Consider the following 350,901-nt stretch of genomic DNA (forward strand, 5'->3'; position numbering starts at 1 on the left):
TTTCATCGAACCAATTTCCGATGGATGTACGCGTATTGAACACAGCTGCATACCCACTTATTTTCAATGGTTCATTATCTTTAGCTCTTGTTTGAATGTTGGTGATGTCAACCGTCCGTGTTTCCTTCTTCCTTGTCATTTTCATCACCACCTTTCAAGGAATCGTCAGTTGCTTTTTTCTCTCCGATCTTGGATAAATCATTAGAAATATAAATGGCCTGTGATTCCGGTGTATTTTGTCTTTCAAATCCAAGCATGTCAGCAACATTATCAGGTGAAGTGATACCTGTTCGGACTATGTTGTACCCAATATTCGTTTTTGTGCTATATGGAACAAAATCCAGAATGTTAATTTTGAACTTGATTCTCTTGTTCGATTTTTGGCCGAAAAAAAGAAGACTCAAATGGTCTTCGTAGTTTTTCATTATTGGCCGGACTGCTTTGTTGTGAAGATACATCATGGCTTTTTCTATATTTTCTCGAAGCATTGTTTGATATGTATCCACATTAATGCCGAGAAACTTGCCTAAGTCCTTTTTGTAGACATTTAGGTAGCCAAGTATCTTTTCATCCTCTACCGGGCTTTTCATTGTGTCAATTGCATAGCCCTTACCCAACGGAATCATTTTGATTGATCTTGAATCGTCTATTTCCTCTAGCTGATTAAGGATAGCTTTTATTAATTTTGATTGCGCGCCATTTTGAGGATTTATGTGAGCATCCAGCTTCAACAGGAAGGCGAGTAAACCGCCTTTCGTGTATTTATTGGTCAATACCTTCTCCGCGCTCATAACGCCTTCTAACGTCCTTTTACCGAGTTGCATTAACCCGACACCTTTCAAATGGTTCGTCCCTATGTTTTTAATGTGCCGGATCATCTTATTTGGAATCTCAACATTTCCAACCCTAAAATGTTCTTTTAGCTGTTTGTCCAATTCTGTTTGTACACCTGCTGGTAAGTGTAGCTGCTTTTCATTCAAGAATGGAAAGACCTCGCCATTTAAAAGATACGTGTTTGTCATGAGCTTAATAAATTCTGATTGAGTTAAATAGCTGTTTGGATTTTTTAATATCTGCAATGCTGGATCGTTACGTATTTCATTACCGTCACCATCTTCGACAACGATATCAGCCAACATTAATTGATTGGAAATGTCCTGCAGTAATTCATACACATCGGATGACTCTAAAATATTTTCATCACCCACAAATATTGATGAAAAACGAACTGAACCACCAACGCTTTCTCCTTTGCTCATGCGTTTTTCCAGTTGCCGGTAAACAAAATTAGAAAACCTATCTCTCCACGTCAAAATCTATCACCGCCTTTCTAATTATCTTCCTTCTGCTAGTCTGCTATAATTACCAGGAAGGAGGTGGAACTAATGGATGATTTAAATAATTTTTCAGTTCACAAGGAAAACATAACTACTTTCGTGAGGCATTCAATATCAAATTGCCAAAGAATGTACAACATGTTATCTGATGAATTAGATCGTAAAGAAATTAATGAACATGCACTTTACGGTTATCATTCGATGGCATTTTCATCATTCATGACTATGAAGGCATACTACCTACAGAACGATATACTCTCTCACTGGGAGTTTGATATGTACATCGCGAAATTCGAACAGTTCAGTAGAGAATTCATTAGCAGTCGAGAAACAAATCACAGCATGCAATGGACATTCGGTTATTATCACGAATTAATAAAAGCGTTCAATAATTTAGCTGGATTGTTGGAAATAAACGAAATTAAAGTTCCAGAATGATTTAAGGAGCAAAATTGCTCCTTTTTTTGTTACCTATAAATATCTGCAATCAATTCGTCCATGCCGTCTTCGTCCAGGTCTTCCATCAACATCATAGTTTCTTTATGAGCAACTAAAAAAGCCACAAATCCATCAATTTTCTTTTTGGACTGTCGCTTGGAAGGTGCTTTCATGCCGTTGAGATTTGTAACCACAACCACGTTAAGAGCACAGTATACGAATAAAGGATTGTCTGTAATGATACGGCCTTCATATATTAATAGCTCGGCATCATCCAATGGCGCATTCATGACATTAGGATATTGGTTAACCGCTATACATTCGATACCAAGATTTTCAACCTTCTCAATTAACTTTTGAGACATGGCCGGGTCGTAATTCACTTGTTGAACATCGTATAAATCCATGCATTCAACAATGTATTCAAGTACCTGGTCCTGGTCAATCATCTTACCATCACAAAATTGGACAAATCCTTTTTGGGCTAAATCAGTGTAAGGAACATTATCCTCTTTTTCTCTAGTTTCAATGTTTTCAGTAGGAATGAAGTACATTTGCTTTACTTTTAAAATCGATTTACCTTCATCATTGAATGTCGGAAAATTTAAGTTCACACACGTTAAGTCGGTAGTTTTCGATAAATCCAAGCCGATATAGCACGTCTCACCTTCCAAATTCCCTAAATCATCGACTAAGATATGCTCCACCTGATCTTGCTCAAAAAAGTTTTCTGCACCATTAACAAATACGTTCAAGTGCTTCGATAAAAACTCTGCTTTCTTATGAGCTGAACGAGCTGCCGAAATAAACTCTATTTCAAGTCCCGATATTGTTACTGAAATTCCGATGTTCGGATTGACCATTTCCCAAACCTTTCTGTCGGTCCAGTCATATCCCTTGTTCGGCTCGTAGATCATGACAAAACTTGAATCGTTATCGTCATTCTTCAATACTTCTTTGGCTTCTCGGTAGACACGCATTCCAACGGAGGACGAACCTTTTCCGGCAGTCGAGATATTAAACATTAACGGTTCATCACGCGAGATTTGAGCCGATTTAAAGTTATCGTATTGATCCATATTTTCTTGTGCATGAAGCTCGTCATTCAAAACAAAGTGTGGATTTGAACCCTCAATCGATTGAATATTTTTCGACATTACAATGAACTGATTTTGGTACGCTAATTCATCGTGAATATAATCATACACAACACTTGAAATAGAGCCTTTCGGACCTTTATAAATCGTGGCACTTTCGGTCAAAGCATCATGGTTTAGGATTGTCGATGCAAATGGTTTAGCTGCGTATTGAGCCTGGTTAAAATCAGATGCACAACAATAGCAATCCGCACCAAGTACGCCCTCTCCAAACATTGCATATCCAAGCGCTCCGACAGCTACAAGCGTTTTCCCGTTTTTTTTCGGGACTTGTATGTAACTCTCCCGAATGACACGGACAATGTCACCATTTTCATTTTCATGCACCCATCCATAGATGTTAGAAAAGGCAAACCGCTGCCAGTCTTCCAGGATAAGAGGTTGTCCAGCTAAATTTCCTTTAACATGCCGGATAAAAGTTTGAACCCAGTCCATCATTTCGTTTGCCCGGTCAACATCAAACCAAATATCTTTTCTCTTTTTCCATTTATAATATCGATCGACCATTAATTTAATGGTAGTCGGATATTTTTTAGGGTTTTTCCTTACTTTCTTAGCAAAGATGTCTGCGTAATTTATGCCCCGTTCAATCGTAGTCACATAATCCCCACCTCCAAACATAATAAAAAGTCACATCAGTTAGATGTGACCTATAATAAAAGTTATTTTTCTATGATTAATTCAAACTTGTTTTCATTTACAGTTTCATCTATTCCAGCAACAAAATCATTTAGTTTTCTTTGCACTTCAAGACTTTCATGAGGAGTTTTGATACCCACTGAATCGATAAACTCGTCAAATTTTTCTTCAATCTTATTAGGATTGACTTTATCGCTGCTTAGAAAACCTTTTTCGTGCTTGTCGCCCGGAAGACCCCGTATCATCTGTTGTTCTGGCTTACTTGTAAAATAGTAATACACTATTTTACCCCATTCATTTACTCCGCCTATAACCACCAGAACTACTCTCGGTTGATTTCTCATGGCATTAATTAATTTCTTTCTCAGATCAATGGAAGCATTTAATAAATTATAGGGCTCTTCCTTATACGTAGCTATTCCAAAAATTTGATCTGCCATGTCTCTATCCCCAGTGACAGCGATAAATTGTTTATCACTTATTTTTCGGGACTTTTGATAATCAGTTTCCAGTGTTTCTCCGTCCCTACCAGTAACTTTGCCGTCTGAAACAACAGTAATATAGCTATTTGTGGCAATAACTGATACAAAACTCAATGCAACCACTCCTCTAATCCATTTTAATAGATTATACCAGCGATCAAGCTTGTCGCCACTTTTTACGATGTGCATCCAATTGGCTTACTTTCGATTCCGGCTTTTTCATTTCTTCATCGGTTCGGACAGAAGAACCACCTGTAATCTGGTTACCAGCCTTACCTTTGTTCGTCAAACCAAGTAAATCGAGAGCCTTAGTTTTTTTATCGGACCAAGTTTCGACCTGCTGGGCAAGTGGATGCTTTGAGTTGTTTGTAGCTCCTGCCTTATTCGTATGGCGTTGAGTGGACGGGAATCCTTTGTCTTTCCATTCTATGAACATGGTTTGATAAATTTCGAATATATCAAGGTAGCTCTCAATCAATGGATCTAAGGTGAGTGTGTAAATATCCGCGTCACGCATAATTTTTAGAATCCTATTTTTTTCAGCTTCGGTTTTTTCTACAACCAGTTGGCGCCGTTGCTTTTTCGTCGAAATTTTGCACACCCCCCTTTGTTTTTTAAAAAATATTGTCCATCGAAAGAAATGCCTGCCCTAACCGGTCTGGCGTCAAACACAAAAAAATAGAAAAAGGTAGGGGGGCCTATTTAAAATACCCCGCAAACACTTTTTCTTGATTCTCAGAGTTTTCTTCAATACTATGGCAAACCGGACACAATAAACGTAGGTTGCTCGGCTCTAACTTCAGTAGTGGGTTCTTCTTTATCGGTACGATGTGATGGACCTGTGCCTGTCTGCCGTAGACAAACCTTCCGCATCGTTGACAGCATCCCTTCGCTTTCTCATAGATGTATCGCCTCATGCTCTTCCAGTCATTCGAGTTGTAGAACGACTTGTTACTGTTATGGTAGATGTTCTTTAATACCCGTGGCGATTTCCGGGTATGGTCCTCACAGTATCGGCCACGTTCTATCTTGTTAGAGCATCCATTAAAATCACAATATTTCATTCTGCATCAGTCGCCATCTTCTCTACAATATACTTACGAATCGTCTCGGCCTTCTTCATGTTACCTGGTACATCGATGCCACTATGTTCAGCGAATGCAAGCAACTGGTCTGAGTTCATCTTATCCAGTTCTGTTTCTGTTTCGATGACTTGGTCGTTTACAACGGTATAGTCTTTGTCGCCAGCAAGATCGACACCTATAATCATTGATTGAGGATTCTCTGTAACATTGAAGTCGGGTTCAACACCTGTCGGGACAAACAGGGTTCGCATTTTCTTAGTGTCCCAGTATTCAGTACCTCCTGCAGTCTTGCGTGTTTCAACAATCATTGATTTTCACTCCTTATAAAAATAGTTAAAGACAACGCGAGGAATTGAACCTCAATAGAGTTTCCACTTGGAATTTGTGCCAGTACGATTAAAAGGCGTCTGTTGTTTCCACCAAGTACTTGTTTTCTCTTTGCAAGCCTGCCGTTGTCGAAATATAAAAAGACACCCACATTAATGGGCGTCCCTAAGTGCTTATAACTCTATGTCTTGACTGTTTAAATTACTATTCTGTATTTGTTTATTCAACTGTTTGAAGAAACCATCCATGCCTATGGAAAAGTTATTACCCAAAAGAACAATCTGTTTATCGTCATAATTAATTACAGCTACACGTAAATCCTTTTCTTTCTTCTTGTTGCCTAGCCCTGACATACCACCTATGATTCCGCCCAACGGACCTATGAGTAATGTCCCCACTGCAGCGCGACCTATCACACTCTTACTTTTTTCGGTGATTTCTTTTTCTGTTGCTACTCCTACATCGGTCACTTTGTTTAAATTCAAATTTACCTTCGACTTCTTTTTATTTTCTATGCTTGCGAAAGTTAGTTTATGCTCCTCAATTTCCCAAGTAACGTTAAGTCTTTCTTGAACTTTAAAGTTTTCTAAACCCTCAATGTGATCTGCAACAAAAGTTAACCGTTTACCTTTGTCTTTAAATAATCCAAACATCTTCATCCCCTCCAATTGCTAATTGTAACCAATCCAAGAGGAAAAGAAAACCACCCACATATCCTTGTATTGTGGTTTACTAGAATTCTCTTCACATTAATAGAATAACACTACTTTAACCAAATGCTCTGCCGATATCCTGCCAGAAGTCTGCCATAAATAAGTACTTACCTTAAGATTTTAGCGCCTCCACAGTTTCTGAAACGAATCTTTTAACTGATTGAATTTTACTTTGCTGTTCAAGAAGATATATCTTTTCGTCTAATATGAGTTCAATGGCTAGTTTAACGTTTGGGAATAATGTTAAACATTCCTCTTCTGATAATTCATGAATGCCCTTACTCAAGATACCGTAAATACTTCTTGTTTCAACTAATATTGCCGGTAACAAGTGTCTTAATAAATTTATTTTCTCATCCATCCTTGATTGTTGATAAACACTATCATCCCAAGTACCTTCTTTTAAAGCTTCTTGTCTTTTTTCTTCAATTAGATTCTCGAATATTCTCCTTAAGTAAACGAATGATCCAGCGCCTACACCGTGCGAAAATAAGCCAATAGACTTTGAAAAGTCACGATAATCACCTTTTAGTGCTTTTCTATATTTTTGGATCTCCGCTAAATCTATAGACGCTGAGGATGGGTATTGTCCGATTTTTATTACTTCCTTTTGACTTACCTTGAAATTGAAAGAATAGATATGATTTACGTCTCTTTGGCACTTAAACGCAACTTGTAATGGTACAGGATATGAATAAATTTCACTATAATCAATCAAATATCTGTTTTGATGGTATTCCGACGTATTCCCTTGATTTCTACTGTAAAATCGAAATGTTGAATCCTTTCCGCACTCAATACAATGACTATCAAACTGTACAGCTCTATTCATATACAGAATATCTAAAATCTCCGTCTCGTTACTTTCATCGATGCTCAAAGGATTATATAACGACAGTTCAAGCAAAAGTTTCTCTATCATTTTTCCCTACCCCTTTATTATATTGTATTACCCTTATCCTATAAACTGGGTAACTCACTAAAACGCCCAACCTATTGATACTATTGAGTTGTGTCACTATTGCTATTTTGAGTTACACATTCGTCTATTATGGTTATCTCATAGATTCAATAGAATTGGAAGAGGTTGTTAATGATAATCCATCAGCCAATGAATTAATGGCAATAAAAAAGTCCATCCAACGGTAATTGGACGGACTAAATCTTGAAATCCTTCATTGCTCTATCCATGGAATCTTGATTGATACCGATGTATCGCATGGTTATCTTTTCTTCACTATGATTAAATATTTCTTGAAGCAACGCAACGTCTTTATATTTCATATAGAAATGATATCCAAACGTTTTTCTCAATGTGTGTGTACCTATACCATCAAGCCCTACATGGTCGGCAGCCCCTCTTAATATCTTATAGGCCATACTCCGACCAATGGGCTTGTTCAGACCTTCCCGGCTCTTGAATAGGTACTCATCATCCTCCTTACCTTCGATATACCTTTTGAGTTCACGCTTAAGTCCAGGTGTCATTTGAATTCGTTTCTGCTTTCTAGTTTTTTTCTCGCGAATGTCGAAGTATGATTTTTTTGCATCTCTCACACGTAATGGAAGAATGTCTGAAATCCGCAATCCACTATTGATGCCTGTAACGAATAACATGTAGTCACGATCACTTTGTGTAAGCAAATACTTTTTCATTTCGGCTATCTGGTCAGGGTCCCGGATCGGATGAACGAAATTCATAAAGCAACACCATCCTTGTAAACTTCTATTCTCAATGCAAAGGCCAACTTATAAAAAACACGGGACTTAATACGATAATATTGTCTCTCTGACATATTCAATTTAGTGTATACTTCATAATCAAATAGCTCTTCCTCATTCAGATAACGTGTAATAACAATTGAACGCTCCTGGTAATTTAATCTATTTACTGCACGAATAATCCATTGTAGATATTTTTCTCGTTCTATTTCATATGTGACATTATCAATTGCAGCTTTCTCGACTGCCGAGCTGGCAGAACCTTTGCTACCTGGCATCAAAGAGTAATTGGCTGTAACAGATGGCAACTTATCCAAGCATAATTGGAGAGAATACATTCGGTACTTCTCTAGTACACCTTCAACAGCTTGTTTCGTAGCTTCACGGTCTATTTCTTGTAGGGCAAATTGCAATTGCATCTTATTCACTCCTATCTTCTTCTGATAGCTCCACCGACTCTTTTAAATGTGTCCCGTTTGGTTCCCATCAATTCCTCCCATTCTCTAATGGATAGGGTTTCGTAGGGCTTCTTACGCTTTATGTTTGTATTATTGCTAGACTGCGCAAAACCTTTTTCCTTCAGTTCTGTATGCAATGTCCTCATTTTTCTCACCTCACCGAATAATTTTCCGTACTAAATGTGGTCGACGATCTATCACCTGATGTGATAATTTTCTACGCGTGAAATCACGTTTATGACGCTGTCGAACATTGGTCTTTTTCTCTTCTTCGAGTTGGTACCACTTCACAGCATTCGCTTTTAGCCACTGCCAATTTTCTTGAATCCATTTGCAAAACCTTCTAAAAGCTTCTCTAAAAGCTCTAATAACCTTCCGGGTTATCGCGTTAATTGCATCACGTGTTTCGTGACTGAATTCCATCGTTTATTCCTCCTTTTGAAATTAAAAAGGACACCAAACAACAGCATTAAGCTGTCATTCAGTGCCCTCGGTTTTTCCGACTAAGCGTTAATTTCGTTTTATTGTTATTTTGTAAGCTGGATTCCCTACTTTGTAATTTTGACATGGGAGTTCTAAGATGCCATATGGAGGAAGGGGAATGGCTTGAACCTTACCATCGTCCACTATGTAGATCACTTTGCTGTCGGTTGCGTCAATTTCGGCTTTCATAGTTTTCTTATTCACCGGAATATCTTTTGTCTCTATGTTCATTCGGACCCCTCCTGTGATATAATTCATTTGAGATCGGCAGGAGGAATCCTGTCTTTTTTATTCCAAAATATCCAATGGCATTAATAGTCTTGTGAAATGTGTATGGTATTCGGGCCAATACTTGTCAAGTGGAGAGCCACAATATGGTGGTTCTTCAATCGGGAATTTCCACCACAGGCAATCTCCGTCATCTTCATGCCATTCTTCAATCGGTATGGGATAGATTGCTTGCTTGTTTTCATCTGCTCGCTCTATAAGCCACTTCAAGTCTGAAACTAAAATGAATACTTCCCCTCTATCTCGTTTTAGAGATGGACTAGAATATTCTTTTATCTCAGCCGACCGCTGCTCGTAGGTCTTCATCGAAATCAACATTTTCGTCATCCCAATCTATTGTTTTTATTGGGCCATCAAAATTCTTCATGACCTCATCCTTTTCATTCGCACCAAGATAGAGGAAATCATATCCATTCAGTGCGAAATGTACACTGCTCATATACTCACTTGGAGTATGGCCACTACTGATACGAAGCCAATGGAAACCCGGACTGAGCTGGCAGTGGATCAGCTCCTTACTTCCATTAAGAAATTCGTCGAAGGTTAATTGGTTCATGAACTTCACTCCTTCAGATTATCTTCGTACCGTTGAATTACTCTATTAAATCTGTATCGATATAAATATCATCATCTTCGCTTAAAATTTTAATGTTTATTGCGTAATTAACACGCCCCTCATAACTCTCGCCTCGCGCCCAATAAGGGACCTGCCCGTTTTCCAGCGGAACTCCGTAGCCTTCGATTTCCCTGCTTCCAAACCTTGCCCTGAACTGCGCGATATGGCGAGCGTGTTCCTCCAAATCGTAAAAATCATAGAATACACTCCGGAAATCTTCCATCCACTGTTCATTGCATACGTTTTCATCAAATTCAATCTCATATCTATCGGTTCGCTCAACTTCACATTTGTACGCTTCCATGTAATTCCCCTCCTCAACCGTTTTTTTCAATTACTCCATATCCACATCTTCAATAGGAGGTTGGGTTCCCAATCTCGTATGAGTTACTTTTCTCCGTTCATCTATACGCTGTTTAATCGCCGGTAGTTTCCCAGAGAACAATTGGCTAATTTGTCTGCCGATCTTGTTGTAGTATGCCATCACGTCCTCTTTCTCCTGTAGATTCAACAAGTCAGTGAAACTCAATTCTTTCTCCGCAACTCTCATGCCAGTAGTAACCTCTGAAACATTTATTTTATTGTCGTAAGCTACTACGCATAAATGTATATCGTCAATGTGAATTGAGTGTCCAATGGCATCAATCCATCCTTCCTCCGTTGCTAGCCAAAACTTCTGCAGCTGGTCTTTCACTATCACTTCCATTTTCTCGACATCCTTTTCATATTAATTGCCGTATATTTTCCGTCTAATGTTTTAACATTGTCCTACCATCTCTTGAAATGCCAATTCCTCGTAAATCGTAATTTGGCGTTTTAGAAATTCAGCTTCCTCTTCATCGTGCTTCTGCTTACATGACGCCCCGTATCCAACTTCGATGCTTTTTGGAGTTTTTAACTTACGTCCGCACCGCTTACAAGCCTCCATTAGCCTCAATCCTCCAAGTTCTTATAGAATTCAAAAATTCCCGCCTTGCGTAATTTAGTTGTAATGGAAATTAGAGTACGTTCCGTTCGTCCGACAGCCAGTGATAACCTTCGTAGATTACCTTTGTAGTAGTTCTTGCAGATATAAGAAAGTTCGCATGTTGTATAGTCCTTTCCATGGTTGTGATGATAGTCCGGATGGTATTTTATTCTCCCTTGACTGTCATACTGAATTGTCGGATCAGTTAGATCATCATTCTTCAATCCCCCACTACGCATAGGCTTTGTGAGTGCCACATCCAAAGGAATTCCATATACTTTCACGCGCGAGTATAATGCTTTGTTGGTAATGCCGTTCGGATTTGCTATCTGATAATGCTCAGGTGTGAGATTGACAGTTTCCATAGATCCTCACCTTCCTTCATATTTTCTCAATTCATCTGATGAAATTCATAAAGCTCAATAAGTTCACTATCTGACAGATTCTCTAGGAACTCCTTAGAGTATTTCGTATTAATGTAAAGAGGAATAATTAATTCCTGGCGTTCTTCCTCGCTCACCACTTCACCCCCCGAAAATTCCCGATTTTCTTGTCTGTATCGAACCGGCCAACGATTGATCAATAGCAAGCAACGCTATTTCCAAATCACTTCTTTTCAATGCTTCAGCAATATTCTGAATGGGTTCGCCGGTTTCCCATAACTTTATAAACATTTCTGTTTCCGCAGGGCGCACTTTCCACTCAATGTCTGCGTCTTCAAGCAATACTCGCATAGTTATGCCTCCCTTATGCTGCTTGTTCGTCTTCTCCAAGTTCTTTCAACAGAAGTTGCATTGCGCCTTCTTGATCCGTCCCTGCGACTCTTTGAAGGGCGTTCAAGTACCCTTCGAATTGCTTTTCAAGGTACTTATCCGATTGGCCTGTTTCATTCCATGCCCCAGCAGTTAAGATCAATTGGTTAATAATGTGCTCCACACTTGTAGCCCCCCTAAAATGTGATATTTCTCACTCGCTTGTCCGTAGTATTCTGGAAACGTATTAAATACGTATCGCGCATCAGTCTGGAAATGAGCTTTTCATCGTACATACTTTCAAGATCCGGCAAGGTAAGATTGCTTGTGATGATTGTCGGTTTGCTTTGTCGCCCGTTCGCGATTGCATACAATACCCGCATGGTAAAGTCAGTCGCCCGTTTACCAGTACCTATGCCTCCTGTTTCCGCTCCTAAGTCATCGAGCACGAGATAGTCAACACTGGAGAGCAAATCAACAAAATAAAATTCTGTGAACGGGGTCTCTTTGTCATTAAAACTATTGCGAATCCGAAGTAGCATTTCATCCACACTGGCAAATAGGCAACTTTTATCGCGATTCCCTGATTCGTTCAGATTGCGCAAAATGCTCATAGAAAGATGGCTTTTCCCAACTCCCGGTTTTCCAACAAACCAAGTGTTAAAGACCTCACCTTTTTTATATCGCTTGAACGCTTTAACAGACTTTTCCTTGTTCTCAATCTCTTCCGGTGCTTGTACTTCATAATTTTTAAAAGAGGCATCCAGTAATCCTGTATCGGTCAACACACTCTTCTTTTGAAAAACGTTATATGCAATTGAATTAAAGGTTCGTTCGAAAATTTCCGATTGCTTTTTAGAAAGTTCTTCACTTCTTCGTTCGCTTTCGCATACCGGGCACACCTTCTGACCGTCTATAATCATCAAGTGGATCGGTCTTTCTTTTCGGTATGGATGATTCCCACATACTTCAGAAGTTGATTCCATTGTAATTCCTGTTTGAAGTGTGAGCAGTCCCCCGATTTCCTGCATTCCGTTCCCTCCCCACGTTTCTTTTTGTTTCAGCTGCCAATACATCGGCGACAGTTGTATATTTTTTGTTACTCCAATCACGCAAAATGCTTTCTGCATAATTCCATCGCAAAGCAGAATTTTCTACAGAAATTTCTAATGCGTGCAACACCATGTCTTCTCCCACCTCGTCAATCCAGCTGCCCATTTTGTCAGCAACATGAGGGGTAAGTATTCCGAATCCGTTCTCTTCGAAAAATCTAAATGCTGATTTTTGGGAGACGCGCGCGTTGTCTATGTTGTTATTCTCTGATGTATTCTCTGTAGTACTCTCTGTTAATGTTTCCGACGTTATGTCAGTATCGTTACTGACAATAGGTGAGTTTCCATTCTGACGTTTTGTCAGTATCCAATTGACAAGATTGTCAAATAGCAATTTGTAGTGAACAGTAGGTGCCCCATTTGCTTTAAGCAGTTTCGTTTCTATCAGCTGTTTTTCTTTCAATTTTTTAGTAGCGTGCCGAACTTGTCGTTCCGACAGACAAATTTCCTCTGCCCATTGCTCATGAGTCTTATAAAAAAATCCGTCTTTCCGACTGCTCTTGTCGGAGTAGAAAACAATCTGATTCAGCAAAATCGCTTCAGCCAAGTTCCCTGTCAACTCGATGTACATTTTGGGTATTGTCACCACACGATCATGACCGCTCACTTGAGCTAAGATGTGCCTGATCTCGTTATAAGTGCTCATTGATTACATGTCCCTCCCCAACCTTCGACAAACTGGATGGCTTCCTGCAGTTGATACTGCTTTATGTCCCTATAGGAATTTACTGAATAACGCTCTCGGATTTCAGAATAGATAGCGCTAAACAATGCTGGCCTAGCCCCTGATTGGTTGGGAGCCAGTTTATATACTCGTTCACTGACAGCATTTCGAATACGTTTCTGTTCGCCTGAATGCAATGTGACAACGTCTTTAAATTGTTGTTCCAATTCCATCAACCTACTTTCGATTTGATAGAGTCGTTTTTCATCTAAGGGTGGCGTCAAATTGTTGCCACCCTCTAAAATCATCTGTTTACTTGCCAAGACATAATAATTATCGATTAACATTTGATAAGCTTCCCAAGCACGATCATTGTTAAGAGATTTGGCGTGCATCCATGCCCCGAGTTCTGTCCATAAATACAGATTGGAAACATATTTAAGGCTTACGTCATTTTGACGTGAAGCTTTGAAATGTATTAAATCTTCACCAGACAGAGCGAAGTAGTGCTTACCAATTTCATATCGGTCTTGGTTGCGTTGGAAGTTACGCATAACGATTTTGTCGGTGGAACCAAAAGCCGAAGAAATTTGTTTGGTCGTAAGAACACGCATATTGTTATGCTCAATCACTTGCAACTGTTGCATATTGCCCTCTCCTTCTTCTTGACTTTGTCTCCCTGATCACGCATAATCAGAGTAGAATGTTTGTTCTAGTGGCTTACTCGCAATTGCCGTTGCGGGTAGGCTTTTTCTTATGGTTGCTATTTGTTCAGCTTCCTCTTCTTTGTGCAACAAGCAAATAAATAGAATCCCATCAAGTTCTGTAGTGAGTTTCATTAGAAATTCCGAATCATATTGGTCTTCCACGTCATATAAAGCAAACTGCTCTAAAAACAACATTGACGAAGCCAAAACTCGAACCCTCCCATCCTTGGTAAAATCTATAGAAGTAACTTCTCCCATGTCATCGAGTACTGCTGACAACCGGTGCGATAAATCAATCATTTCATTAAAGTTGTCCATTAAAATCTCTCCTTTGAGTGTTTTGATGGCTCACCATCCAGAAGCCCATGAACTGCCGTGGGGTAGATAGACGATTCAAGGGAGAGGAATCGTATGCTCATGGACTTCTGGACGGGGAGCAATTCCGTCCTATTATTGATTTATCTCTTCGTTCCTTTGTGGTATAATGAATGAAACACAACAAGCTTTAGCTGATTGACACGGCCATGTCATTCGGCTTTTTTTATTTTCTTTTTTCATTCATAACCCTCCATTCATGAAACTTATAAAACCTCCTACTACTTTTGTTAGCGATTCAACTAACATAAAAATATCAACTCCATTAATTAGATACATTCCGGCTTCCATACCAGCTGTGTTTGTCAATCTGATTTGATGAGTAGCGATTTTGAGCCATCGAATAAAATCCTCCGTTACCAATGCCATTTGGTTGCGCTCGACTTTTGATATAGTACTTCGGGATATATTGATTAACGGGGACATATCCTCTTGTGTTAATCCAGCGTCTTTCCGCGCTTGGCGCAAGAGTTGCCCTACATTCACCGTCATTCCTCCTTCCTATGTTCAAATTCTGAACATGTTCATACGTAGAACAGTATTTTTTTGATTAGCTGGTAAAATTATTTATAGAAGAGATGCATTGCCCCGCATTGAACCTCGTTATGAAATCCTGCCTAATAAAGTGGACTTCATTCGAAGTCTATCATTGACAGTTTTTAATTCTCCCCCAAGCTTAGCCAACAGCCCAATCCGAAACTTTTCAACATCTGTGGATGGGCTGTTGACGATCGCTTTCATCTCCCCATTCATCCTTTCGATTAACCGTCGTCTATCTTCAAGTAATTTTTTATTGAGCAACCCTCTCACTCCTTTCCGTTATTGGAGAAACCATGCAACTTATATTTAATGGTTTCATTTTTTTAATAGCTTCATTCAGTTCAGCTTCGGTTCTAATTCCATACTTTTCGAGGGCCTTCCAAATTTTCTCGCGTTGTACTTCCTCTTTTGGCATTTCGAGCACCACCTTCGTTAAAGGAATTATTTATCACAGAAACTTGGAATCAATTAAGATTCCTCTCACCTTCTAGCCAACTATCTTACGCAACTTTTGGTTGCTGTTTACTTCAAAAAAAATGGTCCATTCTAAGCAAAGCACCTCAGAAATAGCCTGTGCTACTTTAACCGAAGGCTTTCTCTCGCCATTTTCAATCATTCCATAATATTGGCGAGTAATTTTTTCTTTCGATAAAGTTGCGACATCTTCATGGGATAAACCTTTTTTGTTCCGGGCTTTAATAAGTATTTCTTTCAGCTCTTCTTTCCTCATAACATCACCACCTTTGCAACTTTTGGTTGCTTCTTGTCATTATCTTAACAGCAACTTTTAGTTTCGTCAACAGTTTTTAGCAACTTTTATTTTCTTATAATGCATGCAACTCATTGTTGCTATACAATGATAGTAAATACATGTAAAGAGAGGGGCTCCTAATGTTCGCGGACAGGTTAAAAAGACTACGGCAAAATAAAAAGTTATCACAACAGGAAATGGCTGACTTCTTAGGCATATCCCGTCAAGGCTATGGTAAGTATGAGAACGGCAGTAGTCAGCCGTCTTTTGAGATGTTGGAAAAATTATCAACATACTTTGGAGTATCCACCGACTATTTACTTGGAACCTCTGAGAACAAGGCGAAAGTTGCTGGACAAGAAATAAGTCTGTCAGAAGAAGAGTTTGTCTTGTTTAACGAACTTAAAAAACATCCGATTATGCTACATGATTTAGCAACCGATCCAGAACGTAAAGTGAAAGAACTAATTAAGTTGTACAAAATGAAAAAGATGTTTTTGGATGAGGATGATGATGAAGACCCGGGAGACGGATTTGGATCACTGAAAGATTAAGTGTAATTTAAATGCGATGAACTACGGAACACAAACTACATTTCCGAACAGATAAAAAGGCCGTGATTCATATAATTCATTTACAACATAGACAGCAGCATACCGATTACTGGGAAGAACGTGCTGAAAAAGTTCTTTCTAATTTAAATCTCTTGTATCCGGATGAAATCGATATTGGTCATATTTGCTGGTTGTATGGGATTCAAATATTACCTTTAGATGTTCCCTTTTTGGAGTATTGTGGTGTAGAGATAGAGAATTTAGAGGGAACAAAAGCATTTTCAATCCCTAAAGAAAAAGATCGAAGAGGAACCATTTTTTTAAAAGAAAACTTGCCTCATGTTGAGAGGAAGCTACTTATCGCAGAGGAGTTTTGCCATCTATATGCTCACTACTCCTCTCAATTAAGTATAGATGAATACATATTGGCTAAAAATGAACACCAAGCGAAGAGGATGTCAGCTTACCTGCTGATGCCTATACGTTTTTTAGAAAAAGTGTATGATGAAGCTCTAGACGAAGCCGTGTTGATTAGCGACATAGCTGATTACTTTTTTGTCACTGAAGAGTTTGCTCATTATCGTCTGAAATTAATTTTTAAACATAAAGTGGATGCTATTACATCATTACGAGGAAAAATCGGGACATTTGAATGGATAAATTAGTAATTTAACTCGCCATTGATAAGGTGAGTTTTATTTTCAATGAAAAAAGAACATACATTCTCTGTCTCTATATATTGAAACCTAATTAGTTCAGAGATATGAAAGGAGCATTATTATGGCTTACAAAAAAGCTGCATTATATGTGCGGGTAAGTACGCTTCACCAAATTGATAAAGACTCTCTCCCGTTCCAGCGCCAAGAATTAACGAATTACGCTAAGTATGCTCTTAATATCGAGGACATCGAAATCTTTGAAGACGCTGGATATTCAGCTAAGAATACAGATCGACCCAAATACCAGCAGATGATGAAAAGAATACGAGCTGGTGAATTCACACACTTGATCGTCTGGAAGATTGACCGAATCTCAAGGAACCTAAAGGACTTTTCGGAGATGTATGAAGAACTAAAAGAATGTAAAGTGACCTTCGTTTCTAAAAATGAACAGTTTGACACTTCGACTGCTATGGGCGAAGCAATGTTAAAAATCATTTTAGTTTTCGCTGAGCTAGAACGTAAATTAACTGCAGAGCGTGTTTTTTCCATCATGCTTTCACGTGCTGAAAAAGGTTTGTGGAATGGCGCTACCGTTCCATTAGGGTTCGTCTGGTCGGAAGAAAAGAAGTTTCCTGTAGAAGAGCCGGAGGAAGTGGCTATTGTACAGCATATATATAGCCTGTACGAGCAGACACGTTCCACTTTGAAGGTTGCCTATCAGTTGAATGAGAAGGCCATTAAAACGAAGCGTGGAGGCCAGTGGACAGCTAAGACAGTTCGTGACATTCTTCGCAATCCTTTTTATATTGGAACATACCGTTATAACATGCGAGAAAGTGCTGGTAGTAGGCGCATGAAAGATAAAGATGAATGGATCGTGGTTGAAGATAATCATCCTGCAATCATTGACAAAGAGCAGTATAAGCGTGTGAATAAATTACTTACGGATAACTATCGTGGCTTGACGGATATTCAACGTGCAGACATTCATAAGCATATCTTTTCTAAGATGATCTATTGCGGTAACTGCAATGCCTTGCTAACATCTGGTTTAGATTCAGCACGACAAGACGGTTATCGCCCTTCCCGATACACCTGTGTTACATCTGGTGGTTCCAAACGATGCAGCAACTACGTAAGCGATATTATTATAGGGCCATTTGTTTTCAACTATGTATCGAATATGATTCGTTTGCAGGAACGAATCACACCTAAACATTCAATTCGCGATATGGAGCGCGCACTGCTGCGTGGGAGCGCTTTTGTCGATGTGATAGGCATAGACAGCGAGTCGCTAAAAGAAACGTATTACGCGCTCACACATGGCATTTCAGAGCAAGATTATTTGTCGACCACAAATAATGACATTTCAATATCCAGCTTCGAAGTTGAACGAATGGAGAAAGAGAAGAAAAAATTTGAAACAGCATTATCGCGTTTAGAAGATTTGTATCTATTTGGTGAGGATGGAATCAGTCAGAAAGATTATATTTTTAAGAAACGCGATATTCAAAAGAAATTAGAAGCAATTGAAACGGATATTAATTCTTTACAACAAAACGATGAAAAGTTAAGTGATGCATTCATCGACAATGCTCAACACTTTTTAATTACAAAAGAAATGCAGCAAGTGAGGAACGTTGATTATCGGACTTTGCATGATACTGTCGGCCGAGAGTCTCTATCCGATTTTATACACACAATCATCGATCGTATTGTCGTAGCAGATAAACGCGTGCAATCGATCACATTCAAAAACGGCATCACCCATACTTTTGCGTACAAGGCGCTGCTGGATAGCAAAGGTGCTGCATCTTCGAGGATGCAGTATAAGGAATACGAGCGGGCTGTTCTGGAGTACCTGAAAGTAAACGGACCAGCATCACGCAGTGATCTTCAAAAGGCAACGAACATTTCACGTGATGGTTTTTATAAGTTGCTGGCCGAATTAATTGAACGTGAGGAAGTCGTGAAAACTGGTCAATCCACGCGAACACGCTACGAATACAAAGAAAAACTCACTTGAAATGATGTTTTCAAGTGAGTTTTGCCAAGAGGATGAAGCCTTGATGCTATTGAATTCCTACGCAATCATATCTATGTGTACGACCCCACAGCCTAATGTATGGAAAGCGACTGAAGACATCAGCTGCTCACCTCTTTCATTCAAATTCGTAAGACATGGCGGACAATACATATAGCGGCGCTGTCTCCGTCCGCAAAATGCGCGGTCCGAGTGAAACGGATAGGAAACCCGCACTCTTCAGCAATTCCGCTTCTTTTCTTGATATTCCGCCTTCCGGACCAAAAACAACGAGTACCGATTGTTTATGATACACGTTTTTCAAGCGGTCTGCAATCCTATTGGGCTCATTGCTTTTGGCATCTTCCTCATCAGCTACAAGTAACACATCGTAGCGGGACGCCTCAGCAAGCAAATTTTTAAAGGAGACGGGTTCTTTCACTTCCGGGATGACCGTCCGGTGGCATTGCTCTGCCGCTTCTTTTGCGATTTTTTGAAGCCGCTCCACTTTTTTGCCGCCTTTTTTCGCATCCCACTTGACGATAGAACGTTCGGCTTCAAATGGCAGAAGGGCTGTCATCCCGAGCTCCGTTCCTTTTTGGACGATAAAATCAAGCTTGTCGCCTTTAGGCAATCCGCAAGCGATTGAAACGGAAACCGGCATTTCCCGGTTTGGGAGAAGGCTATCGGGGTTCCGTTTCACCCGAACACCTTCCGTTGTTACTTCCAATATGCTCGAAACATAAGCTGCGTTTTCAGAAACAGCTATGATGGAATCTCCAGCAGCCATGCGCATGACACGGCTAATATGCTTCGCGTCTTCCCCTTCGATCCACGACTCATCGTTCTGGTCAAATGGAGTAGTTAAAAAATACCGCTGCACGCTGTCACTCGCCTTTCTTTCGGGCAATGATGGCAACCCAGTCTTCCATCAGGACGGTTTCCACGATTTCAAACCCTTTGTCGACGAGATCATCGCGTACCAAATCTCTCTTTTGGGCGATAATGCCGGAAACAATGAAAAGACCGTCATTTGGCAATAAAGAATAAGCATCCCCTGTAAATGTCAGGATGACCTCCGCCAGAATGTTCGCAACGATAATATCCGCAGGCTCTTTTACAGTATCCAGCAGATTGCCGTGAGCGACTTCCACAACATCGGACGCATGATTCAATTCGATGTTTTCTTTGGCAGCCTGAACCGCCACTTCATCTAAATCAAGAGCGTGAACATGTGAAGCTCCTAGCATCGCAGCCCCGATGGCCAACACGCCTGAACCAGTTCCGACATCAACTACTTTGCAGCCTTTGGTTACATATTTCTCCAATGCTTGCAGGCAAAGGACTGTTGTCGGATGAGTCCCTGTACCGAATGCCATACCTGGGTCCAACTCTATGATCAGTTCATCCGTTACAACAGGTTCATATTCTTCCCACGTCGGAACAATTGTGAATCGATTTGAGATTTTAACTGGATGATAATACTTTTTCCATGCAGTTGCCCAGTCCTCTTCATCCACTTCATTTGTTTGAATGGTGTTATCGCCAATGTCGATGCCGAACTGCCTTAGATTCTCGATGGATTCCTTTATTTCTCCAACTGTTTCAATCAAGAAACTATTTACAGGCAAATAGGCTTTCACGATAACACCTTCCGCTGGAAAATCCTCTCGATTCAAGTCATAGATTTCGCCAAAACGGTTTTCGTGTACTCGATCTGGTTCATTCGAATCCTCGATGACTACACCGCTTGCCCCGGCTTCGTGCAGAATATTAGCAACCGCTTCAGTCGCCTCATGTGTCGTATGGATGGAAATCTCTGACCATTTCAACTTCGTTCAACCCTTTCAATCGCCTTTTATTGTCCGCTTGATTTTATCAAAAAGTGAGCTCGAATACTCGTCTGGCGAATTGCCATCGATTGAGGCGAATTCACGCATCAATTCTTTTTGTTTTTCCGTCATCTTTTTAGGCGTCACGACTTTCACGATGACGTGCTGATCTCCCGTTCCATGTCCGTGGACATTTTTGACACCTTTTCCGCGCAGACGGAAATTGGTACCTGTCTGTGTGCCGGCAGGAATTTTCAATTTCACGTTTCCATGAATGGTTGGCACTTGTATTTCATCACCTAATGCCACTTGCGGGAATGTCAGCGGAAGCTCCAAGTAAATGTCATCCTCTTCCCGGACAAATTTATCATGCGGCTTCACGCGGAAAACGATGTATAGATCGCCTGCCGGTCCTCCGTTCACGCCTGCTTCGCCCTGTCCTGAAACACGGAGCCGCTGCCCATCATCTACGCCAGCAGGAATGGTCACTTTAATTTTTTTCCTTTTTGTCACGCGGCCTGAGCCATGGCATGTTTCACATTTCTCAGGAATGATTTTTCCTGTTCCTTGACAGTGTGGACATGCTCTTCGGTTGACCATTTGGCCAAGCGGTGTGTTTTGGGTGACAGAAATCTGTCCTGATCCTCCACAGTGCGTACAGGTTTTTACTGAAGTACCTTTTTTCGCACCTGTACCGTGGCATGTTTCACATTCTTCCTCACGAGGCAACTCGACTTCAGTCTCTTTTCCGAAAACCGCTTCCATGAAATCGATGGTCATGGTGTACTGCAAGTCATCGCCTTTTCGTGGAGCATTCGGGTCGCGCCGTCTTGTGCTACCGCCAAAGAAAGTGCTGAAGATGTCCTCGAAGCCGAAGCCATCCGCTCCTCCTCCGCCGAATCCGCCAAATCCACCAAAACCTTGGTTTGGATCCGCATGGCCGAATTGGTCATATTGTGCACGTTTTGTATCATCACTGAGTGTTTCGAAAGCCTCTGTCACTTCTTTGAACTTCTCTTCGGCTCCCGCCTCTTTATTCAAATCGGGATGGAATTGCTTCGAAAGTTTCCGATACGCTTTTCGAATCTCTTCTTTAGTTGCCGATTTGGAAACGCCCAGTACTTCATAATAATCTCGCTTACTCATCATTCCACTCTCCCAAATATCTTTGTCATGCCGAATATACGAAGTAATAATATGCTTCTTGAACGGTACATCGTCCGACGAATTCCCTATATTGTACCATGCAAAGATGTGATCCGTTACCCTAAAGCGAATGGTTTACGTACGCTAACAAACGAAAAAGTCAAAGCCGGAAGCTCGGACTTTGACTTTCCCGTCATCTATCTTCTCAATTTTTCTTGTCGTCATCCACTTCTTCGAAATCCGCATCGACAACACCGTCATCTTGCGGTTGGCCAGCAGCATCTGCACCGCCTTGCGCTTGTGCCGCTTGCTCATAAAGCTTGACGGATAACTGTTGAACCAATTCTTCCAGCTGTTGTTTCTTAGCACGGATCTCATCGAGATCGCCACTTTCAACCGCTTTTTTCAATTCGTCCTTCGCTTCTTCGGCTTTTTTCACTTCGTCCTCGGCTACTTTTCCTTCCAAGTCCTTCAGTGTTTTTTCTGCCATGAATACAAGTTGATCTGCTTCGTTCTTCAAATCAACCTCTTCTTTGCGGCGCTTGTCTTCTTCCGCATTTGCTTCTGCGTCTTTTACCATCCGTTCGATTTCTTCATCGGATAGGCCAGAGCTGGACTGGATTGTAATGTTTTGTTCTTTTTGTGTACCAAGGTCTTTTGCTTTTACCGTTACGATACCGTTTTTATCGATATCAAACGTTACTTCGATTTGTGGAATGCCGCGTGGTGCCGGCGGAATATCCGTCAATTGGAAACGGCCAAGTGTTTTATTGTCCGCAGCCATAGGACGCTCCCCTTGAAGCACATGAATGTCAACAGCAGGCTGGTTGTCAGCAGCAGTTGAGAATACTTGTGATTTACTTGTCGGGATTGTCGTATTGCGGTCGATCAATTTCGTGAACACGCCGCCCATTGTTTCGATACCGAGTGACAATGGCGTTACATCCAATAGAACGACATCCTTCACATCACCGCTGATGATGGAACCTTGGACTGCAGCTCCCATTGCAACCACTTCGTCAGGGTTAACGCCTTTGAATGGCTCTTTGCCTGTTTCTTTCTTGATGGCTTCCTGAACTGCAGGGATACGTGTCGAACCGCCGACAAGAATGACACGGTCAATTTCAGAAGGCGAAAGGCCGGCATCTTTCATCGCTTGTCGAGTCGGAACCATGGAACGTTCTACAAGATGAGCAGTTAACTCATCGAATTTCGCACGAGACAAGGACACTTCCAAGTGAAGTGGGCCAGCTTCTCCTGCAGTAATGAACGGCAATGAGATTTGTGTATTGGTTACGCCAGAAAGATCTTTTTTCGCTTTTTCAGCTGCATCTTTTAAACGTTGCATAGCCATTTTATCTTTTGATAGATCGATACCATTGTCTTTACGGAATTCTTGTACAAGATAGTCGATGATGACGTCGTCGAAGTCATCTCCACCAAGCTTGTTATCTCCTGCTGTCGAACGGACTTGGAATACGCCGTCTCCAAGTTCCAGGATGGACACGTCGAATGTACCGCCTCCAAGGTCATATACTAGAATCGTTTGATCTTCATCCGTTTTATCAAGACCGTAAGCAAGCGCTGCAGCAGTCGGTTCGTTGATGATCCGTTCAACTTCAAGACCTGCGATAGTACCTGCGTCTTTTGTTGCTTGACGCTGAGCATCATTGAAGTAAGCAGGCACAGTGATGACAGCCTTCGTCACTTTCTCACCAAGATAATCTTCCGCATAGCCTTTCAAATACTGAAGAATCATTGCAGAAACTTCCTGCGGTGTATAATCTTTGCCTTCCGCATGCTCTTTATAGTCTGTTCCCATATGGCGTTTAACGGACATGATCGTATTTGGGTTTGTGATAGATTGACGCTTTGCCACTTCCCCTACTTGGCGTTCTCCATTTTTGAACGCAACAACCGATGGAGTAGTACGATTCCCTTCTGGATTCGGAATGACTTTTGCTTCGCCACCCTCGTATACTGCTACTACAGAGTTTGTAGTTCCTAAGTCAATACCAATGATTTTGCTCATAATCAAATTCCTCCTAAAATAATCCGACATTGCGATAGTGTAATGAACTCTACGTCTCTTATCTTATTCGTTCACTTGGACCATAGAGGGCCGCAGAACGCGATCTTTCAACATATACCCTTTTTGGAGTTCCTGAAGCACGATTCCGGATGCTTTCTCCCCATCGTTTCCAGTCATTACTGCTTGATGGAAATTGGGATCAAATTCCTGATCGGCTGCCTCGATTTCCTGCAGCCCTTCAGACTTCAAAGCATCCAACAGGTTCCGGTAGACCATGTCCATTCCAGTCATAAGGGATTGTGTCTCTTCCGATTTCGCTTCGATATTGAGAGCTCGCTCAAAATTATCGAGAACAGGCAGCAAATTCGTCATCAAACTTTGAGCCCGATACTTTTGCAGAGACTCTTTGTCCAGATTCGCCCGTCTCTTGAAGTTTTCAAAGTCTGCAAGCAAACGAAGCTGTTTATTTTCTTCTTCTTCCAGCTTGGACTTCAGCTCTTCGATGATTGCTTCCTTTTCGTCTTTCTCTTCCGTTGGCGCTTCGCTAACCTCTGGTGACTTTGAATCTTGGTCAACTTGCGCTTCTTGAGCTATTTCGTTTTCAATTGAAGCGGCGGCCTGCTCATCAGCCAGAACCTCTTCCTTCTTTTCTTCGTTCATCATACATTCCTCCTATCCGATCCGCCGCCAATCATCAGATTCGCAAGCGCTCTAGACAAATCACCGCTCACTATATCAAGCAGCGTGATTACCCTGCTATAATCCATTCTTTTAGGACCTACGATCGCAATGGCGCCTTCTATGTTATCACCTGCGGAATAATTGGCGGTGATGACACTGCAATCGCCCATTGCATCATGATTATTCTCAGAACCGATGCGGACATGGATTCCTTTTGCTTCGTCTTGGAAAAAGGCGAGGGCAGGTGCTCCATTTTCCATCAATTCAAAGAACATCTTCATCTTGTCGATGTCATGAAATTCAGGCTGTTTCAGCATATTCATTTTCCCGCCAAAGAACAGTCGCTCTTCAGGCTTGATGGCTGTCGCTTTCTGAAAAGAAGCAAACAATTCGCCCGCTTTGTTCACATGCTGTTCTAATACGGATTTTGCCGCTGATGCGAGCTTCAACTGTAAATGCATGAGCGGAGTTCCTGTCAACCGTTCGTTCAATATATTGACCATCTTTTCGATGTCGGATGCGGATAATCCCTCCGGCACGTCGAATACCCGGTTTTCTACATGACCGCTGTCAGTGACGATAATCGCAACCGCTTTGGTTTCATCCAAAGGAACAATAGAGAACCGTTTCACTGAATGAGTCGTCACATCAGGTCCGAGCAAAATAGCCGTGTAATTGGTCAATTCAGATAAGATGACCGCTGAGTTGCGGATCAATTCCTCCGTTTCCATCACACGATTTTGAAAGATAGATCTAAGTTGCATGCTATCCTCCACATTCAATTTTTCGGGCTGCAACAGATGATCGACGTAAAACCGATATCCCTTTTCAGATGGCACCCGGCCGGATGAAGTATGGGTCTTTTCTAAGTACCCCAGTTCTTCTAGATCCGCCATATCGTTTCGGATTGTGGCAGGACTGAAAGGAGCCTCAGGTTTTTTTGATAACTGCCTTGATCCGACAGGTTGTGCGGATTCGATGAAATCGTTAACCGTCAGTTGCAAGATAAGCAATTGCCTGTTTGTCAACATGTTCATCACTCCTGTTAGCACTCTTTAAATGCGAGTGCTAATTCTACTCATAATTTAACAAATCTCTTCTAACGTGTCAACGAATTGGCATTCTTCATTTCAAAAAACGCTGAAACACTTCGTTTCCTCTGTAAATACCTAGCTGCGACAATTTATAAGTACTGTTTTCGCGGGTAAGTAAACCTTCCTCTATCAGCTTTCCAAGTTCCATTCCGTACACATCTTCCAACCGCTTCCCGAATTTCTTTTGAAAAGCACTTTCCGAAACACCATTCATCATTCGGAGTCCTAAAAACATCTCTTCTTCCATCGCTTCGCGAACAGTTACTTGATGGGATTCTAACAATGGCCGCTGTCCAGCATCCACTTTTTCCATATATTTTTTCAATGGTCCAATATTGGCATAACGGCGACCTGCTAAAAAGCCGTGTGCACCCGCCCCGACTCCTGCATATTCATCGTTTTGCCAATAAATCATATTATGGATGGATTCTTGACCAGGCATTGCAAAATTGCTTATTTCATATTGCTCTCTTCCAGCCTGTTTCATGCGTTCCATTAGCATGCCGAACATTTCTGCTTCCAGGTCTTCCCCTGGCAATGGCAGTTTTCCCTTGTTCATCAAATTATAAAATACGGTTTTCGGTTCGATGATGAGCGAGTATCCAGAGTAATGGGGAAGGTCGATCGCGAGGGCGCGATCCAATGTATGCTCCCATTGCTGAATCGTTTGTCCGGGCAAACCGTAGATCAAGTCAATGCTGATATTTTCAAAACCGACTGCTCTCGCCTTATCAATCACTTTCTCTGCATCATGCGATCCATGAGTACGGCCAATTTTCCGAAGCAATTCATCGTCAAAGGATTGAACGCCGATGCTGAGACGCGTCACTCCGCCTTCCTTCAAGACCCTTAACTTTTCTTCTGTCAATTCATCCGGGTTTGCTTCTGTCGAAAATTCACTTAAGGTTTCCACGTCTATATACGTACGGATAATCTCCAGCAAACGTTTCAATTGGCTCTCGGATAAAGCGGTCGGAGTCCCTCCACCGAGGAAGACCGTTGCGGCCTGATCAAAAGAGGCACCTTCCCGTTTCAAAATCGACAGCTCGTTTCCAATCGATTCTATGTATTCATCAACCGGCTGGTTGTTAAAAAAGACTTTATTAAAATCACAATAATGGCAAATCTGATGACAAAACGGAATATGAATATAGATTCCCCTCATCGAACTGCCTCCTTTCATGGCAAGCCTTTCGGCTGTTGCGCTCCTCATTTTATCATTTCTTTAGCCTGAAAGGATACTATCCCGCATTCGGGACTGGTTGTCTTTCTTAGTGAATGGCCTTCATGCCTTCTAACAGGAATTTCGCATCTTCATTGAGATAATATTTGACGTCCGGCCTAAGCAAAAGATCCGTATTATTTTTAGCTGAAATGCGAAGACCCCGCAGATCAAACTTTGATGCATAGACATTTATCGCCTGAATGATATTCATTTCTATCCGATTCAATGGCTTCACTTGATATTCACTCTCCGCCAGCATGTCAAGCAATGCTCTGGAGTTGCCCCTCAGTAAATGTTTATACTGTAGCAACAGCTCTAAGTTGTCCTCAATATACTTTCTAGCAGATATGAGATCCAGCTTCTCTGTCGCCTCGTTGATTACTCTTATTAATTCCCGAAAGTCCATTGGTCATACCCCTTAGTACAAAGTGTCTATTTTTATTTGAAATATTATAGACTTAAATCCTATGCATGAAAAGGGAAACGCACTTGGAAACGGGTTGGAAAGCCAAGAGAATGCTGCTCTCGCTTAAAGATTCCAGTACCATGTAATGAAAAACGAGGCCCCGAAGGACCCCGCTTAGTCAGTTATTGCATTAATCCTCATCCATTTTCAAGACGGCCATGAAGGCTTCTTGAGGAACTTCCACGGAGCCGACTTGCTTCATCCGTTTCTTACCTTCTTTTTGTTTCTCTAACAATTTCCGTTTACGTGAAATATCTCCGCCATAACATTTCGCCAAAACGTTTTTACCGATGGATTTGATAGTCGATCGAGCAACGATCTTTTGGCCGACAGCGGCTTGCACCGGTACTTCAAACTGCTGGCGCGGGATCAGCGACTTTAGCTTCTCGACTATCGCTTTTCCTCTTTCATAGCTGAAATCACGATGCACAATGAAACTGAGCGCATCGACTTGTTCTCCATTGAGAAGAATGTCCATCTTGACAAGCTTCGATTGCTTGTAGCCAATTAATTCATAGTCAAGGGAAGCGTATCCTTTTGTGCCGGATTTCAATTGATCGAAAAAGTCATAGACGATCTCAGCCAACGGCAGTTCGTAAATGATATTGACACGGGACGCATCCAAATAATCCATCGTGACGAAGTTCCCCCGCTTGTTTTGGCAGAGCTCCATGACCGACCCTACATAATCGTTCGGCACCATGATGGAAGCTTTGACATATGGCTCTTCCACATAATCGATCTTTTGTGCATTCGGCATCATGGACGGATTGTCCACTTTCACTTCGGAACCGTCCGTCATCACGACATTGTAAATAACGCTTGGTGCTGTAGTAATCAAATCGATTTTAAATTCCCGTTCAATCCGCTCTTGGATGATCTCCATATGGAGAAGTCCGAGAAAACCACAGCGGTAGCCGAAACCGAGCGCTTGCGATGTTTCCGCTTCGAATTCGAGGGCAGAATCATTCAGCTCTAATTTTTCAAGCGCTTCCCGCAAGTCGACGTACCGGTTTGAATCAATTGGATACAAACCACAGAACACCATCGGATTCATCTTTCGATAACCTGGCAGCGGCTCGCTTGCCGGTCTCTTGGCATTTGTTACTGTATCCCCGACTCGTGTATCGCCAACATTTTTAATCGAGGCTGATAAGAAACCTACGTCACCAACGGTCAATTCATCGCGAAGCGAGATATTTGGCGTGAAAACACCCGTCTCAATGACTTCAAATTCTTTGCCCGTTGCCATCATCCGGATTTTATCTCCGGGACGCACAGTTCCTTCCACAATACGTATATTGACGATGACTCCTTTGTACTGGTCATAATGGGAATCAAAGATCAACGCTTTGAGCGGCGCTTCTGGATCGCCGGACGGAGCTGGTACTTTCTCGACAATTTGTTCTAGAATGTCTTCGATTCCGATACCCGCTTTTGCTGAGGCGAGCACTGCTTCAGAAGCATCCAGTCCGATAACATCTTCAATTTCCTGTTTAACCCGATCCGGATCTGCTGCCGGCAAATCGATTTTATTAATGACCGGCAATATTTCAAGATCGTTATCGAGGGCTAAGTAAACGTTCGCCAGCGTCTGTGCTTCAATGCCTTGCGCAGCGTCGACAACAAGGATAGCCCCTTCACAAGCTGCAAGGCTTCGGGATACTTCATATGTAAAGTCCACATGTCCCGGAGTATCGATCAAATGGAAAGTATAATCTTCACCATTTTTTGCGGTATACGTCAATTGAACCGCATTCAGTTTAATAGTAATTCCGCGTTCCCGCTCTAAATCCATCGAGTCCAACGTTTGGGACTTCAATTCACGGGAGCTGAGCGTTTCCGTCTTCTCTAAGATCCGATCGGCCAACGTCGATTTCCCGTGATCTATATGAGCGATGATGGAAAAGTTTCTAATATTCTTTTGACGTGCCAATCTCTCATCATGATTCATTGTGCAGTTCACTCCTATTTAAGCTATTTGCATTATAGCAAATAACGACGCAACATGTTATAAATTCTTATCAAATCACAATAGAAGTTGATTTATTATTCCACGCCAAGCGGTTTAATCAGGAATAAAAGAAGGAATTTAGCTCGTCTTTGAAAGTCGTGTTGCGTACCTCTGAAAACCAAAAAGACGGAGAAGATGCATTCCTCTCCGTCTTTCCTGCTATTCAGCCTGCGTCGAATCCATGACGTGCCCGATTGCTTCCGCCAGGACCGCGATGGTTCGATTTAATTCATCCTCTGTATTGCCGATTCCACCCAATTCAACGAGAATGATCGATGGATCAAGATCTTGATTGTATTTCCCATCGACACCTGGGCCGCCCTTAGGAATAATATCTTTTGTAATCCCTGGCACCAGTTTATCCATTTCACGTTTGACCAGTAGGACCTTTTCCATGTTCTGCTTGTATTGCGGATGATCCGTCCCGAGAACAAACGCCACTTTCGCGTATCGTTGCCCCTCATATTCTAATGTCGTCTTTTCCTGACCGACCGAATCCCTGTGAAGGTCGATAACAAGATCGTATGGTTGTTGTTCAATCGCTTTTTTTACATGCGGCCTGATCTCCGCATACGACCTGCTATAAGGGATTCCTTTTTTACGCATTTCCTTGCTGTTATCAATATCAATCGTGTTTGCTTCAATCCCGTTAATGGCTAATTGGCTCTTCAGCTTTGCACCAAGCTTCATGACATTCTCCGTCTGATGAGAAGTGGAAACGATCCCATCAGCCGCTTTCGTCATCGGTTCATATGCTTCATGGGAATGAGTAAAATACAGTAATACATTTGCTACATTCGCTGCTTTTGTTTCTTCTTTTTCCGGTTCGACTTCTTCCGTGACATTTGACGCGTACACGATGAACGCATTGTCTTTTATGATTTTTGTCGAAGTCACGGACGTCCCTTCAGGAAGAAATTGCATGACGATAGGGAAAAGGAAGAGAATGGCTATGGCGGCAATCCAGATTTGCATCGATTTTTTCAATTGGCATCCCCCCGTGCTCCATCTATATGCCCGGGGGAATCTATCAATGACTAGATTTCAATTTATCAATCCAATTGAAAAGCGCTCCAGATAAAGCATCAGCATAGAGATAAACCCATGCATCTATTTCCTTCGGTGAAATGAATGTATTCAATTCACGGTTCGATAATACTTCTTCAAACAAATGAATTCGATCCTCATGCGGCCAGGACGACCAATCACCGAATATTGGAATGAGCTTGGAACGGTCCGCGTCTTTGTTCACTTCGTATAACCAATTGGATACCGTTAATTTCGAAGATGGCCGGGATTCATCCTCAATTTTAGAAGCGATATAACTGAACATTGTATCGATTGCATCCGCAATTAATACAGGACCATCCACTACCGTCGGAATCCCGATCGCAACGACGGGGATCCCCAGCGTCTCTTTCGACACTTCCTTTCGGCTGTTCCCAACACCTGAACCCGGATGGATACCAGTATCCGTCATTTGGATTGTCCTGCAAAGCCTTGAACTATCCTTTGCGGCTAGTGCATCGATAACGATCAGCAAATCAGGCTGAATCTTATCAATGACGGCTCCTACAAATTCAGCCGTCTCCAGACCGGTTTGAATTGTGACGCCAGGAGCATATACATACACTTCTGCCCCTTCATTAGAAAAGTATTTTGGCACAATTTCTTTCATCCGATCCATCGTAAGCGGTCCAACTGCATCGGGTGTCACTTCCCGATTGCCAAGACCGATAAACAGGATTTTTCCATTAGCAGGCAGACGGACCTCTTCCAGCATGTCGTCCAATTGCTTCATCAGAAGCTTGGTCATATCTTCGATCCCCTCAACATCGTCGTAACGCAAAGTAGGCATAGTAAGCGTAACGTAGGAACCTGCCTTCTTTCCGATCCGTTCTTCCGCTTCGGGCAAAATCTTTACTTTCGTGACAATGACCCTGCCTTGTCTCGTTTCATCAAAAAGAACGTCCTTCGTCTCCTCCAGCGTCTCTTTTTCTTCCTTTGTTTGATGGCGAACCATCTCATCGTCTTCTACAACTAAATCAGTCCGGTAAAAATCATACTTTCCCATTTTGTCATCACCTCTGATTCAGTTTGCACGACGTGTCAAGGAAATATTCTTTGCATATTTTTATTGCGTTATTGCAGGCTGTTTGCTAAAATGTTAATGTTGTAAAGAGAATCCGGATCACTTTGGAAACACTCTTGTCTTACCTGAAATTGGAGGTGAATGGAATGCCAAACATTAAAGGTGCTATCAAGCGCGTAAAACAAAGCGCTGCTGCGAATGAGCAAAACTCTCAAGTAAAAGCTGCAATGCGTACAGCTGTACGTAAAGCTGATACTGCGCTTATCAATAAAGAAGAGAACGCTCCTGAACTTTTGAAGGACGCGGTTAAAAAATTGGACTCTGCTGCACGCAAAGGTCTTATCCACAAGAACACTGCAGCTCGTCAAAAAGCTCGACTAACGAAAAAAGCGTTGTAATAACTAGTCCGGGGAAGTGCCGGACAACCGAAAGACAAGCTGTCTACGTCGCAATCATTGCTTCGTAGACAGCTTGTTTTGTTTTTACTATTCTTTTTTAACCAGGTTACGTTCTACAATCGCATTGGCTCCATGAAAAACAATTCCAATATCCGTTCGCGCTTGCCGCTTGAAGATTTGAGCTTGTAGTCAATTTCCGCAAGCTTTGATAACAGTTCCAGCAGCCTGTCCATCGATGGCAATTGCCGATTTTCCATCATCAGCTTCACTCGATACGGATGGACATTCAACGTCTTCGCGATTTGCTGCCCATGGTATCCTTTACGCTGCAGGGAAGATACATGAACCATCAATCTAATCTGTCCAGCCAAGAGCGAGGTGAGCATAATCGGCTCTTCTCCATTTCGCAACAGATCATGATAGATCGAAATAGCTTCTTTCACTTTTCCTGCCAGATACGCATCGGTTAAACGAAAAACATCCATTTCAGGCGTCCTAGGCACCAGTTTTTCAATAATATCCTCTGTCACTTCCCCGTCGTTGCCCATAAACAATGCGATTTTTAATAGTTCGTTTGACAGCATGAGCATATCATCACCGGCCCAGTCGACTAAGAGCTGGGATGTTTCTGCTGAAATTTGAACTCCATAAGATCCTGCTTCCTGCTGAATCCACGTAGTCAAGTCGCGTCCTGTCAACCGAGCCGCTTCAATTACTTCCGCTTTCTGCAATATCGTTTTCGTCACGCGCAGTCGCCCATCCAGTTTCTCATATGGTGCCACAAACACAACGATCGCTGTTGGCGAAGGATTCGACAGCCAACTTTGAAGATATTCGAGATTATGTACCACTTTTTCCTTTGATTTATCTGACGCTTTCAAAAAGGAGGCGTTATTCGCGATAATTAATTTTCGATCTTCCAGGAAAGGGAGCGTATCTGCCTCTTCCAGAACAATTTCCACAGGGGTCTCATCCAAATCGTATCGGATAATGGACGATTCCTCGATATCAGGCATCGCTTTCACAATTCGTTTAATCGTCGAGTCGAATATATGCTGCTCCACTCCGGTTAACAAATAAACGGATGCCAGCTGCCCTGACTCGATTTTTTTCCATTGTGCATTTGCCATGATCCCACCTCCATCTGTACCTCATTATAACGCAAACCTGTCCCTCTATGAACAATTTGTGTCGTTTGTTCAAATCAAGTCATATAAAACGGATAGTTATGGATTTTTCCATTCTTATCATCTATACTAGAAAGGAATCAGGAGGTGTAGCAATGCATGATTTCGAAAAGGACGTTCAGTCCAAACGCAATGATTTAATTGACTCAGGAGTCGGATTCGTCGTAGCTTTCATAGGATTCTCCGCAATTTTCGTTATTGCTACAATCGTCGACTTCGTCGCACGCTAATACACGCGAAAGAAACGGACAACTGCAGCCCAAAGTGGCCACGGTTGTCCGTTTTGATTAGTGCATAGCTGAAATGACATAGTCCCCGCCCCGGACTGTAACCGTGATGGAGCCTTTCTCCGCAGTAGACAGGACAGCTACCCCGTTTGTACGTAATATCTCCAACACTTCTGGATGCGGATGCCCGTATCGATTGTTCCTGCCGGCTGAAATGATTGCCGTTTCCGGAGACAGCATCGCGATAAACTCATCGGTACTGGATGTCCGGCTTCCATGATGGCCCGCCTTCAGTACGACCCGGCCAAAATCCCGTTCCCTGTACTTCCGAATAAATTGCTCCTCCCCTTCTACCTCCATATCTCCCGTAAAGAGAAAAGCGAGTTCTTCGGTCTTTAACAGAAGTACAAGAGAGCTATCATTTCCCTTGTAACGACCTTTTTCAGGACTCAGATATTCGAAATGTATCCTCCCCTTTGCCCACTCCGTCCCTTCCGAAGCCGAAACAATTGGAATACGTCTGTCCAACGCCATACCGATGATGGGTACCATTGTCTGCTCCCATTCGCTGCCTGGAGGTATATGGATTTCCTTAACCTTCAGTTCCTCAATCAATTCGTCAGCTCCTTCAATATGGTCGCTGTCTGCATGCGTAAGTATCAATTTATCCACTTTCGTTATCCCCTGCCCTTTTAAAAAAGGAACTACGATATTCCTTCCGACCTCAAAAGAATTATCAGGCGTTTTCCATGTTGGATCGCCAAAGGATACCGTTCCTCCTGTGTCAATAACATATACCGCCCTTCTATATGGAAGCTGGAGCACGATACTATCACCTTGTCCGACATCCAGATAGGTGATCTTACTGTCAGAATCCAGATAAGGTTTCCACTGGATCAACAGTACGGGGAAAATGATTAATACAACGCTCTTCTTCCAGTGCCACTTCTTCTCCATGGCAATGAAAAAAAGCAAAATACAAACGACAGCAAAGCATGCCAACAGCGGGTCCGGTCTGCCGGGTGTCCATAGCTGAAAAGGCAACCCTGCTGCATACATCGTAATAGAGCCGATACCGAGTCTGAGTGGTGTATAAAATGCAAACAAAAATGTTGCAATAGGAGGCATAGCCAAAGAAGTGACAAAGAGCAGTATATTCATTGGCAGAATTACGACAGAATACAACGGTACGTAAAAGAGATTAACAAGAAAGGAGGAGATAGAAATTTCATAGAAATGATACAGCAAGATAGGATACAAGGCGATCTGTGTAATAGAAGTGACTAATAAGGAGGTCACCCATGCAGATTTCCCTTGTAAAAGAATTCCTGACGAATAAACAAGCGAAATCGCCGCCGCGTAGCTTAATTGAAAACCAGGTTGAAAGATAACGTGGGGAGCCAGCAAAATGAACAAGGCCGCACTGGCAGCCAGCGCATCGTCCATCCGGATTTTCAGTCTGCCACTTGCCGTAAGAAGCAATAGCACCGTTACAGAAACAGCTCGCCAAACAGAAGGCGCTCCGCCGGCCAGCACAGCATAACAAGGCAGCAGCACAATCAAAAGCGTATCGACAGTTTCTACGCGTATAGAAAAGCGGATGAGCAGATGGCGGATCAAAAAGGTCATTAACCCTACATGCAAGCCGGATATCGCGAATAGATGGGTAATGCCTAAAGTGCGATAAGCAGCAGACAACTCGTCGTCCATACCGCTTCGATCCCCGATCAGAAGTGCTTCCGCCTCGGTTCGTAAAGGGGCAGGAAAGGCTGTCTGTATATGCAATTTCGCACGGTATCTCCATTCAGACAATTTCACAAGTGGACCTTTCGCCGTCCCGCTCTCCATGATCTGGTCCACTTCAAATATGTCGGCAGCTCCGTTCATTCTTAAATAACGCTGCATATCGAATGAATAGGGATGGGATGCAGGAATGGGTTCGGTGTAGCTCCCGCTGCCTGTAAAGATATATAAGGGAATATGAGCACGAAGAAAACGCACTTTTTCCTGCTCGTTCTGAAAAGTATAAGTTACATAAACACGATCACCAGCAGTTGTTTTGGCAAAGCCTTTCACTTTGCTACCGTCAATTTTGACGGAATCCGACCAAACAAAAGAGATCGTATCAGATCGGTATTCAGTTTTCTTTGGAATCGAAGTGGAGATGAAATAATAGGAGGTAATAGCTGCGAGAAAAGCGAGGAGAAAACTGAGAATGCTGCGTTTCCCGAAGAGGAGTACGGGTATCAGGCAGGCATTCAGCCAGAGCAGTTGAGATTGGCCGTATGCCGCAAATGCGGAAACGGCCACTGGTATTGCAAGATAAATAAGTCGAACGTCTAAAAGCTTCCGCCAAATAAGTCATCAGCCCTTTTCTTCAAAGGGACAAGCTCTTCATGGTCCATGCCGCAAGAATCCATTTTTTGCAGCAATTCTTCGATCAGCATCCTCTTCTCATCATAAGCGAAGTCGATGGAACGTTCATCGAATGGAATATGCTTAATCGACACGCCGGACTGATTGAATAGCTGAATGGCATATTCATCATTTTTGTAATCCTTGGCATAATACACATGCTTAATACCGGCTTGGATAATAGCTTTGGAACATTGCAAACAAGGGAAATGTGTTACATAAAGTGATGATCCGCCGACCGGACTACCGTATTTGGCACATTGCAGCAGGGCGTTCATTTCCGCATGGATTGTCCGAACACAATGATTGCCTACGACATAACATCCATGGTCGATGCAATGGTCGCCTCCGGAAATAGAACCGTTATAGCCTCCTGCGATAATCCGGTTGTCACGCACAATGGTTGCGCCAACAGCAAGTCGCGTGCAAGTACTTCTGACAGCAAGCAAATGGCATTGAGCCATGAAGAATTGATCCCACGTAATACGCTCCATATGTATGCCTCCGATCATTTTTCAATTATTACTTTACTGAAATGAACGATTCCAATTTCTCAAATGTCTTCTGGCCAATGCCGGACACTTTCATTAAGGAATCCTTGGTTGGAAATGATCCATGCTCCTCCCGATATTGAAGAATAGCCGCAGCTTTAGATGGGCCGATTCCTGGAATGGTCATCAATTCTTGTTCGGTAGCTGTATTGATGTTGACAGTTCCGTCGTCTTCAGCACCTGCAACTTCGATCAGAAGCGAGTCAGAGGAAACATTGTCCATCGTTTCACCTATTGCAGGAACATAAATGACCAGTTCATCTTTCAGTTTCATTGCGTGGTTCAATAGCCGGGAATCGGCATCCTGCAAGTATCCGCCAGCTGCTTCGATTGCATCAATCAGCCGGCTTTCATCCGTCAAGGAGTAGACGCCCGGGTATCTGACCGCTCCTTTAACATCCACCATAACAGGTGACGGCTGAACAGGATCGATCGTTTCCAATTCGTTCACTTCATCTATTTCTAGCGTTTCTATCAGTTGAGAGATTGGGAGTGTACCGTCGGCTAGCTGATCATTAGTAGCCTGTCCTCGGGGTAAGAACAATAGAACGGTAACAATTGCGACAGCAAGTAAGGGGGTTAAAAGTTTACGCCATTTGCTGGATACGATCGATAAAAACGGAATCTTCCCCTTTCATCTCGGCATCCATATGGAGTCATCTTTACTATATAGGATTCCTGTTTAAAACGGAAGTCCCTATTTCCTTACTTGAAAAAAGATGCGCTCACTCTCTTCATGCGGCGGCTCATCTTCCCAATCTGCAAAAATCCTTTCAATTGTAAAGCCAGCTTCATTCAACATCTCGACATAAGTGTATGTATCAAACGTCCTTTGATAATGAACTTCATCAAAACGGCGATACATGCCACTTTCGTTCCGAACGAAAAATGCCAGCTCCGAATAGACGGAATGCTCCTCGTCCCCTTCTTCGGTTTGCCATATGTATGCAATTCTGCCGTTATCGAAAACGAAAGGAGCCTCCATGAAAACGTCATCCGTCTTATATGTTGAATGGACATCGAATAGCAGGACGCCGCCTACTACAAGCAAATCATAAATCTTGCGAAAAGTTTGGGCGACATCCTCTTTCTCCTTCACATAATTCAATGAATCTATTGCGATGACAGCCCCGTCAAATGTACCTGGTATATCCATTTTCTCCATAGGCTGCTCGATGAAAGAAATTTCAAGATTCAGCGAGCTCGCCCGCTCAGACGCGACTGCGAGCATATCGGCCGAAAGATCGAGCCCCGTCACAGCGGCGCCTTTTTTGGCAAATTTGACCGATAACAGTCCCGTGCCGCATCCGATATCAAGCAGCCGTTTACCTTGCAGAGGCCCCATTGCCTCCTCTGCCAGTTCGACATATTGGTCATACGGGATATCATCCATCAATTCATCATAGACGGACGCAAAATGTGTGTAGCTGTCATTCATACTGATCCGCCATATCGAGCATCGGGGCATCTCCCCATAGTTTTTCCAAGTTATAATAACCTCTCTCGTCACGGTGGAATACATGAACGACTACGTCACCTAAATCCACTAGGACCCAACGGCCGTTGTCCATACCTTCCACCCGTTTCACGTCATGGCCGTTCTCGGATGCTTTCTCCGAAACTTCACGGGCAATCGCTTGCACTTGTCGCTCGGAATTGGCATGCGTAATAATAAATTGGTCGGCGATCAAAGAAATCCCTTCCATGTTCAATACGACGATGTCTTCGCCTTTCTTGTCGTCTACTGCTTTATATGCTATTTCAAGTAATGTCGGCATAATGTTTGTCCTCTTTTCTTAACGATCTCTAATTTTCCGGCGAATTATCCGCCCTTGTTGTTTAATCCTCTTTTTGGACGTGCTCGTTATAGCACTCAAGCGAATCAGGAAAAATCATCGCCTGCTGCACAATAAGATATTGGAGCGAATGAGAAATGCTTGCTTTCATCGCATCATCCAAGGAAAGCTGTGCGATGAGGCGCAAATCCTCCACACCAGCAAAATCCCGGCCAGGCTCAATCAAATCTGCAATGTAGATAAGTTTCTCGAGGTCTGACATCCCTCTCCGTCCAGTCGTGTGATACATGATGGCATTCAAAATATCTTCATCCGTAATTCCGAATTCCTTTTTGGCAATAACAGTACCAGCCGGAGCGTGCCAGAGCTCATGTGGATAGGAAAGGTAACGCCTGTCCATTCCGTTGTCTTCAATAATTGACCGTAGCTTGTCCCGCTCCATCGCTTTTGCAATATCATGGCAGAGGGCCGCAATTTCTACTTTTTCCTGATCGACAGAGTAAAGGCTTGCAAGAGCTGTTGCAGTTTCTGCCACTCGGAATACATGCGCGACACGTCGAGAGGGAAGCCTCTTTTCGACTTCTCGTTTCAATTCCTCAATCAACATACAAACCCCCCTGTCTGATATACTTTTCTACAGGTTTCGGGAGAAGGAATTCAACTGTTCTACCCGTACGGATCCGATCCCGGATCACAGTAGAGGAGAGATCGATTTCGGGGATCTCAACCATCTGGACAGGGTATGTCGTCGTTCCTATTGTACCCGGTCTCCCAACACCGACAAACGTTACAATCTTTACTAATTCTTCGATTCGATGCCATGATGGCAGCATATCGATCATATCGCCGCCAATTATGAAATAGAACTCGGCATCTGGCTCTTGGGTGCGCAAGGCTTCGATCGTTTCATAGGTATAGGAAATCCCGCCACGATCCACTTCAAATGAAGAGGCAGTCAAACCAGCCGCACCATCAATCGCTAGTTCGACCATACGTAGACGCTGCTCAGGTGATGCATCAGAAGGATTAAGCTTGTGTGGAGGGATGGAAGTAGGCATCAGGCGCACTTCATCCAACTCCAATGTATGCTTCACTTCGTTTGCAATGATAAGATGCCCAATATGGGGCGGATTGAACGTCCCTCCAAGAATTCCGATCCGTTTCATGCTAGTTCTCCTTACGGAAGCTCGATCCGTTTCTTTTCTTTTGATTCCTTATAGAGGACTAAGATTTTACCGATAATCTGTACAACCTCGATGCCAGCCGCCTCAATTTTTTCTGCAACCTCGTTCTTATCTTCTTCACAGTTTTGCAGAATGCTCACTTTAATTAGTTCTCTTGCTTCTAGTGCCTCTTCAATCTGTTTAATGATTGCATCCGTCAATCCACCTTTTCCAATTTGAAAAATTGGCTGTAAGTGGTGTGCCTCACTGCGAAGATAGCTTTTTTGTTTTCCAGTTAACATCATATTCCTCCGAGCTTTTTAGTAATAATATCAATCATTTGCTTCGTATCAGGCTGAACTCCCGTCCATGACTGAAAAGAACGCGCCCCTTGATGAACGAACATGCCAACCCCATTCATTGTATGCCCGCCCGCTTCACGGGACAGTTTCAAAAATTCCGTTTCCAACGGGTTATAAATAATATCACAGACAATGGTGCCTGCTTGGATTTCTGAAGGATCAATCGGAGCGCCGCCTGCCGAGAAGTTCATTCCAACGGAAGTCGTTTGAATAACAAGACCGAACCGAGCCAGCTGCTTTTCTGCTTCTTCTATCGAAATGGCTTCAGCATGCAATTCCCCCGCCAGGCGTTCCGCTTTATCAAGCGTGCGGTTCGCACAGGAAATCGGCCCATACCCTTCGGATACAAGTGCGTAACCGATGCCTCTTGCTGCACCACCAGCCCCGATCAATAATACGTTTTTCTCTTTCCCTGAATTACCGAACTGTTCCTCTAAGGAACGGACAAAACCGATACCGTCCGTATTCATCCCAAACAGCGAACCATCTTCCATAACCTTTACCGTATTGACCGCATTCATTTGTCTTGCAAAAGGATCGATTTCATCAAGATGCTCGATAATTGCACTCTTATGGGGCACTGTTACATTCCAACCACTACAGCCGAGTTCCCTCAAGCCTTCCACCGCTTGTCCTAAACGGTCACTTGTTACATGAACTGGTATATAAGCTGCATCAATTCCATTGTCAGAGAACCATCGTCCATGCATCTCTGGAGACATGGACTGGGCAATCGGATCTCCAATAACCGCAAACCACTTTTTCATATGAATCCTCCTATATGAGCGACGGCCGTAATTCAACATTGACACCACGAGGTGCATGAACCGCGATTTTTACGTCAGGATGTTGAATTGTAATCCAACCAAGGCCGGAAATGACAATGTCAGTCTTCGGTTTCTTAATGGAAAACTCATGCCGCACTAGAGGTGGCAATGCATCGATCGATTCCTCAGTCGGAGGTGAAAGCAGTCCGCCGAGATGGTCAGCAAATAACTGATCCGCATTTTCAAGTTTGGTCCGGTGAATCGGAAGGCTGTTTGACACATGGACCGTAAAGGAGGAACGGTCGCCACTGATGAAATCAAAGCGTGCCAAACCGCCGATATACAGTGTCTGCTCAGCATTTAATTGAAAGACTTTCGGTTTTAGTTCCTTTTTCGGCGTGATCGCCTTTAAATCATTCGGCCCTAGATAATGCGCCATCTGGTGGTCATTAATAATGCCCGGTGTATCGTATATTGCTTTGCCGTCGTCCAGCGGAATCTCGACAAGGTCCAAAGTCGTGCCCGGAAAATGAGAAGTCGTAATGACATCACCCATGCCTGTTGCATTTTTGATGATCCTGTTAATAAAAGTGGATTTTCCGACATTCGTACAGCCTACAACATATACATCCTTGCCACCTCGAATTTCTTCGATGGCAGCGAGCGCCTCTTCCATGCCTGTCCCTTTATATGCGGAAACGAGTAAAATCTCAGCAGGCTTCAGCCCAAGTTTTCTCGATTCCTCACGCATCCAGTTCTTCAGCTTGCCCTCTTTCACCGACTTAGGGAGGACATCTGATTTATTGCCGACCAATATGATATCCTTATTGCCGACAAACCGATGTAGCCCCGGAATCCAGCTACCATTGAAATCAAAAATATCGACCACTTTCACTACGATGCCATCCTTTTGGCCAATCCCGTTTAAAATGGCCAAAAAATCATCGCCTGATAGCGAAACTGGTTGCAGTTCATTGTAATTCCGCAATCTGAAGCATCGCTGACATAATACTGTCTCTTTTTCCAATGAAGCCGGCGGTGTATAGCCATCCCCTTTTGGATTTTCCGTCTGGATCGGTACACCGCATCCTATACATACTAATTGTTCCAAGCTTATTCCTCCCAATCCAGCATTCCACGCCGCTTAAGGCCCTTCATAATCCGCCTCTCGACTTTCCGGTTAAATCTTGTCACGAAGCCATCTGACTTTGCGACTGGTATAACAAGAATCGTACGGACGCCAAAACGATTTCCTCCCAGTATATCCGTCAACAGCTGGTCTCCTATCATGACGACTTCTTCCTTTGGCAGGCCCATTAGGCGAAGCGCCTTGCTGAACCCTTTGCCTAACGGTTTTTTCGCCTCAAAAATAAAAGGAATACCAGCAGGCTGACAGAATGTGCTGACCCGAGGCTCATGATTATTTGATACAACAACCACTTTCAGTCCTGCATCCCGCATCATTTTCATCCATTCAATGACTTCTGGAGTCGCTTCTGGACGGTCCCATTCGACTAAGGTATTATCCAAGTCCGTCATGATTCCTTTAATGCCCTGTGCTATTAATGTGTCCGGCCTAATCTGATATATGTCTTTCACATATTCTCCCGGTAAAAATTGTTTGTACAAAAAATATCCACTCCATCTGACGATTTCAAAATGATTATAACATATCCATCCTTTTTGCATGCGTCTCATCTTCCCCACCAGCCGGGTGAATCGTTCATGTCTACAGTGCTATCAGTCGACCTGTTCGCATATGCTGTCATACAAAGACACAGGAGGTGGACCGATGAGCGGATTCGTCATGGCGCTTGTCCAACTGTGGCTTGAAATTCCGGCAGTAGTCGGATATATCCGTGGGCAGGCATTCCGTCGTCCGCTGTCTAAAGCGGAGGAAGCCGAGTGCTTACAACGTCTTGCAGAAGGAGACGAAAGCGCTCGGGATGAACTGATCGAGAGAAACATGCGCCTCGTTGCACACGTCGTAAAAAAATTCCATCCAAAACACGAACAACTGGACGACTACATTTCCATTGGAACCATCGGACTCATGAAGGCGGTCAACAGTTTCACACCGGACCGAAAGACAAAACTGGCTACGTACGCGGCCCGATGCATTGAAAATGAAATACTGATGTTCTTGCGCACGCAAAAGAAGGTTCAAAAGGATGTTTCCCTTTTTGATCCGATCGGCACAGACAAAGACGGCCAATCCTTGCAAATTGCCGATCTGCTTCAAACGGATGATGAAGCCCCAATTGAAACAGTGGAACAACAGGAACAAAGGGATCGTCTTTATCGGCATCTCGGCAAGCTTGACAGCCGGGAACTTGAAATTATCCAGAGGCGATACGGACTGCTCGATGATCAACCGATGACCCAAAAAGAAATCGCCGAACAATTGAACATTTCGAGAAGCTACGTTTCAAGAATTGAGAAACGTGCGATCGTGAAACTATACCAGTTATTCAAACATGAATATAATGAATAAACTGCACAACATCCTACACTACATCCTGCACCGTGAAACGAGAGGAAAAGGCGTTCCAACCGCGTGTTCAATCCGCGAAAGGAACGCCTTTTTCCTATTGCAAATCCAGACATCATATGTTTTCTCCGTCTTGCAGTGGGCAGCTGGATCACGCAATCAGTCTGTGCTGACTTCACGCATAATAACAACTGCAATGACCGCTGTTGCAACGAAAGCTCCAGTCATCAAGAAAAACATAAGAAAATCACTCCTCGCTTGTACAGGTTCTTCACTCCATCATACCATACCCGTCTTACAATTTCGATATCGCTTTCCGAACAATTTCCGACGAATGTTTGGCAGCCGTCGGTAAAAATTCATCAAACGAAATGGATGATTCTTTTCCTGCAATATCCGAGAGTGCACGAATAACAACGAACGGCATATTGAACTGATGGCAAACTTGCGCAACAGCCGCCGCTTCCATTTCTGCAGCAATCATGCTCGGGAACGCTTCCCTCACTTGTTCCACTCGTGCCGGATCACTCATGAACACGTCGCCTGATGCGATAAGCCCGATTGCATACGTATGTCCGCCCACTTCCACGACCGCCTCTTTGGCAATCGCAGCTAGTTTTTCATCCGACATAAAAGCGGCCGGCATGCCAGGGACTTGACCTATTTCATAGCCGAAAGCCGTGGCATCGACATCATGGTGTCGAACTTCATCCGAAATGACAACACTGCCCACGTCCAGCGTTTCGGAAAAACCGCCTGCCGAACCAGTATTAATGACGACATCCGGCTGATGCAGCTGAATCAGCAATGTAGTGGCAATAGCAGCATTCACCTTACCTATGCCGCTTTTGACAAGCACGACGTCCTTCCCATCGAGCTTTCCTTCAATAAATTCACAATTCGCTACAGCGGCTGATGTTTTGGAAGTCATTGCTTCCCGCAGAATTTCCACTTCCTGCTCCATCGCTCCGATGATTGCTATTTTCATGCCATTCCCTCCACTCAGTAGTCAAAATCCAATGTGCTTAACTTATCCATTTTAACAGGTTGCCAGCCTTGTCCGTCAACCCATTCAAGATAAACTCTGTACATTTGGGATTTATCGCGAGTAGAAACGATGCCGATCGACTTTTGTGGTCCGCCGCCGTTTTTGATTTTCCAAAAAATCATGGAATCCTCCGAAAGGCCAGTTGCATAAGCAAGTGCTTTCTTTTTCTCATTCCAGTCGACTGATTCTCCGTCATACGATGACACATGTTCTCCGCTTTGTGCCGTACCGATTGGTGCCCAAGATTCGTTGACAACTGTTTCTGTCACTACTTTCTCATCGGTCGGTGTCACGGAGACAAGTTCCCCTTCTGCCGCTTCGTCTGTCACATTCGTTTCCTGATCAGATTCTGTCTGTCCATCGGTATCTGATGTGTCATTGCCAGATTCCGTTTCGCCAGCCGTATCATTTTCATCCACACTGTTCTGCTCGGAACCATCTTCCGGCTGTTCTTCTTCCATGCCAGAATCCTCGGACTCCTCTCCAGATGCTCCGCTCGTCTCAACGGTTTCTGGATCCTTTTCCTTCGTTTCATCCTTGCCCCCTATGATGATAGAGGCTCCTACTATGATAATGAGTACAACAACAAGGCCAATTAAGCCATTTAATATCAAATTGGATCGACTTTTATTCCGTTTGCGATTCACCCTTGAAAAATTGGGATCTTGATTTGGCATAAAATCCTCCCCTTTCCTTCTCAAAAGGATACTACTCTATTTGACTCTTTTTCAATCGAATAGGTTTCATTTAATTAAATTTCAATGATTGCAACAGCTCCGAAACACTTTCCAGAAAGCTTCAGTAAGAAATGCATTGCCCGGAAGTATTGATATACTGGAAAGATGAAGATAATTGCCTGGTGCAAACAACCCTATCCACTCGAACAAGGCTAGGCCTTTCAATTAGAAAGAGCGATGGGACGTGTATCAAATGTCTCATCGCTCTTCCATTAAGCTTTAGCAAGCTGATTATTTAATTTCTACAATCGTGACGGACATTTCTCCGCCTGGCGTCATGATTTTAACTTCGTCGCCTTTCTTTTTGCCGATCAGGCCTTTCGCAATTGGCGAGTCGTTCGAGATAAGACCTTCAATAGGATTCGCTTCAGCAGAGCCGACAATGGTATACGTTTCTTCATCGCCATCTGGCAATTCCTTGAATGTAACCGTTTTCCCAATCTGTACTTCGTCATTGTTCAATTCATCTTCTGTGATGATTACCGCATTGCGGATCATTGATTCCAAAGTCGAAATTTTACCTTCCACGAATGCTTGGTCTTCTTTAGCTGAATCGTATTCGGAGTTTTCAGATAGGTCGCCATAACTACGGGCAATCTTAATCCGCTCCACTACTTCTTTACGTTTTACAGTTTTCAAGTATTCTAATTCTTCTTCCAGCTTCTTTTTACCTGATACTGTCATTGGGTATTTTTTTTCAGAAACCATTTCACAACACTCCTCATAATCCTGTTCATAAAAACACTATGCCGCTCCTACGAGAGGTATGCGACATAGGATTCGTTTCTATTGAATTCTGAACCCATCATATTACAATTTCGTTCCAGATTCAAGAATTGTTTTTATTTTCGTCACCATTAGGTCAATGGCAACTTCGTTATGCCCGCCTTCCGGAATGATAATATCCGCATACCTTTTGGTCGGTTCAATGAATTGATTGTGCATGGGCCGTACAACGGTCAAATACTGATCGATGACGGAATCGATCGTTCTTCCCCGTTCCTGAATATCCCGCATAAGCCTCCGGATGATCCGCAAGTCGGCATCCGTGTCGACAAACAGCTTAATATCCATCAATTCCCGGAGCCTTGGATCTTCTAGCACTAGAATACCTTCCAGGATGATGACATCCTTTGGCGAAATTTCTATCGTTTCATTTGAACGGGTATGGAGCGCATAATCATACACCGGCTTGGATATAGATGTCCGCTCTAACAGCATTCCGACATGTTCGATCAAAAGATCGGTATCGAATGCGAGAGGATGGTCGTAATTGGTCTTCAATCTCTCCTCGAATTCCAAATGCGACTGGTCCTTATAATAATAATCCTGTTCAATAACGACGACAGAATGTTCCTTGAATACATTGTAAATGCGGTTGGTAACGCTCGTCTTGCCGGACCCTGAACCACCGGCGATTCCGATGACAAGGGGTTTTGTTCCGCTCATGCATGTTCCTCCTTTGTCAGGAATGTTATTATTTTTTTATTGCAATTAAAATGCCATCTCCGACCGGCAGAAGCGTCGTTTCGTAGTCCGGATGGGACATGATCCATTTAGTGAATTCCTTCAAGTTTCGGATCATTGTCCGATTCCGTTTTGGCAGCTCCTCATCAGGTGTCAACACTGCTCCATGCATGAACATATTATCACAATAGATGATGCCGCCCGGCTTTACAAATTCCGCGTATTTTTCAAAGAACCTTTTATACTGACCCTTTGCCGCGTCAATGAAAAGCGCGTCATATTTCAAGTCCGGCAGTTTGTCATCTTCCAAGAGGAGTGCGTCCCCTTCAATAATGCGGATATGGTCCGAAACTATGCTCCGTTGGATGAAGTCGACTGCCATACGGTAGCGATCAGCGTCCCGTTCAATCGTCGTAATAGATGTTCCCCGCAAAGCCATGGCCATCCGGATCGCGGAATAACCGATCGCACTTCCGATTTCCAAAATGGCATTCGGACGCTGAATGCGCAGCAGGCCGATAAATGTATCAATCCCGCTGCGATCCATGATCGGCACATTCTGCTCGCGGGCGAGGCTTTCCATTTCCGAGATTAACGGATCTTCCGCGTCGCATAAATCTGCAATGTATTGATTATAGTCGCTCATGCTTTCCACTTCCATTCATACGACTTTCCTTTATTCTCCAGACAAATATTGAGCCCGTTTCTGTAAATGCTCGTCATATGTCTTGGAAAAATGGTTGGTTCCTTCTTTATCAGCAAGGAAATAAAGATAGTCTGTCTCTGCCGGTTCCACGACTGCTTCGATAGAGGATTTTCCTGCTCCAGCAATCGGCCCTGGCGGCAAACCTTGGTTTTGATACGTATTATATGGATCCTGCACTTCCAAGTCGGAATAGAGGACACGGTCTTTATGCACCCCTAGCGAATACAGAACAGTTGGATCGGTCTGCAATGGCATTTTGGCATCCAAACGATTGTAAAAGACACTCGCAATCGTTTCCCTGTCCGCCTTCGCAGTCGCTTCTTTCTCAAGTAATGAAGCGAAGGTTAACAGCCAATGGACGGATTTATCACTGGATTCCAAGTAGCCATAATACGGTGTGATGGCTGCTGATGTCGCGTCCAACATGCTCGTAACGATTGTTTCCAGTGATGGCTTTTCCTCATAGAAAGGATAGGTCGCCGGGAACAAATAGCCTTCAAGCGGATGCTTGATTTGCTCGCCACGAATTTCTTCCGTCAATAAGTTTGGATATTTGCCCATGAAGTATTCAATCGTTTTCTCATCATCGATATACGCCATGAATTCTTTCTCGGATATGCCGGTCTTTTTCTCGACAATTTTACCGATTTGATCTAACGTCAAGCCTTCTGGAACCGTCATCGTAAACACAGGCTCGCGGTACACTTTACCTGTTTTCAAGCTTTGAATCAACTCATCGAGTGTCATGGCTTTCGTCAAACCATATGTGCCTGCCTGGAATTGCGATTCGTTCTTGAACTTCGCGTAATACTTGAAAACACGGGCATCTTTAATAATCCCGTTCTCTTCTAATTTTTTGGATATTGTATTTAATCCGGAACCGATTGGCACTTCCACTTCGATTACCTTTTCCGAATCAGGATCGACAGGCTGCAGTGAATCCACTATGTACTTGTATACCGCCCGTCCTCCAATCAGTCCGACCAATAAAACGATCAAAGCGATGGCGAATACGATGCGCCTTACAATTTTCACTTCTTTTTTCTGCTCTCTCATCCGGTCGAGCATGATGTCCTTTTTCGATTCCTTCTTTGACTCATTTCCCATCCAGAACGTCACCTCTTTCCTGTACGAATACTCGTTGCCAAGACGTTGAAGCCGACTCCGTTAAACGCATGAAAAACGGAATGGTCTGCACCATTCCGTCCCGTGCACATATAATTATTCTTCGTCTTCCTCCGCAAGAAACGTATTCAACATTTCTTCGATCATATCCCATTCTTCATCCGTTTCGATTGGCATCAATTCGCCATCTTCATCATTTTCCGAAGGGATGAAAGCAGACGCATGGATTTCTATTTCTTCATCATCATCGATGTCCTCATTCTCACCCAAGATATGATAGAGCACATACGATTTTCCGAAATCTTCCGAGTCGAATGTGAAAATAACTTCACATACGTGCTCTTCTCCGTGCTCATCTACGATTGTCATTGTTTCTTGTCCATGTTCCATTCCATCACCTCATCTATTTTTTGAATCAAGATACCCTTGAAGTATCATGACCGCCGCCATCTTGTCGATGACGTCTTTCCTTTTTTTCCTGCTGACGTCTGCATCGATCAACATCCGTTCCGCAGCCATTGTAGTCAATCTTTCATCCCACAGGACAACAGGCAAGCCAAATTCCTCTTTCAGCAATTCTGCATACTTTTCGGAAGCTTCCCCTCGCGGGCCTACTGAATTGTTCATATTTTTTGGATAGCCGACTACGAAAGCGTCGACATCGTATTCAGTGACAAGCTTTTTGATTCTTTCCACACCAAATTGGCCGGCGTTTTCATCGATTTTAACTGTCTCGATGCCTTGGGCTGTCCATCCAAGAGCATCACTGATGGCCACTCCGACCGTTTTGGATCCGACGTCCAAACCCATCGTCCTCAAATTGGGCGCCCTCCGTTTTCCCGGATATAAAATTTCACAAGTTCTTCGAGAATTTCATCGCGCTCCAACTTACGGATCAAATTCCTTGCTTCGTCGTGGCGAGGAATGTAAGCCGGGTCGCCTGAAAGAAGGTAGCCGACAATTTGATTGATAGGATTGTACCCTTTGTCGTCCAGCGCCTTGTGCACACGGAGCATGACTTGTTTCACTTCCTGCTCCATCGATTCCTCAGGGAAGTTGAATTTCATCGTCTTGTCGTATGAATCCATAATCGACACCCCGCTTTCCATTCATCCGTTACTAAAAATCGGATAAGTTTCCTTTATCCATTATACATGACATGCCTTTTCCGAATCAATCGCGTCCTTCGGCGATTGACCCGGAAATGCATAATCGATCAGTTGACGGATTTGACATAATCATACACGGATTGAAGGGCTTCATCAAGTTTAGAAGCATCCTTCGCACCCGCCATCGCCATATCTGGACGTCCGCCGCCTTTTCCTCCGCATAATGAAGCTACATGATTGACGATTTTGCCGGCATGTAAGTTCCCAGATTTCAAATCGTCTGTTACACCTGCAGCAAGCATAACTTTGCCGTCCGAAGCGCCACCAAGAACGATAACTCCTTTAACGACTTTTTGTTTCAATTCATCAATCATCTGGCGCAAGCCGTTATTGTCTTTCACATCAACTCGTGCGGAAATGACCGTGACATCATCGATTTGTTCTGCGTTTGCCAGAATATCAGTCAGCTGGCTGTTGCCAAGCTTCGCAGCCAATGATTCATTCTCGCGTTGCAATTCTTTCAGATCGGCCAAAGTTGCGCCGACTTTAGTAACGATGTCCTTCGGATTTGATTTCAGCAAAGCTGACGCATTTGTAAGTAAAGCCTCTTCCGCTTTGAATGAAACATAAGCGTTTTTACCTGTTAAAGCTTCAATTCTGCGCGTACCTGCTCCGATACCGCCTTCCGACTCGATTTTAAACAGACCGATTTCAGCCGTTGTTGACACGTGGCAGCCGCCGCAAAGTTCAAGTGAATAGTTTCCGACCGATACGACGCGGACGATATCGCCATATTTTTCTCCGAAAAGAGCCATGGCGCCCATCTGCTTGGCTTCATCAATCGACTTTTGAGAAATATCGACGTTGATATCTTCCCAGATTTTTTCATTCACTTTCCGTTCGATCGTTTCCAGCTCCTCTTTCGTTATTTGCCCGAAATGAGAGAAGTCAAACCGAAGACGATCCGGACCGACATAAGATCCGGCTTGGTTAACATGTTCACCGAGCACTTCTTTCAGCGCTTTGTGAAGCAAATGCGTTGCCGTATGGTTTTTAATTGTCAGCTTACGGTCTTCTTCGTTGACCGTTGCCTTGGCAGCTGCTCCTGCCTGCACTTCGCCTGAACGGACTGTTGCTGTGTGCAAATGTTGTCCGTTCGGCGCTTTTTGTACGTCCTTCACATCGACAATGAACAGATCGTTGGAAAGAGTCCCTTTATCAGCAATTTGTCCACCGCTTTCCGCATAAAACGGCGTGCGGTCGAGAATGAACTGGATCTCTTGCCCTTCGGAAGCATGTTCCACAAGGCTGCCTTCTTGCAGCAGCGCAACAATTGTTGCATCACTTTCAAGCTGGCCATATCCAATGAATTCGCTTTTCTCATGGATATTCCCAAGAACCTCTGACTGTACATGCATGCTGTCCACATCCTGGCGGGCAGCACGGGCACGGTTCCGTTGATTTTCCATTTCCTGATCAAAACCGGCACGGTCAACAGAGACTCCTGCTTCTTCTACATACTCCTCTGTCAATTCAAACGGGAAGCCGTACGTGTCATACAGTTTAAACGCATCCACACCGGAAACGACCGGATGATCGGATGTTTTCGCCTTTTCAATAATGCCTGATAGGATCGAGAGTCCTTCGTTCAATGTTTCGTGGAAGCGCACTTCCTCGTTTTTAATAACCTTCATGATAAACTCTTGTTTTTCCTTCACTTGCGGATAGAAGTCTTCCATGATTTCTCCTACAACTGGGACGAGTTCATACATGAACGGCTTTTGGATTCCTAATTGTTTTGCATAACGGACTGCCCGGCGCAATAAACGGCGAAGGACATAGCCACGCCCTTCATTGGAAGGAAGCGCTCCGTCGCCAATTGCAAAAGCAACTGTACGAATATGGTCCGCAATGACTTTGAACGCTGTATCTTTCACAGCATCGGAACCATATGCTTCGCCAGACACCTTCTCAACGGAATGGATGATCGGCATAAACAGATCGGTATCAAAGTTGGTCGGAACGTCTTGAATGACAGATGCCATCCGTTCCAAGCCCATGCCGGTATCAATGTTTTTCTTTGGAAGCGGCGTGTACGTATGATCCGGATTATGGTTGAATTCTGAAAAGACCAAATTCCAGATCTCCAAATATCTTTCGTTTTCTCCACCAGGGTACAGTTCAGGATCGGAGAAATCGTCGCCATAGGATGGACCGCGATCATAAAAGATTTCGGAGTTTGGACCGCTTGGGCCTTCACCGATGTCCCAGAAGTTTCCTTCCAGACGAATGATCCGCTCTTCCGGAATGCCGATTTTGTCTTTCCAGATCATATACGCCTCTTCATCCTCCGGGTGAACTGTAACAGAAAGCAAATCCGGATTAAAGCCGATCCACTTGTCGTCCGTCAGGAATTCCCATGCACGGACAATCGCTTCTTCTTTGAAGTAATCTCCGATAGAGAAGTTGCCAAGCATTTCGAAGAACGTGTGGTGACGTGCCGTCTTTCCGACGTTCTCAATATCATTTGTCCGAATTGATTTTTGAGCGTTTACAATCCGTGGATTGTCAGGAATTACCCGTCCATCGAAGTATTTCTTTAACGTAGCAACTCCACTGTTGATCCAAAGCAAAGAAGGATCATCAATTGGAACGAGGGGAGCGGATGGCTCTTCACTATGTCCATGCTCTTTAAAGTAATCCAAAAACATTTTACGAATTTGCGCAGCTGTCAATTTTTTCATCTTACTAACCTCCATTCAATTTTTCCGAAAGGTACGCCGAAAAATAAAAAAACTCCGCCCCTCAAAGGGACGAAGTGAATTTTCGCGGTACCACCCTAATTTACCGAATAGAAAATATCCGGTATCTCAGAAGCCTTAACGTGGCAAACGGCAATGATTAGTTGCACTCCAGAGTAGCGTTCCGACATATTCGCCATGAGAACCTTTTCAGCCACGAGGTTCCTCTCTTTTCAAGCGATATAAGCGTACTGTCTCCTTCAACGCATTACGTATGATACTCGAATTATAGGGAATTATTGTTGGCCTGTCAATCCGTGGCCTCCATAAAGTTATAAGGCGTCAATCCTTGCATGCCAATCATCGGATCAATTGACAGGACATTGTCCCTCGTCAATTGCATATTGTCCGGACTCTCTGCCCTTACCTCTTCCTGCCTGTTTCCGTCTGTCGGCTCTGTTGCAGGTTCTTTCCCCTCGTGAGCAGGCAAGGACTCTTCAGCCTTTTCTACAGTTGCATCCGCTGCAAGAGATTCTTCCGGTATGTCCTCACCTGCCGGCAGTTCGCCAAGCTGAAGCCGCTGTTTGAGGGTCGTCTGGCGTGCCAGTTCGTCCGTCCTGCTAATTCCTTCCCTGAATTCCGCCGGTTCTCCGCAAAGTATCAAGAAATTTTTAGCACGGGTAATTCCGGTGTAAAGCAAGTTGCGCCGCAGCATTTTCCGGTAACTTCTGACGACTGGCATAATGACAGTCGGGAATTCGCTGCCCTGTGACTTATGGATGGAACAGCAATAAGCCAATGTAATTTGATTCAAATCGTTTCGTTCGTATGTGACTTCTATGCCGTCGTACGAGACGACGAGCATTTCTTTCTTGTCGACCGTTTCCTTCGCCTTCAAGATTGCAATGACTTCTCCCATATCCCCGTTGAATACATTGCTTTCCGGTTGATTGACAAGCTGAAGCACTTTGTCCCCGATCCGGTAGATCATATCCCCAAATACGACTTCTTTCCGATCGGGACCTGGCGGATTGACCATCTCTTGGATCATTTTATTCAAGCCATCAATGCCAGCTGTACCTTTATACATTGGCGCAAGCACCTGGATGTCTTTAATGGAATGGCCCTTTGCTAATGCATTCTTCAGCACTTGCTCCACGACATTCATGATCTGATCCCCATTCGAGCGGATAAACGAACGGTCTGATGTCTTTTTGATTAGATTGTCATCCCATTCAGAACGCTTGATCATGTGAGCCATTTCAATAATCGTGGAACCCGCGCTTTGCCGGTAGATTTCTTTCAATTCAACGACCGGAATTTTTCCGGACTCCAGCATATCCTTCAAGACTTGTCCCGGTCCTACAGGCGGCAGCTGATCCTGGTCACCTACAAACAAGATTTGGATATCATCGTCCAGCGCTTTCAGCAACTGATGAGCAAGCCATGTATCGACCATCGACATCTCGTCAATAATCAACAGCCTGCCTTCGACTTCCCTGCCTTCCGCTTCATCTTTTTCCTGTCCAGTGAAGCCGAGAAGACGATGGATAGTCATCGCTGGAAGTCCAGTCGATTCGGACATCCGTTTTGCCGCCCGTCCTGTTGGGGCTGCCAATACAATCGGAAAAGGTTCCTGCTTTTTGGCATATTCCTTCGGATCTAGGGAAAGTCCGTGCAGTTCCGCATACACTTCGACAAGTCCCCTAATGACTGTCGTTTTTCCGGTACCAGGACCGCCTGTCAAAATCATGACAGACGAATGAAGGGCCGTTTGTATAGCAGCTGCCTGAGTTTCGGCATACGTCACGCCGAGCCGTTCCTCCGCTTCCCCGATCGCCTTCCTAACTTCGGAAGCAGGAAACGCATCCGCTTTCTCGCTTTCCAACAACCGGTCTAGTTTCGAGGCAATGCCAAGCTCAGAAAAGTAGAGGGAAGGGATGTACAGTTTGCGTTCCTCGGCGCATAGCTTGGATTCTTCCACCAACTCAATGATTGACTGGGAAATGCGGTCAAAAGGAATCTCCTCCGGCTGACTTACTTCCAGCATGCGCTTGACTTCGGGCAAGACATCATTTGCGAGCAAATAAACATGGCCCGCTGATTGGACCGCTTGATTCATATAGTGCAAAATAGCCGCTTTCACACGGGACGGATGCTGCCCGGTCATGCCAAGCTGCCTGCCGAGCTCATCCGCCCGCTGAAAGCCGATTCCTTCTATTTCTTCAATGAGACGATACGGATTTTCAGTTAATCGCTCAATCGATTCCTCGCGATATGTTTGGTAAATCCGCATGGCGAGTTGGGGGCCGAACCCCCACTCATTCAGCTGGACGATTGTCCTCTCGAGACCTAAGTTCTGCTGAAGCACGGAAGTTAGCGTTTCTTTCCGTTCATCCGATAGCTTCGGTATAGCGTCGAGCACAGAGGGATTTTCCACTATTTTTCGAATGGCGTCTTTTCCAAGCGTCTTAACAATCGTATCCGCAGTCTTTCTGCCAATGCCCGGAAAGAGATCCCCCGACAGATAATGAACAAGACCATCCTCCGTCTCAGGCATCTCCTTCGAAAAGGTCATGACATCGAACTGCTCGCCGTATGTATTGTGTTTGACAAGCCGTCCTGTGAAGCGGTATTCCTCATTTTCCGTCAGCTGTGGAAAGTTCCCTTTGATCACAATCTCTTTGTCACCATACCCACAATTCGTCTTGCTGATTTTCAGCTTGGCTATCGTAAACAGATTGGTGGGATTATGGAAGATCGTAACGACCGGACGTCCGACCAAAAAAACTTCCTCTTTCCTATCGTTGTCGAATAACTCTTCCATATTCATTCACCGCCTTACCTGTAATCTATTACTTATCAGCTTCGCCTTGCTTGATCATGTCATAAATATATTTCGATTGGACATGGTCTGGCTCGATCGTGAAGGCACGTTCCAAATGATAAAGTGCATCTTCCTTCTGATCGGTCGACACCGCATAAACCATCCCTAAATTATAATGTGCATCTGGATGTTCGGGATCTTTCTCGACCAATTCACGCAGCACTTTTTCGGCTTCCTTAAATAATTCCAATTTAGCTAGAAGAATTCCGTACGAAAGCTGAATTTCCAAATCTTCTGGAGCGAGTTCAAGAGCACGCTGCATATAAGGCAGCGCCAACTTTTCATTGCCTCCCTGCTCCAGGCTTTTGCCGAGCATGAAATAGGCGTCCGCCTGCTCCATGCCGCTCCGCACTGCCTTTTCATACAATTTGGCCGCTTCTTCAAAACGCCCATTATTGTAATAAAGATTGGCGAGCCCATAATAGGCTGTGACCGCCTCCTCGTCCAGCGTTAATGCTTTTTGGAAAAAACGCTCCGCCCGTTCCACATCGCCGACAGCTGTGAAGACATTTCCTAAATTGATATAGCCAACTGGATTGTCAGGCTCCTGCTCAGCTGCCTTCACAAATGCTTCAATTGCTTTCTCATATTCACCTTGCTGTAAGGATTGAATTCCTATTTCGTTATATTCCATCGTTTACCTTCCCTTATCCGACATAATCCAGTTCTTTTCCGTCCTTGACCACCGTGTCGATTGTTCCGCCGCCAAGACATTCCTCACCGTCATAAAAAACAACGGCTTGACCCGGCGTAATTGCTCTGACCGGGACATCGAACACAACGTTTGCCCGGTCTCCTTCCAGGAGTTCAACCTTCACTTTTGTGTCCGGCTGACGGTAACGGAATTTGGCTGTACATTCGAACGTTTGCGGCATTTTTCGAGCAGTTGTGAAGCTGATATTTACCGCAGTCAAGCTATCCGAATACAATGCATCGTTATGAAAGCCTTGGCCAACGAGAAGAACATTATTTTTTAAGTCTTTCCCTAGAACGAACCACGGATCGCCCGCTCCTCCGATACCAAGACCGTGGCGCTGGCCGATTGTATAATACATGAGCCCGTCATGCTTGCCGACGGTCTCCCCTTCCATCGTTTTCATATCTCCGGGCTGTGCCGGCAAATACTGGCCGAGAAACTCTTTAAAATTCCGTTCGCCAATGAAACAGATTCCTGTGGAGTCTTTCTTCTTAGCAGTCGTCAAACCAGCCCGTTCTGCTATTTGGCGTACTTCACTCTTATCTAGATTGCCGATTGGGAACATGACTTTACGCAATTGTTCCTGAGTCAGCTGATTGAGGAAATACGTCTGGTCCTTGTTATTATCCTTGCCTCGCAGCATCGCAACGCCATCTTCCGTTTCCACGACTTGCGCATAGTGGCCAGTCGCCAGAAAATCCGCTCCCAGGCTCATCGCATGATCAAGAAATGCTTTAAATTTGATTTCTTTATTGCACATGACATCTGGATTTGGCGTTCGGCCTGCTTTGTACTCTTCAAGGAAATAAGTGAATACTTTATCCCAATACTGCTTCTCAAAATTTACTGCGTAATAGGGTATGCCGATTTCATTGCAGACACTAATGACATCCTCATAATCTTCTGTCGCTGTACATACCCCGAACTCATCTGTGTCATCCCAGTTTTTCATGAAGATGCCGATGACATCATAGCCTTGTTCTTTCAGCAACAGCGCGGCTACTGATGAGTCGACGCCGCCAGACATGCCGACGACGACACGTGTATTTTCTACTGCTTTTGTAGTTCTCATATATCGTTTCATCCTTTATCTTTTCAATTCACGAGACGTTGTATAACCCGAGCCACCCTTTCGGCCGCATCTGCGACCTTCTCTTCATCCAAACCATAGCCGAAACTGAAACGGACCGAATTTCGCAATTTTGGAGATTCTTTTCCGCAAATTGCTGTGAGTACATGGGAAGGATCCAATGAGCCTGCTGTACAAGCCGAACCGCTTGAGACAGCCACACCTTCCATATCCAAATTGACGAGCAATGATTCGATATCCGTACCCGGGAAACTGATATTTACAATATGGGGCAGTCTTTCAGTATTTCCTGCATTCACCTCATAAGCAATGGAATGCTTGTCCAGAACAGAGAGAAGTGTGGAGACATACATTTCATATGCCTGACGGTTCGCCTCCATGCCAGCTTGTGCAAGTTCCACAGCTTTTGCAAACCCAGCCATCGCCGTCACATTTTCCGTGCCGGCCCTGCGTTTTCGTTCCTGCTCTCCTCCAAATAGAAGAGGCGTTGTATTCATGCCTTTTCGCTGATAAAGTAAACCGATCCCTTTCGGACCATTTAGTTTATGTGCAGAGGCGGATAGCAAATCGACGCCTAATTCATTCACATCAATCGGCAGAATGCCGAATGCCTGCACTGCGTCCGTATGGAAAGCCGCCTGATGGTCTTTAAGAAGCGTTCCGATTTCACGGATTGGCTGGATTGTTCCAACTTCATTGTTGCCGAGCATGATTGTTACGAGTATCGTCCGATCGGTCAGTGCTTGTTCCACTTGCCAAGCCTGGACACGGCCGTCTTCATCCACTGGAAGATAGGTCACGTCATAGCCTTGTTTCTCAAGCATCTGGCATGTATGAAGAACGGCATGATGCTCGATATTCGTTGTAATAATATGATTTCCTTTTTCCTTCATGGCGGTTGCGGTTCCGACAATTGCAATATTATCAGCCTCCGTGCCGCCGGATGTAAAGATGATCTCTACTGGGTCCGCGTGAATGGCCCGGGCAATCGTTTTTCTGGCATCATCGACTACTTTTCTGGCCGTCCGACCATAGTGGTGAATGCTAGATGGATTTCCGAAGACCGTGTTCATCGTATCCATATACGTCTTCGCCACTTTAGGATGGATAGGCGTTGTGGCCGCATGGTCAAGATAGATTGTATCCATTTGAAAAACTCCTTTTAAATGTAAAACATATACCCTTCAGGTTCTGGCGCTCTATCCGAGTCAATTAAATCTTCAATCGTTGTCGTATCGAGGACGCCCCGGATCGCCTCGCCGATGCGATGCCATAATTCCTGCTGCGGCACATCATCCTCATCCATATCCTCAATGAGTTGAATTGGGCCTTCTAATACGCGGATGACATCCCCCGCAGTAATTTCATTTGGCGCTTTTGCCAATTTATAACCGCCATATGCTCCCCGGACGCTTTTCACTACACCGCTATTCCGCAAAGGCGGAATTAACTGTTCCAAGTAGGCTTCAGATAGATTATGTTCTTCTGCTATTTTTCGTAAAGGCAATGGGCCTTCCCCATAGTTTCTGCCGAGTTCAACGACAATCGTCAATCCATATCGGCCTTTTGTAGATATTCTCATCGTATCCAACAGTCCTTTTTCTCGAATTGCTTCAAACATTATAGCATACAACAGGGCGCTCTTCCTCCATATGACTTCATTCAGAACCTCATGCTATAATAGAAGGAACAGATGTACGAGGAGTGATCGTTTTGCATAATGAACCGTTGGCGTATCGAATGCGCCCGCGAACGATAGATGAAATAGCCGGACAACAACATATTATCGGCGAGAAGACCTCGCTCTATCGGATGGTGAAAAACGGCCATGTCCCCTCGATGCTTTTATACGGTGAGCCGGGCATCGGAAAGACATCGTTAGCACATGCGATTGCCGGGACTAGCGAATTGCCGTTTATTGCCTTGAATGCGACCGTTTCAGGAAAGAAGGATGTGGAAGATGTCGTTGCGGAAGCGCGCATAACAGGAAAAGTGCTGTTATTCCTGGATGAAATTCATCGTTTCAATAAATTGCAGCAGGACACGTTGCTTCCCCACGTAGAAAGCGGCTCAATTGTACTTATCGGGGCAACGACGGAGAACCCTTTTCATGATGTGAACCCCGCCATCCGTTCAAGATGCGGAGAAATCCTTCAATTGAAACGGCTTGACGCCGCAGATCTGGAGAAATTATTGAACCGGGCGCTTCAAGATGAAGACCGGGGACTGGGCAAGATGAATATCTCGATCGAAGAAAGCCAAGTAAAGCGGATTGCCGAAGGGGTCAACGGAGATGCCCGTAAAGCACTGACAGTCTTGGAATCCGTCGTGTCCGCGAGTGATGAGGAAGATGGACAAGTCGTGATCGAAGATTGGCTGATTGATAATTTGATTGGCAGAATTGGCTTAGTTGGAGATAAAAAAGGTTCGCACCATTATAACTTGTTATCGGCTCTCCAAAAATCCGTCCGAGGCAGCGATGTCAATGCCGCAGTCTATTATTTGGCCCATCTCCTAGAAACGGGTGATCTCGTCGCCGTTTCCCGAAGGCTGCTCGTTATGGCTTATGAAGATATCGGCCTGGCAGATCCAAATGTCGGACCCCATGTGCTTGCCGCCACGGAAGCAGCCGTCCGGCTCGGCATGCCCGAAGCGAGGATTCCTCTATCGAATGCCGTCATCGAGATGTGCCTTGCGTCCAAATCGAATTCTGCCTACCTGGCAATCGACGCGGCGACGAAAGCGTTACACGAAGGCCAGACCGGTGATATCCCGCCTCATTTACGGGACGCACACTATGCGGGCGCTGCCGCACTGGGACATGTCGGCTACCAATACCCGCATGACCACCCGATTGGTTCCTTTGGCGGATGGGTCAACCAGCAGTACTTGCCGGATTCAATCGCTCATATGGAATTTTACAAACCCGTCATTGCAGGCGAAGAGAAAAGGATGGCCGGCATTTATGATAAGTTGAAAGAGTTTCGGAAGAAATGATGATTTGGTTATGATAGTTTATAGAGAAGCATTTTCTGTTTATAAGTGAACAGAAAATGCTTTTTTTATAAGGTTGGCTCTGACGTTTTCAATTTTAGTTGCAAGGGGATGAGCTCGGTAGTTCCGGTAGGCCGTTTGTAATCGTTTAAGCCAAACCTGTATGCGTGGCTGTTCTCGTTTATGGGCGGGTAAAAGACCGGTATGCGCGGCTGTTCTCGTTTATGCGCGGGTAACAGACCGGTATGCGCGACTGTTCTCGTTTATGCGCGGGTAACCAGCCGGTATGCGTGGAGGTCTCACTAGTATGCGCGGCTGCTCCTGTGCATGTGCGCGGGCACCGGTCAATCAAAAAACGCGAACAGACCGACTGTTGCTCGTCGTTCTGTTCGCGGCAGATTTATCTTAGGTTTGTCTATTGTTCCTTCGAAATTAAAGAATATGCTGATCCATCTTCAATACAAGTTCTGCGATTTCCGGTTTGCTTACTTGGTCATTCGCTCCTACGCTAATTCCCTTATGCTTTAATTCATCGGTGATCAGGGAAGAGAAAATGATGACGGGCAGCATGGCCAATTGATGGTTCTCTCGAATTCTGCGTGTGAAATGATGGCCATCCATTTGAGGCATCTCGATATCCGTAATGACTAGCTGAATGACATCGCCCACGTTTTTTCCGCCGGCTATGACACTTTCCAAATAAGCCAAGGCATCTTTGCCATTCTCAAAAAAATCGATATTGGCATAGCCCGCTTCCGTCAACGTATCATTCAATAATTTACGTAATAACGGCGAATCTTCCGCTACCAAAATCCGCTTATCGACCCGTTCCCGCTTGCCGAGCTTTTTCACTTCTTCGACTCGGATACCGCTGTCCGGGTTGATTTCCAAGACAATCTTTTCGAAGTCCAGCAATAAAAGCATATCATCGTTCCGTTTGATAACGCCGATGACTTGAGCCGCATCGCCTGAGTAGAGATCCGCAGGCTTTTCAATTTGGTTCCAGGACACTCTGTGGATTTGCGTCACTTCGTGAACATGAAAAACGACTTGCTGTTTATTGAAAGCCGCTACAATATATTTTCCTTCCTTCTTGCCGATTGTTTCCGGCAATCCCATTACCCGTTCCATACTAATGACCGGCAGGACATCCCCCCGCAATTGAATGATTCCTTCAATAGCCGGATGGGAGTGAGGAATTGGTGTGATCGGTGTCGGCATGATGATTTCCTTCACTTTAATTACATTTATGCCGTACCGGTTTTGGCCCATTTCAAATTCAACAATTTCCAACTCGTTCGTGCCGCTCTCTAGCAAAATCCCTTCATGTTGGCTCATTCTTTCTTCAACCCTCTCACCGTCTGATCAGTTGTCTGCCAGACTCGTACTCTATTTACCTCTTAGTATACATGGTTCCTATGTACCACGCCATAGGAAACGAATAAAATAAGCAAATTTATTCATTTTTAACCCTTACATTAATCGTAAGTTGGAGGGTATGTTTTCGACACATAGCAAAAAGGATCTCTCATTTTTCATTTCCTCAGAAAAAAACGGATCCTCGCAAGGGGGATCCGTTTTTCCTGACTAGCTATTCACCCGTTCGATCGGGATGTCCTTAATCATATCGTTAATGACCCAGCTGGCACATATGAGGCCTGCGGCAGACGGTACGAACGCGTTGGAGCTTGGCGGCATTTTTGCTTTTCGTATTTCGGCGTCCGGTTTCCCGACTTTATCGACTACATCTTCCCGGACGACAATCGGACTTTCATCAGAAAACACAACGGGAACGCCTTTTTTGATTCCCTCTTTGCGTAAACGAAGACGGATCACCTTGGCAATCGGATCGGTATGGGTTTTAGAAATATCAGCGATTTTGAATCGGGTTGGATCCAATTTATTCGCTGCTCCCATACTGGAAATGATCTTTACGCCTCGAGCGATACATTCCTTGATTAAATGGATTTTGTAACTGATCGTGTCGGAGGCATCTATGACATAATCAGGCGCGTGATTGAAAAATTCCTCATACGTCTCTTCGGTATAAAACATATGCAATGGAATGACTTCACATTCTTTGTTAATATCGGCGATGCGTTCTGTCATTACTTCCACTTTAGAACGGCCAATCGTTGAAAGTGTGGCGACCAGCTGACGATTTACATTTGTAATATCAACCACGTCTTTATCTACGAGGATAATGCGGCCAACTCCGCTGCGCGCGCAAGCTTCTGCAGCGAATGATCCCACTCCCCCGACTCCCAGAATGGCGACCGTCTTTCCTTTGATTCGCTCCAATCCCTCTTTGCCAATAGCCAGTTCATTTCTTGAAAATTGGTGTAACAAGATGAATCCTTCCTTCCTCTGCAGGCATAAAAGTAAAAACCCCCTCCGCACAAGGGCAAGAGGGGATCGATTATTCATTAGTGACGAATCCCGAATGTGCCGTCAAAGTGGAATCGTCTTGAACCCGCACTCAGCAGGTGGGTGCCCAATCCATACCATCTGACGTCCCTCTAAAGGGCGTGCCATCAAGCCTGGAATTTAGACTCCCTACGATAATTATGTTCGGTCAAAACTGATGTTCAAATGACGAACACTTCAGGATTCGTATTACCTGTATACTATCACACTTCTTAAAATCATTCAACGATTTTGCTTTTTTCAGTTAATACCAGTTTACAAGTTTTACGCGTTTTCTTTTTGTCTGATGCCAATCCCCAATTCGACCAGCTGCGCTTCATCCACCGGGCTTGGCGCGTCTGTGAGCAAGCAGCTTGCGCTTGCCGTTTTAGGGAACGCAATGGTATCGCGCAAGTTCGTGGAGCCTGACAACAACATGACGATCCGGTCCAGACCAAAAGCAATTCCTCCGTGAGGCGGTGTTCCGTAATCGAAGGCATCCAATAGGAATCCGAACTGCTCTCTCGCTTGTTCTTGACTGAAACCAAGAGCTTTGAACATCTTTTCTTGTACATCACGCTGGTAGATCCGCAACGAGCCTCCACCGAGCTCATATCCATTCAGCACCAGGTCATAGGCTTGCGCTTTCACGGATGCAGGATTCGATTCCAAACCTTGTACGTCCGCAGGCATTGTGAATGGATGGTGGGCTGCATAATAACGGCCATCTTCTTCGTCGTATTCAAATAGCGGCCATTCTGTAACCCATAGGAAATTGAATTTCGTTTCGTCAATCAATCCAAGATCCTTTCCTAATTTAGAACGGAGGGCTCCCAAGGCATCTGCGACGACATTTTTCTTATCTGCAACGAACAATAAGAGGTCTCCGTCTTCTGCAGAAGCCGCTTGAATTAATCCGCTTGCCGCTTCTCCTTCAAAGAATTTGGCAATCGGTCCTTTCAATCCTTCCGCATCCACTTTCAGCCAAGCCAATCCTTTTGCACCGTAGCGGGCCGCGAATTCGCCAAGCGCATCGATGTCTTTCCGTGAGAATTGATCTGCATTTCCTTTGACGTTAATCAACTTCACTTGGCCTCCGCCTTCAACAGCTGACGCAAACACTTTGAAGGAAGAATCCTTGACCAGCTCCGATACATCGGTCAATTCCATTTCAAAGCGTGTATCCGGCTTATCTGAACCATAACGGGCCATTGCCTCATCGTATGGCAGGCGCTTGAATGGCGTCTCAATGTCGATTCCTTTTACATCCTTCATTACTTTCTTCATCAGGCGTTCATTCAACTCGATAATGTCATCGATGGACATGAAACTCATTTCCATATCGATTTGCGTGAATTCCGGCTGACGGTCTGCACGAAGGTCTTCATCCCGGAAACAGCGGGCAATTTGGTAGTACCGGTCAAAACCGGAAACCATGAGCATTTGCTTGAATAATTGTGGTGATTGAGGCAGCGCATAAAACTCACCGTCATGTACACGGCTTGGCACGAGATAATCCCTTGCCCCTTCCGGTGTCGATTTGGTAAGAATCGGCGTTTCTACTTCAATAAACCCTTCTTCGTCCAGGAAGTTACGGACCGTTTTGGAAATATCCGAACGCATTTTGAATACATTTGCCAGCTGCGGGCGCCGTAAATCCAGATAACGGTGTTTCAACCGGACCTCTTCATTGACATCCGTCTCATCTTCAATAATAAAAGGTGGTGTTTTTGCTTCATTGATAATGACGACCTTTTCGGCCTGTACTTCAATGGCTCCCGTTTTCAATTTCGGATTTTTTTGGTTCTCTTCGCGTTCCACTACAGAACCGACCAATTCGACAACGAATTCATTGCGGAGCGTCTCAGCGATAGCGAGTGCTTCCTTTGAAATATCCGGATTAAAGACGACTTGGACAAGACCTGTCCGATCCCGCATATCTACGAAAATCAAACCGCCTAAATCACGTCTTTTTTGCACCCATCCTTGTAGTGTCACTGTTTGCCCGATTGTCTGCTCATTCAATTCTCCACAATAATGTGTCCGTCGCATATCCATCAACCTTCCTTATTTCAACAGTTCTTTTATCTTCCCGGCGATTGCCGTTGCTGCAACTTGTTCTTGTGTTCCGTCACCCATATTCTTCAATTGGACAACGCCCTGTGCCACTTCGTCCTCGGCAATAATGCAAACCAGCTTTGCTTCATAGCGATCGGCCGATTTCATTTGAGCTTTCATTTTACGATCCATGAAGTCCATATCGGCCTTCACTCCTTCGCTCCGCAATTGCTGGAGCAGCTGGAAGCCTTTGCGATGAGCCTCTTCGCCAAGTGTGACCACATAGACATCCAAGGATGGTTCATCTTCAAATGACTTATCTTCTGCATCCAATGCGAGCAAGAGACGTTCAATACTCATCGCAAACCCGATTCCCGGTGCATTTGGCCCGCCAATTTCCTCGGATAATCCGTTGTAACGGCCGCCACCGCAAAGTGTTGTGATGGCACCGAACCCTTTTGAAGTGCTCATGATCTCAAACGCTGTGTGGTTGTAGTAATCAAGCCCCCGGACGAGATTTGGATCGATTTCGTATTCAATTCCCGCATCTTCAAGGAATGATTGCACTTGGTTGAAATAGTGCTTTGAAGGCTCATTCAAATAGTCCGGCAAGGATGGAGCTGATGCCATCAGCGGGTGATCCCGGTCCACTTTACAGTCAAGAATACGGAGTGGATTCTTCTCAAGCCGTGACTGGCAGTCTTTACAGAACTCGCCGATGTGCGGCCGGAAGTGTGCTACCAGCGCTTCGCGATGTGCCGTTCTGGACTCCGCATCACCAAGTGAATTCAATACAAGTTTTAAATCGGACAATCCTGCCCGCTTATACACTTCCATCGCGAGCGAGATGACTTCTGCATCGATTGCCGGATCGTCACTTCCGATCGCTTCGACGCCAAATTGAACAAATTGCCGGTACCGGCCAGCTTGCTGCCGCTCATAACGGAACATCGGTCCGCTATAATAGAGCTTTACAGGCTGATCGGGATATCCGAACATCTTGTTTTCAACGAATGACCGAACGACAGGTGCCGTACCTTCTGGACGGAGAGTCATGGAACGATCTCCTCGGTCTGTGAATGTATACATTTCTTTTTGCACGATATCGGTAGTATCCCCAACCGTTCTTAAAAACAATTCCGTCTGCTCGAAAATAGGCGTCCGGATTTCTTTGTAACGGTACAGTTCGCAAATGTCACGCATAATTGCTTCTACGCGCTGCCATTTCCAGGATTGGGCAGGGAGGATATCCTGCGTTCCTCTTGGCACTTTAAAGTTCATGTGACTTCCCCTTTCTTTTCAACATTTTTTCATTTGTAAGCAATAAAAAAAGCCCTCATCCCTGTTAATGCAGGGACGAGAGCTTTTGAAGCTTCCGCGGTTCCACCCAAATTGACGCAAAAAGCGCCCACTCGTGTCCGGATAACGGCCGGTTCCGTCCACGCCTACTAAATGTCACTCTTTCGACGCAGAACCTCGATGGTGTTGTTCGTTTTAACTGGTCTGTAGGGTGGATTTCAGCCACGTCCGCCCCTCTCTTGTCAGCCGTTGATAAAACTACTTGCCATGTCATCGGTCTAATGATTTTTTCGATTACTGACTATGTTAATCATTCAATAGCGGCGTGTCAACCCTTTTCCACTACAATCCTTCAAATTTGCAAAAGTAAAGCGCAGCGTGATTTGATGGAAAGAGAAATTCCTATGGTTTTTTCGTTTCAAAACTTCTACAATATGAAGAAAGGATTGGAAAGGAGAATCATCAGTTGATCAGACGACGCTTTGGAATCTTCGCTATCATTTTTTCCATTCTACTTGGCACAACCTTGACAGGTGTCTATGCAAAAGGCAATTCTGCTGTCATTCAGGCTGACTCGATCAATGTCCGATCAGGCCCGGGCCTCTCCTACCCCGTCATCGGATCATTGAAAAAAGGAAAGGAAGTAGCCTATCTATCCACTTCTGACGATTGGCTCGAAATTGATTGGAATGGACAAACCGGATGGATCGCTTCGTGGCTGACCTCCAAAAATCTGGCTAACTCAGAAACACCAAAAACGATCGTTTCTAAAGTGAATTCACTGAATATCCGGACATCCCCTTCTATCGGATCTGCCATCGTGGGTCGAATGAATGCCGGTGAAGAAGCAATCAAAACTGGGACGGACGGAGAATGGACAGCCATTACATTCCGCGGGATGGAAGGCTGGGTCCATCATGAATACATAACAGAAATAGATACAGCACAAACACCAGAGCCTTCTCCTGCACCTGCAAAAGCAGGCGGCTCGAATATGTTCACAGTGACTGTGGATGCGTTGCATGTACGAAAGAAAGCGGACCAGTCGTCCAAAAAAGTAGGTATGGTCCATAAGGGAGATACGTTTGCTGTTAAAGAAATAGATGGCAATTGGGTGAAAATTAATTTTTCCAAGAAAAAAGAGGGCTGGGTCTACTCCTTTCATGGCACCTTCTCGGGCGAAAGCAGTAAAAAGGATACCGCCCAGTCGAAACTGGACCAAGTAACAGCGCTGACCAACGGAACCAATATCCGTTCAGAAGCAACGACATCCTCAGAAGTTGTACTTCGAGCAAATGCGGGTGAGAAGTTCCAAGTGCTGCGTGATGAGGGCGATTGGTATAAGATCGCGCTCCCAGATGGCGGTGAAGCCTATATTGCCAAATGGGTCGTATCGGACGATCGTATACCTGTGTTCAAGCTGGACGAGCCGAAGAAAAAGCAAGAGCGGGAACCTGGCACCTTAAAAGGCCTGACCATTGCGATTGACGCGGGGCATGGTGGTAATGACCGCGGCACAACTGGAGCTCGGGGAACGGACGAGAAAGAGTTAACCTTGCTGACCGCAGAATTATTGGAATCCAAATTGAAAGCCGCTGGCGCTGAGGTTATCATGACCCGTGATACGGATACATATGTTTCCCTTCGCAAACGAGTCGCTGTCGGCCATCAGCATGCAGTAGATGCATTCGTAAGTTTGCATTACGATGCCAATCCGGACAGCTCCATAACTGGATTCACAACATATTACACAAAAAAGACCCAAAAAGGGCTGGCCGAATCAATCAACAAGGGCCTTGGCTCGAATGTCACGCTGCGCAATCGCGGTGTGCAGCCCGCCAATTATCTAGTGCTTCGGGAAAACATGCAGGACGCCATCTTAATCGAGCTTGGATTCTTATCCAATCCTTCTGAAGAACGAATTCTGACAACGGAAGTTTTCCGTGAACAGGCGTCTTATGGCATTTATCAAGGATTACTCGATTACTTTGATTCGAAATAATCGTTAAAAAAAGCAGGCACCGGGTTACCATCGGTGCCTGCCTTTTATTTTGATTCGACCATAAGGGTCACTGGACCATCGTTTAATAAGTGGACGTCCATCATGGCGCCAAAAACGCCTGTAGAAACTTCGAGTCCTTCCGCCTTCAGGCATTCATTGAAATACTCCCAAAGCGGCTTGGCCTGTTCCGGACGGGCCGCTTCAATAAAGCTCGGTCGGCGTCCTTTTCGCACATCTCCGTAAAGCGTGAACTGAGAAACAGAAAGAATGTCCCCGCCCACTTCATCAATGGAACGGTTCATCTTCCCTTCTTCGTCCTCCCATAGCCGTAGGCCTGCAATTTTCTTCGCAATGTACTGGGCATCTTCCTTCGTATCCTCATGCGTAATTCCGACAAGGAGGACATATCCTTTTTCAATCGATCCGGTTACTTCCCCCTCTACCCGGACGGAAGCAGGGCCGGAACGTTGCAGCAATACTTTCATGAAAGACCCTCCTTTAATGAATAATACGCTGGACAGAATAAATATCACGGATTTGTTTAATCCGGTCAACAATCCGTTGCAAGTGGGCAATATCTGTAATTTTAATGGTCATATTAATTCGCGCAATCTTATCGCGGTCCGCTTTGCCACTTACCGCGACCATCGGCGTCTTCGTATCCGCAACAACCATCATGACTTCATTCAATAATCCTTGGCGATCGAACGCGGTCACTTCGATATCGACCTGGAACTCTTTCTTCGTGCTCGTCGGGCTGACGGCCCACTCCACATCAATCAGGCGATCTTCTTCCTCGGCTGTGTGCACATTCGGGCAATCGGCACGATGGACCGATACGCCTCTTCCCTTCGTGATGAAACCGACAATTTCATCTCCTGGAATCGGATTGCAGCATTTGGAAAGACGGATCAGCAAGTTATCGATCCCTTTGACGATGACGCCCGACTCGGTTTCGATTGGCTGTGCCGTTTTCATATCTGAAACAATTTTATCGATCGTATCCTGGCGTTCCCTTTGTCTCCGCAGTTTTTCCGCCAATCGGTTTACGACCTGCTGAGCTGTGATTCCGCCTGAACCGACCGCAGCATACATATCTTCCTCTGAAGTAAAGCTGAATTTTTCAATAGCACGCTGGATATTATCTGTCGTTAACACGTCTTTTTGTTCATATTCCTGCGTTTTGATCTCCCGCTCGACAAGTTCACGGCCTTTCGTGATATTCTCCTCGCGCAGCTGCTTTTTGAAAAATTGCCTAATTTTATTGCGTGCCTGCGACGTATTGGCGATTTTCAGCCAGTCCCGGCTCGGTCCGAATGACTGCTTGGACGTCAAAATTTCAACGATATCTCCAGTAAACAGCTCCGTATCAAGCGGCACCATCTTGCCATTCACTTTGGCTCCGATTGTCCGGTTGCCGACTTCAGAGTGGACCCGGTACGCAAAATCGATCGGCACAGAGCCCTTCGGTATTTCGATAACATCCCCATCAGGCGTGAACACGTAAACCATATCCGAGAATAAATCGAATTTTAAAGACTCCATAAATTCTTCCGCGTTCGAAGATTCGTTCTGGAACTCTAGAATTTCCCGGAACCACGTCAGTTTTTTATCGATGTTCGTCGGCTTTTCGGTGACCGTTTTTCCTTCCTTGTACGCCCAGTGTGCAGCAACCCCGTATTCGGCAATTTTGTGCATCTCCTCTGTCCGGATCTGCACCTCAAGTGGATCGCCTTGCGGACCGACGACCGTCGTATGGATCGACTGATACAAATTCTGTTTCGGCATGGCGATATAATCCTTGAAACGCCCCGGCATTGGCTTCCATAGCGTATGGATAATCCCAAGCACCGCATAGCAATCTTTAATACTTTTAACCATGATCCGTACAGCTAACAGGTCATAGATCTCGTTGAATTCTTTCTTTTGCAGCACCATCTTGCGATAAATGGAATATAAATGCTTCGGCCTGCCGGAAATATCGGCTTCGATTCCCATTTCGCCGATTTCCTTCTGGATCAGTTCCATGACATTTTTTAAGTAATTTTCACGTTCCACGCGCTTTCGTTTCATCAAGTTGACAATCCGATAATACTGCTGTGGATTCAAGTACCGAAGTGCAGTGTCTTCCAGTTCCCACTTAATGGTGGAAATTCCGAGCCGATGTGCAAGCGGAGCGAAAATATCCAGCGTTTCCGCAGCCACCCGCCGCTGCTTCTCTTCAGGTACATGCTTCAATGTCCGCATGTTATGAAGACGGTCAGCAAGCTTGATGAGGATGACCCGGATATCCCTCGCCATCGCGATGAACATCTTGCGGTGATTCTCTGCCTGTTTCTCTTCGTTGGACTTGAATTTCAACTTTTCCAATTTGGTAACGCCATCTACAAGGAGCGCAACTTCTTCTCCGAAATCACGGATGATGTCTTCACGGCTCACATTCGTGTCTTCGACGACATCGTGAAGAAAGCCGGCAGCGACCGTGGAGGGATCCATCTGTAATTGTGCCAGGATGCCAGCAACTTGAATCGGATGGAGGATATACGGCTCCCCGGAGCTTCTATATTGTCCTTCATGTGCGGATTTCGCAGCTTCATAAGCCTTCTTGACGAACGCAACATGTTGTTCATTCATATAAGAACCGATCAATTCAAAAATTTCTTCAGCTGACATGTCACGATTTTTCGCCATCATGTAACTCCTTTCGTGCTTTTCCGCTAAAAAATAATCGTATTTCTATTGTATGTATAAACCGCGCTGAATGTAAAGAGCGGAATCTTCATTTCTGTCTCTGGCTTGCATTTAATAAAAGACGAGGCATTAGCTAAAGACGGGGTAAGCCTACTTTTAAGTATAATAAAGATCCTCCGCTCGCAAGCGAAGGACCTATTTGTCAATATGTGATAAGCGACTGGATTTCGTAGCCTTTCAGCTTTTCCCGGCCGTTCAAATACGTTAGTTCGATAATGAAAGCGCATCCAGCAACAACGCCTCCTAGTTTCTCAACAAGCTCAACTGTTGCACCGACTGTTCCGCCTGTCGCTAGAAGATCGTCGACGATCAGTACACGCTGTCCCGGTTTGATCGCATCCTTATGGATCGTCAAAGAGTCTTTGCCATACTCCAGATCGTACTCCACTGCTATCGTTTCACGAGGCAGCTTGCCAGGCTTGCGGACAGGGGCAAATCCGACTTCCAGTGCGTATGCAACCGGACAGCCGATAATGAAACCGCGGGCTTCAGGCCCCACGATAATATCCGTTCCCACCTGTTTAGCAAATTCGACTATTTGATCAGTGGCGTATTTATAAGCCTCACCGTTATCCATAATTGTTGTAATATCCTTAAAGCTGATGCCTTCCTTCGGATAATCCGGCACGATTGTCACATAACTTTTCAAATCCATTACTTTTCCTCCCAATAGACGTAATCAGTCTAAGCATCCGTTGTTCAAAAAGGAGGAGAAAAGGTAGTTCCACGTTTCCGAAATCGAGGATAAGCTCCCGCTTAATCGTAAACTGTCTATATCAAATACCTAACTTTTCACTATACTTTTTGAACATGCTGCAAAGAATCAAACCATCGTTTCAATTCCATATACGGGGCGTATAACAACATGCGTTCCATCTCAATTTGTCGCTCTCTTTCCTTATAAGCGGGCGCTTCATTGAGATTTCGTTTGCTCGACGGCTCGCATACGAAAACGACACCATCCTCTATCTTAACAAATCCCAGTTCAAAAAACACCTTTGTCATGAAATAAATCGTCTCGATTTTCCATCCTTTATGTTTAGATAGCTGGGGAGCTTGTTCTTTCAAATGGAAGCTGCCTCTTTTTTTCAGGAAGCTGTAATACCATCCAAAATGTTCCCGGTCTGGTATCCCTTCAAAGTACTTCGATTCCGAGACGTGGAAATGGGCATAAATTCGTTTTGGATTCAGGCCATTCAGTAACGTCTCCATTGGTTCTGCCCCTTTCGGTAAATCGAGCAGGACCAAGTTGTCCATGTCCGGTATGTCATCCCGTCCGAAACAATAAATCGTTTCTTCCGGCATATACGGCTGGTACGAATGAGCTGTCGACTCATGGAAAGCGATGAAGGCAGTGGCCTTCTTCGGTACAGCTGGCAGCCAGCGGGATACTTCCCGCATTCCGCGGAGATCAAAGATTTGCCGCTCATCACAACGTACATCCCCTAGCAACAGTTGGGGCTTTTTACGGCCGTTCCATTCATTCACCTGGAGATCGCCTGTCAGAGATAGCTTTACAGCCGGGCTCATGTCGTCCGCCAAGGCGCCAAGCCCAAAGCCAATGGCATCCAACTTGAGGCCGCCCTCTTCCACTTCCATTTTCAAATGATCCTTTGAGGCACCAATTTTCCGGATGCTCGTCGCCGAAACGTCCTCCAATAAAAAAACAGGCTTCTCAAACGACATGCCGAATGGCCGGAGTGTTTCCATCGAATCAATGATATCTACTTCGATTTCATCCAGTTTAATAGGCACGTCAATGTGCAGTTTTGGAATAAGCAGCTCGTCCGACAGCGTCCGTTTGCCTTGTTCATTCAATCGCTCACGAAGAGTCTCTACGTCCTCAGCAGGCAACGTCATGCCGGCAGCCATTTGGTGACCTCCAAAATGAGGCAGCAAATCGGCACATTTGGATAACTCCTTATATAAGTCAAACCCTTCTATGCTTCGGGCTGATCCTTTTGCCATCCCCGTCTCATGATCGACCGATAGGATAATGGAGGGGCGATAATATTTTTCTGTCATCCGGGATGCCACAATACCGACTACACCAGGATTCCACCCTTCCCCGTCCAGAACGATAACATAAGGCAACATATCGCCATACAGCGTTTCCATCATCTCGTTCGCCTGTTCGGTAATCAACGAGACGAGTGCTTGCCTTTCCTTGTTTAACGAGTCCAACTCTTCTGCCAGCGTAATCGCTTCCATCATATCATCAGACTTCAGCAGCTGGACGGCCGGCGCTGCACTGCCGAGACGACCCGGTGCATTCAACCGCGGGCCAATCCCGAAACCAATTGTTTCTTCGGTAATGGCCGCCTGTTCAGTTGAAGAAACTTTCGATAGCGCCTGGATAGCAGGGCGCCCGGTATGGCGCATGCGCCGAATGCCTTCTTTCACAATGTACCGGTTTTCATCACGTAACGGGACCAAATCGGCTATTGTTCCAATCGCTGCAATCTCCAGCAAGTCTTCGGGGATCTCTCCCAACAAGGCGGTCGCCACTTTAAAAGCAACTCCCACTCCCGCCAGCTCCCCAAATGGATATTCTCCTTCCGGGTGACGTGGATGAATGATGGCATCCGCCTCCGGGAGCTGTTCGCCGATTTCGTGGTGATCCGTCACGATAATATCCATGCCTAACGATTTGGCGAAAGCGATCTGATCAATGCCTGAAATCCCATTATCCACTGTGATAATAAGGTTCGCGCCCGCTTCGTAAAGTTCCTGAAACAGTTCTTTATTAGGCCCGTAGCCATGCTTAAACCGATCAGGTATAGCAAAGTCTACATCTCCACCAAGTCTTTCGATCGCCGTTGTCATGACCGTTACGCTTGTTACGCCATCCGCGTCATAATCCCCATACACGACGATTTTTTCTTGATCGGCAATCGCTCTCTGAATACGTTCCACTGCTTTATCCATATCATAAAGGAGAAATGGATCATGTAAACTATCTTGATTCATATGTAAAAATGATTGGACTTCCTTCGCTTCTGTCAATCCACGGGAGGCGAGAATTTTCGCATGGATGGACGGAATGCCAAGCTCGTCTATCAGTGCATTCACAATCTTGTCATCAGGACGTCGAACTTTCCAGTTTTTCATCGACTCAATCAAAACTCTCACTTCCTTCTGATCCTATTATATCGAAAGGTTGGATGCACATAAAGGAATACTATATCTTGACAATAAATTGCCGTAAAAAAAGATGATGGGACTGACTCGCATCCCATCATCACTGCTATCATATCGTTTCATTATCATTTTCCGTCGGTACTTCCTTTTGCAGGGCAGCGATCTCATTTTGCTGCATGGCGATTTGAATTTCTTTGGCATTCATCTCTTTTAATTGTTCATTTAGTTTGCGTTGAAGGGAGACAGACTTGATCATGGCAATCATGCTGCTGATGGCGGCTCCCAACAAGGCAGAAAACAAGATTACAAGTATAAGTGGCAAATGTCCTGTGCCAACGACATAGTTCACTTCAACGGCATTGACATTCACAACAGCGAAAACTGCGATGATAATTGCAAAAACGATACCAAAAATTAATCCCCATTGTGTCTTCATCTAAACGTCCCCCTTGGCATAGAAAAACAGGATATACCATTTCGTATACCCTGTTCTTCCGAAACATAACGTATTACACAACCGGCTCGTCTGAACCCCATTGTTTTTTGTCTTTTTTCACTTGCAATTTTCCAGCTTTTTTCATTTCCTTCACCTTCAGATCGTACCAGATCTGTGCTGAAATATAGATGGAGGAATACGTTCCTGCAAATAGACCGATCAAAAGAGCGATCGAGAATGGACGGATTGACTCGGCACCTAAGAAGATCAAGGCAACGACAACGATGACGACTGTCAGTACCGTATTAACCGAACGTCCAAGCGTCTGGCGCAACGATTTATTCACAATATCCGCCAAATGGTCTGCATTGTCAATATGGCCAACACGGTTCAAGTTCTCACGGATCCGGTCAAACGTAACAATCGTATCGTTAATCGAATAACCGACGATTGTCAGAACCGCTGCGATGAAGGTGATATCCACTTCCAAACGCGACAAGCTGAAGACGGCGACCATGAAGAATGCATCATGCAGCAAGCCGACGATGGCTGAAACACCCATGCGCCATTCGAATCGCAGCGCCACATAGACGACAATCCCAAGAGCTGCATACAACAATGCTTTCAAAGCATTTCTTACAAGTTCCTTCCCTACTGTGTCAGAGACGGTCGAAACGTTCGGTTCATGACCGTATTTCGCCTTGAGATCCGCTTTAATTTTATTAACTTCTTCTTGCTTAAATTCCTGTTTAAACCGGGCAACCCCAATTTCTTTCTTGTCACCGGAAATGACGATGTCATCTGTTGAATGGCCAATGCCCTCAAGTGACTTGGACACTTCTTCCGTCGTCAGTGACTTATCCGATAATATTTCTACACGGGTACCACTCGAGAAATCGATTCCCAAATTCAATTTAAAAATGCCAAGCGCCACAATACCGGCAACAATTAGAACGATGGAGATGGTGTAAAAACGTTTTCGTGCATGTACGAAATCGAAGCGATCGAATTTCGTTGTCAAGTCAAGCGTGTCCACTTCTTCATCAGGCGCATGCACACGTTTCTTCGAAATGCCGAACAAACCAGTTTTGCCGTCGAGCATTCCGCTGTTTACGAGTAGGCCTAACAAGAGACGGGAGCCCCAAACCGCAGTGAGGAAGCTGACTGCAATGCTGATAATCAACATTGTTGCAAACCCTTTAACCGAGCTTGTCCCGAATATGAAGAGAACAACTGCTGCAAGCAATGTGGTGATGTTGGCATCCAAGATGGCTGTGAACGATGACTTCGAACCAGCATGGAATGCCGTTTTCACTGATTTGCCCACGCGCAGTTCCTCACGGATCCGTTCGTATGTCAGGATGTTCGCATCCACTGCCATACCGACACCGAGCATGAGGGCCGCAATGCCCGGGAGTGTGAGAACCCCATTAATTAACGTGAAGACCAGCAAAATCAGATAGATATATACTGACAATGTCGCAACAGCTACAAAACCTGGCAGACGGTAATAGAACAGCATGAAAATGAAGATTAACGCAATACCGACAATACCGGCAAAAATCGTCTTATCCAATGCCTGCTCCCCGAACTGAGCTCCGACAGAAGTCGAATATTTTTCTTCTAAATGAACTGGCAATGCGCCTGCATTCAAAATACCTGCTAAATTTTTCGTTTCATCGGTTGTGAAGCTACCGGAGATTTCAACGTTTGAAGAATTGATTGTCTGTTTAACGTAAGGAGCTGAAATGAATTTCGGCTTTTCCTTTTTCGCTTCTTCGCGGAAAGAATCCTTTCCTTCTTCAAAATCAAGCCAGATAACCATTACATTATCAGGAGCCATTTGAGCTACTCGAGATGTGATTTCACCGAACTTGTCCGGATCCTTCATTTCCAATGTAACGACTGGATTGCCTGTCTCTCCAAAATTGGCTTTCGCCTTTCCTTGCTTCAAATCCGTTCCATCGAGCAACAAATTATCGTTTGCATCACGGAAAGTAAGATTCGCTTGCGTAGAAAGTAATTTCCGAGCCGATTCCTGGTCTTCGACACCAGCCAATTGGACACGGATCCGATTACCGGATTCAATCTGAATGCTCGGCTCGCTGACACCGAGTACGTCAACACGGTTGCGCAACGCTCGTTGTGTATCATTGACGACTTCTTCGGTTATTTTCTGGCCTTTCTTGAGCGGTTCAACTTGATAAAGCACTTCAAATCCGCCCTGCAGATCAAGACCTAAGTTAACATCTTTTAAAATCGAGTTGGTCGTAGAACCGATTAAAGAACCGAGTAGTACGAGCAACAATAAGAACGATACAATACGTCCTCTTTTCTTCATAATGAATTTCCCCCTCTGTACACAGTTAAATGATCATCAGCTGCATACAGTTAATGAATATGGTCATACTCCAACTTGCCTACTACATACTTAACAGACGTTGACAGGATCCTTCAATCCACGCCCCCTTCCAAAATAAAATCAAATGGCTGTTCGGATGGATCAGTCAACTATCCGCTTATCCTATTAAAATTACAGAAGATGTATAATTAAAAATGCAACACACCAATTATGAGACAGCAAAGCCCCATTGTCAAATGGTTGGACGGATTTACCCCATCAATTTCCCTTGTTTTTCGGAGCTAATAACAGCTGCAATTCATCGCTGTTTAAATCAGAAAACCAATTGGATTCCCTCTGTTCCTCAATCTGCGTATAGGTCATAAATTCCGCTGGCGTCAGTTTCAGAATATCGTTGATCACTTCATGAATCCGCATCGATCCTACGTCCTTTTTCCTCCATCTCTTGCGGATGCAATAGGTCCAAATATCTTCTTCCTTCACCGTATCATATCCATATAGATGGAATTCATTGCGCTTGCTTTCAATTGCAGGAAGTGCATGTTCGAAAATATCTTTGTGTTCCATTATCGTCATCCCCCATTCATTTTCGGGCTAGTCGTAAACGGTCATTTCTCCGCATAGGTTTAGTGTATACGAAACGATCGGAATTGAGAAGGAGATGTTTGGTAAATGTCTACATTCATTCGCGGCACAGCCATTCTAATGGTCGCAGTCTTTACAACGAAGCTGCTTGGATTCGTATATCGCATCCAATTTATGCGGGTGGCGGGAGAGGAAGCCGTAGGAATTTATATGACCGCTTATCCCGCTTTCATCTTTTTTCTATCACTCGTCCAATTGGGCGTACCGATTGCTATAGCCAAAGTAATAGCGGAACTGAAGGCGAAAGGTGAAACAGCCAAATTGCCAGCTGTCATGAAAACCGCCACATTCATCACCATATTGACGGCTGTAGTGTTCATACCGGCTTCCATCTTGTTCGTACCTTATTTATCCGAAACACTTTTAGGCAATAGCGCCACATCATCGGCCCTCTATGTCGGCATTGCCATCATTCCCATCGCCGCGATCGGCGGGCTCATCCGTGGGTATTTTCAAGGGATTGTCCGCATCGAAGAAACCGCTTGGTCGCAAATCATTGAACAGATTTGCCGAATTGCACTAATCACCTGGATGCTGCCAACATTCCTCATCGAAGGAAACAGCCCGATGAACGCAGCCTACGCCATGGGCATTACCTTGCTCGCGGAAGGCTTGTCCGTACTTTACTTATTTTATAAATACCATAAGCACAAAAGAAAAGAACCAATCGCCAATAAGGAAGTTCACCGATATCCGATGGAACCTCTTCTTTCGATCGCGCTCCCTTCTTCAGGCAGCCGATTATTTGGTACGTTCACCTGGTTTCTGGAGCCGATCATTTTCTTGCGTGCCCTTTCCATGGCAGGTGTCGGTGCCGTTGCGGCCACCTCTTTGTATGGGGTCATCTCCGGCGTTCTCATCCCGTTACTCTTGTTTCCGTCATTCATCCCTTATGCGCTCTCTGTTGTCCTTGTACCGGCTGTCAGCGGTGCCGCAGCTACAAGCAATAAGAGCAAGCTGAAAGAACGGGTTCATCTCGCCCTCCGTCTTTCTGCTTTGACGGGAGCTTTCGCGGCCGCCGTTTTTTATGTACACGGACATGCGATGGCAGTCAAGCTGTTTCGCGTTTCCGACGGGGCGCAGTATATGTCTCTGCTTGCACCCATTTTCTTTTTCTACTATATCCAAAGTCCGTTATACTCCATTTTGCAGGCGACGGGCGACGCAAAAGCCGGCATGATGAATTCCGTTTATGGCGGCATTGCCAAACTCGGCGTCATGTTCGTACTCGCTTCCCAACCCGGCCTGCAAGAAACCGGAGCTGTACTGGCCATCGGGTTTGGTGTATTGGTGACATCTTTTCTTCATGTGGCGACATTGCGTAAAAACAAGGCAGCAGCGGCAGGTTTTACGATGTTTGCCCTTCCCTATGTCTCCTTTATCGCAACCGCTGTGCTCAGGCCGATTTTCATTCCGGTGGGCAAGTACGGGCTGATAGCAGAATGTCTTATTACAACTTCCTTCTTAATGGTCATTCTACTTGTATTAGGGCAAGTGAAAAAGAACGACTTCCTCATGCTAAAAAGGCTGGTCAAAAATCACTGAAACTCTTCTTTCAGCTGAAAGTGGAGTTTTCCTTTTTCATATGAGCAATAAAAGACATGCCTGTAGTCCTCAACACCTTGAGATTTTAGCTCCTTTAGCATCCAGTCTTCCGTTTTTCCCATTTGAGTGAGATGGCGCTGTTGAATGACACCATCCGAAATGAGGGCCAGGACTGGCTCTGTTTGATCTGTTGTAAAGACGGATAGATTGCCCGAGGGTTCCAGAAAGGCATGGGTGACATCTTGAATCGAACCGACTTGCTGTTCTCGAAGCTGTTGGAATAAATCATCCAAATTATAGCGTTGCTTGCGCATTTCACTTTCAAGTATCTTTCCATCCTCAATGATCATCGTTGGGTCGCCGTCCACTAAATCCCTGAACTTTTTACTTTTCAAAGATATGAAAGATGTAATCAGCTGTATGAGGAGCAAGATAATAATGGGGACGATGGACTCGATTAATGGCTGGTCCGGTGATTCCAATGCGAAGGCAGCCACTTCGGCCATGATGACAAAAACGACGATGTCGATGACGCTTAATTCACCAACCTCCCGCTTCCCCATCAATCGCATGATGATTAATATCAGAATGTATAAAAATACAGTCCGAAATCCGGTTTGGAACAAGTTGCTCATGGGCCTCCTCCTTTCCAAGAAAGGATACCCTTCACACGCTTGCGCCTATACAACAAATGTCCAGAATCAAAAAGAGATGCTCACCTAAGCGGTTAAACCGCAAGGCAGCATCTCTGTTTTTTTAGGATTGGCTCGTTTCGATTACACGTCCAACTGCTTGTTTATCAAATTGGAGAGTTGTCCCATCTTGCACTTTCAAAAATACAGATGATTCATCAACCGCGTCGATCGTTCCATGAAGACCGCCGATCGTGATGACCTTATCTCCACGTTTTAATGATTCTTGCATAGTACGCGTCTGCTTCTGTCTCTTTTGTGCAGGACGGATGAGCAAGAACCACATAATTGCGAACATGACTACGAGCATAATAATGCTGCTATACTGACCACCCAAAAAATATCCCCCCTCTACTCAATATTTATTATACAAGATTCAAAAGTTTTTTGCATTTGGTTTGTTAAATCCGTATTGTTCAAAAAACTCTTCACGGAAGTCGCCTAAGCGGTCGTTCCGTATCGCCTCACGCACTTTCTCCATTAAATTCAGGAGGAAGTGGAGGTTATGATAGGACGTCAAACGAAGGCCAAAGGTTTCATTTGCGCGAATCAGATGGCGAATGTACGCCCGGCTATAATTTTTGCATGCATAGCAATCGCAGTTCGGATCAAGCGGACCAAAATCACGTTCAAACTTTGCATTTTTGACGACAAGACGTCCTTCACTTGTCATCAATGTGCCGTTTCGTGCAATCCGAGTAGGCAGTACGCAGTCAAACATGTCCACGCCGCGGATCGCCCCGTCAATTAATGAATCAGGAGACCCGACACCCATCAAATATCTCGGTTTGTCAGCTGGCAACAATGGTGTTGTGAACTCCAGCACGCGGTTCATAATGTCTTTCGGTTCCCCGACAGACAATCCTCCGATCGCATATCCCGGAAAATCAAGGGAGACGAGATCCTTCGCACTCTGCTTGCGGAGCTCTTCAAATTCACCGCCCTGCACAATGCCGAACAGTCCTTGATCCTCAGGACGCGCATGCGCCTGAAGGCATCGTTCAGCCCATCTGGACGTGCGCTCCACGCTGGACTTCATATATTCGTAGGTTGCAGGATACGGCGGACACTCATCAAATGCCATCATAATATCCGATCCGAGCGCGTTTTGGATTTCCATCGCGCCTTCTGGACTCAGGAACAGCTTGCTGCCATTCAGGTGATGCCTGAAATGCACGCCTTCTTCTTCTATCTTACGGAAATCACTTAAAGAAAATACTTGAAATCCGCCAGAATCAGTTAAAATAGGCCGGTCCCAGTTCATGAATTTATGGAGACCGCCCGCTTCCCGGATGACCTCGTGACCCGGACGAAGCCAAAGATGATACGTGTTGCTCAGAATAATGCCGGCTCCGATCTGTTTCAATTCTTCTGGAGACATGGTCTTGACAGTGGCCAATGTTCCGACCGGCATGAAGGCAGGCGTTTCAAATGAACCATGCGGCGTATGGACAATACCAAGCCGGGCGCCTGTTTGTTTACAAGTTTTAATATGTTCGTACGTAATGGCTGCCATGAAATTAATCCTTTCTTTTTGGCGTTCTGATGAACATCGCATCCCCGAAACTGAAGAATCGGTAGCGTTGTTCAACCGCCTCATTATAAGCTGCTAAAATATGCTCCCGAGAAGAAAGAGCGGAAACGAGCATAATCAATGTCGATTTTGGCAAATGGAAGTTTGTCAACAATCCATCCAAAATACTGAATTCATACCCAGGGTAGATGAAAATGGATGTCCAGCCGCTGGAAGCCACAATTTTCCCGTTATTGGCGCTTGCGATTGTTTCCAATGTTCGCGCGGATGTCGTTCCGATAGCAAACACACGGCCGCCGTTTTCTTTTGCAGAGTTGATAGCGTCCGCGGCTTCCTCCGTGACATTATAGTATTCGGAATGCATCGTATGATCCTCGATCGTATCCGAGCTGACCGGACGGAATGTCCCGAGCCCGACATGCAGGGTGATAAAGGCAATCCCGACACCTTTTTCCCGAATCCGCTGTAATATCTCTTCCGTGAAATGAAGGCCGGCGGTCGGTGCCGCAGCAGAACCCCTCTCCTTCGCAAATACCGTCTGATAACGGGATTGGTCTTCAAGCGTTTCTGTAATATATGGAGGCAAAGGCATTTGGCCGAGGGCATCCAAAATTTCATAAAAAATCCCTTCGTAGACGAACTTGAAAATCCGCCCTCCCTGTTCCAGCACTTCTACACATTCCGCTTTCAATCTGCCATCACCAAAGGATACGACCGTTCCCGGTTTGACTCGCTTGGCAGGTTTGACAAGCGTTTCCCACTGATCCTCTCCTGTTTCCTTCAACAACAAGAGCTCAATGGAAGCGCCTGTATCCTCTTTCGTACCGATCAAGCGGGCCGGCAACACCTTTGTATTGTTAAGGACGATTAGATCGCCCTCCTCGAGTTCATCTACAATATCCCGAAAGATTTTATGTTCCACTTCACCAGTCTCGCGATCGAACAGCATCAGCCGGCTCGCCGTCCGATCAGCAAGAGGCGTTTGAGCGATCAATTCTTCCGGAAGTTCAAAATCAAAATCATTTACATCCATTCGTCCAGTTACTCCCTTATGTTAAATTAAGTGTATCCAGGTCTTTATTCATTCTCCCCGTAAGCATAACCGAAATGCTCATAGGCTAAGCGTGTAGCGATTCTGCCCCGAGGTGTCCGCTGCAAAAAGCCGATCTGCAAAAGATAAGGCTCGTAGACATCCTCAATCGTTATGGATTCTTCGCCGATGCTCGCCGAAATTGTATCCAATCCGACCGGACCTCCACGAAACCGCTCGATCATGCTTTTGAGCAGTTTATGGTCAATATGGTCGAGACCATGTGAATCGACCTGCAGCATTTCCAGCGCTTCTTTGACGATAATTTCATCAATCGTGCCATTTCCACGCACTTGCGCATAATCCCGGACACGCCGCAATAGCCGGTTGGCGATTCGCGGGGTGCCACGAGAACGCCTCGCAATTTCTTCCGCGGCGCTTTCCATGATTTCCACGTCAAACAGACCCGCGCTGCGCTGGATGATTTCTTGCAGAGGTTTCACTTCATAATATTCCAGCCGCAGCGGCACTCCGAAGCGATCTCGCAGCGGAGCCGATAAGGAGCCGGCTCTCGTCGTTGCGCCTATCAATGTGAACGGAGGCAGATCGAGCCGGATTGATTTGGCAGCCGGCCCTTTGCCGACAACGATATCTAGGCAAAAATCCTCCATTGCCGGATAAAGGACTTCTTCAATGGCCCGATTCAACCGATGGATCTCATCGATGAAAAGGACATCGCCCGGTTCCAGGGAAGACACGACTGCCGCCAGATCACCAGGACGTTCGATTGCAGGACCGCTCGTCATCCGGACATTCACACCCATTTCATTCGCAATAACGGCTGCAAGCGTCGTCTTGCCAAGTCCCGGAGGCCCATAAAGCAGAACATGATCCAAACTCTCATTACGTCCTTTGGCCGCCTCGATGAAAATGCTCAGATTTTCTTTCACCTGAGCCTGTCCAATATATTGTGACAATGTCTGCGGCCTGAGCGACTGCTCAAATCCTTCATCAAAATGGGAATGTTCACTGGATACAACCCGCTCCATCCAAGCCCCCTCCTTTCATCTCTATTTCTGTTTCAATAAAAGCTGCAAAGCCAATTTCATATAGCCTTCCGTGTCGCGCTCCTCTTTTTGAAGATGCGGTTTCACTTTCGACAGTTCCCTAGCGGAATACCCAAGTGCTTCGAGCGCCAGCAGCGCCTCTTCCAAATCATCGTTTTCAGCCATCGATAACAGGGATGGCTCGTCCCCTGGCATATCAATCTCAAGAAACAGATCATGCAATTTCCCTTTCAAATCCAAAATCATCTGGCGTGCTGTCTTCTTGCCCACCCCTGGGAATTTGGTCAGGAAACTTTCATCCTCCCGTTCGATCGCCCCGACGACTTGCGAAGGAATGCCGCTCGCCAAAATGGCCAATGCGCCTTTCGGGCCAATACCGGACACAGTTATCAATTTTTTGAACAGCTCTCGCTGCTCCAACGTCTTGAAGCCTAACAGCCATTGCATATCTTCCCTAACATGCATATATGTGAAAACTTGCTGGATCTCTTCCGTCTGATGGAACACATAAGGGTTCGGTGTCATAATCTGATATCCGATTCCGCCTTGTTCCAGCGTTATGTATTCCGGCGTCACGCGCGTAACCTTGCCTTTTATATAATCGTACAAAGTACTCTCCCCCTACATCAATATTACGATTATAGCATACGAACGGGTTTTCTACCTATCCAAGAGCAATAGATTGCATGTAAGAGAAATGAAAGTATTATCTGTCATCCGTTCTTTTTTATTTGGTGCGATTACGTCCACGTATCTGTGCATAAACATGTAACCATCCGTGCCTATGCAGAATTGCGTCTATATATTAATTTTCATTAACCGAGCATAACTAACATGCACCCAAGCATTGGCCCACGACACCCGAGCATAACCAACACGCACCCGCGCATAAACTCACGACACCCAAGCACAACCACCCCGCACCCGCGCATTGACCAATGACACCCGAGCATAACCAACACGCACCCACGCATTAACTCACGACACCCAAGCATAACCGCCCTGCACCCGCGCTAACCAATCACCATACACCCAGTAGCACCAAAAAATTTAATCAAACATACCATTAATCCAAACAAAAAAAGAGCCGCTGCAAGAGCGGCCATCCAGTTATCTCTTTCCAATCGTTCTCATCCGAATTAAACGATCGTTTCCTGTTCCAAACAAAAGGAAACATTCCGCCGAATAGGTAGTGTAGATAATGGGCTCCTCAAATTACTTCATCCTTTTTTCCACGTCATACCATAACTTCGGCCAAGCAAATAATGCGGCTTCCGTAAACGGGATCAGCTGCCTCGCCAGCTTTTGCTGATTGTGTTCGGGCAGTGTCAAGAGATGAAGCCATTCCCTGAGTATTTCATTTGGATACAATAGCATCGCTTTTGCACTTCGGTTCATCTTGTCAAGCGCCTGTTGTTCATCAAAGAGAAATTCGACATTGTAGGACACATGCGGTAACACCCGATGGCTCCATAACGCCAGCTCGGTATCCGGATGTGAGGAGCAAGCCAGATCGAAATCAATTAAACGAATTACCCCATTTTCATCCCGAAGAATATTATGGTGCACGACGTCTCCATGCAGTAAGGTGTGCTGCCCGATTGCTTCTTTGGCGTGTTGCTTGACAATCGGCAGCGCTTCCTTTGCATAAAAAATGATTTCCTGTACTCGGCGGACACCAATCAGTTGTTGAAAAAAAGCTCGATGATCGAGGAATCGGCTAAGCCGGTCCGTCCATTTCATCATTAATGGATAGGTATGCAAATAGGGTGACGCCTTCCAATTAAAATGCCGGTCTGTCTGGTGGAGTTCCCGCAATGCAGTTAAAGAATCTGTTCGATCCGCCCGGCGTTTGTAGCTGACCGGCCTCGCATTTTCTAGCCATGGCTGTTTTAGCAACAACTGATCCTCCGTCGGCAGTAATGGCACGATATGAGGAAAATTCAATTTCTCCAATTCTTCATGGACATATTTCACTTTGACGGCAGTGGACATGGAACGATATTGCTTCAATGAATATTTCGTGCCGGCCTCTTCCACTTTCCACACATTATCTTTGATCTGCTTGACATTGGGCTCCAGCGTCATACGCCGGTCAGTAAGCTCCGTACGAGTTGTAACCGTAATGTGGACCAGCTACCGGCATCGGATGACACGGTCCATAACATGGTGCCGGCATGCCCCAGCAAGGATGCTGGTACATTGGTGAAACATGCATAGGCTGTTGTCCGCAGCCACAGTCACAGCCTTGACTGCAACCGAATTGGTAAGGCTGCGGATGCATTGGATAAATGTGAAATGGCTGGTTTTGAGCAGGCGAAATCATTTGAGGCACATATCCCTGTTCAGGCGGACAGTGGACGGATTCCTCCCATTGCTGCTGCATCATCGGTGATTCCTTCTCTTCTTTTTCAAACATCGGGGACTCCACCATTTTCCATCCACCCGACATCGGATATTGCGGCGGGAACGCACCTGGTGCCTGCCCTGGACAGATTGGAGACTCTTCCTTGCATTCTTCCTTCATTTCAGGCATGTATGGCATTTGCATTTGCGGCATCTGCATTGGCATTTGCGGCATTGGCATTTGCGGCATTTGCATCTGTGGCATTTGCATTGGCATTTGTGGCATTTGCATGTGGTGGTGCTGCATCGGATGCATATGCTGATGGCAATCGACATCAAAACACGGCATACATCCACATGGAATCGTAAAGATCGGTTGAATGTATTGCGGCATTGGATATGGCATCGGCATTGGATACGGCATCGCTACCGGCGGCATTTGTGGTGTTTGGACTGTTGGTGATTCCTCTTCCGGAGTCGGCATGGACGGCGGCATTGGCGGCATCTGTGGTGTTGGCGGTATCGGTGTCATGGTCGGCGGCTTTGAAACAGGCGGCTTCATACTTGGCGGCCTTTCTGAGCTAGGCGGCTTGGTCGGGCTAGGCGGTTTCGTTGCACTCGGCGGCTTCATCGTTGGCGGCTTTGGCACTTCTGGTGATTCCTCTGCAGTCGGCAGCGGAATAGGAGGCGCCGGAGTCGTCGGTTTAGATGGCTGGGCCGGTTTTTGCTGGGGCTTTACCGCTTCCCCTTTTGTTTTAGGTAATGTCGTTCCTGGTTTTCCTTGGTGTTCATGTTTCGCAGGCAAAAAGATCTTCATTCCTGGCACAATATAATCCGGGTTCGCCAAATGGGCGTTCACCCGTTTCAACTCTTCAAAGGGAATCCCATACTGCCTTGCGATTTTCCATAATGTATCCCCTTTTACCACTACATGGACTTCCACTAAAAAAATCCCCCTTCCATCAATCCATCGTATGAACGAACGCCCGTATTTGTGACCTTTAATTTCGTTAGGCATCCTTACTCCCATGTATACTGCCGGAGAACTGCCAATATACATAAAAAGCCACGTTCAAAATTTTGAACGTGGCGTTTATTATGCATATGTGAAATATGTGCCGAATGATCGAACCGAGCAATGAAGAGCGGCTAGTTCCTCCATCGCGCCTTTCATCATCGGATGTTCTTCCGATTCCATAACATCGATGATAAAAAAGTAATTTCCCAGCCCTGTCTTTAAAGGACGGGATTCAATTTTACTTAAATTCAATTTACGCCAGGCGAAAACGGATAGAATTTGATGCAGCACCCCTGACCGATCATCTTCTGGCAGCTTCACCATCAGCGTTGTCTTTGGCTGTCCGGAGTGGGTGTCCAGTTCAAGCTGGCCTTTACGCAATGACAGGACAACGAACCGGGTATGATTAAAACGAAAATCATGAATGCTTTCCTCAGCAATATGCAAATCGTATTTTTCGGCAGCCAATCGGTTCCCGATGGCTGCAATCCGTTGTTCGGGATGCTCAGCTACGTATTTCGCGGCAGCCGCTGTAGAGGTTGTTTGGATAAGCGGAACACGCCGGTAATGGTATTGCAAATATTTATGGCATTGCGCGAGCGCGTGCGGATGAGAGTGGACAGATTCCACTTTTCCGCTACCATTCTTATGTAATATATTCACCATTAAATGTTGTTCAATAGGAGTCGATATTTCCGCATTAATAAACAGTTCGCTCCCATGAAATAAATAATCAATTGTTAACGGTACTGAACCCTCAAGAGCATTTTCGAGCGGGACGATCGCGTAGGCGACATGCCCGGCAGAAACAGCTTCGATACAGTCGGGAATTGTCGGATGCGGCACGAGGCCTGCCTCTTCGAATAATTGTGTTGCTGCTACATGCGTGAACGATGCCTCAGGTCCTAAATAAGCGACCGATGGTGTAAATTTGTCCTTAGCCATGATAAACCTCCTAGCCAATTCAAAGTGCGCCTGAACTGATCAAGTGAACGGAATCGATAAAATTTGGCGCTTTCATGCGCTGCATGAATTCATCCATTTTTAATGGCATTTCCGTCACATCCAACGATAACGTAATATTTGCACGGCCCTGTACCGGAATCGTCTGGTGGATCGTCAGAACATTGCACCTTGCATCTGAAATGATTTGAAGAATGGTCGCAAGAGACCCTTGACGATCTTCCAGCTGAATGAAGATCGTCAGAATGCGCTCTCTGGCGATGGATTCGAACGGGAATACCGTATCCCGATATTTATAATAAGCACTCCGGGACAGGCCGACCCGTTTTGTTGCTTCTTGGATCGTCCGTTCTTCCCCGCTCGCAAGCAGTCGCTTTGCCTCGAGCATCTTTTGCATCGATTCCGTTAAAACGTCTTCCCGCACAAGATAAAATTGTCCTTTTCCAAGCGGATTCATAGCACGCCTCCCCCAAACGGACCGTAATTACAGGTCTTCTCTCTTATTCGATGAATTCAAATTCAAAATCAAGGATCCGGACGATATCGCCATCCTGTGCTCCTCGCTCACGAAGCGCATCGTCGACTCCCATGCCGCGCATTTGTCTTGCAAATTTCCGGACAGATTGATCGAAATTGAAATCCGTCATCTTGAACAAGCGTTCAAGCGTATAACCGGACAGTACATAGGCGCCGTCATCATCGCGAGTGATTTTGAAGTCAGGCGTTTCGCTCTCATGCTTATACATGACCGAATGTTCTTCTTCATCATGCTCTTCGTACATCGGGAATTCCGGTGTCGTCTCAAGCAAGTCAGCTACCGCAAACAGCAAATCATCCAGCCCTTGGCGGGTGATCGCTGAAATCGGGAATATCCGGATGGACTCATCGTTCAGCTTCTCTTTGAACAGTTGTAAGTTCTCTTCCGAATCCGGCATGTCCATCTTATTGGCCACGATGACCTGCGGACGCTCCATCAACCGTAAATTGTATTGCTCCAGCTCCGCATTAATCGTTGTGTAATCTTCATACGGATCTCGTCCTTCCAATCCAGACATATCGATCACATGTATGATGACGCGTGTCCGCTCGATATGACGAAGGAATTGATGCCCTAACCCGACGCCTTCATGCGCCCCTTCAATCAATCCAGGCAAATCCGCAAGCACGAAGGTCCGGTTGTCCACTGTTTCAACCATTCCCAAATTCGGGACCAGCGTCGTAAAATGATAATCGGCAATTTTCGGCTTCGCTGCTGAGACAACCGAAAGCAGCGTCGATTTGCCGACGCTTGGAAATCCGACCAGACCTGCGTCTGCCAAAACTTTCAGTTCCAGCACGATTTCCCTTTCCACGCCCGGCTCTCCTTTTTCCGACAGCTCTGGCGCTGAATTCTGTGGTGTCGCAAACCGGGAATTTCCTCGTCCGCCGCGTCCGCCTTTTGCAATGACAGCTGTTTGTCCATGCTCAACTAGATCCGCAATGATTTCGTCTGTCTCGGCATTCTTGACGACTGTGCCAGGAGGAACCTTGACAACCATATCTTCTCCTCCGCGGCCATGTTTGTTCTTACTGCCGCCATGCTCTCCACGCGGCGCTTTGAAATGGCGCTGATAACGAAAATCCATCAACGTCCGCAATCCTTCGTCGACGATGAAAACGACATCGCCTCCTTTGCCTCCGTCACCGCCGGCAGGGCCGCCGTATGCGACGTACTTTTCACGGCGGAACGCAACCATCCCGTCTCCGCCATCCCCGCCTTTGACATATACTTTTACATGATCGACAAACATAATTCTTCCTCCTATCGTCCACTGATCGTGAACGTCCATTGGCCATCATCGGCCGTTTCCGTAATCGCAATATTTAAATTGCCTGTAATAGCCGGACATACGACAGGCACTGTTTCTTCCAGTTCCATTTGGATGCTCCACTCCGAATCAGTTGCTGATACGTGAATGATCAACTCATGATCATCCAAAGGATTCAAAACGGCCGCGACCGATTGAACTACTGTTTCCAAATAGTCTGCCACTGCCCGATCGTCCACTGCCCGATCAGCAGCTGCCACAATATCGCACTCAATCCGTTTTGAGAATTCAGTATGGACCCAATCAAACGTATTCAGCCATTCCTCTACCGAAGGCATGCGTAGCCTTTCCAGCATAGCCATGGAGCGTTGCCGTTCCGTCGCTCCTAAAATCGCCTTCCGCGCTTCTTCCTTATTATCCAAATCGATATATAATAATATTAGCTGAAGCTCATTCAAAAAATCATGTCTGGCAAATTTCAGCGCTTCCGTCACCGTTATTTGTTTGGTATCCATTTTTTCACCGCCAACTGTGTCATACTTTAGAGTATAACATTTCATCAGTTGGAAATACATGAAGGAAACGCTGATGAATCCAAAAAAGGACTGCATATTAACTATGCAGTCCTCTTTCTTGATATCCATTAAGCTTCCTTAGGATAAACGCTCACTTTCTTCTTGTCGCGGCCAAAACGTTCAAAACGAACAACGCCGTCAACTTTTGCGAAAAGTGTATCGTCACCGCCGCGGCCAACGTTTTCACCTGGGTGAATTTTTGTTCCGCGTTGGCGATAAAGGATTGAGCCGCCTGTTACGAATTGTCCGTCAGCGCGCTTTGCGCCAAGACGTTTCGATTCAGAGTCACGACCGTTCTTTGTAGAACCTACCCCTTTTTTCGATGCAAAAAACTGGAGATCCAAACGTAGCATGTGATCCACCTCCTGTCATTTGAAAGTAATCTGTATATGGTTCCCATAATCTTGTTCAATCGTCTGCAATGAAACAATCATCGCCCTGACAATCAGTTGGATATCAGCATCCTTTTCCGTAACCGGAAAGTCTACTTTTATATATCCACCATCCGATCCCTGCTTTATTTCAGGCGTGATTCCAGTCAATGCGATAATCGCGTTGACGGATCCGAACGAAACGGCTGAAGCCCCTGCACAAACAAGGTCTTTTCCATGTTCAGCAAAGTCGGCGTGGCCTTTCATTTCAAAAGAGCTGATGCGGCCCGATGGCTGTTCAGTGATAATGACTTCGATCATGCCGGCTTACAGATTGATGCCTTCGATGACAACTTTCGTGTATGGCTGACGATGACCTTGCTTCTTGTGGTAGTTCTTTTTCGGCTTGTATTTGAAGACAGTGATCTTCTTGCCGCGGCCATGCTTAACGATTTTACCAGTAACCGTTGCACCTTCCACGAATGGAGCGCCAACTTTCACGTCTTCTCCACCAACGAATAGAACTTTGTCGAATGTTACAGTTTCCTCAGCTTCGCCGACTACTTTTTCGATGTAGACTTCTTGGCCTTGTTCGACTTTGATTTGTTTTCCACCAGTTTCAATGATTGCGTACATACTTGCACCTCCTCTATAGACTCAGACTCGCCCTCCAAGGTGATCCAAACGGATGCTTGTACCTTATCAGCGCGGTTGTAGCACGGGTGCTACAAACAATAACATTAAAATATTACCACGCCCTGGTTACCGCGTCAACTGTTTTTCAATTAACCGTTCATAAGCATACTCGTATTTGCGATATCGGTAGGAAGATATATTTTGAAACAACAGAAAAGCAGCTAGGCACATATAGAGAAGCGTATCTGGAAAACCATTCATCAAAACTAGCAAGCCGGCTGCCAATAAAAGAATAGAGCCCATTAAAAAAAGAGACTTCGATTGTTGTCTCTTTTCTTTCCGCTCCAGCAGCGTACTCAGCGCCTGTCCTCCATCCAAAGGAAGTATGGGGAGCAAGTTTAGTAAAAGGATGGCCAGCTGGATTTTCTTTAACTCGGCAGAACCCGGTACATTATTAAAACTTACAATTATCAGCAGCAGGGCCGTTGCAATGGGACCTCCCAACGCTACACTAATCCTCGCCTTTTTGGAATATAGATAGCGTTTTGGTATGGAAAGCTCGCCACCGTAAGGAAGAATGGTACAGGAACGGACACGCATTCCCGCCCATTTTGCGGCAAGAACATGTCCAGCCTCGTGAACTAATAGAGACAGGAAAATGAGAGCATAAAGAGATAAACCGCCTGTCAGAGCCAAAAAGGCAAAAAACGGCAACAGGATGGGGTGGAGCTTAATTCGCATCGGCCGGTTCCGAGAAATACGTGGCCAGCATATCGGCATCCAAATTGATTCCTTCCCGCTTCACTTGCAAATACATCGTCTCTTCATTCATCAGAGCGAGTGTATCTCCTTTCTTTACAGTTGTATAAGGCAGCTTCGAGATGCTTCCGACAAATCCATACGTCACCTCGTCACCATCATCATAAAGAACCGTCACTGTTTTACCCGATTGCCGGGTAGACCCCGTAAAAACGACCAGGCCATCCCCTCGGGCAAGAACAGGCATTGGTTGAGAATACGAGACGATAACACCTTTGTCATACGGCTGCATTGACTCATACGATGCAAAAGGGACATCTACGTCCTGCTTTCCCGCCACTGCAATTGTTTCCGTTTTTTCATCTCCCAGTAAAGAAGCGACCCATTTCTTCATTACAATAAAATCTTTTCCCGTCGTTACATATTGTGTAACGGGTTTCTTCACTAGCCCAACCTCTTCTAATTTCGCGACGCCGATAACTCCGATCGTCAGAACAATTGCTGCCATCCATTTTGTTTTCCATTTCATCCGCCGCACCGCCTTTTTTCCAGTATATGACGAGGACAGGCAGAATATTATGGGCGAATGCCAAGAGAATTGAAAGAAAGTTCAGTCGTTCCTTTCCTTTGCAACGGCACCGGCCAAATAAAAACACACCTTTTGGCATTTTTTCATACCAAGAGGTGTGCAGGCGTCATTTTGCAAATAATGATTTCAATTTCCCAAAAAAGCCGGGTTTTCCTGTATCCAGCGACATGAGCGGAACCGATTCACCCAATATGCGTCTCGCAATATTGCGGTAACCGATCGCTGCCGGATTGGAAGGATCCATTACGACAGGCTCTCCTTTGTTAGAAGAAGAGATGACGTTTTCATCGTCCAACACGATCCCAAGCAAATCAATCGATAGATGGGTCGTAATTTCATTGACATCGAGCGCATCGCCCCGATTGACGAGCTGGCTCTTGATCCGGTTAATAATGAGCTTTGGCGGGTCGATCGGCTCCGCTTCCAGCAGGCCGATAATCCGGTCTGCATCCCGGACAGCCGAAATTTCAGGTGTCGTGACAACTATGGCACGATCCGCGCCAGCTACCGCATTTTTATAGCCCTGTTCAATGCCGGCCGGGCAATCGATTAAAACGTAATCATAGTCACGCTTTAATTCTGTGACCAGCTCTTTCATCTCTTCAGGGGAAATGGCATTTTTATCTGTCGTTTGAGCGGCCGGCAATAAAAAGAGGCCATCCTCGAAACGTTTGTCTTTCACTAATGCCTGGTGTACTTTACAACGGCCTTTGATCACATCGACGAGATCATAAATGATACGATTTTCAAGGCCTAGGATGACATCCAGATTCCGTAGACCGATATCTGTATCAACAAGGCATACCTTTTTGCCTTGCAGGGCCAATGCAGTTCCAAGGTTCGCAGAAGTCGTCGTCTTTCCGACTCCGCCTTTACCAGATGTTATTACTATTGCTTCCCCCACATCAGCTTCCTCCTTTGAAAGTTGACAGATTTGGCCGGAGAATCCGAAGTTCCTGCAAACGATCAATGGCAATGAAGCCATTTGAATGTATGTAGGCGCATTCCATTTCCGGTTGTTCCGATAAAATTGTCAATTCGTCCGTCATAGTTTCCATCTTATCAGCAATGATTAAATGCGTAGCCTCAAGCCATGATGCGGCGATTACACAATCTTCGTTGCCGCCTGCACCGGCATGAGCCATCCCTTTCAGGCGCCCGAGCACATAAATGCTTCCTGCAGCGACCACCTTGCCATTCGGATTGACATCTCCGATGACAACTAGATCACCTTCCGCTTCAATCACTTGCCCGGAGCGAACGATGCCGATATACGTTTCGGACTGGCGTTCAACGATTTTCTGATTGCACTCGTCCATTGAGATAACATCACTTTGAATTTTAGAGACGCGCAGATGAGGCGACTCATGCACAATCGCCATGATCTCCCGCAGCTCTTCCTCATTGCAGAATCGGTGTCCCGTGTGGACCTTCACCTCTGCCACGCCTTCGAGGCTGTTTTCGCTCACTTTTCTGCGGAGTTCCGCAATCATATCCGAATACGAGCATTTATCATCAAGTCGGAGGACAAGGCCGTCTTTTGTCCCTTTTATCGTTACAAATTGCTGTTTCGTCGTCATTTGCGTCCCCCACAATTTCTTGAGTTATGATCCGGCCTGATTTTGCATTCCTCTTCCGGTCATCACTTTTTTGAACAACCAGCCGAACATTCCAATAAAGATGGCATTGGCAATCATCGTCGGTACCAGGCGCCTTACGATGAATTCATCCAGATGGATAGAAGTCAAAGCAATCAGACTGGCAAAGAAGTAAGAAAGCAATTCAAGTAACACGATGAGTATCACCGATAAGAACATCACGGTAACAATATGACGATGTACTTGGCGTATTAGCAACGCACCGAGATAACAGACCAGCGGATATAAAAAAGTATATACTCCAATAATATCAATGTGATACATATCATACAAGAGTCCAAGTATTAAACCTAACAGGATGGCCCGCTTCTGATTGTAATAGACAGCGAGAAAAATGAGGTAGACGATGACGAAACGGGGTACAAGTATATATTCCATGCCCCCTATGTCGATCGGGGAAAACAAACTAAAAACAGGTTCCAGGAAAAAGAGACAGACCGCAAGCAGAGGGATGATGAACCGGCTCATGATTCATCCTCCCCCTGGTCTTCCGTCGGACTCTCCGTATCTGTACCATTTTTATATACTTCCATCTTCCGTTTGGCAATGACAACATGATCGAGCATGGAGAAATCCGCAGCCGGGCGGATATAAGCCAATTTCGTCAAGCCGTAATCATCTGTCGACACTTCTGTCACTTCCCCGATATAAAGACCTTTCGGGAAAATACCGCCTAACCCTGAAGATTCCACTTTCATTCCCACTTTAACATCAAAACTCGAATCAATCCGTTTCATGATTAATTCTCTGCGGTCCGGGTCATACCCTTCAATCAAACCAAAAACGGATGTTTCACCCGGGATGACTGCAGCCACACGGAAATTACGGTTTTCTGTCGAAAGAAGTTCAACAGTCGCATTCGTTTTCGTCACATTGACTACTTTTCCGACCAGCCCTTTTGCTGTTATTACCGCCATGTCCAATTCCACTCCGCTTGTCGAACCACGGTCGACAATGACTTTCTCCTCCCATTGATCGGGATTCCGCGAGATGACCGTCGCCTGGATCGGATCAAATCCACGCAAGTCTTCCGTCTTATCAATCAATTCTCTCAAGCGTTTGTTTTCTGCTTTGACATCAGCCAGCTCCACTTGGTTCGAAGCGTACTCTTGCAGTCTCGCTTTCAGTTGCTTGTTTTCCTCATATGTATTCAATATCCCGTCAATCTTTTCGATTGTGCCCGTAATATAGTGCGCCGGCTTCGAAAATAAGGATTGTCCGAAGCCGACGACATCTTTCACTATCTGTTCAGGGATCGTAGCATTTCTGCGATCCTTCAGGGAGAATGAAATCAATGCCACAAGCACGATGACGCCAACGAGCAATAATATCAATCGTTTATTTGAAAAAAATCGCGGCATTGGCCCAAATCCTCCCTACTTATTTCGCTTGCATCTTTTTAATGACGTCGAAGTTATCGAGCGCCTTGCCCGTACCGATCGCAACGCAATCAAGCGGATCTTCCGCAATGAAAACAGGCATATTCGTCTCGTCCGAAATAACCTTGTCCAAGTTTTGCAGCAACGCACCGCCGCCAGTCAAGACAATTCCGCGTTCCATGACGTCCGCAGACAATTCAGGTGGAGTTGCTTCCAATGTCTTTTTGACGCCTTCAATAATTTGAGTAATGGATTCACGAAGCGCTTCTACAATCTCGTCTGATGTGACTTCGAGTGTTTTCGGCAAACCTGTCAATAAATCGCGGCCTCTGATTTCCATCTTATCCGCTTTATTCGTCACACGTGCCGATCCGATTTCGATTTTGATCGCTTCCGCAGTCCGTTCCCCAATTGTCAAATTGTACGTTTTGCGTATGTAACTGATGATGGCTCCATCCATGGAGTCACCGCCAACACGGATCGATTCACTCGTTACGATGCCGCCTAATGAAATAACAGCTACTTCTGTCGTACCGCCACCTATATCGACGACCATACTTCCTGTAGGTTCCCAAACTGGCAAATTTGCTCCGATTGCTGCCGCAAATGGCTCTTCAATCGTAAATGCATCTTTAGCACCAGCTTGTCTTGCCGCATCAATAACAGCACGCTGTTCGACAGATGTAATGCCATAAGGAACACAAACCATGACATTTGGCTTCTTCCATGCGCTTCCTGCCGCTTTTGTTGCTTCTTTCATGTAATGCTCGATCATCGCTGTCGTAATTTCAAAATCTGCGATAACCCCGTCTTTCATTGGACGTGTCGCCACGATAGAACCCGGTGTACGCCCGATCATGTTTTTCGCCGCGCTTCCAACTGCTACGATTTCATTTGTCACTGTATTTTTCGCTACGACGGAAGGCTCCCGAAGTACAATACCTTTACCTTTAATGAAAACTAATGTATTAGCTGTGCCAAGGTCAATCCCGACATCTCTTGAACCTAATCCAAACAAATCTGTTCTTCCTTTCTTCTCGACCGTTAAAAATGGTCTTCTTAAAATCATACAACACATTATAACGGATAGAAGAACAAATTCACAGTGTCACATATACCCTTTCTCTTTTAGGCTGATAAAACGATGGTCCCCAATGATGACATGATCTAGTAAATCAATGCCTACAATAGACCCTGCTTCGACTAATCGTTTTGTCACTTCGATGTCCTCCGGAGAAGGCGCAGGGTGGCCTGACGGGTGATTATGCGCGACAATGATCGAGGCGGCTGACCGCTTGACTGCTTCCCTAAAAATCTCCCTTGGATGCACAATCGAGGAGTTTAGGCTGCCAATAAATACCGTCTGTTTATGAAGCACTTCATTTTTTACATTTAAAAATAACACGACAAAATGTTCCTGCTGTAGCGTTGACATGTCCGTCATCAAATAAGCAGCCGCGTCTTCCGGAGAACGGATCGTATATCGTCCTTGCGTATGTTTCTGGTAAAGCCTTTTACCTATTTCAACAGCAGCTAAAATCTGTACGGCCTTTGCCTGCCCCACTCCTTTTACAGACATCATTTCCTCAATGGTGGCTTCTCTAAGATCTTGTATTTTATCAAAAGACGATAAAATTCGATTAGCAAGCATCAGCACCGATTCCTCTTTCGTCCCGGTCCGCAGCAAGATAGCAATTAGCTCCTGGTTCGATAGGCTGCTCGCCCCTTGCCGAATCAATCTTTCACGCGGCCTGTCCGAAATATGGACATCACGAATCATCATTTGCCCCCTCAGCTTCGTCAATTCAGGCGTCGCCTCCTTGCAGGGAAAGGATGTTCAGCTCTCGCATACGGCTGGCCAATTTGGCGATCGGCAATCCGACGACATTATAATAATCCCCCTCGATTTTATCGACCAACAAAGCGCCCGCCGTCTGGATGCCATATGCCCCTGCCTTGTCCATCGGATCTCCTGAATCAACATACCAGTCAATCAAATCATCATCCAAGTCCTTGAAAAACACCTTAGTTTCCTCGCAGAAAAGGCTACTTTGGCCCCCCTGCAAAATGGCTACCCCAGTATAGACCGAATGGGCTTTGCCAGAGAACTCCCGCATAAACCGTTTTGCTTCTTGCGCATCAAAAGGCTTATGATAGATCGCATCTTCAAAAACGACGATTGTATCAGCGCCGATGACTACAGCATCTTGCACCTTTTCTGCAACTGCTTCCGCTTTAGTCAGTGCCAGCGTCTTGACGAAGCCCTCGAAATCCATCCCTTGCAGCTCCAGGTCTTCCTCGACATCACTCGGCATCACTTCAAACGGAATGCCCGCCATCTCCAGTAATTCCTTTCGTCTTGGGGAAGAGGAAGCCAAGACAATTCGTTGTTCGCTATGAAATTCCATTCATAAAAACCTCCTTTTCCCTATCATACTTGAGAAAAGGTTCATTGAAAATTGTCCAGAAAACGCGATATCTTCATTTTTTGGCCCTAATTGGCTTCAAAATGAAATTTTCGCACACCCGTCTTTAATGGAATAATGAGATAATAAATACAGCCGAATGACTTGCAAATCGTTTGTAAACGCAGTCACGGCGGTAATTTGTTTTCCAAACTCAGCTCCAATTCCCCCACTAGGGTCACTGCTTGAAGAAGCAGCCAAATCTTTAATTTTGGCTACATCCGTTTCGGCCAAAATGTCCTTCAATTTACCTGCTCCTGATGCAGAACAAGCGCCTGCTTCTACTGTAAAAGGTTTTCGATACGTCTCTTGTGCAACATCCGCATCTATTTCCTGTTCGGTTAACCCGATCGCGCTCCAAACGAAATATTGATCTTGCGCTTTAACAACCGAAGCTTCGGAGAGATCTGGCCGTCCCGTAATAAAGGCAGAAGCGGATTGTTCTGTTGAAAAGACACCGTGCTGCTTGGCGTACAACTGCAGCGACGCACCTGGCTGCGGGCTATCCGCGTCCGCTGGTGCTTCAACAGCAGGCGGGCCCGAAGCAGGCACCTCCTTACCGACAGCGGCTGTTTTATCCTTCATTTTATCTCCTGTCCCGACCAAAATGAATCCGACAATGGCAACCGCTGCGACGCCGATCACGACACCATGCAGCACTGCCATCAGAACTGTTATCTTTGAATACTTCTTTCTGAAGTTCATGCCTGTCCACCCCGTTTTTAGTAACTGTACCAAACGGAATGTGAAAAAGAACAAGACGTATGTCGCCTTGCACTAAAAAACTTATCGACTTATTGAAATAAATTGCCGTACCAATCGACAAAAGCGGCTCCCCAAAAATAGGAAACGAGAGCAGCAAACGCAATGGACGGACCAAACGGCACAGGCGTTTTGCGCCCTTTCCCTGTTCTTTTCAAGTGGATGATGCCAGCGATGGATCCCACCAAGGAAGCGAGAAAGAGCGTAAGCAACGTATCGACTGTACCGATGGCGAACCCGATGGCAAGAAATAATTTAATATCCCCGCCGCCCATGCCGCCTTTCGACAAGACAGCAATCAGAAATAAAACCGCGAAACCAATTGCGCCTCCCAGCACGCTGTCCCACCAAGGATCAAGCGGGATGAAAAAACGCAGAACCAAAAACAACACAGCAGCCGGCAGGACCACTTTATCCGGGATAATCATATACGCAAAATCCGAAACGGTAATAATGACGAGCATGGAGGAAAGTAAAATCGCCACAATTAGCTCGGCGCTCCAGCCGAAATAATAGAAGGAGTATGCAAATAGAAGCCCTGTCACCAGCTCCATTGCCGGGTATATTGGGCTGATCCGGTTACCGCAAGTACGGCATTTGCCGCCCAACATGATATAAGAAAGAACTGGTATCAAGTCAAGAGCCTTCAACTGTCTGCCGCATGTACCACAATGAGAGGGCGGCGAGACAATTGACTCCTTTTTCGGGACACGCAAACCGACAACGTTAAAAAAGGAGCCGAAGACGAGCCCATACACGAAAAATAGCACAACGTATACAGCCGTCACTGATCGCTCTCCTCCTCATCCTGTCCGATCGAATTGAACGGAGTCGGATCGTCCTTGGCAGCAGGCTTCGGCGCATCGACTTTTGGCGCTTCATCCAAGAGAGCTGTCAGATCAGGACGATAAAATGCTCTGAAAGAAATGGCCAACTCAAGCGTACGAGGTTCTTCTGAAGTCGTCCGCAACTCCTCAGGAACAGTAAATTCCATTGAATCGACTACAAAAATCCTGTCCATTTCCTCGATCACGTCAATAAAGCGGTCAACTTGAGCGTAATTGCCCGCTTGGAGTTTGACTTCAACCAAAAGTGATTGGATGGAAGCCGTATCTTCAGATGGCGGATCCAGCACAAGCGGTTCACGGCTGAAGTTGACTTCCTCGACAACCGTCCCAGATTTCACTTCCGCTTCGCTAATTTGAAGCAGCACCTTGTCATCCAGGGGAAGAACAGGCACTTTCGCCTGCAGCGGCCGGGAACTTGAATAGCCAGCCGTTTCCACTTTCGCCTTTTGCTTCTCCAGCGCAATCAAAACATTCCGTTCATTGGAAACAGTGTTTGCTGCAAGTGCATTTGCTTCCTTCGCGGGCACATAAAGGCGGAAATAAGAGAACAGGGACAGCGACAGCAGGAAGACGGCGGATAGGATAACTAAAGCCATCTCCTTTTGCCGTTTAGACAAATTACTCATCCGCACCCTCCCCTTCCTGCTCTGTCTCCTGCCCCGTCTCCATCTCGGCCATTCGGCTATCTTCAAACTCAATCAAATAAGTCGCTTGATATCGTGGGATTTCAGACGACATCATAGGAGATCCATCAGCTGACTCCAAGTGTTCAGCAGACACCGATTCGATGGAAGCATCCACGATTGCCTCACTCGAAAGAAGGCGCGTGAGATAGTAGGACGCAGCTTGTTTATCGTCAAACTGGACAGTCACCTCTGCAAAATGAGGCTGTGTAAACGTAAACGTCACAAAAAAGCCCCGTTCCGGCAACAACGCCACCATGTCACGGAGAAGCGGCAACGTCTCATACCGTTGGCCTTCCAAAAAGTTCACCGACCGCTCCAAATCAGCAACAGCCGTTTTCGTTCCGCCTGCCTGTTGCGACGCTTCACCATCTTGAAGAGCAGCCTGATCCTGCTGGATGGCAATGATCTGCTGATCCAATTTTTCAGTATCAGCAGCAAGCCTCCCCGCCAGGACAAAGAAAACGACCCAAATAAGGAGGGACACGCCAAGCAGGCTGATCGCAAGGATCAAAAGTCTGGAGCGTTCCTTCTCTTTTTCAGGCAATAGATTAATATCAATCAGCATCACGTCACCTCTTTCAGCGCAAGGCCGACAGTCCGGTTAAAAGAAGGATCAAGCGCTTGACCATCCGGCAAACGAAGCGGTTCCCCGGCTAACACTTGCGCCTTGACGGAAAAACGGTCCCGTGCAAGAGCAAGAAGCTCATCCATCCCTTCAAAATCGCAATTGACAAGAAGATGCGTAATGGACGCAGCACCGTTCAGCATGTTGTATCGATAGAAGTTCATCAGTTTTTCAAGCTCCATGACAACAGACATCGGCGTGACAGTCGAAGAGGCAGCAGCGGCTATACCAGAAACCGTCAAATCTGCTGCCTGATCCAAATCGACCGGCCGCATGAACAACGGATAATGATCGTGGAAAATCGAAACAGTCAGCCGCCCGGCATGCAAATCAGCAAGCATGACATGCTCCGACCCGTCATACGCAAACAACCGGTGCGCCAGCCGATATAAAGCGAGCGGGCTAATATCACAAGCGACCGGATCCAGTTTCACGGCTTTCAGCACATCCTCATACCCGTTCAAAACACTTTCCTTGGACGCAATCAAAATCGCCTCATGCCCCTGCACAGCAGGCGTATACGGAACGACGTCAAACACCGGATCATCAAAAGGCAAATAAATCGTCGAACCAATTTCAATGAAGAAATGGCCCTTCAATTCATCCAGCTCCACATCATCCGGATAAGAAACTTTCCGGATCAACACATATGTATCAGGGGCCAAAAAACGGACATCCCGCTTCGCGATGCCCCAGTCTTTCAAAACCCCTTCCAGAAGAACGGTCAATGTCTCCGCATCGACAATCTTCCCATCGACAATCGTATTCGGCGGCAGCACAATCTCCTCAGCCGCTTCCACAACAAGCGGATCGAGCGACTTCAAACGGACATACCGCACCGCATCGTCCTCAATCGTAAGCGAAGCCGTCCGCGAACGGCGCGAAAAAATGGACATCCCGTCAACTCCTGGTGAAATTGATTTCTAATTTTTTATACATTTTAACAAACTAGCAGGGTAGAGAGAAACTGCTATGTTTCCATTGAATATAATAATGTGATTTAATTTCCATTAAAACAATTCTATCTGACTCAGTCTTCTAAACAACAAAAATATAGGGCTTCCTATCATCCCTTCAATTAAATCATTAAACTATATGAGTTGTCAGCAAATTGATAAATGTTTTAAGCATCTTTAAGAACTTCTGCTATTAGAATAGTTTTTTTATAAAAAACGTTTTTACTGATACTTACAATTAAATGTAGATAGGCTCTGCAGACACCTACAGAGCCTTCGTTTATTCTATTATCCCATATTGTTGTGGCAACATATTACTCAGAGACTGTATATCCATTTTTGTTAGATAACGATGTATTTGTTGCATCATTAAAAGTTATTGTTTTCCCACCTTTAATTTGAGCTGTTCCAGATATAGTATTCCCCTCATCCGATTTTGTTATTTCAATACCGTCTTGCAAAGTTCCTACGTCTTGCAAGAATTTATTATCTTTTAATTCTTCTAACGTAACAGAAGGTTCATCTTGATTTTCTACAAAATAAAGATTTGCTGCTGCAAGGGCATTTTGTGCGTCAGCAACAGCTGCATTTACTCTTGACTTTTCAATAATACTACCAATCGATGGCACCGCAATCGCCGCAATAATTCCCAAAATAACAATAACGGCTAATAATTCGACAAGCGTTAAACCCTTTTCGTTCTTCAGTCTTTTCTGCAATAACTTCTTCATGTAAATTCCTCCTCTAGTTCCAACCTTTTGTATAAGACAAGCATACCAAACTACCAGATGGAATGGAACTATAATCCTATATTTCTTTCTAACTGTTTATCTTTTCGTCATAAATTATCAATCTGTGTAAAAATGCTGAACATCGGGAGTAGTATAGATAGCACTATAGTACCAACTAAACCTGCAAGCAATACAATCATGATTGGTTCAATCAGTGCTTTCAGTCGATCAGTTGCCGCGTCGACTTCTTTTTCGTAAAAATCCGCCACTTTTGCCAGCATTGTGTCGAGAGAACCGGTTTGTTCTCCGATCGCAATCATATGAGGAATCAAAGGTGGAAACGCCCAGTGTCCGAGCATCGGCTCTGTGAGCGAGCCGCCCCGTTGCAGCGATTCCCTTGATTCCGAAACAACACGGGAAACGACTTCATTCTCAACAATCCGTTCCGTCATCGAGAGTGACTGCAAGATTGGAACGGAACTCGAAAACAGAGAACTAAGTGTTCGGGTCAATGTTGCGAGCGCAGATTTTTTGACGATATCGCCAAAAATCGGCATTCGAAGCAGCATCGTATCAAGCATAAATTTCCCATTCCGGTTCGATCTCATCATCATGATCGTCACAACAATTGCCGCCACAAATAAAAAGAATACGTACCAGTAATCGACCATGAAATCGCTCGCCTGTAAAACGAATTTTGTCAGCCACGGCAACTCTCCGCCTACACTGTCAAACAGGTCGACGAACATCGGTACAACAAATGTCAACAAGAAAATCACAACCCCAATTGCTACAATACCAACAACAATTGGATACGAAAGTGCTGATAACACCTTTTGCTTCAAACGATGCGCTTTCTCATAATGATCAGCGAGGCGGTCGAGGGAATCATCGACGGTCCCGGACATTTCACCTGCTTCGATCATGTTGATAACGAGCGGCTCAAACGCCTTTGGATGCTTGGCGAGAGCTGCAGATAATGATCCGCCCCCTCTCAGGTCATCCCCTATCGCAATCAATATTTTTTGAAACTGTTTTCCTTCAACTTGAAGGGATAAAATGCGGATCGATTCTACAATCGTGACACCAGCCCGCAGTAATGTAGAAAATTGGCGCAGGAACATGATGAACTGCGTCCGTTTCACTGGCCTGCCAAGATGAATCTCTTTCGTCAACGCCGTCTCCGCAATCTCCTGCAAGTTCTTAACCCTTATTCCCTGGCTTTTGAGCTTTAATGCAGCTTCCCGTTTGTTTCCCGCTGTAATAACCCCTGTCCGAATCGACCTTGCGTCACGACCTTCATATTTAAAACGAGCCATTACGATTCATCACCTTCGACGTACGGCATCGCCATGTCATAAGCAATGACACCTTGATCGAGCAGCTGCCTGACGGAAGAAGACATCATATGCATGCCCATCGAACGGTTCGTTTGGATAACGTTCGGGATTTGATGGACTTTTTCGGATCGAATCAGGTTAGCGATAGCGGGATTGTTAATCATTAGTTCCGTTGCTGCCCTTCTTCCTGATTTATCAACTGTCGGAAACAAACGCTGCGATAAAACTGCCGTCAATACACCGGCTAGCTGAACACGAATTTGCGCCTGCTGGCCATGCGGAAACACATCAATGATCCGATCAATCGTGGAAGCAGCACTCCATGTATGAAGTGTTGCAAGGACAAGATGCCCAGTTTCTGCCGCGGTTATAGCCGTTGAAATCGTCTCGAGATCCCGCATCTCACCGACTAGGATGACGTCCGGGTCTTGCCGCAATGATGCCCGGAGGCCGGCAGCAAACGAATTGGTATCGAAGCCAACTTCACGCTGGTCGATAATCGATGATCCATGCGCATGCACATACTCAATTGGATCTTCCAGCGTAATAATATGTTTGCGCATCGTTTCATTAATATAGCGAAGCATCGCGGCGAGCGTGGTCGACTTACCCGAACCAGTCGGTCCCGTAACAAGAATGAGGCCTTGCGGCGTGCCGGCGAGTGACTTGAGCACGCCCGGCAATTGCAGCTCCTCAATTGTCGGGATTTTCGTCGGTATGGTCCTGAAGGCGATTGACACCGATCCACGCTGCTGAAATGCATTGACACGAAACCGAGAAACACCAGGCACTTCATACGAATAGTCGATTTGACCGCTCGTTTCGAATGTTTCAAACAGTTTGCCGGGAATCGTCTTTTTGGCGACAAGTTCAGTAAACGCACTATCCAGCTCATCTGTCCCATACCGTTTTAAATCGCCGTGTATTCTGAACACAGGCGGCATCCCGACGGTCAAATGAATATCGGACGCTTTCAATTCAAAGGCTTTTGCCAATAAATCATCAATTATCTCTTTCATACTCGATACTCCTATTCAATCAAAGCGACACGCAATACTTCTTCAGTCGTCGTGATGCCTTGCTGTACTTTATCCAGGCCATCGTCAATTAAGAATACAGTGCCGCTTTGAATAGCGATTTCACGAAGCTTGGATGGTGTTCCGCCGTTATTAATTACTTCGCGCATTTCATCTGTCAGGACAAGCACTTCATGAATGGCAATCCGGCCACGGTATCCAGTCATATTGCAGGACGCACAGCCAGGACCCCGTACAATCGTTTCAATAGACTTACCGCGTTTTGCGAAAATCTCCTTTTCCCGATTGGATACAGGCATCGGCGCTCCGCAATCCCGGCAAACACGACGAATGAGCCGCTGAGCAACAATCGCATTGACAGACGACGTAACGAGGAAAGGTTCGACGCCCATATCGAGCAGCCGTGTCACCGACGCAATCGAATCGTTCGTATGAATGGTGCTAAGAACAAGATGCCCCGTGAGTGATGCACGAATAGCAATTTCCACTGTCTCACGGTCCCGAATTTCACCGACCATGACAATATCGGGATCTTGCCTGAGGATCGACCGAAGTCCGGCTGCGAAAGTCAGTCCGACCTGCGGATTCACCTGAATTTGGTTGATTCCTTCAAGCTGATACTCCACGGGGTCTTCCACCGTAATAAGATTTACTTCTTCTTGATTTAAACGATTGAGTGCCGCATATAAAGTGGATGATTTCCCCGAGCCCGTCGGACCAGAAATCAAGACAATGCCATTCGGTCGCTCAATTTGTTGTAAAAAACGTTTCAAATTTGTTTCGCTGAATCCCAGTTTAGATAAATCATTTAAGGAGCTGCTTAAATCCAATATACGCATAACAATCTTTTCCCCAAATACAGTAGGAAGTGTCGACACACGCAAATCGATCGGCCGGAAGTCGATATTTACCTTAATCCGTCCATCCTGCGGAACCCGTTGTTCCGTAATATCGAGCCGGGACATGATTTTAATCCGCGCTGTGAGCATCGCTTGCATATGCTTTGGCAAATAGCGCTCCGTATGAAGCAACCCATCAATTCGGAAACGGATCGCCACTTGATGTTCCTGCGGATCGATATGGATATCGCTCGCCTTTTGGGTGATCGCAGAAGATAGCAATTGATTCACAAGCCGTACAATCGGAGAGTCTAGGTCGGTCAATTCATCCTGCTGATCACGCGTATCCTCAGGCTGATCAATTAAAAAATCCTCTAGCAAATCATCCTCGTAATATTTGGTGATTGTACGCAAAATATCGTCTTTCGATGCGATTGCCGGTTCAATATGGAATCCCGTGGAAAGGCGCAAGTCATCTATAGACAAGTAATCCATTGGATCAGCCATTGCCACAAACAGCTTGTCCCCTTCCGCCTTTAATGGAACGATTAAATTCCGTTTGGAAAACTCTTTCGGGACGATATTAAACAGCTTAGGATCGAACGGGTACCGGAACAAGTTGATGTGCGGGATCCCTAATTGAAACTCCAAAACTTCTATTAATTGCTGCTCGGTAATATAGCCGCGCTGCAGTAATGAATCCCCTAATTTCTGATCACGGGGCTTCTCCGCTAACGCTGTCTGTAGCTGTTCTTCTGTAATCAGGCCGGATTCCACAAGTAAGTCCCCTAGCCGTTTTCGAGTTGTCGCCATACTTCGTCTCCTCTCGATCACTTGTTGACCGGCATGCCGCCTTTGTCATAAATGATGCCTTCCTGACTCTCCGACTGTTGTCCATCCGACCCAGTGGAAGGAGTTTCGGTGCTTGTTTGCCCTGAAGTCACTTCTTCCTGACTACCTTCCGTTTGTGTTGGTGTCGAAGGTGAATCAGAAGTCACTTCATTGCCACCTGGCACTGTTACTGTCTCGGAGTCCGTTGTATCTGGTTTACTCGCAGCCTCTTTCTCATATACGAGAGGATGCAATTCAACACGAGGAACCGGAGCATAAAAATCCTTTGACACCGGTTCCATCTCCACTAAAACACCTTCTTGTTTCAGCGCTCTCTGAACAATTGCCTCGAGTCCATCCGTACCTGTTTCCTTCTCAACAACCTGACCTGTTTGGATAAAAGCACTGAATTGCTTAATGATCCGCGGCTTGTAGGTATCCACCCGTTCGACATAAGATTCGTACTGGTAAACAAACGGCAACCCTTCGATTGAAAATCGCAGTTCATTTGCGTTCACTTCCGTACGCAAAACAAAATCTGCTTTATTGGGATTCCGAAACGAAAATCCGATACCTAGCCGGCGATTCACAGCCGCTTCAAATCCAACTTCAATGGAAGGAGGTAGCGACGAACTAATGGCCCGTTCCTCAATCGCAAAATTCGTTTGCAAAACCGCTTGATACAAGGTCGATGCAAGAATCGTCAGCTCTTCGTCAGATAACGGGGCAACCGCTGCTTCCCCAAGCTCATCCATCAAATCAAAAACTTGATGCCCTTTAATCTCCACCCCATCCAGGCTCCGTATCGCTTCAACGAGTACAGGAGAAAGATGATCTATCGAATAACTAGCCGACGCCACAATCGTCTGCTTCCGGTCAGCCTTTGTCATATAATCCGTTATGTACACGACATGCGGAAAAATGGCACTCTGCATTTCTTCCGCAATTCCCTCTGCAATTATTTCAATTGATTCTTTCGAAAATGAAATAGATCCGAATTGTTGCTCCAAAACAGTCTCTAATCCATCTGCTGAGACAATCGAGTACAAGGGGTTTTCCTCCCCAGGCTGCGCTTCTACTACAGATTTCTCTACATTAAAGGCTACGATTTCCTTTGGCACTTGAGCAGTTTCGTCTAAATAGACGATTGACAGCTCCATTTCATCGTGAAGTGCTGTAACATCACTTGCCAACTGGGCTTTCGCTTCACTTGTTGTCAAACCTGAAATATCATAGTTACCTATAATGGTATGCGGCGGATAATGCTTATTAAAAAACGAAGTTGCACTTGTTATGCCGGCTCCAATTATTGAACTAAATACAATAATGAGAACTATAATTGTGACTATAATGGATAACCTCTTATTTTTTATTAAGATATTCAATTATTAATCCCACCTTGTAATTCAATCATAATTCACGTCTAAAATTGGTCTCTCCCAGTCCCCTAATTGGGAACTTTTTTGGCCTGTGCATTTGCTGTATAATACTTCTGGATTCTTATTAAATTCGTTTTCATCTATTGAATGCAAGTTTATACTGCCAGAAGCTTTCCCTTTAGATTTTCCACTAACATAATATACATGATTAGATGAGTCGCCCTCTAAATTACTTAAATTAATATTATCTCCCACACATAATTTCGATCCGTTGTTCAATTTGGCGCCGGAAGGAATCACCAAATCGCCTTTAACAATTATTGTAGAACCCGATATTTCCCCTCTACTACCTTGTCCGACCAAGTTCCCTTTTATAGCCATAAATGACTTTGTAAATTGTAGAGATTTATTATAATTGAAATTACCCCTTATCCAGTATTCACTTTGGGAGGTTTCAAAATGATCAGCTTCAAAATTTCCTTGAGTCTTAACAATTGAATTATTTATACCTTGACCGTTTACATTCTTTAGCTTGACTCCACCATTAATATAAAGCTCAACATGGTCGATCTTTTTAAAATTGCTATCCCCTAAAATATTTCCTTGAACATACACTTTGGAATAAGTTATTTTCCCCATATTCCCAGAATTACCTTCATCAATATTTTGCGGTACGTAGACAGTAGCACCATTTACCTTGTTAAGATCTTTTAGACTGTTAGTTTTGCAAACATCCCCACTATCCACTTTCTTACCACAAGATTTGCTTGGTTCTTTAATGAAAGGAATTTGGGAATCCCTTTCAAACTCTCTCCAGCTGCTCAGAAGTCCAGAATTATTATCATTATTTGATGATGGTATTTCCAAAAAATCAGGAACGATAAAAACCAGTTTCATAGAAAGTGTTTTGGGAACTGCTTTATTACTACTAACCTTCCCTCGTATGTTAATGAAAAAATCATTCTCAACATAAGGTTCTCTTTCTAATTGTAAATTTTTAAAACTATCATTATCTTGCGGCTTATCAACAAGTCCTTTTAGTGAATTTGCAATTTCTTTTGCAGCCAGTCTTCTATTGTCCCGAGCAATAGCATTGATTTCTCCCTGTGATTTATTTTTACTTTCATTGATAAATTTTGTATAGTAAAAATCCCAAATTTCCTGTCTATTTCTTATAAAAGCATTTTCATATTTAGAACTAAAATATTCAACCCCCATTTCTGCAGCTATAACAGACAATTGTTGTTCGTCAACTATTTTTTCTTGTTTTGCATTACTTAATGACCCTCGAATAAAAACGGCTGTCAATGCCATAATAAATACTATTAAAAAGAGAACTATTAATAATGCATAGCCATTTTCATTCTGCTTTGTTCTCATTAAACTCACCCCTACTCTGCACGTTCATCAAATCGTGATATCGTGGTTTGGATTTCAATATTGAGGTTCTTTTTATCAGAATCAGTTATAGTCACTGTCAATATGTATGATGGATAATAAGTTCCATTTTCATCTTTTGATTGCTTATCTTTTGTATAAATTGGTCCACTAGGTCCCGCTAAATTAATATTGAAGTTAGGATTAGTATATATAGAAATTCTTTTATCACTTAAACAATCGATACTCATCCATGTACCATTTACTTGTTCTATTTTGTAACATACAGCATTTCTATGTATTCTCTGAATATCAGTAATTATATAGTTTGCTTCTTGCTGCATTTGCAGTTTCTTAGTTTCGGTCACATTATATTTCATACTAATGGCTATGGTGGTCCAGATGAGCAAGATAATAACGGACGATAAAAGTAGTGTTGCCAGCAGCTCTACTAACGTCATTCCATCCTGTTTTTTCAACACACCTTTCACCCCTTCCGCATCACGGTCATTCCCGTACATAACCAAATGTTTCACTTACCGGATTCTCTTCGTGCCCAGGTCTAAAAAATTTGATATGCACTTGATATAAGGCGACTTGACCAGCTGCCTCGCCTTCTTTTTTTAAATCAGGGTCCATTGTATATTCAATAGATAGTTGATATCCTTCTATACTATCTGGGATTACACATTTATCTTTAATCCCCTTACATTTAGTAGGAATTCCCATATCTTTTATTTCATCCAACTTACTCCGAGCCAAATTCATCGTCTCCAGCTTGCTACCCGTTTTCTCATTAAAATTCGTCATCTGCGGAAAAACCGTCATAAATCCAACGAAGACGATGCCTAAAATAACAAGGGAGGCCAGAATTTCCACTAGCGTCAAGCCCCGTTCATTGTTGTGTACCCGTAAACGCTTCATGGATATGGCCTCCCTTTGGTTTCTCTATTACTCTTTTTTTGTTGGCTGCTACGTAAGATTACAGTTTGTTTACATTCCTATCAATCTTGTTACTTACAGCATACAAAACTTATCAAAACTAATCAACTTTTCTCGAATGCTAGTAAAAAAGTTATAAAAAAAAGACCGGTTCCCCGGTCCCGTTTATACAACGGTATTGAACTGATTTTCTTCGTAGACGCCGACGCGGTTCCGGCCGGCCTGCTTTCCGCCGATGTAAAGGGCACGGTCGGCCTTGCGCAATAGGTCTTTTGCGTCGTTCGCATCGTTCGGGATGGAGGCGACACCTGCGCTGATTGTCATTTGGACTTGGATTGCTAGCCTGTCTGCCGTAAGATCCGGAATGATTCGGAAGTTCGTAGCCATGACTTCCATGCGAATCGATTCTGCAATTTTGTAGGCCTGTTGCTTATCGACATCCGGCAGTAGCACGACAAATTCCTCGCCTCCATAACGTGTGAGAGTCGCGCCTTCCGTCACATGGCTTTTGAGCAGTTCTGCAAACGCGCAAAGTAGATCATTTCCACTTTGATGGCCATAGGAATCATTAATTGATTTGAAATGGTCAATATCCAAAATGATGACGGACAACTGGCTGATGTCTTTCGTGTGATAGCGAATCATCTCCTCGTCCATCTTCCGTTCTAAGTATCTGAAATTATGAAGTCCGGTCAAGCCGCATCGTTCACTCTTTTCCACTGTCTTCTCAAAATACTTAGCTTTGTCGATAGAAGCTATCAAGTATCCGGCCAGCACACCTATCATTTTAGTATGCAGCTCCGTGAAGATGTAACGGCTGCTTGCGGTGAGAATTAAAAAGCCTTCTGTCTTCGATCCTCGAAGTATCGGGGTGGTCATAACAGATTGAATGACCGGTGCAAAATGATACTGTTCCAATTTGCTCATCATTTTTCGATTCGAATAAACGCAAGTCGCCTCTGTGTCCAGTCCGTTCCCTGCAATGAGCCATTCTGGACAAGTGAACTGCTCCGCTTTCTCCACAATTTGACCATCTTCCACTACCCGCAGCATGACCAGCTTATCTTGTCTTAAATCAATAATATACGCATTCTCATAGGGGATAACCGTTTTGAGCTTACTGATAAATGTGTCCATCACATCCTCCACCCGCAGATTTTTAGCCAGTTGGTGGCCGATCGCTGTGGCGGAGGTTAATACGTCATGCAACCCTTCCGATTGCACATAGCGCCTTGTAATCAGCAACACCAGAATGAAAGGAATGCCGATCAACAAAAATGATTTATTATCCAAAAGTTCTGTCAAGAAACATAATGTAATGGCGAAAGGAAGAAGTAGTATTGTAATGACATAGTCCTTCATTGCCGAATCCCAAAAATCGATTGCCTTATACTTTACAAATTTAAAATAAGCCAGTAGCAGTAAGTTATTCATGACGGAATACGTCGACGCATACAAAAATCCGAACAACGCCAGCCTGCCGACAGATGGTTCGCCCACCGTTCCGCCTACTGCGTAATATACTGCCGCACTTGTGAGTGAAACGATGGCAAAAATGACCGAGTTACCCGCGAATCTCATTATTTTAGATGTTGAGGAACGGTCCGAAAATAAGAGAAGAAAGACACCGAACTGGATAAAAAGAAATTCAACTGCTAATCCGTAGTGGAAAAACACATAAAATAATACCCACCGGTCTAAACTCAACGAAACACTGTTCAAACGAACCGGCAGCATCATAATGAGCGCATACACAACTAAATTAAACCCAATATCGAACCAATTTAACTTTTCAAGCGGGAAGTAATGGATGCTGACATACAATACAGACGGGAAAAGCAACAACCACAACGTTAATATGACTCTCTTTTGCATCGCAGAATATTGCATTCCCATCCTCCTTTCGTCATCTCACATATTGTGCCACCCGGTCCCGGCCAGCCTGCTTCGCGCCAATGTACAGAGCCCGGTCCGCATTGCGCAACAGAGTCATCGCTTCGTCCGCGTCATCAGGCGCCGCAGAGACGCCAATACTTGAAGTAATGAATACATCCACTTGCCGTTTATCCTCAATTAAATCAGGACTGATCGCAAATGGCGTGGCTTTGATTTGCTGCCGTAATGCTTCTGCAAAAAGATAAGCCTCATCCTTCTGTTTATTTGGAAGCAAGACTAAAAACTCTTCGCCCCCGTACCTGCCGACAGTCGCGCCTTCCGGTTTTACCTGCTCTAACAGCTGCGCAAAACTCGCAAGTATATCATTTCCACTTTGATGCCCATACGTGTCATTGACTTGTTTAAAATGGTCGATGTCCACCATGACAAGGGAGAGTGACCTAAGATCCCCTCTGTCAAGCTTGTCCATGTCGCCGGACAACTTATCTTCCAGATATTTATAGTTATAGAGCTTCGTCAATGCGCATTTTTCACTCTTCGCCAGCGCTTCCTGCATATATCTCGCTTTGTCTAGCGACACGATGAAGTAAGAGCCTAGCAAATCTAAAATTTTCAGCTGATATTCCTTGAATGCCTTCCTTCTTCTTGAACCGAGCAGTAGTATGAATTCCACTTCATCCTGGTGGGAAATCGGTACACATAAAATACTTTCCAAATCCAGCGGTGCGAAGTGTAGTGCGATATCTTCCCACTCGGATCTTCGCCGGTATATGACAGGCTCAGTTTTGGAGAGCACACTTCCAGCGATTCCCTGGCCAATTTGGAATGATTCAAATCCGTTATCTATAAAACGGTCGTCTTCCAAAACCCTCACTTGCTCCAGCCATTGTCCATGACTTTTGAACAAATACACATGATCCGACTGAAACAGGACACTTACTTTTTGGATGAATTGATCCCGAACTTGCTGAACATTTGATATGCCGGCCAATTCGTTCCCAATCTCACCCGCCCTTTTCAAGTCACTGTTCACACGCTCCGATTTACTATATTGACGGATAATGGTAACCGTCGCCAGATACGGGATGCCAATTAAAGCAAATGCACTTTCCCCAATGACCTCAAGTAAGAAGTACAGCGTTAAGGAAATTGGAAGCAGAAGAACGACGCTTCCATATTCAAAGGCAATATCACGTAACGTAAAAACAGAAGAACTCCTGCTATACTTGAAATAGATTTTAAGTATCGATAAATTGGCAACCGTATAAAATAGGCGGTAGACAGCGAGGCTGACGAGGGCGATTCCAAAATGACTCGTACCGATATCACCGCCGATAAAATAGAATCCGAAAGCCGCAACAGCCGAAGTGATCATGACCATCGATGAATTAATGAAATACCTCTTTATGAACGGCAATGAACTTTTTTGCACGGTCAATGTAGCGAAAAGCGCCAGCTGGCTGATGAACATTTCAACGAATAGCCCATACTCCAGAAATACGGCCATCGTCACCCACATCGTTAATGAAATAGGTTTACCATTAAATTTCACAATGAAAGAAGATGTCAATAATGCCATGACCGTGTAAAGAATGAGCCGGAGCCAATCGAATGACTGCGGAGAAAAATTTGCCCATGCCAAATAGAGTCCAGAAGGAACAATGAGCAGCCAACAAAAGAAATAAATAAGTATATGATCTCTCTTCTGGGACATTTCTCATTTCCTCCTTACCTAGTTGCACGGGCCTTTAATTTATTTTACATGATTCCCAATTCATTACACAAAATGAACTTCCATCCTCATTTTAACTCATAATAGTCCAAAAGACTAGTGATAAGATACAGTGACCCTGCAACTATTTTCTTCCTAGTATTTCCTCTTGTTAGTATTATAGAATCAGTTTCCAATTTTGTCACCCTTTTTGTACTATACCGACAACTTTCCATAAGTTGTTCAGCCGAAGCGGCTTGTGGATGCGGAAAGGAGATAAACGTAAAAGACTCCGCCACTGGAATCAGCTCATCGAGAGTCTTTTGAATGTCTTTCGTTTGCAGCATTCCAATTACAAAATCCACTTTTTCTCCAGGGAACTCTGTCTGGATCGTATCAGCCAGTGCTTTAGCTGCAGCCGGATTATGCGCACCATCCAGAAATACCCCCTCGCTAATTTCCTGAAACCGGAACGGAAGCTGTGCTTTGGAAATGGCGGTTGCGACGGATGACCGATCCAGTTTAATTCCCGCCTGCAACAATGCTTCGAGTGCAATCGCCGCATTCCTTGCCTGGTGTGGACCTTTCATCCTCCTCGTTTGCCATTCGAATGAAGCAGAGCCCACGAACCGTTCCGTTTCCCCAGTCTCCACTGTAAAGTCAACTCCGAAGCAATTCCAAGGGCTATCCAGTCCCTCAGCTCTCTGCCTGATCACAGTTTCTGCTTCATCCGGCAAACTTCCCGTTACGATAGGAACCCCCCCTTTAATGATCCCCGCTTTATGGCCCGCAATTTCGGTAAGTGTCGTTCCGAGGAACCCCTCATGATCCAGTGCGATCGACGTAATGACTGATACGAGCGGCGTCACCACATTTGTGCTGTCCAGCTCCCCGCCCATTCCGCATTCCAGCAAGACATAATCTGGTGCATTTCGTTGAAACACCAAGAATGCAGCAACTGTCAGCAACTCAAAATCTGTTAGTAAGCCGCTAATGCCATTTTCCTTTATACAGCGAAACGCTGCATCCAGCTCCGTTCTGCTGACCGGCAGACCATCTAATCTGATTTGGTCATGCAGATCGACAAGTGCAGGAGAAGAGAATACGCCTGTCCGAAAGCCGTGCTCCTTAAGAACAACTTCCATGAAGGCAACGGTGGAGCCTTTCCCATTTGTCCCCGCCACATGGATAATGTTCAATCCTTTTTCCGGATTTCCGACACGCCGCAATGCCTCTTTCACATGATCCAGGCCTGGTTTTATCTCACTATCGCTACTAATGTCCCATCGCTCTTTATATTCATCCAATTTTGGAATCAATTGAATCCCTCCGTGTGTTAAAATCAGCATAGGGTAAGTATATCATGGCCGGAGGGGTCCTAAATGAGAAGTTGTTGGGTGATTTACAATGGCAGTTTAACTAGCGATAAATTCCTAGATCAGGCAGTACTCGTCGCAGAAGCGGCAGAACGGGCAGGCATTCAGGCGACTATGAAAAAGAACTATGAGGTACTGATCGATCTCTCAGCTCCACCAAAAGATCGACCAGATTTTGTCGTTTTCCTCGATAAAGATATTCTGCTCGCGTCCTATTTGAAGCAGAACGGCATTCCCGTCTTCAATGATCCAGATGTCATCGAAACGTGTGACAACAAGGCAAAACAATATATTAAACTGGCTAAGGCAGGCATCCCGATGCCCAAAACGATTATTGCACCAAAAGTGTATCCGAATTTCACCATACAGAACTCCGGATATTATGAAAAGGTGCTCGAACAATTTGGCCTGCCGCTCATTATGAAAGAGGGACATGGCTCGTTCGGGATGAAAGTATATTTGATTGAAACAGAAGAAGATTTTTATGCGAAAGTCGATGAATTGAGAGGGATCGATTATGTATTCCAACAGTTCATTGCCTCGAGCCGGGGGCGTGATATCAGGGTCAATATTGTCGGCGGTGAAATCGTCGCCGCCATGTATCGTTCTTCTGAAACCGATTTCCGAGCGAATATTACAAACGGCGGTGTGGCAAGCGTCATCGAGCTCTCCGAGGAGCAAAAGTCGATTGCATTGCAAGCTGCCGAGGCGGTCGGAGCCGAGTTTGCCGGCGTCGATTTGTTATTTGGCGGAAACGGACAGCCGCTCGTCTGTGAAGTGAACGCTGCCGCACATATCCGCAATATATATAATGTCACGGGAATCAATGTTGCAGATAAGATGATCGAATATATTGTAGGGAAGCTGTCATGAAAGGCTGCCTGTTTTATTCATCCGCGGAGGCAGTACGAAATAAAGGATTTATTGATGATTTGATTCATTCAGCCGAGCAATTAGATATGGAATTGACTCTCCTTGTTGATGAAGAACATCCTGACGAAGAGACCGATTTTATTATGTTCCGCGATCGAAATCCCGAGCTTTCTGCAAAATGGGAAGCAGCAGGATTCCGGCTGTTCAACCGGTCGGAAGTGAACCGGATCGCCAATGATAAATTCAAGACTTATGAACTTGCGGCATTGCTTGGTATTCCTGCAGTTCCTACAAAAAAAGTCGGCTCGGCCAATGATCTTTCCGCCTTCCCGATCGTCTTGAAAACTCGAGATGGCCATGGAGGCCATGAGGTATCTCTTTGTCAATCAAAAGAAGAGACAGAGGTCTTTTTCAATAAGTTTGCCGGCCGGCACATCATTTCACAGCCTTTTGTTGAATCCAACAGCACGGATATCCGGGTGTTCATGCTTGGGAATGAAGTGCTAGGTGCCGTAAAACGCATGGGACAGGATTCGTTCAAATCAAACTACACATTAGGTGGCTCCGTGGAACGATACGCTCTTTCCGCATCGCAGGAAAAGGAAGTGCAAACAATCGCGAAGGCTTTAAAAAGCGACTATATCGGCATCGACTTTCTCCTGTTGCCTGATGGCCGCTGGTTGCTGAACGAACTGGAAGATCCGGTCGGAGCCAGATCGTTATATGTGACACACGATATCTCTCCTGCTGCGGAGTTGATGAAATATGTGAAAAGAAAATTGGAAGGTGAGGTAATCGGTTGAGCCCTGTTGTGACCATCTTTATGATGATCTTTATTGTCATCCCTCTTGTTGTCTATGCCTCTATTAAAGCAATTCAGGCGCTGCGGCATTCGAAATCGGGATTGAAGACAATGATTCTCGGTTTGCATCTAACTATGGTCGGTGGTATTTTCCTATTGGATGGGAAATTCTTTTTGTATGGAATTCCTTATATTCTCGTAGTCCTCGGTTTTTTGATATCCATATATGGGTTTTCGAGAAGGGATAAGCAGACATGAAAGTTTAACAGGCTCGGTCATTAAATTACACGCACAGATACGCCTGTGCGTTTTTTTATATGTTCTTCTTGAATGTAGTGTGCTAATCAACCTGCGAGCGGTTTCTATTCACAAATTGAAGTATTACAAAATTCACCCACGAAATAATCGGAATAGCAATGATCAAAGTAAGAGAACCTGAATAATCGACGCCAAAAATACGCGCCTCTTCATTCAAACTGTATAGAATGAACATGGTTGAAAGTAAGATGATCATATTTACAAATACAGCGGATGCCATACTCCATAATTTATGGTTCGTCTTTTTTAGGATCACAACTGACCCAACTGTTGAGATCACTAGAGAAAAGAATATCATTACATAAGCCAGATGAATCCCCCCTGTATTATTCAATCATCTTCTTATCACTTATAGCCTTTCTCCCTTAAATTTCGTTTTCCACAGTATACCAATTACCACGCGCTTTTATCAAAGTAATTTGGACTCCACATAAAAAAGAACACCCTCAATACAACAAAAAAGCTGGCGGTCTCTTCTTAATAGAAGTCCGCCAGCTATTATTACATTTCTTTCAATTCTTCAATCCGGCGCTCGACAGCTGCCTTCTTCTCTAAGTAATCTTTTTCTTTCTCGCGTTCTTCCGCAACTACCGCTTCCGGAGCTTTGGAAATGAATCGCTCATTGGAAAGCTTGCCTTGGACGCGCTTCACTTCGCTGTCCCACTTCGCCAATTCCTTCGTCAGACGCGCAATTTCTTCCTCGACATTGATCAAGCCTTCCAGCGGCAAGAACAGTTCCGCTCCTGTAATGACAGCGGACATCGATTTGCCTGGCGCTGAAATGCCAATACCGATTTCAAGCGTTTCCGGGTTGCAGAAACGTTCGATGTAATTCCGGTTCGCTTCCAGCACGTCTACAATCGCCTGATCTTTAGCTGCGATGTACAAGGAAACTTTCTTGCTCATTGGCGTGTTTACTTCCGCACGGATATTACGCACCGCATGGATCAGATCGACGAGCAGTTTCATTGCTGACGCTTTGTCTGTATCCGTCAAAGACGTATCAACAACCGGCCAAGCAGCTGTTGTGATTGATTCGCCTTCATGCGGGAGATTTTGCCAGATCTCTTCTGTAATGAACGGCATAAGTGGATGCAATAGACGCATCGTGTTATCGAGCACATAGGCGAGCACCGAGCGTGTCATCTTCTTCGCTGCTTCATCGTCTCCGTATAATGGCAGTTTCGCCATCTCGATGTACCAGTCGCAGAAATCGTCCCAGATGAAATTGTAAAGGGCACGACCGACTTCACCGAACTCATACTTGTCAGCGAGTTTCGTCACTTGCTCGATCGTTTCGTTCAAGCGTGTCAAAATCCAAGCATCTGCTACAGATTTTTCACCGGACAAATCGATTTCTTCATATGTCATGCCATCCATGTTCATCAAAGCAAAACGGGATGCATTCCAGATTTTATTCGCAAAGTTCCAGATCGCTTCGACTTTCTCCGTCGAGAAACGAAGGTCTTGGCCTGGGGATGAACCCGTTGCCAGGAAGTAGCGCAATGCGTCTGCCCCGTACTGATCAATGACATCCATCGGATCTACGCCATTGCCAAGCGACTTGGACATTTTCCGTCCATCTTCTGCACGCACTAGACCATGAATAAGGACGTCTTTGAATGGACGCTGTCCCGTGAATTCGATCCCTTGGAAAATCATTCGGGATACCCAGAAATAAATGATGTCATAGCCCGTGACGAGCGTATCAGTTGGGTAGTAGCGCTTGAATTCTTCGTTTTCCGCATCTGGCCAGCCCATTGTAGAGAACGGCCATAAGGCAGAGGAGAACCAAGTGTCCAGAACATCATTGTCCTGGTTCCAGTTTTCGATATCAGTAGGTTCTTCATGTCCTACATACACTTCGCCTGTTTCTTTATGATACCAAGCCGGAATCCGGTGGCCCCACCAAAGCTGGCGAGAGATACACCAGTCATGCAGGTTTTCCATCCAGTTCAAATACGTTTTTTCAAAACGTTCCGGTACAAAATTGACTTTGCCTTCCCCATGCTGAAGATCGATCGCTTCTTTCGCGAGAGGTCCCATTTTAACGAACCATTGTGTGGATAAATACGGTTCTACTACAGCGCCGCTCCGCTCTGAATGGCCGACTGCATGTAAATGTTCCTCAATTTTGAAGAGGACACCCATATCCTGCAAATCCTTAACGATCTGTTTGCGGCATTCAAAACGATCCATGCCTTCGTATTTACCAGCCAGCTTATTCATCGAACCGTCTTCGTTCATGACGAGTACGCGAGGCAAGTTGTGACGGTTCCCGATTTCAAAGTCGTTCGGGTCATGAGCAGGCGTAATTTTTACCGCACCGCTTCCGAATTCCATGTCAACATAATCATCAGCAACAATCGGAATTTCACGTCCGACGATCGGCAATTTGACCGTTTTTCCGATCAAATGCTTGTAACGCTCATCTTCCGGATGAACCGCAACCGCCGTATCCCCAAGCATTGTTTCAGGACGTGTCGTCGCTATTTCGATGCTTCCGGTTCCGTCCGCTAGTGGGTAGCGCATATGATAGAATGCACCCTGTACATCCTTATGGATTACTTCAATATCAGAGATGGCTGTTTTGGTTGCTGGATCCCAGTTGATAATATATTCGCCGCGATAGATAAGTCCTTTTTCATACAACTTGACAAAGACTTCACGAACTGCGCGAGACAGACCTTCATCAAGCGTAAAACGTTCACGGGAATAATCGAGTGCTAGACCAAGCTTTGACCATTGCGCACGGATGTGGCTGGCATATTCCTCTTTCCATTTCCATGTTTCTTCAAGGAATTTTTCCCTGCCTAAGTCATATCTTGTTTTGCCATCAGCACGAAGTTTCTCTTCTACTTTCGCTTGTGTCGCAATCCCTGCATGATCCATGCCTGGCAGCCATAGCGCGTCGTAGCCCTGCATCCGTTTCATACGGATCAGAATATCTTGCAACGTCGTATCCCATGCGTGACCCAAATGCAATTTACCTGTTACGTTTGGTGGTGGGATTACGATCGTATATGGTTCTTTCCCACTCTCCGGCTGTGCTTCAAAATACTTGCCCTCAAGCCACCATTCGTATCGACCCGATTCAATCGACTGCGGATCGTACTTCGTTGGCATTGTACTATTTTCAGTTGTCATACCAATTCCTCCTTCAATTCAACCATTACTCTACAGGATGCATATGAGCGGAAAAGATGCGGAAAGGTTTTCCGGAAAATAAAAAAACCCCTATCGCCAAAAAGGACGAAGGAGTTATATTCGCGGTACCACCTTTATTCGTGCAAACTAGCGTCTGCACCTCAACATCTTGTAACGGCTTCTAACCGGCTTCCGCTACTTCAATGTTCACGGAAACTGCTCCCGGGTGACATTCGACAAAACCATTCATAAGCTCTTTCACCAGGCGAGCCCTCTCTAAAATGAACCGTCATGTGTACTATCCCGTTCCACGCATCAATATGCAATTGACACTATTGTACCGGAATGGAATAGGAAACGTCAACCACTTACGAAAGGAAGATTGTGATGAGAAGAGGGTATAATCCTTATTTATTGCCACCATGGCTGCGAAAAACACGTTTTTATTGCAAGGGCATTATTATACCGATATGCAGCTTTCAATTGATCCGTGTATTAGTCGTACCGACAACCGGCGACTTTCTATTACTCTGTCTGTTATGCGGAATCGCATTTCTGTTATACAAAAACATCATTTGAACGGAAGGTCGTTGTGGTCCATTCATCTTGAAGACTCGCGATGTATGATAGCATGTCGTCTCCCCCTGTGAACGAACTGCTGTCATACGTTGCGACGTGCGCTTCGAGAGCAGTCTGTTCTTCTTGACGTGGGGCTTTTGCCGTAACTGCAACTGCCACCTTCTCTTCCGGCTCTGCAGCCATTGCCTCTACCGTTTCTTCAACAATTGGTTTAGTTTCTGCTAACGGCGTCGTTGCCTCTTCAACTGCATCTTCCTTCTTTACAGCCGCCGCTGCAGCCGTCTCACTCGGCTTTTCATTCTGCTTTGTTGCGTCTGCCTCAACTTTTCCTTCGCTCACTTCAGCTTGACTAATTTGCTTGGATACTGCTTGTTCTTCGGTTTTTGTCTCCGCATGAACAACAGCTTCTTCCTTTTGTACAGCCGCTTTTTCCTTCTGTTCATCTGCAACATCCGGCTCCTTCTTTGCGACCTCATTTACCTCTGCTTCGGGTTCCTTTTCCTTACCCTCCGCCATTTTATTACTGTCTTCTCCGTATACACAATCCACATCCCAAGTGATTTGAAGAACCCCTTCTTCATCGACGGTTGTCTTAACATCCTTCGCATGGACGTGCATCGGATGGCCAACCTCAGGCGGTAAATCGATGTTCAACGGCACCGCATATTCAAAGTACCCTTGCATGCCTTCCAGTTCGACATCATCAATAAATACTGCCGCGTCGGGAAGACCTTCCCTACAATCCCCCTCTAGAAAATTGATTTTCGCAGCGATATGGTAGATGCCCGTCAACCTCACAGCGTCATCCGTTCTCTTTTCAGTAAAACCGGCCTTCACTTTCACCGACTGGGCATCTTGAGGAACGCCGATATGTCCCGGGAAATAAAACGATTCTTCCATCTTCCATTGTAAATTCCTCAACGAATTCCCTCCCTTGCTTCTTCTCATTTGCCATCATATGCATGGAAGCCTTGGAGTAGACTGCTTAGGCAGGAATTCAATAAAAAAACACTATGATTCGTAAATAACCGAATCATAGCGCAAAAATTTTATTGTCATTTTGATAACTTCTCAAACACAGTATGGAACGCCTTCACCGTTTGCTCAATATGCTCTTCCGTATGTGCTGTAGATAGGAACATACCTTCGAATTGGGATGGCGGCAAGAAGATTCCTTCTTCGGCCATCAAACGGAAATACTCTGCGAAGAGATTCAAATCGGACGTTTTCGCCTTGTCGTAATTGATAACGTCTTCGTTTGTGAAGAAGAATCCGATCATCGAACCTGCACGGTTGACTGTGTGCGGGATATTGTATTTCGTTGCCGCTTCACGGAAACCTGCTTCCAATTGATCGCCCAGTTTCATAAAATGCTCATATGACGCAGGCGTCAACTTTTTCAAAGTCTCAATACCAGCTGTCATGGCCAGTGGATTTCCGGATAATGTACCGGCTTGATAAACCGTTCCTGCTGGTGCAATGTGTTCCATGATTTCCCGTTTACCGCCATATGCGCCGACTGGAAGCCCGCCTCCGATTACTTTTCCTAGGCAAGTCAAATCTGGCGTGATGCCAAAATAGCCTTGCGCACAGTTGTAACCGACGCGGAAGCCTGTCATGACTTCATCAAAAATCAACACCGTGCCATTTTTCTCGGTTAATTCACGTAAACCTTCCAAGAAGCCAGGCTGCGGTGGAACAACCCCCATATTGCCGGCTACCGGTTCCACGATGACACCAGCCAGATCATCCCCGAATTGTTCAAAGACCGCTTTTACACTTTCCAAATCATTGTAAGCAACGGTAATTGTATTTTTCGCGATGCCTTCTGGAACACCCGGGCTATCCGGCAAACCAAGTGTCGCGACACCAGAACCTGCTTTAATGAGCAAGGAATCCCCATGGCCGTGGTAGCAACCTTCAAATTTCAAGATTTTGTTCCGGCCTGTGTAACCGCGCGCCAATCGCAACGCACTCATTGTAGCTTCCGTACCGGATGAGACCATGCGGACCATTTCAATGGACGGCACTCGGTCGATCACAATTTTCGCAAGTTCATTCTCAAGCAATGTCGGAGCACCGAAGCTTGTCCCAGTTTCCGCAACTCGCTTGATTCCTTCGACTACATCTGGATCGGTATGCCCTAGAATAAGCGGGCCCCATGAAAGGACATAGTCGATATATTCGTTGCCATCGATATCTTTAATGATGGCACCTTTCCCGCTTTCCATGAAAATCGGGTCCATATTGACTGACTTGAATGCACGTACCGGCGAGTTTACCCCGCCTGGCAATAAGTTGACCGCTTCGGCAAATGCCTCTCTGGATTTCTCATATTGTCTGCTCACTCAATTCTCCTCCAACCAGCGCGCCGCGTCTTTGGCATGGTATGTCATGATAATATCCGCGCCAGCACGCTTCATACTTGTCAATGTTTCAAGAACGATTTGCTTCTCGTCAATCCAGCCGTTTTGTGCCGCTGCTTTCACCATTGCGTACTCACCGCTCACATTGTAAGCAACAACCGGCAAGAGGACATTGTTTTTCACATCGCGAATAATATCCATATAGGACAGCGCCGGCTTCACAATAAGGAAGTCTGCGCCTTCCATCACGTCCGACTCCGCTTCTCGCAATGCTTCCATCCGGTTCGCATAATCCATTTGATACGTCTTGCGGTCCCCGAATTGAGGTGCGGATTCCGCCGCATCCCGGAATGGGCCGTAGTAAGCGGAAGCATATTTCACTGCATAGGACATGATCGGAATATCTTCGAAGCCTGCTTCGTCCAAGCCTTTGCGGATTGCGGCAACAAACCCGTCCATCATGTTCGATGGTGCGATAATATCGGCTCCAGCCTTAGCTTGGCTTACCGCTGTCTTCGCTAGAAGATCCAATGAAGGATCGTTTAGTACTCGCTCACCTTCAATGACACCGCAATGCCCATGGTCTGTATATTCGCATAAGCAAGTATCCGCAACGACAATCAATTCAGGATGGCGTTCTTTAACGAAGCGAGTCGCTTTCTGGACGATTCCATGATCATGATACGCACCGGATCCGACTGCATCTTTTTCAGCTGGGATACCAAATAGGATGATTGATGGGATGCCTAGAGAGACAACTTCATCGACTTCCGCAGCTAGCTGATCCAATGAAAACTGGTAAACGCCAGGCATAGAGGAAATCGCCTTTTTAATGCCTTCCCCTTCCGCTACGAAAATTGGATAAATGAAATCTTCTTTTTTCAAGCTTGTTTCTCGCACCATTGAACGGAGTCCCGCCGAGTTACGCAGCCGGCGGTTTCTTCTGAATTGTAAGTTGGTCATCTTTGCTCATCCTTTCGTCTCGCCAAAGCGTTGACGAGTTCCATTAATGTATAAATTTCGGGAGTGGCATGGACAGGGGCTCCTTCATCCAGAAGTGCCTGCTCCGTCACATGTCCAATTGCACCGATCGTAAAACCTTCCCATCCGACAGCTGTCGCTACATTTTCTGCAAACACATGGACAGCAGAAGGACTTGCGAATAAAACAGAGACGGATGTACCCGTTTGTATCAACCTGATAATGGTCTCAACCGATTCAATAGCACTCTCTGTACGATAGACCGTCCATTCCTCTACTGCAAAAGGCAGCTCTTCGCGTATCAAGGAACCTGCCAAAGACCCCCGAAGAAACAGAACTTTCATTTTCCTGTCTCCCGAGGGGCGAAATTGCTGGACAAACGTGTCCGCACTAAAGACGGTAGGAATGAAACCGACTGTAAAACCTAACCGTTCCAGTGCAGCCGCGGTCTGGGTCCCGACTGCAGCAATATTGAGGGTAAACTGGTCAGCCGATAAATGAAAACGTTCCATTTTTGCATGGAACGCCCGGACAGCTGATTGACTTGTGAAAATGAGCCAATCAAATTGATTGCACTCCCGCATCCGGCTTTCATCTGTTGCCTCTACAATTTCTTCCACCCGAATGAGCGGCGCCGCTATAGGATGTCCTCCATACCGCTCCACCACATCAAAAACTTCGGGTGATTTCTTTGTTCCGGTGAAGATGACGGTTTCTCCAGCAAGCGGTTTACCGTCAGTCATTCATTTCCGCCTTCACTTTCTCAATGACTGCAGCGGCCCCTTCTTCTTTCAATTTGGCAGCTACCGCTTTTCCTACTTCTACAGCATCCTCGCCGCTGATCGACTCTTTGAAGATCTGCTTCGCGTCTGGAGATGCGATAAATCCAGTCAACTTCACTTCATTGCCATCCAGTTTTGCAAAACCGGCAATCGGCACTTGGCAGGAACCATCCATTTCACTTAGGAATGTACGCTCAGCCTCTACTTCTTTCCACGTTTTATCATCCGTCAGTTTCGATAGCTCTGAAAGAAGCTCTTCATCGTCACTACGGCATTCGATCGCAAGTGCTCCTTGTCCGACCGCCGGGATGCAATCCTCAAGTGCCATGTACTCCGTCACAACTTCATCGTTCCAGCCCATTCGCTTCAAACCTGCTGCCGCCAATAGGATCGCATCATATTCGCCGTCCTGCATTTTTTTCAGGCGCGTATCAATATTTCCACGAATCCACTTGATTTCGATATCTGGACGCATTAACAGCAACTGGGAGCTTCGGCGCAAGCTTGACGTTCCGACAACCGCTCCAGTCGGCAGGTCCATAAACTTGACATGGCCTTTTGAAATATACGCGTCACGTGCATCTTCGCGCGGAGGGATGCAGCCGATTGTGAGTCCCTCTGGTAGAACCGCCGGCATATCCTTCATACTATGTACCGCAAAATCGATTTCCTTGTTATACAAGGCTTGCTCGATCTCTTTAACGAACAGTCCTTTTCCGCCAACTTTGGAAAGCATGACGTCAAGGATCTGATCGCCTTTCGTAACAATTTCCTTCACTTCAAATTCAAAGGGCGCCCCCGCTGCTTTCATCTGTTCAATAAACCAGTTTGTCTGCGTCAATGCGAGCTTGCTTCTTCTGGAACCTACGATGATTTTTCTCAATGAAACACATTCCTTTCCATAGAAAGCCCAATCCGTCTTCCTGACTGAAGCTAAATCCAAAAATGAAATTGTGATAGTTTACTGCCTAAGAAAAAATTGATGATGACGAAAAGAAAAGCGAAGACGTTCGCCCAAGCAAAATCGTTCGCTGTCAGTTTTCCACTCTTTTGCAAAAATAATACCAAACTATAAAGCAAAATGAGAAAGAATGAGCCGATGATCTTGATATCCAAGAATGTCCAATGATCAAGCGCCACAGTTGCCCATTGCATGCCTAAAATTAAACTGATCAGCAACAAAGGAATCCCCGTAAAAATGGCCGCTTTCATACCAATTGCCGATTGATGCAAAGATGGAAACCTGGCAAATTGCTTCGTCCATTTCTTCTTTTTCAAAACCTTATAAACTAGCAAATATAAAATGGCAAATACGAGGGATATGGCAAACGCTGCATACGAAAGAATTGCGAATGTCACATGGATAAAAAGCAATTCAGAAATGAGCGATTCACCAATCGGAGACTGCTCGATCTGAAATGGCGCAAACGTATAAATGGTCATAAAGATGAACCCGATGACATTCAGGAAAAACACCGCAAATCCAACTTTGTAAACGATATGCAGAATGACGGACAGCGTGATGAGCAGCCACGAGAAAAAATAGATCCCTTCAAACAGGGAAAGGATCGGGAACCGTTTCGTTTCAATCATATGGAAAATCAAATAACCGGTTTGCAATACATATACAAGCGAAAGTATCCAAAACGCACTGCGGTGAGCGACCGTATCTTTATTCAAATAATCAATGAAATAAAATACGAGGCTCACCGCGTACAGGATGACTACCACTTCATGGAACCTGGCCATGGTCATTTCAGCCATGATGCAATCTCTGCCTTTCAAACGGTGAAAGAGCGGACGGAATCGGAAGCCCCTTTTTAAGCCAAAGGGTGCATCCGACTCTTCCGATCAATATGACAATTCCGGAGCGCTGCCGATTTTCACCGGTTGAACGCTGTCTTTCAGTTCCGGCTTTCCGGCTGGGATTGCAGATTCCTTCTCGGCAATGCCGAAAATTTGTTGGAATAGGGCCAGCTTTTCCATCGCATCCGGATCGGTCGCCAACTCTTTCGCCTGTAGGATCGGTTCTTTTAATAATTGATTGACAATGGATTTTGTATGTTTGTTCAGGAGTTTCTTCTCCCGGTCAGTCAAATTCGGCATTTTATTTTCGATGCTTGTCATCGCATCTGCTTGAATTTGGAGCGCTTTATTCCGCAATGTCGAAATGATTGGCACCACGCCAAGTGTCGCCACCCATTCTTTAAACATGACGATTTCCTGCTCAATCATGATGCCGATTTCATCAGCAGCACGCTTACGCTCGGCCAGGTTCGCTTCCACGATACCCTGCATATCATCAATGTCATATAAGAAGACGCTTGGAAGTTCGCCAATGCGAGGATCCAAGTCACGCGGTACTGCGATGTCGACCATGAATAAAGGTTTCCCCTTGCGAAGCTTCTCCACCATTTGCATAAGTTCCAAGTCGATGACAAAATCCGTAGCACCTGTCGAGCTGATCAAAATATCAGCTTCGAGCAAAGTGCATTGCAGCTCCTGCATCGATTTGGCACTTCCGCCGAATTGTGCAGCAAGGTTTTCTGCCTTGGACAACGTCCGGTTGACGACAGTCACTTGGCCTACACCATTACCATACAAGTTTTTAATGGCGAGCTCACCCATTTTGCCTGCGCCCAGGATGACGATATGCTTATCGTTCAACGTACCGAAAATCTTTTTGCCCAGTTCTACGGCAGCATAAGAAACGGAAACCGCATTTTCACCAATTGCCGTTTCCGAATGTGCCCGCTTCGCAAGCGTAATCGCCTGCTTGAACAATTCATTGAAGATCGTACCGGTCGTGCCGATTTCCTGAGCCAATAAAAAGCTGGAGCGGACTTGGCCTAAAATTTGTGTCTCTCCGAGCACCATTGAATCGATGCCTGCCGCCACACGCATCAAATGTTCATACGCTCCGTCATTTTCGAAAATGAGCAAGTGTGGTGACAACTCATCCATGGAGAGACCGAACCAATCCGCAAGGAACCGTTTAACGTAATAACGCCCTGTATGCAGCTGATCCGCTACAGCGTAAATTTCCGTCCGGTTGCAAGTCGAAATGATAATATTCTCCAAAATGCTTTTTTCTTGCTGCAATTGTCGCATCGCCTCAGGCAGCTCTGCTTCAACGAAAGAAACCTTCTCCCGTATTTCAACAGGCGCCGTACGGTGATTGACACCAACTACGATTGTATGCATTGGGTCCTTCACACCTCTCACGTTCTTATTCAACGGTATTTATTATAACATATTTAAGTTGCAATGGCGGTTTGAATTGTGAACAACCTATGAAATCAAACGGTTCATAAGCTGTTTTTATAATGATTATTATATAATAAACAAGTCCGGAACAGTTTTCCCGTCCGGACTTTTCCATCGTTGGAAAAATTAATTACTACATTCTACTCTCGATTTCCCTCCACGCTTCTTCCATGCCAATTCCTTTTTCGGAGGAGAAGACGATGAGCGGGTCTTCCGGGCGAAGGTTCAACGAATCTTTGATGACTTTTTTATGCTTCATCCATTTGCCCTTTGGAATTTTATCGGCCTTCGTTGCGATGATGATAGCCGGCAGGTTATAATGCACGATAAAATCATACATGAGCCGGTCATCTTCTGAAGGAGCATGGCGCAAATCAACAATCTGGATAACAGCACGCAATTGTTCGCGCCCTGTCAAATATCGTTCGATCATTTTTCCCCATGCTTCCCGTTCAGTTTTGGATACCTTCGCATAGCCATACCCTGGCACGTCGACAAAAAATAGTTGTTCCTCGATTTTATAGAAGTTCAACGTTTGGGTCTTGCCCGGTTTGGAAGATGTTCGGGCTAAGCTTTTTCTTCCAATCATTTTATTAATAAATGACGATTTGCCGACATTTGAACGGCCAGCTAATGCAAATTCCGGATAACCATTATCCGGATATTGTTCTGGTTTAACAGCACTCATTATCATTTCCACGTTATTGACTTTCATTGCAATTTTGCCTCCAATGCGATTTCGAGTACTTCTTCCGCATCCGAAACGAGCTTGAACGTCAATTCTTTTCGCACACTTTCAGGAATATCTTCTATATCGCGTTCATTATCCATCGGTAAAATGATGGTTGTCAATCCAGCGCGATGGGCACCTAATGTCTTCTCTTTCACTCCGCCAATCGGCAACACACGGCCACGCAGTGTGATTTCACCCGTCATCCCGACTTCCCGCCGGACAGGACGCTTCGTCAAGGCAGATACTAAAGCGGTAGCAATAGCAATACCCGCTGAAGGTCCATCCTTCGGCACAGCACCTTCCGGAACGTGGATATGGATATCTTTCGTTTCGTGGAATGCCTCGACAATGTTGAATTCCTCGGCTTTTGACCGGACATAGGACATCGCGGTCTGAGCTGATTCCTTCATGACATCGCCCAATTTACCTGTCAGTAGTAACCTACCTTTTCCAGGTGACAATGAAACCTCGATTTGCAGCGTATCTCCACCGACTGTCGTATAGGCAAGACCTGTCGCAACACCGACTTGATTGACTTCCTCTGCTTTACCGTGCTTAAATTTTTTCTTTCCTAACAATAATTCGACTGTCTTCGGATTAACGGTAATACTCTTCCGTTCTCCTGTGACGATCATCTTAGCCGCCTTCCGGCAAACCCGGGCAATCTCCCTCTCCAAATTCCGGACGCCGGCTTCCCTTGTATAATGACGGACAATGTCCATAATTGCTTCATCAGAAAAACGCACCTGAGATTTAGTCAGGCCATGTTCTTTCAGCTGCTTTGGAATCAAATGATTTTTAGCAATCGACCGTTTCTCAAGCTCGGTATAGCCGGCAATTGAGATAATCTCCATCCGGTCGCGCAATGGTCCCGGAATTGAGCTAAGATCATTGGATGTAGCGATGAATAAGACATTTGATAGGTCATACGGCTCTTCAATGTAATGATCGCTGAATGTACTGTTCTGTTCAGGGTCCAACACTTCCAGCATTGCAGACGAAGGATCTCCTCGGAAATCATTCGACATTTTATCGATTTCATCCAAAAGGAAAACCGGATTGATCGTTCCCGCTTTTTTCATCCCTTGAATGATGCGGCCCGGCATTGCTCCGACATACGTACGGCGATGTCCCCTGATTTCAGATTCATCGCGGACTCCGCCAAGTGAAATGCGGACGAACTTCCTGCCGAGTGATTCCGCGATCGAACGCGCCAAGGAAGTCTTCCCGACACCCGGAGGTCCATCAAGACAAAGGATCGGTCCGCGAAGTGAGTTCGTCATTTGGCGGACAGCCAAATATTCCAAAATACGTTCCTTCACTTTTTCCAAGCCTTCATGATCTCGATTCAAAATTTCCTCTGACCGGTTAATGTCAAGCTGGTCTTTTGATGCGTTTGACCAAGGCAATGTCACAAGCCATTCGATATAGTTTCGAATTACACCGCTTTCCGCAGCTGCGGAAGGGAGCTTTTCATAGCGATCGAGTTCACGCAATGCTGCTTCTTTTGCACCTTCCGGCATGGCTGCTCCGTCAATTCGCTCCTTCAGTTCTGCGATTTCAAGCCCTTTTCCATCCTTATCGCCCAATTCCGTTTGGATGGCCTTCATCTGCTCACGCAAATAAAATTCCTTTTGCGTTCGTTCCATCGCTTCCCTGACCCGCTCGTTGATCTTTTTCTCCAAGTTCATAACTTCCTGCTCATTATGCAGCTTGCTGATCATCCACTCAAGCCGTTCTTTCACGTCCAGCATTTCAAGAACTTCCTGCTTCGCAGTTATATTGATCGGCATATGGGAAGCGAGCGTATCAGCCAAACGCCCCGGTTCTTCAATCTGTTCAAACGTCGCAAGGGTTTCTTTTGATACACGTTTAGATATTTTGGCAAATTTCTTAAAATAGGAAAGAAGCGTCCGCATTAGCGCTTCACTCTCTGCATCTTTCACTTGCACGTCTGGAATACTTTCCACGTCCACTACAGGATATAGATCTGCTTCCCGATAGTTCGACCATGCTGCCCGTTCCATTCCTTCAATCAACACACGATGCGTACCATTCGGCAATTGGGTCAATGATTTTACAGTGGCCAATGTGCCAATTTGATAAATATCTTCTGCCTCTGGATTTTCCATTGTAATATCGCGTTGCGTCACAAGGAAAATAAGATTATCTTGGGCAATGGCATGTTCGATCGCAAAAACGGAGCGCTCTCTCCCGACGTCAATATGTAAAATCATCGACGGGTATACCAGCATCCCGCGAAGTGGCAATAAAGGTATGTTCGTTTTCAATGGCATACGGAAGTCACCTCCATAAGTTATGTATGTCCAACTTCAATCAATCCTATAAGGTGGAAAAAGCCGACAACCGACGAGCGAGTGAATCGCATCTTCGGAGTCAGCTATTTCCTCCATGCATCAAGCTGTCTTCTCTTGATCCAAATCCAGTTGGGATCCGTCCGCACGGTATAAAAGTGGGTTGGATTTACCAAGAACCGCGTCTTTTGTAATAACGCACTCCGTCACTTCCTCAAGGGACGGCAGCTCATACATGATATCCAACATGATATTTTCTATGATGGAACGCAATCCACGAGCACCCGTTTTACGCTCAATCGCTTCTTTCGCAATTTCAATTAATGCGTCGTCTTCAAAACGGAGCTGCACTCCATCCATTTCGACCATTTTTTGATATTGCTTCACGATAGCGTTCTTCGGAACAGTTAAAATTTGATACAACGTATCTTCATTCAACGGCTCAAGTGTCGCGATGACCGGAAGACGTCCGATGAATTCCGGAATGAGGCCAAATTTCTGAAGGTCTTCAGGAATTAACTGAGAAAGCACTGTGCCTTCCTTCTTCTCTTCTTTCTCCTCATTGGAACCGAATCCGATTACTTTTCGTCCCGTCCGGCGTTTAATAATTTCCTCAATTCCATCAAACGCACCACCTACGATAAATAAAATGTTGGTTGTGTCAATTTGAAGGAATTCTTGATGTGGATGTTTCCGGCCGCCTTGTGGTGGAACGCTGGCAACCGTACCTTCCAGAATTTTAAGCAATGCTTGCTGCACGCCTTCTCCCGAAACATCACGGGTGATTGATGCATTTTCCGCTTTTCTTGCCACTTTGTCGATTTCATCGATATAAATGATCCCTTTTTCCGCACGCTCAATATCAAAATCGGCTGCTTGGATCAGTTTAAGAAGGATGTTCTCGACATCTTCCCCAACATATCCCGCTTCCGTCAATGAAGTCGCGTCCGCAATAGCAAAAGGCACATTCAAAATACGAGCCAAAGTTTGGGCAAGCAACGTCTTCCCGCTACCCGTTGGTCCGATCAAGACAATATTCGATTTGGAAATTTCCACATCGTCGATCTTGCTGTTGGAGTTCACGCGTTTATAATGGTTATAAACGGCAACTGCCAATGATTTTTTGGCACGATCCTGGCCAATGATATATTCATCAAGGATGCTTTGGATTTCACGTGGCTTCGGAACATCTTTCAGCTCGAAGTCTTCGTCCAGACCCACTTCCTCTTCAACGATTTCCGCGCATAATTCTACACATTCATCACAAATATAAACACCCTGGCCAGCTACAAGCTTCCGTACCTGATCCTGTGTTTTCCCACAAAATGAACAGCTTAAATTATCTTTTTCATCATTAAATTTGAACATCATGCTCACCCCTATCAAGTGACAATCTTACAAGATTCCCCCGTATTTATCAACTAATTAGAATTACGCGCCGGAACTGTTTGATCCTATGAAAAACAAGGTACGGACTTCCGTACCTTGTTATATTCAGCTAAACATTCGGTTATTATTCAGTGATGTTAGCGTTGTCGACAAGAAGCTCAACTGTTTTATTGAAACGAAGGTCGTTTTCAAGAACGTCAGTGCCGCCAAGTGTCTTTTTAATTTGATCGATTTCCATGCCGAATTGCTCGGACATTTTTTGAAGCTCTGCATTAATTTCTTCTTCTGTCACTTCAACGTTTTCCGCTTTCGCGATCGCTTCAAGTGTCAAAGAAACACGTACGCGGCTTAATGCGTCGTCCTTCATTTGAGAACGTAGAGCAGCTTCGTCTTGACCAGAGAACTGATAGTATAGGTCAAGGTTCATGCCTTGCATTTGTAAACGACGGCCAAAGTCTTCCATCATGCGATCGATTTCGGACTCGATCATCACTTCAGGAATATCGACTTCCGTGTTATTTGCTGCCGCTTCAACTAGCTCATCACGAAGAGCTGTTTCAGCTGCGCCTTTTTTCTCTTCAGCAGTCTTTTCTTTCAATTTCGTACGCAATTCATCAAGAGAAGATACCTCTTCGTCGATTTCTTTTGCAAGTTCATCGTCCAAAGCAGGGACTTCTTTTGTTTTGATTTCGTTTACTTTCACTTTGAATACTGCAGGTTGGCCAGCCAATTCAGCTGCATGGTATTCTTCAGGGAATGTCAATTCAACGTCTTTTTCTTCGCCGACTTTCATGCCGACCATTTGCTCTTCAAAGCCAGGGATGAAAGATCCAGAACCGATTTCTAGATCATACCCTTCCGCTTTTCCGCCTTCAAACGGCTCTCCGCCAGTGAAGCCTTCGAAGTCAAGGTTGACTGTGTCACCGTTTTCGATAGCGCCTTCTTCTTTTACGACCATTTCAGCGAAAGCTTGCTGGCGGTCTTTCAATTGAGCTTCGATTTCTTCATCTGTTACTTCAGTCTCTTGGCGTTTCACTTCAAGACCTTTGTAGTCGCCAAGTTTCACTTCTGGTTTCAATTGAACGTGAGCTTTGTAGACAAGCGTCTCGCCTTTGCCGATTTTCTCAACTTCGATTTCCGGTTGTGCAATCGGTTCTACATCCGCTTCATCAAGTGCGTTAGAATATGTTTCAGGCAGGACGAAGTCGAGTGCATCATTATATAGAGACTCTACTCCGTACATTTTTTCAAACATTTTACGTGGCATTTTTCCTTTACGGAAACCAGGCGCTTGAACTTTTGTCACGACTTTAGCAAATGCTTTATCAAGAGCCGCATCAAATTGTTCTGCAGAAACTTCAACGGTTAACGTACCTTTATTTCCTTCTTGCTTTTCCCATTTAACTGACATTACAACTACCTCCGAATCATTATGAACAATATATTTCATCACGTATATACGTCATTTACAACCATTACAGTATATCATAGTCTTCCTATCTTTCAACAGATTTAATATCAAGTGCCTTCCCTATGTTCATCGATCAAAATCAGTGTCGATATACTGAATGAAATCAACCAGTTCATCCTCGGGCAGCTGTTGTCCTGACATCAGGCTTTCTATGTATAGTGCATACGCTTCCATCACTTCGTCTGCTGTATAATTTCCCCAGCTGAACGGATACGTGACAATCCCATATTTACGTATGATGGACTTAAGCATTTCCAGTTTGGATGGATCTTTCTCATATGCCCTCTCCGCAAGCATCAAGACTTCACTAGTCAACTTATCTTCATTCGGCAAAGGCAGCAGATTCGGGTGAATCGTCATTTCCATACCGAACTTTCGAATCTCAACCGCTTTTCCATACTCTGCCTGTTTCAATAAAATCAACGCAAACGTTTTTACAATCGGTGATAATTCCTCCGAGCCGATAATCTTACTTAACACGGGAAGCATTGCGTCCAGCTCACCATTTTCAAGCGAAGCAAGCATCGCCTGCTGCATATCTGTCCCAATCTCCATAAATTCTTCAAACGAGAAACGTACAGCAGGAGCATGTCCTTCACTTTGGCTGTACCGATCTGACAGGCGCTCATTCAGTTCACGCAAATAATTGAATTTCTTCAGCATCCGTTCCGGGATGATCTGTTCTTCAAACAGCGTATCGATCGTCTCCCTCACTTCATCATAATGCTGCAATTGGATACTGATAGCCAAATACAATTCCATTGCCGCAATATAATCGGCCGTTCCACTGTAGAGGAGGCGGGAAGCATACTCCTTGGCACGAGAGAAGTCTTTCGTCTCATAGAGCGCGATTGCATATGGGCCAAGAAACTCCGAACTATCGGGATTGTAATTAATTGCTTGGTCAAAAGCTTCCACCGCTTTTTCAAATTGTTCCTGATCAACTGCCAGTCTCCCGGCTTCCACAAGCTTTTCATAAGCCCCCGGGAAAACAATAACGTTGTCCTTTTTTAGAAGCCTTCCATACTTTCGACGCAATCGCTCACCTTCTTTCTCTTCATTCACTATACCATATAGTATTTTCCAATTAAAATTGTATTATAACCAAACAAGACAGATCATTTTTTTCGGAATATTAAATTTCCTTTAATTTCCAATACAAGAAAAGTCTTTTTCATGTTACACTTATGTCACAAATTAAGACAAACTGCCCACGCGGGAGTGGAGAAGGTTGGTATCTAAATGTCCCATTTAAGACTTGTTGTCAACAATGAAAAAAGCAGTGCAAAGTCCGTCTACAAGCCAATTTACTTTCCAAAAGATCGACCGCTTCTTATGAGAGCGGAACTGCTTGAACGGATTACCGAATACATAGAACCTCAATATTTAGATCTTTATATTAACGCAGCCATGGAATGTTTCGCAGATGTGCTGGAATTAGAGAGTAAATGCAACACCTCTAACCGATAAGACAATCATATGAGCACCCTTTGAAGCGTGCCACATTTACAATACACCTACCCTGTAAAAACATTTTTACAGGGTAGGTGTATTGCACCCGCTTTATACCCAGCTCAAATTCAGTTATTTATTATATATGCAATGCATAGAATGAGCCGATTGAATTTTGAAGGAGTGAGGGATATAACGTCTTTCGTTATGCAATCGATAGAGGAGATTCGCTTTTGGTCAAGAATTATGAAAGAGCATGCTTTCTTCTTAAGCTTAGGTTTTACAGCAGACCAGACAAAGCTTATTCAAGAGGCACGGCAGTATATTGTAATTTTTGAGCAAATCGAAGAACAGGCTGGCAATTATAATGCACAAACAAGTCCAGAAGTAATTCGTCAATTTAACAACCAAGTTTACCAAGCAGCCGCATCGATTTGGGCATTTAAACGAAAAGTGCTAGGCTTGATTCTGAGCTGCAAAATCATATCAAATAATATGCCTCTACTAGTAGATCACATTAGCCGTGAGGCAGCTTACTTCGCAAAACGCCTCAAGGAATTAAATGAAGGAAAATTAAAACCCTTGCCCGAAGCTATCATTAAAGAAAATGTCTTCTTTTTGCGCATAATGGCGGACCATTCCAAGTTTATCGGCCATTTGTTAGATCCATCTGAACGCAAACTTGTCGAACAAGCGAGAGATTTCAGCCATGACTTTGATCAATTGTTATTTCAAGCACAAGACCTGGATAGTATGCGCCCGCAATCAGAGACCGTTCCTCTACTTGAACAATTCCTTGATCAAAACAGAGTGTCAGTGGTATCGCTTCGAGAATTCAAAAAGACTGCAAGGGAACTAATTGAGGCTTGCAAAATTAAAAGTACCATCCATCCGCTTCTTGCAGATCATGTATACAGGGAGGCCAATCACTTCCTTCATATTATCGACGCATTTGATGAACACCTAGTTTCTTTACAGACTTAAGTAAACTCCTATAAGTCCCCATTAAATATAGTATTGAGAAATTCTTCTTGGGATAATTGATCGCATTTACGATATTGAATCGCTGTATTCTGAAAATTATCGGAGCATTTGGTGTATAATTACTTTCACAAAACAGACTTGCTAATAGTACAATGGGGAACCCTTCAAATGAGCGACGTAAAAAGGAAAATTGCTTTATTTACTGGGGGTAAGCCGTCTTCGAGGTATCGGGGGTGGCTCTTTGTAACGAATTAGCCGAGGCAGGATATTCAGGAGATGAGCACCAACATTGATCATCTCCTGCAACCTGCTGCGCCCATTTATCTAACAGTAGACGGATGAGCAAAATGAATGTTTGACCATGAACTCGACATACAAGCTCTTTTATTCACTTTTAAAAGAGCTTCCTTTTTCCTTCAGGGCACTTTTAATTATCTCTATACTTTTCGGTCCCATACCATGCAGAGCGGCTAATTCTGTTTCGGTTACACCTACTAACTGGTTTATGTCTGTGTAACCTGCTCCCTCTAGTGCTCTTAGTGCAGGTTTTGATAATCCTTTTGGGAAATCATTAAAATGAGTCATAATTCATCTCCTTTTATAATCGTTTCCATTAAGAGCCAAAGAACGCCTTGAAACAGCCAGAAGTTATTATCCTTACATTTCAATCCGTGTTTTTAGTCATTCACCGATCATTTCCTCCCCGATTATGCCTATCTTTCCCTTTCTCTTTTTCTCGTTTCTTCTTTTCTTTCTCTTGTTTCTTCTCTCTCTTCTCCCTTTGCTTATCCCTCTTTTTCTGTTCCTTCTCCTTTTTCTTTTCCCACTTCTTATTCTCTCTTTTTTGCTTTTGCTCTTTCTCCTTCAACTTCCCTTTTTGTTTCTCCAGCTCTTTTTTATTTTTCGCGATTAACGGCAAATCAAATTTCTTTGTATGCAATTCACTGGTCGACTTGGATAAGACTTGTCCGAAAATCGACGGCACTGTGAAACTGCTCGTCGATGTTAAATAGTGCTCGGCATCCGTTTGATCATAACCTAACCAAACCGCACCTACGATGTCCGGTGTATAGCCAACGAACCAATGATCCTTTGAACCATCCACGCCCGTGAACGGCAGCTGGGTAGTGCCCGTCTTTCCCGCTACATCCACTTCTGAAATCTGCGCTTTCTTGCCCGTGCCATTTTCCACAGCACCTTGCAGCATATAGGTCATTTGCTGGGCAACTGCCGCATCAGTCACGTCTGTTTTCTGCTCTTGCCACTTTCCAAGGACTTTTCCTTCTGAGTCTTTAATTTCTACAATCGCATGGGCTTCCATCATGACTCCATCATTCGCAAACGTTGAAAACGCCTGCGCCATACGCAAAGGCGACGTCCCCTTGTGCAAGCCCCCTAAAGCGAGGCCGAGATTCTGATCATCCTTTTCCAGTGGAATGCCGAATCGCTCTACGCTGCTCACACCTTTTTCAATCCCAATTTGGTGCAAGAGCCAGACGGGAGGGATATTATACGAATGAACGACGGCATCATACATCGTCACCCGCCCTCTATATTGCTTATCAAAGTTTTTCGGAGAATACCCATTGATATTGATTGGCTCGTCGACGAGCAAATCCGATAGTTCATAGCCCTGCTCCAGCGCGGCCGTGTAGACCGCAAGGGGCTTCAATGACGATCCCGGCTGTCTAATGAGCTGGGTTGCATGGTTAAAGCGGCCATACGTATATTCCCCTCTGCCTCCAATCAATCCTAGAATCCCGCCCGTTTTCGGATCCAAGAAAACGGAAGCACTCTGCATGAGCTGATCCGGCTTGCTTTCAGGAAAATAACGATCATCCTGATAAACCGCTTCAAGCGCGTCTTGGATGACAGGATTTAATGTCGTAGTAATATGTAGTCCGCCAGATAACACTTCATTTTTCGTCAGATGATACTTGTTAACCGCCTCGTCAACAATACGGTCTATATAATAAGGATACTTCCCTGTGTAATCCAACGTGTCTGAATCTGCTAACACAATCTTTTGCCCAATTGTTTCTTCATATTCGGCTTGGCTAATGTACTTTTCATCTTTCATTAACGATAAAACAAGATTGCGCCGTTCCACCGACTTCTCCATATTTTTGTGAGGAGACAATTGAGAGGGCGCTTTTATTAATCCCGCTAACGTAGCACATTCGCTCAAAGTTAATTCACTTACATCTTTTCCGAAATACACTTGCGCGGCACGTTGAACACCCCATGCTCCCTCTCCAAAGTAAATTTGGTTCAGATAGCGCTCCATAATTTCATCTTTTGAATACGTTCGCTCAATCTTTTTCGTCAGAATCATTTCTTTAAATTTACGAGAATATGTCCGCTCGCTTGATAAAAATGCATTTTTCGTGAGCTGTTGCGTAATCGTGCTCCCTCCAGCCACAACTTTCCCCTTTAACAGGTTTTGAGTAAAGGCCCGCGCAATCCCAACATAATTAATGCCGCTATGTTTGTAAAATCGTTGATCCTCAACAGAAATGACAGCTTCAACGAGCTCTTTTGGAATTTGGTCCAGAGAAACTCCTTCAATAGTAGAATTCGATAATTTACTAACGATTTCTCCGTTCTGATCATAAATAAAAGTAGGCCTCGGCTCGGGTTCGTCTAGTTTACTAACATCACTACTAGAAATTAATAAATTCAAAATGACCAGTCCACAAATGACCAGTACAAGCATTCCGATAAGCGCGATGCGGAATGGCTTCTTCAGCCTAGACCATTTCTTCCCTGCTCGTAATCGTTTCTGTTGTTCCTTATGTTCCATTCTTTTCAAATGAATTCCACCTTCTTCATCGCCAATTAACTTTCAAAGTTTAACATGCCGGTAAGAAGAAACCCAACTGAAAGACAACAGGGTAATTTTAGCAACACCGGCCGATAACAGAGTCGCTTTTTCACATACAAAAAAGCACCTCCCTGTTCTATTGCCGGAGACGCTAAGAAATATGCATGGTTTGCTTGCTGTCTTACGATTTTTAGATTTTACTATTTTTCCGTGCGCCAATTACTCCTTATGATCGAGTATCTCGATATAGTAAGCCTCCGTTTTAGGAGGATTCGATTCTCTAACATAATCACAATACACACGTACTTTTTGGTTTAGCTTCAGCTGTCTAAAATTTATCGCATTCTTGTAATTCTTATTTTTTGAGACTTTTATTTGATTTGCACCATGACCTTGAAAAGGGCCGAACACGATTTCCTTAAAACCACCGGGTTCTTCTGACAACCAGATGGAATGAAGATGCTTAGAAACTACATAACCTTCCATCACCATATGGTGTTCTGGAAGTTCCCCCAAATCAATGGCTACTTGTTTTTGAAAAGTAATTTTGTTCATGAGGAAAAAGGTTGCCAGAACTAATGAACAAGCTAAGAACCATTGTTGCTTTGTCTGGAAAGGAGTTATCTTAGCCAATGTATACACCCCATTACAGATTTCATATGCCTCCTATATTATAAAGGGGAAAAATTAAGAGTTAAGTTATAGTACACCTAGAGTAGTAAAAATCTTCTTCAACTGCACCCGTTAGGACAATCAACTATATTCCTTCTTATCTTTACTTATCACCTTTCTTATTCGGCGATCAGCTTTTCAATTCGTTCTTTGTCAAGTGATAATGGAGTTGCTAGAAAAACCATAAAACCTCCTATCATATACATGAAAACACTAAGCCCCAGGTTAGGATGTGCCGGCGTAAAGCGCAGCACCGTCATGATGACAATTCCTACGATAGTCATGGCTGCCATTGCTTTCGGCCACTTGACGAGTTGGTTCGTTTTACGGGGATTCACAAATACCGAAGCAATCTTTTCTTTCCATAGATGGCCCAGTAGGAATAAAAATAATGTACCGATCAGGAATGGCCAAAAAGCTACCGAGCCAAATACCGACCTGACAAAAGGCATCATTGCGAAAATAGAAAGTCCGATAAGCATCCAATACATCTGAAGGGAATTGTAACGCCTTGGTTCGTGCTTACTATAACGCCTCCACAATAAGAGGAGGCGGAACATGATGAAAGCCTCCACAGTCAGGTTGATCGGCAGCCAAAAAAGGAAATGCCCTTCTGGTTCGGCGCTAGCGACTAGTAGTAACAATAGGTGCAGAAAAAATGTAAAGACAATAAGATTATCTGCCTTCACGGGCTTGTTAATTTCCTCTTGTATATTCATCAAGTCCCCTCCCTTTTTTTGACAAACGTCATTGCGTCGTTCTATGTTTCATGGTCAGCATACATTAGCGGTTTACTATATAATTGCTAATACGTTTCAAAGCCAAAAGAGTTCCAAATATTCTACAGTTAAAAATAGCTTTACTCCTTATTGAAGTAAAGCACTGGCTAGTTTTTGTATAGTTCTTTATCAATTAACTACTTTTTAATAAAGGCGAGTCAGTAGTTATATTGATTACTACGTCTGGAGTACTATTCAAAACACAACTTCGCCAGAAGGCTTCTTGGTTTAGACCGCAATTAGCTACGTCCAAGAAGGACTTCTATTATCGTACGGTAAACATTGATTTAATAGCATTCTCGCTTGACGATGTGTATTCTTACATTTACCAAACGCTTCTCATTCCTGAATCACTTGCACCGCTTCTTCCTATTGCAACTGCAGCTTTGTGTTGTGGAAGGACTAATTTTCAATTACAATTTCTCCCTCACCTATTGGTGCTTCGAATCCAGCAAGGTAGGAAGTCAACGTTTCTTCTGTAATAGGAAAGGCATTTGCATCAAAACGTTTGTTTCGTATACTAAGTCGTTCACGCAAATTATCAGGATGAACATGTAAATAAATTAGCGCCCATTTACCACCAGACTTTTCGATAAGTTGCTTATATTGGTTCCTTCTTACACGATTCCAGAAACTAAAGTCAATTACCACCTGTCGCTTTTCATGAATTAACTTTACTAATTGATGTTGCAATTTCCTTTCTGCCTCTTTCTTGTATTCCTCAATCTTTTCGATCGGGAAATCAATCCCATACCGGCCATTAGTAGCCCATATTTCTTCATCAATAGAGAGACGTACGAAACCTTCTTTTTCTAATAGTTGTGAGAATGTAGTTTTACCAGATCCAGCTACACCACACATCATTACTACTAACGGAGTGATCTCATCTCGTTCACGATAAATTACGTCAAAATTAAATTTTTCGAACATTCCACTATAACCCCTTTTCTAGGAGACCTAAAGACATTCCAATTATAGATTTAGATGTAGAAGAATCTAATGATATTACTTTAGAGTCTAATTTTCATTCCCTCGTGGGAAGCAATAAATCCTAATTGTTCATAGAATCGAATTGCATCAGGCCGCTTTTTGTCCGTCGTCAACTGGACTAAGTGACAGCCCCTATCTTTTGCTCGATCTATGGCAAAACGGATCATCTGACTTCCAACCCCCTTTCCCCTAACCGATGCAGATGTACGGAGTCCCTCAATCGTTGCCCGCCATCCTCCTTGATAGGTAATGTAGGGAGTGAACGTTATTTGTAAAACGCCAACGAGTTCTTCATCTAACGAAGCAACAAGTAATTCGTTATTTGGATCCAATTCAATCGCTCTAAAAGCTTCAAAGTAGCTTTCAGGCAACGGATTTTCGTATCGCTCTCTTTTGCTTCCAAGATCATCATCAGCTAGCATACTGACAATACGATCAAGATCTTCTTCGATAGCTATCCTAAAGGTTAAGTTAGTTTTCATCTTGTGCCACTCCTTTTTGTTATCCTCTTCCACTCAAGATTCAAAAAGAAAAATGCTCCTCCATCTTTTATAAGGAAGGGGCTTAGTCAAATTAATTAATACCTCCTCAGTACAAAAGGATTTACTATAATTATAAGACATTTGATTAGCAGCATGTCAGCTTTTCCAGACCCGTAATGCCTGCTTGAAAAATATAATTAGCAGATGGTGTGTAAACACAGACCTCCTTTCCAACTTTGAATAAGTTATGAGAAAGGAGGTGAAAAAATTGACTGAAAATAAAACAAATAATAAGGAAATAGAAGAATTCTATCAAGCGGTAGATGACTTAAATGAAGCAGCCAGTGATTTCTTCCGGATCCCCGTATTTTTTAGCCATCAAAACCTATTTACACTGGGACCAGCCCAACCTCCATTATCACAAGAGCAACGGTTTATTATTCGTATGTTCAACGAAATCAAAAAGGTCCTTCTTTTCCCGAGAACACTCCCCAATACAGAGCAATATCCTGACACGACCGTAGAAAATGTGCGTCGAATCGTTAACTCCAGCTACGGAACCATTGCCGCCCTATTAAAACCAACACGGCGGACGGCTCAATTAGAGACCTATTCTCCATTCATGCAAATCGAACCTTCAATGTCTTATCAACGTGGACTACCCTTGCTTCTCGTAAAACAAAGCACGATTAAAGCCGGAGGCATTTGGGGTGATGCAGGGCCACTCGCACCTTACACGCCACTCATCTGGTTTTCCGAAACAACAACTGTAGAAGAATTCTTTGAAAGTGTTGCGTGGAAAGAAGCATTACAAAACTGGGCGGGACAAGTTAGAAGCGGCTATTTTATTCAGACCAATCCTGAATTTAAATATACTTGTGATGAATAATTAATTCTAATGAACGTATTGAAGAGATTCCATAAACATTAATGAAGGCCACTTGACGCCAAGTGGTCTTTTCCTCGCTTTTTTTATCTTAGAAGCCGTGGATTTACGTTTCAGGCAGACGCTTTCCGCGGGCACGGCTTCAATCTCCTCGTCACTTCGCTCCTGCGGGGCTTTCTGCTCGCGCTATTCCCGCTGGAGTCGCTATCTTCCACTCCAAGTTCTTCATCTGCAGGGTGAGATGTTGTAATGCCGGATGGGAAGCAGCTATGTCCATCAACTTCGTTAATTTTCTATTGCACCATGGGCATGTTGAATGGCTCGTCCCAAGAAAACGAGCATGAAATTCTCCGGGTAATTCATCATACGATTGGTCTGCTTGCCTAATTGCATAGCACAATGGATTCACAAGGTCGCGCCTATCCCCATTTTGAGTAAGCTCCCAGCCACCATCCAAAGCATAATTTTCAGTGGGTACATATAATTGCCCCGCCCATTTTGGAGGCTGCATTTGCCAAATCCGAAACTGTTCTTCGATTACAGAATCACCGATCCAGCCGAGTATCAGGAGCAGATGGTTTCGATTCTCCTCATCCCAGCTCACTCGTTCTAAAAGCTGATTTCGAATGTTTTCAGGTGCGTCTTTAAAAAGAATCGGATTACGAAACATGCCACGCTGAATTAGCTCTGGTAAAGCAACGGATACATTCTCATCCCGGTAGCACACCAATGATAATAAAATTTCTTCTGCAACACTTTCATTGGCAAAAGCGAGGTTTTCCATTGCACAGTTCAACATTCGCTCCGCATCTTGGTCTGATAACGATAAATACATATGCTCCAGGCTTACCGGATAAGAAACATATTTGATAAGTGGGTCATGCTTTCTAGGCGTATGCATCACCTTGAGAATGTCGACAAGATCTGTTAATCCATCATATAGATTTACCGTTTTGCGGTGCTGCTCGATATAAGCTTGCCGCTTTTTTCGTTCCTGTGCCTGATGGCAGGGCATACAGATGCCACCTGTTTTGACTGCTGTGCTCGGCAAAACAGTTGCACTGCATTCTTCCATCTTGCATGGTATTCGTTCCGCCATTCTAATGAACCTCCGTCGTTATGTACCAATATACAGTTTATTTTCCGAGAAGATTGCTGAGTAACCTTGTCTGTACAAATTAAAATATGCTGCAAACGGATCACCGCTCAAATTATAACGGTGCCACTGAAGATAATATGAAATCCAGTAATCACAGGCAATCGAATAATACGCCTCATCCAAAATTTCAATCGGCTCATCGTACTCCTTCTGTTCGCTGATGAGATCCGAAATCGCCTCATATAAGTCAGGGTCATACTTATGACGAATTTTATCTATTTCTCCTGAAGGTACAATTCTAACCTCTATACTTTCAAGCAGGTAATCCGGTAAATCTTCTTCACCTGACTTTAATGAATATTCCACTAACAAACTCTGTAAGTCTTGAATAAACTGCCTTCCACACTTCAACAATACTTCATCAGATACATTTCTAGCTTTACCTATAAAATATCCCGGCACGGCATGTCCATTAAAATCCTCAGAATCTAGTATTTCATAGATTTGAAAGATCTTCTGCAAATATAAGTGCCCATCTTCAAGAGGTTCGAAAGTTGCCTCTACACCTGTTCCATCCGGCATATACATTTGAAAATACCCATAAAATTGAGCTTCCTCAATATCTGTTTCGTTTGCACCCTCTTCATTCATCAAATGAAGCAAATACCTTGCATAAGACTGTTTATCCATATGTTTATCTCCTCTTTGACTTATCGGCGACATTAAACTATTCAACCTCAACGTGAGAAAAACACGTATTTATAATTTCTTTCTATTTATATCACATAGTTACCTAAATCCATCTTCAGGTTCACCAACCGCAAATCCTAATACTTTCGTAGCTTCCAATTTAAATGTGTCGATCCAAGAATTCCATTCATCGTCACTCATTTGCGCATAAAACGATAATCCACTGGGTTCCAGTGATGCTGTTATAAAAACCTGATCATCTTCCTGTCCGAACCAATAAGGAAATCCATTTTTATATCCGATCCAACCTGGCATGCTCATATATACAGTCGTTACTTGATTCCATACTTCCTCAGGTAGGTAATACCATATATTTAAATTACAATTTTGAGCGTTTATGCTATCCATATGTCCACCACCGTCTATTAAGTTCAATACCTTCTACAAGAATATTAATAAAAATCGCAGTAGACGATCCAATCCTGTTTTTCTTGATTGAAGAAGAAATAAAAACTGCCACTATCAACAATGTTGAAGCGAGCTTTTTCATCTGAACTTATTTGAAAGACAAATGAGTAATCATCCCCAAAACTGATTCCACCTTGAGTAAAAGATGGATACCCTCCAACTTTATGAGTGGAGTATATTTTTTCTACGATGTCATCATAGTATTCAATACCATCATCAAATTCGAGCCGTAAGATTGCATTTTCTATTTCTGGAGCAATGCTATCAGAATCCTCCCAAGATGGTGTGTCATTATTAATTAGTATAGGAGAAAGTGGGAAGCTCTTTATATTCTTAGATTGTTTATCGATTTTTTGTAATTCATCTAGTACTTGATAACAATTTATCTTAAAATATTGAGCTAGATTATCCATATGTAAATTGTTGAATACATTGAAATCCATAAAAACGGTTACTAATTGATAACCCGTTAACTCCTTTGGAACGAAGGGTAAATTGTGTAGAAACAGAGTACAAATAGGATCAAAAATAGGTGGTATGTTCTCTCCTTCGTTCCCCCATAATACTTTGCCAATCCAACTTTCTCCTAATTCCTCTGTTGGCCGGAATCCCCCTGTTTGAAAGATAGTGGCTTGTTTAAATAATGCTTCTTTTATTTGTTGGACATTCAAGTAATTCAACTCCTCATGTGTTGTTCTCCATAAAGTAAGGAACATCCGGTCTTCATTAAAGAAAAATACAGTTGGATTAATGCACTCCTAAAATAAGTATTTTATCTAAGTAGTAATTTCTCCAGTAATCCATCCTCTAATAAATTCTTCTAATGAAGAAGCAACCCACAATCTGCTATCATCTTCGTGATTCCATACATAAATATCTTCTGCTAGAATGCTTCCATTTAATAACTTATAGCAAAACATGTCACCACAGCCGTTATCCGAAAAAAATAACAAGTTGTCAAATGGCATATACAGATCTTTATTAGCACCTAAATCTCTAAAAAACAAGTTATCCCGTACGATTTGTGCAGTTGACCATATTAATGGACAGCCAAAACAATCAAACACTCCATTTGTTTCACTCAGTAATTTAAACAACTTTTGTGGCACTTTCACATTTAGTTCCTCTGATATGCTAATTAATTCAGCGTTAGCTGCTGGGGGCTTGAAGAGGTATTCTTTTGACACCGAGTATATATAGTCCTTCCACATCAATATAACACCATCTTTCATCACTAATTAATTATGCATTCCAACTAAAAGTTATTGTTGCTACGCTTCTTGCAGCATGAGAAAAGCTCCTGTCTGTTGATAATCCAATCATACAAGGAGGTGCCTGACGTTGCTACAATTAGCGACTGCCACATGGCTGTATGTCTCCTTTAGTCATAAAAAAACCTCCCAACCATTACTGTTCATGTGATCATCACATAACAAGAATGCTGTTAGAAGGTAGGTATATTTGTCGTTTATCATGGAAGAATCACTTACACCTATCTCCTATACTATAGTTCTTTAGGAATCTTCTTCGTTAGACTTCGTGACCAGTTCCAATAATCGGCCCCATAACACATAACAAATCGATTTAAAAACTCAGTAAAGTTATTCCCTATACATGTAAAACTTTCATCTGCAATCGGATCAATTGCGTACATGCTTAAAGGATCTTTCAGGTGTATCATAATGTGGAGTTGGGAACTCATACTCGACGCAATAGCCAACATTGAATCTGGATAAGTAAAGATGCTACGTGTTGAGAGTACATCTTCTACGCTAAATATTTCTGCATCATAATGTTTAAATGATAAGCCGTTAGTATGCAACAAGAACTCCTTATAATCCGAGGGCAAATCATACCCAATTTTTTGTTCCAGGCAGTTAACCTCTTTTAAACTTGCCCCTTCTCTCATGCCAAAGCCATAGTCAACCAATTCCCCATGATAGTAGGTCTGTGTACGAACAGCCACCTCATTGGACTGACGTAACGACATTAAAACTTTTTTAATACGCAAGGAGTGCAAAAAGCCAGTATCATCGCACAATGGAATTTCTCCCCCTATTATCTTTTTTACATACAGTGAGAACAATTATACTCGATTATTAACCAGCCCACCAGGCTGTTACACCTTTGTGAAATTTTTTAGGTAAGTGAATTCGATTTCCCATCGTATTATCTCCTCCATATGCCGGGGGTCTACTATGTTGGACATCATAAAGGTCTAATCAAACAAACTTTAGGCTTTTGTGATTCATCGGATTATAGTAATAACTAGCACATAACATAGCATACAAGAATAGAGAGAAAATAAAATAACATATAAAAGGGGTGATTATATAAAAAAGTCGATACTAATATTCTCTTTATTAATTCCTGCCTTATTATTTAGCGTTGTATTTTTTGTAGAATCTCCTTACTCTCAAACCAAAACAGAACTATCAATAGTAGAAGCAATTAAACTTGCTTACCCTTCTGCATTAAAATGGGAGGAAAATGCACAATTGTTACAAGCAATCAATATTGACCTAGACGATAAGACAGAAAAATCAATCGGAAGCAACGGCAAGAGAAGATACTGGGATATTTGGTTTGCAGTACCGGAGACTAACAAGTTTTTCGTGGTAACCATTTATAAAGGGAAAATTGAAAGAGTAGAAGATCTTACAGTGGAAGGTACTACACCTTATCCACAAAAAGAATTTGTTTTATTAGAAGATATAAAATATGACTCGCCCGATTTACTCGAAAAAGCACTGAAATTGGGAGTTCTTTATCCTGGTAAAAACTGGGCAAAAGGATACAATTTCATGCTTAGAAAAGACCCCGAGACTGGTATTACACTCATGTTAATAATAGGTTGGAATAAGGAACTCGATCAAATGGTTGCAGTTTATTTTAATGCAAAAAATGGAGAACGCCTTGTTACATCTAATTAACAAGAACGGATAATTATGATGAATTTTATTGCTTTTGTTTATACCAGCATTAATTATTGTTACAGTATTGAACTTTCATGCAGAAATATACGCAAATACAGAAGTATAAGCTAATCAGTCGAAATATAAATGGATGGAAAAACGTTTATATTAGCAAAAAATTCAATCCAAGTAGAAGTATATTCGGACGCTTTCACCGTCCTGAGATATATGGGAAATTTCCAGTTACTACTTGATAGGACAGGAGTTAGTTATACCCCCTTGTTAAATAAGCACTGTTCTTTTTACTCAAATTTGTTAATTTTCTCTTTAAAATAATAACCACTATTATTTGTATTAAATTTCGGTTATCTCATATTGATTAATTCAAAAAACAAGAGTTTCCTTACCAAAAAGGAAGGTCATGAGAATGTTCAAATTGTTACCTGAACTTCTACATTAAATAAAAATATGCCTGCATGCTCTCTTGATGCACAGGCCACTTCTGTAACAGCGCTAAATGGTAGTTATAGATCTATTCGTTAATTCTGTAAATCATAGATAGGCTATTATTTCTTATTTTCCTCTTGATCGAGAGATTTTCCCACGATCGACCTGTTAATTCCATCTTTTACTGCTTTAAAAATCACAAGATACAGAATGAATAACCCTGCAATCCAAAGAACAATCACACCAAAAACTTGACTTGCCATTATCAAGCCCTCCTATTCTTTCTTAATAATATAATGCCACCTTCCACTGAGACTAAAACTAATGAAAATAATCTTCATTGAAATGCCTAAAATAGTTAAATAAGCGTAGTATTCACTTATTTATTTCCTTTGTAAAAAGCTTTCTTTCGTATAAATATATAAACAAAGCAGAAAGACAGGTTAATATGACTTTCTGCTTTTTACTTTATCATGGAGCCCCAGGTACAATTCTTAAAGCAATTAGGATTGATTCTACTATTATCATCAAGAATATAAACCATAATAAAACTAGTAAGCTCCATAAATAAATACTTTTATTTTTATTTACTAATAATGGAATCAACGAAACAGTTCCTATTAATGGTAAAATAATATAAAAGTTTAGCCTATTATAAGTAGCTCTTATTTCAGAGTTATAAAAATCATTCGAACCGAATAATCCTAACAGCCACGGAACAGTATCAAAGATGCTCACTACTAAAACACAAATACAAACAATAAATAATAGAATCTTTTGCAAAACAGGATTTTTAATTTTTACCACTCATTTCCAAATTGAATTGTAACATAATTTATAAATTATGGTAGTGAAAATTCTATTAGTTTACAGACTAGAATACTAAAAAATCATTTATGAAGAGTTACCAAGATATTATTCTTAATTATATTTTTCTGTTTCAAGTTTTTATTAATCTATATATCGCAATTAAATTTCCGAATCTTCCCTCATGCTATGATTCAGAAATTCTTACACGAGTCAATCCTTCCGCCGATAAATACTCATTACAATCCCCATGATAAAAGCATTCAATAAAATTGGCATGACGCCATAACTAATGAACGGCAATGAAATGGAAGTAATTGGGGCAACCCCAATATCATACCGACATTGCCAACCAGCTGGACTGTATACATGGCAGCTGCACCGATTATTAATGACTTGCCAAATGAATCTTGGATGGCACGTGAAATTATTAGAATTCTTACGATAAAAAGAGAAAGAAGGCAAACAAGTGCAATTGCGGCTAGCCAGCCAAAATAATAAGTAAAGCCGGCAAAAACATAATCATTGTGGACCTCCGGTATCCTGCCACTCCCAAGCGCGTTACCAAACCATCCTGCATTCGAGATGTGTTCCCTGAGCAACAATATTAAATAGCCATCACCTTCTGCAAATTGTTCAGGATTAATAAATGCCAATAACCGATCAAATAAAGAAAATCTTCTATGTGGCCAAACGATGAAACTCAATAAAAGAAGGAAACCCACAACAACCACCATCAACACCCATTTGTTTTTCCATTTAAAACCACTCTTTAGAAAAATCGACAATACCGTTGCTAAATAGAGAATAATCGTTGTTGCCGACATGGAGAATAAATAAAGAGAAAGTAATAATAATATAGCCATTTTCCAAAAAGCAGAATTTTTTTGATTAAAAACAGCTGCCCACGACAAAAGAAATAATGGAATAGCCATCAAAGCCTCTGTTTTAATTGGCCCTACTTGCAAATAGGATTTCGAAAAGATTAACAGGATATTTAATTTAATCTTTTTGCCGGGAAATCTTATGTCTCCCGATAGTTCCACCAAAGTAGTCACTTCATAATCTTCCAAGGGCTTATTTTGCAAATGTTGCTTCACTTCCATTTTAGGAGTAAGTGCCGATTTTGTTGTACATCCTACTAACAGTAAGAGACGTAGGAGTATAGCTAAAAATCCCCCCTTATTCCCCCACCTCGTTTTTCAATATTTATTTTATATTTACTATGATACCATATATTTGAATTTAAAAGCAGACCGTCGTTCCCTAGAATCTGGGTCCTCTAAATTATCAAAGGTTACATACCAACATCTCAATTGTTGTTTAATTTAAATTTATGTAACCTTTTTGTCGTCTAAATCGAATAATAGATATACAAAAGAGGAGGAGGAAGTTTGATTAAGACAAATAGTATAGAAAACAGGTTGATTGAAATTTACAAGGAATATTATTACGATGTTTACCGATTTGTAATTTGCTTTACTGGAAATAAGAATGATGCAGAAGATTTGACACAAGAAGTATTCATTAAAGTATTGAACAGCCTACCTAAATTTGACGGCAACTCCTCTAGCTTGAAAACATGGATTTTTTCTATTGCGAAGCATACCTCCATTGACTATTACAGAAAAAACAAATTTATAACGATCATCAAGGATACTTTTTTTCAAAAGCTAAAAGCAACCGATAATGACCCTTTAAAGTATACTGAACAAAATTCGATAAAAAATGACTTGCTTGAGGTTATTTGCAAAATGAGGCCAAATTATAGAGCTGTCGTCATCTTAAGGGGGATTAATGATTTTTCAATAAAAGAAACTGCTGCCATTCTCAGCTGTAGTGAATCCAAAGTAAAGGTGGTCTACCATAGAGCATTAAAAGAACTTGAACAACGGTTAAACAGGGATCTATATTTGAAGGAGGCTAATGCAAAATGAAAGAGATCATAAAATTATTTGAGAACATTAAGACAGATACTTCACTTAGTCCAGAAAAAGACTTTGTTAATTCAACAGAATTAACACTTCGGAAGTTGGCCCAAAAAAATAAAAGGAAGAAAAACTATTATTATATTTCAGTTGTAGCAACAACTCTAGCATTATTTGTTATGGCATTTTTTTGGTTGTTTATTTTAAATGGTAATCAAACAATTAATTTGGCTTCTACTATTTCAGGTCAATCAAATCAGCTTCCACTTTTACTTTCCGAGGAACCATTAGTTTACATTTACCATTCACACAATCGCGAATCGTTTAAACAAGAATTGAATGTGGATGATGCAAGGCAAGCATACGATAAGAATATCAATATAACTCTGGTAGGTGAACGCCTGTCAAATTCTTTAAAGAGTAATTCTGTTGTTACAGTCCACGATACGACAGATTTCTTTGCAATAATGAAAGAAAAAGGAATTTCCGATACAAACGCATACTTGGAATCGAGAGAAGTCGTGAAAAATGCGTTGAAAGATTACCAAGAGTTAAAAATGGTAATTGATGTACACAGAGATACTATACCAAGGAAAGAAAGCACTATTGAATTTAATGGAGAAAATTATGCTAGGATTTCCTTTACTTTCTCGAGTGATGAAACAAATAAAAATAACCTCAAATTAGCAGAAGCCGTCCACAATGAAATTAATCAGAGATATCCTGAATTATCTAGAGGAATTATTGTAACAGAAAGTGAACAAAGAAGCGCAAATTATAATCAGGATCTATTTGATGGAAACTTATTGCTTAGTATTGGAGGGATTGAAAATACTTTAGATGAAGAGTATCGAACAACAGATATCTTAGCAGAAGTTATTCAAGTAATCATTCAAAATCAGCATTAAGTTAATAATTTATATAACTGGATCAGTTTGGTTCGTCATAATCATTTTTTATAAAAATACTTGTGAAAATAAATAGTTTTAGAAAATAAAGGGAGTGCAAACACTAAAGTTCTCCCTTTACTTTCAAACTAATGACTTATACAGCTGTAAAATATTTCTTAGATATGTTATCAGATGTTCAAAATGAAAATCCCTTTAGATAAAAGAATCCTTTTAATACAGTTACTACAAAATAGTGCGAAGAAGATGCTCACTACTTAGCTATACCTATTCCTTTAGGAGTAATACGGGTACTGTTCACTGTCTGTTTGTAGTTCCACACTCCGATGGACATGCTAGAATAATCTATTGTTTATGAACTTGAACTTAATAAAATGGTTTCAGACTCTTCCCCCTCTAAAGTTAGTATTATCTCAGACGAAGATGGAGTTTTAGTATCCAATTTGATAACATCTCCACTATAATAAATCCCTTGTTTATCAAATTTTATTTCGCCTATACCCCATCCCATGAAGTCACTACTTTCAACGTTAAAACTAGGTACGATGATCTGTTCAGGATTTTCACCTTTGTAGATTATCTTTATACTCTGACTCTCTTTTCCCCAAATATTATATTTAGTAATTAGTTCTGCATTCCAATTTTTACTTTCTCCTGTGAATGTAAGTCCCTTATTGTTTTGGCAAGAGACTAACATCAACATTAAACAGATGAAAATAGTGCAAATAGAAAACTTTTTCAATTCATTCCGCCTCCCTTTTTTTACCGTCACTTTTTGATTCCTCCATGTAAAACTAAACTGCCAATTTAATAGAGACATCAATGCAACAACATTCTTCAAGTAAAGCACCCGTTAATCAAATGAAAATTTTTCTCTTTATAGTAAATCAACGCACTATTGTAATCAAAAAACTAAAAAAATATCCTTTCAAAGATTATTTATCAACAAATTCGATCTAATTAGTCTGACCAACAATTACTTTCCATTTTGATTTTTGTTTTATAATAGGGAATTTTGTCTCTTTCTCACCATTTACATCCTCATATGAAATAGTACCTTCAAATTCAGTGGGACTTATAGCGGTAATTTCAATGATTTCTGTTTTTGAGATGTCCGGTTCTATATCTAAGTATTCTTTTAATTGAATCTTTTTGTCAGGAAATCTTATGTCATCCGAAAGTTCCACTAAAGTAGTCACATCATAATCTTCCAAGGCCTTTAAGTAATTTTGCAAATGTTGCTCTACTTCCATTTCAGGAGTAAGAGTCGCTTTCGTCGAGCATCCTACTAACAGTAATAGAAGTAGTAGTCCGCCTAATAATTCTTTTTTCATTTTCCCACCTCGTTTTTCAAAAATTATTTTATATTTACTATGATACCATATATTTGAATTAGAAAGCAGATCTCAATTTTACTTAAGATCTGCTTGTTTTCTGCAATTCAATTTCTACGACATTGAGAATATTGTAAAATTCCCTTCCTCGATAGTTATTACTTTTATAACTAAGGCATTTACATTGTTTTCGAATACGATGGATAGCCAGTCTACAATCAGGATACGACATATTTGGTCTGTTTTTCTCTGATAATTATCTAGAGGAAATACCCTCCAGCTCTCCAGTTGTATAAATTCTTCCATTACAGTTTCAATAGAAATAGGTTTATTATTAAATTAACTAATAAATCTGATAAATTAGTTACATCTTGCAGCAAAAGAAATTAATTACCGGTTATGGTTGCTCCTTTGCAAGCATGAAAGGGAATATTACATATATACTCCCCCTGGCCCCATGGAAGGGATCGAACCCAAACTTTTCCCCTTCCCGGATCTCTAAATGAGCCTGGAAACATAAACATTTTGGGTCTTAAAATTTACTTCGCTTTCACAAATGTAGAAAAAAGATAGTGATATTTCACCTATAAGTTTAATTACTTGTCAGCCCACTAAAATATCCATCCTTGTACATTCCCTCTTTCCATAAAATATTATCATTCTTATCAATTGCTTCTATCTTCAATGGGTCAAGTTCCCCAGGATCCGGGTCCTCTAAAGTATCAAAGGTTACATACCAACATCTCAATCCGTCATCAGTTTCAATGATCGTTGCTTCTTTCTCTATTGTTTTTTGTTTAACAAGAACAGTTACAATTTGCTCATTTGTAATAATTCCACCAAACAATACAATAGGTATTTTGGGGTTATTAACCATTACCCAATTAAAATCGTCTTCTGGATTTATCTTTCCGTTTCCAGTTCTCACCCAATATTTACCATCTCGCTTTTTATATGCAACCCGAAACCCAGTTTCATCTTGATAAAGCACAATATTATTACCGTCCTTTTGCTCTTCATAAAAGATCTTAGTTGACTCCGGTAATGGGACACTTTTTAAAAATTCCTTGTCAATTTTATTATTTGAACAGACTGTAATTAGAAGTAAGATTATAGGATATATTAGAATTTTCTTCATTAACAATCCCCCTAGTCCGTGCCAAAATTGGATTTTTACAGTCTACAATAATATCTCCCATGGCCAATCATTAAGAATATATAATTCATTTTATATCGATATCAAAAACATAAGTTGCTTTTCCATTGTCCCATTTTACAATAACTTCATAAATATAATATCCTTTTTTTGATGGCGGGGTTATTTTATTATCAACAAGTTCAACCACATTGCTTGTTTTATCTTCGTTCCATTGGTTTATAATTATTGAAGAAGGGTTATTTTCGATCTCTATTTTTATTTTATCGTCTGTTTGAACTTGTAATGTTTTAAACTCATCTGCTAAGTCATTTAAATCTGTACTATTAATTTTTCTAGCCTCTATGTTCCTTTCTTTCCATTCGAAATCACCTATCACCATTGTGAATTCCTTATTATCTACAGTAACTTTCCCTTGTGCTTGATTAAAAGTATTAGATAATCTACTACAACCCGCTAGAATACTTATTATCATTACAATTACAAATATTTTTTTCATCGTTGCACATTCCTTTCTTATAATCATTTATATTCTAAATTAGATAAGTAAATCCCTTCAAATCTGTTGAATCATCTCAATAATCTTTGCTCTTCTGAAATACTGCTAACTCAAATCATACACCTGCAATACTGAGGATAGTGTAAAGTCTCCATATTTTTTGAACTATTTTACATAAATTCCAAATGTAATTATAGTGAAAGAAAGTATTAAAAATAAGGAGCATTCCTGTTAGAAGCTTTTTCGGGGACTTGAACACAAAAAGCCCTCTTGGTATGATGCGGGGTGTCAAATCTGCACGAATTGACCCCTAATTTAAATACCAAGGAGGACTCATCATGAATTTTACGCAAAACGCTAAAATTAATCAAGTCACTGATAAAACACTGGTAATCGGAATGGACATCGCCAAGCGCACGCAATACGCCTGCATGGTTGATGAACGTGGCCTGCTCCTTAAGAAGTCGTTCCCTGTCCATCAATCTAGACAAGGGTTCGAATACTTCTATGATTGCATTCTCAACACCAAGAGACAATTCGGCAAAACCGATGTCATCATCGGCATCGAGCCAACCGGCCACTACTGGCTCAACCTGGCCTACTTTCTCGACGATCGGGGCATCCCCCTCGTCGTCTGTAACCCAATGCATGTAAAGAAATCCAAGGAACTTGACGACAACCTTCAGACGAAGAATGATGCCAAGGATGCACTCGTCATCGCCCGTTTAGTTAAAGATGGCCGATACAGCTATCCACGGATCTTGAGGGAGACAGAGGCTGAACTGCGAGTAGGTGCGACGCTCAAAGGCAGCCTCACTGAAGAATTGAACGCTGTTAAAAACAAGATGATCCGCTGGACCGATCGCTATTTTCCAGAGTTCCAACAAGTGTTCCCAAGCTTCGGCAAGATGGCACTCGCAGCACTTGAATGTACACCATTTCCTAACGATCTAGCGGGTAAAGAGCCGGTTGAACTGGTTGAAATCTATCGAAATGTGGAGGGAATGAAATCCCCCCAGATACTGAAGGCTCGGAAACTTATTGATTCGGCGCATATTTCCATTGGCGTTACAGAAGGACAGACGATGGCCCGTATTGAAATCGCCACACTCGTCCAACGCTATCGCCAACTTGAGAAGGAGTTTGAGTCACTTCAGGAACATTTAACAGGACTTATTCAGACGACATTTGAATATGAGTATCTCCAAACCGTTCCTGGCCTTGGAGACGCAACCATCATTGATTTACTGTCGGAAATCGGCAGTTTCTCCCACTACAATCATCCACGCCAATTACTGAAACACGCGGGATTGACACTGAGGGAGAATTCTTCCGGCCAGCACAAAGGCCAGAAAAGCATTTCAAAAAGGGGAAGACGTCAGTTGCGTGCACTGCTCTTCCGTGTCATGATGCCGATGATCCGGCATAACAAGGCATTTCGCCAACTGCACGAGTATTACACAACAAGACAAGTGAATCCATTACGCAAGAAACAGTCGATTGTAGTTCTCTGCACTCAAGGTACTTCACGCTATCTGTACGAAGCAAATGGCATTTGACGCCGAGCAATTGATGAAGGACATTCCCAAGCTCGTGAGAGCTGCCTAAGCATTACATTCTTAATGAATGACTAGAAAGGATGACACGGAGAAGCCGGCATTATACACACCATTCGACCTACGAGTCCCTAAAGGAGCTTCGCCAGCCTCAGCCTTATGACTAGACCGAACGAAGGAATGTAGGCGCTTTTGACGCCACGAGACATGGGAGGGTACGTCATCATAAGCTATGCGGAGATCCAGAGTGCATCGTATACAGAATCTTCATCGCAACCAGTAATATCCAGCGATGACCGCGTAGCGCACCCGAGGACGTTTGAAGATTTAAATATCAAATCACTACTGTTAAAACGAGTGTCAAAAATTTTTTTTGGCACGCTTACAACGGCTTAAACCGTTGATACATCAACATTTATAGAGGGAGAGTGAAATAATTTGAAACGGTTTGATGATAAGCGCTCTAACCCTTGGTATTTCAAGGGTGTAGAGTTTCCATTACATCAAGCCGCCCTTGAGTTGAAAGTTTGTAGCTTAGTTAACAAGTGGTGCAAAAAGTGTGGTAAATCAACGTTTTGTAACATCACTAAATTTACCGTTCATCCTGGGATTACATTAGCAAAATGGGAGCATTTCTGCAGTTAATCTGTCGGCGTTGTTCACACTGTCTACATGGGTACTAGTGAGTTTAATAATACAGAATATAGGTCGCTTTTTTATTTTAATGTTATCGTATCAATTTTTGATATACCTCTTCTGCTGTTGCTAATTCCCAGCAGAGCATGTCTATCTCGGATCAGCCTTCCATTGACCTGTTCTTACTTTTCTATAAATCTCTTTTTTAATTTTATCTTGATACTCCTTAAATACTAAATTCTCTAGGCTCTTACTAAATCCACAGTTTTCACACTCCAAAAAACTAATATTGTAACCTCTAGATCCTATAACTAAATACCCTTGGCATCTCTTACAAATTGGTACAGGTGTATCCCCCTTGAAATCATATCCCTCTTTATATATGGATTTAAACCAGGCCCACTCCCAGTGGATATCATCCAGTACATCGCTTGTATATGAAGTAAAATCAGGTTCAATTTTAGCAGAAAAACTTTTTACCATCTTTAATAAAAATAAATATGCTATCCCGATAATGATAATAATCCATACCGGGACACCATAAGAAAGAATCTTTTTGATAAATAAACCTATTGTCTTAATTGCCTCATAAAACGACTGCAATTTTACAGGAGCAATTATTGGAGTTATAATAAATCCAATAATAACTACAACCACGCCCGCTATTATTGGATGTTTAAAGAAGCTTTTCATGAGCATTCTGCCCCCCTTTTATGCCTTATATTTAACCTAACATTTTATGTATTGTTTGATTAAACGAGATTTGTCTCATACCCTTGCTATAGCCAATCCTTTAGTTTCAGGACTTTTCTATTGATTTGGGAACTTTAGATGTTCATTTGTTTACATCCAAACGTGTTATTGTAAAGAACAGTTCCTTGCTCTGATGACACTTCTACAGCTGCTAAAAAAGCATTCGCTTTCTTCTCGGACAAGATATCTTCTGCAACACAATCACTCAACACAAAAGCCTGATAACGAGGATGGGCCAAATCCTTCAATAATTCTGGATCCATTCCTTTTTGCACTCGAGCAACTCTTGCGCGGACACATAAATTTTTTGAAGAAAAGAAGAAAAATGACTGTTTCTCAGGAAAAAATGGGCACTCGTATTTTCGAGACCCTCTTTTAACCTCTCCCACTTTCTTGTACAGACATCTTCTCTGGCGATGGCCATCTCTCTTACAATTTCCGCATGTGTCTTCCCGATCCATTCAGATCTATCGGTTCTGATTAGTTAGCAAGCACTTACAGGAAATCATCCACCATGCTTTTTGTATAATCTAAATGTTGCCATGTAAGTAAATAGTATTATCAATACTATTCTTTCTACTTGTCCTTCTCAATATCAAAGTCATAGTTGAACAATGAGACTTTGCATGCCGCCCCTAATTCAGCACCTTCATTCGCCCGTTACTTTAATAACACTTTCTCTTAACTATAAGTTTTTCAATAATAAAACTTCTTTATCTACCCACAATAAACTTACCTATAACAGTCTCTCCATCAACATCATACAAAGGAATTTCTCTTGGTTTAGCTCCTTTTGTGAGTCTTACTGCTCCGGCAGGTGTTTTAGGCTGTTGACCTTCCAAATCTACTCTTTTTACATATCCTATTGTACCGTTCTCACCTTCTGCCAACATTAAATCAGGTTCACCTAGAGTAATCGTCGCGTTTCCCATATTTGGACCATAAGTTTTTCCATTATCATTTATTGGATAGCGGCCATTTTCTAAGATACTTTCCCTGGTCGGTATAAAGACATCCATATTTATTTCACTACTATTATTATCTTCTGCTTTTTGTGATGTTTCTTGTTCTGAACAACCAACTAACAAAAGTAACGAAACTACTGCTAAGACAAATAAATTCTTCCTCATTTTCTCCCCCTCGAATAATTAGAAAACCATCTTTTTTCTTACTGCCACGTTTGACACAATTAGAATGGGTATTACTCTCGCTGTATCCTAGTCGTTCTTTAAATACAATTATAGTACACATTTCAAAATACTCCAACTCGATTTGAACATAAATACATATATTGTAAATTCTAATTGTTGATCAATTATCATCATTTAGTCAGCCAATATGCAAGCTTTGAATATGCAGTAAAAGCAACGAGTAGTGAACACACCCTCAGTCGAAAAGGCAGTCCTTATTACAACGCATCTATCGAGTCTCTTCATTTCACGTTAAAAAAGGAAGAATTCTATCAAACAATAGATTTTAAAGCAGCACGAATCCCCTTTTTCAGTACCTTGAGTCGTGGTATAAGCGGAAACGGATACGTCGCAGATCCAAAGTCACGCAATATTGTTAAATATGTATCAGGAAGACTCTTATGATAAAAATAAAAAATTGTCTCCCTTCTATTTATTAGGGAAGACAGTTGGATTATCGTACAGACCTATCTTGTATATTATTCTCAAAAATCATTTATTTTCTTATTTATCGAATAAATTTTTTTTTCAAACTACGTTACCAAGAAAAGTGATACAGAGCCCTATATAAATATGTCAGTAGGTAACGAAAAGAGGACAAATGAAAAGATGTATATTGATTTTTATGATAAGAACGATTCATTAATATATTCATTTAGTCAGTCACAATTAAAACAAATGGTTACTCCTTCACCTAAACCCGTTGATCTTAATGCCTCTTACGTAAATGTGTATTATCTTACCGAGTCTGAACACTCCTACAATTTTTTATATACATCATTTAGTGACAAAATATCAATTGGTCATTATATGGAACTTATTAACCCAAATTCACTTAAGATAAAGACGGATTATAATATTAAATCAATGACTATTATGTTAGAGTCTTCTGGACCAAATGTGGGAACTGTAACAGTTGGAAATATTAGCGGGGAAAGATCAATACCTCTTGATGAGTTGGTCAGCAATAATTCTGGCTACACAATTAAATTAATAAATAATGCAGAGGGTTAAAAAATCTTCTTGCAGACAGGATCAATAATAACCGAGTAATGTTTCAACTAATGCAAATCTTTTTTCTATTTTATTTTCCATATTACTAAATCCATTGTTGTTAATCCTGTTTTACCTATATTTCCTGACGGGAAACCCGTTATTTAATAGATAATATTTTAGAAGAAAAGAAAAAATATGACTTTCCAGAAAGGAGCACTCGCATTTGCGAGGCCCTCTTTTAACCTCTCACATTCCCATTTTTATGTACCGACACTTTCTCTGGTGATGTCCATCTCTCTCAAAGAGAAATATCAACCCTCACTTCAAATACCACACGATCTTCTAGTCATTAAAAAACCCTCTTTAGGAATTAGAAGGTTTCCGGTCTGCTCAACGGAAGATAAAGAAGCAGGGATAAAATACTAACGAGTTCGGTTGATGGTGAGAAAAGTGCAATTGGCAACGTAAATAACAGGTTAATCAGCATATATTTCAACAGTGAAATAACCATAAAAACAAGTAAAAGTGCTCAAAATAGAGCGTTTTTTGCGTAATATTCTACTATCCTTATTCAACTAAACCACCAGTTCGTATTATAAGATCAGCCAGATATTTTGACCATGACTAATATATATTAGTAATTGTTAATAGAGTATCAAAATTAGATATCCTTCGCAAACTTGCCGTTAAACAGTCAGATGAGGTCGTTCACCTTTAAGCTGTTGGATGATTTCGTGGACGACCTCGTACCCATGTTTCTTTTAAATACTTTCTTAACCACTTTACAGAAAAGAAGAAATATAAATTCAATAATTATTGAATTATTTATTCTAATAATATAGGATAAATTAAAATAGGGACTCTAGGAGGAACCAATTTGAAAATTATAAATTCAGCACCCCCAGCAGAAACCATAACTCTGAAAGTGGAACAGTCGCCAGTCTGGGAATTGATTTTGGGGATTGCCGGCTATACGCATCAGCAGCTACGGCACACGTTTGAAATGGATGATGTATGGAAAATAGATGAGAACACTATGCCCTCTTCACTAGTCAAACTATTAAGAAAGATTCAAGAAACTAATCTTTGGTACGGGATGATTCTGTTGCAAAATCAATTTTCCGCCGTTTCCGTTCAAGAATTTTCGAATTTGCTTACCACTGCTTCAACGCATTCTTTTTATGAATGGCTCCTTCCTTACCATGATCGACAGTCTGAGCCACTAAGAATAGATACAGCCTACAAGCCAGAACAAACACAAATTTGGGAAAAATACGCCGGCCTCTTTGAGGGACATGACTATTTAGAGGGATATGTTCGCCAGCTTCACTATCTATCCCAATCTGAGATCTGTGATTTATTCACTCGTGTGTTGAAAGAGTGGGAAGGTTGGATGTCGAATAAAGAAGATTGGGAGAAATGGCTACAGGCACTTACTTTTGAACAGAAGCAGTATCGGCAACTGGATATGAAGAATCCGGTAGCTGAAATCGAACGTGTGTCGGGCGGTGTCGAATACCTGCCTGAGCCATCCATTTGGTCGGTCAAACTTATCCCGCAGGTTTCTTATCGTCCTTGGGTGCTGACTATTCGTACTTCTGATACCAAGCTCTTCTTTTATCCTGTCAAAGAAGAATATCTGCTTGAACCGGGGGTTCCATCAAATGAACTGATTCGTGGCCATAAGGCATTAGGGGACGAACTGCGGCTAAAACTGTTGTTTCAACTTCAAAAAAGACCTATGTCCTTGCAAGAATTGAGTGGACAATTCAACATATCAAAAACAACGCTACACCATCAACTGGCATTATTGAAAGCCGCCAAATTCATTCGCGTGGAGAAAGGGGTCTATTCCATCAACTCAGGAAAGCTTGAAGATTTCTCAAGCCAATTGATTCGATACCTGGGAACTAGATTATGAAGAAGTATTCGAAGTCCTTCAAATCATTATGGATAGGTGAGATTGTTTCCGAATTCGGTGGTGCTGCTGGTGCTATTATCAACGGGATGCTGTTATATGAATTGACAGGTTCACGGGAGTGGATGGGCATCCTTTGGCTCGTCTATTTTATTCCTTCTTTGGTGCTGCAAGGTATCAGTTCACCTTTTCTTAATCATGTCATAAAAGAAAAAGTGCTCATAAATATTCAACTGATCCGAGCCGGTGCCTACCTATTGCCATTAGCCGGTTTTTGGATTGGAACGGAGAAAGGACCCATCATTGGCTTGGTTATTCTCCAATGCATCTTAGGGCTTCTTCAGCCAATTTTCGCCAGCCTTTCATTTGCCTTACTTCCAGAAGTCTGTACAGATGATGTATTGGCCGATGCCAACGGATTGTTGGACGGAACCCTTCGGCTAATGAGCTTTCTTGCTCCAGGTGTCACTTCGCTCTTGTTGTTGCTACTACCGATGTATTGGATCTATGGCATTTCGGCAATCTTATTCTTCATCAGTTTCCTTGCATTGTCCCGAATTCCGCAAACCAGCCCGCAAAAGGTAGCAACTTGGACAAAAAAGTTCTGGTGGTCTGAAATGAAAGAGGGATACAGGGATTTTTTTAGTTATCCTCAACTCCTGCGGTTAACAATCCTATCTTCTACCGTCCAATTTGCGGTAGGGGCAACGCTAGTCTTGAGTATTCCCTTCATTCAGGGAGAACTGGGAGGCGAGACATGGGAGTATGGCATATTTAAGGGGGCATTTCCTATCGGTTACGTGCTGGGGATGTTTTTTCTGACCAAGCTACCCAAAAGCCCCCGAACGATGTACTTTGGTTTGATTGGAGGTGGCATTTCCTTTGTGTTGCTATACTTTGTCCACACAGTCCCTTTTGCGTGGTTATGTGAACTGATGGGTGGTATCCTGTTCCCTCTTTTCAACGCCCAAAGTGCGGCCATTTTCCAGCGGGAAGCTCCAAGGGACCGACTGGCACAGTTAAGTGCCGTCCGCATGTTGTTCATGCGTGTATCCATGCCATTAGGAATTCTGTTTGCTTCCTTGCCTTTCATAACATTAACTATTCGTCATGTTTATATCGGAATCGGCTCCATTATTATCTTGCCGGGGCTGTATTACTTAATCGCTTCCCTCCAAACCAAGGAATCTTTTATCTCTGATAAACTTTGATATTTGAGCATAAAGATCATCATCCTGTTCATAAAAAAGTGAGTGTTGAAACAAAAATATTATAAAAATCCCGAACAGTAGCTCAATCACAGATCAAGTTGCTGTTCGGGATTTTCACTTTACAAATAAGCCGGAATACCAAGAGCCATAAGTGATACTCCAATAACAAGCTTTACTATCAATCGGTTCTTCGTTTTCTCCTCCATAGTTTCACCCTCCTTTTCTCACATTATATGTTCAAATCGCCATCTCTAGTACACAACTATGAATACTGTAAAAAATACTGAGCAGAAGCTCAATCCCTTTAGGTTGGTACTCTGAAAAGTGATTTACGAGAAAGCCTATTATCATTTCTACAAAGACTATTACTATGTTGTATCACCGACTTTCATTTGTATATTATAGTTTAATTTCTCCATCTAGGTAATCCCTGTACTCTTTGCAAAGTTATTCAGCAACCTGTCGTAATGCTGCATAGTACGAGGTGGATAGCCGTTCACCTGCAGTTCCTAAATACTCCAAAAAAATCGAAGTGAACGGTAGTTGCTTTCTCTCCTTTTCAGAGGCGTTAAGCTCTTTGTTTGTCAGTTTGAAATAAACGTAACAAAAAATCCTCCATTCAGATGAATTGGAAGATAATCGCGCGTCTTTTAATAAGTAAAATTTCAAGGGTACAAAAAAGGGATTCTGCACCAGTGACCAAAGCCCTGACCGAATCCCTTTTCTTTTTCAAGCCCTTTCACGCTAAGGCTTGAACTGCCATTAACTATACGTCCCAGGAGGGATTCGAACCCCCGACCGCACGCTTAGAAGGCGTGTGCTCTATCCAGCTGAGCTACTGAGACATGCTCTTGGTACTCCAACGTTTCCCAAGGACAAATTTTATTATAAGCAGGTTGAGCAATAAAGTCAACGGTATTCTTAAAAATTCTTTATTTGCAATGTATCGACCAATTCATTGTGCGGATCGACAAATGAGACAGTTGCGTCCTGCTCCCATTCGATGATAGCGTAGGTCGGTTCTTTGCCGCCTCTTGGCAGCACGGGACTGCCGGGATTGAGGAATAGAATGCTGTCTTTCATTTCTGCTCCATAGAGATGGGTATGGCCGAAGAGGACAATGTCCGCCTTCTTTTCGAGTGCTTCATAGTAAAGGGGCAGCAGAGATCGATGGCAGTCATGCTGATGGCCGTGGACAACGAGAATCTGTTTATTCCAGAGTCGCTGAACGACTTGATCCGGAAATTGACGTTCCCGGTCGCAATTGCCTCTTACGGTGCTGATTTTCTCCCATACAGCTGCATCGTGCGTCAGTTCGCTGTCACCGCAGTGAAAGATGGCGTCAGCAGGCATAGCGGAAACGGCCTGCACCGTTTCCAAATCGCCATGCGTATCACTTAATACGATGATTTTCATGCCTATCCTTGTAACCATTCCGGCAAAAATGTTTTCAGCTGGGCTAACGCGGCACCTCGATGCGAGATGGCACCTTTCTCTTCAGGGGCCATCTGTGCCATGGTGCGCTCTTTTTCCAGGTAATAGAAGACAGGATCGTACCCAAATCCGTTCGAACCTCTTCTTTCATCCAAAATAAGCCCTTCGCAGCTTCCTGAGAATGTTCTCGTTTCGATTCCCGGACCCGCCACTGCCAATACACAACGAAAACGCGCTGTCCGATTCGCTTCAGGAACGTTTTCTAGCTCGCTTAACAGTTTATCGATATTGTCATCGTCTTTTTTAGCAGGACCCGCGTAACGGGCCGAGTATACACCAGGAGCGCCGTCCAGTGCATCGACTTCCAAGCCACTGTCGTCTGCAATGACTGGTATTTGTAATAAGCGGGATACCGTTTCTGCTTTTAAGATTGCATTTTCTTCAAATGTCGTGCCTGTCTCTTCTACGTCAATGTCTTCTTCCAGATCATTCAGCGTCAGGACCTTCACGCCAAATGGCCCTAACAGTGCTTCAAAATCTTTTGCCTTGCCGGCATTGTTTGTTGCGATCAGAACTTGTTTCATTCCATTTCCTCTTCTTTCTTTCCAATCAAGTGACCCGCTTCTCCTAATACTTGTTTCTGCTGTTCAAACAGCTCCCGGATTCCCTGTTCAGCCAAATCCAACAGACCGTTCATTTCGTCACGGGAAAACGTCGATTCCTCTCCAGTGCCTTGAATTTCAACGAAATGTCCACTGCCAGTCATGACGACATTCATATCGACTGCCGCCGAGGAGTCTTCTATATAATCAAGATCCACAATCAATGTGCCTTCTTCTGTTTTACCGACACTTGTTGCCGCCAGGAAATCGATAATCGGGAAAGCCTTGAGTTCTTTCTCTTTCGATAGCTTTGTTACCGCAAGGACCATTGCCACAAATGCACCTGTGATTGAAGCCGTACGGGTTCCCCCATCTGCCTGGATGACGTCACAGTCAATCCAGATCGTTCTTTCGCCAAGTGCTTCCAAGTTCGTGACGGCACGCATAGCTCTGCCGATTAACCGCTGTATTTCCATTGTTCTCCCGCCGACCTTACCACGGGATGATTCTCGCTGCGTCCGTTGCCCTGTAGCGCGCGGAAGCATGGAATACTCAGCAGTTACCCATCCTTTTCCACTCCCCCTTAAAAAGGGCGGTACGCGCTCCTCGATGGATGCAGTGCAAATTACTTTTGTATTGCCAACCGTTATGAGGACAGAGCCTTCCGGATGCAATAAATAATCGGTCTCAATGGAAACCGGGCGGATCATTTCTTCTGTTCTTCCGTCATGTCTCATGCCGGTCACCTCCACGTATTCAGTACAGCCATCATCTTACCATAGTCCGTTTCCTCAAATCAAAAAACCGGATATCCTTTTTCAGGATACCCGGGCTGTCATAATTTTATCTGTTTCACAATCGGTTCCTCGATCTCCAGCCAGTCTGATACGATGGAGCGGAACTCATGCACCTCTCCTGTCGTATAAAAAATAGGGGTGGCCGGGGAGGCAGCATCGCTTGTAAGTGCGTGCGCCATTAAAGCCTTTTCCACATCATGCACGGTCTCATTTGCAGAGGAAACGATCGTTACATCGCTTCGCAGCTGCGCTTTAATATGATCGTGCAAGAGTGGATAATGGGTACATCCCAGTATCGCCGTATCGAACGCCACCTCTTGGAGTGGCTTCAGCGTCTGATGGATGATTCCGCTGACTTCATTCGTCTTATATCTGCCACTTTCGACAATTGGAACGAATTCCGGACAAGCCAATTGAAAAACAGAAGCACGGGACGACAACAGATGAATTGCTTCTGCATACGCCCCGCTATTTACAGTTCCCACCGTTCCGAGAACGACAATCTCACCGGTCGCTGATGCTTGCAAAGCAGCACGTGCGCCCGGTTCGATTACGCCGATGATCGGAAACGGAAATGTATCTTTTAAAATATCCAAAGCGACTGCAGTCGCCGTATTGCAGGCAACCACAAGCATCTTAATATCCATCTTCGAGAGCGCTGACGCCATTTCGACAGTAAACTGGATGACTTCTTCAGCTGATCGCGGACCATATGGACAGCGTGCATCATCGCCTATATATACGATCGGTTCATTAGGCAGCCGGTTGAGCAACTCCTTGACAACAGTCAAGCCCCCGACACCCGAATCGATCACTCCGATTGGTGCTTCCACACGAACCCCTCAATCCTTCTGCATTTCTTGGTGTAATTTTGTCAACATACGAGAGAATTCCTGCAACTCTTCATCATTAAAATCAGTCAACACGGAATTTAAGTAGTCTCTGCGCTTTTCGATCACTTCTTCGATGATGCGTTCGCCTTCACTTAGTAAATGAATCCTGACGACACGACGATCCTGTTCGTCACGAACTCTCTTAACCAGATTATTGTTCTCCATGCGATCTACTAAATCAGTAGTGGTACTAAATGCCAAATACATCTTGGTCGATAAATCGCCAATTGTCATATCACCATGTTCAAAAAGCCATTGCAAGGCGATGAATTGAGGAGGTGTAATCGTATAATTGCTTAATATTTTGCGACCTTGTTGTTTAATGATCCCTGCAATATACCGCAGTTCCTTCTCCATACGTGCGATATTATCATTGCTGTCGGGATGTGACTGTTGTTGTTCCAACACGTTAACCAGCTCCCACAAAACAAATACTGTGTACTTATTGTCACCTTTTTTCTTTCATAACGCAACAGTTTTACAGAATAACGACATAGACAATATTTTCATAGTACCCTTTTGGTTAGACAATGCTGGCAGCTATTTCGTGACAACCACCAATCGTTCGTGCTTAATTCAGTTTCAACTCCCCTAATCGCAACAATTCGACAATCGCTTGAGCTCTGCCTGAAACCCCGAGTTTTTGAATCGTATTCGAGATGTGGTTCCTTACAGTCTTTTCGCTTATGCCGAGCCGTCCTGCGATCTCTTTTGTCGTATGATCATCTACCAAAAGATCAAATATCTCTCTCTCCCTTGCTGTAAGCAAAGAACGGTTGTTCATTTCTCCTGTCAAGACGCGCCCCTCCTATCCAACGTTCACTTTACAATATGTCAGGAGGGATTATGCTGTGCCGGCTAGATGGCGACTTTCTTTTGAAACTGCGACTTTTGTGCGTCGGTCCAAGGAACAGCTCTGCCTGTTTCCCGGTTTACTTGAACAATCGAACCCCGTCCTGTAAACACAACATCCCCTTTTTCATTTTTCGACATATAGTGAAGGTCGACGGAGCTGTTTCCAATGGAGGCCGCTTTCACATAGATGGTAAGGGTTTCATCGAAATATACTTGTTTTCTGTAATCACATTGAAGATCGGCAACGACAGGTATTGTCGTCCCCTGCGGATCCAGCCAATCCTCCATCTGGCCAATTGTTTTTAAAAATTCGATACGGGCATATTCATAATAGGCAAATGTCACCGTGTTATTCAAATGTCCGTACATATCTGTTTCCGAAAAACGCACGGTCACCGGAACCGAAAACTCAAACCCCGCTTCCCATGTTGCATAGTCCCCGATATAGCTTGGTATCATGATCATCTCTCCCTTTATTAAAATGAATGAACATTCATTCTTTTATTATATCAAATTCGGAAGAAAATTTGAAGTTAACCAATAAAAGGGTGCCGTAACCAAAAAAAGAACCTCCCAGGGGTCATTACCCGCCGGGAGGCTCTTGCGCAAATCTTAGTCTACCATATGGTCGCTTCCGAAGAAGTTCTTGAACATTTGTACGGTAGTTGCACGGTTCATCGCTGCGATGGACGTTGTCAAAGGAATTCCTTTCGGACAAGCGACGACGCAGTTTTGCGAGTTACCGCATTCACCGATACCGCCATCGGCCATAAGTGTTTCCAGACGCTCGTCACGGTTCATCGCACCAGTTGGGTGAGAGTTGAACAAGCGAACTTGGGAAATCAAAGCTGGCCCGATGAAGTTCGTTTTATCATTGACGTTCGGGCACGCTTCAAGGCATACACCGCAAGTCATACATTTAGAAAGCTCGTAAGCCCATTGACGCTTGCGTTCCGGCATACGAGGACCGTCACCAAGATCATACGTACCGTCAATTGGAATCCATGCCTTAACCCGCTTAAGGGAATCAAACATGAACTCACGATCGACAACCAAGTCACGGACAACCGGGAATGTGCGCATCGGCTCCAAGCGAATCGGCTGTGTCAATTGGTCGATCAATGCTGTACAAGATTGACGCGGACGGCCATTGATGACCATCGAACAAGCACCACAAACTTCTTCCAGACAGTTCATGTCCCAGTTTATAGGCGTCGTTTTTTTGCCTTCTGCATTTACCGGATTTCTCCGGATTTCCATCAAAGCCGAAATGACGTTCATATTCGGCCGATAGTCTATTTCAAAGCTTTCCCAATAAGGTTTGGAATCAGGAGTATCTTGGCGTTGAATCTCAAAACGGACCGTTTTTTTAGCAGTTGCCTCTTTTACGGCAGTAGTTTGCTCACTCACTTCCGTCAATCTCCTTTCTTCGCGGAATAATCGCGTTTACGCGGTGGAATCAATGATACATCGACTTCCTCATAAGAGATAATCGGTGCAGACTTGCCATCGAATTCCGCAATCGTCGTTTTCAAGAAGTTATCATCGTCACGGTTCGGGAACTCCGGCTTATAGTGGGCTCCACGGCTTTCGTTACGATTCAATGCTCCCAGCGTAATGACGCGAGCCAAGTATAGCATATTCTTCAATTGACGAGTAAATGTCGCGCCTTGGTTAGACCATTTTTGCGTATCCGTAATATTAATGTTTTCATATCGCTCCAAAAGCTCTTGAAGCTTGTAATCAGTTTCTTGAAGGTTTTTATTGTAACGAACAACTGTAACGTTATCCGTCATAACCTCACCAAGTTCACGGTGGAGTACGTATGCATTTTCCGTACCGTCCATCTTCAAGGTTGCATCCCACTTCTGCTGCTCGTCTTTAATAGCTGTTTCGAAAATGGAGGAAGGAAGCTCTTCAGCCGTCCGTTTTACGCCTCTCATATACTTGACAGCTTCCGGACCTGCAACCATACCGCCGTAGATGGCAGAAAGAAGCGAGTTAGCGCCGAGACGGTTCGCACCGTGCTGTGAATAATCACATTCACCTGCCGCAAATAGGCCAGGAATGCTTGTGTGCTGTTCGTAGTCGACCCATAGTCCACCCATTGAATAGTGAACGGCAGGGAAGATTTTCATTGGAACTTTACGAGGGTCTTCCCCTGTAAATTTCTCATAGATTTCGATGATGCCGCCAAGCTTGATATCCAACTCATGCGGATCTTTATGGGAAAGGTCAAGGTATACCATGTTTTCCCCGTTGACACCCAATTTTTGATTTACGCAGACATCAAAAATTTCACGTGTTGCAATATCACGTGGTACAAGGTTTCCGTAATCCGGATATTTTTCTTCAAGGAAGTACCAAGGCTTGCCATCTTTATACGTCCAGATCCGTCCGCCTTCACCACGAGCCGATTCACTCATAAGGCGAAGCTTGTCGTCTCCTGGAATCGCAGTCGGGTGGATTTGGATAAATTCACCGTTCGCATATTTAGCACCTTGCTGATAGACGATGGATGCCGCAGAACCTGTATTGATAACAGAGTTCGTCGATTTTCCGAAGATGATCCCAGGTCCGCCAGTCGCCATGATGACAGCATCACCTTTGAACGCTTTAATCTCCATCGTTTTCATATTTTGCGCTTTAATACCGCGGCAAACCCCTTCGTCATCCATGATGACTCCAAGGAATTCCCAGTGCTCATACTTTTGAACTAAGCCTGCCACTTCAAAACGGCGTACTTGCTCATCAAGTGCGTAAAGAAGCTGCTGTCCTGTCGTAGCGCCAGCGAAAGCCGTACGGTGATGCAATGTACCACCAAAACGGCGGAAATCCAATAATCCTTCCGGAGTACGGTTGAAAGTTACTCCCATCCGGTCCATCAAACGGATGATTCCTGGTGCCGCTTCAGTCATTGCTTGGACCGGCGGCTGGTTAGCCAAGAAGTCTCCTCCGTATACAGTGTCGTCAAAGTGGATGGCTGGTGAATCGCCTTCCCCTTTCGTGTTCACTGCCCCGTTAATGCCGCCTTGTGCACAAACGGAGTGGGAGCGTTTCACCGGAACGAGCGAGAATAAGTCGACTGAGACTCCATCTTCTGCTGCTTTGATGGTAGCCATCAAGCCCGCAAGACCGCCTCCGACGACAATCAATCTGCCTTTAGCCATTATTGTTTCACTCCTCAAATTTTACATAGTCACATAGTTCTTATATGCCAGCTCTGCCGGATCAAACGAATGCAAGCAATGCTTGTACGCCGATGACGGAAAGAACCAAGAATGCGATGATCGTAATATAAGATACGATGGTTTGGGAACGTGGAGATTGTGCAAGTCCCCATGTAACGCAGAATGACCATAGGCCATTTGCCAAGTGGAAAGTTGCAGAAACCACACCAAGAATGTAGAACACAAGCATGAACGGGCTTGATAGGATGTTAGCCATCATATCAAAGTTCACTTCTGCTCCAAGAGCTTTTTGGATTCGTGTTTCATAAATATGCCATGCAATGAAAATGACGAGGAATACACCCGTCACACGTTGAAGAAGGAACATCCAGTTACGGAACGTCCCATAGCGCTGTACATTGTTTTTCGCAGTGAAAGCTATGTAGACACCGTAGAACGCGTGGAACATTAATGGAATATAAATGACAAACCATTCCAAGAAAAGAACGAAAGGCAAGTTCCCCATAAAATTGGACGCGTTATTGAATGCTTCTTCACCGCGAGTTGCAAAGTGGTTGACTACCAAGTGCTGGGTAACGAATAACCCAACCGGAATGATTCCGAGCAATGAATGCAGTCGGCGCAAGTAAAAATCTGATTCTCTCGACAAGTCTTTTACCCTCCCTTATTTATGAGCCAGCAAATCAATTGCAGAACTGATCGTCCCATGAGCCTTTGACGGCATGGCTCTTCATGGTACAATATATAACATGTACATTGTACTCCTCACTTTTGAGCAGGTCAAGGCGATCTGGACTTTTATATACCCCTTACTTACTGGAATCACACAACCAGATTTTTCTTCCGAAAGGATTGCATGACAAGTGGAAAAACCTACATATGAATCACCGACACGGCTCGGATACGAAATATTGCGCGATCATGTATTACCGACGATCTTAGGACAGCACGAAGATGACATCTTATATTGGTCAGGCAAGGATGTCGCACGGAAATTCCCGATCTTTGAAACGGATGAGCTGCCCTCCTTTTTCACAGAAGCAGGATGGGGTCAGCTTACATTGGAAAAAGAAGACAAAGATGAGATGCAGTTCGTCTTAGGTCCGATCGAACGACTTGTCATTGAAAATCGGTCTTATCAATTGGAAGCGGGTTTTATTGCCGAACAGCTTCAAAAACTGAATGGGTTTCTGACCGAATGCTATGGACAGAAAGAAATCCAACATGACCGTGTCCGTTTTATTGCCAAGTGGGATGTCAAAACAATAGTAGAAAATTGATTATCGCACTCCCTAGACTCGATCTTGTGGATAAAGCCGACCATCGCTTTGTCTGCAAGGCGATAGTCTGGCATTCTTTTACTTCCCATACTCTACCGAAAAGTTTTTTCTTCTATTATGCAGAACTCCCTACTCTTTCGCTTCTTCGCTAAAATGCTCCATTACCTGTTTCGCAACAGAAACCGGAAGACCCGCCTCTTTCAGTTCATCCACACTGGCTGTTTTTATCTTCTTCATAGAACCGAAATGCTTCAACAACTGTTTTTTTCGCTTGGCGCCTACGCCAGGAATCGAATCAAGGGAAGAAGCTAAAGATCCCGCGTCCCGCCGCTGTCGGTGAAACGTAATCGCAAACCGATGCACTTCGTCCTGAATCCGCTGAAGTAAATAGAAGGCTTCGCTCGTCTTCTTTAATGGTACAATCTCGATCGGATTGCCATAAAGCAACTGCGCCGTCTGGTGCTTGTCATCTTTCGCCAACCCTGCAATCGGGATGGATAACCCGAGTTCGTCCTCAATGATTTCCCGCGCAATTTCCATCTGGCCTTTTCCTCCATCAATAATGATCAAGTCCGGCAAAGGCAGATTCTCTTTCAATACACGGATATAGCGTCTGCGGACTACTTCCCGCATCGCTCCATAATCATCATGCGCCGCAGCTGTTTTGGTCTTATATTTGCGGTAATCCTTGCGGTTCGGCTTGCCGTCGACAAAAGATACCATAGCCGAAACAGCATCGACACCACCCGTATGCGAGTTATCGAACGCTTCAATTCGGAACGGCGTTGCAATGTTCATGGCCTCACCCAGTTCGTCACAGGCGCCGATTGTTCGCTGTTCTTGCCGTTCAATCAATTGGAATTTCTCCTGCAATGATATTTTCGCATTTTTCGCTGCAAGTTTGACAAGATCTTTCTTCTTCCCTCGTTGCGGGATATAGCTGTTTGTTTGGAGTAGCTGCTTCACAATTTCCAAATCGACTCCGTCCGGCAATAAAATTTCCTTCGGAAGTAAATGGCCCGTCTTTCCGTAAAATTGACCGATATACGTGAGAAATTCATCTTCAGGATCCTGGTAAAGTGGAAAAATGGAGACATCCCGTTCAATCAGTTTCCCTTGCCGTACAAAAAAGACTTGGACGCACATCCACCCTTTTTCTACCGCATAGCCGAAAATATCCCGATCCGTGAAATCATTCATTGTCATCGTCTGCTTCTCCATGACAGCCTCGATGTTGGCAATCTGATCGCGGTATTCTTTCGCCCGCTCAAACTCCAGATTTTCTGCCGCAACTTGCATTTTTTCGGTCAGTTCCTTTTTCACCGTCTTATAGCCGCCATTCAGAAAACGGGTAATGTTGTCGGTCATCTCTTTATACGTCTCGACTGCAACCTCATTAACACAAGGGGCTAGACATTGTCCTAAATGGTAATAAAGACAAACACGATCCGGCAATGTATGGCATTTCCGGTAAGGATAAAGCCGGTCGAGCAGCTTTTTTGTTTCATGGGCAGCCGTTGCATTCGGATAAGGACCAAAATATTTTCCTTTATCCTTTTTCAGTAACCGGGTCACAATGAGTTTAGGATGCCGTTCAGAAGTCAGCTTCAAATAAGGATACGTCTTGTCATCCTTCAGCATGATATTGTATTTAGGATCATATTGTTTGATCAAATTCAGTTCGAGGATAAGCGCTTCGATATTGGATGACGTGACAATATACTCAAAATCCTCGATTTCACCGACAAGCCGCTGGGTCTTCGCATCGTGGCTGCCCGTAAAGTAGCTTCGCACCCTGTTTTTCAGGATTTTTGCTTTCCCCACATAAATAATCGTCCCCTGCCTGTCTTTCATAAGGTAACAGCCTGGCAGATCAGGCAGAAGAGCGAGTTTTTGTTCAATTAAGTCATTCATCTATATCACCTATCAAAAAACCGGGTTCCTGTATAGGTTCCCGGTTCTCGTAGTCAATTACGCGTGTTTTTCGATCATTTCAGCTAGTTGTTCTTTCGGTTGGAAACCGACAGCTTTATCTACGATTTCGCCATCTTTGAAAAGAACAAGTGTAGGAATGGACATGATGCCGAACTCACCAGCAGTCGCTTGGTTTTCGTCAACGTCCACTTTTACGATTTTAGCTTTGCCATCCAAATCGCCATCAAGTTCTTCAAGAACTGGAGCGATCATTTTGCAAGGCCCACACCAAGTAGCCCAGAAATCGACCAATACGAGTCCTTCTTTTGTTTGATCTTTAAAGTCTGAATCTGTAGCATGTACGATAGCCATTTTGTAATTCCTCCTTTTGAAAAATACAACTCTTCATGAATTATAGCATGCCCCTAGAAAGGGGGCTAAATTTATGCTTGACCATAAAAGTAGGCTCCCGCAGCGATGGGGAGCCCGCCTTCATTAATTCGTTTTTACCTTCTTAATTTCTTCAATTATCATCGGAATGACTTCAAATAGGTCGCCTACAATTCCGTAGTCTGCCACTTTGAAAATATTGGCTTCCGGATCTTTATTGATCGCCACGATCACTTTGGAGTTGGACATGCCCGCCATATGCTGGATGGCACCGGAAATGCCTGCCGCGATATATAAATCCGGTGTAACAACCTTTCCTGTCTGGCCAATTTGCAAGGAATAGTCACAGTAATCCGCATCACACGCACCACGGGATGCACCTACTGCGCCTCCAAGCAAGTTCGCCAATTCTTCAAGCGGCTTGAAACCATCTGCGCTTTTCACGCCACGGCCTCCTGCAACGACGACTTTCGCTTCAGATAAGTCAACACCTTCCGTGGACTTGCGAACCACATCTTTAATAATAGTACGTAGATTCGTAATGTCGACAGAAACAGAAGTGGCCTCACCAGTGCGGCCTGCGTCTTTCTCTAATGGCGCAATATTATTCGGGCGAATTGTGAAGAAAAGAAGATCTTCTTTGTTTTTCACTTTTTCAAATGCTTTGCCGGAATAGATCGGGCGAACGAATAGTGCGTCATCCCCTTCACCTTCAATAGCCGTCACATCTGAAATCAAACCAGTTCCCAATTTGCTTGCGATTTTAGGGGAAAGGTCTTTCCCGTTCGCTGTATGGCCAAAGATAACCGCCTCAGGTTTTTCTTGCTCATATACAGCCATAAATGCTTGGCCGTACCCATCAGAAGTATAATGTTTCAAATGAGGATGTTCTACAGTCACGACACGGTCTGCGCCGTATTGGATCATTTCTTCCGCTAACGATTGTACAGAATCTCCAACGAGCAGCCCGACGACTTCTCCGCCGCCCGAAACTGTTTTTGCAGCTGCGATCGCCTCGAACGATACATTACGCAAAGCTCCTTCGCGTGCTTCGCCCAGTACCAATACTTTTTTAGACATAATGAGTCCCTCCTATTACAATATGAAAATCGATTTATAGCACTTTCGCTTCTTTGTTCAATAGGTCTACTAGTTCCTTCACTTGGTCTGCCATATCCCCTTCAAGTACACGGCCTGCTGCTTTTGCAGGCGGCAGGAAGATCTCGACTGTTTCTGTTTTCGCTTCCACATCGTCTTCATCGATATCTAAATCATCCAATTCCAGTTCCTCAAGCGGTTTTTTCTTCGCTTTCATGATTCCTGGCAAAGATGGATAACGAGGCTCGTTCAATCCTTGTTGCGCTGTCACTAAAAGTGGAAGTGACGTTTCGATCGTTTCGGAATCACCTTCCACGTCGCGGACGATTTTCGCGGATGTGCCGTCGATTTCCAAATTCGTGATTGTTGTTACATAATTAATGCCCAACAACTCTGCAACACGTGGTCCGACCTGGCCAGAGCCTCCGTCAATCGCTACGTTGCCAGCCAAGATCAAATCTGCATCTTTGTCTTTTAAATATTCGGCGACAATTTTGGCTACTGTGAACTCATCCATCTCGTCCAAATCGTCTTCCGTATTGATAAGGACTGCTTTGTCTGCACCCATGGCGAGTGCCGTGCGGAGTTGCTTTTCGGCCTCTTCATCCCCAATTGTGATGACAGTTACTTCGCCTCCGTGCTCGTCACGGAGCTGAATTGCTTCTTCGATTGCATACTCATCATAAGGATTGATGATGAATTCTGCACCGTCGTCAACGATCTTTCCGTTTGCTACCGCGATTTTCTCTTCCGTATCAAAAGTACGTTTCACTAACGCATAAATGTTCATTCTAGTAACCTCCTCTATTAATTCCCTTTAAATTCAGGTTCTCTTTTTTCAATAAACGCTTGTATTCCCTCTTTGGCATCTTCCGAAACAAAGACTTCTCCGAACGAATCCGCTTCCGCCTTTACCCCTTCATAGTAGGATTCGGATTTCGTATATTGAAGCATCCGAAGGGCGGCTCTCATGGCAACCGGGCTCTTCTTCGCTATTTTCTTCGCTAGTTCCATCGTCTTGTCAGACAGCTCATCTTCTGCATAGGCATGATTCGCCAATCCAAGCCGGACTGCTTCTTCCCCGCTGATCGGTTCGCTCGTCAGCAGCATTTCAGCTGCCTTCGCCATACCGACATAACGCGGCAGACGCTGCGTTCCTGCAAATCCAGGAATTAAACCGAGTTGCAATTCAGGAAGGCCAAGCTTCGCCTTTTCTGTAACAAGGCGGATGTGACAGCTCATTGCCAGCTCAAGCCCGCCTCCCAGAGCAGCCCCATGAATGGACGCGATGACCGGTTTCGGATACGTTTCAATGCGCTCGAACACTTCTTGCCCCTGTGCGGATAAAACTGTGAACTCCTGGCCTGATTCTACCGTTGTGAATTCCTTAATATCTGCACCGGCCGAGAAAAATCTACCCTCTCCGCGCAATACAACGACCCGTACTGACTGATCATCTTTGATCTGTTCCAGCGCTTCGCCTATTTCCTTAATGACCGTACTTGCCAAAGCATTCGCCGGTGGCCGGTCAATTGTCAGAACGGCAACTCCGTCTTCCCTAGAAACCCCAATATACTCCATTCAACACCAATCCCTTCCTACTACAATGTGATAATTGCATGATCAAACAGATTCATATCGATGATTACGCTTTCATTCCATTCAAGAGCAAACGATGCACTTCGGGAGCAAGTTTCATCAAATCGTATTTTTGATCGTTCATCACCCAGGACGTGATGGTTTCGTCAATTGTGCCGAAAACCATTTGGCGGCCGAGCCGCGTGTCCAGCCGTTCATCAAACTCACCGTTTTCGATTCCTTCCTTCAAAATGGAATCGAGCAGGCCTAAGTATTCCTTGAGCACTTCATTAATGCGGAAACGCAAGTCTTTATTCGACTGTCGTAATTCCAACTGTGTCACAATGGCAAGGTGGCGATCGTCATGAAGAACTTTGAAATGATTTTCAATCATCTTGAACAGTTTTTCTGTTGCTGAGATTTCTTTCTTCAATATTTCTTCAAGCTTATGTACGAAAATCCCCATTTTTTCACGGAATACCGAGATTAAGATATCCTCTTTATTTTTGAAATAAAGATAGATCGTCCCATCGGCGACACCAGCCTCTTTGGCGATTTTCGATACTTGTGCCTGGTGATACCCGTTTTCGGCTATGACGACGACTGCAGCATCTACGATTTGTTTGTATTTTGGTTTATCCCGCTTCATTATCATCACCACCATCATAAAAAGAAAATATGAATGATGATTCATTCATATTTTCATATTAATCGTTTATTCATTTGTCGTCAAGCGTTATACTGATGCTTCTATCTTCATTTCTGATTTTTTCTTTTCTTCATCTACTAAAGCACGTCGTAAAATCTTGCCGACTGCCGTTTTCGGCAATTCCTTCCGAAACTCGTATTGCCTTGGAACCTTATAAGACGCCAATTGTTGTCTGCAAAACGCGTCTAATTGCTCCTCAGTCGCCTCTTTGCCTTCCTTGAGTACAATGTAGGCTTTCACCGTTTCACCGCGGTACGGATCAGGCACACCTGCGACCACACACTCCTGAACGGCTTCATGCTCGTATAGCACTTCCTCGATTTCTCTCGGATAAATATTGAAACCACTGGCGATGATCATATCTTTCTTGCGATCCACCACGTAGAAATAACCTTTGTCATCCATATAGCCGAGATCACCCGTCAACAGCCAGCCGTCACGAAACGTTGCGGCCGTTTCCTCCGGTCGATTCCAATAGCCTTTCATCACTTGCGGGCCTTTTACAGCAATTTCGCCGACTTCACCGACAGGGAGTGGTTCTGAACTATCCGGTCCAAGAATGCAAGCATCCGTATCCGGCCACGGTACGCCGATGGATCCTTTTATTCGTTCGCCATCCCACACAAAATTCGCAATGGCGACCGGTGATGTTTCCGTCAATCCGTATCCTTCGACGAGCTTTCCACCTGTCAACCGTTCGAATTTGTCCTGCACTTCTACAGGCAAAGCAGCCGAGCCGCTAATGCAAGCTTTAATGGAAGATAAATCGAAGCTGGCGAGTTTCGGATGGTTCAACAAACCGATATAAATCGTCGGCGCTCCAGGAAACAAAGTGGGCTTCTGCTTATCGATCGTTTTCAACGCAGTATCAAAATCGAATTTTGGTAATAGTACCATCTTATTCCCTAGCATAACAGAAAGAATTAAGACTGTCGTCATTCCATACACATGGAAGAATGGCAAAATTCCCATGACCGTTTCTTTTCCATCCTCACATTGATAGAGCCATTCGCGGCACATCTGTGTATTTGAAATTAGATTGGCATGCGTCAGCATGACCCCTTTAGGCGGTCCTGTCGTTCCCCCTGTATACTGAAGCAGCGCAATGTCGGTATCGTAATTGAAATCGTACGTGATCGGTTCTGTACTGCCGACTTTCATGATTTCAGTGAAGAGATGGTTCATTCCCCTATGTTCCACTTTCACTGTCAAGCCATGCTCCTTTTTCTGGATGAAAGGATAAATCACATTTTTCGGGAATGGCAAGTAGTCTTTGATGCCTGTAATGATCACATGCTCAAGTTCTGTTTCTTTGAGCACCTTAGAAATTCGTGGGAACAGCAGATCCAATGAAATAATCGCTTTCGCTCCCGAATCGGCCATTTGATAAGCGATTTCCCTTTCCGTATAGAGCGGATTGGTCTGAACCACAATTCCACCCGTGTACAAAATGCCGTAATAGGCAATCGCACTTTGTGGACAATTGGGCAGCATGATAGCCACTCGATCCCCTTTTTCAATTCCAATTGACCGTAAATAGTTGGCGAATTTAAGCGCCGATTCGTGAAACTCCTGATACGTGATATTTCTCCCCATGAAATGCATAGCCGTTTTGTCCGGAAACCTTTGAGCCGAATTCGTCAAAAACTGTTGGATCGGAACTTGATCATACTCAATCGTCTTCGAAATGCCAGCCGGATACAAATCCAGCCAAGGCCGTGCTGTCATCATGAATCCCCCCTTATCAATACTTAGAAAATTCCTTATTTAATCAATTATATCTATAAATGAATCCGCTTTCAAATAGAATATTAGATTTTCTGCTAAATAATACCTTGTTCTAAAGTCTTATTCGATAAGATTTCATGCTTGGCAATCAGTGGCGAGGAAAGAAATGCAGCTTTGCAAGATATGGTGAAGTGTGAAAACCTTTGTATGGCAAGCGATTTAGCGTGAATTGCTTTTTTTCCTGTAAACCGTACGATCGATTCATTTTCTTGATGGTCAAAGGCATTCAGCGCGACCTGGGGCAGGCGAAGACATGGATATTCCCGCGTTTAGATAAACCGGTTGAACCGCTCGTTTATTCATTCGAACCACTCGTATATTCCCGGGACCGCTCGTATCCTGCCCCGAACCACTCGTATATTCTCCGGACCGCTCGTATCCTTTCTCGAACCACTCGTATATTCCCAGGACCGCTCGTATCCTGTCCCGAACCACTCGTAAGCTTCCAGGTGAAGAGTAATTTCAACGATCAAATCATTTTCTAGTTGGTCAAAGGCATTCAGCGCGACCTGAGGCAGGCGAAGATATGGAAATTCCCGCGTTTAGATTGAACGGTTGAACCGCTCGTTTATTCATTCGAACCACCCGTATAATCCAAAGACCGCTCGTATCCTCTTTCGAACCACTCATATATTCCCAGGACCGCTCGTATCCTGTCCCGAACCGCTCGTAAAATTCCATGAGAAGAAAAATCTCATCATTTCTTGATCGGTCAAAGGCATTCAGCGCGACCTGGTACAGAAGATGATATGGAAATTTCCGCGTTTAAATTAATCGGTTAAATCGCTAGTATTTTTACAAACCGCATAACTCTCACGCACTTCCACAAAAAAGCAGGCAAACTCATGTCTTGCATGAGTTTGCCTGCAGGTTAAGCTTTATCTGTGATAGATCAAGGTGTATGTTTCATCATCCAATAGACGCCAATTAAAATAAATAGGACGCAGACGACGAGTAATATTTTTGATAGTTTTTCCACATTCAACGACTCCTATGAAATACTCGCACCGATGACGAACGAGAGACCTACGGAAATGGTTAATGAAATAAATCCGACGGAACGGTTGTCCTCTTCGATTTCCTTATCGATATTGAATTTAGGTGTAAGGAACTCGAAAAGGAAGTAAGCAAAAATCAGCAAGACAAATCCGTATAGTCCCCATCCGATCATTTGGGGCAGTGTATTGTGCTGCTCGATGGAATAACGGAATATGTTGGCGACGCCAAATATTTTACCGCCTGTTGCCATGGCGACCGCCATATTGCCTTTTCTGATTTCTTCCCAGTTCCTGTATTTCGTTACTAGCTCGAATAACGCCATGGAAACGATGAGGCAAAGCACTACTACGCTGAAGTAGCCTGCTGTTTCAACTAAAGGATGACTCCAAAATCCTGTTTTCGACATCAATATGGCTCCTTTATTGTTTCAATCATCCCATCCTATACGGACAAGCGAGCGAAAGGTTTCAAAAATAAAGCGAAATAGTACTTATTTCAACTGAACGACCGTCACCCCGTGACCTCCCTCACCCGCTTCGCCAAATCGATAGCTCTTTACGCGTGGGTGATTTTTCAGGTAGGTTTGGATTCCTTGACGCAATGCGCCGGTTCCTTTCCCATGGATGATCGATACTTGATGGTAATTTGACAGCAATGCGTCATCCAAATACTTTTCCGTTCGATGGATGGCGTCTTCATAGCGCTCCCCGCGCAAGTCTAGTTCGAGTTTCACGTATGAATCTCTTCCTTTTACGGAAGCGGATACGACCGGTTCCTTCTCTTTCTCTGGTTTGCTGTATTCGAGAACGGATTGATCCAGACGCATTTTTAGTATGCCGATTTGGACAACCCATTCCTTGTCGGACACTTTTTCTACCAGCGTTCCTTTTTGCCCATACGTGACTACTTTCACTTCGTCGCCCGGCTGCAATGGACGCGGTGCCGCTTTCGCTTTTACTTTCTTCTTTTCCTCGGCAGGCATAGCGCCTTCCAGGCGTTTACGCGCTTCAATGAGTTCATGTTCCTTGACGCTTGCTCCGGCATTCAAACGGAGAGCACGCAATTCGGAGATGACTGATTCGGATTCTGACCGAGCTTCTTCCACAATCTTTTTCGCTTTTTCTTTCGCCTGTTCAACCAACCGGTCTTTCAATTGATCGTACTCGGCAAGCTTGCTTTCGAGCTCCTGCTTCAACTGTTCCGTTTCCAATAAAAGCTCATGCGTCCGCTCGGCATCTTTTTCCGATTGGACCCTGCTGGATTCCAGAGAAGCGATCATCGAGTCCACTTCACCCCGATCTGTTCCCGTAAATCCTTTGGCACGCTTGATAATATGTTCACCAAGACCGAGCCGTTTCGATATTTCAAAAGCATTGCTTCGTCCTGGAACGCCAATTAGCAATCGGTAGGTCGGGCTTAATGTATCGATGTCAAACTCCACACTCGCATTCGCGACGCCCGGCCGATTGTAGCCGTATGCCTTTAATTCCGGATAATGTGTTGTTGCCATGACTCTCGCGCCGGTCCCATGCACTTCATCCAAAATGGAAATGGCGAGGGCCGCTCCTTCTTGCGGATCGGTCCCTGATCCTAACTCATCAAAGATCAGCAATGATTGCGAATCGAATTTTTTCAGGATATCAACGATGTTCACCATATGAGAAGAGAATGTACTCAAGCTCTGTTCAATGGACTGCTCATCTCCGATATCAGCGTAGACCGAATTGAAAACAGCGATTTCAGAACCATCCAAAACAGGAATCGGCAAGCCAGCTTGCGCCATCAAAGTGCAGAGCCCGACCGTTTTCAATGTAACGGTCTTCCCGCCCGTATTCGGTCCTGTAATGACGATCGTCGTAATGTCTTTCCCAAATTCAATCGTGTTGGCTACCGCTTCTTCAGCAGGAATCAATGGATGACGTGCTTTGGCGAGCCGAATATAGCCTTCCTGGTTAACAGCAGGCTTCGTGCATTTATTAGCCGTTCCATATTTCGCTTTAGCCAAAATAACATCGATTTCTGCCAGCACATTGACGAGAACGAATAGCTCATGGGCAATTTCTTGCACTTTTGCAGACAAGGCTATTAAGATTTTTTCAATTTCATCCTGTTCCTTTGATTTCAATGTGCGAATTTCATTGTTCGCCTGGACGACCGCATCCGGCTCGATGAATAGCGTCTGGCCGGAAGAGGACATGTCATGGACGACTCCTCCAAAATGGGATCGGTATTCTGACTTTACTGGAATGACGTACCGATCGTTTCGTATCGTAACGATCGAATCGGAAAGCATTTTGGCAGCATTGCGCCCGCGTGTATAGCTTTCCAGTTTTTCGCGCACCCGACCTTCCTGGATACGCAAGCTTTGCCGGATGGACCGCAGTGTACTGGATGCACTATCGAGAACATGCCCGTTGTCATCAATGGCATGGTTGATTTCATGCTCAAGACCCGTAAGGATTGGCAATGATTCCTTCTTTGCCATGAAGTGCGGGATTGAAATATCCTCATCTTCATCAACTGATTCAATAAACTGGCGCAGGATTCGGCTGGCCCGTATCGTATTGGCGATTTCCATTAATTCATAGGCACTGAGCATGCCGCCGATTTGCGCGCGTTTTGCATGCGGTTTCACATCACTGATCCCGCCCATCGGCACATTGCCACGCACACGTAATATAGCCAGCCCCTCATCTGTCTCTTCTAGTAACTGGACAACCCGGTCATAATCGCTGACCGGCACAAGCTTCTCTATATGTGTCCGACCCGCCGTGGAAGTGCAATGACCTGCCACGAGCGCTCTGACTTTATCAAATTCAAGTGTTTTCAAGACACGTTTCTCCAATGTCTTTACACTCCCTTTCACTTCCGTATGATGTCACGGATGAACTGTTCAAGCGGCCATGTATTGACGACCGTCTCTTTTTTCAACCATGCTTTTTGTGCGTATCGAACGCCGATGTCCATGTATCGTAACTGATCTGTCGCATGGGCATCTGTATTGATCGCTATTTTCACTCCTGCCTCCTGGGCCATCGCCAAATAATCAACAGCCAAATCAAAACGATGCGGATTGGCATTGAGCTCCAAGATTTTACCGTATTGCTTGGCCCATTCAATCAGTTGCGGCACATCCACATCATAGCCTTCTCTTTGCCCGATAATTCTTCCGGTCGGGTGAGCAATCATATCAACATGTGGATTGGAAATGGCGGAATGCAGTCTTTCCATGATCTGTTCCCTGCTTTGATTAAAGTTGGAATGGATCGAGGCGATGACGAAATCAAGCTCTTCCAGCAGATCATCTTCAAAATCCAGCCGCCCGTCAGGCAAAATATCCATTTCTGTCCCGGTGAAAATTTCAATATCCGTATATTCCTCATTCAGTTCAAAGATTTCAGCCATTTGCGCCCTCAGCCGTTCAGGCGTCAACCCGTTTGCCACTTTCAAGTATTGCGTATGGTCGGTAATGACGATATGCGAGTAGCCCTTACTGCGGCATGCTTCGACCATTTCACGGATCGAATAGCCCCCATCCGACCAGGTCGTATGCATATGGAAATCCCCTCTAATGTCAGCAAGTGAAATGAGGCCGTCCAATTCGTTTGCTTTGTCAATTTCCTTGCCATCCTTTCGGAGCGATGGCGGAATGAAGGGCAAACCGAAATGAGCAAAGAATTCCTTTTCCGAATCAAACGTTAGGACATTCCCGTCTTCCAGCTCAACGCCGTATTCACTAATTTTCATGCCTCGGGATTTGGCGATTTGCCTCATCCGCACATTATGATCTTTCGAACCGGTAAAATGATGGATTGCGGTGGCGAACTGCTCGTCTGTCACAAAGCGGAAATCTGCATCGACGAGATCCGTTATATCCAACGTTACAGATAACTTCGCATCACCGGCAGCAATCACCTCTTCGACGGGCAGCGCTGCGAGGATAGCTTCCCTGACAACGGAAGGCTTGTCCGTCACGATAATGAAATCGACGTCGCTGCTCTCCTCTTCGACGCGGCGGAAACTGCCCGCTACCGAGAACCGTTTAATGTCTTCGATTTGGCGCAATTCCTCCTCGATGGAGAAGACAATCTGCTCAATTTGCCAAACGGGAAGTTTGCCTTTTCGCGTTCCTAATTGCTCAATTTCATGCAAGATCTTTTCTTCCGTCTTTTTGCCAAAGCCGGGCAATTTACTTACTTCATTCGTTTCACAGGCGGCACGCAGCGATTCCACCGAATCAATTCCGAGTGCCTCTCTTAATTTTGCAATTCGTTTTCCGCCGAGGCCGGGGATGCGCAATAAAGGAATCAATCCTTTCGGCACTTCTTCCTCCAATTCCTTCAGCAGATCAGATTCCCCTCTTTCCAGCAAATCAACGATGACAGCACCTGTCCCCTTGCCAATCCCTTTCAAAGTTAAAATATCATCCATTTCGGATAAACTTCGCGGGTCCAATTCCAACACATTGGCTGCTTTGCGGAATGCTCCTACCTTAAAAGGATTTTCCCCAAGCAACTCCATATATAAAGCAATCTTTTCAAACGTCCGGATGATTGTCTTTTTATTCAACAAAATCAGCCTCCTCCATATGTCCCTTCAAAAAAAGCTTCCCTCACGTCGGGGGAAGCCGTCAACTTTTATAAATATACCACCATTTTTTCACAGTCTCTGAAATGATCGGAGTATGTTCAAACATCGCATTGGCTAAAATAGAGTTATCAATGATTCCCTGCACGAAGTCTATTGGAATCATAGCAAATACATAGAGCACAAAAAATATCAAAATATAAAACTCCACAAATCCTAACGCCGCTCCGCCGAAACGTGCAAGAAAGCCTAGCACAGGCAAAAATTTCAGGAAATCAAACATGGATGCGATCAGCTGCAAAATGAATTTCACAGCAAGGAAAATGAGGACAAAGGCAAGCAGCCGATAAAAAGTTTCATCTAAATCGATCTGCTCGACAGCCCAGCTCAACTTCAAATTTGCGGTAACGCCTGGATAAGGAACCCATAGGACAAATTTTTCAGCCAGCGGTTTGTAGTATATGTAAGCGACAATCAGCGCAATAATGAAGCCTGTCATGTGAATGGCTTGCACGACCAAGCCACGTCTGAATCCGGTGATCAATCCTCCGAGCAGGAGGAACACAATAATTAAATCAAGCATAAACGTCCGTCAACCCTTCAACTTATTCAATTCTTCTTCCAACCGTTCGATCTTCTCTTTCAACAGCAAATTATCATGCACGCTGTTTACTGCAGTCAGAACCGCAATTTTGGCGCTATCCAAATAAGGGTTCCGGGCACTGATTTCACGCATTCTATCGTCGACCATGGAGGCAACGAGACGGACATGGCTGCTAGATTCATCGCCGACTATCGTATACGTCTGCCCAAAAATATCGACCGAAACGCGCGTCTTCTGCTCGTCTTCCAATAATCCGACCTCCCGATTCCGATTCAACAGGCGCTGCGGCCATTGATGATCAAATAATATGAAACAGTCCACCAAACCGAACAGAGGAAATGGACAAGTACGGTACAGCACTCTGTACCCCATCATAACATGAAACCATTTTGGTTGTGAATAAAGGATGTGCCATCCATACGTTCTTCTCTAGCAATAGTTATTCCACCTTGTAGTATTGTACAATATGTCAGTAGATGGGGAAAGGAAGTTGCAAATGAGCCAACAAGTGATTGTTTTAGGAAAAGAAGAATTGAACCGTTTGATGAAGCATTATGAAAACAATAAAATACATCGAAACGCACCTGGGGTAGTTTTCGCCGCAAAGCTAAACGATACTGCCATAACTGTTTATAAGTCTGGAAAAGTGCTCTTTCAAGGGGCCGGCTCAACCCGTGAAGCAGCGGGATGGTCTGGAGCCGGTTTACCTGCTAAAGCTACCAGTGTAAAAACGAAAACGCAAGGCGACACGATGCCTCCGAATCTCGCCAATCTTTCCATAGTCGGCTCAGACGAAACAGGGACGGGTGATTTCTTCGGCCCTATTACGGTTTGTGCATGCTTTGTCAGGAAAGAGCAAATTGAACTCGTCAAGGAACTGGGCGTAAAGGATTCCAAGCAATTGACGGACGATTGGATGAGGCAGATTGCACCCGATCTAAAAGCAACGCTCATTCATTCCGTCTTGACCTTGAAAAATGACAAGTATAACGAAGTGCAGGAAAAAGGATGGTCACAAGGCAAAATAAAAGCTATGCTTCACAATCAGGCTCTGAAACATGTCCTTCGGAAAATGGGAGATGAAAAACCGGAATACATCCTAATTGACCAATTCGCAGAGCGCGGCATCTATTACAACCATCTGAAGGCGGCTCCTGAAATCGTCCGGGAGAATGTACTATTCTCGACGAAAGCAGAGGGGCTACATGTAGCAGTTGCCGCAGCCTCCATCATCGCCCGTGTTGCCTTTTTAGAAGAGATGGACCGGCTCAGCGCTCTGACCGGCGTTCAATTGCCCAAAGGCGCGGGACCGAAAGTCGATGAAGCCGCTGCCAAAATCCTGTTGTCAAAAGGCGAAAGTACACTGAAATCGTTATCCAAGTGGCATTTTGCCAATCGTGAAAAGGCCATGAAAATCGCTGCCCGGAAAAAGAAGTAACACTTTCCAGTCCATTACGTACGAATGGATGAGGTGAATACGAATGAGAGCCATAGTGATGATCCTGTTATCAGCTCTGCTACTGACGGCGTGCCAAAGCAAAAATACAGAAGAAGCTCCACCACAGTTGCAAGACAATCCACAAGAAGACGAAGTGCGAGAAGGAGATTTCATTTTCCGCCTTGTTTCAGAAAAGACGAAGTACGACGAATATGAAAAACCGGTGATTTATGCAGAATTGACTTATGTAGGCGAGAAAGAGGAAATCCAGATCTCCCATGCTGCCTCACCTTTCTCCTTTCCGATTCATGAGAAGAACCGGGGTTATACAATTGATTATGTAATGAATACCCCCCTCCTCCTAACTGACTTGAAGCGAGGAGAACCCTATCGTGAGTATTACGGTTTTGCAGGAGGATATAGCGACAAGGACGCTGAGGCATATGCGGAATTTGTCCAGTCCATTATCGAGCATGGTGGGTTCCCAAGAGGAAAGTATACTATGGAGGGCGATGCCAATTTCTCTATCGTAGATGATTCTAATACATCAGAGAAAGAAATGAATATGCAACCGCAAATCGGCTTTGATGTAGAATGACTAATGAAAATGGCCGCCCCGGATTCTTTTCCATGGGCGGCCATTCTTTTATCCGCGGAGCTGCGCGTCCGCTTCTGTAGTTAATGCAGTTAGTACTTTATCATGCGCTTTCACGACTTCCTCGTCTGTCAACGTCCGTTCTGGATCGAAGTATGTCAAAGAGAATGCGATCGATTTTTTGCCATCTTCGACATTTGTCCCTTCGTAAAGGTCGAACAATTTGACGCCTTTCAGAAGCTTGCCGCCAGCATCTCGGATAATATGCTCCAACTTTCCGGCAGTCGTCTCTTTAGAAACGACGAGTGCGATGTCTCTCGACATAGAAGGGAAACGTGGAACCGGCTTATAAATAAGCTCAGCAGTTTCCGCCTTCAATACGTCAGCCAAGTTCAATTCCATCACATACGTTTCTTTCAAGTCACGCTTCTTCATTTCTGAAGGGTGCAATTGGCCGATCAATCCGACACGGTTTCCATCGAGAAGGATATCCGCCGTACGCCCTGGATGCATGCCGGCAATTGCCGCCTTTTCGAATGTGAGACGATCGGAGAAACCAAGACGGCTCATTAAACCTTCGACAATTCCTTTTAAGACGAAGAAATCAACGTTTTTCGACTCACCCTGCCATGCATGGTCTACCCATTGTCCTGTCATGGCTACAGCCAAATGTTCAACTTCTTTTGGCAATCCGTCTTCTTCCATTCCAAGGAAAACAGAACCCGTTTCGTATAATGCGACGGAATCCATTCGACGAGCCACATTGTACGTCAGCGCCTCCAGCAAATGAGGAATTAGGCTTTGGCGCAATGTGCTCCGTTCTTCACTCATTGGCATTAACAAATTAGTTGTTTCAGCCGTTTCAAGTGCGAATGCCTGTGATTGCTCTTTGGATGTCAATGAATACGTGATTGCCTGGAAGAGACCAGCTCCTTCTAGGAAGTTGCGGACAACGCGCCGTTTTGCCTGGTAGGACGTTAAACCTCCTGGCACTGACTCTGTCACCGGCAGCGTCTTTGGAATTTCATCATAGCCGTGCATACGCGCGATTTCCTCAATGATGTCTTCTTTAATCTTCAAATCTTGTCTGCGAGTCGGTGCATCAATGACAAGCTGACCATTGACAGCGTCTGTCGGTATTTGAAGACGCTTCAAAATCGTCATCATTTCATCCATTGAAATTTTCATGCCTAAGCGGCTGTTAATGTAATCAGGTGAGACGACAATGCGTTCAGGCGTCTTCTCGAGTTCGTCAAAGATGACTGAACCTGCCAGCACTTCTCCGCCAGCCAATTCTGCGATGAGCTGGGCTGCACGTTCAGCAGCTTCCTGAACACGGTTCGGATCGACCCCTTTTTCAAAACGCGCACTCGCGTCACTTCTTAGGCCAACTTCCTTGGATGTTTGTCTAACAGAAGCAGGTGCAAAGTAAGCTGATTCGATAACGACTGTTGTCGTGCCATCGTGTACTTCAGAATTGGCACCGCCCATGACGCCAGCGAGCGCAACCGGTTCTTTGCCGTTTGTGATGACTAGGTTATGGGAACGAAGTGTTCGTTCGGCATCATCGAGAGTAACAATTTTCTCGCCTTCTGCTGCATGGCGAACGACAATTTCCCCTGTTCCAAGACGGTCATAGTCGAAAGCGTGCAACGGTTGGCCATATTCCATTAAGACGAAGTTCGTAATATCGACGACGTTATTATGCGGGCGCACGCCAGCCGCCATCAAATAGTTTTGAAGCCATAATGGCGATTCCGCAATGGTTACGTTTTTCACCACTTTTGCCACATACATCGGATTGTCATGTGTCGCTTCCACACGAAGCTTTAAGAGATCCTCTGCTTTTTCCGATGCTTGATCGTAGTTGATTTCCGGCAAGGCAATTCCTTGAGAAAGGATCGCGCCCACTTCGTAAGCGACACCAAGCATGCTGAGGGCGTCTGAACGGTTTGGCGTTAAATCGAATTCAAGAACCGTATCATCTAAACCTAAAAGAGGTAAAGCGTCTTCTCCCGGTAAAGCATCCTTAGGCAATACATAAATTCCTTCTGCATACGCCTTTGTAACGAGCTTTCCTTCAATTCCGAGCTCTTGAAGAGAGCAGATCATGCCGTTCGATTCTTCTCCGCGCAGTTTCGCTTTTTTGATTTTCACCCCGCCTGGAAGAACAGCACCTGGACGAGCGACAATCACTTTCTGGCCTTGTGCCACATTCGGTGCGCCGCAAATGATTTGAGTTGTTTCTTCTCCAACATCCACTTGGCAAATATTCAATTTATCGGCTTCCGGGTGTTTGACACACTCCTTCACATGACCGACGACAACATTTGTCATTCCTTGACTGCGATCGATAATCGAGTCCACTTCAATACCTGCGCGCGTGATCCGTTCTGCGAGATCAGCAGGGGCGATTCCATTGATATTTACATATTTACTGAGCCATTTTGTAGATACTAACATTTCAGTTCTCCTCCTTACGCTTCCGTCCGGTTGAATTGCGAGATAAATCGGATATCATTTGTGTAGAAATGACGAATATCTTCTACGCCATATTTCAACATGGCAATCCGCTCAGGCCCCATGCCAAATGCAAATCCTGTCACCACGGACGGATCATAGCCCGCCATTTTCAACACATTCGGATGCACCATGCCGGCTCCAAGAATTTCGATCCAGCCCGTCTTTTTACAAACATTGCAGCCCGCTCCGCCGCATTTGAAACATGAAATATCCATTTCGACCGAAGGCTCCGTAAACGGGAAGAAACTTGGACGAAGACGGATTTCACGGTCTGCTCCAAACATCTTCTTAGCGAACAAATCCAAGGTACCTTTCAAGTCACTCATGCGGATATTTTCACCGACAACGAGTCCCTCGATTTGTGTAAACTGATGGGAGTGGGTCGCATCATCGTTATCACGGCGGTATACTTTTCCGGGACAGATAATTTTAATCGCTTCCCCTTTTTTGGCTTCCATCGTTCTTGCTTGAACGGGAGAAGTATGGGTACGAAGCAAAATGTCTTCTGAAATATAGAACGAATCCTGCATGTCGCGAGCCGGGTGCCCTTTTGGCAAATTAAGCGCTTCAAAGTTATAGTAATCCTTTTCCACTTCCGGCCCTTCCGCGATCTCATAACCCATGCTAATGAAGAAGTCTTCAATCTCCTCCACGACACGAGTCAACGGATGATGATTGCCTGCAGGCGCAGGACGTCCTGGCAGTGTCACATCGATTGATTCATTCTCTAACTGAGCCTGGATCGCCGCTTCCTCAAGCACAGCCATGCGAGACTCCAATGCCTCAGTAACTGTTTCACGGACGACATTCACAAGCGCCCCCATTTTTGGACGTTCTTCAGCAGGAAGTTTTCCCATTCCTTTCAATAGATCGGTGATTGGACCCTTCTTACCGAGATAGGCAACGCGGACGTCGTTTAACTCCTTAACTCCCTGCGCATCCTGAATCTTTTTTAATGCTTCTTCTTTCAATTGCTGCAATTGCTGTTCCATCGTCATTCTCCTTTCAAAATAAAAAAGCCCCGCCCCCAAAAAGGGACGAGGACGAGATCGCGGTACCACCCTGATTATTATGCTAACTTGCATAATCACTTCATTGGAATAACGGTCCTACACCGGCACGCCTTTACAGAATACTGGTCCTGGCGGCAGCTAACGGGGTGAACTTCAATTACTGCGCATCGATCTGTACTTCCAGTCAAGGTACAGACTTCCTGACGACCGCATGTCATCTACTCTTCCCGCTCATCGCTTTTTCACATAATATAACGTGGCGATTGAATGAATTCATACATTCCATCGCATTTGTTGTAAGCCAGTCGCCTCTGAGCGAGCGCCCTGCGCTTTTGTAATCATCCAGACTCCGGCGGCTAGAGGCTCGGGGTCATAAGCCAAAGCTGCTGTGTGGCAAAAAGCGCCACTTCGCATCTTCGTCTTATGCCTGTCGCCTCTGAGCGAGCCGCCTGCGCTTTTGTAATCAGTATACATGAATCGTAAGTTTCCGGCAACACTAGGAACATCACGTGATACCGTCAAAATCTGCGACAATTCCCCTTACCTGTTTCCGGAAACAGCATATGCATATAAGAGAATGCCGGTCGCGACCGCCACATTCAAGGATTCCGCTTGGCCAAGAATCGGGATCTTGACCACTTCATCCGATTGCTTCAATAAATTAGCCGAAACACCGCTTCCTTCATTGCCGACTAACAGGGCAAATGAAGCTGGGGCTTGAATCGCTTGATAATCTTTTGCCTCATGAAGGCCCGTCCCTAAAACGGCAGCACCGTTTTCTTTGGCGCGTTTGAGCCAATCCTCTAGATTCCCTTTTACTACAGGGAGATGAAAATTAGATCCTTGTGCAGATCGAATTGTCTTTGGATTGTAGAGGTCAGCAGAACCGTGGCCAAGAATGACAGCATCCATTCCAGCTGCATCTGCAGTTCTTATCATTGTGCCCACATTTCCTGGATCTTGTACTGCATCGATGAACAGAAATTTTTTCCAACCGCTAAATAATTCCTCGTTGTATTCAGGTTGCCGGCAATGGGCGAAAATGCCTTGGGAATTCTCCGTCTCGGCAAGCTCCTTTGCGATGGCGCTCGGAATTTCAATTTGCTGCACAGCAGCCTCTTTGAAATGCGAAGGAAGTTCCACATCCTCCCGAACAATTAGATGAAGGACAGTACCTTTCGTTTTTAATGCTTCCTCGACAAGATGGAATCCTTCGACGAGAAATTCTCCAGATTTATCACGATCTTTTTTATTTGTTATTAGTTTGAGCCAATGCTTCACTAGTGCATTCTGGCGAGATTCGATTCGTTTCATGTACATAGACATCCTTTTTTCTTTTTAGTGTAGCAAAAAGATGCATAGTTGGCGATGGATTGAACACATTAATAACAGGAGGTTGAATAAAAATGAACTTTCAAATTCGTGAAGCCATTACGGCAAACATGAAAAACAACTCAGCAAACGATATTAAAGGCATTGTGGACGATGCCATTCAACGTGGCGAAGAACAGATGCTTCCAGGTCTCGGCGTGTTTTTTGAAAAGCTTTGGAATCGCGCTGACGAGCAGGAGAAAGAAAAGATTTCCGGAGAGATCGCTCAAGCGTTTTCCGGGCAATAAAATGAAAAGAGCCGTCGGAACATTTCCTGAAGGCTCTTTTTTATGTTTTTTCCTTTTTATCATGGAATCCTAACTTTCGATCAGCTAAAATAAATGGTAACTGTTTACAGAAAGAATGGAAACCAATGGACTTTCTGAAGGAAGTTATCCTATCCATGTTGAAAATCTTTATTTTCTTTGCTGCCAGATTAGCGGGCACTCTCTATGTTCTTAAGCCGATTTATGAGATGAAAGGTATCGCTTTTACCGGTGATGTATGGGTCATTTGGTTTGGCCTTTCCTACATCCTATATGCAGCAGTTACATTCTATGATGTTTGGATACACAAGACTAAACGAGATAGGCTACACTCGTTTTGGTTTTGGATCGCCTTCATTGCTGCTTTGTTTTTTATTCTAATTCCGTTTCAGAAAGGTGAATTACCATTTTTGTATAGCTGTTTCATTAGGCTAACAATGTAGCCAATACCGCTTTCTGTGCATGCAGGCGATTACCTGCTTGTTGGAAGACATACGAGTTCGGCCCATCAATAACAGAGGCTGAGACTTCTTCCTCCCGGTGCGCAGGCAGGCAATGAAGGAACATGTAATCGGATTTGGCGTGTGCAACGAGCTGATCGTTAATCTGGAATCCCGCAAAGTCTTGCAGCCGTTTCTCCGTTTCCCCCTCTTGCCCCATTGAAGTCCAGACATCTGTATAAATAGCATCCGCATCTTGAACAGCCATTATCGGATCTTGCATCGCAAGGACACTCCCGCCATTATCCTCCGCCAGCTTTTTCGCTTTTTGCAATAAAAATTCGTTATATTCGTATCCGGGTGGAGTCGCAACAGAGACGTTCATTCCCATATGAGCCGCCGCTATTACAAGTGAATGGGCTACATTATTCCCATCTCCCACGTACGCCAATTTTAAGCCCTTTAAGGAGCCTTTCACTTCTTTGATTGTCAATAGGTCAGCCAGAGCTTGGCAAGGATGAAATAAATCTGTCAAACCGTTGATGACAGGAACGGATGTATGCTGCGCAAGTTCTTTCACCATCTCATGAGAGTTTGCCCGGATCATAACCCCGTCCAAATATTCCGAAAGCACATGGCCGGTATCATAGATGGATTCCCCACGGCCAATTTGCAAATCTCTCGCGTTCATGAACATGGCATGCCCGCCAAGTTGTATCATTCCCACCTCGAAAGAAATACGCGTCCGGGTCGAATGCTTTTCAAAAATCATACCCAACGTCTTCCCCGCAAGCACTGGAGGCATAATCCCCTTCTGCATTTTCGATTTCATATCATGCGCTTTTTGCAATAAGTATGCAACCTCTTCACTGCTGTAATCTAACAGGCTCAACAGGTCGCGCCCCTGCAAGTTCCCCTCTATATCAACGAAATTCTCCTTATATTTCACCATGCCATTCTCTCCCTTCCTGTTTGTATACTCTAGTATATATATGCATAAATATTAAGTCAAATGAATTTTTATTAATCGATTGGTCGGTAACTACCTTTTTTTCGAAAATAAAAAAAGAAATCCAGCTCAAACTGAGCTAGATTTCTTTTTCACTTAATTTAGTTTAGTTAAATGTAATCTCGTTCACCGTATCACGATCTAATTTTTTGATGACCTCAACAATAAGTTTGACTGCATTTTCATAGTCATCACGATGTAGCATCGCTGCATGAGAGTGAATATATCTTGTTGCGACACAAATGGCAATGGACGGAACGCCATTGTTGCTCACGTGGATGGAGCCTGCATCCGTGCCTCCTCCTGCCAACGCTTCAAATTGATAAGGGATGCCGTGCTCTTCTGCTGTATCGACGAAAAGGTCACGAAGTCCTTTATGAGATACCATCGATGCGTCAAAAAGGAAGATTTGTGGCCCGTCACCCATTTTGCCCATTGCTTCTTTAGATGTTACACCCGGCGTATCGCCTGCAACGCCTACGTCCACAGCAATTCCGATATCCGGCTGGATTTTTGCAGCAGCCGTTTTCGCGCCACGCAAACCGATTTCCTCTTGCACTGCGCCAACACTGAAGAGAACATTCGGATGGTTTTCTTTCTTCAATGCTTTCATTACATCGATCGCAATGGCACAGCCAATGCGGTTATCCCATGCTTTTGCCAGCAAATACTTATCGTTATTCATCACAGTGAATTCGAAATAAGGTACGACCATGTCGCCAGGCACCACGCCCCATTCAAGCGCTTCTTCCTTAGAGCTCGCTCCGATATCGATGAACATATCTTTAATATCGACCGGTTTCTTCCGAGCTTCTGGTGATAGGATGTGAGGCGGCTTGGAGCCAATGACGCCTGTTACTGTGTCGCCCTTCCTTGTCACTACCGTCACTCGTTGCGCTAGCATCACCTGTGACCACCAGCCGCCTACTGTTTGGAAGGACAGAAATCCTTTATCATCGATTTTCGTCACCATGAAACCGACTTCATCCAGATGGCCGGCAAGCATGATGCGCGGGCCATCCGCAGCCCCTGTCTTTTTGGCTATCAATGAACCGAGACCGTCCTGTTCGATTTCATCCGCAAACGGCTCAATATACTTTTTCATCACTTCACGGGGTTCTCTTTCGTTCCCCGGGATGCCTTTCGCATCCGTGAGATCTTTTAACATGGTTAGTGTTTCATCCATTTTCGGCAATTATTTCGCCCTCCTAAACAATTCGTATATGAGTAGTATAAGACATGTTGAGACCGTTTTCAAAACTTTTCAGTAAAAAACCAATACTCATTCTTTCTTTATGTACTGTGCCCTATTTTCACCTTTTATCCCATAAACGAACCCCCAATTGTCATCGTCGTACAATTGGGGGCTGATCAAAAGTAAACTGCTGGTTTACTGATGATTTATAAAAGTTCTTTTCTTAGTTCTGCCGGGCTCTTTGGTGATAAAAGGCCAGGCGCAACGTCGTATACGGTTTTCGCTCCGCTATCTCCCGCACGGTTCATTTTGTATGCAGCCCGGGCATAGGCTACTAGCACGCTCGATGTAAATTCAGGGTTGCTGTCAAGCGTCAATGAAAACTCCATTACTTGATTGCTCGCTTCACCTGTTTTACCGCTTCGGATCACAAATCCGCCATGCGGCATGGCAGCATGATCTTTTGCAAGCTCCGCTTCGCTAATGAAATGAACCGTCGTATCATAATCTGCGAAGTAGTCGGGCATTGTGACGATCTCCCGTTCCACTCTCTCTGCATCCGCACCTTCCTGAAGTACGACAAAACATTCACGTGTATGTTTTTCACGGGTGGACAACTCCGGTTGCACGCCGCTTCGAACGCGGTCCACTGCTTCATCTACTGGAATCGTATACTGTACGGCTCCTTTGACTCCTTCGATTCTTCGTACAGCATCCGAATGCCCTTGGCTAAGGCCTTTCCCCCAAAATGTGTAAGTCGCTCCTTCCGGCAAGACCGCTTCTCCAAACAAACGATTGATTGAAAATAATCCTGGATCCCAGCCGACGGAAATGATGGCTGTCTTGCCACTTGGTTTAGCCGAAGCATCGACTCTTTCGAAATACTCAGGTATTTTTGCGTGCGTATCGAAGCTGTCGACCGTATTAAAGGAAGCAGATAAAGCCGGCCCTTGTTCTGGCAAATCATTTTTGGAGCCCCCGCACAATATCAAAACGTCAATTTCATCCTTATACTCTTCAATTGTAGACAATGGACGAACGGGAATAGCTGAATCCAATAACGAAACACTGTCAGGCTCTCTTCGCGTAAATACTGAAACAAGTTCCATGTCGCTGTTCTGCCTAATTGCAGATTCCACGCCTCTTCCTAAGTTACCGTATCCAACAATCCCGATTTTTATTTTGTCTTTCATAGCTGGCACCATCCCTTATCCGAATTTTTATTCTACCATTCTACCGTTATCACATTACTTTTACCATTCATTTTTTCGTTCACAAACTATCCTTTTCCACTCCTCCCCTAAAAATGGTACAGTAGAAAGGACTACGAAGTTTTGAAATGAGGCCCGTACTATGCGTTTTTTTGTGTACCTAATTGTGTTCTTTTCTTTTTTTGATTTGTTTTCCCAATTGCCGATTATGAGTCCGTTCGCCCTATCGCTGGGAGCTTCCTCATTCTTGACCGGGCTGGCCGTCGGTATTTATTCATTCTCCAACACGATTGGCAATGTCATCTCAGGGTTCATGACCGATCGGAAGGGGCCTTTCCTCGTCTTGTTGACCGGCTTATTCGCTTCAAGCATTTCCCTATATCTTTATATGTTCGTGGTTGGCCCATATTCATTGCTCGGCATTCGCTTTCTCCATGGGTTCATGGAAGGATTGATTATTCCTGCCGCTTTTACTTTCCTTGCAAATCGTGCAAAAGAATCGAAGAGAGGCCGGAGCGTTGCCATATCCGGAGCATTTGTCGGCATGGCGGCAATAATAGGACCAGCTTACAGCGGCATCGTTGCTTCCAAAACATCCGCTTCATCCATCATGGTGATCAACGGGGTCATCATGCTCATTCTCGCGATTCTCGCTATTTTCTTCCTGCGCAACTTTTCCTTTGAGCGCAAAAAAATATCCGCTGGCGGGCAGCAATTCAAAGTACGCGAGTTGTTCCGCCATCCAGGTATGCAACGAGCGTTTGCAGGCGCCTTTTTCCTCATGTTCTCGCAAGGGGTCCTGGCGCTGATTCTGCCTTTGAAAGTCGAAGCACTCGGATTTGATACGAAAATGACAGGAATGCTTCTCAGCACCTTTGGAGTCGTTGCCATTTTGATCTTTTTATTGCCAATCAACCGGATCTTCGATCGCGTACGCCCGATGGTAACTTTGGCTTTTGGCATCTCCATTATGGGGGTAAGCATGCTGTTTTTAAGCCAAATGGATGATTTAGTTTATTTATTCGTGGCACTCGCCATTTATGGAATAGGATTCGCCTTTTTATTTCCGTCAATTAACTCATTGCTCATCGACTCTTCGTCACCTGAATATCGAGGAAAAGCTTACGGCTATTTCTATGCATTCTTCTCCATCGGGGTTGTGGCCGGCTCCAGTGTGATCGGTTATTTGGATCTTACGTATAACGGAGGATTTATGGTAACGGGGTTCGTTCTAATCGGCATCGCCCTCTATACCATTCTCGGCATGAGAAAAAAGAAAAGCTATGCATAAGAAAAACCAGGCAGACCATCCATGTGGATCGCTTGCCTGGTTTTTTTAATTATGAACGGCTTCGGATTGAAATGCGATGATTTCGTTAATAAACGCTTCGCCGTACCGCTCCATTTTGGCTGCCCCCACCCCATTCACCTCGAGGAACTCCTCTTCAGATGTCGGCATTTTTGCAGCCATATCACGCAAGGACTTGTCCGAAAAGACGACAAATGGAGGTACACCCGCTTCTTGCGCCAATTGCATACGCAAGGCACGCAATTGATTGAAGAGAGGATCTTCTTTCGTAATCTGTTTCGACGTAACGGTACCTTTCCGATAGACCTTTATTTTACCGGTCAAAACATCTTTCCCGAGTTCCGTCACATAAATGATAGGAAACTGGCCGTTCTCCACACCAAGATAGTTTTCTGAGATAATGAACTCGATAAAATCAGAGACATCTTTTGAGTTCCGGTCTTTCATTAAGCCATATGTGGATAACGTATGAAAATTAAACTCCAGCACTTTTTTATTGCGCGAGCCAGTCAGCACTTGTGCAATTAACGTCTTGCCAAAGCGCTGTCCCATCCGAATTACACAGGAAAGCACTTTCTGAACATCTAATGTCACGTCAAAACTTTCTCTTGTATCCGTACAATTCGCACATCGTTTGCAGTCTGTCACTTCTGTTTCCCCGAAATAGGAAATGATGAATTTTTGCAGGCACGATTCGGTATGGCAGTAATCCACCATTGATTGCAACTTCTCAAGCTCTGCAGGAATCCGGTTCATATCCTGCGATTGATCAATCAGGAATCGCTGCGTCAGCACATCCTGAGAAGAAAAGAGCAGCGTACATTCACTGTCCAAACCGTCCCGCCCGGCACGTCCCGCCTCCTGATAATAACTTTCCATGTTTTTCGGCATTTGATAATGGATGACGTATCGGATATTGGACTTATCGATCCCCATTCCGAATGCATTCGTTGCTACCATGACTGCAGCTTCATCCATTAGGAACCTATCCTGCTCCTTTTGTCGTTCGACATCTGATAAGCCGGCATGATATTTCGCGACCTGACATCCCATCTTTGATAATGTAGCGTGCAATTGGTCGACCGCTTTTCTAGTCGCGGCGTAAATGATGCCTGCTTCCCCGCTGTTCTTTCGGACATGGTCTTTCACATATGCCTCCCGGTCTTGACCTTTAATGACGGAGAACGTCAAATTGCTCCGCTCAAAACCGGTCATCACCGTATTGCTATCGCCAATCCCTAGCTGCTTGCAAATATCCTCCCGAACAGCCGGAGTAGCGGTTGCTGTCAACGCCAAAATGACAGGCTTTCTGTCGAATAACGGTATGATCCGGTTAATCATCCGATAACTCGGGCGGAAGTCATGTCCCCACTGGGAAATACAATGCGCTTCATCGATTGCAATCATGGATATGTCCATTTTACCGATTTGCTCTATAAATGAAGGTGAATCAAATCGCTCAGGTGCAATATAAAGCAATTTGTATTTTCCTTCCAATGCGTTTTCCATCGTCCCGAAATATTCTTCTGATGACAGCGTGCTATTAATAAAGGCAGCTGGGATGCCCAGCTGATGCAACGCATCCACTTGGTCCTTCATCAACGAAATGAGTGGTGAAATAACGAGGACCGTCCCTTCCATCACGAGGGCAGGCACTTGATAACAGATAGATTTTCCGCCCCCAGTTGGCATAACGCACAGGGTATCCTCGCCATCAAGGACTTGACGGATCACCTGCTCTTGTCCTGTCCGGAATGACGAATAGCCGAAATAAGTTGTTAAAATGGATAACGCACGTTCGATCAGAACCACCTCCAATTGGATTACATGAAAAGAGAAACCGCTCAATTTCTAATTAAGAAATTACACTTCATACTCGACGAGCAGCCGCCGAGATTTTCTCGCTCCCTTTGTCTTTCTGTTATTCTCAGCATACCAGAAGTTTGAAGCTAATAAAATAAAACAGCCGGTTATTTCCACAGCAACTTGAGGCAGCAAAATATCGTATCTGCTCAGTTGCCAAACGACAGACCGAGAGCAAGCCGGTCGATAACGAGGTCACCATAAGAATCATCTTTTTCAGCGACCCATACAATTTAACGCCCTAGACTGCATAGAATAAGAATAAACGAAAAAACCGCCCTCTTTTAAGAGAGCGGCGTTGAGCAGATGAAATGAACCTGATTATCAGGAAATCTACCTTTGGTTCATCATCTGAGAAAATACATATGTATGGCGGAGACGAGAGGATTTGAACCCCCGCGACGCGTGAACGCCCTAGCTGATTTCGAGTCAGCCCCCTTCAGCCTCTTGGGTACGTCTCCATTTATGACATCCATCATTGTACTAAAAAGAAGGGACATTGTAAAGAATGATTCATTCTAAAATGACAACTGCTAACCTCCATCACTCCACATTCCTTCCTATCATAGACCAACTATACATGGAATTGCTTCATGCGGAATTACGACATTGAAGAGTGGTATCTTGCAATCAAATCAAACTTCCAATATACCCTTCCCAAAATCTGATGCTTCCACTCAATAGATCTTCAATTTCTAATTTATTTTCAGCAACTTTGTAGTACCCTCGCTCCCAACCAATTTCGTCTTTGATGCTCCATCATATGTTCTGCACGCACGAAATTTTTCATCGAATCCTTTCAGGAAATTCGCCCTTCCATGGCCACAATCTTGCCGAATCCGTTTCCGCCTTCCAGCAGCTCCTCATTTCATTAATACAAGACAAAATTAAAACGTATCCCTTGCATCATATGGGTATTTACAGCCCTGTGATACAAAAAAGCCGGAAATACGCTCATCGCGTACAACCGGCCTGGTGAATATTGAATCTAAAAGCATTAGACTTTTGCAATTCGGATATTGCTGACCATTAGTGCCCCAAGGACGAACATCAAGATAACAAAAAACGGTGGTCCCACATACGGGCTTAAAAAATAGCTTAGCGTCAATAAGACACCTGCTGCTGTAATTGGCACACCATAAAAAGCTCCGTCAAATTCTTTCACATTATAACGCGCAAGACGAACCGCACCTGTTATAATGAAAAAGATTGTTGCTGCAATGCCAACCCATAACATCATCGATAAATCAGTATGATAAATTAAAAGGGCCGGTGCTACGCCAAATGAAACCAAGTCGCTTAATGAATCCAATTCCTTGCCAAAGTCTGACTCGGCCTGGAAGTGCCTTGCGACCATTCCGTCAAAGCGGTCAAATATTGCCGCCAAAAAGATGAACACGAGGCTCATGTGACTCAAGTCCTTTGTAATGAGGATAATGGCAACAATCCCAAGCCCAAGGTTGGACAACGTAATGGCATTCGCCAATTGTGATTTCACTTTTGTATAATCTAAGTATCTGGATAAGAACATGTTATTTCCCCCCTATCATTTTCAAATATGAATATATAGCAACGGAGACGAATGAAATGAAAAGAACCTTATTTAAATATTTCGTAGAACTTACAGGACATCCAGTTTCGTCCGCCCTTTTAAAATCCATATCCCAGTCCCCGCTAAGCAGGCCATTGATAAAACCTTTTGCCAAAGCTTATGGGATTAACGAATCAGAAGCCGAGTATGCCATCGAAACATACGGCAGCCTTCAAGCCTATTTCACACGCAACTTAAAACAAGGTGTTCGAAATATCGAACCAGCTCCCAATATTCTTGTTTCTCCGGTAGATGGCGTCCTAAGTGCCGCAGGAAAAGTGGAGAAGGAGCAGACTTTTATTATTAAGGACTATTCCTACAGTATAAAGCAAATTCTGGGGGATGAAAAGATAGCAAAACGATATGAAAACGGTTACTACTGTATTTTTTATCTATCGCCCAGCCATTACCATCATTTTCACTATCCAATCGATGGCAACTTACTATCAAGATATGCACTGGGCACCGTTTCCTATCCTGTCAATGACCTGGGCTTAAGTTTGGGCGATCGACCATTCGCGACAAATTACAGATTGATCTCTGAATTGGAAACTGCATTCGGCCAAGTTGCCATTGTAAAAGTAGGCGCACTGAATGTCAATAGCATCCATATCCATAATAATACAAAGAATTGTATAAAAGGTGAGGACTTCGGCTATTTCTCCTTCGGTTCTACCGTTATTTTATTCATTGAGCAACACGAATCGTTCCAGCTATTGCAAAAACCAGCTACAAATATTATGATGGGCGAGTCGATCGGCATTTGGACATAATCAACTATCATTCAAATTGGAGAAGGTTGTATGCTGCAATTTCAAGATTTCTTTATACAATATGGCTATTATGCGATTTTTATCTTTCTTGCTCTTGGAATTTTTGGATTGCCACTTCCCGATGAGGTGGTAGTAGCGTTTGTCGGACATTTATCGTCACTCGGCACATTCAATTATCCGGTTGCCATGGTGGTGACGATGCTCGGTGTAATGTCGGGCACGCTCGTAACATTCGCGTTTGGCAGAAAGATCGGTAAACCGCTATTAGATAAATACGGAAAATGGATTTCTTTGTCACCGAAACGGCTTCAGCTTGTGAATAGATGGTTTGACCGGTACGGCTCTTGGGCTGTCACGATTGGCTATTTCGTTCCTGGCATGCGCCATGTTATTTGCTACATGTCCGGGTCAAGCGGAATGGACTTCAGAAGATATATTCTTTTTGCATCCATCGGTACTGCTATTTCCTCTATTCTTTGCCTGACGATCGGATATCTAATTAAACTTCCATTTTAAAAACGAAGCAATGAAAAGAGGCACTTTCTGTAGATTAGTAGAAAGCGCCTCTTTTTTATTCATAACTACTTCCATTCAACCCGGTATAGAGTTATTGGGATAACCAATCAGTTTTTCTGAGCGTCTGGACAGCCTCTTTCGGCAATAGAGGTTTACTGATGTAGTAGCCTTGAATTCTCTCGGCGCCTAACGTCTCCAGTGATCGAAGCTGTTCGAGTTTCTCGACTCCTTCTGCAATCGTTCCTAAACCTAGTTCCTCTGCAATTCCAATAACCCCGCGCAAAACTGCTTTGGACAACCCATTATCAGTTTCCAGCTCCCGTACAAACGCCCGGTCAATTTTGACAAATTGAAATGGCAGCACCCTCAAGATGGACAATGAAGAATAGCCTGTTCCAAAGTCATCAAGCGCAGTTTGGATTCCCATGGCGTTTAAAGTGGAAATTACTTCTTTCGCTGTCTCGATATTTTCTACTACGACCGATTCGGTTAATTCAAACACTAGACTCGTCGGATCGACACCCGTATCCATCAGCATCGTCATCACATCTCGCAAAAACGTAGGATGCAATAATTGCTTGACTGAAATATTTACAGTGACCGTAAAATCACGGAAACCTTCCTCATCCCACCGGATTACTTGCATGGCTACTTCATGAATCAGCCATTTCCCAATTGGAATGATCAAATCGGACTCTTCCATATAGGGAATGAATTCCATTGGCCCAACTTCACCAAGTTCTGGCGATGACCAGCGCATCAGTGATTCAAAACTGACAATTCTATTTAGAGCTATGCAATAGATCGGTTGGTAAACGATGTATAACTCATTGCGTTCCAGCGCCTTTTCCAATAGCAGCTCTACTCTCCTTCGATGTGCACAAACCGCCGAAAGCTCATCAGTCATGCAAACGTATTGGCCTCCCCCGGCCTTTTGCGCTTCTTGATTTGCATGCACGGCATCCTGAATGATTTCTCCTGCTTGGTCACCTAATGCTGCCTGCCGAATTCCGACACTTACAGATATCCAAACAGGAGCTTCCACCCCCACATCAAACGGTTCATCGAACAACGCGACTACATGGGCAGCGAATGATTCATCCCCGAACCCGCCGCCATATCGGATAATGGCAAATAGATCCTCCCCAATACGATAAACTTGTTCTTTTCCTGAGAAGGCTGCCAGTTTTCTGCAGACATAATAGACAATCCGTTCACCGATATGATAGCCATGTCGTTCATTCAAATCGACAAACCGGTCAATCGATACAATAAATAGAGAAAATGACTTGTCCTTTTGAGCCGTCAATGCCGACTCGAGGTCTTCCTCTAGCCGAAGCCGGTTTCCGAGCCCTGTTAGTAAATCACGCTTCATCCGATTTCTTTCTTCCCGTTCGATATGGTTAACATAAATAACAATGGCAATGACAACAAGCACCGAAATGAAGAGAACAAGACCATTTTGCCAAAGTGCTTCGTCCAGCTGCTTCCGATCGGGGTTCATTTCCGAATCAACTACGACAATCCAATCATTCCAGGTCATTTCATACGACAAGAAATGCGCCGTTCTCAAATTGATATCAATAGATCCGGAAGGTTTGGCATGGATTGTCGATAAGAACTCATTAAAATCCGGTACAAGATCACTTAACCGTTCTTCATCTGTAGAGGAAAAGAAAACTTCATCGTTTTTCAATAAGAAAACCCCTCCGGGCAGATGGGATTCCTTTGCGATTTCCCCGAAGATATTAGACATATTGACTACACCTGACAGCACGCCAAGCGGTTTTCCATCCTGATAGATGGGAACTGAAATGGCAATGACTTTTTGAGTCGGGTCCTGCCGCAGCCGGAAAACATCACTAAAAGCAATTTCTCCATTCAAGGCTTTTCGGAAAGACTTTTCTTGCTGCACTCGAAATTCAGATCCATCCGATGCCAGAATGACTCCTTTTTCATCAATGATGCCAAGCCCCGCGAAAAAAGGCATCTTTTCATTTTGCCGATGCAAGTAAAGCAATAATTCTTTCCGATCTCCCATGACAGTTGGGAGATAATCTGCAATTAACTCCAGTTCTACAATTCGTTCGTAAGAAAAACGGTTCGTTTCAGCTACGAAATTAGAAAGGAGCTCCTTCGTTTCTCTTTGAACGGAATCTTGAACATATTTCTTTGTCGAGATGAAATTCGCACTGATTAACGCAACGATACTGACGAAAACAACAGTCAAACAACTATAGATGACCAGCTGCCTTTTTGTCATACCTACACTTCCATCCTAGCCTCACAGGCTTTCATTCTATCAAAAGTATACTGAAAATAAGTTTACTAGTCATCCGTCATTCAAAACTTTTTTACTTCTTATGACCTAACATAAGTTCATTTCAGCTAGAACTTCACTCCCAGTTTTGATCCATCAGTGCGCAATCGACCTTTTTAGCATGTTAACAGGTTCATCCGACATTTTCATGTAGGCATTTGTCGAATATTAATAATGATATCTTCTTGATAAGAATTATTTGTCGATAATTATTATAAACAAAATGATGGATTTCCGTTTTGCACTTTGCTATAGTTATCATTGAACATTGATAAATCAATAACTAAGGGGGATTTCACTCATGTCCAATAATGATAATCGTTCTCAAAATAGGTTAACAACTGCTGCTGGTGCTCCAGTTGTTGATAATCAAAACTCCATGACAGCCGGTCCAAGAGGTCCTGTCCTTCTTCAAGATGTTTGGCTAATTGAGAAACTGGCTCACTTTGACCGAGAAGTAATTCCGGAGAGACGCATGCATGCAAAGGGATCAGGTGCGTATGGCACATTTACCGTAACAAACGACATTACCCAATATACGAGAGCTAAACTCTTTTCTGAAGTCGGCAAACAAACTCCCATGTTCGCCCGTTTTTCCACGGTAGCCGGAGAACGTGGAGCAGCAGATGCCGAGCGGGATATCCGTGGCTTCGCTTTGAAATTTTACACAGAGGAAGGAAACTGGGATCTCGTCGGAAACAATACACCCGTCTTTTTCTTCCGGGATCCACTCCAGTTCCCAGATTTAAACCATGCAGTAAAACGGGATCCGCGCACAAACATGCGGAGCGCGACAAACAACTGGGATTTCTGGACGTCCCTTCCTGAAGCATTGCATCAAATTACTATCCTTATGAGTGAACGTGGCATTCCTAAAACGTACCGGCATATGCATGGTTTCGGAAGTCATACGTACAGCATGATCAATGCCAACAACGAACGGGTTTGGGTAAAATTCCATTTCCGCTCCCAGCAAGGCATCGAAAACTTGACCGATGCGGAAGCGACAGAGTTGATCGGCCATGATCGCGAATCTCATCAGCGCGACTTGTTAAACAGCATCGACAACGGAGAATTCCCGAAGTGGAAAATGTATATTCAAGTCATGACGGAAGATCAAGCTTTGCAAATGGATTACAATCCATTCGACTTGACGAAAGTCTGGTACAAAAAAGACTTCCCACTCATTGAAGTTGGAGAGTTTGAATTGAACCGCAATCCAGATAACTATTTTGCAGAAGTGGAACAAGCCGCTTTCACGCCGGCAGCGATCGTACCTGGCATCGGATTCTCACCTGACAAAATGCTGCAAGCCCGTCTTTTCTCGTACGGAGATGCGCAAAGGTACCGTCTTGGAGTCAACCATCACCAAATTCCGGTCAACGCACCGAAATGTCCGTTCCATAGCTTCCACCGTGATGGAGCCATGCGCGTAGACGGTAATCATGGCAGCCGGACTTCGTATGAACCGAACAGTTTCGGTGAATGGAAAGAGCAGCCGGACTTCAAAGAGCCGCCACTCAAGCTTTACGGAGATGCAGCCCATTGGGATTTCCGCGAGGATGACAGCGACTACTTCACGCAGCCAGGTAAGTTGTTCAATTTGATGAATGATGACCAAAAAGAAGTTCTCTTTGGCAATACTGCACGCAATTTGGGGGATGCTCCAAAGGAGATCAAGATCCGGCACATCCGCCATTGCTACCAGGCAGATCCTGCCTACGGAGAAGGAGTTGCGAAAGCACTTGGCATTTCAATGAATGAAGTACTACAAGAACAGGTTATCGGCTAATAAAAAAACAGGAGGAGAAAACATGTCGTTTTCTACTCCTGTTTTACATTCATCTATTTATTTCCGAAGCCAGAACGCATTAGCCGAACAAATAAAGGGACTCCTCCATCATGCTCTTGAAAGGAATCTTGTTATTTCTTATATTAGTTTCTAGTTCGTTCAGCTTCCATTTCTGCCAATCCTCCAGGCTCTCCATGTCCCACGTATTCTTGAAAAGTGAATAAAGGAACACTTCTCTCATGTGCATAGAGACCAAAACCTGCTCCATCACTATTCTAGACAACGTTTTCTTTGAGGTATACCCGGAAAGGAATGAGTGAAGGAAGACACTCGGAAAATCATCCCAATCGGGGTGAAACGATGTACCCGTCCATAGGGCATGATAGATGGAAACCGCTATGTCCTGTGCATAGAAATGATTCCCGCAATCGTCGAAATCAAAGAAGATCAGTTTTCCTTCTCGAATATGAAAATTTCCTTGATGGAGATCGTGATGGATAAAACCATACACCTCTTCATTCTGTTCCCATCCACTCATTTGCTGCATTAGCCTTTGAAATGCATAACGGAGCCATTCTTCCTCCAGCTTCATTTGCTGCAGCTTTTCGAAGCCTGAGCTGCGCCCCTGTATATCCAGCTTGTCTACACAATGCAATGAGGCTAATTGCTTTCCCCATTCATGGAAGAGCGATTCATTCCAAACAGTAGTATCGAGCACATCAACTGGCTGCCCTTCGGTATGTTCAAAGAAACAAAGCCAATAGGATTCTCCGTTGTACGTGAATGGAAAAACGGAACGATCGCCTGTCGTTTTATACGATTTTGCGACAGCGATGCCACAGGAGCTGAGATGATCCAGCCATTGCATTTCAGCTTCTAATTCCTGCTCCGTTCTATCCTGTTGCCGGCATAACCGGACAGCTGCTCTTTTCTCATTGACTTGCACGATAAATACTTCATTAAAAAAACCATCTGCCGCTTTAGTTATGTCAGCCACCTTCGCATTAAGATGATCTTCTATCCACTTCTTTACCTGCTCTTCTTTTCTCATATACTGATCCAATAGCGCCGCAATACGGTGCCATCCCTTTCTTTAAAATCAACATCTCTTTCTCCGCCTAGACGAATAATCATCCGCTCCGACGGAATATTCCCTTCTTCACATACTACAAGTGCCCTTTCAATTCCAAGCTTTCTTAACTCAGCAAGCGCCAGTGAGAGGATGACCCGGCCATAGCCATTTCCTCTCTCACTCGGCCTGATTCCTAAACTGATATGTCCCTCCGTGTTAACTAAGCGCTCGTTCAGCCCGTGACGCAAAACCGCAGCACCAATTATGCGCTTATTTTTCAGCAGCCAAAAAGTAGAATACGGCACCCACCCTTCAGGAAGCCCGATTCCTTTTTCAGCATCTGCACATCGCTGAACAAATTCTTGAACATCACCAAGCTCTTTGCGAATAAAGGACGGCGCGTATTCTTCATACGGAGATTTCCATTCTTTGCGGAATGACTGATAACTAACTTCATAAGCAGCTGCCGGTTTCACTAACTGAAATGCCATTATTCTTCACCCTTGATCAGACTTATTGTTATGATAACTTGCCTGTTTTTACTCGTTGCCCCAACTGTCTCCACTCAATATAAGTATTTATTGCCAGTCACGCAATGACTTTTTTTCTTTTATTGCGAAAATAAGGCCGTACAGAATTTTTTTATTCGTGCATGACAATCGCTTGAATAAAAAACAGCAAGAATCCATATGCTATATGTCTAAGGAACGGTTACTAGCAACAGCGAACAATGTATCGGGAGTGAAACCATGGAAACGGCAAGAACATTACCCCAATCAAGAAGCAGATTATGGAACGCGTCTTTCCTGCTATTATGCTTAAGCATGATAGATGCCATTTTTACAGATCTCGGCTTGCGCCAAGGGCTGATCGAAGAGTTCAACCCTCTCATGAGATCGATATACGAGATGAATATCCCTATTTTTTATTTAATCAAATTCTGCCTTCCGTTGGCTCTCTTATTTTTGGTAACTAAAATAACACATCGGTTATATTTACGTTTTTTATTGTTGTCTGCTTTACTCTTGTACATTATAATTGTTGTCTACCATATTTGCTGGATTGTCATGGCGGCATTGCCGCTTTCATAAAGATTTGAGATCTGCCATCCTCCTAACGGATTGGTCGGATCTTTTTTTATTTTTCTTACATAAAAAAACCGTTTCCACGGGGATCACTCACAAGTAATCCTCACGGAAACGGTACAATAAGTCATTTATTTTGTTTTTGGATCTGCCACATTAAACATATTCGCAACGATCAAACCGGTAATTAGCGCGATGGCACTCATTACAAACGGAGTCCCGCTCTCAGGAATTCCCGGGTAGATAACAAAAATAGATCCGAGAATCAACCCGATAATGATGGCAAACATGCTGTGCGTATAATGATGCAGCAAATATGCAATGGCCTTGCTACTCACAATAAATCCAACAATCACACCAGCACCGATCACGAGGATCAATGGGAAATTCATTGTGGAAAGAGCATTTATTGCTGTCGGGTAAACGCCTAGCAGTAATAAGATGAACGAACCGCTGATCCCTGGCAGCAACATCGCCATGCTCCCTGCCCAGCCTGCAAAGAACAGGCCCAGTGTATTTGTAGCAGTCAACGAAGTGATGACAGCGGCGTCAGCCGGTTTCATGAAGGCTGTCGATGCCAAAGCTGCCGCGACAAGAAGCAAAAGAAGATAGTGCCCAAATTTAAAATTCGTCCGCACATTCGCTTGTTTGGAAATAAAAGGAACAATGCCAATGATCAAACCAAGAAAGAAAAACTGAGTGGGCTGATTATAATTCTTCAATAAATAATCGATGACCCGGCTGAATAAAACTAATGTTAAGCCGATCCCTATGCCAAGTGGCAAAAGAAAACCGATATGTTTCTTCCAATCCCGGCTAAAAAAACCACTAATTGCTGATAACAAACGATCATAAATTCCAAGGATGAACGCTATCGTTCCTCCACTGACACCAGGTATCAAGTCGCTGATTCCCATTAAGAATCCGCGATAAATATTTTTCCATTCCATTGTTGTAAAGTCCTCCAAAATTCAAATTCACTCTTAGTAGTATACCATCTACAAACAAAAATAAGGACAAGAATGTAGTCGTGAACCAATTTGACAAAATAAAGAATGTTGTCAATACATACATGACGTTCTTTGAAGCATGAAATTCGGGGCATACGACGTCTTTTCAGACCAATTTTCTTCCAACAAAGACAAAACTGGCGCGAGGTAAGCTAACGTACCTGGCGCCAGTTCATTCATTTCCCTTGTTCCTTTTTCAATTTCTCGATCCGCTCCATATAATCATCAATTTTTTTATCAATCCGATCCGACTCATCTTGAATTAATGTATCCTTCTCTTCCTCAAGTGCATCGATCATCTGATCGTATTGCTCTCGGTGCCTCTCCGCAATACCTAACAACTCATCCTTTGTTGCTTGATCAATTAATCCTTCCCCTTCGAGAAGTTTAGCAGCACCTGCAAAGCGATAGCTCTCTACACGAATCAGGTCTCTCGCAGAGGTTGCCAGTCTCCGCACTTTGTCATGTGCCATCGTTTTGGGCCATGCATCCGCCTTAAAATACATTAAACTGACTAAATCCAAATCAGACGGCAGCCACATTTTTGAGATTCCGTCTGTCATTTCCTCTAAGGAATCAGCTGCCAAATATGTGCCATTCCCTGCCTCTGCCACTTGCTTTAATTGGCTTTCAGCCTCTTGATCCACTTGGAAACCAATGACATTCACATGCCGTTCTTTCGAAAGCTCGGCAAAAGCCTTTGCTTCCTCGACTGGATTCCCATCGCATGTTTCAGCTCCATCGCTGACAATATATAATGTCAGATCCTCTTCCGTCTTTTCATGGTCAAGCCGGGCCTGTTTAATGGCACCTGCCAACGGGGTCCAGCCACTTGCTTTCACTGAATCAACAGCTTGTTCAAATTCTTTTTCTTTATATTTACTCAATGGATATACTTCATCAATTGTCCCGCAAGACAACGTTTTATCCGATTTGTTTTGAGTGCCTGCGTGGCCGTATACATATAACGATACGTCACTTTCACTACCGATTGTGGCGGCAAATCCTTTGACTGCACTTTTGGCTGTATCCATCTTCAGCTTGCCATCAGCCTGAAGCAGCATGCTGGAACTGGCATCCAATAAAATAATTGCCTTTGACGGGATAGCAGCCGGTTTCCCTTCAGCCGTTATTTCATAAGGTTCCGGCAAAACCGGCTCCTTAAAGGCTGGTGAAAAATGAACGAATGGCTCAACAACCTCCTGATATCGAGCACCTCCAAGCAAATGAAGGAACACCGCATACAAATCTTCTGGATCCTTAGTTGACTCAAGAATTGGTTTCATTTCATTCAAAAAGTCCTCTCGAATGTCAGCGTGAACCTCTTGGCCAACCCACATAGATGTTTCCTGATCAATAGAAAACTCTTTCGTCAGTTGACCAGGCGGGAACTGCGCCAGTTCTTCGGCAGTGGATGCGGCCTGGCCAAGTTGGATTGACATTGTATGTGTTTGTTCCTCTTCCTCCTTCTGACTTACCGTACTTACTTTCTCTTCTGTCTGCTTTTGTCCTTTTGTATCGCTTGCAGGTTGAGCCTCTTCGGTTTTACCTCCATTGGAACATCCTGCTGCTACTATACAGGACGCAAATAGTATAGCGGTTCTGATGATCGCTCTCATGTCTGTTCCCTCCTAATGGAAATCTATTTCCTATACGCAAGGTAAACTGAATAGTTTCTTTTCCAGCCGTAAATGAATCAATATGATATGGATATTTCCAGTTCATAAGGTTATTAAATGAATTTAGTCCTACTCATAGTAAATGACACAGTTGCTTCGAAACACAAAAAACTGCAATCAAATTCGAGATGACTCGAACTTAACTGCAGTTTATTTGAGTTATTTGCTTGACTTACTTATTTAACAACAAATCAATTGACCGTTGCTGCTGTTTCCTCACGACGTTTTTCAATCGCTTCAAGCCGTTGATTAAACTCATCAACCGTCATGTTATGTTCTACAAAATAACGGTTACGTGGATGCGTACGGCATTCATCTGAACAGCTTCTCATATACAAATGCTCGTTTTCTTCCGAGCAGAGGATTTTCGCATTACATTCTGGGTTCGCACAATTGACATACCGTTCGCAAGGCGTACCGTCAAAATGATCGCGACCGACAACTACATGTTCTACTTGATTGACCGGTACTGCAATCCTTTCGTCAAACACATAGCATTGTCCATCCCATAACTGACCTTTAACAACTGGGTCTTTTCCGTATGTCACAATGCCGCCGTGCAAGTGAGCTACATCTTCAAAACCTTCACGCTTCAACCATCCAGTGAATTTCTCACAACGAATTCCACCTGTGCAATAAGCAAGGATTTTCTTACCTTCAAACATTTCCTTGTTTTCCTGAATCCATTCTGGAAGTTCGCGGAATGTCTCGATATCCGGACGGACGGCTCCTCTGAAATGGCCAAGATCATACTCGTAGTCATTGCGGGCATCCAAAACAACTGTATTTTCTTCTTGCATTTGCTTGTAAAATTCTTCTGGACTTAAATATTCTCCAGTCAATTCAGTTGGATCAATATCCTTATCCAAACTTAAATTGACGATTTCAGTTCGGTAACGAACGTGCATTTTTTTGAAAGCATGTCCATCCGTTTCGTCAATTTTGAACCAGAGATCCTTAAACCGTTCATCACTATGCATTTTCGCCATGTAAGCATCGGTCTGTTCAATTGTACCTGAACATGTTCCGTTAATGCCTTCCTTGCCGATCAGAATCCGGCCTTTCAAGCCAAGTTCCTTACAAAATGCCAAGTGCTCGGCAGTAAATGTTTCTGGGTCTTCAATTTCTACATATTTGTAGAATAATAATACCCGATATCCGCCTTTTTCCATTTCGTCAACCACCTTCTGTTTTTTCTCTTTGCAATAGGGATAACAGCAAGTTCGGTTTAACAATATTCGATTGTAAACACATAACAGCTAACCCGCATTTGCAAGATCCGGGCCTTGGACATTATATCACAAAAAACTCTCATATAAAAGGGAATGACGGGGATTTCCTGACGTAAAAACAATCACTTTTATGCAAGATATGTGCTTGTTTCATGTAGAAAACTCCTTAGTTTCTGAGTTTTCTACAATGAAGGTAAAGCCGAAAAAGTTGATTTCCGCTACGGCCAGACGTTGCGAACAAACTGTTACATTCCGTTCCATCGCTCGCTTTCCGTGGGCATGGCTTAAGCAAATCGAACTGCGAAGGGTTCGATTTGCTGTATTCCTGGGATTTTCCAGAAATTAAGGCATGTATTGGGTAAGTTGAAATATGACTATCAATCACTTATTCACACATGCAAACTCCCCCACCCTCAGAACTATAAAATGATAGAGTGACTTATTTATCTTATATTTTACTAAAACAAAACTACTAGAAGAAGTTCAATTTCTCTACTCTCTTTTTTTATAAAAACACTACTTATCCCATTGTGTCAGATTTTGTATGTTGTATACTAGAGAAAGATAAAGTTTCGACAAAAGATCGTTTTATTCGAAACTATTTTCCAACTATCCCCGTCTAAGTCTTTACAAAGGAAAAAGGAGTTTAGCAGAATGAGAAAACCTAGGCGGAAAATCTGGATTGATTTTGCGTTTTCAGTCACCATTATTTCATTGACCATTGCCGCGATCTTTATTATCTCCAGGCCGAGTAACAGCAAAGAGCAACCGAAAAACCAAACAAACGGAACGGCTTCCGTGTCCATCGAATCCATCGAATCCAGTTATCCAGGAATTAAAATTGTCACCGAAATGTCTAACGATAAAAAAATGCCCTACGCCATTCAATATCCGCAAAGTACACATAATGAATTCAATGAACAGGTACTCTCTTACATAAACGACGAACGAGCAAACTTTCTAAAACGAATGGAACAATTGAAGAAAACGAAGAAGGATCCGACCGGAGAACTTAATATCTCTTTTGAGACCATGCACCATAAATCAGGTCATTATTCCTTTGTCATGGTATCTGGAAGCAATTTCAGCGATGGGAAAACATCCATGGTCATTCATTCTTTCCACTTGCATCCTTCGACAGGCGCAATGCATACGATTGCCGATGTCATGAACCGCAATCCGGAACATTTGAATGTCCTGTCTACGAAAGTGAAGAAGGAGTTACAAGCAGATCCATCTTTACAAGGAAAATTGGCAGATGACTACGAAAACTGGCTTGCCCCTTTGTGGAGTAACTTCAGGGAGTATACACTGACAGATGAAGAAATCGTATTCTATCTCAATCCGCAAATTGTGACGGATCGTACTATTGGCCAGCCTATTGTATCCATTCCACTTTCCTCTATTAACTCGATTGTTTTGAAAGCTTATCAATCGGAAGAGGCCGATCCTTTACAGACGGAAGGACAAATTGGGAAAAAGCCTGTAAAGCCGTCCCATCCAGAAAGCTCAAAAGAGGATGAAACAACCGGCGAAGGGGAAGCAACTCATCCCGATCAACCTCTTGCCAAGAGAGTTGCGTTGACGTTCGACGATGGTCCAGAGCCAAAAGTGACTCCTCAAATTTTAGAAATACTGAATCGCCATGATGCCAAAGCAACTTTCTTTATGTTAGGAAGCCGGGTGGAATATTATCCTGACGTCGCCGCTGCTGTTCAACAGGCAGGGCATGAGTTAGGAAATCACACGTGGAACCATCCGAATCTTGTTAAACTCCCAAGTGCCCGGGTAATAGAAGAAATTCAAAAAACGTCTGCCAAGATTGAAGAGGTAACAGGACAAAAGGCGACCGCCTTCCGACCTCCTTACGGGGCAGTGAACCAACGAATTCGCGGTCTTTCCGATATCCCGATTGTCTTGTGGGATGTCGACACGTTGGATTGGCAGCATCATGATCCAACCAAAATACTAGAAAAAGTGAAGCAGCAGACGAAAGACGGCAGCATTATTTTAATGCATGATATTCATCAATCGACTGCTGACGGGCTCGATGCTGTCCTGACGTATTTGGAAAGCGAAGGCTATTCATTTGTCACCGTCTCCGAATTACATGAATGACATTTGAGAGACCAACTAAAAAAGCGACGGATCCCTTGCGATCCGTCACTTTTTTGTTTTTGAAAACAACTTGCCTACTAAGAAAGCTATTCATAGGAGAGCAGTTTTGTTATAATTCTTTTAGAACAGAATGGAGGAACGATCATTGCAAATTCAAATCGAACCCGCTTCTGATATACCTATTTACACCCAGCTGGCCAATCAATTGATTGCTTTGATTGCGAAAAAAGAATTGAAGCCAGACGATACATTGCCATCTGTCCGGTCCTTGGCAGCAGATTTGGGAGTCAATATGCATACAGTGAACAAGGCGTATCATGAGCTTCAGCAAAAAGGGATTATTTCTGTCATTCCTAAATCCGGTGCTGTCATTAATCCGATTCCGGAAAAGAGTACAGAATCGAGCAGAGATCGCATGCGCGAAACACTTCACCCTTTGATCGCTGAATCGATCGTCTATGGAATAACGCGAGATGAAATCCTCTCGCTTGCATCGTCTCTCATTTCGGAACTCACGGAGGAATAACTATATGGAAATGACTATTTTTCTTACCATCATTGCATTCCTGACTCTTATGCAATCCGCCATGCCATATTTTTCAAAACAGACCATTACATTTGGTGTTACGATTCCCGAAAGCCATACAGATGATGCAAGGCTGTCAACTTTTAAACGAACCTATTCGGCATTGGTGCTAATAACGGGCGTTCTGGCATGTGTAATATTTGTCTGGCTATCTTCAATAATGAGTGAACAAAACTTTATTCTGGCTGGACTTGCCCTTCAGTTCATTGTGCTAGGAAGCAGTATGATTCTCTATTTTTTCTTTCATTTAAAAGTAATGGCTTTAAAAAAGAAAGAGGCTTGGGGAAACCAGTTAAAACAAGTGACCGTGACCGATCTCTCCTTACGCTCACAGGATGAAATGCTTCCTACTTTCCTATTTGCCCTGCCAATGGTAATCACACTCGGTTTGCTTGCGTACACTGCAGTTCATTATCCAAACTTGCCTGATCAAATACCGACTCATTGGGGGCCGAACGGAAAGCCGGATGCTTTCAGTGATAAATCACCTTTTTCAGCCATTGCGATGCTGGTGATCCTGCTCATCATGCAAGCTATGTTCGGCTTAATTCATTGGTCGACAAAAAGTGCGGGAATCCGGCTGCGTGCGGCAAAAAAACAAGCATCGAAAATCCAGCAACTTACTTTTCGGAAGTATTCCAGCTGGCTCTTGTTTTTCGTTTCTATCCTTGTGACCGTTTTGCTAGGTTATTTGCAAATGGCAAACATCCATGATCAACTAGGCAATTCAACGGTCCTTTTTATATTGCCAATTGGTTTTGTTATTCTTATACTGGCTGCTACAGCATTTTACGCTTTTAAGATCGGGCAAGGCGGAGCGAGGATAGAAATCGATATAGTGGAAGAAAGTAAAGATGGATTAACCGATATAGATGAGGATGTACATTGGAAAGCGGGCATTTTTTACGTGAATCGAAATGATCCATCCCTCTTCGTCGAAAAGCGGTTCGGTGTTGGATGGACCATTAACTTTGGTCAGCCCTTATCTTATTTCATTATTTTTGTTCCTCTTGTGCTCATTATAGGAATATCCCTCTTCCTCTAACTTGAATAAGGCGAAGAACATTAAATCGTTCTTCTCCTTCTTGGGCTTTGAAAAGAGAAAACGCTCCCTCTGTCATTGACAGAGAGAGCGTTTTTACTTTACTCGGTTCAGTTAAATACACTCGTGCTATGAAGCGGCTGAAGTCTTGCTTTCGGATCGATGTAAGCTTTGGCATGGTTTACTGCTACCGGTGCTTCTCCTAAACCGACTGCAATCAGTTTCACTTTGCCATCGTAGCTTGTAATATCCCCTGCCGCGTAGATTCCTTCAATATTTGTTTCCATTTTTGAGTTCACTAAGACGGAGGTGCGGTCCATTTCAAGGCCCCACTCCTTAATCGGTCCGAGGGAAGAAATGTTTCCATAATTGACGATTAGATGATCAATTTCAACACTTTCCTCTGTGCCATCCTTCTGTGCAAGAACTACTTCGCTGACCATTCCGTTTTCACCGGAGATTGATTTCACAGCACGTGATGTTAGGACATTGACTTTTGATTCCATCAATTGGTTGACACTTGTTTCGTGTGCTGTAAACCGTTCCCGTCTGTGTACTAAAGAAACATTGGAGGCAATATCCTCTAGCATGAGAGCCCAGTCAACAGCCGAATCTCCGCCGCCGCAAACAAGTACGTTTTTGTCTTTAAACATGGAAAGGTCTTTAATCCCATAATGCAGTGTAGTTCCCTCAAATTCCACCTCTTCGGCTAAACCGATTTTCCGTGGCTGGAAAGCTCCAATGCCGGCAGTTAGCAAAATCGTACGTGTCAAATGAACCCCTTTGTCAGTTTCCAGAATGAAATGATCGCCATCTCGTTTCACAGATACTGCTGTCTCGCCAAGATGGATTTCAGGGTTGGAATAATGAGCTTGTGTCACAAGGTTCGCCACAAGATCCTTCGCAAGGATCTTTGGAAAACCGCCAACATCATAAATATACTTATCTGGATACAATTCAATTAGCTGTCCGCCTAATTGAGGCAGGCTATCTATAATTTTGACCGACATTTCCCGCATACCTGCGTAGAAAGAAGCGAAAAGACCTGTTGGGCCTCCCCCAATGATTGTAATGTCGACAATTTCATTATTCATCTATGAACACTCCATTTTCCTTAGACTTTGATCAGAACGAAAAGCTGCTTCCTTTCCCTCTGATTTCTTACTTATCTACTCTACACATTATCTACTATTTTTCAATAAAAAACACCCAATTTGTTTCACGGATTTCGTTGTCATTCCAATAGCCGGATCACATGGATAGTAAAATTAAATTTGGAAGCGCTTAACTTTTTTTAATTTTAATTATAGTATTATTTCCTCAAATCCGTATAATAGGATATATGTACCGATTCATAAAAATTCAGTTGCGACTTTGGGGGGGTTCACACATGAGACTATCGGTATCCAAAAGAATATGGTTCGGCTTTTCCATATTGCTTTTCCTAATGCTCTTGATCGGAGCTGCATCTTTTATTTCGACAAAAAAGATGAACGATGAATTTGCATTCCTATTGGACGACCGCATGCACAAAATCAGCCTGGCTGATGAGCTGATCAATGCACAGAAAGAAAGATATATCGCCATCAGCAGTTATGTGTTGTTCAAAACACAGGAATTTGTCCAACAGCGGGATGAGTCTACGGCTGTTGCGGATGAATTGATTGCGGAGATGAACAAATCCTTTACATCCTCTGAGAATAAGAATCTCGTGGATGAGCTTACAGCCCTGGATGAGGAGTTTGGCCAGATGGTGGATGAAATCAGCTATATGCTGATGAGAGGCAACGAAACACAGAATCGTGTGCTGTTAAAACAGGCGAGCGTCTTAAATATGGAAATGATGGACAAGGCAACGGAACTGAAGGCAAGACAGCTGGAAGAAATGGCGACGTCCAGAAAAAGCTTAGAAAATATGACCATGATCATTCATTCAATTACTATCGGATTAATACTGGCTGGGCTCGTACTTTCCATCATTGTCACGAACATGATCAACAGGAAAATTGGATTGCCTGTGAAGAAGATGACTTCTGCGCTGGAACAAATTGCTGATGGGGACCTGACAATCGAGCGGGTCACAATAAAAAATAAAGACGAAATTGGTGATATGGCTTCGGCCTTTAATCGGATGGTTGCAGACGTCAAACAGCTTCTTGAGCAGATTCGATTCTCCTCCCACCAATTGGCTGCGCAAGCCGAACAGTTGTCAGCTAGCTCGGAGGAAAGCCTCGCTTCATCGGAAATGGTTGCTTCTGCTTCAGAAAAGAATATGCGTGAGAGTGAACAGCAAACAAGTTTGATCAATGATCAGACCGAATCTGTCAGTACCTTATCGCATGATGTCACAGCCATTGCACAAAGCAATGAAAACATGCTGGAGTCTATGCAATCCGTTATTTCCTACGTATCAGACGGCTCTCATACAGTTCGGGAAGTATCAGGCAAAATGAGCCAGATCCAAACGACCATTCAGGAAGCTGCCGAGATTATTCAACTGATGGCCAAGCAATCAGCTGAAATTCAGCAGGTAACTTCTCTCATAACGGCTATTTCGGATCAGACAAATTTATTGGCATTGAATGCCGCAATTGAAGCAGCCCGTGCAGGTGAGCATGGTAAAGGGTTTGCGGTCGTTGCAGAAGAAGTCCGCAAGCTGGCCGAACAATCCAAGACGTCTGCTACCGAGATTGAGACGATGATCGAATCGATCCAATCGGCTACAAAGAAAGCGGTTGTTGCCATTAACCTTGGCAGCAATACAGTCGAAAGCGGCAAAACAGAAACAGATAATTCACTTCAATTATTCAACCATATTGAAGTAGCTGTCGAAGAGGTGCACGGCAATGTGAATCGCGTTGCCCTTGCGATCGACCAAATCCGAAACATGACAGAGTCAATCAGCCACTCTTCGCATCAGATTCAGAAGATAGCCGAATCTACGGCATTCATCGCACAGGAAACGAGCGCAGCCACAGAAGAGCAGCTGGCTGTGAACGAAGAGATTTCGACGAGTTCCCAAACACTTGCATCACTCGCCGAAAGCCTGCAAAAAGAGGTCAACCGCTTTACTTTCTAATGGCATTAGCGTGGTGCTAAATAAACGAAAAAATCGGAGCCGCTTTTGCGCTCCGATTTTTTATTGTGCAAGATGTGCCTTGCAAAATTGCTCTATTTCCGTGTATTCCTCATCATCTAATTCGAAATCGAGGACATTCCCTGTCGCCCTTTCAAAAAAGTTGTAGGAAACGATTCTCTCTTCTTCACCATCCACCAAAAAGATGATCCGCAGGCCCGTCCCTTTTTCATCGTAAAGTTCATCCTCGGGATCTAACTGGAGGTATAGATGAAATTCATAGCGGGTCCCGCTTAATATGCCGGTCGGGTCGACCAATTCCTCCCGCGTATATTCCATTATGTCCATTTGTATCATCCTCACCAAATAATAAATAGTGTTCGATACCATCGTACACTAAAAAACGCTTCTCGTCGTTCATTATAAACTGTTTTTATTCATAGACAACATTTTTGTTTTGCAATTTTCCAGAGATTAAGGAACAATGAAAGAGTGAAAACTATTCACAATTTTATCGTTAGGGGAAATGTATATGTTGAAATTTGAAGACTACCAATATACGAGACCGGATATGGCGGAAATCAAAGAACAATTCCATGATTTATTGGAGCAGTTCCGCGCCGCGGACTCGTACGACAAACAAAATGAAGTAATTGAAAAAATTAACGCGATCGGCAGCGATTTCTCAACACAGGCCAATCTGGTTTATATTCGTGCGTCCATCGATACGAATGATGAATACTACCAAAAGGAACGGGACTATTTCGATGAAATTAATCCTGAATTCCAGGAACTTGGAACCGCTTTCTACAAAGAGCTCGTTGCAACTCCTTTCCGAAAAGAACTGGAAGAGAAATGGGGCCCACAGCTTTTCGCATTGGCGGATAATGCCATCAAGTCATTTTCATCCGAAGTCCTTCCTCTCTTGCAGCAAGAAAACAAGCTGACGTCAGAGTACGCGAAGCTGGTAGCCTCTGCACAGATCGAGTTTGACGGCAAAACATTGACTCTAGCTCAACTCGCTCCATATGCGGAGTCAACGGACCGCTCTGTCAGAAAGTCTGCGATGGAAGCCTCCTATGCATTCTACGAAGACAATGGAGAACAATTTGACCGCATCTACGATGATTTAGTAAAAATCCGTCATGAAATCGCAACAAAACTAGGCTTCAAGAATTTTGTGGAACTTGGCTATGCCCGGATGAATCGGATCGGCTATGATGCCGATATGGTGAAAAACTTCCGCGACCAAGTGCGGGACTACATTGTTCCTCTAGCGAATAAGCTATACGATCGACAAGCAGAACGGATCGGCGTCGATAAGTTGAAATTCTACGATCAATCATTGAATTTCTTAACAGGCAACGCGAAGCCGAAAGGATCTTCCGAATGGATCATTGAAAACGGCAAGAAAATGTATCAAGAGCTCTCCCCGGAAACGGATGAATTCTTTACATTCATGACAGACAAGAACTTGCTAGACTTGGAAGCGAAAAAAGGCAAAGAATCTGGCGGCTACTGCACATTTATCGACAACTATGATTCGCCGTTCATCTTCTCCAACTTCAACGGTACATCTGGCGATATCGATGTACTGACACATGAGGCAGGACATGCATTCCAAGTCTATTCCAGCCGAAATATCGGGATTCCTGAATACGTTTGGCCGACACATGAAGGGGCTGAGATCCATTCCATGAGCATGGAATTCTTCACGTGGCCATGGATGGAACTATTTTTTGAGGAAGAAACGGAAAAATACAAGTTTGCTCACCTAAGCAGCGGTCTGCTCTTCTTGCCTTATGGTGTCGCAGTGGATGAATTCCAACATCTCGTCTATGAACATCCTGAAATGACGCCTGCCGAGCGCAAAGCCGCTTGGAAAGAGCTTGAAAAAACGTACTTGCCAAAACGTGATTATGACGGCAATCCATACTTGGAAGCTGGCGGCGTGTGGCAACGTCAATCTCATATATATGAAGTGCCATTCTACTATATCGATTACACACTCGCGCAAATCTGTGCGTTCCAATTCTGGAAACGCTCGCTAGAAAACCGCGAGGAAGCTTGGAATGATTACATTCACCTTTGCCGACTCGGCGGTTCCAAGAAATTCACGGAACTCGTGCGTGATGCCAACCTCATCTCTCCATTTGAAGACGGCTGCGTACAGTCTGTCGTTGGCGCCATCGAATCTTGGCTCAACAGCGTAGACGATAAATCACTATAAGAGAAGTTCAAAGGACTGTCCAGACTATCAGTGGCAAACTGATAGTCTGTGACAGTCCTTTTAAACGATTCGCCTGTGATTTAATTCTCTGCAGTTTTTCAGAGTTCGCCGATCATTACAGAATTCCTATTACAGTTTCATCGGTCAATCTATTCCGGTTAAGATCATCCGATATCAAGCTTCTCTTGGTATGCAAACTACCTTCATGTTAAAAAGATAGATTTAAAAACTGGGGAGAAAAATAGACGGAGAAAATATTAACTCTTTTCTCCGCCTGCTCATGGGATTAGCTAGTGCACAGCGGTTCATGTACGCTGTAGCGATTTTTACCGTTCTCTTTCGATTGGTAGAGTGCGTCGTCAGCTTTTGCATAGAGTGTATCAAACGTATCATTTCTATCGGAAAATGCGATTCCGATACTGACGGAGAGCGGAATCTCGTTTGTTAAACGCATTCCGATTACATTGCCTTCTATTTTCAATAGCAATTCCTCTGCTGCCTGGCGTACCGCATGTTCCTCGGCTTTTTTAAATAACACGAGAAATTCGTCTCCACCAACCCTTGCGGCAACTGCCTTCGGTTCTACCACTTCAGCTATCATAGTGGCAGCCTGTTTCAAAATACGATCTCCTTCTCCATGTCCAAGCCTGTCATTCACCTGCTTGAAGTTGTCTAAATCAATCATAAGCAACGCAAGCGGAGTGCTTCCGGCCAAGCTTCTTTGCACCTCATCCTCGAAGGCCGCACGGTTTTTCAGTCCTGTCATACTGTCATGGAACGCTAAGTGAATCGGGGCTGCAACGAGCCGGCCAATAATGAATGATAATCCTACTGCTGCCGTAATAATTACTAATAGCTGTTTAATGAACTGGTTTTTATATGTATGCAATAATCCCGTCAACTCGGAATCGTTATACACAATTTCTACTACACGGTTTGTTGAATAACCACGTCTTTCTTCCGCTATATACGGAATATATCGATACGTTTTTTGACGTCCATCTGCAACTAGAGTAAGTTCTCTCACTTCCCCGCTCTGATTAACTTCGTTGAAAACCGAGAAAAACGGCTCCTCAATTTTCTTCTGCATGTAACCATCGGTTTTCTGTCCAAGTATAAAACCTCCGGAGTTATAGACATGTATGCTATCGATAATATCATATGTATCTTCCAGTTCCTTGCTTGTCTCCAGGAAATTAAACTTCTTAAAAATCTCTTCATCCTCTAATGAGGCTGCCAATTCTATTAAGTAAAGATGATCAGGCGTCGGCATATAACTGAATTTCTTTATTTCCCCTGTCTTCGATTGGATATCCATTCCGTCATGTGAAAAGTTTGACCCTTCCCTCCTGCTATCCAGCAGTTTGGAAAACTTCGGACAGCAATCGCTAAAGTTCAAACCAATATCTTGTTTAAAACTGCTATATAATACTGTATTATTATCATTCAATACGAAAACTTCCATACCATACTTCTTCTTCAGCTCATCAAAATTCCATTGGGCAAAATCGGACTCTTCCTCGTATTTTTGAACTAACTCATTCGAAAATTCCTTCATTTTATCTGACATTTCCTTGTCGAACAAATCGTATACGGTATCGATGGTCGAAAGATTGCTTATTATTTTGTCCTCTGCCATGGAAATCTTGGCAGCCTGGCTTGCAATGACACTTTCTTTCAGTTTCATATAATCAAACATTGCAATGACAAAGGAAAGAACTAGCGAGAATACAATTAAGATTACAGTTAGTTTTAATCTAAAATTCCTAGCCAAAGACGTATTCCCCTTTTGCGGTCCGTATATTTCATAAACATTATAGACTATTTATACACCCCTAACTATGCTAAACGACCTAAATAATTTGATTTGACGAGAGGAATTCACAAATTCGCCATAATTCCAAAAAAGAGACGGTCTCCCTATGCTACAGGAGGCCGTCTCTTTTTACATTACATTAACCCAACAGCATTGCCATTTTCATCGATACCCATTTGGAGGGCTGCTGGCTGTTTAGGCAGGCCAGGCATTGTCATAATGTCTCCTGTCAAGCAGACGAGGAAACCAGCACCAAGCTTAGGGATAATTTCACGGATTGTAATTTTGAAATCTGTTGGTCTGCCCAACTTCTTCGGATCATCCGTAAATGAATATTGTGTCTTCGCCATACAAATCGGTAGGATATCCCATCCATTTTGCTCGATCGCCTTCAAATCCTTCATCGCTTTATCGGTGAGGATAATTCCTTCACCACCATATACTTTTTGAACAATCGCTGTAATTTTGTCAATGACCGGCTGTTCCACATCATACAATGGCGCAAATTGTTTCGGCTCATCCAAAAGCGCAAGCACTTCATTCGCAAGATCAAGACCACCTTGTCCGCCTTGTCCCCACACATCCGTCAACGCTGCCCGCACCCCTTTTGACTTGCACCATGACAGGACGAAGTCCAGCTCAGGCTTAGAATCTGTAATAAAACGGTTTAGTGCAACGACCGGCTGGACGCCAAACGCTTGAACCGTTTCAATATGCTTCTCCAAGTTCACAATTCCTTGCTGCAAGGCAGATACATTTTCTGCACCTAAGTCCTGTTTGGCTACTCCTCCATGCATTTTCAAAGCGCGGATTGTTGTAACCAAGACAACCGCGTCAGGCGCAAATCCACCTTTGCGTGCCTTAATATCCATGAATTTCTCAGCACCGAGGTCGGAACCAAAGCCTGCCTCCGTAACGACGATATCTGCAAGCTGTCTCGCTGTATTAGTCGCCATCAAAGAGTTGCAGCCATGCGCGATATTAGCGAAAGGACCGCCGTGGATCAAAGCAGGGGTTCCCTCGATCGTTTGAACGAGATTTGGCTTGAACGCTTCCTTCAGCAGTAGCGTCAGTGCCCCTTCGACGCCCAGATCTCGGACAGTAACGGCTTCTTTATTGTATGTGTAGCCGATCACCATTTGAGAAAGCTTCTCCTTCAAATCATTCAGGCTCGTTGCTAGGCAGAATACCGCCATGATTTCAGAAGCGACAGTAATATCGAATCCATCCTCCCGTGGCACACCTTGGGCAGGACCCCCTAATCCGATTGTGACATGACGGAGTGCACGATCATTCATATCCAATGCTCGTTTCCACGTAATTCGCCGCGGATCGATTCCAAGGGCATTCCCTTGGTGGATATGGTTATCGATGAGTGCGCTTAATGCGTTATTCGCAGTCGTGATCGCATGGATGTCTCCGTTGAAATGCAGATTGATTTCTTCCATCGGCAACACTTGGGCATACCCGCCACCAGCTGCACCACCCTTGACTCCCATTACAGGGCCGAGTGACGGTTCACGGAGCGCAATCATCGATTTCTTGCCCAATCTAGCAAGCGCATCCGCTAATCCTACTGTTACTGTGGACTTTCCTTCCCCTGCAGGTGTCGGGCTAGTAGCAGAGACTAGAACGACCTTCCCAGCCGCTTGTTTCGTCTGCAGCTTGCTGACATCAATCTTTGCTTTGTATCTGCCGTACGGTTCGACCGCTTCCTCTGGAATGCCTGCCTTCTCAGCAATCTCGCCAATCGGCTGCATGACCGCCTGAGACGCAATCGCCAAATCTGTTAACGGTTTTGTTTTATCTACCATCCCTATCCCATCCTTTCATGATGAAACCCAATCCATTTCTCATTTTTATTATATGCTTACTACTATTTTGCCGAATTGTTCATTATGCTTCAGCCTATCAAACGCTTCTTGGGCTTCTTCCAAACGAAACGCGCGGTCGATTACCGGCCGGATACCGTGAAGTTCCATAAAACGTAAGGCTGCTCTCAGCTCTTCTCTGCTGCCCATTGTGGTGCCTAACAGCTGGTATTGCCCATAGAAAAATGATCGCAAGTCAAAGTCGACTGTATCCTCAGTCGTTGCACCGAACACCACAATCTTTCCGCCCTTTTTCAACACTTGAAGGGAGCGGTTGAATGTAGCCCGGCCCACACTTTCCACGACCAAATCGATCGTTTCACCCTGAAGCTCGGCTACCCAATCACTATTCGTGTCCAGCGCCATATCTGCACCGATATTCCTGGCACTTTCACGTTTCGATTCACTTCTGGATGTGACAATGACCTTGGCCCCTGCACTTTTTGCAAGTTGGATCATGAATGTCGCCACACCGCTCCCCGCACCAGGAATAAATACGGTTTGTCCCGCCTTCAAATCACCTTGTGTGAACAAGGCACGATAGCCAGTCAGTGCGGATAACGCAATAACAGCCGATTCCTCCCACGACAAATGTTCCGGCTTTTTCTCGAGCTGCTCGGCCGAGATTACAATTTTTTCCGCAAAAGTTCCATGATCCGGCATACCCAAGATATCGAACCTTTCAGGAGGTGCAGCACTCTTCTGGAACCAGCGTAATGAGGGGTTGATGATCACTTCGTCACCGATAGACCAGTCTGTGACATCGGCTCCAATACTTTCGATCACGCCTGCGCCATCCGAACCGAGCACTAGCGGCCTACTTTCATTCCCTCTTCTACCAGGGATCATTAAATCTCTTCGATTTAAGCCAGCAGCCTTCAATGCGACAACTACTTCGCCCATACCCGGGCTGGGATCTGCCAGTTCCCCCAGTCGCATTTGTCCATCGGCATGCATAAATGCTTTCACTTTTCCCACCCTCTCCCCGACTATATGTATTCTGACGTCTCTATCATACAACATAATGAAACCATTTTCATATTGTACTTGTCGCAGATTTCAATTTATTTGTGGAAATAAAAAAACTGTCTCCATCCACTTGTAAGGTGGCTTGTGACAGTCTTTATTGCTCAATAATGAAGTTCACATCAGCTTCAAAAGATAATCTTCTCAAACTAACTTTTTAAGCAATTGTCCCCCTAAAAATCTCTCTTCTAACATAGTAAGTGATTACTCCACTTGATGGTGCAATTCGACGAGAACAATTTCCGGCTGGTTAAAAAAACGAATCGGGATAATGCTGTTGCCAATTCCTCGGCTAATGATCATCTGACTCTGGTTTTCTGAATGAAGCCCCTCCGTATAACCTGGAAACCAGCCTTGGCCTGGAGCTACAAGCCCTCCGATCCCTGGAATACGGATTTGTCCGCCATGTGCATGCCCGCTCATAATAAGATCTATCTTCTGCGCATAATAAGTCTCAAATTGCTCAGGACGGTGTGAAAGCAATATTTTATACATAGAGTCAGGCACGTCTTGAAAAGCCTGTAAAATGAACTCCTTGACTGCCTCATCATCTGCTTTTCTGCTCGATAATGGATCATCAATGCCGCCAACCGCGACCTGCTGGCCATCCCGCTCAATTAATACGGCTGTATTCGAAAGAGTATGCACTCCTCGGCTTTCCAAGCGACTCAGAATTTGAGCTGTTTCATTGCTTGAAATTTCATGATTGCCCGTTACGTAATAGAATGGCGCGACAGATTCTAACTCCTCGACCAGCTCCATGCTACGATCGAGGTCAAAGCGATTGCTGTCTATGAAGTCGCCTGTAATAAAAATTGCGTCAGGAGATAGCCCCTTCACTTTTTTCACAAGACCGGCATGTCTCTCTCCGAATTTCGCATCATGTAAATCGGATAGCTGCACGATCCTGAAGGAATCGAACTCACTAGGGATTTTGGGAGAATGAATGTCATAGCTAGTGACTCCGATTGTCATATTATCCCTATACAATATGAATAAAAATAAAAAAATTAGAACTATCCATACCAATCTGGTTCCTTTTCGAATCCGGGTCTTCTTGCTTTTCATTGCCAGCGTTTTTTCATCTTAGCGAGTTCCAATAACTCCAATACATCTTTTTTTGGTAGATCCACGAGAATGGAAAGAAGTTCCCGTTCCGCTAATCTTCTCCCTCTCCCACTTCGGTATTTTTCCTTATTCACTGCATCGATTTCCGTGTATAGGTCTGGAAGCCTATCACCGTGTTCCGCTTCCCGATCGACTGTCAAATGCTCGCGAAGCCTTTCGTAAAGCATATCCATGCTTGTCGTATTGCCTGTAAATGCGCGTGATGTGCGCGGATCTCCTAAGATCAATTCATCCGTTGAAATGTTAAAGCGATCCGATATTTTAGCAATCCATGCGGCAGATGGGGCATTTTTCCCCTTCTCCCAATCCTTTATCCGGCTGGCAGATGTGCCAATAGCCGCTCCAAATGCCATCATTGATAAGCCTCGCTGCTCGCGTAAGGCTTTTAATCTAATTCCAAAGTCTTCTTTACTCCACTCGTTCACAGTTACGCCTCCTCCTATTTGCTTATCTATATCTTATTTTTACTTTGAGGTCTCTGTCAATCTATATTTATATTTCTATTAAGTATTTTAATACCCTTTCTTTTGTCGTGCGTAATTTTCCTCATTTTTTTCCATATATGCGTGCCAAACATCTTTATTCGTAAAGTTTAGTTTTTTCGCAATTGAACCGTAAAGAATCCATAACATTTTATATCGCTCAATCGTCGGATCCGAAATAAAATGATTAATTGCAGAGTTTGTCGCAATAAATAAATCTGTTAACTCGCCATCCACCTCACCATCAGGCCATTCTTGCACGAGCGCATCAAATCCCTTTTCAATGCCTAAGGAGAGCAGGAAATGGATCGAGTCCACATATTCTTCTATGATTATATGATGGGGAGAGGCCTCTTTATGGCTCCAAAATTTAAAACATCTCGTTTCGTTCGCAAGTTCAGAGAGCTCGACGAGCAACGCCAAACCTTTTTTCGTAAATAAATCTGCATGGCCTTCATGGTTAGATTGAATAAATGAGTCCAAATCACGCTGCATTGTAAATAAAGTCGTCAATTCCATTAAAAAACCTCCAAAAAAAATTATTATCTTGAAACCAAACCATATACTCATCCGTACATAGTAGATGACTATCTATATCTGTGAGGGGTTGCTTTCATGGGACTATTACTAATCCGCGTTTTCATCATAGCATTCGTCATTTATTTATTTTACCGCGGCATTCGTTATTTGACGGATCCAAAGCGGAAATTGGATGAGGCGCATGAACAAGAGCAATATTATTTCTTTGATGATCTGAAAAATGTTAGGAAAAACTTTTTCATCACATACAAAGGCGCATTGTTCGAAGGAGAAAAGTATTTGGGCACAACTGAAGATGCTTTTGATGTTGTTTCCATTTTTGTCTGGGTGAAAGACGAAACAAAGTTACAAGGGTTTACTAAAGACGATTTTCATTTCCTTGCTTCTGAAATCGCATCAAACTATCCGAACGCAGAAATCAACTGGAAAAATCCAATTGAAAAATTAATGAAGAGCAAGGCTCAATAGTAAATGGGCATGAATAGGGAGAGCCCATGTATAGTGGCTCCCCCTTTTTGTTTCGCGGTTGCAAGTAGAGGCGAAAGGCCATCATGTCCAAATGTTCCGTCCCCCTGTTACATCGACTCCGAATAAATATAAAAGAACGGTAATATCGAGCAGGGCAAGAAGGAGAAAACCGATACGGAACGAAGTATGCCTCGTTTTATGGCGAAATAGCTGCATACCTAAATAGGAACCAATTCCTCCACCTGCAATCGCGAACAGCCATAATGTCTTCTCTGGAATTCTTCTTTTTTTCCGTTTTGCCTGCCTTTTGTCATACCCCATTAAGATGCATGACCATATAGAACAGAATAGGATCCATCCAATGAGCAATTCATTCATTGTTTCATCTCCCTTATCCTTAATAGTACACCGTGCCATGTGCCAATGGAATGCTATTGTTTGGAAATTATTAGAACCTTTTTCAAACGCCTTTCCGTGCTGTTGAATTCTCATTGGCTGTATTTGAGAAGTCCTATAGAATCAGCCGTCCCCAAAAGGACCCTACTCGTTTACAAGTGGATTGTTTCGGCAAAGGACATGACAGGAGACAGGCAGCATGAAAAAACGCCTTGCCTCGGTACGAATCCGATTAGCAAGGCGTCCTGTATCATTTCTTATTTCGCGATTGATTTTTTTGCAGTGTCTGCAAGTTGTGCAAATGCTTGTGCATCTGTCACAGCAAGATCTGCAAGCATTTTGCGGTTCACTTCGATGCCAGCCACTTTTAGACCGTGCATAAGAGTGCTGTAAGAAAGGCCATTCATACGTGCAGCCGCATTGATACGTGTGATCCATAGTTTACGGAAATCACGTTTTTTCTGACGGCGGTCACGGTATGCATAGTTGAATGATTTCATGACCTGTTGGTTTGCTACTTTGTAAAGTCTATGTTTAGAGCCAAAGTAACCTTTAGCTAGTTTCAATACTCGATTACGGCGCTTGCGCGACACTGTTCCACCTTTTACGCGTGGCATAGTAATTACCTCCTGCTATTCCTATAAGAATGTTGTAGTTTCGTTTTCAAAAAGGCGGGTTGCTGGGCTTCCATCCAACCGGATCCTTCAATTTAAAGCCATGAATTACTTCATGTATGTGATCATTTCACGGATACGCTTGTAGTCTCCAGATGAAACAAGGGAAGCTTTGCGTAGGTGACGCTTTGCTTTCGTTGACTTGTTTGCGAAAAGGTGACTTGTATAAGCACGACCGCGTTTCACTTTACCGGATGCAGTTTTCTTGAAACGTTTTGCTGAACCGCGGTGAGTTTTCATTTTTGGCATGATCTGTTCCTCCTAAATCTTTCGTGTTACTTCTTTTCAGCAGTCGGGGCAAGTATTAGGAACATGCTCCGGCCTTCCATTTTCGGTTTAACTTCAACCGTTGAAACTTCCTTGCATGCTTCTGCGAATCGGTCGAGTACTCGTTGACCAATCTCTTTATGAGTAATGGCACGTCCACGGAAACGGATAGAAGCTTTTACTTTGTCCCCGTTCTCCAGGAATTTGATCCCATTGCGCAGTTTGGTTTGAAAATCATGTTCATCAATTGTAGGGCTAAGGCGCACTTCTTTGATGTTAATGATTTTCTGGTTTTTCCGTACTTCACGCTCTTTTTTCTGCTGTTCAAACTTGAACTTCCCATAGTCCATTACACGAGCTACTGGGGGCTTTGCTTGCGGAGCGACAAGGACGAGGTCCAAATTCGCACGAGCTGCGATATCAAGCGCCTCATTACGTGATTTGATTCCAAGCTGGTCACCGTTATGATCGATCAGGCGAAGCTCGCGGGCACGGATGCCCTCGTTTACGTACATGTCTTTGCTAATAGTAATCCACCTCCGGATATTGTCTCGCGAATACACAATTTGGGTATACCGCCTATCGTTCCGGCGGAGTCCCACAGGTCATTCTAACATTGAAAAGCAAAGGGCGCCAGAATTCTAGGCATAAAAAAAGTAGACATATCGTAATGATTGTCTACCCGCATATGCGTACGCACAACTAAATGCACGGCACGTCATTCATGTGTCTTACCTGTCAACAGCGTATTGCGTCAATCAGGTGAGAAGCGGGCAGCCTCTTCTTATACCACAAACTGTATTCATTAACCTTTATAACTTTACCATGCCGTGCATCTGTTGTCAACTATTGATTTCTTCTAATTCATCAAGGCGCACTCCAAGGAATCGGACAAAGTCATCCGTCCCCATATGAGAATTTTGCATTTCCACAAGCCATTGGTCTTGCACATCTCCATTTGCAGAACAAAAATACTCCCAAGCCTTATCAGAAAAACCGGCAAAATAATATACACGCATCAAGCCGATATGCCCTTCTTCCACTTCAGGATCCAGCTCTAATGTCTTGTCATAGCTCGCTTTCGCAAGGTCATATTTGCCAAGATGAAGCAGGCAGTCTCCTTTCCAAGCCCATCCATATGGATAGTCTGGATGCATTTCTGTGATTTTGGTGAAATGTTTGAGAGATTCTTCAAAGTCAGCTTGTTTGCCGATACGTACTCCATAATCGAATGAATAGAACCCTGCCAGTCTGGAAACATCAAAATCATCGTACTCATATAAGTTTAGAATCTTTTTCGCTTCCGGCCTATTGTCCACTCTCCATAGATATTTTGCCAATTCTACGTAGTGTGCGCCATTTTCCGGCTCCAATTTAGCGGCAAATTTTAATAACGCAGTAACATAGACGGTGATTGGAGATATTTTAGTAGCCGCCCTCAGCTGTTTCAGGAATGAGTAGTTTCCGTCTTTTATCTCTAGCCAAGGCTCTGCCAATGCCATTACTTCTCTGCCCAGCTGATGGCTAATCCAAGCTTTCTCCTCGTCGGAAACATTCAAACGTTCAATCGGAAGGGTACCAAAATTATTTTGCTTGCTGAAATACATGGCTTCCGCCCAGAAAGGATATAGCGATTCGTCTTTTGGATATTCTTCGACGAGCTTTGTTATAATGACATTCGCTTTTTTATATTCCTTTTCTTTCAATAGCAATTTTGCCACCCGAAATTGAATAGAAGGGCTTTCCTGCTCAGAAAGGAATTGTATTGCTTCACGGTTTGTCATGAGGGCGCTTTTTGAAATAAGCCACCAATCCTCATCCACATTGTCTCTTATTTCATCTAACCGTTCGGATACTATGCGTTTTTCCTTTTCGTCAAGCCATCCTGCCATTCGGTCCACTTTGCAAACGGCCGGGTATAACTCGAGCAACTCAAACCCATATCGCTTGGCAGCTTGATAATCCTCTGCTTGCTCGTAAATTTCAAACAGTTCCTCACGCGCAGCATGGAAGTCGCTTTCAATCTCAATACAAGCTTTAAAGTGCCGTATGGCTTTCTCCTGTTCACCCATTCCTTTGTTAATCAATCCTAACCGGTAATGAGGAAACGTATTTTGTGGATTCATTTCAAGCGCCTCACCTAGTAGTTCCAGCGCGGCTTCTATTTCTCCTGTTTGTTCTCTCAGAAATGCTTCATAACAATACAAATCTGGATCCTGTACTCGATTTCGCAGTTCAGCCAGCACATTCGCACCACGCTGTTCCGCTGGAGTATCCTCCACGTAATCGACATATCTTCGGACAAAAGCCATCACTTGCTCTTCCGTATTCAGAAGCCCTTCTTCCATGACATCCAAAGCTGTTACATGTTCCGTTACCGTTTCAGCCGTTTCGAACAGCATCGCTCCTGCTCGGAATATATAATAAGCCGAGCCGATGCGCTCTGCTTGAGAGGTAACAGACTGCATGGCCTCTTCCCATCTACCTGCTTTCGCCATTGCCTCACCTAGATAGATGAAAGCAAGCGAATCGCCTTCCGGATCTCGCTCGGCGGCTTCTTTGTATGCCTGTTCAGCAGACTGAAAGTCCTCCATTCCCGCTCTTGCATGACCTGCATATAACCATAGATACGTCGCCTCTTCACTTGGCACGCTAGAGATCGCGCGTTCACAAGTGGCAGCCGCCGACTCAAAGTTTTCCTGTTCTAAATACATTTCAGCAATCCGCAGGTAAGGATAAGGAACAGCGGGATTGAGCTCCAAAGATCGCTCCAGCCATTGAATGGCCTCTTGCTCATTTTTCCCTATTTGACAGCGTCCGGCTTCATATGCGTAGTAGGCATTATCCGGGTCTTGCTTCGCCAAGACCAGAAATTGTTCCAAAGCATCGGCCGGTTGCCCATTTGCCAACAAAGCAGACGCATAGGTCGAGGCAACAAATTCATCTTCCTCATTCTGGTACATAGCTGTTTCTGCATAGTCCACTGCATCTTCCGTTCTGCCAATTTCCTCTGCGCATCTTGCCAAATACGCAAATGCAATAGGCTGGTACGGATCCATCTCAAGCGACCGCTCTAAATGGAAAAGAGCATCCGGGTAGGCATCCCTTTTATAGGCGTCAACCCCGAGCAAATAATGAGAGAATGCAGAAGGCCGTTTCAACTCTTTCATTATGGCCATAAAGGAGTCCCGGTCCCCGTATCGCATATAGGAATTGGCAATAAGCAACGCAACCTTCTGCTCCTCCATGCCAAGTCTCTCCTCCACATGCTTTCTCCACTGATCGACATAAGGAAGGAACTTGTCATCATGACCGAGAGATAAACCCAGCACCGATGCATAGACCTCTTCTTCATTCCGAAGTAGAAAGGCCAAAAACTTGTCTGTCATCTCTTCGCTCGCTTCGTCCAAATCATCCACCCGTGAAAAAGCTTCCTGAAAGAATTCATGTTCTTCTTTAGGCAGAGCCGGCAAAGTGTGCGCCTGCTCGCGCGGAATGAAGACGATTGCCAAACCATCCTTCATGCGATTGAACTTTTGAAACACATCATAGGGCACATAGAACGGCTCCAGTCGGTTTGGATCCTGAATCGACAAGATCTGCAGCCGGTCATCGTATCCCCTGACCAACTGGACATGTGAACTATTTTCAACCATGAGATCCAGCATGATCGGTAATCCAAGATCGATCAATTGTTTGAGTGCTTCGACCGTGCTTTTGAAAAACACTGCTTGGAAACCTAATGATTCCATATAGGAAGCGGTCTTGCTTATTCTGGAACCAGTTCTATCGAATATATGGCTTGCCACTTCATCCTGCGTTATGTCATAGCCAGCTGCCCTTAAAATCATTTCAATCGAAGCAGGCACACAATAATTCACTTTCTGTTTAATAGGAATTACATGTACTTCGTTTCTATTTCCTGTTTCATCAAGAGATTCTGGATTAAAGACGGTGTTTTCCAGCACATCGGAATACGATGCGATCCACTTCCGGAAATCATCCCAGCGATCCAGCCGGTACAGTGTATCGGTTTGTATGTAAATGAGATAATTACGCTGGCGGATGTACGGGTGATTTTCCAGCATTTCAGGAATTAGGAGGCTCACTTTCTCATAGTCTCCGTCCGTATAAAGATGATCAATATTGGCGATTTGCAGCGCCACATCATCCGGGTAACGTTCCATCCCTTCCCGCAGAATAGCAGACGCCTCTTCACGAGCGCCCCGTTTCGCCAGCAATTCGGCATACGCCGCATAGGTAATCGCACCGCGTTCCGTCAATGGCAGTGCATCAAGCAATATCTGTTCCGCTTCTTCCAGCCGGTCCATTTCAATATAATACGGAGCTAATTGATCCGCATGGATAGTCCCGCCATTCTTCTCAATTTCCTGAATCGTGCGTGCCGCTTCAGGAATGCGATTCATCATCGTTAATGCATGTAAGCGGACTTTCAATAAATAATTCCTATCTTTTTCTGTGTAAGATGTATTTTGTAATTGATCCTGAATCAAATGATCGACTCGGAACGGTCGATCCCTCTCTAGGAGCGTATGACATTTCCACGCAAATGTTCGTGCCGTCGTAAAACGGCGGTGCGCGTAATACGCTAAGAAATTTCCGTATTGCGACAGCGCTCCATTATCCAGCAATCGGATGAGCCGGTAGCTTTCATCTTCAGAATCAATCAAATGTAAGTAATCAAGAACTTCTCTCCTAGAACATTGAAGGAGAATTCGCAGCACGTCATTTGCCTGGCCGATTGTTTTAATATCGGAAGGTTTGACAATCGTCTCTATCATGAAAATCCCTCCATTTTATGCAGACAACTGTATTGTACTTTGAACACTTCACGAGAATCAAAGTTTCAAATAAATTATTTGAAAAATAATATAAACATCCCATTTCTCGATAAGGAGAAATGGGATGCAATACCTAGTTCGTTATTCTTTATTCGCAACAACCGACTGCAACAGTTCAAGGAATTGTGCAAACGGCATGCTTTCGGATTTTTGTTCACCGTATTTCCGTACATTCACTTCACCGGACTCGACTTCCTTGTCGCCAAGCACGAGCATGAAAGGAACTTTTTGCACTTGGGCTTCGCGGATTTTGTAGCCGATTTTTTCATCTCTGCTGTCTAGATCCACTCGGAAACCGGCAGCCACTAACTTTTCACGCACTTCATTTGCGTACTCAAAATGAACTTCCGGAGATACCGGGATCACTTCTACTTGGACAGGAGCAAGCCATGTCGGGAAGGCGCCTTTGTATTCTTCGATCAAGAAGGCAACAAAACGTTCCATTGTCGAAACGACACCTCTGTGGATTACAACAGGACGATGCGGTTTGCCATCCTCTCCTACGTATGTGAGATCAAAACGTTCAGGAAGAAGGAAGTCCAGTTGGACAGTCGATAATGTCTCTTCCATTCCGATAGCCGTCTTCACCTGAACATCCAGCTTAGGACCATAGAATGCTGCTTCCCCATCTGCTTCCACATATTCAAGCCCCAGCTCATCCATTGCTTCTTTCAACATGCTTTGTGCCTTTTCCCACATCGCATCATCGTCAAAATACTTTTCTGTATCTTGAGGATCGCGGTAAGAGAGACGGAAAGAATAGTCCTTAATATTGAAGTCTTTATACACTTCAATGATCAATTGAACGACACGCTGGAATTCTTCCTTAATTTGATCTGGACGGACAAAGATATGCGCATCATTCAGCGTCATGCCTCGAACCCGCTGCAATCCGGAAAGGGCTCCGGACATTTCGTAACGGTGCATCGTGCCAAGCTCAGCAATGCGGAGCGGCAAATTACGATAAGAGTGGATGCCATTTTTGTAAATCATCATATGATGCGGACAGTTCATCGGACGGAGCACCAAATCCTCATTATCCATACTCATGACCGGGAACATGCCGTCCTGGTAATGATCCCAGTGTCCGGATGTCTTATATAGCTCGACACTACCAAGAACTGGTGTATATACGTGGTTATAGCCGAGTTTCTCTTCTTTATCGACAATGTACCGTTCAATTACACGGCGGATCGTCGCACCCTTTGGCAGCCATAGTGGCAACCCTTGGCCCACTTTTTGGGAGTTTGTGAATAATTGAAGCTCCTTGCCGATTTTCCGATGATCGCGCTCTTTCGCTTCCTCTAACATGCGCAAATGCTCCTGCAGTTCCTCTTTCTTGAAGAATGCAGTTCCGTAAATACGCTGAAGCATTTTATTATCGGAATTACCGCGCCAGTAGGCACCCGCGATGCTCAACAGTTTAAATTCCTTCAACTTTCCTGTAGAAGGAACGTGAATGCCGCGGCAAAGGTCGAAGAATTCACCTTGTTCATAAATCGAGACTTGCTCGCCTTCAGGAATGGCTTCCAGAAGCTCCAGCTTGTACGGATCATCAATCTCCTTGAAACGTTTTTCCGCTTCTTCGCGTGAAACATCATGACGGACAACCGGCAAGTTTTCTCCAATGATCCGCTTCATTTCTTTCTCGAGTTCAGGTAAATCTTCTGCCGTGATTGGAGTTGGCGAGTCGATATCATAGTAAAAACCGTTATCAATGACCGGACCGATACCGAGTTTAGCATCCGGGAACTTGCGCTTCACCGCTTGTGCAAGCAAATGCGCTGTACTATGGCGTAAAATTTCTAACGCTTCCGGTGATTGAGGTGTAATGATTGCGATATCGCCATCTTCCTCGATTGGCGTTTTCAGATCGATCAGCTGATCTCCCACTTTACCTGCCAATGCGCTTTTGCGGAGTCCCGGGCTGATGGATCCAGCGACGTCTTCTGTAGTTGTGCCTTTTGGGAACGATTTAATCGCTCCATCAGGGAATTTCAATTCGATTTGTTCCGACATGATCAGTCTCTCCTTTTTAGTTAGTTGGAATAGAACGGATGGTGTACACATTGATTTTTTAGTTAGTGGAATAAACAAAAAACTTAAAAAACCAATAAAAAAAGCCCCATCCCTGTAAAGGGACGAAGCGTATGTTCGTGGTTCCACCCTTCTTCCTTCCCTCCGGCAAAATGCCGGAAAGACGAAGCTTTCCAATCGGCTAACGGGCCGGTGCCGTCGACGGATACTCATTTCCCCATCGCTGCTCCGAGGTGGTCCATCGATTTTCTGTCCTGCGGGGCTTCCAGCCGATGACCCCGTTCTCTGTAGGATGATGAATCGATAGTTGTCCTCATCTTCACATTTTAATCATTTAATACAAATTAGTATAAATGTGCTCTGCCTAAAAATCAAGCCATTGTGACGGGATTTCACAAAAACCCTCACGATCTTCTTCTGTTCTTACCACGTAGTGCGATTGGCGAGCTGATGATCCGAATCCGTTCCATCAGACGGGCCGCCTTTACTTCCTCTTTTTCGCCTCGCTGGGTATAAGTCAGATGGTGCTCAAGCTCATCCAGTGTAAAGTTGGAAGTAAAGAACGTCGGTAGCTCTTGTGCCATCCTGTACTGCAAGATCGTTCCAAGCACCTCATCCCGCGCCCACGCAGACATTGATTCAGCACCAAAATCGTCCAGCATAAGAACAGGCGCTTTTTTGACGAAATCAATCTTCTCATTCAGCGTCTGGTCCTGGATGGATTGTTTCATTTCCCTTAAAAATTCCGGAATATAGACGACCACCGTCCGTATTTGACGATTGGCCAATTCATTGGCCATGGCTCCAAGGATAAACGACTTTCCAGTACCGAACGGCCCATGGATATATAGACCTTTCTCCGGCAGCTTTCCTGTTTCCACATATTCATTAATAAACCGTGCTGCAGCTTCGACCACTTGCAGCCTGCTGTTATCATGCGTCAAATCGACATCATGCAGCCTGGCCTCCATGACGTCTTTCGGCATATGCATGCTCTCAATCATTTTGGAGACTTTCCTGCGTTCATCATCGATCTGTTTATTCGGGCAAATGACATAGTCGAGATCAATGTAATTGGCTGTCAGAATTAGTTTCGGCTCATAACCTTTCATCACGTTAATGCAGCCTTCCAGACTCGGGCAGCTTTCGCATTTATGTGAGGCGGTAACGAATTCATACAGCTTCCCGATGCTTTTATCCACAACAGACTTGTCAATGTATTGTGAGTTCTCTTCCAGAAATTGTTGAACCTCTTCATTTTCCAGCACTTCATTTCGAAGCTGGTCATATCTTGCGGTCAATGCAGGCGCATTAATGACCCGCTTCATCGCATTGCCGATCCGTTCCATTGTTATTTCACCCCACTATTCATCGCTTCCAGTTTAGCAAGCAGTTCTCGGCGTTTTTCTTCAATCGCCGGATCATCAGAAATCGTTTGTTCTTCCGTTTTGGGCTCTTTATTCTCCCTGAACCATTCCGGAACCTTCTCTTCGCGGACAGGGTTTCGCCTGCTAGTGTTCTTTTGTCCGTCCTTCAGCCACTTGCGGTATTGATCCGACTCTGCCCTGGCGAGTTCCATCGCTTCTTTCGCGGTTTTCACTTTCTTGTTTCTCCAAGTCGAGGCAATCCGTTCCACAAAGTTATTCGTAATTTTACCTTCATTCCGTATGATGACATAGTTAAGCAGGACATTGACGACCCCAATTGGAAAACCATACGTATTGATCAGTTTTTCAGCTAATTGGACATCGACAGAAAGAGGTTCGCTTCCTGTATACCCCCTCAATACTTCAACAGGCGATGTTGTTTCCATGTCATGGATGAATTTTTCTTCCTGCGTCATATTTTTAACCGGTTTCTCTTCTTCGACAGGTGCCTGTTGAAACACTTTTTCCAAGACTGGCACTTGTGTGGACCGATTCATTTTATAAAAATCAACTGCCGCTTTACGCAATCTTTCTTCCGGTATTTTCAGGTTATCATCCAATGCCATCATAATCACTTTTTGCATATCAAGAGGTGTGAACGAGTAGAGGAACGCCAGCTTTTCAATTAAATCCCTCGACACAGAGGATAGTGAAGAACTGGGCACCATCTGCTCAGAAAGTCCGGCGCGCAGCATGCCAAAATCAAAGCCTGAATCGGCAAAAGGGATACCGGTTGGCTTTGATCGGCTTTGCAGACCCGACTCGTCCGATAAATCATCAGGAACGCCGTAACGGATGGGCTTGTACACATCTAAAAACGTCCTGGATACTTCTTCATACGAGTCTTCTACGGGCAGATCGGAAGCAAAGCGGCTAAGCAAGCCGCGGTATGCCTGCTCGCCAATCTTGCTAAACAGGAAGGTGGACAGAAGCGGATCTGCAAAAAAGGATTTGGCATCCAGCGGCGTCAGCAGTTCATAAATAAACGCCCGATCTTCCGTCAGCTGCTTGCAATAAGTCCGAAGCAGCCCGATTCCTTCCAGGGATAAACGGGATTCGAACACTTTCCCGAGCGGCATCGTCAGCACATTCATCAGGTGATAGTGGTTGTATTCGCTCTCTTTATCCCGCTCGGCATCTGCCCAAAGCGTCAAGAACAGGCTCATGGCCTCCGGGCCGATCAGCGGTTGATAAAACAACGTCAGAAGCTGGCGGTCATAGTCCGAGAACGGATGCGACAGTTTAATTTTATACGTATCGACAGGTTGAAGTTCTTTATAGAGCATCCGAAATCGTTGCCTCCTTCTTACATAATCGTTATTTCAATCCTATTGACGGTCCTTCTTGTTTTGCAAGTTTTTCAGTTCTTCGATAAAGACGGTAATATCTTTATATTGGCGATAGACCGAAGCAAATCGGACATAGGCCACTTCATCGACGTCCGCCAGTTTTTCCATAACCATTTCTCCGACATCTTTCGAGTTGATCTCGACGATTCCGGCACTTCGTAACTCTTTTTCAATGAGATAGACAATATTTTTCAAAGAGGTCAACTCTACCGGACGCTTTTCACAAGCACGAATCAAGCCTCTTAATAGTTTTTCTCCGTTAAATTCTTCCCGGGTGCCATCCTTTTTCACAACGACTAGCGGCATTTCTTCCACCTTTTCAAACGTCGTAAATCGGTAAGCGCAATTCTCGCATTCCCGGCGTCGCCTGATGGAGCGGTTTTCTTCTGCCGGCCTGGAATCGATAACTCTAGTACCGTTAAAGTGGCAAGCTGGACATATCATAATTGTTCCTCCACATTTCCGTTTAGTACCCTACATTATAACAGAACCGGGAAGGAAAATATATTTGTCTATGCGAAGTTTCGACTTAATTCGCCACTCACAATTTCTGGAATCCCTAGATTTTCAATGAACCACCCTATTAAAAACAAGATAAAAAACCTAGCAGCGAACCTTTCATCTGCTAGGTTAATTTACATTTGGAGTCTATCAATTTCGGACGGTATCAACAAAACCTTCCGAACGGGAGCTTATGCATTCACTTTTTCTTTCAATGCATTTGCGACTTTTTTCGTCAATTCAACGACACGCGCGGAGTAACCCCACTCATTATCATACCATGCCAAGACCTTCACTTTGCGGTCGCCCATGACGATCGTTGTCAATCCATCAACCGTTGCTGAAACCGTCGACGTGTTGAAATCAACAGATACCAATGGTTCCATTGTGAAAGCAAGAATACCTGCCATTTTTCCTTCAGCGGCTTCTTTGAATGCGCCGTTGACATCTTCTACTGTAACATCTTGCTTCAAGTCGACAACAAGATCGACTAGGGAAACATTTGGAGTTGGTACACGAAGTGCCATTCCGTGGATTTTCCCTTCAAGTTCCGGCAAGACAAGCGCTAAAGCTTTCGCTGCACCGGTCGAAGTTGGGATGATCGACTGTGCGCACGCACGTGCACGGCGTAAATCCTTATGCGGGTTGTCCAGGTTTTTTTGGTCATTTGTGTAGGCATGCACAGTTGTCATCAATCCATTTTCAATGCCGAACTTATCATTAAGCACTTTTACAACTGGAGCGAGACAGTTTGTCGTACAGCTTGCATTTGAAATGATATCATGCTTTTCTATATCCAATTTCTCTTCGTTTACACCAAGAACGATTGTAACGTCTTCGTTTTTCCCTGGTGCTGTGAGTATGACTTTTTTGGCACCTGCATCCAAGTGCAGAGCAGCCTTTTCACGTGAATTAAATACGCCTGTCGCTTCCACGACAACATCCACGCCAAGCTCTTTCCAAGGCAATTTTGAAGGATCCCGTTCTGCGATCAACTTGACTCTCTTGCCGTTCACAACGAGTGCATCTTCTTCGGCTGTGACCTCTCCGTCAAAGGTGCCATGATTTGTGTCATACTTAACTAAATGGGCTAGCGTTTCAGCCGGATATGAAGCATTAACCGCTACAACATTGACTTCATCATCCATCATCATTTGACGGAAAACCATCCTGCCAATCCGTCCAAACCCATTAATAGCTATCGAAGTAGTCATGAAATAAATCCTCCCGCATGTATGTTATACTTTTTAACTTATATCCGTTCATTAGTATAACACATATTATGCAGGAGTATAGACTTTGTGAAAAGAATAACAATGTTCCACTTTTCAGAATAGAGGTTCGGCTTTCCACTCGGCTAATACTGCTTCAAGCTGTTGCTTTGTCGCTTCCAGCGTCCCGTTATTATCGATAATTGCGTCCGCCCCGCGCTCCTTCACTTCCATCGGCAGTTGCGAGGAAATACGGGATTCCGCTTCGTCTTCCGATAAACCATTTCTCGCCATAAGCCTGGATTTCTGCAAGTCCTTCGTCACCGAAACGACCAGAATCCGATCGACAAAAGGTTGTAATCGGCTTTCAAATAATAGGGGGATATCCATAATGACAGTCGAAGCCCCTTTGGCGATCCACTCCTCTTTCTGGCGTAACATTTCTTTGCGGACAGCCGGATGAATGATGCCGTTCAACTGCTGGCGTTTTTCAATATCATTGAAGATGAGATCGCCCAGCTTAGCTCGGTTTAACTGGCCATCCTCCATAATGACGTCTTCCCCAAACGCGTCTTTAATTTCGCTGAGCACTGGACTCCCCGGCTCTACAACGAGCCTAGAGATTTCATCCGCATCAATAATTGGATACCCTTTTTCTCTCAGCATGGCCGCCACTGTACTCTTTCCGCTGGCAATGCTTCCAGTCAATCCGATAATCATTTTTTCACCCTCTAATGTTGGCATGATGGGCAATAGACGGAAGTCCTGCCCGCGATTTTCAAACTCTTTGTTCCGGTACCGCACTCTGGGCAAAATTTCTTGCCATACATTTTGAGCCGCTCCTGCATCGTTCCCGCTTCACCGTTAATATTCCGATAATCTGAAATGGAACTGCCGCCAGCTCTGATGCTTTCTTGCAGCACGTCAACAATTGTACGGAACAATTCAATCTTACGTTCTTTGCTAATCCGTCCAGCACTTCGGTTTGGATGGATTTTCATCTTATACAACGCTTCCGTGGCATAGATATTCCCACATCCAGAAATGACATGGCCGTCCATAATGACTTCTTTGATCGGTTTACGGGCATACTTCGGCGTCTCGCACATGGCGAGAAAATGTTGCAGCGCCTCATCACTGAAAGGCTCTGGGGCCATCTCTAATAGCGGAGGATAATCGGACTCCGCCCTGACTAATCGCAATTCACCGAAACGGCGGATATCCGAGTAGACGAGAAGCCCGCCGTCCGCCATTTCAAAGGTCACATGGACATGCCGACGGAAGCGGTCTTCCTTTATGTCATCTAGTGTATCGACAACGAACCAGGCTCCTGTCATGCCAAGATGACTTACGAGTAAGTATGGCTCTTCGTCTCGTTCTACATGAAAATAGATATACTTGCTTCTTCGAGTTAAAGCGAGAATTTTCATCCCCGCCATCTCCGAAATGAAATCTTCACTTGTTATGCCCTTGACAATTGCTTCTTTCCCGATCTGTTTTGCGGACAACACCGTCTCCGATATTTTGACAGAATGGATGGTCCTGCCTGCGGAAACAGGCGCCAGTGATCGGACAACCCCCTCCACTTCCGGTAATTCCGGCATCGTAATCCCTCACTTCGTTTCGTACCAGGATGAACCGAACGCCCACTCGACTTTTAGTGGCACATCAAGTTCAAGCGCAGATTCCATCACTTCCGGCACGATTTCTTTCAATAGTTCAAGTTCTTCCTCAGGTGCTTCAAAAATCAATTCATCATGTACTTGCAAAAGCATGCGTGTTTGCAATCCTTCCGATGCAAGCCGGGCATCCATATCAATCATCGCTTTTTTAATGATGTCGGCGGCCGTCCCTTGAATCGGGGTGTTCATTGCCGTCCTCTCGGCAAAACTGCGCAAATTGAAATTGGAACTTGTGATATCCGGCAAATACCTTCTTCTATTAAGAAGAGTCGTGACATACCCTTTCATTTTCGCATCTGCCACGATATCTTCCATGTATTGTTTGACACCAGGGAAGGTGGACAAATAGGTGTCAATGAATTGAGCGGCTTCCTTCCTTGTGATATTCAAGCTTTGCGACAGTCCATAATCACTGATTCCATAGACGATACCGAAGTTAACCGCTTTAGCAGATCTGCGCATATCCGATGTGACCCCGTCCTTGTCCACTTTGAACACATTCATCGCTGTTTTTGTATGAATGTCCTCGCCTTCTTTGAAGGCCTCCATCAGTTTTTCATCTTGCGACATATGCGCCAGCACGCGAAGTTCAATTTGAGAATAATCCGCTGCAAACATAACCCAGCCTGGTTCAGATGGAACGAACGCAGCCCGAATTTTTCTTCCTTCCTCCAAGCGGATCGGGATATTTTGCAAGTTCGGATTAATGGAACTGAGTCGTCCTGTCTGCGTTAATGCCTGTTGGAAACGGGTATGGATTTTACCGTCTTCATGAATTTCCTTTGTTAAACCTTCAATATATGTGGAATTCAATTTCCCTAATTGACGATAGAGTAAAATAAATTCGATGATCTCATGTTCACTTGCTAATTTCTCCAAAACATCTGCTGCTGTGGAATAACCCGTTTTCGTTTTTTTGATTGGCGTCAGCCCCATCTTCTCAAAGAGGATGACTCCCAGCTGTTTAGGAGAGTTAATATTGAACTTCTCCCCGGCGATTTCATAGATTGTATTCTCCAAATCCACGAGCCTGCGGGACAGTTCGGTGCCGATATCACGCAAAGTAGCCAAATCGGTCTTGACGCCAGTGGACTCCATCTTGCCTAAAATGATAGCCAGCGGCATTTCAAGTTTATAGTACAGGTCAAATTGTTCATTTGACTGGAGTCTTTCTTCCAGCGTCGGTTTAAGTGCCCAGATGGCTTCCGCTTTTCTGCCGGCATGCTCCGCAAGACGCTGTACATCCGGAACAACTCTTTTCGCGCCTTTTCCGTATACTTGCTCGTCCGGCTCCACGTCGTGGTATCCAAGCTCCTCCGCTACCGATGCAACATCTGTGTACGTTGCAGATGGATTGGAAATATAAGCGGCTAGCAGAAGATCGAATTCCAGTCCGTGGATTGGTATTCCTCGAGATGCCAGTGAGGCATAGGCCGCTTTCGAGTCCGATGCATACTTTTTCACTTGCTCATTCCGGAGCCACGCTTTAAAATCCTCGGATCCAATCGCTGTCTCATACGGAATATACATTGTCTGTTCGCCATCTGACAGGGCAAACCCCTCAATAGCCGCAGACAAATAATTTTCATCCATCATTTCGACGTGAAGAGCCATTTCATCTTTTAAATCCTCATCTGTAATTTCATTTTTAAGAAGGACATGGATCTCCTTTTTAGGCTGTACAGATGCGCCAGGCTCCAATTTTTCAAGCAGTGTCTTAAACTTCAATTCCTGGTAGATCGTCTTCACTTTATCGTTATCAGGACCGGCATAGGAAAGATCGCCTAGTGAAATTTCAATTGGAGCATTCACTTCAATCGTAGCCAATTTTTTACTCATGAAAGCCTGGTCTTCATTTTCGGTTAAATTCTCTTTCAGCTTCTTCCCAGAAACCTCATCCAGTGATTCGTATAGTTTCTCGACTGTGCCATATTCCTTCAAAAGCTTTAGCGCTGTTTTTTCTCCGACACCCGGCACGCCCGGAATATTATCGGATGCATCCCCCATAAGCCCTTTCATATCAATGATTTGGTCTGGCGAGATACCGTATTTCTCCATCACATGCGCCGGCGTGTACCGTTCCATATCGGCGATCCCTTTTTTCGTTATGCAGACCGTCGTATGCTCGCTAGCCAACTGGGTTAAATCCTTATCGCCTGAGATGACGACGACTTCGTATCCATCTTCATTCCCTTGCTTGCTCAGCGTGCCGATAATATCATCCGCTTCAAAGGAATCAAGTTCATATTGCGGAATCTGATACGCTTCCAGCAGCCTGCGCAAGTAGGGGAACTGCTCCGACAGCTCAGGCGGCGTCTTTTGCCGTCCGCCTTTGTATTCACTGAATGTCGCATGACGGAACGTTGTTTTCCCCGCATCCCACGCGACGAGCATATGAGTCGGTTTTTCCTCCGACAAAATATTTTGTAGCATCATCGTAAAGCCGTATACCGCGTTCGTATGGATGCCGGTATCATTCGTCAACAGCGGCAATGCAAAAAAGGCGCGATACGCCAAACTATTTCCATCCAACAAGACAATCTTCTGATTCGTCAAATTGATTCCACTCCCTCGTTCATTCCAATAAAAAAAAGTCATTTTCATTTATTTTACCATTCGGTAAGAGTAAATGAAAATGACGTCAACTATCACTCGATATAACCTGTTAATATTTTCGCGTACGGTGAATTTGCCGGCAAAATGATCATAGTATCTTCGCCGATCGTTTTAGTGTACGACTGCAAAGTCCGGTATAAATTATAGAACTCTGGGTCTTTTGAGAATGCATTGTTATAGATCTTTGCAGCCTCGGCTTCTCCTTCTGCATGGATGATAGCCGCTTCTTTCTTGGCGGTAGCGAGCATTTCCTGCACTTCCCGGTCTGTTTCTGCTTCAATCCGTTGTTTCTCTGCATCCCCTTCAGATAAATACGTTTGGGCAGTCGATTGCCGCTCAGAAATCATTCTCGTATAAATAGAGTGCTCATTCTCTTCCGGCAAATCAATCCGTTTCATCCGCACATCGATAACTTCGATGCCGAAATTCCCTTCCTCTAAAAAGGCGTTCACTTTTTCAGTCACCCGGTCATTCAAGCTGCCCCGGGACGAATCTTCATCATTGACGATATCCGTATATTGAAGCTGGCCCATTTCATTCCTTACAACGGAATAGATGAATTCTTCCATACGGGCTTCCGCATTGATGATATTTCTTGCGTTAGCAATCATCTTCGAAGGATCTGTGATTTTCCAGATCGCATAATTATCAATGATGATACGTTTTTTATCTTTCGTACTGATTTCTGCTTCTGAGACATTATACGTCATCTGGTTTTTTGGCAATGTCGAAACTGTTTGAATGAAAGGGATTTTCATATTCAGTCCCGGCTCATCGACAATTCGGGTAATCTCTCCAAATTGACGGACAACCCGATATTCGTCTTCCCTCACGATAAATACATTCGCAAGTAAAATAACGAGGATGGCAAAGATTGCTGTTAAGTAGATAGCCAGTTTCACATATTTCTTCATGTTCACTGGCTGTTTTGGCGTTACTACTTTCGCACTTGCGGTCTTCTGGTTTTGCTGTTTAGCCCGCTGTTTTTCCAGGAACTTTTCTTCTATACTTTTGAAAGGATTGTTTTCATTCGACATCAGTTGCCCCCTCCTTCCGTTTTCTGTTCAGCCAGCGGCGGTGTTTGGGTCTCCATCTGCTGAAGAGGTAAATATTTCAGCGTTTCGCCCTCGTCATTCATAATATAGATCTTCGCTTTCGGAAGAACGGATTCAAGCGTTTCAATGACGAGTCGCTGGCGTGTAATGGCTTTATTATCTTTATACTCCCCATACAAATCATTGAATAGGGCGACATCCCCTAGCGCCTGTTCCACTCGGGACTTTTTCTGTCCGAGGGCACGTGATTTGATCGCATCCTTCTCACCTTTTGCTTCACTTTTACGCTGATTCTCATATTTTCTGGCTTCGTTGATTTTCGTGTTTTTAGTTTCCCGCGCATCTGTAACGGCTGTGAAAGCGGCCCGGACATCTGCATTCGGAAGTTCAACATCTTGCAACTTCACACCTTGCACTGAAATTCCGATATCATATGTGGTCATCAAGGAAGTCAACAACTCACGTGTCTTCGCTTCAATATCAGCCTTTCCGTCCGTCAGAGCCGCGTCGATCGTTGAACTGCCGATGATCGAACGGATGGAAGCGGAAGTGGCATCATGCAGGATTTCCTGCGGGTTTTGGGAACTGAATAAATACTTCTGCGGATCTGTTATTTTCCATTGGACAATGAGATCAGCTAGGACGATATACTCATCCCCTGTAATCATTTTGGTTTCCTTATCGTATGACACGAGTTCTCCACTCGGGTCTTGCTTGTAACCGAACTGAAGACTGAATGTCTCTTTTGATAATTTTTCAACTTGCTGGATTGGCCACGGCAACTTGAAATGAAGTCCTGATTCTGTCACCGGTGTATCGGCTTTACCGAACGTAATGACTACCGCCTGTTCCGATTCATCAACGGTATACCACGTTGAAAATGCCACTAACAACAGAACAACAGCTGCCAATATCATGCCGACAAGAACTCGTATGCGGCGTGTGCTCATAAAATTGCCCCCTCTTCTATGTATCTAGTCTTTTATACGGCTAAGTTACCAAGAGGTTTCAATAATTTGTTTGCATTCAAGACATCATGGACTAACTTAGCGGTTTTCATCGTGGAACATTTGGTAAGAAAATATAGAAACGCTAGAAAGGCCGCGACGTTAGCCGCAACCGTTTCTAGCGATACCGTAATTAATTCAAATAACTTTATCCAGATATTCTATCTGCAATGTTTTACTATAAAAGATGAGAATAACAAACTGCATATGCCTAAAAAAGTCGATGTTCGTTCCAGGCGGACGCTTTCTTACCTTTAGTTAAGTGTTTTAATACTTTCTATGAGGCTTGGAATAAAATAGAGATGTATATTCATTTCTACATGCTCTTGCTTTCCGTTCCGGCGCTCGCTTTCCGCGGGCATGGCTTGAGCCAATCGAACTGCGAAGGGTTCGATTTGCCTTAATTTCTGGTTTTTTTCAGAAATTAAGGCATCCTCTACCTGTTGATTAGCGAATCAAGCTTGCTCCAAACGCCCTGCTTTTTGTCGCAAAAGTCGTTCGATGTAACGGCTTTCCCTGCGGGGTCTCAAGGCTCATGCTATTCCCGCAGGAGTCGGCGCCTGCACTCCAAGCAACAGGTGTCCCAAATAAATAGAAATGAATATGCCAAATAGACCTGACGAATATTTGTTTTTTCGCAAGGCCTCTGTGCTATAGTGGAGCTATCCTGTTACGAAACTTTGGCTGATTCGTAACGATACAGGATGTCATGGTGGATAAGGTGAAATGCGACTTTCAAGAACTTATTCACACATGCGTTCACCGCAACATTATGGGGCTTACCCTGAGGTTGCTTTTTTAATTGATCATAATAATCCACGATCGTAACTTTAGTCTTCGCTCGCAAAGAAATTATCGACATCACCATGAAATAAAGAATTTCCCTCAATCTTCGATTCGCCATTTTAATGAATGGAAACCGGATACCATGTGTTCTAATTCATCTTCATACCGACAATGTTGGTTGTGATCATAAATAACCAATGTACTTTTTCCTTTACTTACGTCAAAAGCAATTACATGTTTCAACCTTCATCCTCACGTCATTGAAACGTATAGAAGTTCTTCACAGTGCCTCATCGATTCCACTTTCTTATACACGATCTCCACGGCCCAACATACTAAACTGATTCAAACACGGATGTGAAGGCAGTCGGTTTCCTTATCCGGATTCAAAGATTCCAGCGTCCGCACGACTTTCCTTCACTTCTACCATAAAAAAGTAGCACAAACCATGGCCTTGGTCTGCGCTACTAATGTCAGTATGTTTCCGCTGGCACGGGCACGGCTTCAGCCAATCGAAAAGCGAAGGGTTCGATTTTCCGTATTTCTGGGTTTTACAGAAATTAAGGCAGCACTTATGCTCCAAACGCTTTCGCTTTGTTCAGTCCAGGGTCTTTCACTCCCAACAACTAAGTGTGGTACAAGCTAAATTGCTCCCTTTGCTGAAATCTTAACTCATCATATATAATGTGCCCATCTTCGCCAACACAAGGAAAACCTTCTTTCATTATCTCAACAGAGGAAGATGAATGGTAAAGGTCGTTCCGATGCCCACTGCACTTTGAACAGTGACGTGTCCGTGGTGGGCTTCGATTAAATGTTTGACGATGGCAAGGCCTAACCCGGTGCCGCCAGATTCCCTGCTGCGAGCCCGGTCGACCCGGTAAAACCGTTCGAATAAGCGAGGAAGTTCGGACGGTGAGATTCCGATTCCCTCGTCTCTCACTTGTATGGTCACTTCATTTTTCATTTTCTTTGCCACAACTGTTATGGTCGTCTCTTCTTTCGAGTAATTGATCGCATTTGTAAGAAGGTTCACCATTACTTGAATGAATCGATCCCGATCCGCCAGCACTCGAATACCAGGTTCGACTTGCAGCTCAACTGCCATCTGCTTCCTCTCTATCGATCCTGAGATAATTTTAATGGCGTCTTCGAGAACGGATGCCAAAACGATTGGCTGCAATGAAATCTGGAAGCCTTCCTGCTCAATGCCGGATAGCTCCAATAGATCATCGACCAGCAATTTTAAACGGTCGCTTTCTTTCAAGATAATGCCCAGGAATTCGCTTGCCACTTCAGGAGATTCAAGTGCTCCGTCCAGCAAGGTCTCAGCAAATCCTTTAATTGAGGTAATCGGCGTCCTCAATTCATGGGACACATTTGCTACAAAGTCCTTTCGAACTTCTTCCAGCCGTATTAATTCAGTTATGTTATGCATGACAATGATAATTCCTAACCAATTCCCATGTCGTCCAATTACGGGCGCTCCATACACGCTTAAGTGGTAGACGGCATGCCCATTGTCGATTCTTACTTGTTTTTCGTGAGCTTGCTCGGTCATGAAAACATCTTCGATTAGCTCCTTGATGTCAGAAGGGAGTTCAATTTCTTTAAACGTTTTTCCTATCAGCTCTTCAGATGTGAATCCGAATGTTTTTTCAAAGACGCCATTCAGCAAATTGACCGAGCCCTCTCTGCCAAACATGAGTAATCCGCTGCCCATACTTTCAATTAATGTTTTCAGCCGTTCCTTTTCCATCGACCGTAAAATGGAAACCTCCTGCAAGTTTCTCGCGATTTGGTTAATGGCAATACCGAGAACATCATTGGTTTCTTGTTCAGCAATTGGCGTCCTTGCCAAATAATCACCGCCTGCAATTCGCATGGCCGTGGCGGATGCTTGGTCGATTGATTTGCTGTATTGCCGGAAAACACGGTAGGAAACGAAAAAATACATAAGTCCGGCAACAGTCAGAACAATCACGAGGAAAAGCCTATATTTGTCTTCATGGACATCATGAAGATCTTTCGGAAAGAATTGAAAAAACTGGCCGAGGACGAGTCCTAAACCAGTAAGCAAGATGAAAAGCATGACCGCATTTGCAATGACGAGCCGGGTATGTAAGCTTTTCATTTTTCCTTCGGCTCCTCGAATTTATAACCGATGCCTCTCACTGTCTTGATGAACACCGGCTTCCTTGTATTTTCTTCTATCTTCTCACGCAGATGGGAGACGTGAACATCGACAATTCTCGTGTCTCCTGCAAAATCGTAATTCCACACGGCACTGAGCAATTGATCACGAGTGAGGACGCGATTTTTATTTTTTATAAAATAGACAAGCAGTTCAAATTCCTTTGGTGTAAATTCCAAAGGCTCCTCATGAAGATAGGCCTCGTATTGCTCTGGATGTACCTTTATTGGCCCGGATGTCAGCGTCGATTCAGGCCGTCCGGAATCCGGACGATCGCCTGTACGCCTTAATACCGCCTTCACTCTGGCGATCACTTCACGCGGGCTGAATGGCTTTGTCATATAATCATCTGCGCCAATTTCCAGTCCTAACACCTTATCCGGCTCTTCGCCTTTGGCTGTCAGCATGATAATCGGAACATTGACATCCTGCTGCCGGAGCAGCTTGCACACTTCAATTCCATCCATTTTCGGCAGCATTAAATCCAGTAGAATCAAATCCGGCTGAACCGTTTCCACCATTTCGATCGCTTCCACCCCATCGACCGCCACATACGTATCGAAATTGGACTGTTTTAAGTTGTATTCCAGCAAAGTTCGGATCGGTTGTTCGTCATCTACGATCAACACTTTCTTTTCTACCATTCTCATCTCCTCCATCTATCTCTTAGAAGTTTTCCATTGCTTGTGATGTCAAATTGTCTTCCAGTCTCGGAGGTATGACGACGACTGTTCCTGTAATGACCGTATCTCCCTCTTCGTCTACGGCTTCTATTTTTAACGTAACCGCATTTTGATCGAGTTCGACTCGTATGACCTCAAAAAGGAATTCAATTGTCTCATAATGATAGACTTGTTTAGGGAAGGACAGATGCTGTTCAATAACATGAGAGCCAGGGCCAGGCAAGTATTTTGAAATCGCAGACGTTATAATGCCCGTCAGCATGATCGTCGGCACAATCGGTCGATCAAATGATGTTCTCGAAGCATAGTCATGCTGCACGTATAATGGATTGGCGTCATTCGTTAATCCCAAATATAAGAGTAAATCCTTATCCTCGATTTTCTCTGTCAACTTCAGTTTTTCCCCTGACGTGATTTCATCAACCTTCCGTCCGATCCTACGTTTTTTCCCTAATAACAACTTGGTTCCCCCTTACTTCAAGATACAATTGATTTAACATACCATTTACGGTGAAAGCTCATCCGATACTTTGAGTGTATCAATAAAAATGAGAGAAGTAAAAAAAATCGAGCAGTTCCTCTGCCCGATTTTACAATAGCTTAACAATCAAGTTTACAACGTTCAACTTATGGAAGCATCTAGTCTGCAAGGACTTCCATGACTGCTCGGACCGAATCGGCGGACTTTGCTAAAGCGGCTGTTTCCTCATCCGTCAATTCAAGTTCGATGATCTTTTCAATTCCCCCTGCGCCTAGAACTGTCGGAACACCGAGATAAATACCGTCCATTCCGTATTCCCCTTCCAGGTACGCAATAGAAGGGAGGACGCGTTTTTGATCCTTTAATATCGCCTCAGCCATTTCTACGAGTGATGCGGCCGGTGCATAATAAGCAGATCCGTTGCCAAGAAGATTGACGATTTCTGCTCCGCCTTTCCGGGTCCGATCCACAATTTCTTGCAATCGATCACCCGGGATCAATTTTTCCAAAGGAACGCCGCCTGCTGCCGAATAGCGGACAAGAGGCACCATGTCATCACCATGTCCGCCCAGTACAAAGCCCGTCACGTCTTTTACTGAGAGATTCAACTCCTGCGCTACGAATGTACGGAAGCGCGCCGTATCCAATACACCGGATTGTCCGATGACACGTTCCTTCGGAAATCCAGATTCTTTATATACAGTGTACGTCATGGCATCCACTGGATTTGTTAATATGATGATCGTTGTTTCTGGAGAATGCGTAACAACTTCACTCGTCACAGCTTTCATGACCTTCTGGTTCGTTTGGACAAGATCATCCCGGCTCATGCCCGGTTTACGGGCGATTCCTGCCGTGATGATGACAAGATCTGAGTTTTTCGTATCAGCATAGTCGGATGTTCCGGTAATGTTAGCATCAAACCCTAGTACTGGACCCGCTTCCAACATATCTAACGCTTTCCCTTTTGTCGGATCTTCCATTTGAGGGATGTCCACAAGGACTACATCACACAGCTCCTTTTGAGCAAGAAGAAATGCGGTGGTCGCTCCGGTGAATCCAGATCCGATGACTGAGACTTTTTTGCGTTTCATTGTCATGGCAAACTCTCCTTTTCTGATCAAAATAAAAAAAGCAAGAGGGGGAAAGATTTCCCACTCTTACTTTAGTCTAGCGAATTATAGGTTTTTAATCAATTCATCCGCAAATTCAGATGCTTTTACTTCTGTCGCACCATCCATGAGACGTGCAAAGTCATATGTTACCACTTTAGAAGCGATTGTCTTTTCGATGGATTCTGTAATCATCTTAGCAGCTTCATTCCAGCCCATATGCTCAAGCATCATAACGCCTGAAAGAAGTACAGAAGATGGATTTACTTTATCAAGACCCGCGTACTTCGGAGCTGTACCATGTGTTGCTTCGAAAATCGCATGTCCAGTTACATAGTTGATGTTCGCTCCTGGAGCGATACCGATACCGCCGACTTGTGCAGCAAGTGCATCGGAAATATAGTCGCCGTTCAAGTTCATTGTTGCTACGACGTCAAATTCCTTCGGACGTGTCAAGATTTGTTGTAGGAAGATATCAGCGATCGAATCTTTCACAATGATCTTGCCAGCTGCTTCTGCATCAGATTGCGCTTTGTTAGCCGCGTCTGTTCCTTCAGCTTCCTTGATTTGATCATATTGGTTCCAAGTGAATACTTTGTCGCCGAATTCTTGTTCAGCCACTTCATAACCCCAGTTTTTGAACGCGCCTTCAGTAAATTTCATGATGTTTCCTTTGTGTACAAGCGTTACAGACTTGCGACCTTCTTTGACTGCATAGTTAATCGCAGCACGCACAAGACGTTTTGTACCTTCTTCAGATACAGGCTTGATGCCGATACCAGAAGTTTCAGGGAAACGGATTTTATTGACGCCCATTTCGTCTTGCAAGAAGGCAATCACTTTTTTCACTTCGTCTGAACCTTCTTTGTACTCAATACCTGCATAGATATCCTCTGTGTTCTCACGGAAGATAACCATATCTGTATCTTCTGGACGCTTAACAGGGGAAGGAACGCCTTCAAAGTAACGAACCGGGCGCAAGCAAGTGTATAGATCCAACTCTTGACGAAGTGCAACGTTCAATGAACGGAATCCGCCTCCGATTGGTGTAGTTAGAGGTCCTTTAATCGCGATCAAATACTCATCGATGATGTCAAGTGTTTCCTGCGGCAGCCATTCTCCCGTTTCGTTGAATGCTTTTTCACCAGCAAGAACTTCTTTCCATTCAATTTTCTTTTGGCCATTGTATGCCTTCTCAACAGCAGCTTCCAAAACGCGGGATGCAGCATGCCAGATATCCGGGCCTGTACCGTCACCGATGATGAATGGGATCGTTGCGTGATCCGGAACGTTTAATACACCGTTTTCCATTGAAATTTTAGCCATTGCAGTTTCCTCCTAATAGTCAAAAGTAGAGGGCCGGTATCAGTTCATACCGCCCCACTCATTTTTTGTGTTGAGAGCTTCGAAAACTCTCTTACCGCTCGTTCATCGGCACGTATTTCTGCTTGTCTGGACCGTTGTACTCGGCACGTGGACGGATCAATCTATTGTTTGCATATTGCTCCAAAATATGTGCCGTCCAGCCGGAAGTACGGGAGACCGCAAAAATCGGCGTGAACAAATCATGGTCGATACCAAGTGAATGATATACCGAAGCGGAATAGAAATCAACGTTAGGCGGCAAGTTTTTCTCGCCTGTCACGATTGATTCAATTTTCTCCGACATATTGTACCACTTTTCCTCGCCGCGAAGTGAAGTCAATTTTTTAGACATTTCACGAAGATGCTTGGCACGCGGGTCGCCTTTACGGTATACGCGGTGGCCAAAGCCCATGATTTTTTCTTTGTTGTCCAATTTTTCACGAATGTATGGCTCAACATTTTCTTCAGAACCGATTTCCATGAGCATCTTCATCACTTGCTCATTCGCTCCGCCATGAAGAGGTCCTTTCAATGCGCCGATTGCCGCAGTGATTCCGGAATACATATCGGATAATGTTGCCACACAAACACGCGCTGTGAACGTAGAAGCGTTCAATTCATGGTCAGCGTGAAGTACGAGCGCTTTATTGAAAGCTTCGATCGCAATATCTTCAGGCTCTTCGCCATTCAGCATGTAGAGGAAATTGGCTGCGTAACCTAGTTCGCTCTTTGGTGCGACCGGCTCAAGTCCTTTACGCACGCGTGAAAAGGCTGTAACAACCGTAGCGATTTTCGCTTGAAGTTTAATCGCTTTTTCATAGTTCGCTTCATCGGACATATCTTCCGCTTTGTCATCGTATAATCCGAGGAGGGAGATGGCTGTGCGCAATGCTGCCATTGGATGCACTTTGTCGATCGGATATGTTTTAAAATGGTCAAGCACTTCCTGAGGAATTGACATATTGTCTGCAAGCTGCTGCTTCAATTCAGCCAGCTCGTCCTCTTTTGGAAGACGTTGGTGCCATAGTAGGTATACAACTTCTTCGAAACTTGCATTTGTTGCAAGATCGTCAATGTCGTAACCGACATATGTAAGAGTGTCATCAATGATGGAACTGATGGCGGATTGCGTCGCTACGATTCCTTCCAACCCTTTTGATGCTGTCATATTACTCGCTCCTTCTCTCAGTGTAGCCTTTATCTTCTAAAATTCGCTAGAAAACGGCTCTTCTGATAATAGTTTCTGTCTAAAACGCTTACATGAACCATTATAATCAAACTTGACAGATTTGTGAATGGAAACGCTTGTTTTGTTTTAATTCTCCATTGAAAAGGATGGTCTAAAGCAATGAAAAACCGTCTAAAGCAGCAAAATATGGACTATGCCAGGATATTGTTGCAATGGCTGCCTGCTCTTGTTGCCTGTCTCCTCGTCTTTATCGTGCCGCCGATTGCCATTGCTGTCATACTGGCCTACTTCACAGCACCCTTTCTGCATGCAATCCGCGCTATTTTCAAACTGCCTTTATCATTATCCACCTTGATCGTCATGTTGGTATTTCTTTTCCTATTCAGCACCTTTACACTGATGACGCTGCACGGCCTGATGGATACTGTACCGACAATCGAACGGCATATTCTTCCTTTTACAGGGAATGCCGATCTGTCCGGCAAGGTTTTTTCCTTCATGGAGGAAAAAGTCGTGCAATACGGCCAATCTCTTCTGGAGCATGCCGTCTCTTTTCTCACTAAGCTGTTCCAGCAAATATTCAACCTTTTCCTGTTCCTTGTCGCGTATTTTTTCGCATTGCGGGAATCCGGAAAGAACCGGTTTTGGTTTCTGCTCTATTTTCCGGTTTCCATGAGATCCGCAGCCAAACGGGTATTCATGAAGTCCGGAGAGTTAATTGGGACATTCCTGTTTGTCGAAGCTCGTTTATTCCTGGCAACGTACATCACGCTATCGATCGGATTCAGTCTGCTCCGGTTTGAAGCCCCTTTGGGTAGTGCATTTCTCGTGTCATTGATCGACAGTCTGCCCTTTCTCGGAATTGGCCTATTCTTGCTCCCGATGGCAGCCTTCTTTATCTATACGGATCAATTGACTGTGGGAATTTCTTTATTGTTGCTATATGTATTTATCTTAGTGACAAGACAAATGCTGGAGTCGTATTTCTATGCTTCCTCTTTCCGTTTGAAACCGATCCATGCATTTATCGTCACGGCATGTTCCGTTTATCTATTCGGGCTTCCCGGCATCCTGCTGACGCCATTTCTGTTATTCGCGGCGCTGAAAGTGAAGGAGCATCCTCTGTTCAACGGATGACGATGCTCCCGTTCTGCATTTTCTTGTGCAGCCACTTTACTATGAACGGCCTGATGAGTTTTCTCGGTCCGGGGAATAAAAGCAGCAATCCGCACAAATCAGTGATAAACCCTGGCATGATCAACAGAATGCCTCCTATAAAGATGCAAATGCTGTCAATGAGCGCATTACCGGGTGTTTCCATTGTACGCATCCTCGCTTGGAGATCACGCCACGCTTTCAGGCCTTGCCGTTTTGCCAAGTACGCTCCCCCGACTGCTGTCAGGAACACTAATGCTATTGTCGGGAATACGCCGAGTGTTTTTCCAGAATAAATCAATACAGCGATTTCCGTAGAAGGGATTAGGATAAACGCTAAAACTAGCCATCTCATTGGATTCCAGCCTCCTATCAAGTGGAGTTGAAAGTTGAGGCAATTAAACCGGCCGCTGGACATGCATTAGAGGTAGCCCATTTCCTCTTACTTTCAGGCAAACTTACCCGTCAACACGAATTGGCCGGTTCCTCACTCAACAATCATTCTCCGTATAGCAAAAGGCTGCTTTCCGTTCATCCAAAAGCAGCCTTTCACCAATTGTTTATAAAATAAAAGAAATGTTACAGTACCCGTGCGTGGCCATTATAAACGACACCGGATTCTGCATCCATTGTAATATCATTGCCATGAATAATCACTTCGGTCGCTTTTTCCACTCCGACGATAACAGGGATGCCGAGGCTAAGTCCAACTACAGCTGCATGGCTTGTCAGTCCGCCTTCCTCTGTTATTAGTCCCGCACACTTTTCAATCGCTTGCATCATATCTTTATCGGATGAATTCGTGACCAAAATTGCGCCTTCTGTGTCATATGCAAGAGCTTCTTGTGCGTTATGCGCGACAACTGCCCGGCCAAATGCGACGGATTTTCCAATCCCTTGGCCGCGAGCCAGCATATCTCCGATCACATGGATTTTCATCAAGTTCGTCGTGCCCGCTTCTCCAACCGGTACACCTGCTGTGATGATGACCACATCGCCGTGAGTGACATATTGATGCTTTACGCTTTCTTCCACTGTATCCTGCAAGACCTCGTCAATTGACTTCACTTTCTTGCTGATAATTGGATAGATGCCCCAAACGAGAGATAGTTTCTTCGCGCAGACTGCCGAAGAACTGACAGCGATAATTGGGCAGCCCGGACGGTATTTAGCGATCATTTTTGCGGTATGTCCGCTTTCCGTCGGCGCCAGCACCGCTTTTACCTTCAAATTGATGGCCGTATAAGCTGCAGCTTGTCCGATCGCTTCTGTCATATTGCCATGCTTTTCACGTCTCCGCGTTGATACGACGGAGCGATAATCGATTGCATCTTCTGTTGTGATGGCAATGCGGTCCATCGTGCGTACCGATTCTACAGGGTACAGGCCGGCAGCCGTTTCACCTGAAAGCATGATCGCATCAGATCCATCGAGGATCGCATTCGCTACGTCACTCGCTTCCGCACGTGTCGGACGTGGATTGCGTTGCATCGAATCAAGCATCTGTGTTGCCGTAATGACCGGTTTGCCTGCTTGATTACATTTCTCGATCATCTTTTTCTGTACGAGTGGTACTTCCTCTGCAGGGATTTCAACGCCTAAGTCACCGCGCGCTACCATCAATCCATCAGAAACGGTTAAAATCTCATCGAGGTTTTCAACGCCCTCCTGATTTTCGATTTTCGGAATGATGTGGATGTCCGTTCCATTGTTTTTCTCAAGCAATTCACGGATTTCCATTACATCGGAAGCACGGCGCACGAAGGAGGCAGCGATAAAGTCCACACCTTCCGAGATACCGAAAAGAATATCTTCTTTATCTTTTTCCGTAATGCCAGGCAATTGAACAGAAACGCCAGGAACGTTGACCCCTTTTTTGTTTTTAAGAGTCCCGGAATTAATGACGATCGTGTGGATCAAGCCTTGTTCCTTGTCTTTCCCTGTTACCTCCAATTGGATTAAACCATCATCCAATAGGATGGTAGAGCCTGTATCTACATCTTCGATCAATTTTTCATAAGTGACGGAAAACATATCCTCATTTCCGATAACTTCTTTCATAGAAATATCAATCGACTTGCCTGTAATCAATTCCACTTGCCCGTTTTCCATCGTATGCGTCCGGATTTCAGGGCCTTTCGTGTCCAATAGGATCCCGACGATTTTCCCTTTCTTGTCCGCTGCTTCTCTAATAGAACGGATCCGTGCGCGATGTTCTTCATGCGAGCCGTGTGAAAAATTCAAACGGGCTACATTCATGCCTGCATCGATTAAACTTTCAAGAGTTTCAGGCGCCTCACTTGCCGGCCCGATCGTACATACTATTTTCGTTTTTCTCATCATTACTACGCCCTTTCGCTTTTAGTCCGTCGTTACGGGCAACATGCCATTAGATGGATAACTGTTTGGAGAGTTTATATAGCTCCATATCCAATGCATGATCATCTTCCGCAAATACTTCATTCAAATCATAGTCTACCACCATCTGATTTTGCATTCCAATCGCAACTCCGCCGCGACCGTCTTTCAACAACTCAACCGCCCGCGCTCCAAATTGGCTCGCGATCACACGGTCTCTTGCTGTCGGAGAACCGCCTCGCTGAATATGGCCAAGAACGGAAACCCGCGTCTCGATATTCGCTTCCTTTTTCAACAGGTCTGCTAGTTCATTCCCGGACATAACGCCTTCCGCGACGATAATGATACTGTGCTTCTTACCGCGCCCCGTACCGCTTTGCAGCCTGTCTACGATATCTGCCAAGTCATATTGCTCTTCAGGAATTAAAATCGTTTCCGCACCGCCGGCAAGACCAGCCCACAGAGCCAGATCCCCAGCGTCCCTGCCCATCACTTCAATGATAAAAGTTCTTTCATGGGATGAGGCGGTATCCCGAATCTTATCGATCGCATCAATGACCGTATTTAAAGCAGAATCAAATCCAATAGTGAAATCCGTCCCGTTAATATCATTGTCAATTGTAGCAGGAACGCATACACAAGGGAGACCGAGCCTCATTAATTCTCTCGCCCCGCGGAACGAACCGTCCCCGCCTATGACGACGAGTCCTTCAATTCCATGTTCTTTTACATGCCCCATCGCTTTCAAGCGGCCCTCTTCGGTCATAAATTCAGGAGAACGTGCTGAACGCAGCATCGTACCGCCACGTTGTATGATATCACCAACAGACCCGAGCTGCAGCAGTTCAATTTTTCCTTCTATCAAACCTTGGTACCCATTAAAGACGCCGGCGACCTCCATTTCCTCGAAAATCGCTTTCCGAACAACCGCACGGACGGCTGCATTCATCCCTGGTGCATCTCCACCGCTCGTCAAAACGGCTATTTTCCTCATTGGACACACTCCCTTTTATGTATCATAAATAAAAACGAAAAGATGCGGAAAGGATCCGCATCCACGCTTATTCAGTAAATACCCCGACATTTCTATATTTCTCATAGCGATCCTGGATTAAACTATCCCCATCCATTCCCTTAAAGGCAGACAATGATTTCTCAATGGCTTCCTTAATAAAAACAGATTGGGCTTTTGGATCTCTGTGAGCTCCGCCCATTACTTCTGGAACAATGCCGTCAATAATCCCCATTTCCTCCAAATGCGGTGCTGTAATTTTCATCGCCTCCGCCATCTGCTTTGCCAATGAGGAATCGCGCCAGAGGATGGATGCAGCGCCTTCTGGAGAAATAACCGAGCACCATGAATTTTCCAGCATCAATAAATGATTTGCGACACCGATTGCCAAGGCACCGCCGCTCGCCCCTTCCCCGATGACAATGGAGATGACGGGCACTTTCAATCCAGCCATTTCAATAAGGTTGCGTGCGATCGCTTCACTTTGGCCGCGTTCTTCCGCGGCTTTGCCGGGGTATGCCCCTTTAGTATCAATTAAGCAAATAATAGGCCGGTTAAATTTCTCCGCCTGCTTCATCAAACGAAGAGCTTTACGATAGCCCTCTGGATGCGGCATGCCGAAATTCCGTTTGACGTTCTCTTTCGTATCCCGTCCACGTTGCTCCCCGATAACTGTTACCGGCATGTCTCCGAAAAATGCAATGCCCCCAACAATTGCTGCGTCATCGCCAAATACCCGGTCACCATGCAGTTCGATGAAGTCATTGAAGATTTCATTTATATAATCGAGAGAAGTCGGACGCTGTGGATGCCTTGCCACTTGCACACGGTCCCATGGCTCCATGTTTTCATAGATATCCTTCTCCAAATTTTTAAGCCGGATCTTCAGCTTTTCAATTTCATCGGACAAATCCACCTCAGAAGAATTGGTGAACTCCTCCAGCTCTTTGATTTTTTCCTGCAGTTTAATAATAGGCTCTTCAAATGCCAACGTCTTACTCATGAGAATACACCTCTTTCGAATGAAGTCGCACGATTTTGGATAGTGTCTCTTTCATGCTTCCACGGTGAACCACCGCATCCAGCTGCCCATGAGTCAATTGGAATTCCGCAGTTTGGAAATCACTAGGAAGTTTTTCCCTGACTGTCTGCTCAATAACCCGTCTACCGGCAAAACCGATTAACGCCTTCGGTTCCGCCAGGTTAATATCCCCGACGGAAGCAAAACTTGCTGAGACCCCACCAGTCGTTGGATACGTCATGACGGAAATGAACAATAAATTCCGGTCTGCATGACGCTTCAAGGCAACGCTTGTTTTCGCCATTTGCATCAACGACAGAATACCTTCCTGCATACGTGCTCCACCGCTAGCTGAGAAAATAATGACAGGCAATCCGAGTTCAGTCGCTTTTTCGACAACGCGTGTAATCTTCTCTCCAACAACCGATCCCATCGAACCCATTCGGAAATGAGCATCCATGATCGCAACAGCCACTTCGTTGCCGCTCATTTTACCAATGCCTGTTAAAACAGCTTCATTCAACCCTGTTTTTTCAGCATCCGATTTTACTTTCTCCGTATATGAAGGGAAATTCAATGGATTCTCTGTCTTCAGGTGATCGTCCATGGAAACAAATGTCCCTTCATCAAATAAGCATTCGACCCGCTCCCAAGCCGTCATTTTAAAGTGATGATCACATTTGGGACAGACCTTTGCAGTTTTCATCAAATCTTTTGTCAAAATGATTTCTTTGCATTCCGGACACTTTGTCATGAGCCCTTCCGGCACATCATTTTTCGCATCCTTCGATGGGATTGTAATAGATTGCTTCTTCTTGCTCTTCGTAAATAGATCGCGTATCATTCCATTCTCTCCCCTTCAATTCGTTCAATCCATTGTCGATAGGCTGGCAACGCACAGTCCTCATCACCTTCCATCAGATGGATGAGAAAGGGTCCAACCAGTTGGCTTTCTTCCTTCGATATCACAACATCCAATGGAATTTTGCTGTATTGTTTTAATAAAAACCAGATTTTTAACGACAGTCGATTCTCCGTTGCCACAATCATTTCACGTATCAAATCTTCACGGCGAACGGCGCCTTCCGTTTGCAGCTTCACGAGAAACCCTTCCCATACCGGCAACTGGCGCAAAGTCGGCTCTTCGCAGATGACGGCCACTGCCGCCTCCTCGTGAATCATTCTGGTACGGTTCACATCCAATTGAGAATTCGGCTGTTGCATGATGAATGTAGAAAGAACTTCGACCATCTGATGTTTTTTAAAATCAGCGAGAAAAGTTCCTTCCCCTCTCCGCGTTTCAATTAAACCAAGCAATTCTAGGCTGCGCAACGCTTCCCGAACGGACGATCTTCCCACTTGGAGAGTCTCCGCCAGAACCCGCTCGGAAGGGAGTTTCCCTCCGGCTTTGATGCCTTCTTTTTTAATTAATAAACGCAGCTCGCCTACGATCTCAAGGAACATTTTAGTTTGTTTAGGATTTTGCATTCGAAAACCCCTTCGGTTTATCAATGATGATAAAGTGGTCTGACCACTACTATTCACTAGGATACAGAAATTAGGCTTATTCGTAAAGGGATATAGGAAAAAATGAGAGAAGAGCCATGCAAATAATCGATTAGCACCAGCAATAAAAGAGGCAAATGAAATTTCAAGATCACCTCTACAAGTGAAAAAATCACCTGTGGAATGACTACGATGTTTGGTTTTAAAGTACTCGTGTAGAGTCGCTATCTTTTAGACTTACTCCACCTTTCATAACTTCTTCATTGTTTCCCTCACTATTTCTTAAGATTTTATATTTATAATTTTACTTTGTTATACGCAGCTTATTTTACAGAAGTAGAAGTAGCCTATAAATAATCGTAAGAAAGAGGCAAATAATTATGGAGCCAGTAATAAATAAGAATCGCATACACATGATTGACTTAGTTAGAGGATTTGCATTAATGGGTCTTCCATTCGTAAATGTGCTTGCTTTTTGGAGCTCAAACATTAACTTATCAGAATCCCAATACGATATCTGGGTTCAACGTTTTTTATATCTATTTGTTGAAGGGCGTTTTTACGCTATATTTTCTTTTTTGTTTGGATTAGGGCTTTGGATTTTCTTATCAAGGGCTAAACAGAAAAACGATAATCCCTACATTCTTTTTATTCGACGAATGTTTATCTTAGGTTTACTAGGGGCATTCCATGAGCTATTAAACCCTGGTGAAGCTTTATTGCTCTATGCAATTTTAGGAGTGCCTATTGTTTTTTTGGATAAGGTTCCAAAACAGATTAACTTAATAGTCGGTATGGCAGGCGTTATAATAGGAAGTTTTGTTGGAGTAAAATTGCTGCTGCCTTTACCTTTAATGATACTTGGGCTGGCATTCGGACAGTATCGGGTGTTTGAATTGTATTTAAAAAGGAGAAAAACATGGTTGATAGTGGCTGGCGCTTCGTTTGTTCTAACTAGTATTCTAGTCTCTTATTTATGGCAGCAAGCACCTGCCGACGGGCTAGTCAACTATATGGAAGGTGAGGAATTAACGGAAACACAAGTGTTATCCAATCGGGCTTTTTATGACTTTGCAGACTTGTCCTTGTCTTTTGCCCCCATTTTCTCTGTATGTTATGTTAGCTTCCTTGTTTTGCTTGAACCGTTACTGAAGAAATTTCTATTGCCATTGAATGCATATGGAAGAATGGCGTTGAGCAATTATATTGGGCAATCCATTCTATTGTTTAGTATCGCATCGTTACTGCCAGATACGACCATTGTATCTTACACAACAGCAGCCATTATATGCTCCCTCGCTGTGCTCGCGCAGATGCTTTCCTCTTTCCTTTGGCTACGCTTTTTCAAGTATGGTCCAATTGAATGGCTTTGGAGATGCGGGACTTACTGGGAATGGCTTCCGATACGAAAGTAATCCGTTTTTATGAAGCTAAATAAGTTGAAAAAATGTTGCCTACTCAGCAGGATAACGCGGATATTTTGCAGTACTTAATTGTTAAACAACGTTATCGTTATTTTTTACATCGTGAAGTTGGTTAGATGAATTAACTCAATTTTTAACCCCGTTCCAGTGTGAACGGGGTTAATTAGTTTACGCTTTTCTAGTTGAATAACTTTTCATTACAAATGCCTATTCTAACTCTTTGTATACACTTGTATCCCTAATAAAGAACACTATATCTTTTTAACGGATTGAACGAGGATTTGCGGCTGTCCATGCCTGTGTTCAACCGTTCCCTCCAACTGGAGCATTGACAATTCCTCGAAAAACTTGCTGTAGGCGGCATAAGGCTTCGGAAAGCACGTACAGGATATTTCTCCGGTCTCGTCCTGCAGTTTTAAGAAAGCCATAGCTTCCCCTTTCTTCGTCCTGATCCGTTTTACTTCAATCAGCAAACCGGCAATGTGTACATGGCCTTTCTCTGCCACTTCCATAACAGAGCCTATATCCGCCACACGGATTCCGATTGTTTTTTTCATTTCCACAGCTGGATGTTCGGACAGATAGAATCCGAGCACTTCCCTTTCACTTTCCAGCTGCATCATCATCGGCATCGTTCCGGCTGGTGTATATTTAGGATTTGCAATTGAGAAGATGACATCATGCAATAGATCATCTCCTTCAGGGCTGACAAAAACTGCATGATTTTTTGCCGCTTCAATCGACGCCAGCAGCACCGCCCTGTTTTGTCCAAACTCATCTAACGCACCCGCTTGAATTAATGGCCGGATGGACTTCTCCTGAAACGAGGAACCGCCGATCGAAGCAGCCATATCAAATAGGGACTTCCATTTCCCTGCCGTGCTCCTAGCTTTGCGCAGGGCATCGTAAAAGGTCGGTGTCACCCCTTTAATGGCTCCGAGACCAATTCGGACCGAACCATTTTCCACCGTGTGCATATATTTGCTTTTCGAGACGGAAGGAGGAAGTATCGATATGCCATGATTCTTCATTTCCCTTATTAGCTCCATTGTCTTGTCCTGGTTCCCTGATGCCATTGAAAGAAGAGCGGCATAGAAATAGGCCGTTTGATTCGCCTTCAAATAGGCGAGCTGATACGAAATCAAGGAATATGCGACAGCATGGCTCTTCGGAAAGCCGTAATCTGCAAACTTTACGATCAAATCATATATTTGAGCGGCCGCCTGTTCCGGCACTTGATTGGAAGCGGCGCTTTTCACGAAGTGCATTCGCTCCTGCTGCAGTATCTCTCTCTTTTTCTTGCTGATCGCCCTTCGAAGCAAATCAGCTTCAGCCATGGAGAACCCCGCAACCCGGACGGCAATTTGCATGATCTGTTCCTGATAGACAATAATTCCGTATGTTTCCTGCAAGACTGGTTCTAGTAGAGGATGGATATAGTTTACTTGTTCCATTCCTTTTTTACGCCTGCTATAAGAAGGGATGTTTTCCATCGGTCCGGGACGATATAAGGCGTTAATGGCATACAGATCCTCAAATCGAGTGGGAGCAATGAGCCTAAGTGCATCCCGCATGCCGCCTGATTCAAATTGAAAGACTCCTGTCATATCGCCTTTACGAAACAACTCAAATGTTTTTTCATCTGTCAGCGGAATGGCCCCAAAATCGATTTTCTTGCCCGTGTCATATTCAATCATCGAACGGATTCGATCCATAAAAGTTAAATTCCGCAACCCGAGGAAATCCATTTTCAGCAGTCCTTGTTCTTCAACGTCCCCCATCGCCCACTGGGTTAAATAAATGCCTTCCCCTCCGCTTTGAACGGGCACAGTCTCGACGAGCGGAGTCGGTGACAGGACGACTCCGGCAGCATGGGTCGAAGCGTTGCGTGGAAGTCCCTCAAGTGAAATGGCAGCAGCGAGCCATTTTTCGCGGGTACGATCAATGGCAAGCCATTTCTGCAAAGCGGTAGATTTCGAAACGATATCGGGTAATCTTCTCCCTTGCCCGTCTTGGATCTCTCTCGATAGAAATGCCATTTCTTCATTGGAAAAATCAAAAACTCGCGCCACATTCCGAGCTACGGACTTGGCAGAAAGCGTTCCAAACGTAATGATTTGTGCCACATGATGCTTCCCATATTTCCGGGCCACATAGTCAATCACTTCTGATCGGCGATGATCCGCGAAATCGATGTCGATGTCCGGCATAGTCACCCGGCCCGGATTTAAAAAGCGCTCAAAAATGAGTCCGTATTTTATGGGATCCACATCTGTAATACCTAAGGAAAATGCCACCAATGAGCCCGCGGAAGAACCACGTCCAGGTCCAGTCAATATGCCTTCTTCTTTTGCGAAGCGCATGAAATCCTCGACAATGAGAAAATAATCCGCAAATCCCATGTCGGCAATAACTTCCACTTCATAGCTCAGACGATTAACATATTCTTGAGCGGGATTCCCTACACGTTCTCTCAGACCAGCCGTACATCTCTTCACGAGCAAGCTTTTAGCCGTTTCCCCTTCCGGTACAGGAAAAACGGGCATCATTGGACGGCTTGGAGGCAGCTCCGCATTGCAGGACAGCAAAAGTTCAGCTGTCGCATCAAGCCATTCCAGTCGGTCTGCAAACCATTTCTTCCATTCTTCCTCTTCCGGCATATAAGCGGATTCATGCATAAACTTCGGTCTCATTGGATCATTCAATTTATAGCCGGATCGGATGGCTTCTGCAACTTCGAAGGAAAAGCGATCTTCCTTCTGGATGTAGCGAGCTTCATGGCAAGCACAAATCGGAAGGTCCATCTCCTGTGCTAGCTCCACGCGTTCCTCTTCAGCCGGATGCCGGATGCCAGCAGGCCTGCTAACGCCGACAAATACACTTGACAGAGAGCATGCCTCACGGACCGCCTGCAAATGACTCCTGAACTTCTCTCCGTCCCATGATCGATCTGTCGCAGGGCATACAACAATGCATCCGCTGCTATAAGCATGCAGCCATTTTAACGGCAATGACTCCTCATCCCTCGTGGAGACGGCACTGCTGATTTTCAATAAATTTCTGTACCCCGCATCATCTTTGGCATAAATATAAAGCAGAACTTTGTCCCCATCAGATAATTCAAGTTGAATCGATAATCCAAGAACAGGATGGATTCCACTCTCTTTTATCGCCTTATAAAAAGAGCGGATCCCATACAATTTGGAATTCACAATCCCTACAGAGACGGCACCTCTTTCCTTAAGGTGCGGGACAAGATCCGGCAGTTTAATGATGCCCCGCAATAAATCGGAGCCTGTGATGAGTTGAGGATAGACGAGCGCCATGTAAAATCCCCTCCCCCTCCTTTAGTTACTTGCACATAATGCCTTAAGCTTTTCTATTACTTCGTCAGCTTCCTTCCAAGTGTATACAGAAGCCCCAGATGCAAGCGGATGGCCTCCTCCTCCATATTCGGCGGCCAATGTATTGATGATTGGCCCCTTCGAACGCAAACGGACACGAATTTGATCATCTTCTTCGACAAAGATGACCCACGCGCAAATTCCTTTCACATTTCCCAGGGAGCCGACGAGCTGGGACGATTCCGAAACGGTTACATCAAATCTCTCTAAAATCTCTTTAGTAATTTTTAGATAGGCCATGCCATTTTCGTCGATCGTGAAATTCTGATACATATAGCCTTGTAAATGTAAAATCGAACGTTTTACTTCATACATGTCTGCAAATAATTTTGTCCGGTCAAAATCAAAAGTGATCAATTGGCTAGCCACTTCAAATGTCCGGTTTGTTGCACTTGGAAAAATAAATCTCCCTGTATCTCCCACAATACCTGCAAACAGCAAACGGGCCGCCTCATTAGGCATATGCCAATTGAACGCTTCCGCTCCCTCCTGAAACAGTTCATAGATCATTTCAGAAGTTGAGCTTGCCGCGGTATCCACCCATCGCAAATCCCCATAAGGATCCACATCTGGATGATGGTCAATTTTCAATATAAAAGCGCCATTCTTGTAATAGTCTGCATCAATCCGTTCCGTATTGCCTGTATCCGTAATAATAACTAGAGCCCCTTCGTAATCACTCTCAGTCACTTCGTCTTGTACAGCCAAATAGGTGAGCAGTTCATCGTGCGTACCTGAAGCAAACACTTTCTTCTCCGGGTAGTTGGCCTCAATCAGCTTTTTCAAGCCTACTTGCGAGCCGTATGCATCCGGGTCTGGCCGAACATGGCGGTGAATGATGATCGTATCGTAATTTTCAATTGTGTCTATGATTTGTCGTTTCAAATCGGGTTCCTCCCAAATCAATAATTTCTGTTCGCATTCCCTTTTGAAAGCCGCTACAATAGAAGAAGGTCTTTACTGGAGGGCTTTTGATATGAAAACATTAAATTTCTTTCTCGTCTTCTTCATCGTGGCATCCGGGGTTTTCTATTTTTATTTTAAAACCCGGCAATTCCGTACAAGCCATGTATTTCCCATACGAAAGAAAATGTTTGCCAGCAAAGCCGGTTCATTCCTCGGCAGTTTGCTTTTCTTTTTCGGGGTGAATCAAATGCTGCTGTTCCAAGGTGCAATTACGTATGTCGTAGCCGCGATATTCATCCTTTTCGGCCTGTACGTCTTCATTTTTAACATGAAGGCAACAAAACATTACAAACGTTTCGTTGAAGAAGAGACGAGATTAAACGAGAACTGATGCCATCCTTGGCATCAGTTTTTTCATCGTTCAAACAATTGGTACATGATCATCGCCTTAGCAATCAATTCACCATCAGACACCAAATCAAAATCGACTTTTACAAACCGTCTGCTCATATGTAAAATCCTTGGTTTCACAACAACCGTGCTACCAAGCTGGACATGTTTGATAAAGTAGACCGTCATATTCTCTGGCAAGCTTTCGCCGCGTTTTTTCATTTTGATGGCCCGGTTTCCGACTTCCGTCAGCAACGTCGTCAAAGCACCATAAGACAGGGAGCCAAACTGGTTTGTCATTTGGGGTGCAACAACAAACTCAATGGATTGCGGATCATCAGCAACCGTTTTCATCTGGTTTTTGACAATATCATCGATTTTTTCACCTTGCTGAGGCTGCCGCTGCGTCATTTGGAATGCTTTTAATACGTCTTGCCGGCTGATAATGCCTTCCAGTAAACCAGAGTCACTGACAACAGGCATGAGCTCAATCCCTTCCCAGATCATGCTATGGCCTGCCGATGCAACGCTCGTTTTACCTGTGACAGTTATCGGATGGGTGGTCATCACCTTTTCAATCAACTCATCTTCCGATTTACCCACAGCATCTCGGGAAGTTACAATCCCGACAACTTTTCCGTTGTTATCAATGACAGGATACCCGGTATGAGTTGTCGACCTATTCACATCATTGAAAAGTCCGACCGTATCTTTAGGAGAGAATGTGATTGTTTCAGACCCTGGTGTTAAAATATCCTCAACGAGCAGGATCTCTTTTTCAATCAGCTGGTCATAAATGGCTCTGTTCAGCATCGTCGCCACCGTGAAGCTGTCATAACTGGAAGAGATGATAGGCAGATTCAATTCGTCCGCCAGTTTTTTGGCATCGTCCGCAGCATCAAATCCCCCGGTTACAAGGACTGCAGCACCCGCCCTCAACGCAAGTTCATGTGCCCTTTGCCTGTTCCCGACAATCAGCAAGCTGCCCGCATCGATATACCGTCTCATATCCTCCAGCTGCATTGCGCCGATGACAAACTTCGTCAACGTCTTATGCAAACCGCCTCTGCCGCCCAGTACGACGCCGTCGACGATATTAACCACTTCAGCGAACGTCAGTCTTTCAATGTTCTCCTTCTTTTTCTTCTCGATACGGATCGTGCCGACACGTTCGATCGTATTGACCAATTTTTGGTTTTCCGCTTCTTTGATTGCCCGGTAAGCTGTTCCTTCACTGACGGACAACGCTTTTGCCACTTGCCTTACAGATATTTTTTCTCCGACAGCAAGCCCTTCAATATATCGAAGTATCAATTCGTGTTTTGTCGACATCTTTTCACCTTTTTCTCTAAGTGCATATAGCCATTTTATCACATCCCGAAAGGAATAGCGCATAGGACAACATCTCGTTCACCTTCATTCCGGCAGCCTAGAGCAATTAAAATGGCACGACCCAAAAACTGGACCGTGCCGGACTTCTTATAATTGAATGGCGTCTCCTGCTTCCATCACTTTCACCTCATGGGACTCAACTAGATTTTTAAACTCCAGCGGATCCTGTTGAATAGGAGGGAACGTATTAAAATGGATCGGCACCGTCAATTTGGGATTTAATAATTTAACCGCTTCCGCTGCATCGGATGGCCCCATTGTGAAATTATCGCCGATCGGCAGGAATGCGACATCAATATCATTCATCTTTCCGATCAATTCCATATCTCCAAATAGAGATGTGTCTCCTGCGTGGTAAACTGTCTTGCCTTCTGCGTAAAACAAAATTCCAGTTGGCATGCCTGTATAAATGATCTCGTTGTTCTCCGTCGTATAGGAAGAGCTATGGAATGCTTTCGTAAATTTCACGGTGCCAAAATCAAATTCCTTAGCTCCGCCAATATTCATGCCGTGCGTATTAAGACCTTGCCATCCTAAGTAGACAGCCAATTCATTCGGCGCGACAACTAAAGCTCCACATCTCTTTGCAATTTCCATCGTATCGCCTACATGATCATTATGTCCATGTGTTAATAAGATGACATCCGGGCTCTCCTTTTCGGGATCCAAATCCGTGAGACCGTTACCGGTCAAAAATGGATCGATCAAAATCGTCTTCCCTTTTGTCTCAATTTTGACGACTGAATGGCCATGATATGAAATTTTCATGCTGCAATCCCTCCAGGTTTTGATTTTTAATTTGTCTTGCTGTATTTCCCACCCTTTTCTTTGTTCTTTATATAACATGAAAACCCTCTTTTTTGTTAAGATATACTTGATAAGGAGGAATTACCGTGCAAAAAGTAAAAGAAATCCAGCAGTATTTACAACAAAACCAGATGGACGCAGCATTTATTACAACTCCGGATAATGTATTCTATCTTTCCGGATTCCATAGTAATCCGCATGAGCGGCTATTAGGTGTAATGGTGTTTAAAGAGGCGGAGCCATTTATTATCTGCCCATTGATGGAAGTGCCTGATGTGAAGGCAGCCGGCTGGTCCTTTGAAGCGGTCGGACATGCGGATACAGACGATGCATGGGAGTTGGTCGCAAACGCGGCGAAGGCACGTGGCACTGAACTTTCTACCATCGCGATTGAAAAAGCGCACCTCACAGTGGAGCGAATGGAGCGGATGGAGGAAATCTTCCATGGCGCCAATCTCGTACGCATCGATGAGCAGCTGAACAATATGCGCAACATCAAAGATGAATCAGAGCTGGACAAACTGCGCAAAGCGGCAGAACTTGCCGATTATGCAGTGGAAGTCGGCTGCCGGGAAATCGCAGAAGGCAAATCGGAGCTTGAAATTCTAATGGCCATCGAATTTGAAATGAAGAAAAAAGGTGCCGAGAAAATGGCATTCGATACGATGGTGCTTTCCGGTCCAAAAACAGCATCACCGCACGGCAATCCTGGAGAACGTAAAATTCAAAAAGGCGATTTCATTCTGTTCGACCTTGGCGTTGTGTATAAGGGATATTGTTCAGATATTACGCGCACCGTCGCATTTGGTGAACCCGATGAAGAAAAACGCAAAATCTATGAAACGGTCAAAAATGCCGAACAGGCTGCAATTGACCTCGTCCGCCCTGGCGTTAAAGCTCGCGATCTAGACAAAGCGGCTCGCGACGTCATTACAGACGCAGGATACGGCGAATACTTCACGCACCGTCTCGGCCACGGACTCGGTATTTCCGTCCATGAGTTCCCATCCATCACAGGAACAAACGAACTGGAATTGCAAGAAGGCATGGTTTTCACAATCGAGCCTGGCATTTACAACCCTGAGGTTACTGGTGTACGGATCGAGGATGATGTTGTCGTAACGGCTGACGGCGTTGAAGTATTGACTAAGTTCCCGAAAGAACTAAGAATTATCCAGCCATAACACATAGTAAACAGATGGAGAAAACAAATCGTTTTCTCCATCTGTTTTTTTGTTAGCAATGTTTGAAGACGTTCTAGGCACATAGTAATTTTTAAAAAGATCTTGGCTAGTTGATTTAACCAAATCAGAACAATAATAACGGGATGGTCGATAACTTACAAAAAGTGACCGATATATCAAAAAACATGAGAAATATCCCTTAATTATTTCAATCAAAAAGACTGCCACGGAAAATCAGTTATCACTGATTTTTTCCGGACAGTCCATTAAATTATTTATTCAAAAGCGTCTCAGCCGCAACATACTCCAAGCCTTGTGCATCCGCAACTGCTTTATATGTGACATGGCCTTCTAACGTGTTAATGCCTTTTTGAAGTGCAGGATTGTCTAAGCACGCTTGCTTATACCCTTTGTTCGCAATTTGAAGTGCATATGGAACCGTTACATTAGTAAGCGCCATTGTAGACGTACGTGGAACAGCTCCTGGCATGTTCGCTACTGCGTAGTGAACGACACCGTGTTTTTCATAAGTTGGATTATCATGGGTTGTTACACGATCAGATGTTTCAAAAATGCCGCCTTGGTCAATCGCGATATCAACGAGGACAGAGCCCGGTTTCATGGATTTAACCATTTCTTCGGAGACAAGTTTAGGCGCTTTTGCACCTGGGATTAGTACACAACCGATAACTAGATCGGAATCCTGTACTGATTCTGCAATATTGAATGGGTTGGAAACAAGTGTTTGAATGTCGTTTCCGAACATTTCATCCAATTGGCGAAGACGTTCAACAGACAAGTCGAGCACAGTAACTTGAGCACCCATACCGACTGCGATTTTCGCTGCATTCGTACCTGCTTGTCCACCGCCGATAACTGTTACTTTCCCTCGGGAAACCCCTGGTACGCCGGAAAGAAGGATCCCTTTCCCGCCTTGAATTTTTTCGAGGTATTGCGCTCCGATTTGTGTCGCCATACGGCCAGCAACTTCACTCATCGGTGCGAGAAGCGGCAATGAATTATTTGGAAGCTGAACTGTTTCGTAAGCGATTCCAACAACTTTGTTGTCAAGCAGCGCTTTTGTCAATTCCAACTCAGGCGCCAAGTGCAAGTATGTGAAGAGGATGAGCCCTTCACGGAAGTACCCATATTCAGAAGCCAATGGCTCTTTTACTTTCATAACCATGTCCGCAGCCCATGCTTCTTCTGCTGACGAGACAATTTTCGCACCAGCTTCGATGTAATCCTCATCAGTAAAGCTGGAACCAAGACCCGCTCCTGTTTCAATTAATACTTCATGTCCAGCGGAACTTAGGTTAAATGCGCCAGCCGGTGTCATAGCAACCCGGTTTTCGTTGTTTTTAACCTCTTTTGGAACACCAATTCGCATCACAATTCCTCCTAATTAGAAAAAATATCGGCGGTCAAACCGAAAAGATACAATTGACCAATTCGTATTCAATCTTATCAGATACGAATAAGTTTTGCTTCTATTTTATCATAACCGGAATATTCATATAAATAGACTAAGAGAGCTTTGAACCTGCTAGTTTAGCCAGTCAAATCGAATGGCCCGAGCGAGAAGTTTTTGAGTGCTCTAAAAACGGGGTAAAGATAGTAGAGCAGAATATAAATGTTACGATTTTTGTCGAATTTCGACGCGGATTTCAAGAAAATCATGAAGGGTTTTACGAGACTTCCAGCGAAGAGTAACATTGTAAAGAAAATAGAAAAAGGATGGAGTGAGCAGTATGGTAATGCAGTACAAACAAATTATCGTAGCAGTTGACGGATCGAAGGAATCGGAATGGGCGTTTAAGAAAGCAATGGCCATTACAGAACGCAATTCGGCAACACTAAATTTGGTGAACATCATCGATACTCGATCCTACGCGGCAGTTGAAGCGTATGACCGGTCGATCGCTGAACGGGCTCAAACATTTGCGGAGGAATTATTGAACGGCTACAAAGCGGAAGCAGAAAAAGCAGGTCTGCAAAACGTTAATATTTATGTAGAATATGGTTCTCCCAAAACAATGATCACACGTGACCTGTCATCTAAGTTGAACGCAGATCTCATTATTTGTGGCGCTACTGGGTTGAATAAGGTTGAAAGATTCCTGATCGGAAGCGTATCGGAAAATATCGTCCGCTCCGCAAAATGCGATGTACTCGTTGTCCGTACTCCAGAAGAAGAACTATAAGTAAAATAAGAAACTAAAAAGGAGCCGTCCGGCAAGTCTATCGACTTGCTCATACGGCTCCTTTGTTAATGGACGGATAAACCAGCTGTCTCCATCGTTTCCCGCGCAATCATGATTTCTTCGTTGGTCGGAATGACAAGAACTTTGACCGGGGAATACGGAAAATTAATATGAACCTCTTTTCCTGTTATTTCATTCAAATCCGGATCAAAATAAACTCCCATGAATTCCAAGCCTTGCAGGACTTTCTCCCGGACAATTGGACTGTTTTCACCAATCCCGGCTGTAAAGATGATGGCATCTACGCCCCCCATCCTGGCAGCGTACGAACCGATATACTTATGAATCCGATCTGTAAAGACATCTAAGGCGAGCTGGGCACGATGATCCCCTTCAGCTGCCTTCATGCCAATATCACGGAGATCACTCGAAAATCCGGAGAGTGCCAGCATGCCGGATTGATGGTTCAATACGCTGATCACCTGTTCAGCAGATTTTCCGGTCTGTTCCATAATATAAGGGATCAAGGCAGGATCAATGTTGCCTGACCGAGTCCCCATCGTAACGCCCGCCAATGGTGTGAATCCCATCGAGGTGTCCAACGATTTTCCGCCTTTTACTGCGGCAATGCTTGCTCCATTACCTAAATGGCAGGAAATGAATCTTGTGTTCGCCAAAGGCCGATTCAAAAGCTTCGCCGCGCGTTCCGTTACATATTGATGGCTTGTCCCGTGAAAACCATATTTACGGATGCCGTAGTTTTTATAGTATTCGTAAGGCAGCGGATACAAATAGGAACTTTCGGGCATTGTCTGGTGAAATGCCGTGTCAAAGACAGCGACTGCCGGAACAGCAGGCAACGCCTTTTTGAATTCCACAATGCCGACGATGTTTGCCGGGTTATGTAACGGGGCGAACTTCGACAGCTTATCGATTTCACGGATCACTTGTTCATCAATGACGACTGATTCAGCGAATTGCTCCCCTCCGTGCACAACACGGTGGCCGATTCCGTCAATTTCGTCATATGAAGCAATGATTCCTTTGCTAATAATGGACTCTAACAGCATTCGAACAGCTTCCGCATGCGATTTGATCTCTACCGTTTCATATATATCGACCCGTTCTGACTGCATGACAAAAATGGATTGAGGCAACCCGATCCTTTCAAACCGGCCTTTGACAACGACCTGTTCTTCAGGCATTTGCAATAGTTGATATTTCAATGAAGAGCTTCCCGCATTAACAGCCATCAACAACATCTACAAAACCCCTTCTCGTTACATTTCCTCGATCCAGTTGTCTATCTTACGGAAAAATTGAGACATTAGTCCTTTATCCATCATATCAGGCACTTTTGCCAGCAATACATCAGGCGCACTTTTTGCAGCCATTTCTTCTACCGGTTTTTGAAGGATCAAAATGAATTTTGCGTGCGCTACATTTTTGAACAAAGAATCCGGCAGTTGAATGATCGCCCGAATGAGTGCATGCCGCTTCAAATATTTTTGCAATAACTCGGCCTGGTCGGATTCAAAAAGATTGACAGTTGTAATAAAGAAACCGAAACCGCCGGGCTTCAGATGATTCAACGATTGTTCAATGAAGAGATGATGAGAGTAAGCATGTCCTTCTGCCGGCATCATTTCAAAATTAAGTGCATTATCATCGTCCGGGTAATAGCCGACCGGCAAATCGCTGATCACAAGATCAACTGGATCGACAAGCAACGGCCGCAAGCCATCCTGTACATAAAAGCGGACCGGCTGTTCCAATAGTTCAGCCGAGACAGCTGCCAGTCGGACAAGCAAGTCATCGATTTCTACGGCTGAAGCGTTAGCAGTTTCCTCTATGGCATTCATGACAGTATAAAGAAGATTGCCAGTGCCTGCTGCCGGATCCAGCAATGTGACATCCTTTTTCGACTGGACCAGCTTGCTTGCCATATAGCCGACTAAGATACCGATTGCATCTGGGGTCATTTGATGATGTGGCTGTGCATTCTCCTTCATCCCTTTTAAAATCGCGAGTTGCAGTCCTCTCCTGATTTCCTCCTTTGTCACATCGTTTGTGACATTCGGGGTTTCGACTCCAGAGAGCCAGGACTCGCAGGCAGAAATGATACCGTCCAAATAATCGCCTTGCTCTTTGCCTGCTTTTTCATCAATGAATGTAAAAATGGTTTCAGTATTTGTCATATTCAATCCCTCTATTTGAAAACCCACCCGTTTCCGAGTGGGTCTCTATTATTCAGATAATTTTTTTACCGCTTCCAGTGCTTTATCATAATCTGGGTGGTTCGTCACTTCGCTCACGTACTCCACATATTGGATCGTATCCTCTTTGTCTATGACGAAGATGGAACGAGCAAGAAGGCGAAGTTCATTTATAGCCACTCCATACGCTTCCCCGAATGAAAGATCACGATGGTCGGATAGGAGTTTAAGATTCTCAATTCCTGCATTTGCCTTCCATCTTGCCTGCGCAAACGGAAGATCGACGGAGATCGTCATCACTTCAATGTCATCTCCGAAGGAATTCGCTTCATCATTGAATTTTTTTGTCTGCTCAGAACAAACGCCTGTATCAATAGATGGAACAACACTGATCAAACGGATCTTCCCCTTGGAGCTGGCAAGCGTGACAGGTTGCAGATCATTTGATAAAACTGTAAAATCAGGAGCTTTATCCCCCACTGTCACTTCTTTTCCGAGCAGCGTTACAGGATTGTTTTTAAATGTAACTTTCATCGTCAAGACGCCTCCTTCTCAATTTCCTTCATTCTACTAAACATGCGGAGCGTCTTGCAACTGTTCCCCCTCGTCCATTTGCCGTTTCACCATAACTGTCTTCATTTCAAAAGAGTGCTCATGGATGACAGCTGTATCTGCAAACAAGTCATGCAACGCTTCCTTCTTCGGCATGAATATAGCTAGCAAATACGGGATGAGCAAGGTTTTGGAGATAAAACGCCCGATGACTTCCCGGAATAGTATGGTGCCCCATGTCAATGGCTCCTCATTCTTTTGAATAACCCGTATACCTAAAATCATCTTTCCGGCTGTCTGGCCCAGCAGTTTGGTCATAAAGGCAAAATACGTTAAAAACAGAAGCAGCAGCACAATTTTATATGGGCTGAAAAGGAGGAAATCCGGGTTCGATATTTCAAATCCTGCTACCCTAAAAATCGGTTTGACTACGATGCCACTTATGGATGAAACGATGATCAAATCGATGATATACGCCCAGAACCTCATCCAGAAACCTGCGTATTTGGGCAGAAACTGTTCCGTTCTGACCATTTCATAACGCGGTGCCTTGTGCTGATCCATACCTGCAGCAGAGGATGGAATCAGTTCATTGTTATGTTCCGTCATCCTGATCCCTCCTTATTTCTCACCATATAAATACATCATTCGCGGTGCGTCATAATCGGATAATAATTTGCCGATCAGTTCCGTTTCAACATTACGTCCAAACAATCCATCCAACTTCACACCAAACAGCGAACCAAAACTGTCCGATGAGGCGTACTCAAATACCGATGCATCTTCCAGGCCGAAATCTTCTTTCATCGCTGCAATGGCATCGCCCGGTTTTCCTGCTTCATCCGCAAGACCCGCCTCAATTGCTTGTCGGCCATTCATAATTCTTCCGTCTGCCACTTTCTTCACATCCTGGACTGACATATGACGGCCTTCCGCTACGATATCAACGAATCGCTCATAGGAATCGTTGATCATTTCTTGCAGCATATTGCGTTCTTCTTCAGTCATTTCTCTGGAGCCGCTCATAATATCCTTATACGGTCCTGTTTTAATCGTGTTGAAATCAATTCCGTATTTCTCTGCCAGCTTCGCATAATTGACACTTTCCATAATGACACCGATCGAACCTGTTATGGTCTCGGGATGGACGAAAATTTTCTCAGCAGGCGCCGAGACGTAATATCCTCCCGAAGCGGCCATGCCGCCCATTGCAACATAGAATGGAATTTCCTTGTCCGTCTGGATGGACCGGATCGCATCATAGATATCGGAGGATTCCATGACGCCTCCGCCAGGAGAATTGACAACGAGGACGACTCCTTTTACCGTTGGATCATCATAGATCGAATCGAGCTGGCTCATGAAAAACTGATGATCGTAACCGACAGCGCCAAAAAGAGAGCTCGGCACATCCTGAATAACACCATCGAGCGACAAGACAGCAATTCTTTCGTTTCCTCTTCCTTGTTCAATCACATTTTCCGTTAGCATCGCAGGATCATTAATACTGTCCCAAAACGAAGTGAAATCCCTCGTAAATATGTACGATAACGAATTAACGCCAATTGATACCACAAGTAATGCGGCCGCAGCAATTATCGCAATCCATCTTTTGCTGTTCATAATAGCAACCCCTTTCCTTTCATTCATTAATCTTATACGATAGTAACGATAAAACGTTTCATTCTCACCTCAATTGCCGTCAAATTATTTGAGAGGAGGCTGCTGTATGGCCGACCGAAGGAATATTTATATCTTTTCAAAACAGGATGCGGAATCACTTGCCAAGAAGGAAATTGTGAAAGACGCCCTCCATCATGAAGGATTTTTTGTAACCGACCAAGCAAACGATGCCAATATCATCATCTCACTTGGAACAGATGGCACCTTTTTGCAAGCTGTCCGAAAAACCGGGTTCAGGCAAGACTGCCTCTATGCAGGCATTTTGACGGCGGGCAGGCATGCCATGTATTGTGATTTTCATTACAACCAACTGCTCGAAGTGATTCAATCTATCCGAAGATCCGAAATCGAAGTAAGGCGGTATCCGTTGCTCCAAGTGGCGATTGACGGCCATGAACCATTCTATTGCCTAAATGAGTTCAGTATCCGTTCAAATATCATTCGGACGTTCATTTTAGACATTCTGATTGATGAACAATGTTTCGAGACATTTCTAGGAGATGGCCTGATCATTTCGACTCCGACTGGAAGTGCAGCCTACAGTAAGTCAGTCCGCGGTGCCGTCATCGATCCTTTACTGCCATGTTTCCAAGTGACGGAATTGGCTTCGGTTAATAACAATAGCTATCGGACGTTAGGATCTCCATTCATACTCAGCGGTCATCGAAAGCTGCGTCTTCACGTTCATCAGGATGGGAATAACTTCCCGTCTGTCGCGGTGGATAACGAAGCTCTCGGCATTCGCAGAGTTGAAAATGTCGAAATAGAGTTGAGTACTAAAATTGTTAAAACAGTGAAATTAAAAAACAATTCATTCTGGGAGAAGGTCCAGCGGATTTATCTATGAAAAAACAGGCCTGCCTGGTTGTACCGGGCGACCTGTTCTTTTTTCATACATGGCTTCTTCTCATTTTTACGGTTTCATACACTTTAGATGTTGTAAATAGGATAAGGGCAGCCCATATGAAAGAGAAAGATAATAACTCTTGCTGTCCGAACGTCTCATGATACATAAGAACACCAATGATCAGCATCAAGGTCGGTGCAATGTATTGAATAAAACCGGATAGGTAAAGAGGAATCCGCTGAACCCCTTTTGCATAGAGAACAAGAGGAAGTGCCGTTGCCACCCCTGTCAAAATGAGCAAAACATCTGTCTGCGTGTCGACGTGGAGGAAACGGGCTTCTCCTGTAATAAACAACCAGATATAATACCCTACTGCAAACGGGAAGATGAACATAGTTTCGATTGCCAGCCCACGCAATGCATCTAATTGAATGTTCTTCTTAATGAACCCATAGACTGCAAATGACAAGGCGAGTCCGACGGCAATCCAAGGGAATTTCCCATAAAAAAAGACCATCGTAATGACACCGATTGCAGCAAGTACAAATGCCGCTTTTTGTGCTGAGGACATCTTCTCTTTTAAAAATAGGACACCTAACAAAACAGATACAAGGGGATTCATATAATACCCCAGACTCGTTTGAACGATAAAATGATGATTGACGGCCCATATGTAAATAAACCAATTCGATGTTACCAAAACAGAAGCTGCAAATAAGCTCCAGAAACTTCGCTGATCCTTCCATAATTTACGGAAGTCATGGACGAGTTGTCCACCTCCGCGGATAAGTAATACCACAAGGAGGGTTGATATAAATGCCCATACGATGCGGCCTGTTAATATTTCATCACTGCTGACATGCTCGAGGTATTTCCAATAAATCGGCATGAAACCCCAGATGACGAATGACGCAACCACCCATATGACACCATTGCGGTCTGTTTGCATGGACAGATGACCTCCTTTATTATTTCATGTTACGAAAGAATAATGTCATTATAGACCTAAGTTTTTTATTCGTAAAGAACAGAAAAAACCGTTTGCCCACTTTTCGTAGCAAACGGTTCAATTGATATGTCACTGTTGTTCCTTTTTACGCAATTCCACGCGCATGATTTTACCGGAAGCCGTCTTTGGAAGTTCATCCATGAATTCGATCTTTCTTGGATATTTATAAGGAGCAGTCAAGCTCTTGACATGTTCCTGCAAGTCTTCCACAAGCCCTTCTTCGCTTTTCCTCGCAGGATCTCTTAGAACAATAAACGCTTTTACAACGCTGCCTCTGACTTCATCGGGACTTGCCACTACTGCACATTCCCTGACAGCTTCATGCTTCGTGAGCGCATCTTCCACTTCGAACGGTCCAATCGTATATCCGGAGCTGATAATAATATCATCTCCACGGCCTTCAAACCAGAAATAGCCATCCTCATCCAGTTTTGCACGATCCCCTGTAATATAATAATCGCCACGGAACTGCATTTTAGTCCGCTCGGGATCGTTCAAATATTCCTTGAACAAGGCGGGAGTGGATATATGGACTGCAATATCTCCGACCTGCCCCGGCTCCACAGGCTTCCCTTCTTCATCTACGATATCCACTTTATTGCCCGGAGTCGGCTTGCCCATTGATCCCGGTCTCGCTTCCATGCCGACCATCGTACCGACAAGCAATGTATTTTCTGTTTGGCCGTAACCGTCACGGACAGCCAAGGAGAATACTTTGTCAAAGATATCGATTACTTCACGGTTTAAAGGCTCTCCCGCTGATACTGCGTTGCGGATGGATGATAGATCGTATTGCTCCAACTGATCAGCCTTTGCCATAAAGCGGTATTCCGTCGGGGTGCAACATAACACATTTACTTGATATTTCCCGATTAGGTTTAAATAAGTGACTACATCAAATTTCCCATCGTACACGAGTCCTGTAGCTCCACTTCCCAAAACAGATAGGAACGGGGACCAGATCCACTTTTGCCATCCCGGAGCAGCAGTTGCCCAGACGACATCCCCTTCTTTAATGCCAAGCCACTTTTCGCCAGCCGTCCTTAAATGGGCATAACCCCAGGCATGCGTATGAACAACACCCTTCGGTTTGCCAGTCGTACCTGACGTATACGATAGAAAGGCCATATCCGAGCCTTTTGTATTGGGTGGTGAAAAATCGGTTGATGTTTGTTCCATTAATTCGGTTAATGAAAGCTGGCCTTCTTTTGCCTTTCCGATAACGAATAACTGGACGTCACCAATATTTTTCACCTCTTCAAATTGATCCGTAAAAGCCTCGTAAGCGACGATAGCTTTCGCGCCACTATGTGCTAAGCGATATTCGATATCAGACGCCCTCAGCATTTCCGAGCTTGGTATGACTGCAATCCCCGCCATCAATGCTCCAATGTATGTAATGTAGGCTTCGATTCTTCTTGGCACCATCACCAGTACGATATCACCTTTTTGAAGGCCATTTTCAGTGAAAACGGCAGCCGCCTTTTTGGCTTCAACTATTAATTGATCATATGTAATCCGATCTTCTGCACCATGTGCATTGACATATATCAATGCTTCTTTGCCACTGCCATCTGCATACCGTTCAAATTCGGAAACGATATTGTATTGTTCGGGTGCAAGTAATTCTTCACGTTTCATAGTACAGTCCCCCTTTTTCTTTCCATTAATTATACGGACTTTTTTAATTGATATCAATTTTCGGACTCCAAATTTTAGTCTTTGATGAATGATCACATGAACAAACAAAATACGGCAATGCTAAGGAGGATAGAAAAAGCCGCCCCGTTTATACGGGACGACTTCTTTAAAGCATGTTATTGTTGTGTGTAGTTGTTCATTTGCGATTGAGCTTGACGTACTAATCGCTTCGTGATTTCTCCGCCGACGGAACCGTTGGCACGCGATGTAGCATCTGCTCCAAGTTGCACTCCGAATTCTTGTGCGATCTCATACTTCATTTGATCAAGAGCTTGTTGTGCACCAGGAACTAGAAGTTGGTTTGAGTTGCTGTTGTTGTTCGCCATTGTCTCTCACCTCCTTGTGACTATAGAATGGACTGTATCCAAAAAATCATGCAGGAGGATTTATGGTAATTTTTTCTTTTATAATAAATCATCAAAATCAGTCGGCTGCTTTGCCGCCTGATCAATAACAGTCCGCTTGGCAATTGCCTCATTAATCAGCGGAGTAAAATCAAAATAGCTCTCATAATGTGTTACCTTCTCGAGACGAGGTTTCGTCTTCGGATTAGACGGTGTAAAAATGGTGCAGCAATCTTCGAATGGCCGGATTGAAATATCATATGTGCCAATACGCTGCGCGATTTCAATGATCTCCAGTTTATCGGATGCAATTAACGGTCGCAGCACTGGCGTAGACGTTACAGCATTGATAGCCGTCATGCTGTCCAGCGTCTGGCTGGCAACCTGTCCAAGGCTTTCTCCGGTGACAATACCCATCGCACCGATTTCGCCTCTCACTTTATCCGCAATTTCCAACATAATTCTTCTCGTTGTCGTCATGGACAAGTTGTTTGGCACTTGCTTGACAATCGCTTGCTGCAGTTCAGTGAAAGGTATTATATGAAGACGTATATCCGCCCCGAACGTACCTAGCCGATCGGCCAAATCCATTACTTTTTTCTGCGCCATCTCACTTGTAAATGGCGGGCTCGCAAAGTGGATCGCATCTAGCGACACGCCTCTTTTCATCATTAAGTAGCCTGCTACCGGGCTATCAATTCCACCAGACAGCATGAGCAGAGAATGGCCATTCGAGCCCACAGGCATACCGCCTGCGCCTTTATACGTCGCGGCTGTCAAAAAGGCTCCATCACTTCGGATATCGACAAGCAGTTGGATATCCGGCTTTTTCATCTTAACAACGAGTTCAGGGAAATGGCGCAATACATGGCCGCCTATTTCTTGTTGAAGTTCCCCCGTCACGAGCGGAAATGATTTGTCCGAACGCTTGATTTCCACCTTGAAAGTCTTGCCTGCCGTTTCAACGGAAGCGATAACATCGAGCGCCTTTGCTTTAATTGCTTCCAGCTCTGCCTGACATTTGGCAACCGGGCTGAACGATTGGATGCCAAATATAGAAGGAAGCCGTTCAATTGCTTCCTTCATATCCTCATTATCAGTTGCCTGCAAAAACATACGGTCGCGTTCTGCGCGCAACTTCACTGTCGGAAGATCCCGCATTGCTAATTGAATATTCTTTTTCAATCTCCGTACAAATGTATTACGATTTCTACCTTTAAGTGATAATTCTCCATAACGGATTAACAGCTCATTCCATTCCATTTATTTCAATTCCCTTCCAAGCAGTTTCATAAATGCTGAAAAAACAGTTTCGAATTTACTTATTTCCTCATCGGTATTATCTTTTCCAAAACTGATCCGGACAACTCCGAATTTGTAGTCCTGATTCAAATGAATTGCCTCAATCACATGACCGGCATTCGAACTTTTTGAAGAACAGGCACTCGACGTAGAAAGATAAATCCCGTTCTCTTGAAAATAATTGACAGCCACTTCGCCTTTAATTTTTGAAAAAGCGAGAGATACTATATGGGGTGCGCCGCATTGTGGTGCGATCACTTGAACACCTTCATATTGGTCTACAAATCGAATCAATCGGTTTCGCCATTTGCGGTACGTTTCATTTTCCTGTTCCACTGCGCTTAGCCGCATCGCTTTCGCAGCAGCCACTGCATTTGGAACTGAAACGGTTCCACTACGGATACCTTTCTCCTGGCCGCCTCCGAAATTAATCGGCGATGGTGTCATGCCTTTTTTCATCACAAGCACTCCAGAGTTTTTCAACCCATTGATTTTATGCGCTGAAACGGTAATAGCATCCGGCCCATTTTTATGAAGCTTGACAGGCAGCTTGCCGAAACTTTGCACACAATCCGAATGAAATATCGCTCGGGAGTTTTGATGAACGATGTCCACAGCCTGCTCGATCAACTGTATTGTTCCAATTTCGTTATTCACATGCATGATGCTAACAACGGTCGTTTCCTTTCGTACAAGCTGCGCTAATTGTTCAAGTGATATTCGGCCTTGCTCATCCACAGGCAAATAATCCACTTCAAAGCCGTTTCGCTCCAAAAATTGGCAAGCATTCAGGACGGATGGATGTTCAATGGCCGTTGTGATGATGTGAGAGCCTCTCGACCGAAGCGCATAGGCAAAACCAATGACGGCTAAATTATTGGCTTCTGTACCGCCAGAGGTGAAATTAACCTCTGCATCTTGACTGCCTACTAAAGAGCGGATTTGTTCTCTGGATCTCTCCAGTAAAGCTTCCGCCTCTCTTCCTTTCCCATGGATGGAAGCCGGATTGGCGAAAAAGCGCCGGTTCGCCTCGACAAAAGAGGTTAGCACTTCTTCGTCGGGTCTCGTTGTTGCACTATTATCAAAATAGGCCATTTCATTCACATCCTTTAATTTTAATTGGAGACGCCGGAATTTTTGGAATCCCTCATTATAAGCGTGAGAAAGCCACCTGCATATGATATGCCGGTGGCTATGTTAACAGTGTTAGACATGCTCCTTCAACATTTCCTCAATACGCTTCATAGCACCCGGTTCCATTTCTTCGACCGCAGTCGCAGCCTCTTCAAGCGCTTTTGCATATCGGAATTGACGGAATGACTCTTCCGCATCCATTAATCTTGCATGCACTATCGGATTTGAAGCCCTAAATCGGTTGCCATATTGTATGATCAATTCGATCAACATTACATTTTCCAGCATTTGATCGACTTTCTCGTTTACATCATGGACGGCTTTTTCAGCATTTTTCAAATACGATTCTGCCACTGCCATGTTTAACGGCACTTCCTGTAAACTTTGTGAGACAAGGAAAATCTGTTCTTCCGCTTCCTCCAGCCTCGCATCCATTTCATCTGGAATTCCAGGTATGTTGGCTTTATGAAGCTTGCGGTCCGCCGCCTGCAATTCACGCGACAGGTCAGCCAGTTTGGTCCGTACATTATTTTCATCAATCCGAAGATTTTTAATCCGGTTCGCGAAATTCTCCTGCTCTTCCGCAATCTGCTCCATTTCATCAGCAATGCTTTTCAACTCTTGCTGCAAAGTGGTATAAGCGGATCCTTGCTCCTCAAACATGAAAGCGAGCGTAGAGAAACGCTTTTGCAATGCTTCCAAGCGTTTTACCGCAGTTTGAGGAATTTTAGCTTCATCTTCTTCTAGACGATAACTTTGTTGGACATAGACTGCTTCATTGGAAATGTCCCTTGTCATGCGGGTCATGGATTCAAGCTCAGCAGCGATTTTTTCATAGTGGCTGTCGACATATTGTTTCCCAATGACCTCATTTTCAAGCGCATCATAGAATGAATCGATCTGATCGTTCATCTCCTGAACTTGCTGTTTCACGGCATCGATGTCAAGCAGCTTCACTTTAGCCATTATCTCATCAAGTTTCGTTTCAATTGAGGTAAGTTGCTTAGGAAGTTCAAGATGCTGCAGATTGTAGGATTGCTCTTCCATTTCGCGTGTGCCGTTTCGCAGCTCTCTGATGGCGGAAGGAATCTTATTTTGCACTTCAACGAGCAAACTCGGTATGTCATGAATCAACTCGGATAAGCGTTCGCCCTTAGCAGAAAGATTGATCACAATTTCTCGTGCCACTAAATAATTACCGTTATCTGTCAATTGATCGTACTCTTCAAATTTCGGATTGAACGATTCAAGTTCTTGTTCCAATGCTTCGATGGCAATGCCGAAGGAATGCTGATGGGCAAGCAATGTCTTACGGGCCGTCCGGTATTGTTCCTTCAGCTTTTCAATTTCAATGCGATTTTTTTCTTCGCTGCCAATCAATTCATTCAATTCATCCAATATTTCGTTCTTCCGTTTATCACAATAACGAATCTTCTCTTGGATATCTTTTTCGGTCTGGGTCGCTTTTTTAAATTTAAACCGATCGACCATATCTTCGGCGTCAAACAACATCGAGTCGATATTTGGCATGTGGACGTCAATGACTTCTGTCCACTCATTCCGCCACCGCTCGAATTTCTCTTCCGTTTCGCCTGTCATATTCAATTGTTTTACTTTCATCATTTCTTCAAAAATCGGTTTGTTCTGTATTTGCATTTTTTCATTTTCCAACCGCTTAATTTCACCTATATGTTTACGCCTGAATAAAAAGGCGATGGTTATGAGTACTATAAGAAGTAAAATTGGAATGATGAAATATTTCATCATTGTGATCCCCCTATTCCGCATCACTGAAATGAGACATTCTAATTTGATATTATCTTATATAGTAACATGTTTAAAGAGTTTTCGCGTTATAAATGAATGATTTATAGGGAAAAATACATTTTTATCTGGAGAAAGCATGAAATTTGTAGAAAAAAAGACTTTCGACGTATACTGAGGGAAGCGAACATCGTATTGAAGGAGGACGTTTTATATGTTTACAACAGTGACTTATTCATCAGATCCGAAGGAAAAATACTCTCAATTGACAAAGCAGCTGGATGCTCTTTTATCTGGCGAAAGAAACCGGTATGCCAACTTGAGCAATGCTTCCGCGCTGTTAAATGTCTTTTTTGACCGTATCAATTGGGTTGGATTTTATTTAATGGAAGATGGGGAGCTTGTGCTTGGCCCTTTCCAAGGCTTGCCAGCGTGCATCCGGATTCCTCTTGGCAAAGGGGTTTGCGGAACAGCAGCGGAGCGCAAAGAAACGATAGTCGTAGAAGACGTTAATGCGTTCCCAGGCCATATTGCTTGTGATGCCGCATCGCAATCCGAAATTGTCGTTCCGATCATTAAAGACGGCGAATTGATCGGTGTTCTTGATATCGACAGCCCCGAACTGAACCGCTTTACGGACGATGACCGTCAAGGTCTTGAAGCATTCGTAAAAGTTCTGGCTACCCATTTATAATCTATAGAGTTATTAGTAATATGAAAAGGCGGCCATTCGATTGATTGAATGGCCGCCTTCTTATCTATTGTTTTATAAAGCCTTCACATTATCGCGTTCCAATACAGCAAATGCCTGCTCCAAATCAGCGATTAGATCGTCGGCATGCTCCAATCCGACAGAGAGGCGGAGCAATGAATCGGTAATGCCCATTTGCAGACGTTCTTTTTCGGGAACACTGGAATGGGTCATCGTTGCCGGATGTTGAATCAGGGTTTCTGCATCCCCTAAACTAACTGCAATTTTGATCAGGGACAAACTATCCATGAATCGCTGTGCCCCTGCTTTCCCTCCCTCTACTGTGAAGGAGATTAAACCGCCGCCAGCGCTCATTTGACGTTTGGCAATATCATATTGCGGGTTATCTTCATCGAACGGATAATAGATGGTTTCCACACAAGCTTTTCCTTTTAAATACTTGATTACTTTTTCAGCATTGGATGTGTGCCGTTCCATCCGGACAGGTAGCGTCTTTAATCCACGGATCAGTAACCAGGCATCAAATGGAGACATGATCGCCCCGTAATCTTTTTGTACGGACATGCGGATCTTTTCCATCTCCTCCTTATCATTACCGACAAGAAGACCTGCAATCACATCACCATGGCCATTAATATATTTCGTAGCGCTGTGCAAAACAAAGTCCGCTCCGATTTCCAGAGGGTTTTGCAAATAAGGCGACGTGAATGTATTATCAACGACAACACGGAGTCCATGGCGCTTGGCAACTGCTACGACCGCGTGCAGATCTACCAGTTCCATAGTCGGATTGATCGGTGTTTCCACATAAATGCATACAGTTTCAGGCTTTACCGCCTTCTCTATTTCGTCTTCCGTCATCATCCGGATGAGGTCATGCGTAATCCCATACTTCTCTTCCATTAGTGAAAGCAACCCAAACGTACATCCATAGATGCCTCTTGAGCACAGGATATGATCCCCGGCTTTTGTTAAATGAACAAGAATGGAACTGACCGCTGCCATGCCCGAGCCGAAAGCGAGGCTGCCTTCGCCTTTTTCCAGCACTGTCATTCTCTCTTCCAGCACACGCACAGTCGGATTGCCAAGTCTGGAATAGATGTTGCCGGACTCCTCACCTGAAAACCGCTTTTCCCCAGTTAGCGCAGTGTCAAATGAATAAGTCGATGTTTGATACAGAGGCACCGCCAAACTTCCATGATGCTCCGAGTCATCATACCCCTCGTGAATGACAATCGTGTCCTTATGAAGTTTCATAGTATGCTCCACCTTTCGTTTAAATGAAATCGCTTACATTCCCCTTTCTCTATTATACTACTTCGTCATGAAAAAGAAAAAGCCTTGTCTTCCAAACTTTAGAAGACAAGACTTTTATTATAAAGAAATGCCATTACGGCAAATATTCATATCTCACATCAATCCAGGCATTTTGCAGGCTCTTTAATCCCAAATCCGTCGCAACACGAGGCGTCAAATCGATTCCGGCTGGATTCAGAACCTTCCGCCCGCTTTGATCCTTACCGCCATTATGGCCGTTCGTGTACGCCGCATAGGCTTGCGGCGTGCCTAACGGCAAATCGGTAAATTTCCTGCGAGGATTCGTCCCGTTTTTAGCATCCCAGTAATTATCGTCTGTGTTCCAAGGTCCCACTTCATCGACCTTAACACTGCGGACAGACCTGCCAGTTGCCGGATTGTATACGTTTACGACATATGGCGGCTTTCCATAGATCGTACGTAAATTCGATGGAATGTTTGATATCCACCCTAAATTCGCAAATTTGACGTACTTATCCGGCAACGCCACTTCATACGCACCGCTCGTATTCGGATTGTATTGGGTCGCAAATACTCTAGATACCCGATCTATATCCGCATTGACATCCGTCCTGGCAGCAAGCCATTGATTCCGATAATCAATCTCTTCCTTCCACCATTCCGATATCCAGGCTTCCAGCAATGTGTATCTCTCACCGAAAAAGTCCTGTAATGCGAGATTCCGCTGCGCGAAGACATCTTCAGCGATTCTATTAAAGGTAGTAGCATCTTGCTGATCCTGCGGTGAAAGTTGATTGAGACTTTCCGTCACCATGGATCTTTCTTTCAGCCCCCACTCTTTAAGAAAGTCCATTTCCTTCTCAGATAGGTTCAGGTCTTCCTGCAACTTTTCTACGTCCTTCTCTAACTTCTCATCCATCGTCCACAGCAGGTAATTGAACACTTCCTTATCACCGTACAGCGGGTTATCAGATTTAAAATCGGCGCTGCCATCCGCTTGCACCTCGTTCACCCAAAACCCGCTTAGCAACATGGACAGGACAACTAATAAAGTCAGACATAACTTTTTATACAATAACAAGCTCCTTTTTCGTCATTTCGTAACGATTCGGTACCTTTTCACGTATAAAATTCCTTTCTCCCCATCACCAGGATGGGCAAGCTCCAGTTCAATTGATTTGCCATTCGTCAATGGGAAGACCGCTAGCTGTGTGTGGTCGCTACGTTCCTCAATTACAGATTCCCCAGACTCATCCACCTCGATGCCCTGCAGCGAGCTGATAAACTCCCTGGACACTTGAACCGGATCATTCAGACCTGCTCGATGGCCTGCGTCATACTCACTTTGCAAGCTGGACAATTGTGATTCTGTGATGTCATTTTCAATCCATGATCCGTCACCGTTTTTTGTACTGCCGCATGCCGCCAACATCAACAAAAAAAAAGCGCTGTAACCTTCCGAATCAACCTATGACTCCTCCTCTTTCAATGTCCTGTGCCAAGCTACATCATTACCTTTTGCTCCTCTCATTGCAGAACTAAGATTAATTCTAATGCAGCTATAAATATTATCAATAGTTAGAAATCTTTGTTTTTCTTTCTACGACCATTCCATTAACAGGCAAGAAGAAATTATTCAATGATGGCATCTTCCTGCCTATTTAAACTACAGCTGGAGGATGAGACTAAAAACCTCATACTTTTGTTAAAAAGCCTCCATGCACAACAAGCTGATTCTTCCCTGTGTTTTTCGCCTTATAAAGTGCCTGGTCTGTATCTTGGAATAACTCTTTGAAGGAAGTTTTCTGATGGAGGGACCAATTGTTCATGCCGACAGAAATCGTAACTTGCGGATCTGTCGATTTCGGGACGAGTTCAACCAATTCACTGGCGAAATCAATTCCCTTCTGCTTGGAGATAGACGGAAGAAAGATAGCTATCTCTTCACCGCCCCATCTGCATGCAATTCCCCTTCCCTTCACAGCTTCGAGGATCACATCTGAAATTTGTTTCAGCACCTTGTCTCCGACAGCATGCCCATACGTATCATTCACCATTTTGAAGTCGTCCACATCAATGAGAATAAATACTCCCGATTCATTATTCTCCATGGCCTTTTTCATGTAGTTGTCCAAATAGCTTCTTGTAAACAACTTAGTCAAATTGTCTTTGTCGACTAGCTCTTGCAATTTATCACGAAGCTGAGAGTTGGAAATGGCTAAAGAGGAGTGTCCGATCAAGGACCTCATTAATTTAAAGCTATCAAAAGAAAAGAAGTATTCATCTTTATGCAGCAGCAAGACAAACCCTGTCATTTCCTTCTGGTGGGTGATCGGGATCGAAACGAGCGATTTGAAAGGAAAACGTGCCGGTTCCTTTACAGCCAGATGAATATTCGCTTCAAATATGGACTCAGCTCCGCCTTGCAAGCGGGTCGAGGCAAACTCTAAATAATCGGCTCCTCCCAGTTCAAAAAAGAAATTGGAGCTGACAGTGGAAACTTTATATTCTCCGCTCTCTTCATAAAACACAAAAGCGATCTCCATCGGCTGAAATGCTTTAATTAACTGCTGTTTGAGGAATCGGAGCATATCGTTCATCTCAAGATTACTGTTTAGATTTCGAGATACTTCATTGACTAACTGCAAATCTTCTACGAGCCGATGGGATTGGTCATATAAAGAAGCGTTTTCCAATCCATTGCCAGCCGCATTCGATATCATACGCACAAAACTTCGTTGCATCGCGGAGAAGTCCGTACCTTCCGGAGCAATGATCTGCAGGACACCATAGATGCCTTGCCGCCCTTTGATGGGAACATTCAAAATGCTTCTAGCCAAGTCTGACGCATGCTCGATCGTCAATTCTCCTGATAAGAACGCATCCACCGCGGAAGCTCGCTCATTTAAATAATCAAACAATCGATAAGAGAAGGATTTCCCCTTCTGCTCATGAGATAACAGCAAGTCCACTTGGAACGAAGGGAACGTTTGGGTGACAGCTTTCACCACGCCATCCAATATCACCGCACTGTCCATTGTGGCATTGAACAGCTCCGTCACTTCGAATAGCTTTCTATAATTCTTCTCCTTCTCACGAAGAGAATGCTGGCTTACCACTTGGTCGATAAAGACACTGACTGCCTTTTTCAACTCATGCAATAATGGAGTCGAGGCGAAGGAGTGCCATAAGTCTGTCGACCGGAATAGCATCGCGCCAAGCGGATCTAAATCATTATTCCTAAAAATGAGATAATCGTCCGCAAACCCATATCCCCGTTCAGTAATCTGAACAATGAATTCCTTATCGTTAAAAAGTTCCCGACTGTCGATGTAGTTGGATAACAGCGCCTCTGTCGACTCTTTCCCGTGCTTGCAGACCGGCAGGAACCGGTTGCTTTCATACAAGAGGAAATCAGCTTGGTCAATACCGAAATGGGACGAGAAGAGACATTGCAGTGCTTCGAATGTCTGCTCCAATGGAAGCCCTTCCATTGTATTCGCGCTCAAATCAAAAAGTCCGCATTTCATTTCATATAAAATCGTTTGATGATTCATACCGATGTCACCCCTGCTACAATCGTAAACGTACCATTATTTCCTTTCTTCCATAGTAATGCATTACACCTATAATTGCCATTAATAAATTGCGACAATCTTCGTGCTGCCACGATAATTTCCTTGACTGGCGGAAGACGAAACGGTATGATGGAACTTGTGTAAAATAGTTGCAGCAGTAGTGTGTTCCGGATTGTCCAGTCTATTCCTTTTAAGAAGGTGCATTGAGTAACCTTATGGCTGCTGAGGCGAGGATGCAAGATAATAGAATGGCGTGCGGCATGAACACTTCTGGTTCTTATTTTACAACAAAATAAAACCAATTAGAGGAGGAGTCTCTCATGGCTCGTTATACAGGTCCATCTTGGAAACTGTCCCGTCGTCTTGGCATTTCGCTAAGCGGTACTGGGAAAGAAATCGAAAAACGCCCTTATGCACCAGGACAACACGGTCCTAACCAACGTAAGAAACTTTCCGAATACGGATTGCAATTACAAGAAAAACAAAAACTTCGTTTCATGTACGGCGTAAACGAACGCCAATTCAAAACGATCTTCAACAAAGCTGGTAAAATGCAAGGTAAACACGGTGAAAACTTCATGATCCTTCTTGAAACTCGCCTTGACAACCTAGTATACCGCTTGGGTCTTGCACGCACTCGCCGTGCAGCACGCCAACTTGTCAACCACGGACATATCCTAGTTGACGGCAAACGCGTTGACATTCCATCTTACAGCGTAAAACCAGGCCAAGAGATCTCTCTTCGCGAGAAATCTCAAAACCTTACAGCTGTAAACGAAGCGCTTGAAGTGAACAGCTATGTTCCTGACTACGTTTCTTTCGATGCTGATAAGAAAGTTGGTCAATTCGTCCGCATGCCTGAACGCAGCGAACTTGCTGCTGAAATCAACGAAGCTCTTATCGTTGAATTCTACAGCCGTTAATAACTAGCATTACTAAAAACCCTCGAAATCCGCTTAACAGCGTGGTTTTCGAGGTTTTTTGATTTTATTCGCTTTTTAGCCCCGGAATACACCATTAACATTGTGGGGGAACTATTTTTCCGTCAATACAAGTGGAGAAGCGCATTACAATTAACAATCTTGGAGTAACAAAAAAAGAGGAGGCCAACTGGGTGGATTAAACCGTTAATTAGTCTCAAACGTTTCTTAACTGCCGTTTCGTTCTAACCACAGATGCATGTGTGTGACTAATACGGTTCCTTTGTTAGACTCAAACCGTATTTCATTATCTATGATTTTCATGTCTTTTACCATTACTATTCTTTCGGTTAAATACTCAATCAAGTCTTCAGAAAGCCAGGTTTCAAACTTCCCCATAAATTTACCGTGTTGTTCTTCTTTGTCATTCTTATCAAAAAGGATTATAGCAAGTGGATTATAATCGAACAATCCACCCAAACCTTCACTATGTTTTCCGTCATAAACGTATTTATACCAGTCATAGCCTTCACGGTTCTTCAAGCACCAGCACCCTTCCCCTTGATAATATATAAACATTACTTTCAGAATACCAGAGATATCCATACGTTTCATCAGTTTAAATATAATTCGCCCCATCTAATAAAGGACAGGGCTTATCTCACTTTCTCAATATTCCTCTGAGTACTCCTGCGACAAGATTAATTCTTCATCCTCTAAAATATATGGATGGGTTTTCAAGAGAACTTCATGTAGATCATCCAGCATTCTATTTCGATCGTATGCACATATTAAAGAGAAGTGTATCTCGTTTACAGCTTGGTCCACAATTTTCTCAAACACTTCGATTAGTTGTGACGGCCCCTTTAAACTCGCCCACTCCACGTGCGCCCATGAACGAAAGGGAAGTTTGTTTTTCACGCATGGATGTACCAAATTAGTGAAGTATTCTTCAATTGCAGGTGGATAATAGCTCCCACTCGATAAATAGAAGCTAATACTGTTTACATAGTGCAAATACTTCATCTCTTCACTTGAAAAGCTCTTGCGAAGTTCTTGAAAAATTAAAATGTAATTTCGTTCATTTTCGACCAAAAATACGATTTCACCAGCTGCAATCCCGTCTTTGATAAAAGAAATAACCTGTTGAAGATAACTTTCATTGTCGGCGTACATGTACAGAACATGAGCATTCTTTTCTTCAAATAGTTTTTGAATCTTACTTTTCTCCGCATTTCGTAGCATTTCGCCCATATTATCCCCTCCTTTAGTATCCATTTCTTTGTTATTTACATTTTAATACAATAATTCTGTAAAAGATATAGTAATCGTTCGACATTTTATACAAATAGACCTACTATTATCAATTTCACATCAAGAACTAGTAGATTTTATTCAAGTATTATGTATGAGAAAATAACAATAGGCGCCTTGATGCTTCATGGAAACCGTCATCTCGTATTCTTTATCCTCATTCTCGCAGAACGCTTTCGCGTGAGCGATCTTGAGTTTCTCTGCTTCCAGTTTCTTCTTGAATTGGATGCATGTCCAAATAGTTGGTCATGAAATCGAGAGCTTTCATTTTGGCTGAAAGTATAACAGTTGAACCATTTCGACCATGTGATATTTCAGTGATGACTGTTCCATCAACTTCTGCAGCTTCCAGGAACATAGTTCACTTCTATCTTGTCTGTATTACCTCGATGATCCATTACTTCGATTTCATTCTTACCAAATGTTGTGAAGTCGGTATTGTCAGCAAAGGCGATAGCAATGTACTTCTGAAGAATGTCAGGGGCCTATAATTTCAGTTCGGACGTTCGCTCATTATTGAGCCGTTCTATCACTGTAGATATCTTGGGGTTTCTAAGGTGCCTGTTTCCTTCTGACATTGCCGTTTTGTAAGCACACCCATAAGCCTTCTGATACGCCTTAGTCGCATTAAAATTTTAATGTAGTAAATACAAAAAAGCCGTTATTTATCGGTCAAATCTTCCGACTCTACAACAGGCTCGAATACCTCTTTTTTTCGGTTGCATCCTTTTCGCAGGGTTACATCCTTTTGCGTTTTGTTTGCATCCTTTTTAGCAGCACCCCTCGACCATCCGTCAAGGCTCTTTCTGCTCTTCAATGTGCCCAGCTTAACATCATGTTTTTCAGCCAATGCAGCTAGCGTTATCTTCGTTGCACTGAGACTTGTTCGTTCATCTTTGACCACCGCACGAAGCGATGGGAAGAGTTATATCTATTTGAACTTCAATCCTAAATATGCTCAAATGGCTCACCAATCTGCGAACTTGATCAAACTTTTGCTTCACCTATAATTCTAATGGAACAATTTAAACGCCCTCTCAATGGTTAGGAATCACGGAGAAAAATTTGATCTAAAAGATATTATTTATCTTAGGTAGATAAATTAGTAAAGAAAGAAAAACAAGCTCAATATATCTGAATGTTTAGAGTAATATCAGATTTTTATGGTAACATATTAATAGGGAGAATGAGCAATCACGGAGTCGTTTAATCTTTGTTCAATGAGATAAGGAGGCTATTATGAAAAAAGTTATTTTAGGGGTATTATTGACGGCAATGTTAATGGGATGTTCAAAGGAAACAAAAGTTGTTGAGGAAAAACGGGATGTTAGCCAAATTTTTGAAATACCAGTTACTTTCGGTTATGGCACTAAAGGTGAGTACATTTTAATAGGAGAGAAAGGAAAATTGGGTTTTTTAGTTGGTTCTGAAAAAGAGGGAGAAGCTGAAGCACAACCAATAATTGCAGAAAAGTCTTCTAAATATATGTGGTATTTTTGGGGAGATAAAAAAGAACTCAAATGAAAAAGCAGAAGAACACAAAGTCCTTATTGAAAATGGAGGAACGCCTAATAGCGAAAAAGTTTGGGAGTATGCAGAAGTTGGAATAAGTCTTAACAATGGAGCTGATAAACACGTTCCATCAAATATGAAATTTCCAACACCAGGATTATGGAAGTTAGAAGTTTACATAGGAGATATGTTATTCGGTGAAATTGTTGTAAATTTATTAGAGAGTTAACCTAATTTTCTACTTCGTAATAGGCGGTATTAACTATATAATCTTATGCTGTTACATCAAAAAAAACGCTAAAATCTGAGCGTTTTTATTTGTTTTTTGTGCTACCAATTCACTGCTGAAATATATGCTAATTGGGTTGTTATTTGCGTTGTTTTTCGTAGTTTTCTCCCCATCAACCGAACTTGTTACCCTTATGGACTTACTTTCCTTCTGTCAAATGAAATGGGGCCATGCATCTCTTCTTTTACTACTGCCAACCTATTGAGGAATAAACATATACGGGAACTGCTTGAATATGCCATCCGATATCGTATCCGCCATCATTAATGCTTCCGCTTCGATTTGGTCGAATACTTGCACTTCCAACTCAAAATTCTTTTGAATCATGCACACTGCTTCCAGCTTCGTCAATGCCAGATGGGAATACAGCATCTTACGAAAAGCCTCTTTGTCGATGTATGGATTGATCTGATTTAGGAATTCAGCGATTTTGTCTGCGTTCCGGTACCATTCCTTTTCTTTCTGTGCCGCCTTTTCCGTTTCCCCATTGACAGCTGCCGTGACTAAATCCGCGGCGATCATCAAATGTGCTGAGATAAGATTACTATATATATTTCCTATGTGTTCTCCATAATAGGGTTTCAGAGAGTCGCCCATGTCGGTTGCATTGCGCAATAGGCGTGCGAGTACGTATTTTAAATCAGGCACTTTGAAAACAATAGCTGTGATCGCCATCCGCGTCCACGTGACATGCTGCTGCCAGAGAAGCCGATTTTTATTCCATAATTCAACTTGCGCCTTGCTATAACAATTCACGGGCTGCATCTCGTAAATCGGCATTTGATTTCCATAATACTGATTCATTGTACCACTCCAGCTTTTATACTTGGGTCAGTACATATTATTCAACCGGGCTATCTTCGGTGCATCCCCCGCTTCTTTCAGTCAATCTGTGACAACGCTAAAACTTCCGCCCAATAAAAAAATTGAACTATTTAGAGGAACGAAAGAATGATGTGTCGAATAATAAAAGAATCCTATGAAAGGCGGTACCTGCCCCATGACAGTACAAGCTTCACCCATTGCATGCAAAGTCAATAATGTGTTTATCCATGTCAGCGATTTAAAGAGATCGGTCCAATGGTATGCTAATCTTCTTGGTCTATCCATTGATGAAGCAACAATTGAATCACCGGTCCATAATATTCCCGTTACTGGCGAAACTGGTCTGACACTGGATGACCATACATTCGATCCTGGTTTTACGCTGGCTCCTTCTTCCCATGTACTTTTTAATTTATTCGTTGAGGATATTGATGCTGCCTATCAATTCATCCAAGCCAATCATATTACAGTCACTCGAGAAATTGAGCGCATCGGCGATTTTGCGTATTTTAATTTCCAAGACCCGGACGGCAATGTCTTAATGATCTGTAACTGTTAAGTCAAAAGAAAACTGCACCAACACGAAAAGAAGGCAGCCCATCGTATTCGATGTCGGACTGCCTTCTGTCTTTCTTCATACATTACTAGGTTAACTGCTGCAATACTTCCCCAAATGGCTGATTGGCTCCAACTTCCTTGAAGTTCCGAAATGGGTTCCCGATTTGTTTTATCCTGTCTAATACAGTCGGGATGGTGAACATTTCCGGACGCAATTGGCTGGATACTTCATGCCACTCGAGAGGTGTTGCAACTGTGGCCAGTTCGCCGCCGCGCGTAGAATATGGGGCGACAATCGTTTTCCCTTCGTGATGCTGCACATAATCGAAGTACAGCCGGTTTCCTCTATTTTTTTTCAATCGTTCCGTCGTGAACCATTGCGGTTCCTGCCCGCATAAAAAATCGGCTACAAATTCGGTGAAAACACGTGTGTCATCATACGTGAATGTATCGAATGGAAGAGGGATATAGACTTGCAGCCCTTTCCCGCCTGAAGTTTTAACAAAGGATTCCAAATTGAACTGGTCACAAATTACCTTCAGTCGCAAAGCGGCTTCAACAGCTAATGTGAACTCCTGAACGGAAGGCGGATCCAAATCAAAGACAATTTCTGTCGGGCAAGCCGTATCAATCGTTTGAAAAGGGATATGATATTCAAGCGCCAATTGGTTTCCGAGCCAGAGCAAGGTCTGGATGTCATTACAAAGGAGATAATCAATGCCTTCCTCTCGCTTTGTAACAACAAAATCCGGCTTATAATCAGGAGCATTTTTTTGATAAAAACGTTCGCCGACAACCCCATGGGGATAGCGGATGACCGTTAGCAGCCTGTTGTGCAGAAACGGCCCGATATGAGGAAAGACGGCTTGCAGATAGTACAAGAAATCATCCTTTTCAACGCTCATCTTCGGCCAGACCGGTTTGTCCGGATGCGTGATTGGCACGGTCTCGGCTATCGGATGTACCTCACGGAGCATTTGCCTCCAAGTACACTGTTCTGCATTCCATTCAAAGCTGAAACTGTGAAACCTCGGTTCACGCAAATGCTTTCCATCAAAATCAATACAATTGACCTTCACACAAATCGATGGATCTACCCGCCATGTTTCGGCCTCGATTTTCGTACCATTCGAAGTGAATAAACTCGCAAGTGCTTGAAATTCATCGTCAGATAATCCATGCCGGAATGTCACGATGTCGAGGAGCTGCTGGTCTTTAAACACGCTGCCTGTGAAGAACCCGTTGCCCGCTTCGTATTTGGTGACAATGACATGGACCGTTTTCCAATTTTTCACCTTCACCCAATGGACGGAGCGCTTTTCATTGGACCAGACACTTGTTTTTTTCTTGGCTACCATCCCTTCGCCATTATGTATTTGAATAGCCTTCCACATCATGGAGGCGTCTTCGGTAGCCTCGATGAGCTGCAAAAACTCATTGCTGGCATAGTTAGCCGAGACCGGCAACTCCAATTTACCGAAGAGGGCTTGCAGCTTCTTCTTCCTTTTCATTAGCGTTTCCCCTGTCCAATCTTTCCCTTTCCATTTCAGCAAATCAAACACGATATAATGACACGGGAAACGCGTCGAATGATTGCCTATGGCATCCGCTTTTCGCATCCTTCCCCTCGTCTGGACAACAGCAAATTCGCTTTTATAATTATTTTGGAGATGAACCAATTCTCCATCGAGGTGAATCGGTAATAACGTCTTTATCTTATCTTGAACTTCATGGCAAAAACGAATAATTTCGGGGAACATCTCATTCAGCCTGTTTCCATTCCGGCTTGTCAGCGTGATGGACGTTTCTGACCATTCCAACAGGCACCGGAAGCCATCGTATTTCGTTTCATATATCCAATCTTCACCTTCCGGAATGATATCCGCGTCGGTCAGGAGCATTGGTTTCATTCATTTCACCTCACTGTTTACGTTATTGTCTGGAATAAATCATTTCATATACATAGGAATCCAAACACTTTCCATACTAATGAAAAAGCGGGTGACACCATGCATACAATTTGGAAAGGAAGCATTAGCTTCGGTCTAGTCAATATCCCGATCAAACTCCATGCCGCAACGGAAAACAACGATGTCAAATTGCGCCAGCTCCATAAAGAATGCCATTCACCGATCAGTTATCAGAAAGTATGCCCGGTTTGTGAAAAGGAAGTCCAAAACGAGGAAATTGTGAAAGCGTATGAATATACCAAGAACAAATTTGTTGTGCTCGATGACGAGGAACTGGAGAGATTGAAAAAGGAAAACGAAGACAAAGCCGTAGAAATTATCGACTTCGTTAAACTGGAGGAAATTGATCCGATTTATTTCGAGCGGAGCTATTTTATAGCACCTGATGCAAGTGGCGGCAAAGCGTACGCCTTATTGCGCAAAGCCCTTCAGGAGTCCGGAAAAATTGGGGTCGCAAAAATTATTATTCGTTCAAAAGAACAGCTCGCCGTAGTCCGTGTCTACAAGGATGCGCTATTAATGGAAACGATCCATTTCCCAGATGAGGTGCGGAATGTGCAGGATGTACCGAATATTCCAAGCGCAGACTCTGTCGTCCAAAAAGAATTGGAAACCGCTCTCTTATTGGTTGATCAATTAACGACTGCGTTTGACCCAACGAAATATACGGATGAATACCGAACAGCTCTAATGGATTTGATTGAGGAAAAGAAATCCGGAAACCGCACAGTGGCAGCAAGCGAGAAGCAGCCAGCCGCTCCAGCCAATATGACTGATCTGATGGCCGCTCTTCAAGCTTCTCTTGACCAGACGAAAAAGAAAAAGCCCGCACCGCGGAAAAAAGCTGCTGCAAAGAAGAATGCTTAATACAAAGAAAAGCTGTCCGTCATAGACGAACAGCTTTTTCCTATTAAAGGAATTTCACCATTTTATAATTCTTTTTACCGCGGCGCACAATTGTAAATGCATCATCTAAACGGTCTTCAGACGTTACCGTGTATTCTAAATCAGTCACCTTTTCCCCGTTAAAGGAGATCGCACCATTCGTCACGTCTTCCCTCGCTTGGCGTTTGGACGGTGATACACCCGCTTCCACAATGAAATCGACAATATTTTTATCTGCCTTCTCCATTTCCACAGTCGGCACATCCTTGAATGCGTCCTTCATTTCCGCAACGGTGAGCGACTTCAAATCACCGCTGAATAGTGCTTTGGAAATCCGGATTGCTTGCTCGAGCGCATCCTGTCCATGGATCAGGCGAGTCATCTCCTCAGCCAATGCGTTTTGCGCTTTACGCAAATGCGCCTCTTCCTGAACAGACACTTCCAATGCTTCGATCTCTTCTTTGTTCATAAAAGTGAAGATCTTCAAATATTTGATGACATCCGCATCCGCTGTATTGATCCAGAATTGGTAGAACTCATATGGCGACGTTTTCTTCGGATCCAGCCAGACTGCTCCGCCTGCTGTCTTGCCGAATTTCGTTCCATCCGATTTCGTGATGAGCGGAATGGTAATGCCGAATGCTTTCGCATTGTCATCATGTGTTTTCCGGATAAATTCAAGACCTGTCGTAATATTGCCCCACTGATCTGACCCGCCGACTTGCAGACGGCAATTATAATGGTCATATAGGTGGTTAAAGTCTGCACCTTGGATGAGCATATAAGAAAACTCGGTGAATGAAATGCCCGTTTCCAAACGGGAAGCAACGTTTTCTTTTGCCAACATATAATTGACGCTCAACAGCTTGCCATAATCACGCAAGAAGTCGATTGCGCTCATCTCACCGAACCAATCTTTATTATCAACGAGAATTGCGCCATCGTCTGTATTGGCGAAATCAAAGATTTGTTCTAGTTGCTTCCGAATGCCAGCTACGTTTTGTGCGATTTGTTCATCTGAAAGCAATTGACGCTCATCCGCACGGAATGACGGGTCACCGATCATTCCTGTTGCCCCTCCTACAAGGACAATCGGGCGATGCCCATGGAGCTGAAAACGGCGTAATGTCAAAAATGGCACGATGTGGCCGATGTGCAAGCTATCCGCAGTTGGATCTGTACCGCAATAAAGAGAAATTTTCTCTTCATTTAATACTTTCTCCAAACCTTCCTCGTCGGTTTGCTGATACAGCAGCCCTCTCCATTTCAAATCTTCCAGTAGTTCATTTTTCAATTGGACCCCTCCTAAAAGTAAAAAAGCCCTGCACAATTCAAAAGAATTATGCAGGGACGTTCATCACAATGTTGTGTAACGCGGTACCACCCAGCTTGAGAAACGACTATTTCTCCGCTTTTTCGCATTAACGCCGCGCTCGCGATTGCATTCCAAAGCTGTAATTCACAAACGCCCTACCGGACAGCTTCCACCAGCCGCTGCCTCTCTATACGGATCAAACGCTGCTACTCCGACTTTTTCATCATGCAATAAAAAGATATATCCCTTATTGTAGTACAAAATAGTTACTTGTCAAACATAATCTTCGGTCCTGCGAAAAATGTGCTATAATAGGAAAGATTTTAGGGGGGAGAACGACTTGAGCGAAAGACGAAAAAATCGGATCGATCTGATAGAAGAAAAGTTTGAAGATATGAAGAAAAAGAGATGGGCCAAAGGCGTACGCATCACGTCAGGCGTCGTGTGGAACCTATTTCTTCTTTTCCTGATTTTCGGTTTGACGCTGAGTGTCTTTGCCGCTTCTGTCGGTGCAGGCTATTTCGCATCTTTGGTTGCAAAAGAACCACTCCGGACGAAGCAGGAAATGCGCAGTGAGATCTTTAATTATGAAGAAACCTCCGAGATTTTCTTTGCCGATAACAAATATTTAGGAAAAGTGAGCTCGGATATCGAAAGACGGGAGACGAAGCTGAAAGATGTTTCGCCTTACTTAATTGACGCTGTCTTTGCTACAGAAGACGAATACTTTATGACACATAACGGCATTGTGCCGAAAGCGATTTTCCGCGGATTGTTGCAGGATGTCACGAATTCCGACAGCCAAACAGGCGGATCCACATTGACACAGCAATTGATTAAAAACCAAATCTTGACGAACGAAGTGTCCTATGAACGGAAAGCGAAAGAGATCCTTCTTGCGATGAGACTGGAACACTTCATGAACAAAGAAGAGATCCTGGAAGCTTATCTGAACATCATCCCTTATGGAAGAAATGTGCACGGTGACAATATCGCCGGCATAGAAACCGCCGCGGAAGGTATTTTCGGATTAAACGCGAAGGATTTGAATTTGGCACAGGCTGCCTATATTGCCGGGATTCCTCAAGCACCATTCGCTTATACACCATTTAAAAGCGGAAAATATGGAGGCGGCGTGAAATCGGATGAAGCGTTGAAACCGGGTATTGACCGGATGAAAACAGTACTGTTCCGTATGAAGGAAACCGGTTATATTACGAAGCAGGAATATGAAAAGGCAATCGCTTATGACATTACAAAGGATTTACGTACTGATAAAGATCGCCCTACTAGCAGGTATCCGTACCTCACCCAGGAAATTCAGAAACGGACGACTGATATTCTAGTGGAAGTTCTCGCCAAACGGGATGATATCGAATTGGAACGGCTAGAACAGAATCAAAAGCTTAAAGAGAAATATCTAATTCTTGCAGAACGTGAAATGAAAACAGGCGGTTATCGCATTTATTCCACAATCGATCAAACATTGTATGACAAGATGAATGAGGTTGCGAAAAACTTTGAGCATTACGGATTCACCTACACAAGAGAAGAAAAGGATTCGGAAACAGGCGAAATGGTGTTAGTCGACGACCCTGTCCAAGTCGGATCCATCTTAATCGAAAACAAAACGGGACGCATTTTGTCCTTTATTGGTGGATTGGATGATAAGCCTAGTTACAACTTTGCAACGCAAGGCCATCGTCAAAACGGCTCTTCCATCAAACCGCTTCTCGTCTATGCGCCAGCTATTGAATATGGAGTTATTGGAGCAGGCAGTCCTGTTGTCGACTTAAAAATCGATACTCCAAACTGGAAAGTTAGCAACTACTTTGCGGAACAAGAAGACGGCATCTTGCCTGCCCGTGAGGCGCTCGCCCGTTCGTTGAACTTGCCGACCGCCCGTCTTTACGAAGAAATTCGTGACCGCCGGCCAATGGAATTCTTGGAGAAAATGAATTTCAAGAAACTTACAGAGGCGGATTACGTGAATCAGTCTGCTTCCCTAGGAGCGCTTACTGTTGGTGCGAGCGTTGAAGAAAACACGAATGCATTTGCAACTTTTGCAAATGGCGGTCAATTTATTCCATCGTATATGATTGAGAGAATAGAAGATGCACAGGGAAATGTCATTTTCGAGCATAAGAGTGAACCGGTCGAGGTATTTAGTCCGGAGACGGCGTATATCATTACCGATATGCTCCGAGATGTAGTCAAACCGGGGGGCACAGGCCAACAAGTTCCAAAGAACTTGAATTTCTCTCTTGACCTTGCTGCCAAAACAGGAACGACTCAAGGATATGGCGACGCTTGGCTCGTCGGCTATAATCCAAATGTATCGCTTGGCATTTGGCTCGGCTATAAGGACCAGACTCGAAAACTATACTCACGCGGCTCATCTCAACTGCATCCTACAACAAGAACGAGCATGCTATTTGGCAGGTTGATGAATACAGCGAACGCCGCTCGTCCAGACATCGTGGGAGCAGGGGCGAAGTTCAAACAGCCAGCTGGCGTTGTAACACGCAGTTTCTGCGGCATCTCTGGATTGGCGCCATCTAACGCTTGTTCTGCGGCTGGCCTTGTACGTTCCGATTTATTCAACTCGAAGGTCATGGTGCCGACGAAACCGGATGACAGCATTATTAGCGCGTCCTATGTATCGGTAAAAGGTGTAAAATATTTAGCACTCCCTTCTACGCCTAGTGAGTTTATTGTATCGGGTGGCACTGGAGTGAACGAAGAATTCATCAAACGGATGCTTGGACCTTTCGGTGGAGATGGTTCAAAACTATTCTCCGGAAAATCCATTTTTGCCTCCAATGTCGTTTCCGGCTCGGTCTTTAATGCCGACGGAGCGAACCCGGCTGGAGTCCAGGCAAGCGCCAATGGCTCAACTATTACGTGGACTGAATCGGCATCCAATGATGTGATCGGCTATTATGTCTATCGGGATAATGAAAGGGTAGCGACAATCCGTGATTCGTCATCCAATTCATATTCTGCTGGTCCTGGTTCCTACTATGTCCGTGCAGTCGATATTACTGGATTGTTATCTCCAGGCTCGAACATTGTAACCATTGGAAGTCCGGAACCTCCAGCCGATACAGGTGAAGATGACAGCGAGGGAGATCACGAGAATCCGACACCTAAACCGCCAGCCGAAAATGAAAATCCTGGTTCTGGACAAAATAACGGAAATTCAGGAGATCCGAATGATAATAAAGGCAACAACGGCAACAATAATGGCAATGGTAATGGTAACAACAATGGCAATGGTTCTGGCAATGGAAACGGCCATGGGAATAACGGGAAAAATCCTCCTCCAAAAGATGAGGAAGATGACAGATAAAAAAACTGGATCGCTATTGAGCGATCCAGTTTTTTCTATTAGTCTTCCATAGTCGATAAATCACCTGTCGGCAAATTCAGTTCCCACGCCTTCAGAACACGTCGCATAATTTTTCCGCTTCGGGTCTTCGGCAGTTTATCCTTGAACTCAATTTCACGCGGAGCTGCATGCGCAGCCAATTCGCGTTTAACGAATTGCCGGATATCCTCTTTTAACTCATCCGACGGCTCATATCCTGCTTGCAGGGCGACAAACGCCTTGATGATTTCCCCACGTACCGGATCGGGCTTGCCGATTACACCTGCTTCAATGATAGCCGGGTGCTCAAGAAGTTTGCTTTCTACTTCAAACGGACCTACCCTTTCTCCGCTCGTCATGATAACGTCATCCACACGGCCCTGGAAGAAGAAGTAACCATCCTCATCCATATAAGCAGAATCGCCCGATACATACCATTCATCATTTAAGAAATAGGATGCATATTTCTCGGGATTATTCCAGATTTGACGCATCATGGCCGGCCAGCCTTTGCGGATCGCCAAGTTCCCCATCCGATTCGGCGGGAGGACGTTCCCTTGGTCGTCTACGATTGCCGCTTCAATGCCAGGCACCGGTTTCCCCATACTTCCTGGTTTGATCGGAATCGCTGGGAAATTGCAGATAGTCTGCGCACCCGTCTCGGTCATCCACCATGTATCGTGGATTCTAAGATTGAACACTTCCATGCCCCAGCGGATGACTTCCGGATTCAATGGCTCCCCGACAGATAAAATATGGCGCAATGAGGAGAGATCGTACTTTTTAATCGGTCCAGCTCCAGCTCCCATCAGCATACGAAAAGCAGTCGGCGCACTATACCAAACGGATACGCTGTAATCCTGAATCGCTTCATACCAAATATCCGGCGAGAAGCGTCCGCCGACGATCAAAGATGTTGCACCAGCGAGCATTGGACCAAAAATACCATAGGCCGTTCCTGTCACCCATCCCGGGTCTGCTGTACACCAGAAGACATCCTCTTCTTTCAAGTCGAGGACCCACTTGGCTGTTTGAAGCTGCTGGATCATCGCTGCCTCAACGTGCAAGACCCCTTTCGGTTTGCCTGTCGAGCCGGAAGTATAGTGCAGCAAGGTAGGAGACTCTTTCTCCATCCACTCCACTTGGAAATAGGGAGAGGCTTCCTTCAGATGCTTATTAAAATCAATAAAACGTTCATTTTCTTCGATTCCTTCTCCTACTAAGAAAATGTGCTTCAAATGCGGCAAACGATCCACCGGCACTCGTTCCACCAGCTCAGGCGTCGTGATGATCACCTTCGCCTCACTGTCTGCTAAACGGTCGTATACAGCACCTTCCATGAACGCTTCAAATAGCGGCCCGACAATTGCGCCGTTCTTCAAAGCTCCTAAAATAGCAAAGTATAATTCAGGAGAGCGAGGCATGAATACAAAAATACGGTCCTCCCTTTCCAAAGATGAAAAGTCCCGAAGCACATTGGCTGCCTTGTTGGACATCTTCTTCATCTCATTAAACGTATACGCTTCTTTCCGGTTCGCATCTTTGTAGTAGAGCGCCACTTTGTTTTTACGAAAAGAATCTGCATGGCGGTCCACCGCTTCATGTGCGATGTTAACCAGTCCTGTTTCGTGCCAGCTGAACTGTTTTTCAGCTTCCTCCCATGAAAACTCTTTAACTGTCGTTTCATAATCCCCCAAATTATATTCTCCTTGAACGACAGGTAAAATTTTGGTTACCATATGCATATCACCCTTTCTAGAAACTATAACATTCTTTATTCTACAATATTCTCATTATATTGGCTAATAAATTAATATTTTTCGTATTGTTATTTAATTTGTAATAATAATGGACGGCACAGGAAGTTTTTTATTGTATACTGAAAAGAGAGGTAATTTATTCAGGGACGGTGAATTTGTTGGAACATAAAAAAACGTATAATGCGATGGAAATCAAACACCGGAACGGCAATGTCATCATTGAAGGGCCGATCCCCTCTTCCAAATTGGCAACCCTTGATTTTCATGAGCATTTAGTGGCTTTCAGGCCGCCTGAGCAGCAGCATAAAGCACTTATTGAAATTGCCGATCTTCCGGAAGGCCGTATCATCATCGCAAGGGAAATGAATGAAATCGTCGGGTATGTCACGTATCTTTATCCGGATCCGCTTGAAAGATGGTCGCAAGGCAAGATGGAAAATTTAATTGAACTTGGCGCGATCGAAGTGATTCCAAAATTTCGTGGCGGCGGCATCGGAAAAGCCCTGCTTGAAGTGTCGATGATGGATGATGCCATGGAAGATTATATTACAATTACAACTGAATATTACTGGCATTGGGATTTGAAAGGCACGAAGCTGAATGTTTGGGAATACCGAAAAGTAATGGAGAAAATGATGAATGCGGGCGGTTTGGAGTATTATGCAACCGACGATCCAGAGATCAGCTCTCATCCTGCAAATTGCCTAATGGCCCGTATTGGGAAACGGGTCGATCCAGATTCGATCCGGCAGTTCGACAGCCTGCGGTTCATGAATCGATTTATGTACTGAAAGCGAGGTTTTACCTATGCTAGTTGAAGAGATAATGAAAAAAGAGGTCGTCACACTGACAACAGCGCACACTGTCCGAGATGCCTTGCAGATCATGCGGGACCATAAAATCCGCCATTTGCCTATTTTGGACGAGGAACAACTGGTCGGTGTCGTATCCGATCGAGATTTAAAGGAGGCAGCCCCTACACTGCTTGCTGAGATTGAACAGCATCCACTCGATCTGCCGTTGACGAACATTATGACTTCTAATCCGATCACGGGGCACCCGATGGATTTTGTAGAGGAGTCTGCAGTGCTGTTCTATGAAAATCAAATCGGCTGTCTGCCCATTGTATCAGGCGGAAAATTGGTCGGAATTATTACCGAGACTGATCTCTTATACAATTATATTGAATTGACCGGCGCACACCAGCCGGGTTCACAAATTGAAGTACGAGTTCCGAACGTACCAGGCATTCTTTTCGAAGTATCCAAGGTGTTCCATGAACAAAATACGAATGTATTAAGTGTCCTCGTCTACCCTGACAAGGAAAACGAGGATCATAAAATATTGGTCATCCGCATCAAAACGATGAATCCCTTGCAAACCATCCAAGGTTTAAAAGAAAGCGGTTTCGAAGTCTTATGGCCAAATTTCCCAGGCGCAAAGCAATGAAGAAGGATGCACTTTTCGTATTTTCAGAAGACCAACTTGGATACTCATTTTCAGACACCCACCCGTTCAATCAAAAAAGAATCGTCATGACACTTGATTTATTGCGCAAAATTAACGCGATCGGTGATGACGATATTATCGCGCCTAGGATGGCGTCAGATAACGAACTGCTTCTAGCCCATGATGAAAAGTTTATTGACATTGTGAAGAGAGCAGGACGTGGAGAAGTAGGCGAGGAAGTGGCTGACTTGTACGGCATCGGAACAGAGGACACCCCCATTTTCCAAGGCATGCATGAAGCAAGTGCAACGCTTGTCGGCGGGACACTGACCGCGGTGGATCAGGTGATGGAAGGCCATTCACGGTATGCCGTAAATTTGGGCGGCGGCCTGCACCATGGCTTCCAGGGAAAAGCATCCGGATTCTGCGTTTATAATGACAGCTCAGTGGCCATTAAATATCTGCAGCAAAAATACAATGCCCGTGTCCTCTATGTCGACACGGATGCCCATCATGGGGATGGTGTGCAATGGACGTTTTACGATGATCCTTCCGTCTGTACCCTTTCCATCCATGAAACCGGCCGTTATTTATTTCCCGGCACCGGCAATGTGACGGAACGCGGAAATGGGGACGGCTATGGTACGAGCTTCAATTTTCCGATTGACGCGTTTACAGAGGACGAATCATTTTTGGATATTTACCGGACCTCCCTGCGGGAAGTGGCCGAATTCTTTAAACCAGATGTTCTGCTCACCCAAAACGGAGCGGACGCACATTTCTTTGATCCGCTGACGCATTTATACGGAACGATGGAAATCTATAAACAAATTCCACGTCTCGCGAGGGAAATAGCAGAGGAATATTGTGATGGCCGGTGGATTGCCGTCGGAGGGGGCGGCTATGACATTTGGCGAGTTGTGCCGAGAGCCTGGTCTCAAATATGGCTTGCCATGAAACAACTACCTTCCCCATGCGGTGCTCTGCCTGCAGACTGGCTGGATGAATGGCAGCCACAATCGCCCGTCCCGTTAATTAGGACATGGGATGATCCGAATCCATTATACGAGCCCATCCCAAGAAAAGGTGAAATTACGGAGAAAAATGCACAGATGGCCAACCGTGCATTACATATCATTCGGAATGAGAAATAACGTGAAAATCGGTCATCATCCGCCTTGCGGAGGAACGATGTGTAGCAGACGAAATGAATGATGGCTTTCAATGAAAAAGGACATCCTGTCGAATAATCGAGAGGATGTCCTTTTTGTTATTTCGTTGATTCCCGTTCTTCCATCCGGTATGGCAAAATAACATCCGGATCGTCCACTTCTTCCCCGTTCATTAACTTCGTCAACAAACGCATGGAGACCGCACCAAGATCGTATAACGGAACGACTATCGTCGATAATTGTGGACGGACAGCCCTTGAGAGCAAAGTATGTTCGAAGCAGATGAGTTCGAAGTCTTCCGGGACAGACAAACCTTCATCCCGAATGCCATTCAATATACCGACCGCTATTTCATCATTGCCGGCAAAAATGGCTGTCGGCTTTTCAGACAAATCCCGTACAAGCTTCCATTTATCATACGCATCATCGTATGTATTGTCCGTTTCAATAATATACTCTTCCAAAACCGGCAATCCCGCTTCACGCAAAGCCCGCTCATAGCCGACCCGCTTGCAGAGCCGATTAATATCTCGGGAGAATGGACCGGATACATGTACTATCCTCTTATGACCATTATCGATCAGCTTTTTGGTCGCATCATACGCAGCCTGTTCATGGTCAATATTAACCGTAGGCATATCCGTATCCGATTCTAGCGTACCTGCCAATACGATCGGAATATGAGCTGTAACCATCTCTTTTCTCATCTCATCGGAAATGGAATCACTCATAAAAATAAGTCCATCCACTTGTTTTCCGAGATGGTCTTCAAAAAGCTCCATTTCTCTCGTCGCTCGCTTATCGGAATTCGAAAGAATAATATTATATTCATACATCGTGGCAATGTCCGCGATCCCTCTCGAAAGCTCTGCATAGTAGCTTTTCGAAATATCAGGCACGATGACTCCGATTGTTGTTGTTCTCTTGCTTGCCAGCCCTCTCGCTACGGCATTTGGCCTATAGCCCAGCCGTTCGATGCAATCCAACACCTTTTTACGGGTTGCCGGCTTCACATTAGGATTGCCATTGACGACCCTCGAAACCGTAGCCATCGAGACATTTGCTTCTCGTGCCACATCATATATTGTCACCGCCATTGACCTTTCCCCTTCCTGCAAATATGTCCTATCTTCATTATAAACAAAACGTCGGATCCGTAAAAGGTCCGACGCCAAATATGTGACGAAACGCAGCCCGGCTTAGTGGGAAATCTCCCAATCCCTCGCCGGACTACCGCAACATTATACTGTTTGATACGTATTCATGAATTTCTGGATTTCTTTGTAGAATTCATCGAATTGCTGGATGTCCATCTGTTGTGCCGCATCAGACAACGCCACAGCCGGATCTGGATGGACTTCTGCCATCACTCCATCAGCGCCAACCGCAATCGCAGCCTTAGCCGTTGGAAGCAATAAATCTTTTCTTCCAGTGGAGTGAGTAACATCCACGAACACAGGCAAATGCGTTTCTTGCTTTAAGATCGGCACTGCTGAAATGTCCAGCGTATTGCGCGTCGCCCGCTCGTATGTACGGATTCCGCGTTCGCAAAGCATAATATTGCTATTCCCTTTTGAAATGATATATTCAGCTGCATTGATGAATTCATCGATTGTAGCCGCAAGACCCCGCTTCAATAGAACCGGTTTATTGAGCATGCCGACTTCTTTCAAAAGTTCGAAGTTCTGCATGTTACGTGCACCAATTTGAATCACATCAATGTAATCAACTGCTTCTTCCAAGTGGGATGGTGTAATGATTTCGGTGACGATGGATAGTCCAGTCTCCTCCGAAACCCGCTTCAATATTTTAAGCCCTTCCAAGCCAAGGCCTTGGAAATCGTATGGAGATGTACGAGGTTTGTATGCTCCGCCTCGCATCATCGTCAAACCTTTCGCTTTGATCGAATCTGCAACTGCCTTAACTTGCTCATAAGACTCTACTGCACAAGGACCAAAAACGAAAGTTGGCGTTCCATTGCCGACCTTCTCGCCATTTACATCGACAACGGTATCTTCCGGCTTGCGCTTCCTTGAAACGAGCAATGCATTGCGCTGCTCATCTTCTTGGATTTCAAGAGCCGATAAGAAGATGCCTTTGAAAATCTGCTCCAAGACACCGTTTGGAAGCGGGCCTTTATTTGTTTCTTTTAAGAAATTGAGCATTTCCCTCTCGCGGATCGGATCATATCTATTCACACCTTGCTTCTCTTTTACTTTACCGATCTCCTGCACGACAGCGGTTCTCTCGTTGATTAAATCCAAAATCTTGATGTTCAATTCATCCACACGTCCGCGCAACTCATCTAAATCATTTTGCCTCATCATTATGACTCCTCCCCGCACATAGCAGCACTTCCCGAAGGGGTGATTCTATGTTACATTTTTATATAATAGACCTAGTATAATGAAAAGCGATTGGAAAGTCACGCGATTTCTGCGAATTGTCTAAAATTCGCAGTTTTCGTCTAAAGAAAGGATGAATGACCGTGGCCACCACCCTATTTGCCTTGGACATCGGAACCCGCTCTGTCGTCGGCCTGATTTTACAAGAAGAGGATGGCATCTACCATGTTGCCGACCTCATCTCCGTGGAACATAAAGAACGGTCCATGATTGATGGACAAATACATAATATTTTAAGCGTCGCTAAAGTGATTTCAGAAATCAAAACCGAGCTTGAAATGCGTCACGGTCCTTTGAAACGCGTCAGTGTTGCTGCGGCTGGACGCGCCTTGAAGACAGCTGAAGGTTCAATGGAAATCAATACGTCCGACCAGGCACTTATGTCGATGGAAGACGTCAACCGTCTAGAACTCGGAGCCGTCCAACAAGCTCAACAAAAACTGTTATTGTCCGACTCTGTTCCAATGGATGATTACTATTATTGTGTTGGTTATTCCGTACTTCGTTACAAGCTGGACGGAGAGGAAATCGGCAGCTTGATCGATCAGGCAGGCCAGACTGCCGGTGTCGAAGTCATTGCTACATTTTTGCCTCGCGTCGTCGTCGAGTCACTCCTTTCCGCCTTGAAAAGGGCTGATCTTGAAATGGAGGCACTGACATTAGAGCCGATTGCGGCAATTAATGTACTGATTCCTCCTTCCATGAGGCGATTGAATGTAGCGCTTGTTGATATTGGTGCAGGTACATCGGACATCGCGATTACGAATGAAAATACAGTGACAGCCTATGGCATGGTGCCAATCGCAGGGGATGAAATTACGGAAGCGCTTAGCAATCATTACTTGCTGGACTTCCCTGTCGCCGAGCTGACGAAAAGGGAGCTTGCTGCAGAGGAAGTTACCATTTCCGACATCCTCGGATTTGAACAGCAAGTGCCTTCGTCAGAAGTCATTTCGATTTTACAACCAGCTACAGAACGGCTCGCCCAAAGCATCTCAGAAGAAATTAAGCGGCTGAATAACGGCAAATCTCCTCAAGCCGTCATGGTAGTCGGCGGCGGCAGCTTGACGCCTCGTCTGACCGATGAGCTGAGCCGCAGCCTGGACTTGCCGTTAAACAGGATCGGCATTAGAGGAATTGATGCCCTAACAGGTGTTACGTATGCTGAGGAGATCGAATCCTCTCCTGCCCTCGTGACACCGATCGGCATTGCCATCGCTGCACGGAGAGCGCCTATCCACTACATGTCTGTCACCGTGAACGACAAGACAATCCGCTTATTCGAACTAAAAGAAATGGCTGTCGGTGATGCCCTTCTTGCTGCGAAAATTAAACCAGGCGAATTATACGGCAAACCGGGACTGGGGATGTCTATCACAGTAAACAGCCAAACGGTTTTCATTCCCGGAGAACATGGAACGCCTTCCACGTTGCTAGTGAACGGCAAATCTGCCAGCACAAAGGATCTTTTGTCAAACGGAGACCAAATTCAATTGACGCGGGGAGAAAATGGAAGAGATGCTAATGCCACGGTCCGGGATTTGGTTGGGGATATCCCGACGAAAAGAGTCATGTTCAATGGCAAGGAAAAAACCGTCGCACCGGTCATCTTGTTAAATGGGAATCAGGTACGTTTAGACACTGCACTGCAGGACCGGGATGAAATCACAGTAATTCAAAAGGAATCCATCAAAGATTTGGCCGCTGAGTGGAATAATTCAATTCCGGCTGGCCAGGAGCCACTTCAATTGTTCGTCAATCAGAAAAGCGTACAAACGAAATTTTCGTTCAAAACAACTTATCTCGTTGGCGGAAGATCTGTCTCTGAGTCGTACGTGGTTTCCGATGGAGATGATATTAAAACGGAATACCCAAAGATGCCGACGATCGGTCAACTTGCACAAGAAGCGGGATTGGTTCTCCATGACAAAGCTACTGTTGAATTCAACGGAACACAGGTGGACATACAGAAAAAACGGTATAGCATCCGAGTGAATGGCGAAGCAGTCGATGAATCAGCAACCCTTTCCTCCGGGGACAGGATTGACTTGGATACAACGGATTTTGCCCCGATTGTATTTAGCGATGTATTCGCATTTGTTGAATACGAACTGCCAACGAGCGGACCGAGTCATTACCAGTTGATACGCAATGGCGAGACAATCGGTTTCCATGACCAGATCTTTAGTGGTGATAAACTGGAGATACGTTTTTCGGACAAGCTGAACGTGTAATTGATATCAAAAAAAGCCGGTCAACCAAAATTATTTGGTTGACCGGGCTTTTTTATTACTTGTCCTTTTCAACGGAGATGTGGTTTTGGTTTGTCACCTTATCTTCTCCGAAATTTTCGCTATTGTCATAGACGACATCGCTATTTCCTGTTGTGTTGCTTTCTGCAGCTTCCTTGTTCTTTTCTACCTTGTTTTCCACGTAATCCATCGCTTCTTCCCCTTCGGAAGACGCTGTGCCATCATCCATTGGAATGGTAGTCTTGTTTGCCATCGACTTCACTTTGCCGACCAATTGTCCGGATTGCTCTTGGATTGTTTTCGTCAAACCATCCGTTTTATCCTTCGCTACTGCAGTCAGTTCAGTCGCTTTGTCTTTCGCTACCGAAGTGAGTTCAATGCTCTTGTTTTTCAGCTGTGACGCCTGTTCAGAGAAGTCCTCGCGCATTTCTTGCCCAGTTTTAGGGGCTAGGAATAATGCCGCCGCAGCACCGATGACGCCGCCGACTAATGCACCAAGAAGAAAACTGCCGGCACTCGAACTTTCTTCTTCATTGTAAAAATCATCCGTATTCGTGTAATGCGAATAGTTCACCGGCAAATTCGACGGTTCTCCGAAAGTGTTCTTATATTGATTATCGCCATAATACTGATGTTGGAATGCAGAATCACCATAATTTGGTTTTGAGTTGTTGTAATCCGTCAATTTAATTCCTCCTCTAATATTTTTTGTTTTATCGGAAGCGGTCTGATGGGCTTGGCAGCTTCTTCTGCCCTGTATCTGCCTTATACACTGTCCAACCCTTTGAAGTATTGGCTTTCATGTCCTTCACCTTGTCATAAATCCCTAGGACGACATGGCTCCATTGAACAACTTGCGCGACTTTATCGCTATTGCGTTCCGCTTCGACGGTAATGGATTCTGTAACCCTCCGCACGGAGCTGTTTAACCCGCTGACTGACTCGCCAACACCTTTTACAGCATCTACAACGGAATTCAATTTCAACGACTTCTCCTGAATGTCTTCCGCGAGGGCATTCGTCTTATGCAAAAGCTCGGTCGTTTCAGTCGTCACACCTTCCAGCTGAGTCGTCAGCCCGTCCAATGTCTCCGAAACACTTCGCAAAGTGGTTTTCAATGATCCCAGCGTCATTGCAAGGCTCACACATAATATTAAAAACGCCACAGCAGCAATAATCGCTGCCAGGTACAACAAAATCACCAAAACGCTTCCTCCTTCTACATACATAAGTAATTTCTACCCTTATCTGAAATAAAGTAAACGCCAAGCCTACATACCCTTTTCGACATTCTTCCTAAATTCCCTTTAAAAAAGTAGATTATAATTTATTATTTCCAATAAACCCGGATTAGACAAGAAAAATGTCTTGTGATGAAAAGTATTCGAAATATCAAACAACAAATACTTGTCCAGAGCACTTTTTTCCGCCTACTGTTTGGCCCACTTGCCGCATCGTTTGCCCTGGTTGCTGCCGAAATCAATTCTCCTCTTTGTACCTCTTCACGGCTACTGTTGGACAATAACTGGTCAAATTCTAAAGACATTTCCTGCAAAAGAAAAAGGGCTGGAATCAAGTTGATTTCCAGCCCTTTTTCTATTAAGTGAAGCTTAAACCGATAAAGCTCAAGCTGTTTCTCCTTGCTCAATCAAACGCTTAAATGCATTCATATATTCTTGAATATCGTCTCCTGCTCCCATGAACAGATAAACTGCATTTCCATGTTCTTCAAGCTCGGCAATTTGTTCGAGCTTAAGATGCTTGGCTCCCGGTACCCGTTTGACCAAGTCATCAATCGTCAATGTCCCGCTCTTTTCTCTCGCAGATCCAAAGATGTCACATAAGTAGACAGAATCCGCATGAGAAAGGCTGGCAGCGAATGAATCAAGCAAGGCGGCCGTCCTTGTAAAAGTATGCGGCTGGAAAATCGCGACGATTTCCCGATCCGGATACTTTTGTTTCGCCGATTGCAAGGTTGCCTCAATTTCAGTCGGGTGGTGGGCATAATCGTCCACAATCGTTTTATCATCATATTCCGTGATAGTAAAACGTCTCTTTACACCGCCAAAAGTTGATAACCGATCTTTGATAATATCGACTGGCACGCCTTCATAATGGGACAGTGCAATAACACCTAACGCATTCAATATCGCATGGTCGCCAGCTGAAGGAATGGAGAACGAATTGAAATATTCATTTCTGACATACACATCAAAAGATGATCCATCTGAAGTCTTCACAACATTTTTTGCAAAGAAGTCATTGGCTTCATCGAAACCATAAAATACGACAGGCACATTTGCTTTGATCTGTTGCAGATGATGGTCATCACCGCATGCCACAATCGCTTTTTTCACTTGCATTGCCATTTGATTAAAAGCATCCATCACATCGTCGAGATCTTTGAAATAATCCGGATGATCAAAATCAATATTGGTCATAATCGCATAGTCCGGCTTGTAAGCCAAGAAATGTCTTCGGTATTCACAAGCTTCCAACACAAAGAACCTGCTGTCCTTTACACCTTTGCCTGTTCCATCTCCAATTAAATAAGAAGTTGGCGTAAAGCCTGATAACACATACGAAAGCAAACCGGTTGTCGACGTTTTACCATGCGAACCAGTAACCGCAATCGATGTGAATTGATCCATGTAGTGTCCGAGGAAATCATGGTACCGGATAACTTCCAGTCCGAGTTCTTTCGCCCGCACCAACTCCGGATGGGTATCCGGAAATGCATTGCCGGCAATAACCGTCAAGCCTGGCACAATATTATCCGCATCAAACGGCAAGATCTTTATTTTTCTTTCCACTAAAGGCTCTTCTGTGAAGATATATTTCTCTACATCAGATCCTTGAACTTCATTCATAGAATCATGGAGGATTTGGGCTAACGAACTCATCCCTGATCCTTTAATTCCGGTAAAATGAAACACTGTCATATTGCAACCTCCCGGGATCATCACTGCTCCCACATTCATCTTCTTGAAAATCGTTAGATTTCCCTTTGCTTCTCATTCCCCATTATACCACGAATGAATCCGCATTTATTTACTAGCTAAGTGATTAGTTTTGCTCAAACCGATTTACATACTGTTCGAATTCCTGCTGAGTCAAATAGACATCCCGCGGTTTGCTTCCTTTTTGTTCGGAAATAAACGAGAGTTTCTCCATTTTATCCATCAGCTTTGCAGCACGATTGTAGCCAATGCCGAAGTTACGCTGCAAAAGGGATGTAGAGGCGCTTCCATGTTCAATAATGAACTTGCAAGCCTCTTCAAAAAGGGGATCGGTTTCCTCCTCTTCGATGGAATTGGCTAATAAATCCTCCTGGCCAAACAAATAAACAGGTTTTGCTTCATTTTGAACGTGTTCTATTATACGTTCAATTTCTTCATCCGTGACAAATGTCCCTTGCAATCGAACAGAAGAGGATTGGCCATTGCCTAGATACAGCATATCCCCTTTCCCCAGTAGACGTTCCGCGCCTGGCGTATCGATGATGGTTCTGGAGTCCACTTGGGACGATACCGAAAATGCGATACGTGTCGGCACATTCGCTTTAATCGTACCAGTAATGACATCGACAGATGGACGCTGCGTGGCAATGATCAAATGAATGCCGCATGCCCTTGCCTTCTGCGTGATGCGGCTGATAGAAACTTCCACATCCGCCGGCGCCATCATCATAAGGTCTGCCAGCTCGTCAATGACGATGAGCAAATAAGGCATCTTCAAGGAGAACTGGCGGCTGCCAGTGACCATTTCATTGTAGCGCTCGATATTTCTCGCACCCGCATGGGCAAAGAGTTCATAACGCCTTTCCATTTCATCGACAGCCCATTTCAGCGCAGCGGTTGCCGCTTTGACGTCTGTAATGACCGGACTGAGTAAATGCGGCACGCCATCATATGGAGCCAATTCGACCATCTTCGGATCGATCAAAAGCAGTTTCACGTCTGTCGGGGAGGCCTTATACATCAAACTCGTCAAGATGGAGTTGATGCAGACCGATTTTCCTGAGCCCGTCGCGCCAGCAATCATTCCATGCGGCATTTTACGTAAATCCAGGGTGACCGGTTCTCCCGTCAAACTTAATCCGAGCACCGCCTCAAGCGGAGACGTCGATTGCCGGAATCGTTCTGTCTGAATGACTTCCGAAATCCGGACAGCGCGCGTCCTCCGATTCGGGATTTCAATGCCGATGGAGCTTGTGCCCGGGATTGGCGCCTGAATGCGGATATCTTCCGCTGCCAAAGCGAGTTTCAGATCGTCCGTCAAATTCCGGATTTTACTCACTTTCGTCCCATGTCCGACTGTTAATTCAAAGCGTGTAACAGTTGGCCCTTGCACTGCTTCCATCACATTAGCCTGGATGGAGAAATACGATAGGGCTTCCTCCAGTTTAACCGATTGGGATTCCAGCCATTCAACATCTTCAATATGCTCCTCAGGTTGAATCAAAAGATCCAATGACGGAAAAGCATAATATGGCTCCTCTTCTTCCTCTATCGGCTCGATGGTTTCTTCGACTGTTTCCTTCTTAGCGTTAGCGGACTGTGTAACTGGCTCTATCCGCTCAACAGGCTTGTCATTTTTCATTTTGTCCGATTTCAACATGAGCACATTGAATGGGACGACCTTCTCCCTCTCTGCCGGCCGTTCAATGGCGCTTTCTTCAGCAGGATCGAGTACTGGCTCCACATCCATTTGGCCGGATGCGACAGGAACTTCTTTCACTTCGCGGAAAGCCTCATTATTTTCCGCCATATCTTCTGGATCTTCTTCGGCAGGGTACTGTTCCGACTCATCACTAGAATCATTGATGGCAGTATGATTTACCGTCTCATGTTGGGAGTCACTGTTGGCAGTGAAATCTTCCGTCTTCTCAATAGCTTCATTGATGGAAGTATGAATTATCATCTCATTATTCGAGTCATTGCTGGCAGTGAAATCTTTCGCATCAATTACTTCACTGACGGCAGAATGATCTTCCAGCTCATCATTCGAGCCACTGATAGCAAACTGCTCTCCCGTCACGTTTTTCGATTCACCAATGCCGACCATACCTTCCGGCTCAACTTCCGATTCACTGGCGACAGGATATTCTTCAGTCAGACCAATTCTGCTGTCAGAATGGTTTTCATTCAAATCTACCATTTCTCCGGAAACTTCATGCTCTTTCATTTCATCATTTGTATGATTAATGACAACATGCTCTTCCCTCTCCACATCGACTTTACTGGAAACGACATGATCCTCTTTCTCATAGGTCGGAGCTTCCACTTCCATTGCTTCTGCGTTCTCCGCCTCTTCTTCCAAAGAATGAACAAAAGGTTCTTCGTTCAACGGCGACTGCTCTTCTTGGAAGCCATCTGCTTCAAATGCTTTCATATCTTTCTGATCGTGCATCTGTTCTTTCGCCTGCACATCAGCAAAAGATGAAGGATTCGCAAAATCCCCATAAGAGGTCGAATCTTCCCTCTCCTGCACTGGCAAGTTAGTTTCATCATTCGACAAAGCATTGGGGTCAGCCCAATCATTATGTACGCCCGTCTTCTCGGCATGACTTCGCGGAATTGGCAGTTGCTCCTCTTCTAAGACGGTTCTTTTTGGTGCACGGAATCCATAAACGGGAGATGGTACCTGGGTAGGCGTAAATGGTCGGTTCCGTACCGGTTTCACTTTCTCCTTTTTCTCTTGCTTTGGTTCCGTAGCTGCTTCAATCGTTGCCCCCGTCATTCGGAGAGCACTTTTATCCAAACGCCGCTCTGTTTCTGTCCGATGGATGGTCACACGTTCATTTTTGCCGGGCCAACGCTCATTTTGATAAAGCGGTACCGGTTCAAAACCGTCGTCCTCCAGCATTTCCTGAGGAGGGGCAGATGGTTTCAGGCGATCGATAGGTTCCTCATCATCCCAGCCGTAAATTTCGGCGTCAGTAATGATTGGGAAACGGAAGGACGGCGGGTGTGTCCGCTCTCTATCGCTCTCCCTCTCCTGCTGATGTTCATTTGTCACTTGTTCATGTTCGTATTCATACTCGTATTCAATTTCATTTTCCGTGTCAGTTTCATAATCCTTATCCGATTTTACAATTCGATTCAATACTCTTTTAAACCAAGTCAACATTATCACTCTTTCCATGTCGATCATTCTATTTTAACAGGTTCAACACGGCGAAATCAAACCAATCCCTAAAATGATAAAAACGTACTGTCTATAACAGTACGTTTCATATGAGATAGATGATATAAAGGAGAGGTCATGCGACTTGCCTTCATAAGCAGGATTGTCTACATGTAACCCTCTCAGTTGCGGGGGCCGTCCGTCATAAATCGGCTTTCCCCCTAGCTAATTCACATATTTGTGAAGGGCTCTCCTGGAATCGCCGTTTCAGAAAGTACAAGGATACCTTTTACTTCTGGTGCATTCGGCAAACCTAATTCCTTAGCGGAACAAATCATCCCTGAGGAAGGCACGCCACGCAATTCAGCATCTCGAATCACCATGCCCGATGGCATAACTGCGCCCACTTTTGCAACGACGACCTTCTGGCCAGCTTCCACATTCGGTGCTCCACATACGATTTGCAATGTGTCGTCACCAACATTCACAGTACATACGCTCAGTTTATCAGCGTTCGGATGCTTCTCTTTCGTTACAACATGGCCAACGACAAATTTCGGTGAAAAATCCACTGTAAACTCAACTGCCACATCGTTCTTTTTCAAAGCTTCCCTAATCTCAGCAACCAATTTCTCAGTCACTTCAATTTGCCCATTGCCTGCAACATCCACATATTCAGTTGCATTGAATAAATTCAAGCCGGCCAGTTCCCCCGTCTCTTCATCCTTCAATAGAGTGACATCATTCAACGATTTTACTTCCAAGTTTTTTGGTTTCGTTGCAAGGAATTGTACGAGTAGTACATTGCCTACGCCTTCGGGATTATAAAATGCATTCATTTCTTTTTTCCGTCCTTTCTAGCTATCCGGTTTTTTGCCATGATGAAGATCGGCTCCAGCTTCCCTTGCTCATAAATGAATGACAATGAAGTAATCGGCACTTTTCCGACAGTGAAAAATTGCATCGTCATCTGTGCGAGAACATCATAGCCGGTATCATTGCGCAAGTCTCCAATAATCAGTACATCTTGGTGAGGGACGGATACTGTCATGTGGCCTTCCACTTTAGCTTCCATTTCTTTCAAAAATGCACTATTTAAAATTCTGCTGGCATCATAGCCATCATTGTTGTTGATAAAGTAAAACAGGTTGCCCGCCACTTCATCCTTCTTGTAATCCGTTTTCAAGGAGCGCAGTTTAAATAAGGCCGCTTCTGCAATTTCCTGTTCCGTCAATCCGATCGACTCCATCATACTGGAGTCAATAAGCCGATAAGTCGTCCCTAAATCAATTGCATAATAGATTCGTGTTTCCGCTGTATGATCTTTTGTGATGAACTGATGCCCTGCTGCAGATTCCTTCGGAAAAGAAGTCGAACGAATGACAGGATAAATCGGCAGATCCTTATTGAAGCCCTCATTCATTTCCTTCTCCATTGCGTTAAAAGTTTCTCGGATCGTATAAACGATTTCATCCAGAGCCAGTTCTTTTTTATCCTCATACTTTGCTAAAATCTCTGGCAAGGAAATATCCATGCCTTTTCCTAAACCGCTGTGTTCCAAACGGACTTTATCGGTCTTCCGGTCGAAACGCCATTGAAAACTTTCGGAAGGGAGCCGCTCTTTCAACACCTCTACCAGCTCTTCAGATTTCAATCCGTTCCACGTCCTTTCAATGGCTGATCATGTATAGTTGTCAATCCGGCTGTTTTACAGATCGGACGATTTCCATCATGCTCGCCATGTAGTTTTCTATATTTTTCTCTTTTGTGATCGTTGTCATCTTCACGCCGCCGACACTTGTGACAAGCTCCACCTTGCCGTCACCCGATTTTAACACCGATGCAAACCCGAAATACCCTTTATCCGAAAATGTTTCTTCTTTAATGACTTCGATCTTTTCCTGCGATTTCAATAAATCATGGAATAGATGGCTATCCTTTTCTTCATTTGGATTAATGAATAGAATAAATGTCTCATCCTTATTCGAAAAGATAATATTTTGCGGATCGGATGCATCATCGATTGTGAAACCAGCTGGCTTGTACAATGCCACACCTTCGATTTCTTCAGTTGCATTCTTCCCATCCTGTTCAAAAATATCACGCGCTGCCGCAATGCCATCTTCCGCCTTTTGGTCAATGGATTTGCCGCACCCGCCAAGCACAAAAATAGCGCTCACGAGCAGGAACAAGAACTTCCACGAGCGGAACATTCAATTTCCCCCAATCAATTTACATATAGTTATCATCAATCCTGTGCGTCATGTCAGTAGTTAGTTATTTATAGAAGAGCATATTCATTTTAAAGTTGTTTCCTATGTTATGCAAGCAAGCGGAATCATTTTTGTCTCTCATAATTCAACTGGCCGATCAGCAATAGCATGACATGCTCAAACAATGCATCCCGATCGACTGCATGAGCTGTAAACATCCCCATTGCCCCTCCACTATGCTGCATGCCTCGCGCGTTGAAATAAGAATCGACTGCTTCGCTCAATTCTTTGCCTTTATGTAGTTCTTCTGCAATTTCTTCAGGAAGTGGGATTTGTGCTCCGCCTGCAGTAAAGACGGTTTGATCTGGCAGCACAAGCGCTCCCCAGTTGCATACATACAATTGCCCATCCAGCATGCGAACCCCGCCCTCAAGACCGATTCCGATTGCACCATCAACCGTCGTTGCAGCATTCTTCGCACGATTAATCGCACCCAGTCTTGTTTCGTCATCCCCAAACGGCTGGTCTTTTACACCGGATGGCACCTTCGCTTCGTGAAGTCGGAACTCTGGTTGATGAAGTTCCAGCACCTTGCGAACCGCACTTACTTTTGCCTGATTTTTTGATCCGATAACGAAATCCATTCGATCAACTCCATTCGTGGCAAGACCGTCCTTCATCAGCTGAAAGGACGGTCCGGTTTTTAACTTGCATCTATCACTGCAAACAATCAGACATTCGCTTTGATCGTTTCCACCGTTGTCTTATCACAAGCTTTCACTAGTTTGACGAGCAATTCTTTCGCAGCAGCATAATCATCTGTATGAATGATCGATGCGGATGTATGGATATAACGAGAACAGATACCAATAACCGCACTTGGAACGCCTTCATTGGAAACGTGGACCTGCCCAGCATCCGTGCCTCCTTGGGAGATGAAATATTGGTACGGGATATTATTTGACTCCGCCGTGTCCAAAATGAACTCACGCATGCCGCGGTGAGTGACCATAGTCCGGTCAAAAATACGAAGCAGCGTACCTTTTCCTAACTGGCCAAATTCGTTTTTATTGCCAGAAGCATCATTTGCAGGACTTGCATCGAGCGCAAAGAACAAATCAGGATTAATCATCCGCGCCGCCGCTTGGGCACCACGCAGACCAACCTCTTCCATTACGTTCGCACCGGAGTAAAGCGTATTTGGCAACTCTTCCCCATGCACTTCTTTTAGAAGTTCAATGGATAGTCCGCAACCATACCGATTATCCCATGCTTTGGCCAAAATCTTTTTATCATTAGCCATCGGAGTGAATGGGCACACGGGAACGATTTGCTGGCCCGGGCGAATTCCAATGCGCTTTGCATCTTCCTTATCATCCGCACCGATATCAATTAGCATATTTTTAATATCCATCGGTTTATTTCTAACCTCATCGCTTAATAGATGCGGAGGAATGGAACCGATGACACCGATGATCGGCCCTTCATCTGTAATGATCTGCACCCGCTGTGCCAGCAGCACTTGATTCCACCAGCCGCCTAATGGTTGGAAACGGAGCATGCCGTTATCCGTTATAGCAGTGACCATGAAACCGACTTCATCCATATGGCCGGCTACCATTATACGCGGACCGTCTTCAGGTCCCTTGCGTAAACCGAAGATGCCCCCTAAATTATCTTGCACGATTTCGTCTGAGTATTTTTCTAATTCACTTCTCATATAGCTGCGAACCATATGTTCATTGCCAGGCGCCCCCGGCAGCTCTGTCAGCGTCTTGAACATTGTAAGTGTCTCTTTTTGCATGAAACGTGTCCTCCCCAATCAAGTATGTATTCCTCATATCATTGTAGACCATCTTGCATGAACTTTCCAACAGAATAATTAGGAACCCGAATTAATTTATGCTCAGCATTTCAGCCATTCAAATACATAAAAACGAAGGGGATTTTCGTTCCCCTTCGCTCATGTGAAAGCTTATTCCCGGAAGCCTGTATTGGCACGAACGCTGACTTCTGCATATTTCCGATAATCGGCTTTTTCTTTGGAAAGGATGGTTCCGAGATAACCGCCTAAAAATCCTAACGGCACTGAAATAATGGCCGGATTCGTGAGCGGGAACAAGGCAGTACCGACAAAAATAGCTTGTCCCGGCTCCGGAGCAAAAACGTTCGGACTGAGCACAACGAGAATGAGAGCCGAGAAAAGGCCTGCCGCCATCCCGGTAATGGCTCCGGTCGTATTGAATTTTTTCCAGTAGATCGTATATAAGATGACTGGCAAATTCGCACTGGCAGCGATACAGAAAGCCAAGGAGACGAGGAATGCTACGTTCATCGACTGTGCGAACAGGGCAAGTAAAATGGAGAAAACGGAAACACTTAATGATGCATAGCGTGCAGCCAGCATTTGCTCCCGATCGCTCGCCTTTCCTTTTTTAATAATCTGGCCGTAAATATCATGGGCAAACGCGGATGCTCCGGTTAATACGAGCCCGGCAACAACTGCCAAGATCGTAGCAAAAGCAACTGCAGATACGAAGGACATTAAAATATCTCCACCAAGCACACCGGCTAGCAGTGGTGCAGCCATATTCCCTGCAGCATTCGCTTTCGTAATAGCATCGTAGCCGACAAATGCGGCTGCGCCAAAGCCGAGGAACACAGTCAAAACATAGAAAATCCCGACAATCCATGTCGCAATAACAACTGAGCTTCTCGCAGTCTTCGCATCTTTTACGGTAAAGAAGCGCATAAGAATATGCGGCAAGCCTGCTGTTCCTAACACAAGCGCCAGCATTAGCGACAATGTATCAAGTGGAACTTTATACTTCAATCCCGGCTTCAAATAGTCTGCACCATGCACAGTAGCCGTTTTGACTTCAGCAAACATTTTAACGAGGTTGAAATCGAATTTAGCAAATACGAGAACTGCGATAATAACTGTTCCAAGCATTAGCAGTACAGCTTTGACAATCTGCACCCAGCTCGTTGCCGTCATGCCGCCGAACAACACGTACACTGTCATCATTACGCCGACAATGAGGACAGCAATCCAATATTTAATGCCAAATAGCAATTGAATGAGCGCACCGGCCCCCACCAGCTGCGCAATCATATAAAAGATGACGATCGTGATCGTGCTGAATGCAGCCATTCCACGAACTTTTTTGGCATCAAAACGGGCGTTAATCATATCTGCCAACGTATATTTACCCAAATTCCGAAGCGGTTCTGCAACGAGGAACATGACAACCAAGTACGCGATCAGGAAACCGATACTATAAAAGAATCCATCAAAACCAAAAAGTGCAATCGCGCCTGCAATCCCCAGAAAAGAGGCTGCCGATAAATAGTCCCCTGCAATAGCCAGTCCATTCTGCCACCCTGTTAGTCCTCCCCCCGCCGTGTAAAAGTCGCCGGTAGTCTGAGTCCGCTTCGCAGCATAATACGTAATGAACAAAGTAGCGATGACAATCGCCAGAAATAAAATTATAACCGTTGCATTCATTAAGCCGAGCCCCCATCCCGTTCAATCATTTTAATAATTTCATCTGAATCTTTATCAAATGAATTCGATTTTTTTACGTACATGACACACAAAACCCACGTGACGACGAACTGAGCGGTGGCAAACACCCAAGCCCAAGTGATGTCGCCATACACAGGCGTATTCAATACGGTTGAATACGATGTCATGATCGGCAGCATGAAGTAAAATGCGAGGAAAAAAATAGTCATCGGGACGATGAAACGTTTTTTCCGACGCAACATTTCTTTATACTCCGGGCTTGATACTATTTTTTCGTAATCAATTGCTCCCTGGCCCCCTAAAGGTCCGGCGCCCCCCTTTTTTTGCTTGGCTTTCCCTTTGTGTACGCTTTCAACCTTCATTGAACATACCCCCTTTAATCATAAGTTTTTTGATTATGGAGAAAATACTACACTACCTGGTGAAATATTCAAATACTTATTTATCAAATAATGAGAAATGATAGTTAAGTCCCCTTTTTCGAAATAGTTTATGCTACAAGTGTCGTTTTCCTTCCTAAAACCATTCTTTCTGTAAGCTGTCATCTAGTTCGAATTAATTCACGAGTTATACGGAATCTGCTATAATCAACAGAATTATGGTACACTTGGAAAGAAACTGATAGAGGGGGTTACGTACCAATGAAATTAAAAGATTTCCTTGCGGGAGTGTTAACTGGGGTAGCAGCCGGACTCATCGTCAATCAAGCAATTGGAAGAATCGAAATGAATACACCTGCCGAGGATGTGCTGCGTTCCGTCAAAGAGGCATTTAAAAAAGAGGGACCGATTGATGGTTCTTGGATTGTTATGAAACCTGAACCGTTCCATAATGGCGTCATTACGATGGATGTTTACCGTGGCGGCATTTCACGCATTCAAAACGGCTCCCTTGAGCAATTTGAGTTTGCGGCAGATTCAAAAACCGGAACCGTCGTTGAATTAATTAAAAAATAATAAAAAAGTCGCAGAGGCGGAAAGTATCCCGCTCCTGCGACTTTTCTTATGCATGGCAGTCAATGGTTTCAATCAGTTCTTTTCCTGATTCATCCCACTTTACCAACCGGTACACCGCATCGTGGTAAAAAATAAAACGGTAGCCATTCGGCAATGCTTCTTTCATTAATCGTTCCTTAGCAAAAATGGATGTCATCGGGTAGTCGTCATACGCCAGCACCCATAGCGGATTGCTATGAGCGTGCGTCGGCATAATATCTCCCATGTGAAGAATTGTTTCGCCTTCTTGCTCAAGCTTTACAACGCTATGGCCGTCACTATGGCCGCCCGTATGAATCATGGAAATGCCCGGCAAGATTGTGATTTCGTCAGTAAACGTCTTCACTTGCTGCTGGATTGGCTCCCAGTTTTCCTTCCAATACGTATTTCTCGATCGGATATTCGGATTGCGCATTTCATCCCATTCGACTTGTGACACGATGATTTCGGCGTTCGGAAACATGGAAACGAGCTCGCCGTCCTGCAATCCCGTCAATCCTGCTGCATGGTCATTGTGCAAATGTGTCATTAGAACGAGATCGATATCGGCAGGTGTCAATCCTAATTCATCTAAGCTTTCTTTAACTCTCGATTCTGCCCGGACACCAAGATTCCGTTTCATTTTTTCGTTCAGTTTTCCGTTCCCCATACCTGAATCGATCAACATATTTTTGCCTTCATATTGAACGAGGATCGGATCCGTCCGCAGTTCAATCAAGTTATCCTCATCGCAGGCGTAACGCTTTGCCCACAATGCTTTCGGAACAACACCAAACATCGTCCCGCCATCCAAAAAGTTGACGCCCCCGTCTAACCATGTCAATTTCATATTGTGAAACGTATATGTATCCACAATTCCATCCCCCTTTACTTAAGTAGTGCATTATTCGCAGAACTGTGCTTCCAAACGGTAGATCGGCATGCCTTTCGCCGAAAACTTCTCTTCATACTCCGTCATAATGTTATCTTCCGGCATATCCGCATGAAGGTCCAACGAAACGAATTGAAGTTTCATTCCATAAGCGGACATGGATGTGAGCGAATACTCGAACAGTTTTCGGTTGTCTGTCTTGAAATGAATTTCGCCATGCTTTCGCAGAACTGTTTCATACCGCTGTAAAAACGACTCATGCGTCAAACGTCTTTTCGCATGTCTTGTTTTAGGCCAAGGATCGGAAAAATTCAGGTAAACCCTGTCCACATGCCCGTCTTGGAACAGCTCAGTCAAATTAGCGCCATTCGCGCGCAATAAGCGCAAATTCTTCGGCTTGTCCATTTCAATTACCTTTTCCAGCGCCGAAACGATGACATTGTCAAAAAGTTCGATGCCGATATAGTTGATTTCAGGATTGGCAAGTGCCATGCCGATAATAAATTGACCTTTCCCCGTACCCACTTCAATATGGATCGGATGATCGTTGCCGAATTCCTGCTGCCAATCCACTTTCGGCCGTTCTTCGTCCAGAATTAACACATCTGGATGCTGGGCCATAAAATCCTTTGCCCATGGTTTGTTGCGTAACCGCATATCTCTACACTCATTTCTATAATCTTTATTCTTCCTCGTCCTGTTCCTCTGGCTGTTCAAATGATTCCAAAAGCCGGCTCATCGCAGTCGTCTGGCCGATATCCAAGATGGCTTGCGCCGCTTTAAATTGATTAAATTTCATCGGTGTCGTCGATTGCGCCAAACCATTGAACCAATCTGGGAACGAACGCCGGTCAATAGCCCGGATATCATAAGGCGATCCGGGATAATCAATATAGCCATTTCGGGAGACGATATATTTGCGTACCGGGAAATCAATTCCTTCCCGTGCGAATAGCCCCGTTATGATCTTTTCCATCCGGTTCAAGCCAATTGTCGGATTTAACAATTTTGCTTCCTGATCCCCGAACTTTTTTAACCAAAACCGATCGCTCTCCCCGATGAAAACTGCTGCATCTTCCTTTTCAACGACTGTCAGACACATGCATTCGATGGGGGTAAGCAATATGATGTCCAGTTCAACTGGTGCTTTCTTCACTTTTACAATCGGATAATAAAACAATAAATAACTATCCGGTAATTGTAATGTTAATTCCCGCAGAAACGTGTCACGGAAAAAACGAGCGTCCACTCTGGATTTATCCAATAAGGTGGAACTGGCCCATTTGATTTGAAAATGAAACAGCTGGTCCAAGTAGAGCTTGCGCATATGAGCCATGTCATTGGGACGCTGCACAAGGTTCGGCTGAAAATCGAATTCCTCCTCGGCATCAGCTTCCTGCTCCTCGAGCTGCTCATCCTCCGGCTCCTGCTTCCGGTTGAATAACCGGAGAATCGGGCTAAACCATTTCCGATCCTCCGGAATATCTCCGGTTTCTTCATCTTCTGTTTCTAACACAGATAGATCCGTTCCATTTTCCCATTGAAACCTCATCCGTTCCCACTGTGATTTTTTCAGCCTGATAAACTGTGTCGGATATCGTGACAAATCATTTTCATAACGGGAAATATAATCGAGCAACTTCACTAGCTGCGCCATGGCATTTCACTCCGTTCAGTTTGCTTTGACCGGTACTGGGATTTGGCGGGCAAATGCCTCCTGCAACTGTTTCGTTACAGTTCCCGGCTGCCCATTTCCGATCGGATGGCCGTCAATTGAAACGATCGGGGTAATTTCCGCAGTTGTTGACGTAAGGAAAAATTCATCCATGCTTAATGCTTCGATTGGCGTAAACTCTTTCTCCACAAATGGAATTGCGAGTTCTTCGCAAAGCTTCATCACAACCCGGCGAGTAATCCCGTTCAAGATGAGATTTGTGGCAGGGTGTGTATAGACAGTGCCATTTTTAATGCCGAAAACATTGGAGGATGAACCTTCCATCACGATGCCATCCCGTACAAATAATGCTTCTGCACAACCTGCTTCAAAAGCTTCTTGTTTAGCCAATACATTGCCTAATAAGTTCAAGCTTTTAATATCACAGCGAAGCCATCTGACATCGTCGACGATTTTCACTCGGACACCTTCATCAATATTCTTCAAAGGCCGAGGATTATTGATGGCATAAGCAGTCACGACAGGAGTGACCGGAATTTCGGGAAACTGATGCGTTCTTGGGGAAACCCCTCTTGTTGCTTGGATATAAATATGACCCGTTTCAATTTGATTCGCCTTGACTAATTCGTTGGCGACATCGATTAACTCCTCTTTCGAGTAAGGCAGCACCATCTTCACTTTTTCCGCACTTTCCAGAAGCCGGTTAAAATGTTCCTCTGCAGTATAAAGTTCGCCATTGTACACCTTTACAACCTCATATACCCCATCTCCAAAATAATAGCCCCGATCATCGATGGAGATCTTACATCCCTCTTGGTCCTTGAATTGGCCATCCATAAAATAGATCATCATTGTTCCCCTTTCTTTTCTCCAGCCAATCGGCTGATGGCATCTGCATAAATGGCTGTCGCCTTCATCAAGTCTTCTATATATACATATTCATCGGCTTGGTGCGCGACATCCTCCCTATCAGGGAAAAGCATTCCGAAAGCGACGCCTTTTTCCAGCACTCTCGCATACGTCCCGCCTCCAATCGCCAATAGTTCCGCCTCATCGCCAGTATGGTCTGTGTAGACAGCTTGAAGCGTTTTGATGAACGGATCTGCTGCATCGACATGATGTGGTTTGGAATTAGATGAAACAGCCAGCTGAAATGCAGTCTGTTCAAGTCTTTCTTTACACGTCTCGATTTTATCATCAAACGGATACGTAACGGAATAGCGCATACTAACTTTTATGATTCCTCCGGCAGATTCAGTGAATTCTACAATGCCTGCATTCAATGTCGTATCGCCGGACACCTCATCGTTAAATGCTAAACCAAGAAAATTCCCTCTCGTTTCCGTACCAAATGCATCGAGCATGAACTGAGTGAAATCTTTAGATGAGCCTTCCTCGAAGACACGATTCAGGAAGGAAGCAAGCAGCACGGCAGCATTGATCCCTTGATCGGGCTCCATGGCATGTGCGGATTTCCCTTCTACCGTAATGATCGTTTGTCCGTTTTCGTTTGTAATGGAACCTTTCGCTGAGTTGATGTTCAAGTAACTTTCAAACTTCTCAGCTATGTCTGAAGCGTTTAGCGACGTTACCGCCTCCGCATGATCTGGAACCATATTCGTCCGATTTCCAGATCGGAATTTGAGCAGCTGGCCGTCTGGTTTGAATGTATGTTGATTGAAATGAAGCGACGCGATACCTTTCTCTGCATGAATAATTGGAAAATCGGCATCCGGCGCAAAGCCGAGCGTTGGCATTTCTTCTGTTTCGAAATAACGGTCCATACACCGGAAGCCACTTTCTTCGTCAGCACCAACAATGAGGCGGACTCGTTTTGACAAAGGAATACCTGCTTCCTTCACCATTTTCATGGCATGCCAAGCTGCGATTGTCGGGCCTTTATCATCAATTGCACCACGGCCAAACAATTTTCCATCCTTCACAGTCCCTTCAAAAGGACCGTATGTCCAATTGCTGCCCGCAGGAACTACATCGACATGACAAAGAATGCCGAGTAATTCATCGCCTTCTCCCATCTCAATATGACCTGCCATATGATCGATGTCCTTCACCGTAAAACCCGCTCGGCGGCCTTCTTCCAACATCCATTCCAAAGCCTCGGCTGGACCCGGTCCAAATGGAGCTTCCTTAGAAGCAGAGCTTTCATCGAGTACGGAAGGGATGGAAACCAATTGCTGCAAATCTCCGATGATCTGCTCCTGCCGTCGTAACGCCTCTTCTTTCCAATCCATCAATTCAAGCACCTCTTTTCGTTAATACTCTCTATTTTCACACGTTGGGCGAATAAAATAAAGAACAATACGTCGTTCCCATGTATTTCATTTTCAACAGATTCGGATGGATTTTTCGCCCCTCTACACCCAAATTGGTCTCGTCATATTGTCTCTTCTTCAATAGGTTGTACCAAAAGACAAAGTTAACAATAAATTCATGCATTTTTAATAGTAATGCGCTATAATTATATTGTCAGAACAATTCACTGACATTCCTAGATGTGAAAGGAGTGCAATATCAGGAGCAATTTCACGAGCAAAGGTAACATTCAGACGTCTCATGCCCATCGATTTTGGAAAATGAAGATGAAGGAGTGGTCTCCAAGTTGAATCCTGCTACTGATCGTATGCTTACCCGAATCAAAGACGTTTACTTATACATCCTTGACAGAGGTACAGTCACAACAGAAAACGTGGTCGAGGAATTCGGAATAACAAACCGCACCGCTCAAAGGGATTTAAATGTTCTTGAGTACAACGAGCTCATTATAAGCCCGGCACGCGGAAAATGGACGACAACTAAGAAAAAAGTGAAATTGCCTTCCTAATATTGCTTTCCTTAACGGAAAGGAGGCTGTCCGGCAGTCGATATGACATGCCGAACAGCCTCCTTTTTTGCGGATTCACGGCGCGAGGATCGATGACAATTCCTCATCGGTCAATTCGCGATATTCTCCTAAGTCCAATTCATCATCTAGCTTCAAGGCTCCCATCGACAAGCGCTTTAAATAGATGACACGCTTCCCGACCGCCTCAAACATCCTTTTCACTTGATGGAACTTCCCTTCCGTGATCGTCAGCTCAATTTCAGAAATTGAATCGGAATCAAGTATCCGCAAAATGCCCGGCTTAGTTTCAAAACCATCTTCTAGCGTCAGGCCTTGTGCAAATAGCAAAATATCCTCTTCCGTAACGACGCCCTCAATGCGGGCATAATACGTCTTCGGCACTTCCTTTTTCGGCGACAGGAGATTATGTGTCAGCTTCCCATCATTCGTCAATAACAGCAGACCTTCCGTATCCTTATCAAGCCTGCCAACAGGAAACGGATCAAAATGGCGGTCTTCCGGATCCAGCAGATCAACAACCGTCCGATCGCGGAAATCCTCTGTAGCTGATACGACACCTGGCGGCTTATTCATCATAAGATAGATGAATTCCTTATAAACGACCCGCTCTCCTAGAATTGAAACCACATCCTGATGCGGATCAACATGAGAGGCTGCATCTTTTACAGGCACCTCATTCACTTTGACAGCGCCTTTTTTCAATAGCTGCTTCACTTCTTTTCGAGATCCATAGCCCATATTGGCAAGCAATTTATCAAGTCTCATACCGTCACCTTCCAAAACCGAATTTCTTCGTAAATCGTGTCAGCCGTTCTCCGAACAACTTTTGTGCCAATCCTGTTTTTAATGACAGGAATCCATAAATAGCAGCACCGACAGCCGCACAAATGCCGATATAAAGCAAGGCTTGGAATTTACCTCCTACAGGACTGATTGCCAGTAAGCCTTTTAATGTTAAGTGGACAGCGATCAGCATGATCAAATTGAAAATGCTGATTAAGATCAATCGTCGGTACACCATTTTCGAACGATAATTCAATTCCTTGGCGATGACAACGATATTAATACCTACAGCGATGATATATCCAATCGCCGTAGCTGCAATGGCGCCATCCGTTTCAAACATCTTGATGAGTGGAATGTTCAGCATTAATTTGAATAGCAATCCGAGCAAGGACGTGAAGACAATCCATTTATGCTTATCGATTCCTTGTAAAATGGCGGCTGTCACTGTGTAAAGGCCAAACAGAATCGCTACAGGCGCATAGCTGAACAGAACTTCTGCCCCGACTGCGTCTTTTTCATAAAGGAATTGATACGTTTCGTTAGATAGTACCATTAAGCCGATGACCATCGGAACAGTGAGGAATAGCATGATTTGGAACGTTTGATCCAACGAGCGATTGATCCCTTTCTGATCGCTCTTCGTATAGAAGTTTGTAATGACCGGAATGAGCGCCATGGAAAATCCGGTTGCTACCATGACCGGGATCATGACAATTTTATGTGTCAAAAAGTTGAGCATGGATAAGTATTCATCCGATACTTTAGCGAGACCGATCGATCCCATTGCTTCATTAAAAGTAATCATATCAACAAACTGGTATAACGGATTAATGACTCCCACCAAAACGAAAGGTATCGTATAGCCGATCACTTCTTTGTACATATCGACAAACGTAATTTGGCTTGCCGGTGGACTTGCATCATACAGTTGCTGAATTTCCGGCTTGTATTTCATCCAGTAGCGATACAAGACGACAAGTCCTGCGAGTGCACCGATAAATGCAGCGAAAACGGCAAAATTAACAGCAGTCCGCGGGGAGAGTTTGAGGACATCTACAACGACATAAGCGCCGATCAGAACGACTCCGATTCGGATAATCTGTTCAACGAGCTGAGACACGGATGTCGGTTCGAATTTCTGAAAACCTTGGAAATACCCTCGGACAATACTCATAATTGGTACCGCAAGCAACGCGTAGCTGACCCAGCGGATAACAGTTGCAATTTCCTCAATGCTAAAGCTTTGGTCTTCTGATTTATGTACCAGTCCAGCAATCGGCTCAGCAAGGAAGTAGAGTATTAAAAACGAAAGAAAACCGGTAATTGACATAACAAGCATACCGGATTTCATTAATTTCTTTCCTGTGGCATAATCACCTAGCGCATTATATTTGGAGACATATTTGGAGATAGCGAGAGGTGCTCCAGAGATTGCGATGGAAAGCGCCAGATTATAAGGTATGTATGCGTATTGGTACAATCCGACATTTTCTTTCCCGATGATGCTATAAAACGGTATAACATACAATAGACCAAGGGCTTTCGATAAAAACAGCCCAATGGTTAAAATGGCCGTGCCTTTTACTAAATTTGATGACATAAATGATCCATCCATTCTTTAGAGCTATGTTATAGTTTACCCCCGACCGTCAAATTTCACAATGGGTATCAATGTTATTGTGTATAATAAAGAAAAACAGAAAGTGTGGGGTACCTACTATGTATGACGTTATTATAGTCGGCGGGGGTCCTTCCGGCTTGATGGCTTCGATTGCGGCAGCTGAAAACGGAAAAAAGGTCCTCCTGCTCGATAAAGGAAAAAAGCTTGGACACAAGTTATCCATTTCAGGGGGCGGGCGCTGCAATGTGACAAATCGCCTTCCAATCGAAGAAATCATTAAACATATACCCGGAAATGGCCGTTTCTTATACGGACCTTTTTCGGTTTTCAATAATGAAGACATCATCCGCTTTTTTGAAGGACTAGGTGTGCCGTTAAAAGAAGAAGATCACGGCAGAATGTTCCCTGTATCAAACAAAGCAAAGGATGTCGTCAACGCACTCCTGTCCGAAATGGAACGTCTTCATGTGGACGTGAAACTCGAGACACGAGTGAAAAAACTGTTGATGGACGACACACAAGTGATAGGAGTGCGGCTTGAATCCGGTGAGGAAATTCGCTCCCGGGCCATCGTAATCGCAGTAGGCGGTAAAGCAGTTCCGCAAACCGGTTCAACAGGCGACGGCTACCCATGGGCAGAAAAGGCCGGACATACCGTGACAGAACTCTACCCGACTGAAGTTCCTTTACTATCGAATGAGCCATTTATCAACTCGGCAGAACTGCAAGGGCTCGCATTAAGAGATGTAGCCGTATCCGTTTTAAATGCAAAAGGGAAAGCTCTCGTTACGCACCAAATGGACATGCTCTTCACCCATTTCGGATTAAGCGGACCTGCCATTCTCCGATGCAGCCAATATGTCGTTAAGGAAAGAAAAAAGAACGGCAATCAGCCCGTCGATATCCGAATCGACTCGTTTCCTGACAAAAATGAAGAGAACGTCTTCCAGCTATTATCTACCCACATCAAGGAAGATCCAAAGAAGGCTGTAAAAAATGTCTGGAAAGGCCTCGTGCCAGAACGCTGGCTATTATTTCTACTCGACCGCGCCGGCATCGACCCTAGCGAAATCGGCGCCACGCTCGCAACCGAAAAACTAAGAAGGCTCGCCACTTCCTTAAAAGCATTCACGATGAAAGTGAACGGCACCCAGCCCATCGAGAAAGCGTTCGTTACAGGCGGCGGCGTTTCGGTCAAAGAAATCGAACCGAAAACGATGGCCTCCCGCAAAAAAGAAGGACTTTATTTCTGCGGCGAAATCCTCGACATCCACGGATACACAGGCGGCTATAACATCACATCCGCCCTCGTTACAGGCCGCATAGCAGGCATGAGTGCCGGACAGTATGCTTCGGAGGAATGAAAAAATTGAAAGTGGAGGCTGTCCTGTTTTGGGCAGCCTTCATGATATATGAATGGTCAACGGCTGAATGGCTTTAGCTGGGAATTCGAGGCTAAAGCCATTTTTCTCGTTAAGAGAGAAAATGTTTGCCGTTGTCTTTAATTAGTATCGATTGGTGTGGATTCGTTGATCGTTATAGATCGCTTTGCAGAGTATATTGGCGTTCATTTCGGGTTATTGGCAACCTGAGTTTTTGGCTTTCAGCTCGAGTTATTGGCGTTCACCCAGAGTTATTGGCGTTCAGCCTGAGTTATTGGCGTTCAACTCGAGTTATTGGCGTTCGGCCCGAGTTATTGGCGTTCACCCGGTTTTATTGGCGTTCGCTTGATATTCTGGCGTTCAGCTCATTTATCTGGCGTTCGGCTTGATTTTCTGGCGTTCAATTCATTTATCTGGCGTTCGGCTTGATTTTCTGGCGTTCAGCCCATTTATCTGGCGTTCAACTTGATTTTCTGGCGTTCAGTTCATTTATCTGGCGTTCGGCTTGATTTTCTGGCGTTCAGCTCATTTATCTGGCGTTCGGCTTGATATTCTGGCATTCACCCGGTTTTATTGGCGTCCACTCATATATCTAGCCTTCTTTACCAAAGGTATCGGTCACTTCGCCAGGTAATATCAATCACTTCAATTTCGCCTACTACCTAGCATCCTTACCCATGTATCCAAAACAAAAAACAGATGGAGAAAAACGATTGTTTTTCCCCATCTGTTATAAATGTCACTCTGCAGCGACGATATTGACAAGCCGGCCTGGAATGGCAATTACTTTTTTCAGTTCTTTGCCGTCGATCCATTGCTTCACTTGCTCGTTTTCAAGGGCTGCTTTTTCCAAGTCTTCTTTGGAGATGTCTTTGGATACTTCCAATTTCGCTCTCACTTTACCGTTGATTTGGACAGCGATCTCGATTGTGTCGTCTTGCAGCTTGGATTCGTCATAGGACGGCCATGCTGTGTACGTAATTGATTCGGAATGGCCCAATTTTTCCCACAGCTCTTCTGCAAGGTGTGGTGTAATTGGCGAGATCATTGTAACGAATCCTTCCACGTATTCTTTAGGAATGGAGTCCGCTTTGTATGCTTCGTTAATGAATACCATCATTTGCGAGATAGCTGTATTGTTGTGCATCGCTTCGAAGTCTTCGGTTACTTTCTTCACCGTTTGATGGTATACCTTCTCTAGCGGTCCACCTGTCTCTTCTTTGATTTTCTCGCTAAGTGTTCCGTCTTCATTGACGAATAGGCGCCAAATTCTATCCAAGAAGCGGCGTGCTCCGTCAAGTCCGTTCGTCGACCATGCTTTCGATGCATCAAGTGGTCCCATGAACATTTCATAAAGACGCAATGAATCCGCGCCGTGCGAGTGGACGATATCATCCGGGTTGACGACGTTCCCTTTGGATTTAGACATTTTTTCATTGCCTTCTCCAAGGATCATGCCTTGGTTGAACAATTTCTGGAATGGCTCTTTCGTTTTGACGACGCCCACATCGTACAATACTTTGTGCCAGAAACGCGCATATAGCAAGTGCAAGACAGCATGCTCTGCTCCGCCGACATAAATGTCAACTGGAAGCCAGCGCTCTGCCAATTCCGGATCAATGATCATGTCATCATTGTCTGGATCGATATAACGAAGATAATACCAGCAGCTGCCTGCCCATTGTGGCATCGTATTCGTCTCGCGGCGTCCTTTCATACCAGTAGCCGGATCAACGACATTTACCCATTCTTCAATGTTAGCAAGCGGTGATTCGCCTGTACCGCTCGGTTTAATGTTTGTTGTTTTTGGAAGAGTCAAAGGCAGTTCCGACTCATCGATTGTCGTCATGGAGCCATCTTCCCAATGAATGACTGGGATCGGCTCTCCCCAATAACGCTGTCTGGAGAACAACCAGTCGCGAAGGCGGTACGTAATTTTCTTTTCGCCTTTGCCATTTTCAACGAACCAGGCAATCGCCTTCTCGATCGCTTCCTCTTTGCCAAGCCCGTTCAGGAATTCGGAATTGATGTGCTCCCCGTCACCTGTAAACGGTTCATTCGAAACATCGCCACCAGCTACTACTTCGACAATCGGAAGATCAAATGTCTTAGCAAACTCGTAGTCTCGTTCATCATGCGCAGGCACCGCCATAATGGCACCTGTACCATAAGAAGCCAAGACGTAATCCGCGATCCAGATCGGCATTTTCTCGCCGCTTGCCGGGTTGATTGCATAAGCGCCCGTAAACACGCCTGTCTTTTCTTTTGCCAGATCCGTACGTTCCAAGTCGCTTTTCACTTTTACTTTGTCCAAGTACTCGTTAACCGCCTGACGCTGCTCATCTGTCGTAATTTGCTCCACCAATTTATGCTCTGGAGCCAAAACTGCATATGTCGCGCCGAAAATAGTATCCGGACGGGTCGTGAATGCTTCGAATGACAAGTCTGTACCGTCAATTTCAAACGTCAATTGTGCGCCTTCTGAACGGCCGATCCAGTTTCTCTGCATATCCTTCAAGCTGTCTGGCCAATCAAGATCATCCAAATCTTCAAGCAAGCGATCCGCGTATTCTGTAATACGAAGCACCCATTGTCTCATTGGTCGGCGTTCAACCGGATGGCCGCCACGCTCTGATTTCCCGTCGATGACTTCTTCGTTCGCAAGTACTGTGCCAAGTGCCGGACACCAGTTGACTGGCACTTCATCGATATAGGCTAAGCCCTTATTAAACAATTGAATGAAGATCCATTGCGTCCATTTATAATACTTCGGATCCGTCGTATTGATTTCACGGTCCCAGTCATATGAAAATCCTAGATCGTTCATTTGGCGTTTGAACGTCGCAATATTTTTCGCCGTAAATTCAGCTGGATCATTGCCAGTGTCAATCGCATATTGTTCAGCCGGCAATCCGAATGCATCCCAGCCCATCGGATGAAGAACGTTATATCCTTGTTTCCGTTTAAATTGGCTTAGGATGTCGGTTGCAATGTAGCCGAGCGGGTGACCGACGTGCAGCCCGGCACCGGATGGATACGGGAACATATCTAGCGCGTAAAACTTTGGTTTTGAAGGGTCATTAATTGTTTTGAACGTCTTTTGATCCTTCCAGAATTGTTGCCATTTCTTTTCAATCTGCAAATGGTTGTAACTCATGAAATCATTCCTTCCTGCTCTCTAAATCATGTCATTGCGAGTATAGGGAAAATAAAAAAATACCCCCGTCCCTTATGAAAAGGGACGAGAGTATTTCTCCCGCGGTGCCACCCAAATTAGCAGATTGCTCTGCTCAGCTTGATCCGTAACGAGGACAACGGCACCGGCTAGTTTTAAATTCACCGATACGGGCTCAAAGGCGAGTTCATCTTTGGGTCGTACAGGCTTGCACCAACCGCCTGCTCTCTAAAACGACCTTCCGGATTACTACTCCTTATCATAGCCAACACTATTTAGAGTTAGTTTATTGTAGTGTACCCTACTATGTTACAAAATACAACAACTGAATTCAGACTGTGGGTTTTACCGCAATCCATCCACCACACGCAAATCCGCTTCCGTCGAGTCGATCACTTCATCGACTGTGAATCCTTCAAATACCTCTTGTAACACAAGCCCTTCTGGTGTCACTTCAATTAGGGCACGTTCCGTAATGATTTTATGAACTACGCCTTTTCCCGTAAGAGGCAGTGTACATTCCTTTTTTATTTTCGCAGATCCGTCCTTCGCCACATGATCCATAATGACGATGATCTTCTTGGCGCCATGGACAAGATCCATCGCTCCGCCCATCCCTTTGATCATCTTGCCCGGTATCATCCAATTGGCGAGGTCGCCTGTTTCTGAAACTTCCATGCCGCCGAGTATCGCCACATCGACATGCCCTCCGCGGATCATCGCAAACGATTCGGCGCTATTGAAAAACGCAGAACCAGGTATGGTCGTTACTGTTTCTTTCCCTGCATTGATCAGATCCGGATCCACTTCATCTTCAGTCGGATAAGGCCCGATGCCCAGCAGTCCATTTTCCGACTGCAGCACAACGGTTTTATCCGGCGAAATATAATTTGCTACAAGCGTCGGCATGCCAATGCCTAAATTGACGTAATCCCCATCGTTAATTTCTTTCTCAGCCCGTCTTGCGATACGCTCCCTGAAATTGACTTTTGTCATAATCGCCAGTCCCCCTTTTTCATCGAGTCGTCAAACGCTCAATCCGTTTTTCCTGCTTCGCCTGGAGCAGCCCCTGCACATAAATGCTCGGTGTATGAATTGCTGCTGGATCCAATTCCCCTGCTTCCACGATCTCTTCCACCTCAGCAATCGTGAATTTGCCGGCAGCCGCCATCATCGGATTGAAATTCTGGGCTGTCTTGTTATAAATTAAATTTCCGAACTTGTCGGCTGTTGCAGCTCTTACCAAGGAAAAGTCTGCCACGAGCGCCTCTTCCAGCACATATTCCTTACCGTTGAAAAGGCGGACTTCCTTTCCTTCTGCAACAACAGTGCCAACGCCCGCCGGAGTGTAAAATGCCGGAATTCCGGCACCGCCAGCCCGTATCTTTTCTGCCAATGTCCCTTGCGGCGTCAATTCCACTTCAATTTCACCGGAGAGGACCTGGCGTTCAAATTCTTTATTTTCTCCCACGTACGATCCGATCATTTTTCGAATCTGTCTTTCCTTCAGGAGCAACCCGAGTCCCCAGTCGTCCACTCCGCAGTTATTCGAAATGATGGTCAGATCTTTTACTCCCTTTTCTACAAGAGCTAAAATGAGCTGCTCCGGAATTCCGACAAGACCGAACCCGCCAACCATCAATGTGGAGCCGTCCTCAATACGCGAAACCGCTTCCATAGCAGACGTGTAAATTGGTTTCATGCAACATCCCCCTTTGTTTGAAAACGATAATTTACAATACCTATCATATTCTATTAAAACAAACTATTTTATCTGTTGCAATTTATGTGGAAATGAAAGCATAAAGAAAAACCGGCAACCTTTACGGTTGTTCCGGTTTTATCAATTGCCCTTTAAGGGGTTTATCGTAAAGAAGAGTCGTCACAATGGATATGCTCATAAACGCAGTTAAAATGAGCAACATCGCTTTCATTCCATACAGTCCAACGAGGACACCGCCGGCAAAAGGACCGATCATCCGTCCAATTGTAGCTGTTGAGTTAACAATCCCTTGATAGAAGCCATCTTTCCCTTTCGGCGCCAACTGGCTCGCCAATGTTGGGATAGCCGGCCAGACAATCATTTCCCCAAAAGTGAGGATGACCATGGACGCAATGAACATTTGGAAGGAGCCTGCAAAGCTGACCATGATGAACGAACCGATGAATATCAGCGTTCCGATGATCATCTGTGCCTTCAGCTGATGCTCCAGCCGCTTGATCAAAGGCCGGATAATCGGTTGACCTAATACAATCAAAAGACCATTGACCGTCCAAATTAAACTATATTCCCTAAGCGTGACACCGAGGGACAGTGCATGGGTTGAAATCGTAGTCGACCATTGGGAATAAACAAGCCATGTCAGCAAATACCCAGTCGTCAAGATGAGCAGCGCGTAAAACGGCGCTTTCTTCTTGATCGGCGAAGTTTCCCTAAATACATCGGTGTGGCGGTCCGGTGCGATTCTGATGTTCTTATATCCGAAATAGGCAATAAACAGGAATAGAATGTAAAAAATCAAATTTGCGCCGAAAATATAGTCGATATGGAAAGATGCAACGAGACCTGCTAACGCTGGACCGATTGCAACGCCAACGTTTTGCGCAAGGTAAATGGAATTAAACGCCTTCCTCCCGCCTTCCGGCCAAATTGTGCCGACCATTGCATACATACTCGGGAAGATGATTCCGCCGCTAAAACCGAGTACGGTCAATAGAATGACATACGGATACCAGTCATGCCGAAATACTAGCCCGACAAGCGCAAGGACAGAAATCAGAATTCCGCCCATGATCGACTTATATCCGCCGATCCGGTCGAATAAATAGCCGCCAAGCAAGTTGCCGATCACTCCGGCTCCCGAATTGGCCATGAGCACCAAACCTGCAACAGCCAGCGACTTTCCTAAGTATTCATGCATATATATCGTATTCAACGGCCACAAAAAGGAGTTGCCGATTACGTTGACAAACATGCCGATGACGAGCAGCCAAACTTTTTTAGGCATCTTTCTGCCTCCGTTCTTCCAAAAATATAATTTGAGTTTATGCTTTTTTTCAAAGTCAAACAAGCACATCAGTATATGTTCCATAATTCAGATCATATGAGCTGGGATCCTAACGGGTTCATTCCTTATACTTCCGGTTTACCCGATTCACCAAATTCAAGTCCCCATTTATGGTACAATTTATCCGTAAGGAGATGAACTGACGTGGATTTGCACACATTGCCGTTCCCTTCAGAAGGGAAACGTTATCATACATGGTCCAAACATTTAAAGGACAAATTCGGATTCAAAGTATTTAAGATTTCATTGGACGCAGGCTTTGATTGCCCTAACCGGGATGGTACGGTCGCTTTTGGTGGCTGTACATTTTGCAGTGTGGCCGGATCGGGCGATTTTGCAGGCGACCGGGCAGAACCGATCGATGTCCAGTTTGCAAAGATCCGGGACAAAATGCATCAGAAATGGAAGAACGGGAAGTACATGGCGTATTTCCAGGCGTATACGAATACGCATGCCCCTCTTCCTGTCCTGAAGGAAAAATTCGAAGCCGCTCTCGCGCAAGACGATGTGGTTGCACTTTCTATCGCAACCCGCCCTGATTGTTTGCCTGACGACGTAGTTGATTATTTGGCGGAGTTGAATAAAAGAACGTATTTATGGGTGGAATTAGGTCTTCAAACAGTCCATGAGAAAACGGCCAGGCTCGTAAACCGGGCACATGATTACGCGACGTACGTGGAAGGTGTAGAAAAACTGAGAAAGCACGGCATTCAAGTATGCTCTCATATTATTAACGGACTCCCAATGGAAGACTACGTTATGATGATGGAAACAGCAAGAGAGGTTGCTAAGCTTGACGTGCAAGGAATTAAAATTCACTTGCTTCATTTGCTAAAAGGGACGCCAATGGTCAAACAATATGAAAAAGGCTTGCTGACCTTCCTTGAAAAAGACGACTACATCCGGCTCGTTGTCGACCAGCTTGAAATCCTCCCGCCCGAAATGATCATCCACCGGATTACGGGCGACGGACCGATCGATTTGATGATCGGCCCTATGTGGAGCGCAACGAAATGGGACGTTCTCAATGGGATAGATAAAGAGCTTGAGCGGCGGAACAGCTGGCAAGGAAAATTTTATTCAAAGGTGGTAGAGACGCTGTGAGCAGTTCGATTTTATTACATCGTGTTCTTCCGTTTTCAAAGCGGTTGATCGAAAAAACCGTGGCGCCAGGCGAAACTGTCGTCGATGCAACAGCGGGGAATGGCAATGACACACTCTTTCTAGCCGAACTAGTCGGAAAAGACGGGCATGTGTATGCATTCGATATCCAGCAAGCCGCACTGGATGCAACAAAGAACCGGCTAGGAGAATTACATGACCGGGTCACATTGTTGCTGGACAGCCATGCCAATGTCGACCAGCATGTCAATCAACCGATTGGCGGCGCAATGTTCAACTTAGGTTACTTGCCCTATAGTGAGGATTTGTCCATTATTACGAAAGCCGAGTCTACGATTGAAGCGGTCCGCAAACTGCTAGGGTTGTTGAAAGTAGGCGGGATCATTACCATTTCGGTATATGATGGGCATACAGGCGGCCAGGAGGAGCGGGATGCCCTGCTCGCCTTTGTAAAGAAAATACACCAGGCCGATGTCCATGTCATTCGGTACGAGCTGTTAAACCAACGAAAAAACCCTCCATTTTTGATTGCACTGGAAAAAGTGAAAGACTTTCAAACCGTCCGCCTCATTGAAGAGGCATAAAAAAAGCGCCATCTGAGATAGTACTCAGACTGGCGCTTTCCATTTACAATTGTCGCAAATCTAAAATCGGCCCGCCCGCTTTCTTGAAATCGGTCTCCATAAAAGCGATTAATTTTCGGGCTGTCTCTTCTGCACTGCTCAATTTTCCTTCTTCTTTGTAGTTGATGAACCGCTCCAGCAATGGGAAGTCAGCTGCTTCGCTTGAGCGAATCGTCTCTTGCATACCCGTATCAATGATTCCTGGCGCTATGGAAGCGATTTGTACGGGATTTTCGGCGGACTGCTGCTCCAGCTCCACGACACGTGAAAAGTGGTCAAGCCCCGCTTTGGTCGTGCAATAAACGCCCCAGCCTTCGTACGGATTTCTGCCGGCTCCGGATGAGATGTTTACAATCTTTTTCGTCCCTTTAAAATCAGCCAGCCGGGAAATGAACGCATTCGTAAGAATCATCGGCGCTGCCAAATTGACAGTGACTGCCTTGCCAATCATTTCTGGCTTCACTCCCCCAACCAGTCCAATTGGATCTACTATGCCCGCATTGTTCACAAGTGTGAAAGACGTTGCGGTTTCCAAGTGCTGCTCAATGATCTCCTTCATCACATTAGGCAATAAAGTCGTTTCTGCCAAATCGACTTCTATAAAATTATCTTCAAAGCCTGGATTTGTTCTAGCCAGTCCAATTACTTGTTTCCCTTGCCGTTTTAACTGGGCCGCCAGCTCCCATCCGATTCCTTTTGATGCTCCGGTAATAATGACGATGTCCATATTACGAATCCCCCTCCTTATAGGATTGCAGCCAATCCTCCTGCTCTCCGTCCTTCAGCTTTTGTTGGACTTGCTTCTTAAATTCCTCCGGGTTCTTTAAACTCTCCCACTCGGAGCCGAACCAATTTTCAACGCGATTCCTCGTCGTTACAAATGAAGTATCTAAAAATCTCATCTCAAGTTTATCCAAGTTGTGAATGAGCAAAAAAGCGGCCGTCGAATTATACAGAAACGCCTCTTCTGCTCTGCCTTCCAGTTCCCCTGCATTCACATTATAGTTCATTACAAGCGAAAGCTGATCAGGATCCATCTCGAATGTCCCTTTGTAATCATTCAAGGGCAGCGCTTGAAATAAATTTCCTACATTCGAGGCGTTCCCCATGTATGGATTGTCATATTTCAGAACTTGAGAAAAATCATGCTGACGCGGATCCTGCTGCAGCTTCTCTTCGCCAAGTTTCGATTTCGCAGGTATTTCCACATATGCGATCCAAATGTATAGCGGAATCGCAAGCAGCACAATCAATCCAATGAGCATTCTCCTTTTGTCCATCTAACCACTTCTCCCCCATTTGTTTTCTTCAGTCTATCATTCTGGACATAAAAAAGCATTCTACTTTGACAGTATCTAATTATGGAGGAAACAGCTATCTGCGCCTTCGGGGCGAACGAAGAGTAACAATGTCCCGCCTACATCAACCAAGCGAAAAAAACTGCCCTAGAAAGTCAGTTCCGCTGACATTCTGGACAGTTCCATTCTTACTCAAGTATTTTGATTTTAACTTTCTTTCTTCCCCAATCATATGCCTCACTTTTGGAATTAAAGAATACATCAATTTTATTTCCTTTAATTGCACTTCCTGTATCCCCGGCAATCGCATATCCATACCCTTCCACATGCACTTTTGTGCCAAGCGGGATCACTTTTGGATCGACTGCGATCACTTTAACATCGGGATTTTTCTTCAAGTTAATGCCGGTGGAAGTGATTCCGCTGCAGCCATTGCAATTCGCAGTGTATGCACTGGCAGAGACGGTGAATTCTTTGACGACATTGTCTGTATTAGATCGTGATGGTGTCTTCTTGGAAGATGCTACGTCCTTTTTGGTAGTTTGGTTGGCGGCAACCTTCTTCGGATTCACTACATGTAATGTTTGCTTAGGGTGAATGGTATTGGATTTTAACCCGTTCCACGATTTTAATTGATTAACTGAAACGTGGTGGGTTTTCGCTATTTTATAAAGCGAATCTCCTTGTTTGACCGTATACTTTGAAGAAGCTGCAAAACTTTCAGACGTTCCGCCAATCAAAAGTGTTACTGCAAAAATAAGCGTCACAATTCGTTTTATCAAGTTTTCTACTCCTTGCGTTTTAGTCTACAATTAGATTAACAGTCTCATATTACAGCTACGTTACAAAATGGCGCAATTATTATTACATTTCTAATCTGAATATTACAAACGAGAGGACGCTTGTCATGTTGATCAGAAAAGCAGAACTGAAAGATACAGAAGAAATCGCCTCCTTGCTAATTAGAGCACAATGGTTCACTTATAAAGAACTCTATAGTGAACCATATATACAGCAGCTCATTGACAAATATTACAATATGCAGCGAATTCGTGAGGAAATTAAAGAAGTCAGCGATTCTTGGCATGGCTACTATGTTGCTGTTGAAAAGGGAAAAATTACAGGCATTATCGGTGGAGGCTTGGTCTCAGAACGTGTTGGAGAAATTTATGTCTTCTACATAGATCCTGAAATGAGGGGCGGCGGAATCGGCACCCGACTTTTGGAGTTTTATTCAAAACTGCAGAAACATCGATATGATGTAGTTGAACAACGGGTATCTGTTGCAAAGGGAAACCAGTTTGGCATACCTTTTTACGAAGCAAGGGGTTTCATTTTCAAAGAAGAGCAAATCGCCTATGGTGCAGACGAAGAAGATGAGGATCTCTCTCTTCTATACAGTAGAATAATTTAGCACAGCAATATATTGTATACCTTTCCGAGTTACACAATTTACGGTATACTTATAACAAATAGATGAGGATGGTGATTCAGTTGCCGATACCTTCAAATTACGAAAAGACTTCACGCATGACAGCAAAAGAAGCAGCCTTCACCCAACTGCAACAGTGGATCATCGATGGTACATTGCAGCCTGGCGAGAAATTAAATGACGTGGAATTGGCTCAGGCCTTAGGCGTCAGCAGAACGCCGATTCGAGAGTCATTGCAATTATTGGAAGTGCAAGGGTTCGTCAAACTATTTCCGGGAAAAGCCACGCAAGTGACAGAGGTCGAGCAGGAGGACATCGTCGATCTGCTCCCGCCACTAGCCGCTTTGCAGGCACTTGCAGCAGAACTCGCAGTGCCAAATGTGACTCCCGATGTAATAGAAGAATTAAAAAAGGTGAATGATGATTTCGCGGCGGCAGTCCGGGATGAGGACTATTTCAATGGACTGAAGATTGACGAGACGTTTCACCAAATTATTGTGGATACGGCTGAAAACCCTTACATCACGACCATGGCGGCTTCGTTGCAAGCGCATGTAAGAAGACTGTTCTTCCACAATTCCATTATCCTCACAGAGCAATCCATTGAGGAACATGAAAAAATCATCAAGCTGCTGCTCGAAAAAGATGCAAACAAAGCGTCTGAAGTCATGAAGGAAAATTGGGTTAGAGCAATTGACGAATTTAAGTCGTTGCGAAAATAACACAGACATTAAAACGGCAATGGAGAAGTAATAACTCCCCATTGCCGTTTTTCTTTTTGACTGACTGCGAGTCTTTGTTTATCTTTCGAGCAAAATTGGCGCTTGTTGTCGGTAATAAAGAATCTTCCGTGCATATTGGATAGCCGCGGCAAGCGTTGCAAGCAAACCGACCACGACGGAAAGCGTGTAATCGAGCGACAGGCCTTCCGGAGCATACAGCCAATATGTGCAAACGACAGCTGTCATGAAGAGGGCTGGAATGCCTGCAATGAAATGTGCTTTCCCTTCTCGCATGAGGAAGGAAGCAGCCGTCCACAACATAACAGTAGCGACGATTTGATTGGTCCCTCCAACATATCTCCATAAGAACGAATAGTCGATGGTAGAAAGATAAAACACAGGGGCACCAAGACCGACTGTAATGACAGCAACGACCCATTTCTTCTCTGGATTAAACCATTTAGACAATGATTCGGTAGCAATCATCCGTGCCGATCGAAGTGCCGTATCGCCAGTCGTAATCGGCAAGATGATAACACCAAGAATAGCGAGGATGCCGCCGAATGTTCCGAGCAAGGAAGTAGAGATTTCATTGACAACACCTGCCGGACCTCCCGCAGCCAATGCCCCCTGCAATCCACCCGTCCCTCCGAAAAATGTCATGCCGGCAGCTGCCCAAATTAGCGCGATAACTCCCTCAGCAATCATGGCACCGTAGAAAATCTTGCGCCCTTCTGTTTCCTTCTTCATCGTCCTGGAAACGATCGGACTTTGCGTACAGTGGAAACCAGAGATCGCTCCACATGAAATCGTCACCATGAGCAATGGCCATATTGGCAACTCACCTGGATGCAAATTAGCAAACGTCAGATTCGGTATCTGTTTGGAACCTAAGACGAGAGCTGCAGCAATGGCAACTGCCATGATGATTAATATAGCTCCGAAAATCGGATAGATCCGTCCGATGATTTGATTGATCGGCAAGATGGCCGCTAATAAGAAATAACCGAAAATAAGAACGAGACAGAGCCCAAATGAAAGTGGACTAATAGATGAAATTAGCTGTGCTGGGCCCGCTGTAAAGGCTGCCGCCACTAATAACATCAATACAATGGAAACGATGTTAACCGATTTCCGGACAAATTCCCCCATATATTTTCCGACCAGCGTAGGGAATTGAGCTCCACCATGCTTTAAAGAAAGCATGCCTGAAAAATAATCGTGTACTGCCCCTGCGAAAATACAGCCGAACACAATCCATAAAAATGCAACAGGACCATACAAGGCACCGGCGACCGCACCGAAGATTGGGCCAAGACCAGCAATGTTCAATAATTGAATTAACCAGCCTTTCCACCAGCTCATCGGCACATAATCGAGCCCGTCCTGTTTGGTATACGCTGGCGTTTGCCGGCTGTCGTTCACGACAAACACTTTTTCAATGACTTTTGAATACACTGCATATCCTGCAAACAGCAGAAGAAGAGAACATATAAATGTTACCAAACAAAACTCCTCCCTCTTTCAATATACAGACTATTATATATAATCTAAACTATAAAACAAGCACTATTACGGAAAACGGGTATATTGTTTCAGTCAGTGCATAATGGAATGTTCATGCTGCTAGCACGCCTGAGTATTCATCAAGCGCATGGCAATCGGTCAGCTTCCGGAAGTTTTTATGATTTACTAGGGGCTACTGCACTTTTTTACTTAAAGCAGTAAATATGGTGTTAGTTTTTTGTGGGATTTAATCGCTTGAGGTGCCGTATTTATGCGCGGGTACCGGAGCCGTTTGCGCGGGTGGCAACTGTTTATGCGCGGGTGCGGGGACTGTATGCGCGGGTACCGGGGCTGTATGCGCGGGTAGCACTGTTTATGCGCGGGTACCGGGGGCTGACTTACACCCTGTCAAGGAGACACTCTATAAACCGCTCAATTCATTTTGTTGCCAGACCTTTTCCGTTTCTTAATACATCTATTTGCGACTTGACTCGGAGCCTCTACAGGCATGCTTCCCGAACCAGGAAACCAGCTCCGGAGGCTGGTTCGGCCCGCCAAGGCTATCATGCCTGCCTCTCCAAGTAAAGTCGCCAGCTAGTACCACCCGTTCATCCGCTCAGGCAGCTTGCGCCAGCCGATATGCAATCGGACTCATCTTGAATTTCAATTGGGGCCGAATTCCGTTATAATAGGCAATGTAATCTGTGACGGCTTGGATCATCTCGTCCTGGGTCTCTGGAGTAGAGAAACCCGGCATCTCTGTCTTCAACTTGCCGAAGAAGCTTTCGATGCATGCATTGTCCCAGCAGTTGCCTCTGCGGGACATCGATTGGACGAGATTCATTTC

342 protein-coding genes, 2 tRNA genes, 1 other RNA gene, 2 pseudogenes and 8 other annotated features (1 of these 355 only partly in view) are annotated in these 350,901 nt (G+C 44.3%); of the genes and pseudogenes, 63 read left to right on the forward strand and 284 right to left on the reverse strand.

From position 1 onward, the window contains the following. Positions 1–139 carry the 5' portion of an HK97 family phage prohead protease gene (locus L7D49_RS14580; protein WP_238082093.1) on the reverse strand. Its footprint begins 437 nt before the window's first position, so the window shows 139 of its 576 coding nt (coding positions 1–139); the start codon lies at positions 137–139; its stop codon lies beyond the left edge, outside the window. Next, positions 108–1,259, reverse strand: a complete 1,152-nt coding sequence (locus L7D49_RS14585; protein WP_418895895.1) for a phage portal protein — start codon at positions 1,257–1,259, stop codon at positions 108–110. Before L7D49_RS14585 ends, L7D49_RS14580 begins: the two co-directional genes overlap by 32 nt. 126 nt (positions 1,260–1,385) lie before the next feature. Between L7D49_RS14585 and L7D49_RS14590 the strand changes: the two genes are divergently transcribed. Continuing rightward, positions 1,386–1,775 (forward strand): hypothetical protein, encoded by a 390-nt coding sequence (locus tag L7D49_RS14590; protein WP_238082097.1) that lies wholly within the window; start codon positions 1,386–1,388, stop codon positions 1,773–1,775. A 29-nt stretch (positions 1,776–1,804) separates the two neighbouring features. Here L7D49_RS14590 and L7D49_RS14595 read toward each other — a convergent pair whose 3' ends face one another. The 27 genes from L7D49_RS14595 to L7D49_RS14725 all read right to left on the reverse strand — a co-directional run bounded on the left by L7D49_RS14595 (position 1,805) and on the right by L7D49_RS14725 (position 15,592). Next, the gene (locus tag L7D49_RS14595) at positions 1,805–3,439 is read right to left on the reverse strand and encodes a terminase large subunit (protein WP_238082787.1); all 1,635 of its coding nucleotides are present in this window, start codon (positions 3,437–3,439) and stop codon (positions 1,805–1,807) included. A 155-nt stretch (positions 3,440–3,594) separates the two neighbouring features. After that, positions 3,595–4,167, reverse strand: a complete 573-nt coding sequence (locus L7D49_RS14600) for a hypothetical protein (RefSeq protein WP_238082099.1) — start codon at positions 4,165–4,167, stop codon at positions 3,595–3,597. A 43-nt stretch (positions 4,168–4,210) separates the two neighbouring features. Beyond that, a complete protein-coding gene (locus L7D49_RS14605) occupies positions 4,211–4,645 on the reverse strand; it encodes a P27 family phage terminase small subunit (protein WP_238082789.1) in 435 nt (144 codons plus the stop codon). A gap of 106 nt (positions 4,646–4,751) precedes the next feature. After that, positions 4,752–5,117 carry an HNH endonuclease gene (locus tag L7D49_RS14610; RefSeq protein ID WP_238082101.1) on the reverse strand — a complete coding sequence of 122 codons (366 nt, stop codon included), beginning with the start codon at positions 5,115–5,117 and terminating at the stop codon, positions 4,752–4,754. Next, positions 5,114–5,446 (reverse strand): hypothetical protein, encoded by a 333-nt coding sequence (locus tag L7D49_RS14615; RefSeq protein ID WP_238082103.1) that lies wholly within the window; start codon positions 5,444–5,446, stop codon positions 5,114–5,116. Before L7D49_RS14615 ends, L7D49_RS14610 begins: the two co-directional genes overlap by 4 nt. Before the next feature lie 192 nt (positions 5,447–5,638). Next, complete coding sequence (locus L7D49_RS14620) at positions 5,639–6,118, reverse strand: hypothetical protein (RefSeq protein ID WP_238082105.1); 480 nt, start codon at positions 6,116–6,118, stop codon at positions 5,639–5,641. A 172-nt stretch (positions 6,119–6,290) separates the two neighbouring features. After that, positions 6,291–7,100 (reverse strand): hypothetical protein, encoded by an 810-nt coding sequence (locus tag L7D49_RS14625; RefSeq protein WP_238082107.1) that lies wholly within the window; start codon positions 7,098–7,100, stop codon positions 6,291–6,293. A 236-nt stretch (positions 7,101–7,336) separates the two neighbouring features. After that, positions 7,337–7,879, reverse strand: a complete 543-nt coding sequence (locus L7D49_RS14630) for a site-specific integrase (protein WP_238082109.1) — start codon at positions 7,877–7,879, stop codon at positions 7,337–7,339. Beyond that, positions 7,876–8,319, reverse strand: coding sequence for an ArpU family phage packaging/lysis transcriptional regulator (locus tag L7D49_RS14635; RefSeq protein WP_238082111.1), 444 nt, complete (start codon positions 8,317–8,319; stop codon positions 7,876–7,878). Before L7D49_RS14635 ends, L7D49_RS14630 begins: the two co-directional genes overlap by 4 nt. Before the next feature lie 195 nt (positions 8,320–8,514). Next, complete coding sequence (locus L7D49_RS14640) at positions 8,515–8,781, reverse strand: hypothetical protein (RefSeq protein WP_238082113.1); 267 nt, start codon at positions 8,779–8,781, stop codon at positions 8,515–8,517. Between the two features lie 87 nt (positions 8,782–8,868). Beyond that, positions 8,869–9,072 carry a hypothetical protein gene (locus L7D49_RS14645; RefSeq protein WP_238082115.1) on the reverse strand — a complete coding sequence of 68 codons (204 nt, stop codon included), beginning with the start codon at positions 9,070–9,072 and terminating at the stop codon, positions 8,869–8,871. 57 nt (positions 9,073–9,129) lie between these two features. After that, positions 9,130–9,447, reverse strand: coding sequence for a hypothetical protein (locus L7D49_RS14650; RefSeq protein ID WP_238082117.1), 318 nt, complete (start codon positions 9,445–9,447; stop codon positions 9,130–9,132). Continuing rightward, the gene (locus L7D49_RS14655; RefSeq protein WP_238082119.1) at positions 9,407–9,685 is read right to left on the reverse strand and encodes a hypothetical protein; all 279 of its coding nucleotides are present in this window, start codon (positions 9,683–9,685) and stop codon (positions 9,407–9,409) included. Before L7D49_RS14655 ends, L7D49_RS14650 begins: the two co-directional genes overlap by 41 nt. Before the next feature lie 37 nt (positions 9,686–9,722). Next, complete coding sequence (locus L7D49_RS14660; RefSeq protein ID WP_238082121.1) at positions 9,723–10,049, reverse strand: hypothetical protein; 327 nt, start codon at positions 10,047–10,049, stop codon at positions 9,723–9,725. Between the two features lie 30 nt (positions 10,050–10,079). Further along, the gene (locus L7D49_RS14665) at positions 10,080–10,451 is read right to left on the reverse strand and encodes a hypothetical protein (protein WP_238082122.1); all 372 of its coding nucleotides are present in this window, start codon (positions 10,449–10,451) and stop codon (positions 10,080–10,082) included. Positions 10,452–10,502: 51 nt separating this feature from the next. Then, entirely contained in the window at positions 10,503–10,673 is a 171-nt protein-coding gene (locus tag L7D49_RS14670; RefSeq protein WP_238082124.1) for a DUF6011 domain-containing protein, read from the reverse strand. Positions 10,674–10,678: 5 nt separating this feature from the next. After that, positions 10,679–11,077 (reverse strand): hypothetical protein, encoded by a 399-nt coding sequence (locus tag L7D49_RS14675; protein ID WP_238082126.1) that lies wholly within the window; start codon positions 11,075–11,077, stop codon positions 10,679–10,681. A gap of 159 nt (positions 11,078–11,236) precedes the next feature. After that, the gene (locus L7D49_RS14680) at positions 11,237–11,446 is read right to left on the reverse strand and encodes a hypothetical protein (RefSeq protein WP_238082128.1); all 210 of its coding nucleotides are present in this window, start codon (positions 11,444–11,446) and stop codon (positions 11,237–11,239) included. A 13-nt stretch (positions 11,447–11,459) separates the two neighbouring features. Further along, positions 11,460–11,648, reverse strand: a complete 189-nt coding sequence (locus L7D49_RS14685; RefSeq protein WP_238082130.1) for a hypothetical protein — start codon at positions 11,646–11,648, stop codon at positions 11,460–11,462. 13 nt (positions 11,649–11,661) lie between these two features. Continuing rightward, the gene (locus L7D49_RS14690) at positions 11,662–12,495 is read right to left on the reverse strand and encodes a P-loop NTPase family protein (protein WP_238082132.1); all 834 of its coding nucleotides are present in this window, start codon (positions 12,493–12,495) and stop codon (positions 11,662–11,664) included. Next, positions 12,434–13,222, reverse strand: a complete 789-nt coding sequence (locus L7D49_RS14695; protein WP_238082134.1) for a DnaD domain-containing protein — start codon at positions 13,220–13,222, stop codon at positions 12,434–12,436. Before L7D49_RS14695 ends, L7D49_RS14690 begins: the two co-directional genes overlap by 62 nt. Then, positions 13,219–13,887 (reverse strand): ORF6N domain-containing protein, encoded by a 669-nt coding sequence (locus L7D49_RS14700; protein WP_238082136.1) that lies wholly within the window; start codon positions 13,885–13,887, stop codon positions 13,219–13,221. The genes L7D49_RS14695 and L7D49_RS14700 overlap by 4 nt, the downstream gene beginning before the upstream one ends. Before the next feature lie 36 nt (positions 13,888–13,923). Further along, positions 13,924–14,265, reverse strand: coding sequence for a hypothetical protein (locus L7D49_RS14705; RefSeq protein ID WP_238082138.1), 342 nt, complete (start codon positions 14,263–14,265; stop codon positions 13,924–13,926). Positions 14,266–14,505: 240 nt separating this feature from the next. Next, entirely contained in the window at positions 14,506–14,808 is a 303-nt protein-coding gene (locus L7D49_RS14710; protein WP_238082140.1) for a helix-turn-helix domain-containing protein, read from the reverse strand. 117 nt (positions 14,809–14,925) lie between these two features. Then, positions 14,926–15,123, reverse strand: a complete 198-nt coding sequence (locus tag L7D49_RS14715) for a hypothetical protein (protein ID WP_238082142.1) — start codon at positions 15,121–15,123, stop codon at positions 14,926–14,928. Next, a complete protein-coding gene (locus L7D49_RS14720; protein ID WP_238082143.1) occupies positions 15,113–15,277 on the reverse strand; it encodes a hypothetical protein in 165 nt (54 codons plus the stop codon). The genes L7D49_RS14715 and L7D49_RS14720 overlap by 11 nt, the downstream gene beginning before the upstream one ends. Before the next feature lie 72 nt (positions 15,278–15,349). Continuing rightward, positions 15,350–15,592 carry a helix-turn-helix transcriptional regulator gene (locus L7D49_RS14725; RefSeq protein WP_238082145.1) on the reverse strand — a complete coding sequence of 81 codons (243 nt, stop codon included), beginning with the start codon at positions 15,590–15,592 and terminating at the stop codon, positions 15,350–15,352. 161 nt (positions 15,593–15,753) lie between these two features. Here L7D49_RS14725 and L7D49_RS14730 point away from each other — a divergent pair, with 161 nt between their 5' ends. The 3 genes from L7D49_RS14730 (at position 15,754) to L7D49_RS14740 (ending at position 18,855) form a co-directional block, all read left to right on the forward strand. Continuing rightward, positions 15,754–16,167 carry a helix-turn-helix domain-containing protein gene (locus tag L7D49_RS14730; protein ID WP_238082147.1) on the forward strand — a complete coding sequence of 138 codons (414 nt, stop codon included), beginning with the start codon at positions 15,754–15,756 and terminating at the stop codon, positions 16,165–16,167. A 62-nt stretch (positions 16,168–16,229) separates the two neighbouring features. Continuing rightward, entirely contained in the window at positions 16,230–16,832 is a 603-nt protein-coding gene (locus tag L7D49_RS14735; protein WP_238082149.1) for an ImmA/IrrE family metallo-endopeptidase, read from the forward strand. A gap of 115 nt (positions 16,833–16,947) precedes the next feature. Then, positions 16,948–18,855 carry a recombinase family protein gene (locus L7D49_RS14740; protein WP_238082151.1) on the forward strand — a complete coding sequence of 636 codons (1,908 nt, stop codon included), beginning with the start codon at positions 16,948–16,950 and terminating at the stop codon, positions 18,853–18,855. A gap of 136 nt (positions 18,856–18,991) precedes the next feature. On the opposite strand, the gene L7D49_RS14745 is transcribed toward L7D49_RS14740, so the two are convergent. The 11 genes from L7D49_RS14745 to gpr all read right to left on the reverse strand — a co-directional run bounded on the left by L7D49_RS14745 (position 18,992) and on the right by gpr (position 31,416). After that, on the reverse strand, positions 18,992–19,735 hold the full coding sequence (locus L7D49_RS14745) for a 16S rRNA (uracil(1498)-N(3))-methyltransferase (protein WP_238082153.1): 744 nt from the start codon (positions 19,733–19,735) through the stop codon (positions 18,992–18,994). A gap of 4 nt (positions 19,736–19,739) precedes the next feature. Next, a complete protein-coding gene (gene prmA / locus L7D49_RS14750) occupies positions 19,740–20,684 on the reverse strand; it encodes a 50S ribosomal protein L11 methyltransferase (RefSeq protein ID WP_238082155.1) in 945 nt (314 codons plus the stop codon). A 15-nt stretch (positions 20,685–20,699) separates the two neighbouring features. After that, entirely contained in the window at positions 20,700–21,830 is a 1,131-nt protein-coding gene (gene dnaJ, locus L7D49_RS14755; RefSeq protein ID WP_238082157.1) for a molecular chaperone DnaJ, read from the reverse strand. A 205-nt stretch (positions 21,831–22,035) separates the two neighbouring features. Beyond that, on the reverse strand, positions 22,036–23,862 hold the full coding sequence (gene dnaK / locus L7D49_RS14760; RefSeq protein ID WP_238082159.1) for a molecular chaperone DnaK: 1,827 nt from the start codon (positions 23,860–23,862) through the stop codon (positions 22,036–22,038). 63 nt (positions 23,863–23,925) lie between these two features. After that, the gene (gene grpE / locus L7D49_RS14765; protein ID WP_336246397.1) at positions 23,926–24,522 is read right to left on the reverse strand and encodes a nucleotide exchange factor GrpE; all 597 of its coding nucleotides are present in this window, start codon (positions 24,520–24,522) and stop codon (positions 23,926–23,928) included. Continuing rightward, positions 24,522–25,574 (reverse strand): heat-inducible transcriptional repressor HrcA, encoded by a 1,053-nt coding sequence (hrcA, locus tag L7D49_RS14770; protein ID WP_238082163.1) that lies wholly within the window; start codon positions 25,572–25,574, stop codon positions 24,522–24,524. The genes grpE and hrcA overlap by 1 nt, the downstream gene beginning before the upstream one ends. Before the next feature lie 94 nt (positions 25,575–25,668). Then, the gene (hemW, locus tag L7D49_RS14775) at positions 25,669–26,802 is read right to left on the reverse strand and encodes a radical SAM family heme chaperone HemW (protein WP_238082164.1); all 1,134 of its coding nucleotides are present in this window, start codon (positions 26,800–26,802) and stop codon (positions 25,669–25,671) included. Positions 26,803–26,908: 106 nt separating this feature from the next. Continuing rightward, positions 26,909–27,268 carry a hypothetical protein gene (locus L7D49_RS14780; protein WP_238082166.1) on the reverse strand — a complete coding sequence of 120 codons (360 nt, stop codon included), beginning with the start codon at positions 27,266–27,268 and terminating at the stop codon, positions 26,909–26,911. 190 nt (positions 27,269–27,458) lie between these two features. Continuing rightward, positions 27,459–29,282, reverse strand: coding sequence for a translation elongation factor 4 (lepA, locus tag L7D49_RS14785; RefSeq protein ID WP_238082168.1), 1,824 nt, complete (start codon positions 29,280–29,282; stop codon positions 27,459–27,461). A 219-nt stretch (positions 29,283–29,501) separates the two neighbouring features. Next, complete coding sequence (gene spoIIP / locus L7D49_RS14790) at positions 29,502–30,329, reverse strand: stage II sporulation protein P (protein ID WP_238082170.1); 828 nt, start codon at positions 30,327–30,329, stop codon at positions 29,502–29,504. Positions 30,330–30,372: 43 nt separating this feature from the next. Next, positions 30,373–31,416: a GPR endopeptidase gene (gene gpr, locus L7D49_RS14795; protein ID WP_238082172.1), complete on the reverse strand. Its 1,044-nt coding sequence runs from the start codon at positions 31,414–31,416 to the stop codon at positions 30,373–30,375. Positions 31,417–31,580: 164 nt separating this feature from the next. Here gpr and rpsT point away from each other — a divergent pair, with 164 nt between their 5' ends. Beyond that, on the forward strand, positions 31,581–31,832 hold the full coding sequence (rpsT, locus tag L7D49_RS14800) for a 30S ribosomal protein S20 (protein ID WP_184210284.1): 252 nt from the start codon (positions 31,581–31,583) through the stop codon (positions 31,830–31,832). 113 nt (positions 31,833–31,945) lie between these two features. On the opposite strand, the gene holA is transcribed toward rpsT, so the two are convergent. Beyond that, the gene (gene holA / locus L7D49_RS14805) at positions 31,946–32,962 is read right to left on the reverse strand and encodes a DNA polymerase III subunit delta (RefSeq protein ID WP_238082174.1); all 1,017 of its coding nucleotides are present in this window, start codon (positions 32,960–32,962) and stop codon (positions 31,946–31,948) included. 152 nt (positions 32,963–33,114) lie between these two features. Between holA and L7D49_RS14810 the strand changes: the two genes are divergently transcribed. After that, positions 33,115–33,249, forward strand: coding sequence for a YqzM family protein (locus L7D49_RS14810; protein WP_238082176.1), 135 nt, complete (start codon positions 33,115–33,117; stop codon positions 33,247–33,249). A gap of 57 nt (positions 33,250–33,306) precedes the next feature. Here L7D49_RS14810 and L7D49_RS14815 read toward each other — a convergent pair whose 3' ends face one another. From L7D49_RS14815 to L7D49_RS14865, 11 genes are all read right to left on the reverse strand, one after another. Continuing rightward, complete coding sequence (locus tag L7D49_RS14815) at positions 33,307–35,556, reverse strand: DNA internalization-related competence protein ComEC/Rec2 (RefSeq protein ID WP_238082178.1); 2,250 nt, start codon at positions 35,554–35,556, stop codon at positions 33,307–33,309. A 29-nt stretch (positions 35,557–35,585) separates the two neighbouring features. Further along, positions 35,586–36,155, reverse strand: a complete 570-nt coding sequence (locus L7D49_RS14820; protein WP_238082181.1) for a ComE operon protein 2 — start codon at positions 36,153–36,155, stop codon at positions 35,586–35,588. Positions 36,156–36,183: 28 nt separating this feature from the next. Next, positions 36,184–36,663, reverse strand: coding sequence for a helix-hairpin-helix domain-containing protein (locus tag L7D49_RS14825; protein ID WP_238082182.1), 480 nt, complete (start codon positions 36,661–36,663; stop codon positions 36,184–36,186). A 246-nt stretch (positions 36,664–36,909) separates the two neighbouring features. Continuing rightward, positions 36,910–37,650, reverse strand: coding sequence for a class I SAM-dependent DNA methyltransferase (locus L7D49_RS14830; protein ID WP_238082184.1), 741 nt, complete (start codon positions 37,648–37,650; stop codon positions 36,910–36,912). Continuing rightward, positions 37,643–37,990, reverse strand: coding sequence for a ribosome silencing factor (gene rsfS, locus L7D49_RS14835; RefSeq protein WP_238082187.1), 348 nt, complete (start codon positions 37,988–37,990; stop codon positions 37,643–37,645). Before rsfS ends, L7D49_RS14830 begins: the two co-directional genes overlap by 8 nt. 61 nt (positions 37,991–38,051) lie before the next feature. Then, positions 38,052–38,615, reverse strand: a complete 564-nt coding sequence (yqeK, locus tag L7D49_RS14840) for a bis(5'-nucleosyl)-tetraphosphatase (symmetrical) YqeK (RefSeq protein ID WP_238082189.1) — start codon at positions 38,613–38,615, stop codon at positions 38,052–38,054. Beyond that, positions 38,605–39,174: a nicotinate-nucleotide adenylyltransferase gene (locus L7D49_RS14845; RefSeq protein WP_238082191.1), complete on the reverse strand. Its 570-nt coding sequence runs from the start codon at positions 39,172–39,174 to the stop codon at positions 38,605–38,607. The genes yqeK and L7D49_RS14845 overlap by 11 nt, the downstream gene beginning before the upstream one ends. Positions 39,175–39,185: 11 nt before the next feature. Next, positions 39,186–39,473 carry a ribosome assembly RNA-binding protein YhbY gene (gene yhbY, locus L7D49_RS14850; RefSeq protein WP_238082193.1) on the reverse strand — a complete coding sequence of 96 codons (288 nt, stop codon included), beginning with the start codon at positions 39,471–39,473 and terminating at the stop codon, positions 39,186–39,188. Further along, the gene (aroE, locus tag L7D49_RS14855) at positions 39,473–40,300 is read right to left on the reverse strand and encodes a shikimate dehydrogenase (protein ID WP_238082195.1); all 828 of its coding nucleotides are present in this window, start codon (positions 40,298–40,300) and stop codon (positions 39,473–39,475) included. Before aroE ends, yhbY begins: the two co-directional genes overlap by 1 nt. A 10-nt stretch (positions 40,301–40,310) precedes the next feature. Continuing rightward, positions 40,311–41,417: a ribosome biogenesis GTPase YqeH gene (gene yqeH / locus L7D49_RS14860; RefSeq protein WP_238082791.1), complete on the reverse strand. Its 1,107-nt coding sequence runs from the start codon at positions 41,415–41,417 to the stop codon at positions 40,311–40,313. After that, positions 41,414–41,989 (reverse strand): YqeG family HAD IIIA-type phosphatase, encoded by a 576-nt coding sequence (locus tag L7D49_RS14865; RefSeq protein ID WP_238082793.1) that lies wholly within the window; start codon positions 41,987–41,989, stop codon positions 41,414–41,416. Before L7D49_RS14865 ends, yqeH begins: the two co-directional genes overlap by 4 nt. Positions 41,990–42,092: 103 nt before the next feature. On the opposite strand from L7D49_RS14865, the gene sigK reads away from it, so the two are divergent. Next, a complete protein-coding gene (sigK, locus tag L7D49_RS14870; RefSeq protein WP_238082197.1) occupies positions 42,093–42,794 on the forward strand; it encodes an RNA polymerase sporulation sigma factor SigK in 702 nt (233 codons plus the stop codon). A 292-nt stretch (positions 42,795–43,086) separates the two neighbouring features. Here the strand turns inward: sigK and mtnN are convergent, their stop codons facing one another. From mtnN to cymR, 15 genes are all read right to left on the reverse strand, one after another. Further along, the gene (gene mtnN, locus L7D49_RS14875; RefSeq protein ID WP_238082199.1) at positions 43,087–43,779 is read right to left on the reverse strand and encodes a 5'-methylthioadenosine/S-adenosylhomocysteine nucleosidase; all 693 of its coding nucleotides are present in this window, start codon (positions 43,777–43,779) and stop codon (positions 43,087–43,089) included. A gap of 14 nt (positions 43,780–43,793) precedes the next feature. Next, complete coding sequence (locus tag L7D49_RS14880; RefSeq protein ID WP_238082201.1) at positions 43,794–44,516, reverse strand: YrrS family protein; 723 nt, start codon at positions 44,514–44,516, stop codon at positions 43,794–43,796. A 291-nt stretch (positions 44,517–44,807) separates the two neighbouring features. Next, the gene (gene greA, locus L7D49_RS14885) at positions 44,808–45,284 is read right to left on the reverse strand and encodes a transcription elongation factor GreA (RefSeq protein ID WP_238082203.1); all 477 of its coding nucleotides are present in this window, start codon (positions 45,282–45,284) and stop codon (positions 44,808–44,810) included. Between the two features lie 102 nt (positions 45,285–45,386). Then, positions 45,387–46,025 carry a uridine kinase gene (udk, locus tag L7D49_RS14890; RefSeq protein ID WP_238082205.1) on the reverse strand — a complete coding sequence of 213 codons (639 nt, stop codon included), beginning with the start codon at positions 46,023–46,025 and terminating at the stop codon, positions 45,387–45,389. A gap of 28 nt (positions 46,026–46,053) precedes the next feature. Then, the gene (locus tag L7D49_RS14895; RefSeq protein WP_238082207.1) at positions 46,054–46,704 is read right to left on the reverse strand and encodes an O-methyltransferase; all 651 of its coding nucleotides are present in this window, start codon (positions 46,702–46,704) and stop codon (positions 46,054–46,056) included. Between the two features lie 15 nt (positions 46,705–46,719). Next, positions 46,720–47,856, reverse strand: a complete 1,137-nt coding sequence (gene mltG / locus L7D49_RS14900; protein WP_238082209.1) for an endolytic transglycosylase MltG — start codon at positions 47,854–47,856, stop codon at positions 46,720–46,722. Positions 47,857–47,970: 114 nt separating this feature from the next. Then, positions 47,971–48,264, reverse strand: coding sequence for a DUF1292 domain-containing protein (locus L7D49_RS14905; protein ID WP_238082211.1), 294 nt, complete (start codon positions 48,262–48,264; stop codon positions 47,971–47,973). A 9-nt stretch (positions 48,265–48,273) separates the two neighbouring features. Next, positions 48,274–48,693, reverse strand: coding sequence for a Holliday junction resolvase RuvX (gene ruvX / locus L7D49_RS14910; protein WP_238082213.1), 420 nt, complete (start codon positions 48,691–48,693; stop codon positions 48,274–48,276). Then, complete coding sequence (locus tag L7D49_RS14915) at positions 48,690–48,962, reverse strand: IreB family regulatory phosphoprotein (protein ID WP_184210327.1); 273 nt, start codon at positions 48,960–48,962, stop codon at positions 48,690–48,692. Before L7D49_RS14915 ends, ruvX begins: the two co-directional genes overlap by 4 nt. 128 nt (positions 48,963–49,090) lie before the next feature. Next, positions 49,091–51,727, reverse strand: coding sequence for an alanine--tRNA ligase (alaS, locus tag L7D49_RS14920; protein ID WP_238082215.1), 2,637 nt, complete (start codon positions 51,725–51,727; stop codon positions 49,091–49,093). Between the two features lie 62 nt (positions 51,728–51,789). Further along, positions 51,790–51,997: a binding site (T-box leader), on the reverse strand. Positions 51,998–52,034: 37 nt separating this feature from the next. Continuing rightward, the gene (gene recD2 / locus L7D49_RS14925; protein ID WP_238082217.1) at positions 52,035–54,551 is read right to left on the reverse strand and encodes an SF1B family DNA helicase RecD2; all 2,517 of its coding nucleotides are present in this window, start codon (positions 54,549–54,551) and stop codon (positions 52,035–52,037) included. A 28-nt stretch (positions 54,552–54,579) separates the two neighbouring features. Next, on the reverse strand, positions 54,580–55,245 hold the full coding sequence (locus tag L7D49_RS14930) for a tetratricopeptide repeat protein (RefSeq protein WP_238082219.1): 666 nt from the start codon (positions 55,243–55,245) through the stop codon (positions 54,580–54,582). A 13-nt stretch (positions 55,246–55,258) separates the two neighbouring features. Further along, positions 55,259–56,380: a tRNA 2-thiouridine(34) synthase MnmA gene (mnmA, locus tag L7D49_RS14935; RefSeq protein WP_238082221.1), complete on the reverse strand. Its 1,122-nt coding sequence runs from the start codon at positions 56,378–56,380 to the stop codon at positions 55,259–55,261. Between the two features lie 23 nt (positions 56,381–56,403). Continuing rightward, on the reverse strand, positions 56,404–57,546 hold the full coding sequence (locus tag L7D49_RS14940; protein ID WP_238082223.1) for a cysteine desulfurase family protein: 1,143 nt from the start codon (positions 57,544–57,546) through the stop codon (positions 56,404–56,406). A gap of 14 nt (positions 57,547–57,560) precedes the next feature. Further along, positions 57,561–57,980, reverse strand: a complete 420-nt coding sequence (gene cymR, locus L7D49_RS14945; protein ID WP_238082795.1) for a cysteine metabolism transcriptional regulator CymR — start codon at positions 57,978–57,980, stop codon at positions 57,561–57,563. A 131-nt stretch (positions 57,981–58,111) separates the two neighbouring features. On the opposite strand from cymR, the gene L7D49_RS14950 reads away from it, so the two are divergent. Next, positions 58,112–59,395 (forward strand): replication-associated recombination protein A, encoded by a 1,284-nt coding sequence (locus tag L7D49_RS14950; protein WP_238082225.1) that lies wholly within the window; start codon positions 58,112–58,114, stop codon positions 59,393–59,395. Positions 59,396–59,824: 429 nt separating this feature from the next. Here L7D49_RS14950 and L7D49_RS14955 read toward each other — a convergent pair whose 3' ends face one another. The 5 genes from L7D49_RS14955 to hisS all read right to left on the reverse strand — a co-directional run bounded on the left by L7D49_RS14955 (position 59,825) and on the right by hisS (position 65,137). Beyond that, complete coding sequence (locus L7D49_RS14955; protein ID WP_238082227.1) at positions 59,825–60,730, reverse strand: chemotaxis protein; 906 nt, start codon at positions 60,728–60,730, stop codon at positions 59,825–59,827. A 249-nt stretch (positions 60,731–60,979) separates the two neighbouring features. Next, positions 60,980–61,741, reverse strand: a complete 762-nt coding sequence (locus L7D49_RS14960; protein WP_238082229.1) for a tRNA threonylcarbamoyladenosine dehydratase — start codon at positions 61,739–61,741, stop codon at positions 60,980–60,982. A gap of 83 nt (positions 61,742–61,824) precedes the next feature. Next, positions 61,825–62,006, reverse strand: a non-coding RNA gene (ssrS, locus tag L7D49_RS14965) — 6S RNA. 77 nt (positions 62,007–62,083) lie between these two features. Then, positions 62,084–63,850 (reverse strand): aspartate--tRNA ligase, encoded by a 1,767-nt coding sequence (gene aspS / locus L7D49_RS14970; protein WP_238082232.1) that lies wholly within the window; start codon positions 63,848–63,850, stop codon positions 62,084–62,086. Positions 63,851–63,865: 15 nt separating this feature from the next. Further along, a complete protein-coding gene (gene hisS, locus L7D49_RS14975; protein WP_238082234.1) occupies positions 63,866–65,137 on the reverse strand; it encodes a histidine--tRNA ligase in 1,272 nt (423 codons plus the stop codon). A 68-nt stretch (positions 65,138–65,205) separates the two neighbouring features. After that, positions 65,206–65,438: a binding site (T-box leader), on the reverse strand. Between the two features lie 183 nt (positions 65,439–65,621). On the opposite strand from hisS, the gene L7D49_RS14980 reads away from it, so the two are divergent. After that, the gene (locus L7D49_RS14980) at positions 65,622–67,157 is read left to right on the forward strand and encodes an SH3 domain-containing protein (RefSeq protein ID WP_238082235.1); all 1,536 of its coding nucleotides are present in this window, start codon (positions 65,622–65,624) and stop codon (positions 67,155–67,157) included. Between the two features lie 44 nt (positions 67,158–67,201). On the opposite strand, the gene dtd is transcribed toward L7D49_RS14980, so the two are convergent. The 7 genes from dtd to L7D49_RS15015 form a co-directional block, all read right to left on the reverse strand. Beyond that, positions 67,202–67,642 (reverse strand): D-aminoacyl-tRNA deacylase, encoded by a 441-nt coding sequence (gene dtd, locus L7D49_RS14985; RefSeq protein ID WP_238082237.1) that lies wholly within the window; start codon positions 67,640–67,642, stop codon positions 67,202–67,204. Between the two features lie 13 nt (positions 67,643–67,655). Next, entirely contained in the window at positions 67,656–69,848 is a 2,193-nt protein-coding gene (locus tag L7D49_RS14990) for a RelA/SpoT family protein (RefSeq protein ID WP_238082239.1), read from the reverse strand. A gap of 202 nt (positions 69,849–70,050) precedes the next feature. Then, the gene (locus L7D49_RS14995; RefSeq protein ID WP_238082241.1) at positions 70,051–70,563 is read right to left on the reverse strand and encodes an adenine phosphoribosyltransferase; all 513 of its coding nucleotides are present in this window, start codon (positions 70,561–70,563) and stop codon (positions 70,051–70,053) included. A gap of 140 nt (positions 70,564–70,703) precedes the next feature. Further along, the gene (gene recJ, locus L7D49_RS15000) at positions 70,704–73,031 is read right to left on the reverse strand and encodes a single-stranded-DNA-specific exonuclease RecJ (RefSeq protein ID WP_238082243.1); all 2,328 of its coding nucleotides are present in this window, start codon (positions 73,029–73,031) and stop codon (positions 70,704–70,706) included. A 127-nt stretch (positions 73,032–73,158) separates the two neighbouring features. Continuing rightward, positions 73,159–73,485 carry a lipopolysaccharide assembly protein LapA domain-containing protein gene (locus L7D49_RS15005; protein ID WP_238082245.1) on the reverse strand — a complete coding sequence of 109 codons (327 nt, stop codon included), beginning with the start codon at positions 73,483–73,485 and terminating at the stop codon, positions 73,159–73,161. A gap of 73 nt (positions 73,486–73,558) precedes the next feature. Next, complete coding sequence (gene secDF / locus L7D49_RS15010) at positions 73,559–75,826, reverse strand: protein translocase subunit SecDF (protein ID WP_238082247.1); 2,268 nt, start codon at positions 75,824–75,826, stop codon at positions 73,559–73,561. Between the two features lie 279 nt (positions 75,827–76,105). Then, positions 76,106–76,414 (reverse strand): post-transcriptional regulator, encoded by a 309-nt coding sequence (locus tag L7D49_RS15015; protein WP_238082249.1) that lies wholly within the window; start codon positions 76,412–76,414, stop codon positions 76,106–76,108. A 105-nt stretch (positions 76,415–76,519) separates the two neighbouring features. On the opposite strand from L7D49_RS15015, the gene L7D49_RS15020 reads away from it, so the two are divergent. Beyond that, the gene (locus L7D49_RS15020) at positions 76,520–78,037 is read left to right on the forward strand and encodes a putative polysaccharide biosynthesis protein (RefSeq protein WP_238082251.1); all 1,518 of its coding nucleotides are present in this window, start codon (positions 76,520–76,522) and stop codon (positions 78,035–78,037) included. Here the strand turns inward: L7D49_RS15020 and L7D49_RS15025 are convergent. From L7D49_RS15025 to L7D49_RS15220, 40 genes are all read right to left on the reverse strand, one after another. Then, a complete protein-coding gene (locus L7D49_RS15025) occupies positions 78,031–78,672 on the reverse strand; it encodes a DUF421 domain-containing protein (protein ID WP_238082252.1) in 642 nt (213 codons plus the stop codon). The genes L7D49_RS15020 and L7D49_RS15025 overlap by 7 nt on opposite strands. A gap of 121 nt (positions 78,673–78,793) precedes the next feature. Continuing rightward, the gene (yajC, locus tag L7D49_RS15030; RefSeq protein WP_238082798.1) at positions 78,794–79,039 is read right to left on the reverse strand and encodes a preprotein translocase subunit YajC; all 246 of its coding nucleotides are present in this window, start codon (positions 79,037–79,039) and stop codon (positions 78,794–78,796) included. 66 nt (positions 79,040–79,105) lie between these two features. Continuing rightward, positions 79,106–80,245 carry a tRNA guanosine(34) transglycosylase Tgt gene (tgt, locus tag L7D49_RS15035; protein WP_238082254.1) on the reverse strand — a complete coding sequence of 380 codons (1,140 nt, stop codon included), beginning with the start codon at positions 80,243–80,245 and terminating at the stop codon, positions 79,106–79,108. A 4-nt stretch (positions 80,246–80,249) separates the two neighbouring features. Then, entirely contained in the window at positions 80,250–81,296 is a 1,047-nt protein-coding gene (queA, locus tag L7D49_RS15040) for a tRNA preQ1(34) S-adenosylmethionine ribosyltransferase-isomerase QueA (RefSeq protein WP_238082256.1), read from the reverse strand. A 44-nt stretch (positions 81,297–81,340) separates the two neighbouring features. Continuing rightward, the gene (gene ruvB / locus L7D49_RS15045; RefSeq protein WP_238082259.1) at positions 81,341–82,342 is read right to left on the reverse strand and encodes a Holliday junction branch migration DNA helicase RuvB; all 1,002 of its coding nucleotides are present in this window, start codon (positions 82,340–82,342) and stop codon (positions 81,341–81,343) included. 21 nt (positions 82,343–82,363) lie between these two features. Continuing rightward, positions 82,364–82,969, reverse strand: a complete 606-nt coding sequence (gene ruvA, locus L7D49_RS15050; protein WP_238082260.1) for a Holliday junction branch migration protein RuvA — start codon at positions 82,967–82,969, stop codon at positions 82,364–82,366. A 606-nt stretch (positions 82,970–83,575) separates the two neighbouring features. Beyond that, positions 83,576–84,448, reverse strand: coding sequence for an aminoglycoside phosphotransferase family protein (locus L7D49_RS15055; protein ID WP_238082262.1), 873 nt, complete (start codon positions 84,446–84,448; stop codon positions 83,576–83,578). A 7-nt stretch (positions 84,449–84,455) separates the two neighbouring features. Continuing rightward, on the reverse strand, positions 84,456–85,649 hold the full coding sequence (locus L7D49_RS15060; protein WP_238082264.1) for a LysM peptidoglycan-binding domain-containing protein: 1,194 nt from the start codon (positions 85,647–85,649) through the stop codon (positions 84,456–84,458). A 153-nt stretch (positions 85,650–85,802) separates the two neighbouring features. Further along, complete coding sequence (gene pheA, locus L7D49_RS15065) at positions 85,803–86,669, reverse strand: prephenate dehydratase (RefSeq protein WP_238082266.1); 867 nt, start codon at positions 86,667–86,669, stop codon at positions 85,803–85,805. A gap of 19 nt (positions 86,670–86,688) precedes the next feature. Continuing rightward, positions 86,689–87,144: an ACT domain-containing protein gene (locus L7D49_RS15070; RefSeq protein WP_238082268.1), complete on the reverse strand. Its 456-nt coding sequence runs from the start codon at positions 87,142–87,144 to the stop codon at positions 86,689–86,691. A gap of 43 nt (positions 87,145–87,187) precedes the next feature. Further along, positions 87,188–88,477 carry a GTPase ObgE gene (gene obgE / locus L7D49_RS15075; protein WP_238082269.1) on the reverse strand — a complete coding sequence of 430 codons (1,290 nt, stop codon included), beginning with the start codon at positions 88,475–88,477 and terminating at the stop codon, positions 87,188–87,190. 11 nt (positions 88,478–88,488) lie between these two features. After that, complete coding sequence (locus L7D49_RS15080) at positions 88,489–89,010, reverse strand: Spo0B domain-containing protein (protein WP_238082271.1); 522 nt, start codon at positions 89,008–89,010, stop codon at positions 88,489–88,491. 128 nt (positions 89,011–89,138) lie between these two features. Continuing rightward, entirely contained in the window at positions 89,139–89,423 is a 285-nt protein-coding gene (gene rpmA / locus L7D49_RS15085; protein ID WP_238082273.1) for a 50S ribosomal protein L27, read from the reverse strand. 15 nt (positions 89,424–89,438) lie between these two features. Next, on the reverse strand, positions 89,439–89,762 hold the full coding sequence (locus L7D49_RS15090) for a ribosomal-processing cysteine protease Prp (protein ID WP_238082275.1): 324 nt from the start codon (positions 89,760–89,762) through the stop codon (positions 89,439–89,441). A 6-nt stretch (positions 89,763–89,768) separates the two neighbouring features. Next, positions 89,769–90,077: a 50S ribosomal protein L21 gene (rplU, locus tag L7D49_RS15095; RefSeq protein ID WP_184210394.1), complete on the reverse strand. Its 309-nt coding sequence runs from the start codon at positions 90,075–90,077 to the stop codon at positions 89,769–89,771. 13 nt (positions 90,078–90,090) lie between these two features. Next, positions 90,091–90,164, reverse strand: a sequence feature (ribosomal protein L21 leader region). A 39-nt stretch (positions 90,165–90,203) separates the two neighbouring features. Continuing rightward, positions 90,204–90,818, reverse strand: a complete 615-nt coding sequence (locus tag L7D49_RS15100; protein ID WP_238082278.1) for a site-2 protease family protein — start codon at positions 90,816–90,818, stop codon at positions 90,204–90,206. Further along, a complete protein-coding gene (locus L7D49_RS15105; protein WP_238082280.1) occupies positions 90,808–91,365 on the reverse strand; it encodes a peptidoglycan DD-metalloendopeptidase family protein in 558 nt (185 codons plus the stop codon). The genes L7D49_RS15100 and L7D49_RS15105 overlap by 11 nt, the downstream gene beginning before the upstream one ends. A gap of 166 nt (positions 91,366–91,531) precedes the next feature. Next, positions 91,532–92,329 (reverse strand): septum site-determining protein MinD, encoded by a 798-nt coding sequence (gene minD, locus L7D49_RS15110; protein ID WP_238082282.1) that lies wholly within the window; start codon positions 92,327–92,329, stop codon positions 91,532–91,534. 1 nt (position 92,330) lies between these two features. Beyond that, positions 92,331–93,005 carry a septum site-determining protein MinC gene (gene minC / locus L7D49_RS15115; protein ID WP_238082284.1) on the reverse strand — a complete coding sequence of 225 codons (675 nt, stop codon included), beginning with the start codon at positions 93,003–93,005 and terminating at the stop codon, positions 92,331–92,333. Between the two features lie 24 nt (positions 93,006–93,029). Next, a complete protein-coding gene (mreD, locus tag L7D49_RS15120) occupies positions 93,030–93,551 on the reverse strand; it encodes a rod shape-determining protein MreD (RefSeq protein ID WP_238082287.1) in 522 nt (173 codons plus the stop codon). Continuing rightward, positions 93,548–94,444, reverse strand: coding sequence for a rod shape-determining protein MreC (gene mreC, locus L7D49_RS15125; protein ID WP_238082289.1), 897 nt, complete (start codon positions 94,442–94,444; stop codon positions 93,548–93,550). Before mreC ends, mreD begins: the two co-directional genes overlap by 4 nt. Before the next feature lie 19 nt (positions 94,445–94,463). Continuing rightward, positions 94,464–95,480, reverse strand: a complete 1,017-nt coding sequence (locus tag L7D49_RS15130) for a rod shape-determining protein (RefSeq protein WP_272493178.1) — start codon at positions 95,478–95,480, stop codon at positions 94,464–94,466. A 90-nt stretch (positions 95,481–95,570) separates the two neighbouring features. Then, positions 95,571–96,245, reverse strand: coding sequence for a RadC family protein (gene radC, locus L7D49_RS15135; protein ID WP_238082800.1), 675 nt, complete (start codon positions 96,243–96,245; stop codon positions 95,571–95,573). Positions 96,246–96,267: 22 nt separating this feature from the next. Beyond that, on the reverse strand, positions 96,268–96,870 hold the full coding sequence (locus L7D49_RS15140) for a Maf family protein (RefSeq protein WP_238082293.1): 603 nt from the start codon (positions 96,868–96,870) through the stop codon (positions 96,268–96,270). Positions 96,871–96,966: 96 nt separating this feature from the next. After that, positions 96,967–97,632 (reverse strand): hypothetical protein, encoded by a 666-nt coding sequence (locus tag L7D49_RS15145; RefSeq protein WP_238082295.1) that lies wholly within the window; start codon positions 97,630–97,632, stop codon positions 96,967–96,969. Between the two features lie 89 nt (positions 97,633–97,721). Continuing rightward, positions 97,722–98,477 carry a prepilin peptidase gene (locus tag L7D49_RS15150; protein ID WP_238082297.1) on the reverse strand — a complete coding sequence of 252 codons (756 nt, stop codon included), beginning with the start codon at positions 98,475–98,477 and terminating at the stop codon, positions 97,722–97,724. Beyond that, positions 98,474–99,163, reverse strand: a complete 690-nt coding sequence (locus L7D49_RS15155) for a pilus assembly protein PilO (RefSeq protein WP_238082299.1) — start codon at positions 99,161–99,163, stop codon at positions 98,474–98,476. The genes L7D49_RS15150 and L7D49_RS15155 overlap by 4 nt, the downstream gene beginning before the upstream one ends. After that, on the reverse strand, positions 99,156–99,788 hold the full coding sequence (locus L7D49_RS15160) for a PilN domain-containing protein (RefSeq protein WP_238082301.1): 633 nt from the start codon (positions 99,786–99,788) through the stop codon (positions 99,156–99,158). Before L7D49_RS15160 ends, L7D49_RS15155 begins: the two co-directional genes overlap by 8 nt. Then, complete coding sequence (gene pilM, locus L7D49_RS15165; RefSeq protein ID WP_238082303.1) at positions 99,788–100,744, reverse strand: type IV pilus biogenesis protein PilM; 957 nt, start codon at positions 100,742–100,744, stop codon at positions 99,788–99,790. The genes L7D49_RS15160 and pilM (L7D49_RS15165) overlap by 1 nt, the downstream gene beginning before the upstream one ends. A 374-nt stretch (positions 100,745–101,118) precedes the next feature. Further along, a complete protein-coding gene (locus L7D49_RS15170; RefSeq protein ID WP_238082305.1) occupies positions 101,119–101,535 on the reverse strand; it encodes a type IV pilin protein in 417 nt (138 codons plus the stop codon). Positions 101,536–101,642: 107 nt separating this feature from the next. Then, positions 101,643–102,854: a type II secretion system F family protein gene (locus tag L7D49_RS15175; protein WP_238082306.1), complete on the reverse strand. Its 1,212-nt coding sequence runs from the start codon at positions 102,852–102,854 to the stop codon at positions 101,643–101,645. Beyond that, a complete protein-coding gene (locus L7D49_RS15180; RefSeq protein WP_238082308.1) occupies positions 102,854–103,894 on the reverse strand; it encodes a type IV pilus twitching motility protein PilT in 1,041 nt (346 codons plus the stop codon). The genes L7D49_RS15175 and L7D49_RS15180 overlap by 1 nt, the downstream gene beginning before the upstream one ends. Positions 103,895–103,905: 11 nt before the next feature. Further along, positions 103,906–105,564, reverse strand: a complete 1,659-nt coding sequence (locus L7D49_RS15185) for a GspE/PulE family protein (RefSeq protein ID WP_238082310.1) — start codon at positions 105,562–105,564, stop codon at positions 103,906–103,908. A 17-nt stretch (positions 105,565–105,581) separates the two neighbouring features. Then, positions 105,582–106,967: a VanW family protein gene (locus L7D49_RS15190; protein WP_238082312.1), complete on the reverse strand. Its 1,386-nt coding sequence runs from the start codon at positions 106,965–106,967 to the stop codon at positions 105,582–105,584. A 21-nt stretch (positions 106,968–106,988) separates the two neighbouring features. Continuing rightward, on the reverse strand, positions 106,989–108,341 hold the full coding sequence (locus L7D49_RS15195) for a hypothetical protein (RefSeq protein ID WP_238082313.1): 1,353 nt from the start codon (positions 108,339–108,341) through the stop codon (positions 106,989–106,991). A gap of 11 nt (positions 108,342–108,352) precedes the next feature. Beyond that, on the reverse strand, positions 108,353–108,874 hold the full coding sequence (locus L7D49_RS15200; protein WP_238082315.1) for a prepilin-type N-terminal cleavage/methylation domain-containing protein: 522 nt from the start codon (positions 108,872–108,874) through the stop codon (positions 108,353–108,355). Continuing rightward, positions 108,846–109,262 carry a type IV pilus modification PilV family protein gene (locus L7D49_RS15205; RefSeq protein ID WP_238082317.1) on the reverse strand — a complete coding sequence of 139 codons (417 nt, stop codon included), beginning with the start codon at positions 109,260–109,262 and terminating at the stop codon, positions 108,846–108,848. The genes L7D49_RS15200 and L7D49_RS15205 overlap by 29 nt, the downstream gene beginning before the upstream one ends. A 183-nt stretch (positions 109,263–109,445) precedes the next feature. Continuing rightward, entirely contained in the window at positions 109,446–111,170 is a 1,725-nt protein-coding gene (locus L7D49_RS15210; RefSeq protein WP_238082319.1) for a sensor domain-containing diguanylate cyclase, read from the reverse strand. Positions 111,171–111,186: 16 nt separating this feature from the next. Continuing rightward, complete coding sequence (locus tag L7D49_RS15215) at positions 111,187–112,890, reverse strand: GGDEF domain-containing protein (protein WP_238082321.1); 1,704 nt, start codon at positions 112,888–112,890, stop codon at positions 111,187–111,189. An 86-nt stretch (positions 112,891–112,976) separates the two neighbouring features. Beyond that, the gene (locus L7D49_RS15220; RefSeq protein ID WP_238082323.1) at positions 112,977–114,206 is read right to left on the reverse strand and encodes a bifunctional folylpolyglutamate synthase/dihydrofolate synthase; all 1,230 of its coding nucleotides are present in this window, start codon (positions 114,204–114,206) and stop codon (positions 112,977–112,979) included. Between the two features lie 63 nt (positions 114,207–114,269). Here L7D49_RS15220 and L7D49_RS15225 point away from each other — a divergent pair, with 63 nt between their 5' ends. From L7D49_RS15225 to L7D49_RS15235, 3 genes are read left to right on the forward strand one after another with little or no spacing between them, the layout of a single operon-like run. Beyond that, positions 114,270–115,136: an ATP-grasp domain-containing protein gene (locus tag L7D49_RS15225; RefSeq protein WP_238082325.1), complete on the forward strand. Its 867-nt coding sequence runs from the start codon at positions 114,270–114,272 to the stop codon at positions 115,134–115,136. Beyond that, positions 115,133–115,939, forward strand: a complete 807-nt coding sequence (locus L7D49_RS15230; protein ID WP_238082327.1) for an ATP-grasp domain-containing protein — start codon at positions 115,133–115,135, stop codon at positions 115,937–115,939. Before L7D49_RS15225 ends, L7D49_RS15230 begins: the two co-directional genes overlap by 4 nt. Beyond that, positions 115,936–116,196, forward strand: a complete 261-nt coding sequence (locus tag L7D49_RS15235; RefSeq protein ID WP_238082329.1) for a hypothetical protein — start codon at positions 115,936–115,938, stop codon at positions 116,194–116,196. Before L7D49_RS15230 ends, L7D49_RS15235 begins: the two co-directional genes overlap by 4 nt. A 561-nt stretch (positions 116,197–116,757) precedes the next feature. Here L7D49_RS15235 and L7D49_RS15240 read toward each other — a convergent pair. Next, positions 116,758–119,403: a valine--tRNA ligase gene (locus tag L7D49_RS15240; RefSeq protein WP_238082331.1), complete on the reverse strand. Its 2,646-nt coding sequence runs from the start codon at positions 119,401–119,403 to the stop codon at positions 116,758–116,760. A gap of 98 nt (positions 119,404–119,501) precedes the next feature. After that, positions 119,502–119,723, reverse strand: a binding site (T-box leader). 67 nt (positions 119,724–119,790) lie between these two features. Here L7D49_RS15240 and L7D49_RS15245 point away from each other — a divergent pair. Continuing rightward, the gene (locus tag L7D49_RS15245; RefSeq protein WP_238082333.1) at positions 119,791–119,982 is read left to right on the forward strand and encodes a hypothetical protein; all 192 of its coding nucleotides are present in this window, start codon (positions 119,791–119,793) and stop codon (positions 119,980–119,982) included. Here L7D49_RS15245 and L7D49_RS15250 read toward each other — a convergent pair. From L7D49_RS15250 to L7D49_RS15305, 12 genes are all read right to left on the reverse strand, one after another. Then, a complete protein-coding gene (locus L7D49_RS15250) occupies positions 119,962–120,903 on the reverse strand; it encodes a hypothetical protein (RefSeq protein ID WP_238082335.1) in 942 nt (313 codons plus the stop codon). The two genes, L7D49_RS15245 and L7D49_RS15250, sit on opposite strands and share 21 nt — an antisense overlap. A 134-nt stretch (positions 120,904–121,037) precedes the next feature. Next, a complete protein-coding gene (hemL, locus tag L7D49_RS15255; protein ID WP_238082337.1) occupies positions 121,038–122,330 on the reverse strand; it encodes a glutamate-1-semialdehyde 2,1-aminomutase in 1,293 nt (430 codons plus the stop codon). After that, positions 122,331–123,311, reverse strand: a complete 981-nt coding sequence (hemB, locus tag L7D49_RS15260; RefSeq protein ID WP_238082339.1) for a porphobilinogen synthase — start codon at positions 123,309–123,311, stop codon at positions 122,331–122,333. Further along, positions 123,308–124,072 carry a uroporphyrinogen-III synthase gene (locus L7D49_RS15265; RefSeq protein ID WP_238082341.1) on the reverse strand — a complete coding sequence of 255 codons (765 nt, stop codon included), beginning with the start codon at positions 124,070–124,072 and terminating at the stop codon, positions 123,308–123,310. The genes hemB and L7D49_RS15265 overlap by 4 nt, the downstream gene beginning before the upstream one ends. Beyond that, positions 124,065–124,994, reverse strand: a complete 930-nt coding sequence (hemC, locus tag L7D49_RS15270; protein ID WP_238082343.1) for a hydroxymethylbilane synthase — start codon at positions 124,992–124,994, stop codon at positions 124,065–124,067. Before hemC ends, L7D49_RS15265 begins: the two co-directional genes overlap by 8 nt. A 50-nt stretch (positions 124,995–125,044) precedes the next feature. Continuing rightward, positions 125,045–125,875 (reverse strand): cytochrome c biogenesis protein CcsA, encoded by an 831-nt coding sequence (ccsA, locus tag L7D49_RS15275; RefSeq protein WP_238082345.1) that lies wholly within the window; start codon positions 125,873–125,875, stop codon positions 125,045–125,047. An 87-nt stretch (positions 125,876–125,962) separates the two neighbouring features. Further along, positions 125,963–127,315, reverse strand: a complete 1,353-nt coding sequence (gene hemA / locus L7D49_RS15280) for a glutamyl-tRNA reductase (protein WP_238082346.1) — start codon at positions 127,313–127,315, stop codon at positions 125,963–125,965. A gap of 196 nt (positions 127,316–127,511) precedes the next feature. Beyond that, on the reverse strand, positions 127,512–128,093 hold the full coding sequence (gene yihA, locus L7D49_RS15285) for a ribosome biogenesis GTP-binding protein YihA/YsxC (protein ID WP_238082348.1): 582 nt from the start codon (positions 128,091–128,093) through the stop codon (positions 127,512–127,514). After that, on the reverse strand, positions 128,090–130,408 hold the full coding sequence (lon, locus tag L7D49_RS15290; protein WP_238082350.1) for an endopeptidase La: 2,319 nt from the start codon (positions 130,406–130,408) through the stop codon (positions 128,090–128,092). The genes yihA and lon overlap by 4 nt, the downstream gene beginning before the upstream one ends. Before the next feature lie 120 nt (positions 130,409–130,528). Further along, positions 130,529–131,794 carry an ATP-dependent protease ATP-binding subunit ClpX gene (gene clpX, locus L7D49_RS15295; RefSeq protein ID WP_238082352.1) on the reverse strand — a complete coding sequence of 422 codons (1,266 nt, stop codon included), beginning with the start codon at positions 131,792–131,794 and terminating at the stop codon, positions 130,529–130,531. Between the two features lie 145 nt (positions 131,795–131,939). Continuing rightward, complete coding sequence (gene tig, locus L7D49_RS15300; RefSeq protein ID WP_238082354.1) at positions 131,940–133,226, reverse strand: trigger factor; 1,287 nt, start codon at positions 133,224–133,226, stop codon at positions 131,940–131,942. Between the two features lie 126 nt (positions 133,227–133,352). Beyond that, positions 133,353–134,324, reverse strand: a complete 972-nt coding sequence (locus tag L7D49_RS15305; protein WP_238082356.1) for a tetratricopeptide repeat protein — start codon at positions 134,322–134,324, stop codon at positions 133,353–133,355. A 573-nt stretch (positions 134,325–134,897) separates the two neighbouring features. On the opposite strand from L7D49_RS15305, the gene L7D49_RS15310 reads away from it, so the two are divergent. After that, positions 134,898–135,722, forward strand: a complete 825-nt coding sequence (locus L7D49_RS15310) for a DUF2935 domain-containing protein (RefSeq protein WP_418895886.1) — start codon at positions 134,898–134,900, stop codon at positions 135,720–135,722. 384 nt (positions 135,723–136,106) lie between these two features. Here the strand turns inward: L7D49_RS15310 and L7D49_RS15315 are convergent, their stop codons facing one another. The 6 genes from L7D49_RS15315 to L7D49_RS15340 all read right to left on the reverse strand — a co-directional run bounded on the left by L7D49_RS15315 (position 136,107) and on the right by L7D49_RS15340 (position 141,469). Continuing rightward, the gene (locus L7D49_RS15315) at positions 136,107–136,307 is read right to left on the reverse strand and encodes a DNA-directed RNA polymerase subunit alpha C-terminal domain-containing protein (RefSeq protein WP_238082358.1); all 201 of its coding nucleotides are present in this window, start codon (positions 136,305–136,307) and stop codon (positions 136,107–136,109) included. 100 nt (positions 136,308–136,407) lie between these two features. Continuing rightward, complete coding sequence (locus tag L7D49_RS15320) at positions 136,408–138,525, reverse strand: transglycosylase domain-containing protein (RefSeq protein WP_238082804.1); 2,118 nt, start codon at positions 138,523–138,525, stop codon at positions 136,408–136,410. Positions 138,526–138,765: 240 nt separating this feature from the next. After that, positions 138,766–139,179, reverse strand: coding sequence for a DUF3221 domain-containing protein (locus tag L7D49_RS15325; RefSeq protein ID WP_238082360.1), 414 nt, complete (start codon positions 139,177–139,179; stop codon positions 138,766–138,768). Between the two features lie 158 nt (positions 139,180–139,337). Continuing rightward, entirely contained in the window at positions 139,338–139,937 is a 600-nt protein-coding gene (locus L7D49_RS15330; protein ID WP_238082362.1) for a hypothetical protein, read from the reverse strand. Positions 139,938–140,399: 462 nt separating this feature from the next. Beyond that, positions 140,400–140,927, reverse strand: a complete 528-nt coding sequence (locus tag L7D49_RS15335) for a P-loop nucleotide/nucleoside kinase family protein (RefSeq protein ID WP_238082364.1) — start codon at positions 140,925–140,927, stop codon at positions 140,400–140,402. Positions 140,928–141,007: 80 nt separating this feature from the next. Beyond that, a complete protein-coding gene (locus L7D49_RS15340; RefSeq protein WP_238082366.1) occupies positions 141,008–141,469 on the reverse strand; it encodes a GNAT family N-acetyltransferase in 462 nt (153 codons plus the stop codon). Positions 141,470–141,728: 259 nt separating this feature from the next. Here L7D49_RS15340 and L7D49_RS15345 point away from each other — a divergent pair, with 259 nt between their 5' ends. Beyond that, complete coding sequence (locus L7D49_RS15345) at positions 141,729–142,358, forward strand: hypothetical protein (protein WP_238082368.1); 630 nt, start codon at positions 141,729–141,731, stop codon at positions 142,356–142,358. Positions 142,359–142,509: 151 nt separating this feature from the next. Here L7D49_RS15345 and L7D49_RS15350 read toward each other — a convergent pair whose 3' ends face one another. From L7D49_RS15350 to L7D49_RS15375, 6 genes are all read right to left on the reverse strand, one after another. Next, positions 142,510–143,454: a hypothetical protein gene (locus L7D49_RS15350; RefSeq protein ID WP_238082370.1), complete on the reverse strand. Its 945-nt coding sequence runs from the start codon at positions 143,452–143,454 to the stop codon at positions 142,510–142,512. Positions 143,455–143,472: 18 nt separating this feature from the next. Continuing rightward, complete coding sequence (locus tag L7D49_RS15355) at positions 143,473–144,144, reverse strand: hypothetical protein (RefSeq protein ID WP_238082372.1); 672 nt, start codon at positions 144,142–144,144, stop codon at positions 143,473–143,475. A 99-nt stretch (positions 144,145–144,243) separates the two neighbouring features. After that, entirely contained in the window at positions 144,244–144,552 is a 309-nt protein-coding gene (locus L7D49_RS15360) for a hypothetical protein (protein ID WP_238082374.1), read from the reverse strand. Positions 144,553–144,596: 44 nt separating this feature from the next. Further along, positions 144,597–145,283, reverse strand: coding sequence for a DUF1963 domain-containing protein (locus L7D49_RS15365; RefSeq protein WP_238082376.1), 687 nt, complete (start codon positions 145,281–145,283; stop codon positions 144,597–144,599). A gap of 105 nt (positions 145,284–145,388) precedes the next feature. Beyond that, a complete protein-coding gene (locus tag L7D49_RS15370) occupies positions 145,389–145,844 on the reverse strand; it encodes an SMI1/KNR4 family protein (RefSeq protein ID WP_418895896.1) in 456 nt (151 codons plus the stop codon). Positions 145,845–146,116: 272 nt separating this feature from the next. Then, positions 146,117–146,653 carry an SMI1/KNR4 family protein gene (locus L7D49_RS15375; RefSeq protein ID WP_238082380.1) on the reverse strand — a complete coding sequence of 179 codons (537 nt, stop codon included), beginning with the start codon at positions 146,651–146,653 and terminating at the stop codon, positions 146,117–146,119. Between the two features lie 457 nt (positions 146,654–147,110). On the opposite strand from L7D49_RS15375, the gene L7D49_RS15380 reads away from it, so the two are divergent. Further along, positions 147,111–147,545, forward strand: coding sequence for a hypothetical protein (locus tag L7D49_RS15380; protein WP_238082383.1), 435 nt, complete (start codon positions 147,111–147,113; stop codon positions 147,543–147,545). Positions 147,546–148,093: 548 nt separating this feature from the next. On the opposite strand, the gene L7D49_RS15385 is transcribed toward L7D49_RS15380, so the two are convergent. Then, complete coding sequence (locus L7D49_RS15385; protein WP_238082386.1) at positions 148,094–148,237, reverse strand: hypothetical protein; 144 nt, start codon at positions 148,235–148,237, stop codon at positions 148,094–148,096. Positions 148,238–149,044: 807 nt separating this feature from the next. Further along, on the reverse strand, positions 149,045–149,887 hold the full coding sequence (locus L7D49_RS15390) for an FtsW/RodA/SpoVE family cell cycle protein (protein ID WP_238082388.1): 843 nt from the start codon (positions 149,885–149,887) through the stop codon (positions 149,045–149,047). Positions 149,888–150,175: 288 nt separating this feature from the next. Here L7D49_RS15390 and L7D49_RS15395 point away from each other — a divergent pair, with 288 nt between their 5' ends. Further along, a complete protein-coding gene (locus tag L7D49_RS15395) occupies positions 150,176–150,718 on the forward strand; it encodes an RNA polymerase sigma factor (protein WP_238082390.1) in 543 nt (180 codons plus the stop codon). Then, positions 150,715–151,617, forward strand: coding sequence for a stage II sporulation protein P (gene spoIIP / locus L7D49_RS15400; protein WP_238082392.1), 903 nt, complete (start codon positions 150,715–150,717; stop codon positions 151,615–151,617). Before L7D49_RS15395 ends, spoIIP (L7D49_RS15400) begins: the two co-directional genes overlap by 4 nt. A gap of 352 nt (positions 151,618–151,969) precedes the next feature. Here the strand turns inward: spoIIP (L7D49_RS15400) and L7D49_RS15405 are convergent, their stop codons facing one another. The 4 genes from L7D49_RS15405 to L7D49_RS15420 all read right to left on the reverse strand — a co-directional run bounded on the left by L7D49_RS15405 (position 151,970) and on the right by L7D49_RS15420 (position 154,606). Continuing rightward, entirely contained in the window at positions 151,970–152,359 is a 390-nt protein-coding gene (locus L7D49_RS15405; RefSeq protein WP_238082394.1) for a hypothetical protein, read from the reverse strand. 214 nt (positions 152,360–152,573) lie between these two features. Next, the gene (locus tag L7D49_RS15410; protein ID WP_238082396.1) at positions 152,574–152,951 is read right to left on the reverse strand and encodes a hypothetical protein; all 378 of its coding nucleotides are present in this window, start codon (positions 152,949–152,951) and stop codon (positions 152,574–152,576) included. Between the two features lie 592 nt (positions 152,952–153,543). Continuing rightward, positions 153,544–154,089, reverse strand: a complete 546-nt coding sequence (locus L7D49_RS15415) for a hypothetical protein (protein WP_238082398.1) — start codon at positions 154,087–154,089, stop codon at positions 153,544–153,546. Between the two features lie 85 nt (positions 154,090–154,174). Further along, positions 154,175–154,606 carry a hypothetical protein gene (locus L7D49_RS15420; protein WP_238082401.1) on the reverse strand — a complete coding sequence of 144 codons (432 nt, stop codon included), beginning with the start codon at positions 154,604–154,606 and terminating at the stop codon, positions 154,175–154,177. 338 nt (positions 154,607–154,944) lie between these two features. Here L7D49_RS15420 and L7D49_RS15425 point away from each other — a divergent pair. Continuing rightward, a pseudogene (locus L7D49_RS15425) lies at positions 154,945–156,214 on the forward strand (IS110 family RNA-guided transposase). Positions 156,215–156,948: 734 nt separating this feature from the next. On the opposite strand, the gene L7D49_RS15430 reads toward L7D49_RS15425, so the two are convergent. The 3 genes from L7D49_RS15430 to L7D49_RS15440 all read right to left on the reverse strand — a co-directional run bounded on the left by L7D49_RS15430 (position 156,949) and on the right by L7D49_RS15440 (position 158,681). Further along, entirely contained in the window at positions 156,949–157,491 is a 543-nt protein-coding gene (locus tag L7D49_RS15430) for a hypothetical protein (RefSeq protein ID WP_238082403.1), read from the reverse strand. Positions 157,492–157,625: 134 nt separating this feature from the next. Then, complete coding sequence (locus L7D49_RS15435) at positions 157,626–157,826, reverse strand: hypothetical protein (RefSeq protein ID WP_238082405.1); 201 nt, start codon at positions 157,824–157,826, stop codon at positions 157,626–157,628. Positions 157,827–158,264: 438 nt separating this feature from the next. After that, entirely contained in the window at positions 158,265–158,681 is a 417-nt protein-coding gene (locus tag L7D49_RS15440; protein WP_238082407.1) for a metal ABC transporter substrate-binding protein, read from the reverse strand. 669 nt (positions 158,682–159,350) lie between these two features. Here L7D49_RS15440 and L7D49_RS15445 point away from each other — a divergent pair. The 3 genes from L7D49_RS15445 (at position 159,351) to L7D49_RS15455 (ending at position 162,866) form a co-directional block, all read left to right on the forward strand. Next, positions 159,351–159,755, forward strand: coding sequence for a hypothetical protein (locus L7D49_RS15445; RefSeq protein WP_238082409.1), 405 nt, complete (start codon positions 159,351–159,353; stop codon positions 159,753–159,755). A gap of 859 nt (positions 159,756–160,614) precedes the next feature. Next, complete coding sequence (locus tag L7D49_RS15450; RefSeq protein WP_238082411.1) at positions 160,615–161,658, forward strand: ArsR/SmtB family transcription factor; 1,044 nt, start codon at positions 160,615–160,617, stop codon at positions 161,656–161,658. Then, positions 161,655–162,866, forward strand: coding sequence for an MFS transporter (locus L7D49_RS15455; RefSeq protein ID WP_238082413.1), 1,212 nt, complete (start codon positions 161,655–161,657; stop codon positions 162,864–162,866). The genes L7D49_RS15450 and L7D49_RS15455 overlap by 4 nt, the downstream gene beginning before the upstream one ends. 771 nt (positions 162,867–163,637) lie before the next feature. On the opposite strand, the gene L7D49_RS15460 is transcribed toward L7D49_RS15455, so the two are convergent. From L7D49_RS15460 to L7D49_RS15510, 11 genes are all read right to left on the reverse strand, one after another. Then, positions 163,638–163,711 (reverse strand) — tRNA-Arg (locus L7D49_RS15460). A 76-nt stretch (positions 163,712–163,787) separates the two neighbouring features. Next, on the reverse strand, positions 163,788–164,282 hold the full coding sequence (locus L7D49_RS15465; RefSeq protein WP_238082415.1) for a metallophosphoesterase: 495 nt from the start codon (positions 164,280–164,282) through the stop codon (positions 163,788–163,790). A 2-nt stretch (positions 164,283–164,284) separates the two neighbouring features. Further along, positions 164,285–164,884, reverse strand: coding sequence for an XTP/dITP diphosphatase (locus L7D49_RS15470; protein ID WP_238082417.1), 600 nt, complete (start codon positions 164,882–164,884; stop codon positions 164,285–164,287). After that, positions 164,881–165,639 carry a ribonuclease PH gene (gene rph / locus L7D49_RS15475; RefSeq protein WP_238082419.1) on the reverse strand — a complete coding sequence of 253 codons (759 nt, stop codon included), beginning with the start codon at positions 165,637–165,639 and terminating at the stop codon, positions 164,881–164,883. Before rph ends, L7D49_RS15470 begins: the two co-directional genes overlap by 4 nt. A gap of 98 nt (positions 165,640–165,737) precedes the next feature. Then, positions 165,738–166,532, reverse strand: coding sequence for a glutamate racemase (gene racE, locus L7D49_RS15480; protein ID WP_238082421.1), 795 nt, complete (start codon positions 166,530–166,532; stop codon positions 165,738–165,740). 9 nt (positions 166,533–166,541) lie between these two features. Beyond that, entirely contained in the window at positions 166,542–166,949 is a 408-nt protein-coding gene (locus tag L7D49_RS15485) for a MarR family winged helix-turn-helix transcriptional regulator (protein ID WP_207963988.1), read from the reverse strand. A gap of 214 nt (positions 166,950–167,163) precedes the next feature. Continuing rightward, the gene (locus L7D49_RS15490; protein ID WP_184207831.1) at positions 167,164–167,376 is read right to left on the reverse strand and encodes a helix-turn-helix domain-containing protein; all 213 of its coding nucleotides are present in this window, start codon (positions 167,374–167,376) and stop codon (positions 167,164–167,166) included. Positions 167,377–167,450: 74 nt separating this feature from the next. Then, positions 167,451–167,906, reverse strand: coding sequence for an acyl-CoA thioesterase (locus tag L7D49_RS15495; protein ID WP_238082424.1), 456 nt, complete (start codon positions 167,904–167,906; stop codon positions 167,451–167,453). Positions 167,907–168,059: 153 nt separating this feature from the next. After that, positions 168,060–168,866 (reverse strand): succinate dehydrogenase iron-sulfur subunit, encoded by an 807-nt coding sequence (sdhB, locus tag L7D49_RS15500; RefSeq protein ID WP_238082426.1) that lies wholly within the window; start codon positions 168,864–168,866, stop codon positions 168,060–168,062. Then, the gene (gene sdhA, locus L7D49_RS15505) at positions 168,863–170,617 is read right to left on the reverse strand and encodes a succinate dehydrogenase flavoprotein subunit (protein WP_238082427.1); all 1,755 of its coding nucleotides are present in this window, start codon (positions 170,615–170,617) and stop codon (positions 168,863–168,865) included. The genes sdhB and sdhA overlap by 4 nt, the downstream gene beginning before the upstream one ends. 61 nt (positions 170,618–170,678) lie before the next feature. After that, positions 170,679–171,287 (reverse strand): succinate dehydrogenase cytochrome b558 subunit, encoded by a 609-nt coding sequence (locus tag L7D49_RS15510; RefSeq protein WP_238082429.1) that lies wholly within the window; start codon positions 171,285–171,287, stop codon positions 170,679–170,681. Between the two features lie 214 nt (positions 171,288–171,501). Here L7D49_RS15510 and L7D49_RS15515 point away from each other — a divergent pair, with 214 nt between their 5' ends. Further along, on the forward strand, positions 171,502–171,918 hold the full coding sequence (locus tag L7D49_RS15515) for a DUF2507 domain-containing protein (RefSeq protein WP_238082431.1): 417 nt from the start codon (positions 171,502–171,504) through the stop codon (positions 171,916–171,918). A gap of 129 nt (positions 171,919–172,047) precedes the next feature. Here the strand turns inward: L7D49_RS15515 and uvrC are convergent, their stop codons facing one another. From uvrC to zapA, 13 genes are all read right to left on the reverse strand, one after another. Continuing rightward, the gene (gene uvrC / locus L7D49_RS15520; protein WP_238082433.1) at positions 172,048–173,832 is read right to left on the reverse strand and encodes an excinuclease ABC subunit UvrC; all 1,785 of its coding nucleotides are present in this window, start codon (positions 173,830–173,832) and stop codon (positions 172,048–172,050) included. A 57-nt stretch (positions 173,833–173,889) separates the two neighbouring features. Further along, complete coding sequence (gene trxA / locus L7D49_RS15525; protein ID WP_238082435.1) at positions 173,890–174,204, reverse strand: thioredoxin; 315 nt, start codon at positions 174,202–174,204, stop codon at positions 173,890–173,892. 123 nt (positions 174,205–174,327) lie between these two features. Then, positions 174,328–175,302 (reverse strand): electron transfer flavoprotein subunit alpha/FixB family protein, encoded by a 975-nt coding sequence (locus L7D49_RS15530; protein ID WP_238082437.1) that lies wholly within the window; start codon positions 175,300–175,302, stop codon positions 174,328–174,330. 34 nt (positions 175,303–175,336) lie between these two features. Beyond that, positions 175,337–176,110 carry an electron transfer flavoprotein subunit beta/FixA family protein gene (locus L7D49_RS15535; RefSeq protein WP_238082439.1) on the reverse strand — a complete coding sequence of 258 codons (774 nt, stop codon included), beginning with the start codon at positions 176,108–176,110 and terminating at the stop codon, positions 175,337–175,339. Positions 176,111–176,127: 17 nt separating this feature from the next. Beyond that, the gene (locus tag L7D49_RS15540) at positions 176,128–176,901 is read right to left on the reverse strand and encodes an enoyl-CoA hydratase (RefSeq protein WP_238082441.1); all 774 of its coding nucleotides are present in this window, start codon (positions 176,899–176,901) and stop codon (positions 176,128–176,130) included. A gap of 64 nt (positions 176,902–176,965) precedes the next feature. Further along, complete coding sequence (locus tag L7D49_RS15545; protein ID WP_238082443.1) at positions 176,966–177,547, reverse strand: TetR/AcrR family transcriptional regulator; 582 nt, start codon at positions 177,545–177,547, stop codon at positions 176,966–176,968. A gap of 87 nt (positions 177,548–177,634) precedes the next feature. After that, on the reverse strand, positions 177,635–179,335 hold the full coding sequence (locus L7D49_RS15550; protein WP_272493180.1) for a long-chain-fatty-acid--CoA ligase: 1,701 nt from the start codon (positions 179,333–179,335) through the stop codon (positions 177,635–177,637). 276 nt (positions 179,336–179,611) lie between these two features. Further along, positions 179,612–179,830: a hypothetical protein gene (locus L7D49_RS15555; RefSeq protein ID WP_238082447.1), complete on the reverse strand. Its 219-nt coding sequence runs from the start codon at positions 179,828–179,830 to the stop codon at positions 179,612–179,614. Between the two features lie 556 nt (positions 179,831–180,386). After that, complete coding sequence (locus L7D49_RS15560; protein WP_238082449.1) at positions 180,387–180,800, reverse strand: DUF350 domain-containing protein; 414 nt, start codon at positions 180,798–180,800, stop codon at positions 180,387–180,389. 84 nt (positions 180,801–180,884) lie between these two features. Then, a complete protein-coding gene (locus L7D49_RS15565) occupies positions 180,885–183,239 on the reverse strand; it encodes an endonuclease MutS2 (protein ID WP_238082450.1) in 2,355 nt (784 codons plus the stop codon). Between the two features lie 17 nt (positions 183,240–183,256). Further along, complete coding sequence (polX, locus tag L7D49_RS15570) at positions 183,257–184,963, reverse strand: DNA polymerase/3'-5' exonuclease PolX (protein WP_238082452.1); 1,707 nt, start codon at positions 184,961–184,963, stop codon at positions 183,257–183,259. Between the two features lie 61 nt (positions 184,964–185,024). Then, positions 185,025–185,564 (reverse strand): CvpA family protein, encoded by a 540-nt coding sequence (locus tag L7D49_RS15575; RefSeq protein WP_238082454.1) that lies wholly within the window; start codon positions 185,562–185,564, stop codon positions 185,025–185,027. A 9-nt stretch (positions 185,565–185,573) separates the two neighbouring features. Next, positions 185,574–185,834 (reverse strand): cell division protein ZapA, encoded by a 261-nt coding sequence (gene zapA, locus L7D49_RS15580; RefSeq protein ID WP_238082806.1) that lies wholly within the window; start codon positions 185,832–185,834, stop codon positions 185,574–185,576. Positions 185,835–186,081: 247 nt separating this feature from the next. Between zapA and rnhC the strand changes: the two genes are divergently transcribed. After that, complete coding sequence (rnhC, locus tag L7D49_RS15585; protein WP_238082456.1) at positions 186,082–187,023, forward strand: ribonuclease HIII; 942 nt, start codon at positions 186,082–186,084, stop codon at positions 187,021–187,023. A 43-nt stretch (positions 187,024–187,066) separates the two neighbouring features. Next, on the forward strand, positions 187,067–187,621 hold the full coding sequence (locus tag L7D49_RS15590) for a hypothetical protein (protein ID WP_238082458.1): 555 nt from the start codon (positions 187,067–187,069) through the stop codon (positions 187,619–187,621). A 48-nt stretch (positions 187,622–187,669) separates the two neighbouring features. Here the strand turns inward: L7D49_RS15590 and pheT are convergent, their stop codons facing one another. The 3 genes from pheT to L7D49_RS15605 form a co-directional block, all read right to left on the reverse strand. Next, positions 187,670–190,081: a phenylalanine--tRNA ligase subunit beta gene (gene pheT, locus L7D49_RS15595; RefSeq protein ID WP_238082460.1), complete on the reverse strand. Its 2,412-nt coding sequence runs from the start codon at positions 190,079–190,081 to the stop codon at positions 187,670–187,672. A gap of 14 nt (positions 190,082–190,095) precedes the next feature. Further along, positions 190,096–191,133, reverse strand: a complete 1,038-nt coding sequence (pheS, locus tag L7D49_RS15600; protein ID WP_238082462.1) for a phenylalanine--tRNA ligase subunit alpha — start codon at positions 191,131–191,133, stop codon at positions 190,096–190,098. Between the two features lie 38 nt (positions 191,134–191,171). Then, positions 191,172–191,398 (reverse strand) — a binding site (T-box leader). Between the two features lie 296 nt (positions 191,399–191,694). Then, positions 191,695–192,468: a TrmH family RNA methyltransferase gene (locus L7D49_RS15605; protein ID WP_238082464.1), complete on the reverse strand. Its 774-nt coding sequence runs from the start codon at positions 192,466–192,468 to the stop codon at positions 191,695–191,697. A 92-nt stretch (positions 192,469–192,560) separates the two neighbouring features. Here L7D49_RS15605 and sspI point away from each other — a divergent pair, with 92 nt between their 5' ends. Next, positions 192,561–192,773, forward strand: a complete 213-nt coding sequence (sspI, locus tag L7D49_RS15610; RefSeq protein ID WP_238082466.1) for a small acid-soluble spore protein SspI — start codon at positions 192,561–192,563, stop codon at positions 192,771–192,773. A gap of 444 nt (positions 192,774–193,217) precedes the next feature. Here sspI and argF read toward each other — a convergent pair whose 3' ends face one another. The 3 genes from argF to L7D49_RS15625 all read right to left on the reverse strand — a co-directional run bounded on the left by argF (position 193,218) and on the right by L7D49_RS15625 (position 196,628). Beyond that, a complete protein-coding gene (gene argF / locus L7D49_RS15615) occupies positions 193,218–194,183 on the reverse strand; it encodes an ornithine carbamoyltransferase (protein WP_238082468.1) in 966 nt (321 codons plus the stop codon). Positions 194,184–194,346: 163 nt separating this feature from the next. Beyond that, entirely contained in the window at positions 194,347–195,435 is a 1,089-nt protein-coding gene (locus L7D49_RS15620) for a M42 family metallopeptidase (protein ID WP_238082470.1), read from the reverse strand. A 206-nt stretch (positions 195,436–195,641) separates the two neighbouring features. Further along, on the reverse strand, positions 195,642–196,628 hold the full coding sequence (locus tag L7D49_RS15625) for a diaminopimelate dehydrogenase (RefSeq protein ID WP_238082472.1): 987 nt from the start codon (positions 196,626–196,628) through the stop codon (positions 195,642–195,644). A 160-nt stretch (positions 196,629–196,788) separates the two neighbouring features. Here L7D49_RS15625 and L7D49_RS15630 point away from each other — a divergent pair, with 160 nt between their 5' ends. After that, positions 196,789–197,937, forward strand: coding sequence for an MFS transporter (locus tag L7D49_RS15630; RefSeq protein ID WP_238082474.1), 1,149 nt, complete (start codon positions 196,789–196,791; stop codon positions 197,935–197,937). A gap of 45 nt (positions 197,938–197,982) precedes the next feature. Here the strand turns inward: L7D49_RS15630 and recQ are convergent, their stop codons facing one another. The 3 genes from recQ to pssA form a co-directional block, all read right to left on the reverse strand. Beyond that, positions 197,983–199,761 carry a DNA helicase RecQ gene (recQ, locus tag L7D49_RS15635; RefSeq protein WP_238082808.1) on the reverse strand — a complete coding sequence of 593 codons (1,779 nt, stop codon included), beginning with the start codon at positions 199,759–199,761 and terminating at the stop codon, positions 197,983–197,985. A 427-nt stretch (positions 199,762–200,188) separates the two neighbouring features. Further along, positions 200,189–200,279: transfer RNA gene (locus L7D49_RS15640), tRNA-Ser, on the reverse strand. Positions 200,280–200,815: 536 nt separating this feature from the next. Continuing rightward, the gene (pssA, locus tag L7D49_RS15645) at positions 200,816–201,349 is read right to left on the reverse strand and encodes a CDP-diacylglycerol--serine O-phosphatidyltransferase (protein WP_238082476.1); all 534 of its coding nucleotides are present in this window, start codon (positions 201,347–201,349) and stop codon (positions 200,816–200,818) included. 56 nt (positions 201,350–201,405) lie between these two features. Between pssA and asd the strand changes: the two genes are divergently transcribed. Both asd and L7D49_RS15655 read left to right on the forward strand, forming a co-directional pair. Beyond that, positions 201,406–202,182, forward strand: a complete 777-nt coding sequence (asd, locus tag L7D49_RS15650; protein WP_238082479.1) for an archaetidylserine decarboxylase — start codon at positions 201,406–201,408, stop codon at positions 202,180–202,182. 30 nt (positions 202,183–202,212) lie between these two features. After that, positions 202,213–202,698: a DedA family protein gene (locus tag L7D49_RS15655; protein ID WP_238082481.1), complete on the forward strand. Its 486-nt coding sequence runs from the start codon at positions 202,213–202,215 to the stop codon at positions 202,696–202,698. Positions 202,699–202,789: 91 nt separating this feature from the next. On the opposite strand, the gene L7D49_RS15660 is transcribed toward L7D49_RS15655, so the two are convergent. After that, positions 202,790–204,961, reverse strand: coding sequence for a bifunctional diguanylate cyclase/phosphodiesterase (locus tag L7D49_RS15660; RefSeq protein WP_238082483.1), 2,172 nt, complete (start codon positions 204,959–204,961; stop codon positions 202,790–202,792). A gap of 358 nt (positions 204,962–205,319) precedes the next feature. On the opposite strand from L7D49_RS15660, the gene L7D49_RS15665 reads away from it, so the two are divergent. Next, the gene (locus L7D49_RS15665) at positions 205,320–206,810 is read left to right on the forward strand and encodes a catalase (RefSeq protein ID WP_238082485.1); all 1,491 of its coding nucleotides are present in this window, start codon (positions 205,320–205,322) and stop codon (positions 206,808–206,810) included. 79 nt (positions 206,811–206,889) lie between these two features. Here the strand turns inward: L7D49_RS15665 and L7D49_RS15670 are convergent, their stop codons facing one another. Both L7D49_RS15670 and L7D49_RS15675 read right to left on the reverse strand, forming a co-directional pair. Beyond that, on the reverse strand, positions 206,890–207,861 hold the full coding sequence (locus tag L7D49_RS15670; RefSeq protein ID WP_238082487.1) for a phosphotransferase enzyme family protein: 972 nt from the start codon (positions 207,859–207,861) through the stop codon (positions 206,890–206,892). Then, entirely contained in the window at positions 207,858–208,373 is a 516-nt protein-coding gene (locus L7D49_RS15675; RefSeq protein WP_238082489.1) for a GNAT family N-acetyltransferase, read from the reverse strand. The genes L7D49_RS15670 and L7D49_RS15675 overlap by 4 nt, the downstream gene beginning before the upstream one ends. A gap of 258 nt (positions 208,374–208,631) precedes the next feature. Here L7D49_RS15675 and L7D49_RS20455 point away from each other — a divergent pair, with 258 nt between their 5' ends. After that, positions 208,632–208,973 (forward strand): DUF5658 family protein, encoded by a 342-nt coding sequence (locus tag L7D49_RS20455; RefSeq protein ID WP_472908862.1) that lies wholly within the window; start codon positions 208,632–208,634, stop codon positions 208,971–208,973. Between the two features lie 125 nt (positions 208,974–209,098). Here L7D49_RS20455 and L7D49_RS15680 read toward each other — a convergent pair whose 3' ends face one another. The 3 genes from L7D49_RS15680 to trhO all read right to left on the reverse strand — a co-directional run bounded on the left by L7D49_RS15680 (position 209,099) and on the right by trhO (position 212,828). Further along, positions 209,099–209,917 (reverse strand): DUF368 domain-containing protein, encoded by an 819-nt coding sequence (locus tag L7D49_RS15680; RefSeq protein ID WP_238082491.1) that lies wholly within the window; start codon positions 209,915–209,917, stop codon positions 209,099–209,101. 236 nt (positions 209,918–210,153) lie between these two features. Next, a complete protein-coding gene (locus L7D49_RS15685; protein WP_238082493.1) occupies positions 210,154–211,596 on the reverse strand; it encodes a VWA domain-containing protein in 1,443 nt (480 codons plus the stop codon). Positions 211,597–211,847: 251 nt separating this feature from the next. After that, entirely contained in the window at positions 211,848–212,828 is a 981-nt protein-coding gene (gene trhO / locus L7D49_RS15690; RefSeq protein WP_238082495.1) for an oxygen-dependent tRNA uridine(34) hydroxylase TrhO, read from the reverse strand. A gap of 714 nt (positions 212,829–213,542) precedes the next feature. Here trhO and L7D49_RS15695 point away from each other — a divergent pair. From L7D49_RS15695 to L7D49_RS15705, 3 genes are all read left to right on the forward strand, one after another. Beyond that, positions 213,543–215,006, forward strand: coding sequence for a polysaccharide deacetylase family protein (locus L7D49_RS15695; protein WP_238082497.1), 1,464 nt, complete (start codon positions 213,543–213,545; stop codon positions 215,004–215,006). A 145-nt stretch (positions 215,007–215,151) separates the two neighbouring features. Next, positions 215,152–215,532, forward strand: a complete 381-nt coding sequence (locus L7D49_RS15700; RefSeq protein ID WP_238082499.1) for a GntR family transcriptional regulator — start codon at positions 215,152–215,154, stop codon at positions 215,530–215,532. 4 nt (positions 215,533–215,536) lie between these two features. Further along, positions 215,537–216,637 carry a DUF1648 domain-containing protein gene (locus tag L7D49_RS15705; RefSeq protein ID WP_238082501.1) on the forward strand — a complete coding sequence of 367 codons (1,101 nt, stop codon included), beginning with the start codon at positions 215,537–215,539 and terminating at the stop codon, positions 216,635–216,637. 107 nt (positions 216,638–216,744) lie between these two features. Here L7D49_RS15705 and L7D49_RS15710 read toward each other — a convergent pair whose 3' ends face one another. Then, a complete protein-coding gene (locus L7D49_RS15710; protein ID WP_238082503.1) occupies positions 216,745–217,728 on the reverse strand; it encodes an NAD(P)/FAD-dependent oxidoreductase in 984 nt (327 codons plus the stop codon). A gap of 296 nt (positions 217,729–218,024) precedes the next feature. Here L7D49_RS15710 and L7D49_RS15715 point away from each other — a divergent pair, with 296 nt between their 5' ends. Continuing rightward, positions 218,025–219,713: a methyl-accepting chemotaxis protein gene (locus L7D49_RS15715; RefSeq protein WP_238082504.1), complete on the forward strand. Its 1,689-nt coding sequence runs from the start codon at positions 218,025–218,027 to the stop codon at positions 219,711–219,713. 60 nt (positions 219,714–219,773) lie between these two features. Here L7D49_RS15715 and L7D49_RS15720 read toward each other — a convergent pair whose 3' ends face one another. Next, the gene (locus L7D49_RS15720) at positions 219,774–220,058 is read right to left on the reverse strand and encodes a DUF6509 family protein (RefSeq protein ID WP_238082506.1); all 285 of its coding nucleotides are present in this window, start codon (positions 220,056–220,058) and stop codon (positions 219,774–219,776) included. A gap of 184 nt (positions 220,059–220,242) precedes the next feature. Between L7D49_RS15720 and L7D49_RS15725 the strand changes: the two genes are divergently transcribed. Next, the gene (locus tag L7D49_RS15725; protein ID WP_238082508.1) at positions 220,243–221,940 is read left to right on the forward strand and encodes a M3 family oligoendopeptidase; all 1,698 of its coding nucleotides are present in this window, start codon (positions 220,243–220,245) and stop codon (positions 221,938–221,940) included. Between the two features lie 286 nt (positions 221,941–222,226). Here the strand turns inward: L7D49_RS15725 and L7D49_RS15730 are convergent, their stop codons facing one another. The 6 genes from L7D49_RS15730 to L7D49_RS15755 all read right to left on the reverse strand — a co-directional run bounded on the left by L7D49_RS15730 (position 222,227) and on the right by L7D49_RS15755 (position 228,782). Further along, positions 222,227–223,714: a GGDEF domain-containing protein gene (locus L7D49_RS15730; RefSeq protein WP_238082510.1), complete on the reverse strand. Its 1,488-nt coding sequence runs from the start codon at positions 223,712–223,714 to the stop codon at positions 222,227–222,229. Positions 223,715–223,890: 176 nt separating this feature from the next. Beyond that, on the reverse strand, positions 223,891–225,570 hold the full coding sequence (locus L7D49_RS15735) for a formate--tetrahydrofolate ligase (RefSeq protein ID WP_238082511.1): 1,680 nt from the start codon (positions 225,568–225,570) through the stop codon (positions 223,891–223,893). Positions 225,571–225,618: 48 nt separating this feature from the next. Then, positions 225,619–226,596 carry a zinc-binding dehydrogenase gene (locus L7D49_RS15740; RefSeq protein ID WP_238082514.1) on the reverse strand — a complete coding sequence of 326 codons (978 nt, stop codon included), beginning with the start codon at positions 226,594–226,596 and terminating at the stop codon, positions 225,619–225,621. 261 nt (positions 226,597–226,857) lie between these two features. After that, entirely contained in the window at positions 226,858–227,628 is a 771-nt protein-coding gene (locus tag L7D49_RS15745) for a metallophosphoesterase (RefSeq protein ID WP_238082516.1), read from the reverse strand. An 89-nt stretch (positions 227,629–227,717) separates the two neighbouring features. After that, positions 227,718–228,206 carry a helix-turn-helix domain-containing protein gene (locus tag L7D49_RS15750; protein WP_238082518.1) on the reverse strand — a complete coding sequence of 163 codons (489 nt, stop codon included), beginning with the start codon at positions 228,204–228,206 and terminating at the stop codon, positions 227,718–227,720. 87 nt (positions 228,207–228,293) lie between these two features. Next, positions 228,294–228,782: a dUTP diphosphatase gene (locus L7D49_RS15755; protein WP_238082519.1), complete on the reverse strand. Its 489-nt coding sequence runs from the start codon at positions 228,780–228,782 to the stop codon at positions 228,294–228,296. Between the two features lie 96 nt (positions 228,783–228,878). Between L7D49_RS15755 and L7D49_RS15760 the strand changes: the two genes are divergently transcribed. After that, positions 228,879–229,271, forward strand: coding sequence for a sigma-w pathway protein ysdB (locus L7D49_RS15760; protein WP_238082521.1), 393 nt, complete (start codon positions 228,879–228,881; stop codon positions 229,269–229,271). Between the two features lie 81 nt (positions 229,272–229,352). Here L7D49_RS15760 and L7D49_RS15765 read toward each other — a convergent pair whose 3' ends face one another. The 21 genes from L7D49_RS15765 to citZ form a co-directional block, all read right to left on the reverse strand. Beyond that, positions 229,353–229,649: a DUF1294 domain-containing protein gene (locus L7D49_RS15765; RefSeq protein WP_238082523.1), complete on the reverse strand. Its 297-nt coding sequence runs from the start codon at positions 229,647–229,649 to the stop codon at positions 229,353–229,355. Positions 229,650–229,924: 275 nt separating this feature from the next. Then, positions 229,925–230,284: a 50S ribosomal protein L20 gene (gene rplT, locus L7D49_RS15770; protein ID WP_238082525.1), complete on the reverse strand. Its 360-nt coding sequence runs from the start codon at positions 230,282–230,284 to the stop codon at positions 229,925–229,927. Between the two features lie 105 nt (positions 230,285–230,389). Then, positions 230,390–230,590 (reverse strand): 50S ribosomal protein L35, encoded by a 201-nt coding sequence (gene rpmI, locus L7D49_RS15775; protein ID WP_147055102.1) that lies wholly within the window; start codon positions 230,588–230,590, stop codon positions 230,390–230,392. 26 nt (positions 230,591–230,616) lie between these two features. After that, the gene (infC, locus tag L7D49_RS15780; protein WP_238082810.1) at positions 230,617–231,123 is read right to left on the reverse strand and encodes a translation initiation factor IF-3; all 507 of its coding nucleotides are present in this window, start codon (positions 231,121–231,123) and stop codon (positions 230,617–230,619) included. A gap of 327 nt (positions 231,124–231,450) precedes the next feature. Next, complete coding sequence (locus L7D49_RS15785; RefSeq protein ID WP_238082527.1) at positions 231,451–235,410, reverse strand: tetratricopeptide repeat protein; 3,960 nt, start codon at positions 235,408–235,410, stop codon at positions 231,451–231,453. Between the two features lie 141 nt (positions 235,411–235,551). Next, positions 235,552–237,489: a threonine--tRNA ligase gene (gene thrS, locus L7D49_RS15790; RefSeq protein ID WP_238082529.1), complete on the reverse strand. Its 1,938-nt coding sequence runs from the start codon at positions 237,487–237,489 to the stop codon at positions 235,552–235,554. A 115-nt stretch (positions 237,490–237,604) separates the two neighbouring features. After that, positions 237,605–237,836: a binding site (T-box leader), on the reverse strand. Positions 237,837–237,911: 75 nt separating this feature from the next. Further along, positions 237,912–238,856 carry a primosomal protein DnaI gene (gene dnaI, locus L7D49_RS15795; protein WP_238082531.1) on the reverse strand — a complete coding sequence of 315 codons (945 nt, stop codon included), beginning with the start codon at positions 238,854–238,856 and terminating at the stop codon, positions 237,912–237,914. Positions 238,857–238,858: 2 nt separating this feature from the next. Continuing rightward, positions 238,859–240,220: a replication initiation and membrane attachment family protein gene (locus tag L7D49_RS15800; RefSeq protein WP_238082533.1), complete on the reverse strand. Its 1,362-nt coding sequence runs from the start codon at positions 240,218–240,220 to the stop codon at positions 238,859–238,861. A 42-nt stretch (positions 240,221–240,262) separates the two neighbouring features. After that, a complete protein-coding gene (gene nrdR, locus L7D49_RS15805) occupies positions 240,263–240,727 on the reverse strand; it encodes a transcriptional regulator NrdR (RefSeq protein WP_238082535.1) in 465 nt (154 codons plus the stop codon). A gap of 248 nt (positions 240,728–240,975) precedes the next feature. Next, a complete protein-coding gene (locus L7D49_RS15810; RefSeq protein WP_238082537.1) occupies positions 240,976–241,998 on the reverse strand; it encodes a glyceraldehyde-3-phosphate dehydrogenase in 1,023 nt (340 codons plus the stop codon). Between the two features lie 114 nt (positions 241,999–242,112). After that, entirely contained in the window at positions 242,113–242,715 is a 603-nt protein-coding gene (gene coaE / locus L7D49_RS15815) for a dephospho-CoA kinase (RefSeq protein ID WP_238082539.1), read from the reverse strand. An 11-nt stretch (positions 242,716–242,726) separates the two neighbouring features. Next, positions 242,727–243,599, reverse strand: coding sequence for a bifunctional DNA-formamidopyrimidine glycosylase/DNA-(apurinic or apyrimidinic site) lyase (gene mutM, locus L7D49_RS15820; RefSeq protein ID WP_238082540.1), 873 nt, complete (start codon positions 243,597–243,599; stop codon positions 242,727–242,729). 9 nt (positions 243,600–243,608) lie between these two features. Continuing rightward, complete coding sequence (polA, locus tag L7D49_RS15825; RefSeq protein ID WP_238082542.1) at positions 243,609–246,233, reverse strand: DNA polymerase I; 2,625 nt, start codon at positions 246,231–246,233, stop codon at positions 243,609–243,611. 92 nt (positions 246,234–246,325) lie between these two features. Then, positions 246,326–247,330 carry a protease modulator HflC gene (gene hflC, locus L7D49_RS15830; RefSeq protein ID WP_238082544.1) on the reverse strand — a complete coding sequence of 335 codons (1,005 nt, stop codon included), beginning with the start codon at positions 247,328–247,330 and terminating at the stop codon, positions 246,326–246,328. Continuing rightward, a complete protein-coding gene (gene hflK / locus L7D49_RS15835; RefSeq protein WP_238082546.1) occupies positions 247,330–248,298 on the reverse strand; it encodes an FtsH protease activity modulator HflK in 969 nt (322 codons plus the stop codon). Before hflK ends, hflC begins: the two co-directional genes overlap by 1 nt. A 1,567-nt stretch (positions 248,299–249,865) precedes the next feature. Further along, positions 249,866–251,275 (reverse strand): two-component system histidine kinase PnpS, encoded by a 1,410-nt coding sequence (pnpS, locus tag L7D49_RS15840; RefSeq protein ID WP_238082548.1) that lies wholly within the window; start codon positions 251,273–251,275, stop codon positions 249,866–249,868. Then, positions 251,272–251,985, reverse strand: coding sequence for a response regulator transcription factor (locus L7D49_RS15845; protein ID WP_418895887.1), 714 nt, complete (start codon positions 251,983–251,985; stop codon positions 251,272–251,274). Before L7D49_RS15845 ends, pnpS begins: the two co-directional genes overlap by 4 nt. 16 nt (positions 251,986–252,001) lie before the next feature. Beyond that, complete coding sequence (locus tag L7D49_RS15850) at positions 252,002–252,478, reverse strand: MaoC/PaaZ C-terminal domain-containing protein (protein ID WP_238082555.1); 477 nt, start codon at positions 252,476–252,478, stop codon at positions 252,002–252,004. A gap of 179 nt (positions 252,479–252,657) precedes the next feature. After that, positions 252,658–253,599 carry a malate dehydrogenase gene (mdh, locus tag L7D49_RS15855; RefSeq protein WP_238082558.1) on the reverse strand — a complete coding sequence of 314 codons (942 nt, stop codon included), beginning with the start codon at positions 253,597–253,599 and terminating at the stop codon, positions 252,658–252,660. A gap of 78 nt (positions 253,600–253,677) precedes the next feature. Continuing rightward, positions 253,678–254,937: an NADP-dependent isocitrate dehydrogenase gene (icd, locus tag L7D49_RS15860; RefSeq protein ID WP_238082562.1), complete on the reverse strand. Its 1,260-nt coding sequence runs from the start codon at positions 254,935–254,937 to the stop codon at positions 253,678–253,680. Between the two features lie 91 nt (positions 254,938–255,028). Then, complete coding sequence (gene citZ / locus L7D49_RS15865) at positions 255,029–256,144, reverse strand: citrate synthase (protein ID WP_238082565.1); 1,116 nt, start codon at positions 256,142–256,144, stop codon at positions 255,029–255,031. Positions 256,145–256,324: 180 nt separating this feature from the next. On the opposite strand from citZ, the gene L7D49_RS15870 reads away from it, so the two are divergent. After that, positions 256,325–257,302 carry an AI-2E family transporter gene (locus tag L7D49_RS15870; protein WP_238082568.1) on the forward strand — a complete coding sequence of 326 codons (978 nt, stop codon included), beginning with the start codon at positions 256,325–256,327 and terminating at the stop codon, positions 257,300–257,302. On the opposite strand, the gene L7D49_RS15875 is transcribed toward L7D49_RS15870, so the two are convergent. The 6 genes from L7D49_RS15875 to L7D49_RS15900 form a co-directional block, all read right to left on the reverse strand. Beyond that, positions 257,292–257,675: an FxsA family protein gene (locus L7D49_RS15875; RefSeq protein ID WP_238082570.1), complete on the reverse strand. Its 384-nt coding sequence runs from the start codon at positions 257,673–257,675 to the stop codon at positions 257,292–257,294. The two genes, L7D49_RS15870 and L7D49_RS15875, sit on opposite strands and share 11 nt — an antisense overlap. A 224-nt stretch (positions 257,676–257,899) precedes the next feature. Then, positions 257,900–259,660: a pyruvate kinase gene (pyk, locus tag L7D49_RS15880; RefSeq protein WP_238082573.1), complete on the reverse strand. Its 1,761-nt coding sequence runs from the start codon at positions 259,658–259,660 to the stop codon at positions 257,900–257,902. A 49-nt stretch (positions 259,661–259,709) separates the two neighbouring features. Next, positions 259,710–260,672 (reverse strand): 6-phosphofructokinase, encoded by a 963-nt coding sequence (gene pfkA, locus L7D49_RS15885; protein WP_238082575.1) that lies wholly within the window; start codon positions 260,670–260,672, stop codon positions 259,710–259,712. A gap of 67 nt (positions 260,673–260,739) precedes the next feature. Continuing rightward, positions 260,740–261,693 (reverse strand): acetyl-CoA carboxylase carboxyltransferase subunit alpha, encoded by a 954-nt coding sequence (locus tag L7D49_RS15890; protein ID WP_238082577.1) that lies wholly within the window; start codon positions 261,691–261,693, stop codon positions 260,740–260,742. Continuing rightward, positions 261,686–262,555 carry an acetyl-CoA carboxylase, carboxyltransferase subunit beta gene (accD, locus tag L7D49_RS15895; protein WP_238082579.1) on the reverse strand — a complete coding sequence of 290 codons (870 nt, stop codon included), beginning with the start codon at positions 262,553–262,555 and terminating at the stop codon, positions 261,686–261,688. The genes L7D49_RS15890 and accD overlap by 8 nt, the downstream gene beginning before the upstream one ends. Beyond that, a complete protein-coding gene (locus L7D49_RS15900; protein WP_238082581.1) occupies positions 262,552–263,199 on the reverse strand; it encodes a FadR/GntR family transcriptional regulator in 648 nt (215 codons plus the stop codon). The genes accD and L7D49_RS15900 overlap by 4 nt, the downstream gene beginning before the upstream one ends. Before the next feature lie 398 nt (positions 263,200–263,597). Between L7D49_RS15900 and L7D49_RS15905 the strand changes: the two genes are divergently transcribed. Beyond that, positions 263,598–264,632, forward strand: coding sequence for a DUF418 domain-containing protein (locus tag L7D49_RS15905; RefSeq protein ID WP_238082583.1), 1,035 nt, complete (start codon positions 263,598–263,600; stop codon positions 264,630–264,632). A 260-nt stretch (positions 264,633–264,892) separates the two neighbouring features. Here the strand turns inward: L7D49_RS15905 and L7D49_RS15910 are convergent, their stop codons facing one another. Continuing rightward, positions 264,893–267,967 carry a DNA polymerase III subunit alpha gene (locus L7D49_RS15910; RefSeq protein WP_238082585.1) on the reverse strand — a complete coding sequence of 1,025 codons (3,075 nt, stop codon included), beginning with the start codon at positions 267,965–267,967 and terminating at the stop codon, positions 264,893–264,895. Positions 267,968–267,988: 21 nt separating this feature from the next. Next, a complete protein-coding gene (locus L7D49_RS15915) occupies positions 267,989–268,930 on the reverse strand; it encodes a DHH family phosphoesterase (RefSeq protein WP_238082587.1) in 942 nt (313 codons plus the stop codon). Between the two features lie 91 nt (positions 268,931–269,021). On the opposite strand from L7D49_RS15915, the gene L7D49_RS15920 reads away from it, so the two are divergent. Beyond that, positions 269,022–269,342: a YtpI family protein gene (locus L7D49_RS15920; protein WP_238082589.1), complete on the forward strand. Its 321-nt coding sequence runs from the start codon at positions 269,022–269,024 to the stop codon at positions 269,340–269,342. A gap of 23 nt (positions 269,343–269,365) precedes the next feature. Here L7D49_RS15920 and L7D49_RS15925 read toward each other — a convergent pair whose 3' ends face one another. Both L7D49_RS15925 and L7D49_RS15930 read right to left on the reverse strand, forming a co-directional pair. Further along, the gene (locus tag L7D49_RS15925; protein WP_238082591.1) at positions 269,366–270,673 is read right to left on the reverse strand and encodes a DRTGG domain-containing protein; all 1,308 of its coding nucleotides are present in this window, start codon (positions 270,671–270,673) and stop codon (positions 269,366–269,368) included. A gap of 147 nt (positions 270,674–270,820) precedes the next feature. After that, positions 270,821–271,501, reverse strand: coding sequence for a metal-dependent hydrolase (locus tag L7D49_RS15930; RefSeq protein WP_238082593.1), 681 nt, complete (start codon positions 271,499–271,501; stop codon positions 270,821–270,823). A gap of 125 nt (positions 271,502–271,626) precedes the next feature. Here L7D49_RS15930 and L7D49_RS15935 point away from each other — a divergent pair, with 125 nt between their 5' ends. After that, the gene (locus tag L7D49_RS15935) at positions 271,627–272,724 is read left to right on the forward strand and encodes a M24 family metallopeptidase (protein WP_238082595.1); all 1,098 of its coding nucleotides are present in this window, start codon (positions 271,627–271,629) and stop codon (positions 272,722–272,724) included. A 271-nt stretch (positions 272,725–272,995) separates the two neighbouring features. On the opposite strand, the gene ald is transcribed toward L7D49_RS15935, so the two are convergent. Next, entirely contained in the window at positions 272,996–274,114 is a 1,119-nt protein-coding gene (ald, locus tag L7D49_RS15940; protein WP_238082597.1) for an alanine dehydrogenase, read from the reverse strand. 361 nt (positions 274,115–274,475) lie between these two features. Here ald and L7D49_RS15945 point away from each other — a divergent pair, with 361 nt between their 5' ends. After that, the gene (locus L7D49_RS15945; protein WP_238082599.1) at positions 274,476–274,928 is read left to right on the forward strand and encodes a universal stress protein; all 453 of its coding nucleotides are present in this window, start codon (positions 274,476–274,478) and stop codon (positions 274,926–274,928) included. A 65-nt stretch (positions 274,929–274,993) separates the two neighbouring features. Here L7D49_RS15945 and L7D49_RS15950 read toward each other — a convergent pair whose 3' ends face one another. Genes L7D49_RS15950 through sppA form a run of 5 tightly spaced genes read right to left on the reverse strand, consistent with a single transcriptional unit; the run spans position 274,994 to position 279,319 of the window. Beyond that, on the reverse strand, positions 274,994–276,190 hold the full coding sequence (locus L7D49_RS15950; protein WP_238082601.1) for an acetate kinase: 1,197 nt from the start codon (positions 276,188–276,190) through the stop codon (positions 274,994–274,996). Positions 276,191–276,208: 18 nt separating this feature from the next. Then, positions 276,209–277,126, reverse strand: coding sequence for a class I SAM-dependent methyltransferase (locus L7D49_RS15955; protein WP_238082603.1), 918 nt, complete (start codon positions 277,124–277,126; stop codon positions 276,209–276,211). Positions 277,127–277,174: 48 nt separating this feature from the next. After that, a complete protein-coding gene (tpx, locus tag L7D49_RS15960) occupies positions 277,175–277,678 on the reverse strand; it encodes a thiol peroxidase (RefSeq protein ID WP_238082608.1) in 504 nt (167 codons plus the stop codon). 36 nt (positions 277,679–277,714) lie between these two features. Beyond that, positions 277,715–278,305: an RDD family protein gene (locus L7D49_RS15965; RefSeq protein ID WP_238082611.1), complete on the reverse strand. Its 591-nt coding sequence runs from the start codon at positions 278,303–278,305 to the stop codon at positions 277,715–277,717. A 12-nt stretch (positions 278,306–278,317) separates the two neighbouring features. Then, positions 278,318–279,319 (reverse strand): signal peptide peptidase SppA, encoded by a 1,002-nt coding sequence (sppA, locus tag L7D49_RS15970; protein ID WP_238082614.1) that lies wholly within the window; start codon positions 279,317–279,319, stop codon positions 278,318–278,320. A 106-nt stretch (positions 279,320–279,425) separates the two neighbouring features. Here sppA and L7D49_RS15975 point away from each other — a divergent pair, with 106 nt between their 5' ends. After that, on the forward strand, positions 279,426–280,226 hold the full coding sequence (locus L7D49_RS15975; RefSeq protein ID WP_238082617.1) for an NAD kinase: 801 nt from the start codon (positions 279,426–279,428) through the stop codon (positions 280,224–280,226). Between the two features lie 43 nt (positions 280,227–280,269). Here L7D49_RS15975 and rarD read toward each other — a convergent pair whose 3' ends face one another. From rarD to ezrA, 6 genes are all read right to left on the reverse strand, one after another. Continuing rightward, on the reverse strand, positions 280,270–281,175 hold the full coding sequence (gene rarD, locus L7D49_RS15980) for an EamA family transporter RarD (protein WP_238082619.1): 906 nt from the start codon (positions 281,173–281,175) through the stop codon (positions 280,270–280,272). 129 nt (positions 281,176–281,304) lie between these two features. Then, the gene (gene mbcS / locus L7D49_RS15985) at positions 281,305–282,876 is read right to left on the reverse strand and encodes an acyl-CoA synthetase MbcS (protein ID WP_238082621.1); all 1,572 of its coding nucleotides are present in this window, start codon (positions 282,874–282,876) and stop codon (positions 281,305–281,307) included. A gap of 176 nt (positions 282,877–283,052) precedes the next feature. Next, complete coding sequence (locus L7D49_RS15990) at positions 283,053–283,262, reverse strand: small, acid-soluble spore protein, alpha/beta type (protein WP_238082623.1); 210 nt, start codon at positions 283,260–283,262, stop codon at positions 283,053–283,055. 78 nt (positions 283,263–283,340) lie between these two features. After that, entirely contained in the window at positions 283,341–284,543 is a 1,203-nt protein-coding gene (gene thiI, locus L7D49_RS15995) for a tRNA uracil 4-sulfurtransferase ThiI (protein WP_238082625.1), read from the reverse strand. Next, complete coding sequence (locus L7D49_RS16000; RefSeq protein ID WP_238082627.1) at positions 284,544–285,677, reverse strand: cysteine desulfurase family protein; 1,134 nt, start codon at positions 285,675–285,677, stop codon at positions 284,544–284,546. 111 nt (positions 285,678–285,788) lie between these two features. Continuing rightward, on the reverse strand, positions 285,789–287,480 hold the full coding sequence (ezrA, locus tag L7D49_RS16005) for a septation ring formation regulator EzrA (RefSeq protein ID WP_238082812.1): 1,692 nt from the start codon (positions 287,478–287,480) through the stop codon (positions 285,789–285,791). 214 nt (positions 287,481–287,694) lie between these two features. Here ezrA and L7D49_RS16010 point away from each other — a divergent pair, with 214 nt between their 5' ends. Further along, positions 287,695–288,174 carry a GAF domain-containing protein gene (locus tag L7D49_RS16010; RefSeq protein ID WP_238082629.1) on the forward strand — a complete coding sequence of 160 codons (480 nt, stop codon included), beginning with the start codon at positions 287,695–287,697 and terminating at the stop codon, positions 288,172–288,174. 72 nt (positions 288,175–288,246) lie between these two features. Here the strand turns inward: L7D49_RS16010 and megL are convergent, their stop codons facing one another. From megL to L7D49_RS16030, 4 genes are all read right to left on the reverse strand, one after another. Beyond that, positions 288,247–289,449 carry a methionine gamma-lyase gene (megL, locus tag L7D49_RS16015; RefSeq protein ID WP_238082632.1) on the reverse strand — a complete coding sequence of 401 codons (1,203 nt, stop codon included), beginning with the start codon at positions 289,447–289,449 and terminating at the stop codon, positions 288,247–288,249. 133 nt (positions 289,450–289,582) lie between these two features. Continuing rightward, on the reverse strand, positions 289,583–290,545 hold the full coding sequence (locus L7D49_RS16020; protein WP_238082633.1) for a hypothetical protein: 963 nt from the start codon (positions 290,543–290,545) through the stop codon (positions 289,583–289,585). Positions 290,546–290,563: 18 nt separating this feature from the next. Beyond that, a complete protein-coding gene (locus L7D49_RS16025) occupies positions 290,564–290,908 on the reverse strand; it encodes a hypothetical protein (protein WP_238082636.1) in 345 nt (114 codons plus the stop codon). A 256-nt stretch (positions 290,909–291,164) separates the two neighbouring features. Next, a complete protein-coding gene (locus L7D49_RS16030) occupies positions 291,165–293,027 on the reverse strand; it encodes a GGDEF domain-containing protein (protein WP_238082638.1) in 1,863 nt (620 codons plus the stop codon). A gap of 341 nt (positions 293,028–293,368) precedes the next feature. On the opposite strand from L7D49_RS16030, the gene rpsD reads away from it, so the two are divergent. Next, a complete protein-coding gene (gene rpsD, locus L7D49_RS16035) occupies positions 293,369–293,971 on the forward strand; it encodes a 30S ribosomal protein S4 (RefSeq protein ID WP_238082640.1) in 603 nt (200 codons plus the stop codon). Between the two features lie 225 nt (positions 293,972–294,196). Here the strand turns inward: rpsD and L7D49_RS16040 are convergent, their stop codons facing one another. The 4 genes from L7D49_RS16040 to L7D49_RS20460 all read right to left on the reverse strand — a co-directional run bounded on the left by L7D49_RS16040 (position 294,197) and on the right by L7D49_RS20460 (position 295,860). After that, positions 294,197–294,511 (reverse strand): hypothetical protein, encoded by a 315-nt coding sequence (locus L7D49_RS16040; protein ID WP_238082643.1) that lies wholly within the window; start codon positions 294,509–294,511, stop codon positions 294,197–294,199. A gap of 126 nt (positions 294,512–294,637) precedes the next feature. After that, positions 294,638–295,222: an MEDS domain-containing protein gene (locus L7D49_RS16045; RefSeq protein ID WP_238082645.1), complete on the reverse strand. Its 585-nt coding sequence runs from the start codon at positions 295,220–295,222 to the stop codon at positions 294,638–294,640. Positions 295,223–295,439: 217 nt separating this feature from the next. Next, on the reverse strand, positions 295,440–295,640 hold the full coding sequence (locus tag L7D49_RS16050; RefSeq protein WP_238082647.1) for a hypothetical protein: 201 nt from the start codon (positions 295,638–295,640) through the stop codon (positions 295,440–295,442). A 127-nt stretch (positions 295,641–295,767) separates the two neighbouring features. After that, on the reverse strand, positions 295,768–295,860 hold the full coding sequence (locus L7D49_RS20460; RefSeq protein WP_418895888.1) for a hypothetical protein: 93 nt from the start codon (positions 295,858–295,860) through the stop codon (positions 295,768–295,770). Positions 295,861–296,178: 318 nt separating this feature from the next. Here L7D49_RS20460 and L7D49_RS20375 point away from each other — a divergent pair. Both L7D49_RS20375 and L7D49_RS16055 read left to right on the forward strand, forming a co-directional pair. Then, positions 296,179–296,379: pseudogene (locus tag L7D49_RS20375) on the forward strand (insertion element protein); the annotation flags it as partial. A gap of 142 nt (positions 296,380–296,521) precedes the next feature. Further along, entirely contained in the window at positions 296,522–296,806 is a 285-nt protein-coding gene (locus L7D49_RS16055; RefSeq protein WP_238082649.1) for a hypothetical protein, read from the forward strand. A gap of 475 nt (positions 296,807–297,281) precedes the next feature. Here the strand turns inward: L7D49_RS16055 and L7D49_RS16060 are convergent, their stop codons facing one another. Continuing rightward, positions 297,282–297,887 carry a hypothetical protein gene (locus L7D49_RS16060; RefSeq protein ID WP_238082650.1) on the reverse strand — a complete coding sequence of 202 codons (606 nt, stop codon included), beginning with the start codon at positions 297,885–297,887 and terminating at the stop codon, positions 297,282–297,284. A gap of 196 nt (positions 297,888–298,083) precedes the next feature. Here L7D49_RS16060 and L7D49_RS16065 point away from each other — a divergent pair, with 196 nt between their 5' ends. Continuing rightward, the gene (locus L7D49_RS16065; RefSeq protein WP_238082652.1) at positions 298,084–298,467 is read left to right on the forward strand and encodes a VOC family protein; all 384 of its coding nucleotides are present in this window, start codon (positions 298,084–298,086) and stop codon (positions 298,465–298,467) included. Positions 298,468–298,552: 85 nt separating this feature from the next. On the opposite strand, the gene L7D49_RS16070 is transcribed toward L7D49_RS16065, so the two are convergent. Then, entirely contained in the window at positions 298,553–300,376 is a 1,824-nt protein-coding gene (locus L7D49_RS16070) for a DNA ligase D (protein WP_238082654.1), read from the reverse strand. Positions 300,377–300,475: 99 nt separating this feature from the next. Here L7D49_RS16070 and ku point away from each other — a divergent pair, with 99 nt between their 5' ends. Then, the gene (ku, locus tag L7D49_RS16075; protein WP_238082656.1) at positions 300,476–301,303 is read left to right on the forward strand and encodes a non-homologous end joining protein Ku; all 828 of its coding nucleotides are present in this window, start codon (positions 300,476–300,478) and stop codon (positions 301,301–301,303) included. A gap of 43 nt (positions 301,304–301,346) precedes the next feature. Here the strand turns inward: ku and tyrS are convergent, their stop codons facing one another. Further along, positions 301,347–302,615 (reverse strand): tyrosine--tRNA ligase, encoded by a 1,269-nt coding sequence (tyrS, locus tag L7D49_RS16080; RefSeq protein ID WP_238082657.1) that lies wholly within the window; start codon positions 302,613–302,615, stop codon positions 301,347–301,349. Positions 302,616–302,664: 49 nt separating this feature from the next. Further along, positions 302,665–302,869 (reverse strand) — a binding site (T-box leader). 107 nt (positions 302,870–302,976) lie between these two features. Between tyrS and L7D49_RS16085 the strand changes: the two genes are divergently transcribed. After that, a complete protein-coding gene (locus L7D49_RS16085; protein WP_238082660.1) occupies positions 302,977–305,988 on the forward strand; it encodes a transglycosylase domain-containing protein in 3,012 nt (1,003 codons plus the stop codon). Between the two features lie 38 nt (positions 305,989–306,026). Here L7D49_RS16085 and acsA read toward each other — a convergent pair whose 3' ends face one another. Then, entirely contained in the window at positions 306,027–307,745 is a 1,719-nt protein-coding gene (gene acsA / locus L7D49_RS16090) for an acetate--CoA ligase (RefSeq protein WP_238082662.1), read from the reverse strand. Positions 307,746–307,924: 179 nt separating this feature from the next. On the opposite strand from acsA, the gene L7D49_RS16095 reads away from it, so the two are divergent. The 3 genes from L7D49_RS16095 to L7D49_RS16105 are packed head-to-tail and all read left to right on the forward strand — an operon-like array spanning position 307,925 to position 310,369. Next, complete coding sequence (locus L7D49_RS16095) at positions 307,925–308,557, forward strand: GNAT family N-acetyltransferase (RefSeq protein ID WP_238082664.1); 633 nt, start codon at positions 307,925–307,927, stop codon at positions 308,555–308,557. A 16-nt stretch (positions 308,558–308,573) separates the two neighbouring features. Beyond that, on the forward strand, positions 308,574–309,215 hold the full coding sequence (locus L7D49_RS16100; protein ID WP_238082666.1) for an acetoin utilization AcuB family protein: 642 nt from the start codon (positions 308,574–308,576) through the stop codon (positions 309,213–309,215). Next, positions 309,212–310,369, forward strand: a complete 1,158-nt coding sequence (locus L7D49_RS16105; RefSeq protein WP_238082668.1) for an acetoin utilization protein AcuC — start codon at positions 309,212–309,214, stop codon at positions 310,367–310,369. The genes L7D49_RS16100 and L7D49_RS16105 overlap by 4 nt, the downstream gene beginning before the upstream one ends. Positions 310,370–310,485: 116 nt before the next feature. Here L7D49_RS16105 and ccpA read toward each other — a convergent pair whose 3' ends face one another. Together ccpA and L7D49_RS16115 are read right to left on the reverse strand one after the other, a co-directional pair. Then, positions 310,486–311,484, reverse strand: coding sequence for a catabolite control protein A (gene ccpA, locus L7D49_RS16110; protein WP_238082670.1), 999 nt, complete (start codon positions 311,482–311,484; stop codon positions 310,486–310,488). A 144-nt stretch (positions 311,485–311,628) separates the two neighbouring features. Next, positions 311,629–312,711 carry a bifunctional 3-deoxy-7-phosphoheptulonate synthase/chorismate mutase gene (locus tag L7D49_RS16115; RefSeq protein ID WP_238082814.1) on the reverse strand — a complete coding sequence of 361 codons (1,083 nt, stop codon included), beginning with the start codon at positions 312,709–312,711 and terminating at the stop codon, positions 311,629–311,631. 164 nt (positions 312,712–312,875) lie between these two features. On the opposite strand from L7D49_RS16115, the gene pilM (L7D49_RS16120) reads away from it, so the two are divergent. Then, positions 312,876–315,026: a pilus assembly protein PilM gene (gene pilM / locus L7D49_RS16120; protein WP_418895889.1), complete on the forward strand. Its 2,151-nt coding sequence runs from the start codon at positions 312,876–312,878 to the stop codon at positions 315,024–315,026. Positions 315,027–315,081: 55 nt separating this feature from the next. Here the strand turns inward: pilM (L7D49_RS16120) and L7D49_RS16125 are convergent, their stop codons facing one another. From L7D49_RS16125 to L7D49_RS16175, 11 genes are all read right to left on the reverse strand, one after another. After that, a complete protein-coding gene (locus tag L7D49_RS16125; protein ID WP_238082674.1) occupies positions 315,082–315,729 on the reverse strand; it encodes a YtxH domain-containing protein in 648 nt (215 codons plus the stop codon). Between the two features lie 28 nt (positions 315,730–315,757). Next, on the reverse strand, positions 315,758–316,249 hold the full coding sequence (locus tag L7D49_RS16130; protein WP_238082676.1) for a DUF948 domain-containing protein: 492 nt from the start codon (positions 316,247–316,249) through the stop codon (positions 315,758–315,760). Between the two features lie 420 nt (positions 316,250–316,669). Continuing rightward, entirely contained in the window at positions 316,670–317,986 is a 1,317-nt protein-coding gene (murC, locus tag L7D49_RS16135) for a UDP-N-acetylmuramate--L-alanine ligase (RefSeq protein ID WP_238082678.1), read from the reverse strand. Between the two features lie 124 nt (positions 317,987–318,110). Beyond that, entirely contained in the window at positions 318,111–321,191 is a 3,081-nt protein-coding gene (locus tag L7D49_RS16140) for a DNA translocase FtsK (protein ID WP_238082680.1), read from the reverse strand. Positions 321,192–321,403: 212 nt separating this feature from the next. Further along, complete coding sequence (gene ytpR / locus L7D49_RS16145) at positions 321,404–322,012, reverse strand: YtpR family tRNA-binding protein (protein ID WP_238082682.1); 609 nt, start codon at positions 322,010–322,012, stop codon at positions 321,404–321,406. Continuing rightward, entirely contained in the window at positions 322,009–322,827 is an 819-nt protein-coding gene (locus L7D49_RS16150) for a DUF1444 domain-containing protein (protein WP_238082684.1), read from the reverse strand. Before L7D49_RS16150 ends, ytpR begins: the two co-directional genes overlap by 4 nt. Before the next feature lie 40 nt (positions 322,828–322,867). Next, complete coding sequence (locus L7D49_RS16155) at positions 322,868–323,386, reverse strand: hypothetical protein (RefSeq protein ID WP_238082685.1); 519 nt, start codon at positions 323,384–323,386, stop codon at positions 322,868–322,870. A gap of 125 nt (positions 323,387–323,511) precedes the next feature. Next, a complete protein-coding gene (locus L7D49_RS16160; RefSeq protein WP_238082687.1) occupies positions 323,512–324,030 on the reverse strand; it encodes a DUF84 family protein in 519 nt (172 codons plus the stop codon). A gap of 86 nt (positions 324,031–324,116) precedes the next feature. After that, complete coding sequence (locus tag L7D49_RS16165; protein ID WP_238082689.1) at positions 324,117–325,190, reverse strand: M42 family metallopeptidase; 1,074 nt, start codon at positions 325,188–325,190, stop codon at positions 324,117–324,119. A gap of 171 nt (positions 325,191–325,361) precedes the next feature. Continuing rightward, the gene (locus L7D49_RS16170) at positions 325,362–326,894 is read right to left on the reverse strand and encodes a solute symporter family protein (RefSeq protein ID WP_238082692.1); all 1,533 of its coding nucleotides are present in this window, start codon (positions 326,892–326,894) and stop codon (positions 325,362–325,364) included. Continuing rightward, positions 326,894–327,277 (reverse strand): DUF485 domain-containing protein, encoded by a 384-nt coding sequence (locus L7D49_RS16175; protein ID WP_269136007.1) that lies wholly within the window; start codon positions 327,275–327,277, stop codon positions 326,894–326,896. The genes L7D49_RS16170 and L7D49_RS16175 overlap by 1 nt, the downstream gene beginning before the upstream one ends. A gap of 279 nt (positions 327,278–327,556) precedes the next feature. Between L7D49_RS16175 and L7D49_RS16180 the strand changes: the two genes are divergently transcribed. Continuing rightward, positions 327,557–327,871 carry a hypothetical protein gene (locus L7D49_RS16180; RefSeq protein WP_238082694.1) on the forward strand — a complete coding sequence of 105 codons (315 nt, stop codon included), beginning with the start codon at positions 327,557–327,559 and terminating at the stop codon, positions 327,869–327,871. A gap of 46 nt (positions 327,872–327,917) precedes the next feature. On the opposite strand, the gene L7D49_RS16185 is transcribed toward L7D49_RS16180, so the two are convergent. Genes L7D49_RS16185 through pepV form a run of 5 tightly spaced genes read right to left on the reverse strand, consistent with a single transcriptional unit; the run spans position 327,918 to position 332,708 of the window. Then, positions 327,918–328,763, reverse strand: coding sequence for a YtnP family quorum-quenching lactonase (locus L7D49_RS16185; RefSeq protein ID WP_238082696.1), 846 nt, complete (start codon positions 328,761–328,763; stop codon positions 327,918–327,920). Between the two features lie 30 nt (positions 328,764–328,793). Further along, entirely contained in the window at positions 328,794–329,438 is a 645-nt protein-coding gene (gene trmB / locus L7D49_RS16190) for a tRNA (guanosine(46)-N7)-methyltransferase TrmB (RefSeq protein ID WP_238082698.1), read from the reverse strand. A 25-nt stretch (positions 329,439–329,463) separates the two neighbouring features. Continuing rightward, the gene (locus L7D49_RS16195) at positions 329,464–330,438 is read right to left on the reverse strand and encodes a nuclease-related domain-containing protein (protein ID WP_238082700.1); all 975 of its coding nucleotides are present in this window, start codon (positions 330,436–330,438) and stop codon (positions 329,464–329,466) included. A gap of 15 nt (positions 330,439–330,453) precedes the next feature. After that, positions 330,454–331,305 carry a D-amino-acid transaminase gene (gene dat, locus L7D49_RS16200; RefSeq protein ID WP_238082702.1) on the reverse strand — a complete coding sequence of 284 codons (852 nt, stop codon included), beginning with the start codon at positions 331,303–331,305 and terminating at the stop codon, positions 330,454–330,456. Then, positions 331,305–332,708, reverse strand: a complete 1,404-nt coding sequence (gene pepV, locus L7D49_RS16205) for a dipeptidase PepV (protein ID WP_238082818.1) — start codon at positions 332,706–332,708, stop codon at positions 331,305–331,307. Before pepV ends, dat begins: the two co-directional genes overlap by 1 nt. Before the next feature lie 368 nt (positions 332,709–333,076). Between pepV and L7D49_RS16210 the strand changes: the two genes are divergently transcribed. Beyond that, a complete protein-coding gene (locus tag L7D49_RS16210) occupies positions 333,077–333,298 on the forward strand; it encodes a DeoR family transcriptional regulator (protein WP_238082704.1) in 222 nt (73 codons plus the stop codon). A 75-nt stretch (positions 333,299–333,373) separates the two neighbouring features. Here the strand turns inward: L7D49_RS16210 and L7D49_RS16215 are convergent, their stop codons facing one another. Together L7D49_RS16215 and L7D49_RS16220 are read right to left on the reverse strand one after the other, a co-directional pair. Further along, a complete protein-coding gene (locus L7D49_RS16215; RefSeq protein ID WP_238082706.1) occupies positions 333,374–334,084 on the reverse strand; it encodes a pseudouridine synthase in 711 nt (236 codons plus the stop codon). Positions 334,085–334,088: 4 nt separating this feature from the next. Continuing rightward, complete coding sequence (locus L7D49_RS16220) at positions 334,089–335,705, reverse strand: putative polysaccharide biosynthesis protein (RefSeq protein WP_238082709.1); 1,617 nt, start codon at positions 335,703–335,705, stop codon at positions 334,089–334,091. A 119-nt stretch (positions 335,706–335,824) separates the two neighbouring features. Here L7D49_RS16220 and L7D49_RS16225 point away from each other — a divergent pair, with 119 nt between their 5' ends. Both L7D49_RS16225 and L7D49_RS16230 read left to right on the forward strand, forming a co-directional pair. Next, positions 335,825–337,090: a BaiN/RdsA family NAD(P)/FAD-dependent oxidoreductase gene (locus tag L7D49_RS16225; RefSeq protein ID WP_238082710.1), complete on the forward strand. Its 1,266-nt coding sequence runs from the start codon at positions 335,825–335,827 to the stop codon at positions 337,088–337,090. 125 nt (positions 337,091–337,215) lie between these two features. Further along, complete coding sequence (locus L7D49_RS16230) at positions 337,216–337,497, forward strand: hypothetical protein (protein WP_238082712.1); 282 nt, start codon at positions 337,216–337,218, stop codon at positions 337,495–337,497. A 350-nt stretch (positions 337,498–337,847) separates the two neighbouring features. On the opposite strand, the gene leuS is transcribed toward L7D49_RS16230, so the two are convergent. The 4 genes from leuS to L7D49_RS16250 all read right to left on the reverse strand — a co-directional run bounded on the left by leuS (position 337,848) and on the right by L7D49_RS16250 (position 343,291). Next, positions 337,848–340,265: a leucine--tRNA ligase gene (gene leuS / locus L7D49_RS16235; protein ID WP_238082715.1), complete on the reverse strand. Its 2,418-nt coding sequence runs from the start codon at positions 340,263–340,265 to the stop codon at positions 337,848–337,850. A 77-nt stretch (positions 340,266–340,342) separates the two neighbouring features. Further along, positions 340,343–340,555 (reverse strand) — a binding site (T-box leader). A gap of 73 nt (positions 340,556–340,628) precedes the next feature. Beyond that, positions 340,629–341,279 (reverse strand): CoA transferase subunit B, encoded by a 651-nt coding sequence (locus L7D49_RS16240; protein WP_238082717.1) that lies wholly within the window; start codon positions 341,277–341,279, stop codon positions 340,629–340,631. Between the two features lie 19 nt (positions 341,280–341,298). Next, positions 341,299–341,985 (reverse strand): CoA transferase subunit A, encoded by a 687-nt coding sequence (locus L7D49_RS16245; protein ID WP_238082719.1) that lies wholly within the window; start codon positions 341,983–341,985, stop codon positions 341,299–341,301. A 121-nt stretch (positions 341,986–342,106) separates the two neighbouring features. Continuing rightward, positions 342,107–343,291: an MDR family MFS transporter gene (locus L7D49_RS16250; RefSeq protein ID WP_238082721.1), complete on the reverse strand. Its 1,185-nt coding sequence runs from the start codon at positions 343,289–343,291 to the stop codon at positions 342,107–342,109. A gap of 204 nt (positions 343,292–343,495) precedes the next feature. Here L7D49_RS16250 and mnmL point away from each other — a divergent pair, with 204 nt between their 5' ends. Together mnmL and mnmM are read left to right on the forward strand one after the other, a co-directional pair. Continuing rightward, a complete protein-coding gene (gene mnmL / locus L7D49_RS16255) occupies positions 343,496–344,455 on the forward strand; it encodes a tRNA modification radical SAM protein MnmL/YtqA (protein ID WP_238082723.1) in 960 nt (319 codons plus the stop codon). Beyond that, positions 344,452–345,057: a tRNA 5-(aminomethyl)-2-thiouridylate-methyltransferase MnmM gene (mnmM, locus tag L7D49_RS16260; protein ID WP_238082725.1), complete on the forward strand. Its 606-nt coding sequence runs from the start codon at positions 344,452–344,454 to the stop codon at positions 345,055–345,057. The genes mnmL and mnmM overlap by 4 nt, the downstream gene beginning before the upstream one ends. Positions 345,058–345,100: 43 nt before the next feature. On the opposite strand, the gene L7D49_RS16265 is transcribed toward mnmM, so the two are convergent. The 3 genes from L7D49_RS16265 to L7D49_RS16275 all read right to left on the reverse strand — a co-directional run bounded on the left by L7D49_RS16265 (position 345,101) and on the right by L7D49_RS16275 (position 347,176). After that, the gene (locus tag L7D49_RS16265) at positions 345,101–345,823 is read right to left on the reverse strand and encodes an SDR family NAD(P)-dependent oxidoreductase (protein ID WP_238082727.1); all 723 of its coding nucleotides are present in this window, start codon (positions 345,821–345,823) and stop codon (positions 345,101–345,103) included. 1 nt (position 345,824) lies between these two features. Continuing rightward, a complete protein-coding gene (locus L7D49_RS16270) occupies positions 345,825–346,376 on the reverse strand; it encodes a DUF4825 domain-containing protein (RefSeq protein WP_238082729.1) in 552 nt (183 codons plus the stop codon). 206 nt (positions 346,377–346,582) lie between these two features. Continuing rightward, a complete protein-coding gene (locus L7D49_RS16275) occupies positions 346,583–347,176 on the reverse strand; it encodes a 3D domain-containing protein (protein WP_238082731.1) in 594 nt (197 codons plus the stop codon). Positions 347,177–347,301: 125 nt separating this feature from the next. On the opposite strand from L7D49_RS16275, the gene L7D49_RS16280 reads away from it, so the two are divergent. Together L7D49_RS16280 and L7D49_RS16285 are read left to right on the forward strand one after the other, a co-directional pair. Beyond that, positions 347,302–347,808: a GNAT family N-acetyltransferase gene (locus tag L7D49_RS16280; protein WP_238082733.1), complete on the forward strand. Its 507-nt coding sequence runs from the start codon at positions 347,302–347,304 to the stop codon at positions 347,806–347,808. A gap of 80 nt (positions 347,809–347,888) precedes the next feature. Further along, the gene (locus L7D49_RS16285; protein WP_238082735.1) at positions 347,889–348,548 is read left to right on the forward strand and encodes a GntR family transcriptional regulator; all 660 of its coding nucleotides are present in this window, start codon (positions 347,889–347,891) and stop codon (positions 348,546–348,548) included. 78 nt (positions 348,549–348,626) lie between these two features. Here the strand turns inward: L7D49_RS16285 and L7D49_RS16290 are convergent, their stop codons facing one another. Further along, positions 348,627–350,054: a carbon starvation CstA family protein gene (locus L7D49_RS16290; protein ID WP_238082736.1), complete on the reverse strand. Its 1,428-nt coding sequence runs from the start codon at positions 350,052–350,054 to the stop codon at positions 348,627–348,629. 616 nt (positions 350,055–350,670) lie between these two features. Continuing rightward, a partial coding sequence (locus tag L7D49_RS16295; RefSeq protein ID WP_238080921.1) for an IS3 family transposase occupies positions 350,671–350,901 on the reverse strand: 231 nt, incomplete at its 5' end.

It is taken from the genome of Sporosarcina cyprini (assembly GCF_022048975.1).
In the GTDB taxonomy this organism is placed as follows: Bacteria; Bacillota; Bacilli; order Bacillales_A; family Planococcaceae; genus Sporosarcina; species Sporosarcina cyprini.

What these genes read in the sequence shown, in the direction of transcription:
- lepA (WP_238082168.1), bottom strand. Translation starts at nt 29,282, where the DNA reads ATGAATCATGATGAGAGATTGGCACGTCAAAAGAATATTAGAAACTTT.
- radC (WP_238082800.1), bottom strand. Translation starts at nt 96,245, where the DNA reads ATGATGATTCGTGATGTCCATATTTCGGACAGGCCGCGTGAAAGATTG.
- argF (WP_238082468.1), bottom strand. Translation starts at nt 194,183, where the DNA reads ATGGTGAAATATAAGGAGAATTTCGTTGATATAGAGGGGAACTTGCAG.
- L7D49_RS15550 (WP_272493180.1), bottom strand. Translation starts at nt 179,335, where the DNA reads ATGACAGCACGGCCTTGGCTGGATTTGTATCCGGCTGGCATTTCGAAG.
- L7D49_RS16060 (WP_238082650.1), bottom strand. Translation starts at nt 297,887, where the DNA reads ATGAATCAGTATTATGGAAATCAAATGCCGATTTACGAGATGCAGCCC.
- L7D49_RS15160 (WP_238082301.1), bottom strand. Translation starts at nt 99,788, where the DNA reads ATGCTGATTGATATTAATCTATTGCCTGAAAAAGAGAAGGAACGCTCC.
- dat (WP_238082702.1), bottom strand. Translation starts at nt 331,305, where the DNA reads ATGATCTATTTTATGGATGGCCAATTCAAGGACCAAGAGGGATGTAAG.
- tig (WP_238082354.1), bottom strand. Translation starts at nt 133,226, where the DNA reads ATGTCAGTTAAATGGGAAAAGCAAGAAGGAAATAAAGGTACGTTAACC.
- L7D49_RS15090 (WP_238082275.1), bottom strand. Translation starts at nt 89,762, where the DNA reads ATGATCGAAGTCATTATCACTGAACAGCCATCGGGCCGCATCAGCTCT.
- L7D49_RS15540 (WP_238082441.1), bottom strand. Translation starts at nt 176,901, where the DNA reads ATGGAGTATATTGGGGTTTCTAGGGAAGACGGAGTTGCCGTTCTGACA.
- L7D49_RS15185 (WP_238082310.1), bottom strand. Translation starts at nt 105,564, where the DNA reads ATGGCGACAACTCGAAAACGGCTAGGGGACTTACTTGTGGAATCCGGC.
- L7D49_RS14810 (WP_238082176.1), top strand. Translation starts at nt 33,115, where the DNA reads ATGCATGATTTCGAAAAGGACGTTCAGTCCAAACGCAATGATTTAATT.
- L7D49_RS15530 (WP_238082437.1), bottom strand. Translation starts at nt 175,302, where the DNA reads ATGTCTAAAAAAGTATTGGTACTGGGCGAAGCACGCGAAGGAGCTTTG.
- L7D49_RS15710 (WP_238082503.1), bottom strand. Translation starts at nt 217,728, where the DNA reads ATGAATAATGAAATTGTCGACATTACAATCATTGGGGGAGGCCCAACA.
- holA (WP_238082174.1), bottom strand. Translation starts at nt 32,962, where the DNA reads ATGGCAAATGCACAATGGAAAAAAATCGAGTCAGGGCAGCTGGCATCC.
- L7D49_RS14700 (WP_238082136.1), bottom strand. Translation starts at nt 13,887, where the DNA reads ATGCAACAGTTGCAAGTGATTGAGCATAACAATATGCGTGTTCTTACG.
- L7D49_RS15720 (WP_238082506.1), bottom strand. Translation starts at nt 220,058, where the DNA reads ATGGACATAATGGAATATACGCGGGAGGAATTGGTCGACCCGACCGGC.
- L7D49_RS16245 (WP_238082719.1), bottom strand. Translation starts at nt 341,985, where the DNA reads ATGAAACCAATTTACACGTCTGCTATGGAAGCGGTTTCGCGTATTGAG.
- thrS (WP_238082529.1), bottom strand. Translation starts at nt 237,489, where the DNA reads ATGTCGGAACAAATCGAATTGAAATTCCCTGATGGAGCGATTAAATCG.
- pyk (WP_238082573.1), bottom strand. Translation starts at nt 259,660, where the DNA reads ATGAGAAAAACGAAAATAGTATGTACGATCGGGCCGGCAAGTGAGGCG.
- dnaJ (WP_238082157.1), bottom strand. Translation starts at nt 21,830, where the DNA reads ATGAGTAAGCGAGATTATTATGAAGTACTGGGCGTTTCCAAATCGGCA.
- L7D49_RS16000 (WP_238082627.1), bottom strand. Translation starts at nt 285,677, where the DNA reads ATGGCCTATTTTGATAATAGTGCAACAACGAGACCCGACGAAGAAGTG.
- L7D49_RS16160 (WP_238082687.1), bottom strand. Translation starts at nt 324,030, where the DNA reads ATGGATTTCGTTATCGGATCAAAAAATCAGGCAAAAGTAAGTGCGGTT.
- dtd (WP_238082237.1), bottom strand. Translation starts at nt 67,642, where the DNA reads ATGAAAGTATTGCTGCAACGTTCCGGCCCTGCTTCCGTCCGGGTAGAG.
- L7D49_RS16055 (WP_238082649.1), top strand. Translation starts at nt 296,522, where the DNA reads ATGAAAAAAGTTATTTTAGGGGTATTATTGACGGCAATGTTAATGGGA.
- pheT (WP_238082460.1), bottom strand. Translation starts at nt 190,081, where the DNA reads ATGTTAGTATCTACAAAATGGCTCAGTAAATATGTAAATATCAATGGA.
- L7D49_RS16240 (WP_238082717.1), bottom strand. Translation starts at nt 341,279, where the DNA reads ATGACAAAAGTCAATTTCAGGGAGCGTATCGCAAGACGGGCTGAGAAA.
- L7D49_RS16220 (WP_238082709.1), bottom strand. Translation starts at nt 335,705, where the DNA reads ATGTCATCAAATTTAGTAAAAGGCACGGCCATTTTAACCATTGGGCTG.
- pheS (WP_238082462.1), bottom strand. Translation starts at nt 191,133, where the DNA reads ATGGAACAGCAATTGCAGCAATTGAAAGAAGAAGCATTAAAAAAGATT.
- cymR (WP_238082795.1), bottom strand. Translation starts at nt 57,980, where the DNA reads ATGAGAATATCTACAAAAGGCCGATATGGATTGACGATTGTCGTTGAA.
- L7D49_RS16065 (WP_238082652.1), top strand. Translation starts at nt 298,084, where the DNA reads ATGACAGTACAAGCTTCACCCATTGCATGCAAAGTCAATAATGTGTTT.
- L7D49_RS15420 (WP_238082401.1), bottom strand. Translation starts at nt 154,606, where the DNA reads ATGAAAAAAATATTTGTAATTGTAATGATAATAAGTATTCTAGCGGGT.
- L7D49_RS16140 (WP_238082680.1), bottom strand. Translation starts at nt 321,191, where the DNA reads ATGGAAAGAGTGATAATGTTGACTTGGTTTAAAAGAGTATTGAATCGA.
- L7D49_RS14780 (WP_238082166.1), bottom strand. Translation starts at nt 27,268, where the DNA reads ATGGACTTTCGGGAATTAATAAGAGTAATCAACGAGGCGACAGAGAAG.
- L7D49_RS15495 (WP_238082424.1), bottom strand. Translation starts at nt 167,906, where the DNA reads ATGATACCAAGCTATATCGGGGACTATGCAACATGGGAAGCGGGGTTT.
- L7D49_RS15955 (WP_238082603.1), bottom strand. Translation starts at nt 277,126, where the DNA reads ATGACAAATACTGAAACCATTTTTACATTCATTGATGAAAAAGCAGGC.
- udk (WP_238082205.1), bottom strand. Translation starts at nt 46,025, where the DNA reads ATGAGCGGAACAAAACCCCTTGTCATCGGAATCGCCGGTGGTTCAGGG.
- L7D49_RS15665 (WP_238082485.1), top strand. Translation starts at nt 205,320, where the DNA reads ATGTCCAATAATGATAATCGTTCTCAAAATAGGTTAACAACTGCTGCT.
- L7D49_RS15310 (WP_418895886.1), top strand. Translation starts at nt 134,898, where the DNA reads ATGAGCCGATTGAATTTTGAAGGAGTGAGGGATATAACGTCTTTCGTT.
- L7D49_RS16100 (WP_238082666.1), top strand. Translation starts at nt 308,574, where the DNA reads ATGCTAGTTGAAGAGATAATGAAAAAAGAGGTCGTCACACTGACAACA.
- L7D49_RS15005 (WP_238082245.1), bottom strand. Translation starts at nt 73,485, where the DNA reads ATGAAGACACAATGGGGATTAATTTTTGGTATCGTTTTTGCAATTATC.
- L7D49_RS15765 (WP_238082523.1), bottom strand. Translation starts at nt 229,649, where the DNA reads ATGAATGAATTGCTCATTGGATGGATCCTATTCTGTTCTATATGGTCA.
- mreC (WP_238082289.1), bottom strand. Translation starts at nt 94,444, where the DNA reads ATGCCGCGATTTTTTTCAAATAAACGATTGATATTATTGCTCGTTGGC.
- dnaK (WP_238082159.1), bottom strand. Translation starts at nt 23,862, where the DNA reads ATGAGCAAAATCATTGGTATTGACTTAGGAACTACAAACTCTGTAGTA.
- L7D49_RS15410 (WP_238082396.1), bottom strand. Translation starts at nt 152,951, where the DNA reads ATGAAAAAAGAATTATTAGGCGGACTACTACTTCTATTACTGTTAGTA.
- spoIIP (WP_238082392.1), top strand. Translation starts at nt 150,715, where the DNA reads ATGAAAGAGATCATAAAATTATTTGAGAACATTAAGACAGATACTTCA.
- obgE (WP_238082269.1), bottom strand. Translation starts at nt 88,477, where the DNA reads ATGTTTGTCGATCATGTAAAAGTATATGTCAAAGGCGGGGATGGCGGA.
- L7D49_RS14635 (WP_238082111.1), bottom strand. Translation starts at nt 8,319, where the DNA reads ATGCAATTGCAATTTGCCCTACAAGAAATAGACCGTGAAGCTACGAAA.
- L7D49_RS15230 (WP_238082327.1), top strand. Translation starts at nt 115,133, where the DNA reads ATGAAAGGCTGCCTGTTTTATTCATCCGCGGAGGCAGTACGAAATAAA.
- L7D49_RS15205 (WP_238082317.1), bottom strand. Translation starts at nt 109,262, where the DNA reads ATGAAGCGTTTACGGGTACACAACAATGAACGGGGCTTGACGCTAGTG.
- L7D49_RS16175 (WP_269136007.1), bottom strand. Translation starts at nt 327,277, where the DNA reads ATGAAGGTTGAAAGCGTACACAAAGGGAAAGCCAAGCAAAAAAAGGGG.
- L7D49_RS15705 (WP_238082501.1), top strand. Translation starts at nt 215,537, where the DNA reads ATGGAAATGACTATTTTTCTTACCATCATTGCATTCCTGACTCTTATG.
- L7D49_RS15385 (WP_238082386.1), bottom strand. Translation starts at nt 148,237, where the DNA reads ATGGCAAGTCAAGTTTTTGGTGTGATTGTTCTTTGGATTGCAGGGTTA.
- L7D49_RS15335 (WP_238082364.1), bottom strand. Translation starts at nt 140,927, where the DNA reads ATGTTCGAAAAATTTAATTTTGACGTAATTTATCGTGAACGAGATGAG.
- gpr (WP_238082172.1), bottom strand. Translation starts at nt 31,416, where the DNA reads ATGGGAAAGTATGATTTTTACCGGACTGATTTAGTTGTAGAAGACGAT.
- L7D49_RS14660 (WP_238082121.1), bottom strand. Translation starts at nt 10,049, where the DNA reads ATGGAAGCGTACAAATGTGAAGTTGAGCGAACCGATAGATATGAGATT.
- L7D49_RS15735 (WP_238082511.1), bottom strand. Translation starts at nt 225,570, where the DNA reads ATGGTAGATAAAACAAAACCGTTAACAGATTTGGCGATTGCGTCTCAG.
- L7D49_RS14905 (WP_238082211.1), bottom strand. Translation starts at nt 48,264, where the DNA reads ATGGAACATGGACAAGAAACAATGACAATCGTAGATGAGCACGGAGAA.
- L7D49_RS14865 (WP_238082793.1), bottom strand. Translation starts at nt 41,989, where the DNA reads ATGCAAAAAGGATGGATATGTTATAATCATTTTGAAATCGTCAGATGG.
- L7D49_RS14675 (WP_238082126.1), bottom strand. Translation starts at nt 11,077, where the DNA reads ATGGAAACTGTCAATCTCACACCTGAGCATTATCAGATAGCAAATCCG.
- hemA (WP_238082346.1), bottom strand. Translation starts at nt 127,315, where the DNA reads ATGCATACAATCGTAGTTGGTGTCAATCACCGTACGGCGCCTGTTGAA.
- L7D49_RS15560 (WP_238082449.1), bottom strand. Translation starts at nt 180,800, where the DNA reads ATGTCGAAAACAGGATTTTGGAGTCATCCTTTAGTTGAAACAGCAGGC.
- L7D49_RS15910 (WP_238082585.1), bottom strand. Translation starts at nt 267,967, where the DNA reads ATGGCGCTCGTCTATCCTCAACTCATCACAGGCTCCGATTTATTGCGG.
- L7D49_RS15320 (WP_238082804.1), bottom strand. Translation starts at nt 138,525, where the DNA reads ATGGAACATAAGGAACAACAGAAACGATTACGAGCAGGGAAGAAATGG.
- L7D49_RS15245 (WP_238082333.1), top strand. Translation starts at nt 119,791, where the DNA reads ATGAGAAGAGGGTATAATCCTTATTTATTGCCACCATGGCTGCGAAAA.
- L7D49_RS15100 (WP_238082278.1), bottom strand. Translation starts at nt 90,818, where the DNA reads ATGCGAATTAAGCTCCACCCCATCCTGTTGCCGTTTTTTGCCTTTTTG.
- L7D49_RS15800 (WP_238082533.1), bottom strand. Translation starts at nt 240,220, where the DNA reads ATGCTCTATAAAGAACTTCAACCTGTCGATACGTATAAAATTAAACTG.
- L7D49_RS15070 (WP_238082268.1), bottom strand. Translation starts at nt 87,144, where the DNA reads ATGAATCCGCTTGGAAAAGGACAATTTTATCTTGTGCGGGAAGACGTT.
- L7D49_RS14625 (WP_238082107.1), bottom strand. Translation starts at nt 7,100, where the DNA reads ATGATAGAGAAACTTTTGCTTGAACTGTCGTTATATAATCCTTTGAGC.
- L7D49_RS20455 (WP_472908862.1), top strand. Translation starts at nt 208,632, where the DNA reads ATGGAAACGGCAAGAACATTACCCCAATCAAGAAGCAGATTATGGAAC.
- L7D49_RS14655 (WP_238082119.1), bottom strand. Translation starts at nt 9,685, where the DNA reads ATGAACCAATTAACCTTCGACGAATTTCTTAATGGAAGTAAGGAGCTG.
- L7D49_RS16250 (WP_238082721.1), bottom strand. Translation starts at nt 343,291, where the DNA reads ATGCCTAAAAAAGTTTGGCTGCTCGTCATCGGCATGTTTGTCAACGTA.
- L7D49_RS15455 (WP_238082413.1), top strand. Translation starts at nt 161,655, where the DNA reads ATGAAGAAGTATTCGAAGTCCTTCAAATCATTATGGATAGGTGAGATT.
- rarD (WP_238082619.1), bottom strand. Translation starts at nt 281,175, where the DNA reads ATGCAAACAGACCGCAATGGTGTCATATGGGTGGTTGCGTCATTCGTC.
- L7D49_RS14590 (WP_238082097.1), top strand. Translation starts at nt 1,386, where the DNA reads ATGGATGATTTAAATAATTTTTCAGTTCACAAGGAAAACATAACTACT.
- L7D49_RS16115 (WP_238082814.1), bottom strand. Translation starts at nt 312,711, where the DNA reads ATGAGGCAAAATGATTTAGATGAGTTGCGCGGACGTGTGGATGAATTG.
- megL (WP_238082632.1), bottom strand. Translation starts at nt 289,449, where the DNA reads ATGAAACTTCATAAGGACACGATTGTCATTCACGAGGGGTATGATGAC.
- L7D49_RS14725 (WP_238082145.1), bottom strand. Translation starts at nt 15,592, where the DNA reads ATGAGGAAAGAAGAGCTGAAAGAAATACTTATTAAAGCCCGGAACAAA.
- L7D49_RS14630 (WP_238082109.1), bottom strand. Translation starts at nt 7,879, where the DNA reads ATGAATTTCGTTCATCCGATCCGGGACCCTGACCAGATAGCCGAAATG.
- L7D49_RS15470 (WP_238082417.1), bottom strand. Translation starts at nt 164,884, where the DNA reads ATGAAACAAGTTCTGATCGCAACAAACAATGCCGGCAAGGCAAAAGAT.
- yihA (WP_238082348.1), bottom strand. Translation starts at nt 128,093, where the DNA reads ATGAAAGTCAATAACGTGGAAATGATAATGAGTGCTGTTAAACCAGAA.
- L7D49_RS15020 (WP_238082251.1), top strand. Translation starts at nt 76,520, where the DNA reads ATGTCTACATTCATTCGCGGCACAGCCATTCTAATGGTCGCAGTCTTT.
- L7D49_RS15360 (WP_238082374.1), bottom strand. Translation starts at nt 144,552, where the DNA reads ATGGATAGCATAAACGCTCAAAATTGTAATTTAAATATATGGTATTAC.
- L7D49_RS15355 (WP_238082372.1), bottom strand. Translation starts at nt 144,144, where the DNA reads ATGGATAAACAGTCTTATGCAAGGTATTTGCTTCATTTGATGAATGAA.
- yqeK (WP_238082189.1), bottom strand. Translation starts at nt 38,615, where the DNA reads ATGTTGATTGAGGAATTGAAACGAGAAGTCGAAAAGAGGCTTCCCTCT.
- sppA (WP_238082614.1), bottom strand. Translation starts at nt 279,319, where the DNA reads ATGAACAGCAAAAGATGGATTGCGATAATTGCTGCGGCCGCATTACTT.
- L7D49_RS15225 (WP_238082325.1), top strand. Translation starts at nt 114,270, where the DNA reads ATGAGAAGTTGTTGGGTGATTTACAATGGCAGTTTAACTAGCGATAAA.
- L7D49_RS15590 (WP_238082458.1), top strand. Translation starts at nt 187,067, where the DNA reads ATGAGAGCCATAGTGATGATCCTGTTATCAGCTCTGCTACTGACGGCG.
- L7D49_RS14940 (WP_238082223.1), bottom strand. Translation starts at nt 57,546, where the DNA reads ATGGATACAATCTATCTTGACCATGCGGCCACAACGCCTATCCATCCT.
- rsfS (WP_238082187.1), bottom strand. Translation starts at nt 37,990, where the DNA reads ATGCCGACATTACTTGAAATAGCATATAAAGCAGTAGACGACAAGAAA.
- L7D49_RS16030 (WP_238082638.1), bottom strand. Translation starts at nt 293,027, where the DNA reads ATGAATCATCAAACGATTTTATATGAAATGAAATGCGGACTTTTTGAT.
- L7D49_RS15785 (WP_238082527.1), bottom strand. Translation starts at nt 235,410, where the DNA reads ATGATAGAGACGATTGTCAAACCTTCCGATATTAAAACAATCGGCCAG.
- L7D49_RS15670 (WP_238082487.1), bottom strand. Translation starts at nt 207,861, where the DNA reads ATGAGAAAAGAAGAGCAGGTAAAGAAGTGGATAGAAGATCATCTTAAT.
- trmB (WP_238082698.1), bottom strand. Translation starts at nt 329,438, where the DNA reads ATGCGGTTACGCAACAAACCATGGGCAAAGGATTTTATGGCCCAGCAT.
- icd (WP_238082562.1), bottom strand. Translation starts at nt 254,937, where the DNA reads ATGGCTAAAATTTCAATGGAAAACGGTGTATTAAACGTTCCGGATCAC.
- L7D49_RS15430 (WP_238082403.1), bottom strand. Translation starts at nt 157,491, where the DNA reads ATGAAAAGCTTCTTTAAACATCCAATAATAGCGGGCGTGGTTGTAGTT.
- L7D49_RS14845 (WP_238082191.1), bottom strand. Translation starts at nt 39,174, where the DNA reads ATGAAACGGATCGGAATTCTTGGAGGGACGTTCAATCCGCCCCATATT.
- L7D49_RS14695 (WP_238082134.1), bottom strand. Translation starts at nt 13,222, where the DNA reads ATGAGCACTTATAACGAGATCAGGCACATCTTAGCTCAAGTGAGCGGT.
- L7D49_RS15485 (WP_207963988.1), bottom strand. Translation starts at nt 166,949, where the DNA reads ATGGAGAAGGAACTGCGGTATATTGCAGGGATCATTAAACAACAAGGT.
- L7D49_RS15725 (WP_238082508.1), top strand. Translation starts at nt 220,243, where the DNA reads ATGTTGAAATTTGAAGACTACCAATATACGAGACCGGATATGGCGGAA.
- L7D49_RS16265 (WP_238082727.1), bottom strand. Translation starts at nt 345,823, where the DNA reads ATGGACATCGTCATTATTACCGGAGCATCAAAAGGAATCGGATGGGAG.
- L7D49_RS14680 (WP_238082128.1), bottom strand. Translation starts at nt 11,446, where the DNA reads ATGCGAGTATTGCTTGAAGACGCAGACATTGAGTGGAAAGTGCGCCCT.
- L7D49_RS15870 (WP_238082568.1), top strand. Translation starts at nt 256,325, where the DNA reads ATGAAAAACCGTCTAAAGCAGCAAAATATGGACTATGCCAGGATATTG.
- L7D49_RS15920 (WP_238082589.1), top strand. Translation starts at nt 269,022, where the DNA reads ATGAAAACATTAAATTTCTTTCTCGTCTTCTTCATCGTGGCATCCGGG.
- L7D49_RS15210 (WP_238082319.1), bottom strand. Translation starts at nt 111,170, where the DNA reads ATGCAATATTCTGCGATGCAAAAGAGAGTCATATTAACGTTGTGGTTG.
- ku (WP_238082656.1), top strand. Translation starts at nt 300,476, where the DNA reads ATGCATACAATTTGGAAAGGAAGCATTAGCTTCGGTCTAGTCAATATC.
- rpmA (WP_238082273.1), bottom strand. Translation starts at nt 89,423, where the DNA reads ATGCTACGTTTGGATCTCCAGTTTTTTGCATCGAAAAAAGGGGTAGGT.
- L7D49_RS16170 (WP_238082692.1), bottom strand. Translation starts at nt 326,894, where the DNA reads ATGAATGCAACGGTTATAATTTTATTTCTGGCGATTGTCATCGCTACT.
- L7D49_RS15625 (WP_238082472.1), bottom strand. Translation starts at nt 196,628, where the DNA reads ATGAAAGACAAAATAAAAATCGGGATTGTTGGATACGGTAACTTAGGA.
- L7D49_RS15180 (WP_238082308.1), bottom strand. Translation starts at nt 103,894, where the DNA reads ATGAAAGAGATAATTGATGATTTATTGGCAAAAGCCTTTGAATTGAAA.
- pheA (WP_238082266.1), bottom strand. Translation starts at nt 86,669, where the DNA reads ATGGCTAAGGACAAATTTACACCATCGGTCGCTTATTTAGGACCTGAG.
- L7D49_RS15145 (WP_238082295.1), bottom strand. Translation starts at nt 97,632, where the DNA reads ATGAACTTCAGAAAGAAGTATTCAAAGATAACAGTTCTGATGGCAGTG.
- trhO (WP_238082495.1), bottom strand. Translation starts at nt 212,828, where the DNA reads ATGGAAAAAGGCGGATATCGGGTATTATTATTCTACAAATATGTAGAA.
- rplU (WP_184210394.1), bottom strand. Translation starts at nt 90,077, where the DNA reads ATGTACGCAATCATTGAAACTGGTGGAAAACAAATCAAAGTCGAACAA.
- hflK (WP_238082546.1), bottom strand. Translation starts at nt 248,298, where the DNA reads ATGAGCACACGCCGCATACGAGTTCTTGTCGGCATGATATTGGCAGCT.
- L7D49_RS14995 (WP_238082241.1), bottom strand. Translation starts at nt 70,563, where the DNA reads ATGGATTTGAAAAGTTATGTGACAATCGTGCCGGATTATCCGAAGGAA.
- L7D49_RS16215 (WP_238082706.1), bottom strand. Translation starts at nt 334,084, where the DNA reads ATGAGACTTGATAAATTGCTTGCCAATATGGGCTATGGATCTCGAAAA.
- L7D49_RS14620 (WP_238082105.1), bottom strand. Translation starts at nt 6,118, where the DNA reads ATGTTTGGATTATTTAAAGACAAAGGTAAACGGTTAACTTTTGTTGCA.
- uvrC (WP_238082433.1), bottom strand. Translation starts at nt 173,832, where the DNA reads ATGAATGACTTAATTGAACAAAAACTCGCTCTTCTGCCTGATCTGCCA.
- sigK (WP_238082197.1), top strand. Translation starts at nt 42,093, where the DNA reads ATGAGCGGATTCGTCATGGCGCTTGTCCAACTGTGGCTTGAAATTCCG.
- rpsD (WP_238082640.1), top strand. Translation starts at nt 293,369, where the DNA reads ATGGCTCGTTATACAGGTCCATCTTGGAAACTGTCCCGTCGTCTTGGC.
- L7D49_RS14915 (WP_184210327.1), bottom strand. Translation starts at nt 48,962, where the DNA reads ATGGATTCATACGACAAGACGATGAAATTCAACTTCCCTGAGGAATCG.
- L7D49_RS15900 (WP_238082581.1), bottom strand. Translation starts at nt 263,199, where the DNA reads ATGCAAAATCCTAAACAAACTAAAATGTTCCTTGAGATCGTAGGCGAG.
- ccpA (WP_238082670.1), bottom strand. Translation starts at nt 311,484, where the DNA reads ATGGCGGTGACAATATATGATGTGGCACGAGAAGCAAATGTCTCGATG.
- L7D49_RS16280 (WP_238082733.1), top strand. Translation starts at nt 347,302, where the DNA reads ATGTTGATCAGAAAAGCAGAACTGAAAGATACAGAAGAAATCGCCTCC.
- minC (WP_238082284.1), bottom strand. Translation starts at nt 93,005, where the DNA reads ATGACGACGAAACAGCAATTTGTAACGATAAAAGGGACAAAAGACGGC.
- L7D49_RS15990 (WP_238082623.1), bottom strand. Translation starts at nt 283,262, where the DNA reads ATGGCGAACAACAACAGCAACTCAAACCAACTTCTAGTTCCTGGTGCA.
- coaE (WP_238082539.1), bottom strand. Translation starts at nt 242,715, where the DNA reads ATGATTATCGGATTGACTGGAAGCATTGCCAGCGGAAAGAGTACAGTG.
- rplT (WP_238082525.1), bottom strand. Translation starts at nt 230,284, where the DNA reads ATGCCACGCGTAAAAGGTGGAACAGTGTCGCGCAAGCGCCGTAATCGA.
- ytpR (WP_238082682.1), bottom strand. Translation starts at nt 322,012, where the DNA reads ATGAATGCATTTTATAATCCCGAAGGCGTAGGCAATGTACTACTCGTA.
- rnhC (WP_238082456.1), top strand. Translation starts at nt 186,082, where the DNA reads ATGAGCCAACAAGTGATTGTTTTAGGAAAAGAAGAATTGAACCGTTTG.
- L7D49_RS14670 (WP_238082124.1), bottom strand. Translation starts at nt 10,673, where the DNA reads ATGGAGGCTTGTAAGCGGTGCGGACGTAAGTTAAAAACTCCAAAAAGC.
- L7D49_RS14640 (WP_238082113.1), bottom strand. Translation starts at nt 8,781, where the DNA reads ATGGAATTCAGTCACGAAACACGTGATGCAATTAACGCGATAACCCGG.
- L7D49_RS15890 (WP_238082577.1), bottom strand. Translation starts at nt 261,693, where the DNA reads ATGAGTAAGACGTTGGCATTTGAAGAGCCTATTATTAAACTGCAGGAA.
- L7D49_RS15390 (WP_238082388.1), bottom strand. Translation starts at nt 149,887, where the DNA reads ATGGAAGTGAAGCAACATTTGCAAAATAAGCCCTTGGAAGATTATGAA.
- L7D49_RS16270 (WP_238082729.1), bottom strand. Translation starts at nt 346,376, where the DNA reads ATGGACAAAAGGAGAATGCTCATTGGATTGATTGTGCTGCTTGCGATT.
- L7D49_RS14610 (WP_238082101.1), bottom strand. Translation starts at nt 5,117, where the DNA reads ATGAAATATTGTGATTTTAATGGATGCTCTAACAAGATAGAACGTGGC.
- L7D49_RS15175 (WP_238082306.1), bottom strand. Translation starts at nt 102,854, where the DNA reads ATGGCTCGTTTTAAATATGAAGGTCGTGACGCAAGGTCGATTCGGACA.
- L7D49_RS14615 (WP_238082103.1), bottom strand. Translation starts at nt 5,446, where the DNA reads ATGATTGTTGAAACACGCAAGACTGCAGGAGGTACTGAATACTGGGAC.
- L7D49_RS15465 (WP_238082415.1), bottom strand. Translation starts at nt 164,282, where the DNA reads ATGAAAATCATCGTATTAAGTGATACGCATGGCGATTTGGAAACGGTG.
- L7D49_RS15155 (WP_238082299.1), bottom strand. Translation starts at nt 99,163, where the DNA reads ATGAGTAATTTGTCTAAACGGCAAAAGGAGATGGCTTTAGTTATCCTA.
- L7D49_RS15930 (WP_238082593.1), bottom strand. Translation starts at nt 271,501, where the DNA reads ATGAAAATTTCATATCATGGCCATTCAGTCGTCAAAATTGAGACAAAA.
- clpX (WP_238082352.1), bottom strand. Translation starts at nt 131,794, where the DNA reads ATGTTCAAATTTAATGATGAAAAAGATAATTTAAGCTGTTCATTTTGT.
- L7D49_RS16105 (WP_238082668.1), top strand. Translation starts at nt 309,212, where the DNA reads ATGAAGAAGGATGCACTTTTCGTATTTTCAGAAGACCAACTTGGATAC.
- L7D49_RS15810 (WP_238082537.1), bottom strand. Translation starts at nt 241,998, where the DNA reads ATGACTACTTCGATAGCTATTAATGGGTTTGGACGGATTGGCAGGATG.
- L7D49_RS15545 (WP_238082443.1), bottom strand. Translation starts at nt 177,547, where the DNA reads ATGAAGCGGGATAAACCAAAATACAAACAAATCGTAGATGCTGCAGTC.
- accD (WP_238082579.1), bottom strand. Translation starts at nt 262,555, where the DNA reads ATGATACGCGATCTATTTACGAAGAGCAAGAAGAAGCAATCTATTACA.
- L7D49_RS15370 (WP_418895896.1), bottom strand. Translation starts at nt 145,844, where the DNA reads ATGAAAGATGGTGTTATATTGATGTGGAAGGACTATATATACTCGGTG.
- tgt (WP_238082254.1), bottom strand. Translation starts at nt 80,245, where the DNA reads ATGGCAGCCATTACGTACGAACATATTAAAACTTGTAAACAAACAGGC.
- rpsT (WP_184210284.1), top strand. Translation starts at nt 31,581, where the DNA reads ATGCCAAACATTAAAGGTGCTATCAAGCGCGTAAAACAAAGCGCTGCT.
- hisS (WP_238082234.1), bottom strand. Translation starts at nt 65,137, where the DNA reads ATGAACTTTAAAGTGCCAAGAGGAACGCAGGATATCCTCCCTGCCCAA.
- L7D49_RS14955 (WP_238082227.1), bottom strand. Translation starts at nt 60,730, where the DNA reads ATGAGCCAACATGAAGGGATTTTGCTAGAGAGCGGCACGAACGAGTTG.
- L7D49_RS15660 (WP_238082483.1), bottom strand. Translation starts at nt 204,961, where the DNA reads ATGACAAAAAGGCAGCTGGTCATCTATAGTTGTTTGACTGTTGTTTTC.
- L7D49_RS15025 (WP_238082252.1), bottom strand. Translation starts at nt 78,672, where the DNA reads ATGAGCAACTTGTTCCAAACCGGATTTCGGACTGTATTTTTATACATT.
- L7D49_RS14645 (WP_238082115.1), bottom strand. Translation starts at nt 9,072, where the DNA reads ATGAACATAGAGACAAAAGATATTCCGGTGAATAAGAAAACTATGAAA.
- mnmA (WP_238082221.1), bottom strand. Translation starts at nt 56,380, where the DNA reads ATGAGAACTACAAAAGCAGTAGAAAATACACGTGTCGTCGTCGGCATG.
- L7D49_RS15350 (WP_238082370.1), bottom strand. Translation starts at nt 143,454, where the DNA reads ATGGCGGAACGAATACCATGCAAGATGGAAGAATGCAGTGCAACTGTT.
- L7D49_RS16180 (WP_238082694.1), top strand. Translation starts at nt 327,557, where the DNA reads ATGAAATTAAAAGATTTCCTTGCGGGAGTGTTAACTGGGGTAGCAGCC.
- L7D49_RS16195 (WP_238082700.1), bottom strand. Translation starts at nt 330,438, where the DNA reads ATGGCGCAGCTAGTGAAGTTGCTCGATTATATTTCCCGTTATGAAAAT.
- L7D49_RS15845 (WP_418895887.1), bottom strand. Translation starts at nt 251,985, where the DNA reads ATGAGAATGGTAGAAAAGAAAGTGTTGATCGTAGATGACGAACAACCG.
- L7D49_RS20460 (WP_418895888.1), bottom strand. Translation starts at nt 295,860, where the DNA reads ATGTCAGAAGGAAACAGGCACCTTAGAAACCCCAAGATATCTACAGTG.
- L7D49_RS15340 (WP_238082366.1), bottom strand. Translation starts at nt 141,469, where the DNA reads ATGAAAACTAACTTAACCTTTAGGATAGCTATCGAAGAAGATCTTGAT.
- L7D49_RS15080 (WP_238082271.1), bottom strand. Translation starts at nt 89,010, where the DNA reads ATGGATACCAAACAAATAACGGTGACGGAAGCGCTGAAATTTGCCAGA.
- L7D49_RS14990 (WP_238082239.1), bottom strand. Translation starts at nt 69,848, where the DNA reads ATGGCGAAAAATCGTGACATGTCAGCTGAAGAAATTTTTGAATTGATC.
- mreD (WP_238082287.1), bottom strand. Translation starts at nt 93,551, where the DNA reads ATGAGCCGGTTCATCATCCCTCTGCTTGCGGTCTGTCTCTTTTTCCTG.
- L7D49_RS14720 (WP_238082143.1), bottom strand. Translation starts at nt 15,277, where the DNA reads ATGCCAAAAGAGGAAGTACAACGCGAGAAAATTTGGAAGGCCCTCGAA.
- trxA (WP_238082435.1), bottom strand. Translation starts at nt 174,204, where the DNA reads ATGGCTATCGTACATGCTACAGATTCAGACTTTAAAGATCAAACAAAA.
- L7D49_RS15655 (WP_238082481.1), top strand. Translation starts at nt 202,213, where the DNA reads ATGCTGCAATTTCAAGATTTCTTTATACAATATGGCTATTATGCGATT.
- grpE (WP_336246397.1), bottom strand. Translation starts at nt 24,522, where the DNA reads ATGAACGAAGAAAAGAAGGAAGAGGTTCTGGCTGATGAGCAGGCCGCC.
- L7D49_RS14880 (WP_238082201.1), bottom strand. Translation starts at nt 44,516, where the DNA reads ATGCCAAATCAAGATCCCAATTTTTCAAGGGTGAATCGCAAACGGAAT.
- L7D49_RS16045 (WP_238082645.1), bottom strand. Translation starts at nt 295,222, where the DNA reads ATGGGCGAAATGCTACGAAATGCGGAGAAAAGTAAGATTCAAAAACTA.
- thiI (WP_238082625.1), bottom strand. Translation starts at nt 284,543, where the DNA reads ATGGAATGGAATGAGCTGTTAATCCGTTATGGAGAATTATCACTTAAA.
- L7D49_RS14650 (WP_238082117.1), bottom strand. Translation starts at nt 9,447, where the DNA reads ATGTTGATTTCGATGAAGACCTACGAGCAGCGGTCGGCTGAGATAAAA.
- L7D49_RS15105 (WP_238082280.1), bottom strand. Translation starts at nt 91,365, where the DNA reads ATGAAATGGAAAACAAAATGGATGGCAGCAATTGTTCTGACGATCGGA.
- mbcS (WP_238082621.1), bottom strand. Translation starts at nt 282,876, where the DNA reads ATGAAACGTGAAGAATTACTTGCACCCGAACAATACAATATCGTTTCC.
- recD2 (WP_238082217.1), bottom strand. Translation starts at nt 54,551, where the DNA reads ATGGAAGAGTTATTCGACAACGATAGGAAAGAGGAAGTTTTTTTGGTC.
- L7D49_RS14740 (WP_238082151.1), top strand. Translation starts at nt 16,948, where the DNA reads ATGGCTTACAAAAAAGCTGCATTATATGTGCGGGTAAGTACGCTTCAC.
- L7D49_RS15415 (WP_238082398.1), bottom strand. Translation starts at nt 154,089, where the DNA reads ATGAAGAAAATTCTAATATATCCTATAATCTTACTTCTAATTACAGTC.
- infC (WP_238082810.1), bottom strand. Translation starts at nt 231,123, where the DNA reads ATGTACGTAAACGAGGGCATCCGTGCCCGCGAGCTTCGCCTGATCGAT.
- L7D49_RS16010 (WP_238082629.1), top strand. Translation starts at nt 287,695, where the DNA reads ATGTTTACAACAGTGACTTATTCATCAGATCCGAAGGAAAAATACTCT.
- yhbY (WP_238082193.1), bottom strand. Translation starts at nt 39,473, where the DNA reads ATGTTAACTGGAAAACAAAAAAGCTATCTTCGCAGTGAGGCACACCAC.
- L7D49_RS14820 (WP_238082181.1), bottom strand. Translation starts at nt 36,155, where the DNA reads ATGGAGCGTATTACGTGGGATCAATTCTTCATGGCTCAATGCCATTTG.
- lon (WP_238082350.1), bottom strand. Translation starts at nt 130,408, where the DNA reads ATGCCATTGAAAACGAACATACCTTTATTGCCACTTCGCGGGATGCTG.
- L7D49_RS14705 (WP_238082138.1), bottom strand. Translation starts at nt 14,265, where the DNA reads ATGGACAACTTTAATGAAATGATTGATTTATCGCACCGGTTGTCAGCA.
- mltG (WP_238082209.1), bottom strand. Translation starts at nt 47,856, where the DNA reads ATGGGAAATGAGTCAAAGAAGGAATCGAAAAAGGACATCATGCTCGAC.
- murC (WP_238082678.1), bottom strand. Translation starts at nt 317,986, where the DNA reads ATGACAGTGTTTCATTTTACCGGAATTAAAGGATCAGGGATGAGTTCG.
- L7D49_RS15630 (WP_238082474.1), top strand. Translation starts at nt 196,789, where the DNA reads ATGCGTTTTTTTGTGTACCTAATTGTGTTCTTTTCTTTTTTTGATTTG.
- L7D49_RS15215 (WP_238082321.1), bottom strand. Translation starts at nt 112,890, where the DNA reads ATGTCCCAGAAGAGAGATCATATACTTATTTATTTCTTTTGTTGGCTG.
- L7D49_RS15440 (WP_238082407.1), bottom strand. Translation starts at nt 158,681, where the DNA reads ATGAGGAAGAATTTATTTGTCTTAGCAGTAGTTTCGTTACTTTTGTTA.
- dnaI (WP_238082531.1), bottom strand. Translation starts at nt 238,856, where the DNA reads ATGGAACGGATCGGCAATGCGATGAAGCGGGTCATTAATGCGCCTGCA.
- secDF (WP_238082247.1), bottom strand. Translation starts at nt 75,826, where the DNA reads ATGAAGAAAAGAGGACGTATTGTATCGTTCTTATTGTTGCTCGTACTA.
- L7D49_RS16225 (WP_238082710.1), top strand. Translation starts at nt 335,825, where the DNA reads ATGTATGACGTTATTATAGTCGGCGGGGGTCCTTCCGGCTTGATGGCT.
- L7D49_RS15490 (WP_184207831.1), bottom strand. Translation starts at nt 167,376, where the DNA reads ATGAACAACCGTTCTTTGCTTACAGCAAGGGAGAGAGAGATATTTGAT.
- pfkA (WP_238082575.1), bottom strand. Translation starts at nt 260,672, where the DNA reads ATGAGGAAAATAGCCGTTTTGACGAGCGGTGGAGATGCACCAGGGATG.
- L7D49_RS15685 (WP_238082493.1), bottom strand. Translation starts at nt 211,596, where the DNA reads ATGAGAGCGATCATCAGAACCGCTATACTATTTGCGTCCTGTATAGTA.
- rpmI (WP_147055102.1), bottom strand. Translation starts at nt 230,590, where the DNA reads ATGCCAAAAATGAAAACTCACCGCGGTTCAGCAAAACGTTTCAAGAAA.
- greA (WP_238082203.1), bottom strand. Translation starts at nt 45,284, where the DNA reads ATGGTTTCTGAAAAAAAATACCCAATGACAGTATCAGGTAAAAAGAAG.
- L7D49_RS15755 (WP_238082519.1), bottom strand. Translation starts at nt 228,782, where the DNA reads ATGGAATTGACGACTTTATTTACAATGCAGCGTGATTTGGACTCATTT.
- L7D49_RS15015 (WP_238082249.1), bottom strand. Translation starts at nt 76,414, where the DNA reads ATGGAACACAAAGATATTTTCGAACATGCACTTCCTGCAATTGAAAGC.
- L7D49_RS15315 (WP_238082358.1), bottom strand. Translation starts at nt 136,307, where the DNA reads ATGACTCATTTTAATGATTTCCCAAAAGGATTATCAAAACCTGCACTA.
- nrdR (WP_238082535.1), bottom strand. Translation starts at nt 240,727, where the DNA reads ATGATATGTCCAGCTTGCCACTTTAACGGTACTAGAGTTATCGATTCC.
- L7D49_RS14730 (WP_238082147.1), top strand. Translation starts at nt 15,754, where the DNA reads ATGTTCGCGGACAGGTTAAAAAGACTACGGCAAAATAAAAAGTTATCA.
- leuS (WP_238082715.1), bottom strand. Translation starts at nt 340,265, where the DNA reads ATGAGTTACAACCATTTGCAGATTGAAAAGAAATGGCAACAATTCTGG.
- aspS (WP_238082232.1), bottom strand. Translation starts at nt 63,850, where the DNA reads ATGCGACGGACACATTATTGTGGAGAATTGAATGAGCAGACAATCGGG.
- L7D49_RS15975 (WP_238082617.1), top strand. Translation starts at nt 279,426, where the DNA reads ATGGCCGACCGAAGGAATATTTATATCTTTTCAAAACAGGATGCGGAA.
- L7D49_RS15925 (WP_238082591.1), bottom strand. Translation starts at nt 270,673, where the DNA reads ATGTCGACAAAACACGAATTGATACTTCGATATATTGAAGGGCTTGCT.
- L7D49_RS15875 (WP_238082570.1), bottom strand. Translation starts at nt 257,675, where the DNA reads ATGAGATGGCTAGTTTTAGCGTTTATCCTAATCCCTTCTACGGAAATC.
- L7D49_RS14895 (WP_238082207.1), bottom strand. Translation starts at nt 46,704, where the DNA reads ATGGAAGTGGAAAGCATGAGCGACTATAATCAATACATTGCAGATTTA.
- L7D49_RS15140 (WP_238082293.1), bottom strand. Translation starts at nt 96,870, where the DNA reads ATGGAATTTCATAGCGAACAACGAATTGTCTTGGCTTCCTCTTCCCCA.
- L7D49_RS15605 (WP_238082464.1), bottom strand. Translation starts at nt 192,468, where the DNA reads ATGAAACGAATCGAATCTCGCCAGAATGCACTAGTGAAGCATTGGCTC.
- L7D49_RS16165 (WP_238082689.1), bottom strand. Translation starts at nt 325,190, where the DNA reads ATGCAAAAAGAGACACTTACAATGTTCAAGACGCTGACAGAGCTGCCG.
- L7D49_RS14585 (WP_418895895.1), bottom strand. Translation starts at nt 1,259, where the DNA reads ATGAGCAAAGGAGAAAGCGTTGGTGGTTCAGTTCGTTTTTCATCAATA.
- mtnN (WP_238082199.1), bottom strand. Translation starts at nt 43,779, where the DNA reads ATGAAAATAGCAATCATCGGAGCGATGGAGCAGGAAGTGGAAATTCTG.
- aroE (WP_238082195.1), bottom strand. Translation starts at nt 40,300, where the DNA reads ATGAAAAAGTGGTTTGCGGTTATTGGAGATCCGATTGCCCAGTCCATG.
- ezrA (WP_238082812.1), bottom strand. Translation starts at nt 287,480, where the DNA reads ATGAAATATTTCATCATTCCAATTTTACTTCTTATAGTACTCATAACC.
- L7D49_RS15445 (WP_238082409.1), top strand. Translation starts at nt 159,351, where the DNA reads ATGTATATTGATTTTTATGATAAGAACGATTCATTAATATATTCATTT.
- L7D49_RS15055 (WP_238082262.1), bottom strand. Translation starts at nt 84,448, where the DNA reads ATGACGCTGGAGCCCAATGTCAAGCAGATCAAAGATAATGTGTGGAAA.
- L7D49_RS15695 (WP_238082497.1), top strand. Translation starts at nt 213,543, where the DNA reads ATGAGAAAACCTAGGCGGAAAATCTGGATTGATTTTGCGTTTTCAGTC.
- L7D49_RS15195 (WP_238082313.1), bottom strand. Translation starts at nt 108,341, where the DNA reads ATGAGAACAAAGCAGAATGAAAATGGCTATGCATTATTAATAGTTCTC.
- asd (WP_238082479.1), top strand. Translation starts at nt 201,406, where the DNA reads ATGAAAAGAACCTTATTTAAATATTTCGTAGAACTTACAGGACATCCA.
- L7D49_RS16070 (WP_238082654.1), bottom strand. Translation starts at nt 300,376, where the DNA reads ATGAAACCAATGCTCCTGACCGACGCGGATATCATTCCGGAAGGTGAA.
- L7D49_RS14690 (WP_238082132.1), bottom strand. Translation starts at nt 12,495, where the DNA reads ATGCAGGAAATCGGGGGACTGCTCACACTTCAAACAGGAATTACAATG.
- mdh (WP_238082558.1), bottom strand. Translation starts at nt 253,599, where the DNA reads ATGACAATGAAACGCAAAAAAGTCTCAGTCATCGGATCTGGATTCACC.
- alaS (WP_238082215.1), bottom strand. Translation starts at nt 51,727, where the DNA reads ATGAAAAAATTGACAGCTGCGCAAATTCGTAAAATGTTTTTGGATTAC.
- L7D49_RS15965 (WP_238082611.1), bottom strand. Translation starts at nt 278,305, where the DNA reads ATGACGGAACATAACAATGAACTGATTCCATCCTCTGCTGCAGGTATG.
- acsA (WP_238082662.1), bottom strand. Translation starts at nt 307,745, where the DNA reads ATGGTAACCAAAATTTTACCTGTCGTTCAAGGAGAATATAATTTGGGG.
- pnpS (WP_238082548.1), bottom strand. Translation starts at nt 251,275, where the DNA reads ATGAAAAGCTTACATACCCGGCTCGTCATTGCAAATGCGGTCATGCTT.
- queA (WP_238082256.1), bottom strand. Translation starts at nt 81,296, where the DNA reads ATGGATGTAAATGATTTTGATTTTGAACTTCCGGAAGAATTGATCGCT.
- L7D49_RS15330 (WP_238082362.1), bottom strand. Translation starts at nt 139,937, where the DNA reads ATGAATATACAAGAGGAAATTAACAAGCCCGTGAAGGCAGATAATCTT.
- L7D49_RS15680 (WP_238082491.1), bottom strand. Translation starts at nt 209,917, where the DNA reads ATGGAATGGAAAAATATTTATCGCGGATTCTTAATGGGAATCAGCGAC.
- hrcA (WP_238082163.1), bottom strand. Translation starts at nt 25,574, where the DNA reads ATGTTGACAAACAGGCAATTGCTTATCTTGCAACTGACGGTTAACGAT.
- L7D49_RS15950 (WP_238082601.1), bottom strand. Translation starts at nt 276,190, where the DNA reads ATGTTGTTGATGGCTGTTAATGCGGGAAGCTCTTCATTGAAATATCAA.
- ccsA (WP_238082345.1), bottom strand. Translation starts at nt 125,875, where the DNA reads ATGGCTGAAATGACCATGGCCAGGTTCCATGAAGTGGTAGTCATCCTG.
- ruvB (WP_238082259.1), bottom strand. Translation starts at nt 82,342, where the DNA reads ATGGAGCGGGTTGTATCCAGTGAACATTCCCATTTTGATGAAGGATTT.
- pepV (WP_238082818.1), bottom strand. Translation starts at nt 332,708, where the DNA reads ATGGATTGGAAAGAAGAGGCGTTACGACGGCAGGAGCAGATCATCGGA.
- hflC (WP_238082544.1), bottom strand. Translation starts at nt 247,330, where the DNA reads ATGTCGAATGAAAACAATCCTTTCAAAAGTATAGAAGAAAAGTTCCTG.
- L7D49_RS15240 (WP_238082331.1), bottom strand. Translation starts at nt 119,403, where the DNA reads ATGACAACTGAAAATAGTACAATGCCAACGAAGTACGATCCGCAGTCG.
- L7D49_RS15575 (WP_238082454.1), bottom strand. Translation starts at nt 185,564, where the DNA reads ATGCTTGATTTAATTATTGTGTTCCTCCTGCTCGGAGGATTGATCACC.
- mutM (WP_238082540.1), bottom strand. Translation starts at nt 243,599, where the DNA reads ATGCCGGAATTACCGGAAGTGGAGGGGGTTGTCCGATCACTGGCGCCT.
- sdhA (WP_238082427.1), bottom strand. Translation starts at nt 170,617, where the DNA reads ATGGCTAAAGGCAGATTGATTGTCGTCGGAGGCGGTCTTGCGGGCTTG.
- citZ (WP_238082565.1), bottom strand. Translation starts at nt 256,144, where the DNA reads ATGACAGCATCAAAAGGGTTGGAAGGAATCGTAGCGACGCAATCCGCC.
- hemW (WP_238082164.1), bottom strand. Translation starts at nt 26,802, where the DNA reads ATGAGGGGAATCTATATTCATATTCCGTTTTGTCATCAGATTTGCCAT.
- hemB (WP_238082339.1), bottom strand. Translation starts at nt 123,311, where the DNA reads ATGACCAACTTACAATTCAGAAGAAACCGCCGGCTGCGTAACTCGGCG.
- L7D49_RS15265 (WP_238082341.1), bottom strand. Translation starts at nt 124,072, where the DNA reads ATGACTGACGGTAAACCGCTTGCTGGAGAAACCGTCATCTTCACCGGA.
- rph (WP_238082419.1), bottom strand. Translation starts at nt 165,639, where the DNA reads ATGAGACATGACGGAAGAACAGAAGAAATGATCCGCCCGGTTTCCATT.
- L7D49_RS16050 (WP_238082647.1), bottom strand. Translation starts at nt 295,640, where the DNA reads ATGTTCCTGGAAGCTGCAGAAGTTGATGGAACAGTCATCACTGAAATA.
- ald (WP_238082597.1), bottom strand. Translation starts at nt 274,114, where the DNA reads ATGCGAATTGGTGTTCCAAAAGAGGTTAAAAACAACGAAAACCGGGTT.
- L7D49_RS15905 (WP_238082583.1), top strand. Translation starts at nt 263,598, where the DNA reads ATGGAGCCAGTAATAAATAAGAATCGCATACACATGATTGACTTAGTT.
- L7D49_RS14930 (WP_238082219.1), bottom strand. Translation starts at nt 55,245, where the DNA reads ATGGAATATAACGAAATAGGAATTCAATCCTTACAGCAAGGTGAATAT.
- sspI (WP_238082466.1), top strand. Translation starts at nt 192,561, where the DNA reads ATGAACTTTCAAATTCGTGAAGCCATTACGGCAAACATGAAAAACAAC.
- pilM (WP_238082303.1), bottom strand. Translation starts at nt 100,744, where the DNA reads ATGTCCATTTTTTCGCGCCGTTCGCGGACGGCTTCGCTTACGATTGAG.
- L7D49_RS15715 (WP_238082504.1), top strand. Translation starts at nt 218,025, where the DNA reads ATGAGACTATCGGTATCCAAAAGAATATGGTTCGGCTTTTCCATATTG.
- L7D49_RS15945 (WP_238082599.1), top strand. Translation starts at nt 274,476, where the DNA reads ATGGTAATGCAGTACAAACAAATTATCGTAGCAGTTGACGGATCGAAG.
- L7D49_RS14595 (WP_238082787.1), bottom strand. Translation starts at nt 3,439, where the DNA reads ATGGTCGATCGATATTATAAATGGAAAAAGAGAAAAGATATTTGGTTT.
- L7D49_RS15170 (WP_238082305.1), bottom strand. Translation starts at nt 101,535, where the DNA reads ATGAAGAAGTTATTGCAGAAAAGACTGAAGAACGAAAAGGGTTTAACG.
- L7D49_RS15675 (WP_238082489.1), bottom strand. Translation starts at nt 208,373, where the DNA reads ATGGCATTTCAGTTAGTGAAACCGGCAGCTGCTTATGAAGTTAGTTAT.
- L7D49_RS15745 (WP_238082516.1), bottom strand. Translation starts at nt 227,628, where the DNA reads ATGACAATCGGAGTCACTAGCTATGACATTCATTCTCCCAAAATCCCT.
- L7D49_RS15760 (WP_238082521.1), top strand. Translation starts at nt 228,879, where the DNA reads ATGGGACTATTACTAATCCGCGTTTTCATCATAGCATTCGTCATTTAT.
- tpx (WP_238082608.1), bottom strand. Translation starts at nt 277,678, where the DNA reads ATGAAAGTTACATTTAAAAACAATCCTGTAACGCTGCTCGGAAAAGAA.
- yajC (WP_238082798.1), bottom strand. Translation starts at nt 79,039, where the DNA reads ATGCTCGTAGTCATGTTCGCAATTATGTGGTTCTTGCTCATCCGTCCT.
- L7D49_RS15535 (WP_238082439.1), bottom strand. Translation starts at nt 176,110, where the DNA reads ATGAACATTTATGCGTTAGTGAAACGTACTTTTGATACGGAAGAGAAA.
- L7D49_RS14665 (WP_238082122.1), bottom strand. Translation starts at nt 10,451, where the DNA reads ATGGAAGTGATAGTGAAAGACCAGCTGCAGAAGTTTTGGCTAGCAACG.
- pssA (WP_238082476.1), bottom strand. Translation starts at nt 201,349, where the DNA reads ATGTTCTTATCCAGATACTTAGATTATACAAAAGTGAAATCACAATTG.
- L7D49_RS14830 (WP_238082184.1), bottom strand. Translation starts at nt 37,650, where the DNA reads ATGAATGACAGCTACACACATTTTGCGTCCGTCTATGATGAATTGATG.
- L7D49_RS16155 (WP_238082685.1), bottom strand. Translation starts at nt 323,386, where the DNA reads ATGTTCCGCTCGTGGAAGTTCTTGTTCCTGCTCGTGAGCGCTATTTTT.